Below are 461,373 nucleotides of genomic sequence, written 5' to 3'. Positions count from 1 at the left end.
CCTACATATCAGAATGGACAATTCATATAGAATCAGCATAGGTATTGCAAGCCCTACTTGGCTTAATACATCAGGTGGAGTTAAGATTGCAGCAATAATAAAAATTACCACTATTGCAATTCTACGTTTATTTGACAAACTTTGTGCAGTCAGTAGCCCAACTCTCACCATTAATGTGAGTATTACTGGAATTTGAAATGCAGTGCCAAAAGCAAACATAAATTGGAGAACGAGGTCTAAATATTCGCTAACTGATGGCATAAACTCTATTGGTATACCGAAAGATTTCCCACTATGTTCAAAAGTGATGAAAAACTTCCAGGCTAAAGGAAATATATAGTAATAGACTACAGTAACTCCCGTTACAAATAAAACCGGTGTTGCAATCAAGTATGGCAACAACACTGCCCTTTCACTTTTATATAACCCAGGTGCTAAGAACATATAAAATTGCCATGCAAACACAGGAAAAGAAAACAAAAGTGCGCTCATTATTGCAACTTGGAGATACACAAAAAATGCCTCTGTTAAGTCTGTGTAAATTAAAGAAAAACCTTCGCTACCTTTTGTTGCTTCTATTAAAGGTGCGAGTAAAAAACGGTATATATTTTCCTTAAAGTAATAACAAAAACCAAAAGCAACGCAAAAAAATAGAAAGCAAAAGATAACTCTTTTTCTGAGTTCCGCAAAGTGCTCATAAAATGAGGCGTATTTGCTTGAGTTCCAGTTCATACTTTACTATAGCTCAATAATGCTATGTCTAACATTCTCAGCGAAAAAGCCCACTCATTGTCATACCACGCTGCAACCCTGCATATATCACCTGTAACATATGTACCAGTTAAATCCACAATTGCACTATAAGGGTTATGCACAAAATCTATTGAGACTAAAGGTTCCTCGCATATAGAAAGTACATTTGACATTGGATAACCCTCTGTCATCCTAGTACCCTCTGATGTCATCCGAGTAGCTGACACTGGGATCCAGAAATTAGATTCCAGCGTCACGCGCTGGAATGACGTAGAGGAGAGAGCTGCATCCTTAAACATTTCATTGATTTCTTTAACGGTCGCTTTCTTATCAGTCGTAAATGTAAAATCAACCATAGAAACATTGCTAACCGGAACTCTGACGGCAGTGCCATCTAGCTTGCCCTTTAATTCAGGAATTATAGAACCAATTGTTTTTGCTGCTCCGGTTGTAGTTGGCACCATAGATAATCCGCAAGCCCTTGCTCTACGCAAATCTTTATGATTACCATCAAGAACATTTTGATCATTCGTGTAGGCATGTATAGTAGTCATAAAACCGCTTTTTATACCTAAACTGGAGTGTAGGACTTTCACAATCGGAGCAAGGCAATTTGTAGTGCAAGAACCTGCTGATATCACTTTATGCTCTTTTTCGAGCATATCGTCATTCACACCATAAACTATAGTGACATCAGCATCCGGAACTGGAGCAGAGACAATTACTTTCTCTGCATTGTGCCTTATTGCTTCTTCACGTTTATTGAATGCACCAGTACATTCAAGTATTACATCAACATTCCAAGGAATATTTTCAGGATTCCGTTCTCTATATAAAGAAAACTTTTTGCCATTTATAGAAATCCAATTTTGAGACTCATTAAAATCAATATCACCACTGAATTTGCCATGAACAGAATCATATTTAATCAAATGTGCATGCTGCTTTGCACTGAGCGATCCATTGACAGCTACAACTTCTATTTGTTTGCTATATTCTTCTATTTCGAAAATAGCACGCAATACGCCTCTGCCTATTCTACCCAGACCATTAATTCCTACGCGAACCGTCATCTCTTCATTCAAAAAATTTAATTATAGAGGATATCACTTGATATTTCATTTTATTCTTTTGCTTTTCTATCGATATGAACATTATAGCAAGGAGACAGGGCTAAAAACTTGCTTGACAAACTCCGCCAGCCCCCTTATCATGAAACTGAAGCTATGTATGGTCCCAGAGTGTGATGGTGTGGATTTAGTATAAATAATTCTGGAGACTGTGTCCACTGATAACATATAAATTCATAAGGAGTAAGACCCTTAAGAGTTTTGAGTCTCTTTGCATAATTATAAGCCATAACAAAGTTATAAAGGTGTTCTTTAAGTTGCTGGTGCGATTGATAGTAATACTTCTTAACTGTAGCATCCTTTAAAGTTTTATTCATACGCTCGACTTGCCCATTCGTCCAAGGATGGCTAACTTTTGTCAAACGATGTTCAATAACATTCTCTTCGCAAACTCTATCAAATATATGTTGGAAAGCATACTTATGACGCTTCTGGTTTGTAAATTGTATACCGTTATCTGTCAAAATAGTATGGATTTTATACGGTAAAATTCTAATCAAATTACGTAAGAACTCAGCAGCTATGGGTTTTGTAGCACTGTTACACAACTCAACATAGGTAAATTTGGATGTCCTATCAATAGCAACAAACAAATGTAATTTGCCCTCCTCAGTTCTAACTTCAGCAATATCAATATGAAAGTAACCGATAGGATATTGTTTGAATTTCTTTTTTGACTTAACTTCTCCATCAACAGTTGGTAATCTGCTAATGTTGTGTCTTTGTAAACAACGATGCAAGCTAGAACGAGTCAAATGCGGAATTGTAGACTGCAGAGCGTAAAGGCAATCATCTAGTGGCAGTAGTGTATACTTGCGAAATGTAACTATTATAGCTTCCTCTTCTAGCGTTAAAACAGTTGATCTTGGATGCTTTGGACCCATATCAGCATCTTTCGTAAATGAACGTTTTCTCCACTTAATAATAGTTTTTGGATTAAGGTTATAATGCTTGGAGAGTTTTGCTATGCTCTCTTTTCTATTTTGTATTGCTCTACGAATCGTCTGTGTTGTTTTGGCGCACCCATGTAATATCTGTCCCATAATGACTCCTTAAATGATGATGATAGTATACCATCACTCTCTGGGACCATACAGATTCTTTAAATTTCTTCCTTGGTATCCCATGTCAGCCCACATTTTTTTAACTTTAGTATATTTTGTTCTCATATTGTTTAATGCTATTTTAATACCATCTCTATCATTTTCGTTAGCAGCGCCTACGTAACAACCTAGTATAAAACCCTGAGTGTCTGTAATTATATGCCTTTTTCTACCCTTTACTTTTTTACTTCCATCATAGCCTTTGATCCCCCCTTTTCTGTAGTCTTTACAGATTGACTATCTACTATACAGGCACTCGGCTGCTCATTCCTTCCTATTTTTCTTCTACTATATTTTGTAATTTCATAATTCATTTTCTCAAAAATTCCCTGCTTCTTCCATTGCCTGAACTGCTCATACACAGTCTTCCATAGCGGAAAATCATTTGGTAAATACCGCCATTGACACCCTGTACGCAATACATAGAAAATTGCTTCTAATATTTCTTTTTTGCTATACTTTTGCGGCCTTCCTCCTTTCTTGTATGATACTCTGAAGTGTTTTTCTATTCTTGCCCATTCCCTTTCGCTTAGATCTGTTGGATACTTTTTTCTCATCTTTACCCCGTACTAAAATTTCAGATATTATAGCCTTTTACTTGTTTCCGGACAACCTCTATAGTATTTTCTAAAACGAATGATAAACGTCTAAAATGGTATTACCAACTAAAAGGTGTAAGTTTGTACATTGATGCATTAGAGGTCTGAGGCGACTTTTGATGGTGTGCCAACAATGCTCTATCGGATTTAGATCTTACTATTACCCACAAATATAAATGTTTGTTGCATAGCTCTTAATGGCATAACTTTTGCTTGAAATAACTGTTTATATGGTGCAATTTACAGCTTTTAGTTGCTAAAATTATAACTCTTAGTTTAATAATTTTAATCTAATAAGCTTTCAGGTTAATAAAATTAAATTATTTGAGTAAATACAATACTATGTTTTTATTTGTGGGTAATAGTAAGGCTTAAAGCAAAATGTAGTACGAACGGTAGGTGGATCTAAAAGATCGAATTACAATCCTGTATACAGCATTTTGCATTATTGTTTGATTATATTTATAGGTACAAAAATGGCTAGAATAATTTTCATGGGAGTAGATGTTTCCAAGGAAGCATTGGACATCTCAATTAATGGCAAGCATAAGCGCATAGCAAACGTGAGTGATGCTATATCTAAGTTTATAGAAACAAATATAGTCGATTTACCCATCAAGTTATGTGTAAGCTGGTGGCTATGAAAAGCTCATTATAAAATTGTTGCAAGATAACTGTCCATAAAGCTCACCCGAATCGGGTATATGCATTTGCCAAAGCTTGCAATCATTTTGCAAAAACTGACAAGTTATAGCTCTTTCCACAGAAGTCCGGATATGATAAGATTAAGGATAGATGGCGATAAGGAGGTTGGATGCCGGCAGCATATAGTTATGATTTAAGAAAAAAAGCAATGGAAGCACTAGACGAAGGGGAAAGCAGAGAAGCAGTGGCAGCAAGATTTAAAATTGGACGAACTACTTTGTGGGAGTGGCAGCAAAGAAAAAAAGAAACAGGCGACTTTCAGTCAAAAAAACTCGGTAATGGAGGTTACAATCAGAAAATTATCGACTGGAATAAGTTTATCGAATTTGCTAAAAAACACGGTAGAAAAACTCTGTCGGAAATGGCTAAACTTTGGGGCAACGTTAGTATCCAAACGATCCACCGAGCTCTCAGAAAAATTGGATTTACGCGCAAAAAAAGACATATGGATACAAGGAAAGGAACGAAGAAAAACGTGCTGAATTCTTAAAAATTATAGCAACAAAAGAACCAGAAAACTTAGTGTATATAGATGAGTCTGGGATTGATAACACGGAGGACTATCCATATGGGTATTGCCAGAAAGGACAGCGATTTTATGCCCTAAAATCTGGAAAAAAAACTCAACGAATCAGCATGGTTGCAGCCTTAAGTAGAAGAAAGATAGTTGCTCCATTAACATTTGAAGGCCACTGTAATATGGATATTTTTAATGGATGGTTTGAGCAATTTTTGGCACCGATCTTAGAACCTGGACAAACTGTCATTCTTGATAATGCTACTTTTCATAAGTCTGATAAGCTTATCAAGCTCGCTAAAGGAGTCGGTGCAGAAATTTTGTATCTGCCGCCTTATTCTCCAGATTTTAACAAAATTGAGCATCATTGGTTTGCTATAAAAAACAGAGCCAGGAAAAACATTCCTCTATTCGAATCCTTTCGTCGTGCTGTTGATTCTGCCTTCCTATGACCTATTCGGACTATTATGAGAAATGCTATAGATGCTAAATTACTGGAAAAATACGCTGAATTTGTCAGTAAAGACGGTGAAGTAAAAGGATGTATAATTTCACAAAAGCAAGAGGAATTAAAGGAGCTGGGGGCAGTTGAGCGTAATTTAAATGATGCAATTCATGCAAACAAGTGTCGCCTGCAAAGTGCGACGGGAAAAGCTAGAGAATACATAGAAAGACAGATAGGGTTTGCTGAAAAACAATTGAAAGAAATTAGGCAAGACATAGAAGACGCAATAGCTGAATTGAAAGGAAAAAATGAGCTTTTAATCAGCTATAAAGGTATTGGATCAAAGACGGCGAGCGTTCTACTGACAGAGGTGCCTGAGCTTGGTAGATTAGAGAATAGAGAAATTGCATGCTTAGTTGGAGTTGCACCTAAAACTAGTGAAAGTGGAAGAAAAGTTGGCAAAGCTCAAATCAAAGGAGGCAGGTTTTATGAAAGGAAAGCACTATACATGTCAGCTCTTGTTGCTATGCGCCACAACAGAAAAATGAAAGCGTTTTATCAGCGTTTGGTTGATTCTGGCAAAGCTGCTAAGGTTGCATTAGTTGCTGTCATGAGAAAAATTATCGTTTGTTTAAATGCCATGATAAAAAATAACAACTTTTATCTTGACTCTTAAGACGGTAGATGACAGACCATTGATTGTATGGGTTCCATCTGTTATATATAATCTTTTTGAATACGAAGAAAACTGATGAATGAGTATGATATTACGGTTATAGGTAGCGGTCCTGGTGGTTATATAGCGGCAATTAGGGCGGCACAGCTTGGGTTTAAAACTGCAATTGTGGAAAAAGAAAAAAATTTAGGCGGTATATGCTTAAATTGGGGATGTATACCAACAAAATCACTGCTTAGAGCATCTGAGGTTTATAGGCTAATAAAAAGATCAAAAGAGTTTGGTATAGAAGTAAAGGGAGCGAATTTTGATATACAATCAATAGTGAAATACTCAAGAAACGTTGTTGATAAATTGTCAAGCGGTGTTGCATATTTGATGAAAAAAAATAATATCAAAGTTCATCAAGGTTTTGGTAAACTTGCAGGCAATGGTACTATAAAAGTCGTTAGCGATAAGGAAGAACAAGAAATTGTTTCCAAGCATATCATTTTAGCAACAGGCGTGAGGGCACGGAATCTGCCTGGAATAGAGGCAGATGGAGATTTAATATGGAATGCGCAGCACGCTATGACTCCAGAGAGATTACCAAAATCGCTACTAATTATAGGGTCTGGTGCAATTGGAATAGAATTTGCAAGTTTTTATAGTACTTTGGGTGTTGATGTAACAATCATAGAGATAAAGAGCACTATTTTGCCGCTGGAGGATAAGGACATTTCAGATTTAGCACAAGAAATATTCACAAAACAGGGGATAGAAATATATACAAGCAGTAGCGTAAAAGCTCTTACTAAAAGTAAAGACTCTGCTCAAGTGCTACTAAGTAGTGGTGAGAGCAAAGAATTTGAGAGGGTGATTGTTGCGGTTGGAATTCAAGCAAATATTGAAAATATAGGTTTAGAAAATACAAAAATTAAATTAAGCCCTTCTGGCTTTATTGAAACGAATGAATGGTATGAAACTAGTGAATCAAATGTGTATGCAATAGGTGATGTAGCTGGCCCACCATGTTTAGCACATAAAGCGAGCCATGAAGCCGTGATCTGCATTGAAAAGATTGCTGGTAAAAATGCTCATGCGTTAAAAAAAGAATGCATACCAAATTGCACTTATTCTCATCCACAAATAGCGAGCATCGGCCTTACTGAGGAACAGGCAATAAAAGGTGGGTATGATATAAAAATAGGAAAATTTCACTCTAACTTTAATGGTAAATCTGTTGCACTCAGTGAAACTGAAGGGTTAGTGAAAACGATTATAGATAAAAAAACCGGAGAAATTCTGGGTAGCCACATGATAGGTGCAGAAGTAACGGAGTTAATTAGCAATTTTGCTCTTGCAAAGCAACTAGAAGGAACAGACTTCGACATAAAATCTACGATTTTTCCTCATCCAACCATTTCAGAGATGATACATGAATCAGTGCTTGCTGCAGATGTTAAATAGTTGAACTAACGTTCCATCGTTTTAGAGTTGTCAATGTCTTGAGTAGTAGTTTGATTAGGCACTTTAGTTTCAATAGATTGATTACCACCAGCATCAGAATTCTGTAACTCTTCTTTCAATCCCTTAGCTGCTTCTTTAACTTCAAGCTTTGCCTTTGGATGAAGATCTTCTGGGCCTTTTCCTTTAGTATCCAAACCTTGTTGTAGATTAGTGCTTTTCATTTTATTATGCTGCTCGTGCTCAGGTAGGTCAACGACCGAATTGAAAAGAATTTTTATTATATTTTTTAGCAGTTCTAAAAAACCTCCGCTTCTGCCTTCTCTTTGTTCTTGAGGTTTATTTTTCTCATTAGGTTCTTTTTTACTATTACTTTTAGGCATTTTTAACTCAACTATCATAACGCTTAATAAAATTCTACGTGCAAATTGTTAAATAACAGTTAACAATCTAGGATTTATTATTTACAGATGGATATTATTTTAGCAACAGGTGGCACAGGTGGGCATATCTTTCCGGCCATAGCTTTAGCAAAAGCACTAAAGACACAAGGATACAATTGCATATTATTCACTGATAAAAAAACAAATAAAAATACCGACATAGAAAGCTACACCTTACCATTACGTAGACCAAGCAGCAACAAATTTAAGTTTTTCCTTTTCTTGATATACAGCTCTATGTTAGCACTGTATCAAGTAAGAAAATTAAAACCAAAATCGGTCATTGGTTTTGGTAGCTATGCTTCTTTTCCAACTCTTCTTGCAGCAAGAGTTCTTTCTATACCTATAATTTTACATGAACAAAACACAGTTTTAGGGAGAGTAAATAGATTCTTTTTCAAGAGTGCAAAATTAATTGCAACCAGCTTTCCGGAGACTAAATATGCAGAGGGCAATAAATGTATTTTTACAGGAAATTTTGTTGATATAAAAGCACAGAGCCATTCTAGCACTGAGAAAATCCTAAATATATTGGTCATAGCAGGCAGCCAAGGTGCAAATTTTTTTGATGATGTAGTAAGCAGCGTAATTTGTGATTTACCTATGAAAATGAAAAAGAAAATTAGAGTGACGCAGCAATGTACGAAGAAAAATGTAAACAAGGTCAAAAGTCTATACAAAAGTGAAAAGATCGATTGTGAATTGAGTGAATTTTTTGATGATATGGAGAATAGACTGGCCAATGCTCACTTGGTAATTAGCAGAGCAGGAGCAACTTCAATAGCAGAGATCACTCTTGCTAGGCGTTCTGCTATATATATTCCTTACCCTTACTCAAAAGATAATCACCAATTTTATAACGCAAAATATATTGAAGACTCGAGAGCAGCTATAATAGTTAAGCAGAATAGTGAAGCAAAAAAAAATCTAACAGAGGTACTATTTGATCTATTAAATAATTCTCAAAAATTGCGTGATATGACCAATAGTACAGAAAAAACAGGGATAAAGAATGGGACTACTGAGTTTGTTAAGGTGATTGTTCACAGGTTTAGTTGATGGCTGCTTGCTTTTTCTTCAAACACGTCCCAAAGATCCTTTTCTAGCGATATATTATACAATTTATTGATATAAACTACTCCCGTGGGTGAAGTTGTGTTAATTTCGAGCAGGAAGTCATCTATAATATCAATACCAACAAATATTAGCCCTCTTTTCTTTAATTCAGGACCAATTTTGTTACATATTTCATTGTTTCTATCGTTCATTTGAGCGGGCTCAAAACTTGCTCCAAGTCGCATGTTTGTTCTGATCTCTCCACTGATTTTTGGAATTCGTTTCATTACACCAATTGGTTGGCCATAAAGTAGCAATATTCTTTTATCTTTATCTATGTTTTTACAAAATGATTGTGCAATCACAGGGCATTCGTATTTTGCTATCATGAGATCCACTACTACTTGAATACTATTCTCATCTTGTATTCTTATCACATCGTTTCCTCCATAACTATACAATGGCTTCAGAATAATATCTTGATAGTTGTAGTAGAAATCTCTAATCATTGATATATTTTCAGTAATCAAAGTTGGCGGAATTAGCTCTGGAAATAATGAAGTCATCAATTTTTCAGGACAATTTCTTATTTCTGTTGGATTGTTAATTACCAATGCGCTGGTTTTTTCTAAGATATATGTTGTTGTAATATAACGCATATCAAAGGGTGGATCCTGTCTGATAAATATGATGTCCATTTCATTCAAGTTGATTGCTACATCCTCTTTAGAGATAAAACTAAAATCATCAACGCTGACTTTCTGAGCCAGAGCAATTGGATGGTTTAGCTTTAGTGCTAAATTGTTAGGAGCATAGACAAAAACTTCGTGCTTCCTCCTTTGTGCTTCCTTTATTAGCACGAATGTAGTGTCAGTTTCAAAATTTATATTTTCATCCATCTGAAAGGCAACTTTCATTTATGTTCTCTACCTATTGTCACAATTGTACAAATGTTATAATTTGAAAGCGATTTTTGCCTAATGGCGTAACTTACTGTACCTATATCGTACATAACTTACAACTTGTTTTACTCCCTTTACTTTTCTTGCAATTGCTATTACAGCTTTTAATTCCGCTTTATTTTGGGCTATACCCATCAAATAAACAACTCTATCAACCGTATTAACGCTATAATTAATTGACTTAATATTTCTTTTTCCCAGGAGTCTTGTTCTTATTTCCGCTGTTATCATGCCATCTACAGTGGTGTCTAGCATGGAAGCCATTTGAATTGGTATTACTCTTATTTCATTTATCACTTCTTTAATTTCTTTTTGCTGCCAAGCTATTTTTTCTGCTGTAAGTTGTTTTTCAGGAGTGTCAACACTTCCAATGAGCAATACTCTTCCTTCACTTACTTTAACCTTTATGGATGAAAATAGCCCATGTTTTAAGAGCCCCTTATTAATTCTGATGACCATAGTCGTATCATCAATGATATTTCCCAAGGATTTGTCCTGCATTGTTATTGCTGTTGCTGTCGCTGTAGCCACCACACCACCTATTATAAGGGTTGTGCAACCACTTTGTGTAATCAAAAAAATTGCGAGTAAGAAGCTTGTTATTAATCTCATTATTGATTTTCAGGGTTTAGAGCTTTCATTAAGAAATGTTAATAAGCTTTTTTGATTGTGTAAATACCATAAATTAAGTAAGACTTTAAACCTTGAATATTTTTAATGGAATACCTATAATAGGGTACTGAAAATTTCTTGCGGATATGGCGGAATTGGTAGACGTGCCAGGTTTAGGTCCTGGTGAGCTTGCTCTTGGGGGTTCAAGTCCCTCTATCCGCACTTTAAAGTCATGTAACTTAGGTTTTAAGGGAAAATTTATAATCACTAAATACACTTTTGTTTGTGTAAAAACCTGTTCTTAAGGATTGTGTTTAACTTAAATTCTGGTAAAATGACTCTATTAAGATATGAATTAAAATGTTAATAAATGAATTATGATGTCTAATAATATACCTCAAAATACAGTCGAAGTAAGTAGCGTATATACCTACAAAGAGCTTAGTATAGATAAACTAAAGTATGAGTATGAAATCACAGTTGGTAGTGATTATATAAAACAAAAGGTAAATTCCAGGTTGCAAGAGATAGCAGAAAATGCAAAATCACCTGGATTTAGGGCTGGAAAGATGCCCTATGACCTTGTTGTTGCAAATTATAAAAACGAGGCTTTGGAATATGTGATAAATAATACAATTGATTATTGCTCAAGTGATTTGATGAAAAAAATTGAAGTCAAGTCTCACATTTATCCTAAGGTTGATGTTATATCATTACCAGATCTGGGCAAAGAAAATGAGGAGGGCAATTTTGTATACAAGCTATCTTTTGAGTCGATGCCTGAAGTACCGATGATAGATCTTGACAAAATAAACTTAAAGAAAATTGAAGCAAAGATTGAAGAGGAAGATATAAAAGAATTTATTGATTCTATCAAAACAAAGTTCCCCAATTTTGCCTCTGTTGATGATGCTTCTTATCAAGCGAAAGATGGGGATAAATTGATAATTGATTTTGAAGGGCGGATTAGGAATAAGCTCTTTCAGGGTGGAAGTAGCAAAAATTTTGCCGTTAATTTAGGGTCTGGCACATTTATTAATGGTTTTGAAGATCAATTAACTGGTATGAAAAAGGGAGAAACAAAGAACTTTAAGTTGAAATTTCCTGAAAATTACCAAGCCATTTCCCTTGCAGGACAGGAAGCTGATTTTTCTGTGCGAATTAATGAGATTCAGGTTGCCAAAGATTTTGAAAATGATAATGAAATAGCTAAGAGTATTGGTTTTAAAGATTATTCTTTGCTAATAAGTCATGCAAAACAAATGATTGGTGATCAGTGCACTGAAATGATAAATTTCTTAATTAAAAAGGAGCTATTTGATTATTTGGATGCTAATTATAGTTTTGATTTACCCACAGACATAGTAAAACAGGAGCAACAAAGAATGGAAGGAGAACTGGGCACTCAAAATGATTCTCGTAAAGAAGCTGAAAAACGTGTAAAGCTTGCTATGTTATTTATGAAATTTAGTGCAGAACATAAAATATCATTAACTCAAAATGATGTTTTGAGTGTTATTGTAAATCAATATGTCAGTAAAGATGTGCAATTTGACAGAGTACTTAAGCATTTTGAATCAAATAAACAATTTCAAGAATTAGTTAGAGGGCAAGCGCTTGAGTATAAAGTGACAGATTATATAATAGAAAAAGTTAGTAAAGAAGAGCAGATTGTTTCTGTGAAAGAATTAAAGGAATTATTTGATAATATTTAATAGGAAAAGGTATGACTCTTATACCAATTGTAGTTGAACAAACTAGTCGCGGTGAGCGCGCTTATGACATATATTCAAGACTAGTGAAAGAAAGAATAATTTTCGTAACAGGTCCTATTGAGGACAACATGGCTAGCGTAATAGTAGCACAGCTTTTATTTTTAGAATCGGAAAATCCCGATAAAGACATTTGTATGTATATTAACTCACCAGGTGGTGTTGTAACTGCTGGTTTGTCGATCTACGATACAATGCAGTATATAAACCCAGACGTTTCAACTTTATGTATAGGTCAAGCTGCGTCTATGGGTTCTTTATTGCTTGCAGCTGGTACAAAAGGTAAGCGCTACTCTCTACCTCATTCAAGAATTATGATACATCAGCCATCTGGTGGTTATCATGGTCAAGCAACTGATATAGAAATACATGCTAATGAAATTTTGCGAGTTAAGAAAAAACTAAATCAAATTTATGAAAAACATACTGGAAATTCACTGAAGAAAATTGAAGGAATGATGGAAAGAGATAAATTCATGGATCCTGAAGAAGCAAGGAAAATTGGCTTAATTGACAGGGTGATAGCTGAGCGTACAGATATTGAAATTGAAAATACTAAAGTTAAACAAAAGGTGGGTTAATGGATAACAATAATGATTTACACTACTGTTCTTTTTGCAACAAGGCGCAAGATGAAGTAGATAAATTGATTACTAACTCTTCGGATGGTTTAAAGGTGTTTATTTGTAATGAGTGCATAGAATTATCCCATAAAGCAATAAGTCAAAAGAAAGATAGATCTTTTAATTCAGATCGTATATCTGATATGAAGCTATTACTAAAGAAACCTGAGGATATAAAAAATTTTCTTAGCAAGCATGTTGTAGGTCAAGAACATGCGCAACATGTTTTATCTGTAGCTATGTATAACCATTGTCAATCCATGGTACAATTTCATGCTATAAGTGATATTGAAATCGAGAAGTCAAATATAATGCTTATTGGTCCCACTGGTTCTGGTAAGACTTTGCTGGCCAAAACACTTGCTAAAGTTTCAGATGTGCCATTTGCTATGGCTGATGCGACAACTTTAACTGAGGCAGGTTATGTGGGTGATGATGTAGAAAGCGTGTTGTCGCGTTTATTACAAGCTGCAAATTATGACGTTGCAAAAGCACAGCGTGGTATAGTGTTTATAGATGAAATAGACAAGATCACAAGAAAATCTGAAAGCACTTCAATAACCCGTGACGTTTCAGGTGAAGGGGTCCAGCAAGCTCTGCTTAAGATTATGGAGGGTACAGTTGCTTATGTTCCGCCACAAGGAGGGCGAAAACATCCACAACAAGAGTTTATACAAGTGGATACTAGTAACATACTGTTTATTTGTGGAGGAGCTTTTGAAGGCCTCGATAAAATTATTGAAGCGAGAAAAAAGGGAACATCAGTTGGCTTTGGAGCAGATATAAGTCAGTCTAAAGAGCAAAAGAAAAAAAATGCTTTACATGATGTTCAACCTGAAGATTTAATCAAATTCGGTTTAATACCCGAATTTGTAGGGCGGGTTCCAATAACTGCTGTTTTAGATGAGCTGGATCATGAAGATTTAATACATGTTTTGACAGAACCAAGAAATGCGCTAATAAAACAATACAAAGCATTGCTTGCGTTTAGCAAAGTAAACCTTGAGTTTTCAGATGAAGCAATATCAGCTATTGCTAAAAAGGCTATAAGCTATAAAACAGGCGCAAGAATGTTACGTGCTATCTTGGAGTCACTTTTGCTTGACATTATGTATACATCTGGAAACGGAGGCTTTGAAGGTAGCACTATAGTAATCACTAAGAAAATGGTAGAGTTAGGAAAAGCAACGGTTAATCATAATAATAATGGCAATGTTATAACGGTTAATGATTAATTTGAGGCATATATTATGAACATTGAACGTACTGTGAGCTCTGGTTTTGCTGCATTGTCAGTATTACCTTTAAGAGATGTAGTAATTTTTCCAAATATAATGGTGCCTTTATTCATAGGCAGAGAAAAATCTGTTAATGCACTAGAGTATGCAATAAGTAGTAGTAATCACCAAAATGAGATTTTTCTTGTAGCACAGAAAGATGGCTCTGTTGATAATCCAGAGCCTGAAGATCTTTATGAAGTAGGTGTGTTAGCAAGCATTGTACAACCGTTAATAAAATTACCTGACAATGCAGTAAAAGTTATAATCCGGGGGATAAGAAGGGGAAGAGTTGTAGAATATATTAGCTCTCATACTTTATTACAAGCCAGGGTAGAGTTAGACAATCATTATAAAGAAGATGAAGACAATATTGATTTAGAAGCTTTAAGGCGGTCTGTTGTAGACGCGTTCGATAGCTGGTGTAAGCTAAACAAGAAAAATCAACCCGAGGTTGCCATTAACTCCATTGATCAAATCAAAGAAGTTGATCAACTTGTAGACACGGTAGCTTCACATTTAAATATAAAAGTATCAGATAAACAAAGTATACTTGAGGCTTATGACCCAGAAGAGCGTTTAAAAAAAGCTTTTGCTTTTATTGAGAGAGAAATGAGTATTTTGAACGCACAAAACCGTTTATATAAGACAATTAAATCGCAAGTTGAAAGCACTCAGAAAGTTTACTACCTTAACGAGCAATTGAAAGCTATACAGAAAGAATTAGGCGAATTTGAGAATGGTGATGAAGGGAATATACTCAATGAATTTGAAAAAAAGATAAATGAAACAAAGCTTTCTCAGGAAGCAAGAGAGAAAGCTATAACTGATTTGAAGAGATACAAGAAAATGAATCCCATTTCTCCTGAAGCTACAGTTATATCTAGTTACTTGCATTGGTTGCTTGAGTTGCCATGGGGAAAGTACAAAGATGCAAAAATTAACTTAAATACAGCTAAGAAAATCTTAGATGAAAATCATTATGGCATAGAGAAAGTAAAAGATAGAATAATAGAATTTTTAGCGGTATTAAAAAGAGTAAAAGAGATAAAAGGTCCTATACTTTGCTTAGTTGGACCACCAGGTGTTGGTAAAACTTCTTTAGCTAAGTCTATGGCAAGAGCAGTAGGAAGAGATTTTGTTCGTATAGCTCTTGGTGGTGTGCGTGATGAGTCCGAGATACGAGGGCATAGGAAAACTTATATTGGCTCAATGCCTGGTAAAATCATTCAACACATGAAAAAAGCTAAGTCATGCAACCCGCTTTTTCTGCTTGATGAAATAGATAAGATGGGTTCTGATTCGCGTGGCGATCCTGCATCTGCATTACTTGAGGTTTTAGATACTGAGCACAATAAACACTTTACGGATCATTACTTGGAAATTGAGTTTGATCTTTCAAGTGTAATGTTTGTAGCTACGGCAAACAGCTTAAATTTACCACATCCTTTGCGTGATAGGATGGAAATTATACAATTGTCCGGGTATACTGAAGATGAAAAAATCAGTATTGCTACACACCACCTTATTCCGAAGTTAAAGAAGGAGCATGGTTTGCATCAGAAGGAGTGGAGCATAACTAATGAGGCGTTATATGAATTGATACGTTTATATACACGTGAGAGTGGTGTGCGGAGTATGGAGAGGGAGCTTGCAAAGCTCATGAGAAAGGCAGTTAAAGAAATATTGACTGATAAAAATAAGAAAATATCCGTAGGGGTTGACAATTTACAAGATTATTTAGGGGTACGTAAATATACCTTTGGCATTGCGGAAAATGAGAGTTTAGTAGGAATAGTAACTGGGCTCGCCTATACTGAAACAGGTGGTGATATTTTGATGATAGAATCAGTCCTAATTCCGGGCAAGGGAGAAATAAAATACACAGGAAAGCTTGGAGAGGTTATGCAAGAATCTATAAAAGCTGCGTATAGTTATATTCGATCAAATTGTTTATTTTTTGGTATAAAGCCCGAAAAATTCCAAAATAATGATATACATTTGCATGTACCTGAGGGTGCTGTACCAAAAGATGGCCCTTCTGCTGGCGGCGCGGTATGTACGTCTATTGTTTCTCTTATGACAAATATACCAGTTAACAAAAATGTTGCTATGACAGGCGAAGTGACATTGCGTGGTAGAGTTTTAGCTATCGGGGGCTTGAGAGAAAAATTGCTTGCAGCGCTCAGAGGATCAATCAAAACTGTGATTATACCAAGTGAAAATGAGAAAGATATGCAAGAAATTCCGGCAAGCATCAAAGAGGGGATCAACGTAGTTTTTGCTAAGAATATTGATGAAGTTATGAAAGTTGCTTTAATGCACCCTACTACTCCAATTAATGGTGATGATAATCAAAATAGTGTGCCTTCCTCTATAGAAAGTAAAGATGATACTTTTACTATGTCGGAAACATTGAAGCATTAGATTAAAAAAATATTATCAATCTCCATTTCTCTTTTATCCGGCAAAAATCCACCAACTTGTGCATCCCATAAGGATATGACTTGCTTTGTTGTTATGTCATTCATATTTTTTACTTATTCTATCTCCCAGTTTAATTCAAGTAGATGATATATTATAATAGTCCTTTTCATGGAAACCTTTTCTGGTAGATTGCTTTCTAGAAAAACCTTGGTCAAGGTGCTAACTGTGGTTTATAATAATATAAATCATATCATAGTTGATTTGCGTTTATCAGAGCTGGAGTAGAGGTATGTTTTATCTTACAAATTTTTTGCCTATTTTACTGTTCCTATTTCTTTTTGTAGGAAGTGGTATATATTTTACTATTCTTGGCGTGTCAAATGCTTTTTATCAGTTATAGCTCTTTCCACAGAAGTCCGGATATGATAAGATTAAGGATAGATGGCGATAAGGAGGTTGGATGCCGGCAGCATATAGTTATGATTTAAGAAAAAAAGCAATGGAAGCACTAGACGAAGGGGAAAGCAGAGAAGCAGTGGCAGCAAGATTTAAAATTGGACGAACTACTTTGTGGGAGTGGCAGCAAAGAAAAAAAGAAACAGGCGACTTTCAGTCAAAAAAACTCGGTAATGGAGGTTACAATCAGAAAATTATCGACTGGAATAAGTTTATCGAATTTGCTAAAAAACACGGTAGAAAAACTCTGTCGGAAATGGCTAAACTTTGGGGCAACGTTAGTATCCAAACGATCCACCGAGCCCTCAGAAAAATTGGATTTACGCGCAAAAAAAGACATATGGATACAAGGAAAGGAACGAAGAAAAACGTGCTGAATTCTTAAAAATTATAGCAACAAAAGAACCAGAAAACTTAGTGTATATAGATGAGTCTGGGATTGATAACACGGAGGACTATCCATATGGGTATTGCCAGAAAGGACAGCGATTTTATGCCCTAAAATCTGGAAAAAAAACTCAACGAATCAGCATGGTTGCAGCCTTAAGTAGAAGAAAGATAGTTGCTCCATTAACATTTGAAGGCCACTGTAATATGGATATTTTTAATGGATGGTTTGAGCAATTTTTGGCACCGATCTTAGAACCTGGACAAACTGTCATTCTTGATAATGCTACTTTTCATAAGTCTGATAAGCTTATCAAGCTCGCTAAAGGAGTCGGTGCAGAAATTTTGTATCTGCCGCCTTATTCTCCAGATTTTAACAAAATTGAGCATCATTGGTTTGCTATAAAAAACAGAGCCAGGAAAAACATTCCTCTATTCGAATCCTTTCGTCGTGCTGTTGATTCTGCCTTCCTATGACCTATTCGGACTATTATGAGAAATGCTATATCTCCACTGGTAGCCATTGTTCCTGCCATAGCTCTGGGTTGGGTTTTATACAAGGGCAATACTGAAGAAAAAATGTATGCCTTTCTAGATGGGGTAAGAGATCGTAATATTATCACTATGTGTATCATTTTCTTACTTGCAGGTGCATTCAGTGAAGTAACTAAAGCAATCGGTAGTGCTGATGCCACAGTTAATTTGGCTCTTTCATTTATACCAACACAATTTTTACTCATAGGATTATTTTTTGTAGCAGCTTTCATCTCCACTGCTATTGGTACATCAATGGGCACCATTGCAACAATTGCTCCTATTGCAGTTGAACTGACACAAGCTGGGATTTCTCCTTCCTTAGGAGTTGCAACCGTTGTAGGAGGAGCAATGTTTGGCGACAATTTATCTATTATCTCTGATACTACAATTGCATCTGTGATGTCTCAAACGGCTGATATAAAGAAAAAATTAAAACTGAATGCAAAAGTGGCACTAATTGCTTCTATATTCACAATAATTATATTATTTTATAGCTCAAGCAATAGTGCTGCTATTTCAGTTAAGGAGTATTCTTTATTGCTTGTGACTCCTTACATAATACTTATATTGCTTGCAAACTTTGGAATAAATGTATTTACGGCATTGGTTTTAAGCATAACTTTTGCTGGAATCATTGGATTTATAAATAACAACAATTATGGTTTATTATTTTTAAGCCAAAACATCACTAAGGGGTTTATGAGTATGCATGAAATTATGCTACTGTCATTGATGGTTGGCGGGCTTTCAGGACTGGTAGGTAAAAATTCTAAGGAGTTTGCAGATAAACTTTCATCTTGGGTTATGATACAACGTGGTGGACAAAAAACTGCGCAATTATTTATTGCAAAAATAGTCAGCATATTTGATATTTTACTTGCAAATAACACCATCGCTATAATTTTTAGTGGTGAAATTGCTAGAGATATTGCTAAGAAATATGAAATACCGCCTCACTATAGTACAGCATGGCTAGGCATATTTTCTTGTGTATTTCAAGGATTAATACCGTATGGCGCTCAATTGCTTTTGGCTAGCACTATTGCTGGAGTTTCACCTTTGGCAGTCATGCCACACGTATACTATTGCTATGTTTTAGGTATTATTGCAGTGTTATATATTGTATTGAACAAAATTGAGAAAAAAGATTGTGCTTAACATACAAGACAATGCTTCACTTTGTAAAAGATGGATATTCCTAGCAGTATGTGCCCTTGCTTGCTCTGGGTTACTGTCAATAATTGTTATTTTTCTACGATTGCCTTTTATCTCCTCTCTTGTTCCTTCTGCACAATATATTTTTGATAATGCGCTGGTAATACACGTGAACTTGTCAATTTTGGTGTGGATGTGCTCTATAATATCTCTGCTCTTTATCATAAACCTACAAAATACCAATAGTTGGTTTAACTTTTCATGGGTTCTATCAACCCTTTCGATGCTGCTCATGTTTATATCCGCATTCGTTCCAAACACTGAAGTTATCAAAAGTAACTATATTCCCGTATTACAAAACAAATTATTTTTACTTGGACTCAGTTTATTTATTGCCAGTATATTAGTAAATACAATGCTAGCATACACATCAAAAAAAGAGGTTTCATTTCTCTCTGTTGGGCAAATTGGGCTAGTTATTATACTTGTATCGTCATTTCTTTGCTTTGTTTTAGCATATAATAATATGCCTCCAGGTCTATATCACTCAGATAATAATTTATTTTACGAATATCTCTTTTGGGGAGGCGGACATTTATTGCAGTTTGCTTTTACTCAAGGAATGTTTTTAGTCTATTTAATAATGCTAAGTTCCAATGATATTAGTTTAGCTTCAAACAATAAAATTACTATTTTACCACTATTTATAAACACGATTTTAGCTGTAGGCGCACCGTTTGTATATTTTGTTTATCCAGTTGATAGTGCCAAGTTAATACAGTTTTTTACTTGGCATATGAGGATTGCTGGAGCAGTTTTGCCGTGCTTTTTGATAATATTAGTGTGCTACAACATCAGAACTTTTATTAATGATAAAAGCAACTATTTATTACATTCATTTTTGTTGTTCACTTATGGAGATGTGCTCGGAGTGTTGACTATTGAAGGTAATGTCACGATTCCCGCTCATTACCATGGTTCTGTAGTTGGTATCACTATAGCTTTTATGAATTTTGTCTACTGGATGTTACCTAAATTAAACTTTAAAGAGATAAAAAGTTCCATGGTAAGATTACAGATTTATGCCTACAGTATAGGGCATTTTCTCCATATCACTGGTCTTGTGTGGCTTGGTGGATATGGTGCTTTAAGGAAGGTTGCAGATCTGCCAAGTATTTCGTCAATGTTAGCACGCACGTGCTTCATTATAGGTGGCGCTATATCAGTTGTTGGTGGAATGTTGTTCGTAATAATTGTGCTTTTACATCTGTTAAAAGGCAAAGCGCGTACCAACTGACCCATAGAAACAAAAAAAACTTCCTTGACAAACTCCGCCAGCCCCCTTATCATGAAACTGAAGCTATTTATTTATCTTCTCTGTACAGATTAAATGACAAAAAAACTCACGTATCTGGCGTCCCATGTTTAATTTTTTGCACTATGTGCACCTTATGTCTTTATAAAATTTCTAGGTTTTTACCTAATATAAGCAGAAATGCGCTTATAAAGCATTTAAAACATCAAAAAACGCCGATTTAAAAAATGGATAGTGAATAACTAGCTACCCTAGGGTTTCTTTTGCCTTTTTTTCTGTTTAGTAAATTTCTTAATGTTTATAATTTAGATTAGTTGCGGCTTAAAAGCAACTAAATCGCGGTTATTAAGCGTTTAGAATAAAAAAACGCCATACTTGAAAGTATAATGTAAGTAATTAGCCAACCACGGGGCTTCTTTTGCCTTTTTTTTCATTTGGTAAATTTTTTAATATTTATACGGAAGGTAGCGCGTGACGCTGGAACCCCAAAAAAAGGATGATGTCATCCCAGTGCTCCTTTTTTTGTCATCCGAGTAGCTGACACTGTCCTCCTTTGTCATCCCAGTGCCCAGACACTGGGATCCAGCATTTCACGCAATCCCATCAAGAACGTTGTATTTTACATAACACTTTTATGCTTACCAACTTAATAAAATTCCTGGATCCCAGTGGGCTTTGTTGCATCGCTAGCTATGATGGATTAAAGATAAAAAAGGTGGAGAATATCAGTAGCTTATTATTCTGGTATTTATAACAAGAACGGTCAGTGAATACCTAAATTTGAGTAAAAGAAATTTCACTACCACTCACTAATCTGGCTAAAATTCAAGAATTTCAATGCTTTAGCTATTTTCAATAGAATTAAATTTATTAATATAAATAACAAATTACTATTCTTAAATTTGATCAGATTGATTGCAAAAAAACAAGATTTTCAATAAGTTGCTTATAATCCTAATTATAGTTAGCCTTTCATAAGTAGCGATGCAACAAAGCCATCCCAGTGTCAGCTACTCGGATGACAAAAAAAGGAGCACTGGGATGACAGGAGAGGGAGGCTACTTGGATGACATCATAGGGGCACTGGGATGACACCATTCTTTTTCCTGGATCCAAATAGTCAAGGCACTGGAATGACAAAAAAAGGAGGCACTGGAACGACAAAGTGGAGTGTCTGCTTCTGTCATCCTATGATAGCTAAAAAGACCTGGTCACGCGCTGGAATGACACCGAAGGGGCTACTGCCCTCTTGGATGGAGACCAGTGTCAGCTACTTAGATGATACCTTTTTTCTACTTAGTTTAGGTTATGCAGAAGTCTAATACAATTATAGAACAAGCTTAAAAATTCTGGTAAAGTAGTTTTATTTACAAAGAAAGAATATGCTACTTGAAATTGAAAAGCGCAGCATAACAAATGCATTGTGGAAGTTGCAAGAAGCAGATCAAAGGCAAATCTTAACTCTTACACAGAGATTTGAGTTACCAGAAATATTAGCAAGAATATTGGTTACTCGTGGTGTTAACATAGAAAATGCAAGCGACTTCTTATATCCACTAATCAGATCGCTATTACCAGATCCCTTTCACCTTCTTGATATGGATAAAGCTGTTTCTCATATAATACGGGCAATAAAAAATGATGAAAACCTTGCAATATTTGGTGACTATGATGTTGATGGTGCAACGTCGTCAGCATTGATTAACAGGTACCTGAGAGCAATCGATATACACTCTATAATCTACATTCCAGATCGTGTTGATGAGGGTTATGGATTAAACACAGATGCTTTATTACAACTTAAAAAGAATGGAATTGATTTATGTATTTCCGTTGATTGTGGTACGCTTGCATATCAACCAATAGAAGATGCAAAGGCTTTTGGTCTTGATATTATAGTTGTTGACCATCACCTTGGTACGGAAAAATTACCAAGCGCCGTAGCAGTTGTGAATCCAAACCGCCTTGATGAGAGCTCTCCTTATAATAACCTAGCAGCAGTTGGAGTGTCATTTCTGCTAATTGTTGCTCTTAATAAAAGCCTACGTGAGCAAGGATTTTTTACCAACAAAAAAGAACCAGATTTATTTGATCTGTTGGATTTGGTTGCCCTGGGAACTGTCTGTGATGTTATGCAGATCACAGGCCTCAATAGAGCACTTGTCTCACAAGGATTAAAAGTTATGTCAACAAGAAAAAACGTTGGCTTGCGTGTTTTATTTGATGCTTTGGGAATCCTTGAAAAACCAAGTGTTTCTCGATTAGGGTTTAGTATTGGGCCATGCATAAATGCTGGAGGAAGAATTGGAGAAGCATCGCTTGGTGCAAGGTTGCTTTCCACCGATGATGATGAAGAAGCACATTCAATCGCGCTAAAATTAATAGATTTGAATAATGCAAGAAAAGTGTTAGAAAATGAGGCTCTCTTGGAAGCTACAGCACAAGCGGAAAAGTCTGCCCAATCAGGTGCGAATTTTATAATGATAAGTGGCAATTGGCACCAGGGAATAATTGGTATAATTGCATCAAGGCTAAAGGAGCAGTTTCACTTGCCAACAGTAGTGATATCTTTAAATAATGGAATAGGAAAAGCAAGCTGTAGATCAATTTTGGGAGTTGATATCGGTGCTGCAGTCCTTTCCGCAAAGTTTATAAATTTGATTATTGAAGGTGGTGGCCATAGTATGGCGGCAGGATTTTCAATTAAAGAAGACAAAATAAATGATTTGCATGATTTTTTTACTGAAAGATTTTCAAACTCTATAAATGAGAAAACTTTAAAAGCTGATAGTATAGTAACTGCTAAAGCAATAAACTTATCTCTGTGGAACCAACTGCAACGCTTGGGACCATTTGGAGTTGGAAATCCTGAACCAAGGTTTATTATCCAAGGAGCAAAGATAAGAAAGCCTGAAGTTATAGGAGTTGACCATATAAAATGTTTTATTGCTGATGATAATGTTATGGTAAGAGCTATTGCATTTCGTTCTGCAAATACTCATCTTGGCTCTGCTATCATGCAGGGTAATGTTAAAGCTATTTTGGGTAAAATCTCTATGAATTACTGGAATGGCAATGAATTTGTACAATTTTTAATAGAAGATGTATTGACCATAAGTTGAGTGTATCTGTTCAGCAGAGTGGCAAAATAGGTAGACAAGATAAACCAAAAAATCGAGAAAAAGTGAGTTTACAACAACTGGTGTCATGAAATTATCTGACACTGATTTCCATCCAAGAGGGTGTCATCCCAGTGCTCCTATAATGTCATCCCAGTGCGTGACACTGGGATGACACCCTACTTAACCGTCATACCGCGATTCATTCGCGGTATCTCTTAGCCGCTAACAAGTAGCGGGATGACGAGCTTATCGTCATGCCACTGCGAACCGTCGTACCGCGATTCATTCGCGGTATCTCTAGATCCCGCTAACAAGCAGTGGGATGACGAGCTTATCGTCACGCCGCCACGAACCGTCATACCGCCGCGGCGCTAACAAGAGATCCCGCTAACAAGCAGCGGGATGACGGTTGTCGTTTAGCCATAAACATTAAAAAATTTACCAAATGAAAAAAAAGGCAAAAGAAACCCTAGTCATTGTCTATTTTCAGTATTGGCGTTTTTAAGTCTTAAACACTGCAATTTAGCTGCTTTTGAATGCAACTAACCTACGCTGCAAATGTTTAAGAAATTTACTAAGCAGAAAAAAAGGCAAAAGAAACCCCGTGTTAGCTAGTTGTCACTCTCTAATCCTGCAAATTGGCGTACTATACTGTCTTAAACGACTTATAAGCGCGTTTCAGCTTATATAGGTAAAAACCCAGAAATGTTGTGAAGACATAAGGTGCACATAGTGCAAAAAATTAAAAATAAGACGCCAACTACGTTGTTTTCTTGCTGTTTAATCTGCACAGATGAAGATAACTGAATACCTTCAATACCATGATAAGGGGGCTGGCGGAGTTTGTCAAGCAAGTTTTTCGTTTCTATATGGGCTACCTTAAGACTTCAACGTCTTAACGCACTTGACCCCACCAGCATATAAATTTGCATGGCTCTTTCCAGTATTAAGCAATGCAAATCCAATGTTGTCTACACTAGAGCGCAGTTCCCCTATTTCCTCATTGTTTTCATTTGTCACTTTAGTGCCAATATCTGGAAGTGCGTTATCCCCCTCAACAAGGTAAAGTTTTCTTCTGAATATTTCTTGTCTGCTCATTCGATTTACAACTTCCTGACCTATATAACACCCCTTATTAAAGCTTATACCGTTTACTTTATCGATTAAAAATTGCAGCGGAAACGATGAATTCTGCACCATATCTTTCGCTCCATCTGGAACGAGATTTTGAATTCTGACTTTTTCATACTGAGTAAAATCCCCAACCGGCTCTTTCATTTCATCTTTATGTATGATCCTCATTCCTAGCAGCTTGTGCCTTGGATCTTGAAAAATAACTTGTGACTTACTACTACACTCCGCCAACTTAGTATTAAACAAAACCCCAACCTTATATAGTGCACTAACGTCTTTAATCTTTACCCTCAAATAAGTTTTAAGTAAATCTAGTTTCTCGATTATTTGCTGCAAGTGCATGTTTTCGCACTCCAAGAGGGTGTATTTACCATATTCAATAAGAAAAAAATCATATAGATATTTTCCCTGAGGGCTAAGCAATAAAGAGTAAATGGCTTTTTGGCTATCCAACTTATTAATATCATTGGTTATAATACCCTGCAGAAAATCTCTAGTGTCAGGCCCATATAGCACTATCACACCACGACTTAAAAATGGTATATAACTCATGAAATCTCTATAAATAAATCTAAATTTTATTATATAACATTAGGCTCTTTTAGAAACTGCTTTTGGCGTGCATATTTTATAATGGCGTGCATATTTTACAAGCTCCAGCCCTTGAAATCTAACTTACGAGTATATATATATAAACTTATAAGTTAATTTGTTGATGAGGAAAAACAAATGTCAAGTATAAGTTTAAATGTATTAGATGATAGCGTGCTGATCAAGCCTATTAGCGAAGAAAAGCAAGGTGGAATTGTGCTTCCATCAAGTGCTGAAAAGAAACCTACTAAAGGTGAAGTTATAGCAATTGGTGAAGGTTCACGCAATTCAAGTGGCGAACGCGTAACTTTAACTGTGAAAGCTGGTGATAAAGTGTTCTATCGCCAATGGGCTGGTACAGAAATAGAACATAATAATGAGAAGCTTATCGTGATGAAAGAGTCCGATATACTTGCTGTCATTAAGTAGCAGTCTTTATTTTACTAAACTGAAACAAAGCGCAACATAGCGCATTGTAAATGATTTTATTATAGTTTTCTAAATTTTTTATTAACAAGAGGTGATAAAAATGACTAATGTAGTAGTATCAGGTGAGCAGTTGCAAGAAGCCTTTCGTGAAGTTGCAGCAATAGTGGATTCAACGGTAGCAATAACTGCAGGACCTAGAGGAAAAACAGTAGGGATTAACAAGCCCTATGGAGCACCAGAAATTACAAAAGATGGTTATAAGGTGATGAAGGGTATCAAGCCTGAAAAACCATTAAACGCTGCGATAGCAAGCATCTTTGCACAAAGTTGTTCTCAATGTAACGATAAAGTTGGTGATGGTACAACAACGTGCTCAATACTAACTAGCAACATGATAATGGAAGCTTCAAAATCAATTGCTGCTGGAAACGATCGTGTTGGTATTAAAAACGGAATACAGAAGGCAAAAGATGTAATATTAAAGGAAATTGCGTCAATGTCTCGTACAATTTCTCTAGAGAAAATAGACGAAGTGGCACAAGTTGCAATAATCTCTGCAAATGGTGATAAGGATATAGGTAACAGTATCGCTGATTCCGTGAAAAAAGTTGGAAAAGAGGGTGTAATAACTGTTGAAGAGAGTAAAGGTTCAAAAGAGTTAGAAGTTGAGCTGACTACTGGCATGCAATTTGATCGCGGTTATCTCTCTCCGTATTTTATTACAAATAATGAAAAAATGATCGTGGAGCTTGATAATCCTTATCTATTAATTACAGAGAAAAAATTAAATATTATTCAACCTTTACTTCCTATTCTTGAAGCTATTGTTAAATCTGGTAAACCTTTGGTTATTATTGCAGAGGATATCGAAGGTGAAGCATTAAGCACTTTAGTTATCAATAAATTGCGTGGTGGTTTAAAAGTTGCTGCAGTAAAAGCTCCAGGTTTTGGTGACAGAAGAAAGGAGATGCTCGAAGACATAGCAACTTTAACTGGTGCTAAGTACGTCATAAAAGATGAACTTGGAATCAAGATGGAAGATCTCACGCTTGATGATCTTGGTACGGCTAAAAATGTTAAAATTACTAAAGATAATACCACAGTTGTCAGCGAAAATAGCGATTCTGAAAGTGTGAAAGCTAGAATCGAGCAGATTAAATCTCAAATTGAAACTTCAACTTCTGATTATGATAAAGAAAAGCTAAGAGAACGTTTAGCGAAATTATCAGGTGGCGTTGCTGTGCTCAAAGTTGGTGGAGCAACTGAAGTGGAAGTTAAAGAACGTAGAGATAGAGTCGAAGATGCGCTGCATGCAACAAGAGCTGCAATTGAAGAAGGTATAGTTCCAGGTGGTGGGGTTGCGCTTCTTTATGCTTCATCTGTTCTCGACAAATTAAAAGGTGCAAGTGACGAGGAACAAATAGGCATAAACATTATCAAGAAAGTTCTCAGTGCTCCAATTAGAAGGTTAGTCAAAAATGCTGGTCTTGAATCTGCTGTTATAATTGACTATTTGATTAAGCAGAATGATAAAGAGCTTATATACAACGTTGAGGCTATGAATTATGCTAATGCGTTTACAGCTGGTGTGATTGATCCAGCAAAAGTGGTGCGTATTGCTTTTGAAACAGCGGTATCTGTTGCGAGTGTGCTGATAACTACTGAATCTATGATAGTTGATGTACCAAGCAAAGAAAATGCTTCATCTCCTATGGGTGCAGGAGAAATGAGTGGCATGGGTGGATTCTAAGTAGAATGAAACCGTGGAGCAATTGCTCCACGGTAGTTCCAAAAAATCTCACATTTTACTATTCGTTAAAGGTAATACGTTTGGTGCAGAAATGCACTACTGTTTGCATCCGTTTCACTCCTTTATATTGTGGTTGTCTAATAACAAAAAGGCAGCATAAGAAAACTATAACCCCTAGTATATTTATACTATAGCTGACCCAAGCAACACGTCATACCGCGATTCATTCCACAACTGTACGAACATTACAATATGGCACATAGTAAACGATGTCATGAAAGTAGCTGACACTGGAATGACACCCTTTTGGATGGAAACCAGTTTCACGCACTGGCATGACACCCATTTGTTCCTATATAGCTCTTTTTACAATAATCCGAACAGACCGTAATATGCTACTGGCCTGCTATAGCCATAAACACATATCTTATCGCATTCGGACTATTATAAGAAAGGCTATAGTTGTCTTTTCTCGTCTACCTTATTTTGCCACTCTGCTGAACAGATACAATTTACAACCACCCCCCTACCCTTTTTAGTTGTTCAGCAAATATAGAGAGGTTAAAGGGAGTGGTATTACTTAAACAACTAAATAAAAAACCAGGTAGATCATTCTGAAATTCTTGCATTTTTGTCCATAATTTTGTTAAATAACTTCCCTTTTGGTCATATCGAACCAAATTTCTTTTTCACACCACCTTTTAAGCCACTTTCGTTAGTTTTTGTCATAATGCGATCAAACACTCCCAATAACCTCTTTAATAGGTTTGGAGTTAGCGAAGAGATAAGATCAACAGATACGTTATTGTTTTTGTCATCACCACTTGCTTTATAGTCTATTGAAACGATTCCCCTACTTTTCCCACCAGTAAGAAGTTTTCCAATTATAGGAATTTTTAACAAAGATTTATTAATTGAATATGCTGGTATTACTTGTCCTGCAACCTGGAATTTATAATTTCTAATATCGAGCTTACCACCAGTGCTAATACCTAACTCCGCCCCTTCAAGCCAAGATTCTTCAATTTCAATAGTGCCATCTTTGTATGAAAAAGGTGCATTACATTTGTAAAAGTATACACCTTCATTTTTTATGGCATTTACAATGCCAGGCAATGAAGACATCGACAATAAAGTAGTAAGTAGTGGAGCATCTTTGATGTAGAAATTGCTAATGGATAACGTACCATAATGTTCTCCACTTTCTCTCTGAGGAGAGAGATAAAAAGACAATTTGCCGTTTTTAATTGATTTACTAATGCCTAAGGAACGCAAAAGCATACCTGAATTATCCGCATATATTTCGAGCCCTATTCCACTGTATTCTGCTAGTATGTTGCTGCTATCTTCCAGAAACTGCCCTGTAAATTGACTTCTATTGCAATTACCTTTAGTACAGGTTACATTCAGCTTAGCATTTTTGATAACGATGCCTTCTTTCATAATTACATTGTCAACATTCATACTAATCTCTATATCTTTATTTAATCCATTACTGTTTTTGCCAAGCAAGCCTAAAATATCACTTAAGTTAATTTCCTCACCATAAATAGTTATGGCATTTTTCTCCTTACCTGATTCAATTTCTATACTAAAATCATTATCAGGCAATTTAAAGCTACTAGAATTTAAATATAAATTTCCATTTTCTACTCTTCCGCTGAATTTTATATCTAGGTCATTTCCTACAATGTCTAATTTATCTACTAACAATTCACCTGCTCCTTTTAACCTTGTAGAAAACAAAATTTTATTGTGATCTTCAAAGCGATTTTTCCACCCTAAGTAGCTTGAATGTGATTCAAATTCTGATAAATCTATATCACCATTAACATACCCCGTCTTATCTTGATTTATCACTGACTCTAAATTTGCACTGACATAGCCACTATCAAAATTAAATATTTGAGCGGGTAAATCTCCGGTCAAATTCCAGGCGAAACTTTCATTCCTATTGCTACTTTTCAGGTCAAATAATAGCTGTGTGTTATTCACCATACCACTACCATTTAAATCTATAAAGTCACTGCCAAAACTAAGCTTAATATCATATTTACCAAGACTTGCATTATAGACGGCCAAATTGTCAATTTCAGAATGAAAATTTGCTGAGAAGTCTACTTTTTTGTCATCAGCATTTAGATTAAAAATGCAAAAATTAAATACGGATTTTGCCATTCCACTTACTTTATCCCTTTCAACCTTCACCACATCATCCAGCTTAAATCTTATAGGCTCATATAAACCATACGCATCACTTACAGCTTTGCCATTAATGGTTAGAACTGAATCTTCCTTATTTAGAGATTTCATTTCAATATCACCACCATTAACAGTGAAATTCTGAAACTTAGCGCTATTTACAGTAATTTCAAGATCGTTATTCTTGATGATCAAATCACCCTTTAATTCCTTTACTTGCTCAAAATCTTCATCAAATTTTACGCTACCGTTTTCTATATCAGCAACAATTACAATGTCTGACAGATCGTCATCAACCAAATTGTTAATTTTGCCATTGAAACTTACAATGGTATTTAAAACATCCCCATCAATATTATCACAATACCAGCTTTTAAATTTACTATTTACTACACTATCTGGTATATAAGTACATAAATCCTTTGCAGCAAACTTACTAATATTAATTCTAAGCAAAGCATGACTTGTACTAAAGTTCATTTTGCCTATCAAAGAGAGATACGTGTCATTTAACTTAAAATGGAAGTTTTTTACACTAATAATTCCATCACTATATGTTAAATTTATATTTACATTAGTTAAGGCCAAATTTTTGTTCAAATAATTTTCTGTATTCAATACGTATATATTTCCATCTACAATTTCATCCTTTTTATTAATTTTCACTGAGAAGCTTCCTTTGAATCCTATATTTTTGTCCAAATTGTAGCTTTTAACTAATGTAGAAAACTTGCTCAATAGTCCCAATTTTAGATCATAAAATGTCCCGTACACATTTAGCAAATTGTTGCGATTTTTTATCGTAATTGATAAATCATCCAAAAATCCCTTTCCATCTTTTGTATTCACATGAATATCTAAAACATTAAAATCTTCCCCCTTCCCTATATATAATTTATCAATAAAAAATTCATCTTCTGTGCTTTTATCAATAGCGATGTTAGTAAATTCAATTTTTGAATCCGCATTTAAGTCAAAAAAAAATTCCCTTATTGTTTTTAATAGATTTTTTGCACTACTTTCTGTCATCTTGAAATTCTTCCCTGTCATCCCAGTATCTTTTTTTCCTGTCATCCCAGCACTCGTCCTTGTCATCCAAGTAGCTTGACTACTTGTTTCTTTTTTTCTAGATTCCAGCGTCACGCGCTGGAATGACACCGAAGGAAGGCGGTTACTACTTAAATAATGATTATCCAAAAGGTCTAATGAGTTTTGCGGATTAACATTAGTTTCTTCTCTCTTGATACATACATGCACATTATCAGCTGAAACCTGAGAGAGATTTGTGCTAGCTTTAAATAAGGAACTTAACTTAAAATGTACAAAAAGCTCAGGAACTTTTATAGTAAAATTAGGGTTTGCTATTGCCAAATCCGTAATGACTAAATACGGATCTTTGCCATCTTTCTGCCAAACAACTGAGGTATTCTCCATATTAACGCTTGAGCCAACAAATATTTTTGATATTTTATGTTTAACATAAAAATCAATATAATTAATATTGATTTCTAAAGGCTTAAAAAAAATAAAGAAGCACAATATGAATAATAAAGCTACGGAAAATAATATAGTAATTTTTTTAAGCATCGATTATTGCTTTTCTTGCTAAACTATCAGCCTCCTCATTATACTTATCGCCACTGTGTGCTTTAACCCACTTCCAATCAATTTCGTGTTGTGAAGCAACGTTGTCTAGCTCTTTCCACAATTCCATATTTTTTACTGATTTTTTATTACTTGTTTTCCAGCCATTCATTTTCCACTTATTTATCCATTCTGTTATGCCATGCTTAACATAAAGACTATCCGTATATAAATTAATATTACAAGAAAATTTCAATACTTTCAGCCCATTGATCACCGCTGTTAACTCCATTTTATTGTTTGTGGTATTTTCTTCTCTACCATAAATGTCTTTTCTGTAATCTTGAAATAATATGATAGCTGCCCATCCTCCCGCTCCAGGATTACCAGAACACGCCCCATCCGTATATATTGTCACTTCTTTTTTACTCATCTTTGTTTATATCGGTTAACAAAGTATATAGTTGCTTTTATGAAAGCACAATTTCTAAAGGTAGTTTAAGCTGCACCTTTAAATTTTATTATAGAAACAAAAAAAAGTGTGACAACGAGCATTACCAAAAGGAAAAGTAAAAAATAGTTTTTATGCTTCTGCCGTTCTTTCATAACTAAAATAAATCAATAGAACAAAAAATAATACTGGCGAATAGGGAAAATAGATAAGAAATTGAATAAGAAAACATTTTTTTCTGTGAGCTGTGATTCTTGAACTTCATAACAGATACAGCGTACCAAATAAAAACGCAACCTTCAAAGGTTGCCATGCTTAGATAAAGTAAAGCCTTTTTCAAAAATAGAGCCGGAAGCAAGCTAGTTAGCACCAGCAAAACACTATAAATTAATATATATTTTCTTGTTTTTTCCGGACCATAAACAATATTGAACATTGGAATCGATGCCTTTGCATAGTCTTCAGACTTATTTAAAGATAGGGCCCAAAAGTGTGGTGGAGTCCACATAAAAATTACTAAAAATAAAATGAAACTTTCCCAACTGACAGAATTAGTCACAGCTGCCCAGCCAATCATTGGAGGGAAAGCACCTGCTGCACCACCGATAACGATATTCTGCGGAGTGCGTCTTTTGAGCCAGATCGTATATACAAAAACGTAAAACAATATGCTGATTGCAAGTAAAGCAGCAGAAATATAGTTTACTGCTATTGCCATGATAAATACTGACAATATTCCAAGAGTTATACCAAATTCAAGCGCGCTTTCTGCAGAAACTCTACCTGAAGGTATAGGGCGGTTTTTTGTCCTTTCCATGAGCAGATCTATGTCTTTGTCATACCACATATTTATAGCACCTGCAGATCCTGAGCCAAGAGCAACACATATAAGAGATATTAGTGCTAGAAAAGGGTGCATACTACCTGGTGCAGTAACCATACCAGCAACTGCAGTAAATACCACAAGATACATTATCCTTGGCTTCAGCAAACGCCAAAAATCCAGTATTGTTGATTCAACATTTAGCAAAACACTTGTGTACATTCTATTTTACCACTGGTGGCTTTTCGAAAGTATGAAAAGGCGGTGGTGAAGATACCGTCCATTCCAAGGTGTCACCTTCCCAAGGATTATCTCCAGCTTTCTTGCCCCATTTAAAGAGATGTATAACTATAAACACAAAAAACATAACTGAAACAAAGGACATATACGAACCAATTGAGGATATATAATTCCAAGGGATAAACGCATCAGGATAATCAGGTATACGCCTTGGCATACCAGCTAATCCTAAGAAATGTTGAGGTAAAAAAGTGATATTGGTGCTAATAAAAGTAAGCCAAAAGTGGATTTGACCTAAGCGCTCATTATATTGTTTACCCGACATTTTACCAATCCAATAATAAAAGCCAGCAAAAGCTCCAAATAATGCAGCAAGTGACATGACATAATGGAAGTGAGCAACAACATAATAGGTGTCGTGCAGGAGCTTATCTATTCCACCATGAGAAAGAATTATTCCCGTTATGCCACCGCCAACAAACATAAAAATAAAACCTAGTGCAAATAGCATAGGGGTCTTAAACTCAATTGCTCCACCCCACATAGTTGCAATCCAGCTAAAGACTTTTACACCAGTTATAACACCGATAAAAATTGTGGTAGTGCTAAAAAATGCAGCAGCGTCAGCACTAAGCCCAACAGTGAACATATGATGAGCCCAAACCATAAAGCCAAATACTGCTATACCTATCATTGCATAAACCATCCCTATGTAACCAAATACAGGTCTGTGAGAAAAAGTTGATACAACCTGACTTATGATGCCAAATGCAGGAAAAATAATTACGTAAACTTCTGGATGACCAAAAAACCAAAATAAATGTTGAAATAACACAGGGTCACCACCACCTGCAGGATCAAAAAAGGAAGTACCAACATTGCGATCAGTAAGAAGCATAGTTATAGCACCGGCAAGCACTGGTAAGGCAACAATCAACATAAATGCTGTTAGCAAGACAGACCAAACAAACAGTGGCATCTTAGTTAATGACATTCCTTTTGTGCGCATGTTAAATATAGTAACTATAAAGTTGATCGCCCCAACAATTGACGACATACCAGCAACATGAAGTGCAAGTATAGCAATGTCAACTCCTGCACTTGGATGGGACATTACCTGTGATAAAGGTGGATATAAAGTCCAACCTGTACCTGGACCTTCACCAATAAACACTGAGAGAATGAGCAAAATAAAAGATGACACTAATAACCAAAAACTTAAATTATTCATACGAGGAAATGCCATATCTGGTGCGCCAATCATGAGAGGTACAAACCAGTTACCAAACCCTCCCATGAGGGCTGGCATTATCATAAAAAACACCATTATCAACGCATGCCCTGTAACCATTACGTTATATAATTGATAGTTATTGTTAAGTATATTAATGTGCATTAGCTGAGTGCGAATAATCACCGATAATAATCCACCAATAATTCCAGCTAATATGGAAAAAATAATGTACAGTGTCCCTATGTCTTTATGGTTGGTGGAAAACAACCAACGCTTTATGCCCTTTGGTGCGTCACTCATATCTATACTCCAAATTTAACTCACTAATTTTCTATTTTCAATCCACTTATTAAAATCTTCTTTGCTTACTGCTTCAACAACAATTGGCATAAATCCATGGCCTTGACCACACAATTCGTAGCACTGCCCGTAATAAACACCAGGCTTTTTGATATTAAACCACGCCTCATTCAGCCTACCTGGTATCGCATCAATTTTTACACCGAAAGCCGGTACTCCCCAACTGTGTATCACATCTCCTGCTGTAACTTGTAAACGAACGTTAGTATTAACGGGTAAAATGATGTTGTTATCAACAGAGAATAGCTTTAAATCTCCTTCGATAAAGTCTTCTTTTCCCTTAATATAACTATCAAATGACACACCTTGATATTCTGGATATTGGTAACTCCAATACCATTGATGGCCAATAACTTTCAGTGTTATATCAGCTTTCGGTATTTCTTCCTGTAGCTTCAGTAATTTAGCGTTTTCAAAGGCTAATATTCCAACAATGATAGTTGGTATAACAAACCAAATAATTTCTAAAGGAACACTATGGGTAGTTTTACTTATGTTTGTTACTTTGCTTTTACGAAAGCGAAACGCTATATAAGCAAGCAGCGCCCACACAAAAAGCATTATTGTAACCATCACAAGCATCACAAACGAATGTGACCTAACTACAGCCTCCATTACTTCAGTTGCAGGAGCAGGAAATCCAAATTGCCAGGAAGTAGGAGCAGAGGCAACAGATATATTTGAGTAAAATATTATCAATAGTGCAAATAACTTCACCATATCTTTTGTTTGTTTGCTATAAAACTAAGTGATATACTGTATAATAGTATATATAAACTTACTATGCAAATAGAGATTAGTGATGGTTAATAATTTTTTAGCATTCAACAAGTATAATAGTACAATACTAATTGAGGAAAAAAGCATTTACATAAATCTATTGTAAGTAAAAATATTATAATATTTTAAATTAAGTATTTACTTTAAGTAAATTCTATAATAAGTTTAATAGTGTCTGTTACTGCTAATAACCCTCTAGCCTCACACCTAAAAGCAGTAACAGACACTATTAAACTTTATGACAAGTTTATAATCTGTAAGATCAAAGTCTTACAAGTTTCTTTATTTCATTATACATTGCAGTTTGTTAATTAACTTTTAATGCCTATGGTGGCATTTACAGCTTGGACCAAAGGTTTATGTATTATAGAAAATAATTATAAAAAAAACACACTATTTGTATACCATACAAACTTTTTTTATTCTGCATAGCTGAGTTATAGCTCTTTTTACAATAATCCGAACAGACCGTAATATGCTACTGGCCTGCTATAGCCATAAACACATATCTTATCGCATTCGGACTATTATAAGAAAGGCTATACTAGATTCTGTAAACGAAATCTTTAGAGAAGCCAAATGGGCAAAGTTTCATGAAGGTCTTTGGCATCTCTTAGCATAGATCCCTTACTTAACCATCATACCGCGATTCATTCGCAGTATCTCAAAGCATAGATCCCGCTAACACGTAGCGGGATGACGATTGTCAGGCTAGCTGTCATCCCAGTGTCAAGCACTGGGATGACAAGGTATAAACCTTATCGTCATGCCGCCACAAACCGTCATACCGCGATTCATTCGCGGTATCTCTAGATCCCGCTAACACGTAGCGGGATGACGATTGTCGTTTAGCCATAAACATTAAGAAATTTACCAAATAAAAAAAAGGCAAAAGAAGCCCCGTGGTGGTTGGCTATTTACTATGTACTAAAATATCGGCGTTTTTTTTGACCTTACCCAGAAAAAGTGGAGAGAAAGTTTGGAATGTTTTTCACAAAGAGAATGATGAATCAAAATGCTCAGGAATGCAATAGTTAATAGTGACGTTGTTTGTTATAAAAAATTTCTATGTATTCAAATATTGCAGTTCTAGTTTGTTGAGCAGAGTGTTGTGAAGTATCAATAAGTATTTCTCTTTTCAATGAGCTAAAGAAGCTTTCCACAACAGAATTGTCGTAACAACAACCTTTATGACTCATCTATGTTTTTTATGGATAAGAGATATTGATAACCTTGCAAAGTATATTGTGAACCTTGATCACTATGTAATAGTAGATTTTTGGCAGGTTTACGCCTGTTAACGGCCATTAATAAAGAGTCCATAACCAATTGTTTATTTATTGAACTGCTCATTGACCAGCCAACTACCATGCGTGAATATAGATCGATTATTGTTGCCAAATATAGCCATCAACTATGTTTTTTAAAATTTTTTGAATTTAGTCTCATTTGTTGATAATTTTGTATTTTTATTCAATTGAAAAATGTATTTTGGTAACAAAGATCCTAGTTTATACAGAAAGAAATTTATATCAAACAGCAACCACTGCTTAGATTTTATGGTTAACGAATATGTGCTTTAAATGTGTGTAGACGCACATATCCGTTAACCTATTTTCTATGCAGATTTTTTTTTATTTCATATTAATTGCTTCTTTAAGTCTTGCATTGGCAATTACTATGATTTTTCGCATTAGAGCTGTTATAGCTACCATCTTCTTTTTACCTCTACCAATAAGATCAGAATAAAAAGCACCAAGTGCAGATTTAGATCTTGCAGCAGCCATAGCAGCTGTGAAAAGCTTTGCACGAACATTGCTTCTACCACCTGTTATCCTTCGGTAACCAATAGTTTTACCGCTTTCTTTTGGATGTGGAGCAACTCCAGCAAGACTTGCAACTTCTTTTTTGTTTAGGTGGCCAAGTTCTGGCATTAGACACACAAAAACTTGTGATAACTTGAGACCTATTCCTGGCACTGTTCTCAAGATTTTTTGACGCTTTTGTAACTCTGGATTTTTATCAATAATTCTTTGTATGGCATCGTTGAACTCATTTATCTGACTGGTAAAAAAGTCTATTGTTTTTTGGCAACTTTCCTTTATATAGTCGTTTTCAGGTGCTGCAAGCCTACATTTCTCTTGAGTTCTCATTTGCGTAATGTCATCACGACGTTGACAGAGTGCAACTAAGGCGGTTTGTTCTTTTGACATAGGCACAAATAGAGATAGAGCACTATAGCGTTCAAAACCATATTGAGCAAGGGCTCTTGCATCTGATTGATCTGTCTTTGCTAAAGTTCCATGTGATATGATAAAACTTTTTACTTTACGAGTATTAGCTCGATGTACAGCAACATTCTTATCAACAAGAAAATGTGCTAAGCCAAGCTCATATTTTCCAGTGTTTTCTAAAGTTACTAGAGAATTAGGTAGGATATCTGAAAATTTTTGAAACAACTGTTGCCAACCAGTAGCATCATTGTCAAACTTGATAGCGCTCCTTTGGTTATAAGCTGCAGCAACATTTTTAAATTTTCCGATATCAATGCCAATGAAATTTTGATAAGATGTAATCATAATAAATAACCTCGATAGTTTAATTAATTTAAGATTGTAAACGGGTGCATACATATGTCCCATGCAACTATTCAAACGTATCGAGAGATGGGGCTAGTTTACCTTGATGGCTACGGTTGTAATACCAACTTTCATTCGGTCGCACACGCCCGTGATAGCCCTATTCCTATAGTGAGTAGGGTTATCTTTCCCTCTTATCTCTTTTATATCACATTTTTAACTTACAATTTCTTGAGCAAGCATTCCGTAAGCAGCTCTCATGTCTTGCTTTCCACTTCTTTCAGAAAAGCTTCAGGTTGCATTTTTGCCCATAATAGACATAAACGTGAGGCAACGGTTATACTATCTACAAAGATGCATCGGTATTTAGAAAACTCAGAGGAAAACTCCTTATATTTACTAGATACATGCTCGTAGTGTTTTTGACTATATGCCTGATCAGACCTTAATGCAGGGTTTGGACCACCAATAAGACAAGCAATGTCTCTGGCTTCATTCCAAGTGCGAATCTCAGTTGAATCTCCTTTCCAATCCTGAACAGCTAGAAGTCCTGCTTCAAAATCAAGACAAAGTGTTGTTGATTCATCGAGAGTTTTGAGTAAGCTAGTCTTGCCAATTCCGTAAGGTCCGAAGATTACCATTTTCACACCTGTTACTATTTTTGCTCTTTCTTTGTTGTTTATTATTTTCATGTTTTTCCCCCTTATAGTTAGAAATCTCGTTTTAGGTATGTTTTTAGGTGGGAAAACTCTTTGCGTAGTTTGTTGATTGTGTCGTAGAGAGTTGATTTTGGTATACTAGTCCTTCTGGAAATTTCACAAATGCTGTGATCTTCTGCCAATAGTTTACATATTTTTCTTAACTCTCTAGGTAACTTTGCAATTGCTTCATTTACGTCAATGCGTACTGCGGAGCTATATTCAAGACTTTCATCGCTCTCTTCGTATAAAGCTTCATCAATAAAATTAATGGTACGTTTTTTACATAGTTCTTTCTCTTTTAAATTAAGAGCACGGCATTTAACGTACTGTTTTATAAAATGTCCTTCAAGTTCATTAAGGCCAGGCAAACAGTCAAGTAAAAGATCTTGCTCAACATCTTCAATGTCTTTATAAGCAAAAGCTTTTCCTCTCTTCAGAAGCTTAGCATAGTGTCGTATGTGTTTAACAACTTTTGGGTTAATACCAATATAGGAATTTTTAGAATGCATATTTTGCCCCTCTAATTAAGAAATGATTAAAGTGTTAATTGTGATAAACCCAAGTATTTGGATTTTCTACAGGAATTACGCTGCCATAGTGTGGTGACTTGTAGTGTGTGGGTAGTAATCTGTGATAGACTGTAACCTTTTTATTCTTCTCTGGATCAAATATTTTTTCCCCAAATTCCATACCTTCAACGCAAAGTACTCCGTATTTGTTTCTTGCAGCGTTTTTGCCTTCTTTGTTGAATTTAACGTAGCCTTTGGTAGCAAGGACATCGAGACGATCACGTATAGAATGTGTACTGCCAAGACCTTCTTTATTTTCAAATGCCTGACAAAACTGATTAATTGTATAAGCATGACCCTTACGTCCTTCTGCACATATTAAGTCCAAGATGATGTCATATCTACAAGAACGTTCGGCATCTAGTTTTTCACCATAGTCTTTATTTATTAACCTTTGTGACTCAGCGTCAACTTCGTACCAATGACCATTAATTTTATCAACAAATTTTGGCATAACAGAATTTCCATTACGTAACTCAAACATCAGTTGACGATAGCTGTTCTTCTCATCAGGCCTAAACATGATCATTCCAGTGGTATAGAATCCTCGTAAGCTGCTAGCGCCACTAAAACTTTGAAATGGATCTTCTTCTAATAGTTTCTTTTGCATTTTCTTTGTATGGTGCACAAGAATAACTCCAGCATCTGGATTGATTAGAGAACGCAGTTTTTCAACTCTCTCCTGGAGAAAGAAAATCATGGCATTATTATCATTTTCGTTACCGTATTCATCAGCATCAAAAACGTTACGCAATGGATCTACCGCTATGATATCAATGGTGTTTAGGTCAAAGTTTCTTTCTGCTTCAGTTACGATATCTTTAATGCCATTTTCATTTAAAAGCAGCTTAGTCTGTGGTGTAATAACTAAATTGTTTGCAGCAAGTTTAATAAGTTCTTCACTAAGTTTCATCTGTTGCAACCGTTCACGCATATAGTGGTAACCGATTTCAGTCTGAAGGTAGAAGATTCTTAAGGGCCTTTTTGGCACCATATCAAAAAATGGAGTTCCAGATGCCATATGAAAAAGCCAAGAAATAAGAAAGTCACTTTTTCCCACTTTAGGCGCGCCAGCAAAAACTAAAAGACCACTAGGAGTTAAAACTCTAGGAGCAATTATGTCTTCTGGCATTGGTGATTTGTCATTTAGGTACTGCAATACAGGAAATGAAGTAACGTTTTTTGTATATGGGAGAGAAACAGTTGAGGTTAAAAATCTTTTGACGTCTACTCCTTCTTTAATACAATCAGCAGCATCCCAAGCTTTTGGTTTATCTTGTGGAATTTTAAGAATAGAAAGCGATGCAACGCCTATATTTAAAAGCTTCTTTGCAACATTTTCAGCATATTTCTGACCTGAATTATCGTTGTCTGGCCATATGGTTATGTGTTTACCTTTTAGCGGAGCCCAATCTGTTTTATTTACAGGTGAATTTGCCCCAAACATCATTGTTGTGGCTGTTATGCCCTTACTGATTAAACTTTCAGCACATTTTTCACCTTCAACGAAAACAATTTTATCGGATTTAATTATACCTGGAACATTGTACAAAGGCCTTGGATCTGGAGCAGTACTACTTGAGTTTTTTACATCAAAACAGCTATATCGTTTTTTCCCTGAAGTGCTATCATAACGGTAAATTTTAGCTATTACTTGATTATTTTCATCATGATAGTCCCAACATGCTATTAAACGTTCTGAAAATTCTTCTTTATGGTTTGTTGAGTGACCAAGCCATTTTTCTATATCTTCTATGGTATCAAGAAACTTAGTCTGACTAGTAACATCCCACCAGAGATTAAGTATATCTCCGCCTTCACCAGTAGCAAAATCGTGCCATAATCCGGCTCTTTCTCCTCTTGTTTCTACTACTAAACTTTTCCCTTTATCTCCTCTAATATTACCAACATAGAACTTACCTCCGTGGAAAGTACCATTTGGTAATAAGTAGGATAAAGATGATTCTATTCTTGAGAGTAGTTCTGCTTTTACTTCTGCTGCTCTTTCAAATAAAGCTTGCTTGTCATGCATATTGTTTTCTCCTGTTAAAATAAGCTATGTTTGTTGACAAAATGTCTCTGCTACATAGCTCATGATGATGTTCTTAAAGGCTGGTAATTTAAAATACAGTCATAAATGGGTAGAGAGATGTCTCTATACCTTTTACTATAGTATAGCTCTTTTTACAATAATCCGAACAGACCGTAATATGCTACTGGCCTGCTATAGCCATAAACACATATCTTATCGCATTCGGACTATTATAAGAAAGGCTATAATACCGGATTTCTCATAGGTTTTTCCGGAAGGGTAGAGAAATTTTTTTTCAATCATAAGTTGATACTGCCCATATTTACTCCAAATATTTGCAATTCAGAAGACCAGGTTTGCTAGGTCTTACTATAGTAAGTTCGACAAAATTACAAAAACTGTTCACTTTTTTAAAAAATTTTGCACAACTCCGCTTTCTATTAGCTTTCATACCCCACTAAATGGACTCTTTGTACTAGAAATGCAGTCCGAAATATGAATTGCTCTAAAATTTTTTTCATTACGATTTTTCTATTAAACTTTAATAGAGCTTAACGTGTTTACAATATACCCAGGGGAGAGATTTTCCGTCTATAAGAAGTAGCCACAAAAATGTGGTATTAGTAAAGTTATTTATAATAATTATTTGTGAATTAAGCATTTTAGATTCGAGATTACATAGATTTTTGGCAGTTTAAGCCATTTTAGATTGGAAAATGAAATCTCCTAAAAGGAAAAAATCCGGCTATATTAAAGGGTTAAGAGTAATTTAAGTTTGAAATTCAAAAAAACTTCTTAATTGCTTTAAAAGCTAGGATTATAGAGGGTTTTTGAGTGTAGCCCAGTTTCGGGTAAAACCTTATATATTATATATATAATAAATAATAATATATAATAATAGAACATATAGGATATGTACCTTTCATAATACCTACCTAAATATTATTAACGTGCTTAAATATTTAATTTTTAAATAACAAGTTAAGCAAAAAGACATGAACTGTAATAAGTTTTAACCTGGTGCTCAACTGAAATGGTTTTCAAAAAGGCTAATATACCGTCCATTTTAATTTTTAACCGAAATATAAAAGTCATTTAAAAAATAAACTCAAGTGGCAATTAACCGGTTTTTTAAAGTCGCCTATAACCTACTCTAACTACTTACGCATACAGGTGGACCAGCTGCATTTCATGATATTAGTAGACATAAACCTAGTTATTGTAAGATAATTAAAGGCATCACTCAAAGGAAGATAAATGTGTGGCCTATTCTTCAAAGTAAGGTTTTAAGGAATAAGAAGCTGTTCTGAGTTTTGTGATTTCCAGTAAAATTGAAAAATTAGGAACAAAAACATACTATACTTAACTCACTGAATTTCTATGCTTTTAGCCACTTAGTGTGTGAAAATATTACTTTTCCATTTTCAAAAGACTTAATGAATCAGATCGCCCTAAATAAAAATACAACACAGAGACAAAAATATGAAAAACCTGCTATTGCATTTTGGATAACCTAAAAAAAGATGAAAGACAAATGCTTACAAAAAACAAGATGGCTAATAATATCGTTTTAAAAAGATTCTACGACTCCAGGGTACAATTATACTACTAAGACCTAAGTTACTTATGTAAGGTAGCTCAAAACCCGATTATGAGGCACTTCTAAATTATCTTTTACCTTAAACTTTTACTTACTACAAAAAACCTTGTTTCATTTTATCATGTTTTTTATTTGTTGTAAAATATTTTTTCAAAAAAGTGAACAGCTTTTGTAATTTAGGTAAATATATATAACAAGAGCTGGTTATTTTGGAGGTCTTATTGAAATATAACGACTTTTATTTAAAACTCTTAAGGAAATATTTTAAATAATCTCTATAAACAAATTGTAGGTGAAGATAAAGAAAAAAGTTTTGCCATAAACATAAGCTACAAAACTCTCTCAATAGTTCAAGATGGAGACAAATTTATTTATTTACGTCTCCAATTTTATCGCGTACAATGGAGACAAAGATTTATGTTTTCACTAGGGTGGTTCACCCCTTGAAATTAAAACAAAAGCAAGATGTCAAACACAGATAGCTCAACTACAAGCTGGTTTTTGTTGTAGTTATTTTCTCACTTTCTTTACTTGCTTTAATTAATTCATCAAAGTCAGATTCATGTAATTTATCTTGTATAACTCTGTACTTTTCGTATTCTCCTTCAGCTAGAGCTTTTGCAACTTCAGCACTAACTTTACCAGCATCTTTAAGTACTTCATAATCATTGAACAATAGAAATGCATCCAACTTTTCAACCCAATTCTGCATTTTCATTAGCCGATGCTTTCTTGCTTGAAGTTCTGCATAATCTAGATACATTGAAACAATGTGATTTAGTTCACTTAATTCTTTTTCACTCAACCACTATCGGCTGAGAGCCGAAAGGTTGGATATAGCGCTGGAAGCGCGATGAGAAGCTAAAGCTACTCCAATCTTATACTAGATATAGAATGAGGCTGATGTGCATCTGTATGTTTATTGATGTACTCATTAATGACTTCATCTGTGATATGTCTGCTGGTAGCACTAAAGTATCCTCTTCCCCAAAAACGCTTTCCCCAGTACATTTTATTTAGCTCTGGAAATTCTTGTTGAACTTTGCGTGAAGACCTGCCTTTGGCTCTTTGAACAAAATCACTCACAGCTATATGAGGAGGTATTACTACGAATAAATGTAAATGATCTGATGATATTACTCCGTTTTCTATCTTAATCCCCATTTCTTCAGATACTTCTGCTATGATTGTTCGTATTCTCTCCTTCATAGCCTTAGTTAATACTCTGTACCGATATTTTGTAATCCAGACTATATGGTACCTATGATAAAATACAGTGTGTTTTCCTTTGTCATATTCCGTCATAACTATACTTTATAAAGTACAGTTATGACATTGACAAACTAAAGTTTCTCCACCTAGAAGGTGGAGGCTTGTACCATCTTATGGAAAGTCAAGTAGTTTTTTGCAACACTTACATCACTCTTATGAATTTTATTACCTAGACCATCTTTCCAAGTAGTTAGTCCCATATGTGGTTTTTTATGATCAACTCGAGAATATATTAGCTCTGCTGCAGTCAAGCCGTAAATCGCCCAATATAATTTATTCTGTACTTTTGCATAAAATTGTTTTGTTATTTCTGAATTTGGATCATAGTCTGCAGAGCATTCAGCATAAATGTCAGTAATCTTCTGGTAAAACCTACGTTCGGATGCTCGTATTTCCCTGATTTTTTCAAGTAACTCATTGAAGTAGTCTTTACCGAACTTCCTTCCGTTTTTTAGTCGTTCGCTATCTAATGCAAATCCTTTGATAATAAAATCCTTTAAAATTTTCGTAGCCCATACTCTGAACAATGTTGCTTTTTTAGAATTAACTCGATAACCAATAGCTATAATTGCATCCAAATTATAAAATTGTGTAGGATACTGTTTACCATCTTCAGCAGTATTCCGGAAAATCCGGATAACTGAATCTTTATCTAACTCTTGACTAGCAAATATGTTCTGTAAATGCTCACTAATTGTTCTAATATTAACATCAAACAACTCTGCCATTCTTTTTTGTGTAAGCCAAATGTTTTCATCTCGATACAAAACATCAATTCTCACGTCTCCATCTGGAGTTGTATATAATAAAATTTCGTTCCCATTTATTATCATATCTACTCTACCTTACTTCAAGTAGCATATGGGTTATTTGTAAAAAAGACAAGCAACTGTAAAACTCTAAAAATAGAGAACTATCTGCTTTATTCTTTAGCTGATAAGCAGTTTTAAAATTATTTTAACTTTTTTTTAGAAAATCCCGGAAAAAGTGGTGAGAAATCCGGTATATATATAATAGAAGGGCATTGATGTAGTTTGTGGATGTGCTTCAAATACAAAAGCTTTAAGTGTCAATTCAAAACTCGGCAAACAAACATTGAATATACTTGTATTTTTTTAGATGAGGTAAAAACTTCATTTTAAAGCTAGGTGTAACTTTATAGATCAATCTCAGCACCTCATCAAAGAATGCACTTAGTACCCTTTAAAACTTAATTAAATGGTATTTTTAGTAATCTTACTGTTACAAAACAAACTTGCAAGCAACGGTTTTTATCCTTTGCAAAAAAAATTGAACAGTTTTTGTAATTTTGGTGAATATATATAATAAGAAAACAACTTTCTGCAGTAGCACATAATTCTCGAATTTCCGTTGTTGGTCTACAAAAACCTATGAATTGCTAGTGTATTTTGCAGAAACCAGACGATATTTTGGAGTAAGTGCTACTTGTAATTTTAATAATAGCAAATGTCAATCCTAACACTGGACCTCGGCAAACAAACGGGCTGGGCAATTCTGACAGATGGAGCAATTCAAAGTGGGAGCAAAAGCTTTCATGGTAGTCGTTTCAGTGGAGGTGGCATGTGCTTTTTGAGTTTCCGTAATTGGCTTAACTCTTTAGAACATAAGTTCACTGCAGTGTATTTTGAGGAAGTAAGAAGACATTTAGGAACAGATGCAGCGCATTGCTACGGTGGTTTTCTGGCTGTTCTCTCTGCTTGGTGTGAAGAGCATCATGTGCCATACAAAGGTGTTCCTGTAAAGACTATAAAACGCTTTATAGCAGGCAAAGGCAATGCAAGTAAGAGTGAAGTTATTGAAGCGATACGTGAAAAAAGTTTTTCACCTAGAGATGATAATGAGGCAGATGCTTTGGCATTAATGTTTTACGCTATGAATCTTGGTAAAGATTTTAACACATAAAAAATACCGTAAAAGTGGGTCCTTTCGGCCATACTGGCGGGTTTGGTGGTGCTGACTCCAGGCCTTCTTTAGCGTCAGAGATATTTTAAATATTAACTTTTTAATTATTAAGAATTTAAATTATATGAATTTAGCAATCCACTACTATCCTACTCGAAACCTAGTTGAATATGAGCGTAACCCACGTAAAAATGACGATGTGGTCAACAGAATGTGTGCTTCTATTCGGGAATTTGGCTTTCGTATTCCAATTCTACACTATCTGTTAAGGAGAGAATTGAATTGTTTGAAAAAGGTACGAAGCAAACACCTATTATTAAGGAGAAACATATGAAGCAAACTTGTGGTAGTCACGACCTGAAGCAGTGCAACACTGAATACAAAGCAGCTTTTTCAAATGTGATTAGTAATGGTAGTGATGGCAGTATTACACTAGGAATGGATGAGGCAGGTGCTGATCAATTTGATGCACTTTCAGTGTTGGATAAGGGTGAAGATACAGAGGATGAATTTAATACAGTTTGTGAGGAAAAAGGAATAGAATATAACCGTCCGTATTCTCTTGATCAGTTTGAGGCAGCATCAAACACATCTTCCAACTCCCAAATAGACAACACAAAAGAAATGCAAAAAGAGGAAGAGGATATAGAATTAGGAGATAAACCAAAGCCGTTACCTAGGAATGGAATGTTGGAGAAGGACAATATTAGAAATGTAGCTCCACCTTCACCTAGAACAGCAGAAAATCATCGGTTGAGTATTATTCAGGATATTGCACCACCAAAGCTACCACATTCTTCTTTCCAATTAAATGGAGAAAAATGTGATGAGCAAGAAGCTATAGGAGAACCTATGTATGCAACTATAGACCAAAGTAAAAGATTCTCGAAAAGAGGTTTAGATGGTAAAATAAATGATCAAAGTCCAGAGATAGAAAATTCAAATTCTGAAGAAACATCAATTAAGAAAGGATCAATTGATGAACCTGTAGATCTGAATACAAAATTTTTAAAAAAGAGTTTGGAAGGAAGTGATAGTGGAATAGACAATAGAAGTGCAGAGATGAGTGAGTCTTGTGGCAATCAAGGATGGGAGAATATGTCATTAAATCATGATAGTCCAGTTACACTTTCAACTAGCTCATCAGAAAAAAGTGATAATGAAGAAACCCCGTTAATTAAAAAAGAAAAGAAAACAAATAGAATTTTGCCAAGAGTAAAATATGCAGTGCAGCAGAAGGAATTTATAATTTTCGGTATAGCTGCTGTTGCACTTAGCGTTTCTGCAGCTTTGGTATATTTACAGGATAAAGCACAATTTATTGCATTTTTTGCAAACAGTGTCATCTATGTAACTATACCAATTCTAGCTGTTGCATTATTGGTTGCAATTAGTCCGATATTTTGTGGAATAAAGCAATTTAGAGATACTGAAGAGTGTCAAATAGGGGGAAAGAATGCGAATGAAACTTTGAATCAGGTGCTAAAGTATCAACCAAAAGATAAAGTAATAAAATCAGTCAAACTGGAATACGGCAATGGTACTCATTCGCATTTTACACTTAACGCTTGGGAGGGTAAGAACAACTTCATTAATATTGACGACAAAGTCATTAGTAGAAGAAATAAAGTAGAATCAGTAATCAAAGATAGGCCATTATTTACAGCATTATTAAGCAGTTTGGTTGCTGTAAATATAGTATTGCCTTTATTACTGTATGTAGAAGGTGGTATTAATAGTGTACAGAAGTTTTACCAGAACGCTTTGATTAATAACGTAGGGTTATCACTACTTATAGGCTCGAGTATACTTGCACTATCAGTGATATTCCTTGGAGTACATTACTACAGAAAAACAAATTGCACAAATCTTGTATATTGTGAGGAAAGAATTGAACCAGAAAAAGTTAATGGAAAGTTCATTGAGGAAATAAAGGAAGCAAGGACAAAAGTGCTTGAAGAAAACCATAGTAAAGATGCCAAATGCAGCAGTTTAACGCTAGAGCAAGTAGTGGTTGAATCTCATAACTACAAAGATGCAATTTATAGTATTAGTTGAAAATAGCCAAATTTCACTATGTAAAAAGAAAGCAGCTATAAACCGGAGTACTTCGCTCTATATTAGTAAAATATCTCTAAGACGCCGGCAAGTATAAACAGGTAGGGAATTGCTGATACTGGCAAAACCTTTTCAGAGATTCAAGAAGAAAATTCGTAGAAACAAGAGAGAGGAGAAAAAAAAGTGAAAATCACACAAACAGAATGGGCAAGAGAGATAGGAGTATCAAAGCAATATGTCTGTTATTTAGTAAAAAAAGGAATAGTTGAGTTGGAGGATGGTTTGATCAATAGAGAACAAGCAAATGAAGCAGTAGCGGCAATAAGAGATCCAAGTCAGCCACTGAGGAGGAAAAATCCAGAAAATACAAGTAACCTTTCCACGATGTTGCTAAAAACCAGAATAAAAAATGAAATGGAACGAGGTAAACTTCTTGAGGCAAAAGCTAGGGCTGAGATAGGAGAACTTGTAGCAGTAGAAGAAGTAAAGCGCGATGCATTTAATGTAGCAAGAGTTGTCCGTAATAATTTACTTAATATTCCAAATAGAGTTTCAGCATTGCTTGCATCACTGAGTGACACTGAAAAGATTCATATGGCGCTAACTGAAGAGATTACAAACTCATTACAAGAGTTATCTAATACTAAATTTCAAATATAAAAAAGATTTTGAATATAAAATGGCTGATAACTTAAGTTTGGAGTTAATAAAGTGTCTCATTAATCAACCTGGATTAGATGTTAATGTCAGAGGATTAAATGGAAAGACACCACTACATTGTGCTATAGAATTTGATGAATTAAGCATGGTAGATTTGTTACTCACGAAGAAGAATATTAATCCTTTTGTTGAGGACAATGAAGGCAAAACCTCCTTAGATTATGCCAAAGAAGGGAAAAAAGCAGAAATATTGAAAGCGCTAATCAACAATAAATACGGATCAGAGCAAGATAGCTTGCTTCATTTGGCCGCAATGATAGGTGAAGTTAATGCAGTGAGATATTTGATCAGAAAAGGTATTGACGTTAATGCACGAAATGCTCTGCATCATACTCCATTACATCTAGCAGCAGGCATAGGACATGGAAATGTTGTCAAAATTTTAGTAGAAGAAGGAAAAGCTGAAATAGATGTCTTTGATGCACGAAATCAGACACCAATGCACTATGCAGTTAATAATAAAAAGTTGGAGATAGTAAAGTTACTGCTGAAGCTTGGAGCAGATGTAAATAGCGCGCGCATAGGACAAAACTCAATGAAATTGTCACCTGTTCATATAGCTGTAAGTAATACTAATTACGATGAAAGAGACTTATGTCTTGATATTCTCAAATGCTTAATAAAGGAGCCTAATGCTCAAGTCAATTTGCAAGACTACGAAAATAAAACACCACTACATTACGCTGAAAGACTTAAAACAATAGAAGTTTTACTAACGCGAGAAGATATAGACCCTCTGGTAAAAGACGATAGCGGCAAGACACCATTTGATTACGCTAAATCTGAGATAAAGAAGGCTTTGGTGAGTAATAAATACGGTTCTGAAAAGAATAGTCTACTCCATTTAGCTGCACAAAGAGGAGAAATTGAGATTGTAGATGCAATTTTAAAAGAAGAAATCAATATTGATATTGTAAATAATAAAGGTCTATCACCGATTTATCTTGCTGCAGAAAAAGGGCATTTACATGTAGTAAAGTTATTGCTGAAAAAAGGAGCAAACTATACACCTGTTCTGCACTTAGCAATCAAGTCAAATAATTTAGAATTGCTAAAAACTTTATTTAAAGAAAAGAGTATCAAATTACCAGATGAGATAGGCAGATCTGTACCAATTTATTATAGGTGTATGGAGCATAGAGATGCAAAAGTAAGAAAATACAATAATGTAATCTGTGTTTCTACCTCAGTAAGTGCAGTAGCAATAGCGGTATGTATAGGGTTAACAGCAACAACAATAAGCGGTGCAATCATTTTTGCAACAATAACAGGGGTATTTGTGCTTGTTATAGCAATAATCATAAGTCAGATGAGCAAAAGATATATAGAAAACGAATTTCAGAAAAAGATGTTTATGGAATTGGAGGAATGTAGTTCTACTGTTAATGATGTTGAGATAGAACCAGCAATAAGTAGGGTTAAGGTATGATCTATGCTACATCTTTTTCTGAAGGTTTAAGACCAGATCCACTACTTAAAGTATCAGAGTGGGCGAATGAGTATCGAGTTTTAGCACCAACTGCAGCATCAGAGCCAGGAAAATGGAGAACGGAAAGAACTCCTTATTTAAAAGAGATCATGGATTCACTTTCTCCATCTTCACCTGCAGAAAAAGTAGTATTCATGAAAGGAGCGCAGATTGGAGGAACAGAAGCTGGTAACAATTGGATAGGCTACATCATTGATCAGACACCAGGTCCAATGTTAGTTGTGCAGCCAACAGTTGAAATGGGAAAACGTTGGTCAAAAGGAAGATTTGCGCCACTGATTGAAAGTACACCATGTTTAAAAAGTAAAGTAAAAGACCCAAGGTCAAGAGATTCGGGCAATACTGTACAAAGCAAGGAATTTCCAGGTGGAATAGTAGTAATAACTGGAGCAAATAGCAGTGTAGGCCTCCGATCTATGCCAGTAAAATACCTCTTTCTTGATGAAATAGATGCGTATCCAGGAGATTCAGGAGGAGAAGGAGATCCAGTACTGCTCAGTATTGCTCGAACTAACACTTTTGCACGTAGAAAGATTTTTTTAGTATCAACACCAACGATTCATGGAATAAGCAGAATTGAGAAGGAATTTGAAGCAACAGATAAGAGATACTTTTTTGTACCATGCCCGCATTGTAATTACTATCAAGTTCTAAAGTGGTCACAAATAAAATGGGAAGATAAAAATCCAAATACAGCACACTATATATGTGTAGAATGTGGTGAAAAGATAGAAAATCATCAAAAGACAGAGATGCTTGAGCGTGGAGAATGGAGGCCTACTAGTAGAGTAAAAGGTGAGAAAAAAGGATTTCATCTTTCAAGTCTTTATAGTCCAGTTGGCTGGTATAGTTGGCAACAAGCAGTAGAGGATTTTCTGCATGCAAAGGAAAGTGAACAATTACTGAAGGTTTGGATAAATACTACGCTTGGAGAAACCTGGGTAGACAAAGGAGAAGTACCAGACTGGAAGCAACTATTTAACAGAAGAGAATTTTTCCCCATAGGCACAGTACCAAAAGGCGAAGTAGTTCTCACAGCAGGAGTAGATGTCCAAAAAGATCGGTTAGAAGTAGAAGTTGTAGCCTGGGGAAAAAGCCGTGAAAGTTGGTCAATAGACTATCGAGTATTTGAAGGAGATACAGGAGGTGGAGAAGTATGGGGAAAACTCTCTGAGCTCTTAAATCATCATTTTATCGGTGAAAATGGGCTTGAATATATGATAAGCATGATGGCGGTTGATGCAGGGTATGCAACGCAGGAAGTTTACAACTGGGTGAGAAGTCATCAAGGATCGGGAAGAGTAATGGCAGTGAAAGGTGTAAATAAAGCGCTAGTACCACTTAGCAGCCCAAGTAGAGTAGATATAACAGTTGGTGGTCAAAAGCTGAAAAGAGGAATAAAGCTGTGGCCAGTAGGGGTATCGATATTAAAGTCAGAGCTTTTTCAGCTACTTAATATTTTAAAAAGCGGGGAAAAAGAGAAAGTGCCAGCAGGATATTGTCATTTTCCTGAGTATGCACCTGAATATTTTAAGCAGCTAACGGCAGAGCAATTAGTCAGTAAAGTAGTGAAAGGATATACCAAACAAGAGTGGCAAAAGGTAAGAGAAAGAAATGAAGTACTAGATTGCCGAATTTACGCAAGAGCAGCATCTATTGCGCTTGGAATTGATCGTTGGCCAGAGAGTAAATGGAATAGTTTGAGTGAAAAACCAGAAAGTAAAAAATCAAAGAAAATAGTCAAAAGCAAGTGGATCAGCAAGTAGTAAATGTATAACGAAGAATATTTAATTCAAGTCGAAGAAGCGATAAAAAAACTGCAAAATGGAGAGCGAGTAGTATCAATTGCTTATGGTGACCATGTTGTGCGGTACGGGGAAGTTCAAATAAAGGATTTATTGGAGCTCAGGCAACGTATTAAAGCTGAACTGAAAGTTGCAGGTGTGAAGCCAAAGAGAAAGATAGTGTTTTCAACGAGTAAAGGGATTGACAAAATTATATAAAAGTGTTACAATTCGAAGTTGATATCTTGCAGTGAATAATATGGATCAAAATCAAGGAAGGATTAATGTTAATGTAAATTTTGAGGGGGAGTTTGCTCATTACCTTATAGAAATGGCGAAAGTTCAAAATAGACCTATAGAAGAGATTGTAAAAGATCTAGTAGAAGAAGAACTTGAAGTAAGTAAACTATCTGAAGGTGACGAAATGGATGAAGGAGAAATAGCTCTACTTGAACTTGCTGCTAAACGTAATGTTCCTGGAGCAAAAATAATTAGGCATGAAGATATCAAGTGGGAATAATTTACCAAATTGGTTATTTAGAAGGTGTAGATACCGAAGATCTTCCTTCTCTTCCGAAAACAATACGGTTAAGGGTGCAAAAAGCTATAGAAAAACGTCTCACAATTATTCCTGATAAAGTAGGTGAGGCTTTATCGCATAAATGGGTAGGCTACTTTAGGTTGCGTGTTGGCGATTATCGAGTCATATACTTAATAGATAACTCAGAGCACATGGTCAAGATTGCAGCAATAGGACATCGAAAAGAAATTTATAAACGTAGTCCAGAGTAATGACTCTCTACATACAATCTGTTAAACAAATTCTCTAGCAACTTGCTATAATTTTTCAATGTCAAATTGTGCAACAACTTGCTGCATAATTAAAGAGGCAAAATGTTATTAAAATCATTCAAGCAATTATTTAACAAACCAAAGATAAAAAGCTCTGCATGGGATGCTGCAGGATCAGGAAGAAGAGTAGTGTATTGGCAACCGGAGAAAAGTAATATAAATAGCTTACTCTCTCAAAACCTTGAAACTTTACGTAGTAGATCACGTGATATGGTGAGAAAAAATCCATATGCAGCAAATATCATTGATACAATAGTAAGTATAGCCTTTCTTATAATAGTCCGAATGCGATAAGATATGTGTTTATGGCTATAGCAGGCCAGTAGCATATTACGGTCTGTTCGGATTATTGTAAAAAGAGCTATAACTCTATTGGAACAGGAATAAAACCACAATCAAAAGCAAGAGATGGAGAATTTCGAAAGAAAATACAAGAATTATGGCTAAAATGGACAGATGAAGCGGACAGTAATGGAGTAAGTGATTTTTATGGATTACAAGCTCTAGTATGCAGAAGTATGATAGAGGGAGGAGAATGTTTTGTACGTTTAAGAACGAGAAAGCTGGAAGATAGATTTTCTGTGCCATTACAACTGCAAGTACTTGAGTCTGAACATTTAGATAATAAAACAAATCAAACTTTAGGAAATGGTAATGTAATAAGAAACGGGATTGAGTTTAACAGGCTTGGGCAAAGAGAAGCTTTTTTCCTTTTTCGAGAACATCCAGGAGAAGGCTCATTTGGAGAATCAGTGAGAGTGCCAGCAAATGATGTTTTACATATTTATAGACCATTAAGACCTGGGCAAATTAGAGGGGAGCCATGGCTTTCTAATATACTGCTAAAGCTTTATGAGCTTGATCAATACGATGATGCAGAGCTGGTGAGAAAAAAGACAGCAGCAATGTTTGCAGGGTTTATTACAAGACTTGATCCTGAAGCAAATATTTTAGGTGAGGCGCAAGCAAATGAGCAAGGAGTAGCACTATCTGGCCTGGAACCTGGAACAATGCAGCTTTTAGACCCAGGAGAGGACATAAAATTTTCAGAGCCATCAGATGTTGGAGGAAGTTATGAAGCATTCATGAGACAGCAACTGAGGGCAATAGCAATAGGTACAGGGATAACATATGAGCAGCTAACAGAAGATTTAACCGGTGTTAATTATTCATCAATCAGAGCAGGATTAATAGAGTTTCGTCGTAGATGCGCTATGCTGCAACATAACATTATGGTATTCCAATTTTGCAGACCAGTATGGAGTAGATGGCTAGAACTTGCCACTTTATCTGGAGAGCTTTCTACAACAGATAATCAAGTATTTAAAGAAGTAAAATGGATACCACAGGGATTTGATTGGGTGGATCCACTGAAAGACCAGCAAGCACAGCAAATGGCAGTAAGGAATGGATTTAAGAGTCGATCGGAAGTAGTATCAGAAATGGGTTACGATGTAGAAGAAATTGATCAAGAAATAGTAGAAGATCAAAAGCGAGCTAATTCTTTTGGACTTTGTTTCGATTCTGATGTTAATCATAAAAGGGGAGGAAGTGGTGTGGATAAATAAACCAGTAATGGTAGAGAGAAGAAGCTTTGAACTACTATCATTATATAACAGCAAACAACCTATCTTTAAGAACTTAAAGCATTTTCATATAAACCCAAAAGGAATAGCAATAATACGTATTTATGGAGTTTTGACAAAAAAAACAGAAGCTTTTGATCATATTTTAGATATGACTTCGTATGAAAATATTCATGAAGAGATAGAGAGCGCTTTAGAAGATAAAAGCATAGAGACGATTCTACTTGACATAGACAGTCCAGGAGGGGAAGTAAACGGTGTCTTTGACCTAGCTGATTTTATTTATGAATCAAGAACAAAAAAGAGAATTATTGCAATAGCAAATGATGATGCATATTCTGCTGCGTACGCTATAGCCTCTAGCGCTGAAAAGGTATTTGTGAGTAGAACTTCAGGAGTAGGAAGCATAGGAGTAATAGCAAGTCATATAGATCAAAGTGGGTTTGATGAAAAACAGGGAATAAAATATACGACAGTATTTGCAGGAAGTAGAAAAAATGATTTAAATCCACATGAGCCAATAACTTCTGAGAGTTTAGAAAACCTAAAAAGCGAAGTGAATCGTTTATATGGAATGCTGGTTGAGCTAATAGCACGCAATAGAAACCTTTCTGTAGAAGCAATCAAATCAACAGAAGCAGGGCTATATTTTGGCGAGAAAGCAGTAGAAATAGGTCTTGCAGATGGAATTACAATTCTTTCATCTATTAATCAAAACAGGAGTATTATTATGAATGAACAAACTACAAATGACCTAAAAACTAATAATTTAACTAAGTATCGTACTGAAGTTGTTGAATTAATACGTTTGTGTAACTTATCACGAATGCCAGAGAAAATAGGAGAATTTATTGAGCAGGGTGTAAGTGTTGAGCAAGCAAGGGAGGTTTTAATGGAATTACTTGCAGAAAGAACAAAGAAGACAGAGATAATAAGTACAATACCACAGAATTCAGGAGAAGAGTTGATGATGCAGGTAGCGAAAAGTCGTAGGCATTTAAAATATATAACAAAAGGAGAAAAGCAAAATGAGTAGTATAACAGAACAAAATAATCTAGGTGACTTATTAAAGTATGAGGCATCAAGTCTATATTCAAGAGACCAAATAACGGTAGCAAAGGGTCAAAATCTGAAGCTAGGGACAGTTGTTGGTCGTGATAAAGACAACATGATTAGGATAATAAATCCAACTGCCACAGATGGCACACAAACAGCAATAGGTGCAATAGTAAGTGATGTAAATGCGACAGAAAATGCCAAAGCAGTAATTATTACTCGTAGTGCAATGCTAGCTGATTATGCAGTTGTATGGCCAGCAAATATCACTGAAGAGCAGAAAAATGCAGCAATAAAGCAACTTGAAGGACGAGGGATCATCATCCGCAAAGGGGTCTAGTAAATAATAAAAAACATAAAGGGGAAAAAATGCAAAATCCATTTACAAATACAGCATTTAGCATGACGGCACTAACAAATGCGATGAATATATTGCCGATAAATTATGGACGTGTTGAAAATTTAAATTTGTTTCCAAGTAGGTCAGTAAGATTTAGACATATTACCATAGAAGAACACAACGGAGTATTAAGTTTACTACCAACGCAAGTTCCAGGAGCACCAGCAACAGTAGGAAAACGTGGTAAAAGAAAAGTAAGAACATTTACGATTCCACATATTCCTCACGATGATGTAGTGTTACCAGAAGAAGTACAAGGAATAAGAGCATTTGGATCAGAAAGTGAACTGAAAGCGCTGGCAGATGTAATAACTGATCATTTGCAGCTAATGAGAAACAAACACGCGATAACATTAGAGCATTTGCGAATGGGAGCGCTCAAAGGAATAATTTTAGATGCTGATGGGTCAGAATTATTAAATCTGTACAACGAATTTGAAATAACACCAAAAGTAGTAAATTTTGCCCTTGGAACAGCAACAACTGACGTAAAACGTAAGTGTCTGGAAGTACTCCGGCACATAGAAGATAATCTAAGTGGTGAATATATGACTGGAATTCATGCCTTGGTAAGCCCTGAGTTTTTTGATGCATTAACTTCTCATGCTAAAGTAAAAGAAGCATATGAAAGATTGTAAGTTAAAAATGTGATATAAAAGAGATAAGAGGGAAAGATAACCCTACTCACTATAGGAATAGGGCTACCACGGGCGTGTGCGACCGAATGAAAGTTGGTATTACAACCGTAGCCATCAAGGTAAACTAGCCCCATCTCTCGATACGTTTGAATAGTTGCATGGGACATATGTATGCACCCGTTTACAATCTTAAATTAATTAAACTATCGAGGTTATTTATTATGATTACATCTTATCAAAATTTCATTGGCATTGATATCGGAAAATTTAAAAATGTTGCTGCAGCTTATAACCAAAGGAGCGCTATCAAGTTTGACAATGATGCTACTGGTTGGCAACAGTTGTTTCAAAAATTTTCAGATATCCTACCTAATTCTCTAGTAACTTTAGAAAACACTGGAAAATATGAGCTTGGCTTAGCACATTTTCTTGTTGATAAGAATGTTGCTGTACATCGAGCTAATACTCGTAAAGTAAAAAGTTTTATCATATCACATGGAACTTTAGCAAAGACAGATCAATCAGATGCAAGAGCCCTTGCTCAATATGGTTTTGAACGCTATAGTGCTCTATCTCTATTTGTGCCTATGTCAAAAGAACAAACCGCCTTAGTTGCACTCTGTCAACGTCGTGATGACATTACGCAAATGAGAACTCAAGAGAAATGTAGGCTTGCAGCACCTGAAAACGACTATATAAAGGAAAGTTGCCAAAAAACAATAGACTTTTTTACCAGTCAGATAAATGAGTTCAACGATGCCATACAAAGAATTATTGATAAAAATCCAGAGTTACAAAAGCGTCAAAAAATCTTGAGAACAGTGCCAGGAATAGGTCTCAAGTTATCACAAGTTTTTGTGTGTCTAATGCCAGAACTTGGCCACCTAAACAAAAAAGAAGTTGCAAGTCTTGCTGGAGTTGCTCCACATCCAAAAGAAAGCGGTAAAACTATTGGTTACCGAAGGATAACAGGTGGTAGAAGCAATGTTCGTGCAAAGCTTTTCACAGCTGCTATGGCTGCTGCAAGATCTAAATCTGCACTTGGTGCTTTTTATTCTGATCTTATTGGTAGAGGTAAAAAGAAGATGGTAGCTATAACAGCTCTAATGCGAAAAATCATAGTAATTGCCAATGCAAGACTTAAAGAAGCAATTAGAGGTTGTCCGGAAACTAGTAAATTCAAGCATATTCCCTCTTTAACATAACCCTACTCATAGCTAGGTATATGAAATTCTCAGTGGATGTTGTGAGTAAATCATACTCCTTCGATAGCCTTCTATTCCTATTAACCCAAGCAAAAGTCCTTTCTACAACCCATCTTCTTGGCTGTACTTTAAACCCTTGTTCTCTTGTTGGTAGTAGCTCAGGTGGCGTATCTTTGTGCACCCAAAATCTACATGGAGGCCTTTTAACAATTTCAATATCTATGTCATATTCTTCCTTTATGTGATTCTTTAAATTTCTTCCTTGGTATCCCATGTCAGCCCACATTTTTTTAACTTTAGTATATTTTGTTCTCATATTGTTTAATGCTATTTTAATACCATCTCTATCATTTTCGTTAGCAGCGCCTACGTAACAACCTAGTATAAAACCCTGAGTGTCTGTAATTATATGCCTTTTTCTACCCTTTACTTTTTTACTTCCATCATAGCCTTTGATCCCCCCTTTTCTGTAGTCTTTACAGATTGACTATCTACTATACAGGCACTCGGCTGCTCATTCCTTCCTATTTTTCTTCTACTATATTTTGTAATTTCATAATTCATTTTCTCAAAAATTCCCTGCTTCTTCCATTGCCTGAACTGCTCATACACAGTCTTCCATAGCGGAAAATCATTTGGTAAATACCGCCATTGACACCCTGTACGCAATACATAGAAAATTGCTTCTAATATTTCTTTTTTGCTATACTTTTGCGGCCTTCCTCCTTTCTTGTATGATACTCTGAAGTGTTTTTCTATTCTTGCCCATTCCCTTTCGCTTAGATCTGTTGGATACTTTTTTCTCATCTTTACCCCGTACTAAAATTTCAGATATTATAGCCTTTTACTTGTTTCCGGACAACCTCTTAGAGGTTGTCCGGAAACTAGTAAATTCAAGCATATTCCCTCTTTAACATAACCCTACTCATAGCTAGGTATATGAAATTCTCAGTGGATGTTGTGAGTAAATCATACTCCTTCGATAGCCTTCTATTCCTATTAACCCAAGCAAAAGTCCTTTCTACAACCCATCTTCTTGGCTGTACTTTAAACCCTTGTTCTCTTGTTGGTAGTAGCTCAGGTGGCGTATCTTTGTGCACCCAAAATCTACATGGAGGCCTTTTAACAATTTCAATATCTATGTCATATTCTTCCTTTATGTGATTCTTTAAATTTCTTCCTTGGTATCCCATGTCAGCCCACATTTTTTTAACTTTAGTATATTTTGTTCTCATATTGTTTAATGCTATTTTAATACCATCTCTATCATTTTCGTTAGCAGCGCCTACGTAACAACCTAGTATAAAACCCTGAGTGTCTGTAATTATATGCCTTTTTCTACCCTTTACTTTTTTACTTCCATCATAGCCTTTGATCCCCCCTTTTCTGTAGTCTTTACAGATTGACTATCTACTATACAGGCACTCGGCTGCTCATTCCTTCCTATTTTTCTTCTACTATATTTTGTAATTTCATAATTCATTTTCTCAAAAATTCCCTGCTTCTTCCATTGCCTGAACTGCTCATACACAGTCTTCCATAGCGGAAAATCATTTGGTAAATACCGCCATTGACACCCTGTACGCAATACATAGAAAATTGCTTCTAATATTTCTTTTTTGCTATACTTTTGCGGCCTTCCTCCTTTCTTGTATGATACTCTGAAGTGTTTTTCTATTCTTGCCCATTCCCTTTCGCTTAGATCTGTTGGATACTTTTTTCTCATCTTTACCCCGTACTAAAATTTCAGATATTATAGCCTTTTACTTGTTTCCGGACAACCTCTTATAGCATTTCTCATAATAGTCCGAATAGGTCATAGGAAGGCAGAATCAACAGCACGACGAAAGGATTCGAATAGAGGAATGTTTTTCCTGGCTCTGTTTTTTATAGCAAACCAATGATGCTCAATTTTGTTAAAATCTGGAGAATAAGGCGGCAGATACAAAATTTCTGCACCGACTCCTTTAGCGAGCTTGATAAGCTTATCAGACTTATGAAAAGTAGCATTATCAAGAATGACAGTTTGTCCAGGTTCTAAGATCGGTGCCAAAAATTGCTCAAACCATCCATTAAAAATATCCATATTACAGTGGCCTTCAAATGTTAATGGAGCAACTATCTTTCTTCTACTTAAGGCTGCAACCATGCTGATTCGTTGAGTTTTTTTTCCAGATTTTAGGGCATAAAATCGCTGTCCTTTCTGGCAATACCCATATGGATAGTCCTCCGTGTTATCAATCCCAGACTCATCTATATACACTAAGTTTTCTGGTTCTTTTGTTGCTATAATTTTTAAGAATTCAGCACGTTTTTCTTCGTTCCTTTCCTTGTATCCATATGTCTTTTTTTGCGCGTAAATCCAATTTTTCTGAGAGCTCGGTGGATCGTTTGGATACTAACGTTGCCCCAAAGTTTAGCCATTTCCGACAGAGTTTTTCTACCGTGTTTTTTAGCAAATTCGATAAACTTATTCCAGTCGATAATTTTCTGATTGTAACCTCCATTACCGAGTTTTTTTGACTGAAAGTCGCCTGTTTCTTTTTTTCTTTGCTGCCACTCCCACAAAGTAGTTCGTCCAATTTTAAATCTTGCTGCCACTGCTTCTCTGCTTTCCCCTTCGTCTAGTGCTTCCATTGCTTTTTTTCTTAAATCATAACTATATGCTGCCGGCATCCAACCTCCTTATCGCCATCTATCCTTAATCTTATCATATCCGGACTTCTGTGGAAAGAGCTATACTGACGATCCCGATTGATAATGTCCTGGATTTAGACCAGCAAAAGCTGTAAATTGTTTAGCATTGTCAAAGTTATCAACTGATGGCATTTCTGCGACAACAGCAACAGCAGTAAGATATCCTATACCTTTTATAGTCTTAAGGTTTTCCACCATATTTTTTAGATGTGGATAGTTATTTATATGCTCATTAATTTCTTTTTCGAGAACAATAATTTGCTCCTCTATTGCCAAAATTACTTTAGATATAGCTTCTTTGCAACTGGAATGCATATTTTTGTTTTCCAAGCGATTTGTCTGTTGCACCTTATCATCTTTTAGCGATTGCATGCAACGGTAAAGCTCCCTCAAATGCCTCATTTCAGGTGCAATGGGCTTCCAAAGAGCAGGTTTGTTGGCGATACAAAATCTAGCTATCATAGCTGCATCTGATTTATCTGTCTTATTTCTGAGCAGCTCACTTTTGCCAAAAGCTTTCTGGGTTTACTATACTGACATTATGTCCTAAATCGTGCATAAAAGTAGCCAAATCTTCTCCATACCAACTAGTTGCTTCAAGACATAAATGAGTAAGATTTGCTCCATGGCCATTGCACCAAACTACAAGTTTTGCAAAACCATCTTGATTATTTTGAAAGACTTTGTGTCGTTTTTTACTGTCCACTAACAAACAAACATCAAATTTCTTTTTTGAAATATCCACACCCAAAATAGCATTTACTTGCATAAAATTGCCTCCAAGACTATAAATAAACTGAGAGTTTAGACTAACCTTGTAATACGGGATATAATTCCAAAAGATACTGTTCAGTCTTTAACTCTATGGGAGGGAAGCAAAATCTGGCTTAATGGCATTAGTGTCGCATCAGCTTCACCCTCCCTGTGAGGTATTTTAGCTCTAATGCCTCACATCATAAAGATACAAGTGTCACGCACTAACTGTACGAACATTGAGATATAAGAGTAATTTGTACCAAGAAAAAAGATGTCATCCCAGTGCCCAGACACTGGGATGGCTTTGTTGCATCGCTCTTCGGATAGTAGGTAACGCACAATAAATTTATGAAGCTATCTCAAATTTAGCCATGCCTATTTCAGTAAATTTGTTAAGCAAATAACATTTGAGTAGCAGTTCCCTCTCACGATTCATTTCAGATTTGTTCCTAAAACTAAATCCAAATGTCTTTTTTAATCGCGAGAAAAAACCTTCTATATAAGATCTTTTTCCATAACTCATCTCTTTTTTCCACTTCTTTATACCATCTTCATCATATGACTTTATGAGCTTGACTGCAGAATTTCTCTCAGCCATATAGTCTAACTTTGGATGCTCTGTTGCGTTGTTTTTCGGAGGAATTTTCGTTTTTATACCATATTGATTACACAGCTTATAGAGCTTTTCTCTGTCATATGCCCTATCTGCATATAGTACTTTTATGACATACTGAAAATCGACTTCTTTTAGCAAATCACAAGCTCCATAGTGATCAGAGTAGACACCGTTACTGTATTTTACAGCTATGGCTTTTTTGCTGTTTGTATTCAACATTACATGCAATTTTCTTGTCTGTTCATAGCTGCGATACTTTCTATCTTCGCTATTTTCTTTGCTATGACCAGGAGTGTTGTTGTATATACTAATTCCTGTACTGTCTATAGCAATTTCGATATCTTCCATATTATTTTTATCAATTCTGCAATCATTGATCTTAATATTGAGTTTCTTAAACCTTCTTGATGATTGTGAATAGCTGATAACTTGCAAATTTTTCCCAATTTGCTCAAGGTATCCTGCTATAAACCCAACTGTTTGCCTCAGGCCTATTCTAAATAAACAAGTTATTATGTGCACCAAAATTACAACTTTATCGCTATAAATATTATTGCCACCTGGTATTTTTGGACCATTCTCGTACCACTTTTCTATGGCTTCGTTGATATAATGAAAAATATTTCCTCTTTTTTCTAGAAATTTGTTATATTCGCTATGGTTACTGACCCTCATTTTTTGTGGCATATTTTTTCTTCAACAGTTAAATCGCTATTTATAATGAATTTTGTCAGTAATCACTAATTTTTCTGCTGCTATGCAACAAAGCTCACTGGGATCCAGATTGGACACTAAGTTGGTGAGTATAAAAGTAGCTAACCTTATGTTAAAACACAATATTTTTGGTGAGGGGTTGCATTAAAAGCTGGATTCCAGTGTCAAGCACTGGAATGACATCGTCTTAACATTGTACCATATTACAATGTTCGTACAGTTATGTGTCACGCTACTTGGATGACAAGAAAAGGTTTCTAGAATGACGGAAACGAAGTCATACATAGAAAATAGGTTAGGTATTTTCAATTTTTGTTGTATACTCAAATAAAAATCTCACTTTTACAGATGGATACAGTAAAGTTTGTTTTATTACTGCCAACAATATTACTCATGCTAGTTGCTGGTGTTTACCTATCGATTAAACTAAAATGGCTACAGGTATTTAGATTACCATACGCCCTTTCACTCCTTGGAGCTAAAAAAGGAGAAAATAAATTTTCTTCTATAGCCGCTCTGTTTACAATTTTAGGGGGAAATTTAGGAGTAGGAAATATTTCAGGAACTGCTGTTGCTCTAAAAACCGGAGGACCGGGCTCTATTTTGTGGATGGCGATAATTATTGTTATCACTTCTGTGATAAAATATGTCACTTGTTATCTAAGTATAAAAACCAGAAAGGAAAAGAACGGACGGTTTATAGGTGGCCCTGTAGACTACATGGCTGATGCATTTAACTCTAGAAAAGCTACAATTGTGTTTCTAGTTGTTATGATAATGGTTTCAATAACAGTTGGTAACCTTGTTCAGGTAAATTCTCTATCAATACCACTTAACATGATAGATGTGCCTGTAGTCATTGGTGGCATTGTAATGGCCATAATATTTTTTGTTGTTGCAGCTCTCAGCTTAAAAAAAATTAAAATTTTTATATCGGCTATGATACCGATAATGACGGTAAGTTACCTCACACTTTGCGGTATCATATTATTTAAATTTAGTGAAAATATTCTTCCTTCTCTAAAACTAATAACAAGCAGTTTTTTTACAACTAGTAGCTTTAACTCTGGTTTATCTCTAGGTTTGATTTTAGAAATGTTGACTATTATTCAAGTTGGAACTTTGCGAGGTATTTTTGCAACAGATATAGGGCTTGGCCTTGAAGGAATCGTACATTCTTCAATTGTTCCTAAGAAAAATAATAATAAATTTATTATTGAGCAGAGTCTAATTACGATAATATCGCCTTTTATAGTTGCGTTTATAGTGTTTATTACAACAATGGTACTGCTTGTCACAGATTCTTGGGTCACTGATTTAGAGAGCACTAACATGTGCATATTTGCTTTTAGAAAGGCAATGAATTGGCCTTATATTGACTATTTAATTATGGCCATAATGTTTTGTTTTGCTTTTACTACTATTTTTACTTGGTTTTTTTGCTCAAAACAGACAATACGCTATGTGTCTATGGATAATAAATACACTAAAATCTGGATTGTAATTTTTACCATGATCATTCCGCTTGGTGCGATAGGTAAAGTCCGGTTGCTATGGGATGTTGCTGATATCTCGATTGCTGCTTTGTTGTTTATCAACATACTCGCTATACTCAAGCTAACCTCTCAAGATCCAGAAGTGTTTACTATGAGTAGCAGATATTTGAAGTTGCAAAAACAGAGCTATAGCTAAAGCAATTTAGGCTATGCAGCTGTTGTGATATAAAAGTGATTTCCGCCAAGAAGGATGTCATCCCAGTGCCCAGACACTGGGATCCAGGAATCTTGATTGGCACTAAGTTAGTGAGCATAAAAGTAGCTAATCTTATGTTAAAACACAACATTTTTGATGGGGTTCGTGAAAGGCTGGATTCCAGACTGGAATGACAACTTAAATCGTTTGATGTTACCATAAAATAGCTTGTGTCATCACATTAGTAACACAACCTTCCTTAATAAAAATTCAACCAATGCTTGTGATAATTATATTAGCTAGTATTAGCTAGAACTAAAGGCAGAGGGTTATTAGTGAGGGATATATGGGCACTAACGATACACAACAAGAACACATTTATAATGAGCGCATTCAAGAAATTTTTCCTTTATTTGATAAAATAAAAAAGGAAGACGACCCAATTTATAATGCTAGAGTTGATTTTAACACAGTAAAGTTTTTAACAAAACACGCCAACTGGAATTGGGACGAAGAAGAAAACAAAGATAAAGCATATGGAGTTATTCTTCAGAAATGCGACAAGACAAAGAAAGCTGGACAAGACCTTGAAAGTGAAGTTAAAGAAAGGTTGAAAGAGTATGTTGATGATGTTGCAGGAGTTTCAATATACGGTAATCACGCAAGTATTACGCTGGGAAATAACAAAAAAGAGTTTAAAATCAGCGAATTTTTAAACAGTGATTTTTGTGAGAAGAATGAAATCTCGGGATTTTCAACATTGCATAGTGATGGAAAGAGCGGAATGCATGGTTTTGTTGCCGAGGAAGAAGGGAAAAAAATAAGACATTATGTCGTAACTGATGGTTCATATGAAATGACTTTAAAGTGGTATGCGGAGGGGAAGGAATGTAAGATCAAAATTAAGATTGATGCTAACGGTGTAGACCTTGTTAAAGGTGATGATTTTTCTCTAGAACGGTTAGAAGTAAACAGAGATGTAAAAATAGGTGGTTTATTCTTGCATGAAATACAATTCAGGGAGAAAGGACAAGGAAAAGCGAATGAGATGCAACATAATAAAGACAGTAACGAGCTATCATCTGAAACTACAACAAGAATTGATGTTAATAGAGGTGTTAGCGTTCAAGCTACTGATATAACTCAAAAAAAAGAAGACCACCATTCACATTTTGGACTACAATCTAACAGCAGAAGGCAGTCTTACGATAGCGGAATTGGAAAAGATTTTGACGATAAAATTAATTCTCAGGAGGCTAAAGAAAAGCGTGAGCTTAGACAAGCAGCACGAGAAGCAAATTCGGGAGGTCAAGTTTATAACCTACAATCGCTTTTTGAGGAGAATCCTCAGAACAAAAAAACTCCTCCGCCACTTCCACCTAGAACTAGTTCACTACCACCTAAAAAAGGTGTTTTCGATGAGCAAGGGGGAGCCAAATCTGGAAGCCAAAAACCAGATGACTTGCGCGAAAATGAGCAAACACCTAATAATCAGCAAAAAGGTGCAACTTCTGATTCTTCAGATAGTTCTACTTTCACCAAGTCTGTAAGCCACAATCAAGATAATAGGCAAGAAGATGAACGGTATGACAATCCTACATTTGGACATGCTGTACCTGGAAGCCAAAAACCAGATAGAAGTGAGCAAACACCTAATGATCAGCAACAACCTAAAACCCAGCAACAAGAAGGAAATAGCAAAGGCGATCTGTTACAAGACATCAGAAATTTCAAGAAAAACAACTTACGGCACATTGATGTTGATGATAGAAAAGCATCAATTGCAGGAAGTAGAAAAAATAACCCATCACCGTTAGAGACATTAAAGGACATAATTCCTTATTCATCTTCTCCAGATAACAGTGATAACCAAGATGCTAGTGATGCTAAGTGGAAAGAAAGTGAACAGCCGCTCTCTGCTACAGCACTCAATAATAAAAGTGACTCGGGCTATTCATCTCCAACTCATGACAATAATGAACAATCTCAAGTAAATCCTGAACAGTTAAAGAAGAGCTTAGAGAACATTGAACAAAGTGATCAAACTCCACCTGAAAATCTTCTTAAAGAAATCAGAGATAGATCACAGCAGGATAATAGAGGATTAAGGCAAGTTGATCCTACTGATAAACTGTCACAAGATAAAGAAGATGGATTGCAAAAAGACGATTTAGCAGATGTAAAAATAGTGGAAGGTCCAACTATTAGTGTCTCTGCTTCAACACCAAATAGTATAAGTGATTCAGGCTATATATCTCCAACTAATAGTGATAGTAAATCTCAAACAGATTTAAAACAGGTAGGAAGGAAATTAGAAGAACATATTAGACAAAGTAATCTAACTCTATTTGAAGAACTTAAAAATACATTAGGTCAAGAAAATCTCGGGTTAAAACCAGCTGATCAGAGTCAGATTAGCGAAGAAACTAAAAAACGCTTGAGAGAAGTTGGGTTGCTAAAAGACAGCTCAACAGACATAAAAGCAAACGATTCGGGCTATTCATCTCCAACTCATGACAATAATGAACAATCTCAAGTAAATCCTGAACAGTTAAAGAAGAGCTTAGAAAACATTGAACCAAAAGAAATCGGAGATACGAGTGAGTTAAAAGGAGCATTGGGAAACCCGGATAAAGGGTTAAGAGAACCGGCACAACAGGCTACTAAAGAAAATATTCCTAAAGATTCATTCTCAGAAAACATTTTAGAAAAGATAGGAGAAGGTAAACAATATGACCCTATACGTAAGTGGTTAGAAAAAACAGTGGCAGAACGAGAAAATAATGACACTAATCCAACTGTAGATAAAAATAGCGAACTATATAAATTACTAGAGAAAGATGAAGCACAACTGAAAGCTGGAGTAATAGAAGAAGAAAGAGGAGATACTTTAACAGAACACACTGATGGTTATGATCGCAATAGAATTGCATTAGCTAACAGAAATAAAAGACCACTAGATTGGGCTAAACAGGTTGCTGAGTCACAACAAAAAAAAGATACTAATAAAGGTATTTCAATATAAATTGAAGTTAAAATAATTGCTTAGCAAACAATAGGTTTCATGTAATGGTAACCCTATAACGGAAGAGTAGGAGCCGCGTAAGAACAATACGAACACTCCAGCTAGGCCTTGTATATTGCATCCCCCCGCCCTATTTTTCCACTCTTCTGATGCTAAATAATACTTAATTTCTTGTTCACTGAGACGTTTAAATTTCACTATTGTAACCACAGTCCTGATATGTTGTTTAGATTGATCGGGAGTTAATAGACATACACTGGTGTATACTCTATGCCTTCTTCCTGATAACAAGCGGATACATTTTTCTGCTTGCTCAACGTTTTCAGCTTTGAGCAATATCCTTCTACCACAAGCAACAACTGTATCAACACCAAGCACAAAATAATTTGGATTTAAACTTTGTATTTTCTCAGCTTTACTTTTTGCCATACGGATTGAGTAATCCTTCGGAAGTTCCTTTTTTAAAGGGGCTTCATCTATATCTGCTGGCAAAATTAAACCTGGCTCAATGTTTATTTGTTTTAGTAAAGCTATACGCCTTTTCGATGATGAAGCAAGAATAAGATTATTTAGAGATCGTTCTGTCACTTGTACCTTTAAGCCTTCTAATGATCCTACCCTTTCTCGCATTCCTATCGTAAATGCTCATCTCAACTAACACCCTATCCCCTATAATGATGCGTATTTTACTTCTTCTCACTTTCCCTGATACATGACAGATAATCTCATGTTCATTGTCCAGTTTCACTCTAAATTCTGCTGCAGGTAGTAAAGCAGTTACTGCCCCTTCCACTTCAAAAATTGTTTTCGATTTCTCGTCTTTTATCATATGTTATATTATAATTTAATAATCTTTTTTAGTCTACTATAGATTTTAAATTATTATCAACACAAAAGACCTTTTGCGCCCCACTTAAGTTGCAACTTAACCCCAACCATCTTCACAATGATACCCTACCTACGTTTCTACTCTCTGCCACCTTCTCAATAGAACTTATAGGACTTATGTTGAAAGATAAATCATTATCACAATTTTCTTCATCGCTATCAAGTCCACTATCAACGCTTAAAGATCTGAGTAATGTTGTCTTCTCTCTCAGTGGAACATAAGACTCATTATCAACGCTTGAAGATTTAGATAACCTTTTCTTCTGTCGTGGAGCATTACCAGACTCATTAGAAATTTCTCCCGTTAATTGATTGTTGAAGCTCCTTTGTTCATCAGCACGAATTTTTTCTTCCAGTCCATCAAGCATTCCTACCAATTCATCACCCCATTCATTTTCTTCTTCTAATAATTGTTTACACTTTTCTTTCTCACGCTCTAGCTCGTTTCTTAACTCTTCGACTTTATCTTCATCTTTAGTGAGTTCAAGTGTAAGCACCTTATCTCCTGGAAATTCCTCGTACTCGTTTTCTAGTTCTTCAATGTTGAGTTTTAGTCTCTCTTCTCCAAGTGTATCTTGTAAATCGCTATCCTGCCTATCTGATTCTTTAATCTTTTGCTCAATTTCTACTTGTACCTTATATTCCTGATCTAATTCTCTTAGCTGATCTTTCAAGCGCTCTTTCTGCTGGCGTCGTTCAACCATTATCTGTTCCGCATCTTCTCGTGCTTGATTTAGCTCTTTTTCCAAATTCTTCTTTCCTGCATTAACAATTTTCAGCTCTTCCTTTAGCTTTCTTTTTTCTTCATATACACCTTTAAGTTCTTGTGCTTTCCCTTGTAGCTCTTTTAACACACCTGCTAATTCTTCATTTTTTTGTGCCAGTTCAGTTTGCAATTCCGTGTTTTTTTGCTCCTCTTTTTCAAACCTGTCTTGTAAATTGCTATTCTGCTTCTCTAACTTTACAATTGTTTGATTAGCTTCTGCTTGGGTTGTTTCTAGTTTCTCCTGTAGTCGCTGATTTTCTTGTATTAATTCATGGTGCTTTTTATTTATCACTTGCAACCCTGCTTCTATTTCTTGCTTCAATTCAACAGCTTCTTTTTTCAAATTTGACATCTCTTGCTTCAATTCAACGTTTTTTTCGGACAGCATCTGATTATTTAAAATCAATTCATCCATTTGTTGTGAAGCAAATTCTGTCTGAGTTCCAGTGTGCTGTAAATTGACTTCCGTTTTAGTTTCAATTTGTTGTGAAGCAACTTCTGTTTGAGTTTCAGTGTGTTGTAAATTGACTTCCGTTTGAGTTGATGCATTGCTATTAATAGAAGGAGGAAGGCTATTGTCAGCATCAACTTTAGGGTCTAATTCCCCCTCTGGTTCCTCGCGATAGGCCGCTATAGACTCATTTTGAAAATTATTATTAGCAGTAGGTACAACATCAGCAGCCTTACCTTTTTCTAGTACAGCATCATATAAGGAGAGACCTTGAATATATAATTCATCGTTTTGCTTTATTAATTCTAAGATCTCATCCGATAGCACAAAATCTTCATCATTAAATTTTAGTACTTCAGTTATGCCATCGCTACTCACATTCATAATCATGGTACACATTTCGGATCCATCCTTTACAGGCCAAGTGCTTTTCATTTCATAATATGCGCCCTCTTTAAATTCATAATATCTTTCCTTACCTTTCCGATGAGCGTGTATTTCATGTTTTTTATTGCAATAGATATTCAGCTCTTTAATATCTTTCTCTTGCTGTAAAATGTCACTAATCCTGGTTGGCTCACTTCTATTGTAATTAATAGAGTTGATATTCAAAACTCTATAAGCGTTATCAGTTTCTGTGTAATAAGCTTGAAGCTCTACGCCTTTCTCTCCAAGATATTTACTTGCAGCTTCTTTTCCCTGCTCTGCCAACTTTATGTATTTATCTATATCTTCCTTAAAGCTCTTATTAGCAGACTCTGTTACTGCTTTATCTATGTACGTTTTTTTAAAATCTCCATCATTTATTAGGTCATAAAAACTCCACTTATCCCCAAAAGCCCTCTGCACGTAAGTGAAATTCTTTTTTTCCTTTAGTTTTCCTAAGAACCACACCTTTTCTTTCAGATTTTTCAGTTGAAAGCTTACCCTTGCCTTTACACTAGAGTTTTTGGCAGGAATACTAACTTCTTCTAATTCTTTAAGTAATTTGTTATTTTTTATAATTGAGGAGCAAAACTTTACAATAGCAGAATTTGCAAACGAAGGATCTTTTTTTATATCTTCATCAATAATTTCTTTAAAACGTGCAAATTGAGGTAGAACATAAAAATTGATTATTTCTTTTTCTGATCTTGTTTTATTAGCATAAGAGATATCACCTAATTGTGAATATAACTCTTTTAATGTATAGTAGATAAGCGTAGAGTAATAAACCTCCCTATTCAGTGAAGTTGGTCCAATACACTTTTCAAGTTGATCACCTGTTTTTCCTGCCTCTGCTGTTTTTTCTTCTTTAGCCAAACTTCCAATCATAATACACCTCCTTAACTATATTTATATTATACCAATTAACATATATTAAAAGAAATCAAACTGTATAACCTCGCCCTACACTAACTTTTATGATTACTTAATTGTGTAAAAATAACTGCAAGTGTTAAACTTGAGCTTTTATTTTTCATTATACATTTCTTACTACATGTTTATACTGCTGTCTTGCATAATAGACTATTCGAAGTTACACAAGTATTTTTTTTATTAGATAAGAGTTAGTAAGAGCCTGTTCATAATTTTTTCAGAAGTAAGGCAGTGAAAGCCAGAACGACCATTTGTAGGCTAGTATTGAGTTTTCGCTCACAATTTTTCCACAATCTTCTACATTTTTCTAACTAAGCAAAAGATCGCTCCACAACCCATCTTTTGGGCAATACAACAAAGGAACGTAATTCATTTCTTTTGATCACTTCAACGGTTGCACCAATAATCGTTTTTATTTGAGTTACAAAATTCTCTCCAGTATAGCCTGCATCAACCAGTACATTTTTAACTCCCGAGAGGTTTTCTTTTGCATTTTCGACCATTCTCACAGCACTGCTACGGTCAGTTAGAGGTTGTCCGGAAACTAGTAAATTCAAGCATATTCCCTCTTTAACATAACCCTACTCATAGCTAGGTATATGAAATTCTCAGTGGATGTTGTGAGTAAATCATACTCCTTCGATAGCCTTCTATTCCTATTAACCCAAGCAAAAGTCCTTTCTACAACCCATCTTCTTGGCTGTACTTTAAACCCTTGTTCTCTTGTTGGTAGTAGCTCAGGTGGCGTATCTTTGTGCACCCAAAATCTACATGGAGGCCTTTTAACAATTTCAATATCTATGTCATATTCTTCCTTTATGTGATTCTTTAAATTTCTTCCTTGGTATCCCATGTCAGCCCACATTTTTTTAACTTTAGTATATTTTGTTCTCATATTGTTTAATGCTATTTTAATACCATCTCTATCATTTTCGTTAGCAGCGCCTACGTAACAACCTAGTATAAAACCCTGAGTGTCTGTAATTATATGCCTTTTTCTACCCTTTACTTTTTTACTTCCATCATAGCCTTTGATCCCCCCTTTTCTGTAGTCTTTACAGATTGACTATCTACTATACAGGCACTCGGCTGCTCATTCCTTCCTATTTTTCTTCTACTATATTTTGTAATTTCATAATTCATTTTCTCAAAAATTCCCTGCTTCTTCCATTGCCTGAACTGCTCATACACAGTCTTCCATAGCGGAAAATCATTTGGTAAATACCGCCATTGACACCCTGTACGCAATACATAGAAAATTGCTTCTAATATTTCTTTTTTGCTATACTTTGGCGGCCTTCCTCCTTTCTTGTATGATACTCTGAAGTGTTTTTCTATTCTTGCCCATTCCCTTTCGCTTAGATCTGTTGGATACTTTTTTCTCATCTTTACCACGTACTAAAATTTCAGATATTATAGCCTTTTACTTGTTTCCGGACAACCTCTTATAGCTCTTTTTACAATAATCCGAACAGACCGTAATATGCTACTGGCCTGCTATAGCCATAAACACATATCTTATCGCATTCGGACTATTATAAGAAAGGCTATATCTCTGCTGTTGTTGTATAAATTGCATGCTTGCGTATCTACTGCAATACGGCCCTGAAATCTTCTTGCCTGCATCATAGCTTCAGCAGTATCTGCATTTTTTATACTCTGTGCATCAATTATGCAGAAGCTTTTCCGACCATTGTTTTGTCGCAATTATTTTTTTTTAATACCAGCTCCAGAACACTTTCTTTATTTGCGTCTGGTTTTTCACTCCACTTCTTAAAATAGTCGTAACAATTGCGCCATTTTGGGAACTCTTTTGATACCATTCTCCACTGGCAACCACTTTTTAACACGTATAACACTCCACAAAATACATCATGTAAATCAAGTGTTCTTGGTTTTGTCTTCTTTCTGCAAGATTCCAGATCTGCTACAATAATCTCAAACTTTTCTCGACTTATGTCACTTGGTTATAAACTTCGCATATCCTACTTTATATACTTTATCCTCTCACTTTATCTCTTTTTTGAGATTACGTACAGGCTCTAAGATACAAAGACGTTTTCAGAAATCTTTAAGCTTAATAACATCCTCTCTCTTTGGACTAGTTGAGATTAGATGAATTGGTACACCTATTAATTTTTCTAACCTGTCTATATATTTTATTAAATTGATAGGCAATGCTTTAATCGACCTTTTACCTTGAGTGTTTTCTTTCCAGCCAGGAAACTCTTCATATATTGGCTCTAATTCCTCTTGTATTGAATGTGATGCGGGTAAATAATCATACATTTTTCCGCTATATTTGTAATCAGTGCATATTTTAATTGTATCAAAAGAATCAAGCACATCTAATTTGGTTAATACAATGCTTGAAACTCCAGAGAGTTGTACGGCCTGGCGCACTAAAACTGCATCGAACCATCCGCAACGCCTTCTTCTATTGCTCACTGTTCCAAGTTCCTTACCTATAGTAAACAAGCTATCTCCTACTTCATTTTTCTGCTCAGTAGGAAATGGGCCATTGCCCACTCTTGTTGTATAAGCTTTTACCACACCAATAATGTAAGCATTGGAGGATAACCCTGAGCCTGTTATTGCTTGCGATGCTACAGTATTACTTGAAGTAACAAAAGGGTAAGTTCCGTGGTCGATATCTAAAAATGCGCCTTGGGCACCTTCAAATATTATTTTCTTACCTTCTTTCATCAAGTCATTTAATATCTTCCACACAGGTTTTTTATATGAAAGAATTTTTTCTGAAATCTCTTGAATTTCCTTTAATATTTCTTCTTTTTTAACTACCTGGTAGTTAAGGCCTTTCCTGATAGCATTGTGGTAATTCAAAAGAGTATCCAATCTTTTATTGAACTCATCTGCGTTTTCTAAGTCACAAAGGCGTATAGCTCTCCTCCCAACTTTATCTTCATAACATGGTCCTATCCCTTTATTTGTTGTACCAATTTTGTGATTTCCATTTAAATCTTCAAATAGCTTTTCCTTGTCCTTATGTACGCTAAGTATTAATGGACAGCTCTCAGATACCATCAAGTTGTTATAGTTTACGTCTACTCCTTTAACTTTCAATGACTCTATTTCTGAGATTAGAGCGTGTGAATCAAGAGCAACGCCATTTCCTATGATAGATATTTTGCCTGGCCTCAAAACAGCAGAGGGCAGTAAATTTAATTTATAAACCTCATCATCTACTACTATAGTGTGCCCTGCATTATTTCCTCCCTGAAATCTCACAACTACATCTGCATTCTCAGAAAGATAATCTACTATTTTACCCTTGCCTTCGTCACCCCATTGCAGACCAACAATTACAATATTATTCATCATTATTTTCTAGATTAATACATAAATATTAATGCAGTACGCTACAAATGGAAAGAGAAATCTACGCCTTTCCTACACCCCTTAAATAAAGAAATATACTGTCGATTTTCTTAATATATTACCAAATTATTCATCATTATATGATATAACTTACAGCATATTTACAGTAAGGTGTTATTTATGAAAGAGACAAAAGGAAAAAATAATAAGAGTCCAGTAGTTAGATTAAAGGCCACAGCTAAAGAGTTCAATTTTAGTAAATTAAGAGCAGATCAAGATAATAAATTAGCGAATTCCGGTGAAACAATGTTCTTAGATTTTCAAAGGATGAATTTTATTATTAACGGAAAAGAAATAGATAAAAATCTTATTATTGCATTTAAGGAAGGAGCTAAGCACCGCAAAAGCGAACTTTTTAATAGTGATGATATATATAATGACGAAATATTTAACAAAAAAGGAACAAGAGAAATAGATACGGATCATGGCAAAGCTTTTGTTGCTTCAGTACTCGAAGATATTGAGAAAGAGCTTGTAAGTAATGCATTGGGTGAGCTATGGAAAAATCACTGTGAAAATTCCAAAACTGCCAATCATCAAAAAACCGATTCATATAAGAAAGAATTTGAAGAATTTTACAATGCTGGCCAAAGGTATATCCATCTATTACCAACAGAGAAAGATGAAAACAAGGATTACCGTTCCTTTGCAAAAGAAGTTTTCAAAAAAATGTTCAGATACGCTGGGGCAGAAGTTCCAAGTAATGCTATTTTAGAAGAGCTAGTCACCAATTGTAATCAAGCAGGGTATAAGGCTGCTCCATTTATACAAACCCAACTTGCACTTGGACAGTCGTTCATAGTAGAAAATCCTAAAAAAGTAATAAACATTGATTGTGCTAACCAAAATAATGTGAGAATTAGATCTGATATGAGGCTACCAATACTCTCTGTTATAGCCTTTCTTATAATAGTCCGAATGCGATAAGATATGTGTTTATGGCTATAGCAGGCCAGTAGCATATTACGGTCTGTTCGGATTATTGTAAAAAGAGCTATAAAAATCAAGTTATGCATGGCGATAAGATATGTAATCTGTCTAGTTCATTGGAATTTACAATTGAATCTCACAATGGTGAAGGCTTTGTAACATACAGAGATGGTAAATTGTCACTTACTATTCCTAAAGAGTTAAAAAATTATAAAGATAATGGCAAGAGCTTGTTTGACATTATTAAAGAATATTTTCAGAAATTCTGTGCAAAATTAGGATTTAAACCTGAGACAAAAATACAAATAGAGCATGGCTTCGGTGCTCAAAGTAACTATTTAGATGGTACAATATCAACCACAGGATCAGATGCAAATGAAGAATTTATCAATCTTTTAAGCGAAAATCTCAGAGAGAGGTTATTGGGGTCAGGAGTTGCTCTAGAAGATGAAGATGTTGATGATATTGTTGAAGTCAGAGTATCTACCGTTATAGATCTATTGAGTGATTATGCTAAATTGGAAGATAATAAAGAACACAGAGAGTTATTAATAAGTAAAGTAGCAGATAATTTAGGACTTTCCACTCAAGATAAAACAGCACCAGAAGTATTGATGGAATTAGGCTCTTTACCTTCTTTGACAAAAGGTCAGGTTAATCATAATCAAGTGCAGTCTGTTGTAAATACTTTTATTGAGTTAATTATTGAAGGGAAAAGCGAAGTATACAAAAAAGGAGGTGCGATTAATGCAATTGATGCAATTCATAAGGAGATAGATAAGGCAATTGTTGAGCAAGAAAAAAAAGCAACCAACAAACAAGATATAGAAAATGATAAATGGACAGATAGAATCAAAAAACAGAATTATTCTGCGGAATCACATGAACATTTACCTTAAAGATACTGGTAGGCTCCTTAAATATTTTAGAGTTCATGGTTGCAACGGTTGCTATTTTACAGTGCATCTCACAACACTTTCTTCAAAAATATACATGTTAACATACCCTGGACGTACAAGATCACACTTATACCCAAGCTTTTCATAAAATACTTTCGCTTTTTGAAAATTCATGGTTGCAACGGTTGCTATTTTACAGTGCATCTCACGACCATAATCATGAACTTCTTCCATTAGCTGCTTTCCCATACCTTTTCTTCTATAATCAGAGTGCACCCAAAGCAAGTCAGTGTAAATTGAACCATAGATAACAAAACCGCTACAACCTGCAATAATTTGTTCAGTATCATCGCGAATAAAAAAAGCAAATGGGTTACACGTACCTTTATCAACGGTTTCTTCATTAATCTTTTTGAGTAGGAATTCAATGTCTTTGCTACTTGGTGATGTGGTGTGTTCTATTTTCATCTCTCGGCCTAATACCGCATACTGATTTCTCTCTTTATCTTATATAAATTAATTAAGTAAAGTGAATACAGTATCCACACTACTAAAAAAAATGTGGCACAAAACATAAACATTGCAACCAGTGGCAACAGCAGGGAACTTTCTATTGCTATTCCACCTTTTCTCAAAATGCTTGCTGGCTGATGGAGAGTGGACCATAAATTCACGGAAAATTTTACTATAGGAATATTTATAGCACTAAAGATGGCAAATACTGCTGCTGATTTTTCTGCCCTCGCTTCATTATCAAAAGCGCTCCACAATGAAAGGTAGCCAACATATAGGAAAAATAAAATCAGCATTGAAGTAAGCCTTGCATCCCATACCCACCAAGTGCCCCAGGTTCCTTTTCCCCAGATGCTGCCTGTGATTAAGCATATTGCAGAAAAGACTGTCCCTGCAGGAGCAGCAGCATGTGCCAAGACACTAGCAATGCTATTGTTCCACACCAATGAAATGAAACTGAGTGATGCAATTAATCCATATATTCCAAGAGCAAGCCATGCAGAAGGCACATGAAGATACATAATTCGTACAATTTCTCCTTGTTTATAATCTTCTGGGGAGAAGAATAACGCCAAAGACATTCCAATTAAAAAACATGCGAAACAAATCACCCCAAGCCAAGGTAGAGCTTTCTTAGAAAAATAAGAGAAATTTGTAGGCTTTAATAAAAACATTCATTTTGAGAATAATTGTGTTAAGAATTTACCAATTAGTTTGAGTTTTATCAACAGGATAGTTTTTCTATATTTACGTAGGTCAACAAATTAGCATAATTTCAGTAGCAGATTGCTAGCTATTATTTTTAGTATATGACCCTTAAAAAGCTTAATCTACACTTAGTATCAGATTCAAGTGGTGAAACTGTTATATCAGTTGCAAAATCAGCTCTGAAACACTTTCGTTCTGTAGAAACGATCGAATATGTTTGGTCTTTTGTAAAAGGAGAAGAGCAGATTGACAAAATTCTGGAGGAAATTAATAGGAAAAGTGATGAGCATAATTTTGTTATATGCACTATTACTGATGATGAGCTAAGAAAATATCTAAAAGATAACTGTATAAAGTTGAAAATTCCCTATAGAGCAATATTATCACATATTATTAGAGAAATTTCGTCTTATCTTGAAATTGAAAAAGACGAAAAGCTTGACTTGCATACTGAGATAAATAACGAATATTTTCAGCGCATTGAGGCAATAAACTACACTATTAATCATGATGATGGACAAAATATTCAAGATATTGATAAAGCAGATATAATTTTGGTTGGAGTTTCACGTACATCAAAATCTCCCACCAGTACGTATTTAGCTTACCGAGGCTATAAGGTTGCAAATATTCCTTTTGTTAGTGGGGTACCCTTTTATGTCGACTTGGCAAAATTAAAAAATAAACTGACAATAGGGGTAACAATAGACGTAAGTAGGCTAATAGAAATACGCAAAAATAGACTTACTTCAATTAACAACGAAGATAATAATATATATGCTAACCCTGAGAAAGTAGAAAAGGAAATTAAAGAAGCAGAGGAGCTCTTTAAACAGAATAACTGGCCAATTATCGATGTCACGCAAAAGTCGATCGAAGAAGTATCAGCAACAATTATACAATATTTTAATAAAATGTTATCAATTGACTAACTCTTGATAAGTGATTACAATGTAAAGTAATTTAATTCTTACTATAGATATGAAAGTCAAAGGGTCGCTAAAATCTCATCGTAACAGAGATAAAAATTGTAAAGTTGTGAAAAGGGGTGGTAAGATTTACATTATAAATAAGGTAAAGCCAAGGTGTAAAGCGCGTCAAGGTTCTTAGCTTTTTGTTCACCTTTTCATGTTATATATTTTTTATATGTGAAAGTACGGTGCTTATATCTAAAAAGAAGCAAAAGTTACTGTGTTTAAGCGCAGCCTTACTCATTTCTTCCCTTACATTATATTTCAGCATTAGCACAATTACAGGTAAACGTGGCTTATTGACGTTAATCGATTTAAAAAAAGAAATCGAGTACAATAAACTTTTGCTAAAGGATGTCTCTTCTGAAAAGGAAAAGTTGGACAACAAAGTATTTGGCTTATATGAAAAAAGCTTAGATTTAGATCTGCTTGATGAGCAAGCAAAAAATGCTTTAGGTTATGTGAACCCTAATGAACTTATGGTTGTTCTTGACGTGGAATAGCAGTAGTGACCTTACCCAGAAAAAGTGGAGAGAAAGAAAAGAGTTTTTTTGGGTAAAATAAAATTTTGGAGGATTAGAAATGGTAAGAGAATATACGGCAGAATTCAAATTGGAAGCTGTTAAACTGGCAAATGAACAAAGAAAGGCAGGTCAAACAATTACAAAAATAGCAAGAGATTTAGGAATAAAGGGTGGTTTATTAGGAAAATGGATAAAGAAACACAACGAAAAAAAGTCAGCGGCAAATGCATTTCCAGGTAGAGGTAACATGGCTCCTTACGACAAAGAGAGGTTTGATTTACAAAGCAAGAGTAACAAGGGAAAGAGACATTTAAAAAAAAGCCCTGGCCAGTCAAAAAGAGTAAAATATTTTTTTATATAGTAACTGCTATAAAGTACAGGAATTATGTAGGATTTTCTGCTAGTGGCTACTATAAGTGGACCACAAGAAAAATAAGCAGTAGAGAATCAGCAAATAAAGAGCTACTCGAAGCTATTCAAAAAATATATCAAGTTTCTAAATGTAGATATGGAGCTCCTAAAATTCATGCTGAATTGAAGGCTTTGGGTAAAAGTTGCAATTTGAAAACGGTGCAAAGTATTATGCAGAAAAATGACATCAGGGCTATACTGAGAAGAAAGTTTAAAATTAAAAAACAACAAACAGATAATAGAGCTGTAGCTCCCAATATACTAGATCAAAACTTTATTGTTGATCAACCAAATAAAGTATGGGATTACTTACATCAAAACCAAGGAGGGATGGCTATATTTGGCAGCAATAATTCTCACGTATGGTAGTTAATGAGTAGTGCAATAAATAAACAATTGGTTATGAACTCTTTATTAATGGCCATTAATAGGCGTAAACCTGTTAAAAATCTACTGCTGCACAGTGACCAAGGTTTACAATATATTGCTTTTTTTCTTAAATCATAACTATATGCTGCCGGCATCCAACCTCCTTATCGCCATCTATCCTTAATCTTATCATATCCGGACTTCTGTGGAAAGAGCTATACTGCGCAAGGGTATCAATATCTCTTAGCTGTAAAGAATATAGATGAGTAATAAAGGCTGTTGTTACGACAATTCTGTTGCAGAAAGCTTCTTTAGCTCATTGAAAAGAGAAATACTTATTGATACTTCACAACACTCTGCTCAACAAACTAGAACTGCAATATTTGAATACATAGAAATTTTTTATAACAAACAACGTCACTATTAACTATTGCATTCCAGAACAATTTGATGCATCATTCTTTTTGTAAAAAACATTCCACACTTTCTCTCCACTTTTTCTGGGTAAGGTCAAAGGATCTTATGTCTTAAACCTTATCACCAGGCTTAACAAATAGGTGGCCCAATACTATTAACTTTATGGGTTTATCTTCGTTATTTGCTACTATCCAAACCCCATCGCTCTCATGATCAACAATTTCTATTGGTGCAAATACTACATAATTATTGTCATCAACAATCTTTATTCCAAGAGCACCCTCGTCACTTAAGCTCAGGGCTGAAGAAGGAACTTTATATGCAAATCTTTCGCCTGAAGGTAGCCTTACGTTGGCAGTTAGTCCCTGCAAGGATATCATTTTATTATTAGTTACCTTTACTTCTACCCTATAAGACCCAGTTTTAGGCTCAGCAATTTTACTAATAAAACTTACTTCACCTGCCAATTCTTTTCCGTCCAGCAAATTAATTTGAGCTGTGCTGCCTAGCTCTATTTTATTTACTTCATTTTCCGAAACGTATAACACTACAAGAATTTGATCGAAATTAACCACGTCAGCTATTTTTTGCCCAGCATTAACAAAATCCCCTTCGTTTGCATTGATTTTATCAATATAACCATCTATAGGAGATGTGACTGCAGTATTTTCTAAATCCAATTCTAGCCTTTTTAGGTCAGCTTTTGCACTTTGTAACGCAGTAAAAGCTGCTTCTACTTGTATTTGTGCCCCATAGCCTTTTTTATTCAGTTTGTGAGAGGAATCATACTCAATTTCACGCTGCTTTAATAAAGCTTTGGCTTTCTGAGCTTGCTCAATCCTGTCATAATCTTCTATCTTTAACACTACATCATCTCTTTTTACCTTTTCACCATCAGGTAAATAAATAGCAATAATCTTACCACTTATTTTTGAGACAAGGCTAGCTCTATGTAAGGGATTTACTGTACCAGAAAAATTTAAATATATAGTGCGGTTTTGCGGCGCACATTCTTGAGTTTTTACTGAAAAGCTACTAGTTGCATTATCGCTATGAACCGCCTGATCTTTTTTTAAAAATGCACTACTGATAAAAAACAGTAGAATAAAAGCAATACTGGAAATGATGATTACTTTATTTCTCATCTTTAAACAATAGAATTTGTTGACCAATCTTGTTAGAAACAACTGCATAAATTTTCGAATCAGAAATGTAAGTATAATACATGTACCATTGTCACTCCATAAATAGTTTTATATGAGAACAAACACAAGATTTTCCTATAATAAGTAAGTTTTTTATTGCTAAAATGCAATTTTTAATCGAATAAAATTGCAAACAAAGTTGTGCATAAGACTGGATTTAAAAAAATCTCGAAAAACATACTAAAACTTTTAAATAATAACTTTATATCTAGTGGCTTTGCCTTCTCCAAGACGCTGTAAGTATTTCATCCCTAGCAGTTTCTTTGTAATTGCCTCTACTGTTCTTGGAGGAAATCCTAGAGCTTCTATAGCATCTTTTCTACTAAATTCTTTATCTGCAAGGCTAAGTGCCCATTCCCAGAAGAATAATTGTTTTCTTGATAATAAATATTCAGTATTCTCCCTCTCAAGAATATAATGCGCCTCATTTGCTTGCGTTTTGAGCACATTAAGAAAAAATATTAACCATGGGGAAATATCTTCTTTGCTACTTTTCCAGCTACTTTGTGTTTTATTAAGCGCTAAATAGTAATCAAGTTTGTTAGTTTCAATTATCTTTTCATGTGATACAATAGATACAAAATCATAACCCTGCTGCAACAGCATTAAATTAGTCATCAATCTACTAGTTCTGCCATTCCCATCTTGAAAAGGGTGTATTGCCAGATACTCAAAAACAAAGTTAGCAATAATAATAAGAGGATGCTTAAATTTATTATTTAAGGACCAGTGATACCAATCAATAAGCTCTTGTACTTCCTTTCTAACAAGGTAAGGTGGTGTGGGATCAAAAATTATACCAACAACTTTTCCATTCTGATCTTTTGCCTCAACTCTATTAGAACTTGCTTTGTATTTTCCTCTATGATACAAATCTTTTTCACTATAAAGTAGCATCTGGTTGTTAATGTGCAATATTGATGACTCACTAATTGGAATATCCGTATAATCATGAAATATTAGTTTAAGCATTTCTAAGTAGCCAGCAATTTCTTGCTCATCTCTATTTTTAAATTTTTTGACACGTAGGTTTTTATATAGATCCTCAACTTCTTTATCGGTTAGACGATTTCCTTCAATACGGTTAGAAGCGCCAGAAGATGTAACAATAACTGAATGAGTTAATCTTTCAATTGTTTGTGGTAGTAGTTTTTTCGTTATCTGCCAGCTATTTTTAACACTATCAACTGCAGTAATTAACTCGTACACTTGCTCAATTACAGGCCCTTCTAGGTTGAGACGCGTACTAAGACGAAAATTCTTCCAGTTCATATTCTTCTCACATGCATATTATGTGAGATAATGTGAGATAATGTGATAAAAGTCAATAGTAAACTTTATATGCACAGCAGAGCTAACTACAAAAATTATACATTTTCAAGTGATCCTAACCATATCAAAAACTACAGGGCAAAGCTGTTAGAGGAAGGCTTAATTAGTTAAAAATTTCAATCTTATGTAAAATATTGTCTTATTTTGTAATTTTCTTGTTGACTAACGAGACGATATCTACTTTTCAATAAACTCCATTTGCATTTCTTGTATACTGCTTTCTATTTGCTTTATTTGTTCTATCAACCTTTCCTCTAAGTCAAGATTACCGCTCAGCCTCGCTTCGGTTCTTTCTTTTCGTAATGCATTTAACTCTTTTAGTAACACTATATTATTCCACACAATTTCTGCAGATTTTCTCTCGTTCAGTTGGCTATTTAGTACACTAGTTTTTTCAAATACATACTTTATAACGTTAAACTGTTTCAATTCTTGTAACAAAGCCTCTTTATCGAGTTTGCTTTTGTTACTTATTACATCAATTATACGCTGTTGTAATCTTTTCATCTCATTAGTAAATTCAAAATGAGAAAATTGCTCAAAAAATATAGGACGGTTCAAGATTTCAGGAAATTCTACGGCTATACGCAAAATTACGGCCTGATTTTGCTCTGCTTCAATTAGCTCTGGAGACTTGTTATGAAGATACTCACCTTTTGTTGCTCTAGTTTTACTATTAAAAATCTGTTTTTTGAAGCTACTTCTTAGTTCACTAGCCTTATTGTAAAAATAATCTCTGTAATACCTTCTAATACTGCTGTTGCTAATAGTATTTACATATTCCATGAACTTGTGCTCAAGAATTGAATATTTTTCCGGAGCAAGTTTTTCATAATTTTGCAAATTGCTATCGATTATGTGATGCCATAAATATTCAGAATGCAGTTTTGTTGAATGGTCAAGAGCAGTCAACACGTCTTCTTTCTTGTATGCCAGTTCGTTACATATATCGTATGGATCTTTATTACTTGGCAAAGTCACAAACTTTAACGTGTATCCAGGCTCTAATATTGGCAGAGCAAGTTCTGCAACTCGAGTAGCAGCATGACGTCCAGCACTATCGCCATCCATACAGATGGAGATTTCTTTAGCAAATCTCCATAGATTTTTTATCTGTTCTGCAGAAATTGCGGTACCAAGCGGAGCAACTGCATTACTAATTCCTGCTTGATGTAGCGCTATAGCGTCCATATATCCTTCAACAACGAGTATGTGCTGTTTTTTACGTATTTCGCTTAAAGCAAAGTTTAATCCGTATAAATTCTCCCTCTTCTTGAAGAGCTGACTCTCTGGACTGTTTAAATATTTCGGCTGTTGCTCAGAACTTAGCGCACGTCCGCCAAAACCAATAACTCTCCCTGCAATGCTCTGTATAGGAAATATCAGCCGGTCATAAAAATAATCATGAAAATTTTTGTTTACTAATCCAATATCAATTAAAATTTTGTCTTCAATACCTGAAGAGTTTAAATACTCTTTCAAACCAGAGCTTGGTGCATAACCTATCTTAAATTTATCTATGATTTTAGGTAAAATCTTACGCTGCTTTAAATAATCTACAACACCTTGATTTTTTTGTGCAAACCAATTTGCAGCTAAATCAAGCGCTAAAAATAGTTTATTGTCCTCTTTTGTAATACTAAGATTTTTGGGCAGTTCAACACCTGTAACCGATGCTAATTTTTCCAATGCTTCTTTAAAGCTTAATCCTTCAGTTTGTGAAATAAATTCAAATGCATCACCACTAGCCAAGCAACCAAAACAGTAATATAACCCCTTAGTATTGCTCACCGAAAAAGATGGGGTTTTTTCGTTATGAAATGGACAGAGCCCAACAAAACTATCTCCTCTTTTTATTAATCTGACTTTTTTACCTACTAGGTCGGATAATAATAATTTTGATTTTATAATATCTATATGATCCATCTTGTTAAATTAGTAGTAGGATAAAAATTATATAGAATTTATACACATCTGACTCGAAATTTATTTCTATAACTAAAGCAATTTAGATTTACCGACAATGTAGCTATACAAATTCAAGAGCAATCCTGTCATCCAGGTAGCCCACAGAAACAAAAAACTTCCTTGACAAACCTCGCCAGCGCCCTTATCATGAAACTGAAGCTATTTATTTATCTTCTCTGTACAGATTAAATGACAAAAAAACTCAACGTATCTGGCGTCTCATGTTTAATTTTTTGCACTATGTGCACCTTATGTCTTTATCAAATTTCCGGGTTTTGACCTACACAAGCTGAAATACGCTTATAAAGCATTTAAAACATTAAAAAACGCCAACTTAAAAAATGGATAGTGAATAACTAGCTACCCTAGGGTTTCTTTTGCCTTTTTTTCTGTTTAGTAAATTTCTTAACGTTTATAATTTAGATTAGTTGCGGCTTAAAAGCAGCTAAATCGCGGTTATTAAGTGTTTAGAATAAAAAAACGCCATACTTGAAAGTATAATGTAAGTAATTAGCCAACCACGGGGCTTCTTTTACCTTTTTTTTCGTTTGGTAAATTTCTTAATATTTATACAGAAGGTGTCATTCCAGTGCTTGACACTGGAATCCAGTTCTTATTATACAGCTATCTGGTGTACTTATTTAAAATTAAGTTTTCTGGATCTCAGTGCCAAAGCACTGGGATGACACCCTTCCTGGCGGAGATTATTCTCAAATCACAATGTTCGTACAGTTGTGGAATGAATTGCGGTATGACGTAGGAAAACCTTAGCTATAGCTTTAGAACTCCCAAAAGGTCAGAAGCATTGAATGACTTGACAGAAAGTTCAAACCCATATAAAATGTCCTTATTTCTTATATGTTAGGTATAGTATCAATTGCCTCAGATCATGCTGGTTATGAATTAAAATCAGAAATAAAACCTTACCTGGAAGCCCTAGGTTACAGAGTAGTAGATCAAGGCTGCACTGCTAAGCAAAAGTGTGTAGATTACCCAAACTATGCTGTTAAAGTTGTAGAAGATATAACAAGCAAAAAAGCAAATTATGGGATATTAATTTGTGGTACAGGTTTGGGCATGAGTACTGTGGCAAATCGTTTTGAAGGAATCTACGCTGCTTTATGTAACAGTGTTGAGATCGCAAAATTAGCTCGCGAGCATGGCAACGCAAATGTACTGTGTCTTGGTGCAGGATTTACTGCGAGTGGATTAGCAAAAGACATAGTCAAACAATTCCTCGAAACAGAATTTTCAAAAGAAAGCAGACATAAAAAACGCCTTGATAAACTCAGCAATATAACCTCTAAGAAAAAAAAAACAAAAACTTATAACGAAGATGAAATATCAAAATTCGCTAAAATGGCAGGCCAGTGGTGGGATGAGAACGGCAAATTCAAACCATTGCACATGATGAATCCTGTTAGAGTATCTTACATTATTGAGAAAATAAAAGAGTTAAAAAAATGCAATTTAAAAGAATTATCATTGCTTGATGTCGGGTGTGGTGGTGGCATTTTGTCAGAGTCAATGGCACGCGTTGGCATTAACGTTGTGGGAATAGATGTATGTGAAGAAAACATAAAAGTAGCGCATTCACATGCGAAAAAAGTAGGGTTAAATATAGAATATATACACACCAGCATTGAAGAGCTAAGCAATGACAAGAAGTACGACGTGGTTCTGTTGATGGAAGTAGTTGAACATGTGGATAATTTAGAGCTTTTCATGAAAAAAGCGATAGAACTGCTAAAACCGGAGGGGTTAATCTTTATATCCACAATAAATAGAACTATTAAATCCTTTTGTCTTGCAATAATTGGTGCAGAGTACATATTAAATTGGCTGCCAAAAGGTACACATAACTGGAATAAATTTCTCAAGCCGTCAGAAATTGCAAATCACTTAAGAGAAAATAATGTAACGCTGCAAAACATGGCTGGCATGGAGTACAACGTAATAAAGCGTGAGTGGAATCTAACTAAAGGCGTGGATGTTAATTATATACTCTGCGGTTTGTTAGATTTAACTCTATAAAAGCACCATTTTCACTTCCAATACTTTGAAGGATCTTGGCCAGCTTTTATACAGTAGCCTTTATTAGTTAGCGCCCAACCGGAACGACAAGCATAACCTGTACCTACACGTTCATATCCAGGAGCAGCAACACACTTTCCATTCTCCAAGGTTTGACCTTTAAAAAGACAACAAACTTCTTTTTCTGTTACCTTTGTTACAATTTGAGGAGCACCAAAAAACACAGCAACAAACATACCCAGTGCGAAAAGTGCAGGCCAAGGCATTCTGCCAAATATTGCAAGTAAGCTTGAACCAATTATTACCACTGTAATCATTGGTCCACCTATTCCATGAACGTAACCTATTACATTACACATTACATCTGTTGCTCCATCAGCGTGTGCATCAAATGCATAGAAAACTATAAATAGAATTACAAGAAAATTTCCCATTGTTCTTCTAAGAAACTCCTAAGAACCTTCTTCATCTATCGGCTCCTCTTTCATTAGTATATAACCAAATTCCTTTGCTTTTTTAGTCAAATTTTTGACTACTCTCTCTTTGTAGAGTGTTTCATAATAGTTCATTCCTTTTTCTACATATTCTTGTCCATATTTTAGCATATTATAAAAAATACATGCTAATTTCCTTGCTGTAGCAGTGATCGCTTTTGGTATCCCTAGTCGCTTCTTTAACCTCCTGCAGTATGCACCAAGTGCAGTGTTGCTTCTTGATACACAATGAGCAGCAAGTCGCAAGGCAGTTGCAGCACGATTAACAACTTTACGAGTTCTTGTTCCAATAATTTTCCCTCCTGTAATTTTATTAGCAGGACTTAATCCGAGCCAGGAAGAAAAATGCTTTTCTGTCCTCCATTTATTGTGATTTATACCTGTTTCTGAAATGACAGCCTGTATACTTAATACATCAAGTCCTGGAACTCTAGTAAAATCCATCCCCGTTATTCGATATAAATCTTCATCTACGGCAAAATCTGGACTATTCTTCTGTTTTCTCTTTCGTGTCTTATTCAATGCCCTGTTCTCATTCGACTTTGTTTCAAATGTTTTATAGTAATTTTCTATACTTTTATCACATCCCGTTATTTGCTCTTGAAAAAAAGTATATGCTGCATATTCTTGTTTTAGCACAAACAAGTGTTCCTCTCTATAATCACCAGCTAACGCTTTTGCTATAGTAGACTGATCATTTTTTATTCGTGCATCCCTGAATTTAGCCAATTTCTCAGGATCTCTTTCGCCTTCAATTATAGCTTCAATGATTTTCATACCAGTTATCCCAGTAATATGACTAATAACCTTGTGTAATTGAATATTCATTTGAATTAGCGCTTTTTGCATACGTTGAGTATGTTTAGCTGCATTTTCAATTAGATTAGCACGTTGTCTAACGTAACTACGCAGTACACACATTTGATTATCCGGTCTAAATGATCCTTGAAGCAGTCCATAGCTGTGCAATTGTTGCAGCCATTGACAATCTTGAACATCAGACTTTCTACCAGGCACATTTTTGACATGTCGCGCATTTACTAATTTTACTTCAAATTTATGTGATTCTAATATTTGAAATAAGGGAATCCAATATACTCCAGTTGACTCCATGGCTACAGTTCTAACCTGACACTTTTTTAACCACTTTGCTAAGTTGTGTAGATCTACTGTAAAGCACCCAAATTTTTGGATACGTTGTTCATCTCTTCCTTCAGGTACACATACATAATGTACAGTCGAGCCAATATCAATCCCTGCTGCATCAAGGTTTATTGTTTTTAATTTACTTTTTGCTTCTGCCATATAAAATCCCTCCTATATTATTATGATAAGAAGCACTTCAGCTTGGGACGGTTAGGTTATACAATCTTCTAAACGAGGTAGCCCAAAAAGAACTCCATCAATGGTTTTACCATTTCCCCCAAAACCATGCTTTCAAACGGGCATTTATAGCACCATTGATTGTTTCGGTTATAGCTGCAGAAGCGCTTCTTCATAACACTATACCCAAAGAACATAAAGTAAAGAGGGAGTTTCTTTTTGGTTTTACAGATTTTATCTGTTCTGGGCTTTCAATAATCATGCCTGATTGTTTCTTATTTTAATAAAATTTCAGTAAATAGCTTTTTTCAAAAATTATGCTTAACCCAATCAATATTTATTTATTACTGCCTTTTTAATACTATAATTAACTCAGTTGATTTTTATCAAAATGCTAAACCATGGAACAATTCGAGAACTTTTACATCACCACGCCAGTATATTACGTAAACGATAAGCCGCATATTGGTCATGCATACACTTCTCTCTTGTGTGACGTGGTGGCAAGGTTCATGAAACTAGCTGGGAAAAATGTCAAATTTACCACCGGTACAGATGAACATGGACAAAAAATAGAAAAAGCAGCTAAAGCAAAGGAAATGCAGCCAAAAGAATTTACAGATGAAGTGAGCGTTTCATTTAAAGAATTGGCTAAGTTCATGAATTTTGAGTATGACGATTTTATTCGCACTACGGAGGAACGTCACAAAAAAGCAGTTATAGCTTTATGGAATAGACTTGAAGAGAGAGGGCAAATATATTTGGATTCCTATTCGGGTTGGTATTCAGTTCGTGATGAAGCATTTTATCAGGAGTCAGAGCTGATAGATGGCAAAGCACCAACAGGTGCTGAGGTCCAGTGGATAAAAGAAGAGAGTTACTTTTTTCGCTTATCAAACTGGCAAGAAAAATTACTGGAACTCTATAAAAATCAGCCAAGTTTTATCTTTCCTGAGAGCAGAAGAAATGAAGTGATATCGTTTGTAAGATCAGGGCTCATTGACCTCTCAATCTCTCGCACTAGTTTTAACTGGGGAATAAAAGTACCAGGTAATGACAAACACGTAATCTATGTCTGGATAGATGCATTAACCAATTATCTTACATCAATAGGTTTCCCTAGTACTGAAGGTGAGGAATATAAGAGGTTTTGGGCAGAACCAGAAACACAGATTCCAGTGTCAAGCACTGGAATGACACCAAACCAAGGGAAAACGCAGATTCCAGTGTCAAGCGCTGCAAACCTAGCTGACAACTCTTTCAACGTTCATGTAATCGGTAAAGACATATTGCGCTTTCATGCTGTATATTGGCCAGCGATTCTCCTTGCAGCAGACCTGCCACTGCCAAAACAAATTGCAGTTCATGGTTGGTGGTTGAACGAGGGAGAGAAAATATCCAAGTCCCTTGGTAATGTCATAGATCCAATTGGCCTCGCTCAAGAGTTTGGTGTTGATCAGCTACGCTATTTTCTCCTCAGGGAAGCAAGCTTCGGCCAGGATGGTAACTTTAGTAAGAAAAATATGATCAGCCGGATAAATTCAGAACTGGCAAACAACATAGGCAATTTAGTACAAAGAACAATTTCATTTTTACACAAGCAATGTTCTGGAATTGTACCAACAATCGATCAAAGCCTACTTAAAGGTGAAGAAAGTTTGCCAAATTGCAAAGCTATACTAGGTCAAGTGATAGACCATTTATCAAAGTATGAATTTAACCATATCATACTTCTAATCATCAACATCTCTTCTGAAGCAAATGCCTACATAGACAAAAGTGCACCCTGGACACTAAGCAAAACTGACAGAGAGCGCATGAATTTAGTAATTTACAAGTTACTGGAATATATCAGGATAATAGGCATTTTATTGCAGCCAATTGTCCCGAGGTCAGCGGAAATGATACTTGATCAACTGCAAATCCCGAAAGAGCAACAAGATTTAAAATCTCTGTGCAACGCATGCGTAAGCTTAGGCATTACGCTGCCTAAACCTACGCCGGTTTTTTTGAGGGTTGATGCTAAAGAGGAGAAATAGTGTAAAAACTATTTCTCCTGGATGGGATTATCTTTAGTTAACAACGGTGCACACCGCTGTCTACATATTCAAGTTAGGTGGCAAGTGCCTTAGTTACTTTAGCAAAATATGGTTTAGTAACATCAGCATCTATCACTACTACTTCCGTCATTGCCGACTTAACCTTTCCTAGGCTCCATGCAAACCAGCCTTGACCATTTTCTTCTTTAGTTGGCTGACTTTCTGGGCTAGAAATCTCAGTACCTTTTTCATCACCAGATTCTGCATCATAAAATACATCCTGATCCTCAGAAAGACTCATTAAATAACTTTTAGCAGCATCAACATTTAAATGATCAGGTTGCTTAGGAACGTTATCAATATTTAAATAATCCAAACTATTAGCTCGTTGCTTTTGCTCACTGGAAAGAACCTCAAGATTTAAATAATCCAAACGAGTTAGTTCTTGCATGCTAGGTTTAGATCCATCTTCACGCTTAAACTGCTCTTCCGGACTAGAAACCTTAGTACCATAAATCCTACTGTACAAGCTGCTTCCAACGCTGTTAAGTGCTCCTCTTACAGATGCAATTGACGCATCATAAGTATTTTTCAAGCCACCTCCAATACCACTAAGTGTTCCTTTTGTAGACTCAGTTGATGGCACATAATTATCGTAAGCATATTTGCCAGAATACAAGACACCATTAACTGTTCCTTTTGCAAGCTGAACAGTGCCATCAGCAATTGCCACTTTTAATTTGTCTTCTTCTATCTTTTTATTTTTTTCAGCTAGTTGAGTTTTTTGCTCAGAACTTTTCTGCTTTTGAGTGCGTACTTGATCTTTTAACTTAGAATTTTCTTCCTCTTGAGCTTCTACTTTATTTTTTAACTTAGAATTTTCTTCCTCTTTAGCTTTTACTTCCGCTTCTTTTTTAGCTAGTTGAGTTTTTTGCCCAGAAATTGTTTGCTCTTGAGCTTTCATTTTATTTTTTAACTCAGAATTTGTTTTGTTCTCACTAATTGCTTTATACGAAAGTGCAATAGTTACAACAGAAAACACAGCATAACCAATAATAAATGGCAAGCCAACACTTAATGCTGCAACTGGAGCTAAGAAACCAATATAAGGAGCTGCAGCAAACACTCCCGATGCTAACAAAGTTGCAGTAGCCAGAGCACCAGCTATAAGATAGGGTACATTGTTTTTATTCATCATCTCACGTATTATAAAATATAATACCATTATAAAAGGATTTTTAAGAAGTTGTCAAGCTATCTTTACATAAAAAAAAATAATTGATAAACTTGGGAACAAGAAGATTGCTGCCAAGCTATGAACTATGCCTTTCCGTGTAATCTTTAAATGCACCTCTGTTAGAGTCAAAATATAGCTTCACACTGCCAATTGGTCCATTTCTCTGCTTTGCAATAATGAGCTCTGCAATGTTTCTAATTTTTTCCATTTTCTCTTGCCATTCCCGATGTTTATTGTTTCCTTCATTTGGCTGTTTTCTTAGTTCATAATACTCTTCTCTATAGAGAAACATTACTATATCTGCGTCTTGCTCTATGCTCCCTGAATCACGTAAATCAGAAAGTTGTGGTTTTTTATCATCCCTCTGCTCAACAGAACGAGAGAGCTGAGATAGTGCAACAATGGGAATATTTAGCTCCTTTGCAATTGCTTTCAAACCCTGCGTCACTTCCGAGATTTCTTGCACTCTATTTTCATTACTCCTTTTTGTTGTTCCTCTGATTAGCTGCAAATAATCAATGAATACCACTTCTACATTATATAATTGATACAGCAAGCGTATTCTGGTGCGAAGGGCACTAATTGATAGTGCAGGGGTGTCATCTATGAGGAAAGGCAGTTCAGATAATTCTGTACTAGTATTGATAAACTCATGCAATTCAAAATCACTAATTCTCCCGGTTAATGCCTTATAATAACTAATTCCTGAATCTATAGTAATCAATCTTGCCGTTAATTGTTCTGCTGACATTTCAAGTGAGAAAAACGCTACATGGTGTTGTTTATCTGCTCTTTTTTGCAACATCTTACAAGCATTAAGTGCGATGTTTAGCGCCAATGCTGTTTTACCCATAGAAGGCCTTGCAGCTAAAATTAATAAATCAGATTTTTGTAGACCACCAAGAAGCTGATTTAGATCTTGAAGTCCGGTTGTAACGCCTAGCGCTTCTGGATTATTTTTCAGTGTGCTGATCTTCTCAACTACATCTTTAATTGAACTTGCAAGTTTTATATATGTTTTCTCACCTTGTTTTTTTACTGCCAAATTGAACAATTTTGTCATTGCTTGTTCAATTTGCGCCTGTGCAGGATTTTCAATATCGTAGTTGTAGCTATCACCAACTATTTCTTGCCCGAGCTTGATTAAACATCTCCTTAAGTAAGTATCACGGATTATTCTAGTCAAACTATAAATATCAAGTGCAATACTTGCCTTCGCTGCAAGCTTTGCTAAGTACTCTACCCCGCCACACTCGGTAAACGCTTGGTCGTTCTCAAAAAACATTTTGAGGCTCAGTTCATTGGCAATTATGCCATGTTTCCTGGTTTTAGATATTTGCGTAAAAATACTTTGATGCAGTGGATCATAGAAATTTTCTGCTGTAATTGTGTCTTCAACTGCATCACAGATTCTATTATCACGAATCATTGCACCAATAAGCATCTGTTCAGCTTCTAGATTATGCGGTAATTTACATATTTCCTTGTCTACACTTCTTGAACCCAAGAGACTAGCTAATTCATTCATTTTAAGTTTTGAGAGTAACTGTTGATTATTGTAGAATATTTAGTCCTCATTTGAAAGATGTAAAGGCAAAAAAATTTGACTAATTCCGTGTTGCCTATAGCATTAAAACTTAATGCCCCTGTGGTGGAATGGTAGACACGGCAGACTCAAAATCTGTTGCTTGCAAAAGCATGCTGGTTCAAGTCCGGCCAGGGGCACGTTAAATATTGGAAAGTGTATATATGTTACATAAATTTTTTGATCGTTTATTTTCTATTTTTTCTTCTATAAATGTTATTCAAAAGGTAAAGAAAGATGAAAATGGGATATGTTATGTAAAGGGCCTCAGGCGCTATATATCAGTATTGCTTGATTTAATTATTATCGTTTTGTTCTTGCAGTTTTGCAGCCAAGCCTTAAATCAGCTCTTTATGAACTCAGAGGATAGCAAAATATTAAGTCAAATTGCTGCAAAATCCCCAATGCAAGCACCACTGTCTGCGGAAGAAAAGACAACGCAGAGTAGACTTATAAAATTACTAATCCTAAATCAAATAGTCCAGTTTATTATGCTCTTTTGCTATGTAATATATATGTGGGTAAAGTTTGCTACTACACCTGGAAAACTATTATTTGGGCTTAGAGTTGTGGATGCACAAACTTTCGAAAAGATGACCCTAAAACAAGCAACAAAGAGATTTTTTTCCTTTATATTGTCAGTTGCACCATTGTTCTTGGGCTTTTTATGGTCAAATTTCAACAAACGCTGTCAAACTTGGCACGATAAGATCGCAGGCACAGTGGTTGTCACGAGTAAAAGCCTTAGAAGGCAGAGCTAAAAACTACTTGACACCCTTCGCCAGCCCCTTTATCATGATAGTGAAGGTATTCAGTTATCTTCATCTGTGCAGATTAAACAGCAAGAAAACAACGTAGTTGGCGTCTTATTTTTAATTTTTTGCACTATGTGCACCTTATGTCTTCACAACATTTCTGGGTTTTTACCTATATAAGCTGAAACGCGCTTATAAGTCGTTTAAGACAGTATAGTACGCCAATTTGCAGGATTAGAGAGTGACAACTAGCTAACGCGGGGTTTCTTTTGCCTTTTTTTCTGCTTAGTAAATTTCTTAAACATTTAAACTAAGGTGAGTTGCGTTTAAAAGCAGCTAAATTGCAGTGTTTAAGATTTAAAAAACGCCAAATACTGAAAATAGACAATGACTAGGGCTTCTTTTGCCTTTTTTTTCATTTGGTAAATTTCTTAATGTTTGTAGCTAAACGACAACCGTCATCCCTGTAAAGATCAAGTATCCCGCTACTTGTTAGCGGGACCTAGAGATACCGCGAATGAATCGCGGTATGACGGTTCACGGTGGCATGACGGTTAAGTATAGCATTTCTCATAATAGTCCGAATAGGTCATAGGAAGGCAGAATCAACAGCACGACGAAAGGATTCGAATAGAGGAATGTTTTTCCTGGCTCTGTTTTTTATAGCAAACCAATGATGCTCAATTTTGTTAAAATCTGGAGAATAAGGCGGCAGATACAAAATTTCTGCACCGACTCCTTTAGCGAGCTTGATAAGCTTATCAGACTTATGAAAAGTAGCATTATCAAGAATGACAGTTTGTCCAGGTTCTAAGATCGGTGCCAAAAATTGCTCAAACCATCCATTAAAAATATCCATATTACAGTGGCCTTCAAATGTTAATGGAGCAACTATCTTTCTTCTACTTAAGGCTGCAACCATGCTGATTCGTTGAGTTTTTTTTCCAGATTTTAGGGCATAAAATCGCTGTCCTTTCTGGCAATACCCATATGGATAGTCCTCCGTGTTATCAATCCCAGACTCATCTATATACACTAAGTTTTCTGGTTCTTTTGTTGCTATAATTTTTAAGAATTCAGCACGTTTTTCTTCGTTCCTTTCCTTGTATCCATATGTCTTTTTTTGCGCGTAAATCCAATTTTTCTGAGAGCTCGGTGGATCGTTTGGATACTAACGTTGCCCCAAAGTTTAGCCATTTCCGACAGAGTTTTTCTACCGTGTTTTTTAGCAAATTCGATAAACTTATTCCAGTCGATAATTTTCTGATTGTAACCTCCATTACCGAGTTTTTTTGACTGAAAGTCGCCTGTTTCTTTTTTTCTTTGCTGCCACTCCCACAAAGTAGTTCGTCCAATTTTAAATCTTGCTGCCACTGCTTCTCTGCTTTCCCCTTCGTCTAGTGCTTCCATTGCTTTTTTTCTTAAATCATAACTATATGCTGCCGGCATCCAACCTCCTTATCGCCATCTATCCTTAATCTTATCATATCCGGACTTCTGTGGAAAGAGCTATAATTCGTCATCCCGCTACTTGTTAGCGGGATCTCTTGTTAGCGGATGAGATACCGCGAATGAATCGCGGTATGACGGTCTGCGGCGGTATGATGGTCTGCGGCGGTATGACGTAGAGCTCGCGTCAGCTACTTTCATGACACCATTTGCTGTCTTCAAAAATGAATGTTTTTACAATTGTGCGTCATGCGCTTTATTAAATATTTTACTTAAAAATCTAATTTCTTATTATACAAGAGATAAGCAATTCATTGATGATGAAAAATTACAAAAAGGGGCATAGAAAGCGCCTAAGGGAGAAAATTATTTTAGATAATGGACAATCATTACTTGATTATGAGGTTTTAGAGCACATTTTATATTCAGCATACAGTAGAATTGATGTAAAGCCGATAGCAAAGAGTTTGATAGAAAATTTTGGCAGTTTGAATAAAGTTTTTAATGCTGACCTGGAAGCGCTGCAAAACGTTGATGGTGTCAGCAATGCAGCGATATCTGCCATCTTTTGTGTAAAACAAGCCTTTGTTCGTTCTGCAAGAGAAGAAATAAAAGACCTGCCTATAATCGATAACTGGGAAAAATTGCTTGATTATTTAAGAATAAGTATAGGAAGCCTCAATAAGGAAAATTTTCGCGTCATCTATATGAATAAAAAGTATCGTCTAATAGCGGAAGACCTGCAAAATATTGGTACAGTAGATCAAACTCCTCTTTATGTCAGAGAGATCATCAAGCGCGCACTTTTGATTGGTTCAACATCCATTGTAATATCTCACAATCATCCAAGCAGAGATACACAACCTTCAAATAGCGATATATCTCTCACTAGACAACTAGCAGAAGCTTGCCAAAGTATAGGAATAGAATTAATAGATCACATTATTATTACATTCAGTAGCTATTTTAGTTTCAAGGAAAATAGGTTGTTGTGAAAGCCTTTATAGCTACAGTAACTTAGATTTACCGACAATCGTCATTCCGCTACGTGTTAGCGGCTAAGAGATACCGCGAATGAATCGCGGTATGACGTAGATTGCTGTCATCCCGCTGCTTGTTAGCGGCTGAGATACCGCCGCGGTATAGTAACTCGTCATCCCGCTACGTGTTAGCGGGATCTATCTGCGGCGGCATGACGGTAAGATTTATTGTGGTATGATGGTGTAGTATAATGTTGGTAAACCTCAGTTACTTTAGCTATAAACGATTAAGATGAAGTTATCATATATCTATATACTTACAAATAAAGCTAATAGCACATTATATATTGGTGTAACTGCAAATTTGATCAAGAGGATTTGGGAACACAAAAACAAAATTGTTTCAGGTTTTACATCAAGATATAATGTAAATAAACTTGTATGTTTTGAAGAGTTTGAAGATATAAGTTTAGCTATTGCAAGAGAAAGGCGCCTGAAAGAATGGCCAAGGCAGTGGAAAATTAATTTGATCAATCAAAAGAATCCTAGCTGGATTGACTTATATTACTTAGCTTTAAGATAGCTATGCTGAGATCCCGCTAACACGTAGCGGGATGACGAGAAAGGAGCAGCAGGATAACGGTTGAGTAATTCGTCATCCCGCTACTTGTTAGTGGCTGAGATACCGCGGCGGTATGACGGTTTGCGGTGGTATGACAGTTAAGTAATTCGTCATCCCGCTACTTGTTAGCGGGATCTATCCGCAGCGGTATGACGTAGGACTGCTGTCATTCCGCTACGTGTTAGCGGCTGAGATACCGCGAATGAATCGCGGTATGACGGTCTGCGGCGGGATGACGGTTCGCGGTGGTATGACGTAGTAGCTATTTCTTGCAATCAAGTTTCGTTAAAAGTCAGATTGAATGGTTAAATCTTCCACCCAAATAACCACGCACTCTACTTGCTTGTTTGGATATATTTCTTGTACTAAGGTTTTATAGATTAACATCTGTTTTTTTATTTCATTTAATAAGGAAACAGAAACGTTACGGTGTGATTTGTAGTCAATTATGATTGCTTTATCTTGCGTTATGCATAGCCTATCTAGTCGTACTAATACTGACTTGCCATCAATTGTTCCACTCAGTGTAATCTCTGATTTGCCTTCCAAGTCAAACAAATAGCCATATTTTTCATTAAAGGCTAATATTTTACTGTAAATTTCATCCTTATCTTCGCTGATGTTATCAAGGTATTTTCTGACCCAATTTTTTCTCCTTTCTTTTTCTATCTTGGGCATATACTGCAATATGCTGTGAATAATCAGGCCTCTTGCATAACCATCTGTCATCCAAGTAGCTGACACTGGGATCCATTCTGCTCCTTCTTTTTCACTGGATTCCAGCGTCACGCGCTGGAATGACATTGATAGGTTTGGCGGAAGGGAAATGACCGGAACGTCAAAGTAATCACGTTTTTTATAAATGTAAGGGTAGTTTGCATTCACGCATAATACTTCAACTTTTTCTTTAAATATTGGCCGTAAACCCCTTTGTTTCTTTTCATATGGTTCTCCATACTTAGTGATTAGATCATACCAAGAGCCCTTTTGCACTGGCTCTTTACTTAAGATGTATAACTCATCTTCAGCACGCGTGAGTGCTACGTATAATAAACGCAAATATTCATTATAATCCTCTAGTTTTTTCTCTCTTTTTACTTGATCGCAATAAGCGTTGTTGTTTTTTCCACACCAAAATGGTGCTTCCGTTCCATCAAAGATAATGCTTTCACTGTTTCTTGGCACTGTGTTTGTATCAACCAAAAATACTATGGGAGCTTGCAGACCTTTTGATTTGTGAATTGTCATTATTCGCACAGCATTGCGTTCTGATTGCATATCATTCTTAATCTCCGGATTATTCTCCTTGATCCATTGAACAAACGCTTGAAGAGATGGGTTTTCAAATTGCAACACGAGGTTCATAAATTCGTCTAGGACCTCAAAGCACTCAAGACCTAGCCTTGCAGCAAATTTCTTCTTACCTGTACGTAATATATGCGTAAATAGTGTAAGAGGAGACTCTATGCGAGATAAGTTAATGAGATAGTTTAATTCACTATAGATAACCACAGAATAATCCTGAATTCTTTCCCATAGTGAATGCTCTTTACGATCATATGCAATGTTAAATAAATCATCCTCGGTAAAATTGAATAACGGTGATTTTAAAGCATTTGCAAGAGCTAAATCATTTGCCTGGAGGAGTAAAAATTCGGCCAAAGCTATTAAGTCCTGCACGGCTATATAGTCCATAATTCTAAAATAATCCCGGCCTACAACTGGCACATTTGCTTTTTTAAGTTCGCTTATTATGTAATCAACTAACACGTTTCGTTGTCGCACCAAAATCATAATGTCTCTTGGCTCTATATGGCGATCTTTAGCGACTAAAATTCGCCCTTCATTTAACCAATTGTGAATTCTGTTAGCTATTGTTTGAGCAAGTAATCGATCTGCTATTGTATAACCTTCCTTGCATGTCAGAGGAATTTGTAAAGCTCGCTGTTCTTTCTCTTTGCGCCTTGGTAACGCTGGCCAAATTTCAATATATCCTTGGTCATTTTCTCTATGTGGAACATGTTTTATTTCATTATCATTAAAAGATATTTCTGCGCGGAAGTTATTAAATATTCTATCTACAAGCATCAAAACTTCTGGAGTTGAACGAAATGACTTTTCAAGTTGGCATGATATCCAATCTCTACCACCAGTTTTCGTATGAAAGTATTGTTGCATATAGTTGAATAGATGGGGATTTGCTCCTTGAAATCTGTATATGGATTGTTTTACGTCACCAACAACAAATAAGGTTCGCTTTTCATCATTACCGGCAAAAAATTCATCGCAGAGATTTGTTATAATTTTCCACTGGCTGATGCTATTGTCTTGTGCCTCGTCAACAAGGATGTGATCTATTTTTTGATCCAAGTTAAACAATATCCAATCTTTATAGTTTGGATTGCTAAGAAGATTTGTTGCTAAGTTGATTATATCATTGTAGTCAAGCAGTGCATTTTTTGATTTTTCACTATTATACAAATCAACATATACTTTAAATACACCAAGTAAGCTACTGGTTCTCTTGAATATTTGATAAGAGTTCATGTCTCTTATATGGGTAAATACTACATTCTGAACGCTCTCTATTATTTGCTCTGCATCTTTGAATTTCTCCAAAATACTTTTTGTTGCAATGGATGATATGCTCTTTTTTTCGTGCGATTCTGATTTTAGAAATACCTTGGCTAGGTTTTCTACTTTAGTGTCATTCCAGCGCGTGACGCTGGTTCTTTTCTTCTGGATCCCAGCTGGGATGACAGTAGAATAAAGTATTTCACTATAACTCTGATCTCTTTTACTGCCTTCACTTAATATCTCGGCTAGTCTTTCCACGTGCTCAATTGTTTCACTCTGTAAGTCATGAATTTCATCTGGGGCGCTCAATTTATCTTTGATATATTTCGAATCATTTGCTGACGCTGATCTTTTTACACATAAAGTATAAAGCAAATCGCGTAGTTTATTTTCATCAATTTCAGTTGCAATAAGGTTGATATCATCCTGCACAGTTTCGTTATGAAGCACTTTATTGAATATGATGGAATGTAATTCTTTACATTCACTCAGCGTGCAATTTGGAGCAATGCCAGCTTCTATAGGAAAGCTGGAGATTAATTTGTAACAGAAAGCGTGTATGGTTTGCATAGTTAGACCAAGATTTTCCAGTTCAGAGAAAAGCCTTCTTGCTCTTGTTAAATAATCTTTATTTTTTCTGGATCCCAGTGTCACGCACTGGGATGACAAGTAGGGGTGCTGAGATCCCAGTGTCACGCACTGGGATGACATTGGAAAGAAATCTAGTTGTTCTAGATCTGCTGCCAACACACTATCTGAACATATTGCCCACTTACTGAGTATGCTGTGAATGCGATTCTCCATTTCGTTTGCTGCAGCATTGGTGAATGTTAAGCAAAGAATATTTCTTTTGTTTTCTAATAAAAGTCTCAATACTCTGTCTATTAAGATTTTTGTTTTGCCTGTACCAGCGGACGCATTTACCCACACAGAGAAATTAGGATTTATGGCATTTGATCTCATCAGAAGTGCGAGAACCTTATAAAAGTTGACTAGAATAGCATTATACATATAATGTAAAAATAGTGTTAGTGAAGATATATAATGAAAAGTTTTTGTGTAAAGGCGCCTGCAAAAATCAATCTTTTTTTGCATGTTGTAGACAAAAAAGAAACAGGGTATCACTTGATTGAAGGTTTATTTGTCTTTGCTAATCTCTCTAATTTTTTGGAAATAAAAGTAGGTGAGAAGGATTCTAGATACGATAACTCTACAGTTGAATTTATAAACTCCGATTCTAAAATAAATAACCAATATAACACTGTAATGAAAGCGGTTAATCTGCTGCTTAGGCATGCTCCTGTACGCACTAAAGTCACTGTAAAGGTTGTAAAAAACATACCAATTGCTGCAGGACTTGGTAGCGGATCCTCAGATGCTGGAGCTGTGGTACGTACGCTAGGGAAGCTGTGGGAGATTGATAGGACGATTTTAAATGAAATAGCCTTAAACGTTGGTGCTGATGTTCCCGCAAGCGTAGATAGCAAGCCAGTTTTTGTTAGAGGTATTGGCGAAGAATTATGCCACATTAAAAAATTCTCTTTACCTACAAATGTGGTGCTTGTGAAACCGAAAAAAAGGTTTTTGAGTACACCAGAGGTATTTTCCAAACATGAAGGAAAATTTTCTGAGCCAATTAAATGGAGCGATGACGCTGAAAAGGATTTGTTGAAGTTTCTTAAAGAGACGAGAAACGATCTTCAAGAAATAGCAATAAGCTTTGTACCTGAAATTAAGGATGTGATATCAACACTTGAGTCACAAGAAGGCTCTATACTTTCTCGCATGTCAGGCAGTGGTGTATCATGTTTTGGAATATTCGATAGTGAGGAAAATGCAAAAGCTGCTGCAGTTAATATCGGAAAAAAGCAACCAGAATGGTGGGTATGTGACACTCAATTAATAGTTTGACTTATGGATGTAACTCCCTTAATTTCCGAGAATAAAAATCTTATAAATGGTTACAGGGAAGGAAAATTTTTGGTAAACAATCAAGAATATTATGGCTCAATTATAATTTTTCCTGAAAAGGTGATAAAATTGAAAGAAAGTGATATAAACAGCAAGGAGTATTTTGAATCTTTTTTAACAGAGGAAATAGAAATTTTGTTAATAGGTACTGGTAAAACACGCAATATACTAAGTTCTTCAGTGAAGTCCTATCTTATGGAACAAAAAGGTTTAAATTTTGAATTTATGACAACAGGTTCTGCATGCAGAACCCATAACGTTTTAATATCCGAAGATAGATTTGTTGTCAGTTATCTAATAGCCATATAGCATGCTTACCCAGGACTTTTTCATCAATAGTCTAATTGCAGTAGTTGTAATTAGCCTAGTAACAGGCGCTTTAGGATCGTTTATGATATGGCAAAGGTTATCTTATCTTGGTGATAGTTTGTCCCATTCTTCGTTGCTTGGTGTTGCACTTGCTTTAATCTTTAAGATTAGCCCATCGCTTAGCATAATGCTCATTGCAATTACATTTGCTATACTACTTTCTCTTAATTTTAACAGATTATATTCTGCTGATACGATATTGAACATTGTTACCAATGTAGTTTTATCATCGAGTTTAATACTTATGTCTTTTCTTCCATCTGGCAATAATAGTATTATTAGCTCACTGTTTGGTGATATATTAACGCTCGATCAAAGTGATATAGTATTGATTTTTTTAACCTCTGCAGTAGTTACTTTGATATTAATATTTAGATGGCGTTATTGGTTAATGATTTCAATTAATCAAGATTTAGCAGTAGTTGAAAAAATTAATGTTACCTTTGTTAGACTAGAATTTTTAATCACTCTTGCTATATTTATAGCAATTGCTGCCCAACTAATAGGAATATTACTCATTGCTGCATTTTTGCTAATACCAGCAGCATCTGCAAGGCTCATTTCGAAAACTCCAATGCAGATGATTATTGTTGCAACAGTTTTTTCTGTGATCTCTGGGATATCAGGTCTCATGTTATCTGCAAGTTTTGATTTGTTAACTGGACCTGCAATTATACTTGTTGCAGCGGTATATTTAATTATCGCTTATTTTATAAGGCTAGTATTAAGCAGGTTGGCTTAATTTTGATCTCGAATGTTAATAATTTTGTAATATACTCATTATAAAACATCACTATCTTAGCACAAAATAGTTTTTGCTATACTATTATTTATATGCTAATGATAAGTTGTTAATTTTATGGAGTAAGCAATATGAGCGAAGAAGGATTTTTTTCCAAATATATATCTCAACCTGTGAAAAAATTTTATAATTATATTACAGGAAAAACAGAAGAGTCAGATGATGTAGCAGGTGATGTGCATAATATTGCACAAGGAGACTCAGAGTCTTTGGATACTCATGTACAGTCAAATGAGAATGATATCATATAGATAGCATGAGGGTCACACCATCCAAAGTTAAAAAATTCCTAGAGAAACCTGATGCTTTACGTGGTGTGTTAATTCATGGAAGTGATAACAGTAGGGTTGATTTTTATGTACAAGAAATAATTGCTAATTTGGGTGAGTATTCAGTTCAGGTGATGGATTTTGCAATAGTGCATAAGTCACCCAGTTTACTGTTTTCTGAATTGGCAAACGTTTCGATGTTTACCAGCAAAAAATTAATTAAGCTGATAAATGTGAGTGGAGGTATATCCAAGGAGTTAAAAAATGTATTGGATTATAACGCAAGTGGTCATTATGTAATGATGGTAGCAAATGATCTTCCATATAATTCTGCGACTAAAAGTTATATGGAGAGTTCAAAAATTTTTGGTGTGATTGCTTGCTATAAGGACAGCAACAGCAATCTTTGTGACATTATATCAAGTTACTTAAAACAAAATGATATAAAATGCACAAATGAGATAATCTACCATTTGCAATCTTACTTTAATCATAGCAAGCTGCCTATATGTTCAGAACTTGAGAAGTTAGTTTTATACTTAGGGGAGAGAAAAGACCTAAAACTTACTGATATAGAATTATGCTTTTCAACTTCCGGCAACGACTATGCTACACTTGATGATCTATGCTCTGCCATAGCAAGTAAAGATATGTCGCGTTTCATTAGAATTTCTGATGCATTGATATCGCAAGAAAATTTTTCACCGATAGCACTAATTCGCATTATATCAAATTATTTCCTACGCCTTGAAAACGTTTTGCTGTCAGTGCAAGGTGGAATGAGTGAGCAGGCTGCGATTGATCAGCTAAGCCCTCCATTGTTTTTTAAACAATTGCAGAGTTTTAAATCTCATTTGAAAAGTTTGCAACTTTCAGAACTTAAGAAGATCTTGGAAAAATTGATAAGCTTAGAAGTTACCTGTAAAAAAACTGATTTAGATCATAAAATGATTTTTCAACATGCACTGACGGGTAGCTGACTACTCGGATCCAGCCTTTCTTATAATTTCATCAAAATGTTGTATTTTAACATAAAATAGCTGCTTTTATGCCTACCAAAATTCATTCTTTAGTGTGTGTCTCACAAGTATTCTTTGCTAATAGGATATTTTCGAATATAATTGAATATAACTAGATAAAAATACAGATATGTTTGACATTTCAAAAATTGTAATAACACCTGAAATGTTAAAATTAGTTGCTGAAATTGATGAATTTAAAGGAGCATGGCAATTGTTTGGTAATTTAGCTCCAGAACGTTTACAAATGCTCAAGAAAATTGCAACAATTGAAAGTATTGGTTCTTCTACTCGTATTGAAGGGGCAAGATTATCAGACCGTGAAGTTGAGCAATTACTATCCAAACTTGATACACGCTCATTTCGTTCTCTAGATGAACGAGAAATAGCCGGATATGCGTATGTGTGTGAAGAAGTATTTCAAAACTTTAACAAGATGACATTTACAGAAAACACTATAAAACAGTTTCACATCTGGCTTTTACAATTTTCATATAAAGATCAAAGGCACATGGGAGAATATAAAAAATTCCCCAATCATGTTGAAGCGTTTGATGAATCTGGAAAAAGCTTGGGCATAGTTTTTGAAACAGCCTCTCCATTTGAGACAGCAACACAAATGCAAGAACTTATTTATTGGACTAGCCAGCAATTAGAGGTGAAATCGTTACACCCTCTATTAATTATTGGCATTTTTATAGTTACTTTTTTAGCTATTCATCCCTTCCAGGATGGAAATGGCAGATTATCACGCATTCTCACAACTTTCTTGTTACTAAAGTTAGGGTATATCTATGTACCTTACAGTTCCCTTGAAAGTAATAAGGAGAGTTATAGTTGATTTGCGTTTATCAGAGCTGGAGTAGAGGTATGTTTTATCTTACAAATTTTTTGCCTATTTTACTGTTCCTATTTCTTTTTGTAGGAAGTGGTATATATTTTACTATTCTTGGCGTGTCAAATGCTTTTTATCAGTTATAGCTCTTTCCACAGAAGTCCGGATATGATAAGATTAAGGATAGATGGCGATAAGGAGGTTGGATGCCGGCAGCATATAGTTATGATTTAAGAAAAAAAGCAATGGAAGCACTAGACGAAGGGGAAAGCAGAGAAGCAGTGGCAGCAAGATTTAAAATTGGACGAACTACTTTGTGGGAGTGGCAGCAAAGAAAAAAAGAAACAGGCGACTTTCAGTCAAAAAAACTCGGTAATGGAGGTTACAATCAGAAAATTATCGACTGGAATAAGTTTATCGAATTTGCTAAAAAACACGGTAGAAAAACTCTGTCGGAAATGGCTAAACTTTGGGGCAACGTTAGTATCCAAACGATCCACCGAGCTCTCAGAAAAATTGGATTTACGCGCAAAAAAAGACATATGGATACAAGGAAAGGAACGAAGAAAAACGTGCTGAATTCTTAAAAATTATAGCAACAAAAGAACCAGAAAACTTAGTGTATATAGATGAGTCTGGGATTGATAACACGGAGGACTATCCATATGGGTATTGCCAGAAAGGACAGCGATTTTATGCCCTAAAATCTGGAAAAAAAACTCAACGAATCAGCATGGTTGCAGCCTTAAGTAGAAGAAAGATAGTTGCTCCATTAACATTTGAAGGCCACTGTAATATGGATATTTTTAATGGATGGTTTGAGCAATTTTTGGCACCGATCTTAGAACCTGGACAAACTGTCATTCTTGATAATGCTACTTTTCATAAGTCTGATAAGCTTATCAAGCTCGCTAAAGGAGTCGGTGCAGAAATTTTGTATCTGCCGCCTTATTCTCCAGATTTTAACAAAATTGAGCATCATTGGTTTGCTATAAAAAACAGAGCCAGGAAAAACATTCCTCTATTCGAATCCTTTCGTCGTGCTGTTGATTCTGCCTTCCTATGACCTATTCGGACTATTATGAGAAATGCTATAAGAGGTTGTCGGGAAACTAGTAAATTCAAGCATATTCCCTCTTTAACATAACCCTACTCATAGCTAGGTATATGAAATTCTCAGTGGATGTTGTGAGTAAATCATACTCCTTCGATAGCCTTCTATTCCTATTAACCCAAGCAAAAGTCCTTTCTACAACCCATCTTCTTGGCTGTACTTTAAACCCTTGTTCTCTTGTTGGTAGTAGCTCAGGTGGCGTATCTTTGTGCACCCAAAATCTACATGGAGGCCTTTTAACAATTTCAATATCTATGTCATATTCTTCCTTTATGTGATTCTTTAAATTTCTTCCTTGGTATCCCATGTCAGCCCACATTTTTTTAACTTTAGTATATTTTGTTCTCATATTGTTTAATGCTATTTTAATACCATCTCTATCATTTTCGTTAGCAGCGCCTACGTAACAACCTAGTATAAAACCCTGAGTGTCTGTAATTATATGCCTTTTTCTACCCTTTACTTTTTTACTTCCATCATAGCCTTTGATCCCCCCTTTTCTGTAGTCTTTACAGATTGACTATCTACTATACAGGCACTCGGCTGCTCATTCCTTCCTATTTTTCTTCTACTATATTTTGTAATTTCATAATTCATTTTCTCAAAAATTCCCTGCTTCTTCCATTGCCTGAACTGCTCATACACAGTCTTCCATAGCGGAAAATCATTTGGTAAATACCGCCATTGACACCCTGTACGCAATACATAGAAAATTGCTTCTAATATTTCTTTTTTGCTATACTTTTGCGGCCTTCCTCCTTTCTTGTATGATACTCTGAAGTGTTTTTCTATTCTTGCCCATTCCCTTTCGCTTAGATCTGTTGGATACTTTTTTCTCATCTTTACCCCGTACTAAAATTTCAGATATTATAGCCTTTTACTTGTTTCCGGACAACCTCTACATCTGGCATTAAGCATAAGAGATAAATTTTTATCTCCAGATCAGGGAATGTGTAATCAAACTCAAGGAGGAGTAAACGAATATCAATTAACAGAAAAAGCTAAAAAAGAACATATACCTAATTCCTCTATGAGTTCCCCTAATATTGCAAGCATACATTCATTGAACAGTCAGAAAGCAGTTAGAATAGGCTCTTAGCATAAAGCACCAGCTCCTCTTTTGTTAAAGTGTAGGAGCTATCTTCCCAATGTTGTTTTAGCAATTCCAAGTTTCTACCTAAACTTTTTCCTGGCTGGTGACCTATACTTATTAAATCATCGCCAGATAAAGGAAATTTTGGAATATTGAATGTGTTAGCAAATGAAATGTATTCATCAACATTTTCTCCAGACTCAACACCACAAATTTTCACTAAATCACAATATAATTCTCTACCAAATAAAGATATGTATTTTTTTTGCTCTTTTTCTGAGAGTTCTGTTTTGATATCGTTGGATAGTAAAAATAGCAGCTTTTTCTTTTGCTTGTTCGAAAGACGTAAAAATTTGCTTACATATTCTCCAAGACTTAGCCTGTCATTTTTTTTAGTAGTCCTAAGGAGTAACGCTAATTTTACTAGTGCATCAGTGCCCAAAAGAAGTGGCGAAGACAGAATTTCGCATTTTACTTCTTTTGGGATAATCTTTTGCAAAACATCAGATTCTTGCATGCTCTTAAGTGTTGGAAAAGGATCATTGCACTCCAGCAATTTAAGTATTTCATCTCTTATTCTCTCTCCAGAGAGGTTTTGAATCATATGCGAATGCTTTTTGCATACGTTTAGTATTTCATCACTCAAATCTCCGACACATATTTTTGCATGAAAACGAAATGCTCTTAAAATACGTAGATAGTCTTCTTTAATTCTATCTTCAGCGTTGCCTATAAAGTTTAACCTTCGCGCTTTTAAGTCCTCTATACCACCAAAGTAGTCATATATATGGCCATGCTTATCTGCATACAGAGCATTAAATGTAAAGTCGCGCCTTGAAGCATCCGCTTGCCAATTATTGGTAAATTCTACTTTTGCATGCCTACCATCACATTTCACATCATGCCTTAGTGTTGTGATCTCAAAAGATCTTTGATTTAGAACCGCAGTGATAGTTCCATGTTTTAAGCCAGTTGGAATAGTTTTAATATTACGGAGTTTTAGCGCTTTAATCGTTTGATTGGGAAGCAAATTAGTAGCTAAATCGATGTCGTGGACATCACGCTGCAAAATTGAGTCTCTCACACACCCGCCGACAAGCCTAGCCTCACCACCAAATTCCTCTATGGCATCAATAATTAAACTAGTCTCATGGTCAACTTGCATTTAGGTTAGTACGTACTGCAAGTTCATATTATATGAAATGCTTGCAAAAGCCCTATATAAAAATATACAGGGCTATTAAGATTTTACAAGTTGTGGTGCTCGTTGTTGATGAAATGGTTCTGCCATCGATTCCTTACCACATCTTAGTAAACTTGAAGGGTTTTGCTGCTCTATGCGCTGCTTTATATCACTAACGCACTGCCCTACAACATCACCAATTTTTCCATCAGCATTTTCTGCCAATAACTTATCAAATCCCTTTTCAACCTCTGCTCTCTCAGAGATATCCTTTGAAAGGTTACAATATTCTAAGATCTCGTCTAGCTGCAGTTTTTTTGCTAATAGGAAATCTTCTTGTTCTTGCTCTTGTTTAAGTTTGGTTTCCTCTTGCAGTTGTTTTGCTAAACTTTTATTTCTATCAAGCAATGGTTCGAAATGCAATCCGCCTTTGTTTATTATATGCACAATACTACTATCATCATAATCAACTTTATTGTATTCACCTGCACTTTTTGAACCTGAATTGTCTATTAATTCATGCAAAGACAGATCTTGGTTATCAACAGTCTGGTTCTCTATAACATGTAGCTTTACCTTATACTTTTCACAAAGTATTCTGCCTTCAACGTCAGGATCACCCCATTTATCGTTACGCATAATGTTTGCTGTATAATCATCTACAGTTTCACTACGGTGCTGGCCATTGTTATCATGACTATTGACAATTGCATTTGTAAACCACTTTGGTGGATCCTTTTGTGCAAATTCCCTACAATCATTTCTTAATTTTTCGACAGTAACTTGCTCTCCTTTCTGTTGTTCTAGACTTTGCCTGAACGAGTCAAAAAAACAGCTTCCATTACCAATTGCTTGTCCTACATAGAAATTGTCAGGGTAAGGGTTACTATTTAAAAGAGTTATTTCTTGCCCTGAGATCCTGGGCCTTTTTATTCCAACCTCAACATCATGAAAGTCACTTGGTAGTTTCCGTTTCTTAGCTGTAGTCATAGTTTTTACCTTAATTTAAGCTATATACCAACAAGATTGTAACTAATTAAGTATAGCAGAAATTTTTAAATTATGCAATAGTTATAATTTTACATAGCAAATATGAGCTTTAACTGCGGTATAGTTGGGTTACCAAACATAGGAAAATCAACCTTATTTAATGCGCTTACAGAGTCAAGTGCAGCCGAAGCTGCAAATTATCCTTTTTGCACAATTGAGCCAAATATAGGCAAGATTTCGATAAAAGATCAACGTTTGAAACAAATCGCAGCAATTGCAGGTTCAGATAAGATAATTTATAACCAATTAGAAGTTGTAGATATTGCAGGTCTGGTAAAGGGTGCGAGCAAAGGTGAAGGGCTCGGCAATAAATTTTTAAGCCATATCAGAGAAGTTGATGCCATTGTTCATCTGCTCAGGTGCTTTACGGATAACGATATCAGCCATGTACACAGTAAAATAGATCCAATATCAGATGCTGAAGTGGTAAAAATGGAATTAATCCTAGCTGATATTGATAGCATAGAAAAAAGGCTTCCTCAATTGGAAAAGAAAGCAAAGCAAGGTGATAAAGAGCTAAAGAGACAACTTGAATTAATGCAAGAGGTTTTAGCTACTTTAAAATCAGGTAAACCTGCAAGAAGTTTGGAGAATATCGATGGAGATGAGATGAAGTCGCTTCAATTGCTGACAACAAAGCCCGTTATGTACGTTTGCAATGTTGAAGATACAAATGTTATAACTGGCAATGAATTATCTAAAAAGGTAGAGAGAATGGCAGAGGAAAATAAAAGCAAATTTTATTGCATTTCAGCAAAACTCGAAGCAGATATTGCAAATCTTGATAGTGAAGAGGAAAAACAGAGTTTTTTATCAGAATTTGGCTTACAAGAATCAGGCCTTGATGGAGTAGCGCGTATTATGTATGAAGTGCTGAGTATGATAACTTTCTTTACTGTGGGCCCCAAAGAAGCACGGGCATGGCCAGTAAAAATAGAGTCAACAGCCGATAAAGCAGCAGGTGTAATCCACACTGATTTTGAGAAAGGCTTTATAAAAGCAGAGACAATAAGCTTTGCAGACTACATAAAGTATGGAAGTGAATCAGCTTGCAAAGACGCAGGAAAAATTCGCTTTGAAGGCAGAGATTACATCGTGCAAGATGGTGATATAATGCACTTTAGGTTTAATGTGTAGTAATTTATCCTTTCTATTGGTTTTTTATCTAAGGCATTTTTTACTGTAGATTAATCATTTGATTATAGTATCATTTTAATTAAGCTTATGCTTGGGATATTTATGAAGAATATTTTATATTTTATATTATTAGCTGTCGTATTCGGATCACCCATCCTGTTTGCCGTAGAGCAGCTTGAAGAAAAGAAAATTGAATCAGTTCATAAAAACGAAAATGTAGGTGTAAGGAAGCAAGATAGCACAAATCAAAAAGATGAGTTGAAAAGCAACGTCGATGCTAAACAAACACAAGAAGCTGAGAGCAAAAGATTAGACGGCACTACCGATAAAGAGAAACTGCAACACAACGAGAACAAAGCTTTCGTAGTTGAAAAAACTATAAGTGAAGGTGAAAGGATTGATAAAGATTTGCCAAATGACCAGCTAGAAGGAAGCACAGACAAATTTGCTCAAAATTTACCAAATGTGGCCAATAAAGAAGTGAATAAAGATTTGAAACCAGAGCCTTTGCCTTTAAGTGCTGATTTAAATGAGAATACAGCTAACCCGCAAAAAAATCTACAAGCTGATCAGAAGATTGATATAAAAGATAATGAACTTTCAAAAAGTGATGCGAGTCAATTATTAGAGGGAAAAAAAGAAAAAGTAGAGAGTCAGTTTGAAGAAAAAAAAGTGAAAGAAACAAACAGTAATTCCAAGGACCGCAATAGAGTAAAACCTATAACTAAAAAAGATGAAAGTGAAAAGAAAAATTTACAAAAATGGACAAAGCTAAACAGAGAACCAATAAAAGAATGGGGTCATAAAGACATACAAAGCAAGTCAATATATAAACGACAATATGATAGCCTTAATGAGCATCTTCCTACAACTGTGTTTATTGATGATTACAGTAAGCAATTTTTTTACTGCATTAAGAAGAACAACTTAACTTGCTTAAGAGGAGTAATAAGTAAGCTAGAAAAAATTGGATTAACAATTCAAGAGATACTAAGGTTTAGAAATAAATTGGGTGATACTCCTCTCATTTATTCAGTTAAACAAGGTGAGGTAGACATAGTGCGCTTTCTCTTATTACAAGGTGCTGATCTTAGAGTAGTTAACAATAATTTTCAATCCCCAATTGATATAGCAATCGAAAAAAAGCAGATCAATATAATAAATGCGATTGCCGAAATGATGCCACATCTTTTGGAGGATAGAAAAATAGACAATAAAGAAAGCTCAGCAATGTACGATTGGGCTGTGAAAACGAAAGAAATACAGTGCGATAAGCAAGATGATTAGATTTTTGATATTAATTTTAGTTGGTCATTTATGTTATGGAAACGAAATAAATGATGAAAAAAATCAGATTAGTGATTTTTTAAATGCTCTGCGTGATGCAAAATACGTATCTTACAGTAAAAAAGACTTTGCTGAATTTTTGGTGCAGTGCCACAAAGAGGGCGTGCCAGAAGATTTTAAGAAAGGTTTTGGTTCTAACTTAAATGGAGCTAATTTTAACCAACTGTACCTAAGTAAATCTGTTTTTGATGGAGTAAGTCTGATTGGTGCTGATTTTTCTAACACCGATTTATCCGACGTGTCTTTCATTGATGTTGATTTACGTGGTGCTAATTTCTCCAATGCTAATTTACATGGCATTAAAATAAAAGGTACAAATTTGAGTTTTACAAAATTTGTTTCTGCAAACTTAACAGATATCGTATTTGATCAGTCTAATGTTAGTTATGCTGATTTTATCAGTTCCGATCTCAAAAAAGTAAGTATGCACAACGTAATTGGTTTGCATACTAATTTCTCGAATGTGAAAATGAATTTCTCCAACTTATCAAACTCGAATGTTAGCCACGTAAATTTTAGTGATAGTGAAATAAACGATACTGTTATGCAGAAAAACAACCTTGATAATGCAAGTTTCTTTGGAGTGGATGCATATAAATTAAAGATACAATTTTCTTCATTAAAAAATGCTAACATATATGGTGCAGAGTTAAAAGAATCAGACTTTACAGGTAGCAATCTTTCCGATGCCTGCCTTAATTCTTCTATCATAATTAACAGTAACTTCGACGAAACTGATTTAAGCAACACACAAATTTCCTATGTGAATGACGATAATTCAAGTTTTGTTCAATCTATACTAAATGGTTCCAAGATAAAACATGCATATGTTTCTGAAGCAAATCTTCATGATGCTGATTTATCCAATATTGATTTTAGTTTTAGTGAACTGCATCAAGTTAATGTCTCTAATGCTGACATTCGTCACGGAAAGTTTCATAATACTAAAGTTGCAAATTCTAACATGAATGGCTCATTTTTTGACCATTCACTATTCACCTATGTCAAGATAGAAGATTCAGACCTTTCTACAACTTCAATGTATAAGATAAAAATCCAAGACTCTCAAGTTTATAACAGTACACTTTCTCGCCATAATATTGATTCCAGTGAAATAGAAAATTCAACATTCTTTAATTTATTAGCTGATAATTCGAGTTGGTCCAATTTAAAAGTAACTAATTCAAATTTTATTGAAAGCGATTTCAGATCTTCTTTGCTTCACGCTAATGCCTTTAGGAAAACTAGTTTTTTTCTTAGCAATTTGAGTAATTCAACAATTAGTGATATGTCTTTTCACTCTTCAAGCATATATAAAAGTTCAGTTGTTGATGCTCACTTAACAGGTTGCAAATTTGATAATTCAATTTTGATTGACAATCAAGGACAGAAAAAACTTGCAGGGTTAGAAAATGCTATAACTTCAATTGGAGATTTGCAAGAGAAAATATCACAGGGTGAAAAATTTAATGTAAATTATTCTTACTTTGAATTTAAGAATATGAATTTAGAAAATGCCGATTTTTCTAATTCAACATTGAGTAGAGCAAAGTTTGTAAACGTTAATTTGAATAAGGCAAATTTTGAAAAGACCGATTTGCGCTATACTGTCTTTGATAACTCTTCTCTCATTGGCACCAACTTATCAAATTCTAATTTAGAAGGTTCTAGCTTTTTAAACTCTGATCCAAAAAGCACCATGTTAAAAAATGCAAAGAAAAATGACCGTAAAAAGTGAGGGCGTATTATTGGTTCTATCCTCCCCTTCTGGAGCTGGAAAAACTACTATATCAGCAAAATTACTTGAGCAATCAACTAATTTAGTTAGGTCTGTTTCTATGACTACACGCAAGCCTCGCCCCGGCGAAATAAATGGAAAAGACTATTTTTTCGTTACCGAAGAAAAATTTCACGAGTTATGCAAAGCTGGCCAAATGCTTGAATACGCCAAAGTTTTTGAGAATTTTTATGGTATACCAAGAAATTTTATAGAGCAAAACTTAAGCAATGGAATAAGCGTTTTACTCAGCATAGACTGGCAAGGAGCATTTCACTTATTCAAGCTCATGAGAAAAAAAGTTGTGAGTGTTTTTATACTTCCCCCTTCAATGGAAGAGCTTAGGTTGCGTTTGCAAAAGCGTAATAGTGATGATGCAAGCGAAATAGAGCGCAGATTAGCCGAAGCTCAAAAAGAGATAAGCAAACGTGATAAATATGATTATGTAATAATCAATGATGATATTGATAAAAGTGTAGAAGAGATAAGCTCCATACTAAATAAAGAAAGACTTAAAAAACTAAAAGAAAAACCAAGTCTGGAAGACTGATAAAAACATCAATTTGGATATTTGCAGCTATAGTTTCTTATCCTATTTTAGCCAATAGCACATTTCACAGTTTAGCTATATTTATTATTTTTTAAGATTAAATGGTTAAAATAGTAGCAACTGTTCAAGTGAGGTTTAACTATGACGGCAAATTTTCTCACAGAAATTAATTTTCTGCCTTTCCACCTATATTTTGATCACATATACAACGTTTAGCTCAATTTAAAAGTCAAACTTCTTGGTTGTTAGTTTAGTGCTGACAACTTAAATAGCTTTTAATATTGAGGTTTTAGTATGGGTATAGATATAACTGCACTAACTACTAATGCAGATAAATTAGGTGAATGCATAGATAAAAATAAAAAGCAAGAGCAGGATAGAAAAGACGAGCAATTGTATGGCATTATAGAGAGAAAGGTAAAAAAAGAAGAACACAAGCGTGAAAAACCAAGAGGTCAAGATGGAACCCTCAAGAAGTGTAAAAGGTTATTTGAAAAAGATGCTAGTCCTGAAGTATTAACTAAATTAGAAGAATCACTTAGAGAACAAGAAAAATATTATAGGTATTATGTCCAATGCTTCCTTCCAGTGCTAGATAAAGCAATAGAACGATCGAAAAAAATATCAAATGAAACAAAAGAGCGAGTAAAGCAAGCAATTTCAGAAATTACTTATAATAGCAAATATTGTAACCAAAATGATCGTAGGGACAGTGGAATTGAAAGTGACTACAGTAGCGATGCTGGTGATGATTATGAGAAACATTCAATCAGTAACCCTAATACAGCAAATGAAGATCAAGAAGTAGAGAAAAGCAACGAAATAACAAATAGCAATGCTCTATTACTAAAAGCGATCAAAAATGGAAATAACAGGAAATTTGAAAAATATCTAAAAGATTGCACGGATATTAGCAGCATAAAAGATGAGAAAGGAAATAATATTTTACACCTAATAGTTACACAATTAGAGAAAAAACAAAAGTTTGATTTTTTAAATACAGTACTAAATGTGAGTAAGAAGGAAGAACTTAAAGCACAACTTGAAAAAGCTGTAAACGATAAAAATGGCAACGGTCAAACACCACTGCAAGCATTGTTACTTAGTAAAGTAACAAAAGAAAAACATAGTTTTGAGACTACACCTAGAAAAATTTTAACACCTTTAAAAAAACTTATACCACACTACGATAATACAATAGTATCTGCTATACAATTGCTCAAATTAGGAGCAAATATTGATGATTTGCAGTTGTCTAAAGAAGAATTACAAGACTTAAAAGAAGAGCAAAAGACATACTATCGTAATTTCTTAGAAAAATTAGCAGAGTCAGTAAAGAAGTCTAAGTTAGACCAAAAGACAGAAAACTCGGTAGTAATTAAAATCGCGAAAATTACCGACGGTGGTTACCCATTACATAAAGCAGTTTCAGATAAAAATATAGATAGATTTAATGATTTGCTACAGAGAGGTGATGATATTACTACTAAAAATGCAGATGGTGATACGGTCTTACACTGTGCTGTGACATTAAAGAAAGAAGCAAAGTGTAACTTTACTCAGCTTATACTAGAAAAAAACAAAGAACTGGTAAATACTCGAAACAAACAGCAAACACCTCTTCACCGATTACTTCAGTATATAGAAAAAAAGAGCGGGAAACAATCATGTACAGGTAAAAATTTTGAAAAAACTAAAAGGTATGAAACCCTAGAACTATTGCTAAAAAATGGTGCAGATATTACTGTGCAAGATAAAGATGAAAAAAATGCTCTGCACTATATTGCTTCATTCAAAGGAGAACAAAAAGTTACATGTTTAGAGTTGATTTTAAATTCGGTGGAAAAAGAGAAATTTAGTAAAGCTGCAAACGCCGCTAACGAAAAAGAACGCACACCACTACAAGTAGCGCTAATTACTAAGACGACAAAAGATAAACATAATTTGGTCAATCCTAAGAGCCGTGATAACACGATCAAGTTCTGTGTAAAATTATTGCAAAATGGTGTTGATCCAAAGCAGTTAATACTACCCGAAAGATTATGGAGCAAAGAGTATTATAAAACTATAAAAGGAATAGAGAAATCAATGGGTAGAGCGCTTATTCCAGATGATATGAGAACTGAACTGAAGTGCAACTTTGGCAGGAAGTTAAAAGCACGCGATATTGTGAAGTACATCAATAATGTTGCTTGTAAAGCAGTGACAACGCTTGTATTTGCTGCTTTAGCCTGTGCAGCAATATTCAGTGCTTCTCAAGGAATTATTACAATTGCAACTGCCTCATCTATTATAGCAGTTATTGGAGTTTGTTATCTTATTTACTTGAATTTAGAAAATATTTATGAAGGATTTGGAAAAATTAAAGGAAAGTTTACTGAAGAAAAGCAACTTACACTTCAAGATAACGCACCAAAAAATGATACACAATGCAATAACTCTGTTAAAGATATAGAAAATAAGTCCAACGATTTAGAAGAGCAAGAGGTGCAAAAATCATCAAATCAATCAGAATGTGCAGAAAATCCAGCTACCAAAATGAGCGATATATCAATACTACGTCAATTCATAAATAAGCTTAGATGGGCTGACTAATAAACCCTCTTCTCTGGCGCTATGAAATCAATCTCACCGCTCAGAGTTTTTTCAGCCACTTTTTTATAATCAATTTTTACGTTAATTTGCCCTTTCTTTTCTTCAAGCCACGCTATAGTGTGCTTCATCCAGTTTTTGTCATCACGTTCAGGAAAGTCTTCACGAGCATGTGCACCTCTGCTTTCCTCGCGATTAGCTGCGCATTCCATGGTAATAACCGCTTGTGGGATCATGTTAGCAAGCTCCAGTGCTTCAACTAAATCACTATTCCACATCATACTGCGATCCTCAAGTGAAATATCAGGCATCATTTTTGCTACCTTTTTTATAGCTTTTTTGCCTTCTTCTAAAACTTCAGCAACACGGAACACTGATGCGTACTTTTGCATAGTGTTCTGCATTTCGCTGCGTATTTTTGCTACTTTTAGCCCACCGGAGGCAAATCGCATTTTATTAAATCTATCTACTATCCAGTCTGTGCAGTCTGAATGCAATTTTTTATGTGGTGTACCGGATTTTAGTTTCTCTCTTGCTCTGAGCGCTGCAGCTCTACCAAAAACCACAAGATCAAGAAGCGAGTTAGAACCAAGTCGATTTGCACCGTGCACAGAAACACATGCAGCTTCTCCAATTGCAAATAGTCCATCTACCACTTCTTCCTTACCTTGCTTCAGCGTGATCACTTCTCCATAATAATTGGTTGGAATGCCACCCATGTTATAGTGAACAGTCGGAATGACCGGTATTGGATCTTTAGTGACATCAACTCCAGCAAAAGTTCTTGCGGTTTCGCTGATGCCCGGCAATCTGAGTTTTATTACTTCCGGATCAAGATGCGCTATAGTTAAATACATATGATCTTTTTTTGGTCCAACCCCCCTTCCCTCTCTAATTTCAATTGTTATTGCGCGACTTACCACATCACGGGAAGCTAAATCTCTTGCTTTTGGTGCGTAACGTTCCATAAACTTCTCGCCCTGAGAATTAACGAGGTACCCCCCTTCACCACGGCATCCTTCTGTCATCAGGCACCCTGAGCCATATATTCCTGTTGGATGAAATTGTACAAATTCCATATCTTCAAGTGGTAATCCAGCCCTTACTACCATGCCATTACCATCACCTGTGCAGGTATGCGCACTTGTTGCAGAGAAATAAACACGTCCATATCCACCTGTTGCTAACACCACTCTATGCGCACGAAATCTATGTAATGTGCCGTCGCATAGCGACCAAGCAAGAACTCCGCAGCATGCTCCGGTTTCGCTATCCATAATTAAATCAATCACAAAGTATTCAACAAAAAATTCAGCGTTGAATTTAAGACACTGCTGATATAGAGTGTGAAGGATTGCGTGCCCAGTCTTATCTGCTGCCGCACAAGTGCGCTGCGCTGATTTTCCTTTACCAAAGTGAGTTGTCATTCCACCAAAGGAACGCTGGTATATTTTGCCATCTTCTGTACGAGAAAAAGGTACGCCAAAATTTTCAAGTTCAATAACAGCTTTAGCAGCGTTTTTACACATATATTCTATTGCATCTTGATCACCAAGCCAGTCTGAACCTTTTATTGTGTCATATGCATGCCAGCGCCAATCGTCTTCACCGATATTACCTAAAGCTGCACTAATTCCGCCTTGTGCTGCAACTGTATGACTTCGTGTAGGGAAAATTTTAGAAATGCAGGCAACTGAAAAATTAGTTGCAGCCATCCCAAGCGTTGCTCTGAGCCCTGCTCCACCTGCACCTACTACTACCACGTCATACTCATGTTCTATGATCTCATACGCTGACTTATCCATATTTACTTATTTTATCATTACAGGCTTATGATATCACAGAAGTAGAAAAAATCTATACAAGTTTTCTATAGTTAAGACGTCATGCCGCCGCGGCGCTAACAAGTAGCGGGATGACAGGAATCCTACGTCATACCGCCGCAGTATCTCAGCCACTAACACGTAGCGGGATGACGAGCTTATTGTCATGCCGCCACGAACCGTCATACCGCGATTCATTCGCGGTATCTCTAGATCCCGCTAACAAGCAGCGGGATGACGATTGTCGTTTAGCTATAAACATTAAGAAATTTACCAAACGAAAAAAAAGGCAAAAGAAGCCCCGTGGTTATTATCCGCTTTAAAATATTGGCGTTTTTTATGTTTTAAACGCTTGACAAGCGAAATTCAGCTGCTTTTAATTGCAACTAACTTACGCTGCAAATGTTTAAGAAATTTACCAAGCAGAAAAAAAGACAAAGAATCCCCGAGTTAGCTAGTCTTTTACTATCTTTGTCGAGTATTGGCATTTTTTGATGTCTTGTAACGCTTTGTAAGCGCGTTCAGCTTATTTAGATAAAAATCTAGATGTAGATGAAGTTTTGTAAAGACATACAGTATCTATATACTGCAAAAAATTAAACATAAGACGCCGATACATTAAGTAATCCTTACCTTTTAATCTGCAGATTGGCGAAAGCAAATACAATAGCTTCACTGTCGTGATAAAGGGGCTGGCAAAGCTTGTCAAGAAATTTTCTTATTTCATTTAAATTGCTTGTAACCTTCTTATACACTCATCTTTACCAAGAATCACCATGATATCAATGATTCCAGGTGCATCCATTACTCCAGTTATAGGGGCGCGTAATGAGTGGTATACATCGCTTATTTTCATATCGTGCAATTTTGCACATTCCTTGATCTGAGAAGATAAAAAACCCTTATTCCAATTTTCATCACCGATCTTTGACAGAAATGACGCGAGTAACTTGATTATATCGAGGTTAGATTTGACAATTTGCTCAGCCTCTTCACTTAAATCAAGTGGCGGATCTTGAATATAAAATTTTGCTAAATCCAATAATTCGGTCAGGTAGTTTGCTCTTTTTTTTAGCTCTGTCAGTCCCTGCAGTAAATAGCCCTTTTTTTTGTCAGTTAGAGTATTTTCTCTAAGCATTAGAGTCAGAATATCTTCATTGCTCATATTACTAATATAGTGGTTATTCAAATGCTCCAGTTTTTTGAAATCGAGCCGTGCAGGTGAACGACCAATACTTTCTAAATTAAACCACTCTATTGCTTGCTCATCGCTAATAATCTCATCGTTGCCGTGACTCCAGCCAAGTCTCAGCAAGTAATTACGCATCGCTTTTGGCAATATTCCCATCTTTTCATAATCGCAAACGCTTGTGGCACCATGCCTTTTGGATAGCTTATTCCCATCTTCCCCATGGATAAGCGGCACATGTGCAAAGCGTGGAATGTCAAAATCAAGAGCCTGGTATATTAGCAGATGTTTAAAGGTATTAGTGAGATGGTCAGAACCGCGTATTATATCAGTTATTCCAGCATCATGATCGTCAATTACGACAGCAAAAATATATGTTGGAGTGTTGTCAGAGCGTAAGATCACTATATCATCAAGCTGGTTGCTATTTACTTTGATTTGGCCGTATATTTTATCATCAATGACGATCTCTTGTGAGTCTGGCACTTTGAAACGGATAACTGACCTCACACCGGATGTCATTCCAGCGCGTGACCACATATTTTCTTCTGGATCCCAGTGTCGGCTACTTGGATGACAAGAAGGAGGTTTTGTAGTACATTTATGCTTGTATATCTTGCCCTCTTCTCTTGCTTTTATTTTCTTTTCTGCAACTTCATCCTCAGGGCAATAACAGTGATACGCCCTACCCTTCTCAACTAAAAGGTTTGCTACTTCTTTATGCCGCTCTATTCTTTTTGACTGATATACTATTTCCCCATCATAGCTCATACCGAGCCATCTTAGCCCTTCTATAATTGCATCAATTGCTTCTTTCGTTGAACGTTTTCTGTCGGTGTCCTCAATTCTTAGCAAAAACCTGCCACCATGATGCTTTGCATAGAGCCAATTGAATAAAGCAGTACGAGCTCCTCCAATGTGCAAAAATCCTGTTGGTGATGGAGCAAATCTCGTGACTATACCTGGCATATTTGTCTGTTACAGTAATGTAAATGATGATAGCTAAAATTTATGTTTGTAACAATTTAGAATTTATTTGTTCTGAGAGATAAAATTTTATTTATTTTTCATAAATTGTGTTGTATAATTTAGTATTGGTTGAATATAGCGAGGTGAGTTATGGATGGACTTGTAGATATAGCAAAATTGGCTTCAGATAATAAAGATAATATCAATTGGCGTTACACCGGCCCTTTTGATAAAACAAAACAAAGAATTAGGGGAGATAATCTCCTGCATTTAGCTGCAAAAACAGGAAAGGTTGATAAGTTTTTATCTACTTTCAAGAAAAGTGTTGAAAGTAATGTTCATTTGTTAGAGCACAATAAAGATCATGAAAATCCATTTCATATAGCAGCAGAAGTGGGGATATTATCAAGTGTAGTAAAAGGAATATTCAAGCATTTGGAGTCTGAAAAAACTAACCCACATTGTGATCCGAAAAAATTAGAAAATGTCAAGAATTATGTTAAAGAGGCATTGTGCAATAGATGTGCGCTAGATCAATCTAAAAAGACTCCTCTTGACTGGGTTAGTAAGACAGTCAAAAAAGAAATAAAAGAAATCGCAGGCATAAAAGACAGCTTCATATGTAACCAGAAGTTTCACCTGTGCTTATACATAATAGGAGCTATAGCGTGTATTGCTGCTTTATGTTTGTCTTTATACTTTTTATTTTTAGTTTCTCAATCTATGGCACTGACTACGATGGCTGGGATAATTTCTGGCGGGGCTGCGTATCTGTCAGGCAAAGTGTGTAGTGAGATACATGACTTGCATGACATGAGCACTCCAGTGGAAACTTTTAGTAGTACAGATCTTGCAAGGGTGGCTGTCTGATATATAACAAAAAGTTGCAGGCAATGATATAGAAATTTACTTTCTCAACTTAAGAAAGTATACTCATACGATGACGGAAAAGAAGTACAGTAAGATTTTAATAGCAAACAGAGGAGAGATTGCCTGCAGGATTATCAGAACTGCTCGTAGGATGGGTATATCTTGTGTATGCATATATTCGGATGCAGATGTAAATTCTGTGCATGTAAGACAAGCAGATGAGTCAAGATATATCGGCCCTTCGCCATCTTGCCTCAGTTACTTAAACATTGAAAAAATATGTGAAGTAGCAGTTGAAACAGGTGCTGAGGCGGTTCATCCTGGCTATGGTTTTTTAGCAGAAAATCCAGATTTTCCACGTGCTCTTCAAAAACATAATATAGACTTCATCGGCCCCAGTGCAGAAACAATAGAAGTTACAGCCAACAAAATAACAGCAAAAGAAGCGGCAAAAAAAGCTGGAGTGAATGTAGTGCCAGGATATATGGGTAAGATTAGCGACGCTGCCCACGCAGCTCAAGTTGCTGAAGAAATTGGCTTTCCGGTTATGCTTAAAGCTGCATCAGGCGGTGGTGGCAAAGGAATGCGAATTGTAAATTCCAAAAAAGAAATTGAACTAGCGTTCACATCAGCAACAAATGAAGCAGAGAAAAGTTTTAAGGATGGCAGTATCTTTATAGAGAAATATATAGAACTACCAAGACATATTGAAATACAAATCATAGCAGATAAATATGGCAATATAGTGTGTCTTGGAGAAAGAGAATGCTCGATACAAAGGAATAACCAGAAAATAATAGAAGAAACGCCAAGTCCATTCATTAGTGAAGAAGTAAGACAAAAAATGTATGTCCAATGTGTTTCTCTAGCAAAGCAGGTTGGTTACTTTTCAGCAGGCACTGTTGAGTTTGTTGTAGATAAAGACCAAAACTTCTATTTTCTTGAGGTAAATACGAGATTGCAAGTTGAGCATCCAGTAACAGAATTTATAACTGGAATAGACATAGTAGAAGAAATGATTAGAACTTCCTGTGGAGAGAAATTGAGATTCAATCAGGATGATATTAAACTTACTGGTTCTGCAATAGAAAGTAGAATTTGCGCTGAAGACCCATCGAAGAAATTTTTCCCTTCCAGCGGAAGAATAAAATATTACGATAAACCGGGTGAAAATGATTATGTAAGAATAGATGATGGAGTTGCTGCAGGTTCAGAAATTAGCATGTTCTATGATTCGATGATTGCCAAAGTGATAACATATGGAAAAGATAGAGTAGAAGCGATCAGCAGAATGCAAAAAGCATTGTCTGAATGCTATATAGAAGGAGTAACAAATAATATAGAATTTCTAGAATCCATCTTCCATCACCCAAATTTTATCGCAGCAAAGCTCCATACGAGATTCATTCCAGATCATTACCCTAGTGGGTTTCACGGCGATTTTGTTACAGAGGAGTATATTAAAATATTTATTTTCACTGCGTTATATGTTCATTTGGAAAATGAAGAAAGGTACCATCATAAAGCAGTGAATGAAACATCTCAGGTGTCATTCCAGTGCGTGACACTGGAATCTAGTAAAAAAGAAGGGGCACCAGTATCAGCTACTCGGATGGCAGGTGACCGTGCAAGAGATTTATTCATAGTGAATATAAATGACAATGAGTACTCCGTAAATGCAAAATACCAAGATAATATATTAATAACGGTATATAATCACAATAAATACTCCGTTATAGGCAAGTGGAAATCAAGTTATAGATTGCTATATATCACAATTAATGACGATACCAATATAGCACTTAAAATAGAAAGACAAGGCAGCAAGTACTTCATAAGGCATGCAGGCATGAAAGCTGAGTGTTGTATATTTAAGCCTCATGTAGCTGAATTAAGTAGGTTAATGCTAAATAATGAAACAGAAGGGATTTCAGCAGATGCTGTAAAATCCCCAATATCTGGTTTATTATTTAAATTGCACGTAAATGTAGGAGATCAGGTGGAAATAGGACAACCTTTATTTGTGGTGGAGGCAATGAAAATGGAAAATATCATATGTGCTGAAGCAGCAATGGTGATAAAAAATATTCCCGTTCAAGAAGGAAAAAATGTGCAGATTGGTGATGTAGTCTGCTTTCTTAAATAACATAAGAAGTACAAACTTGACCCAAACAAGATAAATGAAAACACTTGATGAGCTATGGCAATGGCTATTGGTATGTGCAATAATAGAGTAATTACACCTAAAATGATCTGAATGACGACGGAGAGCAGCATAATATATACCGGTTTTATGCTAGCATTTTTTACTGTGAGTATTACTACCAAAGTTAGTATTAGCAATGCCAGTGCTCGATGTATAAATTGCACTGTCGCTCTGTTCTCAAAGATATTCAGCCATATAGGCTGTAAGAAAAATAAATCTTCTGGAACGATTTGTCCGTCCATTAGTGGAAAGGTATTGTAAATCAAACCAGCATTTAATCCCGCAACAAATGCGCCGAAAATTATTTGTATTACAATTAGAATCAGAATAAGTATTGTGTAATATATACTACTGTTAGTAGATTGAAATCCTGTCATCCGAGTAGCTGACACACAACTGTACGAACGCTTACTTTTGAAAATAAATTGCACAGCAAATGGTGTCATGAAAGTAGCTGACACTGGAATCCAGCTTTTACTATGCAGCCACTTATTTAAAGTTAAGTTTTCTGGATCCCAGTGTCTGGGCACTGGGATGACATCTTTCTTGGTGAAAATTACTCTTATACTGCAATGTTCGTATAGTTGTGTACGTAACACTGGGATCCATATTTGGTAATCAAAAAATTGATATGACAATAATGCAAAGATAATTAATGCTAATAATAAGTGAAGTGCAAGCCTATAGTGGCTAACATGAGGTTCAGTTACTAAACCACTTTTAACCATATACCAACCAGCAAAAGCTTGTAAAGCTCCAAATAATAATGCCACACATAGCTTTATTACTACCTTTTTAGATATTTTTCTTCTTAATATGAAATATATAAATGGCAGGACAAAAACTAAACCTGTTAGTCTTGCAACCAATCTGTGTACATATTCTATTAAGTATATAGCGCGAAACTCCTCCATACTAATACCATAGTTAAGTGCTTTATATTCAGGTGTAGCTTCGTATTTTAATTTTTCTTGTAGCCAGTCTTGTTCACTCAGTGGTGGTAATGTTCCAGTAATTGGTTTCCACTCCGTGATTGACAATCCTGCTTTTGAAAGTCTGGTAAATCCACCAATCCCTACCATGAGAATTACCATGACCGAGCAGAGAAAAAGCCAAATAGCTACAGGTTTTGCTCCCATAAACCATGCTGAGTTTTGTTCCATCGCTCAGGGTAAAGAATAAATTCCCATAAGGCAAGAAAAGCTGCAACACTATGTAGCAGACTATAGACCGGAAAAAATATCGATACTATATAAAAATAAAAAGGCATCTTTTGCTGTTTGACAGCTATTACCAAAAGAATCAGGTTAGTAACGTATACCACTACAAAGTAGTACAAAAATAATTCATTTAAAACTTTAGTTAATATCAATGAAAGCAGTAAAAATGGAGTAGTAAAAAATATAAAAGCTGCAGAGCCAACAAAAAGATTCAATAGCAAAATTCCCTTAAATCCAGTGTGTTTATAAAGTGACTTTATATTTTTTAAATGAACAATATAAGTTTGCATATAGCCTTTGATCCAGCGCGCTCTTTGCTTAATCCAAGCAAATACAGCAATTGGTGACTCTTCCAATGTTTCTGAGTCAATCATCCTGGTTTTATATCCCATTTGTGCAAGTCTCAAACCAAGGTCAGCATCTTCGGTAACACTATAAGCATCCCAGAAAAACACTTTTTTTAGAATTTTTACTGAAAAATGATTACTGCTACCACCCAAAGGCATCGGCATGTTCATTTTTTGGAATCCAGGCAATAAGTATTGAAACCAGTTCATATACTCCAGAGAAAAGAATTTTGTGAGAAAATTATAATCACAATTGTAGTAATTTAATTTCGCCTGTACACAGGCAAGCTTATCGTCGTCCTTATTAAATTCAATCAGTGCTTTTTTTAACTGCAATGGGTCTGGTTTATCGTCCGCATCATATATTACTGCATACTTTCCTCTAGCAAAGCTCATAGCATAATTGCATGACTTGGCTTTTGTTCTAGGCAAAGAATGAGGCACTTTTATTACTTCAAAATACTGCGGTAAAGTGTACTTTTCTATAGCTGCTAGCGTTTCTTGGTCATCACTTTCTACCTGAAGCTTCACATCTAATTTTGATTTTGGATAATCCAAACTTTCAATGCTTTCAACCAATTGCTCTATCACTGCACTTTCTTTAAAAGCAGGCAATAAAATAGTATATATAGGAAAATCTTCTTCACTCAGCTTACTATAATCCACTTTTTGGTTGGAGGTTTTACATAAGTTAAAAATTGTAGCTATAAACTTGAATAAATAGCTAGAACATCCGATTATAAATATCAACATCAAAGCAAAATATGTATATTTCTCTGTTAGTGTTAAAATTGAAGTTACAATAAAGAAAGAAGCAAAAAATATTGAGCTTAGTTTAATGCTTTTGGCTGAAAAATTAGGATTCTTGTAATATAAGTAGTTGCTTGCAAATTCTGAAATACCAAAGTGCGAGTTAAGAAGATTTAAAATCTGTTCGCTATCCACTTTTATTAATACATAGTCAATACCGTAATGAGCTTCGACCCAACGGTTGATATCTCGGCTTGTGTCTTCAACCATAAAAAAAGTAGTATTATTTAATTTTTGCCAAGGAATTATATTAAATTTATAGTAAAAAAGTTTCTCTGGCTCTTTGCACAAACTAGAATCAAACTTAATTTTTTCTACATTATCAGCTTGAAGTATAGGCAATTGTTGCATTGAACCTAATGCAATTTTTTATTTAAGTCACGTGAAAATGAAGATATGACCTCGCTACTACGCTTATCATCTTTACGTTCATGCATTATTTTTTTTACAGCATCAGCAGCTATATTCGCTGTGTTAGCCTGTAAATCTCCAAGAGCTTTTTCAACTTGGTCAGTGACTTTCTTCAAGTTAGAATGGGCATTGTCATCTAATGTCTGATCTAGCTGCTGTCTATTGTGCTTAATGATACTATTAGCTTTATCAAGTGCTTCATTCATCATTTTATTAACTTCTGCATCTAATTCTTTGTATTTTTTAGAAGATTTTTTGTAATACTCCAACATATCTTTCCTGAATTTTTCAGTTTCTTCACTTGAAAATTTGCTTTTGTTACGCTTATTGTTAAGCGCATTTTTTATCACTTTCTTTAGCAATTTATACGAAAGGACAAAACTTACCAAGAAGGCAAGACCGATAATCAGTGATGTAGACATAAAAACCCCTAAAATTCTTTGGACACCAAGTCAGCAATAAATTCCTCTTCAATTTCAGAATTAGTCAATTTAGTATAATAAATTAAAGCAATACTAGTAGCCATTTGTTTTAACTGATCAGTATATTCAGATTTAAATTCTGCCACTTTTTTTTCAATAAGCTTGCTCTTTTTTTTATCTTCCTCTTCTAATATATTCTTAACATTAGCTCTCATTTCTTCTACCTGAGCAAGTGCATCATCTATGATTTTTTTTGCCTGTATTCTAGCTTGGGTTAAAGCTGCGTTATACTTGGTAATCTGATCTTCCGTAAGTCTTAAAAGATGAACAGAACTATTAAAAGAACCCAATACTTCTTTACTTCTAGTGCTTATTATTTCATCTAACTTTGGCAAAAATAAACAACTTACTACGAAAAAAAGTGAAGAGAAAAAAATTAAAAACCAAAAAACTTGAGAAAAGAAGGTTGAAACATCAAGCTGTGGCATCTGTTAAGCAGCAAATATTAATAACATTGCAAGTACAAACGCAAGCAATCCCATGATTTCAACCATGGCAGCACCAATATAAACATAACTTTTCATTTTACCTTCTGATTCAGGGTTTCTCGCAATCCCATTTAACATAGCAGAGAAGATATTAGCTATACCTAAACCAGCGCCGAGCATTCCAAACACAGCTAAACCAATTGCTATAAATTTTAAAGCTACTAAATCCATATATTACCTTTAATTATTTCTTTATAATGTAATTGTAAAATATTCTACAAGGAAGTCAATTACTTTACTGCATCTGACAAATATACACATGTTAATATAGTAAATATATAAGCTTGTAAAATTGCAACAAATACTTCAAATCCTATCAATGCAATTATGAACAAAAACGGCGCAGGAGTGAAAAATATGTTCATATTTACAATAAACCCTGCTATCACTTTGATGATTGTATGACCAGCAATCATATTTGCTGCAAGCCTTATTGATAGGCTAACCGGCCTTACTAAATAAGCAAACAACTTAATAATAATTATTATAGGTGCAAGCCACGAAGGAGTTCCTTTTGGTAGCAATATGCGTAAAAATTCTACTCCCCTTTCTTTAAATCCAACAATCGTTATATAAATAAAAACCACCATCGATAAAGCGAAGGTGACTATCACATGACTTGTGACCGTGAAACTATAAGGAAGAACACCAACTAAATTACACGATAAAATGAAAATAAACACTGTAAATATCAATGGAATGTGCTGCAAGCCTTTGCTTCCAGTGTTATTTTCTATTATTGAAATAACAAAATCATATACATACTCAACTGCAGCTTGCAAATATCCTGGTATTACTGCCCCCTTCTTTATTCCAAAAAGCAAAAAGAGTATCACCAATATCACCGAAATCATCGTGAAAAGAGATGAATTGGTAAAGCTTACGTCATACCCAAATAACCTAGGTAACTCTATTACCGTATATACTTTAAACTGTTCCAGCGGATTTAATGCCATTTTAATCTGAATTATAAACAGTAAATAAAGTATGAATTTTATAGGACAAAGTCAAGAATTAAGATAAGGCTCTGTATTATTATAACATTAACATATTAACAAAATATGTAATTAGAATGTTAATTACAGTCAGCTCTGTATTTTAAAATTTACTAATCTTGTTAAATTATTCAATATCTTGACTTAATATCTTATTTTGATTATAATTTAATTTTTAGTGAGGTATATAATGAACGAAATAGATTTTATTAACACTAATCATCCTTTAAATTTGGAGCAGGAATTTGGAGCAGGAATTTGGTAACGGATACATCGAATCAGTAGATTGTTTCCTTGACGAAGATACTCGCGATTATTACATAGGACTCAACAATGCAATAATACACTTCTTTTTTGATGGTAACATTGATGAGGATGCCTGGGATTATGAAAGTCTTAAATTCTTTCTGGAGATAGATTTAAAAGGTGATATAGAAAAAATTCTTTCTCTTCGCAAGAAGATATAAAGTTACAAAAGCTTCTACATCATAAACAATGATGTAGAAGTATTCCACTACAACAAGCTTTAAAAGCACTACATTTTATATTACAATAACTTTTTTGTTTCTTGTTAGATCGATGAAATTCACGTTATCTTGGTTACTGGAGTATTTAGAAACCAATGCTAGTTTAGAAGAAATTACCGATAAATTAACTCACATAGGGTTAGAAGTAGAAGATGTGATCGACAATACCAAATTAGCTGGTTTTATTGTTGCAGAAGTATTAGAGGTGATACAGCATCCAAATGCTGATAAATTAAAATTATGTAAAGTAGATGACGGAAGTAAAATTCTACAAATAGTTTGCGGAGCAAACAATGTTAGAGAAGGTATGAAAACTGTGCTTGCATCTCTTGGTAGCACATTGCCAGAAAGTGATTTCACAATCAAGCCTACAAAAATACGAGGAGTGCTAAGTGAAGGGATGCTCTGCTCTGCTTCTGAACTTGCGTTGGTTCAAGAGGAAAGTGAAGGAATAATCGAGCTTTCCGATGATTATAAAGTAGGGGATAAATTTTTCAATTGTGACCCTGTAATTGATATAAATGTTACTCCAAACCGTGGAGATTGCTTAGGCATTTATGGAATAGCTCGCGACCTTGCTGCAACTGGAATTGGAACATTAAAGACTTTAAGCATTCCACAACTTACCAGCTCCATAAATTCACCAATCGATGTTGAAGTTACTGACGGGGAAAGTTTTATTAGTGGAATATACATCGCCAATGTAAAAAATCAAGAAAGCCCAAAATGGTTAAAAGATAGGCTGGAATCAATAGGAATGCGCTCCATTTCTGCAATAGTTGATATCACGAACTATATTATGATATCTTTCAGCCGCCCAATGCACGCGTATGATGCAAAAAAAATAGAAGGAGAGCTTGTAGTACGCAAAGCAAACGACGGAGAAAAATTTGCTGGTTTAAACGGTAAAGAATACTTATTAAACAAAGACATGAGCGTTATTTCTGATGATAAAAATATTCATGGAGTTGCTGGAATTATAGGTGGTAAGTGCAGTGAATGTACTCTTGAAACTACCAATATTTTTTTGGAATTAGCTTTGTTCGATCCAATCTCTATTGCTAAATCCTCAAGGGAGCTGAGCATCTCCACAGACGCTAGTTACAGATTTGCACGTTCAGTTGATCCTGGATTTACTTTTGATGGACTCAACCTTGCAGCTAAAATGATTCTGGGCTTATGTGGTGGAGAAACCTCAAGCGTAGTGTCTGCTGGCAGTTTAGATAGTGCTGACACCAAGGTGAGCTTTGATTATCAGGATGTGAACAAGTTTGGAAGTGTGTCTGTATCGCCTGATGAGGTGCTTGATATCTTAACGAAACTAGGGTTTAGTATTGATAAAAAAACCGAAGGCAATTGGAATGTACAAGTACCAAGCTGGAGACCGGACGTGACAATACCGGTTGACCTAATTGAAGAAGTAACAAGAATATACGGCTATGACAAAATAAAAGAAGAACCACTACCAAATAATGTTGAAGAAGTAGATAGTACATACGACAATTTGCGCATTTTGATGACAAATAGAGGGTTTCATGAAGTGCTAACCTGGTCGTTTATGAGTGAATCAACAGCTGAAAAATTTGGTTACTCGAATAAGTTATTTATCATCGATAATCCGTTTAACAATAACTTTAATATGATGAGACCAAGTATTATGCCAAATTTATTGCAAGTCACTGCTGATAATATTGCCCATGGAGTACCTAATCTTGCAATCTTCGAAATTGGGCCGATTTACGATGGTGAAGCTCAGTCTAAACATGTTTTAAGTGGAATAAGAACAGGGAATAATTTACCGCGAAACCATTATAATACTGATAGGAAAGTAGATGTTTTTGACGCAAAGGCTGATTGCATAGCAGCTTTGGAGTGTTTTAACGTCAATTGCGATAATTTAACGATAGAGAGAGCAGAAAAAGAACATTACCACCCAGGAAAGTCAGGCACTCTCTCTTTTAAGAATAAAGTAGCAGGTTATTTTGGAGAGTTGCATCCTAATATATTAGATCTTTTTGACATCAAGCAAAAAGTTGTAGGTTTTGAGGTGATATTAGAAAATATTGAAAATTTACCTGTAAGTAGAAAGAAATTTATCGATTATAAATACCAAAGTGTAAAACGTGATTTTGCATTTATTGCAAATAAGGATGTGAAAGTAGGTAACATAATCAATGTGGTAAAAAAAAGCTCAGAGCTCATCACAGAAGTTTTGATATTCGATGTATACCATGGAAGTAACATAGAGCCGAACAAGATGTCTATAGCATTATCAGTTACTTTCTGCTCTCCAACTCACACTTTAACTGAAAAGGAAATCCAAAAGGAATCAAATATGATAGTTAACTTAGTGTGTGAAAGTACAAAAGGAACTTTGAGAGCTCATCCTTAAGCTGTAATCACAGTTTCCTGCCGTTGCTGTGTTACTCTTACTTCATCCAATCTATTTCCAATATTGAATTCAATATCCTTAAAAAATCTATCCCACATTCCACGCAAATGCTCTTCTACTTTAGGCCATATATCATTTTTAAATGTTTCTCCATCATCAGAAAATAAATTACCTAAAAAGGCTCCAACACCTTCATAATTTGACTGAAAACATTGAAGAAATGTCTCTACTTCCTTATGAGTATCATGTGCCACACTCAATGCTTTTCCTTCTGTGCTCTTATCCCCGTATATTGCAACGGCAAGACCTGTTTTAATATATCCCAAGCCTGTCTGAATAGCTCTTATAGGTTGCAACCATGAACTCTTATCGCTTTTTGGCACATTATTTATTATATTTTTCACCAGTCTGTCTATCAAAGGAGACAATAAATTTTGACTAAAATGTTTGATATTATCTTTTGTTTTAATTACAGGATATTTGATGCATCTTTCTGCTAAACAGTACTCCAGTTCCGCTTCCTCTAACAACTTCTTAACTGCTTCTTCGTTAAAAGTTTCACGCTCGAACTCCTTCAGTAAATCATCCTCTATTATTGCAAACTTTATTTTTTCGCGAGATTCTAGTTCTTCTCTGTAATCATTTGTTGTTTCTTCATTTATTAACAATCCTTTTTCTTCTAATTCTAACTGTTTTAATGCTTTCAGAATTTCTTGGTTATTTTTTAAGTGCTTTTGTATTAATTCTGTATCTGCTCCTTTTCTATTTTGCTCATCTTCTAAGTACTTATTCAAATCCTCATTTCTTTCTATTATTTCTCTCAATAGTGTAGGTTGTTCCAAGCATTTTGCAATTTCTGCTCGATGCGCACCAATCCTTTCTATTAGACTTGGCGCATCTTCTTTTAATAGGTCGCATAAACCTTTCATAGACTTTGCTTGACCTCTAAATAAATTTAGCATTTTACACTTTGTTACTTCTAAATACATCTTTTCTACAAAGTCATTTATTTTAGCTGAAGCTTCCTTTTCTAAATCTTTAAGCTGCTTCCCTAAGCTTTGCTTCTCCTTATCTGGTATATCTGATTGACTTAACTTACTTTCAGCTCTCTTTATCACTGATTTTACTAGCCTTTGCTCAACCTCTTGATTATCATACTCGAACTTAAAAAGATCTTCTAATTTCCTCTTTAAATCATTGTTTATTAAGTTGTTTTTTCCTTCATCATATATATTTTTCAATTCTCCATGTATCCTAACATATCTTTCTTCTCCTTCTTTTTTTAAATCTTTAATTCTTTCTTTAGCATTATTTAGAGCTTCTTCTGTTTCTTTAGGATATATATCTTTACATATATCAATTACTTTCCTTTCAGCTATGTCATCTTCTTCTATGAACTGTTTCCACCTTGCTTTAAGCACAAGAAGCACATCATCACTTATATCATCTGCGTTATCAAGCAACTCCATTATATCATCACCTAATAGCAGTTCTTTTAGATCTTTTATTATCATTTCTTTTTCACTTGGCAATTCCTTACCTTGATTCTCCAATTCTTGTCTTACCAAAGTATTTCTTATCTCATCTTCCAGCGAAAAATCTTCTCCCCGTCTATCTCGCTGAAACTTAATTGCTTGTATAAAGGCAACTTGATAAGCACTTTGTATTAAGTGACTTGTCAAATTAGGACCTATACTATCTACCACTTTCGACTTGAATTCGTTCAATAATTCCTTCAATTTATCATATGTAATCTCTTTCTTTTCTAGCTTTATCAGTTCTTCCAGAGTCTTCGCAAATTCTTGAATAGAAGTTGCAAGGACATCCTTGATTTCATTACGTAAGGGCTTAAGACCATTTTTTAAATCGATGCTAGTTGACAATTTCAGTACGATATTACGCTCTGCATCCTGTGTCACACTAAACCACTTATTATTTTCATCTTCACATAAATCTCTAAGTAATTGTTTAAATTGTGGTGGAAATTTTATTTCCATATCACATGCAATGCTTGTACTAGAAACTTCCTTTTCATGAAAAGATACCTCGATATTTTGGTGCTTATTAGAGTACAGTCCCATACTTATTTTAAGCACAGTAACTAAAGAATGAGATAGCTCTCTATTTAAAAGATAGAGAGTAGCCAAAACAACTGTTGCAGGAACAATTAAGGCTACAAGCACAGTTACATTAACAAAGATTGCTATTGCAGCAAGAGCGCCATATGCCAATCTTTTTGGCACGCCAGTTTCACTCTTTTTTGTCTTATCTTCCCCTACACTGTCTTGTGTCTTGCTGTTTGCTTGAAATCTACTGCATACGACTAATCCCAGTGCAGTAAAAGCAATATAAGGAAGCATTAAAACTGACAGAGCTAAATTTAATATTTTCTTTTCTGGGCAAGTTCTATTTATTTCCTTAAATATTTCGCTTGATATATTATACCAGGAAGTAAAAAAATCAGAGTTATAATCTTTATAATGAAATATACTGAGTGGAACGTTAAAATTAGCTAACGGCTCTTGTTCTTCCACAGCATCAAAAAATTCTTCTTCCTCTTCTGAAGTAGCAAGACCTAAATTATTCCCTTCTTCTACATTAGAAACAGCTTCCATAGCATCAAAAAACTCTTCTTCCTCTTCCAAAGCAACATTGGAAATAGATTCTACTTTACCTAAACCATCACTATTGTTAACAACTTTTTCATAATCATCTGCAACAGCCTTATTCATATTATAACCTTACCTCAAGTAACCTAAGTATAGCATAAACAATGACAACTTTCAACTACTGACAATCTAACTTAATACCAACTATCAAATTTTGGTACTCCTTAGAATAAAAGTTAGTTCCAATTTCTGTATTAATGTCCAAAGATAAGGCAAGGGTCTGCTCTTTTATATATTCAATCCACGTATTTATTGCTTCCTTAATTTTCTCATCTTCTGTTTTGATTATTACTCTGATTCTATCGGACATATGAAAATCAGCTTGTTTCCTGGTTTCCTGAATGAGCCTCACAACATCTCTTGCAAGCCCTTCTAGAATCAATTCATCATTTAAAGTGGTGTTCAGAATCACAATCCCTTTGTTGTTATCAAACACGGAGGAAAATTCACTGTTTGCTTTTAATAATAGTTCATATTCGCCTTTTGCTATAACATAGTTCTCTGTTTCATCTCCTAAAAATATTGAACCTTTTGCGGAACCTTCTGTCATTCCAGCGCGTGACGCTGGAATCTGCATCTGGATCCCAGTGTCAAGCACTGGGATGACGTCGGAGTGAGTTTTTTCAACTTGCCACCATTTCCCCTCTTTGACATATTGAACTAGTTTCTTAATTTTGTCTGGAATTCTTTTCCCAAGCATAGGAAAGTTTAGCTTTAATTCTAGTGACGCAATATCTTCAAGTTTGTTTACCAACTCTAGTTTTTTTATATTCACCTCATCTTTTATCATCTCTTGATATTCATTCATGCTTGGTGTCATTCCAGCACTTGACCATTTCTTTTCTTTCTGGATCCCAGTGTCAGCTACTCGGATGACGGGAGAGAGCTCTGGAATGACAGAGGGTTGTGTATCGTCAAGAAAACCGCAGGAAGACTTATGATAAATCGTCATACTACTAAGTGGCTGTCTGATGCGTATATTAAAAGTGTTTCTAATAGAGAGTGCAGAGTTACATATCTCTCTCACTAGATCCATTTTGGCAATGAGCTGACTATCAAACTTCTCTAATTGTGGGAAATCAGCCAAATGAACAGATGTTTCTTCATACTTAAGCCCTTGCCACATATTCTCTGTTATAAGTGGCAACAAAGGGGCTGCAGCTCTTAGTATGTAATAAAAAACCGTATATAGAACATTATAAGCATCAGTTTTATCCTGATCCAAATCACTTTTCCAAAAACGCTCGCGACTGCGACGAATATACCAATTATTTAGCACTTCAAAAAAGTTCATCAAAATTTTGCAAGCCTCTTGGGAATTATAGCTGTTCATAGAAGCTTGTATGCCATCTACAGCTTCAAAACATTTGGAAATCATGTAGCGATCAATAGTACTTTGATAATCCTTACAAACTTCAGCTTTAATTCCATCTGCATTTGCATACATGGTAAAAAAGTGATAACTGTTCCAAATAGGTTTTATTACGTTTTTCAAAACATCTCGTATTGAGTTTCCTTCTTTATCGAGTAGCAAATTACCACCACAAACAATAGATCCAGAAAGCATAAGAAAACGCAGTGCATCAGAACCGTATCTATCAAAAACCTCCATTGGATCTGCATAGTTATTCAAACGTTTGGACAATTTTTGCCCTTTTACATCCAAAACAACACCGTGGCATATGCAGTTCTTAAATGGTTCACTGTCAAACAAAGCAGTAGACAATACAAAAAGTGTATAGAACCAACCTCTGGTTTGTGCTATGTACTCGGTAATAAAATCCGCAGGAAAGTTATTCTCAAACCGTTCCTTATTTTCAAATGGATAGTGGACTTGCGCAAATGGCATCGAGCCAGATTCAAACCAACAGTCAAATACGTCAGGCACACGACGCATAATCGATTTTCCTGTTGGATCATCAGGATTTGGTCTTGTTAAAGTATCGATAAATGGTCTGTGCAAGTCATCTATTTTAACATTAAAATCTCGCTCTAGTTCTTTTATTGAACCGTATACATCTACTCTTGGATATCTTGCATCATCTGATTTCCATACGGGAATTGGAGTACCCCAAAATCGATTGCGTGAAATTGACCAATCGTGTGCCCCTTCAAGCCATTTTCCAAATTGACCATCTCTAATGTGGTTTGGTATCCAATTAACTCTCTTATTTAGCTCTACCATTCTGCTTTTGAATTTTGTAACGGCAACATACCAAGAAGGCATAGTGCGATAGATCAAAGGAGTGTCAGTTCTCCAGCAGTGTGGATAATTGTGAATATATTGCTCAGTCTTAAACCAACTTCCCTGCCCTTTCAATTTTTTTATTACTGTATCATTGGCATCAAAAACATGAACCCCTGCCAAATCTGAAACTTCAGCAGTAAATTTTCCACTGTTATCAATTGGACAAATAACTGGAATATCATGGCTTTGGCAAAGGTAAAAATCTTCCTCACCAAATCCAGGAGCAGTATGCACAACGCCAGTACCGTCTTCTTCCGTCACATAATCAGCAATAAAAACGCGAAATGCATTTTTTGTGTCTTTAAAATAGTCAAACAGTGGTTTGTAAGAAAGACCTGCAAGATCATTCGCTTTAAGTTTTATATTGCAGTTTTCATATGGAATATTGTTTTGTTCAGAGTGGCTGATAAATTTCTCTAAGTAGCTTTCAGCAAAAATGTATATTTCACCATTCATTGAACTTCCTTCACTACTCCCTGTCATCCCAGTGCCCAGACACTGGGATCCAGAAATAGATTCCAGCGTCACGCGCTGGAATGACATCAAAGGGTGGACTGACACTGCACAATACTTAATATCTTTTCCTATTGCTAAAGCCAAGTTGCTCGGCAACGTCCAAGGAGTTGTAGTCCAAGCAAGTAATTTACACTTTCGTTTAACACTTTTAAATTGCTGTGGGTTTTCTAAAAGCTCAAATGCAACAGTTACAGCTTTGCTAACTTTTTCTCTATACGCGTTATCAAGCCTTGTTTCGAAATTAGATAATGGAGTTTCGCATGCCCAGCTATATGGTACAACGCGCACTGATTCATACACCAGACCCTTATCATAAAGCTGCTTGAATGCCCACATGACCGACTCCATGAATGATTTATCCATAGTCTTATAGTCATTGTGAAAGTCTACCCACCTTGCTTGCCTATTTACATACTTCTCCCACTCTGATGAAAATTTCATCACAGAAGTACGGCAATGATCGTTAAATTTATCTATACCAAACTTCTCTATCTCAGTTCTACCAGATATTCCAAGTTCTTTTTCTGCACCCATCTCAGCCGGCAATCCATGGCAATCCCAGCCAAATCTACGTTCAACCCTTTTTTGAAGCATAGTTTGATATCTTGCAAATGCGTCTTTGATGAAACCAGTGAGTAAATGTCCATAATGCGGAAGTCCATTTGCAAACGGAGGCCCATCGTAAAAGACAAAACAATTATCCTTGGAACGTTCTTCAACTGACCGCTCAAAAACTTTGTTTTCCTGCCAAAATTTTATGATTTCCTTTTCTAACGATAAAAAATCAGGACTACTTACTGTATCAGGATAATGCTTTGACTTCATGTTCGCTATGTAAAACTAAAGAATATAGGGCTTTCTGAAAAATTACAAATTCAAAAATATTTCCGTAGCTCACACCCCAACAAACTATTCTGCCGAGCTTCCAATACCTTTTTTTAAGTTTTACTTGCAGTTTTTATTGTTTTACTTAACATTAACCCAAGCTTTAGGGGTATTTTATGGATCAGAAGACAGATAAGTTTCCACAATTTTTAAAAATGTTGTGCTTTGTTGAAATGTGGGAACGTTTCTCTTACTATGGAATGAGGGCACTTTTGGTCCTATTTTTGACTTCTCACTTAGGTTTCACTGATGAGAGGGCCTTTACTATTTACTCATTATTTGCTGCAACAGGTTATGCTATACCAATACTTGGAGGTTTTTTAGCTGATAAGTTGATGGGATTCCGCAACATGGTGTTGCTTGGAGGGATAGTGATGATAGCAGGTCATGCTTGCATGTCATTGGTTAAGTTTGAACCAGGTTTATTATATTTAGGTTTATCTCTAATAGCCATAGGTACTGGTATGTTTAAAGGGAACGTAACTAACTTACTTAGTTCATGCTATGGCAAAGACGATCCTGAACGTAGCAGAGGCTTTACTTTATTTTACGTAGGTGTGAATATTGGAGCAATATTGGCTTCTATTTCATGTGGTTATGTAGCCCACTTGTTTGGCTGGCACTACGGCTTTGGTTTAGCTGGTATTGGGATGTCTATAGGGCTAATCTTTTTTCTCAAATTTCAGAATCTTTTAGGAGATAGCGGCCTTTCTCCTTATCCAGAGCTTATGAATAAGCGCATATTAGGGATTAAAATTTTTGGTATAGTATTGATAGGAAGCTTTCTGTCATCATCAATAATTGCTAAAATGCTTATACATAGTGAATTTTTTACTAATATGCTCATATTTATTGGAATAACAGCTCTGGGCATATTTATTTATATAATATCTAAATTATCAGCAGAACAAAGACGAAAATTAGTGGCATTATCTATTCTTGTGGTATTTTTCTTGTGTTTTTTTGCTTTAGAAATGCAGCTTGGCTCTTTGGTTAACTTATTCACCGAAAGAAACGTTATTAACAATGTATTAGGTATAACAATCCCAGCTTCAGTTTCTCAAGCCATAAATCCTTTGTCAATTATAATATTTGGCTTTCTTTTTGGAACATACATGAAGTTTAAGCAAAAATATGCAACTTCCATGTTTACCCTTGGCCTTCTGACAATGGCTATGTGTTTTTTCACACTGTACATAGGATGTTTAAACTCTAACATTGAAGGTAAAGTAGAATACTTATATTTAATAATTGCTATCTCCTTTATGGGACTGGGAGAATTATGTATTGCTCCATTAGTCCAAGAACAAGCAACTACACTAGCCCCCAAAAACCTTAGAGGAGTAGTGATGGGTATAGTAATGCTGTCATTAGCGTTTTCTAACCTAGCCGGAGTTGCAATATCAAAATTTATGTCAGTTCCTTCAGTAAATGGTAAAATAAATTATTTAGAATCTTTAGAAATATATAAAGAGGGTTTTTTAAAGGTGGGAATATTTAATTTAATGCTCGTTATTGTATTTTTATTCTTCTTCAATTTTATACATAAAGTTGTTACTAACTCATCTTGTACAAAAAATTGATATAGGTAAGCTCAAATTTGTAGGTTTAAGGTACCCGTTCAGCAGAGGTAGCAATTAAACTTTGTAACTTTTGAAAAAGATTATGATTGCATTTTTTCAATACTCTTTGCTTAAGATTTATATTTAACGCTGCTTAAAATCAGTGAAATGCACACCCCAGCAAACTACTCTGCCGAGCTTCCAACACTTTCACATTTACTATTTTGTCCCTGTATTTATCTTCAGAATCATCAATGCACACTGATTGCATATATGGGCTTTTACCAATAATTTGGTTTTGGTGTTTACCTTTTTTATCGCTAAATAGAACAGGTATAGTTTTACCTACCATACTCTGGTTAAACTCAAGTTGTTGCTTACTAATTAATTTCTGTAAACGAAGAAGGCGCTCTGTTTTAACCTCTTCTGGTACTTGATCTTTTCTTTCCGCTCCCGGTGTGCCTGGTCTTGGGCTGTATTTAAAACTATAAGCCTGAGCATATCTAACTTTTTCTACTAATTTCATAGTTTCTTCAAAATCTTTTTCGGTTTCTCCAGGAAAACCAACAATAAAATCAGAAGAAAATTCGATTTCAGGTTTCAATTTGCGAAATCTGTCTATTATTTCCAAATACTCCTCTGCAGTGTGTTTCCTGTTCATCGCGTGCAATATTTTATTCGAACCAGACTGCACAGGCAGGTGAACAAACGGCATGAGCTTTGGCTCTTCCGCATGTGCCAAGTAGAGAGATTCATGCATATCTCTTGGATGAGAAGTTGTATAACGAATCCTCTCTAGCTTTTCAATTTTAGCAATATGACTAATTAATTTTCCTAAATCCCACACTTCCCCTTCGCACTCCCCATGGTAAGCATTGACGTTCTGACCAAGCAAATTGATCTCATTTGCCCCATTTGCAACTAATTTCAATGCTTCACGAAATATTTCATTCACTGGCCGTGAATACTCAGCTCCACGAGTATAGGGCACTACACAAAACGTACAAAATTTATCACAACCCTCTTGTATGGCAAGAAACGCAGAAGACCCCTGGCTATTGCCATAGCATTCATCTGGCAATTTATCAAACTTTGCAACTTCAGGAAAATCAGTGTTTATTACATGACCTTTACTTCTGCTTGCTTTGACTATCAGCTCCGGTAAGGTAGCGATACTCTGCGGACCAACAACAATATCAACAAAAGGAGCCCTTCTGAACACTTCTTCTCCCTCTGCTTGCGCTACACACCCAGCCACCACTATAGTCATTTCTTTTCGTAACGAATGAATCTTCCCAAGCTCTGAGTAAAGTTTTTCTGCTGCCTTCTCTCTAATGTGACAAGTATTCAGTATCACTAAATCGGCTTTCCCTGCATCACTAACAACGTTGAACCCCAAAGGTTTAATTACATTTTCCATTAAAACGGAGTCATAAACGTTCATCTGACAGCCGTAAGTTTTAATATATAGGCCTTTCATATTTGGTATGTCTTTTTCAAAATTTCTTCACCCTACACGTAAATGTCTAACAGACCAGCGCGTGACGCTAGTGAACTTGCTAGCACAATAGATTTTGACAACATTATACGAAAAACTGGATCCCAGTGTCAAGCACTGGGATGACAAGTTCTCGGCAACCCCTACGTCATACCATCACGGTATCTCTAGATCCCGCTAACAAGTAGCGGGATGACGGTTGTCAGGGTGTCATGAAAGTAGCTAACACTGGCTTCCATCCAAGAGGGCAGTGCCCTCTTCTTGTCATCCCAGTGCTTGACACTGGGATGGCTTTGTTGCATCGCTACTTATGAAAGGCTAACTATAGTTAGGATTATAAGCAACCTATTGAAAATCTTGTTTTTTTGCAATCAATCTGATCAAATTTAAGAATAGTAATTTATTATTTATATTAATAAATTTAATTCTATTGAAAATAGCTAAAGCATTGAAATTCTTGAATTTTAGCCGGATTAGTGAGTGGTAGTGAAATTTCTTTTACTCAAATTTAGGTATTCACTGACCGTTCTTGTTATAAATACCAGAATAATAAGCTACTGATATTCTCTACCTTTTTTATCTTTATCCATCATAGCTAGCGATGCAACAAAGCCCACTGGGATCCAGGAAAAAGAATGGTGTCATCCGAGTAGCTTGACACTGGCATCCAGGAAACTTAATTGCAAGTAATGCATTGAGTTTGGTGAGTATGGGTTTTGCGTTATAGAATGAAGCACTTTTGGTGAATTTGTAAAGAAAGCTGGATCCCAGTGTCAAGCACTGGGATGACAAGAAAGGGAGCACTGGAATTTTTATTTCAGTATTGTACATTAGCCATGCATCTGAACAGATACGAGCTTTCTGCTTTTTTTGGGTAAGGTCAGTCAAAAAGGTTTTACAACAACCATAATAACTATAACTATTATCAATACTGTAACTGCTTCATTTAAAACGCGAAAATAAATATGTGACTTCTTATTCGAACCCATTGCAAAATTTTTCCTATATTTTGCAAGTAGCATATGAATAATTAACATCAAAAGTATTGCAAATGCTTTTACATGAAACCATCCTTCACGATATGCTTCCCTAATAACCATTAGTGTAATTCCAAGACCAAGTGAGAAAAGCATTGCAGGGTTTATGATATATCTAAGTAGCCTCTTTTCCATTGTTTGAAGCAAGCTATCATTTTCCGATCCCGGTTTTACAGTTGCATGGTAGACATAAAGCCTGGGTAAATAAAGCATACCTGCCATCCACATGATAACAGAGATAACGTGAAAAGCCTCAAGCCAGTGGTAATAGTTCATTAGCAAAAATTTAAAATTCCTGGTATTGTGTTAGTTTAATGAAAAAGAAATCGATATGAAAGCAGAAAATTTCACTAAAGAACAGATAATTGGATTCTACAGGAAAATGCTACTCATACGCAGATTTGAGGAAAAAGCAGGACAATTATATGGGATGGGATTAATAGGCGGGTTCTGTCACCTATCAATAGGACAAGAAGCAGTTGCAGTTGGAACTCAAGCTGCATCAAAATTAGGTGACGCTTTTATCACAAGTTATAGAGACCATGGCTTAATGCTCGCATGTGATTCTGATCCAAATGTTGTAATGGCAGAGCTTACCGGCAAAGAAACAGGATGCTCGAAAGGTAAAGGTGGTTCGATGCACGTATTTGACGTTGAAAAAAAATTCTTCGGCGGGCATGGAATAGTGGGAGCACAAGTTCCAATTGGCACAGGAATAGCATTTGCTAATAAATATAAGAAAAAAGATAATGTGGTATTTACATATTTTGGCGACGGTGCTGCAAATCAAGGACAAGTATATGAATCGTTTAATATGGCATCTTTGTGGGAGTTGCCTGTGGTTTACATCATAGAAAATAATGAATACGCAATGGGAACCTCCGTGCAAAGGTCAACTTTAGTAACAGAGTTATATAAAAGAGGAGAAAGTTTTGGTATTCCTGGAAAACAAGTTGATGGAATGGATTTTTTCTCTGTTTATGAGGCTACAAGCGAAGCAGCGGAACACACACGCAGCGGAAAAGGGCCTATCCTGCTTGAAATGAAGACATATCGATATCGCGGTCACTCAATGTCAGATCCTGCTACTTATCGCTTAAAAGAAGAAGTTGAAGATATGAAGCAAAATCATGACCCTATAAGCACTTTAAAGAAATACATGACAGATAATAAAATGGCTTCAGAAGAAGAGTGCAAAGTAATTGATAAGAAAATACGTGATTTAGTAAAAAAGTCGGAAGATTTTGCCAAAAATAGTAAAGAACCAAGCGTTGATGAGCTGTATACTGATGTTTATAAATTTGTTAGCTAATTTTTTTATCCAGAACTGTACAAACATTGTATAGTAAACGATGTCATCCAAATAGCTCCTTCTCCCGTCATCCAAGTGCCCTCCTTTTTTTGTCATCCCAGTGCTCTGACTACTTGGATCCAGCTGAGTTGGTGAGTATAAAAGTATAGCTAACGCAAGCTCTACGTCATGCCGCCGCGAACCGTCATACCGCGATTCATTCGCGGTATCTCTAGATCCCGCTAACAAGCAGCGGGATGACGGTTGTCAGGCTAGCTGTCATCTCAGTAGTCTCCTTCTCCTGTCATCCGAGTAGCTGACACTGGTTCCTTTATGACGGCAGTAGCCCCTTCGGTGTCATTCCAGTGCTTGACACTGGAATGACACCAATAATTGACATTTCACTAGATATTCATTATAAATAATGGAATGCTACAAAGTATAAAAACCATATTAATAGAAGACGATAACGTTAGGCTGGATAGGTACATCAGAAGAATCTTTCCTGATCTAAAGCAATCTGTAATTGAAAAATCTTTAAGGAAAGGATTAATCAAAGTTGATGATTGCAAAGCAAAGTCCAGTGATAGAGTAAATTCTGGGCAAACTATAACGCTGAAGCACTTGAATTATATTGAAAACGCTAATTCTGATCGCAAATATAATGAAAAGTTAGTGAATCTACTAAGAGAGAACATATTATATGAAGACGAATATATACTAGCTATAAACAAACCCGCAGGGGTCATCGTTCAAGGTGGCGTAAAAGTAAAGATTAGCATGAGTGATTTGCTTGACCAAATAAGAGAGGGAGAAACATTTAAAATTGTCCATAGGCTAGATAGAGATACGAGTGGAGTGATAATATTCGCACGCAACGCTAATGTTGCCAGATACCTTATGGAAGAATTTAAAGGACGAAGAGTAAAAAAAACTTATTTAGCATTAACTTCTGGCATACCGAGCAAGGATAGTGGAACAATAGACTATCCATTGGTGAAAAAATATGTTTCAGGTCAAGAAAAAGTGGTCGTTGATGAAAATTCACCTCAGAATGCCACTACGCATTTTTCAATTATAGCAAAATCCAAACACAATGTTGCTTATTTAAAATTACAACCAATTACCGGCAGAACCCATCAGTTACGTGCACATTTAGCTCATATAAATTGCCCTATTCTTGGTGACGGTAAATATGGTGGTAAAAAAGCTTTTATTGATGGGATAGCAAATAAAATTCACCTTCATTCGCATTCTTTATCTTTAAAACTGCCAAACAATAAAGAAATCACTATCACCGCTCCTATCACTAAACACATCGAAAAATCCATTGAAGCGCTATTTTTCGACTGAAACGATTTCACCAATCAACTTTTCTGTCTTTGGCTTTAATTTGAAGCACAGATATTAGGCTAATTAATGCGCAGGCAGTAAGATAAATGCCTGCTGCAAGTTTTGTTTCGGTTTTTTCTATAAGCCACATGCATATGTATGGAGAAAGGCCACCAAAAATTCCTGCAGATATATTATTTGCTAAGCTTACGCCAGTGCATCTTACTTTTGTTGGAAACAGTTCACAAATAAAAGAACCATATATTCCAAAAGATGCACCTACTGGTATAGTAATCAATAAGTAAGTTATTATTACGACATAGTGGTTAACGGAAGATAATAATAGTAATACACATGTACCAATCAGAGATAGCATAATCAGTACAGGAATCATTACGCGTTTTCTTCCAACTTTATCAGATAAAATTGCAAAAAGTACCGCAGATGCTGCAAATACAACCTGTATTACTATCCTCATTAAATCTTTAACACTAATAGATAAAATAACTAGCTCTTTTATTGATATATTATAAAACATTATTGCTGCGTAGACAATTGCATTCTGAGCAATTCCCAGATTGATTGAAATAATAAGCGGTCTTTTATAGTTTCTTACTAGTTCTAACAATGGTGAATGTGCTAAATTATTAGCGTACTTATTAGTTTTATATGCTAAGCTTTCTTTTGATATGTACCTAGTTAAAAAACCTATTGTCCCCAAAAAAAAGCAAAAATAAAAAAGCAACTTCCATCCCCATATTTCATAGTTCTCACCTGTAACTCTTTTGCAGATAAATATCATTGTTATGCATAAGAGCGTTCCAAGGGCTCCGCTAAAGGGCTTCATACTTCCTAAGAAACCTAGATTTTTTTTATCTTTTGAATGCTCTATCGTAAATGCTGTATTAATGCTTGTTTCACCTCCTGCAGTTATTCCTTGCACTATTCTACAAAACACAAGCAATACAGGTGAAAGCAACCCTATTTCTTTATACCCAGGTATAATTCCCATAATTGCGGATGATATTGAAATTAATATTACTGAAGTAAGTAAAGTCTTTCTTCTGCCATACTTATCTCCCATATAACCAAAAATTACTGCACCAATTGGTCTAAACGTAAAACCAATTGCAAAAACACCAAGGAATTTGAGTGTACTCAAATAATGATCTTCTAATGGGAAAAAAACGTTGATGATTGTATCTGTTAATACTCCAAAAAGAGTGAGTTCATACCACACAATCATGTTACAGATCATGCCCGATAGTATTGCTTTTTGGATATTATTCATGGTCTTTCAATTTAACATAACCTAATATATCATTAACCGGTGCTCCTTGCTATAAAATTTTTCATTCAATAACCTTCAAGGATAATTCACGTAAATGCTTATCCTCCACCTTGGAGGGAGCACCCATTAGAACATCTTCAACTTGCTGGTTCATAGGAAAACAGATTACTTCACGAATATTTGGCTCATCAGCAAGCAGCATAACTATTCTATCAACTCCTGGTGCTATTCCACCATGAGGAGGAACACCAAATCTGAATGCACGTACAAGTGCACCGAATCTTGTATCAACTTCTCCCCGGCTATAACCTGCAATGGCAAAAGCTTTATACATGATATCCAGTTTGTTATTACGAATCGCCCCACTTGATAGTTCTATTCCATTGCAAACAAGATCATATTGGTAAGCAAGGATATCCAGTGGATTTTTGTCCTCTAAATCTTTCAGACCACCGTGTGGCATGGAGAATGGGTTATGAAAGAAATCGATTTTTTTACTTTTATCGTCATATACAAAATATGGAAAATCAATGATCCAACAAAACTTGAAGATATTATCATCTATAAGACTGAGTTCTGACCCTAAAAGAGTGCGTACTTTTCCTGCAATGTTTGCCGCCTCATTCTCTTTGTCAGAAGCAAAAAATACACTATCTCCTGGCTCTATGTTTGTTGCTTCTCTTATGTGGTTTAGCCTATTTTCATCAAGAAATTTAGCAATTGGGCCTTTCGCAGTTCCATCTTTATCAAACGTTATATATCCGAGACCCTTAGCACCGAATTCTTTTTGCGCATGTTCTATCTTTTTATCAAAGAAGCTGCGTGGTTCCTCTGCTGTTTTAGGTGCAGGGATGGCTCTCACTACCATACCACGCTCAATATTGCTTTTGAAAATATTGAACCCTGAATCACGAAAAATTTCTGTAACATCGCTGATTAATAGTGGATTACGCAAATCTGGCTTGTCAGAACCATACTTAAGCATTGCCTCTTTGTATGTAATGCGTGGAAAATCTTTATCGACAGACTTGCGAGAAAATTTAGCAAACACTCTATATAAGGTAGACTCAATAATCTGAAAGATGTCTTCTTGAGTTACAAAAGACATTTCAAGATCTAGCTGATAAAACTCTCCCGGAGAACGGTCAGCCCTTGCGTCTTCATCACGAAAACACGGTGCGATTTGGAAATATTTATCAAACCCTGAGACCATGAGCAACTGTTTGAAAATCTGCGGAGCTTGTGGCAATGCATAGAACTTGCCAGGATTTAGCCTGCTTGGCACTAGGTAGTCGCGTGCTCCTTCAGGAGAGGAAGCAGTGAGTATTGGAGTTTGAATCTCTAAAAATCCTCGCTCTATCATGAGCTTGCGGAGTTCTGCAATAATTTGTGAGCGCAGAATAATATTGTTGCGGGCTTTTTCACGCCTTAAATCAAGAAAACGATATTTAAATCTCATATTTTCCGGATATTCTTGTTCGCCAGCAATGCTCGCTAATATACTTCTTTCTTCTTTCGCTATTTCTTCATCACGGTGGAACTCAACTTCCGACTCAACGCGCAAATTGTTGACTATCACCTCGATTTCTCCGGTAGAAATAGAGCTGTTTACCGTATCTTCAGTTCTAGCTTCAACTATTCCTGTAACAGTAATTACACTCTCTAATTTTAAATTTGATATCTCATCAAAAAAGTCTTTGTCATTATTAAATACTAGCTGAGTGATTCCGTAGAAGTCTCTTAAATCAACAAAAATTAGGTTACCATGGTCGCGCTTACGATATAACCATCCAGAAAGGGTAACTTCCTTTTCTACGTCGTTCTTCCTCAGTTCATTGCACGTATGAGTTTTATAGCAGTTCATATTTGTTTTACTTCTAAATTCTTTAAGAAGTATAGAAATAAACCTTATTACATACAAGCCCGTTCGTCAGATATTTGCGCAATTTTCGAAATAGAGCAGTACTGCTTTTATATTGTCTTTACCCGCAAAAAAATTGCACAATTTCTATAATTATGGTATAATAGTGAGGGTATTTTTAATGAATTAGATACAGGAAATGCCGCTTACACAGATCATATTATATAGCGTAACATTACTTGCTGTAGCTGCAGTATTTCTCTTTTTGAGAAAAATATACAAAAATCGCATTAGAAAAATCATATTTCCTAGAAAAGTTTTTAAAGAAGAGTGGGAAGAAGACAGAAAATTCAATGAATTATATCAAAAAAATAAGCAAAAAGAGTTGATGAAACAACAAGAAACGCTACGCGAGAAACAAAAAGATGTGCAAGTTTATAAAGAAGATCCAGAAATAGTTGACATAGCAAAACCGGTAGGTAAATGGACAAAGATGGTTATGATGGGTAATGGTTTAATGCAGCGTTTTGCACAATTGATACATAGAGAAGGCGGACAGAAAGGATTTTGGGAGCTGTTTGTAAAAGCTCAGGCTTCAACTCAAGGTAAACATAAGGGAAAGGGCAGATAATCCATGCTTGAATGTGAAAATTTATCCTGCACTCGTAATAATAAGGTACTATTTAAGAATCTCAGTTTTAAAGCTGAGCTAAAATCAAAGATTCTAATCACTGGTCCAAATGGTAGTGGTAAAACCAGCTTAATTAGAAGTTTATCTGGACTTTTACCGCCGGTATCAGGCAATATAAGGCACTGCGGAAAAGATATATATGATGATCCAAAATCCTATATATCTTCTATGGTCTATATAGGCCATAAGAATGCCTGTAAAGATAGCTTAACTGTTGCTCAAAACGTAGAATTCTGGGCAGGAATACGAAATACTAGAGAATTGATTGTGGCAGCTATTTGTTGCTTGCAGTTGCAACCTGTACTTAATATTAGATATGGCGAACTTTCTGCAGGCTGGAAAAGGAGAGTTGCGCTTGCTCGCCTCTTGATTTCTAATGCAAACGTTTGGCTGATAGATGAACCATTTTGTAATCTTGATAGTGCAACGTGTGAATTAGTGCTGAACTTAATCTCAATACGCTCTGAGCAAAATGGTATAGTAATTATTACAGGGCATAGCTCTACAGAGCAATTGTGTGATTTTACAACGATTGATATACGCGATTTCAATAGACTTCTTGCATAGTTTTTGGCAGCACGTTAACAACCATTAGAAACGAAAAGACTTCCTTGACACCCTTCGCCAGTCCCCTTATCATGAAACTGAAGCTATTTATTTATCTTCAGTCTGTGCAGATAAAACGACAAAAAAACTTAGTATATCTGGTGTGTCATGTTTAATTTTTTGCACTATGTGCACCTTATGTCTTTATAAAACTTCTAGCTATACAAGCTGAAACGCGCTGTTCAAGACATCACCCAACGTCAAATTTTAAAATAGAGAGTGAATAACTAGCACGGGTTTTCTTTGCCTTTTTTTTCATTTGGTAAATTCCTTAATGTTTATGGCTAAACGACAACCGTCATCCCGCTGCTTGTTAGCGGGATCTAGAGATACCGCGAATGAATCGCGGTATGACGGTTCGCGGTGGCATGACGATAAGCTCGTCATCCCGCTGCTTGTTAGCGGCTAAGGGATACCGCGAAGGGATACTGCGAATGAATCGCGGTATGACGGTTAATTATTCTGCGGCGGTATGACGTAGAGCTCGCGTTAGCTATACTTTTATACTCACCAACTCAGTATCCAATCTGGATCCAAGTAGTCAGCTACTTGGATGACAACCTGTTGAGGCTGCGCTTACACATTCCACTTTCTATGCTCACCAAACAAATTTGCTTACTCGCAGCAAAATTTTCTGGATCCAAGTAGTCAGCTACTCGGATGACATCTTTGTGTTTGAGGCAAAACCAGCTATAACATTTCTTCGCAAACAAATGTTCGTACAGTTGTGCGCGTGATGCTGGAATCTAGACAACAATTAGATCCTATTGTCAAGCAATAAGCTACATGTGCTATTTATTTAGTAGATTAAATATGAAGTTTAAAACTCTGCTATTGACTTCCTGTAGAACTAGTGAAAACCAAACTTGCTTAAAACCACTTAATTAGTTATAGTTATAAGTTTAGGTACAGTAAAATGACAGCTTTTGTCCCCTTGATTATTTTTTTAATCTTGTATCTTGGAAGTGGTGCTTATTTTTCTTTTATCGGAACTGATAATCCACTTCATCAGGTTTCACCAGTAATCTGCTTATTACCAGCACTATTTTTTGCTGTCTCACGTGGTACAAATAAAATTCAGCATAACATCGATACTGTTATCAAGGGCATGGGTGACAAAAACACCCTTACTATGTGTTTAATTTTTTTATTTTCTGGAGCATTTTCTGCGGTGACTCAATCAATCGGTAGCGCAGACACTGTTGCTAATTTAATTCTTAATTTCCTTCCAGCAAGATTACTGCTGCCTGGAGTATTTTTGGCTTCTGCTTTTATTTCAACTGCAATTGGCACATCTATGGGAGTTGTTGCGCTGATGGTACCTATAGCTGTTAATCTGGCAAAAAGTGGAGCTTTTGGTCTCGAAATAGGAACTGCAACTGTAGTAGGTGGTGCCGTGTTTGGCGATAACCTTTCGATGATATCTGATACCACCATTGCATCTGTTTCTTCACAGGAAGCTTCAGCAAAAGATAAACTTAAAATAAACTCTAAAGTTGCACTTATTGCCAGCATTATAACACTCATCTACCTAGCAGTTGCCTCAAATAGTACAAAAATTATTTCTATATCAAATTTAGATTATTATTCTATAATAAAAATTATTCCTTACATTTCTTTAATAATCATGGGGCTGCTTGAAGTCGCCACTTTAGTAACAATAACTATAAACATAATTATTGCTGGTGTGCTAGGAATAACTTTTTTTGACTATGCTATCATTCAATTTCCTCATGACGTGTATGACGGTTTCAAAAAAGTAAACGAAATAGTGATATTTGCTCTATTTATCGGTGGATTGAGCCATATAATGTACAAGCAAGGTCAAAAAGCGTTGCATAAACTCATCGATGAAAGCAATATCACAAAAACTAAAGCTGAATTTGTGATAGCAGGAATTGCGTCTATGTTTACTACCTTAGTTGCCAATAATACCATTGCTATTTTACTAAGTGGTGGCATTGCAAAAAGGCTTGCACAAAAATACAGTATTGCGCCACATCGCAGCGCATACTTATTAGATGTTTTTGCTTGTGCTACAAAAGGTATCTTACCTTATGGTTCCCAACTATTGCTAGCAGGTAGCATCGCCTCTGTATCACCTATTTCTTTATTAACACAGGTATATTATTGCTTTATTCTAGCGGCAGTTACAATAGGCGAAATAATCATCAACAGCAGAAAAGAGAAACATTGTGCGGCTGCAACTTAGAGTTTCTCTTTTTTTACCCATAAGGAACGGAATTACTTGACACCCTTCGCCAACCCCCTTATCATGAAACTGAAGCTATTTATTTATCTTCGCAATCTGTGCAGGTTAATGACAAAAAACTTAGGGTATTTGGCGTCTCATGTTTAATTTTTCGCACTACGTGCATCGCATGTCTTTAAAAATTTCTGGGTTTTTACCTATATAAGCCGAAACGCGCTTACAAAGCGTTTAAGACAGCAAAAAACGTCAAATTGACAAGGGAGAATTTGAATGCTAGCTACTACGGGGTTTCTTTGCCTTTTTTCCTGCTTAGTAAATTTCTTAAACACTTGCGGTGTAGGTTAGTTGCAAGTTAAAAGCAGCTAAATCGCTCTTAATCAAGCGTTTTAGAATAAAAAAAACGCCGATATTTTAGTACATAGTAAATAGCCAACCACCATGGGGCTTCTTTTGCCTTTTTTTTCATTTGGTAAATTTCTTAAACATTTATAGTTGCAATTTAAGAGCCCGTAAAGGGTGTCATTCCAGTGCCCCTGTGATGTATTCCAGTGCTTGACACTGGAATACAGTTTTCCATATAATCTCATCGAAAATGTTGTAACCACTTTCCATGCTAGTTTGCTTGTTCACAAGCAAACTTTTCTCGATCCCAGTGTCTGGGCACTGGGATGACAAGAGAAGGTACTAGCCTGACACCCTGACAACCGTCATCCCGCTGCTTGTTAGCGGGATCTATGCTAATGCCCTTTTATTCTTTCAATTATGTTATTTCCATTTAAATCTGTCTGTTCCGCAACTTCAGTGAATACAGTTGAATACTCCCTAAAACTGATCGTCATAACTTTACCCTACTTTGAATAATATTTTGATCATTACATATTGTAACAAAAAAAAATCAACTCATTTCTTCTAACGGCTCTATATTAAAGATAGAAAGTCCAGAAGCAATGACGTGTGCTAAGGCTTGGACAAGTTGCAGCGGTGAGATCTTTCTTATATTTTTAATTGTGTAATCTTCTGTGTTTGTAAATGTTTTTTCTATACCCCACTGCAGTAATAAGTACTTTACGTTCTGAATGATTTATGATGTAAATTATACGGTAGTTGCTAACCCTTATCCTATATTGCCCTCTAAAGCTATGACATAAAGGCTTTCCTAGATTAAAAGGATCAACTGTAAGGCGTTTCTTTATGGCCTCCTGAACCATTAATTTAATCTTTGCCGGAAGAGCTGGAATTTCTTTTTCAATAACATTTTTTAAGAATTTTATAGTGTAAGTTTTATTTCCAGATGTTTTCATCATCCTCTACTTCTTCTTCACCTTCAGAGAGGCGATCGTCAGCTATTTTGGATAGCTCTACATCTTCTTCGAACTCTTCTTCCACTAAATCTACTAAAACTTCAGGAATAGTTTTATTTTGAGTCTCTGCCATTTCTGTAAGATACTGAGCCAATTTACTTTCAAAACTTACATTAACATTGAGCTTTTTTTGACTGTGAGCCATATATTAACCAGAAAATACTACTATAAACTATAACATTTTTACTTAATTTTGTCAACTTCTCTATTCGTTGAAAAAACAATCTTGCATAAAAAAATCAACTCATCTCTTCCAAAGGCTCTATATTGAAGATAGAAAGTCCAGAAGCGATGACGTGTGCTAAGGCCTGCACGAGAAACATTCTTGCAGCGGTGAGGTTTAAGTTGTCTTCCAGTATGAAACGCATGTTTAAATCACTCTTGCCATACCCCCATAAAACGTGAAACGCTTCTGCAACTTCAAGTAAGTAGAAAGTAATTCTGTGTGGCTCACAAAGCCTTGCTGCAATTTCTACCACATCTGGCCACTTTGCTAAGGTTTTTATGAGGAAGAGCTCTCCACCTGTCCTTAAAAGTGAAGGATCTGCTGTTGGGAGCTCTTTTGGAGCATTACGCATTAACGAATGAGCACGAGCATGCGCATATTGCACGTAAAAAATAGGGTTGTCTTTTGACTGTTCTTTAACTTTAGCAAAATCAAAGTCCAAGACCATATCATTCTTGCGTGTTAGCATTATAAAACGAGTTATGTCCCTGCCAACTTCTTCCACTACATCTCTTGCTGTTAGGAAGTTTCCTGATCTTTTGGACATCTTAACAGGTTTGCCGTTCTCGAAAAAATTCACAATATTATGCAGTTTTACCTCTATTTTTGCTTGATCATCACTGAGCGCAGAGACGACTGCTTTGAGTCTTTTGACATAACCGCCGTGGTCACTACCAAGCTCTACGATCATATTGTTAAAACCACGCGATATCTTATCAAAATGGTAAGCGATATCCGAGGCAAAATAAGTCCAACTGCCGTCCTCTTTCTTCAATGCACGGTCAACGTCATCACCAAATTTTGTAGAGCGAAATAGCATCTCTTTTCTGGAAGTCCAATTTTCGCTTTCTTTGCCTTTTGGTTTCTCCAGGTACCCTTCATACACTAGACCCTTGTCAGACAATATCTTTATACTCTCTTCAATTTTGCCACTTTTTTGTAGCTCATACTCTGAAGTAAAAACATCATGATTTACTCCAAGTAAGTTCATGTCTTCCTTTATGATTTCTAAGATAGAACTTAAAGTATAGTCTCTAATCACTTGATTATCTTGCTTTTCTAGAAGCTCTGCGCCATATTTTTTGGCCAGCCCAGTCCCTATTGGTTTTAAATATTCACCTGGGTATAAACCTTTTTCGATGCTGATTTTTTCTCCCAGAGCTTCCTTATACCGCAAATATACTGACCGAATTAGCGTATCTATCTGCGCTCCAGCATCATTAATATAGTATTCCTTAGTAACTTTATAACCAACTTTTTTCAATAAATTTGCCAGAACGTCACCAAATACTGCCCCTCTTGCATGACCAATATGCAGTGGACCAGTTGGATTTGCAGATACAAATTCAACATTAATGGCCTGATTGTTCCCTATATCTAGGGTGCCAAACTCTGTTTTTAGCTCATTTATTTGTTTTAAAATTCCATGCCACACTTCTATTTTTAAGTGCATGTTGATGAAACCAGAGCCTGCTATTTCCACTTTTGCAACTTCATCAAAAAGTTCAAATTCTTTGGCTAAAACCTCTGCAATTTCAATGGGATTCTTCTTTTCATGCTTTGCAAGCACCATAGCAACATTTGTGTAAATGTCTCCATGGACTCTATTGCTTGGAGGCTCTATGATAAAGTTTGCTGCACTTGTGCTTATAACACCCCTTTGTTTCAACTCATTCAATTTACTAAAGATTAGAGAAGAAATCTGCTTAAAAATGTTCATTCACTATATTGCTATAAAATCTATAGCAGTATAGTGAATAAGTGGGACTAGTTGAAGGTTTATCTTAACTATTTTATCTTCCTGGATCAGAGTTTATATTAAGTCGTTGCCGTAACCATGGTAAGAGAAAGCCATACCTTCGCTGTAACCATCATTACCAGCATCAGGCTCTTCAACATCATCAGTTAGATGTATGGTCCCAGAGAGTGATGGTATACTATCATCATCATTTAAGGAGTCATTATGGGACAGATATTACATGGGTGCGCCAAAACAACACAGACGATTCGTAGAGCAATACAAAATAGAAAAGAGAGCATAGCAAAACTCTCCAAGCATTATAACCTTAATCCAAAAACTATTATTAAGTGGAGAAAACGTTCATTTACGAAAGATGCTGATATGGGTCCAAAGCATCCAAGATCAACTGTTTTAACGCTAGAAGAGGAAGCTATAATAGTTACATTTCGCAAGTATACACTACTGCCACTAGATGATTGCCTTTACGCTCTGCAGTCTACAATTCCGCATTTGACTCGCTCTAGCTTGCATCGTTGTTTACAAAGACACAACATTAGCAGATTACCAACTGTTGATGGAGAAGTTAAGTCAAAAAAGAAATTCAAACAATATCCTATCGGTTACTTTCATATTGATATTGCTGAAGTTAGAACTGAGGAGGGCAAATTACATTTGTTTGTTGCTATTGATAGGACATCCAAATTTACCTATGTTGAGTTGTGTAACAGTGCTACAAAACCCATAGCTGCTGAGTTCTTACGTAATTTGATTAGAATTTTACCGTATAAAATCCATACTATTTTGACAGATAACGGTATACAATTTACAAACCAGAAGCGTCATAAGTATGCTTTCCAACATATATTTGATAGAGTTTGCGAAGAGAATGTTATTGAACATCGTTTGACAAAAGTTAGCCATCCTTGGACGAATGGGCAAGTCGAGCGTATGAATAAAACTTTAAAGGATGCTACAGTTAAGAAGTATTACTATCAATCGCACCAGCAACTTAAAGAACACCTTTATAACTTTGTTATGGCTTATAATTATGCAAAGAGACTCAAAACTCTTAAGGGTCTTACTCCTTATGAATTTATATGTTATCAGTGGACACAGTCTCCAGAATTATTTATACTAAATCCACACCATCACACTCTGGGACCATACAATTGCGTACAGGGTGTCAATGGCGGTATTTACCAAATGATTTTCCGCTATGGAAGACTGTGTATGAGCAGTTCAGGCAATGGAAGAAGCAGGGAATTTTTGAGAAAATGAATTATGAAATTACAAAATATAGTAGAAGAAAAATAGGAAGGAATGAGCAGCCGAGTGCCTGTATAGTAGATAGTCAATCTGTAAAGACTACAGAAAAGGGGGAATCAAAGGCTATGATGGAAGTAAAAAAGTAAAGGGTAGAAAAAGGCATATAATTACAGACACTCAGGGTTTTATACTAGGTTGTTACGTAGGCGCTGCTAACGAAAATGATAGAGATGGTATTAAAATAGCATTAAACAATATGAGAACAAAATATACTAAAGTTAAAAAAATGTGGGCTGACATGGGATACCAAGGAAGAAATTTAAAGAATCACATAAAGGAAGAATATGACATAGATATTGAAATTGTTAAAAGGCCTCCATGTAGATTTTGGGTGCACAAAGATACACCACCTGAGCTACTACCAACAAGAGAACAAGGGTTTAAAGTACAGCCAAGAAGATGGGTTGTAGAAAGGACTTTTGCTTGGGTTAATAGGAATAGAAGGCTATCGAAGGAGTATGATTTACTCACAACATCCACTGAGAATTTCATATACCTAGCTATGAGTAGGGTTATGTTAAAGAGGGAATATGCTTGAATTTACTAGTTTCCGGACAACCTCTTATAGCTCTTTCCACAGAAGTCCGGATATGATAAGATTAAGGATAGATGGCGATAAGGAGGTTGGATGCCGGCAGCATATAGTTATGATTTAAGAAAAAAAGCAATGGAAGCACTAGACGAAGGGGAAAGCAGAGAAGCAGTGGCAGCAAGATTTAAAATTGGACGAACTACTTTGTGGGAGTGGCAGCAAAGAAAAAAAGAAACAGGCGACTTTCAGTCAAAAAAACTCGGTAATGGAGGTTACAATCAGAAAATTATCGACTGGAATAAGTTTATCGAATTTGCTAAAAAACACGGTAGAAAAACTCTGTCGGAAATGGCTAAACTTTGGGGCAACGTTAGTATCCAAACGATCCACCGAGCTCTCAGAAAAATTGGATTTACGCGCAAAAAAAGACATATGGATACAAGGAAAGGAACGAAGAAAAACGTGCTGAATTCTTAAAAATTATAGCAACAAAAGAACCAGAAAACTTAGTGTATATAGATGAGTCTGGGATTGATAACACGGAGGACTATCCATATGGGTATTGCCAGAAAGGACAGCGATTTTATGCCCTAAAATCTGGAAAAAAAACTCAACGAATCAGCATGGTTGCAGCCTTAAGTAGAAGAAAGATAGTTGCTCCATTAACATTTGAAGGCCACTGTAATATGGATATTTTTAATGGATGGTTTGAGCAATTTTTGGCACCGATCTTAGAACCTGGACAAACTGTCATTCTTGATAATGCTACTTTTCATAAGTCTGATAAGCTTATCAAGCTCGCTAAAGGAGTCGGTGCAGAAATTTTGTATCTGCCGCCTTATTCTCCAGATTTTAACAAAATTGAGCATCATTGGTTTGCTATAAAAAACAGAGCCAGGAAAAACATTCCTCTATTCGAATCCTTTCGTCGTGCTGTTGATTCTGCCTTCCTATGACCTATTCGGACTATTATGAGAAATGCTATACTACCTGATCTTCAGTTGTGATTTTATCCTTGATCGTCTCGTCTACACCCTCATCACTATAAGAAAATTTGTTAGTATATGAATAGCGATTATTGATTTTATCACTATAGTTATGTTTTAACATAGAGACCTCCTATACAGTCAAAATTGGAATTACATTAAGATAGAACAAGCTATGAATATAACGTGAATGAAAGAAACTACAGATCACGAAATTTCCGGATAACTATGGAACCATTATAAAATAATAAAATTAAAAATTTAATAATTTTAATTATAAATCTAGCATATCAACTAACGGTATGATTTAAATTTTCTTTCAATTCCACTGTATCTTCGCCAGTTTTGCATACAGCCCGTCTTTACTCATTAGAAAGTCATGAGTTCCTACTTCTTCTACTTTTCCATGATTAATTACTATAATCTTGTCAGTCTTGAGTGCGGTTGATAGCCTGTGTGTAATTACGATTGTTGTTCTGTTTTGCATTAACTTGCTCAATGCTTTTTGCACGAGGTTCTCACTTTTGTAATCAAGGGCAGAGGTTGCTTCATCCAGTATTAAAACCTGAGGATTGTTGAGTATGGCCCTTGCTATTACAATACGTTGTTTTTGTCCTTCAGAAAGTTTTAATCCTCTTTTTCCTACAAATGTATCAAAATTATCAGGCAGCTTATCAATAAATTCCATCGCATAAGCGCTGATGGCTGCTTGCTTCACTTCCTCATATTCGGCACCTGGTTTGCCATATAGTATATTTTCCATTATTGAGCAAGAAAATATCATGTGATCTTGTGGCACTAAGCCAAACAACGATCTGAGGTCATTTAGCGCAATTGACTTAATATTGTGCCCATCGATAGTAATGCTACCTTTGTTTGGATCATGAAAACGGAGCAGAAGCTTTAAAATGGTGCTTTTACCACTGCCAGATGGTCCAACAATTGATACTGCTTGACCTGCCTCTATAGAAAATGATACGTTATCTAATGCTGGCTTATCAGCATAAAAAAATGTTACACCATTAAACGAAATTCCCTTTTGAACACTACAAATTTTTATAGGATCATCGGGATCTGCTATAGAGCTTTTCATATTTTTAAATTCAAATAAACGCTCTACTATTCCAAGACCTCGTTGTAAATCACTGATATTATCGCTCAAATTATTTATAGCTCCTGCTGCGAGCGCTGAATAAAACACAAATGAGGAGAGTTTTCCAATAGTTATATTATTGCTTAAGACTTCTTTAATACCAAAAAAGAGCAAAACAACTAGTGAACCTATCACACACGTGATAACTAGAGTTACTAGAATAGCACGCAAGAGTACTAATTTTACGTATGATTTTGATACTGAGTTTAAATACTCCTTAAAACGGGTTTTTTCATTTTCTTCGAGTACAAACGATTTGATAGTCACTATAGATCTAAAATTTTCCTCACTAAATGACGCAAGCTCACTTAATTTATCCTGGGCAAAGCGTGCATAGCTACGCACTTTTTTTCCAAGTGAGGTCATGATAATGAGTAGTATAGGTATTATTGCGGCTGCATACGCAGTTAGTTGTATATTTGTATATAATAACATAGCAACACTGCCAATCAGAATCACAAAATTTCGTAATATGGTTAGTAAGCTGCTGTTTATTATTGATTGCAGCACAGAGGTATCAGTAATTAACGCTGAGATAACATCTTGTACGCCTGTGTTCTCAAAGAAACTTGGTTGCAAGTTAGTGATACTGCTATATAAGTCATATCTGATTCTTGCGATAACTTTCTCGCTGCCAATGCCAATGAAATATAACCGAGTAAATGCAGTGAGAGAAATGGCTAAAACTATAAGTATTGCAACTAATAGTTTGGTAGTAAAATCGTGCTCTGTGCCAGAATCAATTATATTGCTTAAGCCTCTGCCAAAGAGGAGGATCGTTAAGGCTGAAAATAAAACTGCAATAAAAGCTATGACAAAATAGGATAGATTAGGCTTTATATAGTAAAATAACTGCCTAATATTAGATCGCATCGTATTTTGAAGTTTCTAAAGTTAAGTATATAGATTTTAGTTTCAGGGGAAAGGGGAAAGGTGTAGTATGAAGCAATTTAGGTTCTGCAGCTGTTGTGATTTTAGTCCACCAAGAAAGGGTAGTAGCCCGCAGAAACGAAAAACTTGCTTGACAAACTCCGCCAGTCCTCTTATCATGGTATTGAAGGTATTCAGTTATCTTCATCTGTGCAGATTAAACAGCAAGAAAACAACGTAGTTGGCGTCTTATTTTTAATTTTTTGCACTATGTGCACCTTATGTCTTCACAACATTTCTAGGTTTTTACCTATATAAGCTGAAACGCGCTTATAAGTCGTTTAAGACAGTATAGTACGCCAATTTGCAGGATTAGAGAGTGACAACTAGCTAACACGGGGTTTCTTTTGCCTTTTTTTCTGCTTAGTAAATTTCTTAAACATTTAAACTAAGGTGAGTTGCATTTAAAAGCAGCTAAATTGCAGTGTTTAAGACTTAAAAAACGCCAATACTGAAAATAGACAATGACTAGGGCTTCTTTTGCCTTTTTTTTCGTTTGGTAAATTTCTTAAGTATTTATGGCTAAACGACAATCGTCATCCCGCTACGTGTTAGCGGGATCTATGTTAAGGTATGACGGTTAAGTAAGGGATCTATGTTAAGAGATACCGCGGCGGTATGACGGTTCGTGGCGGCGTGACGATAAGCTCGTCACGCCGCTACGTGTTAGCGCCGCGGCGGTATAGCTATACTTAAAAATATGGTTGAATAGTTGTTAATAATAGTGTATAATTATTAATCTTTTCTCAGTATTTTTACTATGGCTCTTTCTAAATTTCTCGATCCAAAGTTAGATTTAACATTTAAGAAAATCTTTGGCACTGAAAAAAATAAGAATATTCTTATCCATTTTTTAAACGATATTTTAGGATGTACTGAAGTCAACACTATACAAGAAGTAGAATTCTTAAGCACCATTATGGACCCTGAAATTGCTTCTGATAAACAAATCATTGTTGATGTTCTTTGCAGGGATTCTAGTGGGAACAGGTATATAATTGAGATGGTGCGACCTGAAAGTCTTCGGTCATATTGTTTAAAAGGAGAGGAATTCATTCAGAAAGAAACTGAAAGGATTCTAAAACTTATTAAACCAGATGTTTTGCCGTCTGAGTCTACGCATCAGTGCGAATCGGGCAACCGGTTGGTGCCAAGCGATGCGGACAATGAACCTCCTCTTGAAAAAGAAGATGCTCAATCGTGAGAGGGGCATAAACTGCAAGCATCATGTGGTTGGAGGGCTAGGCTAGTGGTATGGTGAACGTAAGTGAAGCTTTATAAGTACCGATACGATGAAAGAGCTAAAGATGCTGATAAGCTCTGACCAAAAGGTAATGTGGATAAGTTACATTTTTCATTTCTAGATGTACGCAAATAATAACTCCACCGGTATAGAGAAGCCACCTAACCCACTATTGTATGACTGGAGAAACAGGGTAAGCCTGTATTTTCGCCTACATGGCAAGCAAACCGCAAGGAATGCTGATGGAAGTGCAGGTAAAGGAGAATGGAGAAAGCGAATGCCATTTTGTAACGAAATGGATAGAATTTGTAACATTAATTCGCGTGAAAACGAGCAGACTTCCGTTTGGTCCCTCGTGACAAGAAACTTTGTTAACCACTTAAGGTAGGAAAGCAGATGATTACAAGTAAACCTGTAAGTGCATCTACCAAAAGCTTTGAAGCATGGAAGCAGTTGCCATGGAAGAAATGCCAGAAAGTTATTGTGAGGCTACAAAGACGTATTGTTAAGGCTGTCCAAGAAGGAAGATGGGGTAAGGTAAAAACTTTACAACATCTTCTCACACGCTCTTTTAGCGGAAAAGCTTTGGCTGTTAAGAGAGTAACTGAAAACCAAGGAAAAAACACAGCGGGTGTAGATCGTCAACTATGGTCAACTTGCAATGCTAAATTTCAAGGAATAAAGCAGTTAAAGCAAAGAGGATATAAACCTTCTCCGCTAAAACGGATTTATATCAGTAAATCTAATGGCAAAAGAAGACCTCTTGGAATACCCACGATAAAAGATAGAGCCATGCAAGCATTATATCTGTTTGCTCTGGAACCGATAGCTGAAACGATCAGTGATCGTCACTCCTATGGCTTTAGACCTAAAAGATCCTGTGCAGATGCTACAGTAGCTTGTCATTTGTTACTGGCAAGTCGTAATCAACTACAATGGATACTTGAAGGTGATATCAAAGGATGCTTTGACAACATTAATCATGAATGGCTTATGAAGCATATTCCTATGGAGAAAAAAATTCTGCATAGTTGGTTAAAAGCTGGCTTCCTAGAATCAAAAACTCTGTATCCCACAACTGCAGGTACCCCGCAAGGTGGTATAATTTCTCCAATACTAGCCAATTTAGCCTTAAACGGACTTGAAAAGTTATTGGAAAGTCGATTTGGTAAACTCGGCAGTAGAAAAAGAAACAAAATCAGAAGTGGAGTGAATGTAATCAGATACGCAGACGACTTTATTATTTCAGGTTTCACACATGAAGTACTGGAAAAGGAAGTTAAGCCTTTAGTATCATCTTTTCTTCATGAGCGAGGTTTAATTCTGTCAGAAGAGAAGACAAAGATTACATCTATCACAACAGGGTTTGACTTTCTTGGTTGTAATGTACGTAGATATAATAAGAAGTTAATTATTAAACCTTCGAAAGAAAGTATTAAAAGACTTCTTAATAAAGCACGTACATTGATAAAAGCAAATATAGCGAACACTCAGGCTATAGTAATTAAGTCACTCAGCTCTCTACTGAGAGGATGGGGAAATTACTATCACCATGTGTGTGCTAAAAAAGCGTTTAGAAAGATCGACAATGAAATTTGGCATAGTTTATGGAAATGGGCAAAGAAAAGACATCCTCGTAAAGGATTACGTTGGATAAAGAATCGTTACTTCAAAGTAATGGGTCAACGCCAATGGGTTTTTGCTGCACCCCTATGCAAGAACAAACCAAAAGAGATACGGTATTTAAGACTGCTTAAGCTGATTGATATACCTATCAGACGACATGTTAAAATCAGAGCGGATGCAAATCCCCTTGACTTAAAATGGAAAAAGTATTTTGATGAGAGAGTGAAACGAACAAGAATGTTAGCAAGCTCTTTCTCAAGAGAAGGTTCTCTACTGTTGGTGTCACCATTAAGAATGATGTTTCCTGAGGAATCATGAAGGACAAGCCGGTTCTAGAAAAGAAGAACTTAGATAAGGGGCTCAAGCGTAGTGTTGGGAAACCTGCATGCTGCGTTTCTAAGGGAGGGGGTAGTAGTAATACTGCTTCCTTACCTGACCAACTCGCTCGTGATAAAGGCTTTGAAAAACGCGCCCAACTCTATGCTGCTAAAGCTTACTCAAGACAATCTGGCAATTACATTGATTTTAAGAAAGTATTCTTTATTGCTATTTCTAATAGTACGCTATTTCCTACAGAGGTTGAGTATATTTCTACTCATAATATACGAGAGATAAAAACCAACGGACATTATCTAAAAGATTTTCAATTCGTTTTCATTGAGTTGCCTAAATTTACAAAAAACAGAGTAGAACAACTAGAGAACACAGTAGAAAGGTGGTGTTTTTTTTTCCGGTATTCAGAAGATACTACAGATGAAGATTTAAGAAAAATAGCAGAAAAATCACCAATAATAAAGCTAGCATATGATGAGTTAGACAAATTTCATTGGAATGAAAAAGATCTAATGGCGTACGAGGAAAGAATAATGAATCTACAGAAAGAAGAAGCCATCCTTGAATATAGGCTTGATCTTGCTAAAGACGAAGGCATCCAAATCGGTCATGAAAAAGGCAGAGAAGAGGGTGAGAAGGAAGCTAAAATAGCAGTTGCAAAGAATCTACCTAAAGCAGGTGTTTCTATTGATATTATAGCTCAAACTACTGGTCTTACAGTTGATGAAGTTAAAGACTTAAGCTGATTCTATCTTTTGACACCTAGATGAACATCTTTGTACTAGATGAAAACCCAGTAATTGCAGCACAAATGTTGTGTGATAAGCATATAGTAAAAATGCCATTAGAAACTGCTCAGTTATTAAGTAATGTTTTTTCAATAGCATTAAAAGCGCCAAATCCTTTTGTCAGTACCACAGATCAGAATATAGCAGTTCCATATAAACTCACTCACAGCAATCATCCTTGTTCTTTGTGGGCTAGGCAATCGAAAGGGAACTTTTGTTGGTTGATAGAGTACGGAAAAGAATTATGTAAAGAGTACACTTGGCGATACAAAAGAAAGCATAAATCAGAAGAAGTAATAGATTGGTGTGATAGTAATAAGGATTTACTCATTTTTCGATCAACTGATATGCAAGCTTTTATACAAGCACTGCCCGATCGGTATAAATGTACTAATCCTGTAAAAGCTTATAGGGAGTATTACCTACAGGAAAAGATGAGATTCGCTAAGTGGGAAAATGGAAGAGAAGCACCAGGTTGGATAGTAGGAAATCCTGCTACACATTTTTTCCACATCTTTTCTTGATAAGGACACAAGGTTTACGATATCCAAGGGCTAGCAGCAGTAATACGCACACGTGCAAGATTATTGGGTATATAATGATAGGGAATAATTTCTTCATATACAATGCGAATTGAACTAGGATTCACTTTATATAGCAGTGATATTTCACCCTTAGCTTCGTTTCTTATATTTTTCAACACATTTTCTCTATCAGTTAAAGAAACTACAGTATCCTTTGTTACCGAAACCTCTGCAAAAGCAGCTCCATAAGCATTTGCAACTTCAGCATATTCAGGAATGAACGCATATTTTGGTAAAAACGGTGATGCAAGCAACATAGCGCCACCACCTACAATGATAAAAGGAAGGTCAGCATGCGGTCCAGAAATTTTCTGATAAAGTTTTTCAAGCTTCAATACTATTTCGCTCATAATACGCTTTGCACACATAGCTTCCTGTTTAGTAAACTTAACAGAAGAAAAATTAACATGCCCTAAAGCTTGTGCCATATCAGTGAGAGTTATCTTGCTGCCTCCCCATAGTTTTGCATGTTGCTTTATTAGATATCCTGCACTTTCAGGTCCTATATTAACTTTATCATCTTTTGCTTCTATATAACTGCCACCTCCTAATGCAATAGACAAAATATCAGGCATAGCACAATTGAGTGTAATACCACCAATAGAAGAATTATAAAGCGAACGCCGCGGAAAATTGTTTAGCACTATACCTACGTCTGTTGATGTTCCTCCAATATCTGCAACTACACATTCATTTTTACAAGCAAGACGTGCTGCCCCCACAAAAGAATTAGTAGGGCCTGATGAAATAGTCAATATAGGGTACTGCAGTGCTTCTTCTAAAGTAATAATAGTACCGTTATTCTGAGTAATAAACAAAGGACATGTTAACCCGAAAATGCTTAATATATTTTGCAAATCTTTAAACCCTGCATTCATCGCTTTTATAAGAGCAGTATTAAGTATAGCTGAATTCTCTCTTTCGATATAACCAACTCCACCAATCTTATGTGATAACGTAAATGGAAAAGCTTTCCCTAAAATTTCTTTGATCTCATTTCCTACTATGTTCTCTTGTTCACAATATAGAGGAGAAAACACTCCCACTACTGCAAATCCTTCTGCTCCTTTATTGTGCAACTCGTATATGGCAGAGCGTACTTCAGAAATAGAAAGCTTAGTTATACAACTACCATCACAATCATACCCTCCATTAATAACTTTTTCTCCAATATACAATGTACTACGTGTCTGTGCGTTCCACGAGTATGCAGGTGGAAGTGAAGGTTTATGACCTGCAATGCGAATCACACCTACCTTGTATAGTTCAGATCCTTGCAAAACCGCATTAGTTGCGTGCGTGGTTCCTATAGATACAGCTAAAATTCTCTGTTTATCAAAAGGATGAAGCTCATACAATGTGGATAATACACGTAAAACCCCTTCAGAAATATTTTTCGTAGCAATCACTTTACAAGAAGTATAGCCTTTCTTATAATAGTCCGAATGCGATAAGATATGTGTTTATGGCTATAGCAGGCCAGTAGCATATTACGGTCTGTTCGGATTATTGTAAAAAGAGCTATAACTATTGTACCATTATCCTTTACAAGTACAGCGTCAATATTTGTGCCACCAACGTCGATTCCTATTCTATAATCCATATCACCTCCTTTTTTCAGAAAGACCAAACACTTCAGGACCTACTATTGCCAGTCCTTCTGGTGTTGTCCATAACGTGGGAGAAGGAAATTTTAGCACTGATACACGTATTCCATATGTTAAAGCTTCAGAAGCTATTGGATATCCAGTATCTTTATCAAGAACAGCAATGATATCTGGTGTTGCAGCAACACAATCGGAACCATCATACACTGCAAGATATTCATTTTGATAAATGATGGTCAACATATTATTACAACCTTCTATAGATACATTTCCTGAAAGAAACCCTCCCTTAATTGACTGATCTATATCTCTTATAATTCCCTCTCCCAACAGCAATGCATGCTTATCGCATAACGCTTTTATAGGACATATTTTTCGTTCTCGTGCTTCCAGTATAATATTACCTAGAAAACATGCATAGGAGATACTGTTTCTACAAATAACTTGCTTTGCTTGTTGACCTGTTATAGGGTAACAGCTAACACCTATGCTTGAACCACATGCCACTGTCACCGCGCGCGCAACCCTTTCGAGGTGGTCACTGCTTTCAATATGCATAATTATAGTGTTACCTAAGCTATCTGCAAAAAATGCAGGACAACAAGAAATGCCATATAAATTAGGTGATACCATATTCAATGATGGAAATGCTCTGCCCATTAAGTCTCCGTCTATAACAGGAATCCCGACTTTACCTGCTGCAAGGAATGGTGTAAAAGCGTTACTTCCTCCTATTTCCGCTGGTATAAGTGCCGTAGGTTCTTTCTTATAATATAACGTAAATACATCGATTAATGAGTGACACTCTTTACTGGGTAATTTTTCTGCAGCTACAAGAGGTGCACCCATAAAACCAATGGGCATAATTAGAGCATCATCTTCCAACTCATCTATATCTGTAATAGCTACCTCGCCATGGAGTTCGATTTTATATTGTGTACTAAGCTTATTATAATAGGTATTACCTCCACCTCCTGAGCCTAATAATCCAGCCCCTAAAGAAAGAGCTTCTATATTATTGAGAGTTAGTTGGTTTATTTTTTTCACAATAGTTCTTATAAATAAACAGAAAAGTGCGTGTGCATAGAACAGCAAAAGATGATACAATTGCTGCATCGGTGTAAATAAAACCAGTTGTTATATCATGCACCTTAAGTAACGAAAGCAAACCATATATAATACCAAATATTGCACAAATGAGATTGGTTTTTTGTGCTGAAGACGTATATTGTATAGGTTGTAATTTATCCAGCACAAAACAGGTTACAATAACAGATCCTTGGCTTCCTATGACAATGGTAATTACATTAAGTAACTCCTCAAATTTTAGTATTATATTAGTACATGAAAGTACTGTACCAACAATCCCTATAATTGTTATGCAGAACGGTAATGAAACTTTGGGTAACAAAAAATTAACGTTTACACCAGCAGAATACAAGTTTAAGTTATTAGTAGTCCAGCATAAAAGAATTATAGACGGAATACACAATAACTTCCACAAATCATTTCCGCTGCTCAATAATACCTCTATAAAACTTGAATCTGGCACACAAAGAGCAAAATAGACTCCTGTGCCTATAACGAAAAAATAACATATGAAAAAGGTAAGTATAACGCTTACATATGCATCGAGATTTGTTCGTGCAAAACGATAGTATGTTGGGATATCGAAAATAGCACCTAAAGATGCTGCAATTATAAGCGGTACGCCTTTTAATGTCATATTAGATGTAAGTATAATATCAGGTAAGGTGTGCTTGTAAAAAAGTTGCAATATTGCGATTATCGTAACTATGATAAGAAAAGGCGTTGCAATATTTGCAAAGCTCTTTAATGCAGTGATACCTCTGCTTACAAGAAGTGTAATAGCGAAACCAATGATACAATTAGTAGCAACGAATACATATGGTAAGTCTTTCATTTTTAATAGAGGAAATTCTATAATAGTGTTCACCATAATGTTTTGTTGAATAGAAAACCAGAACACTAAACACATTATAATACCTAATCCATATAGCCATGTACCGTGAACACCAAAATAGTGTAATACTTGTTCTATGGTATTGCATGGTCTTCTTACTGACAATACAGCAAAACACAACCCCAAAATTGTCAGTATAAGATTTGCTATAATTATAGAAATTAAGCTAGAAGTAACACCATATTTGGTAGTAAGCATATACCCCAACATGAAAGCAGGTACACAAAAGACTGCACCTGCTTGAATCGCGGTAAGATCTATGTATGTTTGACTAGTATACTTCAACTTATCACCTACAAAACAATCAAAGGAGATTCATTCTTAAGTTAGTTAGTCCTCTTTGAGCTTTTGAAGTCTCAGTCTCGTCAACTTTAGTACTAGGACCTGCTCCAGTATCAGCATGCAACTGGCGAAGGACTTCCTTGGCTTTTTCAGTGGCCTTATCAACCTTTATATCCTCCTCCATGTTAACTTTGGCATCAGGAGCTAAGCTCTTTTGATACTCACGTTCCCTTGAATAGTTTGATAAACATATATGATGTATAGCAAAAAGAGCATTTTCACTTCTCCGCGTTACTTTGGCTAAATTTCCAACCTTAACATGATGTGAATAGCGTGTATCTTTTATACCAAATCTCCTCGCAAAATTAACATGCATATTATTATAACCAAGGAAATCTTTATCTATTGAATGAAAGTCATCTACTAATGGATCTTGTAATTCTACTGAGCCATCTGGGCACTTCTCATATAAGCTTTCTACGTACTTTCTAAGTTTTTCCTCATCTTTAGATGGTTTATCTTCTTCAGGAAGTTTAGTGCATAGTGGTAATTGAATATGACCTGCAGGATGGAGCATAAGAATATTTCTGATATCACAATCTTCTGTTAGAAATTTCTTTGACGGTACTTGTGTACCATCGGCATACTCCTTATATTCTTTAGAACATTCTCCATTAATCAAGCTAAAACAAAAAAAAGCAAGAGTTGGTTGTACTTTTTCATTTTCATCAACATCTTCCTCCTTTTTATAATAAAACGTTTTTTTATTTTCTGCTTGGAACTTGTAAAAAAGCACATCTTTACTATCTATACTAAGCTGATCATTTACTCTATTAATTCTCACTAACGAAATAATGATTGGCAGCCCTTTTTGTTCCATACAGCTGATTACTGCATAGACACTAATGTAACAAGGTAATACCTTGAGGGTAATATTATGTTTTGAATACAGTAGAACACCTTTACATGTGCCCAATATTTTCTGAACTCTTTCATTTGCAATATTTTTTATATATTCTATAGAATGTAAGTTAATTTCGCTTTTCATTTTGGCAATGAGTTCTTCCTCCTTATCTTTACCAAGAGAAACACCACCAAAATTATCTATCGATTCTTCCAAAACTGCAATACCAAGTTTATCTTTTTTTCTATATTTTAACAAACTGAGCAGAATTACAGGTAAAAATAGATCTTTTTCTTTCTTTGTTAAGTTTTTGACTTCATCACGAGAAAGCTTACCTTCTTTGCAGAACTTAGGCAACATAGAAAGAATAAATAAGGGACGAATTTGACATAGGCTATCTGATACAAGAGGATCTAGTAACTCAAAGATATCTTCACCTTTGTCACATTTGTCACATATGAGTTCTTCGCAACGAGCCAAGATTTCATTAAGATCTTTTTTTTCTGCTTTGGGTTTCTCTGATGTATTGGATGAAACGCCGTAAATTTTTTCTCTAGAAACTGGCATATCATCCTCTATGTCCTTTTCGATGTTACTAAGAAGTGGTACAAAATGGTTGCTGTAATTCACTATATAAACAACATTATCACCTGTGCCTACTTCATCTGTAGTAATATGTAATCCATCTACCGATTTCTCATGCAATTCTATAACTTTAATTTTCACATTATATTTCTCACATATTATTTTTCCTTCAATTTCGTTTCTTCCACATACAGCATCTTCTAACTCTAGTTTTCTCATTAATGAATTAAGGCTTAAATCTTTAACATCTTTTACAGTAAATTCAATACGTGAAACATCTCTTATAATGTTATCATCTTCTTTTTTTAAAGCTTTATTCAACCATGAACTGCTCTTTGATTGTTTTGCATATTGTTTACAACTTTTCCGTAAAGACTTTACGTTAAACTCTTCACTACTTGTAATCAGACCATTACTTTTTAGTTCATTCAATCCTTGAGCAACAGAATCAAAAAAGCAATCTCCTGCACCTACAGCAGCCCCTATTTTATAGTTCCCAGGAAACTCCTTTTTTAGCTTACTTAAAAGTTCCTCGAGTTCTTTTCGCTTCTCACCTTTTGCCTTTTTTATCTGACAAAAAACGGAAATAGGCTCTCTACTAACACCTGACCCTTTACCCACTGCTAACATATTATAGCTCTTTTTACAATAATCCGAACAGACCGTAATATGCTACTGGCCTGCTATAGCCATAAACACATATCTTATCGCATTCGGACTATTATAAGAAAGGCTATAACTCACTAAACCAAGCTACCTGCTTGATAGCAGAAAAAATAAGCAAAGTAAATTATTTTTTTATGATAAATAACAATATTTTTCAATAGATATATATTTCCATATTTTTTATTATTAAATTAATAATATGGTTCTACTTTTTGCCTAATTAACAAACAAGCGTGAGAAGAGTTTTTCTTGGAATCCGTTGGTCTAGCAAAAATTACATTACTAATTCCAAGAAAGCGGAGCATTTGGATCATCTGGAATTTCATAAAAAGGCAGCCTATCAATTAACAGACTTTCTTCATCTCTACTAAGATCTCTTGTTACAATATTGCAAAAATCTCTATTGCTCCCAAAATTAGCTGTTACTGCAGTCCTTAAATCTTGATTTCCTGCCACAGCTTCCTGAAAGCTGCTGTTATTGGCAAGATGAGTTTCCAGCACAGGTTTTGCGTCATTACCAAATTTGTTTTTCACATTCAGAATAGCTTGTCCCAATTTATTTGTGTTGCTACTAATTAATTTTTCTGCCACTCCTTCCTGCAAAATACGACTACCTGCTAAGATCTCTCTATTTTCATTATCCTTCACAACCGCTTTCCCTATTTCATCTACCTTGGTATTCAAAAGGTGCTGGGTTACGTTATTGACTAACGTCTTCGACTCATCTATATTATCGCCTAAGCCACTTGCATTAAACAAATATTCAGCTAATTTTTCAGGGCTAACCTTCCCTTCAGTAATTCTTTTTGCTTCACCTTTCTCTATACTGCCAGCATTAAATAACAACTCAGCTAACCTAGAAGTGCCGACATTTTTTATTATATCTTCAATAAAGCTCTTTTGATCCCACTGATAATTCTCTGCTAGTGCATTCTTAGCATCGTTAAATACTAGTTCAGAAATCTTATACGAGCTAACTTTATCTTCGGCAATCTTTTTGGCTGCAAGTTGATCTAAGTTACTTTTATTAAAAAGCAACTCAGCGAGTTTTATTGGATCAGCTTTATTTATAAAATCCTGCGAATTAAGATTTATTTTATTAGCAACATGAGTAGCAAGATTTTGACCAGTGCTATCAGTTATATCAAGTACTGTTTTTCCCAATATATCTTTATTTTCATCAGTAAGTAGCTGTACAGCGACTTCCTCAATTGATGGGCTTTTTCCATCTCTACCTGCCGGACCTTGAGGACCATCTGCACCTTTTGATCCCTGCATCCCCTTGTCTCCTAAAAAAGCTTTTGCTATCTTACCATCATAAGCATTTTCGTTATCAGCAGTTTGATCAAGAAATCTGCCTAATTTCTCCACTAAAATTGATTTCTTTTTCCCATCTCCTATATCCTCTGTTGCATCAAGTATTTTTTTCGTGAATTCTAAAATTTTTATATTAGAGCCATCAGCTTTAGCAAAATTACCCTTTTCTGCCAAAAAATCTTTTGCTGTTTTATTATCACCATATATTTCATATTTTTCATCAAGAAGCTTCCCTAATGTATTAACTAAAATTGAAGTTGCATTGGGATCATGTTTATAAAATAATTCCCTTGCTAATCTATTGATTCCGTCACTGTCACGAGAAATAAATCCTCTATCTGTATCTTCCTTAGTATATACATTTTCAACATCAACCTTTTTATTTAATCCTTCATCTACTTCTTCCTTAGTATATACATTTTCAACATCAACCTTTTTATTTAATCCTTCATCTACTTCTTCCTTAGTATATACATTTTCAACATCAGCCTTTTTATTTAGGTAAGCAGGCAGAACATCTCGCCTAGAAAATGTACTATCTAGTATCAAGTTAGAGATTCTATCACCCTTATCAAAATCTTTTGCATAAAATATCGCCTCCACTATGGACTTTTCTGCTAACTTCTCTTCAAGTACTGTATGTTCATCATTGTTAGTACTTTTCATATCAAGTAGACTTTTAAAAGCTGCCGCTAAACCTCCTACTTTATAGCTTATTTCACCTTGACCATCTTGTTTATATTTTAATTCCAGACTACCATTGCTTGCATCTAAAGTATACTTATTACCTTTCTCATCGCTCAAGGTTATAATTTTAACATTTTCCAAATTTGATATTGATGTGCCGTGATTATCTTTAAACTCTACATTAGGTGTCATATCACTTCATATTAATTAAAACGAAAGGATACGCAAAAAAATATATTTTTTTATTAATACATGATGCAAAAAGAGCTTTATTCTATTTTAAATATAGAATTGCAATGAATTTTCCTTTTATTTCCAAATAAACTAATTTTCACTCTTTAACATTAATTACCACTAACTCAAATAACACAACCATTTCCAGCATTCAAAACCAAGGGTCGTGAGAAGAGTTTGTTTTGGGATGGATTGGACTACCATATGTACCATACGAACTTTTTAATATAACAATTTAACTATACGCTAAAACTAGCTATATTAGCCCATTTCATCCATATCTACATACGAACTTTTTTGCCTAAGCTTATTGAAATAATTTAAATCTTCTATTTTTATAACCTTATTTTTACGCGGCTTGTTCTCACAAATATACGACCTTTTTTGCAATCTTAGGAAGAGTCAATAATTCAATTCCTTATAACACTAGCTAGCATGGTATCTTCACTAAAATATTTTTTTAAAAAGTTAGTTGACTTATAAATAATTCTCTACTAATACTAGCATATGTTTGTTTATTCTGCTGAAGTGGCTCCGCAGGTTACTGTATAAGCTTCAGCAGTTTTTGTACTCCTTTAAAGCATCATATTCCTATATATTAAATATAGCTGGTGTTCTCAATTTTGTTGATCTATAGTAAAATTGGCTAAAACTTCCAGTAATAAACAACTTTTAACCTAGCAGTACTCACCATAAAAACTTAACAAAAATATGAGTAGTAAAAAGATTATGTTGAAATTAACTTGACACATACTACACATTCTATATAATATATTCTATATCTAGAGCTAGGAGGTAATATGGATACAGGGTCAGTAAAATATATTGCAGAACCTATCAGTGAACAAAGCAAACACACTGATGAGCAAAAACTGAAGTGTGACCTAAGTGCTGGACAAGAGTTTTCAGAAATAGGTAGCCCAAAAACAGAAGCAACTGGATTACCAGTAGATAGTTATTATGAATTCATTAAGCGAGATTTATTTTCGGCTGATAGAAGTTTGATAGATGATAAAAAATACTTAGAGGATTTAATAGATGAGTGGCTTATTCATGCACCTAACTTAAGACTGGAAGAGAGTCAAAAAAAGTTAAATCAAAAATTACTCAATAGTATTATAAAAGATTTTAATATGGGAAATTATGACTCATTTTCAAATCTTAAGCAGTTTTTAGAAAGTAACGAGAAAAATAAAGACCTGAAGTACGTTCTTAATCTAAAAAGAGGGCATCTAGGAACAACAATATTGAACGTGTTTCTCGAATACGACGAAATTATTCCTTCTCTTCTCAAAGCTGGTGCTGATCTAAATATGCAGGATAATAAAGGTAAAACACTTTTGCATGATACTGCTATTTATTCTAGTGGATATGAAGATCTTGGGTATCTCTTAGATGCAAAAGCTGATCCAAATATACAAGATGAAAAAGGTAACACACCTTTACACTATTATGCTGCTAAGTGTAGTGATCAAAGCAGAAAAACTATGGATTTGCTCATAAGCAAAGGAGCTGATTTAAGCATAAAAAATAACGATGGAAAAACTCCACTGCAAGTTGCAATTGATAATGACAACATTATAGGATGTTTATTAACTAATAGTCAAAAAAAATTAAGAGAGCAACTAGGTAAAATGCTTCTCGCTACAAGTTCTGATGAAGATTGGGATAATGCTTATGATCCAGAGGTTGAAAATCTAAGAAAGTTTTTAAATCAATATGAAAATGACAACGACTTAAAGATAGTTTTAAATGTTAAGGATGATAGTTCAGTACTTCTTGATTCGCCATCTCGTCAATTTCCTAATGTAAAAGCCTTGCTCTTAAAAGCAGGAGCAGCTGATTTTATAGGTAAAAAACAAGACAATTATGAAAAATGCGATAGTTTTTTATCAGAGATTTATCAAATAAATTACCTTGCTAAACGCAATGAGTTTTTAAGTAAGGTAGTAAAAGCTAAAAGCATGATTGAATTACAAGAAGTTGTAAATGAGATTATAGCTTCTGGAATGAGATTAAATTTTGCTAAAGACAAAGATTATTACTTTGCAGATCACGTACTAGAAAAAATTGCTCAGCTAGAAGGAAGCTATGGAATTGCCAGTGATATAGTATGTACATTAATATCAAGAGGAGCAAAGTTAAAAAGGTCAGAAAGTTTAAAAGTCATTGATACAATAGAATTAAAGTTCAAAGCTCATAAGGCTAATATGATCAGTGCTCATTTAGAGTATGTTAGTAATACTGAGGAATTTTTTAGAATTGCAAAGGCTGCTACCAGCGGTCAACTATATGATGGAAAAATCGATAATAATGTATTTTACTTAGAATACTCAGAGGATAGTATAATAGATGTTGCAAGAATCACAGATAGAACAAGAAATCTGGAACTAATTCAGGAATCATATAGAAGGGATATAATAAAAATTGGCAAAAGTAAGATGGAAATTATAACCGAAAACGGCATAAGGTATTACACAGATCTTACAGAAGGCAGCGATATAGTATTAACTTTCTATACTAGTTTGGGAAATATAGACCTTAGACTGTATCCTGACATACAGGATAAAAGCAAGATTATAGTAGAAGTGAGTAATAGAGAAGAAATATTAGAAAAATTCAAAGGTCGCGAAGAAGAGTTAGGCAATGATTGCGCGCTCGGTGGCTACTCGGTCTACAATGCTATTGAACAGGGATATTTTGAAAGGTCTAGAAAATTAATGCGTCCTGAAGTAATAAGCGAGTCTAACAACAAATGGACAGAACGTGAAGAGTTAAGAAGGGATTCTATGGAGGAAATTGCTAGAAGGCATAAGTTATTACAAGATTTACGCAATATTGAGTCTAATATTGTACAAAAGGAGAAGAATTTTGACATAAAAACTTACCTGATAGACATCTTTAAAACTTTATCTAGGTTCTATGAAGAAAAAGGGGATATTTCTAAAACAGACTTAGCTAAAGCAGCAGAAAAGGAAAGTAAAAAATTGGGGTTAGAAGGTAAATACAACTGGAGTAAGATTTTTGGTTTAGAGGAAGGAATTATTGAAAAGGTAGAAAAACAAGGTGATAAAGAGCAAAAATCAAACATACCTGATGACTTCTATTTAGGGCACGCAATCAATAATGGAAGCTGTTTTTTTGATTCATTCAGGCAAAGTCTAGAACAACAGAAGGGAATCAAAGTTACTGTAGAGCAGTTAAGGAATGAGTGTAAGAGATTTGCGCAAGACAATCCTCCAGAGTGGTTTATAAGTAAAATTGGCAATGACTTTGATGAGGTTGAAAGTGAGCTCGTAAATCGTGGAATTACGTGTAACCAATATATCAATAGCATTGGAAAGAATGAATTTTGGGGACGTTCCGATATCGAGGGCAGAGTACTTTGTGATAAGTATGGTGTGAAATTGCATGTTGCAGAAAGTAACCCATTGCACACTATTGATAAGCAACAAGATCCGTTCTTGCATCAGTTAATAGATAGCTCAGGATCAAAAGCAGGTAAGATAGATTATAGTCACAATAGTGCCTTACATATGGTAAATGGAGGCCATGATCATTTTCAACCCCTACTTTATAGAAATAAGGCCTTGGCAAAACAAACGCAAGAACAAAAAGATTCCTTATGCTATTCAAGCTTGCCAAGCTGTAGTATGGATGAGTTAAAAATAGAAAAAGCCAACATAAGGCACTGCTTGTAAGTAGACCATAGCTTTGTATATGACTTGTTACACAACAATGAAGGGGAAAGTTTATTTATTAAGTTAAAAAAGAAATTATTTTACTTAAAAAACTTACTTAGTGCTTATGAATTTTCAAGTACACTTTCAGATTCAAAGAGGCTATAGATTGCTCGACATGTACTACTTCGTGGAGTTGTGTGCTGAAGTTTAGAGTATTGCTTTTTTTGATGTTTACAGAATTTTCCTCCAAATCTACTATTAAAATATGCAGTTAAAGTTGGATACATTTTTTATCACTATTGCATCTGATATGCTAAAATCTTCATTATTTATATTGATATTTTCGCATAATTGATTCTGTAACATTGACTTACTTTTCTATATCAATTTCAACATCTTTTTGTGTGGCCCTTTTCTGTTGCTTTTATAAATCAAGACCATAGAATTTCTCCCTTTGCTCACTCCACAGCATCGGTATTTCTTTTAAATCAACTAACTTCAAACCCCTTGGCTGCCTCCCATTTACTATATCTTCCTTAATCTTTGGTGCTAAATAATTTAATCTTAAAATTTGCTGTATACGTTTTGTACCTACGTTTATTTTCTTACTCAGCTCTTTCACACTTCTATATTTTCCTTCTTCCAATTGCCGTTTCCACAGATGGGCTCTCACCACTGCCTTCAATAGTGCATTATTTGTTTTACCTTCTGGTTCGATTACTATGCATTTGTTTCCTTTCTTCTTCATTGGTATAAATTTTTCCTCTGATTCAGAACACACTTCTATTCCATCTTCTTTTACCATTACTCCCTTTATTAATTTTTTCATTGCTTCTTTCTGTTCTCTGAAGCTTAAATTTTCTCCATCCCCATATAAGCATTCGGCTCTTTTCATCACTTCTTTTTCTATTTCCCCAGCTACTATAGTTCGATTTACTGATTCACAATTCTTCCCCCTTAAGTGATTGTTGCATACGTAATATCTATACCTTTTGTTCTCTTTTTTTGAGTATGTCAGAGTCATATTTACATCACAGCTCTTGCACTTGATTATTCCCTTTAGCAGTGCTTCCTCATATTTTGCTTTTCTATATGGCTGATTACTTATCAATTCCTGCGCTTTTTGCCATTTTTCTTCTTCTATTATTGCTTCATGTTTTCCTTCATACTGTTTGTCATAATGCCGTATTTTTCCCATATATATTGGATTTGTTATTATTCTTCTCACCGTCGCCTTTTTAAAGATATCTGATTTTGTTCTGTAACCTTGGCTATTTAACTCCCTTGCCAATTCTGCCATTGACTTCAGCTCTATATACCTCTCAAATATATGTTTTACCAACTTTGCTTCTTTCTCATTTATTATTAATTCTTTATCTTTTACATCATATCCAAGCGGCAAAGTTCCTCCCATCCATAGACCTTGTTCCTTTGATGTTGCTATTTTATTTTTTACTCTCTCTACTATCATCTCTCTTTCTAGTTGTGCCGCTCCTGATAACACTGTTTGTACAAACTTTCCCATTGGCGTATTATTATCAAATATTTGTGTTACTGCTATAAAATTTACTCTATGCCTTCTAAAAAATGATGTAACTTCTATGCTGTCTTTTGTTTCCCTTGATAGTCTGTCTAATGTATATACTACTACACAATCTACTTCTCCTGCCTTCACATCTCCAAACAACTCCTTTATCGCTGGTCTTTCTAAATTCTTTCCTGAATAGCCTCCATCATCGTAACTCTTGGCCAATGCTACCCAGCCTTCTCTGCTCTTTATGTACTTTTCACATGCTACTTGCTGGGCATCAAGACTGTTAAACTTTTGTTCCAGACCGTCTTCATTTGACTTTCTCGTATATATTCCACATCTTATCCCTTTACACATTTTCCCTTCCCTTTTGATCACGCAAACCGAATAGGAGCGGCCCATTGTAACTCATTCCCATTATTTTTCCGGCTACTGCTGATAATGACGTAAAAAATTCTTCTCTGTAGATTAAACCCTTATCTGTTACCATTACTGCATGCGTCTCTTCCCCTCTCTCTAGTATTAATTCTGTCCCTTCTACTGGTAATTTATCGCTACTTATTCTTTTTCCCTTCTCTAGCCGATCTGCCAGATACTCTAGTCTTTTTGTTCCCTTTCTTGACATTTCTCCATACGCTTTTTCCTGCATTCTATAAGCTAATCTCGGTATCAGATATTTCTTTGAGTATCTAGGCGCTTCTTTTCCATATACCTTCTTCCACATTTTTCTGAGCTCACCCAAAGGTTTTCTCTCTAAATTCATTACTTTCTTTTCTATTTCTACACTTTTTTCCATATCTTTTAGCCTCTCACAATTTCTCAAATAACTTTTCAATTCTGTCTGTTTCTTTTTTCAATACTTCAGTTACTTCTTTACTGTTTTTCGCATAATCCATCGCTGTCATTCCAAATTTATCTTCTTGCTCTATTTCTCCTCCTGCTTCCACTAACTCTTTTACTATTTCCACTTTCCCCACCATACATGCAAGGTGCAGCGGTGTGCATTTATTTCCATATTCCTCAGCATTTACATTCCCTCCTGATTTTATCAATTCTCTCACGGCTTCTAGACGTTTCTCCGTTACCGCTAGATGCAGTGCTGTATATCCTCTTGCATCTGCTGCATTCACATTCACTCCTTTTTCAATTAATAACCTCACTGTTTTTGCGTCTATTGCACAATGTAGAGCTGTTCTTCCTTTTTCGTCTCTTGCATAAATATTTTTAAATGAACTCTCTAATAGAGATTTCTCTTTCTTACCAAGCTTTATCATAATCTACCCCACCTTTCTTTAAAATTAAGTCCCTCCTTTAAGCCTTCCTTCTCACCACCTCATTAATCATTTCATTCACTTGGCTCATTATTTTGCTTGCTAAATTTTGACATTCTTTCTTTATTAGCGATTTGTCTCTCTTCCTTATTTCTCCTATCTCTATTATTTTTAGCTCCGGCATGTAGCTTCCATTCAACATGTCTGCTATTTCTCCCACTAGCCCCTCTATTCCATAGCACGTCAGTTCTCTACTTTTTGTTATTCCTCCTTTTTCTCTCAAAAATTTACTCGCCTTTTCACTCTCTTTGCTATCACATAGACGATACTTTTCACTTTCCCAGATGTAATACATTGGCGTTGCGCCGTACTTATTCAGTTGATTAACTTCAGCTCCAGCCTTTACCAGCTCTTTTATTATTTCAACTCCTGCTCCTCCCATCTTGCACGCAGAGTGGAGTGGCGTACATCCACTGACATATTGAGTGGCATTTACTTCTGCTCCCGACCTTAGCAGCACTTTTACATTTTCTAAACTCTTTGCGAATACTGCACAGTGTAGAGGTGTATAACCATTTTTATCTCTTGCATTTACCTCTGCCCCTTTTTTTATTAATAACCTTATTGTTTTGTAATTGGAGATTTCTACTGCTTGATGTAATATCGTCTCTCCTTCTTCATTTCTTCTATTAATATCTTTACTTGATACTTCTTTAAAAAACTTACTCTTGCTAAAACTCATTTCATACCTCACAAAATTAGCTTTTCTAGCGCCAGACAAATTTCTTATATTTACCTGCTGCTATTCAAGTCATGTCCTTTTTAGCATGAGAAAGCAAGTCTTTTTCTTTTTATTTCATACACTTTTACCTGTTATTAATATAATATATGAGGATCTAAATATAAGTACTTAACTTATTAGAGATATTATTCGACTATCTTTCCAACTTCTGTGCAAATGTCGATGTTCGTGCCACTTTAGTACTCCCGGGTAAAATACTAAAATGTGCTTTTCTAATTCGTGTATTGAGTCTTTTTGCTCTGAATCCAAATCATTTTTATAGTAAACGTTGTGTTCTGCTAAAACATATTTTCTGACCTTCTGATCTGTATAATTTTCTACTTTATAGTTGTGAGTAACGCTAAATCTTTCTAAAATTGGCTTGTGTTTTAAATTCCAATATTGCCCTGAAAGTTTATCGCTTCCCAATACAAATTTATTTCCTCTTTCTTCTACGCTACTAACTGGAAAGCACGTATTTATGTCTTCTAAATCCCAACTGTCTGATAATACTATCTGCGCTTTTGCAAATTTAATCGATGGTAATAAACTCTGTGGTAATGGATATAGTGCTTTTAAGTTGTACCACAAATGATTTCTTTCATAAATACCGTTATAATTCTTTGTGTGAGGCTCGGTTTCTCCAAGGATTGCTACATCTAGGCGATATATATCATTGCTTAAAGCTCGTTCATAATGATCGCGTAGATAGTTTTCTATAATCCTAATAACTGGACCACTAGACCTGAAAAAATTTACTCTTCCAAATGATAACACTGGTCCATCTTTTTCTATTTTTACCCCTGAATAATCAGAAAGAAGATCTCCAAATAAACTCTCATCCAATATAAATCTCTGCACATTATAATAATCGTTAAAAATCCTCATCAATCTGGATCTTACAGGCAGTGATAGTTTTGCCAGCTCTACTACTGCATCTACGAAAAAGTCATTTGGTACCTCTTTTATCCCTACTTGCAACTCAAAAAAGTGTTTACCGGGTGGCTCTTCAATAATTGTAATATAGCTCTTTTTACAATAATCCGAACAGACCGTAATATGCTACTGGCCTGCTATAGCCATAAACACATATCTTATCGCATTCGGACTATTATAAGAAAGGCTATATCTTCTATATTTGCCCATTTTAGTGCTATTTTTAGTGATGCTGGAGTTCCTCTCAGTCTTTGAAATTTTACTCCTTCTACTACGGCTTTTCTTCTATCTTTTACCCAACGCAGTATCTCTTCTAAACCATATTCTTCTATTATCCACGGCAATGTTTCTTCTTTAAGACTAAACTTAAATCCTCTGATACAGTTTGGATCTACTTTATAATCTATCGCATCTACTAGCGCTCTTTCCTGCCTTGTTGCATTTGGTGGCAGTAACATTAATTCAACTCAATCTTTAAATTTCTCAAATTTGCACATTCATTTCCCAGAACCACAACATCCTCTTTTGGCTCGATTAATTCTACGTTTTCTACACCATCTACAAATAAATTCGCTATTATCCATGATTTTGTAACATTCCATCCCAGCCTTCTACTTGCTTCAAACTTCTCGATGAACTGTTCCTTAATTTCCTCCTTTGATATTACAGAACTCATGCTCATTCTGCTGTCAATATCTATTTCCGTAATATTGCAACCAATTACTGTTACTGTATCTGTTAAAACCCTTATATCATCTCTATTAACTTGCTTTCTTACAATTTTAAGTAGCTCTTCTAACACTATGCCAGTTATGGATAATTCTGTTGATAAGATTGAAATTTGTACTTTCCCTGGTATAGGTGATTCTACTAGTGCATCTTTTACTCTACTATCTGCTGACAGTGCATGATATTTATAATATTCCTTACTTCCTCCTGTTGACCAACCTGCTATCTTTGCTTTAATTCTTTTTCTAAATCGTTCATCATCTTCTTCTTTTTGCCTCTCCACTCCATAAAACTCAGCTAAATTATCAAGATCTTCTCCTGTCGCAAATTTTAGTAAATTGCTCTTTACTGATTCATTTATTCTTTGTCTTAGTAACAATTCCCTCCATGCTGCTACTTCTAATACCTTTATCGCTGGGTCACTTTCTACTAACGCTGAAAAGGTTTCATCTCTACACACTAACTCCTCCTTCATTCTGGAAAAGATTTCCTCATAGCTTAGTTTTTCAATAATATTAGATGTCTGCATTTCTAAACAACTACTCCACTAATACCTATGAATTTGCCTTCTGAAAGATACATACCTTCAAGTACAAGAGTCATTTTTCCTTCTTTAGCTTCAGCAATCTTTACTTTTTCTAACTTAAATCTCTTCTCAAATTTCCCCAGTGCTTCTGCTGTTGCTGCATAGATTTCCAAAGTTAAATCTCTATTTATTGGCTTATCCACCAATTCAAATAATCTTGAGCCATAATCTCTCCTCATTATTCTACTGTTTACTGGAGTGGTCAGTATATCAATTATCGATTGCTTTAAGTGCTCTATTCCTTCTAACGCTTTTCCTGTTTTAGCATCCATTCCTCTCATATATTTTTCATGGCTCTGACTTAATACTTGCATGTTTTTCACGTGCTATAGAAATAGCCTTTCTCAACTTCTTTTCAAGAATTTCTTTAGAAGGAAGCTGTGTTAAATACTGTGCAACATGAATATTAGAGCCTTCGAGTTCAAGATATTCTATATCCTCTTGATCCTTATCAGCACATAAAATAATCCCTAACGGTTTTTCTTCACCTGCTTTTCGTTCATTTTTATCTAACCAATTTAAATACCATTCCATCTGTCCTTTATAAGCTGGTTCAAAGCGACCTATTTTTAGTTCTATTGCTATAAGACGTTTTAATCCTCTGTGAAAAAATAGCAGGTCCAAATACCTGTCAGTTGTTTTAGTACTCATCCTTTTTTGACGTGTTACAAAACAAAAATCACTCCCAAACTCTTGTAAAAATTTTGTCAATTCATCCAAGATTGTATTTTCTAGATCAGTCTCACTATAACTTGATGGCAATTCCATGAAGCTAAGGAAGTATGGGTCATGAAAAATGAATTCTGTTGCTAACATATTTTCTTCACGTAAATTTTTTATACTCCTTCTTATAAACTCTTCAGGTTTTTTTGCTAGCGCTGTACGTTCATACAACATAGTATCGATTTTACTACGTAGTGCTCTAACACTCCACCTTTCAATACGACACATTTCTATATAATAATTACGCTTCAGCTCATCAGAAATTGCAATAATTTCTACAAAATGTGACCAACTCAATTGTTGTGACAGTGTCGCGACAATTTCTTGATCAGAAAAGAATTTAGAAAATTGCACCATACGAAATAATGACGCTCTATCAAAACCACGTCCATATTTAATCTGAAGTTCTTTTGCAAGTTGGGAGATGATTTGCTTCCCATAATCTGCACGTTTGTGCTTTAGAATATCTTGATCAATTCTGGAGCCAATTTCCCAGTTTAACAATACTAGAGTAGAATTGAATTGAACAGAAAGATGATTCTTTGCTCTATCTATTAAATTACTAATGTCTCCTAATAGGCTAGTAGTTATATCCATATTCATAACTTTACTTTTGGTAAGTATAGCAGATGGTTTATTTTTATCCTGAAAAAACATTACTACTACCACTTATTACTTTAGAACCACAAGATATTGAATCTCCAACTCTTCCTATACTATAGCCATTTGCAAACACTTTTTTTGATCCTTCAGTTAATACTCTACCTTCTGTAAAATTATCTCCTTTTCGGCAAACTGGCTTACCATTTACAAAAACATTGTTACTGCCGCTAATGCAGAAATGTGGTATAGCTTCTCCACAGCAGTCTCCTAACCTCACTATTCCTTTGTTCAATTTAAGTCGATCCTTTCTGCTTTCAGTTTGATTCCACTTTTTGTCATTTCTATCTCTGATTTTCCTACTTTGAAATTTAATTTATCCACTACAGAAATTTCAAGATTCTTGCTCTCCTTGTCATACAATAACTTTGTTCCATCTTGAAATACTAAACTGTTAATCATTTCACTATTCTCTGGAGCAGAATAATTTTGCTGATATATTCCAGCTAGTACTACTCCTAATGATAACTCTCCCAATGGTGACAATATTACTACCTGTTCATTTATGCTTGGTGGTAGCCAGCTTCTTTCCTCTCCTGCTCTAGAAGTTATCCATGGAAGAAAATCTGTTAAAAGTTCTCCTATCTTCACTCTTACTTTTGCTTTCTCATAATCTACTTCTTTTACAACTCCTATTCGTACAATGTTTGCTAACTTTCTTTGCAGCTCTGAAATAGCAAAATTACTCTCTAACATTTTCTTCTATTATAATCGTATGTGGCTTAATCTTATTTTCTGTCCATATCGATTTACCTAAATGAAGCTGATGACTCCAATCAACCATCCACACCAAATATGCATCTAATTCGGGTCTAAATCCGTCAATTGCTGCAGAGATAAATTCTCCTGGTGAAACATTTTTTATATTCCATGTATTTTTGTTTACAACTTTTGCCACCTCGGCAGCTAATGTTCTGACAATAAGAGGAGCATTTTCGATTGTGCTATCAACTATAGCTCTTTCCACAGAAGTCCGGATATGATAAGATTAAGGATAGATGGCGATAAGGAGGTTGGATGCCGGCAGCATATAGTTATGATTTAAGAAAAAAAGCAATGGAAGCACTAGACGAAGGGGAAAGCAGAGAAGCAGTGGCAGCAAGATTTAAAATTGGACGAACTACTTTGTGGGAGTGGCAGCAAAGAAAAAAAGAAACAGGCGACTTTCAGTCAAAAAAACTCGGTAATGGAGGTTACAATCAGAAAATTATCGACTGGAATAAGTTTATCGAATTTGCTAAAAAACACGGTAGAAAAACTCTGTCGGAAATGGCTAAACTTTGGGGCAACGTTAGTATCCAAACGATCCACCGAGCTCTCAGAAAAATTGGATTTACGCGCAAAAAAAGACATATGGATACAAGGAAAGGAACGAAGAAAAACGTGCTGAATTCTTAAAAATTATAGCAACAAAAGAACCAGAAAACTTAGTGTATATAGATGAGTCTGGGATTGATAACACGGAGGACTATCCATATGGGTATTGCCAGAAAGGACAGCGATTTTATGCCCTAAAATCTGGAAAAAAAACTCAACGAATCAGCATGGTTGCAGCCTTAAGTAGAAGAAAGATAGTTGCTCCATTAACATTTGAAGGCCACTGTAATATGGATATTTTTAATGGATGGTTTGAGCAATTTTTGGCACCGATCTTAGAACCTGGACAAACTGTCATTCTTGATAATGCTACTTTTCATAAGTCTGATAAGCTTATCAAGCTCGCTAAAGGAGTCGGTGCAGAAATTTTGTATCTGCCGCCTTATTCTCCAGATTTTAACAAAATTGAGCATCATTGGTTTGCTATAAAAAACAGAGCCAGGAAAAACATTCCTCTATTCGAATCCTTTCGTCGTGCTGTTGATTCTGCCTTCCTATGACCTATTCGGACTATTATGAGAAATGCTATAAGAGGTTGTCCGGAAACAAGTAAAAGGCTATAATATCTGAAATTTTAGTACGGGGTAAAGATGAGAAAAAAGTATCCAACAGATCTAAGCGAAAGGGAATGGGCAAGAATAGAAAAACACTTCAGAGTATCATACAAGAAAGGAGGAAGGCCGCAAAAGTATAGCAAAAAAGAAATATTAGAAGCAATTTTCTATGTATTGCGTACAGGGTGTCAATGGCGGTATTTACCAAATGATTTTCCGCTATGGAAGACTGTGTATGAGCAGTTCAGGCAATGGAAGAAGCAGGGAATTTTTGAGAAAATGAATTATGAAATTACAAAATATAGTAGAAGAAAAATAGGAAGGAATGAGCAGCCGAGTGCCTGTATAGTAGATAGTCAATCTGTAAAGACTACAGAAAAGGGGGGATCAAAGGCTATGATGGAAGTAAAAAAGTAAAGGGTAGAAAAAGGCATATAATTACAGACACTCAGGGTTTTATACTAGGTTGTTACGTAGGCGCTGCTAACGAAAATGATAGAGATGGTATTAAAATAGCATTAAACAATATGAGAACAAAATATACTAAAGTTAAAAAAATGTGGGCTGACATGGGATACCAAGGAAGAAATTTAAAGAATCACATAAAGGAAGAATATGACATAGATATTGAAATTGTTAAAAGGCCTCCATGTAGATTTTGGGTGCACAAAGATACGCCACCTGAGCTACTACCAACAAGAGAACAAGGGTTTAAAGTACAGCCAAGAAGATGGGTTGTAGAAAGGACTTTTGCTTGGGTTAATAGGAATAGAAGGCTATCGAAGGAGTATGATTTACTCACAACATCCACTGAGAATTTCATATACCTAGCTATGAGTAGGGTTATGTTAAAGAGGGAATATGCTTGAATTTACTAGTTTCCCGACAACCTCTAAGAGGTTGTCGGGAAACAAGTAAAAGGCTATAATATCTGAAATTTTAGTACGGGGTAAAGATGAGAAAAAAGTATCCAACAGATCTAAGCGAAAGGGAATGGGCAAGAATAGAAAAACACTTCAGAGTATCATACAAGAAAGGAGGAAGGCCGCCAAAGTATAGCAAAAAAGAAATATTAGAAGCAATTTTCTATGTATTGCGTACAGGGTGTCAATGGCGGTATTTACCAAATGATTTTCCGCTATGGAAGACTGTGTATGAGCAGTTCAGGCAATGGAAGAAGCAGGGAATTTTTGAGAAAATGAATTATGAAATTACAAAATATAGTAGAAGAAAAATAGGAAGGAATGAGCAGCCGAGTGCCTGTATAGTAGATAGTCAATCTGTAAAGGCTACAGAAAAGGGGGGATCAAAGGCTATGATGGAAGTAAAAAAGTAAAGGGTAGAAAAAGGCATATAATTACAGACACTCAGGGTTTTATACTAGGTTGTTACGTAGGCGCTGCTAACGAAAATGATAGAGATGGTATTAAAATAGCATTAAACAATATGAGAACAAAATATACTAAAGTTAAAAAAATGTGGGCTGACATGGGATACCAAGGAAGAAATTTAAAGAATCACATAAAGGAAGAATATGACATAGATATTGAAATTGTTAAAAGGCCTCCATGTAGATTTTGGGTGCACAAAGATACGCCACCTGAGCTACTACCAACAAGAGAACAAGGGTTTAAAGTACAGCCAAGAAGATGGGTTGTAGAAAGGACTTTTGCTTGGGTTAATAGGAATAGAAGGCTATCGAAGGAGTATGATTTACTCACAACATCCACTGAGAATTTCATATACCTAGCTATGAGTAGGGTTATGTTAAAGAGGGAATATGCTTGAATTTACTAGTTTCCCGACAACCTCTAAGATGTATGGTCCCAGAGAGTGATGGTATACTATCATCATCATTTAAGGAGTCATTATGGGACAGATATTACATGGGTGCGCCAAAACAACACAGACGATTCGTAGAGCAATACAAAATAGAAAAGAGAGCATAGCAAAACTCTCCAAGCATTATAACCTTAATCCAAAAACTATTATTAAGTGGAGAAAACGTTCATTTACGAAAGATGCTGATATGGGTCCAAAGCATCCAAGATCAACTGTTTTAACGCTAGAAGAGGAAGCTATAATAGTTACATTTCGCAAGTATACACTACTGCCACTAGATGATTGCCTTTACGCTCTGCAGTCTACAATTCCGCATTTGACTCGCTCTAGCTTGCATCGTTGTTTACAAAGACACAACATTAGCAGATTACCAACTGTTGATGGAGAAGTTAAGTCAAAAAAGAAATTCAAACAATATCCTATCGGTTACTTTCATATTGATATTGCTGAAGTTAGAACTGAGGAGGGCAAATTACATTTGTTTGTTGCTATTGATAGGACATCCAAATTTACCTATGTTGAGTTGTGTAACAGTGCTACAAAACCCATAGCTGCTGAGTTCTTACGTAATTTGATTAGAATTTTACCGTATAAAATCCATACTATTTTGACAGATAACGGTATACAATTTACAAACCAGAAGCGTCATAAGTATGCTTTCCAACATATATTTGATAGAGTTTGCGAAGAGAATGTTATTGAACATCGTTTGACAAAAGTTAGCCATCCTTGGACGAATGGGCAAGTCGAGCGTATGAATAAAACTTTAAAGGATGCTACAGTTAAGAAGTATTACTATCAATCGCACCAGCAACTTAAAGAACACCTTTATAACTTTGTTATGGCTTATAATTATGCAAAGAGACTCAAAACTCTTAAGGGTCTTACTCCTTATGAATTTATATGTTATCAGTGGACACAGTCTCCAGAATTATTTATACTAAATCCACACCATCACACTCTGGGACCATACATCTAAGTTAAATATAGCTAAGCTTCTTGTTGATAAAGGTGCTAATATTATTGCTGAAGATAATAATGGTAGAACACCTCTACGTGTAGCTGCTTGCAATGGTAATCTAGATATGGTCAAATTCTTCCTTAATAAGAGTGTTGATATCGAGTCTGAAAGTAATGACCCAGATAAGATGATGGGAAAGATTGAGAGTATAAGGAAGGAAATTATAAATCAAGTAGATGCTTCATCTAATGTAAAAAAGTGGGCAAAGTCTTTTATAGAAGAGTTAAGATATTCAATAAAAAGTAAAGCAAAGAGAAAGCTGGATGGTAATATATCGAGTAATTGTAGTGCTTCGACCACTGAACTTACTAATAGAATTTATAATTTTGATAAAAACTTATTTGATAATATAATTAAAGAAGTTGTAGATGATGCATATGGAAGAGTAGATACGAAAAAAATATTAAGCTGTGTACGCAGTCATGGTTATATTGGTCAGCTGATTTCAGGTTACATAGCTGTATTTGATGCAATGCAAAAGAGTGGTGATCTAAATGATAATGCAATATTTAAGTTAGCTTCTTACATTAAAGAAGCAATGGAGATGAAGTATTATCCTAAAGTTCCTTTAGAAACAAGATCTAGCCTTGAAAAGCTAGAAAATAGATTACCAAAATCAGTAAGGAATGCAATATTTGCTTCAAAAGTATGTATAAAGAACGTTTATCAGGATGAATATTTATATGCTGCTAACAAATGTTTCAATTATGATAATGACAGACGAATGGCATTTACTTGGACTCCAAAGAATGAAGAAAATGATAAGTTTAGGTGGAAGATTAAACCTGATGGTAACAATTTTTATATAGTGAATGTTGCATTTAATGAAAACTTGTATGCTGCTAGTAACTATTTTAATTATGATAATGATAGACGAATGGTATTTACTTGGATTTCAGGGGGAAGAGTTGCACGAGATGTGTGGATGATTAAACCTGATGGTAACAACTGTTCTATAATGAATGTTAAGCTTAAAGAACATTTATATGCTGCTGATTATGCTAAATATGACAATGATAGGCGTAGAGTATTTACTTGGATTCCAGGAGGTCAGGTTCTGCAAGGGATGTGGATAATTGAAGATTGTGGGTCTACTGTAAGAAAAGTTAGAGATATTGTCAGTAATGCTAGAGAAGAATTAGATCAAGAATTGCTAGATGCTGCAAAAGTTGGAGATATGAGCAAAGTAAAAGATTCTGTCAATCGAGGAGCTGATGTTAATACTAAAGACAGAGATGGTAACACTCCTTCGCGCAATGCTGTATTAAAAGGTCACTTTGGTATATTTAAATACCTTGTTGAAAATGGTGTTAGTTTAGAGGGTAAAGATCATCGTTGTGGTCCCTCTATATGTGATGCTTCTTATAGTGGTAATTTGGATATACTAAAGTACCTTATTGGGAAAGGTGTTGATGTTAATGAGTCTGACAAAAATGGTTGGACACCGCTACATTTTGCTGCATGGAGAGGTTACTTAGAAGTTGCTAACTTTTTAATAGAAAAGGGTGCTAATATTAACGTTGAGAACATTTTTGGCAGGAAACCCATACATGTTGCTGCTGAAAATAATAACAAAGACATTATAGAATTTTTCCTCAGCAAAGGAATGAGCATTGATGATACTGATAGAGATGGTCGCACTCCTCTATACTATGCCTCTTGGAATGGTCATTTAGACATGGTAAAGTACCTTATAGATAAGGGAGCTGATATTTACATTCAAGATAAAGGTGGCATAACACCGCTAGATGCCGCTACTGATCAAAAACACGATGATGTAGAAAGGTATTTAAAACAAGTGCAACTAGATAAAGAATTATTGATTGCAGCACAATATGGTAATCTTGATGAAATTAGAAGTCTTGTAGGTCAAGGAGCTAGCTTAGGTGCTAAGTATATTGATGGCCGGACTCTTATGCATTGTGCTGCTTATGGAGGTAAGTTAGATGTAGTAGAATATCTCGTTGCAGGTGAAAAAAGTAGTTTAGAAGTCAAAGATAATAGTGGTAAAACTCCTCTACACTGCGCTGCTTCCAACGGTAAGCTGGATATAGTAAAATATTTTGTAGATGAGGAGAAAATTGATGCTAGCATTAAGGATAATAGTGGTTGGACACCACTACATTGGGCTTCTTGGAATGGTCACTTAGATGTAGCAAAGTATCTTATAGGTAGAGGAGCTAATCTTGTTAATATTAAAGACAAAGATGGAAAAACACCTCTAGATATTGCTGATCAAAAAGGTTACACAGATATAGTAGAAATTTTAAAGCAAGCGCAATCAGGCCTATATAAAAAATATAATGAGTTGTTGATTGCTGTACTGGAAAATAATCTTATTAAAGTCAAAAATCTTGTAAGTCAAGGTACTAGCTTAGAAACTAAAGATAGTTATGGCTGGACGTTATTACATTTTGCTTCTATTTATAATTACTCAGATATGGCAGAATACCTTATAAATAAAGGTGTTGATATTAACGCTAGAGACCAGTATGGTAAAACTCCTCTACACCTTACTTCATGGTTCAATCGCTTAGATGCAATGAAGTGCCTTATAAGCAATAATGCTGATATTAATGCTAAAGATAACAATGGTAAAACACCTCTAGATGGTTCTGGTTTTAATTCAGATGCAAAAAGAGTTTTAATGCAGGCACACTTAGATAAAGAATTATTGACTACTGTAGAAGGTAATTATCTTGAAAAAATTAAAGGTCTTATTGCTCAGGATGTGAGCAAAGATAGGCATGGTGCATATTATTATGCTTGGAGTGGTAACTTGAACATGGTCAAGTTTCTTGTTGAGAGAGATGTTGATGTAAACGCTACTGATAAATATGGGTGTACATTACTACATTGGGCTACATTGAAAGGTCATTTAGATGTTGCTAAGTTTCTTACTAGTAAGGGAGCTAATGTTAATGCTGAGGATATTCTTGGCAGAAAGCCTATACATTTTGCTGTTATAAACGATCACAGGAATATTATAGAGTTTCTTCTCGATAAAGGGATAATAGTTAATAGTGCTGATAAACAAGGTCATACACCACTGCACTGGGCTTCTTGGAGCGGTCATTTGGATATGGTGAAGTACCTGATAGATAAAGGGGCCAATATTAATGCTAAATGTGAAGCTGATAGGACACCACTAGATATTGCTAGAGGCAGAGGACATAGTAACATTGTAAAATATTTAGAAGAAAAACTTAATCAAGAAAGAGAAAAGCCTGTACAACGCAGACGCCGTCATCACCATGGAGATCATAGTCGCAATCATAATCACTCATCACATAAATTCCTTTCTGTAGATTCAAGTAATCAACCTGAGATAGCAGCAAGTAGTGGCACAAGACCATCTTCATGGATAAATGATTTATTTGGTTGGGTAAAGAGCTCTATAGGTGGGTTATTAGGTTCTAGAGCTGCTTTACCTGAGAAAACATTCACTCAAAGTTCAATCTCACAAATTAGTGCACCAATCGATGTAAATGGTACAATAATGTTACTTGACATGCTCATTAGAAAAGCTACAGGTCAGAAGTACATTTCTACAGTAGATCAGTCTATATCTCCACTAGAAGCACAGGGCTATGCACTCAATATTACAAAGGGATTTGAGAAAGTAGTAGAGCAAGCTGGATTAAAAAGTGGTGTATCAATGCATCGATTAAATATTGATTATATGGGAATGCAAAAAGAGATTACTAGAAAAGTCATGAGTGGTAAATTTAATGAGATTTCAGGGGTTTGAAGCTCATATATAGAGAAGGCATGTCCTAGTAGAGAAGCTGGTAAATTAAGTCCGAAGAAATTTGAAAAGTTTATGGCTACATTTAATAACAAGCTAGATGTATCACTAAATCAATCAATACACCAAATGCTACATAATGAAAATAACGTACTAAAAATGGATAATATAAAAGAACCGCAAAGCTTAGGTTTATCTGGACCTAGAACTAGGTTAGATGATGTATTAATTGCGGGCAATGCCAGAGAATTAGTCGCTGGAAGAAGGTAGTAGACTAAAAAGTTTCTTCCTTAAGTTGTGTAATGTCAGCCTGAGGAAGGCCAGTTGTCTGGGAAATAACATCAATAGAAATGCCAGCATTAAGTAGGTTTTTTGCAACTTCGATTTTTTCTTCTTGTCTACCTTTTTCGTGACCTACTTTAAGACCCTCATCAAATTTTTGAGCTAAAGCAGCTACCTCATCCATTATGCGTTTTTTCATTTGTTCATATGCTAGTAACTCTTCTTCTGACCAATTAAACTTATTCATCTCTTCATAAGCTCGTTTTATTATTACGTCACTACCAACTATCTTATCTAGATCCTCTTCCCTTGTTTCTCCTGCATAGCGAAAAAAGTAACACCATTTTTCTACTATATTTTCTAGTTGGTCTTCTTTGGTCTTTGTAAATTTTGGTAGTTCTATGAATACGAAGTAAAAATCCTTTAAGTCATGTTCAAAGCTATTTTGATCTAAAATGACATGATTAGATTTGTACTCAGACTTATCTGGAAAAATAATACAATCAGCAATAGCAATAAAGATAATTTCTTTAAGGTTATGATAATCATCACCTTGATCAGCTTGACTTGAGTAGGCTTTAGCAGCATAATATTGAGCACGCTTTTCGAAGCCTTTGGTCTTAGTAAACTGGTCAGGTAAGGAAGCAGTATTACTACTACCCCCTCCCTTAGAAACGCAGCATGCAGGTTTCCCAACACTACGCTTGAGCCCCTTATCTAAGTTCTTCTTTTCTAGAACCGGCTTGTCCTTCATGATTCCTCAGGAAACATCATTCTTAATGGTGACACCAACAGTAGAGAACCTTCTCTTGAGAAAGAGCTTGCTAACATTCTTGTTCGTTTCACTCTCTCATCAAAATACTTTTTCCATTTTAAGTCAAGGGGATTTGCATCCGCTCTGATTTTAACATGTCGTCTGATAGGTATATCAATCAGCTTAAGCAGTCTTAAATACCGTATCTCTTTTGGTTTGTTCTTGCATAGGGGTGCAGCAAAAACCCATTGGCGTTGACCCATTACTTTGAAGTAACGATTCTTTATCCAACGTAATCCTTTACGAGGATGTCTTTTCTTTGCCCATTTCCATAAACTATGCCAAATTTCATTGTCGATCTTTCTAAACGCTTTTTTAGCACACACATGGTGATAGTAATTTCCCCATCCTCTCAGTAGAGAGTTGAGTGACTTAATTACTATAGCCTGAGTGTTCGCTATATTTGCTTTTATCAATGTACGTGCTTTATTAAGAAGTCTTTTAATACTTTCTTTCGAAGGTTTAATAATTAACTTCTTATTATATCTACGTACATTACAACCAAGAAAGTCAAACCCTGTTGTGATAGATGTATAGCATTTCTCATAATAGTCCGAATAGGTCATAGGAAGGCAGAATCAACAGCACGACGAAAGGATTCGAATAGAGGAATGTTTTTCCTGGCTCTGTTTTTTATAGCAAACCAATGATGCTCAATTTTGTTAAAATCTGGAGAATAAGGCGGCAGATACAAAATTTCTGCACCGACTCCTTTAGCGAGCTTGATAAGCTTATCAGACTTATGAAAAGTAGCATTATCAAGAATGACAGTTTGTCCAGGTTCTAAGATCGGTGCCAAAAATTGCTCAAACCATCCATTAAAAATATCCATATTACAGTGGCCTTCAAATGTTAATGGAGCAACTATCTTTCTTCTACTTAAGGCTGCAACCATGCTGATTCGTTGAGTTTTTTTTCCAGATTTTAGGGCATAAAATCGCTGTCCTTTCTGGCAATACCCATATGGATAGTCCTCCGTGTTATCAATCCCAGACTCATCTATATACACTAAGTTTTCTGGTTCTTTTGTTGCTATAATTTTTAAGAATTCAGCACGTTTTTCTTCGTTCCTTTCCTTGTATCCATATGTCTTTTTTTGCGCGTAAATCCAATTTTTCTGAGAGCTCGGTGGATCGTTTGGATACTAACGTTGCCCCAAAGTTTAGCCATTTCCGACAGAGTTTTTCTACCGTGTTTTTTAGCAAATTCGATAAACTTATTCCAGTCGATAATTTTCTGATTGTAACCTCCATTACCGAGTTTTTTTGACTGAAAGTCGCCTGTTTCTTTTTTTCTTTGCTGCCACTCCCACAAAGTAGTTCGTCCAATTTTAAATCTTGCTGCCACTGCTTCTCTGCTTTCCCCTTCGTCTAGTGCTTCCATTGCTTTTTTTCTTAAATCATAACTATATGCTGCCGGCATCCAACCTCCTTATCGCCATCTATCCTTAATCTTATCATATCCGGACTTCTGTGGAAAGAGCTATAACTCTACAATATCGCTTATTTGATTCACTAATAATGAGAATTGGTATAACTTTGCTATTTTTCTCTCTAGATTCTTGCAAAGTTCTACAAGATTAACCACATTACCTCACGGTTTCTCTATGATTATTTTTTTAGATTACTTGTTTACCTTATTTGCCGTTCTCCTGAACGAATATACATAAGCTATAAAAACTATCTAATAGCTACCCAAAACCCTTATTTCCCACTCAAGTTCAACATTAAATTTATCCTTTACTGCATCTTTTACTTTGTTGCCAAGGTTTTCCAAGTCAGATGCAGTTGCATTATCATAATTGAGCAAGAAGTTACAATGTTTCTTAGAGATTCTAGCTCCACCAATATTTAACCCTAGGCAGCCAGATTTATCAATTAACTCCCATGCTCGGTAGTTTTTTGGATTTTTGAATATGCACCCAGCAGTTTTTCCTCTTATTGGCTGGCTTTTATTTTTCCTCTCAATAACTTCCTTTAACCTTTGCAGTATAAGCTCATACTCTGAGTTTACCCCTTTAAACTCAGCTTCAACAAAAATCCAATTTCCTTTTAGGCTATGTCCACGGTAAAAATACCCCATTTCTTCGCTGGAGAACTCATATAGGTTTCCATCCTCTAGATTCACTGCTTTTATGGATTGTACAACACTTGCGATATCACTACCATATGCACCTGCATTCATTTCTATTCCGCCACCAACTGTTCCTGGAATTCCAACTAGAAACTCCAACCCACTAATCTGCTGATTTCCCGCAAAGTGAGCAAGGTTGCTGAGCAGCACAGCTCCCCCAGCTACAATAGAGTTGTTACCCTTACTTTTAATATATGCAAACTCCTTACCTAATTTTACTGTTATTCCTCGAATGCCACTATCTCGCACTATTATGTTGGATGTTGCACCAATAACGCTAACTGGCAGTTCAGTATTTTTAATCAAGTATGTTAAATCTTCAATATCACATGGTTTAAATAATACATCAGCTCGTCCACCAACATTTAACCACGTCGCTTTAGACATTAAGACATCATAACGATAGATTCCACGTACTTTAGGTAAGCTTATAAGCATTTTGATTTCAACTCTAATCCTGCATCCATACCCATTTTCTCCGCATCTTCTATAAATGAAGTGCGCTCAGTGAAGTATATATTTTTTCCACTTGCTAACATACAACGAAGGTGTAGCATATTTTCGCTCACATATTCAGCCAAAGCTGCAAGTGGTGTAAAACATGAACCATTCACTGTCTTCACAAAACTGCGCTCTGATTTCACTCCTATAAAAGACATATTATTATTAATTTTCTCTAAAAGATCGATAATTTTTACATCATTCCTTCTACATTGAATACAAACCGCCCCCTGCCCCACTGCACTTAACATAACTTTTGGTGGCAATACCTCTGTAATCAAGTGATGTTTTTCTAATCTTATGAGTCCTGCTTCAGCTAGAATTATTCCATCAAAACTTTGATTTTGCAATCTGGTTGTTACATTTCCACGTAGCGGTACTATATTTAAATCTGGTCTAACATTTAACAACTGAACTTTTCTTCTTATTGAAGAAGTGGCAATAGTAGCCTGCTGTGGCAAAGACTCAAGGCTATTGTGTTTATGAGAAATAAACGCATCGCATGAACTTAGCCTTTCTAAAACACAAGGAATTATTAAACCCCCTGAGAAAAACGCAGGCATATCTTTTAGCGAATGAACTGCCATGTCTATATTATTTTCGAGCAATTCAGTCTCAATTCCTTTAATGAATAATCCTTTGCCTCCTATTTCAGCAAGATTTGCGTTTGCATACTTATCTCCAGAAGTTTTTATTTTAACAATTTCAATAGATAAGTTAGGAAAAGAATCCAGCAACTTTTGTTTTGCTTCCAAAGCCTGGGCAACTGCAAGCTTGCTTCCTCTGGTACCTATTTTGACTAGCATGTGTACGATTGTTTGTCTGATGTCATTCAAGTAGCTGACTACTTGGATCCAGTTTAATTCATTATATAAACCTTTGCATTTATTGTACTTTAACTTAAAACCAAAAGCAACTTTGACTTTACAAAATAATAACCTTTTATATGCATAAATAAGCTTACTGGATTCTAGTACTTGCATGACAAGGTATAAACCTTATCGTCATACCACCGCGAACCGTCATACCGTCACGGTATCTCTAGATCCCGCTAACACGTAGCGGGATGACGAATTATTTAACCGTCATACCGCGATTCATTCGCGGTATCTCTAGATCCCGCTAACAAGCAGCGGGATGACGGTTGTCGTTTAGCTATAAATATTAAAAAATTTACCAAGCGAAAAAAAAGGCAAAAGAAGCCCCGTGGTGGTTGGCTATTTACTATGTACTAAAATATCGGCGTTTTTTTTATTCTAAAACGCTTGATTAAGAGCGATTTAGCTGCTTTTAACTTGCAACTAACCTACACCGCAAGTGTTTAAGAAATTTACTAAGCAGGAAAAAAGGCAAAGAAACCCCGTAGTAGCTAGCATTCAAATTCTCCCTTGTCAATTTGACGTTTTTTGCTGTCTTAAACGCTTTGTAAGCGCGTTTCGGCTTATATAGGTAAAAACCTAAAAATTTTTAAAGACATGCGATGCACGTAGTGCGAAAAATTAAACATGAGACGCCAAATACCCTAAGTTTTTTGTCATTAACCTGCACAGATTGCGAAGATAAATAAATAGCTTCAGTTTCATGATAGGGAGGATGGCAAAGCTTGTCAAGGAATTTTTATGGCCTAGCGTCACGTGCTGGAATGACATTTGGGAATATGTTATCCGTTTGTCACTTCTAAATGATAAGAGCCTCAATGAATTTATTAGTTTATTACATGTCTCTTTTCATGTATAAATCTATAGAAAGTTTTATACGGAAGTTGTTTTATGAGCAAAATTATAGAAATCAGAGCACCAAAAACTCTTGGTGGTGAATCAGTTACAGAAGGTATAGTAAAAATAAAGAAGGGTATTGGAGAAGCAGTAAAAGTAGATGACTTGATCTTTGAAATTGAAACTGACAAAACAGCACTCGAATTAACTGCAGAAGCTTCAGGGCAAATAACTGAATTTCTTGTAAAGGAAGATGATGTAATAAGCCCTGATCAATTGTTAGCGAAGCTTTCCATGGGAGAAGTAAAAGAGGAAGCAAAAAAAGAAGATAAAAGCGAAAGTTCTGCTAAAAAAGATGCTCCATCAGCTCGTAAAATTATGGAAGAAAATGCAATCAGTGCAGAAAGCGTCAAAGGAACTGGCATGGGAGATAGAATAACAAAAGCAGATGTGATAGGCCACATGAACAAAGCTGAACAGCCTGCAATAAAACAATATGAATTGCCAAAAAGTGTAGTAAATGGAGAGCAAAGAGAGGAACGAGTAAAAATGAGCAAAATAAGGCAAGTAATTGCCGCTCGTTTGAAGGCGTCGCAAAATACTGCTGCAATACTGACCACGTTCAATGAAATTGACATGAAGAATGTCATGGATCTAAGAGCAAAATATAAGGACGCCTTTGAAAAAAAATATGGAATAAAACTTGGTTTTATGTCGTTTTTTATAAAGGCAGCGGTGCAAGCATTGAAAGAAATTGCTGAAATTAACGCTGAAATCTCAGGCGATGAAATCATATATAAACATTACTATGACGTAGGTGTTGCTGTTGGCACCGATAAAGGTCTTGTTGTACCAGTTATTCGGGGTGCCGATCAGATGTCATTTGCAGAAATTGAGTTGACTTTAGTTGCTCTTGGCAAAAAAGCTCGTGAGGGTAAATTACAAGTATCAGAAATGGAAGGTGCAACATTTACCATCTCAAACGGTGGAGTATACGGTTCACTTCTTTCCACTCCGATAATAAACCCTCCGCAATCTGGAATACTTGGAATGCATTCAATACAAAACAGGCCAGTTGCCATGGGCAACTCAATTGAGATTAGACCTATGATGTACATTGCCCTCTCTTACGACCACAGAATAGTTGATGGCAAAGGAGCAGTAACTTTCCTCATTAAAATAAAAAATTATATAGAAGATCCAAACAGGTTAGTTTTGGAAGTGTAGCTCAAATGAGTTGTTGTTAGTCTAGTATTGCTAAAAACCTAAATATCATCTAGTTCTGCCAATAGTTTCACAACTTCCGGATGATCAGGGCCATAATGTTTCTTAAAGATGGATGAAGCCCGTTCAAACAATTCCTTTTGTTTCTTGTGGTCACCTAGAGCACCATAAACGTCACATAAGTCTGCCAGTAGTTTGGCAACTTCAGGGTGATCAGGGCCGTAATGTTTCTCAAAAATAGGTAAAGCCCGTTCGAACAACTCTTTTGCTTTCTGAGGATCACCTAAAGTCCTATAAGTGGTACCGAAGCTCACTAATGTTCTAGCAACTTCGAAATGATCAGGTCCATAATGTTTTTCTTGAATTGCTAAAGCCCGTTCAAGCAACTCTTTTGCTTTCCGAGAATTATAGCTCTTTTTACAATAATCCGAACAGACCGTAATATGCTACTGGCCTGCTATAGCCATAAACACATATCTTATCGCATTCGGACTATTATAAGAAAGGCTATACCTAAATTCCCATAGGCATCACCTAGATTGGCCAATGCAATGGCAACCTGAAAATGATCAGAACCATAGTATTCTTCAAGAATAGGTAAAGCCTGTTCAAGCAACTCCTTTTGCCTACTAGGATTACCTGAATCCCCATAAGCATTACCTAGATTTGTCAGTGCAATGGCAACTTGAAAATGATCAGAGCCATAGTGTTTCTCAAGAATAGGTAAAGCCTGTTCAAGCAACTCCCTTTGTTTCTGAGGATCACCTGAGGTACCGTAAACAATACCGAGGTTTATCAATGCAATGGCAATTTGAAAATGATCAGAGCCATAATGTTTTTCTTGAATTGCTAAAGCCCGTCCAAGTAACTCTTTTGCTTTCTGAGAATCACCTAAAGCTCTATAAGAGGTACCTAGACCTACTAATGTGCTAGCAACTTTGGAATGATCAGGCTCATAATGTTTCTCTTGAATTGCTAAAGCCCGTTCAAGCAACTCCTTTTTTTCTTCATAGTTACCTAAATTCCCATAAATGATACCGAGGTTTGTCAATATATAGCTCTTTCCACAGAAGTCCGGATATGATAAGATTAAGGATAGATGGCGATAAGGAGGTTGGATGCCGGCAGCATATAGTTATGATTTAAGAAAAAAAGCAATGGAAGCACTAGACGAAGGGGAAAGCAGAGAAGCAGTGGCAGCAAGATTTAAAATTGGACGAACTACTTTGTGGGAGTGGCAGCAAAGAAAAAAAGAAACAGGCGACTTTCAGTCAAAAAAACTCGGTAATGGAGGTTACAATCAGAAAATTATCGACTGGAATAAGTTTATCGAATTTGCTAAAAAACACGGTAGAAAAACTCTGTCGGAAATGGCTAAACTTTGGGGCAACGTTAGTATCCAAACGATCCACCGAGCTCTCAGAAAAATTGGATTTACGCGCAAAAAAAGACATATGGATACAAGGAAAGGAACGAAGAAAAACGTGCTGAATTCTTAAAAATTATAGCAACAAAAGAACCAGAAAACTTAGTGTATATAGATGAGTCTGGGATTGATAACACGGAGGACTATCCATATGGGTATTGCCAGAAAGGACAGCGATTTTATGCCCTAAAATCTGGAAAAAAAACTCAACGAATCAGCATGGTTGCAGCCTTAAGTAGAAGAAAGATAGTTGCTCCATTAACATTTGAAGGCCACTGTAATATGGATATTTTTAATGGATGGTTTGAGCAATTTTTGGCACCGATCTTAGAACCTGGACAAACTGTCATTCTTGATAATGCTACTTTTCATAAGTCTGATAAGCTTATCAAGCTCGCTAAAGGAGTCGGTGCAGAAATTTTGTATCTGCCGCCTTATTCTCCAGATTTTAACAAAATTGAGCATCATTGGTTTGCTATAAAAAACAGAGCCAGGAAAAACATTCCTCTATTCGAATCCTTTCGTCGTGCTGTTGATTCTGCCTTCCTATGACCTATTCGGACTATTATGAGAAATGCTATAAGAGGTTGTCCGGAAACTAGTAAATTCAAGCATATTCCCTCTTTAACATAACCCTACTCATAGCTAGGTATATGAAATTCTCAGTGGATGTTGTGAGTAAATCATACTCCTTCGATAGCCTTCTATTCCTATTAACCCAAGCAAAAGTCCTTTCTACAACCCATCTTCTTGGCTGTACTTTAAACCCTTGTTCTCTTGTTGGTAGTAGCTCAGGTGGCGTATCTTTGTGCACCCAAAATCTACATGGAGGCCTTTTAACAATTTCAATATCTATGTCATATTCTTCCTTTATGTGATTCTTTAAATTTCTTCCTTGGTATCCCATGTCAGCCCACATTTTTTTAACTTTAGTATATTTTGTTCTCATATTGTTTAATGCTATTTTAATACCATCTCTATCATTTTCGTTAGCAGCGCCTACGTAACAACCTAGTATAAAACCCTGAGTGTCTGTAATTATATGCCTTTTTCTACCCTTTACTTTTTTACTTCCATCATAGCCTTTGATCCCCCCTTTTCTGTAGTCTTTACAGATTGACTATCTACTATACAGGCACTCGGCTGCTCATTCCTTCCTATTTTTCTTCTACTATATTTTGTAATTTCATAATTCATTTTCTCAAAAATTCCCTGCTTCTTCCATTGCCTGAACTGCTCATACACAGTCTTCCATAGCGGAAAATCATTTGGTAAATACCGCCATTGACACCCTGTACGCAATACACAGAAAATTGCTTCTAATATTTCTTTTTTGCTATACTTTTGCGGCCTTCCTCCTTTCTTGTATGATACTCTGAAGTGTTTTTCTATTCTTGCCCATTCCCTTTCGCTTAGATCTGTTGGATACTTTTTTCTCATCTTTACCCCGTACTAAAATTTCAGATATTATAGCCTTTTACTTGTTTCCGGACAACCTCTAAGAGGTTGTCCGGAAACTAGTAAATTCAAGCATATTCCCTCTTTAACATAACCCTACTCATAGCTAGGTATATGAAATTCTCAGTGGATGTTGTGAGTAAATCATACTCCTTCGATAGCCTTCTATTCCTATTAACCCAAGCAAAAGTCCTTTCTACAACCCATCTTCTTGGCTGTACTTTAAACCCTTGTTCTCTTGTTGGTAGTAGCTCAGGTGGCGTATCTTTGTGCACCCAAAATCTACATGGAGGCCTTTTAACAATTTCAATATCTATGTCATATTCTTCCTTTATGTGATTCTTTAAATTTCTTCCTTGGTATCCCATGTCAGCCCACATTTTTTTAACTTTAGTATATTTTGTTCTCATATTGTTTAATGCTATTTTAATACCATCTCTATCATTTTCGTTAGCAGCGCCTACGTAACAACCTAGTATAAAACCCTGAGTGTCTGTAATTATATGCCTTTTTCTACCCTTTACTTTTTTACTTCCATCATAGCCTTTGATCCCCCCTTTTCTGTAGTCTTTACAGATTGACTATCTACTATACAGGCACTCGGCTGCTCATTCCTTCCTATTTTTCTTCTACTATATTTTGTAATTTCATAATTCATTTTCTCAAAAATTCCCTGCTTCTTCCATTGCCTGAACTGCTCATACACAGTCTTCCATAGCGGAAAATCATTTGGTAAATACCGCCATTGACACCCTGTACGCAATACATAGAAAATTGCTTCTAATATTTCTTTTTTGCTATACTTTTGCGGCCTTCCTCCTTTCTTGTATGATACTCTGAAGTGTTTTTCTATTCTTGCCCATTCCCTTTCGCTTAGATCTGTTGGATACTTTTTTCTCATCTTTACCCCGTACTAAAATTTCAGATATTATAGCCTTTTACTTGTTTCCGGACAACCTCTAACAGCAACTTGGGAATGATCAGGCCCATAATGTTCCTCTTGAATTGCTAGAGCCCGTTCAAGTAACTCTTTTGCTTTCTGAGGGTTACCCAGACCCCCATAAGCGTTGCTTAGGTTTGTCAGTATAATAGCAACCTGGAAATGGTCAGAGCCATAATGTTTCTCAAGAATAGGTAAAGCCTGTTTAAGTAGCTCCTTTTGTCTCCTATGATTACCCAGATCCCCATAAGCGATACCTAGATTTGCCAGCGCTATAGCAACTTGAAAATTATAAGGCCCATAATATTTCTTAAAGATAGATAAAGCCTGTTCAAGCAGCTCCTTTTGTCTTCTGGGATTACCCAAGTCATGGTATCCATCGTTCATCCATATTAACAAATACACAAGATAATCCTTTTCTATTGTTTGTTTTTCTGAAGGATTTTTTGCTAGCCAATTATCTATATGTGATAAAAACGCTTCTAAGTGCGGCAATAATTGTCGCTTCTTAGCATAATCTTCTAATTTATCACTGTCGTCAGGGAAGCTTTCTTTTAGTAATTCAAAAGTCTTTTTCACAACTTTGTTTTTGCCTTGTTTTTCTAACTCTATCCTTATTACTTGCTGTACTAACCTGTGAATATTGACTAAATTTTGCTCTTCTCCTGAGTTGATCATTGAATATTGCTTAAGTAGTTGGATAGCATCACCTAACTTTTCTTCATTGCGTTCTACCCCTAAAAACATTTTTGCAGGAATGTTGTCAGGAGCAATATAGGCAATGATATCCAAGATTTCTTTGGCTTGCTGACCATACTCTGGGTTATCTTTGATTTTATCAATAGTAATTCTCCAGGTTATAAAAGTTGTCTTGGTGTAGCTATTGTCGCTGTCTTTAGGAAACTTAAAATCAAGTAATTTTTCTGCTTCCTCTTTGTATCTCTTTAAATAATCACTAATTTCAAACTTCAAGCCTACATTCTTTAATGCTATATCCCTTTCTTTTATGTATGCAACTGCCTGCTGCAAAGCTAAAGGAAAATGCTGTAATGTTTCTGCCAAATTCTTTATTTCATTTTCTTGTGACCCATCTTTTATACCTAATGCTTTTCTAATAAAGTCTATTGATTCTGGTTCAGTAAATGCACCCAATGTTAATGATTTTATATCTCCCCATTTCTGATTACGAGAGGTAATCAAAACACTAGGTTTATTATCATCAGATGATAAAAAGTGGGACGGTAAGAATTGACTAATACCAGCATCTTGACCTTCACTTCTATATTCTTCTGCATTATCGAAAACAAAGAGACTTTTTCTCTTGGCGAAAAAAGCGTATATGTCTCTTACAATAGATTCAATATCCCTATCTTCTGTAGGAATGCCTAAAGGATCTCTAGCTAACCTGAGAAAAGACTGCACCATGGTTTCATGGGTTTCAGCTTTTATCCATATAATATTGTTGTCATAATCTTTACTGTGTTCTTCAATATATTTTTTGGCCAGCTCAGTCTTACCTATTCCTCCCAACCCACTAATAGAAACCAGTTGCGATATTAGAGGTTGTCGGGAAACTAGTAAATTCAAGCATATTCCCTCTTTAACATAACCCTACTCATAGCTAGGTATATGAAATTCTCAGTGGATGTTGTGAGTAAATCATACTCCTTCGATAGCCTTCTATTCCTATTAACCCAAGCAAAAGTCCTTTCTACAACCCATCTTCTTGGCTGTACTTTAAACCCTTGTTCTCTTGTTGGTAGTAGCTCAGGTGGCGTATCTTTGTGCACCCAAAATCTACATGGAGGCCTTTTAACAATTTCAATATCTATGTCATATTCTTCCTTTATGTGATTCTTTAAATTTCTTCCTTGGTATCCCATGTCAGCCCACATTTTTTTAACTTTAGTATATTTTGTTCTCATATTGTTTAATGCTATTTTAATACCATCTCTATCATTTTCGTTAGCAGCGCCTACGTAACAACCTAGTATAAAACCCTGAGTGTCTGTAATTATATGCCTTTTTCTACCCTTTACTTTTTTACTTCCATCATAGCCTTTGATCCCCCCTTTTCTGTAGTCTTTACAGATTGACTATCTACTATACAGGCACTCGGCTGCTCATTCCTTCCTATTTTTCTTCTACTATATTTTGTAATTTCATAATTCATTTTCTCAAAAATTCCCTGCTTCTTCCATTGCCTGAACTGCTCATACACAGTCTTCCATAGCGGAAAATCATTTGGTAAATACCGCCATTGACACCCTGTACGCAATACATAGAAAATTGCTTCTAATATTTCTTTTTTGCTATACTTTTGCGGCCTTCCTCCTTTCTTGTATGATACTCTGAAGTGTTTTTCTATTCTTGCCCATTCCCTTTCGCTTAGATCTGTTGGATACTTTTTTCTCATCTTTACCCCGTACTAAAATTTCAGATATTATAGCCTTTTACTTGTTTCCGGACAACCTCTTAGAGGTTGTCCGGAAACTAGTAAATTCAAGCATATTCCCTCTTTAACATAACCCTACTCATAGCTAGGTATATGAAATTCTCAGTGGATGTTGTGAGTAAATCATACTCCTTCGATAGCCTTCTATTCCTATTAACCCAAGCAAAAGTCCTTTCTACAACCCATCTTCTTGGCTGTACTTTAAACCCTTGTTCTCTTGTTGGTAGTAGCTCAGGTGGCGTATCTTTGTGCGCCCAAAATCTACATGGAGGCCTTTTAACAATTTCAATATCTATGTCATATTCTTCCTTTATGTGATTCTTTAAATTTCTTCCTTGGTATCCCATGTCAGCCCACATTTTTTTAACTTTAGTATATTTTGTTCTCATATTGTTTAATGCTATTTTAATACCATCTCTATCATTTTCGTTAGCAGCGCCTACGTAACAACCTAGTATAAAACCCTGAGTGTCTGTAATTATATGCCTTTTTCTACCCTTTACTTTTTTACTTCCATCATAGCCTTTGATCCCCCCTTTTCTGTAGTCTTTACAGATTGACTATCTACTATACAGGCACTCGGCTGCTCATTCCTTCCTATTTTTCTTCTACTATATTTTGTAATTTCATAATTCATTTTCTCAAAAATTCCCTGCTTCTTCCATTGCCTGAACTGCTCATACACAGTCTTCCATAGCGGAAAATCATTTGGTAAATACCGCCATTGACACCCTGTACGCAATACATAGAAAATTGCTTCTAATATTTCTTTTTTGCTATACTTTTGCGGCCTTCCTCCTTTCTTGTATGATACTCTGAAGTGTTTTTCTATTCTTGCCCATTCCCTTTCGCTTAGATCTGTTGGATACTTTTTTCTCATCTTTACCCCGTACTAAAATTTCAGATATTATAGCCTTTTACTTGTTTCCGGACAACCTCTTATAGCATTTCTCATAATAGTCCGAATAGGTCATAGGAAGGCAGAATCAACAGCACGACGAAAGGATTCGAATAGAGGAATGTTTTTCCTGGCTCTGTTTTTTATAGCAAACCAATGATGCTCAATTTTGTTAAAATCTGGAGAATAAGGCGGCAGATACAAAATTTCTGCACCGACTCCTTTAGCGAGCTTGATAAGCTTATCAGACTTATGAAAAGTAGCATTATCAAGAATGACAGTTTGTCCAGGTTCTAAGATCGGTGCCAAAAATTGCTCAAACCATCCATTAAAAATATCCATATTACAGTGGCCTTCAAATGTTAATGGAGCAACTATCTTTCTTCTACTTAAGGCTGCAACCATGCTGATTCGTTGAGTTTTTTTTCCAGATTTTAGGGCATAAAATCGCTGTCCTTTCTGGCAATACCCATATGGATAGTCCTCCGTGTTATCAATCCCAGACTCATCTATATACACTAAGTTTTCTGGTTCTTTTGTTGCTATAATTTTTAAGAATTCAGCACGTTTTTCTTCGTTCCTTTCCTTGTATCCATATGTCTTTTTTTGCGCGTAAATCCAATTTTTCTGAGAGCTCGGTGGATCGTTTGGATACTAACGTTGCCCCAAAGTTTAGCCATTTCCGACAGAGTTTTTCTACCGTGTTTTTTAGCAAATTCGATAAACTTATTCCAGTCGATAATTTTCTGATTGTAACCTCCATTACCGAGTTTTTTTGACTGAAAGTCGCCTGTTTCTTTTTTTCTTTGCTGCCACTCCCACAAAGTAGTTCGTCCAATTTTAAATCTTGCTGCCACTGCTTCTCTGCTTTCCCCTTCGTCTAGTGCTTCCATTGCTTTTTTTCTTAAATCATAACTATATGCTGCCGGCATCCAACCTCCTTATCGCCATCTATCCTTAATCTTATCATATCCGGACTTCTGTGGAAAGAGCTATACTTTGCACTGTTTTTAAGTTGCAACTTTTACCCAAAGCCTTCAATTCAGCATGAATTTTAGGAACTCCATATCTACATTTAGAAACTTGATATATTTTTTGAATAGCTGCGAGTAGCTCTTTATTTGCTGATTCTCTACTGCTTATTTTTCTTGTGGTCCACTTATAGTAGCCACTAGCAGAAAATCCTACATAATTCCTGTACTTTATAGCAGTTACTATGCTCTTTTATAAAAAAATATTTTACTCTTTTTGACTGGCCAGGGCTTTTTTTTAAATGTCTCTTTCCCTTGTTACTCTTGCTAACTCTCTTTGTAAATCAAACCTCTCTTTGTCGTAAGGAGCCATGTTACCTCTACCTGGAAATGCATCTGCTGCCGACTTTTTTTCGTTGTGTTTCTTTATCCATTTTCCTAATAAACCACCCTTTATTCCTAAATCCTTTGCTATTTTTGTAATTGTTTGACCTGCCTTTCTTTGTTCATTTGCCAGTTTAACAGCTTCCAATTTGAATTCTGCCGTATATTCTCTTGCCATTTCTAATCCTCCAAAATTTTATTTTACCCGAAAAAACTCCTTTCTTTCTCTCCACTTTTTCTGGGTAAGGTCACTTGGCAACAGTTGCTCTACTTTCTCCTTCATCCAATGCTTCCATTGCTTTTTTCCTTAAGTCGTAACTATACGCTGCTGGCATACAAACCCCTCTACCATAAATCCATTCTTACCTTATTGGGATTATTATGAGAAGAGCTATAACTCTATGGGAGGGAAGCAAAATCTGGGATTCGGCCTTAATGGCATTAGCGTTGCATCAGCTTCACCCTCCCTGTGAGGTATTTTAGCTCTAATGCCTCACATCATAAAGATACAAGTGTCAAGCTACTTGGATGACAGGGGAGGGAGGCACTGGGATGACAGGAGAAGGTAGTGGGATGACACCCTGACAACCGTCATCCCGCTGCTTGTTAGCGGGATCTAGAGATACCGCGAATGAATCGCGGCATGACGTAGGACTGCTTTCATTCCAGTGCTTGACACTGGAATCCAGCCTTTCTGCAATCTCATCGAAAACGTTGTAACCACTTTCTATGCTAGTTTGCTTGTGAGCAACCTGGATTCCAGTGTCAAGCACTGGAATGACACCGTTATAAAGGAACCAGTGTCAGCTACTTGAATGACACAGTCTTTGCTTAAACCCGTAACGTTCGTACATTTTGCTAAAAGTTCAAATATCAACATCATGCACATTAAGTGCATTGCTATTAATAAAATCACGGCGTGGTTCAACTATATCACCCATTAATATTGAAAATATGGAATCAGCTTCTTCACAATCTTTTATTTCAACCTTTAATAAAGTTCTAGCCTCAGGATTTAACGTAGTATCCCATAGCTGATCAGCATTCATTTCACCAAGACCTTTAAATCTCTGCAGAGTTAAACCTTTTTTACCATAGTCCATTATTATTTTTGCAAGCGTACTTGGAGAAGTGATTCTTATTTCAGTTTCTTGTGACTTTAAAAATGAATCACCATTAAATAAATTACTTATACCATCAAGCAAACTTAATATGTTTTGCATATCTTTGCCTTCAAGCATACTAAGTGCAAATATATATTTGTCTGCCAATCCTTGAAACAATTTAGAGATATGAATTTCTTTTTCTTCATCTTTTATTTCCACTTCCCAAGTGTATTCGCTGTACATTAACTTCAAATACTTTAATATCTCATCAGCCGATGATAGAGCATTCTTTTTACTTAAAATTAGCAATGACTCTAAGAGATTTTGTGGTATTTCTCTATCATAATTTTTGCTAATATTAGAAGTGCTAACGCATTTATTCAAAATAAGGCGCAAGTTGTTAAATTCTGTAGCTGTACCACTTAGTGTTAATCTTTTAACTGCTGAGTTTATTATATACTCTTCAAAAGTTTCGTCATCTTTAATATAAGTGTCTTTGGCATTCTTTGTAACTTTATAGAGGGGTGGCTGTGCTATGTATAAGTAACCTTTTTCAATAACTTCACGCATATGTCTAAAAAAGAAAGTTAGAATCAAAGTTCTTATATGTGAACCATCAACATCTGCATCTGTCATGATGATAATTTTATGATATCTAGCTTTTTCAATATCGAAGTGTTCACTCCCTATTCCAGCACCAATTGCAGTAATTAAAGAGCCTATTTCTGCAGATGAAAAAATACGATCTAAACTTACACGTTCTACGTTTAGAATTTTTCCTCTTAAGGCAAGCACTGCTTGTGTTTTACGATTACGCCCCTGCTTTGCAGTACCACCTGCTGAATTACCCTCTACTATAAATAATTCCGATAACTCAGGAGCTTTTTCCTGACAATCAGCAAGCTTTCCTGGCAGAGTTGCAATATCAATATTGTTTTTGCTTTTAACTAGCTCGCGCGCTTTTCTTGCAGCTTCTCTTCCTTTTGCTGACCTGATTGCTCTTTCTACTATGCTTGCTGCCAATTTGGGATCAGTTTCAAGGATTGTGCTCAATTTATCAGAAACTATACTTTCTACAACTGCACGTGCTTCAGAACTAACTAGTTTATCTTTTGTTTGTGAAGAAAACTTAGGATCAGGCATCTTAAGAGATAAAACACAAGTTAAACCTTCTCTAACGTCCTCTCCAGTTAAATTTACTTTTGCTTTCTTTAAAAACCCTTCATTAGTTGCATAGGTATTGATACATCTAGTTAGTGCAGATCTAAATCCTGCCAAATGCGTACCACCATCTCGTTGCCGTATATTATTAGTGAAACACAACATATTCTCATAGTAGGAATCATTCCATTCCATCGATATTTCCAAGCTGATGCCAAGATCTTCTGCATCTCCTTTCATACTGGCAATTTTAGTTACATGTGTCTTATTCTTATCTAAATACTGCACAAAATTTGCTGTACCAAAATTGTCTTTAGATTGATTGCTCTGATTGAAATGAGATTCTGTATATGGTTCATTGCGCAGATCACGTAAAGTAATGTCGATATTTGAATTTAAAAATGCTAATTCTCTTATACGACTTTCAAGCGTTGAGTAACTGAAATTAATGCCATTAAAAGTCTCTGTTGATGGCATGAACGTGACTTTAGTTCCTCTTTTGTTTGTATTTTCGTTGACTACCTTTAAAGGTTCAATAGACTCACCATCTTCAAAACGCATAAAGTGTTCTTTCTTATTGCGCCAAATAATTAATTCCAACCAGCTTGATAATGCATTCACAACTGAGATTCCAACACCATGTAATCCCCCAGAAACTTTATAGGTATTGCTGTCAAATTTACCACCAGCATGGAGTTGAGTCATTATTACCTCTGCTGCTGATATTCCTTCTTCTTCATGAATGTCAGTTGGAATGCCACGACCATTGTCGGTTACTGATACTGAACCATCTTTATTTATGCTAACTTCAATTTTATCACAATATCCAGCTAAAGATTCATCTATTGCGTTATCAACAACCTCATATACCATGTGGTGCAAGCCAGATCCATCGTCAGTGTCACCAATGTACATACCTGGACGTTTCCTTACAGCATCAAGACCCCTTAAGATTTTTATTGCATCGGCATTATAACTATTTTCCATGGTATTGCTTCGTTTATGAATGTTAATTAATATTACATTCATATATGCTGATTAGCAACATTTTTAAACTGATAACCCATATTAAAAGCACAACTTTACGAATGTTTATTTTTGAAGACAGCAAATAGTGTCATTCCAATGTGTCTTCCATAACTGTACGAACATTCATTTTTGAAGGTAAATTGCACAACAGATGATGTCATTCCAGTGCTTGACACTGGAATGGCTTTGTTGCATCGCTAGCTATGATGGATTAAAGATAAAAAAGATGGAGAATATCAGTAGCTTATTATTCTGGTATTTATAACAAGAACGGTCAGTGAATACCTAAATTTGAGTAAAAGAAATTTCACTACCACTCACTAATCCGGCTAAAATTCAAGAATTTCAATGCTTTAGCTATTTTCAATAGAATTAAATTTATTAATGTAAATAATAAATTACTATTCTTAAATTTGATCAGATTGATTGCAAAAAAACAAGATTTTCAATAGGTTACTTATAATCCTAACTATAGTTAGCCTTTCATAAGTAGCGATGCAACAAAGCCCACTGGAATCCAGAAATTTTGCTTATAACTGAGCTGATGAGCTAAAGGTAGTTGTCTTACGCTAAAACAAACGTTTTTAATTAAGTTGCATAGAAGCTGGATCCCAGTGTCTGGGCACTGGGATGACACCCCACTGGTGGGAATTGCTCCCAAACTACAACGTTCGTACAGTTGTGTGTGTCTTCCCATGGAGATTGCTCTCAAATCATAATGCTCATGCAGTTGCATGCTCGACTAATTAACAGAAAAATCTATAATTCAGTTTACGTATTTTCTTATCTCAGCCAAAATCTTATCAGATTGACTTTCGTCTGAATTTAAATCAGCTGCAAAGTGTGTAACATATTTTCCTCCGGGGCCAATAAGGTACATTATTGAAGAATGGTTGATTTCTTCTTCTCCACCAACTTTGCTAGCATATACTTTATACTTTGCAATTACTTCGTCTATTTTTTCTCTTTCACCAGTTAACATTTGTATTCTGTGGTCAAATTGCTGCTGAAATTCTTTAAGTCTTTCCGTGCTATCGCGCTCAGGATCGACTGTGATGAAGAATGTTTGTAGCTTGTTGTTAGTTTTCTCATCTAACTTTGCAAGTGCTTCTGAAATTATTCCAAGGTTCATAGGGCAAATTCTTTTGCATGAGGAAAACCCAAAGAAAATCATCATGTATTTATCTTTAAAATCACTACTGCGCAAGATCTGTCCGTCCTGATTAATTAAAGAAAAATCTCCGCCTATCTTAACTTCTGCGTTGTGAATCGCTGCTGGGGCAAATATGCCTTTTTTAGTGAAATAACAATAACCTAAAAAAACAACTGCTAATGCTGCTAGCACATTAGATAATAATCTTATAAACCTTACCATTAGAATGCTCTCAGTAAAATTGAATTGTATCTTTATTGGTTAACCTATTCAATATATTTATTCCAAAGTGTATTGTTAATTTTGTCTAACAGTTTCTTATGTTCATCAATTTCTTCACTATTTGGTAAATGTTCTCTGGGAGTTAGATTACGTACTTTATGCTGAACGAATGTGGAGTTACTGTCCTGATTGCATTCATTATCAAACAGAAAGGTTTGTAACCCTCCTGTAAGTTCAACATATACCTTTGCAAGCAATTGAGCATCAACTAGTGCTCCGTGCAATTCTCTATTCTCTAGCGATATATCAAAACGCTTACATAATGCATTCAAAGAAGCAGGTGATCCTGCGAATTTTTTCCTCGCAAGAGGTAATGTATCTAGCACTCTGTCTGAGGAAATTAACCTAGCATTCAGCTTGCTTAACTCCATGTTAAGGAACTTAACATCGAATTCAGCGTTGTGAATTACCAAAATATCATTAGATATAAAGTCAAGAAATTCAAGTGCAACATCTGAAAATAATGGTTTATCTTCTAAAAATTCTTCACTAATACCGTGAATCTTAAACGAGTGATAAGGTATATCTCTTTCTGGGTTAAGGTACCGATGGAATACTTTACCTGTTGGAATGCGGTTAATTAATTCCACACACCCTATTTCAATAATTCGATGACCAGATTCAGTGTCAAGACCTGTCGTTTCAGTGTCAAGTACTATTTCGCGTAGCTTGCTTTCCATTTCAAATAAAACTCATCTTACTTATCATTTGTCTTATCGTTACTTGTCTTTTTATAGTGAATAGAAACAAGCAACCAGCTTGGGTCTGATGAATTAACATTTTTTTTGAATTGCCATACATCCTCAACTTTATTAATAGTGGATGTACTACCTGATATTATATCTCCTTCATTGTTCTTAACGAAGTTAATTTGCTCTGAAAGGAAATATACTGCAATAAACACTGCGTTTTTTACTAGCTTTATTTCTAAAATCTTTTGTGAAACGATAGAAACAATTATAGACTCGTGCACCTCTTTACGATGTTTAATCTTCTCTGCAAAATTATCATATAAGTCTTTATCGAGAAGTGGTTTTAACTGAGACAAATTTCCTTGATTGAAACATTTTATTATTAATTCAAAAGCTATGCTTGAACCTTCTATAAAGTGGGAAATAGAAAAATCTTTGTTTTTTTTTAATATTTGTTTATAAGTAACTTTTATTGAATTTTCATCATTGCTATCAATGTAACCCTCAATGTTTTCTACTACATCTTCTCTACTTCGGCTTACATCCAATACATTAGTTAGCTTTTTTAGGTTGAGGTTGGCTGACCTTCCTAAAGAATTATACAAACGTGAAAAAATGAACGCCGCTAATAAAGCATATATTACAAGCTCTATCATAGTAACTCAACTCCTTGGCATATAAAGTATCCGAACATTATTAATTATTAATGAAAATATGTTTTTCATATCAACTTATAATCAGGTTTGCTATTCGTTTGTAAATGAATATATTATATAAGAAAGTATTAAATATCTCAACTTAATTAAAGGAGACGTAAGAAATGCCACAACAAAAAATGAGAATTCACGGTCAATATGTTAAAGATCTATCATTTGAGAATCCGAATTCGCCATTCCTTTCTTCTAGTAAAGCTCCAGATATTAATGTAATGGTTAATATCAATTCAGCAAAATTAGAAGGGACGAAAAACAAAGAAGAAGTGAATGAAGAAAAATCTTTTCATGAAATTACTTTGCATATAGAAGTCAAAGCAACGGTAAAAGATGAAGGCATAAAAGATGGTGTAGCTTTCATTTGTGAGACGAAATATTGTGGCATTTTTTCAATAGAAAATTTAAAAGAGTTGAGTGAGGAAGAGGTAAGACAAGCTTTGTTTATTGGCGGACCTACTTTTCTTTTCCCTTTTGCAAGAGAAATAATTGCAAGAGTTACAAGTAGTGGTGGATTTCCCCCACTGATGCTAGATCCTATAGATTTTGAAACTATGTATGAGCAGCAAGGTCAACAACAAAAAAGTAACGGTAGTAATTCCAATTTTAACTAATATAGTGTGATAGGATGAACAATTCTTTAAATGCAAAAACGACTTTAAACATTGACGGGAAGTCATACAACTATTTTAGCCTAAGTAGTGCTAGTGAATTTTTAGGAATAGATGTGACTAAATTGCCTTGCTCACTTAAGGTTCTGCTTGAAAGTTTATTGCGCAATGAAGATGGAGTAAACGTAAAGCTAGATGACATAAGAGTACTAGCAGACTGCGTTAATAAACACACTAATCACGAAATTAGCTATAAACCAGCAAGGGTGTTGATGCAAGATTTTACAGGGGTTCCTGCTGTTGTTGATCTAGCTTCAATGCGGGACTATGTTAAGAAAAATGGAGGAAACCCAAGCAATATAAATCCGTCTGTACCGGTTGATCTTGTGATTGACCATTCTGTTCAAGTAGATAGTTATGGAAGTGTTTCCGCATTCAGTAAGAATGTTGAGTTAGAAGTAAAAAGAAATTTGGAGAGATATCAATTTTTAAAGTGGGGAGAATCGTCCTTCACAAATTTTAGAGTAGTGCCGCCTGGCACAGGGATTTGCCACCAAGTGAATCTTGAATATTTAGCGCAAGTTGTGTGTAATAATGATGGAGTCATATATCCTGATACTTTAGTTGGTACTGACAGCCATACTACAATGGTTAACGGATTATCAGTTCTTGGTTGGGGTGTTGGAGGCATAGAAGCTGAGTCTGTGATGCTTGGTCAACCAATTAGTATGGTGATTCCAGAAGTAGTTGGATTTAAATTAATTGGCAGATTGTCGGAAGGAGTAACTGCGACCGATTTAGTGCTGATGGTTACCAATATCCTAAGAACAAAAGGCGTTGTTGGTAAGTTTGTAGAATTTTATGGTGATGGTTTAGATTATTTATCTTTGGCAGATAGAGCCACTATAGCAAACATGGCCCCGGAGTATGGCGCAACTTGTGGATTTTTTCCAATTGATCAAAAAACGCTAGATTATTTAAGCTTAACCGGAAGGCCAGAAAAGCTGATTAAGCTAGTTGAGGCTTATGCGAAAGAGCAAGGACTGTGGCGTAGTAGTGACGAGTTAGCATTTTTTGACACACTAGAGCTTGATTTATCAAGCGTGGAGCCAGTAATGGCTGGTCCCAAAAGACCACAAGATAAGGTTTTTCTTTCACAAGTGGCAGAGTCTTTTTCTAAATCATTTTTAGTTAATGAGTCAAAGGAAAGCGATAAACTCCAAGATGGAAGTGTAGTTATTGCAGCAATAACAAGCTGCACTAATACTTCTAATCCAAGTGTGATGATTGCTGCAGGTCTTGTAGCTCGTAATGCAATTAAACTTGGATTAAAATCAAAGCCTTGGGTTAAAACTTCTCTTGCTCCAGGGTCACAAGTTGTAACAGAATATTTAGAAAAGTCTGGATTGCAGGTAGATCTAAATGCTTTGGGTTTTAATCTAGTTGGATATGGTTGCACAACTTGCATTGGGAATTCTGGTCCACTTAATAAAGATATAGAAGATGGCATTAAAAACAAAAACTTAACCGTTGCTGCAGTTTTATCTGGCAATCGTAACTTTGAAGGAAGAATTCATCCGTTAGTCAAAGCTAATTACTTGGCATCTCCGCCACTTGTTGTTGCATATGCACTTGCTGGTACTGTGCAAATTGATCTGACAAAAGATTCAATATGCAAAGATAAGAATGGAAATGACGTCCACCTCAAGGATATATGGCCAACAAACAATGAAATCGAAGATTGTGTTAAAAATGTGGTAACACGTGAGATGTTTATACAAAAGTATAAGGATGTTTTTTCTGGTGATGAACATTGGCGAAAGATAAAGTGTGAAAAAAGTGAAATCTATAATTGGGATGCAAATAGCACTTACATACAAAATCCGCCCTATTTTGATAATTTATCACCTAAAAATAATAAAATCGATATAAAAGGTGCACAAATATTGGCAATGTTTGGCGATAGCGTAACCACTGACCACATTTCCCCTGCTGGAAATATTGCCTCAAGTAGTCCTGCAGGTATATATTTAAAAAATCTTGGAATTGAGCCACAGGACTTTAATTCGTATGGGTCTCGTCGTGGTAACCACAATGTAATGATGCGTGGGACTTTTGCTAACATTAGAATAAAAAATGAAATGGTAAGCATCGAAGGCGGCTATACAAAATATATTCCTTCTCAAGAAACTATGTCGATTTTTGATGCAGCAATGCGCTACAAGGAAGCTCTCATAATTGTGGCAGGAAAGGAGTATGGCACAGGTTCAAGTAGGGATTGGGCAGCAAAGGGTACTTTATTGTTGGGGGTTAAAGTTGTCATTGCAGAAAGCTTTGAGCGTATACATAGGTCCAACTTGGTCGGCATGGGTGTTCTTCCACTTATATTCCAAAATGGAATAACCAGAAAGATATTTGATGGTAGCGAGGTAATAAGCATAAAAGGTGAAATAGTGCCAGGTGGAAATCTAGAATGCATCATCAAAAGAAAGGATAATTCAAAGCAATCAATTCAACTCAAATGCTGTGTACAAACCGCAACTGAGACTAAATACTTGATGTGTGGTGGAGTGTTGAGCTACATACTTGCACAATCTTTTTGATTTAGTGAAGTTATTGCATGGACTTCTTTTAGCCAGCCCTGATCCCTTTGTAAATAGCAATTTGCTCTGCGCAAAGTTATGATATAATTTCACCATACATATGGTGTCGGAGTATTTTTTGGAGATAATTATATATGATAAGCTCTATACAAGAACCTAATGAACTCAGAAAACGTTTACAAGGATTTTATCGTACTGATGAAAAGAGTTATATACGTTATCTTGTAGAAAAAGCAGAGCTTTCAGCTGATTCAAAAAATAGAATTTATAATATTGCAAAACAAGTTATTGAAAAAATCAAACACAATAAACTAAGTATTGTAGATTCCTTTATGCAGCAATACTCGCTTTCCAATGATGAAGGAATAGCATTGATGTGCCTTGCTGAATCGCTACTTAGAATACCAGATGATTATACAATAGACGAGCTAATCAAAGATAAAATTGCCAATCAAGAATGGAGTAAATATTTAGGATATTCTTCTTCATTGTTCGTCAATGCTTCCACGTGGAGTTTAATGATAGGTAGCAGTATATTGAGAGATAATGAAGGCGATTCGAAGTTCTATTACGCAATTTCTAAGTTACTTAAGAATTTAGGAGAACCGATCATTCGCAAAGCAGTAAAACAAGCAATGTCTATGCTTGGTAATCATTTTGTTGTTGGAGAAACCATAGAAGAAGCTTTAAGGTACGCAAAATTAGATGACAATAGTAAGTTTTTATACTCTTTTGATATGCTCGGTGAAGCTGCTCACACAGCTGAGGATGCAGAAGAGTATTTTAATTCATATATGCACTCAATAAAAGCTATAGGTGAATCCACTGAAATAAATGATTGTTTTAAATCCCATGGAATTTCAATCAAACTTTCTGCTTTACACCCATGTTATGAATTCAGCCAATTCGATAATATAGCTGAAGAGCTGAGAGCTAAGCTATTAGAGCTTTGTCATGAAGCAAAAAAATACAATATTTCATTATGTATAGATGCAGAAGAATCAGAAAGACTTGAGATGTCATTAGTTTTATTCGAGCAATTGCGTCTTGATGAGTCACTTTCTGAGTGGGAAGGGCTTGGCTTGGCTGTGCAAGCATATCAAAAGCGCGCTTTATCTGTTTTTGACTTTGTTGAAGATGTTGCTATCCGATCAAAGCACAAAATTATGGTGAGGCTTGTAAAAGGTGCATATTGGGATTCAGAAATCAAGCGTACGCAAGAATTGGGATTAAATGATTACTCAGTATTTACAAGAAAAAGCTATACTGACGTATCTTACCTCGTGTGCGCACAGAAACTTTTGAGTAAACCAAACAGCTTTTACCCATGCTTTGGAACTCATAACGTCTATACTTTTGCTTCTATCATGGAAATTGCTGATAAAAACCACCCTGGATTTGAATTTCAACGCTTACATGGAATGGCAAAAGACTTATATGATTATGCAATGTCAGAGCTTGCAACAAATGTTAGCTGTCGTGTCTACGCACCCGTTGGGGAACATAGTGACTTGTTGCCTTATCTTATAAGACGCCTTCTTGAAAATGGAGCTAATAGTTCGTTTGTTAATCAAATAAGTGATCCTAACGTTAAAATCGATGAGTTAATTTCAGATCCACTGGAAAAAGCTATAAATTTTAATTATGAACCTCATCCAGGCATTCCATTACCACAAGATATTTTGGGACCAGAAAGAAAAAATTCCTTGGGGATGGATATTAGTGATTCTGTGATAGTCTCACAATTTGCAGATGATATAAAGGGTTTTAGTGAAAAAAAGTGGCAAATTGGACCAATAATTGATGGAAAAGCACTATTTGATAATGCTGAATTTATCGAAGTAGTGAATCCTGCACATTTGGAAAATGTAATTGGAGAAGTGTCAAGTGCAACAAGCGATCAAGCTTTAAAAGCTCTTGAAATAGCACATAGTGCTTTTGCTAAGTGGCAGAATGTTTCAGCAGAAGAGCGCGCTAAATGCCTTGAAAAAGCTGCAGATTTGCTTGAGGAAAGGATGAAAGAGTTAATTTACATTCTGATTGTGGAAGCAGGAAAAATTTTATCCGATGCAATAGCAGAAGTAAGAGAGGCAATCGACTTTCTGCGTTATTATGCAATGATAGCAAAAAATGAACTGAGCGACTGGAAAAAATTGCCGGGCCCAACAGGTGAAGATAACTTCATCTTTTTTGAAGGCAGAGGAGTTTTCTTATGCATATCACCGTGGAATTTTCCGCTCGCTATCTTCATTGGGCAGGTCTCAGCTGCACTTGCAGCAGGTAATGCAGTGCTGGCAAAACCGGCAGAGCAAACGCCGATTATTGCCTACGAAGCTGTTAAGATACTACATGAAGCTGGGATACCAAAGAATATGTTACACCTCATTCCTGGGGATGGTGGATATTTAGGCAAAATATTAGTTCCAGACAATAGAATTGCCGGAGTAGCTTTTACTGGCTCAACACAAACTGCTCAAATAATCAATAAAATGCTTGCAAATAGGGATGGTCCTATCGTACCACTTATTGCTGAAACTGGCGGATTAAATGCTATGATTGTTGATAGCTCTGCTCTCTTAGAGCAAGTGACTACGGATGTTTTGCTTTCTGCGTTTCGCAGCGCTGGCCAACGCTGTTCTGCGCTTAGAGTGCTGTTTATTCAAGAGGACATAGCAGAGAAGCAGATAAAAATGATATGCGGTGCAGCGCAAGAACTCAAGATTGGTGACCCAATACAACTTAGTACTGATATTGGTCCAATAATTGATAAAGCATCTATCGATATGCTCACTCAACATACGCAAAAAATGTCAGAGGATAAAGATTCAAATCTGTTATTTAAAGTACCCATGGATACAAATTCTCATAATGGTTATTTCTTTCCTCCATATATTTATGAGATACAAAAAATTTCGCAATTAAAGCAAGAAGTATTTGGTCCTATTTTACATATCATACGTTTTAACAAGTCACAATTAAATGAAGTTATAAGTGATATAAATAGTACTGGATATGGGCTTACGTTTTCTTTGCAGAGTCGTATACAAAGTCAAATTGACACTATAAGTAAAAAAATATCAGTTGGAAATGTCTACATCAACCGTAACCAGATAGGTGCAGCAGTTGGGATACAACCATTTGGTGGTAGAGGACTATCTGGCACTGGGCCAAAAGCTGGTGGTCCTCATTATTTACAGCGTTTTTCTACAGAAAAAGTTGTAAGTGTTAACACTACAGCATTTGGTGGTAACACTACACTTATGTGTTTGGATTAATTTGCGGGCCCTAATTTTTCTTACCCCTAAACTAGACGTTCGTGCAGTTATGTACACAGCGCTAAAACCCGAAAAGGACCAGCTCATGCACTGAAATAAATCGTATCCGTTCAGCCAATGGCGTCAACTTAAGAACTTTCATTAGCAAACTCTCCTAAAGACATGATGGCGTTTAGGCTTATCTACTTTATTGCGGCTGTCCCGGTCGGATTTTAACTTTAGCGCGTATACTTATAGCCTTTCTTATAATAGTCCGAATGCGATAAGATATGTGTTTATGGCTATAGCAGGCCAGTAGCATATTACGGTCTGTTCGGATTATTGTAAAAAGAGCTATAAAAAGGGCTTGAAAGTTTTTTGGCGCAATAAGTACCTGATAGAGTTTCTGTCTCATTACACTAAATAAAACTGAAAAATTTAAACGATACTCAGTAATTTGATCTGGGTTCCAAGGCCCTTGTGCATCACACATATGAAGCGATAATATATTGCACATGACCAAGTTTGCCCAAAATTCTTGTAATACAGCCTCTCCAGAAAAATTCTCTAACTCTGCTCCTACTTTGAGTCGTTTATAGCACTCCTCTATGTGCCACCTTAACACATAAGCTTTGCTCCAAAGTCTCGGTCAAAAACTCTGTTTCTCAGTTGGCTAATGTCAGCACTATAACTCTTACTTTCTGTCCTTTCATTTTATTTTTTAGCTTTTCATTTTCTAATATAAAATCAAAATCTAATTCGCCAGCGTTCCCATAGCTTACTATAATTTCTTTTTTGCAAGCGAAAAATAAAATCTACTTCCAAATTATAATGCTGCTGAATGAATTTTACTGAAGACGATCATAGATAAATAATAATTTCTCTTGATTTAATAAACGCATTTGAGTGATATAGCATTTCTCATAATAGTCCGAATAGGTCATAGGAAGGCAGAATCAACAGCACGACGAAAGGATTCGAATAGAGGAATGTTTTTCCTGGCTCTGTTTTTTATAGCAAACCAATGATGCTCAATTTTGTTAAAATCTGGAGAATAAGGCGGCAGATACAAAATTTCTGCACCGACTCCTTTAGCGAGCTTGATAAGCTTATCAGACTTATGAAAAGTAGCATTATCAAGAATGACAGTTTGTCCAGGTTCTAAGATCGGTGCCAAAAATTGCTCAAACCATCCATTAAAAATATCCATATTACAGTGGCCTTCAAATGTTAATGGAGCAACTATCTTTCTTCTACTTAAGGCTGCAACCATGCTGATTCGTTGAGTTTTTTTTCCAGATTTTAGGGCATAAAATCGCTGTCCTTTCTGGCAATACCCATATGGATAGTCCTCCGTGTTATCAATCCCAGACTCATCTATATACACTAAGTTTTCTGGTTCTTTTGTTGCTATAATTTTTAAGAATTCAGCACGTTTTTCTTCGTTCCTTTCCTTGTATCCATATGTCTTTTTTTGCGCGTAAATCCAATTTTTCTGAGAGCTCGGTGGATCGTTTGGATACTAACGTTGCCCCAAAGTTTAGCCATTTCCGACAGAGTTTTTCTACCGTGTTTTTTAGCAAATTCGATAAACTTATTCCAGTCGATAATTTTCTGATTGTAACCTCCATTACCGAGTTTTTTTGACTGAAAGTCGCCTGTTTCTTTTTTTCTTTGCTGCCACTCCCACAAAGTAGTTCGTCCAATTTTAAATCTTGCTGCCACTGCTTCTCTGCTTTCCCCTTCGTCTAGTGCTTCCATTGCTTTTTTTCTTAAATCATAACTATATGCTGCCGGCATCCAACCTCCTTATCGCCATCTATCCTTAATCTTATCATATCCGGACTTCTGTGGAAAGAGCTATAAGAGGTTGTCCGGAAACAAGTAAAAGGCTATAATATCTGAAATTTTAGTACGGGGTAAAGATGAGAAAAAAGTATCCAACAGATCTAAGCGAAAGGGAATGGGCAAGAATAGAAAAACACTTCAGAGTATCATACAAGAAAGGAGGAAGGCCGCAAAAGTATAGCAAAAAAGAAATATTAGAAGCAATTTTCTATGTATTGCGTACAGGGTGTCAATGGCGGTATTTACCAAATGATTTTCCGCTATGGAAGACTGTGTATGAGCAGTTCAGGCAATGGAAGAAGCAGGGAATTTTTGAGAAAATGAATTATGAAATTACAAAATATAGTAGAAGAAAAATAGGAAGGAATGAGCAGCCGAGTGCCTGTATAGTAGATAGTCAATCTGTAAAGACTACAGAAAAGGGGGGATCAAAGGCTATGATGGAAGTAAAAAAGTAAAGGGTAGAAAAAGGCATATAATTACAGACACTCAGGGTTTTATACTAGGTTGTTACGTAGGCGCTGCTAACGAAAATGATAGAGATGGTATTAAAATAGCATTAAACAATATGAGAACAAAATATACTAAAGTTAAAAAAATGTGGGCTGACATGGGATACCAAGGAAGAAATTTAAAGAATCACATAAAGGAAGAATATGACATAGATATTGAAATTGTTAAAAGGCCTCCATGTAGATTTTGGGTGCACAAAGATACGCCACCTGAGCTACTACCAACAAGAGAACAAGGGTTTAAAGTACAGCCAAGAAGATGGGTTGTAGAAAGGACTTTTGCTTGGGTTAATAGGAATAGAAGGCTATCGAAGGAGTATGATTTACTCACAACATCCACTGAGAATTTCATATACCTAGCTATGAGTAGGGTTATGTTAAAGAGGGAATATGCTTGAATTTACTAGTTTCCGGACAACCTCTTACAATTACGTTGTACAGTTCTCCTTCTATTTCGTTATACACTTTATAAGCCTCACAATAAAAATTGAATATAAAAATTATTACTAATGTGGTATAATTATTATGAAAAAGCGTGCTATGCTTTAACAATAAGCTAGTATATAAATATGGGGCTGTAAATCAAAAATTTTAGCAATCTAAAGAAATTTTACTATTACCTTCTATATTGAATTCTCTACGAAGATCAGCAGACAAGTTTATGCTTTCCCAAGAAAATCCACCGTCACTTTCTGACTCTTTACCAAAATGTCCATAACAGGCTGTACGTTTATATATAGGATGATTAAGCGATAAATGCTTGATTATGCCTTTTGTTGATAAATCTATATTATTCTCGATAAACTTTTTAATTACTCTTTCCTCTACCTTATTCGCACCAAATGTATCAATATAGAATGAAGTAGGTTTTGATACACCAATTGCATAAGAAAGCTGCACAAGACAACGTTCAGCCAAACCTGCAAAGACAATATTTTTAGCAAGATATCTTGCCATATAAGCCGCAGATCTATCAACTTTGGTTGCATCTTTTCCGGAAAACGCTCCTCCACCGTGTGGAATATAACCTCCATAAGTATCAACCATAATTTTTCGTCCGGTTAATCCACAATCACTAACCGGTCCACCAATAACAAATCTACCAGTTGGATTGACTAAGAGATTTTCCTCAGGACACATCCATCCTTCAGGTAAAGATGAAACTATGTAAGGGTAAATTATTTCTTTTACTTTTGATTGATCCAAATCCTCAGGGTGCTGTATTGAGACAATAATACTTTCAGCACGTACCGGGAGGTTATTCTCATATGCCAAAGTGATTTGTGACTTTGCATCTGGACCAAGTTTTGCTTCTTTAACTGCGCTCATGATATTTTTCAGAATCGAGTGTGCATAAAAAATGGGTGCCGGCATAAAGTTTTCTGTCTCTGTTGTTGCATAGCCATACATTATGCCCTGATCTCCAGCACCTTGATCCAACCCTATTGCAATGTCATTTGATTGCTCATGCAGCAATATATTTACTTTCACTTTTCTCCAGTGGAACCCATCGTGCTTGTAACCAATATCTTTTATTGTATTCCGTACAATACTTTCAATCCTGCTATTTTTGATGTTAGGCCCAAACACTTCCCCAGCTATAATAACGTTATCTTTGGTGACTAAAGTCTCTATTGCAGCTCGCGCAAAAGGATCAGTAAAAAGGTACTCATCAAGTATTGCATCTGAAATTTGATCTGCTACTTTATCTGGATGACCAGCCGCCACTGATTCACTGGTTACTAAATTTTTATATAAACTCATGTTTTTGCTTATACAATATCAAAACCGCTATAGAAAACACAGTTAGTAACTACTAAATGGTGGGTCTGGGAAGAGTTGAACCTCCGACCTCACGCTTATCAGGCGTGCGCTCTAACCACCTGAGCTACAGACCCATGATTTATTCAAGCTGAAGCTTTCATATTATCTGTAGGCACGATATCAATAAAAGTCTTTTTATTTGCTGATCTTCTAAAGCTGACCCAGCCTTCTATTTTAGCAAAAATCGTATGATCTTTACCTATACCAACATTCTTCCCAGGATGGAATTTTGTGCCTCTTTGGCGCACAATTATGTTACCAGGAATAACCTTCCCATTCTTCTTTATTCCTAACCTACGACCCGCTGAATCTCTACCATTACAGGAACTACCACCTGATTTTTTAGTTGCCATATCTTACCTCTTACTTTTGAAGACTAATTTCATTTATACGAAGAACAGTTATATACTGCCTATGACCAGTTTTCCTACGGTAATTTTTTCTTCTTTTCTTCTTAAAGATTATAATTTTTTCCCCCCTGCACTGCTCCAACACTTCAGCTTTAACAGTAGCATTAGATGAATAAGATAAGCCATTATTTGAAATACAAATCACCTTATTGATTTCCACCTCTTTTTTTTCTTCAGCTTCTAACTTCTCTACCTTTATTATACTACCTTCTTTTACTAAATATTGCTTTCCACCAGTCTCAATTACTGCAAACATGATAAATATAAATTATTGTTATTAACTTTAATCGTAAACGATGTCATATACGCTGTCAATATAAATAAAAAGCATGACTTAACGTTCTTTTTGAGCTACTAAAATACTTCTATCTGTTTTCATCTTTTATCTACCTTTTCTCAGACAGTAGACTTCTTGCATAACCTAAGCAGAAAAAAGGCAAATAGTTATTATAGCTCTAAGTTTACCGACACCGTCATGCAAGTAGCCCCTTCTCCTGTCATCCGAGTAGCTTGACACTGGTTCCTTTATGACGATGTCATCCAAGTGCCAGCTACTCGGATGACAAAAAAAGGAGCACTAGGATGACATCATCCTTTTTTGGGATTCCAGTGTCACGTACTGGGATGACAGCAGTCCTACGTCATACCGCCGCGAACCGTCATACCGCGATTCATTCGCGGTATCTCAGCAATAGATCCCGCTAACAAGCAGCGGGATGACGATTGTCGTTTAGCCATAAACATTAAGGAATTTACCAAATGAAAAAAAAGGCAAAAGAAACCCTAGTCATTGTCTATTTTCAGTATTGGCGTTTTTTAAGTCTTAAACACTGCAATTTAGCTGCTTTTAATTGCAACTAACCTACGCTGCAAATGTTTAAGAAATTTACTAAGCAGAAAAAAAGACAAAGGACCCCCGAGTTAGCTAGTCTTTTACTATCTCTGTCGAGTATTGGCATTTTTTGATGTCTTGTAACGCTTTATAAGCGCGTTCAGCTTATTTAGATAAAAATCTAGATGTAGATGAAGTTTTGTAAAGACATACAGTATCTATATACTGCAAAAAATTAAACATAAGACGCCGATACATTAAGTAATCCTTACCTTTTAATCTGCAGATTGGCGAAAGCAAATACAATAGCTTCACTGTTATGATAAGGGGGCTGGCGGAGTTTGTCAAGGAAGTTTTTTTGTTTCTATTCCCAATAAAAGTTTGTTATATGGTTATGCAAGAAGTCTAATATTAAAAATGACACAACAACATAATTAAATTAGACTACTTTATTCTCTTAGTTACTTGCTTTTCTCTTGCTATTGCAAGGCTTTTTTCTGGTACATCCTCAACTATAACACTACCTGCTGCAATTACAGATTCATCATGAATATTAAGCGGCGCAATTAGTGAGCTATTGGCGCCAACAAAGCAATTGCTCCCTATATTCGTTTCATGTTTATTTTTCCCATCATAATTACAAACAATAGTGCCTGCTCCTATATTACTCTCCTGCCCTACTTTAGCATTTCCTATATAACTTAAGTGTTTTATTCTAGTGTTTTGACCAACTTCACTTGTTTTCACTTCCACAAAATTTCCTATTTTTGCCTTATTACCAATTGTTGTGTTTCCGCGTATTCTGGTAAATGGACCGACCTCAGCATTACTTTTAATTAAGCAGTTTTCTAAATGCGAAAATGGCAGTATTTTCGCACCAGACTCTATTTTCACTCCAGTACCGAAAAAAACATATGGGTAAATAACTGAATCTCTGGCAATTTGCGTATCAAGAGAAAAGAAAACAGTCTCTGGTGCAACAAGCGTTACTCCGGAGTCGGTAAAAATTTTTCTTTTATTTTCTTGAAAGTAAAACTCAGCTTTTATAAGGTCATTTCTGTTATTTATTCCCGTTGCTTCTTCTCCACCGGTAATAACGTAACCGACATTTAAATTACTCTTCACTGCAATGGAAACTATATCGGTCAAATAATATTCATGAGTTGAGCTATTGCACTCTATTTTCTCCACCAATTCACGTAAATTCTTTGCATATGCAACCATTATTCCAGCATTGGCAAGAAACTCTTCATGATTATTTTTATCACTCTTTGCTTCTACGATTTCTCTTAAGGAACCATTCTCAATGATTAACCTACCATATTCTTTATTGCTTGCCCTAAAACCTAGGCAAACTAGAGCCTTGCCTTCTAAATAACTAATCATTTTAGTTATTGTGCTGCTTTTTATGAGCGGAGTATCCCCATACTGCACAACAACTATGCTTGAATCTGGCAATTCTCTTAGGTTTCTCATCGCAGTTTTGACCGCATCTCCCGTGCCAAGTGTTAATTCTTGTGTAATTAACTGTATATCCTTAAAACACTTTAGTCTTTCAATTAAAGGCTGATCAACTACAACAGCAATATTTTCATGATTTAACTGTTTTGCATTGTAAATGACATGCTGGAGCATGGAAAAACTGCCTATTTTGTGTAGGACCTTAGGCAAATCTGAATTCATCCGCCTGCCATGCCCTGCAGCAAGTATAACGAACGTATGAGTTTTACTTATCACTTATCTTAAAGATGAAAAATGAAAACCGTAATGATCAAGCCAGCTGATTTTGTTGTCATAAAAGCTCCTCAAGTCGCTAATTTGATATTTTAGCATTGCAAGCCTTTCTATACCAATGCCAAACGCAAAACCGTTGTATTTAGTATGGTCTATTCCAACATTTTGAAATACATTTGGATGCGTCATACCGCATCCCAGTACTTCTATCCATTTACTACCTTTATAACTTATGTCCACTTCCGCAGAAGGCTCGGTAAAAGGGAAAAAACTATTACGAAAACGTATCTTCAGCCCTTTATCGCCAAAGAACTTATTAAGGAAGTGATGAATAGTAAATTTTAACTGGCCCATATTGACATTCTCATCGACATATAACCCCTCTATTTGATGGAACATAGGGGTGTGAGTTGCATCAAAGTCGTTTCTGTATACTCTACCTGCGGCTACTATTTTAATTGGGAATTTTTTTGTTTTTTCCATGGTTCTAATCTGTACAGATGAGGTGTGAGTGCGCAGTACCATTCTTTTATCATCTATTTTATTCTTTAAGTAGAAGGTATCTTGCTCCTCTCGTGCAGGATGATGACTTGGAGTATTCAGTGCATCAAATACATGAAATTCATCTTCAATGTCAGGGCCATCAACTGCCTTAAAACCCATATGTGCAAAAATAAGCTTTACTTCATTTAGAACCTTACTGAGTGGATGGACCTTGCCAATTTTTTCTGGCCTCGCAGGCAACGTGATATCAACTGCCTCGTTCTGCAATTTAAAGTTAACTTCTTCGGCTTTTAGTATATTCTCCTTATTCATTATAAGCTGATCTAGCTTATTACGTAAAACGTTGATAACTTCGCCTAAATTGCGCTTTTTTCCTGCGTCTTCTATCTCTTTTAAGTTGTCAAAATAAGCTTTAATTACACCCTTTTTTCCCAAATATGATAGCCTAACTTTTTCTAAATCTTGTAAAGAAGAAGCATTCTCAATTTCGGAAACTGCTTTATCTTCAAGTGAAAGTATGTCATCTAATAACTCTTTATTCATCTTAAAAACGCTGGCTTAAACTTTCATTATAGTGAAATTTTAAATATCATCAACAATCCGAAAAATTGCCCTATTCTGATTATTAATTTATTGACTGATTAATCTTTTTTATTTACCTTTGCGTTGATGAATTTGCTGTATCAACTATGCACAACAGTAATACTGAAACTAAGAATAAGTATAAAATAGAGGATTTACCTAAGCTCTTTAAGGAAAAATCCAGAAACATAAGTAAAGCATTTTCTAGCGAAACAATTAAGATCAGTACTATTCGCTCGAGAAGTATTGAAAGTAATATACAAGAATTTTCATTTGAGCTAACAGCAACAGATAAAGACACCTTTAATATAAGATTATTTCGAATAAACTCTTTAATTAATTTTTTCAAAATCTGCCTTTCCCGGGAAAAAAATTTTACAGCCAACATAAAAGTGCCCAAAGAAAGCAGTGAACTATATAATAACTACTGTAAAACTAACAGTTATAAAACTGTAGAAGAATTCGTAAATAGTGCTCCGCCTCAAATCCTTCTGCAGGGCACAACGATAACGCTACAAACAGACGTTGAAAACATTAACCTGGACAACTTGTACCAAATCGAGTTATTTCTAAATGAAAAGCTACAACATGCAGAAAAAACTGAAAATGAAGACAAAAAAGAACAGAGTGAAACTAACCAAAAAAATGCACAAAATAAACAAATCGTACCAGTTACAGGCTCATTTGGCTTAGATGTAACAAATAATGGAAAACAAGTTACACGTGTTTCGATAGTAGTTGCTGCAATGCATGAAAACGTTTTCTGGTTTAGATCTTTTTTCTGTCTACCCAATTTTTTTAATACGTCACAATTCTTTTCCCAACAATTGCCAAAATTTTCTATACAGAGCAACAATATACCATTTGGTGTTATTCCAGCGTTTGACCAGGAAAAAAGAAACATGGATCCAAGTAGTCAAGCTACTCGGATGACAGGGGGTAGTATAGAAAATCCAATACCTCAAGAAGCAGAACAGAATGTAGGTCAAACTACTTCGCACACAGAGTATTTTAAGGCTAACAGAAAAAAGAAGTCAAAAAAGCAGACCAAAGAACTATCAGAGAAAGAAAAACCATTAGCCATAAAACAAGCACAAAATGATGCTAGAGTAGCTATGATAGATAACCAAATTGAGCACAGGGGGAAAAAACTCGATAAAATATTTATTGAAGTGATGAGTGGATACAAAAATCAAGATCCAGAAACATTTTGCAATATTTTCAGCTCAGTATTCAATATTGTTTACTTTCAAGATAAACAATTACATGCAATATTAGAGCCAGGCGAGATATCAGAAGTATTACAGATACTCGAAAGGCCACAACCTCTTAGTAACTCACTTTTAGGTAAAGAATATTTACAAAAACAAGTATATAGAAAAAAAGAGCAATTGCTTAAATTAGTTTCAGGTGTTTATATACAACAACCTTCTCCACAACATGAAAATACTCCTCATAAATCTACAAACCCTTACCAATTAAAGATCTTTCACCAGCAACAAATGAAGCTAAAACTCTACCACCTACTAACATTACACTCAAATCATCATTAAAAACTGTATTTTCCTCAAAAAAGGCTTATTTTTGTCTATTTATAATAGTAGCATCTGCATCAACACTTTGCTTATGGCATTTTCCGTTAGGAAAAGTGTCAATGTTAAAAGGATTAGTGCCACCAGAAAAAAGAGAAAGTATTGGGCTAGCATTGAACATAGGGTTACCAATATTAACTGCATTATGTGTTCTGAGTTTGGCTTATTTCATATATTCTGAATATTCTATAGAATCTATTGAACAAGTAAGTGAAAACGATCCCCTTTCTCGCGCCTATAGCTAGTGCAGGCTCAGTTTTCCTACGTCATACCGTCACGGTATCTCTAGATCCCGCTAACACGTAGCGGGATGACGAATTTGTCGTTTTTTAAATTGTCGGTAAACCAGAATTACTTTAACTATAACAAAATAGAAATAAGTTGTTGTAAAAAATTTTTCATGGTAAAATTATTTATTTTCACCATATGTTTAAAGGAATTATCACGGATATCGGGACTATAACTGATACTACCACTCACTCCAACTCTGATCAAATTTTCCATATCAAGACACAAAATTTATCCTCTATAAATAAAGGAGATTCAATAGCTTGCTCTGGTGTGTGTTTAACTGTTGTTGATATAATGAGCGATACATTTACAGTCCAAGCATCTCAAGAAACTATGAAGGTTGCTAACTTAAATACGTGGAGAATAGGAAAAAAAATAAATCTCGAACAAGCAATGAGATTAAGCGATAAGATCGATGGCCACCTGGTTCAGGGTCATGTTGATGGGATAGTAAAATTTTTAACAATTAATCAAAATTTAGATTCTCATGAAATCAAACTATCGTGCCCACAAGAATTAATTAAATTTGTTGCAAAAAAAAGCTCCGTTACACTAGATGGGGTTTCCCTCACAGTGAATTCAGTTATTAATCAGGAATTTACAGTAAATATCACTCCCTATACATGGGAAAATACAACTTTTCAGTACAACAAAGTAAATGATTATTTGAATTTAGAAATTGACATGATCGCTAGGTATTTAGATCAATTGATGCAGCATAAATACAATTAATTTTACAACCTTGTTATTTACAACTATTATATCTTGAAAACCATATAGATATAAAACATGCTTTTCGATAGCCTAATTATCTTCATTGTTGTTCTATGCGTAATAATCTCGGTAACTAGAGGCTTTATAAAAGAGCTATGCGCACTAATGTTTCTATTTTTATCGGTCTTTCTGACAGCTAATCACTATGATTTTTTCGCTCCAAATTATAGTAAATATTTTGATTCTAAAGTTACACTAAACATACTTTCTACAATCTCTGTATTTATTATACTTAATCTTATATTCATGATAATAAATAACTGGCTAATGTACATATTATCACCCATAAGGTTGGGGTTTATCGATAGAGTTACTGGAATCTTTCTCGGAGTGCTTAAAGGAATATTGCTCTCTTATGTATTATTTTTTGCTGTGCACTTATATTGCTACACAGTATATGACAAAAAAGAGGGAGAGTATAAAATAGAAGCAGAAGACATATTGCCTAATTGGATAATAAATTCACACTCTTATCAGGCTTTATTTGTGACAGCAGAAGAAGTAATTGACATGTATGTACCAGAGTCGTTGATACTAAAAATAAAAGAGATCGGTGGAGAAATGGTTGATCAAGAAAAACCTAAAAACAATAAAAAAGAAGAGTAAATATTTATTTATAAATATTTTCATTGGGAGTATTCAAAAAGCCATATGTGTCAGGTTAAGAGCACAGAATTTTTTACTGGAAATATTAATTTTGTTTTAGCAATAAATCAACTTAAGGTCATAATATCTTGACATTTATTTAATGTTGCTATATAATAGCTATGTACATTTTGTGTACTATAGCAATAAAATTACCTTGTAATAGGTGTATTGGACCCGAGGGCAGTACTCGGCGCCTCCACCATGTTTTTTAATTATACGGGGGCGATTAAGGATCGACATGCATAGTAAAGATGGTAGCTTTGCTCGGTTAGACACCACCGCTAAGAGTTCATAATTTAAATGCAAACGATAATTTTGCTGCTGAAGAATATCGTGTTGCTGCTTAATTTAGCACAACCGGTTTATTACTAAAGCACGGTTTAGGGAACGCCGGGTAACAGAAGTTCCCCAAAATTTACGTATGTGAAAGTTATATGGAGCAAACAGATTACAAAAAACTGCTTAATTCTGCTAAGTTTCAAGTTATCAAAAAGACTTTAGATGTTATATCAGGTAATGGTTTTATCCCTCACTTAGAAATATTATTTTTCACATATTTTAATGGTGTGACCATGCCAGATCGTTTGAAAAAGTCATACCCTACTCAAATGCTTATTATATTACAGCATCAATTCTATGATTTAAAAGTTTCTGAGGATAAATTTAGCGTCAGTTTGAGTTTTCAAGGAAAACAAGAGCGAATTACTATACCGTTTTTTGCTATTAGTGAGTTTCGTGATAAAATTTCAGGAGATGTTTTAATATTTGACAAAATCAGTATCGACTCTGATAAAGAATACAAAAGTGAAAAATGTACTGAAAAACTATCAAACGGTAGTATTATATCCATAGATCAACTGCGTGATGAGTAACTGCTCATCTTTATAAACAAAAAATATTAATAGAAAAAAGTGGTCTAACTTAAGTAATAGAATAGAGGGTAGATAAATATGCTAAATTTTTAATTATTTATTAACGCAGGTGGCAAAATTTTTCTTACGTATCATCAACTTTCTTTATTGAAAAATTAAAAAAAATGTTGTATACTTGTTACAGTAGTAGAGTTCGGTAAAACATATGGCAAATTCAGGCATTAACATAGCTCTTAGCGAAGAAACTTTAAAGCATCTTGCTGAATTATCTGAATTTACTAAACAGCCCGTTCAAGAATTAGCAGGAAAACTATTTAGAGAAGCAGTTGAGCTTGAAATGGAGGATTTTTTAGTATCTAAAATTTCTGATGAGCGTGATGTTGAAGGTGCAGAAACAGTTGATTTTGAAGATATTAAGTGGGATTAGAGCGTTACAAGGTTAAGTCTCTAAAGAGTGTTGTTGAAAAAGATTTACCAAACCTTCCAAAGATAATAAGGCTAAGAGTTCAAAAGGCTATAAAAGAACGTCTTACAGTTGACCCAATAAATTTTGGTGAACCACTACATCATAACTTAAAAGGATGTAGAAGGCTAAGAGTTAGTGACTATCGTGTAATTTACAGAGTAAATCAATTAGATCATATAGTAACTATCACAGAGATAGGACATAGAGATGATATTTATAAGAAATAAATATCAACATTAATATATATTATACACCCCTCCTTCCTTGTCCATTCTCTACTTTAGGTGGCTTTGCGCAGCTCAAAAAATGAAGTTTTTTTTGGTTCAGCAAAAACAACATTTTGAGTTTGAAAAGGCTAAATACTTGTCTTTTATATAACTTTCGTGTAATAGATATGTATGCATCCAATCATATATCTACTCAATACGTTACTTGATCTTTATAGCTTCATTCTAATATGTTGGGTTGTCCTAAACTGGCTGGTTAAACTTAATATGGTGAACATATATAATGAAACTGTCAGTAGCATAATGCACATCTTGAACCAATTGACATATCCACCACTAAAGATTATTAGAAGATATATACCACCGTTCAACGGATTAGATTTATCTATAATGATATTGCTAATAACAATTCACTTTGTAAAATATACAGTAGCTTACTACTTTAGGTAGATGTTAAAAAAATATCTAAAATCAGCAATATATCTATCCCTTTTAATATATATATATATATCAGTTTTTAGCTATAACTATAAAGATCCTTCCTTAAACACGGCTACAAATGAGGAAGTGACAAATTTAGGTGGAATAGTAGGTTCATATTTAGCTGATATATTGGTTCAATTTCTTGGATTAACTAGTGTTACAATAGCTACAACCATAGTTTACTTGTTGATCTTCAGGTCAGCAAAAATACTGCTGAAAATTCTCTATTTAATATTAATCAATTTAGGGGTATGTGCTATATTACCACAACTTTCGCTAGGCATCACAGCAAGGTACAGACACAGTGGAATAATAGGGAATGCACTCGTTAATAACTGCCCGTTTTATGTATTTGTGATAGTAACATTAATAGGTCTTGTAGGATCTGTTGGTTGGAAGAGAGCAATTTACTCTCTATTCTTCTTATGTAAAAAAATAGCTTGCTTATTTGTAAATGTTCCATTCTTCAGATCACATAAAACTACTGAGTATTCAATTGCACCATTAGTAGTAGAAGAAAAACATAAAACTAAAATCACTACTAAACAACAACCAAAAGAAAGACAGAAAAAAGCCATCAAAGAAATTTTCAGTGAGTTCGAATTTCCAAGCATTCATTTACTTTCCAAAGCAGAGGAGTCTTTGCAGAGAAAACAGCTGAATGAAATGGAGAGCAATAAAAATTTATCTCTGCTGGAACAAGTCCTGAGTGATTTTGGCGTGCAAGGAAAAATTATCAGTGTATGCTATGGGCCGGTTGTGACTTTATACAAACTTGAACCACAAGCTGGTACGAAATCTGCAAGAGTAATTGGCCTTGCAGATGACATTGCACGTTCGATGAGTGCACTCTCTGCACGTATTTCAATAATTCGTGGGCAAAATGCTATGGGAATAGAGTTGCCGAACAAGGAACGGGAAATTGTAATGCTGCGTGATTTGCTTGAATCACCAGAATACCAAAATGCAAACTTAAATCTTCCAATTGCGCTTGGCAAAGAAATAAGTGGAAAACCAGTTATTGCAGATCTAACTAAAATGCCTCACTTGCTCGTTGCTGGAACCACAGGGTCTGGTAAATCAGTTGCGATTAACACTATGATTCTTTCACTCGTTTATCGATTAAGTCCTGACGAATGCAAGATGATAATGATCGACCCCAAAATGCTTGAGCTTTCAATATATGATGCAATACCACATCTAATAACGCCAGTAGTAACAGAGCCAAAAAAGGCTGTAGTCGCTCTTAAGTGGATCGTGAAAGAAATGGAAAACCGCTATCGCATGATGTCGTATTTGAATGTACGCAATGTTATAAACTATAATCAAAAAATCACAGAAGCGATGAATAGTGGAATAGAATTGGAGCGCGTTGTGCAGATTGGCTTTAACTCAACAACAGGCAAACCTCTGTTTGAAAAAATACCAATCAAGATGGAAACATTTCCATATATTGTAGTGATCGTGGATGAAATGGCAGATTTGATGCTTGTTGCCGGCAAAGAAATAGAGTGCTCTATTCAACGCTTAGCTCAGATGGCTCGTGCTGCAGGAATACACATCATAATGGCAACACAACGCCCATCTGTGGATGTGATCACAGGTGTGATAAAGGCGAACTTTCCAACGAGAATCAGTTTTGCTGTTACTTCTAAGATAGATAGCCGTACAATACTTGGCGAACAAGGGGCTGAACAATTGCTCGGCATGGGTGACATGCTCTATATGGCCTCTGGTGGTAAGATCATTCGAGTTCACGGCCCATTTGTAAGTGATAATGAGGTGCAAGATATAGTTGATCATCTGAAAATGCAAGGTGAGCCAAACTACATGGAGGAAATCACTAAAGAAGATGAAAATTCTTCTACAGAGTCACACGATGAAACGGAGGATGAAGAAAATGACCTCTATAACCAAGCAGTGGCCATCATTCAAAGAGATCAAAAAGTTTCAACCAGTTACATTCAAAGGCAGCTTAGAATAGGCTATAACAGAGCAGCAAACATCGTTGAAAGAATGGAAAAGGAAGGTATTGTCAGCGCTCCAAATTACTCAGGGAAAAGAGAGATATTGGTTGAATAACAATCTTGTAATACCTTAATTTAAGTTTCCGCACTTTCAAAAAGCAAGTCAAACAAAATTATTAAAAGGTCAATACATAATGACAGTTAATTTAATAATAATTTAAACATTTGGAATGTAAAATTATAATATATTAATTAGCTAGGAGGTTAAAAATGTCTTTGTGGGAACGTATTATGTATAATTTTAAGGGTCTTGATAAGTTAGCAATAGAAGAATTGCAAAAAAGAGTGGGAGAACTAGAGAAGGTATCAGGGAACTTCGCAGGTTTGGAACAAGAAGTATAGCCTTTCTTATAATAGTCCGAATGCGATAAGATATGTGTTTATGGCTATAGCAGGCCAGTAGCATATTACGGTCTGTTCGGATTATTGTAAAAAGAGCTATAATCAAACTGTCGGGTGAATTCACGGGAAATTTTAAAGAGCTATTAGGTAAATTCGACGGTTTGAACGATAAATTCGATGGTTTGCAAGAAAAGCTTACAGGCTTGCAAGAAAACTTCACAGGTTTAGAAGAAAAAGTGAAAACACTTACAGAAGCAGTAGCAGATCAAGAAAAAATAATGGCAACTTGTATCATAGTCAGTGCTGTTGCCGCAATAGCGGTCGCTTCTTTTGTTGCATTCTGTATCTATCAGGGAGTTAAGCTTGATAAAGAGAAGAAAAACGACTTATCTAAAGATACGCCAGACGCAAAACTTAGTAATGTAGATACTACCGATGGTACTGAAAAACTACAGAATAACTTAAAAGTTGCAAACATATAGCTGCATAACACTTTTCTTGAAAAGGTGTTACGCAACTTGTAACACCTTACTCTTCTCTTAGTCTGCGTAGGTTTTTTTGATAGCAAACATATCACTTTTTAGAAAAATATTTGTATTGTAAAGTTAGTAAAGATTCTGGTTTACTTAAAGTTTGTTAATTGCTATCTTTTAAAACACGATATTTACTATAGCACCATATGCTTAGGGTTTTTTCTAAAATTTTATTTATATTAATGTTTTTGGTTTCTAGCTTTTTTACTGTGCATAGTGCTGAAGCTAAATCTAAGCTCAGTAAGAGATACATACCTCCTGGTAACCCTGGTGGTGCAAACTTTCATACAGATGAGGATTTTGCTGAGTCATATAAACTGTATGAGAAGCGTAGGGAATTGCTCAAGAAAAAAAAATTACAAGATCGAGCTATAAATAAAGAAGATCTAATCAAAAAATTAAAAGAGAAAAAAATTGCTAGTCTTGATAATGAGCCAAATGACATGGAAGCTTGCATAGTCGACGATGAAGAGAGCACTATGATAAATCAGCATGGTATTAATATCGCACGTTTAAGGGGTGCTGTATTTATAGATCAAGAGTCAGTTTTCCAGTATGAAAATAAGCAGCATGAAAGTGAACAACAAGAAGAGAAGAAAGTTACTTCAACACGAGAAAAGAAAGTTTCTCCTATAAATGTCACTATAAAAGAAACTCCATCAAGAAGAACGTGCTCACATGATTCTATTGCTAATTTGGATAACGTAGATGCTTATAGTTTGAATGGTTCAAGTTCATTTGGCAGTGTAGCTGACACAGTAAAATAGTATCACAATATTGGCCATTAATAATATGCTAGATAAAGACCTGATATTGAATGATAATACATATGAATTATCGCAGATTTCCAGGCACAAAACTCATGTTGTAGAAGTTGGAAAAGTAAAGATAGGCGGAAATAATCCTGTAGTTGTACAATCTATGGCGCTTGGCGTGCATATAGATGCTGATAATATAAAAAGTAGCGCAAAACATTATGCAAAAGAGATAACAGAACTAGCGCATACAGGTTCAGAATTGGTGCGAATTGCCTTGAACTCAGAGGAGGTAGCAAGAGCAATACCTTATATAGTAGAAGAGATAAATAAAGAAGGTTTTGACGGTAAAATATTGGTAGGCTGCGGTCAATATGAGCTAGATAAATTAGTTCAAGATTATCCAGACAACATCAAAATGCTGGGTAAAATTAGAATCAATCCAGGCAATATAGGCTTTGGCGACAAACGTGATGAGAAGTTTGAAAGGGTGATAGAGTATGCAATAATGCACGATCTTCCGGTTAGAATTGGGGTAAATTGGGGTAGTCTTGATAAATACCTTTTGCAAAAATTGATGGATGAAAACTCTTCGCTTAGTAATTCAAGGCCTTCTGATGTTATACTGCGCAAAGCACTTGTAATGTCTGCTCTTGATAGTGCAAAAAAAGCTGAAGAAATTGGTCTAAATTCAAACAAAATAATCATTTCATGTAAAGTTAGCAAAGTACAAGATTTAATTTTAGTTTATATGGCACTTGCAAAATCTTCCAATTATGCGCTGCATTTGGGTTTAACTGAGGCTGGTATGGGCAATAAAGGTGTGGTAAATACCGCAGCAGGGCTTACTTATTTATTGCAAAATGGCATTGGAGATACAATACGGGCTTCTTTGACTCAACGTCCTGGTGAATCGCGTACTAATGAAGTGGTGGTGTGTCAGGAAATATTGCAGTCTATAGGCTTGCGACACTTTAACCCTCAGGTTAATTCATGTCCTGGTTGTGGGCGCACGAGTAGCGATCGTTTTCGTATATTAACTGAAGAGGTGAATGGCTATATAAAAACTCATATGCCGATGTGGAAGAAAAAAAATCCAGGTGTAGAGCATATGAACATTGCTGTTATGGGATGCATAGTAAATGGTCCTGGAGAAAGCAAACACGCAAATTTGGGAATCAGCTTACCTGGATATGGAGAAAAACCTGTTTCAGCAGTCTACAAAAACGGCAAATATTTCAAAACTTTACAAGGTGATAATGTCTCTGAAGAATTTAAGGCAATTATTGATAATTATGTGAAGAAGCATTACACGTAACCTTTCACGGTTAATTAATAGATAAATCGCAAATAAAAAAGAAAATTAAACCTTGTTTTTCTTTTTTCGTTGGGAATGTTCAAAAAAGTGTGTCAAACCGAAAAAAAAGTAATAAATTGATATAAAAAAAATGGAGGTTTGACTGACCTTACCCAGAAAAAGTGGAGAGAAAGTTTGGAATGTTTTTCACAAAGAGAATGATGAATCAAAATGCTCAGGAATGCAATAGTTATAGCCTTTCTTATAATAGTCCGAATGCGATAAGATATGTGTTTATGGCTATAGCAGGCCAGTAGCATATTACGGTCTGTTCGGATTATTGTAAAAAGAGCTATACTTACATTATACTTTCAAGTATGGCGTTTTTTTATTCTAAACACTTAATAACCGCGATTCAGTTGCTTTTAAACCGCAACTAATCTAAATTATAAACGTTAAGAAATTTACTAAACAGAAAAAAAGGCAAAAGAAACCCTAGGGTAGCCAGTTATTCACTATCCATTTTTTAAGTTGGCGTTTTTTTATGTTTTAAACGCTTTATAAGCGCGTTTCAGCTTATGTAGGTAGAAGTTTTATAAAGACATAAGGTGCACATAGTGCAAAAAATTAAACATGAGACGCCATATACGTGAGTTTTTTTGTCATCTAATCTGTACAGAGAAGATAAATAAATAGCTTCAGTTTCATGATAAGGGGGCTGGCGGAGTTTGTCAAGTAAGTTTTTCGTTTAATTTTTCGTCCTGTTTCTACGGGTTGCATACCACTTAGCTAACATGAGTTTTGTTTTGACTTTTTGTGTTAATTTTGCAGAATATTAAGATTATCATTTAAATAAAATACATGACGAAAGAGGATTGGGAAGCAGTAATTGGGCTTGAGGTGCACGCTCAAGTTTCTTCTAATACGAAGCTATTTTCTAGCTCATCAACGGAGTTTGGTGCTGAGCATAACACTCAAGTTTCTCTAGTTGATGCGGCAATGCCAGGTACGCTGCCAATACTAAATTATTACTGCATAGAGCAAGCAATACGCACTGGTCTTGCACTTTCTGCAGAAATTAATAAGTATTCTTGCTTTGATCGGAAAAATTATTTTTATCCTGATTTACCACAAGGTTACCAGATAACTCAGTTTTTTGAGCCAATAGTTAAAAACGGTAGAGTATTTATCAACGACAATGAAAAAGAAATAAGAATTGCGAGAATTCATTTAGAGCAAGATGCAGGAAAGAGCGTTCATGAGGAAAGCAGAACTTATGTAGAGTTAAATCGTGCAGGGGTTGCTTTAATGGAAATTGTTTCAGAACCAGATCTCCGTTCATCTGCGGAAGCTGCAGAATGCATAAAAAGATTAAGGCAGATTTTGCGTTATATTGGTTCGTGTGATGGTGATATGGAAAAGGGATCACTTCGTTGTGATGCAAATGTTTCTGTTCGCCTAAAAGGCAGTAGTACATTTGGCACTCGTTGTGAAATAAAAAATCTGAACTCGATACGTTATATTGTGCAAGCTATAGACTATGAAATACAAAGACAAATTGAAATTTTAGAAAGTGGAGAAGAAATAAGTCAAGATACCTTATTGTTTGATGTTGCTTTGGGAAAAACAAAAGTGATGAGAAGCAAAGAGGATGCAAGCGACTATAGATACTTCCCTGAGCCTGATTTATTACCTGTTGAGGTAAGCCAGGAGAAAATTGATTTAATTCAATCATCTTTGCCCGAGTTGCCAGATCAAAAAAAGCTGCGATACATTGAGGAATTGGGTATCAACGAATACGATGCAAACGTCATTACCTCCGATAAAGCAATTGCTGATTATTTTGAGGAATTGATAAAAAAACATGATTCAAAGCTCGCGGTCACCTGGTTAACTGTAGAGCTTTTCGGTCGTTTAAATAAAGCAAATATTGATATTGTGAGCTCTCCAATCAAAGCCAATGCCCTGTCCGAGCTCTTAGATTTTATCGTTGATGGAACGATCTCTGCTAAACTTGGTAAACAGGTTTTTGATATTATGTTTGAAACTGGAAAGCCTGCATCCCTTATTATAGAAGAGCAGGACCTAAAGCAAATAACCGATAAAGGTCAAATATCAGAAGTTATCGACAAAATCATCAATAACGACCAAGATAAAGTTCAAGAATACAAAAGCGGTAAAACAAAGTTATACGGATTCTTTGTCGGCGAAGTTATGAAACTCACCAAGGGGAAAGCCAGCCCTGATGTCGTGAATTCAATTTTGAGTGAAAGATTAAGTAATTAGTCACATTTTTTTATTTACATAACAGCACATCTCGTAGATATTCCAAGGTCTTTGTTACGATATCTGTATATCATGACATATAACTTTTTTACTATTTGTCGGTACTATTTTTAAAATTATGTGAGGTTGAGGATGCTTGAAACTTATCCTGTTTGGGGGTCAAAATGCTCTCGCCATGGTATTGACTATCAAGAGTTGTGGCTCATATTATTTCTCATGCGTGTGATGGATAAAAAATGTCCTTTCCGCCTAGCTACAGAATTGAAGTCAGCTGCAGGCTTTGATGATGTTGTTCTCCAATGTAAGCAAAATAAAACAACAATACATAGGTTTGTGCAAGTCAAACACAAACAAGATGGAACTGAAAAAATCAGTGTAGGTAGCTTATTGACAAAGAGTAGTGAGTTTAACTTGTTAAAATATTTTATTGCTTATTTAAAAATCAAAAGTAATGGAAAGTTCAAGGGTGAAATGAAGTATTTTGCTATTGTTACAAATATTGATTTTGATTTTACAGATTCAGCACAACACGAAGTGAGAAAGCTAAGAATGATGTCGAGTGGAAAGAATAAAGAAAAGGAAATTTCAGTTATAAGGGTAGATATACAAGATGAATTTCTGGATGTAGGCGATGGTGCAAGATATAGAATTAATGATTCAGACGGTAGTATTGCTCAATACTTAGAGCAAAATATGGATTTTATAAAGGGTAAGGTAGGTAGAGAAGTCAGTGATAAAGAAGTCGAAGACTTTTTAAATGAATTAGTGTTTGCGGTTAATTTGCCCAATGAAAGTCAGCTAAAAGAATTGTTTAAAGGTGAGATGAGTGGTAGATTGGCCAAAAAGTTCGGCTATGTTGGTGACAATGAAATCTTTTGCAATGACCTTCTGGAGAAAATATCAGATTGGGTGAAAGATATAAAAGGACGTTTTCTTTCGCCAGAAGAAGGAAAAGAATTTTTCCAAAAAGTGGAGCTATGGGCCAGCACTCTATGTGGGATAGAACGAGGGGTAAAGAAAGGGAATAAAGGAATTGATAAAATAGCAAAACAACAGCGTAAGGATAGTAAAACACTGAATGAAATACATGCAGCTGTAACAGCGCAAAATAACAAGCAGAGGCCCCATAAGAAACCTTATGGTCCTCGTGACAAAAAATCGAAAGCGAGAGAAGAAGGAGATATAGAAGAATTAGATGAATTTGATGAAATAGAAGCTTTAGAATTTGTTAAAAGGGCTTTGAATATAGAAAACAATTTACAGAATAAGGAAATAAAAAAGCTGGCACAGGAACTACAATATTCCCAATTGGCTTTAAAACTAGCGGTTACATATATTAGTGAAGAAAATATTGTATTTAGTCATAGGGGTAGAAAAAGGATTAGAGTTGGTGGCTATCTGAAAAAGTGTGAAAAGATAGCAGAGAAGCTACTTGACTTTAAGTCCGAATATAAAAGTGATCGTTATGCTAAGGCAACTTTCATAACTTGGAAAATTACAATTGATGCTATAGTGCAAAAAAAATTTGGGCCGGAAGCATTGAGCATTCTCGAGATAATGGCCTATTTTTCTCCTAATGAGATTTATATAGAAGAAATCTTTTCACAGCAAGTAGCTAATGATAAAGAAGCGTTGTGGAATGCTGTTGAGTTATAGCCTTTCTTATAATAGTCCGAATGCGATAAGATATGTGTTTATGGCTATAGCAGGCCAGTAGCATATTACGGTCTGTTCGGATTATTGTAAAAAGAGCTATACTTAATCGATATTCAATGATTAAATTAAGGAAAGGAGTAGTAAATATTTACAGACTAGTGCAAAAGGTGACTAGATTAAAATTACAAGAGAAAGGCCGAGAAGAAGAGGTCTTAAGGAAAGCTCTAGAATTGATAAACAGTTATGATGTATTAATAGATAATTCTATTGTTGCATCTGTTTGGGGATATGTGAGTAAGTATGGTGAGTTAATTGACGAATTTTACTTTAATCCTATTTATGGTAGATGGAAATATACGCCGTTGCATTCACTTGCCGAAAGTGGCAGTTATGAGGCAGTTAGGTGCGTATTAACACATATGGAAGAAAAACACCCAGATAAATTTAATTGTGTTGTTAATGCTAGGGATGGATCTGACAGCACTCCATTGTGTTCAGCTGTTGAGAGTGGAGGATTGGACATAGTGCAATATTTTATCAATAAGGGTGCAGACGTCAATGCTAAGAGCAGATATGGTATCACTCCGTTACATCAGGCTGTTTATGATGGAAGGGTTGATATAGTAGAATACCTTATAGGCAAAGGGGCGGACATTAACGCTAAAGATGAAAGTTGTAAGTTAAAAATGTGATATAAAAGAGATAAGAGGGAAAGATAACCCTACTCACTATAGGAATAGGGCTATCACGGGCGTGTGCGACCGAATGAAAGTTGGTATTACAACCGTAGCCATCAAGGTAAACTAGCCCCATCTCTCGATACGTTTGAATAGTTGCATGGGACATATGTATGCACCCGTTTACAATCTTAAATTAATTAAACTATCGAGGTTATTTATTATGATTACATCTTATCAAAATTTCATTGGCATTGATATCGGAAAATTTAAAAATGTTGCTGCAGCTTATAACCAAAGGAGCGCTATCAAGTTTGACAATGATGCTACTGGTTGGCAACAGTTGTTTCAAAAATTTTCAGATATCCTACCTAATTCTCTAGTATAGCTCTTTCCACAGAAGTCCGGATATGATAAGATTAAGGATAGATGGCGATAAGGAGGTTGGATGCCGGCAGCATATAGTTATGATTTAAGAAAAAAAGCAATGGAAGCACTAGACGAAGGGGAAAGCAGAGAAGCAGTGGCAGCAAGATTTAAAATTGGACGAACTACTTTGTGGGAGTGGCAGCAAAGAAAAAAAGAAACAGGCGACTTTCAGTCAAAAAAACTCGGTAATGGAGGTTACAATCAGAAAATTATCGACTGGAATAAGTTTATCGAATTTGCTAAAAAACACGGTAGAAAAACTCTGTCGGAAATGGCTAAACTTTGGGGCAACGTTAGTATCCAAACGATCCACCGAGCTCTCAGAAAAATTGGATTTACGCGCAAAAAAAGACATATGGATACAAGGAAAGGAACGAAGAAAAACGTGCTGAATTCTTAAAAATTATAGCAACAAAAGAACCAGAAAACTTAGTGTATATAGATGAGTCTGGGATTGATAACACGGAGGACTATCCATATGGGTATTGCCAGAAAGGACAGCGATTTTATGCCCTAAAATCTGGAAAAAAAACTCAACGAATCAGCATGGTTGCAGCCTTAAGTAGAAGAAAGATAGTTGCTCCATTAACATTTGAAGGCCACTGTAATATGGATATTTTTAATGGATGGTTTGAGCAATTTTTGGCACCGATCTTAGAACCTGGACAAACTGTCATTCTTGATAATGCTACTTTTCATAAGTCTGATAAGCTTATCAAGCTCGCTAAAGGAGTCGGTGCAGAAATTTTGTATCTGCCGCCTTATTCTCCAGATTTTAACAAAATTGAGCATCATTGGTTTGCTATAAAAAACAGAGCCAGGAAAAACATTCCTCTATTCGAATCCTTTCGTCGTGCTGTTGATTCTGCCTTCCTATGACCTATTCGGACTATTATGAGAAATGCTATAAGAGGTTGTCCGGAAACAAGTAAAAGGCTATAATATCTGAAATTTTAGTACGGGGTAAAGATGAGAAAAAAGTATCCAACAGATCTAAGCGAAAGGGAATGGGCAAGAATAGAAAAACACTTCAGAGTATCATACAAGAAAGGAGGAAGGCCGCAAAAGTATAGCAAAAAAGAAATATTAGAAGCAATTTTCTATGTATTGCGTACAGGGTGTCAATGGCGGTATTTACCAAATGATTTTCCGCTATGGAAGACTGTGTATGAGCAGTTCAGGCAATGGAAGAAGCAGGGAATTTTTGAGAAAATGAATTATGAAATTACAAAATATAGTAGAAGAAAAATAGGAAGGAATGAGCAGCCGAGTGCCTGTATAGTAGATAGTCAATCTGTAAAGACTACAGAAAAGGGGGGATCAAAGGCTATGATGGAAGTAAAAAAGTAAAGGGTAGAAAAAGGCATATAATTACAGACACTCAGGGTTTTATACTAGGTTGTTACGTAGGCGCTGCTAACGAAAATGATAGAGATGGTATTAAAATAGCATTAAACAATATGAGAACAAAATATACTAAAGTTAAAAAAATGTGGGCTGACATGGGATACCAAGGAAGAAATTTAAAGAATCACATAAAGGAAGAATATGACATAGATATTGAAATTGTTAAAAGGCCTCCATGTAGATTTTGGGTGCACAAAGATACGCCACCTGAGCTACTACCAACAAGAGAACAAGGGTTTAAAGTACAGCCAAGAAGATGGGTTGTAGAAAGGACTTTTGCTTGGGTTAATAGGAATAGAAGGCTATCGAAGGAGTATGATTTACTCACAACATCCACTGAGAATTTCATATACCTAGCTATGAGTAGGGTTATGTTAAAGAGGGAATATGCTTGAATTTACTAGTTTCCCGACAACCTCTAATTTATAGCTCCGCTTCTATCAGGGCATAGGATGACAGAAGTGGGCTTTAATGGCTGTAGTATAGCTCTTTTTACAATAATCCGAACAGACCGTAATATGCTACTGGCCTGCTATAGCCATAAACACATATCTTATCGCATTCGGACTATTATAAGAAAGGCTATACTATAGCTGTTATACTCCAAAAGTAAGTATTAGATATAACAAATAGAAGAAATTAGATAGAATGATTAAAGGGGCAAGGGTATAAAGGTTTAACTTAAAATAACCTGATAAAATTTGAATCACACTTCCAAGTGCTGGCACCCATGAAAGTAATGTAACTGCACAAATCAGTAGATTTTTTACGATTTTTGGTGTTTTATGCTCGTTCTCTAGTTTGCGGTATGATTTTCGTATAGAGATTGTTATTCTACCTAAATACCAGTTAACTATTCCACCAAGGCTTGATCCTAGTACTCCAAAAAATAACATCAGTAGTGGAGTGTGATACGACCTGAAATAAAGCATGGTATTGAACACAAAACCTTGATGTATGGGTAAGACTAATGATGATACTAGACTATCTGTGAATAACAGAAAGTAATTTTCCATATGAGTTTACCAGGTTGTTGTACCATCTTCATTGTCAGAAATTGTAATCCCCATTTGTTTCAACTGATCCCTTATTTTGTCTGCAGTATCGTAATTTTTATTTTTTTTTGCAATTTTTCTTAAGTCTATCAACCTTTCTATTTCTTGATGATTTACATCCACAGCAAACCACTTTTCATAACTTGACTCAAGAAGACCAATAAATCTGGCACTCTTAACAAAACTCTCAGTTAATTTTAGCTTTTCACTTTCATTACTCATTTTGTTAATTTTTGCAGCCATTTCATGTAATATAGCTAGAGCTTCAGGAATGTTTAAGTCGTTTTTTAAAGCGTCTATAAAATCTTTAGAAATCTCTGCGTTACTTTCATCAATATTTATTGTATCTAAACCACGTGATAGCCGATAAAATTTATTTAAGGTTTCCTGTGCGTCAGAAATAACGTTTTCTGTCCAATCAAGTGGTTTTCTGTAGTGAGTTTTGAGCAGTGCATAGCGTATTACTTCACCCTTTATTCCACTATCTAGCAAATCTCTTACTTTGACTATATTAAATAAGGACTTGCTCATTTTCTCTTCATTTACTGTAAGAAAACCGTTATGTATCCAGTATTTTGCAAACATTGATCCAGCAAATGCAGACTTACTCTGTGCAATTTCATTTTCATGGTGAGGAAATTGTAAATCTATGCCGCCACCATGAATATCAAAATCTTTGCCAAGGTAAGCATATGACATTGCTGAGCATTCTATATGCCATCCAGGTCTGCCCTCTCCCCATGGGCTATTCCAATAACTTGAAAGTTTGTAGTCAATATCATTTGCAGGCTTCCACAGCACAAAATCTCCCGGGTGCTTTTTATTTTCATTAACTTCAACTCTGCTACCTGGAACCAATTCATCAGTTTTTTTTCCTGATAAAGCACCATATTCATGGTAAGATTCTATATTAAAATACACATGTTTGTCAGATTCATAAGCGTGGCCTGATTGCAGCAAATGTTCAATTAATTTTATAATATAATCTACGTTTTTCGTTGCTTTTGGCTCGTGTGTTGGCTCTGCACAATTTATGCTTCTCATATCTTCATGAAAAGCCTTGGTGTAATATGTGCTGATACTTTCTATGTTGCTATTTTTTTCACTTGCTGCATTAATTATCTTATCATCAATGTCGGTTATGTTACGCACATAGGTAACTTTGCCATAACAAAACTTAAGTAGCTGAAATAACACATCATACACAACAACAGACCGTGCATTGCCTATATGTGCTGTGTCATATACTGTTGGTCCGCAAACATACATTTTCACATGATCTTTATCGATAGGTGTAAAAAGCTCCTTTTTTTTTGTTAAGGTGTTGTAAAGCCTAACCATATACGAAGCTTTTGAGAAAAGAAAATGCCCCAATGATAAGTTGTGGCCCTTTGACTACTACAACAAGAGTAAGCAATAGCCCACACAATGATATTAAAACTCCCAATATGGATAGAAACCCATCTTTACTCATAATGCCAAGCGAAATAAGAGTCGTACCAATTGCAGGAATGAAGTTAGTAAGAGGCAATGGAAGAGCTATCGATAATGCAGAAAGCAACATTACAAAAGCTAAAATCTTTTCACCGGGCCCATAGAAAATAAAAGACATTCTTGGTTTCATGAACTTTTCTATTTTTTTTAATGCTGGAGAAGTTTTCTCTACCACAAAAGCTAGTGTTGAACGCTGAAAAGACCTTCTTTCCAACCAATGCGGCATCCAAGGAGAATCAAATCCAAATAGAAGCTGCAGTGAGAATAAGATTAAAGGTATAGAAAGAATAGTTGTATAACCAGGTGGAACCGGTATAGGCACCGATAGCGGCAAGGAGAAGATGATTATTAAAATACCAAAACCACGCTCATGCAAAGCTGTTTTAATGTCAAACAAAGTTACTTTATCGCTATCATTGTTATTGGTATCTGCAACTTCTTTTAGAATATCAGAAGCTAATTTATCACTTTTAGTCAACTTATCATTTTTTGACACGAAAAACCTTTGATAAAAATAATTCTTAACACAATTATTGTTTTATTTCAATATGCATTATTCATTTTGCGCTAGTAATTCGTTCTTTTGTTAAAGTGTTGTAAAGCTTTTAAGAAGAGAAAGTGCTCCGGTTATAAGTTGTGGTCCTTTGACTATTACAACAAGAGTAAGCAACAACGCGCACAATGATACTAAAACTCCCAATATGGATAGAAACCCGTCTTTACTCATAATGCTAAGTGAAATAAGAGTTGTGCCAATTGCAGGAAGGAAGTGAGTAAAAGGTAATGGAAGAGCTATTATTATTGCACAAAGCAACATCATAAAAGCCAGAATCTTCTCACCAGGCCCATAGAAAATGAAAGACAGTCTTGGCTTCATGAATTTTTCTATTTTTTCTAATACAGGGGAAGTTTTCCCTACCACAAGAGCTAGTGTTGAACGCTGAAAAGATCTTCTTTCTAGCCAACTGGGCATCCAAGGAGAATCAAATCCAAATAGAAGCTGCAGTGAGAATAAGATTAAAGGTATAGAAAGAATAGTTGTATAACCAGGTGGAACCGGTATAGGCACCGATAGCGGCAAGGAGAAGATGATTATTAAAATACCAAAACCGCGCTCATGCAAAGCTGTTTTAATGTCAAACAAAGTTACTTTATTGCTATCATTGTTATTGGTATCTGCAACCTCTTTTAGAATATCAGAAGCTAGTTTTTTATCTTTAGTTAGTTTCTCACTTTTTTGCACAATTATCCTTTAATAAAATATTCCTCTTAAGCTAACATAGTTGTTGCTGTATTTCAATATTTGTTATTTATTTCATACCAACACTTCATCTCTTTCATTCTTTAACCTGACTAAGTTTTTAAACAGATGACATGCACTAAGGTGCATGTCACGAAGTATGAGGACGCTAACGATCTGGTTCATTAGACGATAATTTTTCTGAGTCCTTAAGCTCCTGTTTAAGGTTTTTGATGCCTTTTCCTAAATCACCCATAACTTGCGGTAATCTGCCTGCACCAAACAGAACTAAAATTATTATTAAGACTAGAAACAATTGCCATGGTCCTAAACTCATTTTCACCTCCATTTAAAATATTGACCTTTAAATATTAAAACTTGACTGAAGTCAAGTAACACATAGATTATATCACCTTTATTTAATTATAAATCAAGGTTTTTTAATTATTTTATAACAATCCCAAACTAGATTATTTTCTTGCAGCGAATAAGTGGAAACTTTTCGCTTAACTGTAGAGTAGAAGAGAGCTCACTAAAAAACTTTGCTAGCGTATCATCTTTAGGCTTATGGTATATATCGCTAGAAACTCCTGATTGAATAATTTTACCATTTTTCATTACGTAGATAAAATCTGCAACTTTCAATGCTTCTTGCGGGTCATGAGTTACCATTAGCACAGGGATATTTTTACTTCTAAAAAGGGACAATATATGTTGTCTTATTCGGCACTTGAGCAGTATATCTAAATTAGAAAATGGTTCATCTAACAACACAACATCAGGGTTTTGTGCCATCACTCTTGCTATTGCAACTAATTGTTGCTGTCCTCCAGATAAGGCGTTAGGGTACATATTTTCATATTTTTCTATATTGAGTAACTTCAAGATTTCCAATGCAATTAGGTGCTTTTCTCTCTTGGAAGAGCTGCGGATAGCAAAGGTTATATTTTCTACTACTGTTTTATGAGGAAATAATGCAGAATGCTGAAAAATCAATCCGATATTTCTATGCTCTATAGCGACTGATGCCTTATTACTTGCAACTAACCTATCATTTATAAAAATAGTTCCAGATTTTGGATTTTCTATCCCCGCAATTAATTTCAAAATTGTTGACTTGCCACAGCCAGAATGCCCCAATAAACATGCAACATTTCCTTTCTTTACTTTAATGTTTATATTGCTTAAAGCAAAGTCGTTTTGATTGTTATAGAAATAACCAATATTGTTAACTAGCATTAATCTTACTTAAACCATGTTATTAAATATAATAGCATTATACTCAAGAAGTACAGAAATTTTTTTTGTCGTCATAAATTGGTTATGCAAGAAATCTAGAAAAGAAAGGATTTTTTGCTATAACTTTACATGAATGGTAGGAAATACGGGACTATAGCTCAGCAGGATAGAGCGTTGGACTCCTAATCTGAAGGTCGTGCGTTCGAATCGCACTAGTCCCACCACATTGCTTCACAAATTTTATGGAGATTTTTTTTCACAAATACGCACACCTTTTTTTGCGGTTTTAAGATATAAATTCCCTAATAATAAAACGGGTTTTGTGTCATTCCAGTACTCCTCTCTTATAATTTACGTGTTTAAGAATAACTTCTGCTAAACCTTTACTAATTCCAGGTATGTTTTGAATTTCAGCCAGAGAAGCTTTGCTTATATTTTTCACTGAACCAAAATAAGACATCAACGCTTTTTTTCTTTTGTTGCCAATGCCGGGTATTTTGCTTAATTGTGAAACTATAAACTGTTTATCGCGTTTTTTTCTATGTGAAGTTATCGCAAAACGGTGGGCTTCATTACGCAGCGATTGTAAGTAAAGCATGACTTTGCTGTCATTTGCCAGACTGAATTCTTCCCTGCCCAGCATATAAAATCTTTCATTTCCTGCGTTACGATCAGGACCTTTTGCCATACAAGCAAAAGGAACGTTTATATTCAATACTTCCAGTACATTCTGTACTATGGAAACATGTCCTGGTCCACCATCAATCAGTAAAAAATCAGGTATTATGCCTTTTATATTGCCGGAGAAACGTCTGGTTAGCACTTCCCTCATCATTTTATAGTCATCGCCTGAAAATTTTTCCTTTATAGTAAATTTTCTGTACTCACTTTTTAAAAAACCCTCCTGCCCTGCAACAACCATTACACCAATTTGTTGGTTTCCAAATATATGGCTATTGTCATAAACCTCAATACGCTTTGGAATATTTGGTAACAAGAAGATTTTGCTAAGCTCCTCAAGCTTTTCTAGGTTATTTCTATAATCGATAAGCTTCTGCTCTAAGCTATGCTGAGAGTTATCATAAACAAATTTCAATAAATCACGCTCTTTTTTATTCTTTGCATGCAGAACTTTTACTGGCTTTTGAGCAACCTTATATAGTGCTTGTTCTATAATTTCCTTATCCACAATAGAATCTGGAACGTAAATTTGTATTGGAGGTATGTTAGCTGAATTATAAAAATTGACCAAAAAGGTGGATAAAATTTCATCATTTGAGTGATCACCACAGTTCTCGGCAAAGTAAGGAGTGCTGCCGTAGTTGTCTTTATTTCTGAACGATAACACACTAATACATGCTAGATCCTCTTCACGTACAATACTGAAGAAATCTGCATCTTTTTCAAAAGAAAAATCCGTGTGCTGTATTTGAATTTGCTCAAGAAACTTTACCCGATCTCTATATATAGCAGCAAGCTCATAGTTTTCTTCACTGCTGCACTTTCTCATTGTGAAAAGTAACTGTTCTTTCACTTCCTTATTTCTTCCAAGCAATGTATTTCGTGCCTGTTTTACTGATTGGCAGTAGTCGTCTTTTGTGATTTTGTTTATGCATGGTGCTGAGCAGCGCTTAATTTGATATTCAATACATGGTCTTTTTGTTGAGGAAAAGTATTGATCTGAACATACTCTTAGGAGAAAAGCTTTTTGCAATGACAATATAGTTTGCTTAACAGCAGCGGCAGATGTAAAGGGACCATAATAATGAAACTCATTTTTCTTAAATTTGCCTCTATATTTTGCTATTCTTGGATAATCGTGCTTGGAAATTGTCATATAAGGATAAAATTTTCCATCCTTGAGCACAATATTATAAAGTGGTTTCAATGATTTTATTAGCTGTGCTTCAAGAAGCAGTGCTTCGATTTCATTCTCAGTGATGAATATTTCAACCTTAATAACCTGTAAGAGCATAACTCTAATTCGTTCAGAAAGGTTTTCGAATTGAAGGTAGTCGGATAACCTTGACTTTAAGTTTTTTGCTTTTCCAACATATAAAACTTTATTCTTATCTCCAACCATCTTATACACGCCACAGGATTGTGGAGATGATTTGATTTGTTCTTTATATTGCCTGAGCATTTATCCATTGTTTAACCTGTATGAGGTTAAAATCTGCTACTAAATGAAAGATGGAAACTACATTTTCAAGCAAAGATAATCTGTTTCTTCTCAGCTTATCAGAATCACAGTTAATCTTTATACTGTCCATAAACTGATTGATAAACGGATCAAAACCAGCAAGTTCATCAAGTGCTACATTAAAGTGGTTATTTTTTATCGCTTGTTTTATGTTTTTACAAGCAGTTATAGCACAATTTGATAGCGCAATTTCTTCACTTTCAATCAAAAACCTCTTACCGTAAGATGCACTATAAGTAGTGCCATCACTTTTCCTTGCTTTGCTCATCATGTTACTGACTCTTTTGTAAGTGCTTAGAATTTGTTCACCTTCTGGAGTACTAAGATAACGATCCAATATAACAGTTTGCTTTTCTGCTGTCAGCAGATCATTAATATCGATTTTATATAGTATTGAATCTACAACATCTTGCCTTATATCTCTATTTTTTAAAATAACCTTGAATCTTTCTAAGCAAAATCTAAATACTAGTTCTGAAATTTGTTTTCTATTCGGCTTATCAACTGACGCTGTATTTTTATTAAATAGAAGCCTTGAATATAAAGATACTGACTTGTCTATCATTAGCCTAATTGGAACATGCAAATTATTTTCAAGTATTGTCCTAATTATACCAATTGTCATTCTCCGCAAACCAAATTGATCATACGAACCAGAGATTTTCTCACCTGCTGCAATTAAACCAACTAAGCTATCCACTTTGTCTGCAATTGACACAGCAATTGCAGAAGGAGATTTAGGACACTCCTGCTCTGGCCCGATTGGCTTATAATGCTCAGTTATAGCTTCCACTATTTCTCTATCTTCTTGAAAATAAGAAGCATAATATCCACCCATTACTCCTTGTAATTCTGGAAACTCTCTTACTATCGATGTTGCCAAATCAGCTTTTGCCAAATATGCAGCACGTTCAACTTTTATCAGCGAAGCATGTGGAATAAATATAGCTATATACTTTGACAAAGCCGTAATACGCTTCACCTTTTCCCCCACGCTGCCAAGTGAAGCATGAAATAATATTGAACCTAATCTTTTGACATAATAATCTAGATTTTCCTTTTTATCTTGAGATATTAAAAATTGGGCATCAGCAAGACGTGCTTCTAATATTCTTTCGTGTCCTTTAACAACTTCACCATTGTTGACGTTGACAACAGTGACAAAGTGTGAAATTCTCTTTCCATTACTTAAAGCAAGGTATTTTTGTTGTGTATTAACTATACTAAGTATTACTTCCTTCGGTAATCCAAATGACTTTTCTTGATTCACTTCACCAAACAGTACGATTGGCCACTCTATAAGCCCTGTCAATTCATTTAGTAAATAATCATTTTTCTCAAGTTGTAAATTCTGCTCTTTTGTGAATTTATTAATCTGATCTAGTATAAATTGCTTTCTTTTGTCCATTTGGAGAATTACACTGTTTTTTTCTAGCAATTCAAAATAGTCTTTAGGTGTTTTAACAGTAAGCGCCGTACCACTTGAGAGAAATCGATGGCCATATGTTGTGTTAGATGCTGTAATCCCTGCAAAAGATACAGGTATTATTTCATCATTTAAAATGCATAAAATGTTTTTAATTGGCCTAACCCACCTTTCTTTTCCTTTGCCCCATCTCATACTTTTTGGCCAAGAGAAATTTTTTAATATTTCTCCTAGTTGATTTTTAAGAAACTCTTGAATGTTAAATGAGCAGCTTTCTCTTTTAATGAAGTAAAAATCCTCATTATTTACTTTTCGAACGAGCAAATCTTCTTCATTTTTCTGATATTTTCTTAAAAAACCTTCGATAGCACTTTTTGGTGCGTTAATGTTTGGTCCCTTAACTTCGTTATTGGAATCCTTTAGCTCCAAAGCATTTATGTTGTCGACAAATAGGGTAATGCGACGTGCCGTTACAAAAACCTCCATTGATGTAAATTTTACATTATTTTTGTTAAAAACATTGGCAATACAGCTCTTAACTTGAGTTGCAGCTACATTCTGCATTCTCGGTGGTATTTCTTCTGAAAGGCACTCAAATAATAACTGCAACGACATACGCTATTTACTCATGTACAATTCACAACATTTTTTTGTTAGCTCTCTAACTTTACCAATATAAGCTGTACGTTCATTCACACCAAGCACACCTCTTGCATCAAGCAGATTAAGTAGGTGACTAGTTTTAATACATTGGTCATAGGCTGCGATTGGTAGCTCCTTTTCAATAAGGAACTTACACAATTTTTCCGTATCTTCGAATTGCTGCTGTACCACTTTAGTATCATAATAGTCTAACGCTAGATAAGAAAATTCATATTCTCTTTGTTTAAAAATATTTCCGTAAGTTACACCGTTATCGTTCCAAATTATATCGTAAACATTATCTACACCTTGTATGCACATTGCTAAACGTTCCAACCCATATGCCACCTCACCAGGAATCATCTTGCAGTCAATCCCTCCAACTTGCTGTATATAAGTAAGCTGTGTTACTTCCATTCCATTGCATATAACTTCCCAACCAAGTCCTGATGCACCAACACTTGGATTTTCCCAATCATCTTCAACAAACTTAATATCATATTTTTCTGTAGATATGCCAAGAACTTTTAAGCTATCTAAATAGACGTCTTGTAAATTATTACCAGATGGCTTTATTATAATTTGATATTGGTGATGTTGATACAAACGATTAGGATTATCACTATAGCGCCCATCTGCTGGCCTAATTACTGGTTGTAGATATGCAATTTTTGCCGGTTTTGTATCAATTGCAGACATAATTGTTGCAGGATGTAATGTGCCAGCACCAACTTCAGATGTGTATGGGTGAAGTATAACACATCCTTCACTAGCCCAAAAATCTTGTAACTCTTTTATTATACTTTGTAAGTTCACACAAATTGTACACTTTTTATACTAAATATATAAATAAATAAGTACTATTCAATACCTATTTTTTTAACAGTATCATGTAAATAATCACCTAAAACTGCTGAACTTTCCCTCACATACTGAATTATGCTTTTATTTAGGACAATTGCATCATGCATAGTTAAATCGCAGAATATAAATGCTGTTAAATACAGTAAAATCACCGCATAAAATGTGTGAAAAATCCCCTCAAATGTAATTGACATTGCATTATTATAGCTGAGCTGTATTGAACTTATTGGCCATGGTTTTATCACTTCTACGACATTAAAAAATACGTAAGGTATCATAAGAAAAAAGAAAAAGTGCATAAAATCATTAAACCAAAATGGGCATTGAAACATCTGCTTACATATATTCCCATAGAGTTTACTTACAGCATAATAAATTGACATTATTGCTGGCATTGAAAGTGCTACAGTCAGTACTTGCCCTGACGCTATTTGTATTACTATTTCTTCACCACTGTTTGCTGAAGGGTCTTGAGCATGAAAAATAAATATTCCAATTAATTGCATTACTAACATAACTATTGCCAATTTTGTAAAAACAGCAGCTACAACTATTCCTGAGTCTGGCATTTTATATAGTAAGTATTCGCCTCCATATGTAAGAATTAATATAACATCGACAATAAATAATATTAAAAAAGAAGACCAATAGTTCTGCCAACTTGGTAAATATCCTATTCCTAAAAGAGAGCTTACTGTTTTAGCAGGAAAAACCTTGCCTAGCATCTTTCCCAAAAATTTAAAAAAAATCCCCATGTTCTAAGTAACACTTGGTTTATATTATTTATAATACTGTATTGTAACGGACTTATCAACAACTTAAAACATGTATTGGAAAACTTTAAGTAATATGCAGCAACAGTAGAAGAACGTGCGCCAAAAATTTAATAATTTTATAGGGCTTATGCACTTAAATTTTTTGCAATATCAAGTGCAGCGTAAGTGAATATTGCACTTGCACCCGCACGTTTGAAACCAATCAAAGATTCATAAATCACCTTGTCATAATCTAGCCAGCCATTATTTGCAGCAGCTTTTATCATTGCGTACTCACCGCTTACTTGGTAAGCAAAAATCGGAAAATTAAACTTATCACTTGCTGTTTTGATAATATCTAAATATGGCATACCTGGTTTAATCATAATAAAGTTTGCACCTTCATTTATATCCATTTCAATTTCGCACGTTGCTTCGCGCGCATTTTTATAATCCATTTGATAACCACTTTTGTCTATAGAATGTGATAGCCCACATGAACCAACGACTTGCCTGAATGGAGCATAGAAGCTAGAGCAATATTTCACTGCATAAGATAATATTAATACGTCTTGAAAGTTGTTATCATCTAATGATTTTCTGATTCTTCCTACTCTACCATCCATCATATCAGAAGGAGCAACTATATCACATCCTGCCTTCGCTAAAGCAAGTGCTTGCTTACACAGTACTGATATAGTTTCATCGTTTTCTACATCCATCTGATTATCTTTTAAAATGCCGTCATGGCCATGAATAGTGTATGGATCCAGTGCAACGTCTGCAATAATACCAATTTCAGGTACCTTTAATTTTACAGCACGGATTGCTTTGCAGATTAAGTTGTCAGAATTATATGCTCCCTCAGCGTTTTCAGATTTTAGTTTACTATCAACTACAGGAAAAATTGCAACAGCATTAATTCCTAAATCTTTAGCTTCCTTAACTATAGACACTAATCCATCTATTGAATAACACTTTACGCCTGGTAAGCCAGAAATTGGTTCAGTTATTTCTTCTCTGTCATGAACAAACAGAGGAAGAACCAGATCATTTACTGATAAACTATTTTCACTTGTTAAATTGCGAACCCATTTGCTCGAGCGCCTGCGTCTTAATCTTGTATTTGGGAAATTAAACATTGGATCCAGGCAAATTCCCAGTAAAGAGCAACACCCCTGAAATGAGTATCACCCAAAGCACCGATATTGGTAGAAATACTTTCCAACCAAGGCGCATTAGCTGATCATATCGATAACGAGGTATTGTTGCTCTAATCCAAATAAATATAAACAAAAGTATAACTATTTTCAAAATGAACCAAATTAAACCTGGAATTTTGTAAAGTAAACTGAACTCCAGCGGCGGATACCATCCTCCTAGAAAGAATATCGTCATCATAGCACTTGCTAGAATCATATTTGCATATTCTCCAAGAAAAAAGAGGGCAAAAGGCATGGATGAATATTCAACGTTATATCCAGAGACAAGCTCTGCTTCAGCTTCTGGTAAATCAAATGGGTGACGATTAGTTTCTGCAAGCAAAGAAATAAAAAATATTATTCCTATAGGCATTAGTAGCAAATCAACCCAAAATGGCATATTGTGTTTCGCTACCACCATCTCTCCAAGATTTAATGTTCCAGTGGTAATAACGACTGCAGCAACTATTAAGCCTATTGAAACTTCATATGAAATCATCTGAGCAGCCGACCGTATAGCGCCAAGGAATGCATAATTGGAGTTGCTTGACCAGCCTGCAATAATCACGCCGTATACTCCCAGCGACGATATAGCTAGCACGTAAAGCACTCCAACATTAATATTTGCTATAACCTTAGGAATAACTACTTGCTGGCCATTTTCTACAATTACTTCAGCACCAAACGGTATAACTGCCCAGGCAATTAATGCCAAGATAAAGGTAAGCATTGGAGCCATAATGAACAGTATGGTGCTCGCTCTAAATGGTATTATCGGCTCTTTAATCAGTAGTTTAATAGCATCTGCAAATGGCTGCAATAGCCCAAAAGGTCCAACTACACTTGGGCCGTGCCTCAGTTGAATTGCAGCAAGGACCTTACGCTCAAAGTATGTCAAATATGCAACTGAAAGTAGTAGCGGTACTAAAATAAATAAAATATTAACTAGCGTGTTCATAAAAAGCTTTAGTACAATCTGCCATTATTTTTGAAGCGCGACTTATTGAATCCGTCATATAAAAATTACACTCCTTTAAAGTAAAAGGTGTATTACTTAAATTTATTTTACCATTGCTAATTGGCACCCATGTGTTTTTTATCACTTGATCAGCATTTCTAAACTGTGGACCGATAGTATCTAATTTTTTTCTCACGTCAAATAAACTATCATATGGTAAGGAGAGATCCAAATATTGCGAGAGATTTTTAATAATTAACCAGTCCTCCTTTGCTTCACCTGGAGGAAATACAGCTAAATTTGTTCTTTGCACTCGACCTTCAGTGTTTACATAAGTTGCATATTTTTCTGTATATGCAGCACCAGGCAAGATAACATCTGCCACATGTGCACCCTTATCACCGTGATGACCTTGATAAATTACAAATGTGTTTTCTAACTTTGATGTGTCAATTTCATCTGCACCAAGAAGATAAACCACTTCTATTTCACCACTTTCTGCATGTTCCAATATTTGATTAATATCCCTTTCGCCTTTTTTAGGAACAAACCCAGTATCTAGCCCACCAACTCTTGCTGCAGCTTTATGCAGCACATTAAAGCCATTCCAGTCATCTCTGACCATGTTAAATTTTTCTGCAATTTTGCCAACTAGAATTAGAATTGATTCAGAATCATCTCTTATTAATGCATCTTGACCAATGATCAGCATAGGGTTTTGAGCAGCCACCAGCAGCTCACAGAATTTATGACTTCCATTTGCTATTTCACTCAAAATATCAGGATTATCGCCCAATTTCTCGACATAATATAAATATTCAATGTTAGGACCAACACTTGCAATAGGAAAGTTGCCCTGTAAATATCTCTTTCTCAATCTTACGTTAATGATCGGTGCTTCTATCCTTGGATTTGTATTTATAAGCAGGCATAAATCTGCATTTTCTATACCTTCAATAGTGGTATTGAACACATACGATCCACGATTACTTGGTATAAGCTTTGCACCATCTTGCCTGCAGTCTATATTCCCCGAGCCAAGCTTCTGCATCACTTCTTTGAGTAGAAGCATAGACTCACAATCTGCTAAATCACCTGCAATTGCAGCTATTTTATTTGATTTTGTATTCTTTAATTTCTTTGCAGCAACAGTTAATGCTTCATTCCAATCAACTGGGGCTAATTTACCATCTTTTTTTACATAAGGTCGATCAAGACGCTGAACTTTTAGTCCATCATAGGCAAAGCGGGTTTTATCTGATATCCATTCTTCATTTACCTCTTCGCTCAGCCTTGGTAATATTCGCATAACTTCCAGGCCACGATAATCAACTCTAATGCTACTTCCCACAGCATCTAGCACATCTATAGTCTCACAATGTGATAGCTCCCATGGACGCGCTGTAAAGGAGTAAGGCTTTGAAGTTAAAGCCCCTACCGGGCAGAGATCTATGATATTTCCAGATAATTCAGAACTAATATGCCTTTTTATGTAAGTGCTAATCTCTACATTTTCTCCCCTTCCGATTCCTCCAAGTTCATTTGTACCTGCAACATCGGACAAAAATCTAACACACCGAGTGCAATGAATGCATCGATTCATCGCGGTCTCAATCAGTGGTCCGAAGTGTTTTTTTGGCACAGCCCTCTTATGCTCATCAAGTCTGCTGGTTCCTTTCCCATAAGCCATCGTGATATCTTGCAAATCGCATTCACCACCCTGATCGCAAATTGGGCAATCAAGCGGGTGGTTAATTAGCAAAAACTCAAGCACACCTTCACGTGCTTTTTTAACCTTAGGGGTATCAGTGTGAATAACCATCCCTTCTGCAACTGGTATTGCACAAGAGGCTACTGGTTTTGGAGGTCCACCCTCCACTTCAACCAAACACATTCTGCAATTACCAGCAATTGCTAAACGCTCATGATAACAAAAACGTGGAATTTCAACGCCCACAACTTCACAAGCTTGAATTATAGTGAGCCCATGCTCTACTTCACATTCCTTAGAATTAATAGTAACTTTAACCACAACTATTATACAGCTTCCCACTTTATAGGATTGCCGCTTACCTCATCTTCAACCAGATTGCCGTTGTCATATTGAGCAGACATATAATTCATGCGCGAATCACGATCTATATATCTAACAGGTTTTACCGGTTTATCTTTATACATTTTTTGCTCAGCTTTCTTACGCTGAGTAGGGTTATTTTTACTAGCTGTCTTTGCTTTCCCACCTGCTGCCATATAAACTCCTAAAAACTTTTCATTCTATTTTAACACTTAAGTATATAGCGTCAATATTTAATAACTTTAAAATTTCAATAGATCTCTTATTATAATCATTTTACAATCATTGTTTAAATAAAAAGTTACCCCTTGATGCCATTCCAGCGCATGACGCACAGCTGTACGAACATTGCAATTTGCAGGCAATTTGCGTGGCAGATTCAAGTAGCTGACACTGGTTTCCATCCAAAACAGCAGTAGCCCTTTTGGTGTCATTTCAGTGCTTGACACTGAAATCCAGGATTTTGATTGGATACTGAGTTGGTAAGCATAAAAGTATAGCTAACGCGAGCTCTACGTCATACCGCGATTTATTCGCGGTATCTCAAAGCATAGATCCCGCTAACAAGCAGCGGGATGACGATTGTCGTTTAGCTATAAATATTTAAGAAATTTACCAAATAAAAAAAAAGGCAAAAGAAGCCCTGGGGTTATTATCTGCTTTAAAATATTGGCGTTTTTTATGTTTTAAACGCTTGACAAGCGAAATTCAGCTGCTTTTAATTGCAACTAACCTACGCTGCAAATGTTTAAGAAATTTACTAAGCAGAAAAAAAGACAAAGAACCCCCGAGTTAGCTAGTCTTTTACTATCTCTGTCGAGTATTGGCATTTTTTGATGTCTTGTAACGCTTTATAAGCGCGTTCAGCTTATTTAGATAAAAATCTAGATGTAGATGAAGTTTTGTAAAGACATACAGTATCTATATACTGCAAAAAATTGAACATAAGACGCCGATACATTAAGTAATCCTTACCTTTTAATCTGCAGATTGGCGAAAGCAAATACAATAGCTTCAATTTTATGATAAGGGGGCTGGCGGAGTTTGTCAAGGAAGTTTTTTCGTTTCTAACGATTGTTAACATGCTGCAAAAAACTATGCAAGAGGTCTACCACTTTATTAGGTATTTGTGCAGTTATTGGTGTTATCAAGATACTCCCTAATCTTTTTCAAATCCTCCCAGGCTAAACGTTTTTGTGCTGGTTGGCGAAGTAGGTAAGCTGGATGAAATATAGCGGCTGTGGTGATTGAATTGGACAAATATTGGTTAGTGTACGTATGAAATCTGCCACGCAAATTCGATATAGTTTTTGTGCTGTCAAGAAGGCTATAACATGCGATTCCCCCGACCAAAATTAAAATTTGTGGTGAAACTAGTGCAACGTGTTTTTCGACAAATGGTCTGCACATATCAAGCTCTAGGTCGGTTGGCTTTCTATTGCCAGGTGGACGCCAAAATACAGTATTGCTTATGTATACCTTAGTGCGATCAAGATTGATTGCATTTAACATTTTATCGAGCAACATTCCACTTGCACCACAAAATGGTATGCCTTGAAGGTCTTCATTTGCTCCTGGAGCTTCACCAACGAGCATAACTTTTGCGTTTGGATTACCATCGGAAAAGACAGTATTAGTTGCAGTTTTTTTTATCTCACAACCTTCAAATGATTCAACTGCACTTCTTAGTTCATCCACACCATTACATTTGCTTGCAAGTTTCCTTGCTTCGATTATCCAGTCACTTGGAAACATGTCTTTTCCATCTTTAGTGTCACCCCAGCGCGTATCTGCATCTTTCTTCTGGGTCCCAGTTTGGATAACAGAGGGTTGCACACCCTCTTTGCTCTCCAACTTTTTTTCCTCTTCACCCTCTGTTAGTGTGCAATCAACGCCCACTTCATGGTAAAATTTTAATAATTCTAGGTCTTCATTGCTCATAATGCTTTTTAACCTTTTGTGCTTTTTTCATGGCCATATCATACTTTAATTTAGATAAATGTCTAATATATAATATGCCGTTTAAGTGATCTAATTCATGCTGAATACACCTTGCAAGCCAACCACTAGCTTTTAGCGTCTGTTCTTCGTTATTTAAGTCTCTGTATTTCACAGTTAAATACTTTGGACGCTTAATTTCATGACTTTGCTCTGGAATTGAAAGGCATCCTTCCTTGAGAATTACTTGTTCATCGGATAATTCTGTAATCTCAGGATTAATCATGTAAAATTTGCCAGTTGAGCCATATCCTGCTGGCTCATTTTCAATCGTTTCTAGCTGAATATCCATAACAAAAATTCTCTTTAACACTCCAACTTGCACTGCAGCAAGGCCAAGACCTTCTGCATCATACATAGTTTCGAACATGTCGTTTACTAATTCTTTAATTTTATCGTTTATATCTGTTACTTCACTGGCACGTGTGATTAGTCTTTCATCAGGAGCAATTACAATTGGTAATATGGACATAAAAATTATAATTCTATGTTTTGCTTTTCCTTTTGTCCAGAATTTAGTGTATATTAAAATGTTGCTATATCTATAATAGAAATATAAATTATTAAAGAAAGCTACAATTTAAATGAAATTGCGTAATAAGGTTAACTAATGTACTCTGCAGTAATAGCAAAACCAAAGAGAAACGTTTTTGCTGTTTTAGACATAGGTACAACAAAGATTATTTGTCTAATCGTTAAAATAAATAGCAACTTCAGCTATAAAGTAACAGGAACGGGTTATAAGATTGCAGAAGGTGTAAACGGTGGGTCGATAACTAATGTAAAACACGCAAATTACTCCATCTCATCAACTATAGGTTTAGCTGAGCAAGTATCAGAAGAAACCATAGATCAGATATATGTGAACATTGCTGGATGTGGCATCTCATCTTTCAATGTACATAATGAAATTATTGCAGCTAACCATGAGATTTCTGAGCGTGATGTAAGACGTGTAGTTTTTCAAACATTTGAGAAATATATTGAAGACAATGTTATCATTCACAATATACCACTAAAATATCACTTAGATGACATGACTGACATAAAAGAAGTTGGTGGATTGTACGGAAAAAGACTATCTGCTGATGTTAATGTTGTCACTGCTTCGCGTCCAGCGCTTACCAATATTGAAAACTGTATTACCAATAATGGTGGATTAAATATGGCAGGTTGTATTGCTTCTGCATATTCTGCAGGTCTTGCCTGTCTGAGTGGAGATGAAAAAGAGCTCGGGACTGCTATTGTTGATATAGGCGGTGGGTGCACTGCAATTGGAATTTTCAAAAGAGGGAAACTTGTGTATGCAAGCAGCGTTCCAATTGGTGGTGTTCATATCACTCGAGATATTGCTTACGGGCTATGCACAAGCATAGAACGTGCAGAGTATATAAAAATACTGTATGGCAGCACTATCGTAACTTCAATAGATGAGAATGAGTACATTACAATGCAAAACAACGAAAATGATGAACCTACTCAAGTATTCAAATCTGAGCTTATTAACATCATAAGACCAAGAGTTGAAGAAATACTTGAAATGGTAAGAGAGCAATTTCAAGAGCAGAAAGATCCAATTAATAAAGTAGTGATCACAGGTGGAACTAGTCAACTCACAAGCATGAAGGAAATTGCAGGCTATATATTCAATAAGCAAGTTCGAATTGGGTGCCCTGAGTCTTGTAGCGGTCTTGATGGCGAATATGATAAAAATCCTGTATTTTCTGCTGCTATAGGCTCTATAAAGCTAATAGTTGACACTTTTTATAAAAATAATTCTGGTATTTTAGGTCAGGATGGTAAAATGAGTAAATTGTATAATTGGGTTAAATCAAAAGTTACAGTCTAGATTTCTGTTTTACCACCTTTCATACAAATGACTTGACACTAGGATCCATAGGGCTTATTTTTATAATATGTAAAATTATTATGTTTATGTACTTGCGAGTAAGCGTACCAATTACAATAAGACATGGAAAATATGAACATAACTATACACTCACAAGAAGATTTTGAATTTATGCGCAAGGCTGGCAGGCTTGCTGCTGAAACTCTTGATTTCATTGCACCGTACGTAAAGGTAGGGGTGACAACTAATGAGTTAAATGATCTATGTCATGATTTTATAATTAATGCAGGTGCAATTCCAGCACCACTAAACTATAGGGGGTATCCAAAATCGATTTGCACTTCAAAAAATGCAGTTGTGTGCCATGGTGTTCCCGATAATAAACCACTTAAAGATGGAGATATTTTAAATATTGATGTCACGGTGATTTTAAATGGCTGGCATGGTGATACAAGTCGCATGTTTTGGGTTGGCAAGCAATCAATAAAAGCAAAACGCTTGTGTGACGCTACTTATCATGCATTGATGGAAGCAATCAAACAAGTTAAGCCCGGCAATAAGTTAAATGAAATAGGGCTTGCTATAGAGAAATATATTAGAGATTTTGGATATTCTATCGTACGCAGCTACTGCGGACATGGTATAGGAAAAGTCTTTCATGCTCCACCAAATGTAGTGCATTTCTATGATCAAGATGAAAATCTCGTCTTGAAGGAAGGTATGTTCTTTACAATAGAGCCAATGATTAATGCTGGAAAACATGAGACTCTGCTCAGTAAACTCGATGATTGGACAGTGACAACACGCGATCTTTCACTTTCTGCTCAATTTGAACATACGCTCGGAGTAACAAAAGATGGTGCTGAAATATTCACATTATCACCTAAAAATTGGCACTTCCCGCCTTATAATTAGATTTTTTTAAATTCTGCTATACTGCAACTATACTTGGTTTACTTTGGGTGATTTTGAAGAAAGCTCACCCTTAATTTGCGATATAGCAACTAGCCCAATTAATGCACAGAAAATCATGTAAAAACTAGCTGAAGTCTCTTGTCCTGTAACCTTGATAATTGTTGTGCATATAAATGGTGCAAGGCCGCCAAAAAATCCAGCAGCTATATTTCTTGACAAACCAAATCCGCTGTACCGAACCTTTGTTGGAAATAATTCACACATAAATGCACTGACAGGGCCAAGCGATGCAGCTATTGGAATTATAAAAAGAATATGTGCCATAAAAGTGAGCAAGTATAGCTCTTTTTACAATAATCCGAACAGACCGTAATATGCTACTGGCCTGCTATAGCCATAAACACATATCTTATCGCATTCGGACTATTATAAGAAAGGCTATAATTGCCACTACATAACATTGAGAAAACTGGATAACTCACTATTACAAAAGCTATAAATGCAAATTTCATAACTTTTTCTCTTCCTATCTTATCAGAAAGTATAGCAAATAATATTGTCAACCCTCCGAGCGCAATTTGACTCAGTATTTTCACTATGTGATTAAAATGAGTATTTACTGTTAATATTTTATTCGTAAGCACATTGAAAAATACCAGATATATGTAAAGAGATGAGTTTTCAACTATATCAACCCCAACTGATATCAGAAAAGGTTTTTTATAGCTATTTAATAACTCTTTTAATGGCAATTTAGATGGATTTTTCTGTCTTTTATACTCTGGGCTTTCATCAAGTATATATCTCATATATATGCTGATTAATCCCATTGCTAAACTGAAAATGAAAGGTAATCTCCACCCCCAAGATTCAAAATCAGATACTTTTTTGCATATGAGTACCGCTATCAAGCTTAATACTGAACCAAAAATTGCGCTTAATACTTCAATGCTGCCAAAAAATCCTTTTTTGTTTTTAGGAGCATGTTCTATTAAAAATGGTGCATTTCCTGCTTCTCCTCCAAGAGATATACCCTGCAATAATCTTAAACACACTACCAGCATTGACGCTAGTATTCCAATGCTTTGATAACCTGGAACAAAAGCAATTAATACGGTTGATAAAGTCATTAATATAATCGAGAGCAATAAGGCAACTCTTCTGCCATGTTTATCACCAATGTGACCAAATATAGCAGCACCGACTGGTCTCATTAAGAAACCCACTGCAAACACTCCAAAAGCCTTCAATACGCTGGTTAGTTGATCATCCGATGGAAAAAACACACCACCTATTATGTTGATTAAGTGGCCAAAAAGCATGTGGTCATACCACAATAAAGTGTTACAAATCAAACTTGAAAATATTACTTTTGTTATTTGCTGCATAATTTCCCTATAGCCTGTTTGATCTTATATATAAAAAAAAATGTGAACGTTATGTGAATATTATATTAACAATATTAAACCTTAATTTTAATATTATTGCTCATATATTCCGATAAGATACCATATTTTGGCAAGAAAATCTATGTACATAAATAAAATTGATGTGAAGAGTAGAGTAGAGTAGGATATCTACACCAACTGTACTTAAATTTTTTGATATGACACACACTCCAGTTTTGTTAAAAGAGATGCTATCACTACTATCACCGCAGGATGGTGGCATATACGTGGACGCCACATTTGGAGCTGGAGGGTATAGCAAAGCAATATTGGAGTCAGCTGATTGCAAAGTATATGCAATTGATAGAGATGAAACGGTAACTAAGTTTTATGATGATTTAAGCGTTAGATATCCAGATAGAATAAAACTATTCATTGAGAAGTTTAGTAATATTAAAAGTATACTAAGCAGCGTTGAGCCATCTCCTGTCATCCCAGTACTTGATACTGGAAAAAATAACTGGTCACGCGCTGGAATGACATCAAACGGGGTGGATGGAGTGGTCTTTGACATCGGAGTTTCATCTATGCAGCTTGATAACGGAGATAGAGGGTTCTCATTTTTACATGATGGTCCACTCGATATGAGCATGGATAACTCTTCTTATATAAACGCTTCAACGTTTGTTAACGCTTTACGCGAAGAAGAAATCGCAAATACTATATATAACTACGGAGGCGAACGTCATTCTCGCAAAATTGCAAGAGCAATAATAAATGCACGGAAGAAGAAAACTATCAAAACTACATTTGAGCTTGCGGATATTGTACGTTCCGTGGTATTTCGTGGAAAAAGCAAAATTGATCCTGCAACCAGAACATTTCAGGCAATCAGAATATGGGTAAACGATGAGCTGGGAGAACTTGAAAAGGGTATTAAAGCTGCATCTGAGATTTTAAGTGAGAATGGCAAATTAATTGTCGTCACCTTTCATTCCTTAGAAGATCGTATAGTCAAAACTTTTTTTAAAGATTTATGTGCTACTGATTGCAAGACATTCTCTCTGCTAAATAAAAAAGTGATCGAAGCAAGTATAGAAGAAGTAAGTGCAAATCCGCGTTCACGCTCAGCAAAACTAAGAGCTATACAGAGGTTGTCGTGAGAACTTTCTGCATCATCTCAATAGTTATGTTTTTTCTTAGCATTGTAGGACTATTTAAGGTAAAATTACATGTTCAGTCGTTAAATAGAGAGCTAATAAAAATAAAAAGTGAAATTAATTTAGTACAAAGTGATATAAAAGTTTTACAAGCAGAGTGGAGCTATTTAAATAATCCAAAAAGACTTGCAAGCCTTGTAAAGAAATACCTGAAAAATAACTCTTTAATACTGGCTAGCCAGGTTAAAAATCTTGACTCTTTAAATGGCCGCAGTGTGTTAGCACAACTTAAAATCCATGATCAATAGTGAGATTAAGTCTTATTTTTTACAGATGAGCACATCACAATAAAACTTACTTTGTATCCGTTCAGGATAGCGGCAAGGTAGTATAACCATAGAGTAAAAGTGAGTTTACAACAAATGGTGTCATCCCAGTGCTTGACACTGGGATCCAGCCTTTCCATAATCATCAAAAACATTGTATTTTAACGTAAAACAGCTATTTTTATGCTTACCAACTTAATAAAATTCCTGGATCCCAGTGTCTGGGCACTGGGATGACAAAGGAGAGCAGTGTCAGCTACTTGCATAACACCATTTGTTGTGCAACTTACTTTAGTATGAAATTGCTTGCGTAAGATTTTGGCAGCCTCTTAACATTTTTTGGCATTTCAATTATGTATTTAACGTTGCGTTTTTTTGCGTAGAATACTGCTTTTTCAAGAGAATCAAACTTTAATACAATCTGTTTTTTTGGATCTTTTGAGCCAACCCACCCCATCAAAGGTTCAATGTAGTAAGAGCCAGATTCAATTTTTAGGTGCCAGAAATTTGTATTACCTAAACCAGATTGTGTTGCAGTTCTTGTTGGTTTATAAATCCTAAAAACTACTTTATCGTCAATGCCCATAGTTCTTGTTAAATAAGCTTAAATATATATCTAAATAAATCCTTTCACAAACAATTAGTATGAAAGAATGAAGTTTGAAATAAATATTTTTATGTTATATTATTATTAAATTATATTAAAAGGATTAGCTGAATAGGAGTAACCGATGACGCAACAGGAAATAGTAACAATTAATGCAGAGTTACGTGATATAACAAAAACAAAAGCGATGCATTCTCTAAGGAAGAAAGGAAACATCCCTGGAATCATATATGGAAAGGGCCATGATAATGTAAATTTGACATTGTCTGCAAAGGAATTCACAAAGCAATATAAGTCAGGCTCTCTTTCTGCACATTTGATAGAGCTGAATATTTCGGGCAAAAAGGAATATGCTCTTGTTCGCGATATCCAATTGCATGTAGTAAAGGATACTGTGCAACATGTTGATTTTCAGTTTGTTGATAAAGGCAGTGAAATTAAAATAGACATACCTCTATCATTTGTGAATGAAAGTAAAGCTCCAGGAATCAAATTAGGTGGGGTGCTTAATGTTTTGTGTCGTTCTATTGCTGTTAAATGCTCTCCTGATAAAATACCTCAGGTCATTGAAGTTGATTTATCCGGTAAAATGATTGGCCAGTCTATACATATTAATGATGTAAAATTACCAGAAGGTGTTAAGTTTGTAGCTCATGAAGAAGAAAATTTTACCATTGTTACAATTTCTGCTGCCGATAGTGACGTTGAAGAACCTCAAGCAGAAACAGAGGAATAGTGCACCTGATAGTTGGGCTTGGTAACCCTGGTGGTCAATATGAGTTAACTTATCATAATATCGGCTTCATCGTAGTTGATACAATTTGCAAATATTGGAATTTCCAGTCGTTCTCTAAAAAAGCCGATTATCTAATAACCTCTGGCATAATTAATGATAATAAAATCATGTTAATAAAGCCTTATTCATTTATGAATAATTCAGGCATCCCTGTTGCAAAAATACGAAATTTTTACAAATTATCGCTAGATAATATTGTTGTCATACACGATGACGCTGATTTGGAACTTGGAAGAATAAAAATAAAGAAAGGTGGTAGCTCTGCTGGACATAATGGACTTAAATCCATAGATAGTTTTATTGGCAACGATTATTGGCGCTTGAGATTTGGAGTGGGTAGACCTGAAGATCAAAGAAGCTTAGCAGATTATGTGTTATCAAAATTTTCAAATTTTGATAATGTTACTCCCTTAGTGGAAAAAATAGCAAAAAATATACACTTAATGCTGCAAGGAGATAATACAGCTTTTATCAATTTGATTGTATAATATTACGAAACACAGGAAGTGTATGGTCCCAGAGTGTGATGGTGTGGATTTAGTATGAACAATTCAGGAGATTTTGTCCACTGTAAAGATATAAACTCAAAAGGTGTAAGACCCTTAAGAGTTTTGAGTCTTTTAGCATAATTGTAGGCCATAACAAAGTCATAAAGATGCTCTTTGAGTTGCTGGTGAGACTGATAGTAATACTTCTTAACAGTGGCATTCTTTAAAGTTTTGTTCATACGCTCAACTTGCCCATTTGTCCAAGGATGGCTAACTTTTGTTAGACGGTGTTCAATGTCATTTTCTTCACAAGCTCTATCAAATATATGTTGAAAAGCGTATTTATGGCGTTTTTGGTTGGTAAATTGTACACTGTTATCTGTCAAAATAGTGTGGATTTTATATGGTAAAATTTTAATCAAATTACGTAGAAACTCAGCAGCTATAGGTTTTGTAGCACTTTTATGCAACTCAACATACGTAAATTTGGATGTTCTATCTATTGCAACAAACAAATATAACTTTCCTTCTTCTGTTCTAACTTCTGCAATATCAATATGGAAATAGCCTATAGGATATTGTTTGAATTTCTTTTTTGGTTTAACTTCGCCATCAACATCTGGTAGTCTGCTAATGCTGTGCCTCTGTAAGCAACGATGTAGACTAGAGCGAGTCAAGTGTGGGATTGAGGTTTGCAAAGCGTAGAGACAATCATCTAATGGCAATAGAGTATGCTTACGAAATGCAACAATTACAGCCTCCTCTTCTAAAGTTAAAACAGTTGATCTTGCATGCTTCGGACCCATATCAGCGTCTTTGGCAAAAGACCGTTTTCTCCATTTAATGATAGTTTTTGGATTAAGGTTATAGTACCTGGAGAGTTTTGCTATGCTCTCTTTACTATTTTGTATTGCTCTACGAATTGTCTCTGTTGTTTTGGCGCACCCATGTATAGCATTTCTCATAATAGTCCGAATAGGTCATAGGAAGGCAGAATCAACAGCACGACGAAAGGATTCGAATAGAGGAATGTTTTTCCTGGCTCTGTTTTTTATAGCAAACCAATGATGCTCAATTTTGTTAAAATCTGGAGAATAAGGCGGCAGATACAAAATTTCTGCACCGACTCCTTTAGCGAGCTTGATAAGCTTATCAGACTTATGAAAAGTAGCATTATCAAGAATGACAGTTTGTCCAGGTTCTAAGATCGGTGCCAAAAATTGCTCAAACCATCCATTAAAAATATCCATATTACAGTGGCCTTCAAATGTTAATGGAGCAACTATCTTTCTTCTACTTAAGGCTGCAACCATGCTGATTCGTTGAGTTTTTTTTCCAGATTTTAGGGCATAAAATCGCTGTCCTTTCTGGCAATACCCATATGGATAGTCCTCCGTGTTATCAATCCCAGACTCATCTATATACACTAAGTTTTCTGGTTCTTTTGTTGCTATAATTTTTAAGAATTCAGCACGTTTTTCTTCGTTCCTTTCCTTGTATCCATATGTCTTTTTTTGCGCGTAAATCCAATTTTTCTGAGAGCTCGGTGGATCGTTTGGATACTAACGTTGCCCCAAAGTTTAGCCATTTCCGACAGAGTTTTTCTACCGTGTTTTTTAGCAAATTCGATAAACTTATTCCAGTCGATAATTTTCTGATTGTAACCTCCATTACCGAGTTTTTTTGACTGAAAGTCGCCTGTTTCTTTTTTTCTTTGCTGCCACTCCCACAAAGTAGTTCGTCCAATTTTAAATCTTGCTGCCACTGCTTCTCTGCTTTCCCCTTCGTCTAGTGCTTCCATTGCTTTTTTTCTTAAATCATAACTATATGCTGCCGGCATCCAACCTCCTTATCGCCATCTATCCTTAATCTTATCATATCCGGACTTCTGTGGAAAGAGCTATAATATTTGTCCCATAATTCCTCCTTTGATGGTATTGTTTTCTCATATTTTATCATACCATCACACTCTGGGACCATACACAATATAAAAAGCCATATAAAATTGCTTCCACTGCTGCCATGAGGAAATTGCTTATTCTTGCTAACTCTTTAGTCAGAGATGACAGGGTTTTTACTGAGGAATATAACTCTCTGTCTGTTTCTATCTAAGAGCCAGTATAGCTGTGGATAAGCACGTTTATACAGATAAAAGTACTTATCCACAGCTACATCAATTTTTCTATTGACTTTTAACACAACTGCTGAACAGATACATTCGTCATCCCGCTACGTGTTAGCGGCCAAGATACCGCGGCGGTATGCCGTGGGAAACCTGACTTGCATTAGCTATAAAATAGTGATTTATATAAATCCCATAGCATGCCGAATGAAGCGTTTTTTGAGGAAATTTGAATTTTCAACTGCAATCAAGCCAAGATTTCTTAGTGCTTTAGCGCAGAATATTCTGTTGGAAAACATCCTATTTAATCCATCAGTTGCAAGCGCCATTGTAAAATTATCAAAGTATCTGTTACGTGAAATTTTCTTTAATAAATAACTACTGCCAACATCAATACCAGATGCTTTTGCGGCAACTACGTGCTTTATAATACTTTCTACATCTCTAATTCCAAGATTAAGCCCTTGACCTGCAACTGGATGAATTGAATGTGCTGCATCGCCGATAAGCAAAACTCTACCCTTATATAACTTTTTTGCGAAAACAAAACTTAAAGGATAAAGTTTTCTTTCACCCTCTAGTTTTATCTTTCCTAAATAAGAACCAAATCTTTTTTTAAGCTCTATAATAAATTCTTCTTCAGACAGATCCATTAGCATTTTTGAAATTCCAGATTTTTCTGTCCAAACTATCGAAGAAGTATAGCCATCCTTTATCGGTAGAATTGCAAATGGACCGCCAGGAAAAAAACGCTCTACAGCTAAGTTTTGGTGATGCAGTTCATGCTTTACATTAAATACTATGCTACTTTGTTTATAATCAAATTTCGCTGTCGGTATAGAAAATAACTCTGGTAGTTTAGAGTTCTTGCCTTCAGCGCAGATAAGTAGCGATGATATTAATTCCTGGTTATTATCAAGAATAACTTCCACATATCCTGAATCACAAGCAATTGTTTTATAGGAATGTGGAGAGTATATATTTAGTTTATTCAAAAAATTATTGTTGATTGCATTCCATATAGTGGCATTGTTAATAACATAACCCATTGGTTCTTCACCAACCATTTTATGATTGTAATGCACAGTAACCGCATCTAATATGCATATATCAAGTATTGGCTCAGCTTCGCTTTCTATAAACTGCCAAATCCCTAATTTTTCCAATATTTTTTTCGAACCTTGAGAAATAGCAAATGCTCGGTTGTCATCTACTACACGTGGTAGACTATTTTTTTCAATCACAGCTACAGACACAGAGTCACAACTGAGGCCAATGGCAGTAATAAGACCAAGTAACCCACCACCTGAAATGATTACATCATAATTCATTTTATTTACGCTAATTGTAAAATTATATTTTATCTGTTTTGAAAATAGTTTAAACAAACTTTATATATAAATTAAATTTTTTAGATCCCAGTGTCAGCTACTTGGATGACATCTAAAGACACTCCACCTTGTCATTCCAGCACGTAACGAACAACTGTACGAACATTTTGCGAAGGCAGTGTGTTAAATGCTATGGCCGGTTTTGCCTCAAACATAAAGGTGTCATCCCAGTGCTTGACACTGGGATGACTTTGTTGCATAGCAACTGAAAAAATCTGGTGGCTACTGACAAAATTCATTATAAAATAGCCATTTAACCTTGAAAGAAAAAATATGCCACAAAAAATGAGGGTCAGTAACCATAGCGAATATAACAAATTTCTAGAAAAAAGAGGAAATATTTTTCATTATATCAACGAAGCCATAGAAAAGTGGTACGAGAATGGTCCAAAAATACCAGGTGGCAACAATATTTATAGCGATAAAATTGTAATTTTGGTGCACATAATAACTTGTTTATTTAGAATAGGCCTGAGGCAAACAGTTGGGTTTATAGCAGGATACCTTGAGCAAATTGGGAAAAATTTGCAAGTTATCAGCTATTCACAATCATCAAGAAGGTTTAAGAAACTCAATATTAAGATCAATGATTGCAGAAAATAATATGGAAGATATCGAAATTGCTATAGACAGTACAGGAATTAGTATATACAACAACACTCCTGGTCATAGCAAAGAAAATAGCGAAGATAGAAAGTATCGCAGCTATGAACAGACAAGAAAATTGCATGTAATGTTGAATACAAACAGCAAAAAAGCCATAGCTGTAAAATACAGTAACGGCTGATCACTATGGAGCTTGTGATTTGCTAAAAGAAGTCGATTTTCAGTATGTCATAAAAGTACTATATGCAGATAGGGCATATGACAGAGAAAAGCTCTATAAGCTGTGTAATCAATATGGTATAAAAACGAAAATTCCTCCGAAAAACAACGCAGCAGAGCATCCAAAGTTAGACTATATGGCTGAGAGAAATTCTGCAGTCAAGCTCATAAAGTCATATGATGAAGATGGTATAAAGAAGTGGAAAAAAGAGATGAGTTATGGAAAAAGATCTTATATAGAAAGTTTTTTCTCGCGACTGAAACAAACATTCGGGTTTAGTTTTAGGAATAAATCTGAGACAAATAGAGAGAAGGAACTACTTGTTAAATGCTATTTGCTCAATAAGTTCACTGATATTGGTATGGCTAAATTTGAGATAGCTTCATAAATTTATTGTGCGTTACCTACTATCCGAAGAGCGATGCAACAAAGCCCACTGGGATCCATTCTTCTTTTTTTCTGGATTCCAGCGTCACGCGCTGGAATGACAAAAGCTGCTAATTTTTCATGTAAATAATGGTTATGCAAGCAGTCTATTTTGTAACTAACAAAAGAGGACTTTGATTCGCATGTTTCTCACGCTTATTCTATTGTTTAACTATACTTTGAGCAATGTCTTCATAAATCTCTGCCAAATCCTCACTTAACATTAAAGGATTTCCGCAATCAGAAGCATGGCATATTTGTGGATCTAGAGGAACTCTGCCTAGAAGTTTGATGCCCAGCTCCTCAGACATTTTTTTTGCACCGTCTTTTCCAAATATGTATATTTTTGAGCCGCTTTGAATGAAATAACTCATATTTTCTACAATGCCAATAACCGGTACGCTGAGCTTTGTAAACATATCATAAATTTTGCGAGCATCGATTAAAGAGAGCTCCTGTGGAGTTGAAACTATTATCGCCCCAGTTAAGTTAAAATTTTCCATAAGACTTAAATGCACATCGCCAGTTCCAGGTGGTGTATCAATTATCAAATACTCTATATCGGACCATTTTGTTCCCATTAGCAGACTATAAAGTGCTTTTGTAATCATAGGTCCGCGCCATATTGCTGCACGATCTTTATCGATAAAATAGCCAATTGAAATAGTATGCAGTCCATACTTTTCTATAGGCATTGCTTTACTATCCTGTATTTCTGGCTTTAATTTTTCAGCGCCAAGCATTTTAGGAATTGAAGGACCATATATATCTGCATCAACCAGCGCAACTTTGTGTTTTAACTTTGCTAATGAGAGAGCAAGATTTAGCGCAACTGTGGACTTGCCCACACCGCCTTTACCAGAGGCCACAACGATTATATTTTTCACTCCTTCGATATGTAATTTAGCTTTTTGTTGCCCAGTTTGTTTTTGACAAGTAGCAACCACGGTCACTTTTGTCACCCCCGGTATAGCTTTAACAGCTTGCTCACAATTTCTTCTTAATTCTTCATTTGCTTGCGTGTTACCGGCAACTTCAAGCACAAAACCAACATCTTGACCTTTAATAATAATTGAGGATATTATGCCAAGAGCGATCACATCTTTACCGCTTTTTTGCTCTATGACTTTTTTTAAGTTCTCTCTTACAATTTTTTCGTTGATCATTAGCCTTTTAGGTGATTTCTTCCTGAAGTCGTTTAATCTCAGCTTGAGGAAGGCCGGTTGTCTGAGAGATAATATCAATAGAGATGTCAGCCTTAAGTAGGTTTTTTGCTACTTCAATCTTTCCCTCATCAAGTTTTTTAGCGAGGATGCCTTCTTCTTTCCGCAGATCCATTATTCTTTCTTCATATGCTACTAAATCTTTTTCATTCCAGCTAAACCTGTCTAATTCATCGTAGGCTAACTTTATTATTGGTGCTTTTTCTGCTATTTTCCTTAAGTCTTCTTCCGTAGTTTCATCTGCATATTGTTGTCTAAGTGAAGAAGGTCGCCCCTCCTCACTCGACTTCAAAACCGTACGTGAGACTTTGCGCCTCATACGGCTTCTCTCCAATTTGGAGCTTTTCATGCACACCTCCTGTGTAATTCATCGTGACAATGTCCATGTAACAAAGATAAGTTTTTGATCATGTTGTTTCGTCTATTCCGGTCTTTGTGATGTATTTCTATTGTATCATCACTTTTAAACCATAGTCTACAATTATCACATTTACTTTGTTGTAACTTCAATAGTTTTATTACTCTTAATGGCTTATCTGGTATTTTTCTCAGACGTTTACCCCAATAAACCCAATCACCATCATATGGAGATCTGGTTTTTTGCACTTTGATATGTCGTTTAATAACATGATCGCTGTGTATAATAAGATGTATCTTGTTACTTGTCATAAAACGCCAGTTATCGTTATTATACTTTTTAAAGTATTTTCTTTTTATCCAGCATTTCCCTTTGTTTGGGTGCCTAAAGACTGACCTTACCCAGAAAAAGTGGAGAGAAAGAAAAGAGTTTTTTTGGGTAAAATAAAATTTTGGAGGATTAGAAATGGTAAGAGAATATACGGCAGAATTCAAATTGGAAGCTGTTAAACTGGCAAATGAACAAAGAAAGGCAGGTCAAACAATTACAAAAATAGCAAGAGATTTAGGAATAAAGGGTGGTTTATTAGGAAAATGGATAAAGAAACACAACGAAAAAAAGTCAGCGGCAAATGCATTTCCAGGTAGAGGTAACATGGCTCCTTACGACAAAGAGAGGTTTGATTTACAAAGCAAGAGTAACAAGGGAAAGAGACATTTAAAAAAAAGCCCTGGCCAGTCAAAAAGAGTAAAATATTTTTTTATATAGTATAGCTCTTTCCACAGAAGTCCGGATATGATAAGATTAAGGATAGATGGCGATAAGGAGGTTGGATGCCGGCAGCATATAGTTATGATTTAAGAAAAAAAGCAATGGAAGCACTAGACGAAGGGGAAAGCAGAGAAGCAGTGGCAGCAAGATTTAAAATTGGACGAACTACTTTGTGGGAGTGGCAGCAAAGAAAAAAAGAAACAGGCGACTTTCAGTCAAAAAAACTCGGTAATGGAGGTTACAATCAGAAAATTATCGACTGGAATAAGTTTATCGAATTTGCTAAAAAACACGGTAGAAAAACTCTGTCGGAAATGGCTAAACTTTGGGGCAACGTTAGTATCCAAACGATCCACCGAGCTCTCAGAAAAATTGGATTTACGCGCAAAAAAAGACATATGGATACAAGGAAAGGAACGAAGAAAAACGTGCTGAATTCTTAAAAATTATAGCAACAAAAGAACCAGAAAACTTAGTGTATATAGATGAGTCTGGGATTGATAACACGGAGGACTATCCATATGGGTATTGCCAGAAAGGACAGCGATTTTATGCCCTAAAATCTGGAAAAAAAACTCAACGAATCAGCATGGTTGCAGCCTTAAGTAGAAGAAAGATAGTTGCTCCATTAACATTTGAAGGCCACTGTAATATGGATATTTTTAATGGATGGTTTGAGCAATTTTTGGCACCGATCTTAGAACCTGGACAAACTGTCATTCTTGATAATGCTACTTTTCATAAGTCTGATAAGCTTATCAAGCTCGCTAAAGGAGTCGGTGCAGAAATTTTGTATCTGCCGCCTTATTCTCCAGATTTTAACAAAATTGAGCATCATTGGTTTGCTATAAAAAACAGAGCCAGGAAAAACATTCCTCTATTCGAATCCTTTCGTCGTGCTGTTGATTCTGCCTTCCTATGACCTATTCGGACTATTATGAGAAATGCTATATTTGCTGATTCTCTACTGCTTATTTTTCTTGTGGTCCACTTATAGTAGCCACTAGCAGAAAATCCTACATAATTCCTGTACTTTATAGCAGTTACTATATAAAAAAATATTTTACTCTTTTTGACTGGCCAGGGCTTTTTTTTAAATGTCTCTTTCCCTTGTTACTCTTGCTTTGTAAATCAAACCTCTCTTTGTCATAAGGTGCTACATCTGGAAATGCATTTGCCGCTGACTTTTTTTCGTTATATTTCTTCATCCATTTTCCTAATACACTATCCCTTATTCCTAGATCTCTTGCTACTTTTGCAACTGGTTGACCTACCTTTCTTTGTTCATTTGCCAGCTTAACAGCTTCCAATTTGAATTCTGCCGTATATTCTCTTGCCATTTCTAATCCTCCAAAATTTTATTTTACCCAAAAAAACTCTTTTCTTTCTCTCCACTTTTTCTGGGTAAGGTCAGTTTACTGGCCTCTCCATGAGTGAGATTGAAAAATTAAGTGGAAATCTGTGAACGGTTACCTTGGATGACAGAAAAGAGTGTTGGAAGGAGGCAATATTAAAAACTTAATTTCAGTCCAGCCAAGAACACATAACCAGAGTTGTTATTTTCTATTTTAGGCTCTTTTGTACTAAACTTTACAATATCGAAATAGTATGAAGTACCTAAAAAAAGAGAATTTTCAAGGCTTAAAGCATATGATGTTAACTCGTTTGTACCTTCGCCTGCAATATCCCTACCACTACTAAAATATGTTAAGCTTGATTTGTAAGAATCAGAATGGTAAGCGATACCTGCATTCATATAATACGTATTATTTATTTCAGGATTACGCCTCTCACCAGATTCACCACCATTACCATACGAAAAAATGCAATCAAGATCGAACAATTTTAGCTTCAAACCAAAATTCCAGTGCAGTAATTGATTGCGACATTCATAATTTTTAGAAGTTCCATCTGAGCAACCAGTTAAATTTTCTCTTGCAAATTCACCAGTCAAAGCAGTAGTAAAACCTATATCATCTGACAAGCTGTTTTTATAGGAAAGGCCAGCAGCAATTAAATTGCTGTACTGTAAGTTATTTTTTCCTGGAACATAACTGAATCCGAGTTGAAAGTTATAGATTTCAGGGGAGATGTAGTTAATTGATGATTGTTTTAACCCTAGTTCGAGTTCATTATAATCGCTATAAATATTGGGCTTGACCCAGAACACCTTGTCTTGATTATATCCAGGGTCACCATCTTTTTTATGATCACCGCGCAAATTTGCATAGTTTGTCCAATGACCATTTACTCCTCCAGCAGCTGCATAAATTTTTGAAGTGTTAATTAACATGCTCTGACTAACTAAACTTCTTTTACCATATTCAATTGATCCAAGTCCCTGATTTTTAATGATGAAATACCCTTCCTCCATGTCTAACTTTTCTATGTCTAACGCTTTTAGGTTTGCAATACCAGAAACCCCTGCCTTAACATTAACCCCCATTTGAGTATTTAGATAAACTTGCTGTAAATAAAGAAAGCGCAAGTTTGAATAACTTGAAACCTTGTCCTTGGACTTAGTATCAAAAGAGTCTCTGTTGAAAGCGTAGCCGAATCTCAAATCTACTTCCCCATCTAGTTCTGCATAAAATATTTCCTTATCCAGAATTGTTTTAGAGCTAGCACTATTCTGCAAAAACAATGATGAAAGCAGTGCTACCAGGTAGTACTTTAACTTCATAAATAAACTTAAATCTTTATAAAAATTTAAGTTTAAACTCAATATAAATAAAAAACAACTTTTCAGAAGGCACCGCTGGTAGATTTTGCTGCCTGTTTTTGAGCTATATTCCCATAAATTATTGATACACTTGGTAATTTTCGCTTTAATAACTGCTTATTAATGGCAGAATGTATACGATTAATTATTTTAGATGTACTTTTTACATCGCAGTTAATCAAAACAAAAAGCACTTTATTCTCATCAATATACCCTAGAAAATCATCACTACGGCAATTTTTATAAAAATGTTCTATGATAACTTTCAGTGCATTATTTGTCTCACTACAGCTACTATTTAAGCCAATCACTCCTATAGCTGCATTAATTTGATGTTGAAAGGCAAAATTTAATATAACGTATAACTCTAGAATAGTGGACTCATTGCCCGGTATATCGAATAAGTCATGGTTTTTATATTTTTTACCCATTAGATATTTATCTCTAAAGATTCCTAGTTTATGGGACAAACTGATATCACGTATTAATAGCTCATAATTTATTTTATTACTGGCAAATTGTGCAGTGCGGAAAACTTTTACTTTTGTCTTGATATCTTCTCCTTTAGCATCAGTTAAGGAAAAATCTATCACTTTAGGTAATATATCAAGTAAATCGTGCCCATTTTCGGTATACTCTAAATAATTCTTCACGTTGTCAGCTGCTCTTGTGCTTAAGATATTAATTAATGGCTTATTAAGCAAATTCTCCTCTTCATATTTTAACAAATCCCTTGCAACTTGATTGAGCCCTAAAATTAACACGTTTTTTTTCTTATTATCCTGACAAACAGATACCACAGCATCATCTTTTCTTCTTGCAGTTATGAAATCATCCATACTTTCATTCTATACAGCGTATTTATAAGTATAATAAGATTATATTAAGATTTACTTACTTATTGATATGCTTAATTAGGTATAGACAAAATGTCATACGGGATGGCTTTGTTGTAGAAGAATCAAGATTACTGTTTATAGACTTCAAGTTACTGCAAAAAATATTTTAAAACATAGTGATATCTTGACTTTACCTAGTTAATATTCCAAATTATAAAAAAACAGATAGTTCTATGACGACAAGTCTATTACAAGGCAAAAAGGGATTAATAACCGGAATAATAAATAAGAGATCAATAGCATACGGTATAGCAAAAACTCTCTCAGAGCACGGAGCAGAACTTGCAATCACCTACCAGAATGAAATAATAAAAGAAAAACTATCACCAATAGCAGATGAACTAAATGTGGAGCTAATATTACACTGCGACGTTTCAAATGAAAAAATCATAGATAACGCTTTCGAAATAATAGAGAAAAAATGGGGTACTCTTGACTTTTTGGTGCATGCAATAGCATTCTCCGATAAAAATGAGTTAGATGGTAAATATGTCAATACTTCACTGGATAACTTCCTCAATGCAATGCATATATCGTGCTATTCTTTCACTGCTTTAGCACAAAGAGCTGAAAAAATGATGTCAGGTGGTGGTAGTTTGCTTACTTTATCTTATTATGGCGCTGAAAAAGTTATGCCAAATTATAACGTTATGGGTTTATGTAAAGCAGCACTTGAAGCAAGTGTAAAATATATAGCATGTGATCTCGGGCCACAAAATATCAGAGTAAATGCAATTTCCGCTGGTCCAATCAGAACTTTAGCATCTTCTGGAATAAGCGATTTTCACTTCATATCAGAATGGAATAGAAATAATTCTCCGCTCAGACGCAATGTTACAATAGAGGATGTTGGCAAGGCAGCGCTATACTTATTAAGCGATTTAAGTAGTGGCACTACTGGAGAAATTTTGCACGTCGATTCAGGATATAACGTTGTGGGAATGAAGGTGGTTGACTGAGATCTAAATCCTTAATTCAAAGCGCTAGTTCCTTCGGGTTCATACACAACTCTATCAGGAGTTTTGTGACTGTGATTGCAGAAAACATCGAACATAAAATTCCTATTGATAAAGTGACAGAAAAGCCTCTAATTGCTCCGCTGCCAATAATGAACATTATTCCTGCAGCAATTAATGTAGTGATATTTGAATCCAGTATTGTCTTTATAGCGTTTTTAAACCCTTCTTCAATAGCACGTTCCACTCTCTTGCCAGATTTTATTTCCTCACGAATTCGCTCAAATATTAAAACATTTGCATCCACCGCCATACCGACAGTGAGTGCAATACCGGCAATTCCAGGTAAAGTTAGAGTTGCTTCAAGCAGAGTGAGAATTGATAATATAAGAACTACATTAGAAAAAAGTGCAACAGAGGCCAATACACCTAATTTGCCGTAAGTGATGATTATAAATAAAGCCACGGCTATAATAGAGATTGTTGCTGCCATTTCCCCTGCCTTTATTGATTCTTCTCCAAGACTTGGGCCAATGTTTTTTTCTTCAATTATTTTAAGTGGTGCTGGCAGTGCTCCAGATTTTAAAAGTATTGCAAGTTCGCTTGCTTGTTTTTCAGTGAAATTACCGCTAATTTCTCCCTCTCCATTTAAAATTGGCTCACGTATTGTAGGTACTGTTAAGACTGTGTTATCCAGAACAATTGCAAAAGGTTTTCCCACATTTTCTTTAGTGATTTTTGCGAATCTTTTACTCGCTATGCTGTCAAATTTAAAATGCACTGTTGGTTTACCTAAGTGACCAAATCTAACTGATGCGTTAACCAGCGAATCACCACCTATTTCAGTTTTGCGGAATATTGGATAAGAATTACCTAAAGAATCCTTGAGCATGACAGTGGTTTCATGGTCTATATCCTGCACCTTGGCTATGTTAGTGTTTGCCAAATGAAAAGCTAGCTTAGCAGTTTTGCCAAGCAGAGATTTTATCTGCTTGGTGTCTTCTACTCCAGGCACCTGCACTAATATTTTATTCTGCCCTTGTTTTTGAACGCTGACTTCCTTTGTGCCAAGTTTGTCCAAACGGCGCTGGACATTGTTTATTGATTCTGCAACTACTTCACTGATCAAAGAATTTTTATAATGGGGTTTATACGAAATGAGAATTGAAGAATCTTTTCTATTTAGCTCTAAATTTGGATTTATCGTATTAACCAACACAGATGCTTTTTTATAATCATCAATATTATTTAAAGTTACAACGCTATTTTGTACGTTAGATTCAATATTTTTTGTTAGCAATGTCTCTTTTATCTCACCTGCTAGCATGCCTAGCTTTTCCTTAAAATAGAAGTCTAAGTCTATGTTTAGAAGCAAAGATGCCCCTCCTCTCAGGTCAAGGCCTAAGTTTATTCTTTTTTTCGAAATAAAAAGCTTATTATCAAAGAAATTTGGCAGTGTTATGTATAAAGCAAATAAACAGATGCATAATACTGAAAAAGATTTGACTATAAGTCTGTTATACATAAGTTGTAGGTTTAAAATTGTAATAATTGATTGTAAGTTAAAAATAGATTTTTGTAAAATTCTCTATTTGACCTTACCCAGAAAAAGTAGAGAGAAAGTTAAGACGTTTTTATCATGAGAATAAATTGTGCAGGAATGCAATAGTTAATAGTAGAATGTCTACGTTATTTGTTATAAAAGATTTCTATGTATTCAAATATGGCAGTTCTGGTTTGTTGAGCGAGAAGTATCAATAAGCAGCTCCCTTTTAAGTGAACTTTTCTGCAACAGAGTTATCGTAACAACAGCCCTTATGGCTCATGCTGGAAATGATGTTTTTTGTATTCAATAGAAATTGGTAATTTTGAGAGGTATACTGTGACCCTTGATCGCTATGTAACAGCAGATTTTTATCGGGTTTGCGTTTATCAACGGCCATCAATAAAGAATCTATAACTAATTATCATGTTACTCATTAACCACCATGCGTGAATATAGGTCAATTATTGCCGCCAACAACCTTCTTTAGTTTTTATGTAGGTAATCCCAAACTTTATTTGGCTGATCAGTAGTAAAATTTTGATCCAATGTGTTCGGAGCCACAACTCGGTTGCTTATTTGCTGTTTTTTATTTTTGAACCTTCGTCTAAACTTGGCTTTAATGCCATTTTCTTGCATAACACTTTGTACTGTTTTAATTTTTGCCTAAAGCTTTTAATTCAGCGTGAATTTTAGGGGCTCCATATCTGCATTTAGAAGCTTGATTATTTTTTGAATATCTGCTAGAAGCCCTTCTTTTGCTAATTCTTTACTGCTTTTTTCCTTAGCAACCAATACCACCAGTACAAAACCCTACATAGTTCCTGTGTTTTATAGCAATTTCTATATAAAAGAATACTTTACTCTTTTTCTTTGCCCAGGGCTTTTTTTAAGATGTCTCTTTCTCTTGTTAGTTCTTTTTTTAGATCAAATCTTTCTTTGTTATAAGGAGCCTTTGCCTGGAAATGCGTATGCTCCAGACATTTTTCCATCATATTTTCTTACTTAACATACTGCCATCTATACCTAGATCTTTTGCTATTTTTGTACTTGCTTGACCTGTTTCTTTAACCAGCTTAACAGCTTCTAATTTGAATTCTGCTGTATATTCTCTTCTATTTGTCATATTTTGAAAAAACGTTTTATTTTACTCCAAAAACGTCTTAACTTTCTCTCTACTTTTTCTGGACTACTCCGAATCGGTTGACAAATTGGACGTTTGATAAGCATAATTTGGAGCTTCTTGTGTAATGACTATATCATGAGCGTGACTCTCTCTTAATCCTGATGCAGTAATAGTAACAAATTTACAATTTTTTTTCATCTCTTCTATATTCCTATTACCAGTATACCCCATTGCAGCTTGCAATCCGCCAATCAATTGATGGATTACTCCTGAAGCTGGACCTTTGAATGGAACTCTTCCTTCCACTCCTTGTGGAACTAATTTGAGTTTTGAATCTTTATCTTGAAAATAACGGCTAGCTGAACCTCGTTTCATTGCACTAATAGATCCCATTCCTCGATAGCCTTTATATGCTCTGCCCTTATACATAATAATCTCACCTGGGCTTTCGTCAGTGCCAGCAAAAATCGAACCAATCATCACAGAGTCAGCACCAGCTGCAATAGCTTTTGCAACATCTCCTGAGTATTTTACCCCACCATCAGCAATTAGTCTGACGTTTCTTGCTCTACACGCCTCTGCAACATTCTTGATTGCAGAGAATTGTGGCACACCAACACCTGTAACTATTCTGGTTGTACAGATTGATCCTGGTCCTATTCCAACCTTCACTGCATCAACACCCGCATCAATCAACGCTTCAGCAGCCTCCTTTGTTGCAATGTTTCCGCCAATTAATTGCGTATTAGGATACATCTTTTTTATTTCCCTAATGGTATTGATAACGTTTTCGGAATGACCGTGAGCAGTATCCACAACAACTACATCAACTTCTTCTCCGATCAAAGCTTCACATCTGTCTATACCATCTTTTTTACCAGTGCCAATTGCAGCGGCAACTCTGAGACGCCCTTTACTGTCTTTACATGAATTTGGGTATCTATTGTATTTTTCAATGTCTTTAACCGTAATTAAACCTATACAACAAGAATTTTCATCTACGACCAAAAGCTTTTCTATTCTATTTTCATGCAACAATTTCATTGCTGAGGCACTATTCACTCCCTGCTCCCGCACTGTCACTAACTTATCTTTTGTCATCACTTCGGAAACTTTTACATTCATGTTCTGGTCTTCAATAAATCTCACATCTCGGTTAGTTAAAATTCCAACTAACTTGCGTTGATCGACTACAGGAATGCCAGAATAATTGTGCTCTCTCATTAATGAAATTGCTTCCGCAACTGTTTTATCCGGTGAAATCGTAATTGGGTTATACACGATCCAACTTTCATATTTTTTCACCCTTCTCACTTCTAAAACTTGTTCATCTATTGATAAATTCTTATGTATGCAACCTATCCCTCCATGTTGGGCAATAGCTATTGCAAAGCCCGATTCAGTAACAGTATCCATTGCAGAGGATATGAGAGGGATATTTAGTTCTATACTATTTGTTAAATAAGTTTTTGTATCTGCATCGCAAGGCAATATATTAGAATAGGGTGGCAAAAGAAGTATATCGTCAAACGAATAACAAGCTTCCATTTTTTTCATAGGCTTTATTTAAAGCTTATACGCCAATTAATTAAATTGCAATAGGCAAAATTAGCTAGGAGCCTTTAATTGTATAGCTCTAACTGTTTTTAGGAGATAGAAAAGCTATATGGTTGCTAATACATTTTATTGCAAAATAAGAATTCTACATTATTTGCCAGCAAACAAAACTGCTCAATAGTTAAGTTTTCTGGACGCTGGTTTCCGCTCAATTTAGCGTTTTCAAGGACAGTCTCAGCGTGGTTCGTTATATTTTGCAAGCTATTTCTCAGCATCTTTCTTCTTTGAGAAAAAACGACACGTGTTAATCTTGTTAAGGTTTCCAAATTTACTGCAAACTTTGGGGTAGGCAAAGGATTTACTGTAATTACTGAAGAATGTATTTTTGGTCTTGGAAAAAACTCTTTAGGTTCAATATCAAATTCCTTTTTTATATCACATAGCAACTGGCTTAGCACTGATAAGGAACCATAATCTTTAGAATTGGGTCTTGCCGTAATGCGATCTGCTACCTCTTTTTGAAACATTAATGTCAAGTTCGTAAAAAATTTTATATTATTTAACCACTTTAAAAATAACACTACCGAGATATTGTAAGGCAAGTTAGCAATAACTTTAACTGGGCGCTCTATCAGCTCTTCTTCTGTAACATGCAGTGCATCCGCTTCTATAATTCTATACTTTCCTTGATGCTCATTTAGCAGTTGGTCATGGTGTTTTACTAAATCTCTATCTTTTTCTATAGAAAGTAGAGACTTTGGATTATGCACCAATATTTCTCTTGTTAATGCACCATATCCAGGACCAATTTCAATGACATTAAAATTTTCCAGACTACCAGCTAAAGCGACGATTTTTTTTGTTATCTCACTCGATAAAATAAAATTTTGCCCTAGACTCTTTTTTGGCTTCAGTAAAAATTTTTTCATATTATTTTCATTATACAGTATTTTAAAAATTAGTTGACGAAAATTCATTGATAATTGTATATTATTAATGTGTTTAACGCCGGCTTAGCTCAATTGGTAGAGCAACTGACTTGTAATCAGTAGGTTGTCAGTTCAAGTCCGACAGCCGGCACTCTCGCCCATATAAGTAAAGTTGATGTCCTTTTTAATAGTAGCAAATTGGAAAATGAATGGAATGCGTTCTTCATTTGTTGACTTTATAGGCAAACTTAACAACAAGAGCAACGAAATTACCTCTAAGCTAGTGATTTGCCCTCCTTTTACATCATTGCCAGATAGTATAGAGCTAAGCAATAATATTAGTATAGGAGCACAGAATTGCCATCAGAAAAAGTCCGGTTCTTACACAGGTGAAATTAGCGCAGAAATGTTAAAAGAACTAGGGTGTACTTACGTAATACTTGGGCACTCTGAAAGGGCTAATGAAAAAGATAGTGAAATAAAACTTAAGTCGGAAATAGCAATAGAATCAGGCTTACACCCAATTATCTGTGTAGGTGAAAATTCAGAAGATTATAAGAATGAAAAAACAAAAGAAGTAATAGAATATCAATGTAAAAACCGCTTGCCAACACACGGTGAATATACCGTAGCATATGAGCCAATATGGGCAATAGGCACAGGTCATGTGCCAAATAATGATGCAATTACTGAGGTGATAGAGGTAATAAAATTGTGTACTGGTAAAAAACACATTATATATGGTGGTTCAGTTAGTTCAGAAAATATAGAAAATTTGTTAAATATTTCAAATTTATCAGGAGTTTTAATTGGCAGTGCAAGCTTAGATTTCGATCACTTTTATAAAATTATACAACAAGTTGAAAAAAAGTTTTCTCTTATCAATTCTAAAATCAGCAACTAAGAATCCTATAACAAATGGCATCATTCCAGTGTCAAGCATATATAGCTAACCCAAGAAAGATTTCCCTACGTCATACCGCGATTCATTCGCGGTATCTCAGCATAGATTCCGCTAACGAGTAGCGGAATGACGAATTTGTTGTTTTTCAAATTGTAGGTAAACCTAAGCCACTTTAGCTATATCTGTACGAACATCTAGTAAAACGACATAGCTAAAGTAATCTAGAAAATTAACGATATTTTATTCCCCGGTGAACGCTCTATTTTGTTTTCCAACTCTAGTTCTAAAAGAGCCATTAGAGCTATGTTGGTAGAAAGTCCGCTTGCTAATATAAGTTCATCTATATCAACAGGTACAGAGTTAATATGATCAACTATAACAGATTTTGCCTGTTGTAATTTTTCTTGTTTTTGGTTAACAAAATGGTGCTCAACATCAAATAGGTTTTTTTGCTGCGGAGGTAAACTAAACCTAATACTCTCTATTATGTCATCAGCGGATTCGATAAGCTTAGCACCGTTTTTAATTAAATAATTACTACCACTACAGCGTGAATCTAAAGGGAAACCAGAAACTGCAAACACCTCTCTCCCTTGATTTAAAGCAAAATCTGCTGTTATTAGAGAGCCAGAACGTTTCGATGCTTCAATCACTGCAACACCTAGCGATAGGCCAGATATAATTCGATTCCTTTGAGGAAAATACTGAGGCTTTGGTTTAGTAGCAAATGGAAGCTCAGTAACTATTAATCCGCCATTCTCGGTGATTTTTTTGTATAGATCAAAATTCTCTTTTGGGTACACCACATCAATCCCGCTTGCTGTAACAGCAATAGTGGGATGATCTTTGTATATTACACTGTTTGCTGCAGTATCAATTCCTCTTGCAAGTCCAGAAACGATAATAAAACCAGCTTCGCTTAAATCAAGTGCCAACTTATTGGCAAAATTTCTTCCATTTATTGAAGAGTTACGCCCACCGATTATTGCAATTATCTCACGGCTTAATAATGATATATCACCAAGCGCAGTTATTACAGGAGGACAACTAGAGATATTTCTTAAAAGATCAGGGTAATCTGGGTCACATGCGGGTATAATTTTAGCTCCAATTCTTTCTGCATTATTGATTTCTTCTCGTGCATCTTGAATGCCATACACCTTATTATTAGCCACCCTATTGAGATATTTCAACACCTCATCTAGCGATCCATGTGTTCTTAGTATACTAAAAAACTTTATTGGTCCTATAGTTCTAGCCAAGCTTAACCATACTTCTAATTCTTTGTTGTTCAATTTATTTATCTTCATAAAAGACTTGAATTTCTTATCAATTTAGTGTACCCAAGATAATACAAATATACAGTGTTTTATGACGCATTTTGTTACAGATAAATGCATAAAATGTAAATATACGGACTGTGTGGAAGTATGTCCCGTTGACTGCTTCTATGAAGGTAAAAACATGCTCGTGATTAACCCAGATGAATGTATTGACTGCGGAGTGTGCATACCTGAGTGTCCGGTGGATGCAATTGTAACTGATGATTCCATAAAAGATATTTTAGAACTAGATGAAGAGTTGCTGAGCAGCGAACAAAAAACTTTCAAGTCATTTTACAACATAAACGTAGAATACTCACAAAAATGGCCAAATATCACAGCTAAAAAACAACCTCTCTATACTGCAGAAGAGTATAAGGAAAAAAAGGATAAAACAACTTATTTTGATGAAAATTTAGAATAATGCTACTGAAGGAAAAGAAACTTTTTGTATTTCAGGGTTGTTGTTTTTGGTTGCTGAAAATAGTTGCGTTATCTAAGTTGTTATGCTGATAAATTAGTATCGATTAACTTAAGGATTAAGGAAAAAGGCTTATTGACTTTTGAAATATTTGATTATAAAATTAGCTATTAGCATCAAATCTTGGGGGTAAGTTGTGAGTATAAATAAAAGAGAAACCATTAAAAAGATTGAAGGGTTACTTTTTCAAGTGAATGGTGATCTTGAAAAAACATGTGATCTATTATCAACAGTAGAGTTAACCGAAGATGATATTAAAATATTGCTGAAAGAGATGATAAAAGAGTATCATAGCTTATCTGAAAAGATTTCTTATAGTTGTGGAATTACTGCAGGCGGTGCACAAGATGCCAACGCAAACAGCTTCAACGAAGTTTTTAAGCTAGGTTCACAAGAGTTAGCATTAGCAATGATGTCAGATTTCAGAAAGTCTTATGATCAAGAATGATTTAAGAAATATAAAAAAGAAGAAATGTCTTATCCTGAAGGAGAAGGAATACAATTTATTAGAGAATTGAGAGTTCTAGGTAGAATACTTACTATATCTTTAATAAGGAAACTTGATGAAGTTTACAAGTTTACTCCAGAAGAAATTGAGCGTTTGAAAGAATATATGTTAGTTAGCAACTATGATACAAGCAAAAGTCTTTCTGATATAGACAAATATATGCATGCACTATCTGCCTTAATTAAAAACTCTTCACTTGATACAAAAAAGATATTTGAGCTAAATAATCGAATGATAATACACAATACAGCCTTAATTGATTTAGTAACTAGTGGAGTAGTGAAAAAAGAAGAAGCAAAAGAACAATCTGCTGAGGATTTAGAAAAGCTTGTCTGTGAACAGTATAAAGGTACAGCAAACATGCCAGTACCGTTGCCGAGCACGCTATTTGAAGTGGATAAAAAAAGTGCTTGAAGAAAGTAAGAAGGTCTTATAGTTAGCCAAAGTAGGTATTTAATAAGCTTAATGTAACCATTATATATGCTATATAGTAAAACATAGAATGCTTATGGTTCCAACTATAGCAATTTTAAGTGGTGGGTTTTCTTGTGAGAGAGAAGTGTCGCTTATGAGCGGAAAAGCAGTAAAGAAGGCACTTGATAGCCTTTCATATAATGCAATAGAAATAGATGTTGACAGCAACATTGCTGAAAAGCTTAAAAAAATTAATCCGGGCCTTGCTTTTATCGCTCTGCATGGACCTTATGGTGAAGATGGCTGCACTCAAGGTTTATTGGAAATCTTAGGCATAAAATATACACACTCAGGAGTTATGGCTTCTGCTGTTGCTATGAACAAGGCAATGTCAAAGCATATATTTTGGTTCCTGAACATTGATACCCCAAAAGGTTACATAATTAATCGAGAAGATGTACTAAAAAATAACATTAAAATTGATTATCCGTATGTCTTAAAACCAATCAATGAAGGCTCAAGTATCGGAGTACACATAATTTTCTCAAACAAGGATTACTTAAAATTAAAAAACATATTTGGTGTTATTCCAGCGCGTGACCAGGAAAAAGAAAAATGGATCCCAGTGTCAAATACTGGGATGACAAAAGACTATTCAAGAGACTTGATGATCATAGAAGAATATGTCCCAGGAATAGAGTTACATACTGCTGTATTGCTGGATGAAGCAATTGGCACTATAGAAGTACGACCAAAAAATAAATTCTATGATTATGAAGCAAAGTATACAGATGGATTTGCAGAACATATATTTCCTGCTGAAATTCCTAACAATATATATAAAATGACCTTGGAACACGCACTGAAAGTTCATCAATTTTTAGGATGCAAAACTATTTCCCGCTCAGATTTCCGTTATAATCCCAAAAATAACACTTTAAAAATGCTTGAGATTAATACACATCCTGGCTTTACTGAGTTATCGTTAGTGCCAGAAATTGCAAAATTGGCAAAAGGAATCAATTTTAATGAATTAGTTAAAATTATTATTGAAGATAGTTTGCAGCACAAAAATATTAGGGATTTAAGTCATGTTGAGCAGTATTACTAGAAGCCAAAGGAGTTTTTTGCGTAAGTGTGCCTTGGTTATTATCACAGCACTTTTTCTTACGCTAATACTTTACAGCTCACTTGATAAAATAATAAATCGATTTAATTACTACTTTACTTGGTATAATGACTGCCTATCTAGTTTATTACTCAGCAGTGGATTTTCAATCGACGAAGTAGTCGTGAGCGGCAATAAATTTACAAACAAAAAGGATATTCTAAGTTTGACAGATAGAACGCAACCTATCCTGTATATGTCACTTTCAAAACTTGCCGGTAACATACAATCCGTAAGCAGATGGATAAAACACGTAAGAGTTCACAGAATTTTGCCCAATACTCTACACATTAATATAGATGAGCATAAACCGTTTGCTCTCTGGAAAGATAATAACAAAACCTCGGTAATTGATTTTGAAGGTAAAGTGATCGTAGATGACTATCTAGTAGATGATCTTGTTGTAATTACAGGACAAAACTCATTATCAAACCTAGAATTTGTTAAAGATGTGTTAGAGAGTAAAACTCAATTAAGTGACCACATTTCTTCTTTTGCTTATATAGGGAATAGAAGATGGAATATCATACTTGATAACGATTCCACAGTAAAACTGCCTGAAGATAACCCTTATAGTGCATGGGACTATTTAAACCACTTACACAATACAACTGATTTTACTTTCAGCGATTGGAGTATTATTGATATGCGTATTACTGATAAAATCTTTGTGAAGAGGTGATCTGCTGTAATCCAAGTAGCCCCTTTTCCTGTCATCCCAGTGCCCAGACACTGGAATCCCGCCGCGAACCGTCATACCGCGATTCATTCGCGGTATCTCTTAACATAGATCCCTTATTTAACCGCCATACCTTAACATAGATCCCGCTAACACGTAGCGGGATGACGAGGTTATCGTCATGTCACCGCGAACCGTCATACCGCGATTCATTCACGGTATCTCTTGGCATAGATCCCGCTAGCACGTAGCGGGATGACGGTTGTCGTTTAGCTATAAATATTTAAGAAATTTACCAAACGAAAAAAAAGGCAAAAGAAGCCCCGTGGTTGGCTAATTACTTACATTATACTTTCAAGTATGGCGTTTTTTTATTCTAAACGCTTAATAACCGCGATTTAGCTGCTTTTTAATGCAACTAACCTTTAGTCATAAATGTTTAAGAAATTTACTAAACAGAAAAAAAGGCAAAAGAAACCCTAGGGTAGCTAGTTATTCACTATCCATTTTTTAAGTTGGCGTTTTTTTATGTTTTAAATGCTTTATAAGCGCATTTTAGCTTATATTAGGTAAAAACCTAGAAATTTTATAAAGACATAAGGTGCACATAGTGCAAAAAATTAAACATGAGACGCCAGACACGTGAGTTTTTTTGTCATTTAATCTGTACAGAGAAGATAAATAAATAGCTTCAGTTTCGTGATAAGGGGGCTGGCGAGGTTTGTCAAGGAATTTTTATGCAAGAGATCTATTGAAATGCCCCTGTAAAATTATACTATTAATTAGTACACTATAAATTTAAAATTATAAATATGTTAAGCAGATTGGTAATTTTGCTATTAGTTTTTATACTTCCTTTTTCTTCATACTCATACCAGTTTAGAACCAAAGCAAAGCAAGCAGTAGTCTTAGATTTAGCTTCAGACTCATTCATTTTTGACCATAATTCTGATGAAAAAATGGCCCCATCTTCAATGAGCAAGCTAATGACTTTATATATAGCCTTCGATTATCTAAAAGCTGGAATAATACACATGGAGGATAAATTTCGAGTAAGTAGAAAAGCGTGGGAAAGGAGAGGCTCTTCTATGTTTTTGAAAGAAGGTCAATCCGTTACGGTGAGGGAATTACTTGAAGGAATTACAATAGTCTCAGGCAATGATGCCTGCATAACACTAGCCGAGGGCATTGCAGGATCAGAAGAGAATTTTGTGGCTGAAATGAATGAAGTTGCACAAAATTTGAATCTGAATGACAGTCATTTTGTCAACTCAAGCGGGTGGCCAGATGAAGATCATTTTATGAACGCAAAAGACTTGGTAATGCTGGCAAAAAGGATTTTCACCGATTTTCCTGAATATTATGATTTATTTTCCGAACAATATTTGACATATAATGAAATTGTACAAAAGAATAAAAATCTTCTACTTTTTCACGATATTGGGGTTGATGGCTTAAAAACCGGTTATACAAATGCTGGTGGTTACGGCATTGTAGCATCTGCAAAACGAAATGATAGGAGAATTTTTGCTGTCGTAAATGGTTTAAACACTGAGAAAGAGCGAATAGAAGAAGCAAAAAGATTGATACAATACTCCTTAAATCATTTTAACACTAAGAAAATATTCGTTAAAGACAGCGTAGTTGAGGAAGTAAATGTTCTCTATGGAAAAGATAGAAAAGTGCCTATTACAGTTGCAAACGATGTTACCATAACTTACAACCGCAAATTGCATGACCAAATTAAGGTGCGTATTGAATATAAAGATATGATACCTGCACCCATTAAAAAAGGTCAAGAAGTGGGCAAAGTTTTTGTAGAAATACCAGGTATTGAGCAACAAACTACACCACTTTATGCAGCAAATGACGTGCAGGAATTGAATTTCGTAGAAAAGTTTTTTAGGATGTTGTTTTAAGTTTGATATTAAAGCAATTCCGAAAGAGAGATCTATTGCACTTTAGTGTAGTTTTAACTAACAATTTCTGTTACAATACAAGATTGAAATGTTACGAAAATGTGCTGGTTGTATTTGTTGCTGTCTAGTATCCTAGAGATACTGTGGGCTGTAACGCTAAAGTTTAGTAACAGTTTTACTAAAGTTGTGCCTTCGATTGCAACATTGGTAATTATGATCATTAGCATTTACTTTTTATCTCTTGCAGCATGCTTTCTACCTATTAGGGTATGCTATGCAGTTTCCTCTGGAATATGCACAATTGGAATAACTATAGTTGGTGCAACCACTTTCACAGAGAATATTAATTTATCTCAAGTTTTATGTATCGTTTTAATTGTAATAGGAAGCATAGGGCTAAAGCTCTCTATTTAAACCTAAAAATTTATGCATGAATTGGATATATTTACTCTTATCGTCACTAATTGAAGTGTTCTGGGTCATAACACTTAAGCATAGTTATGGATTTACTCATCTCGTACCATCAATAATTAGCATACTCTCCATGGCTCTTAGTACATATTTACTTTCGCTCGCTACACGTTCTATACCTATCGGAGTATGCTATGCAATTTGGACTGGAGTGGGCGCTATAGGAGCTTCGATACTTGGAGTTTACCTATTTGATGAACCAGTTAATTTATTCGAAGTAATATGCTTTATTTTAGTTACATTCGGGATTATAGGATTAAAATTGTTTGATACTGCAAAATAAACTGTTGATAAAATGGAATAAAAGATCCCACTGGGATGAAAGAAGCAGATACTCCATATTGTCATGCAAATTGGAATCCAGACTTTTTTCTATATAGCATGGTGAAGACGGGAAACCGTAACCGTTCACACAATGGCGTCAACTTAAGGAAAAATATCAGCGATAGTGTATAAAATTTCTCTCTAAAACTTTTACCATTAAATTATCCAGAAGCCGCAGGAAACAGCACTTTTGTTTCTATTTTATTTCAACAAAGAAGTTTAAAATGTGTCCTTTTTAGGTGAAACATGCAAAAAGGAAAAAACCTTATTCTACAAATTAAAAATATAATATACTCGAAAACTTTTCAGAAAATCCATTGTGTTGAGTTTTACACGAACAAGAAAACTTCCTTTTTCGACAGTATTTTCTATGATTTTAAAGTTAGTTAAAAAAAGTTTGGGAATAGAATGTGAACTTATGGAGCCATTGACATGTACCCTCAAAGCAAGCTTTTTCTAAAGCAAGATATAAGATTTGCCATACAGGCTTTCAAGAATTTAAGCATCCAAACAGCCTATCAGGATGAACCTGAGTTGGAGAGGCTATAGACTTATTGCAGCAGATGGTTCTGGTATGAGATTACCCAGCTCTGGGGAAATTGTATCCGAGTTTGAACCAAATGGAACAACAGGCACCATTGGCAATTTGTTTGTTGATTTGTGTACTTCATTGATTTGCAGTGCTCGTCTTGCAGCTTGGAATATAGGTGAACAAACGTTGGCGGCAGAGCAATTACCCGAAGTTAGAGGTTGTCCGGAAACTAGTAAATTCAAGCATATTCCCTCTTTAACATAACCCTACTCATAGCTAGGTATATGAAATTCTCAGTGGATGTTGTGAGTAAATCATACTCCTTCGATAGCCTTCTATTCCTATTAACCCAAGCAAAAGTCCTTTCTACAACCCATCTTCTTGGCTGTACTTTAAACCCTTGTTCTCTTGTTGGTAGTAGCTCAGGTGGCGTATCTTTGTGCACCCAAAATCTACATGGAGGCCTTTTAACAATTTCAATATCTATGTCATATTCTTCCTTTATGTGATTCTTTAAATTTCTTCCTTGGTATCCCATGTCAGCCCACATTTTTTTAACTTTAGTATATTTTGTTCTCATATTGTTTAATGCTATTTTAATACCATCTCTATCATTTTCGTTAGCAGCGCCTACGTAACAACCTAGTATAAAACCCTGAGTGTCTGTAATTATATGCCTTTTTCTACCCTTTACTTTTTTACTTCCATCATAGCCTTTGATCCCCCCTTTTCTGTAGTCTTTACAGATTGACTATCTACTATACAGGCACTCGGCTGCTCATTCCTTCCTATTTTTCTTCTACTATATTTTGTAATTTCATAATTCATTTTCTCAAAAATTCCCTGCTTCTTCCATTGCCTGAACTGCTCATACACAGTCTTCCATAGCGGAAAATCATTTGGTAAATACCGCCATTGACACCCTGTACGCAATACATAGAAAATTGCTTCTAATATTTCTTTTTTGCTATACTTTTGCGGCCTTCCTCCTTTCTTGTATGATACTCTGAAGTGTTTTTCTATTCTTGCCCATTCCCTTTCGCTTAGATCTGTTGGATACTTTTTTCTCATCTTTACCCCGTACTAAAATTTCAGATATTATAGCCTTTTACTTGTTTCCGGACAACCTCTTATAGCTCTTTCCACAGAAGTCCGGATATGATAAGATTAAGGATAGATGGCGATAAGGAGGTTGGATGCCGGCAGCATATAGTTATGATTTAAGAAAAAAAGCAATGGAAGCACTAGACGAAGGGGAAAGCAGAGAAGCAGTGGCAGCAAGATTTAAAATTGGACGAACTACTTTGTGGGAGTGGCAGCAAAGAAAAAAAGAAACAGGCGACTTTCAGTCAAAAAAACTCGGTAATGGAGGTTACAATCAGAAAATTATCGACTGGAATAAGTTTATCGAATTTGCTAAAAAACACGGTAGAAAAACTCTGTCGGAAATGGCTAAACTTTGGGGCAACGTTAGTATCCAAACGATCCACCGAGCTCTCAGAAAAATTGGATTTACGCGCAAAAAAAGACATATGGATACAAGGAAAGGAACGAAGAAAAACGTGCTGAATTCTTAAAAATTATAGCAACAAAAGAACCAGAAAACTTAGTGTATATAGATGAGTCTGGGATTGATAACACGGAGGACTATCCATATGGGTATTGCCAGAAAGGACAGCGATTTTATGCCCTAAAATCTGGAAAAAAAACTCAACGAATCAGCATGGTTGCAGCCTTAAGTAGAAGAAAGATAGTTGCTCCATTAACATTTGAAGGCCACTGTAATATGGATATTTTTAATGGATGGTTTGAGCAATTTTTGGCACCGATCTTAGAACCTGGACAAACTGTCATTCTTGATAATGCTACTTTTCATAAGTCTGATAAGCTTATCAAGCTCGCTAAAGGAGTCGGTGCAGAAATTTTGTATCTGCCGCCTTATTCTCCAGATTTTAACAAAATTGAGCATCATTGGTTTGCTATAAAAAACAGAGCCAGGAAAAACATTCCTCTATTCGAATCCTTTCGTCGTGCTGTTGATTCTGCCTTCCTATGACCTATTCGGACTATTATGAGAAATGCTATACTGCGCAAGGGTATCAATATCTCTTAGCTGTAAAGAATATAGATGAGTAATAAAGGCTGTTGTTACGACAATTCTGTTGTAGAAAGCTTCTTCAGTTCTCTAAAAAGGGAGTTACCAATAGACACCTCTCGGCACTCTAAACAGCATATCAAAACTGCTATATTTGAATATATAGAAATTTTTTATAACAAACAACGTCACTATTAACTATTGCATTCCAGAACAATTTGATGCATCATTCTTTTTGTAAAAAACATTCCACACTTTCTCTCCACTTTTTCTGGGTAAGGTCATTTTTCATTGCACCCTATATTGTCCATTCCATTAGCTTTACTACGCTCGTTACCTCACGCAGCATAATGGTCTGTTCTAGGCTGTTGGCTAGACTTTGCCTAAGTTGGATTTTCACCAACTGTATTCTAAACGCTTACTTGGCGCACCCATAACAAAAATGCCTGAAAAACGTTAATAATTATATACTATTATTAATAATTATTCAACCATATTTTAAGCTTACAATTTTGAGCTTAACTGACGCTTATGGATAGGGGCAACTCTATCACCCTGTGTTATGTTTATAGCTCTTTTTACAATAATCCGAACAGACCGTAATATGCTACTGGCCTGCTATAGCCATAAACACATATCTTATCGCATTCGGACTATTATAAGAAAGGCTATATTTTCTAACGGACGCTGATTTTTGTATCGTAATTTCTTGCTATAAATTGGTTATATAAGAGCTGGCTTCTAAAATTTTATAACCCTAATTTGAATTAACAGACAGTAGAATCGAAAGATTATTACAAGGAGAAATCTACACAGATCGACCCTTTTGTGAATCTGCGTTTCTGCTTTCTTCAACTTGTTTTGCAAAAGATGTTTCCGGTTTCTGAAGTGGCTTAGCAATTTCACGCACAACGGCAATAACTGCTGTTAAAAACGTTTTTAACAATGCACCTAAAGCTCCACCAACTGCTTCCCTGCCATATATATGAGCTTGCTTTTCGTTACCGTCAGCAGTTTCCCCTGCCCTCCTTCTTGGATCCATCCTATGAGCAATCACCGAAAACAACACTCCCCTGATTGAAGACTTCACTTTTTCCTTTGCTTCGTGGACATCCCCATCTTTTGCTGTTTCATGTCCATGACTTAAGTGTTTAGCGTTCATTAGCTCCTTTTGTTGCTGGGCAAACATGCTACTTAATACTTCTTCTATCACTTGCTTTCTTCTCTTCTCTCTAACTCTTTTCATAGATTCTGATTTATCGCGAGTGTGTTTGGTAGTTTCAAATTCTGCATCAATATCTTCGGACGCAGCCTGACTATATAAAGTCTCTATGAGCCTGTCTATGCTTCGCTTTATTTGCATAGTCCTTTCGTAACTATCCGAATTATCAATTCCTTCGTCGATCTGATTTAGAATATCCTCAAAAACTTTCAAATAGTCTTGAATATACTGTATTATGTATTGCTTATCTTCCTCTTTGTGTTGTTCTTCTTGATTTTGCTGATTTTCATTTTCTAAACTTCTCTCTCTTTTATCATCGTTATTTTCTTCAATATTATCACCGTCTTCCTCGAAAAGGTTTTCGTCATTCATGATTTTTTTTAATTTAGTTAAAATTCTCACCAGTTATTATTGTATATGAAAAAATTAAATTAACATTAATGAAAAGCGTTTACAACTTCAGCACTAGTTAAAACTACAGTAAAGCTGTCAAAAGTAACAGGATCATAATACCTCTCATACAATTCAACTGAACACCTAAGCCTTATCTTTTCCTTAGCATTAAAACTAATTTCATAATCATTATTAGAGTTTAGCATAGCAGAATTACGTAATAATTCATCAGCTAATACAGAGTCTAAAATTCCATTAATTTTTATCGTAATGTGTCTGCTTCCAGCACAATCGAGCACTTTCCTCCAGCCAAAAGAAGAAATATCTTTCACCTCTTCTCTGTTATTACGCAAAGTAAACCTTAGGTTTCTTATATTATTTAACACAATAAAATTATTGTCATGATCTTTAATTTTTAGCTGTAATTTGCTCATTATCACCTCCTTTTATTAAAATATCAAAATTAATTGTTGAATGTAAAATTTCATCGTGCTGATCCATAGCACAATTACTTTCTAAAATGGCCTCATTATTAAAACCTTCAATGCTCTTAAGTATCAAGTTAATATGCCTTATAATGGCAAACATACTGTCTATATGATAAGTATATATGTCGCATGAAAATCTTGCCTTTGTAGCAAAATTGGACAGCATATGCAGGTTATTATAATTCACTACACGCAATCTCAGGTAAGGAATGGTGACCTGTTTAGGTAAGTAGTCATAAATGTTAGTAACATATTTCCTTAAATCAGAGTTTGCTTTTAGTGCTTCGTAAATGCTACTGTACAACTCGTTTATAGCTTGAATTTTTTTCATAATCAACCCTCGAAAGATATATAGAAACTCGTCATCCCGCTGCTTGTTAGCGGGATCTATGTTAAGAGATACCGCGAATGAATCGCGGTATGACGATAAGGTTTATACCTCGTCATCCCGCTGCTTGTTAGCGGGATCTATCCGTGACGGTATGACGTAGGACTGCTGTCATTCCGCTACGTGTTAGCGGCTGAGATACCGCGGCGGTATGACGATAAGGTTTATACCTCGTCATCCCGCTGCTTGTTAGCGGGATCTATCCGTAACGGTATGACGTAGTAGCCCAGTTTGAATGACCAGAAAGAGCTACAAAACAACCTTTGGTTCGCGAAATGGAGAATATACCTTCTTCACTTCAGATAAATGGCTACTTACCTCCGATTCACGATTTTTGTAAAGAGCAGAAACATGCCGCATAATACCTAGTTTTATCTGCTCAGGAACATTGTCATAACCAGCTTCGTATACAACATCAACTCTTATTGCATTCAAACAATTGAAAAACTCAACGTAGCCCCCTACATCACTAAAATAATACTTAAGTGTACTCTTCTCTTGATTTTTAGACATCATTGCAGTAGCCAATACTATCTTACTCACAGGGCCATAGCTTAAATAGATCCTACGAGGTACATAATCTTCATATGAAACTTGCCATGTTTGTTTCACCAGTGACTTTTCCATATGCCATTCAGCGTAATCAGTTGCCATAAAAATTAGATCTGAAATCAACTTATCATCCTGGTCGTTCTCAATGCGTAAAAAAGATTTAACCTCTTCTAAAGTAACTGGAAAAGATTCAGGCTTAGATTTACGTTGCACAGATATTCTTGGTGAAGTAGATCTTATTGACATAATAACCCTCCTTTTTGATATAGCTAGAATAAGTAAGGTTTACCTCGTGACAGCGTGGGGCAAATCTTACTTACTTTAGCTATGCAGCTTGCATGCAACATTAAGTTAAATTGGCGCAGCAACAACTCTGAGTGCTTTATCGTATGAATATATTAAGAAGAGAACGTATTAAAGCTGTTTCTCCTTTTTTGTTGATAAAATTTGAACTTATAGCATATTCAACTAGGCTGGATTTTAGTAGATTGACATTTTGAGAATGAATATTATTGAAGGTGGAGTTTAACTCTTTAGCAAGCAGACTGCGAAATTTTTGCACACTGTCATATGCGATATTTTCAAGTTCATGTGCAAATTTATCTTGAGCTATAGTTGTTATATCTTCAATTTCCTTATTAAACTCCTCTAGCTTTTTTTCGTTATTTTTAAAATTTTTCGTAAAAGTTTTCATATCAATTAAACTCAACTATTATTATGATTATAATGACAATGAAAAACTACCGAAGTAAAAAATTCACACTACTGTGTAACTTACAAATACTTTTTACTACATTCCAGCGTCACGCACTGGAATCTATAGCAAGTGTACAAATTAAATTTTACAAACACCGTTGTGCTGAATCTTGAATATTCACTTCTTTCAATTCAGTGGTAGGTTTTGGTTCAGCGATGGGTTTTGATATTGTGTATGTAATGCCACCAGCTATCAGTGGAGATACCACAGAAGCTGCAACTATTAATAGAGCAGACAATCCGGAAGCAATACTAAGAGCAGCACCTACTGCTAACATAGCTGCAAGGCTCGCATAGGCAACTTTTGGGGAAAATTGTCTTTTTCCTACTTTTTCTAGTGACACTTCATTTGTTTTAGTTTTGCCCAGTTCACCATCAAGTGGTGTGTTTTCATTCTCCAGACTTCTTATTTTTTGTGTTAGTGATTCATTCTCTTTATCGAATTCTTTCAACTTAGTCTCATGCCCAACTATGCAACTTTTTGATTCTGCTAGTTCCTTTTGCGCTTTTTCTAACAACACTTTTGTTTTAGAATGCTTATTTTCGTTTTCTTCTAATTCGCTATTAAGTGTTGTATTTTTACTTTCTAGATCTTGTATTTTTTGTTCTAGTGATTCATTCTCTTCATTGAGTTTCTCCAGTGCTTCCAATTTAGTCTCGTGTCCAGTGATATAACTTCTCAATTCTGTTAGTTCCTTTTGCGCTTTTTCTAATGGTACTTCGTTTTTTTTAGTTTTTTCTAATTCACCCTTAAGTGTTGTGTTTTCATTTTTTAGATTTTTTATTTCTTGTCTTAGTGATTCATTCTCTTCATTGAGTTTCTCCAGTGTGTCCAGCCTAGCTCCATGTCCAGTGATATAACTTTTCAATTCTGTTAGTTCCTTTTGCGCTTTTTCTAATGGTACTTCGTCTGTTTTAGTTTTTGTTTTTTCTAATTCACTATTAAGCGTTGTGTTTTTACTTTCTAGATCTTGTATTTTTTGTTTTAGCAATTCATTCTTTTTCTGCTCATCCTTTAGCTGAGTACGTAATTCTTTTAACTTAGCTTTACGTTTTTCAACCTTTTCTGCTTTTTCTGGAGTTTCCGTTGCGTTGTGTGTTTTGGAATGAGAAAAGGTACTAGGTACAACCTCAGATGGCTGATCACACATACTGTTTAGTCTATCTATTAGGTCTTCATCCTTTATCAATGAGCGATCTGCTCCATGCTTTATCAAAAGCTTTGCTAATTTTTTATTGTCATTTGCAAGAGCATAATATAAGGGAGTATGCTCAACTTTATCTTGTGCATTAACATTTGCTCCACCTTCTACTAGATATTCTGCAATCTCTACACAACCATATGCAGCAGCATAATGTAAAGGGGTCAGTCCATCTTTATCCTGTACATCAACTTTTGCTCCACATTTTACCAAAAGTTCCACTGATTCTTTATTGTTATCTGCAACAGCCAAATGTAAATGGGTCACGCCATCTTTATCTTGTGCATTAATATCTTCTCCATTTTCTAATATAGATTGGCCTAAAGCTTCAGATTCATCTGCATCAAAATATATTCCACTATCGCCACTATTACTTTTATTTAAAAAGGTCTGTTCCCCATTATATGTAGTATACTGCTCTGGATGTTGACTGTGCAAGTCATTATGTTCTATGCGCTTCTGATTATTGGCAAGTCTTTGTTCTGCCTCTTGCAACTTTTGCGCCATAGCATCTCTTTCTCTTATAGCCTGTTCTTTTTCTAATGTATCATCTACTTTGTCTGTATTGTTTTCATTAACGATTGAGTTTGAAGAAGTCTGTTCATCCTCATCTTGTACATAGACTTTTTTGTTGTTTGGTGTAATTCTACTATTCTCTTCCTGATGTTTTGCACCCCATGCTTGTACTGCAGCAGTTACGTTATTTCCGTTCAAAGCTAAATTTCCTGGAGTTTTATTATTAGGCTGCAGTAAAGTGCCTTGTCTATAAGGTTGTCTTCTCGTAGCTCTTGTCTCAGCATAACGTTGTTCTCCTTCCTCTAACATTTTTATTATAGCCTTTTTACCTTCTACATCGCCGACAATATCCCTTGGAGTTCGGCCTTGACTATCTTTTAGTAAAGGATTTGCGTCATTATTCAATAAAAGCTGAACTATCTCTTGATGACCATGCAAAGCAGCAATGTGCAAAGCAGTTAGCTTAGACTTAGCTTCATCAAGTTCATATATTGGTTCATTAACTTTTGCTTCCTTTGCTAGTAGGAGTTTTACTATTGGTACACTGTTACATTCCACAGCAAGATGTACCAACATATAATTTACAATTTTGTCTGAATCTAATATACTGAACATCTTACCTATCTTCAAATTGTTATAAGTGCTATATACTATTGAGTCTGCATCTTTTAGCTTATTCCCTATTCTTTCAAGTAAATTATTCTCATTTAAACCTTCACTCTTGCTTACCTCATTTATTATTTCAAAAAACTTTTTCTTTTCCATTGCCGTAACCTTTCCTCTCAATTTATTTATTATTGCTGAACTATCTCACAAAAAAGTTAAGTTTGTCGAAATTCCATGTTTGATCTAAAAATTAGTCATAAACATTTTCTATGCAAGTAGCTGACACTGGTTCATTCTATAATGGTGTCACAGCAGTCCTACATCATGCCACCGCGAACCGTCATACCACGATTCATTCGCGGTATCTCATCCGCTAACTGTTCTCCCTCATCATACCGTTACGGTATCTCCAGATCCCGCTAACAAGTAGCGGGATGACGATTGTCAGGGTGTCATCCCAGCGCCCCTATGATGTCATCCGAGTAGCCGACACTGGTTCCTTTATGATGGCAGTGCCCCTATGGTGTCATTCCAGTGCTTGACACTGGAATCCAGCCTTTCCATAATCATCAAAACATTGTATTTTAACGTAAAACAGCTATTTTTATGCTCACCAACTTAATAAAATTCCTGGATCCCAGTGTCAAGCACTGGGATGACAAGATATAAACCTTATCGTCATGCCGTCGTGAACCGTCATACCGCCGCGGTATCTCCAGATCCCGCTGGGATGACGATTGTCGTTTAGCTATAAATATTTAAGAAATTTACCAAATAAAAAAAAAGGCAAAAGAAGCCCTGGGGTTATTATCTGCTTTAAAATATTGGCGTTTTTTATGTTTTAAACGCTTGACAAGCAAGATTTAGCTGCTTTTAATTGCAACTAACCTACACTGCAAATGTTTAAGAAATTTACTAAGCAGAAAAAAAGACAAAGAATCCCCGAGTTAGCTAGTCTTTTACTATCTCTGTCGAGTATTGGCATTTTTTGATGTCTTGTAACGCTTTATAAGCGCGTTCAGCTTATTTAGATAAAAATCTAGATGTAGATGAAGTTTTGTAAAGACATACAGTATCTATATACTGCAAAAAATTGAACATAAGACGCCGATACATTAAGTAATCCTTACCTTTTAATCTGCAGATTGGCGAAAGCAAATACAATAGCTTCAGTTTCATGATAAGGGGGCTGGCGAGGTTTGTCAAGCAAGTTTTTTGTTTCTGCGGACTACCTAGATTAATATTATATAGAAGGTTTGCTGCCAATAAAGCCTAAACTTACCAAATACATTTCTGTAGATTCAGATCTACTTGACTTTGGTTTAAAGTATTTTACTGTTTTAAACATTTTTTTTAGCTCGTTACAAAAATCTTTGTCAGATTCTCCTTGGAAAATTTTTACTACAAACGTGCCACCATGACTCAAGAAATGCTTTGCAAAATTGAGCGCTGCTTCGCATAAAAGCATAATTCTGATATGATCCAACGATTTTAAACCACAAGATTCGGGCGCCATGTCAGATAAAATTACATCAAATTTTTGATCCTTGAATTTTTCTCTTAAAATTTCAAACTCATTGATAATATCACATTGTATAAACTCTACTCCATTAATTGCGTTCATTGGTTTTATGTCAAGAGCAACCACATTTGCACCTTTCTGAGATGCAACTTGTGACCATCCACCAGGAGAAGCACCAAGATCAATAATTTTTTGCCCTTCTTGGAATAATTTAAATTTGTTATCTATTTCTACCAGCTTATATGCTGAGCGTGACCTATAACCATCCTTGCTAGTTTTTTGCACATACTGATCATTCAAATGACGATGTAGCCACCTTGTTGAAGATAGTTTTCTGCCTCTAGCTGTCTTTACTCTAGTTTTTATTGCTAATACCCTACTTATTATTGATTATATCTTTAAGCTCTTTTTCAACTACTTCTTTTACCAGTGCATGTAGATATTTATTCAGCCATTCTGAGAGCTGAGGTTTTAAAAGAGATGTAACTAATTCTTCAACAGTAAGGTTCGCTTTTTTTTGTTGTTTATGCTGTAATTCGTTTTGCATTTTTCCAAGCAACGCTTTGATCTCTTCCATATTCTCTTTTAAAATTAGATGATCGTTATTTTGCGCTTGTAAGCCGCTATTAATCGCTTTGTTATTACTCATTTGGATATTATCGTACAAATAAATATCTTTTTTTTCTTCTGAATTGTAGCTATGGCCATTAAATTGGTTATTGTTGCAAGCCATTTCCTCACTTTGGTCATCATTATCAATGTCCTCTTTTTCATTATTTTCTTTTTTGCCATCTTCTTCTATTTCTTCTGGATACTCTTCCTCAAGGTATAGCACATCATCATTTTCATCCTTTATTTCTGCTTTATCGTTACTCGCGTTTTTACCCGATATAGCTTTTTTTATATCTTCTAGGATATCTTTTACAGATTGATTACCTTGTTCATCATGCATAGTGCTAATACCATTAAATTTAGAGGTTTATACTATTTATCATAAAAAGCAAGTTGTAAACACTAATCACATAATTGCTTTTTGCTTCAACTAAGTCTGAACGTGCTTTAAATAATGCATCTTCAGTGTACAAAAGGTCAGATGTACTCTTTAAATTTAAGTTTACTTCTTGCTCAACTCCTTCCAATGCTAGAGCTGCTGCTTTTTCCGCTTCTTGACTTGCTTTGATAATGGCCTTTGCTGTCAACACATTATTCCAAGCATTTACAACTGCTTGTTCTATATTTTTTACCGTTTCATAATAATCGTAGGTAGATTTTTTTGCATCCATTTTAGCTTTACTGACACCAAAAGCATTAACTCCTCTCTTAAAGATTGGAACATCAAGAGTAAAAACTACATGAACATTGTCTAATAGTTTGTCTACCTTCATACCATCCTCCCCAAAATTTTTGCTTGCACTTAGATTTAAAGAAGGAAGCCACTTAGAGCTTTCAGCAATCACTTCCATTCCGGCTGCTCTTTTTTGATAAACTGCTGCTTTTAGAGATAAATTATTGGTTTTTGCTAACTGTAAACATTCATTTAGCTCTGGAACAGAAGGTAGTTTATCATTAGCTTCAGAAAGGTCATCAGCATCTTCGCCAATCAAATGATAATAAGCAATATTTACCAACTTTAATTTACCTTCAGCATCAACTCTTTCGGATATAGAAGACGAAAATTTTGCTTTTGCTAACAAAACTTCAGCATTGGTTACCTCTCCAAGGGAAAAGCGTTTTTTCATAGCTGACAAATGTTCCAAAGAAACGCGTTCTTTATGTTCTCTGAGCTTTAATATTTCTGTCTTTTGTAAAACATTAACATATGCTTTCACAGCATTAAGTGCAAGCTCTTGTTTTAATTGCTGAAATCGCATCTTTTCTGCTTTGAGAAGATGGCTTGATCGACTGAATGTGGCAAAGGTACCACCGCCATCGATTAATTTCTGGCGCAATGTAAGTTTTTTTTCAGATGTATCAAGATTAAAGTTACTATCGAAATTGTATTGCAAATTAATGTCAGGTAAAAATCCAGCTAACCCAGAAGATTTATAGTGTTTTTCTGCGCTTTTATATTGGTAAAATTGAGACTTTATTTTTGAGCTATTTTTGATGGCTTTGCTTATCACTTCTCCCACATCGGTTGCATAGCAACTTATAGTATTAAAAATGATCGCAAGTGTGATAATCAATCGAAACATTCTAATTCCTATGCATATTGGTTGCGCAGCTCAATTACTAACATAAATTACTTTAATAATCAATAACTAATATTGTTGACACTATTGAGAAATTAAGTATATCATAGCTTACTATTGTTGGATCAAATAATGAAGACTTTTTTCTTAAAGGAGAAACAAATCAATAAAAAGTGGTTTGTCATAGATGCAGAAGGATTAGTGGTAGGGAGGCTTGCAGCATTTGTAGCGACACTATTACGTGGAAAGCATAAACCTGAGTATACACCTCATATGGATTGTGGCGATAATGTAATTATTATCAACACAGAAAAGGTGCATTTCACCGGAAAGAAGCTTAAAGATAAAATTTACTATAAGCATACAGGTTATTCTGGTGGTTTGAAGAAAACTACTCCAGATAATATTTTAAATGGCAAATTTCCTGAGCGTGTAATAGAAATGGCAGTGAAAAGGATGCTTGATGATGGGCCTATGGCACGTAGACGCTTTGAAAATTTGTATGTTTATTCTGGTTCAGAGCATAAGCATCAAGGACAGCAACCTGAAAAGATAGATTTTGCCTCTTTGAATCGTAAAAATAAAAAGTAATGGAGTAAAAATGAAGAGTTCTACAATAAATAACAATGATTGGTCAGAAAAGACAATTAAATCAGCAGTTGATTCGCTTGGTCGTTTATATGCTACAGGACGAAGAAAAGAATCTGTAGCAAGAGTATGGATAAAGCCGGGGAGTGGAAAATTTAGTGTTAACAAAAAAGGCGATCTAATTTCTTATTTTAAAAGAGAGTCAGTGTGCCAAATAGTAAAAATGCCATTTGTTGCAACTTCCACATTGGATAAATACGATGTATTTGCAACTGTAAAAGGTGGAGGGCTATCTGGTCAAGCAGGTGCTCTAGCTCATGGAATAAGCAGAGCTTTAAGTAGTGTAAGCCAAGATTTGCATTCTATACTACGTAATGGTGAGTTCTTAACTAGAGATTCACGTGTTGTTGAACGTAAGAAATATGGTCAACATAAAGCTCGGAAAAAGTGTCAATTTTCTAAGAGATAGTTATTTTATAGGGGTGTTTTTTTGTAAGTATTATACAAATATTTGCAAAAATGTATGATATCCTCTATTTTTGTGATGAATTTAGTTGACTATCGGTGTCAACATAATATGCTATTTATGTGATTTTTTCAATATTAAGGTAATTTATGAGTAAAGAAGATATAATAAAACAATTAAAGGAAGATTGTTCTAGTCAGAATATAGATATAACAAAATCTGATTTGAGCAAGATTCATGATGCGTTTATTAAAATAATAAAGAATGAGCTGCATGGGAAAGGTGAAATACGTTTGCATGGAATAGGAACATTTTCTACTACTATCAGTCAGGAAAAACAATGTCGTAACCCCCAAAGTGGTCAGATCATGACTGTTCCTAAAAAGACAAGGGTAAAATTTAAAGCAAGCCAAACTCTTTTAAGTATTTTAAATGAGAAGGAAAAAGCAGCAGTTAGTTAGACATTGTCATTTTCATTGTTTTTACTACGCTGTGTAAGCCGTAAAATACAGCTTCGCTAATTAAATAGTGGCCTATGTTAAGAGCTGAGATGTGAGGTATTCTTGTCATCTTATTAGCGTGTTTATAAGTTATGCCATGTCCTGCGTGGCATTCTATTCCTAATTTATTGACGTACTCTGCAGCATTAGTAATTAACTGTAACTTTTTTTCTGATGGATTATCACAGTAATCCCCTGTGTGAATTTCTATTATGTCAGGTTTTGTCCCTAGCTTTTCAAGATATTTTAGTTGATCAATATTTGGATCGATAAACAGTGAGACTTTTATGCTAGAGCTATGCATTTCCTCTATTATACTAGAAAGTTTACTGTGCATATTCACGATATCCAGGCCACCTTCGGTTGTTAATTCTTCTCTTTTTTCTGGTACTATACTAATCGAATAGGGTTTTACCTTTTTTGCTATTTCAAGCATTTCTTCCGTGGCTGCAATTTCAAGATTTAGCTCAGTGCTAATGCTTTTTTTTAGGTTAAATACGTCTTCATCTCTAATATGCCTTCTATCTTCTCGTAAGTGTACAGTAATAAAGTCTGCTCCAGCGTCAATGGCTATTTCTGCTGCTTTCAATGGATCTGGACAAGAAGTTCCGCGTGCGTTGCGGAGGGTTGCAACGTGATCGATATTAACACCTAGTTTCACAATCTACCTCAGAAATTATTTATAGATTATACATGTTATTAGGTTTTTTGCATAGTCATTGTTTGACCTTACCCAGAAAAAGTGGAGAGAAAGAAAAGAGTTTTTTTGGGTAAAATAAAATTTTGGAGGATTAGAAATGGTAAGAGAATATACGGCAGAATTCAAATTGGAAGCTGTTAAACTGGCAAATGAACAAAGAAAGGCAGGTCAAACAATTACAAAAATAGCAAGAGATTTAGGAATAAAGGGTGGTTTATTAGGAAAATGGATAAAGAAACACAACGAAAAAAAGTCAGCGGCAAATGCATTTCCAGGTAGAGGTAACATGGCTCCTTACGACAAAGAGAGGTTTGATTTACAAAGCAAGAGTAACAAGGGAAAGAGACATTTAAAAAAAAGCCCTGGCCAGTCAAAAAGAGTAAAATATTTTTTTATATAGTAACTGCTATAAAGTACAGGAATTATGTAGGATTTTCTGCTAGTGGCTACTATAAGTGGACCACAAGAAAAATAAGCAGTAGAGAATCAGCAAATAAAGAGCTACTCGAAGCTATTCAAAAAATATATCAAGTTTCTAAATGTAGATATGGAGCTCCTAAAATTCATGCTGAATTGAAGGCTTTGGGTAAAAGTTGCAATTTGAAAACGGTGCAAAGTATTATGCAGAAAAATGACATCAGGGCTATACTGAGAAGAAAGTTTAAAATTAAAAAACAACAAACAGATAATAGAGCTGTAGCTCCCAATATACTAGATCAAAACTTTATTGTTGATCAACCAAATAAAGTATGGGATTACTTACATCAAAACCAAGGAGGGATGGCTATATTTGGCAGCAATAATTCTCACGTATGGTAGTTAATGAGTAGTGCAATAAATAAACAATTGGTTATGAACTCTTTATTAATGGCCATTAATAGGCGTAAACCTGTTAAAAATCTACTGCTGCACAGTGACCAAGGTTTACAATATACTGCGCAAGGGTATCAATATCTCTTAGCTGTAAAGAATATAGATGAGTAATAAAGGCTGTTGTTACGACAATTCTGTTGTAGAAAGCTTCTTCAGTTCTCTAAAAAGGGAGTTACCAATAGACACCTCTCGGCACTCTAAACAGCATATCAAAACTGCTATATTTGAATATATAGAAATTTTTTATAACAAACAACGTCACTATTATAGCTCTTTTTACAATAATCCGAACAGACCGTAATATGCTACTGGCCTGCTATAGCCATAAACACATATCTTATCGCATTCGGACTATTATAAGAAAGGCTATAACTATTGCATTCCAGAACAATTTGATGCATCATTCTTTTTGTAAAAAACATTCCACACTTTCTCTCCACTTTTTCTGGGTAAGGTCATTTTCGCCTTGACCAAGAAAAAATTCAGCTATTGCCTTACTTTCTCTTGCAACAACTTCTTCCTTAACAATTTTTCCTTTCTCATCAACGATACTTATAAAAGTTTCTTTTAGTGAGATCGCTATAATATTCCATGAGACTGCTCCTACTAATAAAAGTTTAAATTATTTTTGAAGAACTTATTCTACTGAATTCGTTACTTCGTGCTAAAATAATGGACTCCATCATTCAACAGCAATTACAGTATGTTTACCCTTTTTCTTGTTATTTTTCTAATCTATAGCTAGCGTTCAAAACCATATTCGAAAATACGTTTTCGGATTTTTTTTAATGCTGTTTATTTCATCCTCAACATCGTCTCTACCTTTATGAACTAAGTAGCAGCATTAAAAATTATAACGTACCCCTATCTCTAGAGTTGCATCTGGTATTTGTTTTGCTTTTATACCACTTAGTTGCCCACCCATGGTCATACCAACTGCACCAATTATCTGCGGAGTAATTTCATAATCAACACCTAACTTTAGTTTATAGGAAATAGAACTCAGTATTTTATCTACTACAGATGAACCAGCAGCTTCACCACCTGATTCTGGAGCACCTTGTGTTTCTTCTTCCTTTTCTTTTTCTTCTTGTGAACTATTGCCATCACCATCAACTGTATCACTAACACCAAAGCCAAAAGGTGTTATTTGGAGATATCCTCCTAAACCTCCGCTGACATATAGTTTAACGGGATCAATATCAAGGTCAGGATAGAAGCGGTAGTTTGCCAATAAGCTAGCTCCTATGCTCTTTAATGACTTAATATTACTGAGAACCTCAAGTTCAAATTTAGAGTTTTGGTCATAATGGTAACCAAGAACAACACCAGGTTTCATTTTAAAGCCACCACCCCAACCAGCACCAAAGTTTAAACCTGCATAGTATAGCTCTTTTTACAATAATCCGAACAGACCGTAATATGCTACTGGCCTGCTATAGCCATAAACACATATCTTATCGCATTCGGACTATTATAAGAAAGGCTATACTTATCTTCTGACTTACTTGCACTATTACTAGCTGCACCTGCTAGAGATGAAGTAAGCAACACAGCCAAAACGCACAATCTCTTTATTTTCATATAACTCCTCATACAAAAAAATATATAATGCATAAGTATATATCCTTTATATTAAAAAAGATATAACTACATGTCAAAAAAAGTATAGCCATAAAATCAGATTATATAAAACGTACTACTCAGGTCTTTTATATAACTATATTTACTATCTTATTTGGTACAGCATATACAGTGCGAACTTTGCTTTGATCGATCTTACTGGACACAGAGTCTATCGCTATTTTCTTCAATTCTTCTTGAGGTAAGTTAATTGCCACCTTGATTGTTGTACGTAATTTTCCATTGATTTGCACTGCTATAGTTACCGTATCGTCAACTAATAATGATTCATCAGCTTTTGGCCAAGGTTGACCTCCTATTTCTTGCCATAGGCTTTCAGCTAGATGTGGTATGAATGGTTCGATTACTCTGATTAATATACATATACCTTCATCAATAAGAGATTTTCCAGTTTTTACGTCTATTTCAGCTATTAAATTCGTCATCTCACGAAATTTTGCCACTACACAGTTTAATCTGCAGTTTTCCAAGTCATCTGTAAGTCCGTGTAAGAGTTTATGAATTTTTTTTCTGTACTCTAGAAGTCCACCCATAACATTTTCATTATCATAGTGTATATTTACAGGTCTTAGCTGCATGACCATACGCCACAATTTATTTACATAACGAGAACAACCTTCCACGCCATCATCGGACCATTCCATATCTTTCTCCGGAGGAGTGTCGGACAACACAAACAAGCGAGCAGTATCAGCACCATACTTTTCTATGATAAAGTTTGGGTCAACTGTATTCTTTTTCGATTTGCTCATTTTTTCAACTTTGCCCACTTGAACTTTTGCACCTCGCGCTATTAATTCTTTTGCTTCTGCGGGAAATAGCCACTTACCATTTTCGTCTTTATAAGTTGCATGGCAGACCATTCCTTGAGTGATTAAAGTAGAGAAAGGCTCTTTAATATCAAAATAGCCACATTTGGTTAAAGCACGGCAGAAAAATCTTGAATAAAGCAAATGCAGAATTGCATGTTCTATCCCACCTATATAATAATCAACAGGCATAAAACGATTACATGCATCTTTGTCTATTGATTTATCTTCACTACAGAATGCAGCAAAATACCAGGAAGATTCAAAAAAGGTGTCGAATGTATCAGTTTCACGCTCTGCTTGCTTTCCGCACTTTGGACAATCAACAAATTTCCAAGTTGGGTGCTTATCCAGCGGATTGCCACCACTTGTAAATTCTACATCTATTGGTAGAACTACAGGAAGGTCTTTTTCTGGCACTGGAACAGTTCCGCAATCTTTGCAATATATGATAGGTATAGGGCATCCCCAATAACGCTGCCTTGAAACTCCCCAATCGTGCAAACGATAGTTTATTGTTTTTTTGCCTATTTTTTTTTCTTCAAATTTTTTAACTATGGCTTCCTTTGCTTCACTAACCATTAATCCGTTTAAGAATTCGGAGTTAAACATTGTCCCGTCTCCAGTATACGCCTCCTTTGTCATCTGAGTAGCTTGACACTGGGATCCATTGTAAGAATTCTGGTCACGCGCTGGAATGACACCTAAGTGGGCTGAAGAAATAACGGGAATTATCGGCAAATTATATTTCTGTGCAAATTCAAAGTCACGCTGATCATGTGCAGGGCAACCAAAAATCGCGCCTTCCCCATATTCCATCAACACAAAATTCGCTATGTAAAGCGGCAATTCCTTATCAAGAAATGGATGTTTGACGTTTAATCCGGTGTAAACTCCTATTTTTTCATCGTTCTCTCTTTTTGATTTTATTTCCTGGATCCCAGTGTCAAGCACTGGGATGACAACAGAAGAACCATTCTTTAAATCCTTCACAATAGGATGCTCTGCTGCCACTGCACAAAAAGAAGCCCCAAACAAAGTATGAGGATAAGTTGTAAAAACTTTTAATTTCTTATTCAGGCCAACTACTTCAAACTCTATAGTTGCTCCTTCAGATTTTCCTATCCAACGCTCCTGCATTGTTTTGACTTTTTCTGGCCAATTTTTCAAACTTTGCAGGCACTTGAGTAAATCTTCAGCGAAATCAGTAATCTTTAAAAACCATTGGGACAACTTACGTTTTTCAACAACTGCACCTGATCGCCATCCTTTTCCATCAACCACCTGTTCATTTGCAAGCACTGTTTGGTCCACTGGATCCCAGTTAACCCATGATTCTTTTCGATAGGCAAGCCCATGCTTTAAAAAATCCAGGAAAAATTTTTGTTCGTGTTTGTAATAATCAGGCTCACATGTGGAGAGTTCACGCTCCCAATTATAAGAAAGACCTATAGATTTCAACTGTGTACGCATATTATCTATATTCTCTTTTGTCCATGTTTCGGGGCTAATATTGTTATCCCTTGCTGCATTCTCAGCTGGTAATCCAAACGCATCCCAGCCAATTGGATGCAAAACCTCAAATCCATTAGCTCTCTTGTAACGCGCTATCACATCCCCTATTGCATAGTTACGTAAGTGTCCCATATGAATTTTACCAGATGGATATGGAAACATTTCCAACACGTAACACTTTTCTTGTTTACCACTCTTGCTTACAGAAAAATCCCATTTATCTTGATAAAATTTTTCAACACTTTTAAAATCATATTTCATATAAATCCAAATTCAATTACAGTTCATATGCATCAAAGGATCAACCGCTTGGCCATTATGTCGTATTGTGAAACACATCTGTGGATCTTTATCTTGTGTGCTTGATTTACCTGCAGATCCAATTACTTGACCTTGCTTTACTTTATCGCCAATTTCAACATGTATGTTTTTTAAATAGGAGTACACAGTCATGTAATTATCTTTGTGTTCCACTATAATTAAATTCCCATACCATCTCAGCCCTTTGCCTACATATATCACTTTGCCTGGTGCAGAGGAAACTACGTTCGTTCCATTTTGAGCAGCAATTTTTATGCCATCCTTACACATTTCATCAGAAGAGGTAGCTGAACCTTTAACTGGCATTACAAATTTACAATTTACCCCCACATTTTGTGTATTATTGTTATCTTTGTATATCCTATTTATGATGGCTTTTCTACTTTCTTTTTGCACTGAAGGCTCCCTAATTAAATGGTACTCTCTTGTATATTCCAGATCTCTTTTTCCGTAAAATTCTTCGCCTTTAAGCAGCACAGGTGCAGGTTTTTGCAGGCCACAGCCTATTAATATTGCTAATAACATAAGAAATGAGGCTATATGCCACATTTTAAACTCTCACAAAACTCCAAAATTTTAGCGAGACGTAGTGTTTCACGCCTGCTTGTTACTTTCCTCGTTATTTATTTTACTAGTTAAATAGTCCCTCAAATCGGTGAGTTCTTGCAACAAATTCTTTGTGACTTTTATATCATTACCAAATTCTTTTTGCACTCCTTTTATTGTATATCCTTTATCATATAGCATGTATTTTACTTTCTTTATGGCCTCTATACACTTGCGATCATATAGCCTTCTTCCTTTACGCTTTGTAGGCTTAATTTGATGAAATTGACCTTCCCAAAATCTCAAAACATGCTGTTCCAAATGTAGCTCTTCAGCTACTTCCCCAATCGTATAAAATAATTTTTCCTTGTTCATTAATTATTGATTGATTTTTTTATAATTTTTGAAGGCCTAAAAGAAACTGAATTTCTTGCCTGAATCATCACTTTCTCCGATGTATTTGGTATATTTCCTGGTCTTTCCTTCTTTTTCTTAACCAAGAATGTTCCAAATGACGATATTTTTACTATTCCATCCTTTACCAAGCTTGTCTTTATTTCGTCCAATATATCATCTATTATCGAAACAGAGTCTTCCTTTGATAATCCTATTTCTTGGTTTATATCTCCAGCTATCGTTGCCTTAGTTACTGTTGTGTCTTTTGTTGTAACGTGATCCATTATTGATAAATATTACAATACGTAAATATAATATAGCAATCGACTCGAGATTCAGCTACTTTATTTTTTAGAGTATGTCTCTTTTGTTGCATAATTTAAAATACCGGCAACTATCAATATTGCAAAAAGTGCCATTTTATGATCTGTAAAAAGTGCTAACATTGACACTATAACTCCACTGCCAATAAACATAAATCCATTGATAATGGATGATGATGTGCTGATGTATTTTCGTTTCACAATCTCGCTGCCGACAGTAAAATTAAGCATATGTCCTCCCGCAAAAAACCCGAACATTAACATACAAAAGTACACAACGTGGACTGTTAAATGGCTGTATAGTAAAATAATAATTGAGACGCCTTGCAATAAAGCAAAAGCAGAAATTACATGTTTCCTATTTTTAAATAAGTTTGAGATTCGATCTGCAATTGGAGCACCAACTGCAAGACCAAGCCATAGTATTGCAGTTGCTATACCTGACTCCATTGCATTGAGTTCTGAGTTGCCCAGTAACCTTGGAGCCCACAAGGTATTAAGTGCTAAAAATGTTCCAAAAGTAATAGCACCCACCACTGAAGTTATCCAGATATCTCTTAATTTTAGCACTGTTAATATAGAGCACATTACTGTCTTCATAGAGCTTTTTATTGTGCGCTTTTCTGAGCTGCTTTCTGGAAGTGTGTTTGGACAAAAAAGCGTAAGTACAAATATCAACACACCAAATAGTATTATGCATACAATCAGATTTTTCCAATATGCATCTTCGGCAAGCAAGTTAGAGAACAGTATTTGAATTACCAAAGCAGAAAGGCTTGAAATTGTCTGCACTAGTGAAAACATTAGTCCAAATTGGGCAGCGGAAAAACATATGCTACTTGTGTGAGCAGCACCAATAAAACCAAATGATGCTCCAGTTGCAATCAACACTTGAGACAAAATCAAATGGGAGAAATTGTCACTATTAATAAGGACAAAAAACCCCAAGATCATAGTTGATAACGAGAAAAAATAAATTTTTTTACTGGAAAAAACATTAAACGTTGCTCCACTAAAAAATTGTAAGATGGCGAAAGTCCAAGTATATGCTGAATTAGCCAGTGCAACTTGCGCGATTGTAAGTCCAAGTTCCTTTTCGAGATTTACACTTATAAAGGTATAAATTATCTGCATGTTGCTGAATATAACAACCAAGTTACTAATCAGCCAAATGAACCAAGCCTTAGCTCTGCTTTCCATAGGATTTATTTTTATAAGTAATCTATTAGAAATTTAACACTAAGTCTCTTTTTAAGCTATTGTTTCCTGACTACTGTTATAGCTAACCCAAAAAACGGTTTCCCTACGTCATGCCGCCGCGGTATCTCTTAGCCGCTAACAAGCAGCGGGATGACGATTGTCAGGGTGTCATCCCAGCGCCCCTATGATGTCATCCGAGTAGCCAACACTGGTTTCCATCCAAGACGGTGTCATTCCAGTGCTTGACACTGGAATCCAGACTTTAATTGTTATACTTGTAAATAATCTGGTGAAAATAAACGTTCATCTCAAAATGCAGTATTTTTGTTGAAATAGCTCAACTGGATCCCAGTGTCTGGGCACTGGGATGACACCATAGGAGGCTACTTGGATGACAAAAAAAGGAGCACTGGGATGACAGCAGTCCTACGTCATACCGCCGCGGTATCTCTAGATCCCGCTAACAAGCAGCGGGATGACGAGCTTATCGTCACGCCGCCACGAACCGTCATACCGCGATTCATTCGCGGTATCTCAGCCGCTAACAAGTAGCGGGATGACGGTTGTCAGGGTGTCATGAAAGTAGCTGACACTGGAATCCAGAAAAAAAGAAATATGTATCAGCTACTTTCATTTGCTGCGCCTCGAAAATAAACGTTCATGTAGCTAAGCCATAAATCCAGTATAAAGACCTTTAATCATTGGCTTCGTAGTACTTCTCAACCAACTTATTAAGTAACCTTACACCAAAACCTACTGCTCCTCTTGGACAAATGTCAGTACCTTTCTCGTGCCAAGCAGTGCCTGCGATATCTAAATGTGCCCAGCAAGTTTCATTCACAAAACGCTGTAAAAACTGTGCAGCCATTATGCTATCTCCACCAGAGCCTGCAGGAGCGATGTTTTGAACATCAGCAATCGGTGAATCAATAATTTTGTCATAAGTTTCATTCATAGGAAAACGCCATAACTTCTCATTTACTTCATTTCCTGCATCAATCAGACGGTTTGCTAATTCATCATTATTTGAAAAAAGACCAGCATATTCGTTATTTCCAAGTGCAACCACTATAGCACCAGTTAAAGTTGCAAGATCAATCATAAATTTTGGTGAGAATCTATCTTGCGTATACCATAAAGCATCTGCAAGTATGAGCCTTCCTTCTGCATCGGTGTTCAACACTTCTATTGTTTGTCCAGACATTGAAGTTACTACATCACTTGGTCTTTGAGCATTACCACCCACTGCATTTTCTGCAAGTGCGACCACACCGATCGCATTTACTTTTGCTTTTCGTCCTGCTAAAGCATGCATCACCCCAACCACAGTAGCAGAGCCTGCCATGTCATATTTCATTGACTCCATACCACGTGAAGGTTTGAGTGATACTCCACCAGTGTCAAACGTTATACCTTTACCAACAAAAGCTATAGGCTTTTGTTCTTTAGAAGCTCCATTCCATTTTATCACTACTAATTTTGGTTCTTTACTACTTCCTTGTGCAACTCCAAGCAAGGCTCCCATTTTTTTCTCTTCCATCTGCTTTTTATCAAGCACCTCGATTTCAAGGCCAAGCTTAGTAAGTTCTTTTTTTATATGATCAGCATAGGATTCTGGATATAGAATGTTAGGAGGCTCTGTTATAAAAGAGCGCGCAAGGAATATACTCTCACCTTCTTGCCTTAAGTGCTCAAATGATCTTTCAGCATTACTTAATTGTTCATCTTTTACTAATACGGTAATCTCCTCTACCTCTGTAATTTTCTCATCCTTTTTAGTTTTATACTTATCAAACTTAAAACTACGCAGAAACGCACCATATGCAACATTTGCTGCACTACCTTCGATTAAAACCGCTGCTTTTTTAATTTTTAATCTGCTTAGCTCACAATATATTTTACCACCAATATTTAATTCTTTATTTTCATTCCATTCATCCTTCTTACCCAGTCCAACAACTATAACATTTTTTTCTTCTGGCAAAGCAGTAGAGAAAAATTCACCAAAACTTCCATTGAAATCGCTAAATTGCTTTATATTATCTATGACCTGTTTTCCTTGCAAAACTCCGCCATCATTTACGGTTTCGTTGTCTTCAAATAAACCCATTACTATTGTTTTAAAATCGGGCGAAATTTTAGAAATTGTTATTTTCATTGCTGGTATCTCCGTTGCAAATAATTGTAAACTGTACATAAAACATAGCAAAAACATCAGTAAGATATTTTTCATATACATCCTAAGTACAATAACACTTAAGTTTACTATGGACTCCCTTACATGCAAGGTTTTTTATCTTTTATTAGAGAACTTATTATATCCGCCCAAGGTAATGTTAAACGTATAGGTTTTTATGACCTGATCACTGTAAGTAAATGGTGTTATGAGAAGGCTTGCAAGCCCATTACTAACAAAATCTTCAAGAACAGGATCAGCGCAATTATCGCAATTATGGTCAGCAAAAAACATTTGCGTTGTGAATTCTGGAAAATCCGGATGTTGAACTAGAAAGTTGATATGTGGAGCTCTATCACCAATTTTACCAGGTGCTATCGTAATAAAATTATAATAGCCAAGATTATTCACTACAAACCTTCCTGATCCAGCAAAATTCAGATCATCCTCTATATTCTTATCGTAATGGTTCACGCCGCGTGAATTCGCGTGCCATATAGAAACTACAGCATTTTGTATTGGTAAGCAGTTTATATCAGTAATTCTACCCACTATGTGTATTAATTCCCCTATTGCACTATTTGGAGAACCAGGTTTCCTTCTTAAATTGTTTGAAGAGCTAAAATTTTTTGGCCTTGCATCAAGGTCATATATTTCCGGAGTTTTAATGCAGTTGAGCAAAACAGGATCAGCTGCAAATAGCGGCAAACTGAATATCATTTGTACTAAAAGTGCTAACAAGATATTTTTCACATTCATTTCATTTATAATAGACTTCTTGCATAACCATATAACAAACTTTTATTGGAAATAGAAACGAAAAAACTTGCTTGACACCCTTCGCCAGCCCCCTTATCATGAAACTGAAGGTATTCAGTTATCTTCATCTGTGCAGATTAAACAGCAAGAAAACAACGTAGTTGGCGTCTTATTTTTAATTTTTTGCACTATGTGCACCTTATGTCTTCACAATATTTCTAGGTTTTTACCTACACAAGCTGAAACGCGCTATTTAAAACATCAAAAAACGCCAACTTAAAAAATGGATAGTGAATAACTAGCTACCCTAGGGTTTCTTTTGCCTTTTTTTCTGTTTAGTAAATTGTATCCGTTCAGCGGAGTGGTAGAATAAGGTAGACAAAGCAAGATAATAAAGATAATCATAGAGCAAAAGTGAGGTAATGTGGTAAACCTTTTAGAACTTTGCAAAAATTTACAGCAAAAAATAGAAAAACTGAAAGCAGAGATAGAAAACTTAAAAGCAGAAAATAAAGCTTTAAAGATAGAGAACGCTGAATTAAAGGAAAGGCTTGGTTTAAACTCGAAAAATTCATCTCTACCGAGCTCTAAAGAATTGTACAAAACAAAAAAGGACAAGCCAAAAAGCGAAAGGAATGTTGGCGATCAGGTTGGGCATAAAGGAAATTTTCATGCCACAATGGAAGCGGATAAAGTAGTAAAAATAGAGTTGCCTAATATTTGCGAATGCGGAGGAGAGCTTGTAATATGCGAAAAACCTTATGTTCACCAAAAAGTTGATCTTCCGGAAATTAGGCCTTATGTAGTAATTGGAACATGGTCGTTGTTGGAGATGCAGAAAAAGAAAAAGTAGCAAGTTACCAGAAGGTGTTACGCCAGATACATTTGGTCCAAGGGTTAAGTCTATAATTGCAGCACTCAGCGGATTTTACAAAAACTCAAAGCGTGAAGTGGCTAGTATCATAAATGACATTTTTAATTTGAACATAAGTGTTGGCAGCATATCAAATCTTACTATTACCCACAAATATAAATGTACTTATAAATAAAGTATTACAATATTAAAGTTTGCAAATATTGAGGGTATAAAAATGGCAAACGAGAGTAATGAATGGGCTAAAAATGAATTTGGAGATGCTGTACTTGGAGATAAAAGATTAACTGACCGATTAGTAAAGATTGCTGATAGTTTGATAAGTTTACCTGAAAGCTCAATTAATGAGGCATGCGGAAGTTGGTCAGAAGCAAAAGCAGCATAACGTTTTTTTCAAAATGAGAACGTAAAAGAAGTCGATATTCTAGCTTCACACATTGATAAAACAGTTGAAAGAACAAAAGCTCATAAAAGAATTCTTGTGATTCAAGATACAACTTATATTTCATACTCAAGCCATAAGCGGATTGGGAACTATTGCTGGAAAAGGAGCAGTAATGCATACAGCCCTTGCTGTTAGTACGGAAGCTGGGAATACTGGATCAAAAGATTTACTCGAGGCAACTCATTTCTGAAGAAGAAAAAAGACTAAAGAGCCATCGTAACAACGTTCATATTGAGGATAAAGAAAGTATGAAATGGCTAGAAAGTTTAAAGAAAACAAATAATATTATAGATCTGGCCCAAACCGAAGCTATAACTGTATGTGACAGAGAAGCAGATATGCATGATTTTTTTGAACTTGCACATAATCTTAACTCAGCAATTTTAGTAAGAGCTCGCCACAACAGAAATGTAAATAAAAAATTCATGCATACCAGGAACAAGCAAAAATTATGGTCATTTATCCAAGGCCTCCCTTGCGCTGGAAAAGTAGAAGTTGAAATCCCTGCTAGAGATAACAAGCAAAAAAGGACAGCGTTTTTAGAAATTAGATTCGGAAAATTTATCACATGAAGGCCATATAAAATGTAAAGAAGGTCACATAAAATATAAACCGACAGAGTCTACAACTTCACGCAATTCATGTTGTTGAAAAAAACTCTCCTCCCGAAGCAAGTCCTCTAGAGTGGATGCTTTTTTCCGGTCAGTACTTTTGAAGAAGCTGTTGAAAAAGTTAGTTGGTATTGTTTGAGATGGAAAATAGAGATATTGCATAAGATTTTAAAATCTGGTCTCAAAGTTGAGGAATGTAGACTTGGAACAGCAGAAAGATTAATGAGGTATTTAACAGTCATGAGCATTATTGCTTGGAGAATTTTCTTTATTACATCAATTGCAAGAACTAACCCAACATTACTATGTACTGCCTTATTAGCTGAGGAAGAATGGAAAGTTTTATATGTTATAGCATTTCTCATAATAGTCCGAATAGGTCATAGGAAGGCAGAATCAACAGCACGACGAAAGGATTCGAATAGAGGAATGTTTTTCCTGGCTCTGTTTTTTATAGCAAACCAATGATGCTCAATTTTGTTAAAATCTGGAGAATAAGGCGGCAGATACAAAATTTCTGCACCGACTCCTTTAGCGAGCTTGATAAGCTTATCAGACTTATGAAAAGTAGCATTATCAAGAATGACAGTTTGTCCAGGTTCTAAGATCGGTGCCAAAAATTGCTCAAACCATCCATTAAAAATATCCATATTACAGTGGCCTTCAAATGTTAATGGAGCAACTATCTTTCTTCTACTTAAGGCTGCAACCATGCTGATTCGTTGAGTTTTTTTTCCAGATTTTAGGGCATAAAATCGCTGTCCTTTCTGGCAATACCCATATGGATAGTCCTCCGTGTTATCAATCCCAGACTCATCTATATACACTAAGTTTTCTGGTTCTTTTGTTGCTATAATTTTTAAGAATTCAGCACGTTTTTCTTCGTTCCTTTCCTTGTATCCATATGTCTTTTTTTGCGCGTAAATCCAATTTTTCTGAGAGCTCGGTGGATCGTTTGGATACTAACGTTGCCCCAAAGTTTAGCCATTTCCGACAGAGTTTTTCTACCGTGTTTTTTAGCAAATTCGATAAACTTATTCCAGTCGATAATTTTCTGATTGTAACCTCCATTACCGAGTTTTTTTGACTGAAAGTCGCCTGTTTCTTTTTTTCTTTGCTGCCACTCCCACAAAGTAGTTCGTCCAATTTTAAATCTTGCTGCCACTGCTTCTCTGCTTTCCCCTTCGTCTAGTGCTTCCATTGCTTTTTTTCTTAAATCATAACTATATGCTGCCGGCATCCAACCTCCTTATCGCCATCTATCCTTAATCTTATCATATCCGGACTTCTGTGGAAAGAGCTATAATTGCTAATACAAGACTTAAAGAAGCAATTAATTTGCATACTTAAAAATCTTCACAACGGTAACTGAAATTGGCTAATGAATATGTGCGTCCACACAGACTTAAAGCACATATTCATTAGCTTAAGCAGAAATTGCTGTGGTAGCTGTTTGATATAAAATTCTATTTCTATGACAAACGGGTTTTTATTGCCCATATAATTTGCAAAATTACACAAATAAAAAAATTTTTAAAAAACATAGTTGATAGCAGAAAAAGCACCAATAATAAAGTTAGCCTACGATGAATTAGACAGGTTTAGCTGGAATGAAAAAGATTTAGTAGCATATGAAGAAAGAATAATGGATCTGCGGAAAGAAGAAGCCATTCTTGAATACAAACTTGAGGAAGGTATAGAGAAAGGAAAAATCGAAGTTGCAAAAAATTTACTTAAAGCTGGTGTATCTGTTAATTTAATAGCTGAATCCACTGGCCTTTCTCAAGCTGAAATTGTACAGCTTAAGCAAGAAGTGGCCTAAGTATCACGTTTTTCAGGGCTTTTTTAGCTCGGCAGTGGTCTGAAAAGTCCATTTTTCACTTTATAAAATGTTTATATTTTACCACCTACTTTATTTGAATAAGTTCTTCTGCCACACTCTGAACGGATACTTGAATCAGGCTCAAGTTGACAAGTAGATGTTATCTTGTTATAATAAATATTTATTAATTTAATCTTAACTTAAGAGGGTATTTATGGTAGCAAGTGATAGTGTTTTAAAAAGGTATGCGTTAGCCTATATAAAGAAATTAGGTAATAATAATAATATTGAAGGGTTTCTACAGTATTGTAATAATACACCGAATTTAACTTGGAGCAAGGAGAATTTTAAAAATGTGTATGAAGAATTTACACATCCAAATTCAAGCAATAGGCACGATACAGGAAGCAGAAATGATCAATATAACGCAGGGAATAACGCATAACCTACAGGCTCTCAGATTACACATATACATGTACACAATAGAGGTTTAGACTTTTGGGATTATTTGCTATTACAATGCTGGATGGATTCTTTATTCGGTGGACGTGGTCACACTACGGTTAATAATATAACGAATATTAACAATGGTAATACCACTCATCAAGGGAGAAAAGAGAATAAAAAAGAATCAGAAGACAGTAGAAAGCTATTAGCTTTGGGTATAGTAGCTGCAGTTGTGTGTGTTGCTTTCCATGCTGGTATGTGTTTTTGGTATAACAGCAGCAGAAAAGTGGCTAGAAAAGAAGAAAAAATAGATTACCTGGATAGTAAATTTAAAACGTTCAGAAATATAGAATTTGCGGTTGGCGTTGTTTCTTTGGCAGCTTTGGTAGCTTGTGCTGTTTACCCAGTCTTACCAGTGTGGGGTTTAGCTATCCTTGGCGTTAATTCTCTCGTATGTTTTGCTGGTGGTTTAGCTTTTCATATGAAGCATGAGGAAGAATCAGAAAATATCGAGAAAGCTGAAAGAGCGGTAGATAGCTATCTTAAACAAGTGCATGGTTATGGAGATTCTTCTCGTGATGCACCACCTCCTTACTCTCCTCAATATCCTAATACTACTCCAAGCGCTTCTCCTTCTTATAGTGAATTTAATAATCCTAATGTGGAACAGCAGTCTGGGAATTGTTAGTGGTTCATGCGTGGTAAAAATTAACAGTTTTATTTTTAGCCAAATTAATTGAATCAAGCTACAAAACCTGCTAAAGTTAACTTTGTGAAAGCACCCTTAGCTCAGTTGGATTAGAGCATTTGACTACGGATCAAAAGGTCGGGCGTTCAAGTCGCTCAGGGTGCACCACATTTTATAGGAAACAGAAGTCACACTTGAAATTAATATATGTAATACCTATCTTTAAAGGTTAAGCACTAAACTATTATATATGAGCAAAAAAGACTACTATGATCTGCTGGAAGTAGGCAGAAATGCCAGTATTGATGAGATAAAAAAAGCGTATAAAAAATTAGCATTAAAATATCATCCTGATAGAAATCATGGCAATCAAGAAGCAGAGGAAAAATTTAAAGAAGTAACAGCTGCATATGAAGTTCTGTCTGACTCTGAGAAAAGGGCAGGCTATGACCGTTATGGCCACGAAGGTGCTTCTGGTGGATTTCAAGGCTTTAGCTCTGCAGGAGATTTTAGCGACATATTCAATGACTTCTTTGGTGGAGGATTCGGTGGTGGTGCAAGTAGATCGAGAGCAAAAAGAAGTACAACAGGAGTATCTGGAGCAGACCTACGTTATGATCTTGAAATTACCTTAGAAGATGCATTTAAAGGAATACAAGCGCCTATACATTATGTGACAAATGTAAAATGTGATACATGCCAAGGCACAGGTGGCGAAGGAGCAATTAAACCAGTTCAGTGCCACACATGCCAGGGAAGCGGTAGGATTAGAACTCAACAAGGCTTTTTTACCATCGAAAGAACATGTACTACATGCTATGGGGAAGGAGAAATAATACAAAACAAATGTAAGAAATGTGGTGGAAGTGGACGTAGAAGAGATGAAGTAAATATATCCGTTTCAATTCCAAAAGGCATAGAAGAAGGAGCTAAGGTAAGGATAAGTGGTAAAGGAGAAGCTGGAACAAAAGGTGGAAAAAGTGGAGATTTATACGTATACGTGAAAATAATTTTCCATAAAATCTTTGCTAGAAATAAAGCAGATTTACACTGTAAAGTGCCTATAAGAATGACACTAGCAGTGCTTGGTGGTGAAATCGATATTCAATCAATTGATGGAGCTAAAATAAAAGTAAAGGTCCCTGAAGGCACTCAAACTGGTACCAAACTACGTTGTAGGGAAAAGGGTATGCCATATATGAACTCACATGCTCGTGGTGATTTATACGTACAGGTAATAGTTGAGACTTTAAATCCAAAAAATTTAACTAAAAAGCAAATTGAACTATTAAAAGCGCTTGAAGAAGAGGAAAATGCAAGTGTACAACAGCAATCTGAAGGGTTTTTTAGTAAAGTAAAAAAAAAATAAGAAATCTGCTAAATGACATAAAGGGGTAACTGTTTACGGGTTTTCATTTAATCCTGCAATTCTTTGACCTTATTAATGGAAAACTTAACAATAGTGTTATTATTAGCCAACAGAAACTTCTTAGTTCCTTAAAACTATGTAAAAGCAATAAATTTCTTTATTTAAGGTCGAAGTTTTGCTATTCTCAGGTTTTAATAATTTAAATTTAATGAATATAAACAAAAATGAGTTTTTATTTCTTCCGCTTGGGGGAGTAGGAAGAATCGGGATGAATGTTAGCCTATATCATTACCAAGGTAAGTGGATTATGATCGACCTTGGTGTTGGTTTTGCAGATGAAACTATGCCAGGTGTTGAGCTGCTCATTGCTGATATAGATTTTATTGCTCAAAGAAAAAAAGATTTACTTGGAATAATAATTACACATGCACATGAGGACCACTGCGGTGCAGTGCCCCACTTGTGGGAAGAGTTGCAGTGCTCCATATATACAACAAAGTTTACGGTTAATTTTCTTAAAGAGAAACTAAAAGAATTTCGATTGGAAGGTATAGTGCCTGTGAAAGAGGTAGACATAAATGGCAGCATAAATTTGGGTCCTTTTACCGTCGAGTTTATAAATGTAACTCATTCAATTCCTGAGGCAAATTCAATATTAATTAGCACTGAAATGGGTAGTGCACTCCATACCGGAGACTGGAAATTTGATCCAAAACCTGTTGTTGGATTAACTTCTAATATGGAGCGTCTAAAAGAAATTGGCGATAAAGGTGACCTGCTTGCAGCAATTTGCGATTCAACCAATATATTAAGCAAGCATCACCCTGAGTCAGAAGGTGAAATTTATAATAATATTTATAACATAATAAAGCGGTCTAAAAAATTAGTTGCTGTTTCGCTATTCGCTTCAAATGTGGCACGAATTGAAACGATAAGCCAAGCTGCAAAAGCACTAAATAGAAAAGTAGTTTTACTTGGTAGATCTTTATGGAGAATAGTGAAAGTTGCGCAAGATAGTGGTTATTTAACTGATTCTCCTCAGTTTCTTGAAGCAAAGGAAGCAGTAAATTTTCCAAGGGAAGAACTGGTGCTACTTTGCACAGGTTGTCAAGGTGAGCCACTGGCAGCTACCGCAAGACTTGCTGCTAAGAGTCATCAAGCATTTAAAATGCAGCAAGGTGATACCATGATCTTTTCGTCAAAAATCATTCCTGGAAATGAAACTCGTGCGCACAACATGCTCAATGCCTTTATTGAGATGGGGGTAGAAGTTATTACTGAAAAAACAGAGCATGTTCATGCTTCTGGGCATCCAACAAGAGAAGAGCTAAAGGAAATGTATTCTTTAATAAAACCGAAGATGTCTATTCCAGTTCACGGCGAATATATTCACACGCATGCACATGTAAAATTTGCTAAAGAGTGCGGTGTGGCAAAAGCAATAATGATTGCACCAGGTGATATTGTTAATTTGGAGAACGGAGAAAAGGTTGATTCAATTGATGTTGACTACTTTGGTATTGATGGTATGTTGCTACGTCATCCGGAGAGCAGTGTTATAAAAATGCGTAAAAGAATGAGAGATGCCGGAGTTATTGTGGTAACAGCAGTTGTAAACAAGAAAAATAAATTGCTTGCTAAACCAAAAGTATTTGTACCTGGTGTTTTTGAAGTGCTAGAAGATGCAGCTACCATACAGAAAATTGTCAAGAAAGTTGAGTCGTTGTTTAGTTTGCAGCCAACAAAAAAAATTAAAAATAAGATTGAAAGTTCAATATTGAGTATCTTAAAGGAATATTTACTAAAAAGGCCTATAATTGAGGTTCAGATAGAACAGGTATGAAATGAATGAAGCTATTCGTTCATCTGGTGTTATTTATTTCGTTATTTATTCCTTATTTTACAAAAGCTGCTTTATATGTTGATATAAAAAAAAGCAGTGTTGGTAACATTGGTCTTGTTGTATCTAAATGTACATGTAAAACAGCGTTGGAAAGCGAATTAAGCGAAAATATTGCAAAGGTAATAGGAACAAATTTATCTAATTGTGGCTTATTTAATGTAAAACGTGGCGCGGAAGCTGAATCTAAATCTTGGAAAAGCGATACTGTAGTCACAGTAAGTTTAAGCGAAATATCTGGTAGTGCATTAGAGCTATCATTTCGTTTATTTGACGCTTTTACAAAAAGAGAATTACTTACTCAGTCAGTTGTTTTTCCAGCAAAAGACTGGAGAAAAATTGGTCACCTCGTTTCGGATGTGATACATGATAGATTAATTGGTGAGAAAGGGCACTTCAACACAAAAATCACGTATATCGCTGAAGAAAAAGATAGCAACTACAAATCTGTGCGTAAAATTGCTGTGATGAATCAAGATGGAAGTAATATAAAATACTTAACAAATGGCGATAGATTTGTGTCAACACCGAGATTCTCACCAAATGGAAAGGGCATTGTTTATATCTCGTACGCAAATGGTAAAAGTTATATAATATTAAAAAATTTAAAAGATAACACTGAATCAATAATCAGCGCATTTGAAGGAGTTGTTTCTGCACCAAGATTTTCTCCCGATGGTAAATCTCTTTTAATTTCCCACTCATTGGGTGGTGAAACGAATATATTATCTTTGGATTTAAGTAGTAAACGAACAAAAAAAATTACTAAAGGTTCAGCTATAAGCACTTCTCCCTCTTTTTCTCCAGATCAAAAGTATATGGCTTTTAGTTCTGATATAAGTGGAAGTCAGCAACTGTACGTTATCGATTTTACTAACAAAAGTAAAAAACCTAAAAGAATTAGTTTTGGAAGTGGAAGATATGCTACGCCTGTTTGGTCGCCAAAAGGAGATCTGATAGCTTTTACAAAGATTCAGTCAGGAAAATTTTACATAGGAGTTATGAAGCCAGATGGCAAAGAAGAACGTCTGCTTTCAGAGGGGCATAAAATTGAATCCCCGGCATGGTTACCAAATGGTAGAGAAATCATTTTTACAAGAACAGAATCACCAAGCAACTCTAAACTATATTTAGTAGACTTAGTAAAGAAAAATCAAAAAATGGTTTCCACTCCCACAAATGCTTCTTTACCGGATTGGTCTTATTTTTGAAAGTAGATCTATTATAGATTTGATATGAGCCTTATTTTACTTTAATTGCTTATAACCTTTGGCACTACGAAATACCCATGCTCAGGTTTTGTATTGGACAATATCTCTTTTTTAATGTTTTGAGAATTTATAACATCATCGCGTACATGAATGTCCTTGTCTATGCTGCCATAACGCATAGGAGAAACACCTTCAGTATTAACTTGCAATAAAGTATCATGTATCCAATCCAGCATTGTCAGTTCTTTGGAGTAGTGATCAATCTCGTCATTTGATAACTTAATCCTTACAAGCTGTGCAATTTTAAGCATTTCTTCTTTGGTAATTGTTATTTTTCTCTTATTTGCAAATTCTATTAGTGAAGTAATAACGTCTTCTGTTGACTTAGCTGGCATCTTTACCTCCTTGGATAAAGTGAGTTAAAATATCTACGACCGAAACAACTTCTATTTTACCAGTTTTTTCAAATTTGTGAAGTATGGTATCCGTAATCACTAATTTATCTAAAGAAGAGGAAGAGATTTTCTCAACTGCACTTCCTGAAAGCACGCCATGTGTGATGCATGAAATTACGGACTTTGCTCCGTGGCCTTTTAAAGCAAGAGCTGCATTACACAATGTTCCACCAGAGTCAACTATATCATCAACAATGACACAATTTTTATTTGCAACTTCTCCTATTATGTTCATTACTTGAGATGTGCCTGCTTTCTCCCTATATTTATCTACTACAATAATCTTATCACTTAACCCTATCTTGTACTTTTCCTCTAAAGTCTTTGCAAAAGCACGTGCTCTACCAATTGCTCCAACATCAGGTGCAACAATTGCCAAATTTTCCGTGTGTATAGAGTCAACAAATGCTTCAAAGCAGTTCAAATTAGTTATCGGTACATCAAAGAATCCTTCAATTTGACTTGAGTGCAAATCAATAACTGCAACGCTACTTGCACCTGCAGTTTGAATAAGATTTGCAACTAATTTGGCACTTAAAGCAGACTGCACATTATTGTTCTTGATAATTCTATCTTGCCTGCTATATCCATAATAAGGAATAATTACTACTATCCTTTTGGCTCCTAATCTATTTACTGCATCAATTATGAGCAGAAGCTCCATAAGGTTATCATTCACAGGGGGAGAAAGAGATTGTATTATATATACTTCTTGATTATATAGATCATTTGCTACTTCTACATTTACCTCGCCATCGGTAAACTTTGATATCCAAGCAGAGGATGGTTGAACATCTAGCCGGTTAACTACTGATTCCCCTAATTCCTTACTAGCATTACCTATTATTATCTTCATAACGCACTAATTGAGTTTTTAAGATTATACAGAAATTGTGAAATAATTGAAATGTAAGTGTCTTTATCTAGCATTCTTGTCGGTGAATTAGGTACCTCTTGTACAATGACCTGTCATTTTCACGCGTTGTTTCAATATACAGACCCAAATTGAAACAACTATACAAAATCCTGCTTATGTTTCAAGATAAATGACTTTAATGAAATATAATTTATCTAGTCATTTGTATCTGCTAACATACTACACTTCCCATTGTAGAGCCTCTGCAACTTACTGAAATTTATAATCGCTTTATAAAAAGCTTTATACTCTTTGCTTAATTGGAGGCGCTACCTCTGCACTTTCTGCTCTGTCTAGGGTGCTACTTGGTTTTTCTGCAGTAATTTTTTGAATGCTACCATCTACCTTATTCTTGATATCTGCTCCATATGATCTTAATACTTCAATAGCTTTCTCGTTTCCACTATTCAGCGCAATATCCAAAGCATCCATTCCATCATTATTTTTGTGGTTGATAAAATTCTCTAACTCAAAGATTTTTATATATTGCTCAATGATGAATTCTACCACTTTTCCAGGGCAATTATTAGCGGCAGGAAAGAGTACTGCATTGTTATTATTGTCTTTCTTTGTTACATCTGCTTTGAGAGGTTGTCCGGAAACAAGTAAAAGGCTATAATATCTGAAATTTTAGTACGGGGTAAAGATGAGAAAAAAGTATCCAACAGATCTAAGCGAAAGGGAATGGGCAAGAATAGAAAAACACTTCAGAGTATCATACAAGAAAGGAGGAAGGCCGCCAAAGTATAGCAAAAAAGAAATATTAGAAGCAATTTTCTATGTATTGCGTACAGGGTGTCAATGGCGGTATTTACCAAATGATTTTCCGCTATGGAAGACTGTGTATGAGCAGTTCAGGCAATGGAAGAAGCAGGGAATTTTTGAGAAAATGAATTATGAAATTACAAAATATAGTAGAAGAAAAATAGGAAGGAATGAGCAGCCGAGTGCCTGTATAGTAGATAGTCAATCTGTAAAGGCTACAGAAAAGGGGGGATCAAAGGCTATGATGGAAGTAAAAAAGTAAAGGGTAGAAAAAGGCATATAATTACAGACACTCAGGGTTTTATACTAGGTTGTTACGTAGGCGCTGCTAACGAAAATGATAGAGATGGTATTAAAATAGCATTAAACAATATGAGAACAAAATATACTAAAGTTAAAAAAATGTGGGCTGACATGGGATACCAAGGAAGAAATTTAAAGAATCACATAAAGGAAGAATATGACATAGATATTGAAATTGTTAAAAGGCCTCCATGTAGATTTTGGGTGCACAAAGATACGCCACCTGAGCTACTACCAACAAGAGAACAAGGGTTTAAAGTACAGCCAAGAAGATGGGTTGTAGAAAGGACTTTTGCTTGGGTTAATAGGAATAGAAGGCTATCGAAGGAGTATGATTTACTCACAACATCCACTGAGAATTTCATATACCTAGCTATGAGTAGGGTTATGTTAAAGAGGGAATATGCTTGAATTTACTAGTTTCCCGACAACCTCTGAGCTTGTCTATCAAATACTTGATAATTTCTATTCTGCTATCATCTTCTGCTTCAGTGCACTGCCTAGCAGCTAAAAACAGAGCTGTTCGCCCATTATTGTCCACATCTTCAATATCTTGTCCCTTATCAATTAAGGCTTGTATTATATTTTTGTTCCCATATAAAGCAGCAAAGTGAAGAGGAGTATACCCTTCGGTACTTTCTCTTTCATTAATCAATGCACCATGGCTAGCTAGTAATTCTATAAATTCTGGCGTATTTGCAAAAACTGCAAAGTGCATTGGTGTTAGATCATCTTTACCATGATTTTGAGTTTTTGCATTAACGTTTGCTCCATTTTTTATCAGCAATTTTGCTATTTCTAATTGTTTGCGTCCGATGGCAATATGCAGTGGCGTACGATTGCGTTCATAATGATCATTGACGTTTGTGCCACATTTTATTAGTAGTTCTGCAGCTTCAATATTATAGCCTTTCTTATAATAGTCCGAATGCGATAAGATATGTGTTTATGGCTATAGCAGGCCAGTAGCATATTACGGTCTGTTCGGATTATTGTAAAAAGAGCTATACCTTCCTGAATTGCAACGTATAAGGAAGCATATCCATCTTTTGTTTCCTCTGTCATACGAAATTGCAAACATGTTAGTTCATATATTATTAAGGATTATTATTAAGTTTTTATTAATACAATATTAATGTAGCGGGATGACGAGCTTATCGTCATCCCGCCGCGAACCGTCATACCACTGCGAACCGTCATACCGCCGCGGTATCTCTAGATCCCGCTAACAAGCAGCGGGATGACGGTTTTTCAAATTATCGTAAGTCAGTTTAGCTATAGCTACAAGTTTCATTCTTCCCTTACAAATAACTTTACTGCGTCCTTTTTTCGGATTCAGAATTAGCAAGAAACGTTCTTGTAAGGTGGTCTACTAAAATTTTGCTTTATAAAACAATGTCTGAACTATGCAATTAATACATTATCAACACAACTGATTCATAAAAGCAAATATTATAACCACGAAGAGAGAAAATGTTATGCTTAGTTTAATAAGAAAGACCTTGAGAAAAAAAATGACTCATCAGGTAAACGATTCGAAATTGAAAGAGAAAGATGAAAAAAGTATTTTAAAATTAGCATCAAAAATAGAAGGCAAAAAAAGTAGCATTGCTGAAGAACTAGAAAAAATATCTGAAAAGGAAAAACAAAGGATTCTTACTACGGAAGTAAGTAAACATCGGGGTAAAGAATCAACTATTATATCACTTGCTTATGCTATACTACGTAAAGATAGTATAGCTGTTGAGAAAATGTTAAGAGTAGCTAAAGAAAACGGTATTCTGAAAGACATTCTTGACGCAACAACAACTATAAAATATCCAGGTGGTCAGGAAGAAACTTGCACACCACTTACTTATGCCATATTATGTAAAAATAGCAAAACTATTGAAGAAACTTTAAAAGTCTCTAAAGAAAACGGTATTCTGAAAGATATTCTTAACGCAACAACAACTATAAAATATCCAGATGGTCGGAGAGCAACTGTTACACCACTTGCTTATGCTATACTATATGAAGATAGTATAGCTATTGAAGAAATTTTAAAAGTCTCTAAGGAGAACGGTATTCTGAAAGATATTCTTAACACAACAGCAACTATAAGATATCCAGATAACAAGGAAGTGACTTACGCGCCACTTGCTTATGCTATGTTCTGGAAGGATAGCAAAGCTATTAAAGAAATTCTAGTAGCAGCTGAAGAGAACAGTATTCTGAAAGATATTCTTAACACAACAACAACCATGAAATATCTAGACCGGGAAGTGACTTACACACCACTTGCTTATGTTATACTACGTAGAGATAGTATAGCTGTTGAGAAAGTGTTAAGAGTAGCTAAAGAAAACGGTATTCTGAGAGATATTCTTGACACAACAATAACTATAAAACATTTAGATAGCCGGGAAGTGACTTACACACCACTTGCTCATGCTATGTTCTGGGAGGATGGCAAAATTATTAAAGAAATTCTAGTAGCAGCTGAAGAGAACAGTATTCTGAAAGATATTCTTGACGCAACAACAACTATAAAATATCTAGATGGTCAAGAAGAAATTTACACACCGCTTACTTACGCCATATCATGTAAAAATAGCAAAACTATTGAAGAAATTTTAAAAGTCTCTAAAGAAAACGATATTCTGAAAGACATTCTTGACGCAACAACAACTATAAAATATCTAGATGGTCAGAAAGAAATTTACACACCGCTTACTTACGCTATATCATGTAAAAATAGCAAAACTATTGAAGAAATTTTAAAAATCTCTAAAGAAAACGGTATTCTGAAAGATATTCTTGATGCAACAACAACTATAAAATGTCCAGATGGTCATGAAGAAACTTGCGCACCGCTTACTTATGCTATACTACGTAAAGATAGTATGGCTGTTGAGAAAATGTTAAGAGTAGCTAAAGAAAACGATATTCTGAAAGACATTCTTGACGCAACAACAACTATAAAACATTCAGATAGCCGGGAAGTAACTTACACACTACTTGCTTATGCTATACTGCGTGAAAATAGTATAGCTATTGAAGAAATTTTAAAAATCTCTAAGGAGAACAGTATTCTGAAAGATATTCTTAACGCAACAATAACTATAAAATGTCCAGATGGTCGGAGAGTAACTGTTACACCACTTGCTTATGCTATACTACGTAAAGATAGTATGGCTGTTGAGAAAATGTTAAGAGTAGCTAAAGAAAACGGTATTCTGAAAGACATTCTTGACGCAACAACAACTATAAAATATCCAGATGGTCAGGAAGAAACTTGCACACCACTTGCTTATGCTATACTACGTAAAGATAGTATAGCTGTTGAGAAAATGTTAAGAGTAGCTAAAGAAAACGGTATTCTGAAAGACATTCTTAACACAACAATAACCATAAAACATAAAAATAATCAAAAAGTAACTGATAAGTTACTTGCCGCATTACATGATCGCAAAGTTATTCAAAAAATTTTAGACATAGCTAGAGAAAATGATATTCTGAAAGACATTCTTAATGCAACAATAACTATAAAATATCCAGATAGTGAAGAAAAAATCTACACACCACTTACTTATACAATATCATGTAAAAGCAACGAAGCTTTTAATACAACAAGAGCTATAAATCAAGATGGTCAGGAAAAAACTCACATCCCATTTCCTACCCTTGATAAAAGAGAAACTGAATTAAAATTAAAAGAAAAAAGACAAAGTAGAAGAGATGAGGGATTAAATTTTAACAATGGTAGTAGTGACAAAAATGTTGAAATAAAAGTTAATGGGGATATCTTGTTGCAGCATAGTAGTGGAATTGAAAATGAAATAAATCATACTGCTGTACGTAATGATGTAAGGGGGGTAAAGCCTCTAATAGAAAGTAGAGTAAATGTTAAAGTACAGAATATAAATGCAGTGATTGCAACTTCTGTGACATTTAAAATGATTGCAACTTCTGTGACACTTGAGTTGGTAGCTAGTAAAATAACATGTGTACTGTCAAAACCCACCACTAAATTGGAAGAAGTAGCTATAACATATTTTCAAGGTTTAGCACTATATTTGTGAAACTTAATTTATATGTGCTAAACAAGATGCTGATTAGTTTTATAGCTAACCCAAGAAAGGTTTCCCTACGTCATACCGCCGCGGTATCTCTAGATCCCGCTGCGGGATGACGATTGTCGTTTAGCCATAAATATTTAAGAAATTTACCAAATGAAAAAAAAGGCAAAAGAAGCCCTGGGGTTATTATCTGCTTTAAAATATTGGCGTTTTTTATGTTTTAAACGCTTGACAAGCAAGATTTAGCTGCTTTTAATTGCAACTAACCTATGCTGCAAATGTTTAAGAAATTTACTAAGCAGAAAAAAAGACAAAGAATCCCCGAGTTAGCTAGTCTTTTACTATCTCTGTCGAGTATTGGCATTTTTTGATGTCTTGTAACGCTTTATAAGCGCGTTCAGCTTATTTAGATAAAAATCTAGATGTAGATGAAGTTTTGTAAAGACATACAGTATCTATATACTGCAAAAAATTGAACATAAGACGCCGATACATTAAGTAATCCTTACCTTTTAATCTGCAGATTGGCGAAAGCAAATACAATAGCTTCAGTTTCATGATAAGGGGGCTGGCGGAGTTTGTCAAGGAAGTTTTTCGTTTCTGTGAACCACCTGCTAACCGACAGCTAACATTAACTACCGATATCGTATCTGAAGAAGCCCCCTGGCCATTCTAAAAAATTTAATGCTGAGTACACCTTACTTTTGGCTTCCTCTATAGTGCTCCCTTCTGCTACTATATTTAGCACTCTTCCGCCATCGGAAACTAAGTTACCACTTTCATCGAATTTAGTACCAGCATGAAACACCAACACACCAGGAATGCTTTCAATCTTATCTAATCCTTTAATTACTTCTCCCTTTTGATAATCACCCGGATAGCCTTTACTTGCAACAACTACACAAACTGTAGATTTGTTGTTAAGTTCCACCATTTTGACATTTAACTTTCCTTCTGCAACTGACAACATCAATTTTAACAAATCGCAATTTGAATCAAATCTAGGTAATATAGATTGCGTTTCTGGATCACCGAATCTAACGTTATACTCGAGAAGTTTTGGGCTATCTTTGCAAATCATTAAACCAGCAAAGAGTACTCCTTTATAAGACGTACCCATGTTAACCAATGCTTGAGCTGTAGGGTATATTATTTTTTGGATAATTTTTTGCTCCATGTCCTTACTTATAATTGAAGGTGATGAGTACGACCCCATACCTCCAGTATTTTGGCTTTCATTACTTTCATCAACTCTCTTATAATCTTTTGCACACCCAAGAGTTACTACTTTCAACCCATCAATAAGAGCAAAAAAACTTACTTCTTCTCCAACTAAAAACTCTTCTATGATTATTTCTTCACCTGATTCACCAAATTTTTTCTCCACTAGCATTGAATTTATTGCTGAAAAAGCTTCGCTTTCTGTATTACATATAACCACCCCTTTTCCTGCTGCAATTCCATTTGCTTTCACTACAAGTGGAAACTTTATTTTATTGCTACGTACAAAATCTTTAGCTAACCCTTCATCAACAAAACACTCGTACTTGGCAGTTGGTATACCATATCGTTTACATAGTCCCTTGGTGAAAGACTTCGATCCCTCAAGTTTTGCAGTTGCTTGACTTGGAGCAAAAACATTTATTCCCTCTGCAACTAAATCATCAGCAAGCCCATCAATTATTGGTTGTTCTGGACCAATAACAACCAACTCTATATTTTCTCTCTTGCAAAATTGTGTAACATCCACTGAATTTTGAATATTTACATCCACAAGAACTCCCAAATTTTCCATGGCCTGGCGACCAGGAGTTACATATAACTCAGTCAAGATAGGAGATTTTTTTAGAGCCCAAAGTAGAGCGTGCTCACGCCCACCAGAACCTATAACCAGAACCTTCATTTTTATTTCCTCGCTTTTCTATATGTCAAAATTATTATTTGCTTATAACAGTATCATTACTCATGTATTTTTGCAACACGTTTGGTATTGCAATCGACCCGTCAGAATTTTGATAATTCTCCATTATGGCAATAATCGTTCTTCCTATAGCTAAAGCTGAGCCGTTTAAAGTGTGAATATATTTTTTCATCTTTTTATCAGTTTCTGAAGAGTATTTAGCGTTCATCCTTCTTGCTTGAAATGCACCACAATTTGAGCAGCTTGATATTTCTCTATATTTATTTTGCCCAGGTAACCATACCTCTATGTCATAAGTCCTTTGTGCAGCAAAACCCATATCGCCACTGCAAAGCAGCATTACTCTGTATGGCAATTCTAATTTTTTTAATATCTCTTCAGCAACACTCGTCATACGCTCAAGCTCATCATTTGATTGGTCTTCAGTTGTGATGCTTACCAACTCCACTTTACCAAATTGGTGTTGCCTTATCATGCCCCTGGTATCGCGACCTGCACTACCTGCTTCTTTACGAAAGCACTCCGAATATGCAGTAAAGCGAATAGGCAGTTCTTTTTCTTCCATTATTTTGTCAGCAACTAAATTTGTTAAAAACACTTCACTTGTGGGAATCAACCTCAATTCGTCGGTAGTTAAATACGAATCGTCAGAAAATTTCGGTAGCTGACCAACATTATACATAGCTTCGTTTTTCACCAAAGCCGGGTGGTACACCTCAGTATAGCCAAATTCATTAACATGCATTTCAAGCATACAATTTATTAGCGCTCGTCCAAGCTTAGCTAACTGTCCTTTTAATATCGTAAATCTTGATCCGGAAATTCTCGCCGCTTGTTCGAAGTCCATTAAACCTAATTTTTCTCCGAGTTCATAATGAGATTCTGGTACAAAATCAAACTGTCTTTTTCCTCCATATCTTCTCACCTCTAAATTAGAGTTCTCATCTGCGCCTATTGGCACATCTTGCGCAGGAATATTCGGCAAGTTAGATAAAACATTCACTAACTTATCCTTTTCTGCTTGTTCTTTTAAGCTGATTGCCTCTATCTCATTTGTGATGCTTTTTGACAACTCTATTTGCTCTTCACAGGGGCTCTTGCTCATTTTAAGCTTTTTTATTTCCTCTGTGATTTCATTGCGCTGCCTATTCAAATCCTGCAGTTTAGTGGTTAATGATCTTTTCTCGTGATCGATTTCTAATATCTCTTCCGCAGTAGATTCTCTAATTCCCCTGCTTTTCATTGCCTTTTCAAATCCTTCAGGGTTTTTGCGTATATATTCTATATCGTGCATATATTGTGCTATTACTAACATTGTTACTGTACTCCAAAAGCTCTTAATATTCAATATATTCTCATACTACTAAAATTATTATGGTTGATTTTTTTGTTCGAATTTGTTTAAATTTAATTAACTTAGCGTTCATAGGGTGTAGTATGTTGGGCATTACAAAAAATAATCAGAAAGAGAGCACTTACTTTGCTGGTGAGGAATTCGTTATCTACGCTACTTGTGTATGCCTAGCAGCCACATTCGCTGCTGGCTGTTTAGGGGCGGTAATAGGATCCCCTCTATTGACCTTTCCACTTGCTATGCTCATCTCTAACCCCGTAGTTTGGGTTTTAATGGGAACAATTCTTACAGTAGCATACAAAATGGTTGTTGAACCTTTATTTTACTTAGCGAAGGGTTATATTAATGGAAAAAGAGCAAGTCAAGGTGAGCAAAAAACTCCAGATGAGGATAGTGGTATTTTTCCTGGACCAGATAATGAAGATGGGTCAACTGTTTCAGAGAACAGTAGTCGCAGAAGTTCTATTGCTTCAAAAGATAGTGGTTTGGGTGGTAAAGAGTTTCATGAAAATTTGGACACTCTTGTGCATCAGACAAACAGAGGAAATTATGCTTACTGGTTATGTGATGATGACATTTCACATATTGCAAGAGTTGTGTATGGGTACTCACAAAGTGAACATAGTAATAATAATGTCTATTTTCTTGCTCCTAGCTATTCTAATGGTTGGGACGAACTCACAAAAGAATTTCTTCAGAATTATAGAGGTGAATTAAAACAAAATTCTAAATTGATATTTACTTCGTTTCTTCATATTAACAACAATCATTGGGCAACTTTGGTTATTAAACCTGATGCAGGTGATAAAAAATTTAGAGCTTATTACTGTGACTCATTTGGTAATCAATTGCCAGATAATGTGCTAAATATTGTTAAAAGAGAACTGCAAAAAGAGGAATGGGTATTAGACATAAGAATTTCCCCAACTAAGCAGCAAAGTGACGGGTATAACTGTGGAATATTTGCGTTAGAAAATGCTCATAAAATTACACAAATGCTTAACGAAGACAAATCATTTGACGAAATTGACAAAAAGTTATCAGAATATAAATTTGATTTGAATGAGAAAAGAGAAGAATTTACAAGAGCGCTTATGGAAGATGAGAAATGTAAGGAAGATCTAAGAAATCGTAAGCGTCCGCCAAGGACGAAAACATCTCAGTCTTCTATTTCAAGGGAGAATGCAAGTTTGTGTTGCATTATGTAATCAATGAAAAATTACCATTGACCTTATGCCCCTCCAAATAGGAAATTTGACAATTGATTCTCCAGTTATTTTAGCTCCAATGTCTGGAGTGACTGATTATCCGTTTAGAAGTATTGTGAAGAAACTTGGTGCAAGTTTGTTAGTTTCAGAGATGATCGCAAGCAGAGCTATGATTATGCAAACTCGCCAGAGTTTGCAAAAAGCAAAAGTCGATGCATTAACTGCTGTGCAGCTTGCTGGGTGTGAGCCAGATGTTATGGCGGAGGCTGCAAAATTAAACGAGGACATGGGAGCAAAAATTATAGACATAAACTTTGGTTGCCCTGTTAAAAAAGTTGTAAACGGTTATGCAGGATCAGCGCTAATGCGTGATGAGAAAAAAGCCGCTGAGATAATTGAAGCTGTGGTCAAAGCAGTGAATATGCCAGTTACGGTGAAAATGCGCACTGGATGGAACGATGAAAATCGCAATGCCCCGAGACTTGCGAAAATTGCCGAAGACTTAGGAGCAAAAATGATCACTGTGCATGGAAGAACAAGAGCGCAGCTTTATAATGGTCAAGCAGATTGGAAATTCGTTAGAAATGTTAAAGAGCAAGTGAAAATTCCAGTTATAGTAAATGGCGATATTAAAAATTTAAATGATATTCAGAATGCTCTCAAAGAATCTGGAGCAGACGGAGTGATGATAGGTCGTGGTGCCTACGGTAAACCTTGGCTGATTAATCAAGCAATGAACTTTCTCAGTGGAAGTGAAACTTCTGAGCCAACAGCTTCAGAGAGATTAAGCATCATACTCGAGCATTACGACAATATTCTTGAGTACTATGGAAATGACACAGGAATAAAGATGGCCCGCAAACACATAGGTTGGTACAGTAGCGGGCTTCAAGGCTCATCTGAATTTCGTGTGAGAGTAAATAACATGACAGATAGCACAGAAGTGAAAGAAAATATTATTGGCTTTTTTGGTCAAGAGACACACTAGCTGTACTCAATTCGACTGATCGTATGCCACTACGCTCTCTTCCTCACCAGAGTGTAAATGACAACCATTATCCATCAACCATTCCTCGTCATAAGTTTCAATATCAAAATATTTTTCATATTTATCCACATTATCACAAAGTGAAAGTGCTCTGATCTTATTCATAATCAAACCTGTACCAGCAGGAATTAATCTTCCTACTATAACATTTTCTTTTAATCCACTTAAAGGATCACTCTTCCCGCAGAATGCTGCTTCTGTAAGTACTTTTGTTGTCTCTTGGAAAGAGGCAGCAGAAATAAAGGAGCTAGTTTCAAGACTTGCCCTAGTAATCCCCTGCAGAATAGGAAGATAATGAGTAGGCCGTTTGCCAGAGTTACTCATAGCATCATTTTCCCTATCAACTTCCAGCTTGTCAATGCTTTCGCCAACCAAGTACATAGTATCACCAGGATCAGTAATTTCCACTTTTTGTAGCATTTGTTTTAAGATCACCTCTAAATGCTTATTGTCTATACGAACACCCTGCAATCTATAAACTTGCTGTATTTCAGAAATCATATAGTGCGCTAAAGCTTCTAACCCAAGCACACGTAAAATATCATGGAGATCAGGGTCACCATCCATCAATAGATCACCTTTACGTACAAAATCACCTTCATTGACTATTACATGCTTACTTCTTGATACCAAATATTCAACTGGAGAAATTTGTTCATCTACAGGTTTAATTAACATACTGCGTTTTCCTCTACGGTCTTTTTCAGAAAACGCTACATAGCCATCTATCTCACTAACAATAGCATGCTCTTTAGGACGACGTGCTTCAAATAACTCTATAACCCTCGGTAAACCACCAGTAATATCACGAGTTTTAACTGACTCTCTTGGTGTTCTTGTAATAACATCACCTGCATGAACCTTCTGGCCATCTTGTACATTGAGCACTGCACCGATCGGTATAAAATAACATGCTTCAACGCCACTTGCGAGTGTCATTACTTTACCATTATCGTCAAGCAGCACAATACGAGGACGTAAATTAGCTCCACCAGAATGCAATTTCCAGTCTTTTACTACTTTTCTTGATATTCCTGTAGATTCATCCATCACTTCAGTGATCGAAATTCCATCTTTTAAGTCCTGATAAGACACTGTACCAGTCTTCTCCGTGATAATAGGCAATGTATAAGGATCCCATTCCGCAACTTTATCGCCAATTTTTACTGACCCACTCTCATCTACATAAAGCTTAGCGCCGTAAGGTACACTGTGCTTCAACTTCTCACTACCAAGGCTATCAATCAACACGACTTCACAGGAACGGCTTATCACAATTTTATTTCCGTTTCTATCTATAATTATATTACTATTGTTTAACTTTATTTTAGCATTAATAGAAGCTATAATATTCGAGGATTCAACGCCTCTAGTCATTACTCCACCTATATGAAAAGTACGCATCGTTAACTGAGTACCTGGCTCTCCAACAGATTGAGCAGCTATAACACCAACTGCTTCACCTATTGAAACAATTTTACCAGTTGCAAGGTCTCTTCCATAACATAAAGAACATACACCAGGACTTATTTCACAAGTTAAAGGCGATCTAATTTTTACAACATCAAGACCTGCAATGCTGATTTGCTTTACTTTATCCTCATCAATTAATTCCCCTGCCTTTACTAATAATTCTTTTGTCACTGGGTTATATATATCATTTGCAGCTGTTCTACCCAGCACAACACTCTCTAGAGATGCAACTATAGTACTTCCTTCAACTGTAGCTCTCACAACAAGACCATTTTTTGTTTTACAGTCATGCTTTGTAACTATGCAATTTTGAGATACATCAACTAAACGACGAGTTAAGTATCCAGAGTTTGCAGTTTTAAGTGCAGTGTCAGCTAAACCTTTACGCGCACCGTGAGTAGAATTAAAGTATTCAAATACGTTCAATCCTTCACGGAAATTAGAAATTATAGGTGTTTCTATAATCTCACCAGAAGGTTTGGTCATGAGCCCTCGCATTCCTGCTAGCTGTTTCATCTGTGAAGTAGAACCCCTTGCACCAGAGTTAACCATCATATACACTGAGTTGTACTTACTATTTCCATCATATATAGATATTGCTTTTAACATATCATTAGCTATCATATCCGTACACTTAGACCATTCATCTATAACCTTGTTATACCTCTCACTTCTAGTTATTAGCCCATCTTGATATTGCATAGAGAATTTCTTAATTTCACCCCTCGCGTGATCAACATGTGTAGCTTTAGTTTCAGGTATAACCATATCACAACGACCAAAAGAGACACCAGAAAATGTGGCATACTCAAAGCCAAGTACCATTAATTTATCAGAAAATGCCACTGTAGCACTTTGACCACAGTTACGATATACCAAATCAACTATACCAGTTATTTCCTTGACTGTTAATATCTGATTTATTAGATCGAAGCCTAGATTCTCATGCTTAGGAAAAATTTGCCATAATATTAAACGGCCAGGAGTTGTACAAACAGTTTTATAGTGAGTTTCACCGCTGCTATTAATATACTCCATCCTATACTTTATACTAGAATGAATATGTAAAGTACCATCACTCAAGGAATGCTCAACTTCACAAAAAGCACCAAAAGATGGTAAATTATCTTCCTTAGGTTCTTGTAAAGTCAGATAATATATACCAAGTACTATATCTTTACTAGGAACTATAATCGGTCTGCCATTAGAAGGACTTAAAACGTTATTAGTGGACATCATCAACACCCTAGCTTCAAGCTGAGCTTCCAATGAAATTGGCACATGCACTGCCATTTGATCACCATCAAAATCAGCATTAAACGCCGTACAGACAAGCGGATGAAGCTGTATTGCTTTGCCTTCAATAAGGATTGGCTCAAAAGCCTGAATACCAAGTCTATGTAGCGTAGGCGCTCTATTCAACAAAACAGGATGCTCTTTTATTACCTCTTCAAGCATATCCCAAACTTCTGGTTTTTCTGCTCTTATCAACTTACTAGCAAACTTAATAGTTGGAGCCATACCATACATCTTAAGCTTTGAGTAAACAAAAGGTTTGAATAGTTCAAGAGCCATTCTTTTTGGTAATCCACACTGATTTAGTTTCAAAGTTGGACCAACAACTATTACAGAACGTCCAGAGTAGTCTACCCTTTTTCCTAAGAGGTTCTGGCGAAAACGACCCTGTTTTCCTTTTAACATATCACTAATGGACTTTTTATATCCAACAGCACCAGCTTTATTTACCAAAGTATTACGACGACTATTATCAAAAAGAGAATCAACTGCTTCTTGTAACATCCTTTTTTCATTACGAATCATAATCTCAGGAGGATTTAAGCTCAACAATTTCCTCAACCTGTTATTTCTATTAATAATAGTCCTATAATGATGATTCAGATCAGAAACTGCAGGACGACCACTCTCAAGCGATACCAAAGGACGCAAATCAGGTGGTAAAATAGGTATAGTTGTAAGTATCATCCACTCAGGCCTATTTCCAGATTTAATGAAGTTTTCAACAATACGCAATCTCTTTATAATTTTCTTTCTTCTTATCTCAGAAGCAACAGATTCTAATTCTAGTCTTAAATCCTTCCTAATTTCATGTAAATCAAGGCGCGTTAGCAACTCTCTTATAGCTTCAACACCTTGCATAGCTACAAAACTATCGATCCCATAGCTATCTTTAGCTTCATTATAAGCTTTTTCACTAATAATCTCACCTTTTTCAAAAGGCGAAACAAGAGGATCTATTACGATATAATTATCGCTATATAAAATATTCTCAATATCTCTGAGAGACATATCCAATAATGCTCCAATTCTTGAAGGAAGCGATTTCAAAAACCATATATGAGCAACAGGAGATGCAAGCTCTATATGACCCATCCTTTCTCTTCTTACTTTAGAAGATGTAACTTCTACTCCGCATTTTTCGCATATGCGACCTCTGTGTCTTCTTTTTTTGTATTTTCCACATAAACATTCATCGTCATTGACAGGGCCAAAAACCTTAGGGCAAAATAATCCACCTTTCTCAACTTTGAACGTACGATAATTTGCAGTTGAAACATCTTCTATCTCACCACAAGATATACGCTTAATACTTTTAGGGCTAGCAATCGATATGCTAACCTCATTAAAAGGTTGTGCAATGTTAGTGTGAGATATATCTTCAATCACTACATCATTTTGCTTTAAATCTACATTTAAACATAAAGAACGTAGTTCTTTTATCATCACATTAAAGGATTCAGGAATTCCACATTCAAAATTACTGTCACCTTTTATTATCGATTCATAAATCTTAACTCTACCATTAATATCATCAGACTTCACAGTTAACATTTCCTGCAAAGTATAAGCAGCACCATAGGCTTGTAATGCCCAACATTCCATTTCACCAAAACGCTGACCACCAAAATGAGATTTTCCTCCAAGAGGTTGTTGAGTAACCAAACTATAAGGCCCTACTGAACGCGCATGAATTTTACCATCAACCAAGTGGTGCAACTTAAGCATGTACATGTAACCAACTGTAACCTTGCGGTCGAATTTTTCACCACTGCAACCGTCATATAATACAGCTTGTCCAGAGTTATCTAAACCAGCAAGTTCAAATAATTTTGCTATTTGTTCATCTTTTGGACCCTCAAATACAGGTGCAGCAACAGGAACGCCATCACGTAATTTGCGTGCAAATTCAATGAGATTATTATCACTAATATTACGAATATCATTACAGATAGATACGTTACTGCCATAGCTATAAACCTCAATCAGGAAGTTACGTAAATTGCTGTATGAACTTTTACAAGAGTTCAAATAGTTCTCTACTAACTCATTCAACTCGTCATTTAGTGCATTCTTATTAGGTGTATTTAAAACAGAAGCCGTTATTTCATCATCATCAATATTTTCAATTTTTTTATTATCAAGGTATGCTACTGCAAATTGTGTAAAATTATCATCGTTAAGGGACCTAATTCCCTTGCAAAAAGCACTTTTGATCTTATTGATCTCATCGAGAATATTACTTACCTTTTCCCCTAATTTTCTACAAGCCCAACCTACATGCGTTTCCAGTATTTGCCCTACATTCATTCGTGAAGGAACACCAAGAGGGTTAAGAATAATATCAACAGGAGTACCATCTTCCAAATAAGGCATATCTTCCACTGGCACAACTCGAGAAATCACACCTTTATTTCCATGTCTACCAGCCATTTTATCCCCTGGTTGCAGACTATGTTTCACAGCAATGAAAACTTTTACTGACATCGACACACCTTGAGGCAGGTCATAACCTTCATGTAATTTTTCTACTTTTCGCTTAAACTGTGCTATTGCATGTGATACTTTTTCATCAAAATCTTTTTTTAAGCTCTTAACTTGCTCAGAAATGGATTGGTTTTTTAATCCTATACCCCACCATTGCTCACGTTCAATAGAGTCAAATTTTTCTCGATCTTGAGAACCAGAATTAATAAGAAGTTTCTTCAGTTCATCATAGAAATATTCACTAGTAACATTGATTATATAATCTCGCTCTTCCTCAAAGTCATTTATCTCTTTTTGTTTGATGAGTAATGCCCTTTCATTTTCTTCAACCCCCCTGCGTGTAAAGACTTGTACATCAATTACTGTCCCTTCAACATCTGGAGATGTATATAAAGAGGAATCCGCACAATCGAATGACTTTTCACCAAAAATTGTCATTAATAACTTCGTTTCAGGAGGCAATGAAAGAGAAGGTTTAGGTGTAACTTTACCTACCAGAATATAGCCTGGACCAACTCTTGTACCAATTTTCACTATACCACTATCATCCAAGTGATATAGATTTTCTTCATTAACACCAGGTATAGCACGAGTTATTTTTTCTGATCCTAAAGGGGTATCATGTACAACACAGTCAAATTCTTCTATATGAATAGAAGTAAAGAGATCTTTTTTAACAACTTCACTAGAAATAATAATAGAGTCTTCAAAATTATAACCTTGCCAAGACATAAAAGCGACTAGCAAATTTTTACCAAGCGCCAACTCACCACTGTTAATTGCAGGACCATCAGCTATTACATCACCCTTTTTAACATAATCACCTACGCACACTAGCGGTCTTTGATTAATACAAGTATTATGGTTAGAACGCTGAAATTTCCTTAGATGATAAATATCTACGTCCAAGTAGTTAACCCTTTCTTTATCAAAAGCACGTATAACTATAGAGTTACTATCAGAACTATCAACTATGCCATCGCGTTTTGCTAAAACTACAGCACCAGAGCCAGAAGCTACAAAAGACTCCATACCAGTAGCAACCAGAGGAGCGGTAGGCTTCAATAAAGGTACGGCCTGACGTTGCATATTTGAGCCCATTAATGCTCTATTAGCATCATCATTTTCTAAAAATGGAATCAAGGAAGCTGCAACTGATATTACCTGCTTAGGAGATACGTCAATGTAACTAACTTGGTCGCTACTTACCATGACGAAGCTACCAGCATATCTACAGTATAGCATGTCATCAACAAAGCAATTATTTTCATCAAGCTTTACGCTAGTGTCAGCTATATGATGTGAGCCTTCGTCTATAGCAGAAAGATACTCAATTTGATCAGTAACAACCCTATTGACTACTTTTCTATAAGGGCTTTCAATGAAACCATATTTATTAATACGCGCGTATATAGCTAAGCTGTTGATTAACCCTATATTTTGCCCTTCAGGAGTCTCAATAGGGCAAATTCTTCCATAATGAGTTGGATGAACATCACGCACCTCAAATCCTGCCCGTTCTCTTGTTAAACCGCCAGGACCTAACGCGGATAACCTTCTTTTATGTGTTATTTCAGATAACGGATTAGTCTGATCCATAAATTGAGATAATTGAGAAGAATTGAAGAAATCTCTTAAGACATTAGTTAACACTTTTGGATTAATAAAATCAGATGGAGAAACTTTATCTAAACTAGAAGTGGACATAGAATCAACTATTGCGCGTTCCAATTTCAACAACCCAGTTCTAAATTGATTTTCTATAAACTCTCCAACTGATCTTACTCTTCTGTTTCCTAAATGATCAATATCATCTACAGATCCTTGACCGTCACGTAACAATACTATTTTTTTCACAATTTCAATAATATCTTCATGCGTTAAAACAGTTAAATCCTCATCATAATTTAATCCAAGGTAAGAGTTAAGCTTCAACCTACCAATGTTAGACAAATCATAATATTCCGGACTGAAGAAAAGATTACGGAAAAACTCTTCTACTATCTCTAAAACAGGAACTTCACCAGGACGCAAAACTCTATATATTTCATATAGTGCATCCTGATAAGACATGTTTTCATCTAAGAAAAGCGTATTTAATATATAAGGTCCAACAAACAAATTATCTATGTTCAACACTGATATTTCATCTACAGATAATAACTCAAGCTTCTTTATGTCTTCCAGCTTTATAGATTCACCAGCAGATAAAATTTTCGTAGAGCTAGCACTATCCATTAAATCTTCTGCGAGGAATAAACCACATATAGAATTAAAAGGAACCAGATACTCTTTCAATTCATTATCATATAGCTTTTTAGCTAGTCTTGAGGTAATACGAACGTTAGCTTTAAGCAGCACATTACCTTCAATATCCATTAAGTCGAAAGGCAGCCTCACTCCTTTAAATTTATCAGGAACAAAAGGCACTTTCCAACCATCTTTATGTTTTACATACTTTATTTTCTCATAAAATCTATCGAGTATATCATTATTTGATAGACCCAACGCCTTTAATAAAACTGAAATTGGCAATTTTCTTTTTCTATCAACACGAAAATACAAATGGTCTTTAACATCAAATTCAATATCAAGCCAAGAACCCCTATAAGGAATAATTCTAGCAGAATAGATCAATTTACCAGAATTGTAAGTTTTTCCCTTATCGCTATCAAAAAATACACCAGGAGACCTATGCATTTGTGAGACGATAACTTTTTCCACACCATTAATGATGAAAGTGCCCTTATCAGTCATCATAGGCAACCCACAAAAGTGGACTTTCTGCTCTTCTATAGATTTTACAACGGTTGCAAGTTTAGAATGATCTCCACTCTCTTTAATCGATTTATATTCATCAAGAGAAATACCATCCTGCATAACAACAAGACGTATAGAAGCAATAACCTGAGCAGAAAAAGTTACGCCACGCTTTATACACTCAGATTCATCATACTTAGGATCATCTACCCTACAACTTATAAACTCAATAGTAGCCCTACGCAAAGGATCATTTATTGGAAAGATTGTACGAAAGATAACTTCAAGTCTTTCATTACCCTTATTCTTAGGAGTAAAAGAATCATATGATTCTTTTTGAACCTTAACCAAATCCAATAAAGAATCTTTTAAATCAATCGACCTAGAATAAGAAACTCTAGGAACAAAAGCACTAGAAGCGTACATATAAGAAGAATCAACCATTAAAATACCCCAAACTAATTAAAAGAGCTATATCAATATAAAATTAATACATTAAATATTATTCAAGCTCCACTTTAGTTGCTCCTGCTTCAATAAGTTTTTGCTTGATTTTTTCTGCTTCGTCTTTAGGAACATTAGCAGTCAAATCTTTAGGTAAAGATTCAACCAACTCTTTTGCTTCTTTTAAACCCAATGTAGAATTAACCTCTCTCACAGCTTTAATAACTCCTATTTTTTTACTCGCATCAATTTCTTTAATCACAACTTTATACTCAGCTTTTTCTTGAGCAGCAGGAGCAGCAGCATTATCACCAATAGGCGCCCCAGCACCAACAGCTCCACCAAGAAAAGAACCAGCAGGCAACCCTATTTTCTCTTCTAAAACTTTTACAAGTTCAGAAGCCTCTAATAGGTTTAAAGATAATATTTTATCAACCAAATCACTTGTTACATTACTCATAATTACCACCTTACTTAACAACAAATTTATTTTTTAGAACTATAATAATCCAAAACTCTCATAAGCCTCATAGAAGATGAATTAATAGACAACGCTAACCGAGCAGGAATATCATAAGATATTAAACGCATAATTTTAACACGCAATTCATCCAGAGAAGGCAACTTAGCCAGTTTATTAACATCTTCCACTGTTAACAATTCATTTAAATGAGCTGCGCAAATCACAGACATTTTTTCTTTGTTAGCATTAGTAAAATCAACTATTAATTTTGCAGCTTCTACTATGCCACTAGAGTATATAATAGCAACAGGACCGGAAAATTTGCCTGATAAATAAGAGAATTTACCAGTCCTTTCCAAAGCCAAGCGCGCTAGAGTGTTTTTAACTACTAATACCCCACCTGCTATAGACTTCAGACTATTCCTCAGAGTTAATGAATCATTAGCATTTATAGATTTAAAATTTACTAATATCAAGAAATCATTATTTACAAATACGTTTATTGTGCTCTGTATAAATTCATCCTTATCTTTACGCTTCACGGTATCACTCCCTTAAATTATATCTTCCACTTTGCCTATCTTATAAGCTTTACCCATAGTTGAATTTAAAAAAACACCCTTAAAGTAAATTCCTTTCGCAGAAATAGGTTTATTATCTTTAATTACTTTAAGAAAGGCTTTTAAATTTTCTAGCAAGTCATCAATATCAAATTTAATATTTCCTAATTTACCATGAATAACACCATTTTTATCTGTTCTAAATTTTACCTGACCAGACTTAATGGTTTTAATAGCTTCTGCAATGTTAGAAGTCACAGTACCAAATTTAGGGTTAGGCATCAGCCCTTTAGCACCCAATACTTTTGCAATAGGAGTGATTTTTGCCATAAAATCAGGAGTAGTAATGCACCAATCAACATCTAACTTTCTACCTTTTTTTATTTCTTCAACTAAATCCTCTCCTCCTGCAATATCAGCACCAGCTTTTTCAGCTTCTAATAAATGTTTATCTTGAGCGAAAACAGCTACTTTAATATTCTTCCCGATACCTTTAGGCAAAACTACTGTACCACGCACCTGCTCTTCAGATTTACGTGAATCTACGCCTAAATTGACCGCAATATCAACTGATTCATTAAATTTTGCTGAAGCAGACTCAACAATCTTCTTCAAACACTGCTTAGGATTATCATTATATGTATTCATTTACCTAACCTTCCACAACTTCTATACCCATAGATTTTGCAGTGCCTACAACCATTTTCACTGCTGAATCTTCATTATCCACTTTCATATCAACCATCTTGCACTTTGCTACTTTAATTATAGCAGACATAGGTAATTTAGCCACTAATTCTTTACCAGGATTACCAGAACTTTTACTTAATTTAGCCTCCTGCTTAAGTAAATAAGCCACAGGCGGACCGCTGACAGTAAAATCATGAGAGCGATCATCCTTTATGGAAATTCGCACTGTTACTAAATCGCCTACTTTATAATTAGCGTTAGCAGCACTAGTAACTTTATTAAAAGCTTCACAAAACTTAGGAACAGGTATACCACGTGGACCAAGTACTGAAGCAATTTTCGGTCCTGGAACTGCTTTCCCAGCTTCCATAAGTAAGTTAATCTTAGCAACTATAACACTCATAATTAATCCTCTATTTTCTCTACTTGAGCCAGATCAAGCTCTATTATTGTCGGCTTACCTAAAATCGATACTTCCACATTAATAATTTTTTTCTCATCGTTTACCATATTTACCTTACCAGTAAAATTTTGAAAAAGACCATCATTAATTTTCACTTTTTCACCTTTTTCATAACCATAACCTAACTTCTTTGTCTCTTGAGCATTATAAAGTGCATTACACATTGAGTGAATCTCATCATCCAAAATCACCTTTGGAATATTACCGTTTTTCAAAAATCCATAAACCTTAAGAGATTTTGGTATATTATTGATAAAATTCAATACTTCATCGCATAAATTCACGTATAAAAAGACATAACCAGGAAAGCATTTCCTTCGTGTAGCAATTTTCTTAGATTTCAACTCTACTTCACTTAGCTCTTCATATGGAATAAAAACTTCCTTAAAGTAATCATTAACACCCAATCTCATAGAATTTTCCAATATATGTTGGCGCACTTTCTCTTCACAATTGGAAGCAACTCTCAAGATATACCATTTATATCTATTAAATTCTTTACACTTTAAACTTATCTCATCATCTGAAATCATCTCAAAATCACCAGATTCGCCACTGCAGAATCCAGGCGTTTGATTCAAAATATTTTTGCTTTCATCACACAGATGCATATATACATACACTTCACATAATTCTTTTATATCAGACTTTGAATTACATACCGTTTGATAAGGAATAAACACTTCCTTAAAATAAACAGCATTACTTACCAATTCGCGTATGTTTTGCTCATATCCATAATCAACTTTAATGATATACCATTTATATTCACATTCCATAAATAATTCCAAATAAAGCCTTAATTACGTAAAGAGACATAAAATCCACAAAACAGAAGAAAATCGAAAAGCATAATATAACAATCATTACAACAAATAGAGATGACAACACCTCCTGTTTCTTTACCCAAGCAATTCTTCGTATTTCTTGCTTTATATCACAGAAAAAACCACACAAACTTTTTAACATTTCCACCACAACATTAATGCAGGAGCGATAGGAATTGAACCTACAACCTCTGGTTTTGGAGACCAGCGCTCTACCAATTGAGCTACACTCCTATAACTCAAACTCTCACTCCAAAATTTCAGAAACAACACCAGAACCAACAGTTCTACCGCCTTCTCTTATCGCAAAACGCAATCCCTTATCCATTGCTATCGGTACTTGCAATTCTACTTCTACACTCACATTATCTCCTGGCATTACCATCTCCTTCCCATCTAGCAATTTTATGCTCCCAGTTACATCCGTTGTCCTTAAATAAAACTGTGGCTGGTAATTCGCAAAAAATGGTGTATGCCTTCCTCCTTCCTCTTTCTTTAATATATAAACCTCCGCCTTAAACTTTCTATGCGGTGTTATCGTCCCCGGTTTCGCTAATACTTGCCCTCTCTCCACTTCTTCTCTTTTTGTTCCTCTTAACAATATTCCTACATTGAGTCCTGCACTTCCCTTATCCAGCAACTTCTTAAACATCTCAACACCTGTGCATATCGTCTTTTGCGTCGCTTTCAGACCTATTATCTCTATCTCTTCTCCCGTCTTTATCTCTCCCTTCTCTATTCTTCCTGTTACCACTGTTCCTCGCCCCGATATCGAAAATACATCTTCGATTGGCAATAAAAATGGTAAATCCACAGGCCTTGGTGGAACCGCTACATATTCATCTAACTTTTCCATCAATTTATCTATTGATTTCTTTCCATATTCGCTGCTGTCATCCTCCAGCGCCTTGAGCGCTGAACCAACCACCACAGGCACTTCATCCCCTGGAAATCCGTATTTACTCAGTAATTCCCTCACTTCCATTTCTACTAAATCTATCATATCAGCATCAGCAACATCAGCTTTATTTATATACACCACGATATATCCAACACCTACCTGCTTCGCCAGCAATATATGCTCTCTCGTTTGTGGCATTGGCCCATCAACCCCCGACACTACCAATATCGCCGCATCCATCTGTGCTGCACCTACTATCATGTTCTTTACATAGTCAGCGTGTCCAGGACAATCAACGTGTGCATAATGCCTTTTTTCCGTCTGATACTCAACATGCGCTGTTGCTATCGTTATCCCCCTCTTCCTTTCTTCTGGCGCTTTATCTATCTGATCGTACGCTACAAAATTTCCATAATGCTTCGTTATCGCCGCTGTTAACGTCGTCTTCCCATGATCCACATGTCCTATTGTTCCCACATTTACATGCGGCTTTCCAAATGCTTCCACTACTGCTGTCATAATTATTACCCTTAATTATACTCTAACTTTAACTCATCAACCACATATTGTGGCACTTGCTCATAACAAGAAAAATGCATACTATACTGCGCCCTTCCCTGAGACATAGAACGCAAAACGTTGATATAACCAAACATATTTGCAAGAGGTACCGAAGCAGTAATTATTTTACTATTATTACCTAAATCGAGCATATCAGCAACATTTCCTCTTCTACTATTTATATCACCCATAACATCACCCATATATTCTTCAGGAGTAATGATTTCAACTTTCATTATAGGCTCCAGCATTTTTGGACCAGCTTTATTTGCCATCTCTTTAAAAGCACCTTTAGCAGCAAGTTCAAAAGCTAAAGGACTAGAATCAACCTCATGAAAAGCACCATCAAGAAGGGTAGCCTTAAAATCAATCAACGGAAATCCCGAAATTATACCACCTTCTTTTATCAACTCCAAGCCATTTTCTACCCCAGGAATATACTCTTTTGGAATAGCACCACCTACAATTTTACTTTCAAATTGAAACCCAGAACCAGGCTCAAGAGGTTCAAATTTTATTTTAACCTTAGCAAACTGACCAGCTCCACCAGATTGTTTTTTATGAGTGTAATCAATTTCAACAGATTTAGTGATAGTTTCACGATATGCAACCTGAGGAGCACCGACGTTAGCCTCAACGTTAAATTCGCGCTTCATTCTATCAACAATAATCTCAAGATGGAGCTCACCCATGCCTTTCAATATAGTCTGGCCACTTTCCGCATTTACTGACATTCTCAAAGAAGGATCTTCTGCAACCAACCTATTTAGAGCAATACCTAATTTTTCCTGATCTGAAGTGGTTTTAGGTTCCACAGCAATTTCAATAACAGGCTCAGGAAATTCCATACGCTCCAATAATATAGGAAAATCAACAGAACATAAAGTATCTCCGGTGGTTGTTTTCTTTAGCCCAACTAAAGCAACTATATCTCCAGCCCTAGCCTCAGTTATATCTTCTCGGTTATTTGCATGCATAAGTAACATTCTGCCAATCCCTTCAGTTTCGTTTTTTAACGCATTTGAAACGGTAGATTTAGACTTTAATTTACCAGAATAAATACGGATAAACGTCAAGCTGCCTACAAATTTATCCGTCATCACTTTAAATGCAAGAGCAACAAATTTCTCTTTTTCTGAAGGTTTGACCTCAATTTTCTTTTCTGAATCTTTAGGATCAATTCCAACAATTACATCAACATCAATAGGAGAAGGTAAAAAGTCAACCACACCATCTAAAAGTGGTTGTACGCCTTTATTTTTAAAAGCTGATCCACATAACACAGGAACAAATTTTCCTTTAATGGTCCCATTTCTCACGCATTTTTTCAGTAAATCCACTGGCAGATCATTAGACTCAAAGTAAGTATTCATCGCTTCATCATCCATCTCAGCTGCAGCATCTAATAAAAGATTTCGATATTCTTGAGCCTTATCAAGCAAATCAGAAGGAATATCTTCATAAGAAAATTTAGCGCCCAACGTTTCTTCTTGCCATATAATGGCTTTCATAGAAATAAGGTCAATTATACCTTTGAAATCTTTCTCACTCCCTATTGGTAAATGAATAACTAAAGGTGCTGCACCAAGCTTCGTCTTTATCATATCAACACATCGATAAAAATTTGCCCCTATTCTATCCATCTTATTAACAAAGCAGATACGAGGAACGCTATATTTATCAGCTTGACGCCACACTGTCTCAGATTGAGGTTCAACTCCAGCAACTCCATCAAATACAGCAACTGCACCATCCAAAACCCTTAAAGATCTCTCAACTTCAATAGTGAAATCAACGTGACCAGGAGTGTCTATTATATTGACCCTATGATCATTCCAAAAACATGTTGTTGCAGCAGATGTGATTGTAATACCACGCTCTTTTTCCTGCTCCATCCAATCCATAGAAGCTGCACCATCGTGCACTTCACCAATTCTATTTTGCTTACCAGTATAAAATAAAATACGCTCTGTTGTGGTAGTCTTACCAGCATCTATGTGAGCCATTATCCCTATATTTCTGTATTTAGATATTCGAATTTCCATATCACAATTAATTAGCTAACATTAAAAACGAAGATGAGAAAATGCCTTATTAGCTTCAGCCATTTTATATTTTTCTTCGCACATCTTAAACGCACCACCGCGTTTATTATAAGCATCCAGTATTTCAGATTGCAAACAATCAACAGTGGTTTTTCCACTCTTTTTTCGAGCAGCAGAAGTTGCTTTAGCAATCCACCTTAACGCTAAAGAAACCGCTCTATCTTGTCGAACTTCAACAGGTACTTGATAAGTTGCACCACCAATGCGTCGAGAACGCACTTCTATAGAAGGAGTAACATTTCCTACTGCTGTCTCAAAAATTGATAACCCACCTTCGCCTATTTTCTTTTCAGCTAAAGACAAAGCGTCATAGATAATCTTTTCTGCAGTAGATTTTTTACCACATTTCATGATTGTATTAATGAAACGCATCAGCAAAACACTGCCGTAACGCGAATCAGGACTTATTTCTCTTTTTTTTGCTTTATTCCGACGAGCCATAAACTTTAACCAGATTTCTTTACACCATATTTTGAACGAGCTTTCTTTCGATTTTGCACACCACGCAGATCAAGAGCACCTCTTATTATGTGATAACGCACACCTGGCAAATCTTTAACCCGCCCACCACGTATCAAAACAACAGAGTGTTCTTGTAAATTATGACCTTCACCAGGTATATAAGCCGTCACTTCACCATACCCACTAATTTTTACTCTGGCTACTTTACGGAGTGCTGAGTTAGGCTTTCTAGGAGTTGTAGTATACACCTTAGTGCAAACACCTCTCCTTTGAGGGTTGCTTTCTCCCAAAGCTGGTACCTTTTTCTTATGGGTCAATCCTAATCTACCCTTACGTATTAATTGATTTATCGTAGGCATATGTTATAAACTCAAGCTCATTAAAATAACTAAGTTTTTAGTTATAAAATAATAAACCTCAATAGTCAATATAAAAATAAACATTACTACTCTAATAATTAAGCTCAACTGCCTTGAAAGCCATCAGTAGACTTCTTGCACTACCTCCCAAGCCACAACTGTCATTCAGTAGAAACGAAAAAACTTACTTGACACCCTTCGCCAGCCCCATTATCATGGTACTGAAGGTATTCATTTATCTTCAATCTGTGCAGATTAAATGACAACAGTATTACGTGATTGGCGTCTTATTTTTAATTTTTTGCACTATGCGCACTTTACTTCTTCACAACATTTCTGGGTTTTTACCTATATAAGCTGAAACGCGCTTATAAAGCGTTTAAGACAGTATAGTACGCCAATTTGCAGGATTAGAGAGTGACAACTAGCTAATACGGGATATCTTTTGCCTTTTTTTTGCTTAGTAAATTTCTTAAACATTTAAACTAAGGTGAGTTGCATTTAAAAGCAGCTAAATTGCAGTGTTTAAGACTTAAAAAACGCCAATACTGAAAATAGACAATGACTAGGGCTTCTTTTGCCTTTTTTTTGCTTGGTAAATTTCTTAATATTTATGGCAACATGAACTGGGCAGGAAGGTGTCATTCCAGTGCTTGACACTGGAATCCAGTTTTCCATATAATCTCATCGAAAATGTTGTAACCACTTTCTGTGCTAGTTTGCTTGCTTACAAGCAAACTTTTCTGGATCCCAGTGTCTGGGCACTGGGATGACAGGGGAGGGAGGCTACTTGGATGACACCATTCTTTTTCCTGGATCCAAGTAGTCAGGGCACTGGGATGACAGGAGAAGGTACTAGGATGACACCCTGACCTCGTCGTCCCGCTACGTGTTAGCGGAATCTAGAGATACCGTGACGGTATGACGTAAAGCTCGCATTAGCTATACTTTTATGCTCACCAACTTAGCTGGATCCAAGTAGTCAAGCTACTTGGATCTGCAAATTGCAATGTTCGTACAGCTGCGTGCTTGACACTGGGATTTAGTGCAGCTACCCTAAACTGGAAGCTCATCTTGCTATTTTTGGCTGAAAGAAACATATTTTTAGAATAATGAAAACAATCAGCACTTTAATTCAAGAAGGATCGGAGTTATTATCGTCACATAAAGTTGAATCACAACATTTAGATTGTGAAATCATCATGCAGCACGTACTTGGAGTGGAAAGATCATTTATAATTGTGAACCATGCTGATCAAGTGCCGATGGAGAAAGAACTTTTATTTTGGAAATTAACAAAAAAAAGAGCGGAAAGATATCCAATATCGCAAATAATAGGTAATCGTGAATTCTGGAGTAAAAATTTTATAGTTAACCAGCATGTTTTAGATCCAAGGCCAGATAGTGAAACAATAATCCTAGCAGTGTTAAAATATTACCCAAACAAAAAACAGAAACTAAAAATTGCAGATTTTGGTACAGGCACAGGTTGTTTATTGATATCCGCACTTAGTGAGTATGAATATGCTGTTGGCGTCGGTTTTGAAAAAAGCTTGGAAGCATATAAAGTTGCCTATCAGAACACAAAAAAACATGATCTTCTCAGCAGAGCCAAAATATTTCCAAGTTCGTGGACAGAGTGCAGAGGTTCATTCGATCTTATAATCAGTAATCCTCCATATATTAAAAGAAGCAAATTGAAAGACTTGCAAGCTGAAGTGCAAAAGGAACCAAGAATTGCCCTTGATGGTGGTATTGATGGTTTGAGCTGTTACTTGAGCATTTTTCCAATATTAAGGAGGTGCCTTAAAAAAAATGGGTTTGCGATATTGGAGATAGGTGAAGATCAAAGCAATATTGACAAAATAATCCCCTCATACGAATTAGCTTTTCAGGAATATGTATACGACTTAGCGGGAATGAAGAGATGCATTGTTATGCAAAAAACATAGCTAATGTTTTCTTGTATTATCTCCTTCATCCCATATTATCCTATGTCATTCCAGTACCCTCTACCTCGTCATCCAAGTAGCGTGACTACTTGGATCTATATTTAGAGGTTGTCGGGAAACTAGTAAATTCAAGCATATTCCCTCTTTAACATAACCCTACTCATAGCTAGGTATATGAAATTCTCAGTGGATGTTGTGAGTAAATCATACTCCTTCGATAGCCTTCTATTCCTATTAACCCAAGCAAAAGTCCTTTCTACAACCCATCTTCTTGGCTGTACTTTAAACCCTTGTTCTCTTGTTGGTAGTAGCTCAGGTGGCGTATCTTTGTGCGCCCAAAATCTACATGGAGGCCTTTTAACAATTTCAATATCTATGTCATATTCTTCCTTTATGTGATTCTTTAAATTTCTTCCTTGGTATCCCATGTCAGCCCACATTTTTTTAACTTTAGTATATTTTGTTCTCATATTGTTTAATGCTATTTTAATACCATCTCTATCATTTTCGTTAGCAGCGCCTACGTAACAACCTAGTATAAAACCCTGAGTGTCTGTAATTATATGCCTTTTTCTACCCTTTACTTTTTTACTTCCATCATAGCCTTTGATCCCCCCTTTTCTGTAGTCTTTACAGATTGACTATCTACTATACAGGCACTCGGCTGCTCATTCCTTCCTATTTTTCTTCTACTATATTTTGTAATTTCATAATTCATTTTCTCAAAAATTCCCTGCTTCTTCCATTGCCTGAACTGCTCATACACAGTCTTCCATAGCGGAAAATCATTTGGTAAATACCGCCATTGACACCCTGTACGCAATACATAGAAAATTGCTTCTAATATTTCTTTTTTGCTATACTTTTGCGGCCTTCCTCCTTTCTTGTATGATACTCTGAAGTGTTTTTCTATTCTTGCCCATTCCCTTTCGCTTAGATCTGTTGGATACTTTTTTCTCATCTTTACCCCGTACTAAAATTTCAGATATTATAGCCTTTTACTTGTTTCCGGACAACCTCTAACTGTATGGTCCCAGAGTGTGATGGTGTGGATTTAGTATAAATAATTCTGGAGACTGTGTCCACTGATAACATATAAATTCATAAGGAGTAAGACCCTTAAGAGTTTTGAGTCTCTTTGCATAATTATAAGCCATAACAAAGTTATAAAGGTGTTCTTTAAGTTGCTGGTGCGATTGATAGTAATACTTCTTAACTGTAGCATCCTTTAAAGTTTTATTCATACGCTCGACTTGCCCATTCGTCCAAGGATGGCTAACTTTTGTCAAACGATGTTCAATAACATTCTCTTCGCAAACTCTATCAAATATATGTTGGAAAGCATACTTATGACGCTTCTGGTTTGTAAATTGTATACCGTTATCTGTCAAAATAGTATGGATTTTATACGGTAAAATTCTAATCAAATTACGTAAGAACTCAGCAGCTATGGGTTTTGTAGCACTGTTACACAACTCAACATAGGTAAATTTGGATGTCCTATCAATAGCAACAAACAAATGTAATTTGCCCTCCTCAGTTCTAACTTCAGCAATATCAATATGAAAGTAACCGATAGGATATTGTTTGAATTTCTTTTTTGACTTAACTTCTCCATCAACAGTTGGTAATCTGCTAATGTTGTGTCTTTGTAAACAACGATGCAAGCTAGAGCGAGTCAAATGCGGAATTGTAGACTGCAGAGCGTAAAGGCAATCATCTAGTGGCAGTAGTGTATACTTGCGAAATGTAACTATTATAGCTTCCTCTTCTAGCGTTAAAACAGTTGATCTTGGATGCTTTGGACCCATATCAGCATCTTTCGTAAATGAACGTTTTCTCCACTTAATAATAGTTTTTGGATTAAGGTTATAATGCTTGGAGAGTTTTGCTATGCTCTCTTTTCTATTTTGTATTGCTCTACGAATCGTCTGTGTTGTTTTGGCGCACCCATGTAATATCTGTCCCATAATGACTCCTTAAATGATGATGATAGTATACCATCACTCTCTGGGACCATACATCTAACTAGATCCTATGGTCAAGCCATAGGATGACAGGAACGGTTTTATGCATTTTTTAAAGGGCAACATGTTTAAGCTTTGCTGGCAAAATGGAAAGTAAGACCAGCCTCTATACCGTGTGTGTGAAATAGTTGATTATCTATATTTATTTCCTCAGTTACTTTGCTACCTGAGCTAGGATCAAGCTTCTTTTTTTTATCATTATTAGGGTCGTCTACCACTTGTCCTAACCTTTTTGCTGTAAGCTTAATATCGCTACCAATAGCACCAAAACCTCTATATCCGATATGCATATTTACATCTTCGTTTATGCGATAGTCAAAGCCAGCTTTTAATTGACCTGCGGGTCTTATTGACGGTTTTTCAAACATCGTCATTCTTGTTGCACCGATCCCAATACCAACGTAAGGAGAAAAAGAGAAACGGTCACTTTTCCAATGATGATAAACATTTGCCATTACAGATATGTTCTCAATTTGGCCATGACTAACTGCAGCACTATAGAGATAAGTTTCTTTATCAGGATCCTCACCAGTCTCCTTTAGGTATGAAACAGTTATTTGGCTACTTGTTAAACCAATATTATCCACTTTTACAGAAGAATACATCCCTTCCAATTCAGCCCTATAGCTGTTGTTACCCAATTCCCCTGTGTAACCAAATGCCACATTTGCAGCAAAAGGTGGATTATAATCTCCTTTATACTCACTTAGTGACTGACCTTCTGTGTTCTGAGCACCCCTGTCATTTATAGACAAATTTTTGATACCTGTAGTGCTTGTTTTTAGTACGCTTGTGTTATTTAAATATTGACCGTAATACCCACTACCAAAGTAAAACCCTTCTGTTTCACTTGCAAAAGATTGTTGTGACAACAATAAAGCAAATGCTGTAACCGCTAATGTTTTTTTACTAATCATTACTACTCCCCTAGTTAAAATAGCTAATCTAATACTAATTAATTAAAAATGGCTTAATATGAAAAACCTAATTATTTGCATAACTTGCACTTTTCTGAGCTAAAAATAGGCAAAGTTAACCTTACTTCTCGTCATTTTTTAATTTATCCTCATCTTCAAATTCATCCTCCTCTTCTTCGTCATCAAACCCATCATCGCTCCTATCCTCATCTTTCTCGTCATCATCTTCAAACTTATCGTCGATATCTTCATCATCAATATCTTCGTCTGCAAATTCATCTGATTCATCATATACTGCATCTTCGGTTTTAGTTTCAGCAGGATAATCAACTGAATTAGGTCCCTCAAGAACATTATTCCCCTCGTTATTAACCTTATCTTTGCTCGCAGCGGCAGAAAGAACTTTGTTTGGGTCATATGGTTCTTGTGTAGGCACACGAGTTTGTTTGAGCAGCCTTCTTGTGAAGGTGGTATCACTGTAATACAAAATTTTCTTTGATTTAATTGGGTAAGTCGACTCTATTAAAATTATCTGATCGTCACGTGGCAACATAATAACTTCTTGAGGCAATAGCAATGCTCTCTGTATTTCAGAGATATGTAATGACCTTGAAGCAGGATTTAAATCTAAAAATTTAGGCTTATTCAACGATTCTTGTTGTACAGTTTTGTTTCCTATAAGTTGCGATATTAAATTAGCTGTTTCAATATTATTGGCTGCAAAAGTTATTCTGTAAGTCGAGTTTGACAAAAAGGAGTTCATCCCTGCTTCTTCGTATATTCCTTTGAGCTGCTCAGTATCTTGAACAATTAAGAATAACCTAACTCGATAACCACGAAAATATGCAATACCTGTTTGAAATTGCTCCATTTTTCCAAGTGTAGGAAACTCATCCATTAAAAACAATACGCCATAAGGCTCGTCATCCGATGGCAATTTTCTACATAAAAACTCAGTTGCCTGTTGGTAAAAAACCTGCATTAAAGGCCTGAGCCTAGTCAAGTTGTCAGGAGTTAAACCAACATAAACTGTAATTTTCTTCTTTTTAAAATCTAGAATATTAAAATCACTTGACGCAGTTGCAGTATCAATCAATGGGTTTGCCCACAATTCAAGTGATGAGTTCATGGTTGATACAACACCTGACCTTTCTTTATCAGCTTTTTGTAAAAAAGCTGCAATATTCATATATGCTACAGGGTGTAGTATTTTACCCATTGTATCAAGAGCAACAGCAAGATTATAAACCACGTCATCACTACGCATCGTACGCACAACTTCACCAAAAGATTTAACTTTCTCTGGTGCAGCAAGTAAGTATAATACCACTCCAACAAATAAGCTTCTTGCTTCATTCTGCCAAAATTCTTGTTCAGGCATGATTAGGTTAGCTATTTTCTGCACATCGTCAACCATCTGCCCAGGTTTTTCACTAATCCATTGTAATGGATTGTAACAGTGACTTATTCCATCTGGCTGCGCTGGATTCCATACGTATACTTTTTGTCCTTGTCGTTCTCGCCAACCACTTGTTATTTCATAGTTTTCTAATTTTATGTCGTGTACAATTACCGAGTCAGTCCAAAATAATAAATTAGGAATTACAAAGCCAACACCCTTACCAGAACCTGTAGGTGCAAATAACAATGCATGCTGAAACCCATCAGAAATGAAGTATCCTCTTTTATCTTTACCAAGCAATAATCCCTTTTTGCTTCTTAATCCTGCTTTTCGTATGTCTTTCTCTGATGCCCACTGCGAATCTCCATGAAGTGATTCCTTCTTTTTAAATGGTCGCCACTCAATTATCCTTTCTCTTAAATTCCATAAGATAATCATTAAAACAATGATAGGCAGTGCAGAAGATATAATTAATGTGATTTTGAGCTCAAGGCTATATAACTCTGGATGATGCCAACAATATTGTATATGATCAAAAATCGTTGGCCAAAGAGCTTGAGGGAAAGGCGTCAAACTAGGATTAATTGCCTTAAAATCCACAGCATCCGGACCATCAGCAAACAGAACAAACAATATACCAGATAGATAGAAGCAAAACTCAAGTACGCTAAAAGCTACTACACCTCCTATGAGAATATTACGTAGGTGATTTCCATTACTCATAAACTACTCTTCCTTAACTTATGTATAAATTTAAGCATTTTCGCTCGCAGATCTAGTAAATAATATCTCAGAGATGCTTCTTTTGCCCCCACCGGTTCTTTTTAGCTGAATAACAATATCAATCACATTTCTAATGTATGGTATAATTTGGTCTGGAGGAATGCCAAGATTTGCCTGCATAACCATCAATTTTATTTGCTCAAGGGCCATTGTTGGACTATCTGCATGAAGGGTTGATATTGATCCAGGGTGACCAGTATTTATCGCCCTGAGAAAACTAAAAGCTTCCGCTCCACGGAGCTCACCAACTATTATTCTGTCTGGCCTTAAACGTAAGCACGCTTCTATCAAATCTTGAGTGGTTACTTTTGCTCTGCCCTGCCCTCCTTTAGAGGCAATTAGATGGACTTTATTGGGATGATCGTTCAAAACGATTTCCCTTGCATCCTCAACAGTAATAATTCTTTCCTCAGCTGGAATAGCACGCAAAGTAGCATTAGTAAAAGTAGTCTTACCAGTGGAAGTTCCACCACTAATTATAATATTTTTCTTACTTATTACAGCGTATTCTAAAAACTCTTTTATTTTTTTTTGCCTTAACAATAAATCCAAATGACGGTCAACTGGATTATCAGTTGCTTCTGTAACAGTTTCAGAAAAAGCCCCCATTTTTTCGTAATCATCGAGTGCTAACTGCATGCTAGAAGGCTTACGAATCGACATGACTACTTTATCAGGTTCACATGCTGGCGGAAATACTATCTGTATACGATAACCATTTGGTAATGTTGCCGAAAGTAACGGCGCTTCTTCGCTAAGTTTTTGTTCTGTAGCTTGAGCAATCAGTCTGCCAAGAGATTTCAAATGGTTAAGATCGAATACTTCTAATTTTTCACACCTTATTTCACCGCGATTTTCAATCCATACTTCCTTTGGCTTATTTATTGATATTTCATTTACGCCTTCTTCTTGAAATATGCCTTGTAATGGCTCCAAATATGTATCAAGTGCAGCATAGTTCATTTCATTGATTTAATATTGCCTGTGGAGGAAATACTATATCTTGGTTAACAAATACTTTCAATGCAGTGCCTTGATCAACATAAATAGTTGGTTTTTTATCTGTATATCTGCCCACTACATCCCGCATATCTTTAGAAAAATCCTCGATTGATTTCCCGATTGCTTCATCATAAACAGACTTGCTTTTTCTTTGAATTTGTTCTAACAGTTGATTTACAATTTCCAGGCTTATATTTACCTTGTCTTCTTCAATTCCTAGTGCTTTTGCTATTTCCTCTTTCATTATTTTTAGTAAATCTTGTCTGCTTTTGGCACTCCGAATTCTTCCGATAGCCCCAAGGCCTAATTTCCATTTGTCACTAGATATCTTCTTTTCTGGGTCAATAATGAGTTGGAGAGAAGAAAAATCTATTTCGGTTGCAGTGATAGACTTTACTGCATCTCTGACAGTCAGCGTATCAACAAGATTAGAAGCCTTTTGCCCTATAACAGCAGAACCAATCGAAACACCAGCAAGTGTCACTGAAGAGAATAACGCACTTACTATTTTGTTATCAACTATTCCTGCTATTCCTGCTCTACCAAGCTCGTCAGTACTAAGTGATGAGATTGCAATATCTATTCCATGTGGCAGAATCACTCTATTCCAGTTTATATTTACACGAGATTTAGCAACATTCGAGTCAAATGAATAACTGCCTATCAATCTTGAGCCTTTAGGTATTAAAACTGTATCACCAGTTTCTGCATAAACATCTCTACTCACCATAGCACGCAGCATTCCTTGCAGATCAGAGTTTATTGCAGTTTCAAGAACAGCATCAATAATTTTACCTTGAGTAATCATTAAACCAAGCTTTCCTACTCTGGTAGCTTTGCTCGATTGTGCTGAAGTGTCGGATAAAATAGCATCAGCAGCCTTGTTCTCTCCACTACCACCTGAAATTGTCAACATCTGTGCACTACGTCTGTCTCTAGGATAACCGCCACCCCCTATTGTAGGAAACGAGGTAGGTAAATTGCCCATAACATTACTAGAAGGAAAATTTTGCTTTGGCAAAATAGGTATATTTGACACAGGAGTTTCTTTTGGTTTCTCTTCTTCTTTTTTCATCACTTCTTCTTTTCTAATTTGTTTTATTTCTGGTATGATTAGTGGTGTAGGAAGAGGAGGTAAGGGTGGTAAGGGATCAGTTATTATTCTTTCAGGAACCATTACATTATCTGGAACTTGTTCCAACTTTCCTTTCAATTCTTGAACGTTTTGCTTTGTTTCCTCTTTTTTAATAACTTCTGAACCCTCTTTAGGAGAAGGACTAAAATAGAGATAATACACTCCACCAGCCAGAAGCACTAAAATAATGACCATCAATGCCCTATGACCTTGATTAGAGCCAACTGTTACTACCTTATTCTCTATTTCTGATTCATCTTCTGAATTGTTACGCCTTTCTTTATTCATATTGCATGTACCACAGCTAAAGTGACCTATTTATAATTTCAACTTCACCATCTTCATAACGCATAAATAGCTTTTTATGTACTCCTTTTATTATAACATAATCATCAAATAACAGCCTTTTACAAGGTTTATCCTCCCCTTCTACAAAAACCTGAGGTATTTTATTATTATTTCTAAATTTTAAATAGGTTAAATAACCATCATCAAATAACTCGATCGGAACTATATCCGCATTACCACCTTCATCAATATATGTATAATTGTACTTCGTATCATTTTCTTGTATTATTTTTTCTAGCTTGTCTGTAGTATATTGCATTTGAGTAGGTAAAGAAACCTCATCTAAATCAACATCAAATTCACCTTCTTCTTGAGGATAATAAAAACGTACTACGTAAGATATATCCTTTTCAGCAGAATAATCGTGATCTACTTTCTTAGCATCAGTATCCGGGTATTTATCGTAGTTTGGCCTTGAGATTAAATCAAAAATGTAATTTCTTTTTTTAGTTGTCGTAATAATCATGTTAGTGCGACTACTAACTTCAAATGGCATGATAAGCAATTTATTGTCATAAGGATTAATTTTCCAACTTGATGCATCACCAACAGCGATATTTTTAACTTTTTCTCCTTCCGCAAATTCAATATAAGAATAGTAACCCTGACTAAAAACCACCGTAAATACTTCATTAGGGCTATACACAAAAGTCTTTATTCTACTATCTATAGAAATAGGCTCATTATAATTAATGGATGCGTTTAAATTGCCACTTACAAGTAAAGCTAAAACTAATAATATCCTATACATATTCATCATCTACTCTATATGAAATAACTTGAAATCCTAATGGGTTAATATATCTTTGCTGATCATCCATTTCAAGCGATGCATATCTATATGACATAATAACTATCTTATTTTTTCTCGTAGAACTTCCATCTTTCCGTGTAAATTCCACAAAAAATCTCACCTGAAGAGCATCGTTACCCAACTTTTGAATTGAGCGAATTTTAAATTCACTTTTGGTATCTGAATATAAATTAAAAAGATCATCCATATTCTGCGATCCTACATAATTTCTAAATTCATTATACACATTAGGTGAGGAAAACAACCTCACCTTTGTATAATAGTTATAATTATAATGATATGGATCAAAAACCTCCCTTGCTTTTATATACTCTGAAATAAAATAATCGTTTAGCGCTTCATCTGCAGAATACTGTTTTACTGTGACAGGATCAACCAATTGCACTATTCCTGATTTCTTGTCAATTTCTATAACAAATGGCTCAATAGTGCTACTTGTGCTAATTTTAAATATGACTAATATGCTGATAGAGATCGTTGCTAATAATATTAATGCAAATAAAAGTAGAATATTCCTTTGAGCAATAACTGTGCTGTAGCGGTTTGAATTCCAATTTATATCCTTATCTAAGGATTCAGTATTTTTTTCTCGCTTAAAAAATCTTAGCATTTTAGTATTCCTAAAAATCTTAACTTATGTTAATAAACATAGCAAATTAACAAAGTAGTTACAGCAAAAAAGCTAAAAAACTCTTAATATATGGCCTAATTTACCAAACTTTGTCTCCATATATGAATCGTTATATTTATTACGTTCCACAATAAGTGGTAGACACTTTGTAACTCCTATACCACTACTTTCCAATTCTGACAATTTCCTATCATTGTTTGTAAGTAATTGGATTTTGTTAATGTTCAATTTCTTAAGCATTTTAGCTGCAACAGCAAAACTCCTTTCATCATCTTCAAAACCCAATATTCTATTTGCATCAACAGTATCAAGATTATGTCCTCTTTGCATACTGTACGCTCTTAACTTATTAGTTAAACCAATGCCTCTTCCATCTTGCATCAAATACAATATAATACCACTTCCAGAGTCAGCTATCATTTGAATTGCTTGATGTAACTGACTTCTGCAATCGCATGACAAGCTATCTAACAAGTCACCCGTATAGCACGAAGAATGAATTCTCACTAATGGTTCGTCATCTTTATCTGGATTGCCAATGATAATTGCATGATGTTCTCTTCCACCACTTTCGGTTCTATAAGATATGATATTTACTTCTTGAGTCTGTTTTAAAAATAATGATGTTTTGCACACTTCATATACATCCTGATTTTCTTGAAAATTATTTATGAATGACGTGTCCAGTGCAATAACGTCATTTTTCTCGCACCAATTTCGCATTTCATGGTTATTCTCAAAAGTCATATCAGCCACTAACGCGTATGGCAATAATTCTGAGAACTTAAGCAAGGCAATAGCACATTCATCTATTGTCTTTGAGCATTGCAACTCTTTTATGCAATCTTCCTTTGAACAGTTTATTAAATAGAGCAGTTCATCAAAATTATTCACCAACAGACGTTTGCTGTTATGTTCTTTATTCTGAGATATGTATTTTACCTTACTTGAAGTTAAAGTAACATATACATTACTTGATGTAAGCTTGTATTGATTAAATAAATCTCTTTCTAAAGCCTCAGCAGCAGCAAACAATAGGTAATTACTTTCATCATATATTACAATTGGCCGACCGCGCCTGATTTCGCTGATAGCTCTTTCTACCTTATTGCTACTCTGATTTCCTATAAACATTTTTACCCATATTAAACAGCGATAAAAACTGGTGCGGCCGAGAAGACTTGAACTTCCAAGGCCTTATGAGCCACAGCGACCTCAACGCTGCGTGTCTACCAATTCCACCACGGCCGCACTATATTCTAGTTTTTATATAATTATTTTAAATTACTTAATCATTTTAGAATTTTTCATCTAGAGTGTCAATCTGATACTAGAATAATTTAGAAATTGTTTGTATAATTTGATTATGAATTTTGTGATTATAAATTTTAATCATTTAAGATAACCTTACTACTAATTTTTAACTTAGGTTTTTATACAAATGAATATAGCTAATATCTTTATTTTTTTAGCTCTCTCTCTTATAACTAGCTTTCATTTCGTCCATGCACAAATATTATACACATGGTCTCAAGTTATCCCAGAAAATAAACTAAGCATACGCGCAATTACGGACAATGACATGTGTCCCATTGTTTATGTTGATGGCGAGGAAACAGAAATGCTGAATCGCAGCTCAATTAACAATGGTGATCATAACGAAACAGTTTGTGAACTGACAGTACAAACAAGTGCCAAAAACATTAGTATTGAGGATCTACGGGTTCCTATATTACCAAAAAAGGTTAATAAAATTGCTTTCATTGGTGACACGGGCTGTAGAATAAATATGTCATTTCAGCAGGAATGTAATTCGGTAGATAGCTGGCCTTTAAAAAAAAATTTAGATTCAATCGCCCTTCATAAACCAGATTTAATTATCCATGTTGGTGATTATCATTATAGACAAAAAAAATGTAGAAATACAAAAAAGTGTGGCGATATTTATGGATATAATAAAGAAGTTTGGTACGCTGATTGGTTTGAGCCTGCAAAGGATATTTTATCACAATCCCCTTTCCTTTTTGTTCGTGGAAACCATGAGAGTTGTGGTAGAGCTTATGAAGGATGGTTCAGGTATCTAGATTCATACCCCTTTTCGTCTGAAAAATGTGGAAACTTCGTTTCTAGTTGGTCCTTAGATGCTGGACCGATGAAATTTTTTATCTTCGACTCTTCATCCGGTGAGGATATTTTTACAACCCAAAGCACAATTGATGCTTTTGAGAGGCAATTTGATAAATTGATACAAAATAGTTCTGACAAGCCCATGTGGTTTTTAACTCATAAACCGCTTTGGAGATCTCCAAAAAAAGAATTTTTGACATTAAAAAGCCATGGTAATCTTACACAAATCGAAGCTTTTGGAGATAAATTTCCAAGCAATGTTACTACCATAATTTCTGGCCACATTCATATAGCCCAGATTTTATTAATGGATAATGTTCCAGACCAAATTATAGTTGGAAACGGTGGTGCATTATTACACGCTCAAGATCAAGAATCTGTTTATCAAAATGTAGAATTTGACTATTCAAATGGTAAAAACTACTTAGCACACGAGGTTAGAAACTTTTTTGGCTTTGGCTTTGCAATACTAAATTTAGATGATCACGAATTTACCTTCTATAATCAACACAATAAGGAAATGTATTCTGCGAAGCTAACAGAAGATTTTAAACTTAAACGGATCAAAACTATAGTCGATTCATTTTAGGATTTGTTATTAGCTATTTTAAAAACGCTACTTAAACATTTTTTTTAATCGATTGATTTCATCAGCAAATTTTGAGTCGGTCTTTATAAAATTTTCTACTTGTTTTACTGCATGTATAACAGTAGCATGGTCTCTGCCACCAAAGTTTCTCCCAATATCTGGTAGGCTTTTTTGCGTAAATTTTTTGGCAAAATACATAGCTACTTGTCTTGGCCTTGCAAGACTGCGAAGCCTTCTATTGGATTGCATATCTGCAACCTTTATATTGAAAAATTCAGCTACTTTCTTTTGTATTTCTTCTATTGTGACTGACCTATGATTTGACCTAAGAAGATCGATTAGGGTTTCACTAGCTGATTCTACCGTCATACTTCTTCCAATTAATGAGGTATGGGTAACCTTATTTAATGCTCCTTCTAATTCTCTTATATTAGATTTTATGTTCCTTGCTAAAAACTCTAGGACATCTTTCGGAACATACATATTCATCTGCTCCACTTTTGCCTGCAATATACCAAGCCTTAATTCAAAAGTTGTTTCATTAATATCTGCCACCAACCCCCAACCGAGTCGTGATTTTATTCTTTCTTCCACTCCATCAAGATCACTAGGAGACCTATCAGCTGATATAACCAATTGTTTATTTTGGTCTATCAATGCATTGAAAGTGTGAAAAAATTCTTCTTGTGTACTATCTTTACCACTGATAAATTGCACATCATCTACCATCAATACATCTACTGATCTAAATTGCTCTTTAAATAACATAATATCTTTGCTTCGCAGCGCTGTAATATATTGGTACATGAATTTCTCTGCTGATAAATACACCACTTTTCTTTTTGCTGATGGGGAATTGACTATGTGCCAAGCTATAGCATGCATTAGATGTGTTTTACCAAGTCCCACTCCACCATATAGAAACAAAGGATTGCTGCCTAATATTGGATCTATAGATTCTGCCACACGCTTTGCCGCCGTAAATGCTAATTCATTTGGCTTTCCCACTACAAAATTATCAAAGGTGAACCTTGGATCCAGCGGCGAACCAAGATTATGATTACTTTCCTCTCTGTTTTTTAGTATAACATTAAAATTTGAATTCCTCTCCTCAATTACTTGAATATCAATAGAACGTATACTTTTATCTTCGCTTTGCCATAATGATAATATTTTTTTCATGTAATGAACTGTAATCCACTCTTTTATAAACCTTGTTGACACGGATAAAAGAACTTCCCCATTTCTGCTACTGACAAATTTTAGTGAACTCAGCCAGCTATTATATGTTGCTTCTCCATAAAGATTATAAAGACAATTTTGGATTTTTTCCCAAGTAACATTGTGATCCGTTACTGTAATAATCTGATCAAAAAACATAGTAGAAACCTTAGGGCTAGTTAAGTTCATATACCACACCAAGAAAAAAGCAATAATTAGAAAATATAAGATAATCAATAGCTTACTGCAAAATGAAAAGCTAATACTACTTAATACATACTAAAAATTATGGTGATTTTTTGATGGGTTGTAAAGGGTATAAAAACATTAAAATTGATCATTTTTATTTCAAAAAAATGAAAAATTTGTAAATGTCGCTTGTATCGAGGATTAGAAGCATGCTATTAAAAACAGTAATACATTATGTATAAATAAGATGTTAAATTTACTGGCAAATAAGTAAAGTATTCATATAAATAAAGTATTCATATAAATATAGCTAACCTAATATAGATTTACTGAAGCAAATTTATGATTATATTAAGTAATTTGAGTTGTTATGCTGTATTCGGTATTGAACTAGAGTTTTACATTGAAGGAATAGAAAAAGAATACTTATTTCTGAATAGCATCAAAAATAAAATAGCATCTCTTGAATTTTCTTGCGAGAAGGAGAATTCTACACATCAGTATGAGATAAAAAGTGGTTGTTATACGAACTCCTACAATTTAATTAAGCATTTTGAGTTAGCAAAACAATCACTTACTGAAACAGCACAAAAACTAGGTGGGAATGTTTCTTTTAAAGCAAAGCCTTATTTGGATAGAGCAGGCAGTGCATTAAATGTGCATGTTAATCTCGTGAATTCAAATAACGGTAACTTATTTTATATCAATGAGCAAAAGTACAGTGACTATCTGATTCATAGTATTGGTGGATTATGTGCAATGATGAAAAAACATATGTTGTTTTTTGCTCCAAATGATGATTCATATTTAAGATTTCAGTACCCGGATATTCACACTCCAACTACGATTAGTTGGGGAATAAATAACAGAACTGCTGCAATAAGAATTCCCTATTTTGGCAACGATTCCAAAAGATGCCGCCTAGAGCACCGTGTTCCTGGAGCAGATTGCAACCTTGAAAAAGTACTCACAGCAATAATTGAAGGTATAGTTTTTGGTATAGAGAACAAAATTGCTCCGCCAAATAGAGTGTATGGCATTGCATCTGATCCTCAATATAAGATGGAGAGTTTGATATAGCAACTACATCTAAAACCCTAACCCGTTAAATGGCTGTTGGATAATTGGCTGTTTTAGCACTTCCCTCACATCATTATTTACATTCCCGCACTGTAATAGCCACTCTGCAGGAGATAGTTTTCTCTCAGGTTTAGATTCTATACTAATATTTGCACTTGGTCTTTCAGGAAGTGGATTACCAAGCGCATCCATGTGTTTAGGTAAAGGTTCCATAACAATATTTGTAGCACTAGAAACGGAATGACTATCTTTAGTATCAGCGCTTTTAGAAAGTGAATTACCTTTGAAATCCATATGTTTAGGTAGTCCATTTTTCATTTCTTCTTCTGCTCTTTTATTTTTTAATTCTTCTTCTAGATGTATGGTCCCAGAGAGTGATGGTATACTATCATCATCATTTAAGGAGTCATTATGGGACAGATATTACATGGGTGCGCCAAAACAACACAGACGATTCGTAGAGCAATACAAAATAGAAAAGAGAGCATAGCAAAACTCTCCAAGCATTATAACCTTAATCCAAAAACTATTATTAAGTGGAGAAAACGTTCATTTACGAAAGATGCTGATATGGGTCCAAAGCATCCAAGATCAACTGTTTTAACGCTAGAAGAGGAAGCTATAATAGTTACATTTCGCAAGTATACACTACTGCCACTAGATGATTGCCTTTACGCTCTGCAGTCTACAATTCCGCATTTGACTCGCTCTAGCTTGCATCGTTGTTTACAAAGACACAACATTAGCAGATTACCAACTGTTGATGGAGAAGTTAAGTCAAAAAAGAAATTCAAACAATATCCTATCGGTTACTTTCATATTGATATTGCTGAAGTTAGAACTGAGGAGGGCAAATTACATTTGTTTGTTGCTATTGATAGGACATCCAAATTTACCTATGTTGAGTTGTGTAACAGTGCTACAAAACCCATAGCTGCTGAGTTCTTACGTAATTTGATTAGAATTTTACCGTATAAAATCCATACTATTTTGACAGATAACGGTATACAATTTACAAACCAGAAGCGTCATAAGTATGCTTTCCAACATATATTTGATAGAGTTTGCGAAGAGAATGTTATTGAACATCGTTTGACAAAAGTTAGCCATCCTTGGACGAATGGGCAAGTCGAGCGTATGAATAAAACTTTAAAGGATGCTACAGTTAAGAAGTATTACTATCAATCGCACCAGCAACTTAAAGAACACCTTTATAACTTTGTTATGGCTTATAATTATGCAAAGAGACTCAAAACTCTTAAGGGTCTTACTCCTTATGAATTTATATGTTATCAGTGGACACAGTCTCCAGAATTATTTATACTAAATCCACACCATCACACTCTGGGACCATACATCTAATACAGAGAAAAACACATTAACAAGAATAAAAAGTGAAAAAGCCTCACAACAACCCACCCCCGGATATACGGCGATAGGCTACATTATAATTTAATCACCTGTCAATAGACTTCTTGCATAGTTTTTGGCAACAACCGTTAGAAACGAAAAAACTTCCTTGACAAACTCCGCCAGCCCCCTTATCATGAAACTGAAGGTATTCAGTTATCTTCATCTGTGCAGATTAAACAGCAAGAAAACAACGTAGTTGGCGTCTTATTTTTAATTTTTTGCACTATGTGTACCTTATGTCTTCACAATATTTCTAGGTTTTTACCTACACAAGCTGAAACGCGCTTATAAGTCGTTTAAGACAGTATAGTACGCCAATTTGCAGGATTAGGGAGTGACAACTAGCTAACACGGGGTTTCTTTTGCCTTTTTTTCTGCTTAGTAAATTTCTTAAACATTTAAACTAAGGTGAGTTGCATTTAAAAGCAGCTAAATTGCAGTGTTTAAGACTTAAAAAACGCCAATGTTCTAAAATAGATATTAGCTGGGGCTTCTTTTGCCTTTTTTTCGTTTGGTAAATTTCTTAATGTTTATAGCTAACATGAAGCTAAGTACGAACTTTGTTAAATACAACAAATGGTGTCATCCCAGTGCTCCTTTTTTTGTCATCCGAGTAGCTGACACTGGGATCTATTTTGCATGTAACTCCAATTGTGTTTTGGCATAAAACGCGACGCGTATTAGACTTATTTGCAAGCAAAGCTTGCTAGATCCAAGTAGTCAGGGCACTGGGATAACATCATAGGGACACTGGGATGACACCCTGACAATCGTCATCCCGCTACTTGTTAGCGGATGAGATACCGCGGCGGTATGACGGTTCGTGGCGGTATAATGAAGCTTGAAAGCGGATCACCTTTCACGACCCGTGTTTACTTCATTCACTTTAGGAGTATTAACAGGCGTTATTGCCGGGTTTTCAAGCTTTGTTGCCTGCTTCAAACCCTCGCTTACACTTTTGTCCTTTAAAATTTCATCAAGCTGCTTACTCTTTTGTTGCTCTTCGTTATTTGACGTATCTCTTTGAGCATCTTCTTTCATGCCACGAGCATTCTCTACATCCTTTTCACCTTCACCTAAAAATTTTTCTAATATTTTCTTAACAAAGCGCTTCAGAAGACTCAAAAACCCTTCTTCTTTTTGATTTTCTTGTGGTTGAGGCGTGTTATCTTTTTTGTCCGGCTCAGTGTTGAGCTTCTCTTTTACAGAACTCTTGCTTACTGAGGGATTAACGGTTTGTGAATCGTGCTCTGATGCTGTTTGCACAGAAGCTTCAGTAGTCTTTTTTTGTGTATTATGTTCAAGGTCTTTAACTGCTGTTGTAGTTTTTCTCGGAGTGTCTTGGAGTTTTTTGTCACTTTTTGGCTCTGCAACTTTTTCACTTGTGAAGATGCCCTTCCCTTTATATTGTTGGTCAAGCTCAGCAATTCTTTCAAAATCTTGACGTATAGCTCTTTTTACAATAATCCGAACAGACCGTAATATGCTACTGGCCTGCTATAGCCATAAACACATATCTTATCGCATTCGGACTATTATAAGAAAGGCTATACTTTTTCATCTGCACGTCCTTTTTGACTTTCAAATTTCTGACTCAATTCTGCAACGTTTTTCATTTTGTTCTCAAGCTCCTTACTTTTCACAGCTTTTAGAGCCTCTGTTCCTTTTGCGATATAATTAACCTTCTTTTCTAATGAGGTACCTTCTGGAAAAGCACCTGGAGAACGTTCAAAAACATCTTTAAACTTTTTTTCAACACTTTCTTTAGATGTCTGGGCCATACCTGTTACCTATTAAAACATATCATATAATCAGTATATTAGCTAATTATATAAAAAACAGTTAACATAACTTGTGGTAAAAAGTGTTTATCAAGGGCGTCCTATTTATATCTTTTTCATTAAAATGCTATTTACTTATTAAGTTAAAATGTATAATTATATAAGAGATGAAAGATAGCTCATTAGCAGTAGTATTCGATTGGGATAATACCTTAGTTGACACTCAAGATAATATTTTTAATGCTATTAAGCATACCATAAACTCAATGGGGTATAGTAATAAAGCTGCTGATAGAAATTCCCATGAGTCGAGAAAGAGCTATATGGTCAATTTATTTGGCGATCAGTGGAAAAAAGCGAATCAGATATATCAACAATATTTAGATGATGCACTATTGCAAAACATTGCTTTGAATCAAGGAGTAGAGAAAATGTTGCAGACACTGAAAAGCCACAATATTTATCTAGCAATAGTAAGTAATAAGAAAAATACTAATTTACGTAAAGAAGTTGCCTATTTTAAACTAGATTCCTACTTTGAAAGAGTGGTTGGGTCATGCGATACTGCAGAAGATAAACCATCTGCAACCCCACTGCTATTTGCACTAGAAGAGAGTACGTTGCCTATAAATAGAGAAAATGTGTTTTTCGTTGGTGATAGCATCACAGATGTTCTGTGTGCACAAAATGCCAATTGTTTACCTATTATATACGGTCAATCAATAAGCGGTTATGAAGATTTGTTATGTTTTCAACATTTTGATAAACTTACAGATTTTATAATAAAGTATTTAGAAGATAGGTAATGACCACTGTTACAGAGATTGCCAGTATAATAAGACGCTTTTGCGCATATTTGATAGATAGAGCAATTTTATTAATTCCAAACTTATTAATCAGACTATTGTTAAAGAATTTTCCGTTAATTTCATCTATGTGTATAGATTGCAGTTACTTCACATATTTTATATCTTCAAAAGCCCAAGCAACTCCTGGTCAGCAATTAATGAACATACATACCATAAGCTTGGACGGTTCTAAAATAGATTTGAGTTTAGCATTTGATAGAAGCATTTCTCAGTTTTTTCTTTCTCTATTATATAACATAATAGTTATCCTCATCGAGCTTTTCCAAGAACAGGACGTGTTAATAAACGCTTTCGATATATTAATAGTGCTACTCACTATATTAACGGTGCTGCTCACTCTTTGCTGGTATCTAGTTGCTTGCTTCTCTAAGAAAAAACAGACATACCACGACATGCTATTTAATACGGTTGTTATCAAAGGAAATATTAAATGAGTTGCTATAACTATCGTTATCATATAAATTATGCTGATGAATTGAACTAAGGGAAGATTATGAATGAAGAGATAGTAAAACATTTGAACAAATTATTGACCAATGAGCTAACTTCTGTACGCCAGTATCTTTTGCATTTTGCGATTCTCAAAAACAATGGAATTAATAGATTTGCAGAAAAGGTAAAAAATGAGCTTAACGAAGAACTTGAACATGCAAACAAGTTGGCAGAAAGAATTTTGTTATTCAAAGGAGTTCCAAATTTTCAGGATACAAACGAAATATCAAAGCATGATGGAAAGTTTACAAAAGACACAATACGGAAAATCTTAGAAGCTAATTTGAAATTAGAGGGAAAAGGTATTAAGGATATCAAAGAAACGATTTCTATCGCTGAGAAAGAAAAAGATTTTGTTAGTGTAATGTTATTAGAAGAGATGTTAAAAAATGAAGAAGAGCACTTCCATTGGATTGAAAAACAGATTGACCTTATTGAACTAATGGGTGTTGAAAACTATTTAAGAACACAAATATAGAGTGTTAAAAAAAATAGTATTTATTTTAATTGTACCTTGCTTGCTCCTTTTTTTATTAGGATTATGGCAAGTATTCAGATTGAACTGGAAGAATAATATTATCAAAAATATGAGTCTTCCTGTTGTTCATCTGTTGCCCAATAACGACCTTGAAAAATTTAACTATAGGCATGTCAAGATTGATGGGATTCTAAGTGACATAGAACTATATGTTTTTGCAGGGCAACACGGCTATCACGTGCTGTCTCCTATGTTGCTCACCACTGGACGTTACATGTTGGTGAATAAAGGAATAGTCGGAGAAAAAAAGGAGAAAAAAGTAAAAATTGAAAAAGTAGTTGCAGATGGAATTTTATATTGCGATAGCAATAAAAGTAAAAATTGGTTTATCAAGAACGATACTGCTTCGAATACATGGTTTACCCTGAGTACAGAAGAAATTTCCAATGAGTTAGGTATTAAGCTAGAGAAGTGTGTATTGTGGCCGAACAATTTTGGCAGCAAAGTAGCTATACAGCCAATGAAGCATTTGGAATATGCAATCACTTGGTTTGCACTTTCCTTAATTTGGTTGATTATGTGCGTAATTTACTATAGGCAAAACCTCAATAAAGCTTGAAGCTTTCTGTACATAAAATTAGAGAAGTAGTTATTCATCTTTATCAATACCAAGGTCTTTTAACATACTGTAATTGCCTTTTCTGAATCTACTTTTTAAAGACGTAACTCCACTTTCGCTAATACCACTAAGGCTCAGTGCAGCTCCACCTAGCTGCAATCCTATCTCAGATGTTTCAGGAATAATTTTACTAGCTCCTAGATCTCTATAAACCTCCACATTACTCAGATCTGGTAAGCGTATTACAATATTTACATGCGGAAAATTTGCTGCAACTAAAGAAACAACTTTTTTTATAGTAACTTCATTCTTTATTGAAATAACGAGAGCTTGAGCTCTTTCTATTCCTACCGATTTTAAAATTTCACATCTTGTAACATCTCCAAGATATATAGGAAAACTATCACTTTTTCCTTCTTTGACTATTTTCGATTGAATATCTACAACAACGTAACTTAAATGCTCTGCCGTAAGCATTTTTGTTACCATATATCCCACTCTACCAAATCCAGCAACTATCACATGGTTATAAAGATCTTGTGTATCTGTTTCAACAGCTTCATCATCTAATATTGTTTTCTCAGTGCTAAATGAGTTTGCTATCCAATCTCCAAGCCCCGATAAAAGAGGAGTGAAAGCCATGGTTACTGTAGTTACCATCATAAGTACTTGAGCGATTTCACTTGGTAGCACATTTAGCTCATCTGCTAAGCGAAACAAAATAAACGCAAATTCACCGCCTTGTGAAAGCAGTAACCCAGCTTGTATAGCAGGTGCACTCTTAAACCCAAAAAATCTACACAATATATATATAATAGATGTTTTTAAAACGATAAGGATAATCGATAATAAAGTAATTAGTGGTAACTTATTGAGTAAAAGTTCGGTATTGATGGACATACCAACAGTCATGAAAAATAAGCCAAGAAACAAATCTTTAAATGGCAATACTGCGTGTTCTACTGAGTGTCTATATTCTGTTTCTGCAACTAACAATCCAGCAACAAATGCACCTAATGCTAACGATAAATGGAATTGCTCAGTAATAAATGCTGCTCCTAATACTATTAAAAGCGTTGTTGATATAAAGATCTCATTACTTTCCATTTTAGCAATAACCGAAAATAAAGGTCTAAGCAATAATCTACCAGTTATAAATATCAGCACTAATGCAATAGCTGCTTGCACCAATGAACCTGCCAATGAGCTTATCAGGCTGTGCTCAGAATTGCCAGTAAGTAAAGGTACCAGTACTATTAATGGTACCACTGCAAAATCTTGCATTAATAGCACTGCTATCGACAACCTACCAACCTGACTTGCTTGAGAACCTTTTTCTTGCAGAACCTGCAACACTATTGCTGTTGAGGATAGCGCAAGCCCACCACCAATAACTGTTGCTATATTCGTATTCACTCCGAAAGCAAGAGCGATGCACCATATTGCTACCATGGTAACTATAACTTGAAGAGAACCGAACCCAAATACATGAATACGCATAGCGATCAGGCGTTCAAATGTCAATTCAAGGCCTATAATGAATAATAGAAAAACTACACCAAATTCTGCAAGATTATCCATTGCTTCAGCTGAGTGTATCAGATTAAATCCGTGAGAACCAATAACTGCACCTGCAACGAAGTAACCAAGCACTGGACTAATATTCATTTTCCAAAATGCTATGACTATAAACACAGCAGCAGAAAGCAAAATTATAATATCAAACAAATGCTGAGAGCCACTGTGCATGATATTTAACCTGTAGAATTAGACCATTTAATTGAGCAGCCAATACTTGATTTTTGGTCAATTGGAGAATTACCAGTTTCTGCAATAAATTTCATAGCTTGAAATAAGTCACTACTTCCTACTTCATAGCTTTGAACCTTTTCTTTTTTTGTGTCGTTAAAACGTCCACGATAGCAAAGGTTTAAATTGGAATTAAAGCCGAAAAAGTCAGGAGTGCAAACAGCCCCGTATTCTTTAGCTATTTTCTGTGTACTATCAATTAAATATGGAAATATAAACTTATTTTCCTTGGCAAAATTAATCATATTTTCAAAGGAATCTTCTGGATATTCATTTACATCATTTGGCATTATTGCAATGGTGTTTACCTGATAATCTTTTTTCAATTGATCAACATCGCTTACCAGATTGCTAATAATTGACTGAACGTAAGGACAGTGATTGCATATAAACATTATAATAAGACCATTTTTTCCACAACAGTCACTTAATGCATAATATTTATTGTCTACTCCCAAAAGATTAAAATCTTTTGCAGTAAAACTAAAATCGACTTTAGGAGTATTCAGAGCAACCATAGACTATTATTATACCACATGTAATTTACGGTCTTATTATTTAAATGTCAAACGGTTTCTATGTATACTGTTTGCATATTCTTTTTTAGTATTATAATTATAAAACTTATGTTCATAACTTTCGAAGGAATAGACGGCTCTGGTAAAACAACACAATCTAAGCTACTTGCAAATCATTTTAAGCAAATTCGCGGCGAAAATAATGTGGTATTGACTCGAGAACCAGGTGGCACTAACTTTGCAGAGAAGGTAAGAGGAGTATTGTTAACGAATAATATTGATTCTATTTCTGAACTCTTGCTACTTATCTCGATGAGGCGCGAACATATGAAAAAATTAATATTACCAGCTCTTGCAGAAGGAAAAATAGTGATTTGTGATCGGTTTATTGATTCAACTATTGCATATCAAGGATATGGGTTTGGAGTTGACTTAGGGCTAATAAGGGACTTACATAAGCTAGTGGAAATTAAATATCCAGATATTACATTCATTCTAGATATTGATGTTAAAGTTGGGTTAAATAGAGCAAAAGACAAGAATAAATATGAAGAAATGGATGTTAATTTTTACAATAAGGTCAGAAAAGGATTTCAGGAAATAGCCATAAAAGAGCCCGTTAGGTGCAGTGTTATCACTGGAATTGAAACAAAAAATGATAATCACGTACACAATGAAATTATTGATAAAATCACCTAGCTTGTGATAGAAAATTATCAATTTCAGGTAACATTATTTCATATGAATAACTTTTTGTTTGAGTAGCTAAAAAATCCTGTATTTTGTCTGGATCTTCTTCACTTATCATCTTATATGCCCTTGCGAGGTTCATTAATTCACTTCTATTTTTTTTATTGCTTACTTCAGTAATAGTAAAAAATTGATCAAAATGGTCTAAGAGGTCTTTATTTTTTATTGAAGACACAATATCGTCAATTTCTTTCACATATAATGCAAGTTTGTGTGCTTTACTACGATCTTCAAAACAAAGATTAACAAGCACGTTACGAAACCTATCTTTCGTAGTATAGCTCTTTCCACAGAAGTCCGGATATGATAAGATTAAGGATAGATGGCGATAAGGAGGTTGGATGCCGGCAGCATATAGTTATGATTTAAGAAAAAAAGCAATGGAAGCACTAGACGAAGGGGAAAGCAGAGAAGCAGTGGCAGCAAGATTTAAAATTGGACGAACTACTTTGTGGGAGTGGCAGCAAAGAAAAAAAGAAACAGGCGACTTTCAGTCAAAAAAACTCGGTAATGGAGGTTAGAGGTTGTCCGGAAACAAGTAAAAGGCTATAATATCTGAAATTTTAGTACGGGGTAAAGATGAGAAAAAAGTATCCAACAGATCTAAGCGAAAGGGAATGGGCAAGAATAGAAAAACACTTCAGAGTATCATACAAGAAAGGAGGAAGGCCGCAAAAGTATAGCAAAAAAGAAATATTAGAAGCAATTTTCTATGTATTGCGTACAGGGTGTCAATGGCGGTATTTACCAAATGATTTTCCGCTATGGAAGACTGTGTATGAGCAGTTCAGGCAATGGAAGAAGCAGGGAATTTTTGAGAAAATGAATTATGAAATTACAAAATATAGTAGAAGAAAAATAGGAAGGAATGAGCAGCCGAGTGCCTGTATAGTAGATAGTCAATCTGTAAAGACTACAGAAAAGGGGGGATCAAAGGCTATGATGGAAGTAAAAAAGTAAAGGGTAGAAAAAGGCATATAATTACAGACACTCAGGGTTTTATACTAGGTTGTTACGTAGGCGCTGCTAACGAAAATGATAGAGATGGTATTAAAATAGCATTAAACAATATGAGAACAAAATATACTAAAGTTAAAAAAATGTGGGCTGACATGGGATACCAAGGAAGAAATTTAAAGAATCACATAAAGGAAGAATATGACATAGATATTGAAATTGTTAAAAGGCCTCCATGTAGATTTTGGGCGCACAAAGATACGCCACCTGAGCTACTACCAACAAGAGAACAAGGGTTTAAAGTACAGCCAAGAAGATGGGTTGTAGAAAGGACTTTTGCTTGGGTTAATAGGAATAGAAGGCTATCGAAGGAGTATGATTTACTCACAACATCCACTGAGAATTTCATATACCTAGCTATGAGTAGGGTTATGTTAAAGAGGGAATATGCTTGAATTTACTAGTTTCCGGACAACCTCTTATAGCTCTTTTTACAATAATCCGAACAGACCGTAATATGCTACTGGCCTGCTATAGCCATAAACACATATCTTATCGCATTCGGACTATTATAAGAAAGGCTATACAATCAGAAAATTATCGACTGGAATAAGTTTATCGAATTTGCTAAAAAACACGGTAGAAAAACTCTGTCGGAAATGGCTAAACTTTGGGGCAACGTTAGTATCCAAACGATCCACCGAGCTCTCAGAAAAATTGGATTTACGCGCAAAAAAAGACATATGGATACAAGGAAAGGAACGAAGAAAAACGTGCTGAATTCTTAAAAATTATAGCAACAAAAGAACCAGAAAACTTAGTGTATATAGATGAGTCTGGGATTGATAACACGGAGGACTATCCATATGGGTATTGCCAGAAAGGACAGCGATTTTATGCCCTAAAATCTGGAAAAAAAACTCAACGAATCAGCATGGTTGCAGCCTTAAGTAGAAGAAAGATAGTTGCTCCATTAACATTTGAAGGCCACTGTAATATGGATATTTTTAATGGATGGTTTGAGCAATTTTTGGCACCGATCTTAGAACCTGGACAAACTGTCATTCTTGATAATGCTACTTTTCATAAGTCTGATAAGCTTATCAAGCTCGCTAAAGGAGTCGGTGCAGAAATTTTGTATCTGCCGCCTTATTCTCCAGATTTTAACAAAATTGAGCATCATTGGTTTGCTATAAAAAACAGAGCCAGGAAAAACATTCCTCTATTCGAATCCTTTCGTCGTGCTGTTGATTCTGCCTTCCTATGACCTATTCGGACTATTATGAGAAATGCTATACTTCTCACTTCTGCTAATAAGGACTTAATATTTTCTTGGCAATGCACTCTCTTTACCGATTCAGCCGGTTCAACCATACCAAGAACATTCTTTACCAAAGATTTTTCTTCACAACTAAATATGAACATGTAATAACCCATCGATAAAGTGAAGAGCAAGAACATAGCCGGAAGTAAAAACGGAGCTAATACATTTTGTGACGCAGGGAAAATAAACCAGGTAACAGTTGCTATTGACACAGTTACAAATAATCCTGATAAACATAATTGTGCTTTTCTTCTATAATTCTGATCAATAACTGTACTTACACCAATAGAAGCTATATCAATCATTACTCACACCTCATTAAACATTAATACTAACTGAATGATAGCATTATTGTGATGAAAATGCAATATTATGAATATTTTAATACAATTTATATTGACAGTTACAATTCTGAATGTTTTATTGCAGCGTTAGCTGATTAGCATTTTTAAGATGAGGTCAACTCTCATAGAGAGAGGATTTTTTTACTTTCTCATTCTTCTCATTTTCTTCTCTAACAATTTTTTTTCCGTTTAGTATATCCTTTATTTCATCTCCTGTTAAAGTTTCAAACTCCAGTAGATTTTCAGCAATAAGCTCTAAGCCTTTCTTATGCTTGGTCAAAATGTCTTTTGCTTTTTCATAGCAAGAAGATATGATTTTTTTCACTTCTTCATCTATGAGCTTTAGCGTATCTTCAGATGTCATATGAGGATGTTGTGGATCTTGCTGCTCACGATTGTGATACACTAGCCCTATCTCATCATTCATTCCACATTTTTTTACCATAGCACGTGCTATGTTAGATGCTTGTCGTATATCAGAAGACGCGCCACTTGTAACTTTATCGTAGCCAAAAATTAACTCTTCTGCTGCCCTGCCACCCATGGCAACAGTTATATCTGCTATCAGCTTTTCTCTTGTGTGGGACACTCTATCTGTTTCCGGTAGTCTCATAACTAAACCTAAGGCCATACCTCTTGGAATGATTGTTGCCTTGTGTATAGGATCAGAAGCAGGCATATTAACCGCAATTATCGCATGACCAGCTTCATGGTATGCAGTCAGTCTCTTTTCCTCTTCTGTCATAATTAGGGATCGTCTTTCTACGCCCATCATTACTTTATCACGTGCATATTCAAAATCATCCATGGTAACAATTTTCTTGTTTCTTCTTGCAGCGATAAGTGCAGATTCATTCACCAAATTTGCTAGATCAGCCCCTGAAAAACCTGGTGTTCCTCTTGCAACTGTTTTCACGTTTACATCTGGTGCTATTGATATTTTCTTTATATGAGTATTTAATATCTTTTCACGCCCATTTATATCGGGTAAAGAAATAGTAATCTGTCGGTCAAAACGACCAGGTCTAAGCAGTGCTGGATCTAAGACATCCGGACGGTTAGTCGCAGCAATTATTATTACACCTTCATTAGACTCAAAGCCATCCATCTCAACTAATAACTGATTTAATGTTTGTTCTCTTTCATCATTGCCGCCACCAAGACCAATGCCACGATGTCTACCCACCGCATCTATCTCATCTATAAAAATTATACAAGGAGCATTTTTCTTGCCTTGATCAAACATATCACGAACACGGCTCGCACCAACACCAACAAACATTTCAACAAAATCAGATCCAGAAATGCTAAAGAATGGCACATTAGCTTCTCCTGCAATTGCACGAGCAAGTAAAGTTTTACCAGTTCCAGGAGAGCCAATTAAAAGGCACCCTTTTGGTATTTTTCCACCTAATATTTGAAATTTTTGCCTTTGTTTAAGGAAATCAACGATCTCTACTAGCTCTTCTTTTGCTTCATCAATTCCAGCAACATCATCAAATGTTACTTTTTTTCCACTAGTCATGAGTCTAGCCCTTGACTTGCCAAAGCTTATAGTTCTGTTGCCTCCCGCTTGTGTTTGTTTAAGCAAGAATAGCAAAAAGCCAATAAAGATAAATGTTGGGACCCATGAGATAAGTAATCCACCAATTACGTTCATGGCAGAATCTCCAGTTGAAAAGGAGAATCTCACTTTTCTATCATGTAAATTTTTTATTAGGTCGCTATATATGACACCGCTTGAATTGAAACTTGAACCGTCCCTGAACTTGCCTTCAATGCTCTGGTTTTTTATGACAATATTTTCTACATCATTGTCTTCTAGTCTAGTTAAAAATTCCGAAAAAGGTATAATTGTTTTACTTTTACCTACATTTCCGCTGAATTGAATATAAGCAACTGAAATAAGAACAATAATTACTAACCAGATCAATAAGCCTTCTAAAAATTTTTTCATTTCTATTTCTAACTAAATACTAATCAAGCTTACCAAATTTTGTTTTATCGTGCTATTAATAATGCATTGAACCTTATCGTCATTGGTATTTTTTCCGTTATAATTTACATCAGGATAAGCAAGCACCTTGCTATCTTTTTGTACTGTAGGCAAAGAGTAGAAAACTTCAGGGCAGCAGTTGTAATCCTTCAGAAATTCAGGAACTTTTTGTGTTTTTTTTAATGGAGCGATGATAACTGAACACCCTTGATTTCCGAGTATTGTGCAGCTAAATCTGTTATCCCATTGGGTAGGTTCATTTAAAGGTAGGTTTACGGTAATTTCTTGTATCCTTGACGATTCTCTAATTATTAAGATATTTTCTCCATACTTTCTTATTTTACACCCAGAAAGTGTACAGTTAACATTACTATCCTTTTGCAATATTCTATTAAATATTGCAATGAGGCTGCTGTACCTTGGTTTATAATGTTTACTGGCAATTGCCATTATAGAGTAAAGAAGAAGCCTCAAGGCTATTTCCTCTGGCAATTGATAAAATTCACTTAGTTTAATTTCAATATAACCAAGATCATGCACATTAACGCAGTCATTAAACGCAAGGCGTGTGTAGTGCATCAACGCTTTTGCAGCTCTTTTCATATGAAGGGCTGTGAGGCATATTCGCTCTGTTAAAATCTCTTGATTATCACTTGCTTTAAGTAAGTTACGGTATAAAGTTCGTCTGTATTTTAAGTCATGATTGCTTCTATCTTCGATCCATTTTAACCGATGAAGCTTAGCGTACTTTTCTATTTCACTACGACTAAAATTTAACAATGGCCTAAATATATAAATACCATTTAGGAAAGACTTGTAGTCCATTGATGATAATCCATCTACGCCACTACCTCGCTCTAATCTTAACAAGAACGTTTCTGCTTGATCATCTTTGTGATGAGCAACAAGTAAATATTTAACATTATTATTTTTACACCACTCTGCTAGTAACTTATACCGTGCTTTTCGTGCCTGTAACTGAATATTGCCTTTAATATTTTGCTTCTCCCAATTTAATATGAACGATTCCTTTGCTCCAAGTTCCTTTGCATAACTTACAACAAAATCAGCTTCTTTTTGAGACTCTGGACGTAATCCATGATTTACTGTTAATGCTATAGGAAGTGAAAGCTTGTTTTTTTTTGCCCAGTTAGTCATTAAGTGCAGTAAGACTATACTATCTACACCACCTGATACTGCAACTGCAACTTGATTGTTATAGAAAGCAAAACTATTAACCACATTTTGAAATAATAACTCTAATTCCATTATGTCTCTTGATGGCCAGACAGGTCAGATCTCTTACGTCATACCGCGACTTATTTGTGGTATATATAGATCCCGCTAACAAGCAACGAAATATGACAAGTTTGTCCTTTTTTGTCTACCCCAGTGCCCTTTCTTTATGTCATCCCAGTGTTTGACACTGGGATCCAGGTTTTAATGCAAGAAACTATTTCTTTATTCCAGAAAATGAAAATTCCACTCTACGATTTTTAGCATGCTCTTTTTCATATTTAGAATTTCTAGAATTATCTTTTACATTAACCAAAGGCTCAGTTTCACCTTTAGAAGCAGTTTTTATTCTGTTTTCTATGTAGGGTGTACAACTAACCATAAATTTTTTAGCTGCATCAGCCCTTCTAGCGCCTAGCGCAAGATTATATTCATGAGAACCACGGTTGTCAGTGTGACCAGTTAAAGTAACCTTCGCGTCAGGGTTATCTTGTAACACCTCCATTACGTCAAGTAATGCATCTGCACTTACTTCAGCAATACTAGATTCATCATAACCAAAGAAAACTCTTTTATCACCTATCTGCTTAACAACAGAATTTATTTTATTTGTTGTATTTGCTCCTTTTTTTGGGCAAGAACTTACACCAGTAAGTAATAAACAAAAACAGCACATTATAACCAGTCTACTCCACATTACTAAACCTCCATAAATTTTAAATAGTGCGTAACTTTAATTTCAGTAGCTAATATCTCTCCATATTGTAATATAGTCAAGAGAAATAAAATACTAAATACTTTTTCTACAACCTTACAATTAATTTTCCTATAATATGCTGGACTCTGAATAGAAAAATCCAATAAAAGAATAAAAAGTACAATTTTTTATTGTACTTTAAGCAAATATACTTTTAACTTTATTATTAATCTATTACGGTATTAAACAGATGTTTTCTAAAATAATGAACAAATATGCAATCTTATAAGTTTTTAGAGGAAGTATTATATAGGGTAAAGAATATCGAAAATACGCTAAAAGTACTAAACCAAAGCCAATTGAATATAGAGGACAAAGTTGAACAAATGAGTCTTCTAGAAGAAATCAGACATGAAATTATCTCTCATGACGCAATAAAGGAATCATTAGCAGATGCTCTTGGTAACAAAAAAAGTGCAAATACTCAGCAGCTAAAGTTAATAGAGAGAATACATAAAAGCAACAGTGCTGTTCCTATTGATTTAGTAAAGTCTTTATCCAAAGCTAAGGTTGAATGCCAAAATTTATGGAAGCTATCTCATTCTGAAACCAGTAACTTAGAAAAACTAAAAGAACGTTTTACTGATTTAATCACACTCATTCGCGAAGTAGCTTCTATAAAATCGCAGCAATTAAAATGCTCAAAATACGACTCACTGCTTGCTGACTATGACTCTGATATCACAGAAAAGAATATAAGGGAAGTATTCCCCAAGGTAGGCAAATTTTTTAGCGAAAATGTAGATAAAATAATTGAAAAGCAGAAAAAGGATAAGGATAAGGTTACTAATATACAAAAAGTTGCTACTCAGAAACAGATTGAACTTGGCTCATTATGTTTACAGCAAATGGGTATTGCACTAAATGAGATTCGTACTTCTTATTACTACCCTATAGATTATGATGAATCTGATTTTTGTTATGGTTTATTTTCACTTTTACGGCATAGTGGTTATGCAATTTATCAAAAATGTTTAGCGCAAAATTCTATAAGTAGTCCAATTACGAGACATGTTATGTATGAAACTCAAGGGTTATTCATGGAAAGGATGATTGGAACATCCAGAGAATTTATTGAGTTTATTCAACCACACATAAAAGAGAAATTTGCTATAAAAGGCAAAACTAACGAGAAAGTTAGCAGTGTTGAAAATTTGTACTTGATTTTCAATGAAATAAACCTTTCTTCTTTTTTAAAAAATGCAGATGAATTTAGTCTGTTAGCTCATATTATGTTGAGAACTAGGTTAGAACAAGATATAATAAATGGTACATTGGAAGTCAAAGACCTGCATGATGCGTGGCTGGAAGGTATGAAGCACTATAAAATTCCAGTAAAAGCTGAAAATGAGCTAAACACTTATTTTCAAGATGAATATTGGGCAAGCGGTGTTATGGGCTACTTTCCTATAAAAATTATTGCTTTAATTTCTGCTGTGCAGATTTTCTCTTGCGTTAAAAAGAATCATTACGAATCATTAAGTGCTATAATAAAAGGAGATTTTAGTTTACTTATCAGTTGGTTATCTCAAAATATATACAGTGCAAAGTGTGGCCTGGAACTGCTAAAAAAAGTAACAGGTAAGGGTTTAGACGTTGAGTGTGTTACTTACTACTTATCTGAAAAGTATAATTTGTCTTAATAAATGGTTTTCTTGAGTTATGTATGAATTTTGTTCGAAAATTAACCGGAAAGTTTTATAGCCTTTTTACTTTCAAAGGTTTGTTTGCTAGCGATATTGCTATAGACCTTGGTACTGCAAACACTTTAGTTTATCAGAAAAATCAGGGAATAGTGCTTGATGAGCCTTCAGTTGTAGCAAGAATAAAAGAAAAAGGAAGTTACGTTCCTTATGCTTTTGGTAAAAAAGCTAAAATGATGCTTGGGAAAACGCCTGGAGAAATAGAGGCGATAAGGCCCTTAAAGGATGGAGTTATTGCTGATTTTAAAAGTGCGGAAGAAATGCTAAAATATTTCATACGCAGTGCAAACACAAAATTCACTGTTAATAAACCTAATATTATCATATGCGTTCCATCTGGATCCACGCCAGTTGAAAGGCGTGCTATACAAGATGCAGCAGAAAGTGCTGGTGCAAATGAAGTATTTTTAATTGAAGAACCAATGGCTGCAGCAATCGGAGCTGGGCTCCCGGTTACTGAACCTGAGGGTTCTATGATTGTTGATATAGGAGGCGGTACAACTGAAGTTGCAATTATTTCTTTAGGCGGAATTGTTTATTCACGTTCTGCCAGAGTAGGTGGCGATATTATGGATGAAGCAATAAAATCATATATTCGTGAAAATCATAAGTTATTAATCGGTGAAACAACCGCTGAGAAAATTAAGAAAAGCATAGGTTCAGCCAGTCTGCCAGGTGAAAATAACAAAGAGGGAATGATAATTAAAGGCAGGGATTTAGTGAGTGGCATGCCAAAAGAAATGCTTTTATCAGAATACCAAGTGGCAGAGAGTTTAATAGAGCCTGTACATCAGATAATTTCTGCTATTAGGACTGCACTGGAGAGCACTCCACCTGAACTTTCTTCTGATATAGTCGATAAAGGAATAATTTTATCCGGTGGCGGCGGATTATTGCGTAACTTGGGCAAAGTTATCAGTGAAACAACAAAACTACCAGTTCGTGTTGCAGATGACCCACTTTGTTGTGTTGCTCTGGGTAGCGGAAAAGTGCTTGAAAACATGGATTATTTTGGCCATGTTTTATTTAAGCAGGATTAAATTATTTTTAAAGGTAGTTCATCGAATTTTATAGCAAATTTTACCTCAAGCATAAAGATGTCATCCAAGTAGCCAACACTGGGATCCAGAAAAATTGACTATAAACAAGTATGCTGTTTCGATGAAATTGTGTAATAGAAACTAGATTCCAGTGTCAGCTACTTGCATGACACCAAGTTTGTGTTTATAAATTAAGGCGATTATGCTAAAAGAATTTGAAATAGAACCTCTGCTAAAAGATAAAGCTCCGCACCAGACCAAGGCTGTTGTTGCAATGTCCGGGGGAGTTGATAGCTCCGTTGCTGCAGCACTGCTACATAACCTTGGGTACAAAGTGGTAGGTGTGACTCTTCAACTCTATGGCACCGACGGTAATGCTAACGCAAGAAAGGGCGCATGCTGCGCTGGACAGGATATTTATGACGCTAAGCGTGTAGCTGAAAGTGTTGGCTTTCCTCACTATATTTTAAACTATGAGGAAATATTCAAAAAGGAAGTAATAGAGGATTTTGCGAGTACCTATATGCGTGGGGAAACTCCCATACCATGCGTGAGATGTAACCAAACGGTAAAATTTCGTGATCTATTGCAAGTTACAAAAAATCTTGGTGCGGATGTGCTCGTAACAGGACATTACGTGAGAAGGTTAGAAAAAAATGGTGAGGTAAAGTTGTGCAGAAGCATTGATAAAAGTAAAGATCAAAGTTATTTTTTGTTTGCTACAACTCAAGAGCAATTGAAGCTTTTGCGATTTCCACTAGGTGGGTTCTATAAAAGTGATATAAGAAAATTAGCAAAGTATTTCAGCTTACAAATTTCTGAAAAGCCGGACAGTCAAGATATATGCTTTGTTTCCGAAAGCTATAGTAAAACAATAGCTAAATTAGCTCCACAATCTGTACAGAAAGGTAAAATAGTGGATGTTAATGGAAAAGTGCTAGGCGAGCACAGTGGCATAGTAAATTTTACAGTGGGGCAAAGAAAGGGCTTGGGTATCGCACACAATGAACCTCTTTATGTGATAAAAATTAATACAGAAAATAATGAGGTTATAGTAGGTCCGATCAACGTATTAATGCAAAAAAAAATATTGATCAAGGAGTTAAATTGGTTAGAACAACCAAAGGAAGGTATGGAAGTAACTGTGAAGCTGAGATCATCACATGCGGGAAGTTTAGCAACAATACATTCAACTGACGAAAAAAATAAAGCCTGTGTCATTTTAAACGACGATTACTTTGGCATCAGTCCAGGTCAAGCCTGTGTAGCGTATAAAGATGAGCAAGTTATCGGCGGTGGATGGATATGCTCTTAACTAAAAGCTTTAATGCAGAGTGTAAACATACAATAGACTTCTTGCATAACCATATAACATTGGGAATAGAAACAAAAAAACTTGCTTGACAAACTCCGCCAGCCCCCTTATCATGAAACTGAAGCTATTTATTTATCTTCTCTGTACAGATTAAATGACAAAAAACTCACGTATCTGGCGTCTCATGTTTAATTTTTTGCACTATGTGCACCTTATGTCTTTATAAAATTTCTAGGTTTTGACCTAACATAAGCTGAAACGCGCTTATAAAGCGTTTAAAACATAAAAAAACGCCAACTTAAAAAATGGATAGTGAATAACTAGCTACCCTAGGGTTTCTTTTGCCTTTTTTTCTGTTTAGTAAATTTCTTAACGTTTATAATTTAGATTAGTTGCGGCTTAAAAGCAGCTAAATCGCGGTTATTAAGTGTTTAGAATAAAAAAACGCCATACTTGAAAGTATAATGTAAGTAATTAGCCAACCACGGGGCTTCTTTTGCCTTTTTTTTCGTTTGGTAAATTTCTTAATGTTTGTAGCTAAACGACAACCGTCATCCCAGCGGGATCTAGAGATACCGCGGCGGTATGACGGTTCGCGGCGGCATAAAGATAAGTCTCGTCATCCCGCTGCGTGTTAGCGGAATCTCTTGTTAGCGCTGCGGCGGTATGACGGTTCGCGGTGGCATGACGATAAGCCTTGTCATCCCGCTACGTGTTAGCGGGATCTATGTTGAGAGATACCGCGAATGAATCGCGGTATGACGGTGTAGATAGTATCCCGCTGCGTGTTAGCGGGATCTCTTGTTAGTGCCGCGGCGGTATAGCTATACCTTTTTCTACTTAGTTTGGGTTATGCAAGAAGTCTAATAACATTTATTGCTATTTTGCCATGTATCCCTTATACTATAAAGTAGAACATTATAGGTTTCAGCAATGATAAAAGAAATTGAAGAACTAATAAAAATTGTTGGTAAGGGTAATTTATTAGAGACGTTATTTATTTTTTTAGGTAGCTTTCAACATGCTGACTTAGGTCGTTTTATGGATCACAGAAATCATTTTGGTTTGTCTGAATTCATACATAAGCAAGATGAACAATTAGATTACTATTTTAACTTAAAATTTAGTCTACAAGGGTTGTTTTTAATTTATGCTCTAGCTTATCGAATTCTAAGTGAAAACAATAACCTGAATACTAAAGATGTCATAGATAAAATATATGAAGTTATTAAAGGATCTGAGTTAAATGAATATATAAATGAAGTAGTAGATGGAAGAAAATTAGATTTACTTAACATTTTAGCAAATCCAAAGAGAGAACCAATATTTAAAACAGAAAAAGATTTTGAAAGTAAAGTACTCATTGGTGTTAGAAAGTTGCTAGATGAAGAAACTACATTAAATAAATACGATAGAGAATTTGCATTAAATAAGTGCGTTATCAGCAGCTATTATTCTATTCATCAAGACATAAAAGTAGACAAGGATGTAGTGTTGTTATTTTCTATACTTGTCGACTATCATAAGCTTTCTGAACATCACAAAGAGTCGATAAAAAAAGAAAATTTACCAATAATAGATAACGTGGTCTTTCTCACATATATAACGAATTTAGCTGGATTACTGCAAAGTATTAATCTGAAAGATCAAAATAGAGCCACTAAATATACGCTGAATCGCGAAAAGATAGGTAGCCTAAACAGAACATTTAATATGTTGGCAGATCAAAATAATCAAAATTTTCCAACCTTTAAAAGCATTGGACCAACCTTGAAGCAATTGCTAAAAAACCAGAATAGTGATGAATTTGAACAATTAGTAACAAACCCTAAAAATATATACTACTCAGTGCCACAAAAAGAGAATAAATGTAGGTCAAATTTCATTGTCAGCAAGAAAAAAGAAAAGAACCATAAAAATACAGCCTGTAAACTTATTTTGGGTATGTTTGTATTATCTGTTGGGTTATCTGTTGCTGATTATTTCCTTATGGAGCAAAAATTGCTCAACTCAATAAAAAATGTTTTGCCACAAGACAACCTTACTAACCTGATAGTTGGTGCGGTGCTTACTATTGTAATAGTATATGCCTTATTTCAATTATTGGAACCACCACAGGAACCACCATCAACTATGTTTTTTAAAATTTTTTGAATTTAGTCTCATTTGTTGATAATTTTGTATTTTTATTCAATTGAAAAATGTATTTTGGTAACAAAGATCCTAGTTTATACAGAAAGAAATTTATATCAAACAGCAACCACTGCTTAGATTTTATGGTTAACGAATATGTGCTTTAAATGTGTGTAGACGCACATATCCGTTAACCTATTTTCTATGCAGATTTTTTTTTATTTCATATTAATTGCTTCTTTAAGTCTTGCATTGGCAATTAGAGGTTGTCCGGAAACAAGTAAAAGGCTATAATATCTGAAATTTTAGTACGTGGTAAAGATGAGAAAAAAGTATCCAACAGATCTAAGCGAAAGGGAATGGGCAAGAATAGAAAAACACTTCAGAGTATCATACAAGAAAGGAGGAAGGCCGCAAAAGTATAGCAAAAAAGAAATATTAGAAGCAATTTTCTATGTATTGCGTACAGGGTGTCAATGGCGGTATTTACCAAATGATTTTCCGCTATGGAAGACTGTGTATGAGCAGTTCAGGCAATGGAAGAAGCAGGGAATTTTTGAGAAAATGAATTATGAAATTACAAAATATAGTAGAAGAAAAATAGGAAGGAATGAGCAGCCGAGTGCCTGTATAGTAGATAGTCAATCTGTAAAGACTACAGAAAAGGGGGGATCAAAGGCTATGATGGAAGTAAAAAAGTAAAGGGTAGAAAAAGGCATATAATTACAGACACTCAGGGTTTTATACTAGGTTGTTACGTAGGCGCTGCTAACGAAAATGATAGAGATGGTATTAAAATAGCATTAAACAATATGAGAACAAAATATACTAAAGTTAAAAAAATGTGGGCTGACATGGGATACCAAGGAAGAAATTTAAAGAATCACATAAAGGAAGAATATGACATAGATATTGAAATTGTTAAAAGGCCTCCATGTAGATTTTGGGTGCACAAAGATACGCCACCTGAGCTACTACCAACAAGAGAACAAGGGTTTAAAGTACAGCCAAGAAGATGGGTTGTAGAAAGGACTTTTGCTTGGGTTAATAGGAATAGAAGGCTATCGAAGGAGTATGATTTACTCACAACATCCACTGAGAATTTCATATACCTAGCTATGAGTAGGGTTATGTTAAAGAGGGAATATGCTTGAATTTACTAGTTTCCGGACAACCTCTTATAGCTCTTTCCACAGAAGTCCGGATATGATAAGATTAAGGATAGATGGCGATAAGGAGGTTGGATGCCGGCAGCATATAGTTATGATTTAAGAAAAAAAGCAATGGAAGCACTAGACGAAGGGGAAAGCAGAGAAGCAGTGGCAGCAAGATTTAAAATTGGACGAACTACTTTGTGGGAGTGGCAGCAAAGAAAAAAAGAAACAGGCGACTTTCAGTCAAAAAAACTCGGTAATGGAGGTTACAATCAGAAAATTATCGACTGGAATAAGTTTATCGAATTTGCTAAAAAACACGGTAGAAAAACTCTGTCGGAAATGGCTAAACTTTGGGGCAACGTTAGTATCCAAACGATCCACCGAGCTCTCAGAAAAATTGGATTTACGCGCAAAAAAAGACATATGGATACAAGGAAAGGAACGAAGAAAAACGTGCTGAATTCTTAAAAATTATAGCAACAAAAGAACCAGAAAACTTAGTGTATATAGATGAGTCTGGGATTGATAACACGGAGGACTATCCATATGGGTATTGCCAGAAAGGACAGCGATTTTATGCCCTAAAATCTGGAAAAAAAACTCAACGAATCAGCATGGTTGCAGCCTTAAGTAGAAGAAAGATAGTTGCTCCATTAACATTTGAAGGCCACTGTAATATGGATATTTTTAATGGATGGTTTGAGCAATTTTTGGCACCGATCTTAGAACCTGGACAAACTGTCATTCTTGATAATGCTACTTTTCATAAGTCTGATAAGCTTATCAAGCTCGCTAAAGGAGTCGGTGCAGAAATTTTGTATCTGCCGCCTTATTCTCCAGATTTTAACAAAATTGAGCATCATTGGTTTGCTATAAAAAACAGAGCCAGGAAAAACATTCCTCTATTCGAATCCTTTCGTCGTGCTGTTGATTCTGCCTTCCTATGACCTATTCGGACTATTATGAGAAATGCTATACTATGCGGGTTTTATATTTTCGCCCTGCCCAAAAGCTACGGTTTGCTTTTCACCTGGAGAAGATTGTGCTGTACCGATAATCAACGTAATAGATCAGTCTAAAAAATCTATCTTAGTTCAAGAATATACATTTACTCTTGGAACAGTTGCAAAATCTTTGATTAATGCTAAAGAACGCGGTGTTGATGTTAAAGTCATCTTAGATAAATCGCAACTCTACTCAAAATATAGTGTTATAAATGAATTATTTTCAGGTGGAGTACCAATTTGGATCGATGATAAGCCAAAGATTGCTCATAATAAGATAATGATTGCTGAAAATCAAAAAGTCATCACAGGGTCATTTAACCTTAGTAAGACAGCTAAAAAAGGAAATGCTGAAAATTTATTAATTATTACAGATTATCCTGAATTGATTCAGCAGTATGTGAAAAACTGGGAGGCACGAATGTCACAATCTTACAAATACGCTCCCAACTAATCGAGAGCGCTTGCTCAAAATCAGTTTTAAAAACAGCAAGGGAGAGCTTTTTTGATTGATTGGCATAATGATTATGATATAATGAACTAAAAATTTAAGGAATAAAGTAATGGATTATATAAATGATGCTGCCGGTAGCTACACTGCTATTCATGATTTTTTTCAAAACAACGGTGTTGGAGATTACAAAGTTCAATGCAATTATGGTGGGGTGCCGTATGCTACTGATGAGTACGTGCATTCTGGCGATAAATTTTGGAGTAATAATTTCATAGACTCACATTTTGGCAGGGAAATAAAAATGTATCCTCAAAGTGAACTTTTAGCTAAAGAATATGCTGGAAATACGTTGCCAGTTTCAATATCACTAGATAAGGATTTAATAAAAATGAAGGAATGTCAGAAAAAAACGAAATTTGTGGAACTAGAAAGGGAGTCAGGTGATTTAGTGCATGATAAGCAAAAGTATGTAAAGTGTTACACAACAAAGCTATCATATGATGATGTACATATTTACAATAACGATAAAGTTTCAACATTTAGCATAAAATACGACGTGCCAAATGATCCGAAATACAGTTTAAATATAACATTTACAAAGGTTAATGATAATAAACCAGGATTTTGGCAGAAATTTAAAAATATGTTTTAACGTGACCATTCACTGGTTTTTACTCAATCAACCAACAACAGTTAATATCAAATTTTTATAATTAAAAAATATGCTATTTTTTAAAACTTTCATTCTCCTTGACTCTGTCAACTTCACAAAACAACTCTTGGACCAAATGTATCTGGCATAACACCTTTTGGTAACTTGCTACTTCTTTTTTTCCGCATCTCCGACAACAGCCATTGATATTCCACTACATAAGGCTTGATTTTTGGTAAATCAACTTTTTTATGAATAATACTATGCTTCTCCTTAAATTGACCATTTACCCTAAACGCTATTAGCTTCCTTAAAATTTACATTAATGCCTATTTTGCCTAAACTGAAGCGTCTTTTCCAATTTTTTCTAGCATCAACTCAGCAGCTTTTTGTTCAGCAATCTTTTTACTAGAAGCGCATGCAGAAACTTTACCATAATCTTCTATGCAAACTGATATAGTAAATTCAGGATTGTGCGCTGGTCCAGTTTGTTTTACAAGCTCATACTCTGGTAAAGGCAATTTGTTTTTCTGAGTCCACTCTTGCAGTGAGGTTTTAGGATCTTGAGGGGGGTCAAGCATGCCTTTAGCTAGCTTTTCCCAATATTGGATAATAAATTTTTCAACATTTTCAAGCCCGCCATCAATATAAATTGCACCTATTAGTGCTTCAAGCGAGTTTTCTAAATTTTTTAAGTTACATCTCCCTCCATTGCAGCGTTCACTATTATTCATGATGATAAAGCTGCCTAATTTTATTTCTTTAGCAACATTAGCAATGGTGTTGCCACAAACTAAATCCGTCTTTCTTTTTGCCAATGCTCCTTCTTTTTCTTCAGGAAATAGTTTAAACAGTGTGGCAGATACAACCATATTCAAAACACTATCGCCCAAAAACTCTAGTCTTTCGTAGCTTACAATCTGGTTTTTGCTATTCCTTTTATTTACGCTTGGGTGAGTTAGTGCCTCTTCTAATATTGCATAATTTGTAAATTTATAATCAATGATCTTAGATATTGCATCATTCAAACTCTTCATACCAATTATTTAAAAGAAAAGCACTTTCTACCACCTTTATACCAGAGAATTAGTTTTATTTTATTAAAATAATACCACCAACTTCCAAAATTAATGTATACAACCCACCACCTCACTAATGTTACTAAATCCATCTCTCCTTATTAGTTCTGCAAGTTCTAGATTAATTTTGTTTACAACTTGAGGTCCGTGGTATATGAGAGCAGTGTACAACTGCACCAAAGAAGCTCCTGCCTTTATTTTTTTATATGCATCAGCACCACTTGAGATTCCTCCGCACCCTATCAATAATATTTTGCCCTTAGTAAATTTGTACATATCGCCCAATAACTCGGTTGAAAGTTTAAACAGCGGTTTGCCACTCAACCCACCACTCTCATTATGGTGAGAATGCAGATTATCTCTACTTACCGTAGTGTTGCTTACTGTTAATCCGTCAATCTTATATTCCAACGCAAGCTCAGCGATATTTTCTTTCGTTTGCTGATCTACATCTGGTGAGATTTTTAATATTATTGGTATGGATTTAGAATTATCAATTGATTTTCGGGTTAGAGTTACGGATTTCAACAATTCCGATAATTCTTGCTTATTGTGCAGATTGCGTAAATTAGGCGTGTTTGGGGATGAGATGTTCAGCACTATATAATTGCTCTTTCCATATACTATCTTTATTAAGTCAACATAATCGCTGATTTGGTCCTTTGATGTACTGTTTTTTCCTATGTTGATGCCAAAAATGCAGTCATCAAGCTTGGTTTCACCTATTTGTTTAAGAAAATAGTCTATTCCTTTATTGTTAAATCCCAATCTGTTAATTACCCCTTGATCTTTAATTAACCGAAAAATTCTTGGCTTTTTGTTTCCATATTGTGGATTACGAGTTACAGTACCAGTTTCAATAAACCCAAAACCAAATGAGAGCATAGGCCTTATAACTTCTGCATTCTTGTCAAAACCTGCAGCCAGACCTATGGGGCTTCTGAGCTTATTACCAAAAAAATTCACACTCAAAGATTCTGGTAGCTCTATAGGATTCTTATAAGGCATTTTCTTTAATGCCATAATTGCCAAAGAGTGAGCAACTTCGGGCGGTAGTAAAAATAGTAAATTACGTTTGTAAAACACTTTGCTTATTTTTAGTTTATTTTTTACCATGAAACGCTATAAGAGTATAACCATAACTTGAAAAGAAATTGATTTTACTATGGACAAGCTTTCTCTATAGGTTACACACTTAAAGCTACTGTTAACTTTTACAAGATATAGAGAATGAAAGAGGCCGGGACCGGAATTGAACCGGTATAAAAGGATTTGCAGTCCTCCGCATAAGCCATTCTGCCACCCAGCCGTTTTTTATGTGTAGATATCCATTATATCTTTTAGCATAGATAAAGCCTCCTCCCTTTTGCGTTGAAAAGTGTTACGTCCAATGATTGAACCATTACCGCCACCCTGCTTAATTTCTTTCGCTTCATTGTATATGTTATCTACTTCCTTCGATTCACCACCAGAAAAAACTACTATTCTTTTCCCTGCAAAACAAGACCTTTTAACATATTCAATTCTTTTAGATAATGATTCAATATTTTCTGTTTCTATTTTCTCCCTTTCCAAATATTTAGTTGGAAGTTTTACTTTTATTATATTAGCGCCAAGCAAAGCTGCTATGTGTGCAGCATAGGCAATAACATCAACTGCTGTTTCACCTTCTTTGGAAATCCCTTCACCGCGTGGATAAGACCATAGCACTACTGCAAGCCCGTAAGATTTGGCTTCAGCTATGATTCCACGGGCTTCCTCCATCATATCGAAACACTTAGCAGAACCAGGATATATAGTAAATCCGACAGCTAAGCAGCCCAAACGCAGCGCATCTTTCACAGAAGAGGTTATTGCCTGATCAGAGGTTAGATCCTTTGAATGTAAAGAGTTGGAACTATTAAGTTTCAAAATAAGTGGGAGCATTCCAGCATAAGTTGCAGCACCAGCTTCAATCATACCAAGTGGAGCAGCATATGCACTTACTCCCGAATCAACCGCAAGCTGAAAATGATAATGTGGGTCATAAGCATCAGGGTTAACTTCAAAACTTTTAATTGGACCATGCTCAAATCCTTGATCTACTGGCAGAATCACTAACTTGCCAGTGCCGCCAAGCTTTCCATGCATGAGAATACGAGTAAGATTTGCTTTTACCCCAGGGTTTTCACTTTCGTAGTAGCTTAGGACTTGTTTTACTTTATCACTTATCACTATAATTCAAATTGAATTTAAGTTATAGATTGTAACAAAGATGAAGTTCAATACAAGGATTTTAAACTATATCAAAAGCAATTTTATTTTCTACTTTATTCATATAGATTCTTAATTTCTTTCCTTTTATTAATTTACGATTCAGTATTTCTTCCGCTAAGTAACTTTTTATCTCTTTTTCAATAAGTCTCTCTATCGGACGTGCTCCCATTTCCTTACTATAACCTGTTTGTGCAAGATAAGATTTCACTTCATCTTCTACCAAGCAGTTTATGCCTTTTTGCGTCAGCTGCTTTTTCAGTTCCTGAATAAATTTATCTACAATATGCAGAATTATATCCGCATTTAAGTCAGAAAAAGAAATAATCGCATCAAGACGATTACAAAATTCAGGGCTAAAAACCTGTTCTATCGCTTTTTCACTATCACCAGTGTTAAATTTTTTATGCCCAAAGCCAACAAAACTTTTGCTGCGTTCAGCTGCTCCTGCATTAGTTGTCATAATTAAGATTATATTGGAAAAGTTAACTTTACGTCCGTAAGTGTCTGTAACGCAACCATAATCCATAATTTGTAGCAATATATTATAGATATCGCTATGAGCCTTTTCAATTTCATCAAGCAGCACAACACTATATTGATTATTAGATACAGACTCTGTGAGTAATCCACCCTGATCATAACCTACATATCCAGGAGGAGAACCAATCATCCTTGATATCGTATGAGACTCAATATATTCGGACATATCAAAGCGTATAAGATTCATGCCCATGCTTTCTGCTAATTGTTTTGCTAGCTCGGTTTTACCAACACCGGTTGGCCCTGCAAAAAGATAATTTGCTAAAGGCTTATTGTAATTTCTCAACCCAGATTTAGCAATTTTAATAGAATTAACAAGAGATTCTATTGCCTGCTCTTGGCCAAAAATCACCTTCTCTAGATTAGCTTTTAAAGACTTTACTTTCTGCAAATCATCAGATTCAGATCCGCAAGGCACATTTGTAATTCTAGTAATGGTATTCTTAATATCTCTACTATTTACAATTTTACCCCTGTTTCTTAGCAATTTACAATATGCCCCTGCCTCATCAATAACATCAACCGCTTTATCAGGTAATATTCGCCCAGTAATATACTTATGCGAAAGTTCAGCCGCAGACCTAATGGCATTCTTTGTATAATATACTCCATGATACCCTTCATAGTAGTGCTTTATACCATCTAGTATCTTTATCGTTTCGTTAACAGAAGATTCCTTAACATTAATTTTTTGAAACCTCCTCGCTAATGCTTTATCTTTTTCAAAACTATTGCTGTATTCTCTATATGTAGTTGCACCTATACAACGCAGTGTACCTCTTGCAAGCGCAGGTTTGAGTAGGTTACCTGCATCAAGAAAGCTACCACTTGTAGAACCTGCTCCAATGATAGTGTGTATTTCGTCAATAAAAAGGATAGCACCTGGTTTTGCCTCAATCGCTTTTATTATAGATTTTATTCTCTCTTCAAAATCACCTCTATAGCGTGTCCCTGCAAGGAGTGACCCTAAATCCAAAGCATAAATTATACTGGACCTGAGCGCACTTGGAACACTGTTTTCAATGATTTTGAGTACCAAACCCTCAACTATTGTGGTTTTGCCAACACCTGGATCTCCAACATATAAAGGGTTGTTTTTTCTACGCCTCAATAATATTTCTATAGTGCGATTTAATTCATAATCACGACCAATAACATAATCTATTTTTTTGCTTCTTGCATAGTCATTTAAATTTTTACAATAACTTTGTAGAATTTCCTCATCTTTTAGTAGCTCACCTTTATTTACTGTAGTAGGAGCATCATTATTTTTATCAAGTTTTACTTTATGATTAGTGGTGTATTCATCTATATCGTTAGAGTATTTCATGTTAGATATGTGGTAAATCAAATTGGAATCTTTCGCACTTTGTTTCTGCAATAGATCTTCAACGTATAAATCTTGCCCAGACAAAATTTCTACTAGAACACTTGCTCCATTTATTTCTTTTTTCCCCAAGCTATGAGCCCGTATTATTGCTCTGTGTATTATGCATTGAAACATTGAGCTAGGTTTAACTCCACTGATAATCAATTCAGAACTGCTTTGTAAAAACTCTTTTATATTATTATTATAATCATTAGCCTTAATATTGCATCTTGATAGAATGTTATCCATACTGATGATTTCATCGGCTCTGATATTACATCTTGATAAAACGTAATTTACATCCACGTCTTTAGTTAACGCCAGCAATAAATGTTCTACTTTCGCATATTTAAGATTAAAATTAGAAGCAATGAATAGTGCTCTATTCAAACTTGCCTCTAAGTTTTTGGAAATCATCTCCTATTCTCTTTAAAAGTGGGAACTCATATATAATGAATAGCACACAATTATTAAAAAAATTGAAATCCAGCAGTTCGCTGTAGCCAATTTGAATCCCACTCTGGATCTACGTCATAGCACCGCAATATCTCAGCATAGATTCCGCTAATGAGCAGCGGAATGACGAGTTTTACGCTTATCAAATTGTAGGTAAATCCTATTTAATACGCTTTTTCTAGTACTCTGCTTTTCTTCTTAAATGCATTGATCTTTTTTCTACCGTATTTAGTCTTTAACGTACTTGGCCTTTTAAAGACCTTTTTGCTGTTACGTTTTTTAAATTGCACACTACAATCAAAATTTAGCTCTCCTTCTTTGTCTGCCAGTGCAGGCAGTCTTCTCTTATCTTGAGGTGTAACAAAAGATAGCGCATACCCTTCAGCTCCAGCGCGTGCAGTTCTACCTATACGATGAATATAGTCAGCTTGCGATTGTGGTGCATCATAATTGATAACATGTTGAATGTGGGGAATATCAAGGCCGCGAGAAGCAACATCTGTTGCAACCATGATTTGATTACGGCCACGACGAAAAGAATTAATGACCCTTTCGCGCTTGTGCTGCCTTAAATCACCATGAATTGCTAAAGCGCTATAGTCATCTTTGTGCAATCTGTTAGCTAGCTGATCCGCTCCTCGCTTTGTTTTGACAAAGATAATGATTGATCCTTCGCGCTGACATAGTTGTGTAACAAGCTTTTCATATTTTTCTGATTCTGATGCATAAACAATTTCTTGCTTAATTTTTACAGAAGTTGTAACCTCACAATCAACAGAAATACGTTCTGGTCGATTAAGGTACTTCTCAGCAAGTTTTACTATATCTCCAGGAAGAGTTGCAGAAAACATAAGAGTTTGCCTTATTTTAGGCAAATGCTTCATAATTTCTTCAATCTGAACTCCAAAGCCCATATCAAACATACGATCCGTTTCATCAAGCACAAGAACGCTAACATTGCGAGTAATCAAAGTTTTACGCTCAATATGGTCTATAATACGACCAGGAGTACCTATTACAATTTGTGGTTTTTTCTGAAGCTGATTTAGCTGCCTAAAAATAGGCTCACCACCAATCAACAAAGCGACCCTTAGTGCAGAATTTTGAGATAAGAGTTTTCTTATCTCATTTGTTACCTGATGCGCAAGCTCTCTGGTTGGCACGATGACTAAAGCTGAACCAGTGTTAGGCTCATTCAGCAACTTAGCAACCAACGGAATAGCAAATGCTAAAGTTTTTCCAGTCCCCGTTTGAGCAGATCCGAGAATATCTTTACCTTGTAGCGCTAAGGGAATCGCTTGTATTTGAATCGGAGTTGGGACGAAAAGATTATTTTTATCTAGAGCTTGTCTAAGCGAAGCTGGGAGACCCATCTCATGAAAATTATTCACAATACGTTAATCCTGTTAAAAGACTTCATAATAGATTAATCTTCCAATCTTAAATTTATTGCAGATTTTTTATCTTCTCCGTTTCTACCGCGCTCCTCTTTAACCTCATAACTCACCCTTTCTCCTTTTATTCCCTTCTCTTTATTCTCTCCTTTAAGTGCCTCAGGTCTTATTCCCGAACGTTCCAATGTGCTAATATGTACAAAAACGTCACCCCCTTTACCTTCTGGCTTGATGAAACCATAGCCTTTTTCGGCATTAAACCATTTTACATTACCAAATTCCATTTAAACAACTCCTAAATTATTAACTAACATTACTAATGTGATGAAAAACTTTGAAATTACGATTGAGAATGCTTTAAGCTTAGCTATTGAAACTAAACCTTTATACTCCATAGTCTATTCTTAACATTACATGACAATAATACACAATTGTTGTACTTGATGCAAATAAATTTTTTAATCGTTAAGCGAACCTGCAACCGTCATTTCGCTAACTTTAATCGTTGGTGAATTAAATTGCCCACAAAAAGTTAGATCATCTGCAACGACTAAATTGCTAAACATATCCTTCAAATTGCTAGCAATGGTAATCTCATGTATTGGATACGTTATTTTTCCATTTTCTATAAAAAATCCGGAAGCGCCTTGGCTGTAATCGCCATTGATTAAATTGACACCAAAACCAAATAAATCAGTTACATATATTCCCTCTTTCACTTCCTGAATTAATTCTTCAAACGATACATCACCATTCTCAATGTAGAGGTTACTAGCTGCAGGAATAACTGCAGCATTACTTGCACGAGTTGCACTTCCGGTTGTTTCTGAGTCTAATTTTCTAGCCGAGTATAAGTCTAAAATCCAATTTTGTAATATTCCGTTTTTTACAAATATATTTTTCTTGCTAGTTATCCCTTCTCCATCAAATGGTCTCGATGCTATGCCTCTTGGCAACAATGGATCATCGATAATATTAATTCTATCGTTGAAAATCTGAGCGTTTAAACTACCCCTCAAGAAAGAACTGTTGCTTATAATACTGCTCCCATTTATAGCAGAAGCAAAACTTTTTACTAGCCCTTTTGCTGCTCTTTTTTCAAAAATAACTGGAAATTTACCAGTTTTCATTGTACGTGAATTCAATTGATCAACTGCTCTTTTTGCTGCTTCTTTTCCCATTAACTCTGGCAACTTTAAATCACTAAAATTACATGCTATATCATAATCGTAACCAACCTTCATTTCACTTTCTCTTCCAGCAACAACAGAGACCTGATTAGCAAAGGTTGATTTACTAAACGAGCCAATAAAACCAGAAACAGTCGATAATACTGTATTCACTAAAGCGTATGAAGAAGAGGCTCCTTCAGAATTAGTGATACTCTTATGTGCAAGGGCTGAATTTTCTGCAGCTTCAGCAATTTCTTTTAGGTTATCAACGGTTACAACATTATTATCTGAGATACTTAAATCTGCAGAAGAGATATAATTACTACCATTTACAGCAAAATTAATGCAAGGATCTTCTGGCGCATTCTTTGCCATTTCTACCACTTGGCTTACTGTATCACTCAGATTATTCAAATCGTTTGTAGAAATATACGCAGCTTTGTTTTTACCTGCTATAGCTCTGATTCCTACAGTGCAATTTTTAGATTGTGATATTTGCTCAATTTTTGATAGACGCTGAGAAACTGAAGTCTTATTAGTTTCATATATTGTAACTTCCGCATCTTGATTTTGCTTTTTTATTAGTTTAGTAATATCTGCTGCAATATTTAATATATTCATTTTCTATTCCTTAGATTTCTATAAAGATTCTGCACCACCTATAACTTCAATTAAATCAGTCGTAATCGCTGCTTGACGAGAACGATTATAAAGCAATGCTAATTTGTTCAGTATCTCTTTAGTGTTTCTGTTTGCTGATTCCATAGCAACCATTCTAGCACTATTCTCACTCGTTGCACTTTCAAGTAAAGCAGAGTAAAGAGCAATTACAACGTAATCTTGAACCAAAGATTTTAAAATAAATTCAATATTTTGTGGTTCATACTCATAGCCGTAATCTGTTGTTGGACCAGCCAGAGAGCTATCAATCAAGGATGAGTCTTTACTCCATGGTTTTATTGTTTCCAACATTGGTTTTTGCGTGAAGGTATTATAGAATTTACTATAAAAAACTTTAACTTTATCGTATTTACTTAAATCTATACCATCAACCAAAGCTTCTACGTGCTTTAACGTGATTCCCTTACTATTTTCAATTTTTAAGATACTTTTAGAGTCAAATCTATTTTTACCTACATCAAAAGCTTTTTTACCAAGAAATACAATATCTACTTTTTTGCCATTTGCGATTGACTTATTTACACGCTCTTGACTAAATTTGACAATAGAAGAGTTAAAGTTGCCGCACAAGCCACGATCAGACGCAATAATGAATACTAGGTAAGAACCGTCGTTACTGACATTTAGAATTTTTGCCAGTAATTCTTGATCAACTGATAGCATTAATGAAAAAATAATGTTATGCAGCTTAGATACATATAATTTTGAATTTAATAACTTCTTTTGGCTTTGTAACAACTTTGCTGCAGAAACCATTTGCATTATTTTCGTGGTTTTCTGTACAGACCTAATATTCTTAATTCTTAAGGATAATTCCTTTAAGCTCTTCATTTTGTATACAACCCTGATTTATTAAAATATATAACTGTTAGTGTCTAAAAGCAAGTTTTTTTGACATTAAAACCAAGTCTAGCTAAGAAACTTGCAGGTTTATTGTTTGGAGATAAGGATTATATTAAGAAAGTGCTCTAACTTCAGCAATATCAATGTGAAAGTAGCCTAATGGTAATTTCTACACTTTGTGGAATTTTATAATATATAATAAACACAATTAAAACTATTACAACTTGAACACTTATGATCCCATTGTTCTAGTTCCCTGTTACAATTTTTACATTTCCAGCCTGGATCAGGCAAAGCTTCTGAGCCCATCTTGTTTAGCCAATAAATTACCTTGTCGTGTTCTTGCAATGTAACCTTGAGTTGTATTACAATAAAGTAGATTGACATGTAATTAGCTTTTTTCATAGCAGTGTCTAAATATTGACTTGCAGGATCATATTTACCTGAACTCATTGAGGACAAAGCAAGTAAACAGTAACTAAAATAATAATCAGGGCGTAAGTTGTATAGTCTTTCAGCACCTTTACTATTTAAATTGATGTACATTTTAGCTGACTGAGGAGTAGGATTTACTGTATACTCTGCCTCTAGCACTGCAGAAGCTTTTCTGATTTTTCCAAGTTTAATATATAATTCTGCCTTTAAATAATTGATGGGCTGAAAAATTGCACTATAACGTTGTGCTCTAAATAAAGACTTTATAGCCTCCTTAAAATTTCCTTTACCTTCATATTGCTTCGCTAAAGCGCAATAAAACACTGCAAACATTTCTTTATGATCAAAGGGGAGAAAAATATTGGACTTAACTGCTTCCTTCAACCTCAAAATTGCATTAATCCAATCTTCTTTCAATATGCAATGCTCTATTTGAAAGGGAATAGATAGCATTTTATCGTTAATTGAACTAGAGCAATATTCTATAAATTTTTGAAAGACTACTTTTTCTTGTTTGAGGTGGACAATCAGCTTATTGGCTAGAAGTAGAGCTAAGTTACGATTTTTATTTGCAATATTTGTTAAACCGTTACTGAAAAAGCTGTAATTTCCCGTCTTACCTGAGTTAAAGAGCTTTATTAAAGACAACCTATCGCTCTCCTCACTCAGACTTTTAACTAGCTTTTGGGCATTCTCTATATTGTCTAAGTCTATGCTAAAGAAAGCTTCAAAGAGAAGCAATTCTTCCCTATCCCTTCTTCTATTTCTTATGTTGGCAAATGTTGATGAAATGGAGGAAAAAAAGCGTACAAGTGTAATTAATAAAAATAATAAAACTACACAAGTAAAAATAATGAAATATAGATCAATACTTATAGTGTAATTGCCTAATTCCAATTTTATTACTTCACCACTTACCTTGACCCATATACCAAATAAAAACGAAAAAGCGAAAATTATAAAATAAATCATGAGATATATTGTAATAAGTGATGATATATTGTTGAAATATTCTTAGAAGCTACAATAAAACCATTCAATTTATTCAGCCATGGCTTGAATTCTGAATGCGTTAAATTGCTTACTGTAACAGTTATATTTTGCCAATCATTATCATTTATTGACTCCTCAATTTCTGCGAATTTTACTCTTAATGGATCATTTCGGTCGTCTACCTTTATCCAGTTTGAAATGATTTTTTTAGACAATGTACTTTTGTTGTAATCGATAGTATCAATAGTTTTTTCAAAAGATAACTTCAATTCGTGTAAGGTATTTATCTCTTTCAAATTTTCTAATTCATCTACTGCATTTTCTATCTCTGGATCGTCAAGCTCTGATATCAAAGGCTTTATTGAATTTATATGGTTATCAAATTTTGCTTCTCGCAATAACGAATTCTTCATTTTAACCACAAGTAATAGCAATTTTGCAAGGTTCTTACATCTTGAGTTATTATCACCTTGCTCACATTGAGTATGCTGACTTCTCTTGAGGTCAAATATCTTTTTTTCTATTCTAGATTGATTAACTTCAAGCAACATTCTAAATTCATCCATGTTTTCCGTTAAAGCTTTCACATTGTTTTCACTCTCTTGCTGATTTATTTTTAAAAAGATTATGTTATTTATTGTGATGTAACCGGTAAATAACAATACAATTAAGAACCAACCTATGTACTTTTGCTGAGTATCATTCATAACGTAGTATCTCCGCAGGATCTTGTCCAGCTGCCTGCAACGCAGGAGCAATTGTCGCTAAAAATGATAAGAGTAACGCAAGTGCAGAAATATTTACTACGTCTTGGGGTACTAATATCACTGGCAAACTTGAAAAAAAGTATATCATAGGATCAAACAGCTTGACGTTAGTAATGTTTTCTAAAAACACTCTAATGCTTTCGATATTGAGAGAAAAAACGACACCTATAATACAGCCAAGACAAGTTCCCGTAAAACCGATTAATAGACCACAAGCGCAAAATATACGCATAATGCTTCCACTTGTTGCACCAAATGTACGCATAATTGCAATCGCGGATTTCTTTTCTTGCACTATCATCATTAAATTTGAGATAATATTAAACGCTGCTACAACTATAATCAAAGTGAGAATTAAAAACATCACATTTCTTTCAGTTTTTAAAGCACTAAAATAATGGCTTTGCTGTGATTGCCAACTTTCAGCTTCCATTCCTATTTCTTTTTCTATAGCATCTGCCAGCTTATCAGCTCTAGTAACGTCGTCTACAAGTACTTCTATATTTTTTATGCTATTTTTATAATTAAAAAAGGCTTGTGCTGATTTTAGAGGCATATATATCAAGGTATTATCATACTCAAACATACCCATATCAAATATTGCTATAACTTTATATTTTTTCATTCGCGGCATTTCACCAAGCAATGCATCAAATTCTTCAGATGATATAAACGTAATTTCGTCGCCATAGTCAATGTTCAAAACTTCTGCTAAGCGTGCTCCTATTATTATCCCTTCATCAAATTTTTTTACATCACCTATAATTACATTATTTGTAACGGCAGTACTATCAAGCAAATCTTTAGTTGACACACCTCGCACTACGCTACCTGCAATTTTACCATTTGCTACAATAATAACTTGATCATTGGTCATAGGAGTAGCTTTTAATATACCAGGAATTCTCTCAATAGATTTTGAAACTGCGTAGTAATCTGAATTTATGTTCCTATCAAAATAAACGTTAATATGGCCATCAATGCCAAGTATTGAGTCAAGCAACTTTGCTCTGAATCCGTTCATCACAGACATCACCACTATTAGTGTTGCAACTCCAAGGGCAATGCCGATAATAGAGAACAAAGTCATTATAGAGCAAAATCTGGCATTTCTTGCTCGCAAATAGCAAGCAGCCATAGTAATTTCAAAGGCAATGGACATTACAAAATATTTTGAGGTTAGACATTATATTTTTGAAACTTCGTATAATTGTAGACTTTTCTTTATTTAAAAACTAGAGATTTTTGCTTCCTTAAATTTAGCAGACTTATAGAGTATCTTTAACATTAGAATTTCAAAATCTTCCATATACATCATCCAACCTCACTATATCATTATCAGATAAATGCTCTCCTATCTGAAATTCAACTATTTCAAGTGGAGAGCTTGTGCTTTTATAACATAGAAAAAATCAAGAATATTATTGGGTTTATTCAATAAGTTATAATTCTTTCCTTCCATAATTTTCAAATTGTACAACTAGTTGCTTTACATTTACATCTGTGAGAAGAGCATTTTTGCTAACATGAGGTCTCGGATCAGATTTTGCTGATAAGGGATTCATCTGAGATATTTCATCCCTCATTGGAAATAAGCGAGATTGGGAAGCAACTTTTGGTGATGGCCTAGTTTTTTTCTCCACATCTATATTCACTTGTGCAACAGGAGGGGTCCTGCTTTCAATAGTTTGCGCATTAGGACTTTCTTTTGCTTGATTTTGTTTGAATTTTTTTCTTATCTCTTGTACTTTAATATCGATATTATAATTAATTTCTTTTTCCATAGAAGATACTACCATTTCTAGCTTTGTGCTTGATTTTTGATCAGTATGACCTAACTTTTTAAGTTTTAGTGGTAATTCAGGTTTATCTTTAGTTGATTTAGGAACAGTTCCTACTACTTTTGGTTTTTGTCTAACTTCTTGACCAGCAGTAAACATTTTTTTTGGCAATGGGGGTGCTATTGATGGTTTTGGCAATATTGGAGGTTTAGATTGTTGTTTTTGTTTAAGTTCTCTTTTTGCTTCCATATGTTCTTTAGGAACTGTTACATAAATTAGCTCTTCTCTAGGCGATTTTGAACTTTGTGAATTTTCTGTTAAAATTTTACTCTTCTTCTCTTGATAATTTGATATCTCTTTGTATCCAGGCTTTTCATCTAATGAATTTCCATGGCCTGAATCATTATAATTAACTTCTACTTGTCTATCTTCTTTTAGAAAACTGCGTTCTGGCTTTTCTGGAGCTATTGCAATATTTCCTCTTTCAACTTGCTCCAAACCTGAAATTTTACGATAAGCCTCTAGATATTCAAAGATTGTCATTGAAGTAGGAGGAGGTAATTTATCAATAAAACTACTTATATTCTTAACTGGAACATTTCTTCCCGAGATTCTATTCAATATTTCCTTTAATATCTTAAGACCTGATGGCTTTCCATTCATCGATTTTACATAATCAATTGAGTCACTACGTATAACAAACTTAGCTACACCTTCTGCCTTATCTGTAAAACGCTTTAATGCCTGAGATAAATCCCTTACCGTTTTATTATAATGTCTAATAGTTACTAACTCATCTCTTGCTTTTATAGCTTCTTTAAGGAAACCGAGATTTTCTCTATAATTGTCACTTTTAAATGGATCCTTCATATTAATTACAACTCATTATTTATTAAAATATGGGTATAGGTTTAAAATATTAAGATTTAGTAAATATTATTTTTTACATAAAGCAGCTATACCCATATTATAAATTGCCAACAAATGCATTTATGGCGTTACCATATTCTTCCATATACATCATCCAATCTCACTATATCATTATCAGATAAATGCTCTCCTATCTGAAATTCAACTATTTCAAGTGGAAAGCTTGTGCTTCTATTTTCAATCCTATGGGAAACTTCCCTTGGGATTTCTATCATATGGTCCTTTGCTATAGCATATTCTTTGTCTTCTAAACTAACATATCCAACTCCTGATAGCACTATATGGTATTCATCTCTATAGTGATGGAATTGCTTAGAAGTGCAGCTTAATGGATTGATAAAAAGATATTTTATAAGAAAATTTTCGCTCATTAAAATTATACTACAAAATCCCCATGGTTTAACTTCTTTCCTTATCACCTTTACTTTCTTAACTTTATGAATAAATGAAATTAGACTTTTGTTTGGTTGCTTACAAGCTCCACTCAATAAATTTTTATTACTTTCTGTCGTTGAAACTGGTTCTTTTTCTCTAATCACATGCTGAAATGATGCCGGTTCTTTACTAAACTTCTCACTCAATTCTAAAACTGAATTCCAAGTTCCAACATCCAACCAATCGAAATTAGCTTCTATCATTGCAACGTTTTTTGCTTTCTCCATCACCAAGTAATCAATGGATATGCCTTCAATTCCTGCAAAATCTCGTTGTTTTAAATACAGAAATCTCTCTTGCGGTGTGAAATATTTAAAACATAAATTGTAAAGATTCGGGGCAGATTTTTTAATCTCATCTATGTAGCGTTTTGCTTTAAACACAAATATTCCAGAGTTCCAATAATGATCGTTACTTAACTTACGCTCGGGCTTTTCTGTAAAATCTTTCACTATATGACATTTTTCTTTCTGATCATATACTGCATTTATATAGCCGTATTCAGAATTGAATTCATGAGGCTTAACCCCAAAAGTGACTATAGAGTTAGTTTCAGAGGCTAACTTAGACGCTTTTTGAGTAGAAGCATAAAAACTATTCAAATCACCTATAAAATGGTCTGAAGGCAGAATTAACATTGTCTCGTTTTCATTGCAGAGAAGTGCAGCAATTAATATTGCCGCTGCTGTTCCAATTTTCACTGGTTCGAAAATCACTTTATATTCTTGCAGTGCATGCAATTCCTCCATCACTAATGACTCGTACTGTATATTTGTAGCAATTATGGGCGGCATATAATCGCTTTTTAGCCTCAACAAAGTGTTGTGAAACATAGTGTTCTGACTAAATATTTTCTGAAATTGCTTTGGCTTAGATAAAGGCCAAAGTCTGCTACCACTACCACCACACAATATTACAGGGCGCATTTAGTTAAGATATTAATTAAATAATTAATATCTTATACTGAGGGCAAAATACATGCAAGTTTTTGTTGTGGAATAGTTAATAAAGAAAGTAAATGTTGATTTAAAGTAATTGCTAATGAGAGTGATCATGTGTAGCGCCTTGCCCTTGCTGTGAATTTCTTCTATTTTGTAATTCCTCAACATGACCTTTTCTTTTATCACTTAATATTTCATTACCCTTATTTTGTTCTTCCTCAGGACTCTTTAGTATTTCATTACTCTTGCTAACTTCTTTATCATCCCCTTGTTTCTTTGGCCTTCTAGCGTTAAGCTCATCCCATGTGCCCACTAGTGAATCACGATTCCCATGATCCGGCTTTAGCCTTTCTTCACCTTTAATAACATTAAAGTCACTTTTTGCTTCTTCCAAACATCCTTTCAGTTGGTGTTTCCACATGGTGTAGTAAGCATCACCATATTTTTTCTCATTTGCTACAAACAATAAAATTGGAGCCTTAAGTATGGTAGCTCCCATATCCACTAAATTTTTTACTGCCATTGCAGGAGTAAATAAAAGATAACCAAAAGACTTTGCAATTGGGTTTTGTTCGCTTATTAAATGCTCCCCTAACTTTATAGGAAGAGAAGTCAACAATTTAGTACAAACTTTAGCTAAACTTGTAGCAAAAACGATAGGAACAGATATAAGACTTTTATCTAGCTCTAGATTACCATTCTGATCTCTAATTTCTGAAAAATGGGTGCTTAGCTTCTTGTAATCACTAGTGTATAATAATTCTCCATTTCTTCCTTTTTCATCAACAACTTCCTGAACTTTACCTTCTTTATTTTTTACCTCTTTAGTTAGCACAGAAGAATTAGTTAATTCAAATGGATATTGAGGATCCTTAGTTTTTTCAGCTTCAAAAATTGGCACGTGTTTTTTCAAATCCATTCTCGAAAAGCCTAATGGCTCAAAATATGACTTATGCAACTCATTTATCGGAATTTGCTTACCCTGATTGTCTGTATAATTGATAGTAAAATAAGATCTATCATTATCTTTATCTTTGGTAACTAAAGATAATCTGAAACTTGGTTGTTCTCCATTCTCATCTTTTTGACCATACAAAAGTTTATAGGTTGGATTTTTATCTTTATCTAGTATAGCATTTCCATGCATATCCCTGTTTTCTATGATTTTAGCAGACTGTACAATTTGATCATAATTTTTTGGATACTGGCATTTCCTTCCATCATACATCATTACCTTTCTAAGGTCTTCGACGTAAACTTGAGATTCAGGTGAAGTAAGCAGACCTTTTGTTTTAAGTGTAAGATCTATTGCTCCCTTTTTTAATGCTTCAAACATATTGTCAAACCAAAATCGCTATAATGCTATAGTTCAATAATAAAACTAGTACACTAATAATATATTAACACAGCACCGGTGATTTTACAAGAAAATATGCCTGTAGAAGATAAAGATTGTAAAAGCGAGGGTTATATAAGTAATGCTTGATAAGTACTTTATGCATGTAATTGTAAAAATCCTCAAAGGTACGCTGTGTATATAATCTTCGCATACTACCTGCATTCCAAGAACTGCGTGCCAAAAAATGCAAAACAACAATACAACAAAAAATAAAAGCTCTAGAGGGTGATTAATAAATTTTTCACTAAAAGACAAAGAGCTATCAGTATAAAATGTGCAAGAAAATGAATAGATAAACCAAGGAAACAGGAACAGTAAAATTACCGCAGAAACACGCTGAACCCACCAATGATGTACTGAATTTCCAGACTGACTCATATAAACATAAATAAAAAAGCCATAGTAGAAAGAAGTAGCGTTACTGTCAGCAGTATAGCACTCCTTGAAACGCCAGTAATTTCTAAATTAAGCCCAACATCCCACAATAAATGACGAATACCATTAAGAAAATGATATACAAAACTTATAAAACATAAGACATAAGCTAATTTAGCAACAGGAGTGAATAATAATGCATTTAAGTACCTTACTATAAGTAACTCAGGAAAGTAAACATGTAATATGAAATACCAAGAAAGTATCATTAATAAAAGGAATAGCAAGATACCAGTCAATCTATGCATAATAGAGAAAAAACTAGTAACTTGTACTTTATATATTTGTAAATGTGGAGAAAGAGGTCTATCACTCATAAAATTCCGTTATCGGGAAATTAAAATAAAGTAGAAGTAAAGACAGCAGTATAGCACATAACAACACCATCATTAAAAATGGTAAATTATGTGCAAAGCCTAAGGAGGTAATCCAGCTGCAGATTCCCCTACTGCTACCTTGTTACGACTTCACCCCAGTCACCGATCCCACTTTAAATAACTCCCTCCTTGCGGTTAGGTCGTTAGCTTCGAGTGAAACCAATTCCCATGGCGTGACGGGCAGTGTGTACAAGACCCGAGAACGTATTCACCGTGGCGTGCTGATCCACGATTACTAGCGATTCCAACTTCATGCACTCGAGTTGCAGAGTACAATCCGAACTGAGATGGCTTTTAAGGGATTAGCTTAGCCTCGCGACTTTGCAGCCCATTGTAGCCACCATTGTAGCACGTGTGTAGCCCACTCCATAAGGGCCATGATGACTTGACATCATCCCCACCTTCCTCCAGTTTATCACTGGCAGTTTCCTTAAAGTCCCCAGCATTACCTGATGGTAACTAAGGATGAGGGTTGCGCTCGTTGCGGGACTTAACCCAACATCTCACGACACGAGCTGACGACAGCCATGCAACACCTGTGTGAAACCCGGCAGAACCGACCCTATCCCTTCGAATAGGTATAATTTCCATGTCAAGGAGTGGTAAGGTTTTTCGCGTTGCATCGAATTAAACCACATGCTCCACCGCTTGTGCGGGTCCCCGTCAATTCCTTTGAGTTTTAATCTTGCGACCGTAGTCCCCAGGCGGAATGTTTAACGCGTTAGCTGTAATACAGAAAGTAAAACTTCCCATATTTAACATTCATCGTTTACAGCGTGGACTACCAGGGTATCTAATCCTGTTTGCTCCCCACGCCTTCGCGCCTCAGCGTCAGATTTGAACCAGATAGACGCCTTCGCCACTGGTGTTCCTCCTAATATTTACGAATTTCACCTCTACACTAGGAATTCCTCTATCCTCTTTCAATCTCTAGATTAGCAGTTTTAAAAGCAATTCCAAGGTTGAGCCTTGGGATTTCACTTTTAACTTACTAATCCGCCTACGCGCCCTTTACGCCCAATAATTCCGAATAACGCTAGCCCTCTCCGTATTACCGCGGCTGCTGGCACGGAGTTAGCCAGGACTTCTTCTGTGAGTACCGTCATTATCTTCCTCACTAAAAGAGCTTTACAACCCAAAGGCCTTCTTCACTCATGCGGCATGGCTGGATCAGGCTTTCGCCCATTGTCCAATATTCCCCACTGCTGCCTCCCGTAGGAGTCTGGACCGTATCTCAGTTCCAGTGTGGCTGATCATCCTCTCAGATCAGCTATAGATCATTGCCTTGGTAGGCTATTACTCCACCAACTAGCTAATCTAATATAGGCTCATCTAATAGCAATAAATTTTTCCCCCGTAGGGCGTATACGGTATTAGTTGCCGTTTCCAACAATTATTCCGTACTACTAGGTAGATTCCTATACATTACTCACCCGTCTGCCACTAAGTTATACCATAGCAAGCTACAATATAACTCCGTTCGACTTGCATGTGTTAGGCCTGCCGCCAGCGTTCATTCTGAGCCAGGATCAAACTCTCAAATTTAGACTTCAACCTATAAAAGGTTGAGGGTACATCGGATAAATCCGACAAAAAATAATTTAGCTTAATACTGCTGTCTTTATTTCTACTTTAGAAATATTTTAATCTCCAACTATTCAAACAACTTTAAGAATATTATTATGTGATATAATCACTATGTCAATATGTTTTTGCAAATCAAAAGCATTAATGTATAAATATATAACTATTTGGAATATTACCATGAAAAAATACATCTTTCTGCTTGCACTCGCGCCAATGTTAGTTGGCATCACATTATACTTATTGCGCAACATTGATAACACAAAACAATCTATAACTGCAGGTGACAAGTTTTACGAAGTATTATTCTTAAAAAAAGATAATAAGCCGCTGCTAGAAGAAATAGATTCAAATTGGGAGTATTTAGCAAATTTTGAACGCGCATTCAATCATATCTCAGATTCAATGCCAACAGACACAGCATCTATTTATAATGATTTGGCAGATGATAAAGATGCTCCTAATGTTTTGCGTGAGTTAGCACAATATTTAGAAGTAATGAGCTTACTTCACTCCAACGGTGAAAAAATAAATAAAGATAAAATTGATAATTTAGAATCAAGTGCAGTGTATCCTTATTCAAGCCAAGAAGCTATCGCTGTAGTAAAGATACACAATAACGACATTAAAGGTGCAACTGAAGTATTGCGTTCCCTATTAAATGACAGAAAATGCCCTACTCTAATAAAGGCTAATGCACAAGAATTACTCAGGATATATGGGAGTTAACTCATTGGACTTTTTGCATAGCTTTTGGCAGCGCATTGGATGAAACGAAAAACTTCCTTGACAAGCCTCGCCAGCTCCCTTATCATAAAACTGAAGCTATTTATTTATCTTCGCAATCTGTGCAGGTTAATGACAAAAAACTTAGGGTATTTGGCGTCTCATGTTTAATTTTTCGCACTACGTGCATCGCATGTCTTTAAAAATTTCTGGGTTTTTACCTATATAAGCCGAAACGCGCTTACAAAGCGTTTAAGACAGCAAAAAACGTCAAATTGACAAGGGAGAATTTGAATGCTAGCTACTACGGGGTTTCTTTGCCTTTTTTCCTGCTTAGTAAATTTCTTAAACACTTGCGGTGTAGGTTAGTTGCAAGTTAAAAGCAGCTAAATCGCTCTTAATCAAGCGTTTTAGAATAAAAAAAACGCCGATATTTTAGTACATGGTAAATAGCCAACCACCACGGGGTTTCTTTTGCCTTTTTTTTCATTTGGTAAATTTTTTAAATATTTATGGCTAAAGATTGCACGAATGTTGCAATTACAAAAACGATTTCTACTAGGGTGTCATCCCAGTGTCACGCACTGGGATGACACCATTCTTTTTCCTGGATCCAAGTAGTCAGGGCACTGGGATGACAGCTACCCTGACAATCGTCATCCCGCTGCTTGTTAGCGGATACCGCGGCGGTATGACGTAGAAGTTATACTTTTATGCTTACCAACTTAATAAAATTCCTGGATTCCAGTGGGCTTTGTTGCATCGCTAGCTATGATGGATTAAAGATAAAAAAGATAGGGAATATCAGTAGCTTATTATTCTGGTATTTATAACAAGAACGGTCAATGAATACCTAAATTTGAGTAAAAGAAATTTCACTACCATTTACCAATCCGGCTAAAATTCAAGAATTTCAATGCTTTAGCTATTTTCAATAGAATTAAATTTATTAATATAAATAACAAATTACTATTCTTAAATTTGATCAGATTGATTGCAAAAAAACAAGATTTTCAATAGGTTGCTTATAATCCTAACTATAGTTAGCCTTTCATAAGTAGCGATGCAACAAAGCCATTCCAGTGTCAGCTACTTTCATGACACCAACAGTTGATATTGGTTTGTTGCTTTGCTAGCCAACTACTAGCTATGCCTCAAGTTTCCTATTCAAAATTTTCAATATCAAATCCAATTCATTTGGATTATCATACCGTATCATAACTTTACCCTTAGAATTGTTGTCATTAATTTTGATCTTTAAACCAAGTTGAGAAGATATAGCGCCCTCTATTACTGCCATATCTTGATTTTTAGTATATTTCCGCTCTTTTTGATTATTATTTTGGTGTAAGTCTTTTATCAATTTTTCAGTTTGTCTAACACTTAAGCCCTGAGAAACTATTTTTTCTGCGATACTTTCCGCATTTTCAACATTAATCAGTGTTCTTGCATGGCCCATAGACAATTTTTTTTCGTTGATCATTGTTTTCACCCTACAGGAAAGTGACAACATCCGAATCATATTGGTTATGTGGCTGCGGCTTTTGCCTATAGCTGAGGCTAGTTCCTCATGTGTATAGGAGAACTCATCTATCAGTTTCTTATACGCTTCACCTTCTTCTATTGGATTAATATCTTGTCTTTGTATGTTTTCAATAATGGATACTTCCAAGCATTCCTTGTCGTTCAAATCTTTTATGATAACCGGTGCACTATTAAGATTTGCAATCTTGCTTGCTCGCCAACGACGTTCTCCAGCTATTATTTCGTAACCATCATCATTTGAATCTTTGCGTACCACAATGGGCTGTATAATGCCACTCTTCTTTATCGAATTTGCAAGTTCTCTTAATGACTCCTCGTCAAAATGTTTCCTCGGTTGAAATTTACTTGGGTGCAGTAATGAAATAGGCAAATACTCTTGTCGATCTTCTTTATTATCATAATTATCGCCTATGAGACCGGCAAGACCTCTGCCGAGGCGTCTATCATCCTTCATACCACGCCCTCGCTCACTAGCTTCTTCTCCTTACAACTGCTCGCGTGCTTTTTTAAAATTTCCCTTGCCAAACTTATATACGCTTGTGCACCAGGACATTTAAGATCATACACAATAGCAGGTTTTCCATGAGAAGGTGCTTCTGATAACCGTACGTTACGTGGAATAACAGTCTCATACAATGGGATGATAGTTTTGTATACTTTATCATTTAAATACTGACAAATATCGTTTTTAATCTGCTCACTAAGTTTGTTGCGCCTGTCATACATTGTTAACACTATCCCTTCTATTGCCAAAAAAGGGTTTAGGTTATTCCTTTTTATTAGCTCCACAGTTTTAACTAAATGGCTTAATCCTTCCAGAGCAAAAAATTCACACTGAAGAGGAACAATAATAGAATTAGCAGCAGTCAAAGCATTTATGGTCAGAAGCCCAAGTGATGGAGGGCAATCGATGATTATATACTCATAATTATCGCGTATCTTCTCCAATGCGCTTTTTAGTACGAATTTTCCTCGCTCAAGTTGCGATAATTCAATTTCTGCAGCTGACAAATCAACTACTGACGAAATTAGCGATAAATTCGGAATTTCCTTTATATTGAAAATTGCCGATTCTATCAATTTATTTTCGCTGCTTAGTAGTATTTTGTATATGTTTTTTTCTTCCCTACTACGGTAAGAAATCCCGAGTCCGGTGCTAGCATTTCCTTGAGGATCAAGATCTACCAATAAAGTGCTTTTTCCCACAGCAGCAAAGGCTGTCGATAAATTTATACTAGTTGTGGTTTTGCCAACTCCACCCTTTTGATTTACTATTGCAATAATCTTGCTCACGCCTTTTATCTTATGTATAAAATAATTCTATTGTATATATGCAAGAAACTTTTGCATTAGAAAATTTTTTTGTTGTTAACCACACTAAAATTAGACTGTCTTTTTTGCTTTGTGTAACACACTTTGAACCTTGTTTCCTAATTCATTCAGAGTGAATGGTTTTGGCAAAAAGTGAAAATCTTCTATATTGATGTCATCACTCTTTAAAAAAGCATCTTCTGCATACCCAGAAATAAAAATAACGTTGATATTTGGCCTATGGATCAATGCTTCTTTAACTATTTCTGGGCCGCTCACCTCTGGCATGATTACATCAGTGATTATAAGATCTATATGTTGACTTTTTTTACTGATTATTTCTAGCGCCTCGCTGCCTATGCTTGCTTCTATTACATCAAATCCTTTTCTTTTGAGTGCTTTAGAGATGAATTCCCTTACTGAATCTTCATCTTCGATTAATAAAATTATACCATTACCTTTAATTTCACTTACTACCGGTTTTTCTGTTTCTTCACTATCTTCCTCTCTATCATTTTCATCTGATATGTAAACCATGGGCAAAAATATGCTAAATTTAGTTCCATGATTTACTTTGCTAGCAACATAGATGTATCCTTCAGTTTGTTTAATAATGCCATATACAGTAGAGAGGCCAAGACCTGTACCAGAGGTAATATCTTTGGTAGAAAAAAATGGATCAAAGATCTTTTCAGTTGTATCACTCGTCATTCCACATCCAGTATCAATTACTTCAATCACAACATAATTTCCATGTTCAATCGCTTCCTTGTCTGGAGAAAACATATCCTGAGGTGTAGAATTTAATGAGTCAATCTTTTGATTAAAGGTTCGTATAGTTAATTCTCCGCCCTTTTCCATAGCAGCACTAGCATTGACTGCTAAGTTAAGTATAACTTGCTCTAATTGCCCTTGATCAGCCCTAACAGCACCCAAGTCTCTACCATAATAAATATTAAATTTTATATTTTCACCTATTAATCTTTTTATCATTTCATAAAGATTAGCTATAGTATTATTTACATCAATAATTTTTGGCTGCAAGGTCTGTCTTCTTGAGAAAGCAAGCAATTGTCTTACTAAATTTGATCCACGCTTTGCATTTTGCTGTATCTGTATTATATCTCCAAAAGATGGGTCACCAGCTGAGTGTTGGAGTAAAAGCAAATCGCAAAATCCTATTATCCCAGTCAATATATTGTTGAAATCATGCGCAATACCACCTGCTAACTGCCCTATAGCTTGCATCTTTTGATAATGCTCAAGCTTTATCTCTAGGTTTTTGTGTTCAGTATTGTCAATAAAATAACAAAGTATGAAGATCATTTTATTATGAAGAAACTTATTGAAATATATTTTTATGTTATTACCGCCGTTGAGCTGTACATCAAAAGACGCATTATTTATTCTATTACTCGAAAAATATTCACGTATTTTCACATGATAACTATCCAATATCAACGTAAAGATTGAATTATTATCTGACCCTGCAAGCTTTATTAGTGCCGTATTTTTCTTTACAAAGTTGCCGTTTATGTCACATTGTGCAATAGCAATTGATGAATTTGCAAAACAAGGGTGTAATTGATAATCAACAATATTTGATTCGGTTGGTGTTATAAAGCCATATATATAGCTATGGTTGTATTTATCACAAAATATAGCAGTGCTCATATAAGCCTTGAATGGAATACCACTTATAGTAAAAAACAAAATTTCATTATCGGTTGTTGTATTGTTATATTTAGATTGAGATATAAAATCACTGATTGAGCTACCTTTTTCCAGTTTTTTTAGTTCAAATATGTCTAAAAATCTTTTATTTACAGATAAAATCACCCCTTTGGCATTTGCAATGTAAGTTCCTATGCTGTGTTTTTCTATTAACTCTTCATATATCTGCTCCTTGTTTATCTGTGTTGCTTTTAATACAAAATACCCATCTGGCCTTGCTATTGGCACTAATGATAAATTTAAAATCTTATTACTATTTATAGCAATTTGGGGATTATCTGGTATCGGCTCAAAGAGCAAAAGAAAGTTAGATACTCTATTCTTCTTGTTTAAGGAAATGCATACCTGTACAGAAGAGTTATTTTTTAGTGCATGATAGAGTACTTTTTTGTCTGCTTCTGAAACATCTCCTATTTCAAGAATCTTGCCTAACGTAATGTCATCATCTATATGATCTTTAAACCTTTCGTAGAACCTTGCGTCAGCATAAATAATACCTTCATCTTTATGTAAAATAAGGCAAAATTCTGTATTATGATTTAGTGCATTTGCAAATATTGCATTTTGAAATTCTATAGTATTAAGTAGGTATCTGTAGCGTTTTACATTATAAATCATAAAGAGAGTTGTTAGAATGCTAACTAATAAATTAATCTCTATATTAATATGCTGACTATATATATCAAAAAAGTAGAGTATCGATATTGCTACTGGAGGTAAGAGCATAATAACTGCCATCACAACAATTGACATTCCATAATTTCTTAGTATGAAGTCAACCCTGTTCTCTTTTTTGTTATCTATGTATCTTTTATTCATTATTGTTACTTGGCATTGTTGTACATACGAAAATGTTCTATTATATTGATTTAATTATTATAGATTTATTAACGTCTTTGATAGATAATTATCATCCAAATCTAATTAAGTTCCTTAAATATCAGATATAACAATGTTAATAAGCTAGCAAGAGGATATTATGGAAAAACAAAAAACACAAGCATTTAAATGGTTCTGTGCACTAAGAGATAAGATTATAGAATCTTTCTTATTAATTGAAAAACAATCATCCGCAGAGCCAAAAATCGAAAAGAGAAAGTGGGATCGCCCAGGTGGTGGAGGTGGTGAATCTACAATTATTTTTGGTAATGTTTTTGAAAAAGTTGGAGTAAACGTTTCAAAAGTACACGGAAAATTTGCAGATTCAGCCATTAATGAAATTCCTGGTGCAAGTGAAAGTAACGGAGAGTTCTGGGCAAGCGGTATATCTTTAGTGTCTCATATGCAATCGCCCCTTATCCCTGCAGCACATATGAACACAAGGCTGATATATACTTCAAAACAATGGTTTGGTGGAGGAATGGATTTTACGCCAATATATAGAAATGAAGAAGATTGCAAGTATATTCATGAATCAATCAAAATGACATGTGATAGATTTGACACCGGATATTATCCAAAATTTAAAGAGCAATGTGACAACTATTTTTTCTTACAACACAGAAAAGAGCCGCGTGGTATTGGTGGCATTTTCTATGATAATCTGAGTTCTAGCAACTGGAAAAACGATTTTGAGTTCACAAAAGCAGTAGGTGAAGCCTTTTTGGAAATTTATTTGCACATCATACGTAAACATATACAAAAATCTTGGACAAAAGAACAACGAGAAAATCAATTAATAAAACGTGGCAGATATGTAGAATTCAATCTGTTATACGATCGTGGCACAAGGTTTGGTTTAATGACTGACGGCAATCCAGATGCAATTATGATGTCAATGCCACCACTTGTTAAGTGGTTATAGAGAGCTGCTATTAGTAGAAAATAAATCATCATAGTTTAAAATTGTACCATGGTAGTGAGCTTTTAGAGGTTGTCCGGAAACAAGTAAAAGGCTATAATATCTGAAATTTTAGTACGTGGTAAAGATGAGAAAAAAGTATCCAACAGATCTAAGCGAAAGGGAATGGGCAAGAATAGAAAAACACTTCAGAGTATCATACAAGAAAGGAGGAAGGCCGCAAAAGTATAGCAAAAAAGAAATATTAGAAGCAATTTTCTATGTATTGCGTACAGGGTGTCAATGGCGGTATTTACCAAATGATTTTCCGCTATGGAAGACTGTGTATGAGCAGTTCAGGCAATGGAAGAAGCAGGGAATTTTTGAGAAAATGAATTATGAAATTACAAAATATAGTAGAAGAAAAATAGGAAGGAATGAGCAGCCGAGTGCCTGTATAGTAGATAGTCAATCTGTAAAGACTACAGAAAAGGAGGGATCAAAGGCTATGATGGAAGTAAAAAAGTAAAGGGTAGAAAAAGGCATATATAGCCTTTCTTATAATAGTCCGAATGCGATAAGATATGTGTTTATGGCTATAGCAGGCCAGTAGCATATTACGGTCTGTTCGGATTATTGTAAAAAGAGCTATAATTACAGACACTCAGGGTTTTATACTAGGTTGTTACGTAGGCGCTGCTAACGAAAATGATAGAGATGGTATTAAAATAGCATTAAACAATATGAGAACAAAATATACTAAAGTTAAAAAAATGTGGGCTGACATGGGATACCAAGGAAGAAATTTAAAGAATCACATAAAGGAAGAATATGACATAGATATTGAAATTGTTAAAAGGCCTCCATGTAGATTTTGGGTGCACAAAGATACGCCACCTGAGCTACTACCAACAAGAGAACAAGGGTTTAAAGTACAGCCAAGAAGATGGGTTGTAGAAAGGACTTTTGCTTGGGTTAATAGGAATAGAAGGCTATCGAAGGAGTATGATTTACTCACAACATCCACTGAGAATTTCATATACCTAGCTATGAGTAGGGTTATGTTAAAGAGGGAATATGCTTGAATTTACTAGTTTCCGGACAACCTCTAAAGTCTGGATTCCAGCGTCACGCGCTGGAATGACAAGGCTTATCGTCATGTCACCGCGAACCGTCATACCGCGATTCATTCGCGGTATCTCAGCCGCTAACAAGAGATCCCGCTAACAAGTAGCGGGATGACGGTTGTCGTTTAGCCATAAATATTTAAGAAATTTACCAAACGAAAAAAAAGGCAAAAGAAGCCCTGGTCATTGTCTATTTTCAGTATTGGCGTTTTTTAAGTCTTAAACACTGCAATTTAGCTGCTTTTGAATGCAACTCACCTTAGTTTGAATGTTTAAGAAATTTACTAAGCAGAAAAAAAGGCAAAAGAAACCCCGTGTTAGCTAGTTGTCACTCTCTAATCCTGCAAAATCGGCGTACTATACTGTCTTAAACGACTTATAAGCGCGTTTCAGCTTATATAGGTAAAAACCCAGAAATGTTGTGAAGACATAAGGTGCACATAGTGTAAAAAATTAAAAATAAGACGCCAACTACGTTGTTTTCTTGCTGTTTAATCTGCACAGATGAAGATAACTGAATACCTTCAGTATCATGATAAGGGGGCTGGCGAGGTTTGTCAAGGAAGTTTTGCATTTAATTCATTTGATAATTCAAAAAACTTGAAAGAATAAAGATAGCTATTGAAATTATCTTGATTTACATCAGTTATCCAAGTTTGACATTGAATACTTAACACTTCCTCCATTAACGCCTTTCTGTAATGTTTATCCAGATGAGACATTATATCATCAAGTAGAAGAAGTGGTGCCTTATTGTAATGAATACACCTTGCTTTTACACTGGATAAAATAATAGAAAGCAGTAATAACTTTTGTTCTCCAGTGGAGCACAGATTTATTGGTACGTTTCTTTTTTGACAAAAAACCCGAAAATTATCGTTATGCACACCAAAGGTTACTCTACCAGTCAATGAATCTTTTTCTCTGTTTTCCTTTAGACGATTCTGAAAATATTCTGCAGTATCGTCCAAAGTTAGCTGGCTGCTGAATTTCAAACTTGCCTTCGGAAAAAACTCACTGGAATGGTTATCAATTGTGTCTTGTAGTGTCTTTAAAACAGACGATCGCATACGTAAAATACTAACTGCATTAACGGCCATTATGTTTTCAAGACTAGAGAGCCAATTTTCGTCCAAGGTGTTCTCTCTCAACAGTTTACTTCGCTCACGTTTAGCTTTTCTGTGTTTCATGTAGCAGCAAGTGTAATTTTCCTCAAACAGTGAGACTATACGGTCTAAAAATTTTAATCTGTCACTTGGAGAATTGAGAAGAACATAGTCCATTTGTGGAATCAGCCATATTACATTGGATATCTTATACAAAGATGAATAACTCGATTGCGTTTTTCCATCAATTTGTATTAGTTTCTTATCAAAACTCTTTGTGATACCAATTGAATTAAAATCCATTCCATTAAAAAAATCATAGTGCACTACCCAATCTTCATTACTGAATCTATTTTGTATCTCACTGGCTTTTGCTTTTTTCATTCCATTGCTTTTAGCAAGCAACGAGATTGCTTCAAGTATATTAGTTTTACCAATAGCGTTTTTGCCAGTTATTACAACTGAGCTATCATCTGAATCCAGTTCAAAGTTTGAGTGGCTACGAAAATTATGTAATTTCAGCTTTTTTATGTAGCAATGGGTAGCCATTAACCTATTCTTTAGTTTATATTCTCTTTACTTCTTCCAGAACCTCATCAACATGTCCACTAACTTTTACATTTTTCCAGATCTTCACTATTTTACCTTTTTTATCTATTAAAAAAGTAGTGCGTTCTATTCCCATATACTTTTTGCCAAACATACTTTTCTCTACCCAAACACCATATTTTCCCAACATTTCAGCATTCTCATCAGAAACTAAAGAAAACGGCAGAGAATATTTTGCTTTGAAGTTAGTGTGACACTTAACACTATCTTTTGATACACCAATTATCACTGTGTCAAGGAAAGAAAAATCATCTATTTTATCTCTAAAGCCTTTTGCCTCCATTGTACAACCCGGAGTATCGTCTTTAGGATAAAAATAAAGAACTACATTTTTTTTATCAAAAAATTCACTCAGTGATAAATTTTCACCAGAATCTGCTGGCAAGCTAAAATCGGGTGCATTATTTCCTACTGCTAATTCCATACCTTGCTCCATTAATAACACTTCCATCTATAGTAGTATATTGTAGTCAGAGTATCAAATTTTATATATAGCTAACAGATAAGATTCTTGATGGGGGCTTATTGATGAATTTCTGCCTACCTTCTCGGCTTGCCGCTTTTGATAAAGTGTGGTTTTCGTCTGATGTAAGGCCATATCAAATAGATCCTATTAAAAATCAATCGAATCTTCACATGTTTGTTCTTCATAAAAGAAGTTCAATGTTATCGTAGTACCAAGTTTTGCTTCACTTTTAATGTCAAAAGTTCCACCCATTAACTCTACTAATTTCTTGCTTAGCGGCAATCCGATGCCCGTACCTTCGTTTCTATACCCCGAATCTGCTTGGCCAAAAACAGACATAACTTTATATATGTCCTGCTGCATTATTCCTATTCCATTGTCATGAAACTCAATAGTTAATAAGTTTTTTTCTATATTTTCTTTTATCACCATTCTTATTAAACCATCTTTGGGAGTAAACTTGATTGAGTTTGATAATAAATTTATTATAACTTGTTTCATTCTCTTGGGATCTGCAATGACTAATAATTGTTTATTAGTCATCTCTTTTTTTAAATTAATCCCGGCTTCTTTTAATTTAGGTAATAGCATATTTACGCATGAATCCATTATTTTGTTCAGGTTAAACTTCACTTTTTCTACTGTTAAACTACTTGATTCAGCTTTAGAAAAATCGAGCACATCATTAATTAAGGTAAGTAAGTGTGTTCCTGCATTATATATATCGTCTGCATACTCCTTGTATTGAGAATTATCCATTGAACCTAAAGTTTTATTTTTGATCAACTCCGCAAATCCAATAATAGCATTAAGAGGTGTGCGTAATTCATGTGTAACGCTTGCAAAAAACTTTAGCTTGTTTGCATTTTCTTGCTCTAATGTCTCTTTTATCTGCTGTAATTCAATGTTAGTTTTATGTTGCTTGGCTAGCATTTGGGTATTAGAAAAGTGCAAATAGAACATTATTAATATTAAGATTATTAATAATAGGCCCAAAAATGTTAAAAACAGGCCATATGCTATAACATAAGAATTATTGTAGTTTCGAAGAATCTTCAAAAAAAACGACGGTTTAACGCTATTTTCATGGAATATAGGGAAAATAGAAGTTAATGTATTTCCTGTAGTATAAAATATTTCTTGGTTACTTAATAGTTTATCAATTTCATCGTTTGTAAGTAACTGTTCATAATCATAATCTTGAGTGTTAAAATTACTGAATATTATTCTGCCGTTTTGATCATACAGTATTAAGCTGAAATCCTTTACTTTGCTCACTGATTGTAATAATTCAGCACGTAGTTTTACTAGTTGGTTTATGTAGTCAAAATTTTTGTATTTAATGTGATGCTTTTCTATTAGTAAATAATGGTATTTTTTTATTATGCCATTTTCCAGTACGCTTTTTAAGTTTACACTTGAATCACGGTAAGAAGAAAGGAAATTACTCCTTAGTAAATGATTACAATATATCACACTGAATAAAATCATAAAGATCGATGAGAGTAATACAATAACTTTTGTGTATTTGTTTTTCTTCAACGCAGAAAACATCAATTTACCTAGCTTATACATATCCTTCTTATTGTGAAACAACGGTTTTTATGTTATTAATAATAAAATTTAGCATATAATATTTTATGACAATTTCTCCTATTTTGCCAGTTTATTCTCCTGTTAATATAAATTTTTCTCATGGCAAAGGTATCTACCTATATGATGTTGATGGTGAGCGCTACGTAGATTTTCACTCCGGAATAGCCGTTAGTAGCTTAGGTCACACTAATTCGCGATTAATTAGTGCTCTTAAATTGCAAGGAGAAAAATTATGGCATATATCAAATACCTATAATATACCTGCTGCCAATAATTTTGCAGAAAAATTAATAAACAATAGTTTCGCTGACACTGTATTTTTCTCAAATTCTGGATCAGAGGCAGTAGAATGTGGACTTAAGATTGCTAGGATCTATCAAAATGGAAAAGGCAATAAAAATCGTCACAGAATTTTAACATTTCATGGTGCATTTCATGGAAGAACCTTTTTAACTTGTGCTACAAACGATAAACAGAAATTTTCTGAATTACTAAATCCCTACATTGATTGGTGTGATAACATCGAGCCCAATATTGAGAGCGTAAAGAAAGCAATTTCAAGTGGTATAGGCGTTATATTAATAGAACCAATACAAGGGCAAGGTGGTATCAAAGTAATGAATGAAGTCTTTATGAAAGAACTAAGAAGGCTGTGTGATGAAAATGACATATTGTTATTTTTTGATTGCGTACAATGCGGGGCTGGTAGGACAGGAAAATTATTCGCATACGAACATATAGGAGTGGAACCTGATATATGTGCTCTTGCAAAGGGAATAGGCGGGGGGTTTCCGCTGGGGGCTTGTCTTGCAACTGAAAAGGCTGCTAAATATATGGCAGTTGGTATGCACGGTTCCACTTTTGGTGGCAATCCGCTTGCAACCTCAGTAGGTAATGCTGTGCTCGAAGAATTGCTCAGCCCCGGCTTTTTGAAAAATGTTGAAATTAGAGGTAAATACTTAAAAAATAAACTAGAAGACTTAGCAAGTAAATTTCCAATAATAGAGGAAGTAAGAGGGAAAGGGTTAATGCTTGGAATAAAAGTGAAAGCAGACAATCAAAAGTTTGCAGAAGAGTTAAGTCATCGCGGCTTGCTTACTGTTGGGGTAACATCAGATAACGTTGTGAGAATTTTACCTCCACTCATTATCACTGAAAAAGAGATTGATGAAGGCATCGAGATTTTGACTCAATATTTATCTGAGAAATCTTCTGATTAGATACTTGCATTAATATGAACGACAATCTGGTATGCTTAGGAATTATTACCTCTCCTCACGGAATTAAAGGAGCTGTTAAAGTAAAAACCTTTACTGAAAAGCCTGAAAATATCTCCTTATATGGTAAGCTAATAAGTGGTGATGAGAATTATAAAATAGACTCAGTATCCGTCATAGGTGATAATTTAGTAATAGCTACAATAAGCGGAGTAAATTCCCGTAATGAAGCAGAGCTTTTAAGGAATAAGAAGCTATATATAGAAAGAAGCAAGTTACCAGAGCTAAATGATGAGGATGAATTTTACCAAAGTGACCTTGTAGATATGGAAGTAAGGCTGAAAAGTAATGAATTATATGGCTATGTAAAATCTGTGTATAATTTCGGCTCAGGGGATATATTAGAAATTTTAGTTATCAGCACAAAAAAACGTATTATGCTGTCTTTCACTAAAGAGATATTTCCACATATAAATATAAAGGGGAGGTATATAGTATTAAATATACCAGAATTTATTGACTAATAAAGACTTTGATATTTATATAAAGCTATTTATAATTATAAGATCAAATTGAAAATGTAATTATGGCAGAAAGAGCTAACGATATCAGACCAGGTCAGGTGTTGGAACATAACGGCGGATTATTTTTGGTTGTAGGTATTATGCATACTCAACCTGGTAAAGGTGGTGCATACATACAAGCCGAAATGAAAAACATCAAAACCGGAGCAAAACACTATGAAAGATTTCGTTCTGATGCAACAATCAGAAGGGCAATTTTAGATGAAGAGGAATATGTTTACCTTTTCACTGAAGGAAACATTGTAAATCTTATGCATCCAAGTAATTACGAGCAAATCACTATAAATTTGGACTTATTGGGAGAAAAAAAAATTTATTTACAGGATAACATGAAAATTAAAGTTGTAGCTTATCAAGACAAAATAATTTCTGCGCATGTGCCTGATTATGTTACACTTGCTGTGAAAGAAACAGAGTCTGTTATTAAAGGACAAACTGCTACTGCTTCTTATAAGCCTGCAATTTTGGAAAACGGAATGCGCGTTAACGTGCCTCAATTTATAAAAGAAGAGGATAAAATTGTAGTATATACTCCAGGTGACAGCTATTATGAAAGAGTGAAAGAGTAAAAGGAAGAATGTCCCTCTCATCACCACGAATTAATGTGATGCTTGATTCTGTGCGTAATGCTTCCAAGCAGCTTATGCGCGATTTTAATGAATTGCAAATTTCTAATGTTAAATCAGCAGACTTTATTAATAAAACTTATTCAAAATCCAAGCAAACCATATACGATTGCTTGCACGACTACAAACGAGACTATGGTTTTATTTTTGAAGATGATACTGATCAAGAAGTAAAAGATAACACTTATACCTGGTTTATTATGCCTATAGAGGGCAGGGAGAACTTTTCTAGTTGCATGGTTTATTTTGCAGTATCAGTCTGTCTCATTCATAAAAATAAAGTTGTGGCAGCTGTAATTGATGCTCCGGCTCTTAGAGAAACTTTTTGGGCAGAAGAAAAGAAAGGTGCTTTTCTTGAGGATTTTAGATCTCGTCATGTAAAAATGCGAGTGAAAAGCCGTGAAGGGGGTCTAATAGATGTAAGTGGTAATTTGTTAAATAAATTGCTGCCTGGCAATAGTAATGTACGCTCCATAGGTTCAACAATTTTAGGCTTTGCATACCTTGCGGCAGGAAGGCACAGTGGAATAATTTACTCTGGAGTTAACAAATATAAAGCCTTGCTCGGTAGACTTTTTCTGCAAGAAAGCGGTGGAAGGCTAACGGAAGACAACGGGCTAATCATTGCTGGAGATATAAAACTATAGCTAAAGTAATTTATGTTTACCTACAATTTGATAAGCGTAAAACTCGTCATTCCGCTACTTGTTAGCGGAATCCATGCTGAGATACCGCGAATAAATCGCGGTATGACGTAGGGCTGTACTAGCTATAGCATAAACAGGCTACAGAGATAGACAACTTTTCGAAAACTTTTACAAGAGATTCTGTTAAATGCTCTATCATTTCATCGGTATGATAAGGTGTAGGGGTAATACGGAAACGCTCAGTTCCTCTTGGAACTGTCGGGTAATTTATATGTTGAACATATATTCCATACTCATCAAATAATAATTTTGATGCTTTTTTGGATAACTCTGAGTTGCCAATTATTATTGGAATTATATGAGTTTCTGTTGGAATGAAGTTAATTCCTGCATTTCTCAGTGAGTTTTTTACTTTTTCAACGACTTGCTTTTGCTTTTCCCTTTCAATGTTGCTCGATTTTAGGTGCTCAACGCTTGCCTTTGCTGCCGCTGCTAAAACAGGCGACATAGCAGTGGTAAAAATAAATCCTGGAGCGGAACTTCTTATTACATCTACCAAGCTCTTTGAAGACGCTATATACCCACCCATCACTCCAAAAGCCTTTGATAGTGTACCTTGAATAACGGTTATTCTATCCATCAGACCTTCTCTTTCTGCAATTCCGCCACCATGTGAACCATACATACCAACTGCGTGCACCTCATCCAAATAGGTAATTGCATTATGTTGATCTGCCAGGTCGCATATTTCTTTAAGCGGAGCTACATCACCATCCATTGAATATACGGATTCAAGTACTATGATTTTTGGTGTCTTTTTGTCTATAGACTTAAGTAGCTGCTCTAGATGATTAACATCATTGTGTTTAAATATATGTTTTGGCCTTTTTCCTGATTTTATGCCTTCTATCATCGAAGAATGGTTCTTCTCGTCTGAAAAAATTACTACGCCCGGAATAACAGACGATAAAGTGCTAAGTGTTGTCTGGTTAGCGAGGTAGCCACAAGCAAAAGTTAAAGCAGCCTCTTTTTTATGCAAACAAGCTAAGGATTTTTCAAGTTCAACAACCTCTTTTGTTGTACCAGATATATTTCTTGTTCCTCCAGCACCAACAGATGAATTTTGGATAGCGGCAATTACACTCTCATTTTGTGACATTCCCAAATAGTTATTACTGCACCAGACTATTACTTCCCTATTTCTTTCATAGTCCATAATGTGGGGGAGCCTACCTGGTAATGACGCAAAGTGCGTAAATTCACGGTAGCGCCCCTCATCTTTTATATCTTTTATTTTATTCAAGAATATTTCTTCGTAGTTTACCAAGTCCTTATTTACCGATAATTAACATAATTATAATAAATTATTAAATGGTAAACTACTATATTTATTATACATGTACGGCAGTAGGTACTTTCCCCGTGTTGAAAGATTTTTCAACCTCGTTGTTTTCAACTTGGCTTTTAGGTGTACAGTAGTATATAATTACAGCGGCAACCAGACAACAAGCTCCAACTGCTATTCCTGCAGCTAGCATTTCCAAATAAACTGCAATAGCTACTCCTGAAACAACTCCAGCTACTGCTAACGTCCATGTAGCTATGGTAGGCCACTTACTCTTTTGCGTATTTTGTGTTGCAGTAATAGAGGTTGATTGATTGTTTATAGCACTAGTTTTTTCTACTGCTGCAGGCTTTTCCTTACTGTTAATAACACCTCCAATTGTAGACACATTGTCAGCATTCGAAGAAACTTCACTTACCCCCAACTTCTTTTCACAACCCGTAATTTCTGGAGTTGTGGTAAGTGTACTATTGCTTCCGGTATTATTAGAACTTGTAAATTGGTCTCCTGAATTTGGCAAATCGTTGTTCAGTGAAATATTAACATTACCTTGTTTTGTATTATGGTTTTTAATTTCTTTTTTAATTTCTTCTACTTTACCCTTAAAGGGACCGTCTTTATTTTTTACATATTGTGGTACAAGAGTAGGAGAGTTACTTTTTAGAATATTTTCGAGTTCTTCTCTTGAGTTAGTACTGGTTTTGCTTATAAGTCCATCAATCTTTTTCTTAACAGGACTGGCAAGTTGCTTAACACCTTTTTTTCCGCTGCCTTTTTTGATTTCACCCTCCTCAAAATTATTAATTAAAGGCTCCTGCGTTGAAACCCCTGTGTTATTTAAGATAGCATTTTCTTCCTCCCCTGCAAGAACATTTTTTTCTGTCTGTTGACTGCCAGCACTTTTGGATTTTGGGTTTCTTTGACTGCTTGGTTGATTGTTATTCTCTTCATTTACTACAGCCGTATCGCCTTTTATAACAGGTGATACTGCATTATCACTGCTGCTTCTTTTATTAACTTGTGTATTCGCTTGTGTCTGTATATTTGCTTTACTGGAAGTATTGATTAATTTACTACTTTCTAACAAATTTCTAATTAGATATAGATGACTCAAAGTATCTCTATTTTTTTGATACTCATTACGAGTCATACTTGGAGAAAGTTCCATACTTATTTTTTCAAGCTGTTCTGCAACTACTGGTAAAGCTTTCTCAAATTCTTCCTTGCATATTGCCTGAAGAGCTGCGAATTTTAGGTCAACATGCTGACATAAGGGTACAACAACTCCATAACTAGCTTCTTTTATTGCATTTCTCAGTATATTTTGTATGGTTTGCCTGACTACTTGCTGTTTATTATTGAGTATGCTTTGATAAATTTGAACATGAGCTAGAACACTGACTATAATGTCTTGACTTTCAGTATTAGACAATGCAATCAGAATTGATTCATATATTTCATCAAACTCGTTGTTTTTAGATTTATGATCAAGATAATTAATAACATCATTGCTGCATTTAGCACATTTTTCACACAAGTGCTCGATAAATGCAATATTACCAGCATCCAATGCAGTTTTCAGAATTAAATCATAAATTTCTTTTCTGCCACGAGCTCCTATGTTTTTCAGGATTTGTTGCCTTAGTATTGTAATAACTTTATCATCTGCAAATGCTTGTTCATATACATCGTAAATGGCACGATCTGCACTATTAGTGTATCGTTTGCACAGGTATTCAATGACAGATGTGTGTTCCTGGCTTATCGCAGTTTCTAACAAGGTAGCAAAGCTCTTTTTTAATAACTCTTCTGTTGAGGCTTTTTTAGTTAGCTCATTAATATATCTTTCAAATGCATCTAGCACTATCGTGATGAATTCTTCATTTTTGATCAGAGACGCTGTTTCAAGCACACCATACAAAGGATCAGGTTTACTTGTTTTTAACACCTGTCCAAAATCTCTTAAAACGTATTCGACAAAAACTGCATTTAATAATTCTTGCTCTTTTCTTAATGCTATAACTGAGAAAAAGCCAATCTTATTGGATTGGCCAAGTTGTATGGATTGATCTTTTAATTTATCATAAATCCCATCAGTATCATGGAATCTTCCTATAAAAGCTTTAACGTATTCTTGACCACCAACAAGTACAGGTAAAAGACTTAAATTTCCTTCAGCAAAAAGAAAATCCTGATATTGCTCTACTAGCTTGTCATTAGCTGCAATTGCCAATAGTACCAATTCTTTTACTGAATAATCATACTTGAAACCCTCTTGATCAAATTTATATTGTGATAGTACATTTGAATATATATGTTGATGGTTGCTTCCGTTTTGTAACTCCAAATTAAGTTGATTTGAACAGAAATCTTTGAGATTTTCATTATCCAGCGTAATAGACCTGCCTTCATAATCTTCAATATTTTGTACAACCTTGTCTAATTCTTCACAATTATCTTCTTGTATAGCTTGATTTAAGATATTTATAATCTCAGCAAAAGTTAAGTTTTTAGGAATGATACCATATGAATCTTCATCTTTTAACTCTACAGTAAACGACCTATCACAACCATCAGGAAAGTTTGCAAGTATTGCATTCTCTAAACTTAGATCTTCAGGGAATGTACTGCATGGAGTAGCTGGTATCTCTTGACTTTCGCTATCTAAGAGGTTGTCCGGAAACAAGTAAAAGGCTATAATATCTGAAATTTTAGTACGGGGTAAAGATGAGAAAAAAGTATCCAACAGATCTAAGCGAAAGGGAATGGGCAAGAATAGAAAAACACTTCAGAGTATCATACAAGAAAGGAGGAAGGCCGCAAAAGTATAGCAAAAAAGAAATATTAGAAGCAATTTTCTATGTATTGCGTACAGGGTGTCAATGGCGGTATTTACCAAATGATTTTCCGCTATGGAAGACTGTGTATGAGCAGTTCAGGCAATGGAAGAAGCAGGGAATTTTTGAGAAAATGAATTATGAAATTACAAAATATAGTAGAAGAAAAATAGGAAGGAATGAGCAGCCGAGTGCCTGTATAGTAGATAGTCAATCTGTAAAGACTACAGAAAAGGGGGGATCAAAGGCTATGATGGAAGTAAAAAAGTAAAGGGTAGAAAAAGGCATATAATTACAGACACTCAGGGTTTTATACTAGGTTGTTACGTAGGCGCTGCTAACGAAAATGATAGAGATGGTATTAAAATAGCATTAAACAATATGAGAACAAAATATACTAAAGTTAAAAAAATGTGGGCTGACATGGGATACCAAGGAAGAAATTTAAAGAATCACATAAAGGAAGAATATGACATAGATATTGAAATTGTTAAAAGGCCTCCATGTAGATTTTGGGTGCACAAAGATACGCCACCTGAGCTACTACCAACAAGAGAACAAGGGTTTAAAGTACAGCCAAGAAGATGGGTTGTAGAAAGGACTTTTGCTTGGGTTAATAGGAATAGAAGGCTATCGAAGGAGTATGATTTACTCACAACATCCACTGAGAATTTCATATACCTAGCTATGAGTAGGGTTATGTTAAAGAGGGAATATGCTTGAATTTACTAGTTTCCGGACAACCTCTAAAACTTCAAACTCTTCTTCAATACCTGAATCTTCAGAATCTGGTTTTTCAAAACCATGCCAACTTTTGATTAATCTTTCAGGATTTGATTGGCCATGTGAAGTTGTATCCTGTGATACAAAGTCTCTAAAACCTGGACCAAACATGTTTTACCCCTAATTAATAACTAAACTAAGTATAGCATTAAACAGAAATCTTGCCAAGCAAATTATTCAGTCTCTTAGCAAAGCTGCTCGCGTCATCCATCTCTTCGCCTTCCACGATGCAAGCTTGGTAAAACAATAAGTGAACCATGTCCTCCAATGTTGGGTTTTCACCACTTTCAGCATAAGATTTCATTATACTCTTTATTGCAGGATGCTTAGTGTTAATTTCAAGCACCTTTGGCGTGCGGTAATTTAGCTGCTTTTGTTCACGCAAAAAACGCTCCATGCGAAGATCCATAGCACCTTCATCAACCGCTAGGCATACGGGACTATCAGTCAATTTTTTGGAAATTTTTACGCTTTTTACTGAATCTCCAAGCACTGTGGTAAAATATTGCAATATAGTTTCCTCAGTTTTTTCTTCATTCGATTTGTTTTCTTCATTTTTCTTATCTTCTTCTGAAGAGAATTTTTCCAAATCAACATCAGCGCGAGTCACAGACTTAAACTTTTGATCTTTATATTCATGAATTACACTAGTCCAGAAATCATCCACTGGATCAACGAACAGAAGAACCTCCAGCCCTTTACTGACGAACCCCTCAAGTTGCGGACTGTTTTTCATTGAATCGAGGCTATTTCCGGTGAGATAATAGATATGTTCCTGCTCAGGCTTCATTCTGCTTATATAGTCATCAATGCTGACTAATTTCTCATCACCAGTACTATGAAATCTGCAAATTGAGAGTAGTGCTTCTCTCTCATCAGTTGGCATAGCTTCACAAAGACCTTCCTTTAAAACTGCACCAAAATTGGTCCAGAATTTTGTATATTCCTCTAAATTCTCTTTTGCTTTTTTACCGAGCTCTGATATCACACGCTTAGTGAGAGATTTTCTGATCTGCTCAACAACACGATTATTCTGCAGCGTTTCTCTGCTGATATTAAGAGGCAAGTCCGGTGAATCAACCACGCCTTTCAGAAAACGCAAGTATTGTGGTATAATCTGTACGTTATCTTCAGTGATAAATACTTTATTTACATATAACTTCACAGAGCAACGTCTATCTGGATGGAATAAATCAAAAGGTTTTATAGAAGGAACATAAAGCAAATTTGTATATTCTATTGCACCTTCATTTTTATTATGCAATATCATCCAGGGCTCCCCGCCAACGTGAGCAACACTGCGGAAAAAATCGTTGTGCTCCTCTTGAGTAACGTCATTTTTTGGCTTAGTCCAAATTGCAGCCTTACTGTTTAACTTTTCACTTTTTCCTTCTTCGTCTATAAATTCAGCAGGAAAATTTATGTGATCAGAGTAAGTAGTGACAATATTTTCAACACGAAATTTATCTAAAAACTCGTTTTCTTCAGGATGCATAATGAGCGTAATTTTGGTTCCGCGAGGGACTTGATTATCTGACTTGCTGATTGAATATTCCCCATCCCCTTTGGATTGCCAGATCCAAGACTCCTCTTCTCCAGCTTTTCTCGATTCTACTATTACTTCTGATGCAACCATAAAGCTTGAGTAAAAACCAACACCAAACTTCCCAATCAGCTCCACAGTTTGGCTTGAATCCTTGCTATTCTTAATCGCATCCAAGAACTTTTGCGTACCAGAGCTTGCAATTGTACCAAGATTGTCTATTAAATCCTGTCTATTCATTCCAATGCCATTATCAGTGATATATAGCTCGTTCTTATCTTTATTGGAGCTGATAGTGATTTTTAATTCGTCACTCAAATCTAGCAAATTAGGGTTTAGTTGAGATTCATAGCGCAACTTATCACATGCATCTGATGCATTTGATATTAATTCACGCAGAAAAATGTCTTTATTGGTGTAAAGTGAATGAATCACTATATTCAGTACTTTCCCTACCTCAGCGTCAAATTTTAAATTTTCAGTTTCTTGTACATTATGCATTTTGAGCTCCATTATTTGCCTACTACCCTAATAATTTAAGTATTGAATCACGATCTTTCAAGGTCACGTACACCAAAATTAATGTGGGTGTAGTTATTATGACACCCAATTTATGGGATCTCTTGCATAACAAACTTTTGGCAGCGCATTGGATGAAACGAAAAACTTCCTTGACACCCTTCGCCAGCCCCCTTATCATGAAACTGAAGCTATTTATTTATCTTCGCAATCTCTGCAGTGGATTAATGACAAAAAAACTTAATGTATTTGGCGTAAATCATGCTTAATTTTTTGCACTATGTGCACCTCATGTCTTTATCAAATTTCTAGCTACACAAGCTGAAATACGCTATTTAAAACATCAAAAAACGCCAACTTAAAAAATGGATAGTGAATAATTAGCTACCCTAGGGTTTCTTTGCCTTTTTTTCTGTTTAGTAAATTTCTTAACGTTTATAATTTAGATTAGTTGCGGCTTAAAAGCGGCTGAGTCACGGTTATTAAGCGTTTAGAATAAAAAAACGCCATACTTGAAAGTATAATGTAAGTATAGCTCTTTTTACAATAATCCGAACAGACCGTAATATGCTACTGGCCTGCTATAGCCATAAACACATATCTTATCGCATTCGGACTATTATAAGAAAGGCTATAACTAGCCAACCATCGGGCTTTTTTTGCCTTTTTTTTCGCTTGGTAAATTTTTTAATACTTAGATTAGTTGCAATTTAAGAGACCAGAAATGGTCAGTGCTTGGCACTGGAATAACGTCCTCCTTTGTTATCCCAGTGCCCAGACACTGGGATCCAGGAAACTTAATTGCAAGTAATGCATTGGATTTGGTGAGTATGGGTTTTATGTTATAGAATGAAACACTTTTGGTGAATTTGTAAAGAAAACTGGATCCCAGTGTTTGGGCACTGGGATGACAAGGTATAAACCTTATCGTCATGCCGCCGCGAACCGTCATACCGCGATTCATTCGCGGTATCTCAGCCGCTAACAAGAGATCCCGCTAACAAGTAGCGGGATGACGGTTGTCGTTCAGCCACAAACATTAAGAAATTTACCAAACGAAAAAAAAGGCAAAAGAAGCCCTGGGGTTATTATCCGCTTTAAAATATTGGCGTTTTTTATGTTTTAAACGCTTGACAAGCGAGATTCAGCCGCTTTTAATTGCAACTAACTTACGCTGCAAATGTTTAAGAAATTTACTAAGCAGAAAAAAAGACAAAGAATCCCCGAGTTAGCTAGTCTTTTACTATCTCTGTCGAGTATTGGCATTTTTTGATGTCTTGTAACGCTTTATAAGCGCGTTCAGCTTATTTAGATAAAAATCTAGATGTAGATGAAGTTTTGTAAAGACATACAGTATCTATATACTGCAAAAAATTGAACATAAGACGCCGATACATTAAGTAATCCTTACCTTTTAATCTGCAGATTGGCGAAAGCAAATACAATAGCTTCACTATCATGATAAGGGCGCTGGCGAAGGGTGTCAAGTAAGTTTTTTCGTTTCTATTCCCAATAAAAGTTTGTTATATGGTTATGCAAGAAGTTTAATGAATCGCGGTATGACGTCTTAGCTATAGATGCTGGTTTGTGTGATTTCAAGAGAAGTTTAGTAGATAAGTTGTGTTTTAAACCAGATTCGGTATTTTAAACTGAACATTTTCAGTAATACCACCTGGCATAACTGAAATTTTTACACTCAGGTTTACTTTTAGGTAGTCTATTAATTCATCAACTAATATGTCAGGAGCGGAAGCACCTGCAGTGATCCCTATCTTTTCTACGCCCTGAAACCAGCTTTTATTCACACAGCTGTAATTATCAATCAAGTAGGCTCTTTTTCCTCTGGCAGTGCACAGATCTAATAAGCGGTTTGAATTTGAGCTATTTTTACTTCCTACAACTAACACCATGTCTACAATTTCAGCCAGCTTTTTAACAGCATTTTGTCTGTTTTGTGTTGCATAGCATATGTCCTTTAAATATGAACCTGTTATGCCTGGAAACCTTAATTTCAGGGCAGCAATAATGTCGCGAGTATCGTCGATGCTTAACGTAGTTTGTGTAACATAAGACAAATTATCTGGATCTTTAACCTTTAAATCATATACATCCTGCAAAGTTTGCACTAAAATGATAGGATTGTTTACTCTTCCTCTAATTCCCTTAACTTCTGGATGGTTTTCATGCCCAATGAGAATTAATTCTTTACCACTGTTTTCATACCTTTTTGCTTCTTTATGCACTTTGCTGACTAAAGGACATGTTGCATCAATCACTTGAATACCCTTTCTTTTTGCCTCATCTTCTATATTTTTTGATACTCCGTGCGCGCTGAAGATCAGTATTCCTTCATTATCTTCAATTTCCTCGATACTGCTTACAAAAACCACTCCTTGTTTCTTAAAGTCCTCTACTATATATTTATTGTGAACAATTTCGTGTAGCACATAAACTTGGCGCTCGTTTTTGTATTTTTCTAAAGTAATAGCTAATATGTCCACAGCTCTTTTTACCCCGGCACAAAAACCTCGTGGTTCAGCTAAGATGATTTCCATTTTTGTCAAATCAAGTAAATATGCAAGCATTACTTAAAAATAAGCTCCGCTCACTGTGTTTTATAGTACCATTATTTATATTTTATATAATAATTATTTTTCGCATATTCTCTTTAACATTTGATCAACTTACTACTTCAGAAAATTTTAGAAAAGATAATATAGTACATAAACAACCTGATATTTTAGATAGAAATGGAGTGGTAATAGCAACAAATGTGCCCACAACATCACTATATATAGATGCAACCAAAGTAAAGAATCCGGAAAGTATAGCAGCACAACTGTGTTCTACTTTGCATGACCTCGAATACAAGAACTTATATAGAGTACTTACTTCAGAAAAGAAATTTGCTTGGATAAAGCGGCACTTGACTCCAAAAGAATTACTAGCGATCAAAAACGCTGGTGTACCAGGAGTAAATTTTTATGACGACATAAAGCGTATATATCCTCACAGTAATTTATTTTCACACGTGCTTGGTTACACTGACATAGATGGCAACGGTATTGCAGGAGTTGAGGCATATATAAGTAAAAATAATGAGCAAGAAAAGCCCATAATACTATCCTTAGATACACGAGTGCAAAGCATAGTGCATGAAGAGCTAACTAAAGCTGTAAGCAGATATCAGGCACTTGGCGGAGTAGGAATTGTTTTAAATGTGAGAAATAGTGAAGTTATCTCGATGGTCAGCCTACCTGATTTTAATCCCAACTTACAGAATAAGGCAGAAGACGTACAAAAGTTTAATCGCGCCAGTCTTGGGGTATATGAGATGGGGTCGGTATTAAAATACTTTACAATAGCCGCAGCGCTTGATGCGAACGCTACAAAAACTAGCGATTTATATGACGTATCAACACCAATCACCATTGGAAAGTATAAAATTCAGGATTTTCATAAATCTAAAATTCCAAAAATTACTGTGCAAGATATATTTGTAAAATCATCCAACATTGGTGCAGCAAAAATTGCAGTCAAACTAGGTATTGAAAAACAGGTAGAATACTTTAAAGCTATGAAGCTATTTTCTCCTTTGAAAATAGAAATACCAGAAAAATCCACACCGATAATCCCGGATAAATGGAGTGAAAACACTTTAATAACAGCATCTTATGGTTATGGCATAGCTGTAACTCCTATACATCTTGCACAAACTGCAGCAGCATTAATCAACAATGGGATATTTCATAACGCAACCTTGATGTTGAATAAAAGAAGTATAGGAGAGCAAATTATCTCAAGAAGAACTTCCAGGGAAATGAGAAAATTATTACGTGCAGCAGTAACAGATGGCACTGGCAGAAAAGCAAAAATAAAGGCATATTCAATAGGAGGAAAAACTGGATCGGCGGAAAAAGTTGTAGATGGTAAATATAGCAAAGATGCAAACATAGCATCATTTATAGGAGTGCTAACTATGCTTGACCCAAGGTACATAGTGCTAATTGCTATTGATGAGCCTCAAGGGATGCACCATACCGGGGGAATAATTGCTGCGCCTATAGTAAAGAACATTATAAATAGAATAGCGCCTATACTAAATGTTACACCTGAGATGTAAAATTATGATTGCTTTACTACAACTTCAAATTTATCATCACCAAAATCCTTATTAATATACCAAGAACCATCATCTTTAGTTACAAATTCAAGACCTTTAAGGTCTTTTTTTATTGTCTTTCCATTTTGACCATCAATAGCGATATTAATATCGAATGTAATAATGTCTAGATTTATCATAGCTTCTTTCCCGCTGCACGAATTTAGACTGAACTTGCCTAACATGACATCATTAAAACTCACTTCCCCTGTATAGACATCACACTGACCGTCCACACAACACGTAGTTTCAATATAGAAAAGATCTGACATACAAAATACCTTAAAAAAAAGAACTAAACATATATGGCCACTACACCACACCGCTAACAAGTAGTAAAGCGTCGATAAACCTAAGTTACTTTAGCTACGTAGCCATAATACAGCTAGAAATGTAAAATTCAACAGTTAATTGTGTGATTAATAGAGAAGTCTTATTTAGTACACCTTATAGGAATGGCTGTTTAGTTTTTTTGTTAATCTTTTTTACCATGCTGTCAATCATATGCTTTATCCCTTGATATACAGAGTATGTACTTTCGTCGCTACGCATATAAGCAGAACAGGAAAATACATTATGTTCTTCATCTTCTATTGATAACTCTGTATCGCATTTTATGTGCTCGCCGCCAAGCCTTTCTATCAACTGTTCTCTGTCATCTCCTATAGTTACCTTAACCTTACTTTCTTCTTTACCTATCTTGCTACTTAAAATTGAAACAATGATGGCTGGAGATATGCATATCGCTCCTATTGGCTTTTTTGTAACAAAAAATTCTGAAACTAATCTTTCAAATTCAGGCATTACTGTCACCATGTCTTTACTTTCAGCTAAGTCAGATAAATTTTTCGCAACCCCGTATCCACCAGGTACAACTAGCATGTCAAAATTTTCAGCTTTGGCTTCTTTTAAGTCATATATTTCGCCTCTTGCGATTCTTGCTGCTTCTACAAGTACATTCCTTTTTTCTTTTGTTGCCTCTTTTGTTCTATGATTCATAACTTGTGTGATATTGATATCAGGTGCAAAGCATTTAACATCCACTTCCTGCTGATCAAGCACAAGCAAACTTAAAACCGCTTCTCTTACCTCTGCACCGTCAAGGTGACCACACCCTGATAAGACCACAGCAGCTTTTAATTTTTTTTCACCCATAAAGTACCTTGATTTCATATAATCTAGATATTTTAATACAAATTCTATATTTGGAAAGGGGTATGTTATATCAATTATAATATAATTAATGATTAGTATGTATAATTAGGCATATTTATAATCAACGAAGCTGAATATGGAATCTAGCAATAGTATGTTTTTTGACACTGACTATCCAGAACTAAGAAAAGCTATTTCAGATATAATAGAAAGTATTGCACAATCCTCACAAGAGGGGAAAAAAGAGTTATTTACAACCCTATCAGAACAAGTTAAAGGGATGAACCTCAAAGATTTAGGTTTAGCGATTAATGACCAAGGCTTGCAAAAGGAGGTCAACAAAGAATTATTTATAAAATTCATTGAAGAAGCGCTTGAAGGTTTAACTTCTGAAAATGTTGACTCAAAAATAATAGAAGAGGCGTTAAGAGGTTGTCCGGAAACTAGTAAATTCAAGCATATTCCCTCTTTAACATAACCCTACTCATAGCTAGGTATATGAAATTCTCAGTGGATGTTGTGAGTAAATCATACTCCTTCGATAGCCTTCTATTCCTATTAACCCAAGCAAAAGTCCTTTCTACAACCCATCTTCTTGGCTGTACTTTAAACCCTTGTTCTCTTGTTGGTAGTAGCTCAGGTGGCGTATCTTTGTGCACCCAAAATCTACATGGAGGCCTTTTAACAATTTCAATATCTATGTCATATTCTTCCTTTATGTGATTCTTTAAATTTCTTCCTTGGTATCCCATGTCAGCCCACATTTTTTTAACTTTAGTATATTTTGTTCTCATATTGTTTAATGCTATTTTAATACCATCTCTATCATTTTCGTTAGCAGCGCCTACGTAACAACCTAGTATAAAACCCTGAGTGTCTGTAATTATATGCCTTTTTCTACCCTTTACTTTTTTACTTCCATCATAGCCTTTGATCCCCCCTTTTCTGTAGTCTTTACAGATTGACTATCTACTATACAGGCACTCGGCTGCTCATTCCTTCCTATTTTTCTTCTACTATATTTTGTAATTTCATAATTCATTTTCTCAAAAATTCCCTGCTTCTTCCATTGCCTGAACTGCTCATACACAGTCTTCCATAGCGGAAAATCATTTGGTAAATACCGCCATTGACACCCTGTACGCAATACATAGAAAATTGCTTCTAATATTTCTTTTTTGCTATACTTTTGCGGCCTTCCTCCTTTCTTGTATGATACTCTGAAGTGTTTTTCTATTCTTGCCCATTCCCTTTCGCTTAGATCTGTTGGATACTTTTTTCTCATCTTTACCACGTACTAAAATTTCAGATATTATAGCCTTTTACTTGTTTCCGGACAACCTCTAAAATCTGTTAATCAGCAAGCAATAAGTAATGTTATAAATAATAATAAAGGTCCACTGGACAATCTAGTCAATTATTTTAAATCAGCATCTGCAAATAAAAAAATTGGAATAGCTTCTGCCGTAATGGTATTAGGAGCAGCATTTTCTCCACTTATTGTGCTTGCTACATTAATAGCACTTGTAGGTATTGGAGCACGTTATGCAGGAATAGGTATAGTAAAGGCAGGGGAAAAAATAAAAGAAGGTGCGATTGATGCAGGAAAAGCAGTGAAAAGTTTATCTAAAAATTTAGGGGATAAATTGCCTGAGGTTGGGCCAAAAAAAGATAACTTTAGTAAATTATACAACAGTTTGGCTCAAGAGATTATAGGCTATAATATGTCCGAAGAAGGTGAAAAAATAAAAAACGCCCAGAGTAAAGCAAAGGTCATAGGCATGCTTCAAAATGAAGGGCAGCGATCTGCTATACAAGAGTTAGTAAAGAATGGAACTATTCAAAATTTTTCAGAAGATGACATGAAAAAGCTTAGAGAAAAAGGTACTAGTACTTATGAAAGTGATAAGGAAGCACTTGAGGAACTTATGGAGAAATTTCAATCTAAAATTATGGCCATTGGTGAGGGTAAAATAGAGGAGGTAGAAAAAATGGTTAATGATAAAGTTAACCAAATGAAGTCACCAGTTCCTCAATTAGATAGTCCAAGTTCTGAACAAGCGAGTACAGGAGAAACCAAAACCCTCTGATGGCTTGGAGAGGGAGGGAATGGAAAAGGTAGAGATCTATTCTTTTTTATCCACTTTTTTGAGCAATCCACTTCCACATCTAACACACATCTCAGTGATTATAATATCCAATTTTTGATCATGTTTTTCTACAGGTAAATCTTTACAATATTGTTTCTCATAGGCTACACCTATAAATATTTTTCCAAGTGGCCGCAGTTTTTCTATCATTGTATCATACCAACCACCGCCAAAACCCAATCTATTAAAATGATCATCAAAAGCAATAACAGGAGTAATGATTGTGTCGGGAATTACATCTTCATTTATTTCGTTCCATTTCTCAAATTTTAGTAACTTATTTTTATTAGGAATTGCTACTTTATAATCTAAATCGAGTAAACTATGCATCAAAGGCACAACATCTATTTCCCCATCCATTGGAATGTAAGCCGCAATTGTTTTGCCTTTAACGTAGCTTAAGTTCTGATTAAAGAGATTAATAAGGGAATTTGCTGCATAACTGGAATAACTTTCATCAATATCTTTTCTTATAGCTCTATATTGCTCTCTTATTTCCTTTTTGTGCTGTTTAATATCTTTGAACATGATCTATCCATTTTGCAGTAAGTTTTTCTTGTAAACTATTTTGCTTCAAGCGCTCACTTAAAAAGTCAAAGTCAACACACCCCATATCCTGGTCTTGATTACTGCAACTATAAACAAAACTCCTTTCTCCTGTTTTCGCATTTATATGTTGCTGCACACACTGAGCGCAGATTTCTTTCATCATACACTGCATAGGAGAATTAACTGATGATATCGCTATGTGGCCTGATTTCAGATATGGCTTTAAAATTGTTTTTCTAGCTTCATTCACAGCTTTCATCATTTTGTCAGAACCAATAGTGATAATTTTATCTATAACGTTCAAATTAATACCTAATCTTCCTTGTTGATAAGAGACTATTGCATCAACTATATTACCATGAAAGGATTTATCTTGATCTCTGCTTGTTTCTATCAATCCTTCTTCACATGCCCAAACTACTGCATTTGATGCACGCTCTATCAGTGCTCGTTTAAATACATCACTTAACTTCTTATAGCCAGCAAAGTACAAAACCTTGTTATTATTTTCAAGACATGCCTTCCCTATCGAAAATAACACTGCATTTCCAACTCCACCACCAATTAGCATTATATTCTTCATGTGCTATTTTAACTGCATTTGTTCAAATTTTTTGAAATTTTATAGAACAAAGTAATTTATATAGTTCTATACACAAAGACAAGAACACTCTCTGACTTCAACTATACCGATAACTGATAGCTGCATTTTTACGCATATCATCTAATAACAAGTTGCTTTGTATCATAATCTTTTGTTGGTACATTTTCTGTTTGATTGCTTCTATACCCGCTACATTACTCTTGATATCACACAACATCATCAACTTTGCAGTGCCATTTTCTCTCAATTCTACTATTTCATTCACACTTGTTTTACTAAATAAAATCTGTAAATCAGGATTTAAATCTCGCATTTTTATTTCAAATTCTTTTGCGTTTGGCAGCTTAAAATTATCTGCCAATTTATCAAAATTTAAACAACTGACCTTTTGCTCCTTGAGATTATCTAATAAACTTTCTGAACCTTCAACCACAATCTGTTTTAATTTTAAAGTGCTTTCCAGCAGTGCATGATTAAGTTGTACTTTATCTATTACTTTTATAACGGAGTAACCTTCACTGAAACTGAATGGACCTGCTATGTCGCTGGTTTCTAATCCTTCTAAAACGCTCTTGAGTTTTCCTTTTAGCTGACTTAAATTAACTGTTGCTTTACGCATCTTTATTGGAGATTCTGGGTTATCACTGTTGCGTAATTTTTTTACTAAATCTTCAGCTATACCATAAACGTCCTTGTCTTTTTGATCAGGAATTATAAACTCTTGGAACGTGATAAGATAATCCGGCTTTTCTGTTTGCCTTTTTACATCATCTACTTCTTTATCGCTTATATTAATAAATGGCACAATTCTTACTTCAATAATTTTGCTCCACAGTAACTGACATTTTATTTGTTTTCTTAAAATACCAAGATCTATATTATGCTTCTCTATGTATTGATCAACTTCATTAGCCTTAAGTTTAAAACTTTGGGTTAAAAATAACATAATAGCATTATCTAACTCCTCGTTGCTCAATTTTATATTCAGCCTCTGTGCTTCATTGATAATGATAATTTCGTCTATTAGCTCCCTAAGCACTTGAGGCTTTGCTTCTTTTTGATTAACACTTTGAGTGCCAAACAATGAATTTATAAAGTTGATGCGTTTTTCGATATCTAAATTTGAAATTGGTTCACCATTTACATCTGCAACAATTTCAATCTCGGTTGCAAGCAACCTAAGTGGCAACACTATCAACAGTAAAATTAGTATTTTATACATACAAGTAAAGTTAATAACCAATTCTATAATAAATACTGAGTCAATGCTAGCCAACTTTTTAATAGTGATCTCAGTGACAATGGAAATAAAAACCATTGCAACAAAATCAGGTACGCTGGTAAATAGGCTAAAAACATGCTAATATAGCGAATTTAAACCGTGCTAAAAACAGTATACGGAAGGAGAGGGATTCGAACCCTCGATACGACTTTTGGGTCGTATAACGGTTTAGCAAACCGCCGCCTTCAGCCGCTCGGCCACCCTTCCAAATTTAGAACCTAAAGATTATATAATACCAAGACCTCTACCGCCTGTCTAATGCTTTTAATTGCAATATTTGTATCTGTTCAGATGCATGGCTAATGCTGAAACAAAAATTCCAGTGCTCCCTTTCTTGTCATCCCAGTGCCCAGACACTGGGATCCAGGATTTTGATTAGCACTAAGTTGGTGAGCATATAAGTGTTATGTTAAAATATAACGTTTTTACGGAAAGTCTGGATCCCAGTGCCACGCACTGGAATGACATCGTTTACTATGTGCCATATTGCAATGTTCGTACAGTTGTGCGCGGTATAGATTCCGCTAACAAGTAGCGGAATGACGAATTTGTTGTTTTTCAAATTGTGGGCAAACCTAAGCCACTTTAGCTATAAATCAATAAAAACTAATTTCTGCTTTTTTCAATGATTTTCTTTGCTTCTTCCACACCAACCCATTCTCCAACTGCTACCGTTTTTCCCTTTTCCAGATCTTTATAATGAGAAAAGAAATGAGTAATTTTATCTAGTAGGCTTTTAGATAAGTCAGAATAGTCCTTTATATTGTCATAATAGCTATCAACACTGGAAACAGGCACTGCTAATATTTTCTCATCTTCTCCTTTTTCATCTTTAGTGAGTAATGCGCCTATTGGACGCACCGATATTAAAACACTAGATGCTAAGGGAAATTGAGTTAGCACCAAAACATCCACAGGGTCACCATCACCTGCGCAGGTATTTGGTATAAATCCATAATTGCAAGGATAAGTCATTGAGGTAGATAAAAATCTGTCAACTTGTAACAACCCAAGCTCTTTATTAAATTCATACTTTACAGGCTCAGCATTTGCACTTATTTCAATTACCACATTCACCGCATTTGGTCCTGCTGTTATTTTACTTAAATCCATAAATTACCTCTTAACTTAAGAATAAGCATTATACAATATGTACTTTTAAGTTGCTACATTTATGTAGTTCTAAGCTTGTTTTGCATGGAGCAGTCTAATTTTTTATTCTGCACATCATCGACTGTTGAAAGTTGTAAGTTAAAAATGTGATATAAAAGAGATAAGAGGGAAAGATAACCCTACTCACTATAGGAATAGGGCTATCACGGGCGTGTGCGACCGAATGAAAGTTGGTATTACAACCGTAGCCATCAAGGTAAACTAGCCCCATCTCTCGATACGTTTGAATAGTTGCATGGGACATATGTATGCACCCGTTTACAATCTTAAATTAATTAAACTATCGAGGTTATTTATTATGATTACATCTTATCAAAATTTCATTGGCATTGATATCGGAAAATTTAAAAATGTTGCTGCAGCTTATAACCAAAGGAGCGCTATCAAGTTTGACAATGATGCTACTGGTTGGCAACAGTTGTTTCAAAAATTTTCAGATATCCTACCTAATTCTCTAGTAACTTTAGAAAACACTGGAAAATATGAGCTTGGCTTAGCACATTTTCTTGTTGATAAGAATGTTGCTGTACATCGAGCTAATACTCGTAAAGTAAAAAGTTTTATCATATCACATGGAACTTTAGCAAAGACAGATCAATCAGATGCAAGAGCCCTTGCTCAATATGGTTTTGAACGCTATAGTGCTCTATCTCTATTTGTGCCTATGTCAAAAGAACAAACCGCCTTAGTTGCACTCTGTCAACGTCGTGATGACATTACGCAAATGAGAACTCAAGAGAAATGTAGGCTTGCAGCACCTGAAAACGACTATATAAAGGAAAGTTGCCAAAAAACAATAGACTTTTTTACCAGTCAGATAAATGAGTTCAACGATGCCATACAAAGAATTATTGATAAAAATCCAGAGTTACAAAAGCGTCAAAAAATCTTGAGAACAGTGCCAGGAATAGGTCTCAAGTTATCACAAGTTTTTGTGTGTCTAATGCCAGAACTTGGCCACCTAAACAAAAAAGAAGTTGCAAGTCTTGCTGGAGTTGCTCCACATCCAAAAGAAAGCGGTAAAACTATTGGTTACCGAAGGATAACAGGTGGTAGAAGCAATGTTCGTGCAAAGCTTTTCACAGCTGCTATGGCTGCTGCAAGATCTAAATCTGCACTTGGTGCTTTTTATTCTGATCTTATTGGTAGAGGTAAAAAGAAGATGGTAGCTATAACAGCTCTAATGCGAAAAATCATAGTAATTGCCAATGCAAGACTTAAAGAAGCAATTAATATGAAATAAAAAAAAATCTGCATAGAAAATAGGTTAACGGATATGTGCGTCTACACACATTTAAAGCACATATTCGTTAACCATAAAATCTAAGCAGTGGTTGCTGTTTGATATAAATTTCTTTCTGTATAAACTAGGATCTTTGTTACCAAAAGACATTTTTCAATTGAATAAAAATACAAAATTATCAACAAATGAGACTAAATTCAAAAAATTTTAAAAAACATAGTTGATGGTCAGCTTGACCACTTTCAAGTGAAAACATAAAGAGAACTTCAGTACAGGTTTATGGAAGGGTACATTCTTTCTTAGTTGGATCCCAAGTTCCTCCATTAGCGGCAGAGGTACATCCTGCTTGGGTGCAAGTCGTCTCTTTTCCTGTTATTGCCTTTACAACTGCAGGAGCGCCAAAAAATACAGCAGTAAATGCACCGAGTGCAAAAAGCGCTGGCCATGGCATCCTGCCAAATATTGCAAGCAAAGCTGCACCTATTATTACTATTGTGATCATCGGTCCGCCTAGACCATGAGTATAGCTTACTATTTTGCATATCACTCCTGATGTTGCATCAGCATGTGCATCAAATGCGAAGGAGAGAATTAAAGCTACAAGTAGAAGAAAATTTTTCATTACGCCTCCGATAATTTTTACTTTACACTACTTCACTTTAGTTAAATTTAAGTAAATGATACAAGAAGCATCATTTACCTAATACTTTTTAACCACACTTATAAATTCCTGATCCCGCAGGATCCTCTTTTAATGTTTTAGTACCCGTACACGGCACGCACTTGCTTGCTGTATCTGGTGCTATTTTTGAAACAACTGCGGGAGCACCAAAAAACACAGCAGTAAACGCACCGAGCGCAAAAAGCGCTGGCCACGGCATTCTCCCAAATATCGCGAGCAATGCTGCACCTATTATCACTATTGTGATCATCGGTCCACCTATGCCGTGAGTATAGCTCATTATTTTGCATATCACTGCTGATGTTGCATCTAGATCAGCACGCGCATCAAACGCAAAGGAGAGAATTAACGCCACAAGTAGAAGAAAATTTTTCATTACGCCTCCGATAATTTCTATTTAACGCTGTATTGTCTATCGCATTGATTAAATTTAAGTAAATGATACAAGAAGTATCATTTACTTAAAATTTCTTTGAGGCTGTGATACCTATTATGTACATTTACCATTAGTCAACGTTTTACCAGTAGGGCAAGCAATCGCACCATTCTGACAAAACGTACCATCTGGTGTTATTTTTGAAACAACTGCAGGAGCACCAAAGAACACGGCAGTAAATGCACCGAGTGCAAAAAGCGCTGGCCACGGCATTCTCCCAAATATCGCAAGCAATGCTGCACCTATTATCACTATCGTGATCATCGGCCCGCCTATACCTTGGGTATATTGTACTATTTTGCATATCACTGTTGACGTTTCATCAGCACGCGCATCAAATGCGAAGGAGAGAATTATAGCCACAAGTAGAAGAAATTTTTTCATTATGCCTCCGATAATTTCTATTTAACGCTGGATTATCTATCATTTTGATTAAATTTGAGTAAATGATGCAGTAAGTACCATTTACTCAATGCTTTTCACTGACAAGTATATTTTCCATCTGCATCAGGTTTCAATGTTTTCCCAGCATCACACGTCTCGCACTTACTTGCTGTAGTTGGTGCTATTTTTGAAACAACGGCAGGAGCACCAAAAAACACAGCAGTAAATGCACCGAGTGCAAAAAGTGCTGGCCACGGCATTCTACCGAATATCGCAAGCAAAGCTGCACCTATTATCACTATCGTAATCATCGGTCCACCTATGCCGTGAGTATAGCTCATTATTTTGCATATCACTGCTGACGTTGCATCTAGCTCATTAGTATTTGCATCAAACGCAAAGGAGAGAATTAAAGCCACAAGTAGAAGAAATTTTTTCATTACGCCTCCTATAATTCCTGTTCTATGTTAAATTATCTATCCCTTTGATTAAATTTAAGTAAATGGTGAGGATTTTTTGCTTAAAAGTATCCTTTATTTCATTTAGAATACTTTTCTTGGTTCGTTTATATTACATGCTACAGAAATTTTACGGTATTGTTTATTGTCTTTATCGTGCTTTGATTGACACGATTTATAATGATGGAGTGGAGCATGCAGGGTATTTATCATTTTTAATTCTGTTATCAATATTTCCTTTTCTCATCGTTTTAATGGCTGTGGCGTCAACATTCGCAAATTTTTTAGACCAGTACAACATTGGCTGGGTATTTATCATTGATAACATGCCACAGGATATTTTATCATCTTTGATGCCGCGTATCAGAGAGATAATATCAGGCCCGCCGCAAAGCTTACTAACTTTAGCAATTGTAGGTGCTGTTTGGACCGCTTCATCGACAATTGAAGGGCTTAGAACAATACTCAATAAGGCCTATAAAGTTCCGGTTTCGCCGCCTTATATATTCAGAAGAGTACTAAGTATATTACAATTTTTAGTAATCACGCTTATTATAACTCTAACTATAGTGTTCTCTACATTAGTGCCAATGCTAATTGATTTTTCCTATCATGGACTAAGTTACACTAAATACCTACTCATTGAATTTGTACTTTTCACAGTAGTCTCTTGGCTATATTTTATGTTGCCAAACATAAAACAAAATTTATCAGACGTATTTCCTGGATCTTGTGTAGCTGTTATTCTTTGGACGATTTCTGCTTCAGCTTTTAAGCAATACTTAAAAGCTTCCTTTGACCAACTGGATTTGATATATGGAAGTTTAGGTGGTGTGGTAGTGTCATTACTATTTTTTTATATGCTAAGTTTGATTTTTATATATGGAGCAAAATTCAATTTTCAGCTAAAATATTTCAATGGATCTCGCTAAGGAGAAAGAAATGGGTAAGTTAGAAGGTAAAGTAGCTTTAATCACCGGAGCTTCAGGTGGAGTAGGCTCTGCTGTTGCAAAAAGGTTTATAAGAGAAGGTGCATGTGTGATTCTGATTTCAAGATCTCTTGATAATCTCAAGCCACTATATAATGAAATTGAAGAGCTTGAAGAATTTAAAGAAGGCTCTGTGAAACTAATTCAGCTTGATCTTTTAGACTTTGAGAATGTAAAGATACTGACAAACATGATAGAAAGCCTGAAATTATCAGAATCTGGAGCACTTGATATATTAGTTGCGTGTGCTGGAATTTTAGGCAAACTGAACCCCATTCATGACTGTGAGATTGAAGAGCTACAGAACGTAATGAATACAAATTTTACTGCCAATTGGTACTTACTAAAAAACTTAGATCCAATGCTAAAAAAGTCTAATGCTGGAAGAGCGATATTCATGACCTCAGAAGTGACACTTTCTCCTTCCTCTTATCCATATTGGATGCCGTATGCTGCAAGTAAAGTTGCACTAGAAATAATGGTGCAGATATATGCATCTGAGACAAAACATACAAAATTATGTGTAAATGCTGTATACACGGAAGGACCTGTGGGTAGTGAGCAGGCATTTCCTGGATCTGAATTGGTGTCACCTGATAAACTAACAGATAAATTTGTGGAATTAGCTTCTGAAGACTGCAGCATATCAGGAAAAATCTTACCGCTCAGCAAATCTCCCGAATAAATTACCATAGTATCTGCAAAGATACCGTTAAGCCCACAACTGTATGAACATTGTGATTTGAGAGTAATCTCCACTAGGAAGGATGTCATCCCAGTGCCTCTATGGTGTCATTCCAGTCTGGAATCTAGTCTTTATTATGCAGCCACTTATTTAAAGTTAAGTTTTCTGGATCCCAGACTGGGATGACACCTCTGGGCACTGCCGTCATAAAGGAACCAGTGTCAGCTACTTGAATGACATCATTTGCTGTGCAATTTACCTTCAAAAATGAATGTTTGTACAGCTGTGTGTCAAGCACTGGAATCTGCCACGCAAATTGCAATGTTCGTACAGTTATGCGTCAAGCCTAAAAGTAATTAGCTAATAGGTTTAATAAAAATTCACATATACAGGAAAGATTGGTAACATTACTTGAATAGAGACCGTTATTGTAATTATGCCGAAACGCACAGATATAGAATCTATATTAGTAATAGGAGCAGGCCCAATAGTTATAGGTCAGGCATGCGAGTTTGATTATTCCGGAACGCAAAGCTGTAAAGTATTAAAAAGTGAAGGTTATAAAGTCATTTTAGTTAACTCCAACCCCGCAACTATAATGACAGATCCTGAGTTTTCTGATGCAACTTATATTGAGCCGGTGCTGCCTGAAATCATAGAGAAAATTATAATTAAGGAGAGGCCAGACGCAATATTGCCAACAATGGGCGGGCAAACAGCGCTCAATTGTGCAATAAAACTTGCAGATGATGGAGTGTTAGACAAATACAACGTAGAATTAATAGGGGTAAATAGAGAAGCAATAAAAAAAGCAGAGGATAGAGAGTTATTCCGTCAGTCCATGGATAAAATAGGGCTAAAATACCCCAAAAGTATCATTATAAAAAATCAAGAACAAATAAGAAAGGCTTTGGATTACATTGGATTACCAGCAATCATCCGCTCGTCATTCACCCTTGGTGGTGCAGGTAGCGGCATAGCATATAATAAAGAGGAGTTTTTCAATATCGCAGAAAGTGCTCTCAAAATTTCGCCAATAAATGAAGTTCAGATAGATGAATCAATTATCGGCTGGAAAGAATATGAAATGGAAGTTATCCGCGATTGTAAAGATAACTGCATAATAGTCTGTTCGATAGAAAATGTTGATCCGATGGGAGTGCACACTGGGGATAGCATAACTGTTGCTCCTGCTTTGACTCTGCGTGACGTAGAATACCAACAGATGAGAAATGCATCTATAGCAGTGCTGAGAGAAATTGATGTTAGTGCCGGTGGTGCAAATGTTCAATTTGCAGTGAATCCTAAAGAAGATGGAAGCCTCGTTGTGATTGAGATGAATCCAAGGGTTTCTCGCTCTTCTGCACTTGCTTCGAAAGCAACAGGCTATCCTATTGCAAAAGTTGTAACTAAACTTGCTATTGGCTATTCGCTCGACGAAATACGTAATGACTGTGCTCCAATAATACCAGCAGCATTCGAACCAGTGATTGATTATATCGTCACTAAAATTCCTCGATTTGAGTTTGAGAAATTTAAAGGAACGAATTGTGAACTATCAACCTCCATGAAATCAGTGGGAGAAGTAATGTCTATAGGCCGCACTTTTAATGAGTCACTGCAGAAAGCTTTTCGTTCACTTGAAACTGATCTTACAGGACTTGATGAAGTATTTCCTGAGAACATTGATATTGATCACGTAAAATCTCAATTAGCAAAATTGCTACCAAACAGATTACTGATTGCTGCTGACGCAATGCGCCACGGAATTAGCATAGAAGAAATAAATTCGATTACAGGATATGACTTATGGTTTCTGCAAAATATACAGCAAATTATATTAACTGAACAAAAAATCAAGGAAAATGGATTTCCTGGAACTGCGTACGAAATGTTAGAGATGAAAAAAATGGGATTTTCAGATGCAAGATTGGCAAAGTTAAGTAATAGACCTACCTCTGTCATCCCAGTACCCTCTAATGTCATCCCAGTGCGTGACACTGGGATCCAGCCAGCGTTATACGCTGGAGATCGAGTAAAACAAATCGAAGAAATAAGAAAAAAATTTGGCATTAAACAAGTTTATAAACGCGTAGACACCTGTGCAGCTGAATTTGAATCGAGCACTGCTTATATGTATGGCTGCTATGAGGGTGATGTTGAAAATAAAACGGAATGTGAGGCGAATATTTCTGACCGAGAAAAGGTTGTCATTTTAGGAAGTGGTCCAAATCGCATTGGTCAAGGTATTGAGTTTGATTATGCATGCGTACATGCAGCTTCTGCCGCCAAAGAAATGGGGTATGAAACAATAATGATCAACTGTAATCCCGAAACTGTCTCAACTGACTACGATACCGCTGATCGTTTATATTTTGCACCACTCATTGCAGAGGATGTGCTTGAAATACTAAGTAAAGAGCAAGAAAATGGCACACTGGTTGGTGTAATAGTTCAAATAGGTGGTCAAACACCTTTAAAGTTAGCCAAAGTGCTTAACGAGAGAGGTTTCAAAATTTTGGGAACTTCGTTTGATTCTATTGACCTTGCAGAAGATCGCATGAGGTTTAAAAACCTTGCTTTGCAACTTAATTTAAAACAACCTGAAAATTCTATCTGCCATTCAGTAGAAGAAGCGTTAACCAACGCAGAAAAGGTGGGGTTTCCACTAGTAGTCAGGCCATCATATGTCCTCGGCGGTCAGTCTATGTCGATTAGACACGATACTCAGAGCTTTAAAGAGTACGTCTTAGATCAAACTAAAATCTTTGAGCATGGTTCGCTGCTTCTTGATAAATTTTTAGTCAATGCAGTTGAGGTTGACGTTGATGCTGTATGTGATGGGGAAAAAGTTTTCATTGCAGCGGTCATGGAGCATATTGAAGAAGCTGGTATCCACTCTGGTGATTCAACATGCTCAATACCGACAAATACATTGAGTGACGAAGTAATAAAAGAGATCGAGCTCCAAACTGAGAGAATAGCATTAGCATTAAAAGTGAAAGGTCTGATAAACATTCAGTTTGCTGTTCAAGAGAATAGACCTCTTGCAGAACCTGTTTGTGATGAGAAATCTTTAGGAAAAGTGCAGATGAGCACCACAGAATACTCGAATGTATTTGAGGAGCGCAGACAAGCTTTGACGACAAAATTGCCTTCAGAAATCGAGTTATGCAAGAGGTCTAGTGATGTATACATACTTGAAGTGAATTTAAGGGCTAGTCGAACCGTTCCTTTTATTTCCAAGGTAATAAATATTCCTATTGCAAAGCTTGCCACTCAGGTTATTTTGGGTAAAAAATTGAATCAGGAAAACAAGCCTTTCAATCATTTTGCAGTTAAAGCTGCTGTTTTTCCATTTACCCGCTTTGCAGGAGTTGATACTTTACTTGGTCCTGAAATGAAATCAACAGGAGAAGTGATGGGAATTGACTCATCATTTGAAGCTGCACTTGCAAAAACGCACATGGCTGCAGAATACAAGTTACCAACAGAAGGAACAGCTCTGGTTTCAGTAAAAGATGATGATAAAAAGTATATATTGCCAGTTGCACGAATGTTGAAAGAACTGAGTTTTGAAATATATGCCACCAAAGGCACAGCTTCGTATCTGAACAATAACGGCATTGCTGCACAAGCTGTAAATAAAGTAAGAGAAGGCAGACCCCACATAGTTGATATGCTCAAAGATGGAAAAATAAATCTAGTGATTAATACTTCAAAAGGTGTAAAGTCAGTCTCAGACAGCAAAGATATCAGGAGAACTGCTATTTTGCAAAATATAGCTTACAGCACCACAGCTTCCGGAAGTAAAGCGTTAGTGCTTGCAATTCAATATGTAAAGAATAGCAAACTGGAAGTGAAATCATTACAGCAGATACAAAACGTTTAAATATCAAAACTAGAATAATTCACTCTCAAAATGCTAAAGAGAACATAATAAAAAGATGGAAATTTTGAAGGAAATAGTATACCTAAAGAATCAACTAGCGTAATTGAACAGCCAAATGCTGCAACGAATGCTCCACAATCTCACCTAGAGGACACTTCCCTTATATGTTAAGAACAAGTCTTTATAAATATCAAAGTAGTGAGATTAAAGACACACAGAGAAGAGGGATCGTCACGCCCCTTGATTATAAGAATCGTTGTTCAGCAAGGTTCTCTTCTCTGGTTTATTATACTGAAAGTTCCGAACAACTGATTGAGCTTTTAGGCTCGTATATAAGGCTGGAAAATGCAGTATATGTTATTATTACGGAGGAATTATGAATTCATCAAACATTATTGCTGGCATTGATGTTAGCAAAAGTAAATTAGATCTCCACATTCACCCACTTGAGCATTATAAAATATTTGAAAACAATGTACAATCCATTGATGAAATGCTGGACTTTTTACGTTTGCATAATGTAACCAAAATTGGTCTTGAGGCAACTGGTGGATACGAAAAATTATGTGCCTATACTTTACTAAGCAATGGTTTTGAGGTGTACGTCATTCAACCAAGGTGGGAGAGACTATGCTAAAAGCCTTGGTATTACTACAAAAACTGATAAAATAGACTGCAGTATCATCTCACGTTATATTAATAATACAGATATGCGTGTTACTCCTTTAACAGTTAGTAATGGTAATATTGATTGCTTGAAACAAAAATTATCTCGTAGAAACCAACTTGTAGAAATAGCAAAAATACAAAAAACCCAAATCCAACAGGTAACTGATACATCTATAATCAAACAAATAGAGGAACTTCTTGCAATTTTACGTAATCAAATTAAAACTTTAGAAGATGAAATGATTACATTTATCGATCAAAACCAAGAGCTTAAAAGAAAATATATATCAATAACTATATATAGCTCTTTCCACAGAAGTCCGGATATGATAAGATTAAGGATAGATGGCGATAAGGAGGTTGGATGCCGGCAGCATATAGTTATGATTTAAGAAAAAAAGCAATGGAAGCACTAGACGAAGGGGAAAGCAGAGAAGCAGTGGCAGCAAGATTTAAAATTGGACGAACTACTTTGTGGGAGTGGCAGCAAAGAAAAAAAGAAACAGGCGACTTTCAGTCAAAAAAACTCGGTAATGGAGGTTACAATCAGAAAATTATCGACTGGAATAAGTTTATCGAATTTGCTAAAAAACACGGTAGAAAAACTCTGTCGGAAATGGCTAAACTTTGGGGCAACGTTAGTATCCAAACGATCCACCGAGCTCTCAGAAAAATTGGATTTACGCGCAAAAAAAGACATATGGATACAAGGAAAGGAACGAAGAAAAACGTGCTGAATTCTTAAAAATTATAGCAACAAAAGAACCAGAAAACTTAGTGTATATAGATGAGTCTGGGATTGATAACACGGAGGACTATCCATATGGGTATTGCCAGAAAGGACAGCGATTTTATGCCCTAAAATCTGGAAAAAAAACTCAACGAATCAGCATGGTTGCAGCCTTAAGTAGAAGAAAGATAGTTGCTCCATTAACATTTGAAGGCCACTGTAATATGGATATTTTTAATGGATGGTTTGAGCAATTTTTGGCACCGATCTTAGAACCTGGACAAACTGTCATTCTTGATAATGCTACTTTTCATAAGTCTGATAAGCTTATCAAGCTCGCTAAAGGAGTCGGTGCAGAAATTTTGTATCTGCCGCCTTATTCTCCAGATTTTAACAAAATTGAGCATCATTGGTTTGCTATAAAAAACAGAGCCAGGAAAAACATTCCTCTATTCGAATCCTTTCGTCGTGCTGTTGATTCTGCCTTCCTATGACCTATTCGGACTATTATGAGAAATGCTATAGTAGCGGGATGACGGTTTTTCAAATTATCGGTAAATCTAAGTCAGTTTAGCTATAGGCAGCAATTTTCTGTATTTATTTTAAATTGAAGAAAGCTCAAATGGAAGATCGTGTTTTGCTAAAAATCACAGAATGCAGTCTGGTTACTATTTAAAAGGATATGTTCAAAAAACTGTGTCAAATCAACTCATACACTTCATTACCAACTTCATGATGAAGTTCCGCA

General features: G+C 35.3%; 410 protein-coding genes, 10 tRNA genes, 1 rRNA gene, 1 other RNA gene and 44 pseudogenes (2 of these 466 only partly in view). 202 read left to right on the top strand and 264 right to left on the bottom strand.

The genetic code is table 11. The annotated features are described in order from the left end of the window. The 4 genes and pseudogenes from tatC to AAGD90_RS03515 form a co-directional block, all read right to left on the bottom strand. A protein-coding gene (gene tatC / locus AAGD90_RS03530) for a twin-arginine translocase subunit TatC (RefSeq protein WP_341821631.1) crosses the window boundary here: on the bottom strand, nucleotides 1-732 show its 5' portion. Its footprint begins 30 nt before the window's first position; 732 of the gene's 762 nt are visible here — the first part of the coding sequence; it begins with the start codon at nucleotides 730-732; its stop codon lies beyond the left edge, outside the window. Continuing rightward, entirely contained in the window at nucleotides 729-1,826 is a 1,098-nt protein-coding gene (locus AAGD90_RS03525) for a type I glyceraldehyde-3-phosphate dehydrogenase (protein ID WP_264329858.1), read from the bottom strand. Before AAGD90_RS03525 ends, tatC begins: the two co-directional genes overlap by 4 nt. Before the next feature lie 137 nt (nucleotides 1,827-1,963). Further along, nucleotides 1,964-2,926 carry an IS481 family transposase gene (locus AAGD90_RS03520; protein ID WP_341821630.1) on the bottom strand — a complete coding sequence of 321 codons (963 nt, stop codon included), beginning with the start codon at nucleotides 2,924-2,926 and terminating at the stop codon, nucleotides 1,964-1,966. Between the two features lie 54 nt (nucleotides 2,927-2,980). Beyond that, nucleotides 2,981-3,543, bottom strand: a pseudogene (locus tag AAGD90_RS03515) (IS5-like element ISWpi1 family transposase); the annotation flags it as partial. 494 nt (nucleotides 3,544-4,037) lie between these two features. Between AAGD90_RS03515 and AAGD90_RS03510 the strand changes: the two are divergent. The 4 genes from AAGD90_RS03510 to lpdA all read left to right on the top strand — a co-directional run bounded on the left by AAGD90_RS03510 (nucleotide 4,038) and on the right by lpdA (nucleotide 7,377). Continuing rightward, nucleotides 4,038-4,229: a hypothetical protein gene (locus tag AAGD90_RS03510; RefSeq protein ID WP_341817337.1), complete on the top strand. Its 192-nt coding sequence runs from the start codon at nucleotides 4,038-4,040 to the stop codon at nucleotides 4,227-4,229. A 170-nt stretch (nucleotides 4,230-4,399) separates the two neighbouring features. Further along, a protein-coding gene (locus tag AAGD90_RS03505; RefSeq protein ID WP_156518142.1) for an IS630 family transposase occupies nucleotides 4,400-5,259 on the top strand; the annotation gives its coding sequence in 2 pieces (ribosomal slippage) (nucleotides 4,400-4,724 and nucleotides 4,724-5,259; 861 coding nt in all). Nucleotides 5,260-5,274: 15 nt separating this feature from the next. Further along, on the top strand, nucleotides 5,275-5,928 hold the full coding sequence (locus AAGD90_RS03500) for a transposase (RefSeq protein WP_341821629.1): 654 nt from the start codon (nucleotides 5,275-5,277) through the stop codon (nucleotides 5,926-5,928). A 75-nt stretch (nucleotides 5,929-6,003) separates the two neighbouring features. After that, complete coding sequence (gene lpdA, locus AAGD90_RS03495) at nucleotides 6,004-7,377, top strand: dihydrolipoyl dehydrogenase (RefSeq protein WP_151807945.1); 1,374 nt, start codon at nucleotides 6,004-6,006, stop codon at nucleotides 7,375-7,377. 5 nt (nucleotides 7,378-7,382) lie between these two features. Here the strand turns inward: lpdA and AAGD90_RS03490 are convergent, their stop codons facing one another. Further along, a complete protein-coding gene (locus tag AAGD90_RS03490; protein WP_006279962.1) occupies nucleotides 7,383-7,775 on the bottom strand; it encodes a hypothetical protein in 393 nt (130 codons plus the stop codon). A 69-nt stretch (nucleotides 7,776-7,844) separates the two neighbouring features. Between AAGD90_RS03490 and murG the strand changes: the two genes are divergently transcribed. After that, the gene (gene murG, locus AAGD90_RS03485) at nucleotides 7,845-8,876 is read left to right on the top strand and encodes an undecaprenyldiphospho-muramoylpentapeptide beta-N-acetylglucosaminyltransferase (protein ID WP_341822164.1); all 1,032 of its coding nucleotides are present in this window, start codon (nucleotides 7,845-7,847) and stop codon (nucleotides 8,874-8,876) included. On the opposite strand, the gene gshB is transcribed toward murG, so the two are convergent. Together gshB and AAGD90_RS03475 are read right to left on the bottom strand one after the other, a co-directional pair. Continuing rightward, complete coding sequence (gshB, locus tag AAGD90_RS03480) at nucleotides 8,861-9,790, bottom strand: glutathione synthase (protein ID WP_341822163.1); 930 nt, start codon at nucleotides 9,788-9,790, stop codon at nucleotides 8,861-8,863. The genes murG and gshB overlap by 16 nt on opposite strands. A 60-nt stretch (nucleotides 9,791-9,850) precedes the next feature. Further along, complete coding sequence (locus AAGD90_RS03475; protein WP_006279461.1) at nucleotides 9,851-10,447, bottom strand: BON domain-containing protein; 597 nt, start codon at nucleotides 10,445-10,447, stop codon at nucleotides 9,851-9,853. Between the two features lie 140 nt (nucleotides 10,448-10,587). On the opposite strand from AAGD90_RS03475, the gene AAGD90_RS03470 reads away from it, so the two are divergent. The 10 genes from AAGD90_RS03470 (at nucleotide 10,588) to recJ (ending at nucleotide 23,518) form a co-directional block, all read left to right on the top strand. Then, nucleotides 10,588-10,669, top strand: a tRNA-Leu gene (locus tag AAGD90_RS03470). 158 nt (nucleotides 10,670-10,827) lie between these two features. Further along, complete coding sequence (tig, locus tag AAGD90_RS03465) at nucleotides 10,828-12,162, top strand: trigger factor (protein ID WP_341822162.1); 1,335 nt, start codon at nucleotides 10,828-10,830, stop codon at nucleotides 12,160-12,162. Between the two features lie 11 nt (nucleotides 12,163-12,173). Beyond that, nucleotides 12,174-12,800: an ATP-dependent Clp endopeptidase proteolytic subunit ClpP gene (clpP, locus tag AAGD90_RS03460; RefSeq protein ID WP_038250016.1), complete on the top strand. Its 627-nt coding sequence runs from the start codon at nucleotides 12,174-12,176 to the stop codon at nucleotides 12,798-12,800. Further along, nucleotides 12,800-14,077, top strand: a complete 1,278-nt coding sequence (gene clpX / locus AAGD90_RS03455; RefSeq protein WP_174515832.1) for an ATP-dependent Clp protease ATP-binding subunit ClpX — start codon at nucleotides 12,800-12,802, stop codon at nucleotides 14,075-14,077. The genes clpP and clpX overlap by 1 nt, the downstream gene beginning before the upstream one ends. A 15-nt stretch (nucleotides 14,078-14,092) precedes the next feature. Continuing rightward, nucleotides 14,093-16,546, top strand: coding sequence for an endopeptidase La (gene lon / locus AAGD90_RS03450; RefSeq protein ID WP_341822161.1), 2,454 nt, complete (start codon nucleotides 14,093-14,095; stop codon nucleotides 16,544-16,546). A gap of 460 nt (nucleotides 16,547-17,006) precedes the next feature. Beyond that, nucleotides 17,007-17,866, top strand: a protein-coding gene (locus tag AAGD90_RS03445) for an IS630 family transposase (protein WP_156518142.1) whose coding sequence is annotated in 2 segments (ribosomal slippage) — nucleotides 17,007-17,331 and nucleotides 17,331-17,866 — 861 coding nt in all. Because the reading frame shifts where the segments join, the coding sequence is not laid out codon by codon here. 15 nt (nucleotides 17,867-17,881) lie between these two features. Beyond that, nucleotides 17,882-19,084: a Na+/H+ antiporter NhaC family protein gene (locus tag AAGD90_RS03440; RefSeq protein WP_341822160.1), complete on the top strand. Its 1,203-nt coding sequence runs from the start codon at nucleotides 17,882-17,884 to the stop codon at nucleotides 19,082-19,084. Then, nucleotides 19,077-20,378, top strand: a complete 1,302-nt coding sequence (locus AAGD90_RS03435) for a cbb3-type cytochrome c oxidase subunit I (protein ID WP_341822175.1) — start codon at nucleotides 19,077-19,079, stop codon at nucleotides 20,376-20,378. The genes AAGD90_RS03440 and AAGD90_RS03435 overlap by 8 nt, the downstream gene beginning before the upstream one ends. A 1,106-nt stretch (nucleotides 20,379-21,484) precedes the next feature. Further along, nucleotides 21,485-21,718, top strand: a complete 234-nt coding sequence (locus AAGD90_RS03430) for a hypothetical protein (RefSeq protein WP_010962507.1) — start codon at nucleotides 21,485-21,487, stop codon at nucleotides 21,716-21,718. A gap of 60 nt (nucleotides 21,719-21,778) precedes the next feature. Next, nucleotides 21,779-23,518 carry a single-stranded-DNA-specific exonuclease RecJ gene (gene recJ / locus AAGD90_RS03425; protein WP_341822159.1) on the top strand — a complete coding sequence of 580 codons (1,740 nt, stop codon included), beginning with the start codon at nucleotides 21,779-21,781 and terminating at the stop codon, nucleotides 23,516-23,518. 879 nt (nucleotides 23,519-24,397) lie between these two features. On the opposite strand, the gene AAGD90_RS03420 is transcribed toward recJ, so the two are convergent. Continuing rightward, nucleotides 24,398-25,204 carry a YgfZ/GcvT domain-containing protein gene (locus AAGD90_RS03420; RefSeq protein ID WP_010962504.1) on the bottom strand — a complete coding sequence of 269 codons (807 nt, stop codon included), beginning with the start codon at nucleotides 25,202-25,204 and terminating at the stop codon, nucleotides 24,398-24,400. Between the two features lie 186 nt (nucleotides 25,205-25,390). Between AAGD90_RS03420 and AAGD90_RS03415 the strand changes: the two genes are divergently transcribed. Then, nucleotides 25,391-25,672, top strand: coding sequence for a co-chaperone GroES (locus AAGD90_RS03415; RefSeq protein ID WP_173862895.1), 282 nt, complete (start codon nucleotides 25,391-25,393; stop codon nucleotides 25,670-25,672). A gap of 100 nt (nucleotides 25,673-25,772) precedes the next feature. After that, nucleotides 25,773-27,422, top strand: coding sequence for a chaperonin GroEL (gene groL / locus AAGD90_RS03410; RefSeq protein ID WP_182309439.1), 1,650 nt, complete (start codon nucleotides 25,773-25,775; stop codon nucleotides 27,420-27,422). Between the two features lie 223 nt (nucleotides 27,423-27,645). Here groL and AAGD90_RS03405 read toward each other — a convergent pair whose 3' ends face one another. Further along, nucleotides 27,646-27,768: a hypothetical protein gene (locus AAGD90_RS03405; protein WP_341822158.1), complete on the bottom strand. Its 123-nt coding sequence runs from the start codon at nucleotides 27,766-27,768 to the stop codon at nucleotides 27,646-27,648. A gap of 46 nt (nucleotides 27,769-27,814) precedes the next feature. Here AAGD90_RS03405 and AAGD90_RS03400 point away from each other — a divergent pair, with 46 nt between their 5' ends. Then, complete coding sequence (locus AAGD90_RS03400; RefSeq protein ID WP_341822157.1) at nucleotides 27,815-27,961, top strand: hypothetical protein; 147 nt, start codon at nucleotides 27,815-27,817, stop codon at nucleotides 27,959-27,961. 127 nt (nucleotides 27,962-28,088) lie between these two features. On the opposite strand, the gene AAGD90_RS03395 is transcribed toward AAGD90_RS03400, so the two are convergent. The 5 genes from AAGD90_RS03395 to coxB form a co-directional block, all read right to left on the bottom strand. Further along, the gene (locus AAGD90_RS03395) at nucleotides 28,089-31,211 is read right to left on the bottom strand and encodes an AsmA-like C-terminal domain-containing protein (RefSeq protein WP_341822156.1); all 3,123 of its coding nucleotides are present in this window, start codon (nucleotides 31,209-31,211) and stop codon (nucleotides 28,089-28,091) included. Further along, nucleotides 31,204-31,641: a ribonuclease HI gene (gene rnhA, locus AAGD90_RS03390; RefSeq protein ID WP_151807582.1), complete on the bottom strand. Its 438-nt coding sequence runs from the start codon at nucleotides 31,639-31,641 to the stop codon at nucleotides 31,204-31,206. Before rnhA ends, AAGD90_RS03395 begins: the two co-directional genes overlap by 8 nt. Before the next feature lie 175 nt (nucleotides 31,642-31,816). After that, nucleotides 31,817-32,704 carry a heme o synthase gene (locus AAGD90_RS03385; protein ID WP_264373930.1) on the bottom strand — a complete coding sequence of 296 codons (888 nt, stop codon included), beginning with the start codon at nucleotides 32,702-32,704 and terminating at the stop codon, nucleotides 31,817-31,819. A 1-nt stretch (nucleotide 32,705) separates the two neighbouring features. Beyond that, nucleotides 32,706-34,256, bottom strand: coding sequence for a cytochrome c oxidase subunit I (gene ctaD, locus AAGD90_RS03380; protein ID WP_264373931.1), 1,551 nt, complete (start codon nucleotides 34,254-34,256; stop codon nucleotides 32,706-32,708). Between the two features lie 15 nt (nucleotides 34,257-34,271). Continuing rightward, nucleotides 34,272-35,036, bottom strand: a complete 765-nt coding sequence (gene coxB, locus AAGD90_RS03375; RefSeq protein WP_010962498.1) for a cytochrome c oxidase subunit II — start codon at nucleotides 35,034-35,036, stop codon at nucleotides 34,272-34,274. A gap of 535 nt (nucleotides 35,037-35,571) precedes the next feature. On the opposite strand from coxB, the gene AAGD90_RS03370 reads away from it, so the two are divergent. Continuing rightward, nucleotides 35,572-35,718: a hypothetical protein gene (locus AAGD90_RS03370; protein WP_341822155.1), complete on the top strand. Its 147-nt coding sequence runs from the start codon at nucleotides 35,572-35,574 to the stop codon at nucleotides 35,716-35,718. Nucleotides 35,719-36,130: 412 nt separating this feature from the next. On the opposite strand, the gene AAGD90_RS07205 is transcribed toward AAGD90_RS03370, so the two are convergent. The 6 genes and pseudogenes from AAGD90_RS07205 to AAGD90_RS03350 form a co-directional block, all read right to left on the bottom strand. Then, nucleotides 36,131-36,295, bottom strand: coding sequence for an IS3 family transposase (locus AAGD90_RS07205; RefSeq protein WP_080717614.1), 165 nt, complete (start codon nucleotides 36,293-36,295; stop codon nucleotides 36,131-36,133). Further along, the gene (locus AAGD90_RS07200; protein WP_410529990.1) at nucleotides 36,285-36,449 is read right to left on the bottom strand and encodes a hypothetical protein; all 165 of its coding nucleotides are present in this window, start codon (nucleotides 36,447-36,449) and stop codon (nucleotides 36,285-36,287) included. Before AAGD90_RS07200 ends, AAGD90_RS07205 begins: the two co-directional genes overlap by 11 nt. Before the next feature lie 281 nt (nucleotides 36,450-36,730). Next, nucleotides 36,731-37,675 (bottom strand): IS110 family transposase, encoded by a 945-nt coding sequence (locus AAGD90_RS03365; RefSeq protein WP_265022222.1) that lies wholly within the window; start codon nucleotides 37,673-37,675, stop codon nucleotides 36,731-36,733. A 219-nt stretch (nucleotides 37,676-37,894) separates the two neighbouring features. Next, nucleotides 37,895-38,367: pseudogene (locus AAGD90_RS03360) on the bottom strand (AAA family ATPase); the annotation flags it as partial. Nucleotides 38,368-38,384: 17 nt separating this feature from the next. Beyond that, on the bottom strand, nucleotides 38,385-38,885 hold the full coding sequence (locus AAGD90_RS03355) for a sigma-70 family RNA polymerase sigma factor (RefSeq protein ID WP_341822154.1): 501 nt from the start codon (nucleotides 38,883-38,885) through the stop codon (nucleotides 38,385-38,387). A gap of 34 nt (nucleotides 38,886-38,919) precedes the next feature. Further along, nucleotides 38,920-40,977 carry an AAA family ATPase gene (locus tag AAGD90_RS03350; RefSeq protein ID WP_341822153.1) on the bottom strand — a complete coding sequence of 686 codons (2,058 nt, stop codon included), beginning with the start codon at nucleotides 40,975-40,977 and terminating at the stop codon, nucleotides 38,920-38,922. A 67-nt stretch (nucleotides 40,978-41,044) separates the two neighbouring features. Here AAGD90_RS03350 and AAGD90_RS03345 point away from each other — a divergent pair, with 67 nt between their 5' ends. Beyond that, entirely contained in the window at nucleotides 41,045-41,242 is a 198-nt protein-coding gene (locus AAGD90_RS03345) for a hypothetical protein (protein WP_341822152.1), read from the top strand. Nucleotides 41,243-43,064: 1,822 nt separating this feature from the next. Here the strand turns inward: AAGD90_RS03345 and rhuM (AAGD90_RS03340) are convergent. From rhuM (AAGD90_RS03340) to rhuM (AAGD90_RS03330), 3 genes and pseudogenes are all read right to left on the bottom strand, one after another. After that, nucleotides 43,065-43,382 carry a RhuM family protein gene (rhuM, locus tag AAGD90_RS03340; RefSeq protein WP_341822151.1) on the bottom strand — a complete coding sequence of 106 codons (318 nt, stop codon included), beginning with the start codon at nucleotides 43,380-43,382 and terminating at the stop codon, nucleotides 43,065-43,067. 62 nt (nucleotides 43,383-43,444) lie between these two features. Further along, nucleotides 43,445-43,882, bottom strand: a complete 438-nt coding sequence (gene tnpA / locus AAGD90_RS03335) for an IS200/IS605 family transposase (protein WP_341822150.1) — start codon at nucleotides 43,880-43,882, stop codon at nucleotides 43,445-43,447. Between the two features lie 86 nt (nucleotides 43,883-43,968). Further along, nucleotides 43,969-44,682 (bottom strand): annotated as a pseudogene (gene rhuM, locus AAGD90_RS03330) (RhuM family protein); the annotation flags it as partial. 634 nt (nucleotides 44,683-45,316) lie between these two features. Between rhuM (AAGD90_RS03330) and AAGD90_RS03325 the strand changes: the two are divergent. The 15 genes and pseudogenes from AAGD90_RS03325 to AAGD90_RS03255 all read left to right on the top strand — a co-directional run bounded on the left by AAGD90_RS03325 (nucleotide 45,317) and on the right by AAGD90_RS03255 (nucleotide 57,561). Further along, nucleotides 45,317-45,772, top strand: coding sequence for a crossover junction endodeoxyribonuclease RuvC (locus AAGD90_RS03325; RefSeq protein ID WP_341822148.1), 456 nt, complete (start codon nucleotides 45,317-45,319; stop codon nucleotides 45,770-45,772). A gap of 124 nt (nucleotides 45,773-45,896) precedes the next feature. Continuing rightward, nucleotides 45,897-46,028: pseudogene (locus AAGD90_RS03320) on the top strand (DNA methylase N-4); the annotation flags it as partial. A gap of 26 nt (nucleotides 46,029-46,054) precedes the next feature. Next, nucleotides 46,055-47,830, top strand: a complete 1,776-nt coding sequence (locus tag AAGD90_RS03315) for a hypothetical protein (RefSeq protein WP_341822147.1) — start codon at nucleotides 46,055-46,057, stop codon at nucleotides 47,828-47,830. Nucleotides 47,831-48,013: 183 nt separating this feature from the next. Then, nucleotides 48,014-48,490: a hypothetical protein gene (locus AAGD90_RS03310; RefSeq protein ID WP_341822146.1), complete on the top strand. Its 477-nt coding sequence runs from the start codon at nucleotides 48,014-48,016 to the stop codon at nucleotides 48,488-48,490. A gap of 19 nt (nucleotides 48,491-48,509) precedes the next feature. After that, complete coding sequence (locus AAGD90_RS03305; RefSeq protein WP_341822145.1) at nucleotides 48,510-49,979, top strand: ankyrin repeat domain-containing protein; 1,470 nt, start codon at nucleotides 48,510-48,512, stop codon at nucleotides 49,977-49,979. Continuing rightward, on the top strand, nucleotides 49,976-51,805 hold the full coding sequence (locus tag AAGD90_RS03300) for a phage terminase large subunit family protein (RefSeq protein WP_341822144.1): 1,830 nt from the start codon (nucleotides 49,976-49,978) through the stop codon (nucleotides 51,803-51,805). Before AAGD90_RS03305 ends, AAGD90_RS03300 begins: the two co-directional genes overlap by 4 nt. A gap of 3 nt (nucleotides 51,806-51,808) precedes the next feature. Then, the gene (locus AAGD90_RS03295; protein ID WP_341822143.1) at nucleotides 51,809-52,042 is read left to right on the top strand and encodes a hypothetical protein; all 234 of its coding nucleotides are present in this window, start codon (nucleotides 51,809-51,811) and stop codon (nucleotides 52,040-52,042) included. 40 nt (nucleotides 52,043-52,082) lie between these two features. Next, on the top strand, nucleotides 52,083-52,343 hold the full coding sequence (locus AAGD90_RS03290) for a hypothetical protein (RefSeq protein WP_077188256.1): 261 nt from the start codon (nucleotides 52,083-52,085) through the stop codon (nucleotides 52,341-52,343). After that, the gene (locus tag AAGD90_RS03285; RefSeq protein WP_010962706.1) at nucleotides 52,334-52,615 is read left to right on the top strand and encodes a type II toxin-antitoxin system RelE family toxin; all 282 of its coding nucleotides are present in this window, start codon (nucleotides 52,334-52,336) and stop codon (nucleotides 52,613-52,615) included. Before AAGD90_RS03290 ends, AAGD90_RS03285 begins: the two co-directional genes overlap by 10 nt. A 102-nt stretch (nucleotides 52,616-52,717) precedes the next feature. Further along, nucleotides 52,718-52,936, top strand: a pseudogene (locus AAGD90_RS03280) (phage portal protein); the annotation flags it as partial. A 104-nt stretch (nucleotides 52,937-53,040) separates the two neighbouring features. Beyond that, nucleotides 53,041-54,243: pseudogene (locus tag AAGD90_RS03275) on the top strand (phage portal protein); the annotation flags it as partial. Then, nucleotides 54,203-55,297: a S49 family peptidase gene (locus AAGD90_RS03270; RefSeq protein WP_341822173.1), complete on the top strand. Its 1,095-nt coding sequence runs from the start codon at nucleotides 54,203-54,205 to the stop codon at nucleotides 55,295-55,297. The pseudogene AAGD90_RS03275 and the gene AAGD90_RS03270, both read left to right, overlap by 41 nt. Then, complete coding sequence (locus AAGD90_RS03265; RefSeq protein WP_341822142.1) at nucleotides 55,290-55,658, top strand: head decoration protein; 369 nt, start codon at nucleotides 55,290-55,292, stop codon at nucleotides 55,656-55,658. The genes AAGD90_RS03270 and AAGD90_RS03265 overlap by 8 nt, the downstream gene beginning before the upstream one ends. A gap of 29 nt (nucleotides 55,659-55,687) precedes the next feature. Beyond that, nucleotides 55,688-56,350: pseudogene (locus AAGD90_RS03260) on the top strand (major capsid protein); the annotation flags it as partial. Between the two features lie 227 nt (nucleotides 56,351-56,577). Further along, nucleotides 56,578-57,561 carry an IS110 family transposase gene (locus AAGD90_RS03255; protein WP_341822141.1) on the top strand — a complete coding sequence of 328 codons (984 nt, stop codon included), beginning with the start codon at nucleotides 56,578-56,580 and terminating at the stop codon, nucleotides 57,559-57,561. Here the strand turns inward: AAGD90_RS03255 and AAGD90_RS03250 are convergent. From AAGD90_RS03250 to AAGD90_RS03225, 6 genes and pseudogenes are all read right to left on the bottom strand, one after another. Next, nucleotides 57,536-58,368: pseudogene (locus tag AAGD90_RS03250) on the bottom strand (IS5 family transposase). The gene AAGD90_RS03255 and the pseudogene AAGD90_RS03250 overlap by 26 nt on opposite strands. Before the next feature lie 86 nt (nucleotides 58,369-58,454). After that, nucleotides 58,455-59,287 (bottom strand): annotated as a pseudogene (locus AAGD90_RS03245) (IS5 family transposase). A gap of 90 nt (nucleotides 59,288-59,377) precedes the next feature. After that, nucleotides 59,378-60,237, bottom strand: a protein-coding gene (locus AAGD90_RS03240) for an IS630 family transposase (RefSeq protein ID WP_156518142.1) whose coding sequence is annotated in 2 segments (ribosomal slippage) — nucleotides 59,378-59,913 and nucleotides 59,913-60,237 — 861 coding nt in all. Because the reading frame shifts where the segments join, the coding sequence is not laid out codon by codon here. A 60-nt stretch (nucleotides 60,238-60,297) separates the two neighbouring features. Then, nucleotides 60,298-60,630 (bottom strand): transposase, encoded by a 333-nt coding sequence (locus AAGD90_RS03235; protein ID WP_341822140.1) that lies wholly within the window; start codon nucleotides 60,628-60,630, stop codon nucleotides 60,298-60,300. A 12-nt stretch (nucleotides 60,631-60,642) separates the two neighbouring features. Continuing rightward, a pseudogene (locus tag AAGD90_RS03230) lies at nucleotides 60,643-61,027 on the bottom strand (IS110 family transposase); the annotation flags it as partial. A gap of 333 nt (nucleotides 61,028-61,360) precedes the next feature. After that, complete coding sequence (locus tag AAGD90_RS03225; protein ID WP_264374375.1) at nucleotides 61,361-62,317, bottom strand: IS5 family transposase; 957 nt, start codon at nucleotides 62,315-62,317, stop codon at nucleotides 61,361-61,363. A 375-nt stretch (nucleotides 62,318-62,692) separates the two neighbouring features. On the opposite strand from AAGD90_RS03225, the gene AAGD90_RS03220 reads away from it, so the two are divergent. From AAGD90_RS03220 to AAGD90_RS03210, 3 genes are all read left to right on the top strand, one after another. After that, nucleotides 62,693-64,036 (top strand): alanine:cation symporter family protein, encoded by a 1,344-nt coding sequence (locus AAGD90_RS03220; RefSeq protein WP_341822138.1) that lies wholly within the window; start codon nucleotides 62,693-62,695, stop codon nucleotides 64,034-64,036. Nucleotides 64,037-64,071: 35 nt separating this feature from the next. Continuing rightward, complete coding sequence (locus AAGD90_RS03215) at nucleotides 64,072-64,230, top strand: hypothetical protein (RefSeq protein ID WP_153296804.1); 159 nt, start codon at nucleotides 64,072-64,074, stop codon at nucleotides 64,228-64,230. 152 nt (nucleotides 64,231-64,382) lie between these two features. Continuing rightward, on the top strand, nucleotides 64,383-67,061 hold the full coding sequence (locus AAGD90_RS03210) for a hypothetical protein (RefSeq protein ID WP_209472823.1): 2,679 nt from the start codon (nucleotides 64,383-64,385) through the stop codon (nucleotides 67,059-67,061). Here AAGD90_RS03210 and AAGD90_RS03205 read toward each other — a convergent pair. From AAGD90_RS03205 to AAGD90_RS03185, 5 genes and pseudogenes are all read right to left on the bottom strand, one after another. Further along, nucleotides 67,053-67,649 (bottom strand): Maf family nucleotide pyrophosphatase, encoded by a 597-nt coding sequence (locus AAGD90_RS03205; protein ID WP_010082554.1) that lies wholly within the window; start codon nucleotides 67,647-67,649, stop codon nucleotides 67,053-67,055. The genes AAGD90_RS03210 and AAGD90_RS03205 overlap by 9 nt on opposite strands. Continuing rightward, nucleotides 67,627-67,890, bottom strand: coding sequence for a translation initiation factor IF-1 (infA, locus tag AAGD90_RS03200; protein WP_007550159.1), 264 nt, complete (start codon nucleotides 67,888-67,890; stop codon nucleotides 67,627-67,629). The genes AAGD90_RS03205 and infA overlap by 23 nt, the downstream gene beginning before the upstream one ends. A 112-nt stretch (nucleotides 67,891-68,002) precedes the next feature. Beyond that, nucleotides 68,003-70,480: a hypothetical protein gene (locus AAGD90_RS03195; RefSeq protein WP_341822137.1), complete on the bottom strand. Its 2,478-nt coding sequence runs from the start codon at nucleotides 70,478-70,480 to the stop codon at nucleotides 68,003-68,005. Nucleotides 70,481-70,836: 356 nt separating this feature from the next. Then, entirely contained in the window at nucleotides 70,837-71,028 is a 192-nt protein-coding gene (locus tag AAGD90_RS07195; protein WP_410529988.1) for a hypothetical protein, read from the bottom strand. 50 nt (nucleotides 71,029-71,078) lie between these two features. Beyond that, a pseudogene (locus AAGD90_RS03185) lies at nucleotides 71,079-71,911 on the bottom strand (IS5 family transposase). 97 nt (nucleotides 71,912-72,008) lie between these two features. Between AAGD90_RS03185 and AAGD90_RS03180 the strand changes: the two are divergent. Then, complete coding sequence (locus AAGD90_RS03180; RefSeq protein WP_341822135.1) at nucleotides 72,009-72,134, top strand: hypothetical protein; 126 nt, start codon at nucleotides 72,009-72,011, stop codon at nucleotides 72,132-72,134. On the opposite strand, the pseudogene AAGD90_RS03175 reads toward AAGD90_RS03180, so the two are convergent. Together AAGD90_RS03175 and AAGD90_RS03170 are read right to left on the bottom strand one after the other, a co-directional pair. Next, nucleotides 72,129-72,483: pseudogene (locus AAGD90_RS03175) on the bottom strand (transposase); the annotation flags it as partial. The gene AAGD90_RS03180 and the pseudogene AAGD90_RS03175 sit on opposite strands and share 6 nt — an antisense overlap. Nucleotides 72,484-72,586: 103 nt before the next feature. Further along, nucleotides 72,587-73,864 carry an adenylosuccinate synthase gene (locus tag AAGD90_RS03170; RefSeq protein WP_341822172.1) on the bottom strand — a complete coding sequence of 426 codons (1,278 nt, stop codon included), beginning with the start codon at nucleotides 73,862-73,864 and terminating at the stop codon, nucleotides 72,587-72,589. A gap of 180 nt (nucleotides 73,865-74,044) precedes the next feature. On the opposite strand from AAGD90_RS03170, the pseudogene AAGD90_RS03165 reads away from it, so the two are divergent. Beyond that, nucleotides 74,045-75,753 (top strand): annotated as a pseudogene (locus AAGD90_RS03165) (hypothetical protein). A gap of 51 nt (nucleotides 75,754-75,804) precedes the next feature. Here AAGD90_RS03165 and AAGD90_RS03160 read toward each other — a convergent pair. Continuing rightward, nucleotides 75,805-76,221 (bottom strand): GNAT family N-acetyltransferase, encoded by a 417-nt coding sequence (locus AAGD90_RS03160; RefSeq protein ID WP_006279634.1) that lies wholly within the window; start codon nucleotides 76,219-76,221, stop codon nucleotides 75,805-75,807. 8 nt (nucleotides 76,222-76,229) lie between these two features. Further along, nucleotides 76,230-76,940 (bottom strand): heme ABC transporter permease CcmC, encoded by a 711-nt coding sequence (ccmC, locus tag AAGD90_RS03155; protein ID WP_151807941.1) that lies wholly within the window; start codon nucleotides 76,938-76,940, stop codon nucleotides 76,230-76,232. Nucleotides 76,941-77,075: 135 nt separating this feature from the next. Between ccmC and AAGD90_RS03150 the strand changes: the two genes are divergently transcribed. The 5 genes from AAGD90_RS03150 (at nucleotide 77,076) to AAGD90_RS07190 (ending at nucleotide 79,249) form a co-directional block, all read left to right on the top strand. Beyond that, entirely contained in the window at nucleotides 77,076-77,906 is an 831-nt protein-coding gene (locus tag AAGD90_RS03150; protein WP_006280267.1) for a pyruvate, water dikinase regulatory protein, read from the top strand. 49 nt (nucleotides 77,907-77,955) lie between these two features. After that, nucleotides 77,956-78,084: a type B 50S ribosomal protein L36 gene (gene ykgO, locus AAGD90_RS03145; RefSeq protein ID WP_006279631.1), complete on the top strand. Its 129-nt coding sequence runs from the start codon at nucleotides 77,956-77,958 to the stop codon at nucleotides 78,082-78,084. A 49-nt stretch (nucleotides 78,085-78,133) separates the two neighbouring features. Beyond that, nucleotides 78,134-78,448, top strand: coding sequence for an FtsB family cell division protein (locus AAGD90_RS03140; RefSeq protein ID WP_010962526.1), 315 nt, complete (start codon nucleotides 78,134-78,136; stop codon nucleotides 78,446-78,448). Between the two features lie 79 nt (nucleotides 78,449-78,527). Further along, nucleotides 78,528-78,830 carry a transposase gene (locus AAGD90_RS03135; RefSeq protein WP_264373917.1) on the top strand — a complete coding sequence of 101 codons (303 nt, stop codon included), beginning with the start codon at nucleotides 78,528-78,530 and terminating at the stop codon, nucleotides 78,828-78,830. Next, on the top strand, nucleotides 78,815-79,249 hold the full coding sequence (locus AAGD90_RS07190) for an IS3 family transposase (protein WP_144078574.1): 435 nt from the start codon (nucleotides 78,815-78,817) through the stop codon (nucleotides 79,247-79,249). The genes AAGD90_RS03135 and AAGD90_RS07190 overlap by 16 nt, the downstream gene beginning before the upstream one ends. On the opposite strand, the gene AAGD90_RS03125 is transcribed toward AAGD90_RS07190, so the two are convergent. Continuing rightward, complete coding sequence (locus AAGD90_RS03125; protein ID WP_341822134.1) at nucleotides 79,237-79,404, bottom strand: hypothetical protein; 168 nt, start codon at nucleotides 79,402-79,404, stop codon at nucleotides 79,237-79,239. The two genes, AAGD90_RS07190 and AAGD90_RS03125, sit on opposite strands and share 13 nt — an antisense overlap. A gap of 107 nt (nucleotides 79,405-79,511) precedes the next feature. Between AAGD90_RS03125 and AAGD90_RS03120 the strand changes: the two genes are divergently transcribed. Then, the gene (locus AAGD90_RS03120) at nucleotides 79,512-79,676 is read left to right on the top strand and encodes an IS3 family transposase (protein WP_010082072.1); all 165 of its coding nucleotides are present in this window, start codon (nucleotides 79,512-79,514) and stop codon (nucleotides 79,674-79,676) included. Nucleotides 79,677-79,776: 100 nt separating this feature from the next. Here the strand turns inward: AAGD90_RS03120 and AAGD90_RS03115 are convergent, their stop codons facing one another. The 4 genes and pseudogenes from AAGD90_RS03115 to AAGD90_RS07185 form a co-directional block, all read right to left on the bottom strand. Continuing rightward, entirely contained in the window at nucleotides 79,777-80,859 is a 1,083-nt protein-coding gene (locus AAGD90_RS03115; RefSeq protein ID WP_174515936.1) for an efflux RND transporter periplasmic adaptor subunit, read from the bottom strand. A 201-nt stretch (nucleotides 80,860-81,060) separates the two neighbouring features. Then, on the bottom strand, nucleotides 81,061-82,143 hold the full coding sequence (locus tag AAGD90_RS03110) for a Fic family protein (RefSeq protein WP_174515935.1): 1,083 nt from the start codon (nucleotides 82,141-82,143) through the stop codon (nucleotides 81,061-81,063). A gap of 237 nt (nucleotides 82,144-82,380) precedes the next feature. Then, entirely contained in the window at nucleotides 82,381-84,129 is a 1,749-nt protein-coding gene (gene dnaG / locus AAGD90_RS03105) for a DNA primase (RefSeq protein WP_341822133.1), read from the bottom strand. A 618-nt stretch (nucleotides 84,130-84,747) separates the two neighbouring features. Continuing rightward, nucleotides 84,748-84,834, bottom strand: a pseudogene (locus AAGD90_RS07185) (WPE palindromic element domain-containing protein); the annotation flags it as partial. Between the two features lie 195 nt (nucleotides 84,835-85,029). Between AAGD90_RS07185 and ubiG the strand changes: the two are divergent. Next, nucleotides 85,030-86,205, top strand: a complete 1,176-nt coding sequence (ubiG, locus tag AAGD90_RS03100; protein WP_015589098.1) for a bifunctional 2-polyprenyl-6-hydroxyphenol methylase/3-demethylubiquinol 3-O-methyltransferase UbiG — start codon at nucleotides 85,030-85,032, stop codon at nucleotides 86,203-86,205. 11 nt (nucleotides 86,206-86,216) lie between these two features. Here the strand turns inward: ubiG and AAGD90_RS03095 are convergent, their stop codons facing one another. Both AAGD90_RS03095 and AAGD90_RS03090 read right to left on the bottom strand, forming a co-directional pair. Further along, nucleotides 86,217-86,639 carry a TrbC/VirB2 family protein gene (locus tag AAGD90_RS03095; protein WP_338482224.1) on the bottom strand — a complete coding sequence of 141 codons (423 nt, stop codon included), beginning with the start codon at nucleotides 86,637-86,639 and terminating at the stop codon, nucleotides 86,217-86,219. Between the two features lie 18 nt (nucleotides 86,640-86,657). Beyond that, a complete protein-coding gene (locus tag AAGD90_RS03090; protein ID WP_341821667.1) occupies nucleotides 86,658-88,004 on the bottom strand; it encodes an IS110 family transposase in 1,347 nt (448 codons plus the stop codon). Between the two features lie 155 nt (nucleotides 88,005-88,159). On the opposite strand from AAGD90_RS03090, the gene AAGD90_RS03085 reads away from it, so the two are divergent. Both AAGD90_RS03085 and metG read left to right on the top strand, forming a co-directional pair. Then, on the top strand, nucleotides 88,160-88,306 hold the full coding sequence (locus AAGD90_RS03085; protein WP_341822132.1) for a hypothetical protein: 147 nt from the start codon (nucleotides 88,160-88,162) through the stop codon (nucleotides 88,304-88,306). Between the two features lie 117 nt (nucleotides 88,307-88,423). Beyond that, nucleotides 88,424-90,061, top strand: a complete 1,638-nt coding sequence (gene metG / locus AAGD90_RS03080; RefSeq protein WP_209472839.1) for a methionine--tRNA ligase — start codon at nucleotides 88,424-88,426, stop codon at nucleotides 90,059-90,061. A 73-nt stretch (nucleotides 90,062-90,134) separates the two neighbouring features. On the opposite strand, the gene AAGD90_RS03075 is transcribed toward metG, so the two are convergent. Beyond that, on the bottom strand, nucleotides 90,135-91,256 hold the full coding sequence (locus AAGD90_RS03075; RefSeq protein WP_341822131.1) for a hypothetical protein: 1,122 nt from the start codon (nucleotides 91,254-91,256) through the stop codon (nucleotides 90,135-90,137). A 118-nt stretch (nucleotides 91,257-91,374) separates the two neighbouring features. Next, nucleotides 91,375-92,826, bottom strand: coding sequence for a replicative DNA helicase (locus tag AAGD90_RS03070; protein ID WP_341822130.1), 1,452 nt, complete (start codon nucleotides 92,824-92,826; stop codon nucleotides 91,375-91,377). A 114-nt stretch (nucleotides 92,827-92,940) separates the two neighbouring features. Between AAGD90_RS03070 and AAGD90_RS03065 the strand changes: the two genes are divergently transcribed. Continuing rightward, a tRNA-Leu gene (locus tag AAGD90_RS03065) sits at nucleotides 92,941-93,023 on the top strand. Between the two features lie 24 nt (nucleotides 93,024-93,047). Next, on the top strand, nucleotides 93,048-93,644 hold the full coding sequence (locus AAGD90_RS03060; protein ID WP_341822129.1) for an RDD family protein: 597 nt from the start codon (nucleotides 93,048-93,050) through the stop codon (nucleotides 93,642-93,644). Between the two features lie 583 nt (nucleotides 93,645-94,227). Here the strand turns inward: AAGD90_RS03060 and AAGD90_RS03055 are convergent. After that, nucleotides 94,228-95,087 (bottom strand): IS630 family transposase gene (locus AAGD90_RS03055; protein WP_156518142.1). Its coding sequence is split into 2 segments (ribosomal slippage): nucleotides 94,228-94,763 and nucleotides 94,763-95,087, totalling 861 coding nucleotides; the frame shifts between segments, so codons are not numbered across the junction. A gap of 320 nt (nucleotides 95,088-95,407) precedes the next feature. On the opposite strand from AAGD90_RS03055, the gene radC reads away from it, so the two are divergent. Both radC and AAGD90_RS03045 read left to right on the top strand, forming a co-directional pair. After that, complete coding sequence (gene radC, locus AAGD90_RS03050; protein ID WP_006280440.1) at nucleotides 95,408-96,082, top strand: RadC family protein; 675 nt, start codon at nucleotides 95,408-95,410, stop codon at nucleotides 96,080-96,082. 277 nt (nucleotides 96,083-96,359) lie between these two features. Continuing rightward, complete coding sequence (locus tag AAGD90_RS03045) at nucleotides 96,360-96,650, top strand: GIY-YIG nuclease family protein (protein ID WP_341822128.1); 291 nt, start codon at nucleotides 96,360-96,362, stop codon at nucleotides 96,648-96,650. 324 nt (nucleotides 96,651-96,974) lie between these two features. Here the strand turns inward: AAGD90_RS03045 and AAGD90_RS03040 are convergent, their stop codons facing one another. Beyond that, nucleotides 96,975-100,229, bottom strand: a complete 3,255-nt coding sequence (locus tag AAGD90_RS03040) for a UvrD-helicase domain-containing protein (protein WP_341822127.1) — start codon at nucleotides 100,227-100,229, stop codon at nucleotides 96,975-96,977. A gap of 81 nt (nucleotides 100,230-100,310) precedes the next feature. Here AAGD90_RS03040 and AAGD90_RS03035 point away from each other — a divergent pair, with 81 nt between their 5' ends. The 7 genes from AAGD90_RS03035 to AAGD90_RS03005 all read left to right on the top strand — a co-directional run bounded on the left by AAGD90_RS03035 (nucleotide 100,311) and on the right by AAGD90_RS03005 (nucleotide 105,597). After that, nucleotides 100,311-101,177 carry a 4-(cytidine 5'-diphospho)-2-C-methyl-D-erythritol kinase gene (locus AAGD90_RS03035; protein ID WP_341822126.1) on the top strand — a complete coding sequence of 289 codons (867 nt, stop codon included), beginning with the start codon at nucleotides 100,311-100,313 and terminating at the stop codon, nucleotides 101,175-101,177. A 3-nt stretch (nucleotides 101,178-101,180) separates the two neighbouring features. Next, on the top strand, nucleotides 101,181-101,546 hold the full coding sequence (locus tag AAGD90_RS03030; protein WP_151808071.1) for an Mth938-like domain-containing protein: 366 nt from the start codon (nucleotides 101,181-101,183) through the stop codon (nucleotides 101,544-101,546). A 1-nt stretch (nucleotide 101,547) separates the two neighbouring features. Further along, entirely contained in the window at nucleotides 101,548-102,348 is an 801-nt protein-coding gene (locus tag AAGD90_RS03025) for a metal ABC transporter permease (RefSeq protein WP_341822125.1), read from the top strand. 131 nt (nucleotides 102,349-102,479) lie between these two features. Next, the gene (locus tag AAGD90_RS03020; protein WP_010082539.1) at nucleotides 102,480-102,659 is read left to right on the top strand and encodes a hypothetical protein; all 180 of its coding nucleotides are present in this window, start codon (nucleotides 102,480-102,482) and stop codon (nucleotides 102,657-102,659) included. A gap of 5 nt (nucleotides 102,660-102,664) precedes the next feature. Next, the gene (gene holA / locus AAGD90_RS03015) at nucleotides 102,665-103,657 is read left to right on the top strand and encodes a DNA polymerase III subunit delta (protein WP_341822124.1); all 993 of its coding nucleotides are present in this window, start codon (nucleotides 102,665-102,667) and stop codon (nucleotides 103,655-103,657) included. 169 nt (nucleotides 103,658-103,826) lie between these two features. After that, complete coding sequence (locus AAGD90_RS03010; RefSeq protein WP_341822123.1) at nucleotides 103,827-104,537, top strand: Fic family protein; 711 nt, start codon at nucleotides 103,827-103,829, stop codon at nucleotides 104,535-104,537. Between the two features lie 200 nt (nucleotides 104,538-104,737). Then, nucleotides 104,738-105,597, top strand: a protein-coding gene (locus tag AAGD90_RS03005) for an IS630 family transposase (protein WP_156518142.1) whose coding sequence is annotated in 2 segments (ribosomal slippage) — nucleotides 104,738-105,062 and nucleotides 105,062-105,597 — 861 coding nt in all. Because the reading frame shifts where the segments join, the coding sequence is not laid out codon by codon here. Between the two features lie 55 nt (nucleotides 105,598-105,652). Here AAGD90_RS03005 and AAGD90_RS03000 read toward each other — a convergent pair. Beyond that, nucleotides 105,653-106,485: pseudogene (locus AAGD90_RS03000) on the bottom strand (IS5 family transposase). Between the two features lie 109 nt (nucleotides 106,486-106,594). On the opposite strand from AAGD90_RS03000, the gene AAGD90_RS02995 reads away from it, so the two are divergent. Then, entirely contained in the window at nucleotides 106,595-106,744 is a 150-nt protein-coding gene (locus AAGD90_RS02995) for a hypothetical protein (protein WP_341822122.1), read from the top strand. Here AAGD90_RS02995 and AAGD90_RS02990 read toward each other — a convergent pair. Continuing rightward, nucleotides 106,728-107,903, bottom strand: a complete 1,176-nt coding sequence (locus AAGD90_RS02990) for a CCA tRNA nucleotidyltransferase (RefSeq protein WP_213862916.1) — start codon at nucleotides 107,901-107,903, stop codon at nucleotides 106,728-106,730. The genes AAGD90_RS02995 and AAGD90_RS02990 overlap by 17 nt on opposite strands. Before the next feature lie 75 nt (nucleotides 107,904-107,978). Then, nucleotides 107,979-108,911, bottom strand: a complete 933-nt coding sequence (locus AAGD90_RS02985) for a hypothetical protein (RefSeq protein WP_341822121.1) — start codon at nucleotides 108,909-108,911, stop codon at nucleotides 107,979-107,981. Between the two features lie 102 nt (nucleotides 108,912-109,013). On the opposite strand from AAGD90_RS02985, the gene ychF reads away from it, so the two are divergent. From ychF to AAGD90_RS02960, 5 genes and pseudogenes are all read left to right on the top strand, one after another. Beyond that, entirely contained in the window at nucleotides 109,014-110,108 is a 1,095-nt protein-coding gene (gene ychF / locus AAGD90_RS02980; RefSeq protein WP_341822120.1) for a redox-regulated ATPase YchF, read from the top strand. A gap of 102 nt (nucleotides 110,109-110,210) precedes the next feature. Beyond that, the gene (locus AAGD90_RS02975) at nucleotides 110,211-111,395 is read left to right on the top strand and encodes an ankyrin repeat domain-containing protein (RefSeq protein WP_341822118.1); all 1,185 of its coding nucleotides are present in this window, start codon (nucleotides 110,211-110,213) and stop codon (nucleotides 111,393-111,395) included. Next, entirely contained in the window at nucleotides 111,388-113,193 is a 1,806-nt protein-coding gene (locus AAGD90_RS02970) for a pentapeptide repeat-containing protein (protein ID WP_341822117.1), read from the top strand. The genes AAGD90_RS02975 and AAGD90_RS02970 overlap by 8 nt, the downstream gene beginning before the upstream one ends. Further along, a complete protein-coding gene (gmk, locus tag AAGD90_RS02965; RefSeq protein WP_015588988.1) occupies nucleotides 113,177-113,782 on the top strand; it encodes a guanylate kinase in 606 nt (201 codons plus the stop codon). Before AAGD90_RS02970 ends, gmk begins: the two co-directional genes overlap by 17 nt. Before the next feature lie 294 nt (nucleotides 113,783-114,076). Then, nucleotides 114,077-116,402, top strand: a pseudogene (locus tag AAGD90_RS02960) (ankyrin repeat domain-containing protein). On the opposite strand, the gene sdhA reads toward AAGD90_RS02960, so the two are convergent. Both sdhA and gltX read right to left on the bottom strand, forming a co-directional pair. Then, nucleotides 116,374-118,179 carry a succinate dehydrogenase flavoprotein subunit gene (gene sdhA, locus AAGD90_RS02955; RefSeq protein ID WP_213862922.1) on the bottom strand — a complete coding sequence of 602 codons (1,806 nt, stop codon included), beginning with the start codon at nucleotides 118,177-118,179 and terminating at the stop codon, nucleotides 116,374-116,376. The pseudogene AAGD90_RS02960 and the gene sdhA sit on opposite strands and share 29 nt — an antisense overlap. 745 nt (nucleotides 118,180-118,924) lie before the next feature. Beyond that, nucleotides 118,925-120,355 (bottom strand): glutamate--tRNA ligase, encoded by a 1,431-nt coding sequence (gene gltX, locus AAGD90_RS02950; RefSeq protein WP_341822115.1) that lies wholly within the window; start codon nucleotides 120,353-120,355, stop codon nucleotides 118,925-118,927. A gap of 150 nt (nucleotides 120,356-120,505) precedes the next feature. Here gltX and AAGD90_RS02945 point away from each other — a divergent pair, with 150 nt between their 5' ends. Both AAGD90_RS02945 and AAGD90_RS02940 read left to right on the top strand, forming a co-directional pair. Then, nucleotides 120,506-121,225 carry a hypothetical protein gene (locus AAGD90_RS02945; protein WP_341822114.1) on the top strand — a complete coding sequence of 240 codons (720 nt, stop codon included), beginning with the start codon at nucleotides 120,506-120,508 and terminating at the stop codon, nucleotides 121,223-121,225. 70 nt (nucleotides 121,226-121,295) lie between these two features. Continuing rightward, a complete protein-coding gene (locus tag AAGD90_RS02940) occupies nucleotides 121,296-123,371 on the top strand; it encodes an acetyl-CoA carboxylase biotin carboxylase subunit (protein WP_341822113.1) in 2,076 nt (691 codons plus the stop codon). On the opposite strand, the gene AAGD90_RS02935 is transcribed toward AAGD90_RS02940, so the two are convergent. From AAGD90_RS02935 to AAGD90_RS02910, 6 genes are read right to left on the bottom strand one after another with little or no spacing between them, the layout of a single operon-like run. Continuing rightward, entirely contained in the window at nucleotides 123,320-124,594 is a 1,275-nt protein-coding gene (locus tag AAGD90_RS02935) for a COX15/CtaA family protein (protein WP_410529987.1), read from the bottom strand. The genes AAGD90_RS02940 and AAGD90_RS02935 overlap by 52 nt on opposite strands. Next, nucleotides 124,552-126,150 (bottom strand): glycosyltransferase family 2 protein, encoded by a 1,599-nt coding sequence (locus AAGD90_RS02930; protein WP_341822171.1) that lies wholly within the window; start codon nucleotides 126,148-126,150, stop codon nucleotides 124,552-124,554. Before AAGD90_RS02930 ends, AAGD90_RS02935 begins: the two co-directional genes overlap by 43 nt. 14 nt (nucleotides 126,151-126,164) lie before the next feature. After that, nucleotides 126,165-126,641, bottom strand: a complete 477-nt coding sequence (locus AAGD90_RS02925) for a hypothetical protein (RefSeq protein WP_065094793.1) — start codon at nucleotides 126,639-126,641, stop codon at nucleotides 126,165-126,167. A gap of 8 nt (nucleotides 126,642-126,649) precedes the next feature. Then, nucleotides 126,650-127,129, bottom strand: coding sequence for an ATP synthase F0 subunit B (locus tag AAGD90_RS02920; RefSeq protein WP_010962584.1), 480 nt, complete (start codon nucleotides 127,127-127,129; stop codon nucleotides 126,650-126,652). A 3-nt stretch (nucleotides 127,130-127,132) separates the two neighbouring features. Then, a complete protein-coding gene (locus AAGD90_RS02915; protein ID WP_006014985.1) occupies nucleotides 127,133-127,360 on the bottom strand; it encodes a F0F1 ATP synthase subunit C in 228 nt (75 codons plus the stop codon). A gap of 59 nt (nucleotides 127,361-127,419) precedes the next feature. Next, on the bottom strand, nucleotides 127,420-128,145 hold the full coding sequence (locus AAGD90_RS02910) for a F0F1 ATP synthase subunit A (protein WP_155968396.1): 726 nt from the start codon (nucleotides 128,143-128,145) through the stop codon (nucleotides 127,420-127,422). Between the two features lie 284 nt (nucleotides 128,146-128,429). Here AAGD90_RS02910 and AAGD90_RS02905 point away from each other — a divergent pair, with 284 nt between their 5' ends. Together AAGD90_RS02905 and pheT are read left to right on the top strand one after the other, a co-directional pair. Further along, nucleotides 128,430-128,651, top strand: a complete 222-nt coding sequence (locus AAGD90_RS02905) for a hypothetical protein (protein WP_223823093.1) — start codon at nucleotides 128,430-128,432, stop codon at nucleotides 128,649-128,651. Between the two features lie 112 nt (nucleotides 128,652-128,763). Continuing rightward, entirely contained in the window at nucleotides 128,764-131,103 is a 2,340-nt protein-coding gene (gene pheT, locus AAGD90_RS02900; protein ID WP_341822110.1) for a phenylalanine--tRNA ligase subunit beta, read from the top strand. Here the strand turns inward: pheT and AAGD90_RS02895 are convergent. Then, entirely contained in the window at nucleotides 131,100-133,835 is a 2,736-nt protein-coding gene (locus AAGD90_RS02895) for a hypothetical protein (RefSeq protein WP_341822109.1), read from the bottom strand. The genes pheT and AAGD90_RS02895 overlap by 4 nt on opposite strands. 55 nt (nucleotides 133,836-133,890) lie before the next feature. After that, entirely contained in the window at nucleotides 133,891-137,361 is a 3,471-nt protein-coding gene (locus AAGD90_RS02890) for a class I tRNA ligase family protein (protein WP_341822108.1), read from the bottom strand. A gap of 176 nt (nucleotides 137,362-137,537) precedes the next feature. On the opposite strand from AAGD90_RS02890, the gene AAGD90_RS02885 reads away from it, so the two are divergent. Then, complete coding sequence (locus tag AAGD90_RS02885) at nucleotides 137,538-139,004, top strand: peptide MFS transporter (protein ID WP_007548626.1); 1,467 nt, start codon at nucleotides 137,538-137,540, stop codon at nucleotides 139,002-139,004. Between the two features lie 139 nt (nucleotides 139,005-139,143). Here AAGD90_RS02885 and miaB read toward each other — a convergent pair whose 3' ends face one another. The 3 genes from miaB to hemJ all read right to left on the bottom strand — a co-directional run bounded on the left by miaB (nucleotide 139,144) and on the right by hemJ (nucleotide 141,794). Continuing rightward, nucleotides 139,144-140,463: a tRNA (N6-isopentenyl adenosine(37)-C2)-methylthiotransferase MiaB gene (miaB, locus tag AAGD90_RS02880; RefSeq protein WP_010962578.1), complete on the bottom strand. Its 1,320-nt coding sequence runs from the start codon at nucleotides 140,461-140,463 to the stop codon at nucleotides 139,144-139,146. A gap of 600 nt (nucleotides 140,464-141,063) precedes the next feature. Beyond that, nucleotides 141,064-141,312 (bottom strand): hypothetical protein, encoded by a 249-nt coding sequence (locus tag AAGD90_RS02875; RefSeq protein ID WP_265017717.1) that lies wholly within the window; start codon nucleotides 141,310-141,312, stop codon nucleotides 141,064-141,066. A 53-nt stretch (nucleotides 141,313-141,365) separates the two neighbouring features. After that, nucleotides 141,366-141,794, bottom strand: a complete 429-nt coding sequence (gene hemJ / locus AAGD90_RS02870; RefSeq protein ID WP_010082641.1) for a protoporphyrinogen oxidase HemJ — start codon at nucleotides 141,792-141,794, stop codon at nucleotides 141,366-141,368. Between the two features lie 55 nt (nucleotides 141,795-141,849). Here hemJ and pdhA point away from each other — a divergent pair, with 55 nt between their 5' ends. Both pdhA and AAGD90_RS02860 read left to right on the top strand, forming a co-directional pair. Further along, nucleotides 141,850-142,830, top strand: a complete 981-nt coding sequence (gene pdhA / locus AAGD90_RS02865) for a pyruvate dehydrogenase (acetyl-transferring) E1 component subunit alpha (RefSeq protein WP_341822107.1) — start codon at nucleotides 141,850-141,852, stop codon at nucleotides 142,828-142,830. Between the two features lie 408 nt (nucleotides 142,831-143,238). Next, a complete protein-coding gene (locus AAGD90_RS02860) occupies nucleotides 143,239-144,162 on the top strand; it encodes an RluA family pseudouridine synthase (RefSeq protein ID WP_006279888.1) in 924 nt (307 codons plus the stop codon). A gap of 7 nt (nucleotides 144,163-144,169) precedes the next feature. Here the strand turns inward: AAGD90_RS02860 and AAGD90_RS02855 are convergent, their stop codons facing one another. Next, entirely contained in the window at nucleotides 144,170-145,432 is a 1,263-nt protein-coding gene (locus AAGD90_RS02855) for an MFS transporter (RefSeq protein WP_341822106.1), read from the bottom strand. Between the two features lie 61 nt (nucleotides 145,433-145,493). Further along, a complete protein-coding gene (gene aspS / locus AAGD90_RS02850; RefSeq protein ID WP_341822105.1) occupies nucleotides 145,494-147,296 on the bottom strand; it encodes an aspartate--tRNA ligase in 1,803 nt (600 codons plus the stop codon). Between the two features lie 196 nt (nucleotides 147,297-147,492). Between aspS and AAGD90_RS02845 the strand changes: the two genes are divergently transcribed. The 3 genes from AAGD90_RS02845 to AAGD90_RS02835 all read left to right on the top strand — a co-directional run bounded on the left by AAGD90_RS02845 (nucleotide 147,493) and on the right by AAGD90_RS02835 (nucleotide 150,802). Next, nucleotides 147,493-147,924 (top strand): hypothetical protein, encoded by a 432-nt coding sequence (locus AAGD90_RS02845; RefSeq protein WP_174515653.1) that lies wholly within the window; start codon nucleotides 147,493-147,495, stop codon nucleotides 147,922-147,924. A 3-nt stretch (nucleotides 147,925-147,927) separates the two neighbouring features. Next, nucleotides 147,928-148,551 (top strand): heme ABC exporter ATP-binding protein CcmA, encoded by a 624-nt coding sequence (gene ccmA, locus AAGD90_RS02840; protein ID WP_015589045.1) that lies wholly within the window; start codon nucleotides 147,928-147,930, stop codon nucleotides 148,549-148,551. A gap of 955 nt (nucleotides 148,552-149,506) precedes the next feature. Then, nucleotides 149,507-150,802, top strand: a complete 1,296-nt coding sequence (locus tag AAGD90_RS02835) for a Na+/H+ antiporter NhaC family protein (protein ID WP_341822104.1) — start codon at nucleotides 149,507-149,509, stop codon at nucleotides 150,800-150,802. A gap of 519 nt (nucleotides 150,803-151,321) precedes the next feature. Here AAGD90_RS02835 and AAGD90_RS02830 read toward each other — a convergent pair. The 4 genes from AAGD90_RS02830 to argS all read right to left on the bottom strand — a co-directional run bounded on the left by AAGD90_RS02830 (nucleotide 151,322) and on the right by argS (nucleotide 154,109). Further along, complete coding sequence (locus AAGD90_RS02830; protein ID WP_341822103.1) at nucleotides 151,322-151,477, bottom strand: hypothetical protein; 156 nt, start codon at nucleotides 151,475-151,477, stop codon at nucleotides 151,322-151,324. 326 nt (nucleotides 151,478-151,803) lie between these two features. After that, entirely contained in the window at nucleotides 151,804-152,103 is a 300-nt protein-coding gene (locus AAGD90_RS02825) for a type II toxin-antitoxin system RelE family toxin (RefSeq protein ID WP_010962566.1), read from the bottom strand. After that, nucleotides 152,084-152,308 carry a hypothetical protein gene (locus AAGD90_RS02820; RefSeq protein WP_341822102.1) on the bottom strand — a complete coding sequence of 75 codons (225 nt, stop codon included), beginning with the start codon at nucleotides 152,306-152,308 and terminating at the stop codon, nucleotides 152,084-152,086. The genes AAGD90_RS02825 and AAGD90_RS02820 overlap by 20 nt, the downstream gene beginning before the upstream one ends. A 94-nt stretch (nucleotides 152,309-152,402) precedes the next feature. Further along, on the bottom strand, nucleotides 152,403-154,109 hold the full coding sequence (argS, locus tag AAGD90_RS02815; protein ID WP_010962564.1) for an arginine--tRNA ligase: 1,707 nt from the start codon (nucleotides 154,107-154,109) through the stop codon (nucleotides 152,403-152,405). Between the two features lie 243 nt (nucleotides 154,110-154,352). Between argS and AAGD90_RS02810 the strand changes: the two are divergent. The 3 genes and pseudogenes from AAGD90_RS02810 to AAGD90_RS02800 form a co-directional block, all read left to right on the top strand. Then, nucleotides 154,353-155,297, top strand: a pseudogene (locus AAGD90_RS02810) (IS481 family transposase); the annotation flags it as partial. Nucleotides 155,298-155,299: 2 nt separating this feature from the next. Beyond that, nucleotides 155,300-155,994: pseudogene (locus tag AAGD90_RS02805) on the top strand (IS5-like element ISWpi1 family transposase); the annotation flags it as partial. 90 nt (nucleotides 155,995-156,084) lie between these two features. After that, nucleotides 156,085-156,944 (top strand): IS630 family transposase gene (locus tag AAGD90_RS02800; protein WP_156518142.1). Its coding sequence is split into 2 segments (ribosomal slippage): nucleotides 156,085-156,409 and nucleotides 156,409-156,944, totalling 861 coding nucleotides; the frame shifts between segments, so codons are not numbered across the junction. A gap of 25 nt (nucleotides 156,945-156,969) precedes the next feature. On the opposite strand, the gene AAGD90_RS02795 is transcribed toward AAGD90_RS02800, so the two are convergent. Together AAGD90_RS02795 and AAGD90_RS02790 are read right to left on the bottom strand one after the other, a co-directional pair. Next, nucleotides 156,970-157,098 (bottom strand): hypothetical protein, encoded by a 129-nt coding sequence (locus tag AAGD90_RS02795; RefSeq protein WP_264723330.1) that lies wholly within the window; start codon nucleotides 157,096-157,098, stop codon nucleotides 156,970-156,972. A 195-nt stretch (nucleotides 157,099-157,293) separates the two neighbouring features. Further along, on the bottom strand, nucleotides 157,294-159,000 hold the full coding sequence (locus tag AAGD90_RS02790; protein ID WP_341822101.1) for an ABC transporter ATP-binding protein: 1,707 nt from the start codon (nucleotides 158,998-159,000) through the stop codon (nucleotides 157,294-157,296). 817 nt (nucleotides 159,001-159,817) lie between these two features. Between AAGD90_RS02790 and AAGD90_RS02785 the strand changes: the two are divergent. The 4 genes and pseudogenes from AAGD90_RS02785 to AAGD90_RS02770 all read left to right on the top strand — a co-directional run. After that, a pseudogene (locus tag AAGD90_RS02785) lies at nucleotides 159,818-160,063 on the top strand (PD-(D/E)XK nuclease family transposase); the annotation flags it as partial. 633 nt (nucleotides 160,064-160,696) lie between these two features. Beyond that, a complete protein-coding gene (gene ltrA, locus AAGD90_RS02780; protein WP_341821897.1) occupies nucleotides 160,697-162,244 on the top strand; it encodes a group II intron reverse transcriptase/maturase in 1,548 nt (515 codons plus the stop codon). Further along, on the top strand, nucleotides 162,241-163,005 hold the full coding sequence (locus tag AAGD90_RS02775) for an Rpn family recombination-promoting nuclease/putative transposase (RefSeq protein WP_341822100.1): 765 nt from the start codon (nucleotides 162,241-162,243) through the stop codon (nucleotides 163,003-163,005). The genes ltrA and AAGD90_RS02775 overlap by 4 nt, the downstream gene beginning before the upstream one ends. A 20-nt stretch (nucleotides 163,006-163,025) precedes the next feature. Continuing rightward, on the top strand, nucleotides 163,026-163,571 hold the full coding sequence (locus AAGD90_RS02770; RefSeq protein WP_007549769.1) for a pyrimidine dimer DNA glycosylase/endonuclease V: 546 nt from the start codon (nucleotides 163,026-163,028) through the stop codon (nucleotides 163,569-163,571). 14 nt (nucleotides 163,572-163,585) lie between these two features. Here AAGD90_RS02770 and AAGD90_RS02765 read toward each other — a convergent pair whose 3' ends face one another. The 6 genes from AAGD90_RS02765 to AAGD90_RS02740 form a co-directional block, all read right to left on the bottom strand. Continuing rightward, a complete protein-coding gene (locus AAGD90_RS02765) occupies nucleotides 163,586-165,040 on the bottom strand; it encodes a hydantoinase/oxoprolinase family protein (RefSeq protein WP_341822099.1) in 1,455 nt (484 codons plus the stop codon). Continuing rightward, on the bottom strand, nucleotides 165,037-165,234 hold the full coding sequence (locus tag AAGD90_RS02760; RefSeq protein WP_341822098.1) for a hydantoinase/oxoprolinase N-terminal domain-containing protein: 198 nt from the start codon (nucleotides 165,232-165,234) through the stop codon (nucleotides 165,037-165,039). The genes AAGD90_RS02765 and AAGD90_RS02760 overlap by 4 nt, the downstream gene beginning before the upstream one ends. Nucleotide 165,235: 1 nt before the next feature. Next, nucleotides 165,236-166,285 (bottom strand): DUF917 domain-containing protein, encoded by a 1,050-nt coding sequence (locus AAGD90_RS02755; protein ID WP_209473059.1) that lies wholly within the window; start codon nucleotides 166,283-166,285, stop codon nucleotides 165,236-165,238. Then, nucleotides 166,254-167,432: a cytosine permease gene (locus tag AAGD90_RS02750; RefSeq protein ID WP_341822170.1), complete on the bottom strand. Its 1,179-nt coding sequence runs from the start codon at nucleotides 167,430-167,432 to the stop codon at nucleotides 166,254-166,256. Before AAGD90_RS02750 ends, AAGD90_RS02755 begins: the two co-directional genes overlap by 32 nt. 94 nt (nucleotides 167,433-167,526) lie before the next feature. Further along, a complete protein-coding gene (locus AAGD90_RS02745; RefSeq protein ID WP_341822097.1) occupies nucleotides 167,527-169,623 on the bottom strand; it encodes a hypothetical protein in 2,097 nt (698 codons plus the stop codon). A 318-nt stretch (nucleotides 169,624-169,941) separates the two neighbouring features. Beyond that, complete coding sequence (locus AAGD90_RS02740) at nucleotides 169,942-171,855, bottom strand: hypothetical protein (RefSeq protein ID WP_341822096.1); 1,914 nt, start codon at nucleotides 171,853-171,855, stop codon at nucleotides 169,942-169,944. Between the two features lie 842 nt (nucleotides 171,856-172,697). Between AAGD90_RS02740 and AAGD90_RS02735 the strand changes: the two genes are divergently transcribed. Beyond that, on the top strand, nucleotides 172,698-175,598 hold the full coding sequence (locus AAGD90_RS02735) for an ankyrin repeat domain-containing protein (RefSeq protein WP_341822095.1): 2,901 nt from the start codon (nucleotides 172,698-172,700) through the stop codon (nucleotides 175,596-175,598). A gap of 406 nt (nucleotides 175,599-176,004) precedes the next feature. Here AAGD90_RS02735 and AAGD90_RS02730 read toward each other — a convergent pair whose 3' ends face one another. The 12 genes and pseudogenes from AAGD90_RS02730 to AAGD90_RS02675 form a co-directional block, all read right to left on the bottom strand. Beyond that, nucleotides 176,005-177,468 (bottom strand): recombinase family protein, encoded by a 1,464-nt coding sequence (locus AAGD90_RS02730; RefSeq protein ID WP_341822094.1) that lies wholly within the window; start codon nucleotides 177,466-177,468, stop codon nucleotides 176,005-176,007. After that, nucleotides 177,461-177,907, bottom strand: coding sequence for a DUF2924 domain-containing protein (locus tag AAGD90_RS02725; RefSeq protein WP_341822169.1), 447 nt, complete (start codon nucleotides 177,905-177,907; stop codon nucleotides 177,461-177,463). The genes AAGD90_RS02730 and AAGD90_RS02725 overlap by 8 nt, the downstream gene beginning before the upstream one ends. A gap of 13 nt (nucleotides 177,908-177,920) precedes the next feature. Next, entirely contained in the window at nucleotides 177,921-178,385 is a 465-nt protein-coding gene (locus tag AAGD90_RS02720) for an ankyrin repeat domain-containing protein (RefSeq protein ID WP_341822093.1), read from the bottom strand. A gap of 37 nt (nucleotides 178,386-178,422) precedes the next feature. Then, complete coding sequence (locus AAGD90_RS02715; protein WP_341822092.1) at nucleotides 178,423-179,124, bottom strand: ankyrin repeat domain-containing protein; 702 nt, start codon at nucleotides 179,122-179,124, stop codon at nucleotides 178,423-178,425. Between the two features lie 168 nt (nucleotides 179,125-179,292). Further along, nucleotides 179,293-180,186, bottom strand: a pseudogene (locus AAGD90_RS02710) (phage tail protein); the annotation flags it as partial. A 104-nt stretch (nucleotides 180,187-180,290) separates the two neighbouring features. Next, nucleotides 180,291-180,557: pseudogene (locus AAGD90_RS02705) on the bottom strand (phage tail protein); the annotation flags it as partial. Continuing rightward, a complete protein-coding gene (locus AAGD90_RS02700) occupies nucleotides 180,557-181,357 on the bottom strand; it encodes a baseplate J/gp47 family protein (RefSeq protein ID WP_341822091.1) in 801 nt (266 codons plus the stop codon). The gene AAGD90_RS02700 and the pseudogene AAGD90_RS02705, both read right to left, overlap by 1 nt. 2 nt (nucleotides 181,358-181,359) lie before the next feature. Continuing rightward, on the bottom strand, nucleotides 181,360-181,695 hold the full coding sequence (locus AAGD90_RS02695) for a GPW/gp25 family protein (RefSeq protein ID WP_264735441.1): 336 nt from the start codon (nucleotides 181,693-181,695) through the stop codon (nucleotides 181,360-181,362). 7 nt (nucleotides 181,696-181,702) lie between these two features. Further along, entirely contained in the window at nucleotides 181,703-182,794 is a 1,092-nt protein-coding gene (locus AAGD90_RS02690; protein WP_264735442.1) for a YhcG family protein, read from the bottom strand. Beyond that, entirely contained in the window at nucleotides 182,778-183,032 is a 255-nt protein-coding gene (locus AAGD90_RS02685) for a PAAR domain-containing protein (RefSeq protein ID WP_341822090.1), read from the bottom strand. Before AAGD90_RS02685 ends, AAGD90_RS02690 begins: the two co-directional genes overlap by 17 nt. After that, nucleotides 183,029-183,493 carry a phage baseplate assembly protein V gene (locus AAGD90_RS02680; RefSeq protein WP_047759504.1) on the bottom strand — a complete coding sequence of 155 codons (465 nt, stop codon included), beginning with the start codon at nucleotides 183,491-183,493 and terminating at the stop codon, nucleotides 183,029-183,031. The genes AAGD90_RS02685 and AAGD90_RS02680 overlap by 4 nt, the downstream gene beginning before the upstream one ends. Beyond that, a pseudogene (locus tag AAGD90_RS02675) lies at nucleotides 183,480-183,758 on the bottom strand (hypothetical protein); the annotation flags it as partial. The gene AAGD90_RS02680 and the pseudogene AAGD90_RS02675, both read right to left, overlap by 14 nt. Nucleotides 183,759-183,814: 56 nt before the next feature. On the opposite strand from AAGD90_RS02675, the gene AAGD90_RS02670 reads away from it, so the two are divergent. The 7 genes and pseudogenes from AAGD90_RS02670 (at nucleotide 183,815) to AAGD90_RS02645 (ending at nucleotide 191,609) form a co-directional block, all read left to right on the top strand. After that, nucleotides 183,815-184,674, top strand: a protein-coding gene (locus AAGD90_RS02670; protein ID WP_156518142.1) for an IS630 family transposase whose coding sequence is annotated in 2 segments (ribosomal slippage) — nucleotides 183,815-184,139 and nucleotides 184,139-184,674 — 861 coding nt in all. Because the reading frame shifts where the segments join, the coding sequence is not laid out codon by codon here. A gap of 90 nt (nucleotides 184,675-184,764) precedes the next feature. Continuing rightward, a protein-coding gene (locus AAGD90_RS02665) for an IS5-like element ISWpi1 family transposase (protein WP_341821644.1) occupies nucleotides 184,765-185,597 on the top strand; the annotation gives its coding sequence in 2 pieces (ribosomal slippage) (nucleotides 184,765-185,134 and nucleotides 185,134-185,597; 834 coding nt in all). Nucleotides 185,598-185,683: 86 nt separating this feature from the next. Beyond that, nucleotides 185,684-186,516 (top strand): IS5-like element ISWpi1 family transposase gene (locus AAGD90_RS02660; protein ID WP_341822030.1). Its coding sequence is split into 2 segments (ribosomal slippage): nucleotides 185,684-186,053 and nucleotides 186,053-186,516, totalling 834 coding nucleotides; the frame shifts between segments, so codons are not numbered across the junction. An 82-nt stretch (nucleotides 186,517-186,598) separates the two neighbouring features. Further along, nucleotides 186,599-187,549, top strand: a complete 951-nt coding sequence (locus AAGD90_RS02655; RefSeq protein WP_338482200.1) for an IS481 family transposase — start codon at nucleotides 186,599-186,601, stop codon at nucleotides 187,547-187,549. Continuing rightward, nucleotides 187,515-187,655: pseudogene (locus AAGD90_RS07180) on the top strand (ankyrin repeat domain-containing protein); the annotation flags it as partial. The gene AAGD90_RS02655 and the pseudogene AAGD90_RS07180, both read left to right, overlap by 35 nt. A gap of 66 nt (nucleotides 187,656-187,721) precedes the next feature. Then, nucleotides 187,722-191,342, top strand: coding sequence for an ankyrin repeat domain-containing protein (locus AAGD90_RS02650; protein WP_341822089.1), 3,621 nt, complete (start codon nucleotides 187,722-187,724; stop codon nucleotides 191,340-191,342). A 72-nt stretch (nucleotides 191,343-191,414) separates the two neighbouring features. Beyond that, nucleotides 191,415-191,609 (top strand): hypothetical protein, encoded by a 195-nt coding sequence (locus AAGD90_RS02645; protein WP_341822088.1) that lies wholly within the window; start codon nucleotides 191,415-191,417, stop codon nucleotides 191,607-191,609. Between the two features lie 4 nt (nucleotides 191,610-191,613). Here AAGD90_RS02645 and AAGD90_RS02640 read toward each other — a convergent pair whose 3' ends face one another. The 5 genes from AAGD90_RS02640 to hemC form a co-directional block, all read right to left on the bottom strand. Then, nucleotides 191,614-192,375 carry an Rpn family recombination-promoting nuclease/putative transposase gene (locus AAGD90_RS02640; protein ID WP_341822087.1) on the bottom strand — a complete coding sequence of 254 codons (762 nt, stop codon included), beginning with the start codon at nucleotides 192,373-192,375 and terminating at the stop codon, nucleotides 191,614-191,616. Next, a complete protein-coding gene (locus AAGD90_RS02635) occupies nucleotides 192,372-193,001 on the bottom strand; it encodes a group II intron maturase-specific domain-containing protein (protein WP_341822086.1) in 630 nt (209 codons plus the stop codon). Before AAGD90_RS02635 ends, AAGD90_RS02640 begins: the two co-directional genes overlap by 4 nt. Next, nucleotides 192,998-193,857 (bottom strand): IS630 family transposase gene (locus AAGD90_RS02630; RefSeq protein WP_156518142.1). Its coding sequence is split into 2 segments (ribosomal slippage): nucleotides 192,998-193,533 and nucleotides 193,533-193,857, totalling 861 coding nucleotides; the frame shifts between segments, so codons are not numbered across the junction. The genes AAGD90_RS02635 and AAGD90_RS02630 overlap by 4 nt, the downstream gene beginning before the upstream one ends. Nucleotides 193,858-194,118: 261 nt before the next feature. Further along, nucleotides 194,119-195,006, bottom strand: a complete 888-nt coding sequence (murB, locus tag AAGD90_RS02625) for a UDP-N-acetylmuramate dehydrogenase (protein ID WP_253303484.1) — start codon at nucleotides 195,004-195,006, stop codon at nucleotides 194,119-194,121. Beyond that, complete coding sequence (hemC, locus tag AAGD90_RS02620; protein ID WP_341822168.1) at nucleotides 194,997-195,875, bottom strand: hydroxymethylbilane synthase; 879 nt, start codon at nucleotides 195,873-195,875, stop codon at nucleotides 194,997-194,999. Before hemC ends, murB begins: the two co-directional genes overlap by 10 nt. Nucleotides 195,876-196,838: 963 nt before the next feature. On the opposite strand from hemC, the gene odhB reads away from it, so the two are divergent. Further along, nucleotides 196,839-198,011, top strand: coding sequence for a 2-oxoglutarate dehydrogenase complex dihydrolipoyllysine-residue succinyltransferase (gene odhB / locus AAGD90_RS02615; RefSeq protein WP_341822085.1), 1,173 nt, complete (start codon nucleotides 196,839-196,841; stop codon nucleotides 198,009-198,011). A gap of 38 nt (nucleotides 198,012-198,049) precedes the next feature. Here the strand turns inward: odhB and AAGD90_RS02610 are convergent, their stop codons facing one another. After that, nucleotides 198,050-198,394 carry a tetratricopeptide repeat protein gene (locus tag AAGD90_RS02610; RefSeq protein WP_341822084.1) on the bottom strand — a complete coding sequence of 115 codons (345 nt, stop codon included), beginning with the start codon at nucleotides 198,392-198,394 and terminating at the stop codon, nucleotides 198,050-198,052. A 92-nt stretch (nucleotides 198,395-198,486) separates the two neighbouring features. After that, entirely contained in the window at nucleotides 198,487-199,059 is a 573-nt protein-coding gene (locus AAGD90_RS02605; protein ID WP_341822083.1) for a tetratricopeptide repeat protein, read from the bottom strand. A 67-nt stretch (nucleotides 199,060-199,126) separates the two neighbouring features. Here AAGD90_RS02605 and AAGD90_RS02600 point away from each other — a divergent pair. After that, a protein-coding gene (locus AAGD90_RS02600) for an IS630 family transposase (protein WP_156518142.1) occupies nucleotides 199,127-199,986 on the top strand; the annotation gives its coding sequence in 2 pieces (ribosomal slippage) (nucleotides 199,127-199,451 and nucleotides 199,451-199,986; 861 coding nt in all). Nucleotides 199,987-200,041: 55 nt separating this feature from the next. Here AAGD90_RS02600 and AAGD90_RS02595 read toward each other — a convergent pair. The 14 genes and pseudogenes from AAGD90_RS02595 to AAGD90_RS02535 all read right to left on the bottom strand — a co-directional run bounded on the left by AAGD90_RS02595 (nucleotide 200,042) and on the right by AAGD90_RS02535 (nucleotide 212,619). Beyond that, a protein-coding gene (locus tag AAGD90_RS02595) for an IS5-like element ISWpi1 family transposase (RefSeq protein ID WP_341821642.1) occupies nucleotides 200,042-200,874 on the bottom strand; the annotation gives its coding sequence in 2 pieces (ribosomal slippage) (nucleotides 200,042-200,505 and nucleotides 200,505-200,874; 834 coding nt in all). A gap of 86 nt (nucleotides 200,875-200,960) precedes the next feature. Next, nucleotides 200,961-201,793 (bottom strand): annotated as a pseudogene (locus AAGD90_RS02590) (IS5 family transposase). A 27-nt stretch (nucleotides 201,794-201,820) separates the two neighbouring features. Beyond that, the gene (locus tag AAGD90_RS02585) at nucleotides 201,821-203,419 is read right to left on the bottom strand and encodes a tetratricopeptide repeat protein (protein WP_341822082.1); all 1,599 of its coding nucleotides are present in this window, start codon (nucleotides 203,417-203,419) and stop codon (nucleotides 201,821-201,823) included. After that, nucleotides 203,416-204,248: pseudogene (locus tag AAGD90_RS02580) on the bottom strand (IS5 family transposase). The gene AAGD90_RS02585 and the pseudogene AAGD90_RS02580 overlap by 4 nt, the downstream one beginning before the upstream one ends. A gap of 86 nt (nucleotides 204,249-204,334) precedes the next feature. Next, a pseudogene (locus AAGD90_RS02575) lies at nucleotides 204,335-205,167 on the bottom strand (IS5 family transposase). A gap of 90 nt (nucleotides 205,168-205,257) precedes the next feature. Next, a protein-coding gene (locus tag AAGD90_RS02570; protein ID WP_156518142.1) for an IS630 family transposase occupies nucleotides 205,258-206,117 on the bottom strand; the annotation gives its coding sequence in 2 pieces (ribosomal slippage) (nucleotides 205,258-205,793 and nucleotides 205,793-206,117; 861 coding nt in all). Between the two features lie 34 nt (nucleotides 206,118-206,151). Further along, nucleotides 206,152-206,277, bottom strand: a complete 126-nt coding sequence (locus AAGD90_RS07175) for an IS3 family transposase (protein WP_410529989.1) — start codon at nucleotides 206,275-206,277, stop codon at nucleotides 206,152-206,154. 177 nt (nucleotides 206,278-206,454) lie between these two features. Further along, nucleotides 206,455-206,718 (bottom strand): transposase, encoded by a 264-nt coding sequence (locus AAGD90_RS02565; protein ID WP_010082386.1) that lies wholly within the window; start codon nucleotides 206,716-206,718, stop codon nucleotides 206,455-206,457. Nucleotides 206,719-207,055: 337 nt separating this feature from the next. Beyond that, a complete protein-coding gene (locus AAGD90_RS02560) occupies nucleotides 207,056-207,313 on the bottom strand; it encodes a hypothetical protein (protein WP_010962372.1) in 258 nt (85 codons plus the stop codon). Nucleotides 207,314-207,406: 93 nt separating this feature from the next. Then, nucleotides 207,407-209,794, bottom strand: coding sequence for a DNA topoisomerase (ATP-hydrolyzing) subunit B (gene gyrB, locus AAGD90_RS02555; RefSeq protein ID WP_010962371.1), 2,388 nt, complete (start codon nucleotides 209,792-209,794; stop codon nucleotides 207,407-207,409). Between the two features lie 517 nt (nucleotides 209,795-210,311). Further along, entirely contained in the window at nucleotides 210,312-210,572 is a 261-nt protein-coding gene (locus tag AAGD90_RS02550; RefSeq protein ID WP_010962369.1) for a hypothetical protein, read from the bottom strand. Nucleotides 210,573-210,602: 30 nt separating this feature from the next. Continuing rightward, entirely contained in the window at nucleotides 210,603-211,211 is a 609-nt protein-coding gene (locus AAGD90_RS02545; RefSeq protein WP_341822081.1) for an SCO family protein, read from the bottom strand. 44 nt (nucleotides 211,212-211,255) lie between these two features. Next, nucleotides 211,256-211,951 carry a DNA polymerase III subunit epsilon gene (dnaQ, locus tag AAGD90_RS02540; protein ID WP_010082574.1) on the bottom strand — a complete coding sequence of 232 codons (696 nt, stop codon included), beginning with the start codon at nucleotides 211,949-211,951 and terminating at the stop codon, nucleotides 211,256-211,258. A 17-nt stretch (nucleotides 211,952-211,968) separates the two neighbouring features. After that, the gene (locus tag AAGD90_RS02535) at nucleotides 211,969-212,619 is read right to left on the bottom strand and encodes a Tim44/TimA family putative adaptor protein (protein WP_010962367.1); all 651 of its coding nucleotides are present in this window, start codon (nucleotides 212,617-212,619) and stop codon (nucleotides 211,969-211,971) included. 164 nt (nucleotides 212,620-212,783) lie between these two features. Here AAGD90_RS02535 and secB point away from each other — a divergent pair, with 164 nt between their 5' ends. The 3 genes from secB (at nucleotide 212,784) to putA (ending at nucleotide 219,162) form a co-directional block, all read left to right on the top strand. After that, nucleotides 212,784-213,287 (top strand): protein-export chaperone SecB, encoded by a 504-nt coding sequence (gene secB, locus AAGD90_RS02530; RefSeq protein ID WP_006279761.1) that lies wholly within the window; start codon nucleotides 212,784-212,786, stop codon nucleotides 213,285-213,287. Between the two features lie 14 nt (nucleotides 213,288-213,301). Then, nucleotides 213,302-215,887, top strand: a complete 2,586-nt coding sequence (gene acnA, locus AAGD90_RS02525) for an aconitate hydratase AcnA (protein ID WP_341822080.1) — start codon at nucleotides 213,302-213,304, stop codon at nucleotides 215,885-215,887. A 134-nt stretch (nucleotides 215,888-216,021) separates the two neighbouring features. Further along, entirely contained in the window at nucleotides 216,022-219,162 is a 3,141-nt protein-coding gene (gene putA, locus AAGD90_RS02520; protein ID WP_341822079.1) for a bifunctional proline dehydrogenase/L-glutamate gamma-semialdehyde dehydrogenase PutA, read from the top strand. 141 nt (nucleotides 219,163-219,303) lie between these two features. Here the strand turns inward: putA and AAGD90_RS02515 are convergent. Beyond that, a pseudogene (locus AAGD90_RS02515) lies at nucleotides 219,304-220,052 on the bottom strand (hypothetical protein); the annotation flags it as partial. Between the two features lie 29 nt (nucleotides 220,053-220,081). Beyond that, nucleotides 220,082-220,941 (bottom strand): IS630 family transposase gene (locus tag AAGD90_RS02510; RefSeq protein WP_156518142.1). Its coding sequence is split into 2 segments (ribosomal slippage): nucleotides 220,082-220,617 and nucleotides 220,617-220,941, totalling 861 coding nucleotides; the frame shifts between segments, so codons are not numbered across the junction. 125 nt (nucleotides 220,942-221,066) lie between these two features. Here AAGD90_RS02510 and AAGD90_RS02505 point away from each other — a divergent pair. Further along, nucleotides 221,067-221,899, top strand: a protein-coding gene (locus AAGD90_RS02505; protein ID WP_341821644.1) for an IS5-like element ISWpi1 family transposase whose coding sequence is annotated in 2 segments (ribosomal slippage) — nucleotides 221,067-221,436 and nucleotides 221,436-221,899 — 834 coding nt in all. Because the reading frame shifts where the segments join, the coding sequence is not laid out codon by codon here. Nucleotides 221,900-222,092: 193 nt separating this feature from the next. On the opposite strand, the gene metK is transcribed toward AAGD90_RS02505, so the two are convergent. From metK to pheS, 6 genes are all read right to left on the bottom strand, one after another. Beyond that, nucleotides 222,093-223,265 carry a methionine adenosyltransferase gene (gene metK / locus AAGD90_RS02500; protein WP_341822078.1) on the bottom strand — a complete coding sequence of 391 codons (1,173 nt, stop codon included), beginning with the start codon at nucleotides 223,263-223,265 and terminating at the stop codon, nucleotides 222,093-222,095. Between the two features lie 57 nt (nucleotides 223,266-223,322). Next, nucleotides 223,323-223,399: transfer RNA gene (locus tag AAGD90_RS02495), tRNA-Ile, on the bottom strand. A gap of 9 nt (nucleotides 223,400-223,408) precedes the next feature. Beyond that, complete coding sequence (gene rpmA / locus AAGD90_RS02490) at nucleotides 223,409-223,678, bottom strand: 50S ribosomal protein L27 (protein WP_006279564.1); 270 nt, start codon at nucleotides 223,676-223,678, stop codon at nucleotides 223,409-223,411. 10 nt (nucleotides 223,679-223,688) lie between these two features. Next, entirely contained in the window at nucleotides 223,689-223,991 is a 303-nt protein-coding gene (rplU, locus tag AAGD90_RS02485; protein WP_006279565.1) for a 50S ribosomal protein L21, read from the bottom strand. Nucleotides 223,992-225,011: 1,020 nt separating this feature from the next. Further along, the gene (gene glmU, locus AAGD90_RS02480) at nucleotides 225,012-226,304 is read right to left on the bottom strand and encodes a bifunctional UDP-N-acetylglucosamine diphosphorylase/glucosamine-1-phosphate N-acetyltransferase GlmU (protein ID WP_341822077.1); all 1,293 of its coding nucleotides are present in this window, start codon (nucleotides 226,302-226,304) and stop codon (nucleotides 225,012-225,014) included. Next, nucleotides 226,305-227,348: a phenylalanine--tRNA ligase subunit alpha gene (pheS, locus tag AAGD90_RS02475; RefSeq protein ID WP_209472684.1), complete on the bottom strand. Its 1,044-nt coding sequence runs from the start codon at nucleotides 227,346-227,348 to the stop codon at nucleotides 226,305-226,307. It abuts the gene before it with no gap. Nucleotides 227,349-227,494: 146 nt separating this feature from the next. On the opposite strand from pheS, the pseudogene AAGD90_RS02470 reads away from it, so the two are divergent. The 9 genes and pseudogenes from AAGD90_RS02470 (at nucleotide 227,495) to AAGD90_RS02430 (ending at nucleotide 234,822) form a co-directional block, all read left to right on the top strand. Then, nucleotides 227,495-229,224: pseudogene (locus tag AAGD90_RS02470) on the top strand (hypothetical protein). A 181-nt stretch (nucleotides 229,225-229,405) separates the two neighbouring features. After that, complete coding sequence (locus tag AAGD90_RS02465) at nucleotides 229,406-230,002, top strand: riboflavin synthase (protein ID WP_010082169.1); 597 nt, start codon at nucleotides 229,406-229,408, stop codon at nucleotides 230,000-230,002. A gap of 57 nt (nucleotides 230,003-230,059) precedes the next feature. Further along, the gene (locus AAGD90_RS02460; RefSeq protein WP_010962383.1) at nucleotides 230,060-230,650 is read left to right on the top strand and encodes a CvpA family protein; all 591 of its coding nucleotides are present in this window, start codon (nucleotides 230,060-230,062) and stop codon (nucleotides 230,648-230,650) included. Between the two features lie 124 nt (nucleotides 230,651-230,774). Further along, nucleotides 230,775-231,105: a transfer-messenger RNA gene (ssrA, locus tag AAGD90_RS02455) on the top strand. Nucleotides 231,106-231,126: 21 nt separating this feature from the next. Further along, entirely contained in the window at nucleotides 231,127-231,564 is a 438-nt protein-coding gene (locus AAGD90_RS02450; RefSeq protein ID WP_006279412.1) for a ClpXP protease specificity-enhancing factor SspB, read from the top strand. A gap of 205 nt (nucleotides 231,565-231,769) precedes the next feature. Then, a complete protein-coding gene (locus AAGD90_RS02445) occupies nucleotides 231,770-231,991 on the top strand; it encodes a hypothetical protein (RefSeq protein WP_006279415.1) in 222 nt (73 codons plus the stop codon). Beyond that, the gene (locus AAGD90_RS02440; RefSeq protein WP_209472686.1) at nucleotides 231,982-232,257 is read left to right on the top strand and encodes a type II toxin-antitoxin system RelE family toxin; all 276 of its coding nucleotides are present in this window, start codon (nucleotides 231,982-231,984) and stop codon (nucleotides 232,255-232,257) included. The genes AAGD90_RS02445 and AAGD90_RS02440 overlap by 10 nt, the downstream gene beginning before the upstream one ends. Before the next feature lie 171 nt (nucleotides 232,258-232,428). Then, a complete protein-coding gene (locus AAGD90_RS02435; protein ID WP_006279515.1) occupies nucleotides 232,429-232,707 on the top strand; it encodes a YggT family protein in 279 nt (92 codons plus the stop codon). After that, the gene (locus AAGD90_RS02430) at nucleotides 232,708-234,822 is read left to right on the top strand and encodes an FtsK/SpoIIIE family DNA translocase (protein ID WP_341822076.1); all 2,115 of its coding nucleotides are present in this window, start codon (nucleotides 232,708-232,710) and stop codon (nucleotides 234,820-234,822) included. A gap of 186 nt (nucleotides 234,823-235,008) precedes the next feature. Here AAGD90_RS02430 and AAGD90_RS02425 read toward each other — a convergent pair whose 3' ends face one another. Beyond that, nucleotides 235,009-235,173: a hypothetical protein gene (locus AAGD90_RS02425; RefSeq protein ID WP_341822075.1), complete on the bottom strand. Its 165-nt coding sequence runs from the start codon at nucleotides 235,171-235,173 to the stop codon at nucleotides 235,009-235,011. Nucleotides 235,174-235,270: 97 nt separating this feature from the next. On the opposite strand from AAGD90_RS02425, the gene AAGD90_RS02420 reads away from it, so the two are divergent. The 3 genes from AAGD90_RS02420 (at nucleotide 235,271) to ispG (ending at nucleotide 237,715) form a co-directional block, all read left to right on the top strand. Further along, nucleotides 235,271-235,591 (top strand): hypothetical protein, encoded by a 321-nt coding sequence (locus AAGD90_RS02420; protein WP_341822074.1) that lies wholly within the window; start codon nucleotides 235,271-235,273, stop codon nucleotides 235,589-235,591. A 197-nt stretch (nucleotides 235,592-235,788) separates the two neighbouring features. Beyond that, entirely contained in the window at nucleotides 235,789-236,409 is a 621-nt protein-coding gene (locus AAGD90_RS02415) for a TRP75-related protein (protein ID WP_070356736.1), read from the top strand. Between the two features lie 25 nt (nucleotides 236,410-236,434). Then, nucleotides 236,435-237,715, top strand: coding sequence for a flavodoxin-dependent (E)-4-hydroxy-3-methylbut-2-enyl-diphosphate synthase (gene ispG, locus AAGD90_RS02410; RefSeq protein WP_341822073.1), 1,281 nt, complete (start codon nucleotides 236,435-236,437; stop codon nucleotides 237,713-237,715). 92 nt (nucleotides 237,716-237,807) lie between these two features. Here ispG and AAGD90_RS02405 read toward each other — a convergent pair whose 3' ends face one another. After that, nucleotides 237,808-238,014, bottom strand: a complete 207-nt coding sequence (locus AAGD90_RS02405) for a hypothetical protein (protein ID WP_341822072.1) — start codon at nucleotides 238,012-238,014, stop codon at nucleotides 237,808-237,810. A 541-nt stretch (nucleotides 238,015-238,555) separates the two neighbouring features. On the opposite strand from AAGD90_RS02405, the gene gatB reads away from it, so the two are divergent. The 7 genes and pseudogenes from gatB (at nucleotide 238,556) to AAGD90_RS02370 (ending at nucleotide 244,742) form a co-directional block, all read left to right on the top strand. Continuing rightward, nucleotides 238,556-239,980, top strand: coding sequence for an Asp-tRNA(Asn)/Glu-tRNA(Gln) amidotransferase subunit GatB (gene gatB / locus AAGD90_RS02400; protein ID WP_341822071.1), 1,425 nt, complete (start codon nucleotides 238,556-238,558; stop codon nucleotides 239,978-239,980). A gap of 132 nt (nucleotides 239,981-240,112) precedes the next feature. Continuing rightward, complete coding sequence (locus AAGD90_RS02395; RefSeq protein ID WP_341822070.1) at nucleotides 240,113-241,636, top strand: hypothetical protein; 1,524 nt, start codon at nucleotides 240,113-240,115, stop codon at nucleotides 241,634-241,636. A 167-nt stretch (nucleotides 241,637-241,803) separates the two neighbouring features. Continuing rightward, nucleotides 241,804-242,328: an ankyrin repeat domain-containing protein gene (locus AAGD90_RS02390; protein WP_341822069.1), complete on the top strand. Its 525-nt coding sequence runs from the start codon at nucleotides 241,804-241,806 to the stop codon at nucleotides 242,326-242,328. A 208-nt stretch (nucleotides 242,329-242,536) separates the two neighbouring features. Beyond that, nucleotides 242,537-242,698 (top strand): annotated as a pseudogene (locus AAGD90_RS02385) (IS110 family transposase); the annotation flags it as partial. Between the two features lie 63 nt (nucleotides 242,699-242,761). Further along, nucleotides 242,762-243,621 (top strand): IS630 family transposase gene (locus AAGD90_RS02380; protein WP_156518142.1). Its coding sequence is split into 2 segments (ribosomal slippage): nucleotides 242,762-243,086 and nucleotides 243,086-243,621, totalling 861 coding nucleotides; the frame shifts between segments, so codons are not numbered across the junction. 90 nt (nucleotides 243,622-243,711) lie between these two features. Further along, nucleotides 243,712-244,544, top strand: a protein-coding gene (locus tag AAGD90_RS02375; protein ID WP_341821644.1) for an IS5-like element ISWpi1 family transposase whose coding sequence is annotated in 2 segments (ribosomal slippage) — nucleotides 243,712-244,081 and nucleotides 244,081-244,544 — 834 coding nt in all. Because the reading frame shifts where the segments join, the coding sequence is not laid out codon by codon here. A gap of 57 nt (nucleotides 244,545-244,601) precedes the next feature. Further along, complete coding sequence (locus tag AAGD90_RS02370; protein ID WP_341822068.1) at nucleotides 244,602-244,742, top strand: hypothetical protein; 141 nt, start codon at nucleotides 244,602-244,604, stop codon at nucleotides 244,740-244,742. Nucleotides 244,743-244,745: 3 nt separating this feature from the next. On the opposite strand, the gene AAGD90_RS02365 is transcribed toward AAGD90_RS02370, so the two are convergent. From AAGD90_RS02365 to AAGD90_RS02340, 6 genes are all read right to left on the bottom strand, one after another. Beyond that, the gene (locus AAGD90_RS02365; protein ID WP_010962395.1) at nucleotides 244,746-245,165 is read right to left on the bottom strand and encodes a YqaA family protein; all 420 of its coding nucleotides are present in this window, start codon (nucleotides 245,163-245,165) and stop codon (nucleotides 244,746-244,748) included. A 6-nt stretch (nucleotides 245,166-245,171) separates the two neighbouring features. Then, nucleotides 245,172-246,545: a cysteine--tRNA ligase gene (gene cysS, locus AAGD90_RS02360; protein WP_010082300.1), complete on the bottom strand. Its 1,374-nt coding sequence runs from the start codon at nucleotides 246,543-246,545 to the stop codon at nucleotides 245,172-245,174. Next, on the bottom strand, nucleotides 246,538-247,194 hold the full coding sequence (locus AAGD90_RS02355) for an exopolysaccharide biosynthesis protein (RefSeq protein WP_010962396.1): 657 nt from the start codon (nucleotides 247,192-247,194) through the stop codon (nucleotides 246,538-246,540). The genes cysS and AAGD90_RS02355 overlap by 8 nt, the downstream gene beginning before the upstream one ends. Nucleotides 247,195-247,284: 90 nt before the next feature. Beyond that, nucleotides 247,285-247,941 (bottom strand): exopolysaccharide biosynthesis protein, encoded by a 657-nt coding sequence (locus tag AAGD90_RS02350; protein ID WP_341822067.1) that lies wholly within the window; start codon nucleotides 247,939-247,941, stop codon nucleotides 247,285-247,287. 166 nt (nucleotides 247,942-248,107) lie between these two features. Continuing rightward, entirely contained in the window at nucleotides 248,108-248,275 is a 168-nt protein-coding gene (locus AAGD90_RS02345; RefSeq protein ID WP_006013840.1) for a twin-arginine translocase TatA/TatE family subunit, read from the bottom strand. A 128-nt stretch (nucleotides 248,276-248,403) separates the two neighbouring features. Beyond that, the gene (locus tag AAGD90_RS02340; protein WP_006280146.1) at nucleotides 248,404-249,177 is read right to left on the bottom strand and encodes an ABC transporter ATP-binding protein; all 774 of its coding nucleotides are present in this window, start codon (nucleotides 249,175-249,177) and stop codon (nucleotides 248,404-248,406) included. Nucleotides 249,178-249,324: 147 nt separating this feature from the next. Here AAGD90_RS02340 and AAGD90_RS02335 point away from each other — a divergent pair. Next, nucleotides 249,325-249,401 (top strand) — tRNA-Arg (locus AAGD90_RS02335). Between the two features lie 101 nt (nucleotides 249,402-249,502). Here the strand turns inward: AAGD90_RS02335 and uvrC are convergent. The 11 genes from uvrC to def form a co-directional block, all read right to left on the bottom strand. After that, the gene (gene uvrC, locus AAGD90_RS02330; RefSeq protein ID WP_341822066.1) at nucleotides 249,503-251,320 is read right to left on the bottom strand and encodes an excinuclease ABC subunit UvrC; all 1,818 of its coding nucleotides are present in this window, start codon (nucleotides 251,318-251,320) and stop codon (nucleotides 249,503-249,505) included. Next, complete coding sequence (glyS, locus tag AAGD90_RS02325) at nucleotides 251,304-253,421, bottom strand: glycine--tRNA ligase subunit beta (protein WP_341822065.1); 2,118 nt, start codon at nucleotides 253,419-253,421, stop codon at nucleotides 251,304-251,306. Before glyS ends, uvrC begins: the two co-directional genes overlap by 17 nt. A 3-nt stretch (nucleotides 253,422-253,424) precedes the next feature. Further along, nucleotides 253,425-254,264, bottom strand: a complete 840-nt coding sequence (locus AAGD90_RS02320; protein WP_341822064.1) for a glycine--tRNA ligase subunit alpha — start codon at nucleotides 254,262-254,264, stop codon at nucleotides 253,425-253,427. Nucleotides 254,265-254,308: 44 nt separating this feature from the next. Beyond that, nucleotides 254,309-255,067 (bottom strand): phosphatidylglycerophosphatase, encoded by a 759-nt coding sequence (locus AAGD90_RS02315; RefSeq protein ID WP_182364786.1) that lies wholly within the window; start codon nucleotides 255,065-255,067, stop codon nucleotides 254,309-254,311. Nucleotides 255,068-255,213: 146 nt separating this feature from the next. Continuing rightward, the gene (gene hemB, locus AAGD90_RS02310) at nucleotides 255,214-256,209 is read right to left on the bottom strand and encodes a porphobilinogen synthase (RefSeq protein ID WP_341822063.1); all 996 of its coding nucleotides are present in this window, start codon (nucleotides 256,207-256,209) and stop codon (nucleotides 255,214-255,216) included. Next, nucleotides 256,202-257,227, bottom strand: coding sequence for an NADH-quinone oxidoreductase subunit NuoH (gene nuoH, locus AAGD90_RS02305; protein ID WP_038199678.1), 1,026 nt, complete (start codon nucleotides 257,225-257,227; stop codon nucleotides 256,202-256,204). The genes hemB and nuoH overlap by 8 nt, the downstream gene beginning before the upstream one ends. Beyond that, nucleotides 257,211-259,280, bottom strand: coding sequence for an NADH-quinone oxidoreductase subunit NuoG (gene nuoG, locus AAGD90_RS02300; protein WP_341822062.1), 2,070 nt, complete (start codon nucleotides 259,278-259,280; stop codon nucleotides 257,211-257,213). Before nuoG ends, nuoH begins: the two co-directional genes overlap by 17 nt. Beyond that, nucleotides 259,265-259,477, bottom strand: a complete 213-nt coding sequence (locus AAGD90_RS02295) for a hypothetical protein (RefSeq protein WP_006279675.1) — start codon at nucleotides 259,475-259,477, stop codon at nucleotides 259,265-259,267. Before AAGD90_RS02295 ends, nuoG begins: the two co-directional genes overlap by 16 nt. Nucleotides 259,478-259,543: 66 nt before the next feature. Then, on the bottom strand, nucleotides 259,544-259,750 hold the full coding sequence (locus tag AAGD90_RS02290; RefSeq protein WP_038250894.1) for a hypothetical protein: 207 nt from the start codon (nucleotides 259,748-259,750) through the stop codon (nucleotides 259,544-259,546). 670 nt (nucleotides 259,751-260,420) lie between these two features. Next, complete coding sequence (locus AAGD90_RS02285; protein ID WP_341822061.1) at nucleotides 260,421-261,242, bottom strand: uracil-DNA glycosylase; 822 nt, start codon at nucleotides 261,240-261,242, stop codon at nucleotides 260,421-260,423. Then, nucleotides 261,232-261,771 carry a peptide deformylase gene (gene def / locus AAGD90_RS02280; protein WP_264329787.1) on the bottom strand — a complete coding sequence of 180 codons (540 nt, stop codon included), beginning with the start codon at nucleotides 261,769-261,771 and terminating at the stop codon, nucleotides 261,232-261,234. Before def ends, AAGD90_RS02285 begins: the two co-directional genes overlap by 11 nt. 138 nt (nucleotides 261,772-261,909) lie before the next feature. Here def and ftsA point away from each other — a divergent pair, with 138 nt between their 5' ends. Beyond that, nucleotides 261,910-263,148: a cell division protein FtsA gene (gene ftsA / locus AAGD90_RS02275; protein ID WP_341822060.1), complete on the top strand. Its 1,239-nt coding sequence runs from the start codon at nucleotides 261,910-261,912 to the stop codon at nucleotides 263,146-263,148. Nucleotides 263,149-263,280: 132 nt separating this feature from the next. Then, nucleotides 263,281-264,063, top strand: coding sequence for a type I methionyl aminopeptidase (gene map / locus AAGD90_RS02270; RefSeq protein WP_341822059.1), 783 nt, complete (start codon nucleotides 263,281-263,283; stop codon nucleotides 264,061-264,063). A 27-nt stretch (nucleotides 264,064-264,090) separates the two neighbouring features. Here map and AAGD90_RS02265 read toward each other — a convergent pair. Both AAGD90_RS02265 and AAGD90_RS02260 read right to left on the bottom strand, forming a co-directional pair. Further along, nucleotides 264,091-264,396: pseudogene (locus AAGD90_RS02265) on the bottom strand (MFS transporter); the annotation flags it as partial. 107 nt (nucleotides 264,397-264,503) lie between these two features. Continuing rightward, a pseudogene (locus AAGD90_RS02260) lies at nucleotides 264,504-265,451 on the bottom strand (MFS transporter); the annotation flags it as partial. 218 nt (nucleotides 265,452-265,669) lie between these two features. On the opposite strand from AAGD90_RS02260, the gene rsmH reads away from it, so the two are divergent. Beyond that, a complete protein-coding gene (gene rsmH / locus AAGD90_RS02255; RefSeq protein WP_006279684.1) occupies nucleotides 265,670-266,614 on the top strand; it encodes a 16S rRNA (cytosine(1402)-N(4))-methyltransferase RsmH in 945 nt (314 codons plus the stop codon). After that, nucleotides 266,611-266,919, top strand: a complete 309-nt coding sequence (locus AAGD90_RS02250; protein ID WP_341822057.1) for a hypothetical protein — start codon at nucleotides 266,611-266,613, stop codon at nucleotides 266,917-266,919. The genes rsmH and AAGD90_RS02250 overlap by 4 nt, the downstream gene beginning before the upstream one ends. Before the next feature lie 304 nt (nucleotides 266,920-267,223). Here AAGD90_RS02250 and AAGD90_RS02245 read toward each other — a convergent pair whose 3' ends face one another. Beyond that, a complete protein-coding gene (locus AAGD90_RS02245) occupies nucleotides 267,224-267,523 on the bottom strand; it encodes an NADH dehydrogenase ubiquinone Fe-S protein 4 (RefSeq protein ID WP_010962411.1) in 300 nt (99 codons plus the stop codon). A 145-nt stretch (nucleotides 267,524-267,668) separates the two neighbouring features. Here AAGD90_RS02245 and AAGD90_RS02240 point away from each other — a divergent pair, with 145 nt between their 5' ends. Together AAGD90_RS02240 and pth are read left to right on the top strand one after the other, a co-directional pair. Continuing rightward, complete coding sequence (locus AAGD90_RS02240) at nucleotides 267,669-268,280, top strand: 50S ribosomal protein L25/general stress protein Ctc (protein ID WP_010962412.1); 612 nt, start codon at nucleotides 267,669-267,671, stop codon at nucleotides 268,278-268,280. Continuing rightward, complete coding sequence (gene pth / locus AAGD90_RS02235) at nucleotides 268,280-268,828, top strand: aminoacyl-tRNA hydrolase (RefSeq protein WP_065094970.1); 549 nt, start codon at nucleotides 268,280-268,282, stop codon at nucleotides 268,826-268,828. The genes AAGD90_RS02240 and pth overlap by 1 nt, the downstream gene beginning before the upstream one ends. Before the next feature lie 2 nt (nucleotides 268,829-268,830). Here the strand turns inward: pth and AAGD90_RS02230 are convergent, their stop codons facing one another. From AAGD90_RS02230 to ubiH, 4 genes are all read right to left on the bottom strand, one after another. After that, nucleotides 268,831-269,793, bottom strand: a complete 963-nt coding sequence (locus AAGD90_RS02230) for an IS481-like element ISWpi4 family transposase (protein ID WP_341822056.1) — start codon at nucleotides 269,791-269,793, stop codon at nucleotides 268,831-268,833. Between the two features lie 15 nt (nucleotides 269,794-269,808). Then, nucleotides 269,809-270,668, bottom strand: a protein-coding gene (locus AAGD90_RS02225) for an IS630 family transposase (protein ID WP_156518142.1) whose coding sequence is annotated in 2 segments (ribosomal slippage) — nucleotides 269,809-270,344 and nucleotides 270,344-270,668 — 861 coding nt in all. Because the reading frame shifts where the segments join, the coding sequence is not laid out codon by codon here. Next, on the bottom strand, nucleotides 270,641-270,787 hold the full coding sequence (locus AAGD90_RS02220; RefSeq protein ID WP_341822055.1) for a hypothetical protein: 147 nt from the start codon (nucleotides 270,785-270,787) through the stop codon (nucleotides 270,641-270,643). The genes AAGD90_RS02225 and AAGD90_RS02220 overlap by 28 nt, the downstream gene beginning before the upstream one ends. A 345-nt stretch (nucleotides 270,788-271,132) precedes the next feature. Then, nucleotides 271,133-272,281 carry a 2-octaprenyl-6-methoxyphenyl hydroxylase gene (gene ubiH / locus AAGD90_RS02215; protein WP_209473195.1) on the bottom strand — a complete coding sequence of 383 codons (1,149 nt, stop codon included), beginning with the start codon at nucleotides 272,279-272,281 and terminating at the stop codon, nucleotides 271,133-271,135. 333 nt (nucleotides 272,282-272,614) lie between these two features. Here ubiH and AAGD90_RS02210 point away from each other — a divergent pair, with 333 nt between their 5' ends. From AAGD90_RS02210 to AAGD90_RS02200, 3 genes are read left to right on the top strand one after another with little or no spacing between them, the layout of a single operon-like run. Continuing rightward, nucleotides 272,615-272,944, top strand: a complete 330-nt coding sequence (locus AAGD90_RS02210) for a transposase (protein ID WP_264329437.1) — start codon at nucleotides 272,615-272,617, stop codon at nucleotides 272,942-272,944. Continuing rightward, nucleotides 272,928-273,128 carry a hypothetical protein gene (locus tag AAGD90_RS02205; protein WP_010082383.1) on the top strand — a complete coding sequence of 67 codons (201 nt, stop codon included), beginning with the start codon at nucleotides 272,928-272,930 and terminating at the stop codon, nucleotides 273,126-273,128. The genes AAGD90_RS02210 and AAGD90_RS02205 overlap by 17 nt, the downstream gene beginning before the upstream one ends. Before the next feature lie 19 nt (nucleotides 273,129-273,147). Continuing rightward, the gene (locus AAGD90_RS02200) at nucleotides 273,148-273,555 is read left to right on the top strand and encodes a transposase (RefSeq protein WP_007548764.1); all 408 of its coding nucleotides are present in this window, start codon (nucleotides 273,148-273,150) and stop codon (nucleotides 273,553-273,555) included. 199 nt (nucleotides 273,556-273,754) lie between these two features. Here the strand turns inward: AAGD90_RS02200 and AAGD90_RS02195 are convergent, their stop codons facing one another. Both AAGD90_RS02195 and AAGD90_RS02190 read right to left on the bottom strand, forming a co-directional pair. After that, nucleotides 273,755-274,759, bottom strand: a complete 1,005-nt coding sequence (locus AAGD90_RS02195) for an Mrp/NBP35 family ATP-binding protein (protein WP_007548295.1) — start codon at nucleotides 274,757-274,759, stop codon at nucleotides 273,755-273,757. 7 nt (nucleotides 274,760-274,766) lie between these two features. Continuing rightward, nucleotides 274,767-275,165, bottom strand: a complete 399-nt coding sequence (locus tag AAGD90_RS02190) for a hypothetical protein (RefSeq protein ID WP_341822054.1) — start codon at nucleotides 275,163-275,165, stop codon at nucleotides 274,767-274,769. 474 nt (nucleotides 275,166-275,639) lie between these two features. Between AAGD90_RS02190 and AAGD90_RS02185 the strand changes: the two genes are divergently transcribed. Together AAGD90_RS02185 and AAGD90_RS02180 are read left to right on the top strand one after the other, a co-directional pair. Then, nucleotides 275,640-275,942 carry a transposase gene (locus tag AAGD90_RS02185; protein ID WP_264373917.1) on the top strand — a complete coding sequence of 101 codons (303 nt, stop codon included), beginning with the start codon at nucleotides 275,640-275,642 and terminating at the stop codon, nucleotides 275,940-275,942. Between the two features lie 65 nt (nucleotides 275,943-276,007). After that, nucleotides 276,008-276,867, top strand: a protein-coding gene (locus AAGD90_RS02180) for an IS630 family transposase (protein ID WP_156518142.1) whose coding sequence is annotated in 2 segments (ribosomal slippage) — nucleotides 276,008-276,332 and nucleotides 276,332-276,867 — 861 coding nt in all. Because the reading frame shifts where the segments join, the coding sequence is not laid out codon by codon here. 124 nt (nucleotides 276,868-276,991) lie between these two features. Here AAGD90_RS02180 and AAGD90_RS02175 read toward each other — a convergent pair. The 3 genes from AAGD90_RS02175 to AAGD90_RS02165 form a co-directional block, all read right to left on the bottom strand. Continuing rightward, nucleotides 276,992-277,285: a transposase gene (locus AAGD90_RS02175; protein WP_084741701.1), complete on the bottom strand. Its 294-nt coding sequence runs from the start codon at nucleotides 277,283-277,285 to the stop codon at nucleotides 276,992-276,994. Nucleotides 277,286-277,455: 170 nt separating this feature from the next. Further along, on the bottom strand, nucleotides 277,456-278,628 hold the full coding sequence (locus AAGD90_RS02170; protein ID WP_341822053.1) for a porin: 1,173 nt from the start codon (nucleotides 278,626-278,628) through the stop codon (nucleotides 277,456-277,458). Between the two features lie 62 nt (nucleotides 278,629-278,690). Then, nucleotides 278,691-279,506, bottom strand: coding sequence for a hypothetical protein (locus AAGD90_RS02165; RefSeq protein ID WP_341822052.1), 816 nt, complete (start codon nucleotides 279,504-279,506; stop codon nucleotides 278,691-278,693). A 233-nt stretch (nucleotides 279,507-279,739) separates the two neighbouring features. Here AAGD90_RS02165 and AAGD90_RS02160 point away from each other — a divergent pair, with 233 nt between their 5' ends. Beyond that, a complete protein-coding gene (locus AAGD90_RS02160) occupies nucleotides 279,740-280,525 on the top strand; it encodes an enoyl-ACP reductase (protein WP_182309896.1) in 786 nt (261 codons plus the stop codon). Nucleotides 280,526-280,541: 16 nt separating this feature from the next. Here the strand turns inward: AAGD90_RS02160 and secD are convergent, their stop codons facing one another. The 7 genes from secD to rsmA form a co-directional block, all read right to left on the bottom strand. Next, complete coding sequence (secD, locus tag AAGD90_RS02155; protein ID WP_341822051.1) at nucleotides 280,542-282,047, bottom strand: protein translocase subunit SecD; 1,506 nt, start codon at nucleotides 282,045-282,047, stop codon at nucleotides 280,542-280,544. 247 nt (nucleotides 282,048-282,294) lie between these two features. Further along, nucleotides 282,295-282,465: a DDE-type integrase/transposase/recombinase gene (locus AAGD90_RS07170; RefSeq protein WP_080717647.1), complete on the bottom strand. Its 171-nt coding sequence runs from the start codon at nucleotides 282,463-282,465 to the stop codon at nucleotides 282,295-282,297. An 86-nt stretch (nucleotides 282,466-282,551) separates the two neighbouring features. Next, a complete protein-coding gene (locus AAGD90_RS02150) occupies nucleotides 282,552-282,704 on the bottom strand; it encodes a transposase (RefSeq protein ID WP_022626429.1) in 153 nt (50 codons plus the stop codon). Nucleotides 282,705-282,925: 221 nt separating this feature from the next. Next, nucleotides 282,926-283,057 (bottom strand): hypothetical protein, encoded by a 132-nt coding sequence (locus AAGD90_RS02145; RefSeq protein ID WP_341822050.1) that lies wholly within the window; start codon nucleotides 283,055-283,057, stop codon nucleotides 282,926-282,928. Beyond that, entirely contained in the window at nucleotides 283,057-283,191 is a 135-nt protein-coding gene (locus AAGD90_RS02140; RefSeq protein WP_007548354.1) for an IS3 family transposase, read from the bottom strand. The genes AAGD90_RS02145 and AAGD90_RS02140 overlap by 1 nt, the downstream gene beginning before the upstream one ends. A gap of 63 nt (nucleotides 283,192-283,254) precedes the next feature. After that, nucleotides 283,255-284,748, bottom strand: coding sequence for an IMP dehydrogenase (gene guaB / locus AAGD90_RS02135; RefSeq protein WP_341822049.1), 1,494 nt, complete (start codon nucleotides 284,746-284,748; stop codon nucleotides 283,255-283,257). Between the two features lie 116 nt (nucleotides 284,749-284,864). Beyond that, nucleotides 284,865-285,677: a 16S rRNA (adenine(1518)-N(6)/adenine(1519)-N(6))-dimethyltransferase RsmA gene (gene rsmA, locus AAGD90_RS02130; protein ID WP_341822048.1), complete on the bottom strand. Its 813-nt coding sequence runs from the start codon at nucleotides 285,675-285,677 to the stop codon at nucleotides 284,865-284,867. Nucleotides 285,678-285,755: 78 nt separating this feature from the next. Here rsmA and AAGD90_RS02125 point away from each other — a divergent pair. Next, nucleotides 285,756-285,828: transfer RNA gene (locus tag AAGD90_RS02125), tRNA-Thr, on the top strand. Nucleotides 285,829-285,852: 24 nt separating this feature from the next. Next, complete coding sequence (locus AAGD90_RS02120) at nucleotides 285,853-286,581, top strand: triosephosphate isomerase (protein WP_341811154.1); 729 nt, start codon at nucleotides 285,853-285,855, stop codon at nucleotides 286,579-286,581. 221 nt (nucleotides 286,582-286,802) lie between these two features. Here AAGD90_RS02120 and dprA read toward each other — a convergent pair whose 3' ends face one another. Continuing rightward, complete coding sequence (dprA, locus tag AAGD90_RS02115; RefSeq protein WP_341822047.1) at nucleotides 286,803-287,891, bottom strand: DNA-processing protein DprA; 1,089 nt, start codon at nucleotides 287,889-287,891, stop codon at nucleotides 286,803-286,805. Nucleotides 287,892-287,952: 61 nt separating this feature from the next. On the opposite strand from dprA, the gene AAGD90_RS02110 reads away from it, so the two are divergent. From AAGD90_RS02110 to AAGD90_RS02070, 9 genes and pseudogenes are all read left to right on the top strand, one after another. Then, a complete protein-coding gene (locus AAGD90_RS02110; RefSeq protein ID WP_063630600.1) occupies nucleotides 287,953-288,327 on the top strand; it encodes a ferredoxin family protein in 375 nt (124 codons plus the stop codon). A 193-nt stretch (nucleotides 288,328-288,520) separates the two neighbouring features. Further along, entirely contained in the window at nucleotides 288,521-288,832 is a 312-nt protein-coding gene (locus tag AAGD90_RS02105) for a hypothetical protein (protein WP_341822046.1), read from the top strand. A 24-nt stretch (nucleotides 288,833-288,856) separates the two neighbouring features. After that, entirely contained in the window at nucleotides 288,857-289,306 is a 450-nt protein-coding gene (locus AAGD90_RS02100; RefSeq protein ID WP_341822045.1) for a hypothetical protein, read from the top strand. An 88-nt stretch (nucleotides 289,307-289,394) separates the two neighbouring features. Beyond that, nucleotides 289,395-290,417: a D-alanine--D-alanine ligase gene (locus AAGD90_RS02095; RefSeq protein WP_341814580.1), complete on the top strand. Its 1,023-nt coding sequence runs from the start codon at nucleotides 289,395-289,397 to the stop codon at nucleotides 290,415-290,417. Then, on the top strand, nucleotides 290,398-291,156 hold the full coding sequence (locus tag AAGD90_RS02090; RefSeq protein WP_341822044.1) for a cell division protein FtsQ/DivIB: 759 nt from the start codon (nucleotides 290,398-290,400) through the stop codon (nucleotides 291,154-291,156). The genes AAGD90_RS02095 and AAGD90_RS02090 overlap by 20 nt, the downstream gene beginning before the upstream one ends. Nucleotides 291,157-291,965: 809 nt before the next feature. Beyond that, entirely contained in the window at nucleotides 291,966-293,072 is a 1,107-nt protein-coding gene (locus AAGD90_RS02085) for a D-alanyl-D-alanine carboxypeptidase family protein (RefSeq protein WP_010082605.1), read from the top strand. 99 nt (nucleotides 293,073-293,171) lie between these two features. Beyond that, entirely contained in the window at nucleotides 293,172-293,486 is a 315-nt protein-coding gene (locus AAGD90_RS02080; protein ID WP_341822043.1) for a DMT family transporter, read from the top strand. Between the two features lie 16 nt (nucleotides 293,487-293,502). Next, nucleotides 293,503-293,826, top strand: coding sequence for a DMT family transporter (locus AAGD90_RS02075; RefSeq protein WP_197907124.1), 324 nt, complete (start codon nucleotides 293,503-293,505; stop codon nucleotides 293,824-293,826). Between the two features lie 287 nt (nucleotides 293,827-294,113). Further along, a pseudogene (locus AAGD90_RS02070) lies at nucleotides 294,114-294,612 on the top strand (IS4 family transposase); the annotation flags it as partial. A 25-nt stretch (nucleotides 294,613-294,637) separates the two neighbouring features. Here AAGD90_RS02070 and AAGD90_RS02065 read toward each other — a convergent pair. Continuing rightward, nucleotides 294,638-295,470 (bottom strand): annotated as a pseudogene (locus AAGD90_RS02065) (IS5 family transposase). A gap of 125 nt (nucleotides 295,471-295,595) precedes the next feature. On the opposite strand from AAGD90_RS02065, the gene AAGD90_RS02060 reads away from it, so the two are divergent. The 3 genes from AAGD90_RS02060 to AAGD90_RS02055 all read left to right on the top strand — a co-directional run bounded on the left by AAGD90_RS02060 (nucleotide 295,596) and on the right by AAGD90_RS02055 (nucleotide 297,185). Then, nucleotides 295,596-296,455 (top strand): IS630 family transposase gene (locus AAGD90_RS02060; protein WP_156518142.1). Its coding sequence is split into 2 segments (ribosomal slippage): nucleotides 295,596-295,920 and nucleotides 295,920-296,455, totalling 861 coding nucleotides; the frame shifts between segments, so codons are not numbered across the junction. A 72-nt stretch (nucleotides 296,456-296,527) separates the two neighbouring features. Next, a complete protein-coding gene (locus AAGD90_RS07165; RefSeq protein WP_141456809.1) occupies nucleotides 296,528-296,692 on the top strand; it encodes an IS3 family transposase in 165 nt (54 codons plus the stop codon). A gap of 364 nt (nucleotides 296,693-297,056) precedes the next feature. Then, on the top strand, nucleotides 297,057-297,185 hold the full coding sequence (locus tag AAGD90_RS02055) for a hypothetical protein (protein WP_341822042.1): 129 nt from the start codon (nucleotides 297,057-297,059) through the stop codon (nucleotides 297,183-297,185). Between the two features lie 117 nt (nucleotides 297,186-297,302). Here AAGD90_RS02055 and AAGD90_RS02050 read toward each other — a convergent pair whose 3' ends face one another. From AAGD90_RS02050 to AAGD90_RS02010, 9 genes are all read right to left on the bottom strand, one after another. After that, nucleotides 297,303-298,088, bottom strand: coding sequence for a hypothetical protein (locus AAGD90_RS02050; RefSeq protein WP_070356729.1), 786 nt, complete (start codon nucleotides 298,086-298,088; stop codon nucleotides 297,303-297,305). Between the two features lie 65 nt (nucleotides 298,089-298,153). Further along, nucleotides 298,154-298,543 carry a phage tail tube protein gene (locus AAGD90_RS02045; RefSeq protein ID WP_209473189.1) on the bottom strand — a complete coding sequence of 130 codons (390 nt, stop codon included), beginning with the start codon at nucleotides 298,541-298,543 and terminating at the stop codon, nucleotides 298,154-298,156. Continuing rightward, nucleotides 298,518-298,928, bottom strand: coding sequence for a DUF3168 domain-containing protein (locus AAGD90_RS02040; RefSeq protein WP_155968841.1), 411 nt, complete (start codon nucleotides 298,926-298,928; stop codon nucleotides 298,518-298,520). Before AAGD90_RS02040 ends, AAGD90_RS02045 begins: the two co-directional genes overlap by 26 nt. Before the next feature lie 306 nt (nucleotides 298,929-299,234). Further along, complete coding sequence (locus tag AAGD90_RS02035) at nucleotides 299,235-299,783, bottom strand: head-tail connector protein (protein WP_095742630.1); 549 nt, start codon at nucleotides 299,781-299,783, stop codon at nucleotides 299,235-299,237. A 136-nt stretch (nucleotides 299,784-299,919) separates the two neighbouring features. Next, complete coding sequence (locus tag AAGD90_RS02030; RefSeq protein WP_015588824.1) at nucleotides 299,920-300,231, bottom strand: hypothetical protein; 312 nt, start codon at nucleotides 300,229-300,231, stop codon at nucleotides 299,920-299,922. 148 nt (nucleotides 300,232-300,379) lie between these two features. Continuing rightward, on the bottom strand, nucleotides 300,380-302,776 hold the full coding sequence (locus AAGD90_RS02025; protein WP_341822041.1) for an ankyrin repeat domain-containing protein: 2,397 nt from the start codon (nucleotides 302,774-302,776) through the stop codon (nucleotides 300,380-300,382). 1,084 nt (nucleotides 302,777-303,860) lie between these two features. Next, on the bottom strand, nucleotides 303,861-304,439 hold the full coding sequence (locus AAGD90_RS02020; protein WP_264373700.1) for an RlmE family RNA methyltransferase: 579 nt from the start codon (nucleotides 304,437-304,439) through the stop codon (nucleotides 303,861-303,863). A gap of 76 nt (nucleotides 304,440-304,515) precedes the next feature. Continuing rightward, nucleotides 304,516-305,091, bottom strand: a complete 576-nt coding sequence (locus tag AAGD90_RS02015) for a DUF2497 domain-containing protein (RefSeq protein ID WP_341822040.1) — start codon at nucleotides 305,089-305,091, stop codon at nucleotides 304,516-304,518. Between the two features lie 19 nt (nucleotides 305,092-305,110). Continuing rightward, nucleotides 305,111-306,334 carry a TolC family protein gene (locus AAGD90_RS02010; protein WP_341822039.1) on the bottom strand — a complete coding sequence of 408 codons (1,224 nt, stop codon included), beginning with the start codon at nucleotides 306,332-306,334 and terminating at the stop codon, nucleotides 305,111-305,113. A gap of 129 nt (nucleotides 306,335-306,463) precedes the next feature. On the opposite strand from AAGD90_RS02010, the gene rplM reads away from it, so the two are divergent. From rplM to AAGD90_RS01995, 3 genes are all read left to right on the top strand, one after another. Further along, on the top strand, nucleotides 306,464-306,922 hold the full coding sequence (gene rplM, locus AAGD90_RS02005) for a 50S ribosomal protein L13 (RefSeq protein WP_341822038.1): 459 nt from the start codon (nucleotides 306,464-306,466) through the stop codon (nucleotides 306,920-306,922). Nucleotides 306,923-306,932: 10 nt separating this feature from the next. Continuing rightward, nucleotides 306,933-307,388, top strand: a complete 456-nt coding sequence (gene rpsI, locus AAGD90_RS02000; protein ID WP_006279875.1) for a 30S ribosomal protein S9 — start codon at nucleotides 306,933-306,935, stop codon at nucleotides 307,386-307,388. Between the two features lie 146 nt (nucleotides 307,389-307,534). Then, nucleotides 307,535-307,846, top strand: a complete 312-nt coding sequence (locus tag AAGD90_RS01995) for an HU family DNA-binding protein (protein ID WP_341822037.1) — start codon at nucleotides 307,535-307,537, stop codon at nucleotides 307,844-307,846. Here the strand turns inward: AAGD90_RS01995 and AAGD90_RS01990 are convergent. Continuing rightward, the gene (locus tag AAGD90_RS01990; RefSeq protein ID WP_341822036.1) at nucleotides 307,839-308,546 is read right to left on the bottom strand and encodes a pyridoxine 5'-phosphate synthase; all 708 of its coding nucleotides are present in this window, start codon (nucleotides 308,544-308,546) and stop codon (nucleotides 307,839-307,841) included. The genes AAGD90_RS01995 and AAGD90_RS01990 overlap by 8 nt on opposite strands. Nucleotides 308,547-308,682: 136 nt before the next feature. Between AAGD90_RS01990 and AAGD90_RS01985 the strand changes: the two genes are divergently transcribed. From AAGD90_RS01985 to AAGD90_RS01975, 4 genes are all read left to right on the top strand, one after another. Further along, the gene (locus AAGD90_RS01985; protein WP_264373917.1) at nucleotides 308,683-308,985 is read left to right on the top strand and encodes a transposase; all 303 of its coding nucleotides are present in this window, start codon (nucleotides 308,683-308,685) and stop codon (nucleotides 308,983-308,985) included. Continuing rightward, a complete protein-coding gene (locus tag AAGD90_RS07160; protein WP_144078574.1) occupies nucleotides 308,970-309,404 on the top strand; it encodes an IS3 family transposase in 435 nt (144 codons plus the stop codon). The genes AAGD90_RS01985 and AAGD90_RS07160 overlap by 16 nt, the downstream gene beginning before the upstream one ends. A 157-nt stretch (nucleotides 309,405-309,561) precedes the next feature. Next, nucleotides 309,562-309,759, top strand: a complete 198-nt coding sequence (locus AAGD90_RS07155) for an IS3 family transposase (protein ID WP_410529983.1) — start codon at nucleotides 309,562-309,564, stop codon at nucleotides 309,757-309,759. Between the two features lies 1 nt (nucleotide 309,760). Next, on the top strand, nucleotides 309,761-309,928 hold the full coding sequence (locus AAGD90_RS01975) for a hypothetical protein (RefSeq protein WP_341822035.1): 168 nt from the start codon (nucleotides 309,761-309,763) through the stop codon (nucleotides 309,926-309,928). A 374-nt stretch (nucleotides 309,929-310,302) separates the two neighbouring features. On the opposite strand, the pseudogene AAGD90_RS01970 reads toward AAGD90_RS01975, so the two are convergent. From AAGD90_RS01970 to AAGD90_RS01930, 9 genes and pseudogenes are all read right to left on the bottom strand, one after another. After that, a pseudogene (locus AAGD90_RS01970) lies at nucleotides 310,303-311,042 on the bottom strand (hypothetical protein). A 128-nt stretch (nucleotides 311,043-311,170) separates the two neighbouring features. After that, nucleotides 311,171-313,687, bottom strand: coding sequence for a leucine--tRNA ligase (leuS, locus tag AAGD90_RS01965; RefSeq protein ID WP_341822034.1), 2,517 nt, complete (start codon nucleotides 313,685-313,687; stop codon nucleotides 311,171-311,173). Nucleotides 313,688-313,699: 12 nt separating this feature from the next. Continuing rightward, nucleotides 313,700-314,296, bottom strand: coding sequence for a murein hydrolase activator EnvC family protein (locus tag AAGD90_RS01960; RefSeq protein ID WP_006279879.1), 597 nt, complete (start codon nucleotides 314,294-314,296; stop codon nucleotides 313,700-313,702). A 45-nt stretch (nucleotides 314,297-314,341) separates the two neighbouring features. Then, on the bottom strand, nucleotides 314,342-314,668 hold the full coding sequence (locus tag AAGD90_RS01955) for a MerR family transcriptional regulator (protein ID WP_006279880.1): 327 nt from the start codon (nucleotides 314,666-314,668) through the stop codon (nucleotides 314,342-314,344). Further along, a complete protein-coding gene (locus AAGD90_RS01950) occupies nucleotides 314,668-314,973 on the bottom strand; it encodes an integration host factor subunit alpha (protein ID WP_006279881.1) in 306 nt (101 codons plus the stop codon). The genes AAGD90_RS01955 and AAGD90_RS01950 overlap by 1 nt, the downstream gene beginning before the upstream one ends. Before the next feature lie 60 nt (nucleotides 314,974-315,033). Continuing rightward, the gene (locus AAGD90_RS01945) at nucleotides 315,034-316,146 is read right to left on the bottom strand and encodes an MFS transporter (protein WP_341822167.1); all 1,113 of its coding nucleotides are present in this window, start codon (nucleotides 316,144-316,146) and stop codon (nucleotides 315,034-315,036) included. Nucleotides 316,147-316,906: 760 nt separating this feature from the next. Further along, nucleotides 316,907-318,370, bottom strand: coding sequence for a leucyl aminopeptidase (locus tag AAGD90_RS01940; protein ID WP_233395611.1), 1,464 nt, complete (start codon nucleotides 318,368-318,370; stop codon nucleotides 316,907-316,909). 135 nt (nucleotides 318,371-318,505) lie between these two features. Beyond that, entirely contained in the window at nucleotides 318,506-319,147 is a 642-nt protein-coding gene (locus AAGD90_RS01935) for a protocatechuate 3,4-dioxygenase (protein ID WP_010962336.1), read from the bottom strand. A gap of 5 nt (nucleotides 319,148-319,152) precedes the next feature. Then, complete coding sequence (locus tag AAGD90_RS01930; RefSeq protein ID WP_255322264.1) at nucleotides 319,153-319,275, bottom strand: hypothetical protein; 123 nt, start codon at nucleotides 319,273-319,275, stop codon at nucleotides 319,153-319,155. Nucleotides 319,276-319,571: 296 nt separating this feature from the next. Between AAGD90_RS01930 and AAGD90_RS01925 the strand changes: the two are divergent. Next, nucleotides 319,572-320,184, top strand: a pseudogene (locus AAGD90_RS01925) (DUF6444 domain-containing protein); the annotation flags it as partial. Between the two features lie 54 nt (nucleotides 320,185-320,238). Then, nucleotides 320,239-321,428, top strand: a pseudogene (locus AAGD90_RS01920) (IS4 family transposase); the annotation flags it as partial. A 29-nt stretch (nucleotides 321,429-321,457) separates the two neighbouring features. Here the strand turns inward: AAGD90_RS01920 and AAGD90_RS01915 are convergent. Further along, a protein-coding gene (locus tag AAGD90_RS01915) for an IS630 family transposase (protein ID WP_156518142.1) occupies nucleotides 321,458-322,317 on the bottom strand; the annotation gives its coding sequence in 2 pieces (ribosomal slippage) (nucleotides 321,458-321,993 and nucleotides 321,993-322,317; 861 coding nt in all). Between the two features lie 309 nt (nucleotides 322,318-322,626). Here AAGD90_RS01915 and AAGD90_RS01910 point away from each other — a divergent pair. From AAGD90_RS01910 to AAGD90_RS01880, 7 genes and pseudogenes are all read left to right on the top strand, one after another. Beyond that, nucleotides 322,627-322,899 (top strand): annotated as a pseudogene (locus AAGD90_RS01910) (hypothetical protein); the annotation flags it as partial. A gap of 214 nt (nucleotides 322,900-323,113) precedes the next feature. Then, nucleotides 323,114-323,344 (top strand): hypothetical protein, encoded by a 231-nt coding sequence (locus AAGD90_RS01905; protein ID WP_341822033.1) that lies wholly within the window; start codon nucleotides 323,114-323,116, stop codon nucleotides 323,342-323,344. A gap of 81 nt (nucleotides 323,345-323,425) precedes the next feature. Further along, on the top strand, nucleotides 323,426-324,034 hold the full coding sequence (locus tag AAGD90_RS01900) for a hypothetical protein (RefSeq protein ID WP_341822032.1): 609 nt from the start codon (nucleotides 323,426-323,428) through the stop codon (nucleotides 324,032-324,034). 90 nt (nucleotides 324,035-324,124) lie between these two features. After that, nucleotides 324,125-324,202: transfer RNA gene (locus AAGD90_RS01895), tRNA-Arg, on the top strand. Nucleotides 324,203-324,284: 82 nt separating this feature from the next. Then, nucleotides 324,285-325,403, top strand: coding sequence for a molecular chaperone DnaJ (gene dnaJ / locus AAGD90_RS01890; RefSeq protein ID WP_341822031.1), 1,119 nt, complete (start codon nucleotides 324,285-324,287; stop codon nucleotides 325,401-325,403). Nucleotides 325,404-325,611: 208 nt separating this feature from the next. Continuing rightward, nucleotides 325,612-327,246 (top strand): ribonuclease J, encoded by a 1,635-nt coding sequence (locus AAGD90_RS01885; RefSeq protein WP_012673044.1) that lies wholly within the window; start codon nucleotides 325,612-325,614, stop codon nucleotides 327,244-327,246. 5 nt (nucleotides 327,247-327,251) lie between these two features. Continuing rightward, nucleotides 327,252-328,514: a Tol-Pal system protein TolB gene (locus AAGD90_RS01880; RefSeq protein ID WP_006279726.1), complete on the top strand. Its 1,263-nt coding sequence runs from the start codon at nucleotides 327,252-327,254 to the stop codon at nucleotides 328,512-328,514. A 41-nt stretch (nucleotides 328,515-328,555) separates the two neighbouring features. Here the strand turns inward: AAGD90_RS01880 and gatC are convergent, their stop codons facing one another. The 3 genes and pseudogenes from gatC to AAGD90_RS01865 all read right to left on the bottom strand — a co-directional run. Further along, the gene (gene gatC, locus AAGD90_RS01875; protein ID WP_010962323.1) at nucleotides 328,556-328,909 is read right to left on the bottom strand and encodes an Asp-tRNA(Asn)/Glu-tRNA(Gln) amidotransferase subunit GatC; all 354 of its coding nucleotides are present in this window, start codon (nucleotides 328,907-328,909) and stop codon (nucleotides 328,556-328,558) included. Further along, nucleotides 328,899-329,825, bottom strand: coding sequence for a ribose-phosphate diphosphokinase (locus AAGD90_RS01870; protein ID WP_209473167.1), 927 nt, complete (start codon nucleotides 329,823-329,825; stop codon nucleotides 328,899-328,901). The genes gatC and AAGD90_RS01870 overlap by 11 nt, the downstream gene beginning before the upstream one ends. Nucleotides 329,826-330,128: 303 nt before the next feature. Then, nucleotides 330,129-330,473 (bottom strand): annotated as a pseudogene (locus AAGD90_RS01865) (ankyrin repeat domain-containing protein); the annotation flags it as partial. Nucleotides 330,474-330,531: 58 nt separating this feature from the next. Between AAGD90_RS01865 and AAGD90_RS01860 the strand changes: the two are divergent. Continuing rightward, nucleotides 330,532-331,364 (top strand): IS5-like element ISWpi1 family transposase gene (locus AAGD90_RS01860; protein WP_341822030.1). Its coding sequence is split into 2 segments (ribosomal slippage): nucleotides 330,532-330,901 and nucleotides 330,901-331,364, totalling 834 coding nucleotides; the frame shifts between segments, so codons are not numbered across the junction. Between the two features lie 22 nt (nucleotides 331,365-331,386). Here the strand turns inward: AAGD90_RS01860 and AAGD90_RS01855 are convergent. Together AAGD90_RS01855 and AAGD90_RS01850 are read right to left on the bottom strand one after the other, a co-directional pair. Next, a pseudogene (locus AAGD90_RS01855) lies at nucleotides 331,387-331,893 on the bottom strand (ankyrin repeat domain-containing protein); the annotation flags it as partial. Further along, nucleotides 331,833-332,018 carry a hypothetical protein gene (locus AAGD90_RS01850; RefSeq protein ID WP_341822029.1) on the bottom strand — a complete coding sequence of 62 codons (186 nt, stop codon included), beginning with the start codon at nucleotides 332,016-332,018 and terminating at the stop codon, nucleotides 331,833-331,835. The gene AAGD90_RS01850 and the pseudogene AAGD90_RS01855, both read right to left, overlap by 61 nt. 413 nt (nucleotides 332,019-332,431) lie before the next feature. Between AAGD90_RS01850 and AAGD90_RS01845 the strand changes: the two genes are divergently transcribed. Then, nucleotides 332,432-335,017, top strand: coding sequence for a hypothetical protein (locus AAGD90_RS01845; RefSeq protein WP_341822028.1), 2,586 nt, complete (start codon nucleotides 332,432-332,434; stop codon nucleotides 335,015-335,017). A 628-nt stretch (nucleotides 335,018-335,645) separates the two neighbouring features. On the opposite strand, the gene purD is transcribed toward AAGD90_RS01845, so the two are convergent. Continuing rightward, complete coding sequence (purD, locus tag AAGD90_RS01840; RefSeq protein ID WP_264705519.1) at nucleotides 335,646-336,917, bottom strand: phosphoribosylamine--glycine ligase; 1,272 nt, start codon at nucleotides 336,915-336,917, stop codon at nucleotides 335,646-335,648. A 34-nt stretch (nucleotides 336,918-336,951) separates the two neighbouring features. Beyond that, complete coding sequence (gene serS, locus AAGD90_RS01835; RefSeq protein ID WP_038198549.1) at nucleotides 336,952-338,229, bottom strand: serine--tRNA ligase; 1,278 nt, start codon at nucleotides 338,227-338,229, stop codon at nucleotides 336,952-336,954. A gap of 332 nt (nucleotides 338,230-338,561) precedes the next feature. Here serS and AAGD90_RS01830 point away from each other — a divergent pair, with 332 nt between their 5' ends. Together AAGD90_RS01830 and dusB are read left to right on the top strand one after the other, a co-directional pair. Then, entirely contained in the window at nucleotides 338,562-339,497 is a 936-nt protein-coding gene (locus AAGD90_RS01830) for a Ulp1 family isopeptidase (RefSeq protein ID WP_341822027.1), read from the top strand. Between the two features lie 25 nt (nucleotides 339,498-339,522). After that, nucleotides 339,523-340,485, top strand: a complete 963-nt coding sequence (gene dusB, locus AAGD90_RS01825; protein ID WP_010962313.1) for a tRNA dihydrouridine synthase DusB — start codon at nucleotides 339,523-339,525, stop codon at nucleotides 340,483-340,485. A 6-nt stretch (nucleotides 340,486-340,491) separates the two neighbouring features. On the opposite strand, the gene AAGD90_RS01820 is transcribed toward dusB, so the two are convergent. The 13 genes from AAGD90_RS01820 to AAGD90_RS01760 all read right to left on the bottom strand — a co-directional run bounded on the left by AAGD90_RS01820 (nucleotide 340,492) and on the right by AAGD90_RS01760 (nucleotide 357,074). Next, nucleotides 340,492-349,005 carry a DNA-directed RNA polymerase subunit beta/beta' gene (locus AAGD90_RS01820; RefSeq protein WP_341822026.1) on the bottom strand — a complete coding sequence of 2,838 codons (8,514 nt, stop codon included), beginning with the start codon at nucleotides 349,003-349,005 and terminating at the stop codon, nucleotides 340,492-340,494. Nucleotides 349,006-349,063: 58 nt separating this feature from the next. After that, the gene (rplL, locus tag AAGD90_RS01815; RefSeq protein WP_007551887.1) at nucleotides 349,064-349,465 is read right to left on the bottom strand and encodes a 50S ribosomal protein L7/L12; all 402 of its coding nucleotides are present in this window, start codon (nucleotides 349,463-349,465) and stop codon (nucleotides 349,064-349,066) included. A gap of 26 nt (nucleotides 349,466-349,491) precedes the next feature. Then, nucleotides 349,492-350,010, bottom strand: a complete 519-nt coding sequence (gene rplJ, locus AAGD90_RS01810) for a 50S ribosomal protein L10 (RefSeq protein WP_006279539.1) — start codon at nucleotides 350,008-350,010, stop codon at nucleotides 349,492-349,494. Nucleotides 350,011-350,022: 12 nt separating this feature from the next. Beyond that, nucleotides 350,023-350,676 carry a 50S ribosomal protein L1 gene (rplA, locus tag AAGD90_RS01805; protein ID WP_065094732.1) on the bottom strand — a complete coding sequence of 218 codons (654 nt, stop codon included), beginning with the start codon at nucleotides 350,674-350,676 and terminating at the stop codon, nucleotides 350,023-350,025. Nucleotides 350,677-350,680: 4 nt separating this feature from the next. Next, complete coding sequence (locus AAGD90_RS01800) at nucleotides 350,681-351,121, bottom strand: 50S ribosomal protein L11 (protein ID WP_006279541.1); 441 nt, start codon at nucleotides 351,119-351,121, stop codon at nucleotides 350,681-350,683. Nucleotides 351,122-351,123: 2 nt separating this feature from the next. Continuing rightward, on the bottom strand, nucleotides 351,124-351,960 hold the full coding sequence (gene nusG / locus AAGD90_RS01795; RefSeq protein WP_070356705.1) for a transcription termination/antitermination protein NusG: 837 nt from the start codon (nucleotides 351,958-351,960) through the stop codon (nucleotides 351,124-351,126). After that, nucleotides 351,950-352,150 carry a preprotein translocase subunit SecE gene (gene secE / locus AAGD90_RS01790; protein WP_022626186.1) on the bottom strand — a complete coding sequence of 67 codons (201 nt, stop codon included), beginning with the start codon at nucleotides 352,148-352,150 and terminating at the stop codon, nucleotides 351,950-351,952. Before secE ends, nusG begins: the two co-directional genes overlap by 11 nt. A 19-nt stretch (nucleotides 352,151-352,169) precedes the next feature. Continuing rightward, nucleotides 352,170-352,242, bottom strand: a tRNA-Trp gene (locus AAGD90_RS01785). Between the two features lie 13 nt (nucleotides 352,243-352,255). Further along, a complete protein-coding gene (gene tuf, locus AAGD90_RS01780; protein WP_010962309.1) occupies nucleotides 352,256-353,428 on the bottom strand; it encodes an elongation factor Tu in 1,173 nt (390 codons plus the stop codon). A gap of 11 nt (nucleotides 353,429-353,439) precedes the next feature. After that, nucleotides 353,440-355,515 (bottom strand): elongation factor G, encoded by a 2,076-nt coding sequence (gene fusA, locus AAGD90_RS01775; RefSeq protein WP_341810791.1) that lies wholly within the window; start codon nucleotides 355,513-355,515, stop codon nucleotides 353,440-353,442. A 21-nt stretch (nucleotides 355,516-355,536) separates the two neighbouring features. Then, nucleotides 355,537-356,016: a 30S ribosomal protein S7 gene (gene rpsG / locus AAGD90_RS01770; protein WP_007549313.1), complete on the bottom strand. Its 480-nt coding sequence runs from the start codon at nucleotides 356,014-356,016 to the stop codon at nucleotides 355,537-355,539. 5 nt (nucleotides 356,017-356,021) lie between these two features. Beyond that, on the bottom strand, nucleotides 356,022-356,396 hold the full coding sequence (gene rpsL / locus AAGD90_RS01765) for a 30S ribosomal protein S12 (protein WP_006279787.1): 375 nt from the start codon (nucleotides 356,394-356,396) through the stop codon (nucleotides 356,022-356,024). Between the two features lie 525 nt (nucleotides 356,397-356,921). Continuing rightward, the gene (locus AAGD90_RS01760) at nucleotides 356,922-357,074 is read right to left on the bottom strand and encodes a hypothetical protein (RefSeq protein WP_007549315.1); all 153 of its coding nucleotides are present in this window, start codon (nucleotides 357,072-357,074) and stop codon (nucleotides 356,922-356,924) included. 434 nt (nucleotides 357,075-357,508) lie between these two features. On the opposite strand from AAGD90_RS01760, the gene prmC reads away from it, so the two are divergent. Beyond that, the gene (gene prmC / locus AAGD90_RS01755; RefSeq protein WP_341822025.1) at nucleotides 357,509-358,348 is read left to right on the top strand and encodes a peptide chain release factor N(5)-glutamine methyltransferase; all 840 of its coding nucleotides are present in this window, start codon (nucleotides 357,509-357,511) and stop codon (nucleotides 358,346-358,348) included. 128 nt (nucleotides 358,349-358,476) lie between these two features. Here the strand turns inward: prmC and AAGD90_RS01750 are convergent. From AAGD90_RS01750 to AAGD90_RS01705, 10 genes and pseudogenes are all read right to left on the bottom strand, one after another. After that, nucleotides 358,477-359,309, bottom strand: a pseudogene (locus tag AAGD90_RS01750) (IS5 family transposase). Nucleotides 359,310-359,367: 58 nt separating this feature from the next. After that, nucleotides 359,368-360,318, bottom strand: coding sequence for an IS481 family transposase (locus AAGD90_RS01745; protein WP_341821639.1), 951 nt, complete (start codon nucleotides 360,316-360,318; stop codon nucleotides 359,368-359,370). A gap of 125 nt (nucleotides 360,319-360,443) precedes the next feature. Further along, nucleotides 360,444-361,292: a P44/Msp2 family outer membrane protein gene (locus tag AAGD90_RS01740; protein WP_341822024.1), complete on the bottom strand. Its 849-nt coding sequence runs from the start codon at nucleotides 361,290-361,292 to the stop codon at nucleotides 360,444-360,446. Between the two features lie 121 nt (nucleotides 361,293-361,413). Then, nucleotides 361,414-363,417 carry a type IV secretory system conjugative DNA transfer family protein gene (locus AAGD90_RS01735; protein WP_341822023.1) on the bottom strand — a complete coding sequence of 668 codons (2,004 nt, stop codon included), beginning with the start codon at nucleotides 363,415-363,417 and terminating at the stop codon, nucleotides 361,414-361,416. A 30-nt stretch (nucleotides 363,418-363,447) separates the two neighbouring features. Beyond that, complete coding sequence (virB11, locus tag AAGD90_RS01730; protein WP_065094644.1) at nucleotides 363,448-364,440, bottom strand: P-type DNA transfer ATPase VirB11; 993 nt, start codon at nucleotides 364,438-364,440, stop codon at nucleotides 363,448-363,450. A gap of 1 nt (nucleotide 364,441) precedes the next feature. Beyond that, nucleotides 364,442-365,902, bottom strand: a complete 1,461-nt coding sequence (locus AAGD90_RS01725; RefSeq protein ID WP_341822022.1) for a TrbI/VirB10 family protein — start codon at nucleotides 365,900-365,902, stop codon at nucleotides 364,442-364,444. A 16-nt stretch (nucleotides 365,903-365,918) separates the two neighbouring features. After that, complete coding sequence (gene virB9 / locus AAGD90_RS01720) at nucleotides 365,919-366,719, bottom strand: P-type conjugative transfer protein VirB9 (protein ID WP_174515708.1); 801 nt, start codon at nucleotides 366,717-366,719, stop codon at nucleotides 365,919-365,921. Beyond that, entirely contained in the window at nucleotides 366,706-367,386 is a 681-nt protein-coding gene (locus AAGD90_RS01715) for a virB8 family protein (RefSeq protein WP_151807683.1), read from the bottom strand. Before AAGD90_RS01715 ends, virB9 begins: the two co-directional genes overlap by 14 nt. A gap of 72 nt (nucleotides 367,387-367,458) precedes the next feature. Beyond that, nucleotides 367,459-368,541, bottom strand: a complete 1,083-nt coding sequence (locus AAGD90_RS01710; RefSeq protein ID WP_341822021.1) for a GTP cyclohydrolase II — start codon at nucleotides 368,539-368,541, stop codon at nucleotides 367,459-367,461. 29 nt (nucleotides 368,542-368,570) lie between these two features. Beyond that, nucleotides 368,571-368,658: transfer RNA gene (locus tag AAGD90_RS01705), tRNA-Leu, on the bottom strand. Between the two features lie 190 nt (nucleotides 368,659-368,848). On the opposite strand from AAGD90_RS01705, the gene AAGD90_RS01700 reads away from it, so the two are divergent. Beyond that, complete coding sequence (locus tag AAGD90_RS01700) at nucleotides 368,849-370,123, top strand: metallophosphoesterase (RefSeq protein WP_341822020.1); 1,275 nt, start codon at nucleotides 368,849-368,851, stop codon at nucleotides 370,121-370,123. Nucleotides 370,124-370,150: 27 nt separating this feature from the next. Here AAGD90_RS01700 and dnaA read toward each other — a convergent pair whose 3' ends face one another. Further along, entirely contained in the window at nucleotides 370,151-371,533 is a 1,383-nt protein-coding gene (gene dnaA / locus AAGD90_RS01695; RefSeq protein WP_341822019.1) for a chromosomal replication initiator protein DnaA, read from the bottom strand. 342 nt (nucleotides 371,534-371,875) lie between these two features. On the opposite strand from dnaA, the gene AAGD90_RS01690 reads away from it, so the two are divergent. Further along, a complete protein-coding gene (locus AAGD90_RS01690) occupies nucleotides 371,876-372,613 on the top strand; it encodes a glutamine synthetase (protein WP_264373658.1) in 738 nt (245 codons plus the stop codon). A 9-nt stretch (nucleotides 372,614-372,622) separates the two neighbouring features. On the opposite strand, the gene AAGD90_RS01685 is transcribed toward AAGD90_RS01690, so the two are convergent. Then, nucleotides 372,623-372,931, bottom strand: coding sequence for a hypothetical protein (locus AAGD90_RS01685; RefSeq protein ID WP_341822018.1), 309 nt, complete (start codon nucleotides 372,929-372,931; stop codon nucleotides 372,623-372,625). A gap of 93 nt (nucleotides 372,932-373,024) precedes the next feature. On the opposite strand from AAGD90_RS01685, the gene AAGD90_RS01680 reads away from it, so the two are divergent. Further along, nucleotides 373,025-373,975 carry an IS481 family transposase gene (locus tag AAGD90_RS01680; protein ID WP_338482200.1) on the top strand — a complete coding sequence of 317 codons (951 nt, stop codon included), beginning with the start codon at nucleotides 373,025-373,027 and terminating at the stop codon, nucleotides 373,973-373,975. A gap of 903 nt (nucleotides 373,976-374,878) precedes the next feature. On the opposite strand, the gene AAGD90_RS01675 is transcribed toward AAGD90_RS01680, so the two are convergent. Both AAGD90_RS01675 and AAGD90_RS01670 read right to left on the bottom strand, forming a co-directional pair. Further along, nucleotides 374,879-375,292: a hypothetical protein gene (locus tag AAGD90_RS01675; protein ID WP_264339682.1), complete on the bottom strand. Its 414-nt coding sequence runs from the start codon at nucleotides 375,290-375,292 to the stop codon at nucleotides 374,879-374,881. Between the two features lie 281 nt (nucleotides 375,293-375,573). Then, entirely contained in the window at nucleotides 375,574-375,807 is a 234-nt protein-coding gene (locus tag AAGD90_RS01670) for a hypothetical protein (RefSeq protein WP_341822017.1), read from the bottom strand. A gap of 167 nt (nucleotides 375,808-375,974) precedes the next feature. Here AAGD90_RS01670 and AAGD90_RS01665 point away from each other — a divergent pair, with 167 nt between their 5' ends. Genes AAGD90_RS01665 through AAGD90_RS01650 form a run of 4 tightly spaced genes read left to right on the top strand, consistent with a single transcriptional unit; the run spans nucleotide 375,975 to nucleotide 378,265 of the window. Then, nucleotides 375,975-376,613 carry an HAD family hydrolase gene (locus AAGD90_RS01665; RefSeq protein WP_010081930.1) on the top strand — a complete coding sequence of 213 codons (639 nt, stop codon included), beginning with the start codon at nucleotides 375,975-375,977 and terminating at the stop codon, nucleotides 376,611-376,613. Continuing rightward, nucleotides 376,613-377,110 carry an RDD family protein gene (locus tag AAGD90_RS01660; RefSeq protein WP_010081931.1) on the top strand — a complete coding sequence of 166 codons (498 nt, stop codon included), beginning with the start codon at nucleotides 376,613-376,615 and terminating at the stop codon, nucleotides 377,108-377,110. The genes AAGD90_RS01665 and AAGD90_RS01660 overlap by 1 nt, the downstream gene beginning before the upstream one ends. A 59-nt stretch (nucleotides 377,111-377,169) precedes the next feature. After that, the gene (gene bfr, locus AAGD90_RS01655; protein ID WP_010081932.1) at nucleotides 377,170-377,646 is read left to right on the top strand and encodes a bacterioferritin; all 477 of its coding nucleotides are present in this window, start codon (nucleotides 377,170-377,172) and stop codon (nucleotides 377,644-377,646) included. A gap of 1 nt (nucleotide 377,647) precedes the next feature. Next, the gene (locus AAGD90_RS01650; RefSeq protein WP_070357010.1) at nucleotides 377,648-378,265 is read left to right on the top strand and encodes an SURF1 family protein; all 618 of its coding nucleotides are present in this window, start codon (nucleotides 377,648-377,650) and stop codon (nucleotides 378,263-378,265) included. A gap of 30 nt (nucleotides 378,266-378,295) precedes the next feature. Here AAGD90_RS01650 and AAGD90_RS01645 read toward each other — a convergent pair whose 3' ends face one another. Beyond that, on the bottom strand, nucleotides 378,296-380,014 hold the full coding sequence (locus AAGD90_RS01645) for a monovalent cation:proton antiporter-2 (CPA2) family protein (RefSeq protein ID WP_341822016.1): 1,719 nt from the start codon (nucleotides 380,012-380,014) through the stop codon (nucleotides 378,296-378,298). Between the two features lie 5 nt (nucleotides 380,015-380,019). Continuing rightward, nucleotides 380,020-380,592: a thioredoxin family protein gene (locus AAGD90_RS01640; RefSeq protein WP_010081997.1), complete on the bottom strand. Its 573-nt coding sequence runs from the start codon at nucleotides 380,590-380,592 to the stop codon at nucleotides 380,020-380,022. A 108-nt stretch (nucleotides 380,593-380,700) separates the two neighbouring features. Between AAGD90_RS01640 and tmk the strand changes: the two genes are divergently transcribed. Beyond that, nucleotides 380,701-381,291, top strand: a complete 591-nt coding sequence (gene tmk / locus AAGD90_RS01635; RefSeq protein ID WP_010081998.1) for a dTMP kinase — start codon at nucleotides 380,701-380,703, stop codon at nucleotides 381,289-381,291. On the opposite strand, the gene AAGD90_RS01630 is transcribed toward tmk, so the two are convergent. Further along, nucleotides 381,284-381,538 (bottom strand): hypothetical protein, encoded by a 255-nt coding sequence (locus tag AAGD90_RS01630; protein ID WP_338481950.1) that lies wholly within the window; start codon nucleotides 381,536-381,538, stop codon nucleotides 381,284-381,286. The two genes, tmk and AAGD90_RS01630, sit on opposite strands and share 8 nt — an antisense overlap. Before the next feature lie 145 nt (nucleotides 381,539-381,683). Here AAGD90_RS01630 and AAGD90_RS01625 point away from each other — a divergent pair. The 3 genes and pseudogenes from AAGD90_RS01625 to AAGD90_RS01615 all read left to right on the top strand — a co-directional run. After that, nucleotides 381,684-381,860 (top strand): annotated as a pseudogene (locus AAGD90_RS01625) (IS630 transposase-related protein); the annotation flags it as partial. 61 nt (nucleotides 381,861-381,921) lie between these two features. Further along, nucleotides 381,922-382,754 (top strand): IS5-like element ISWpi1 family transposase gene (locus AAGD90_RS01620; RefSeq protein WP_341821727.1). Its coding sequence is split into 2 segments (ribosomal slippage): nucleotides 381,922-382,291 and nucleotides 382,291-382,754, totalling 834 coding nucleotides; the frame shifts between segments, so codons are not numbered across the junction. A 129-nt stretch (nucleotides 382,755-382,883) separates the two neighbouring features. Next, nucleotides 382,884-383,566: pseudogene (locus AAGD90_RS01615) on the top strand (IS630 family transposase); the annotation flags it as partial. 516 nt (nucleotides 383,567-384,082) lie between these two features. On the opposite strand, the gene ftsH reads toward AAGD90_RS01615, so the two are convergent. The 3 genes from ftsH to AAGD90_RS01600 all read right to left on the bottom strand — a co-directional run bounded on the left by ftsH (nucleotide 384,083) and on the right by AAGD90_RS01600 (nucleotide 387,896). After that, a complete protein-coding gene (ftsH, locus tag AAGD90_RS01610; protein ID WP_341822015.1) occupies nucleotides 384,083-385,924 on the bottom strand; it encodes an ATP-dependent zinc metalloprotease FtsH in 1,842 nt (613 codons plus the stop codon). A gap of 12 nt (nucleotides 385,925-385,936) precedes the next feature. Further along, nucleotides 385,937-387,232 (bottom strand): tRNA lysidine(34) synthetase TilS, encoded by a 1,296-nt coding sequence (tilS, locus tag AAGD90_RS01605; RefSeq protein WP_208571594.1) that lies wholly within the window; start codon nucleotides 387,230-387,232, stop codon nucleotides 385,937-385,939. Between the two features lie 184 nt (nucleotides 387,233-387,416). Beyond that, nucleotides 387,417-387,896: an OmpA family protein gene (locus AAGD90_RS01600; protein ID WP_264705830.1), complete on the bottom strand. Its 480-nt coding sequence runs from the start codon at nucleotides 387,894-387,896 to the stop codon at nucleotides 387,417-387,419. A gap of 275 nt (nucleotides 387,897-388,171) precedes the next feature. Between AAGD90_RS01600 and AAGD90_RS01595 the strand changes: the two genes are divergently transcribed. From AAGD90_RS01595 to AAGD90_RS01560, 8 genes are all read left to right on the top strand, one after another. Further along, nucleotides 388,172-389,599 (top strand): carboxypeptidase, encoded by a 1,428-nt coding sequence (locus tag AAGD90_RS01595; protein WP_341822014.1) that lies wholly within the window; start codon nucleotides 388,172-388,174, stop codon nucleotides 389,597-389,599. A 23-nt stretch (nucleotides 389,600-389,622) separates the two neighbouring features. Beyond that, complete coding sequence (locus AAGD90_RS01590; RefSeq protein WP_209473299.1) at nucleotides 389,623-390,699, top strand: rod shape-determining protein; 1,077 nt, start codon at nucleotides 389,623-389,625, stop codon at nucleotides 390,697-390,699. A 202-nt stretch (nucleotides 390,700-390,901) separates the two neighbouring features. Then, entirely contained in the window at nucleotides 390,902-392,014 is a 1,113-nt protein-coding gene (mnmA, locus tag AAGD90_RS01585; RefSeq protein WP_209473297.1) for a tRNA 2-thiouridine(34) synthase MnmA, read from the top strand. A 933-nt stretch (nucleotides 392,015-392,947) separates the two neighbouring features. Then, nucleotides 392,948-394,168 (top strand): hypothetical protein, encoded by a 1,221-nt coding sequence (locus AAGD90_RS01580; RefSeq protein WP_341822013.1) that lies wholly within the window; start codon nucleotides 392,948-392,950, stop codon nucleotides 394,166-394,168. A 300-nt stretch (nucleotides 394,169-394,468) separates the two neighbouring features. Next, a protein-coding gene (locus tag AAGD90_RS01575) for an IS5-like element ISWpi1 family transposase (protein ID WP_341821644.1) occupies nucleotides 394,469-395,301 on the top strand; the annotation gives its coding sequence in 2 pieces (ribosomal slippage) (nucleotides 394,469-394,838 and nucleotides 394,838-395,301; 834 coding nt in all). 90 nt (nucleotides 395,302-395,391) lie between these two features. Continuing rightward, nucleotides 395,392-396,251, top strand: a protein-coding gene (locus AAGD90_RS01570; protein ID WP_156518142.1) for an IS630 family transposase whose coding sequence is annotated in 2 segments (ribosomal slippage) — nucleotides 395,392-395,716 and nucleotides 395,716-396,251 — 861 coding nt in all. Because the reading frame shifts where the segments join, the coding sequence is not laid out codon by codon here. A 22-nt stretch (nucleotides 396,252-396,273) separates the two neighbouring features. Further along, nucleotides 396,274-396,762: a phospholipase D family protein gene (locus AAGD90_RS01565; protein ID WP_341822012.1), complete on the top strand. Its 489-nt coding sequence runs from the start codon at nucleotides 396,274-396,276 to the stop codon at nucleotides 396,760-396,762. Nucleotides 396,763-396,871: 109 nt separating this feature from the next. After that, nucleotides 396,872-397,414 carry a hypothetical protein gene (locus AAGD90_RS01560; RefSeq protein WP_006279913.1) on the top strand — a complete coding sequence of 181 codons (543 nt, stop codon included), beginning with the start codon at nucleotides 396,872-396,874 and terminating at the stop codon, nucleotides 397,412-397,414. A gap of 338 nt (nucleotides 397,415-397,752) precedes the next feature. Here the strand turns inward: AAGD90_RS01560 and rnc are convergent, their stop codons facing one another. From rnc to AAGD90_RS01465, 18 genes are all read right to left on the bottom strand, one after another. Next, nucleotides 397,753-398,451: a ribonuclease III gene (gene rnc / locus AAGD90_RS01550; protein ID WP_006279914.1), complete on the bottom strand. Its 699-nt coding sequence runs from the start codon at nucleotides 398,449-398,451 to the stop codon at nucleotides 397,753-397,755. 90 nt (nucleotides 398,452-398,541) lie between these two features. Further along, nucleotides 398,542-399,609: a quinone-dependent dihydroorotate dehydrogenase gene (locus AAGD90_RS01545; RefSeq protein WP_007548704.1), complete on the bottom strand. Its 1,068-nt coding sequence runs from the start codon at nucleotides 399,607-399,609 to the stop codon at nucleotides 398,542-398,544. 121 nt (nucleotides 399,610-399,730) lie between these two features. Then, nucleotides 399,731-399,802: transfer RNA gene (locus AAGD90_RS01540), tRNA-Cys, on the bottom strand. Nucleotides 399,803-399,807: 5 nt separating this feature from the next. Beyond that, nucleotides 399,808-400,704, bottom strand: coding sequence for a class I fructose-bisphosphate aldolase (locus AAGD90_RS01535; protein WP_209473361.1), 897 nt, complete (start codon nucleotides 400,702-400,704; stop codon nucleotides 399,808-399,810). Between the two features lie 64 nt (nucleotides 400,705-400,768). Beyond that, entirely contained in the window at nucleotides 400,769-403,075 is a 2,307-nt protein-coding gene (locus AAGD90_RS01530) for an AAA family ATPase (RefSeq protein WP_341822011.1), read from the bottom strand. A 203-nt stretch (nucleotides 403,076-403,278) separates the two neighbouring features. After that, nucleotides 403,279-404,505, bottom strand: coding sequence for a DEAD/DEAH box helicase (locus AAGD90_RS01525; protein WP_038199603.1), 1,227 nt, complete (start codon nucleotides 404,503-404,505; stop codon nucleotides 403,279-403,281). Between the two features lie 35 nt (nucleotides 404,506-404,540). Beyond that, on the bottom strand, nucleotides 404,541-404,792 hold the full coding sequence (locus AAGD90_RS01520; RefSeq protein WP_006279919.1) for a cold-shock protein: 252 nt from the start codon (nucleotides 404,790-404,792) through the stop codon (nucleotides 404,541-404,543). A 174-nt stretch (nucleotides 404,793-404,966) separates the two neighbouring features. Then, on the bottom strand, nucleotides 404,967-406,301 hold the full coding sequence (locus tag AAGD90_RS01515; protein ID WP_010081974.1) for a TldD/PmbA family protein: 1,335 nt from the start codon (nucleotides 406,299-406,301) through the stop codon (nucleotides 404,967-404,969). An 18-nt stretch (nucleotides 406,302-406,319) separates the two neighbouring features. Continuing rightward, on the bottom strand, nucleotides 406,320-407,192 hold the full coding sequence (gene atpG, locus AAGD90_RS01510; protein ID WP_010081973.1) for an ATP synthase F1 subunit gamma: 873 nt from the start codon (nucleotides 407,190-407,192) through the stop codon (nucleotides 406,320-406,322). Between the two features lie 198 nt (nucleotides 407,193-407,390). Beyond that, nucleotides 407,391-408,611: a heme biosynthesis protein HemY gene (locus tag AAGD90_RS01505; protein ID WP_341822010.1), complete on the bottom strand. Its 1,221-nt coding sequence runs from the start codon at nucleotides 408,609-408,611 to the stop codon at nucleotides 407,391-407,393. Continuing rightward, on the bottom strand, nucleotides 408,608-409,339 hold the full coding sequence (locus AAGD90_RS01500) for a hypothetical protein (protein WP_038250643.1): 732 nt from the start codon (nucleotides 409,337-409,339) through the stop codon (nucleotides 408,608-408,610). Before AAGD90_RS01500 ends, AAGD90_RS01505 begins: the two co-directional genes overlap by 4 nt. Next, the gene (locus AAGD90_RS01495) at nucleotides 409,332-410,561 is read right to left on the bottom strand and encodes a lipoprotein-releasing ABC transporter permease subunit (protein ID WP_341822009.1); all 1,230 of its coding nucleotides are present in this window, start codon (nucleotides 410,559-410,561) and stop codon (nucleotides 409,332-409,334) included. The genes AAGD90_RS01500 and AAGD90_RS01495 overlap by 8 nt, the downstream gene beginning before the upstream one ends. Before the next feature lie 280 nt (nucleotides 410,562-410,841). Further along, nucleotides 410,842-412,050, bottom strand: coding sequence for a hypothetical protein (locus AAGD90_RS01490; protein ID WP_341822008.1), 1,209 nt, complete (start codon nucleotides 412,048-412,050; stop codon nucleotides 410,842-410,844). 128 nt (nucleotides 412,051-412,178) lie between these two features. Further along, nucleotides 412,179-413,471: a sugar phosphate nucleotidyltransferase gene (locus AAGD90_RS01485; RefSeq protein ID WP_264329418.1), complete on the bottom strand. Its 1,293-nt coding sequence runs from the start codon at nucleotides 413,469-413,471 to the stop codon at nucleotides 412,179-412,181. Nucleotides 413,472-413,583: 112 nt separating this feature from the next. Beyond that, on the bottom strand, nucleotides 413,584-414,822 hold the full coding sequence (locus AAGD90_RS01480) for a hypothetical protein (protein ID WP_341822007.1): 1,239 nt from the start codon (nucleotides 414,820-414,822) through the stop codon (nucleotides 413,584-413,586). An 84-nt stretch (nucleotides 414,823-414,906) separates the two neighbouring features. After that, on the bottom strand, nucleotides 414,907-415,263 hold the full coding sequence (gene sdhD, locus AAGD90_RS01475; RefSeq protein ID WP_010963113.1) for a succinate dehydrogenase, hydrophobic membrane anchor protein: 357 nt from the start codon (nucleotides 415,261-415,263) through the stop codon (nucleotides 414,907-414,909). Then, nucleotides 415,260-415,637 carry a succinate dehydrogenase, cytochrome b556 subunit gene (gene sdhC, locus AAGD90_RS01470; RefSeq protein WP_010963112.1) on the bottom strand — a complete coding sequence of 126 codons (378 nt, stop codon included), beginning with the start codon at nucleotides 415,635-415,637 and terminating at the stop codon, nucleotides 415,260-415,262. Before sdhC ends, sdhD begins: the two co-directional genes overlap by 4 nt. A 100-nt stretch (nucleotides 415,638-415,737) precedes the next feature. Next, nucleotides 415,738-417,242, bottom strand: a 16S ribosomal RNA gene (locus AAGD90_RS01465). 153 nt (nucleotides 417,243-417,395) lie between these two features. On the opposite strand from AAGD90_RS01465, the gene AAGD90_RS01460 reads away from it, so the two are divergent. Continuing rightward, on the top strand, nucleotides 417,396-418,010 hold the full coding sequence (locus AAGD90_RS01460) for a hypothetical protein (RefSeq protein ID WP_264705839.1): 615 nt from the start codon (nucleotides 417,396-417,398) through the stop codon (nucleotides 418,008-418,010). A 1,144-nt stretch (nucleotides 418,011-419,154) separates the two neighbouring features. Here the strand turns inward: AAGD90_RS01460 and AAGD90_RS01455 are convergent. The 3 genes from AAGD90_RS01455 to AAGD90_RS01445 form a co-directional block, all read right to left on the bottom strand. Continuing rightward, on the bottom strand, nucleotides 419,155-420,006 hold the full coding sequence (locus tag AAGD90_RS01455) for a ParB/RepB/Spo0J family partition protein (protein ID WP_264329416.1): 852 nt from the start codon (nucleotides 420,004-420,006) through the stop codon (nucleotides 419,155-419,157). Continuing rightward, nucleotides 420,003-420,845 (bottom strand): ParA family protein, encoded by an 843-nt coding sequence (locus AAGD90_RS01450; RefSeq protein ID WP_006280226.1) that lies wholly within the window; start codon nucleotides 420,843-420,845, stop codon nucleotides 420,003-420,005. Before AAGD90_RS01450 ends, AAGD90_RS01455 begins: the two co-directional genes overlap by 4 nt. 90 nt (nucleotides 420,846-420,935) lie before the next feature. Further along, nucleotides 420,936-423,416, bottom strand: coding sequence for a response regulator (locus tag AAGD90_RS01445; protein ID WP_341811263.1), 2,481 nt, complete (start codon nucleotides 423,414-423,416; stop codon nucleotides 420,936-420,938). A 160-nt stretch (nucleotides 423,417-423,576) separates the two neighbouring features. Between AAGD90_RS01445 and hemF the strand changes: the two genes are divergently transcribed. Together hemF and AAGD90_RS07150 are read left to right on the top strand one after the other, a co-directional pair. Beyond that, nucleotides 423,577-424,401: an oxygen-dependent coproporphyrinogen oxidase gene (gene hemF, locus AAGD90_RS01440; RefSeq protein ID WP_341822006.1), complete on the top strand. Its 825-nt coding sequence runs from the start codon at nucleotides 423,577-423,579 to the stop codon at nucleotides 424,399-424,401. A 124-nt stretch (nucleotides 424,402-424,525) separates the two neighbouring features. Beyond that, nucleotides 424,526-425,462: pseudogene (locus tag AAGD90_RS07150) on the top strand (IS5 family transposase). Between the two features lie 599 nt (nucleotides 425,463-426,061). On the opposite strand, the gene recF reads toward AAGD90_RS07150, so the two are convergent. The 3 genes from recF to AAGD90_RS01415 form a co-directional block, all read right to left on the bottom strand. Beyond that, entirely contained in the window at nucleotides 426,062-427,159 is a 1,098-nt protein-coding gene (recF, locus tag AAGD90_RS01425) for a DNA replication/repair protein RecF (protein ID WP_341822005.1), read from the bottom strand. Nucleotides 427,160-427,175: 16 nt separating this feature from the next. Further along, on the bottom strand, nucleotides 427,176-427,643 hold the full coding sequence (gene bcp, locus AAGD90_RS01420) for a thioredoxin-dependent thiol peroxidase (protein ID WP_010963157.1): 468 nt from the start codon (nucleotides 427,641-427,643) through the stop codon (nucleotides 427,176-427,178). 189 nt (nucleotides 427,644-427,832) lie between these two features. Then, nucleotides 427,833-429,260, bottom strand: coding sequence for a sensor histidine kinase (locus tag AAGD90_RS01415; RefSeq protein ID WP_209473279.1), 1,428 nt, complete (start codon nucleotides 429,258-429,260; stop codon nucleotides 427,833-427,835). Between the two features lie 65 nt (nucleotides 429,261-429,325). Here AAGD90_RS01415 and AAGD90_RS01410 point away from each other — a divergent pair, with 65 nt between their 5' ends. The 4 genes from AAGD90_RS01410 to AAGD90_RS01395 all read left to right on the top strand — a co-directional run bounded on the left by AAGD90_RS01410 (nucleotide 429,326) and on the right by AAGD90_RS01395 (nucleotide 432,355). Beyond that, nucleotides 429,326-430,501 carry an aspartate aminotransferase family protein gene (locus AAGD90_RS01410; protein ID WP_065094478.1) on the top strand — a complete coding sequence of 392 codons (1,176 nt, stop codon included), beginning with the start codon at nucleotides 429,326-429,328 and terminating at the stop codon, nucleotides 430,499-430,501. Between the two features lie 14 nt (nucleotides 430,502-430,515). Beyond that, nucleotides 430,516-431,022 carry a ribosome maturation factor RimM gene (gene rimM, locus AAGD90_RS01405; protein WP_006279718.1) on the top strand — a complete coding sequence of 169 codons (507 nt, stop codon included), beginning with the start codon at nucleotides 430,516-430,518 and terminating at the stop codon, nucleotides 431,020-431,022. A gap of 62 nt (nucleotides 431,023-431,084) precedes the next feature. Continuing rightward, nucleotides 431,085-431,651 carry an elongation factor P gene (gene efp, locus AAGD90_RS01400; protein ID WP_006279719.1) on the top strand — a complete coding sequence of 189 codons (567 nt, stop codon included), beginning with the start codon at nucleotides 431,085-431,087 and terminating at the stop codon, nucleotides 431,649-431,651. 8 nt (nucleotides 431,652-431,659) lie between these two features. Further along, entirely contained in the window at nucleotides 431,660-432,355 is a 696-nt protein-coding gene (locus tag AAGD90_RS01395) for an inositol monophosphatase family protein (RefSeq protein ID WP_006279720.1), read from the top strand. Nucleotides 432,356-432,473: 118 nt separating this feature from the next. Here the strand turns inward: AAGD90_RS01395 and hemA are convergent, their stop codons facing one another. Together hemA and AAGD90_RS01385 are read right to left on the bottom strand one after the other, a co-directional pair. Then, nucleotides 432,474-433,682 carry a 5-aminolevulinate synthase gene (hemA, locus tag AAGD90_RS01390; RefSeq protein WP_264373642.1) on the bottom strand — a complete coding sequence of 403 codons (1,209 nt, stop codon included), beginning with the start codon at nucleotides 433,680-433,682 and terminating at the stop codon, nucleotides 432,474-432,476. A gap of 64 nt (nucleotides 433,683-433,746) precedes the next feature. Next, nucleotides 433,747-436,446: a hypothetical protein gene (locus tag AAGD90_RS01385; RefSeq protein ID WP_341822004.1), complete on the bottom strand. Its 2,700-nt coding sequence runs from the start codon at nucleotides 436,444-436,446 to the stop codon at nucleotides 433,747-433,749. Here AAGD90_RS01385 and AAGD90_RS01380 point away from each other — a divergent pair. After that, nucleotides 436,428-437,260, top strand: a protein-coding gene (locus AAGD90_RS01380; RefSeq protein WP_341821644.1) for an IS5-like element ISWpi1 family transposase whose coding sequence is annotated in 2 segments (ribosomal slippage) — nucleotides 436,428-436,797 and nucleotides 436,797-437,260 — 834 coding nt in all. Because the reading frame shifts where the segments join, the coding sequence is not laid out codon by codon here. The genes AAGD90_RS01385 and AAGD90_RS01380 overlap by 19 nt on opposite strands. Here the strand turns inward: AAGD90_RS01380 and AAGD90_RS01375 are convergent. Together AAGD90_RS01375 and htpG are read right to left on the bottom strand one after the other, a co-directional pair. Beyond that, complete coding sequence (locus AAGD90_RS01375; RefSeq protein WP_341822003.1) at nucleotides 437,240-437,431, bottom strand: hypothetical protein; 192 nt, start codon at nucleotides 437,429-437,431, stop codon at nucleotides 437,240-437,242. The genes AAGD90_RS01380 and AAGD90_RS01375 overlap by 21 nt on opposite strands. A 37-nt stretch (nucleotides 437,432-437,468) precedes the next feature. Further along, nucleotides 437,469-439,364: a molecular chaperone HtpG gene (htpG, locus tag AAGD90_RS01370; protein ID WP_341822002.1), complete on the bottom strand. Its 1,896-nt coding sequence runs from the start codon at nucleotides 439,362-439,364 to the stop codon at nucleotides 437,469-437,471. A gap of 585 nt (nucleotides 439,365-439,949) precedes the next feature. On the opposite strand from htpG, the gene AAGD90_RS01365 reads away from it, so the two are divergent. Then, nucleotides 439,950-440,096 (top strand): hypothetical protein, encoded by a 147-nt coding sequence (locus AAGD90_RS01365; RefSeq protein ID WP_182309694.1) that lies wholly within the window; start codon nucleotides 439,950-439,952, stop codon nucleotides 440,094-440,096. Here the strand turns inward: AAGD90_RS01365 and AAGD90_RS01360 are convergent. Both AAGD90_RS01360 and ispH read right to left on the bottom strand, forming a co-directional pair. Then, complete coding sequence (locus AAGD90_RS01360; RefSeq protein WP_244226830.1) at nucleotides 440,077-440,370, bottom strand: hypothetical protein; 294 nt, start codon at nucleotides 440,368-440,370, stop codon at nucleotides 440,077-440,079. The two genes, AAGD90_RS01365 and AAGD90_RS01360, sit on opposite strands and share 20 nt — an antisense overlap. A 637-nt stretch (nucleotides 440,371-441,007) precedes the next feature. Then, nucleotides 441,008-441,937, bottom strand: a complete 930-nt coding sequence (gene ispH / locus AAGD90_RS01355; RefSeq protein ID WP_341822166.1) for a 4-hydroxy-3-methylbut-2-enyl diphosphate reductase — start codon at nucleotides 441,935-441,937, stop codon at nucleotides 441,008-441,010. A 20-nt stretch (nucleotides 441,938-441,957) separates the two neighbouring features. Here ispH and AAGD90_RS01350 point away from each other — a divergent pair, with 20 nt between their 5' ends. Then, nucleotides 441,958-443,505 carry a peptidoglycan D,D-transpeptidase FtsI family protein gene (locus AAGD90_RS01350; protein WP_151807547.1) on the top strand — a complete coding sequence of 516 codons (1,548 nt, stop codon included), beginning with the start codon at nucleotides 441,958-441,960 and terminating at the stop codon, nucleotides 443,503-443,505. Between the two features lie 2 nt (nucleotides 443,506-443,507). Here the strand turns inward: AAGD90_RS01350 and AAGD90_RS01345 are convergent, their stop codons facing one another. After that, a complete protein-coding gene (locus tag AAGD90_RS01345; protein WP_010081942.1) occupies nucleotides 443,508-443,816 on the bottom strand; it encodes a hypothetical protein in 309 nt (102 codons plus the stop codon). Nucleotides 443,817-443,991: 175 nt separating this feature from the next. Then, nucleotides 443,992-444,699 carry an isoprenoid biosynthesis glyoxalase ElbB gene (gene elbB, locus AAGD90_RS01340; RefSeq protein WP_022626165.1) on the bottom strand — a complete coding sequence of 236 codons (708 nt, stop codon included), beginning with the start codon at nucleotides 444,697-444,699 and terminating at the stop codon, nucleotides 443,992-443,994. A 136-nt stretch (nucleotides 444,700-444,835) separates the two neighbouring features. Here elbB and AAGD90_RS01335 point away from each other — a divergent pair, with 136 nt between their 5' ends. Then, nucleotides 444,836-445,177, top strand: a complete 342-nt coding sequence (locus AAGD90_RS01335; RefSeq protein ID WP_274999212.1) for a hypothetical protein — start codon at nucleotides 444,836-444,838, stop codon at nucleotides 445,175-445,177. Here AAGD90_RS01335 and AAGD90_RS01330 read toward each other — a convergent pair. Continuing rightward, nucleotides 445,152-445,984 (bottom strand): annotated as a pseudogene (locus AAGD90_RS01330) (IS5 family transposase). The gene AAGD90_RS01335 and the pseudogene AAGD90_RS01330 overlap by 26 nt on opposite strands. A gap of 184 nt (nucleotides 445,985-446,168) precedes the next feature. Here AAGD90_RS01330 and AAGD90_RS01325 point away from each other — a divergent pair. Continuing rightward, on the top strand, nucleotides 446,169-446,789 hold the full coding sequence (locus AAGD90_RS01325; protein ID WP_274999516.1) for a hypothetical protein: 621 nt from the start codon (nucleotides 446,169-446,171) through the stop codon (nucleotides 446,787-446,789). 36 nt (nucleotides 446,790-446,825) lie between these two features. Here AAGD90_RS01325 and AAGD90_RS01320 read toward each other — a convergent pair whose 3' ends face one another. From AAGD90_RS01320 to ppa, 5 genes are all read right to left on the bottom strand, one after another. Beyond that, a complete protein-coding gene (locus AAGD90_RS01320; protein WP_341822001.1) occupies nucleotides 446,826-447,377 on the bottom strand; it encodes a 5-formyltetrahydrofolate cyclo-ligase in 552 nt (183 codons plus the stop codon). Then, complete coding sequence (locus AAGD90_RS01315; protein ID WP_006279429.1) at nucleotides 447,361-447,981, bottom strand: hypothetical protein; 621 nt, start codon at nucleotides 447,979-447,981, stop codon at nucleotides 447,361-447,363. Before AAGD90_RS01315 ends, AAGD90_RS01320 begins: the two co-directional genes overlap by 17 nt. A gap of 97 nt (nucleotides 447,982-448,078) precedes the next feature. Further along, on the bottom strand, nucleotides 448,079-449,224 hold the full coding sequence (locus tag AAGD90_RS01310) for a SurA N-terminal domain-containing protein (RefSeq protein ID WP_095742874.1): 1,146 nt from the start codon (nucleotides 449,222-449,224) through the stop codon (nucleotides 448,079-448,081). A gap of 176 nt (nucleotides 449,225-449,400) precedes the next feature. Continuing rightward, nucleotides 449,401-449,491 (bottom strand) — tRNA-Ser (locus tag AAGD90_RS01305). Between the two features lie 399 nt (nucleotides 449,492-449,890). Then, a complete protein-coding gene (gene ppa, locus AAGD90_RS01300) occupies nucleotides 449,891-450,397 on the bottom strand; it encodes an inorganic diphosphatase (protein WP_151807542.1) in 507 nt (168 codons plus the stop codon). 358 nt (nucleotides 450,398-450,755) lie between these two features. On the opposite strand from ppa, the gene AAGD90_RS01295 reads away from it, so the two are divergent. Continuing rightward, nucleotides 450,756-451,700 carry an IS110 family transposase gene (locus tag AAGD90_RS01295; protein WP_265022222.1) on the top strand — a complete coding sequence of 315 codons (945 nt, stop codon included), beginning with the start codon at nucleotides 450,756-450,758 and terminating at the stop codon, nucleotides 451,698-451,700. A gap of 277 nt (nucleotides 451,701-451,977) precedes the next feature. On the opposite strand, the gene AAGD90_RS01290 is transcribed toward AAGD90_RS01295, so the two are convergent. From AAGD90_RS01290 to AAGD90_RS01275, 4 genes are all read right to left on the bottom strand, one after another. Then, complete coding sequence (locus AAGD90_RS01290) at nucleotides 451,978-452,322, bottom strand: TrbC/VirB2 family protein (protein ID WP_264329606.1); 345 nt, start codon at nucleotides 452,320-452,322, stop codon at nucleotides 451,978-451,980. A gap of 88 nt (nucleotides 452,323-452,410) precedes the next feature. Beyond that, nucleotides 452,411-452,758 (bottom strand): TrbC/VirB2 family protein, encoded by a 348-nt coding sequence (locus AAGD90_RS01285; protein ID WP_341822000.1) that lies wholly within the window; start codon nucleotides 452,756-452,758, stop codon nucleotides 452,411-452,413. Nucleotides 452,759-452,872: 114 nt separating this feature from the next. Then, complete coding sequence (locus AAGD90_RS01280) at nucleotides 452,873-453,202, bottom strand: TrbC/VirB2 family protein (RefSeq protein WP_209473270.1); 330 nt, start codon at nucleotides 453,200-453,202, stop codon at nucleotides 452,873-452,875. Nucleotides 453,203-453,297: 95 nt separating this feature from the next. Continuing rightward, nucleotides 453,298-453,642 (bottom strand): TrbC/VirB2 family protein, encoded by a 345-nt coding sequence (locus AAGD90_RS01275; protein ID WP_209473268.1) that lies wholly within the window; start codon nucleotides 453,640-453,642, stop codon nucleotides 453,298-453,300. A gap of 134 nt (nucleotides 453,643-453,776) precedes the next feature. Between AAGD90_RS01275 and AAGD90_RS01270 the strand changes: the two genes are divergently transcribed. Both AAGD90_RS01270 and AAGD90_RS01265 read left to right on the top strand, forming a co-directional pair. Further along, entirely contained in the window at nucleotides 453,777-454,592 is an 816-nt protein-coding gene (locus tag AAGD90_RS01270; protein ID WP_341821999.1) for a YihY/virulence factor BrkB family protein, read from the top strand. Then, nucleotides 454,579-455,334 (top strand): SDR family oxidoreductase, encoded by a 756-nt coding sequence (locus AAGD90_RS01265; protein WP_012673418.1) that lies wholly within the window; start codon nucleotides 454,579-454,581, stop codon nucleotides 455,332-455,334. The genes AAGD90_RS01270 and AAGD90_RS01265 overlap by 14 nt, the downstream gene beginning before the upstream one ends. A 124-nt stretch (nucleotides 455,335-455,458) precedes the next feature. Here AAGD90_RS01265 and AAGD90_RS01260 read toward each other — a convergent pair whose 3' ends face one another. Next, a complete protein-coding gene (locus AAGD90_RS01260) occupies nucleotides 455,459-455,632 on the bottom strand; it encodes a hypothetical protein (RefSeq protein WP_167471214.1) in 174 nt (57 codons plus the stop codon). Between the two features lie 138 nt (nucleotides 455,633-455,770). Here AAGD90_RS01260 and carB point away from each other — a divergent pair, with 138 nt between their 5' ends. From carB to AAGD90_RS01240, 4 genes are all read left to right on the top strand, one after another. Beyond that, the gene (gene carB / locus AAGD90_RS01255) at nucleotides 455,771-459,226 is read left to right on the top strand and encodes a carbamoyl-phosphate synthase large subunit (RefSeq protein WP_341821998.1); all 3,456 of its coding nucleotides are present in this window, start codon (nucleotides 455,771-455,773) and stop codon (nucleotides 459,224-459,226) included. 376 nt (nucleotides 459,227-459,602) lie between these two features. Then, nucleotides 459,603-459,863: an IS110 family transposase gene (locus AAGD90_RS01250; RefSeq protein ID WP_010082049.1), complete on the top strand. Its 261-nt coding sequence runs from the start codon at nucleotides 459,603-459,605 to the stop codon at nucleotides 459,861-459,863. A 73-nt stretch (nucleotides 459,864-459,936) separates the two neighbouring features. Further along, nucleotides 459,937-460,287 (top strand): hypothetical protein, encoded by a 351-nt coding sequence (locus AAGD90_RS01245; protein WP_341821997.1) that lies wholly within the window; start codon nucleotides 459,937-459,939, stop codon nucleotides 460,285-460,287. Beyond that, nucleotides 460,260-461,119, top strand: a protein-coding gene (locus AAGD90_RS01240) for an IS630 family transposase (protein WP_156518142.1) whose coding sequence is annotated in 2 segments (ribosomal slippage) — nucleotides 460,260-460,584 and nucleotides 460,584-461,119 — 861 coding nt in all. Because the reading frame shifts where the segments join, the coding sequence is not laid out codon by codon here. The genes AAGD90_RS01245 and AAGD90_RS01240 overlap by 28 nt, the downstream gene beginning before the upstream one ends. A 205-nt stretch (nucleotides 461,120-461,324) precedes the next feature. Here the strand turns inward: AAGD90_RS01240 and AAGD90_RS01235 are convergent. Then, nucleotides 461,325-461,373, bottom strand: partial view of an SGNH/GDSL hydrolase family protein gene (locus AAGD90_RS01235; protein ID WP_010082050.1) — the 3' portion only. 932 nt of this gene lie beyond the right edge of the window; the window shows 49 of its 981 coding nt (coding positions 933-981); the start codon falls outside the window, past its right edge; it ends in the stop codon at nucleotides 461,325-461,327.

The organism is Wolbachia endosymbiont (group A) of Ischnus inquisitorius (genome assembly GCF_964026985.1).
GTDB classification, from domain to species: domain Bacteria; phylum Pseudomonadota; class Alphaproteobacteria; order Rickettsiales; family Anaplasmataceae; genus Wolbachia; species Wolbachia pipientis.
The sequence above is the reverse complement of the archived record's forward strand: the minus strand, read 5'-3'. Positions and strand labels throughout refer to the sequence as shown.

What these genes read in the sequence shown, in the direction of transcription:
- AAGD90_RS07155 (WP_410529983.1), top strand. Translation starts at nt 309,562, where the DNA reads ATGAGTAATAAAGGCTGTTGTTACGACAATTCTGTTGTAGAAAGCTTC.
- AAGD90_RS07205 (WP_080717614.1), bottom strand. Translation starts at nt 36,295, where the DNA reads ATGAGTCATAAAGGTTGTTGTTACGACAATTCTGTTGTGGAAAGCTTC.
- AAGD90_RS02945 (WP_341822114.1), top strand. Translation starts at nt 120,506, where the DNA reads ATGGATGGACTTGTAGATATAGCAAAATTGGCTTCAGATAATAAAGAT.
- AAGD90_RS01375 (WP_341822003.1), bottom strand. Translation starts at nt 437,431, where the DNA reads ATGTTTGGTCCAGGTTTTAGAGACTTTGTATCACAGGATACAACTTCA.
- AAGD90_RS03070 (WP_341822130.1), bottom strand. Translation starts at nt 92,826, where the DNA reads ATGAATGAATTAGCTAGTCTCTTGGGTTCAAGAAGTGTAGACAAGGAA.
- AAGD90_RS02045 (WP_209473189.1), bottom strand. Translation starts at nt 298,543, where the DNA reads ATGAGCAAATTACAGCTAAAAATTAAAGATCATGACAATAATTTTATT.
- AAGD90_RS02085 (WP_010082605.1), top strand. Translation starts at nt 291,966, where the DNA reads ATGTTAAGCAGATTGGTAATTTTGCTATTAGTTTTTATACTTCCTTTT.
- AAGD90_RS02080 (WP_341822043.1), top strand. Translation starts at nt 293,172, where the DNA reads ATGTGCTGGTTGTATTTGTTGCTGTCTAGTATCCTAGAGATACTGTGG.
- AAGD90_RS02370 (WP_341822068.1), top strand. Translation starts at nt 244,602, where the DNA reads ATGACAGAAGTGGGCTTTAATGGCTGTAGTATAGCTCTTTTTACAATA.
- rpmA (WP_006279564.1), bottom strand. Translation starts at nt 223,678, where the DNA reads ATGGCAACTAAAAAATCAGGTGGTAGTTCCTGTAATGGTAGAGATTCA.
- AAGD90_RS01715 (WP_151807683.1), bottom strand. Translation starts at nt 367,386, where the DNA reads ATGCTAAGATTTTTTAAGCGAGAAAAAAATACTGAATCCTTAGATAAG.
- AAGD90_RS01700 (WP_341822020.1), top strand. Translation starts at nt 368,849, where the DNA reads ATGAATATAGCTAATATCTTTATTTTTTTAGCTCTCTCTCTTATAACT.
- AAGD90_RS02240 (WP_010962412.1), top strand. Translation starts at nt 267,669, where the DNA reads ATGACGCAACAGGAAATAGTAACAATTAATGCAGAGTTACGTGATATA.
- AAGD90_RS03180 (WP_341822135.1), top strand. Translation starts at nt 72,009, where the DNA reads ATGCTACTGGCCTGCTATAGCCATAAACACATATCTTATCGCATTCGG.
- nuoH (WP_038199678.1), bottom strand. Translation starts at nt 257,227, where the DNA reads ATGAACACGCTAGTTAATATTTTATTTATTTTAGTACCGCTACTACTT.
- AAGD90_RS03270 (WP_341822173.1), top strand. Translation starts at nt 54,203, where the DNA reads ATGTTAATCATAAAAGGGGAGGAAGTGGTGTGGATAAATAAACCAGTA.
- AAGD90_RS01985 (WP_264373917.1), top strand. Translation starts at nt 308,683, where the DNA reads ATGGTAAGAGAATATACGGCAGAATTCAAATTGGAAGCTGTTAAACTG.
- def (WP_264329787.1), bottom strand. Translation starts at nt 261,771, where the DNA reads ATGTCCATATTACCAATTGTAATTGCTCCTGATGAAAGACTAATCACA.
- AAGD90_RS01270 (WP_341821999.1), top strand. Translation starts at nt 453,777, where the DNA reads ATGCTACAGAAATTTTACGGTATTGTTTATTGTCTTTATCGTGCTTTG.
- atpG (WP_010081973.1), bottom strand. Translation starts at nt 407,192, where the DNA reads ATGAAGAGCTTAAAGGAATTATCCTTAAGAATTAAGAATATTAGGTCT.
- AAGD90_RS07195 (WP_410529988.1), bottom strand. Translation starts at nt 71,028, where the DNA reads ATGGTCGAAAATGCAAAAGAAAACCTCTCGGGAGTTAAAAATGTACTG.
- AAGD90_RS01335 (WP_274999212.1), top strand. Translation starts at nt 444,836, where the DNA reads ATGGAATCTAGCAATAGTATGTTTTTTGACACTGACTATCCAGAACTA.
- AAGD90_RS01280 (WP_209473270.1), bottom strand. Translation starts at nt 453,202, where the DNA reads ATGAAAAAATTTCTTCTACTTGTGGCTATAATTCTCTCCTTCGCATTT.
- AAGD90_RS03150 (WP_006280267.1), top strand. Translation starts at nt 77,076, where the DNA reads ATGACCCTTAAAAAGCTTAATCTACACTTAGTATCAGATTCAAGTGGT.
- AAGD90_RS01950 (WP_006279881.1), bottom strand. Translation starts at nt 314,973, where the DNA reads ATGGATCACGTTACAACAAAAGACACAACAGTAACTAAGGCAACGATA.
- ykgO (WP_006279631.1), top strand. Translation starts at nt 77,956, where the DNA reads ATGAAAGTCAAAGGGTCGCTAAAATCTCATCGTAACAGAGATAAAAAT.
- AAGD90_RS02970 (WP_341822117.1), top strand. Translation starts at nt 111,388, where the DNA reads ATGATTAGATTTTTGATATTAATTTTAGTTGGTCATTTATGTTATGGA.
- AAGD90_RS02395 (WP_341822070.1), top strand. Translation starts at nt 240,113, where the DNA reads ATGCTTGAAACTTATCCTGTTTGGGGGTCAAAATGCTCTCGCCATGGT.
- AAGD90_RS02695 (WP_264735441.1), bottom strand. Translation starts at nt 181,695, where the DNA reads ATGAGAGGAATGGATGCTAAAACAGGAAAAGCGTTAGAAGGAATAGAG.
- sdhC (WP_010963112.1), bottom strand. Translation starts at nt 415,637, where the DNA reads ATGAGTGATAGACCTCTTTCTCCACATTTACAAATATATAAAGTACAA.
- rsmH (WP_006279684.1), top strand. Translation starts at nt 265,670, where the DNA reads ATGACACACACTCCAGTTTTGTTAAAAGAGATGCTATCACTACTATCA.
- AAGD90_RS02715 (WP_341822092.1), bottom strand. Translation starts at nt 179,124, where the DNA reads ATGAGTTTTAGCAAGAGTAAGTTTTTTAAAGAAGTATCAAGTAAAGAT.
- AAGD90_RS02150 (WP_022626429.1), bottom strand. Translation starts at nt 282,704, where the DNA reads ATGCAAGAAAATGGCATTAAAGCCAAGTTTAGACGAAGGTTCAAAAAT.
- AAGD90_RS03350 (WP_341822153.1), bottom strand. Translation starts at nt 40,977, where the DNA reads ATGCATGACAAGCAAGCTTTATTTGAAAGAGCAGCAGAAGTAAAAGCA.
- AAGD90_RS03095 (WP_338482224.1), bottom strand. Translation starts at nt 86,639, where the DNA reads ATGGGAAATTTTCTTGTAATTCTATTTATAGTTTTCTATGCATTTGAT.
- ctaD (WP_264373931.1), bottom strand. Translation starts at nt 34,256, where the DNA reads ATGAGTGACGCACCAAAGGGCATAAAGCGTTGGTTGTTTTCCACCAAC.
- rpsG (WP_007549313.1), bottom strand. Translation starts at nt 356,016, where the DNA reads ATGGCTCGTCGGAATAAAGCAAAAAAAAGAGAAATAAGTCCTGATTCG.
- guaB (WP_341822049.1), bottom strand. Translation starts at nt 284,748, where the DNA reads ATGAAAAAAATGGAAGCTTGTTATTCGTTTGACGATATACTTCTTTTG.
- AAGD90_RS01870 (WP_209473167.1), bottom strand. Translation starts at nt 329,825, where the DNA reads ATGAAGATAATAATAGGTAATGCTAGTAAGGAATTAGGGGAATCAGTA.
- hemC (WP_341822168.1), bottom strand. Translation starts at nt 195,875, where the DNA reads ATGCTAGTCAAAATAGGTACCAGAGGAAGCAAGCTTGCAGTTGCCCAG.
- AAGD90_RS01365 (WP_182309694.1), top strand. Translation starts at nt 439,950, where the DNA reads ATGCTACTGGCCTGCTATAGCCATAAACACATATCTTATCGCATTCGG.
- AAGD90_RS01315 (WP_006279429.1), bottom strand. Translation starts at nt 447,981, where the DNA reads ATGAAGAATATAATGCTAATTGGTGGTGGAGTTGGAAATGCAGTGTTA.
- AAGD90_RS03020 (WP_010082539.1), top strand. Translation starts at nt 102,480, where the DNA reads ATGAGCGAAGAAGGATTTTTTTCCAAATATATATCTCAACCTGTGAAA.
- AAGD90_RS02035 (WP_095742630.1), bottom strand. Translation starts at nt 299,783, where the DNA reads ATGTCAATAAGATCTACTTCACCAAGAATATCTGTGCAACGTAAATCT.
- groL (WP_182309439.1), top strand. Translation starts at nt 25,773, where the DNA reads ATGACTAATGTAGTAGTATCAGGTGAGCAGTTGCAAGAAGCCTTTCGT.
- AAGD90_RS02565 (WP_010082386.1), bottom strand. Translation starts at nt 206,718, where the DNA reads ATGGCAAGAGAATATACGGCAGAATTCAAATTGGAAGCTGTTAAACTG.
- bcp (WP_010963157.1), bottom strand. Translation starts at nt 427,643, where the DNA reads ATGGAATTAGCAGTAGGAAATAATGCACCCGATTTTAGCTTGCCAGCA.
- murB (WP_253303484.1), bottom strand. Translation starts at nt 195,006, where the DNA reads ATGCTTATAAGCTTACCTAAAGTACGTGGAATCTATCGTTATGATGTC.
- AAGD90_RS01995 (WP_341822037.1), top strand. Translation starts at nt 307,535, where the DNA reads ATGAGTAAAGAAGATATAATAAAACAATTAAAGGAAGATTGTTCTAGT.
- AAGD90_RS03125 (WP_341822134.1), bottom strand. Translation starts at nt 79,404, where the DNA reads ATGCCGGCAGCATATAGTTATGATTTAAGAAAAAAAGCAATATATTGT.
- AAGD90_RS01800 (WP_006279541.1), bottom strand. Translation starts at nt 351,121, where the DNA reads ATGAGTGTTATAGTTGCTAAGATTAACTTACTTATGGAAGCTGGGAAA.
- AAGD90_RS02915 (WP_006014985.1), bottom strand. Translation starts at nt 127,360, where the DNA reads ATGGATTTAGTAGCTTTAAAATTTATAGCAATTGGTTTAGCTGTGTTT.
- AAGD90_RS02725 (WP_341822169.1), bottom strand. Translation starts at nt 177,907, where the DNA reads ATGGAAAAAAGTGTAGAAATAGAAAAGAAAGTAATGAATTTAGAGAGA.
- radC (WP_006280440.1), top strand. Translation starts at nt 95,408, where the DNA reads ATGAAAAATTACAAAAAGGGGCATAGAAAGCGCCTAAGGGAGAAAATT.
- ltrA (WP_341821897.1), top strand. Translation starts at nt 160,697, where the DNA reads ATGATTACAAGTAAACCTGTAAGTGCATCTACCAAAAGCTTTGAAGCA.
- miaB (WP_010962578.1), bottom strand. Translation starts at nt 140,463, where the DNA reads ATGAAAGGCCTATATATTAAAACTTACGGCTGTCAGATGAACGTTTAT.
- AAGD90_RS02925 (WP_065094793.1), bottom strand. Translation starts at nt 126,641, where the DNA reads ATGTCTACATCACTGATTATCGGTCTTGCCTTCTTGGTAAGTTTTGTC.
- AAGD90_RS03235 (WP_341822140.1), bottom strand. Translation starts at nt 60,630, where the DNA reads ATGCAATCGCTAAAAGATGATAAGGTGCAACAGACAAATCGCTTGGAA.
- AAGD90_RS02345 (WP_006013840.1), bottom strand. Translation starts at nt 248,275, where the DNA reads ATGAGTTTAGGACCATGGCAATTGTTTCTAGTCTTAATAATAATTTTA.
- AAGD90_RS02465 (WP_010082169.1), top strand. Translation starts at nt 229,406, where the DNA reads ATGTTTAAAGGAATTATCACGGATATCGGGACTATAACTGATACTACC.
- AAGD90_RS01545 (WP_007548704.1), bottom strand. Translation starts at nt 399,609, where the DNA reads ATGGTAAAAAATAAACTAAAAATAAGCAAAGTGTTTTACAAACGTAAT.
- AAGD90_RS03300 (WP_341822144.1), top strand. Translation starts at nt 49,976, where the DNA reads ATGATCTATGCTACATCTTTTTCTGAAGGTTTAAGACCAGATCCACTA.
- AAGD90_RS01515 (WP_010081974.1), bottom strand. Translation starts at nt 406,301, where the DNA reads ATGAATATATTAAATATTGCAGCAGATATTACTAAACTAATAAAAAAG.
- AAGD90_RS03430 (WP_010962507.1), top strand. Translation starts at nt 21,485, where the DNA reads ATGACACCATTCTTTTTCCTGGATCCAAATAGTCAAGGCACTGGAATG.
- ftsA (WP_341822060.1), top strand. Translation starts at nt 261,910, where the DNA reads ATGTACTCTGCAGTAATAGCAAAACCAAAGAGAAACGTTTTTGCTGTT.
- htpG (WP_341822002.1), bottom strand. Translation starts at nt 439,364, where the DNA reads ATGCATAATGTACAAGAAACTGAAAATTTAAAATTTGACGCTGAGGTA.
- AAGD90_RS01410 (WP_065094478.1), top strand. Translation starts at nt 429,326, where the DNA reads ATGACAATTTCTCCTATTTTGCCAGTTTATTCTCCTGTTAATATAAAT.
- AAGD90_RS01660 (WP_010081931.1), top strand. Translation starts at nt 376,613, where the DNA reads ATGACCACTGTTACAGAGATTGCCAGTATAATAAGACGCTTTTGCGCA.
- AAGD90_RS03345 (WP_341822152.1), top strand. Translation starts at nt 41,045, where the DNA reads ATGTTCTTAAAGGCTGGTAATTTAAAATACAGTCATAAATGGGTAGAG.
- AAGD90_RS01520 (WP_006279919.1), bottom strand. Translation starts at nt 404,792, where the DNA reads ATGGAATTTGGTAATGTAAAATGGTTTAATGCCGAAAAAGGCTATGGT.
- AAGD90_RS02165 (WP_341822052.1), bottom strand. Translation starts at nt 279,506, where the DNA reads ATGGATGATTTCATAACTGCAAGAAGAAAAGATGATGCTGTGGTATCT.
- mnmA (WP_209473297.1), top strand. Translation starts at nt 390,902, where the DNA reads ATGCTAAAAGAATTTGAAATAGAACCTCTGCTAAAAGATAAAGCTCCG.
- AAGD90_RS02775 (WP_341822100.1), top strand. Translation starts at nt 162,241, where the DNA reads ATGAAGGACAAGCCGGTTCTAGAAAAGAAGAACTTAGATAAGGGGCTC.
- bfr (WP_010081932.1), top strand. Translation starts at nt 377,170, where the DNA reads ATGAATGAAGAGATAGTAAAACATTTGAACAAATTATTGACCAATGAG.
- AAGD90_RS02040 (WP_155968841.1), bottom strand. Translation starts at nt 298,928, where the DNA reads ATGAAAAAAATTCAAGCTATAAACGAGTTGTACAGTAGCATTTACGAA.
- AAGD90_RS02720 (WP_341822093.1), bottom strand. Translation starts at nt 178,385, where the DNA reads ATGATAAAGCTTGGTAAGAAAGAGAAATCTCTATTAGAGAGTTCATTT.
- AAGD90_RS02640 (WP_341822087.1), bottom strand. Translation starts at nt 192,375, where the DNA reads ATGAAGGACAAGCCGGTTCTAGAAAAGAAGAACTTAGATAAGGGGCTC.
- AAGD90_RS01685 (WP_341822018.1), bottom strand. Translation starts at nt 372,931, where the DNA reads ATGAAAAATGGACTACCTAAACATATGGATTTCAAAGGTAATTCACTT.
- hemJ (WP_010082641.1), bottom strand. Translation starts at nt 141,794, where the DNA reads ATGAACTATTACCACTGGCTTGAGGCTTTTCACGTTATCTCTGTTATC.
- pdhA (WP_341822107.1), top strand. Translation starts at nt 141,850, where the DNA reads ATGAAAGCAGAAAATTTCACTAAAGAACAGATAATTGGATTCTACAGG.
- AAGD90_RS02940 (WP_341822113.1), top strand. Translation starts at nt 121,296, where the DNA reads ATGACGGAAAAGAAGTACAGTAAGATTTTAATAGCAAACAGAGGAGAG.
- ppa (WP_151807542.1), bottom strand. Translation starts at nt 450,397, where the DNA reads ATGGATTTAAGTAAAATAACAGCAGGACCAAATGCGGTGAATGTGGTA.
- hemB (WP_341822063.1), bottom strand. Translation starts at nt 256,209, where the DNA reads ATGTTTAATTTCCCAAATACAAGATTAAGACGCAGGCGCTCGAGCAAA.
- AAGD90_RS02170 (WP_341822053.1), bottom strand. Translation starts at nt 278,628, where the DNA reads ATGAAGTTAAAGTACTACCTGGTAGCACTGCTTTCATCATTGTTTTTG.
- AAGD90_RS01600 (WP_264705830.1), bottom strand. Translation starts at nt 387,896, where the DNA reads ATGTGGAGTAGACTGGTTATAATGTGCTGTTTTTGTTTATTACTTACT.
- murG (WP_341822164.1), top strand. Translation starts at nt 7,845, where the DNA reads ATGGATATTATTTTAGCAACAGGTGGCACAGGTGGGCATATCTTTCCG.
- AAGD90_RS02450 (WP_006279412.1), top strand. Translation starts at nt 231,127, where the DNA reads ATGGAGCAAACAGATTACAAAAAACTGCTTAATTCTGCTAAGTTTCAA.
- gltX (WP_341822115.1), bottom strand. Translation starts at nt 120,355, where the DNA reads ATGCCAGGTATAGTCACGAGATTTGCTCCATCACCAACAGGATTTTTG.
- gshB (WP_341822163.1), bottom strand. Translation starts at nt 9,790, where the DNA reads ATGAAAGTTGCCTTTCAGATGGATGAAAATATAAATTTTGAAACTGAC.
- AAGD90_RS03210 (WP_209472823.1), top strand. Translation starts at nt 64,383, where the DNA reads ATGGGCACTAACGATACACAACAAGAACACATTTATAATGAGCGCATT.
- fusA (WP_341810791.1), bottom strand. Translation starts at nt 355,515, where the DNA reads ATGGAAATTCGAATATCTAAATACAGAAATATAGGGATAATGGCTCAC.
- nusG (WP_070356705.1), bottom strand. Translation starts at nt 351,960, where the DNA reads ATGGAATGTGAATATAAATGGTATATCATTAAAGTTGATTATGGATAT.
- AAGD90_RS02650 (WP_341822089.1), top strand. Translation starts at nt 187,722, where the DNA reads ATGGGAAAGATTGAGAGTATAAGGAAGGAAATTATAAATCAAGTAGAT.
- AAGD90_RS02025 (WP_341822041.1), bottom strand. Translation starts at nt 302,776, where the DNA reads ATGGAAAAGAAAAAGTTTTTTGAAATAATAAATGAGGTAAGCAAGAGT.
- AAGD90_RS01945 (WP_341822167.1), bottom strand. Translation starts at nt 316,146, where the DNA reads ATGCAGATAATTTATACCTTTATAAGTGTAAATCTCGAAAAGGAACTT.
- AAGD90_RS02975 (WP_341822118.1), top strand. Translation starts at nt 110,211, where the DNA reads ATGAAGAATATTTTATATTTTATATTATTAGCTGTCGTATTCGGATCA.
- putA (WP_341822079.1), top strand. Translation starts at nt 216,022, where the DNA reads ATGATAAGCTCTATACAAGAACCTAATGAACTCAGAAAACGTTTACAA.
- coxB (WP_010962498.1), bottom strand. Translation starts at nt 35,036, where the DNA reads ATGGTGAAGTTATTTGCACTATTGATAATATTTTACTCAAATATATCT.
- AAGD90_RS02995 (WP_341822122.1), top strand. Translation starts at nt 106,595, where the DNA reads ATGTGTAATCAAACTCAAGGAGGAGTAAACGAATATCAATTAACAGAA.
- AAGD90_RS03295 (WP_341822143.1), top strand. Translation starts at nt 51,809, where the DNA reads ATGTATAACGAAGAATATTTAATTCAAGTCGAAGAAGCGATAAAAAAA.
- AAGD90_RS02760 (WP_341822098.1), bottom strand. Translation starts at nt 165,234, where the DNA reads ATGGATTATAGAATAGGAATCGACGTTGGTGGCACAAATATTGACGCT.
- AAGD90_RS02050 (WP_070356729.1), bottom strand. Translation starts at nt 298,088, where the DNA reads ATGAATGACGAAAACCTTTTCGAGGAAGACGGTGATAATATTGAAGAA.
- AAGD90_RS01560 (WP_006279913.1), top strand. Translation starts at nt 396,872, where the DNA reads ATGGATTATATAAATGATGCTGCCGGTAGCTACACTGCTATTCATGAT.
- AAGD90_RS03305 (WP_341822145.1), top strand. Translation starts at nt 48,510, where the DNA reads ATGGCTGATAACTTAAGTTTGGAGTTAATAAAGTGTCTCATTAATCAA.
- AAGD90_RS02190 (WP_341822054.1), bottom strand. Translation starts at nt 275,165, where the DNA reads ATGAAAAGCTCCAAATTGGAGAGAAGCCGTATGAGGCGCAAAGTCTCA.
- AAGD90_RS02690 (WP_264735442.1), bottom strand. Translation starts at nt 182,794, where the DNA reads ATGTTTTTTCAGGATAAAAATAAACCATCTGCTATACTTACCAAAAGT.
- AAGD90_RS02635 (WP_341822086.1), bottom strand. Translation starts at nt 193,001, where the DNA reads ATGACCTATTCGGACTATTATGAGAAATGCTATACATCTATCACAACA.
- AAGD90_RS03475 (WP_006279461.1), bottom strand. Translation starts at nt 10,447, where the DNA reads ATGAGATTAATAACAAGCTTCTTACTCGCAATTTTTTTGATTACACAA.
- AAGD90_RS01900 (WP_341822032.1), top strand. Translation starts at nt 323,426, where the DNA reads ATGGATTCTTTATTCGGTGGACGTGGTCACACTACGGTTAATAATATA.
- AAGD90_RS01460 (WP_264705839.1), top strand. Translation starts at nt 417,396, where the DNA reads ATGTCAATATGTTTTTGCAAATCAAAAGCATTAATGTATAAATATATA.
- AAGD90_RS02015 (WP_341822040.1), bottom strand. Translation starts at nt 305,091, where the DNA reads ATGCATGATGAACAAGGTAATCAATCTGTAAAAGATATCCTAGAAGAT.
- AAGD90_RS07200 (WP_410529990.1), bottom strand. Translation starts at nt 36,449, where the DNA reads ATGAGCAGTTCAATAAATAAACAATTGGTTATGGACTCTTTATTAATG.
- rplA (WP_065094732.1), bottom strand. Translation starts at nt 350,676, where the DNA reads ATGAATACATATAATGATAATCCTAAGCAGTGTTTGAAGAAGATTGTT.
- AAGD90_RS02195 (WP_007548295.1), bottom strand. Translation starts at nt 274,759, where the DNA reads ATGATCAACGAAAAAATTGTAAGAGAGAACTTAAAAAAAGTCATAGAG.
- AAGD90_RS03035 (WP_341822126.1), top strand. Translation starts at nt 100,311, where the DNA reads ATGAAAAGTTTTTGTGTAAAGGCGCCTGCAAAAATCAATCTTTTTTTG.
- tig (WP_341822162.1), top strand. Translation starts at nt 10,828, where the DNA reads ATGTCTAATAATATACCTCAAAATACAGTCGAAGTAAGTAGCGTATAT.
- AAGD90_RS02820 (WP_341822102.1), bottom strand. Translation starts at nt 152,308, where the DNA reads ATGGCTCACAGTCAAAAAAAGCTCAATGTTAATGTAAGTTTTGAAAGT.
- clpP (WP_038250016.1), top strand. Translation starts at nt 12,174, where the DNA reads ATGACTCTTATACCAATTGTAGTTGAACAAACTAGTCGCGGTGAGCGC.
- AAGD90_RS03225 (WP_264374375.1), bottom strand. Translation starts at nt 62,317, where the DNA reads ATGCCACAAAAAATGAGGGTCAGTAACCATAGCGAATATAACAAATTT.
- AAGD90_RS02700 (WP_341822091.1), bottom strand. Translation starts at nt 181,357, where the DNA reads ATGCAGACATCTAATATTATTGAAAAACTAAGCTATGAGGAAATCTTT.
- AAGD90_RS03490 (WP_006279962.1), bottom strand. Translation starts at nt 7,775, where the DNA reads ATGATAGTTGAGTTAAAAATGCCTAAAAGTAATAGTAAAAAAGAACCT.
- AAGD90_RS02405 (WP_341822072.1), bottom strand. Translation starts at nt 238,014, where the DNA reads ATGCTACTGGCCTGCTATAGCCATAAACACATATCTTATCGCATTCGG.
- AAGD90_RS02890 (WP_341822108.1), bottom strand. Translation starts at nt 137,361, where the DNA reads ATGAAGTCAAAGCATTATCCTGATACAGTAAGTAGTCCTGATTTTTTA.
- AAGD90_RS03115 (WP_174515936.1), bottom strand. Translation starts at nt 80,859, where the DNA reads ATGCAGTTGTTTCTAACAAGATTGGTCAACAAATTCTATTGTTTAAAG.
- rnhA (WP_151807582.1), bottom strand. Translation starts at nt 31,641, where the DNA reads ATGAGTAAAAAAGAAGTGACAATATATACGGATGGGGCGTGTTCTGGT.
- holA (WP_341822124.1), top strand. Translation starts at nt 102,665, where the DNA reads ATGAGGGTCACACCATCCAAAGTTAAAAAATTCCTAGAGAAACCTGAT.
- AAGD90_RS01350 (WP_151807547.1), top strand. Translation starts at nt 441,958, where the DNA reads ATGCAAGCATTACTTAAAAATAAGCTCCGCTCACTGTGTTTTATAGTA.
- AAGD90_RS02010 (WP_341822039.1), bottom strand. Translation starts at nt 306,334, where the DNA reads ATGTTTCGATTGATTATCACACTTGCGATCATTTTTAATACTATAAGT.
- ispG (WP_341822073.1), top strand. Translation starts at nt 236,435, where the DNA reads ATGCTAGATAAAGACCTGATATTGAATGATAATACATATGAATTATCG.
- AAGD90_RS02735 (WP_341822095.1), top strand. Translation starts at nt 172,698, where the DNA reads ATGGATACAGGGTCAGTAAAATATATTGCAGAACCTATCAGTGAACAA.
- metG (WP_209472839.1), top strand. Translation starts at nt 88,424, where the DNA reads ATGGAACAATTCGAGAACTTTTACATCACCACGCCAGTATATTACGTA.
- ubiG (WP_015589098.1), top strand. Translation starts at nt 85,030, where the DNA reads ATGTTAGGTATAGTATCAATTGCCTCAGATCATGCTGGTTATGAATTA.
- metK (WP_341822078.1), bottom strand. Translation starts at nt 223,265, where the DNA reads ATGAGTTTATATAAAAATTTAGTAACCAGTGAATCAGTGGCGGCTGGT.
- AAGD90_RS03500 (WP_341821629.1), top strand. Translation starts at nt 5,275, where the DNA reads ATGAGAAATGCTATAGATGCTAAATTACTGGAAAAATACGCTGAATTT.
- AAGD90_RS03440 (WP_341822160.1), top strand. Translation starts at nt 17,882, where the DNA reads ATGAGAAATGCTATATCTCCACTGGTAGCCATTGTTCCTGCCATAGCT.
- AAGD90_RS02415 (WP_070356736.1), top strand. Translation starts at nt 235,789, where the DNA reads ATGCTTAGGGTTTTTTCTAAAATTTTATTTATATTAATGTTTTTGGTT.
- AAGD90_RS02095 (WP_341814580.1), top strand. Translation starts at nt 289,395, where the DNA reads ATGCTTATGGTTCCAACTATAGCAATTTTAAGTGGTGGGTTTTCTTGT.
- AAGD90_RS02845 (WP_174515653.1), top strand. Translation starts at nt 147,493, where the DNA reads ATGCCGCTTACACAGATCATATTATATAGCGTAACATTACTTGCTGTA.
- lon (WP_341822161.1), top strand. Translation starts at nt 14,093, where the DNA reads ATGAACATTGAACGTACTGTGAGCTCTGGTTTTGCTGCATTGTCAGTA.
- AAGD90_RS07165 (WP_141456809.1), top strand. Translation starts at nt 296,528, where the DNA reads ATGAGTAATAAAGGCTGTTGTTACGACAATTCTGTTGTAGAAAGCTTC.
- clpX (WP_174515832.1), top strand. Translation starts at nt 12,800, where the DNA reads ATGGATAACAATAATGATTTACACTACTGTTCTTTTTGCAACAAGGCG.
- serS (WP_038198549.1), bottom strand. Translation starts at nt 338,229, where the DNA reads ATGCACGATATAGAATATATACGCAAAAACCCTGAAGGATTTGAAAAG.
- AAGD90_RS01745 (WP_341821639.1), bottom strand. Translation starts at nt 360,318, where the DNA reads ATGGGACAGATATTACATGGGTGCGCCAAAACAACACAGACGATTCGT.
- AAGD90_RS07170 (WP_080717647.1), bottom strand. Translation starts at nt 282,465, where the DNA reads ATGGCCGTTGATAAACGCAAACCCGATAAAAATCTGCTGTTACATAGC.
- virB11 (WP_065094644.1), bottom strand. Translation starts at nt 364,440, where the DNA reads ATGAACTATGCTGCACTTGATACATATTTGGAGCCATTACAAGGCATA.
- rplM (WP_341822038.1), top strand. Translation starts at nt 306,464, where the DNA reads ATGAAGACTTTTTTCTTAAAGGAGAAACAAATCAATAAAAAGTGGTTT.
- AAGD90_RS01415 (WP_209473279.1), bottom strand. Translation starts at nt 429,260, where the DNA reads ATGTATAAGCTAGGTAAATTGATGTTTTCTGCGTTGAAGAAAAACAAA.
- AAGD90_RS02100 (WP_341822045.1), top strand. Translation starts at nt 288,857, where the DNA reads ATGTCTTATCCTGAAGGAGAAGGAATACAATTTATTAGAGAATTGAGA.
- AAGD90_RS03030 (WP_151808071.1), top strand. Translation starts at nt 101,181, where the DNA reads ATGGATGTAACTCCCTTAATTTCCGAGAATAAAAATCTTATAAATGGT.
- AAGD90_RS03400 (WP_341822157.1), top strand. Translation starts at nt 27,815, where the DNA reads ATGCTACTGGCCTGCTATAGCCATAAACACATATCTTATCGCATTCGG.
- AAGD90_RS01680 (WP_338482200.1), top strand. Translation starts at nt 373,025, where the DNA reads ATGGGACAGATATTACATGGGTGCGCCAAAACAACACAGACGATTCGT.
- infA (WP_007550159.1), bottom strand. Translation starts at nt 67,890, where the DNA reads ATGATAAAAGACGAGAAATCGAAAACAATTTTTGAAGTGGAAGGGGCA.
- AAGD90_RS02445 (WP_006279415.1), top strand. Translation starts at nt 231,770, where the DNA reads ATGGCAAATTCAGGCATTAACATAGCTCTTAGCGAAGAAACTTTAAAG.
- AAGD90_RS01590 (WP_209473299.1), top strand. Translation starts at nt 389,623, where the DNA reads ATGAATTTTGTTCGAAAATTAACCGGAAAGTTTTATAGCCTTTTTACT.
- AAGD90_RS02315 (WP_182364786.1), bottom strand. Translation starts at nt 255,067, where the DNA reads ATGGGGATTTTTTTTAAATTTTTGGGAAAGATGCTAGGCAAGGTTTTT.
- AAGD90_RS02655 (WP_338482200.1), top strand. Translation starts at nt 186,599, where the DNA reads ATGGGACAGATATTACATGGGTGCGCCAAAACAACACAGACGATTCGT.
- AAGD90_RS02140 (WP_007548354.1), bottom strand. Translation starts at nt 283,191, where the DNA reads ATGACAAATAGAAGAGAATATACAGCAGAATTCAAATTAGAAGCTGTT.
- AAGD90_RS01975 (WP_341822035.1), top strand. Translation starts at nt 309,761, where the DNA reads ATGCTACTGGCCTGCTATAGCCATAAACACATATCTTATCGCATTCGG.
- AAGD90_RS01935 (WP_010962336.1), bottom strand. Translation starts at nt 319,147, where the DNA reads ATGAATGTGAAAAATATCTTGTTAGCACTTTTAGTACAAATGATATTC.
- AAGD90_RS01345 (WP_010081942.1), bottom strand. Translation starts at nt 443,816, where the DNA reads ATGTCAGATCTTTTCTATATTGAAACTACGTGTTGTGTGGACGGTCAG.
- aspS (WP_341822105.1), bottom strand. Translation starts at nt 147,296, where the DNA reads ATGAACTGCTATAAAACTCATACGTGCAATGAACTGAGGAAGAACGAC.
- AAGD90_RS01265 (WP_012673418.1), top strand. Translation starts at nt 454,579, where the DNA reads ATGGATCTCGCTAAGGAGAAAGAAATGGGTAAGTTAGAAGGTAAAGTA.
- virB9 (WP_174515708.1), bottom strand. Translation starts at nt 366,719, where the DNA reads ATGAATATGTATAGGATATTATTAGTTTTAGCTTTACTTGTAAGTGGC.
- AAGD90_RS02795 (WP_264723330.1), bottom strand. Translation starts at nt 157,098, where the DNA reads ATGTTAAAACATAACTATAGTGATAAAATCAATAATCGCTATTCATAT.
- rimM (WP_006279718.1), top strand. Translation starts at nt 430,516, where the DNA reads ATGAACGACAATCTGGTATGCTTAGGAATTATTACCTCTCCTCACGGA.
- AAGD90_RS03520 (WP_341821630.1), bottom strand. Translation starts at nt 2,926, where the DNA reads ATGGGACAGATATTACATGGGTGCGCCAAAACAACACAGACGATTCGT.
- pheS (WP_209472684.1), bottom strand. Translation starts at nt 227,348, where the DNA reads ATGAATAAAGAGTTATTAGATGACATACTTTCACTTGAAGATAAAGCA.
- gatB (WP_341822071.1), top strand. Translation starts at nt 238,556, where the DNA reads ATGACGAAAGAGGATTGGGAAGCAGTAATTGGGCTTGAGGTGCACGCT.
- AAGD90_RS03385 (WP_264373930.1), bottom strand. Translation starts at nt 32,704, where the DNA reads ATGTACACAAGTGTTTTGCTAAATGTTGAATCAACAATACTGGATTTT.
- AAGD90_RS01485 (WP_264329418.1), bottom strand. Translation starts at nt 413,471, where the DNA reads ATGCGCCCTGTAATATTGTGTGGTGGTAGTGGTAGCAGACTTTGGCCT.
- prmC (WP_341822025.1), top strand. Translation starts at nt 357,509, where the DNA reads ATGAAAACAATCAGCACTTTAATTCAAGAAGGATCGGAGTTATTATCG.
- ccmC (WP_151807941.1), bottom strand. Translation starts at nt 76,940, where the DNA reads ATGTTTTTATTAAAGCCTACAAATTTCTCTTATTTTTCTAAGAAAGCT.
- acnA (WP_341822080.1), top strand. Translation starts at nt 213,302, where the DNA reads ATGAACAATTCTTTAAATGCAAAAACGACTTTAAACATTGACGGGAAG.
- AAGD90_RS01740 (WP_341822024.1), bottom strand. Translation starts at nt 361,292, where the DNA reads ATGATTAGTAAAAAAACATTAGCGGTTACAGCATTTGCTTTATTGTTG.
- AAGD90_RS02075 (WP_197907124.1), top strand. Translation starts at nt 293,503, where the DNA reads ATGAATTGGATATATTTACTCTTATCGTCACTAATTGAAGTGTTCTGG.
- argS (WP_010962564.1), bottom strand. Translation starts at nt 154,109, where the DNA reads ATGAACATTTTTAAGCAGATTTCTTCTCTAATCTTTAGTAAATTGAAT.
- rplL (WP_007551887.1), bottom strand. Translation starts at nt 349,465, where the DNA reads ATGAGTAATGTAACAAGTGATTTGGTTGATAAAATATTATCTTTAAAC.
- AAGD90_RS02920 (WP_010962584.1), bottom strand. Translation starts at nt 127,129, where the DNA reads ATGCCACAGCTTGATGTTTCAACCTTCTTTTCTCAAGTTTTTTGGTTT.
- AAGD90_RS01845 (WP_341822028.1), top strand. Translation starts at nt 332,432, where the DNA reads ATGCTTAGTTTAATAAGAAAGACCTTGAGAAAAAAAATGACTCATCAG.
- AAGD90_RS02220 (WP_341822055.1), bottom strand. Translation starts at nt 270,787, where the DNA reads ATGATAAAATATGAGAAAACAATACCATCAAAGGAGGAATTATGGGAC.
- AAGD90_RS02425 (WP_341822075.1), bottom strand. Translation starts at nt 235,173, where the DNA reads ATGCTACTGGCCTGCTATAGCCATAAACACATATCTTATCGCATTCGG.
- tilS (WP_208571594.1), bottom strand. Translation starts at nt 387,232, where the DNA reads ATGGAATTAGAGTTATTATTTCAAAATGTGGTTAATAGTTTTGCTTTC.
- AAGD90_RS03090 (WP_341821667.1), bottom strand. Translation starts at nt 88,004, where the DNA reads ATGGCAGAAGCAAAAAGTAAATTAAAAACAATAAACCTTGATGCAGCA.
- elbB (WP_022626165.1), bottom strand. Translation starts at nt 444,699, where the DNA reads ATGGGTGAAAAAAAATTAAAAGCTGCTGTGGTCTTATCAGGGTGTGGT.
- AAGD90_RS01480 (WP_341822007.1), bottom strand. Translation starts at nt 414,822, where the DNA reads ATGTTTGAAGCATTAAAAAAGGGAGCAATAGATCTTACACTTAAAACA.
- AAGD90_RS01580 (WP_341822013.1), top strand. Translation starts at nt 392,948, where the DNA reads ATGATAAAAGAAATTGAAGAACTAATAAAAATTGTTGGTAAGGGTAAT.
- AAGD90_RS02740 (WP_341822096.1), bottom strand. Translation starts at nt 171,855, where the DNA reads ATGACACCTAATGTAGAGTTTAAAGATAATCACGGCACATCAATATCA.
- AAGD90_RS02185 (WP_264373917.1), top strand. Translation starts at nt 275,640, where the DNA reads ATGGTAAGAGAATATACGGCAGAATTCAAATTGGAAGCTGTTAAACTG.
- secE (WP_022626186.1), bottom strand. Translation starts at nt 352,150, where the DNA reads ATGTTAAAAAGTTTGTGTGGTTTTTTCTGTGATATAAAGCAAGAAATA.
- AAGD90_RS01735 (WP_341822023.1), bottom strand. Translation starts at nt 363,417, where the DNA reads ATGAGTAATGGAAATCACCTACGTAATATTCTCATAGGAGGTGTAGTA.
- AAGD90_RS01850 (WP_341822029.1), bottom strand. Translation starts at nt 332,018, where the DNA reads ATGACAGAGGAAACAAAAGATGGATATGCTTCCTTATACGTTGCAATT.
- AAGD90_RS01245 (WP_341821997.1), top strand. Translation starts at nt 459,937, where the DNA reads ATGCGTGTTACTCCTTTAACAGTTAGTAATGGTAATATTGATTGCTTG.
- AAGD90_RS01955 (WP_006279880.1), bottom strand. Translation starts at nt 314,668, where the DNA reads ATGAACAAGGAAAAATTATTTTATACGATTGGGGAAGTAGCTGAAGAG.
- odhB (WP_341822085.1), top strand. Translation starts at nt 196,839, where the DNA reads ATGAGCAAAATTATAGAAATCAGAGCACCAAAAACTCTTGGTGGTGAA.
- AAGD90_RS02535 (WP_010962367.1), bottom strand. Translation starts at nt 212,619, where the DNA reads ATGATAGAGCTTGTAATATATGCTTTATTAGCGGCGTTCATTTTTTCA.
- lpdA (WP_151807945.1), top strand. Translation starts at nt 6,004, where the DNA reads ATGAATGAGTATGATATTACGGTTATAGGTAGCGGTCCTGGTGGTTAT.
- AAGD90_RS02790 (WP_341822101.1), bottom strand. Translation starts at nt 159,000, where the DNA reads ATGCGATCTAATATTAGGCAGTTATTTTACTATATAAAGCCTAATCTA.
- AAGD90_RS02205 (WP_010082383.1), top strand. Translation starts at nt 272,928, where the DNA reads ATGATTGCAGAAAATAATATGGAAGATATCGAAATTGCTATAGACAGT.
- AAGD90_RS02985 (WP_341822121.1), bottom strand. Translation starts at nt 108,911, where the DNA reads ATGACTACAGCTAAGAAACGGAAACTACCAAGTGACTTTCATGATGTT.
- AAGD90_RS02460 (WP_010962383.1), top strand. Translation starts at nt 230,060, where the DNA reads ATGCTTTTCGATAGCCTAATTATCTTCATTGTTGTTCTATGCGTAATA.
- AAGD90_RS03325 (WP_341822148.1), top strand. Translation starts at nt 45,317, where the DNA reads ATGTCAATCCTAACACTGGACCTCGGCAAACAAACGGGCTGGGCAATT.
- carB (WP_341821998.1), top strand. Translation starts at nt 455,771, where the DNA reads ATGCCGAAACGCACAGATATAGAATCTATATTAGTAATAGGAGCAGGC.
- AAGD90_RS02230 (WP_341822056.1), bottom strand. Translation starts at nt 269,793, where the DNA reads ATGAGAAATGCTATACATGGGTGCGCCAAAACAACAGAGACAATTCGT.
- AAGD90_RS01930 (WP_255322264.1), bottom strand. Translation starts at nt 319,275, where the DNA reads ATGAAGATAACTGAATACCTTCAGTTTCATGATAAGGGGGCTGGCGAA.
- ccmA (WP_015589045.1), top strand. Translation starts at nt 147,928, where the DNA reads ATGCTTGAATGTGAAAATTTATCCTGCACTCGTAATAATAAGGTACTA.
- pheT (WP_341822110.1), top strand. Translation starts at nt 128,764, where the DNA reads ATGAAATTCACGTTATCTTGGTTACTGGAGTATTTAGAAACCAATGCT.
- AAGD90_RS02825 (WP_010962566.1), bottom strand. Translation starts at nt 152,103, where the DNA reads ATGAAAACATCTGGAAATAAAACTTACACTATAAAATTCTTAAAAAAT.
- sdhD (WP_010963113.1), bottom strand. Translation starts at nt 415,263, where the DNA reads ATGAGTCAGTCTGGAAATTCAGTACATCATTGGTGGGTTCAGCGTGTT.
- gatC (WP_010962323.1), bottom strand. Translation starts at nt 328,909, where the DNA reads ATGCCAGCTAAGTCAACAGAAGACGTTATTACTTCACTAATAGAATTT.
- AAGD90_RS02645 (WP_341822088.1), top strand. Translation starts at nt 191,415, where the DNA reads ATGGCTACATTTAATAACAAGCTAGATGTATCACTAAATCAATCAATA.
- dnaQ (WP_010082574.1), bottom strand. Translation starts at nt 211,951, where the DNA reads ATGGAAAGCAAGCTACGCGAAATAGTACTTGACACTGAAACGACAGGT.
- AAGD90_RS02545 (WP_341822081.1), bottom strand. Translation starts at nt 211,211, where the DNA reads ATGGTAAGGTTTATAAGATTATTATCTAATGTGCTAGCAGCATTAGCA.
- AAGD90_RS03170 (WP_341822172.1), bottom strand. Translation starts at nt 73,864, where the DNA reads ATGAATAATATTGTAATTGTTGGTCTGCAATGGGGTGACGAAGGCAAG.
- AAGD90_RS02160 (WP_182309896.1), top strand. Translation starts at nt 279,740, where the DNA reads ATGACGACAAGTCTATTACAAGGCAAAAAGGGATTAATAACCGGAATA.
- AAGD90_RS01295 (WP_265022222.1), top strand. Translation starts at nt 450,756, where the DNA reads ATGATTACATCTTATCAAAATTTCATTGGCATTGATATCGGAAAATTT.
- AAGD90_RS03365 (WP_265022222.1), bottom strand. Translation starts at nt 37,675, where the DNA reads ATGATTACATCTTATCAAAATTTCATTGGCATTGATATCGGAAAATTT.
- tuf (WP_010962309.1), bottom strand. Translation starts at nt 353,428, where the DNA reads ATGACAGCAGTAGTGGAAGCATTTGGAAAGCCGCATGTAAATGTGGGA.
- recF (WP_341822005.1), bottom strand. Translation starts at nt 427,159, where the DNA reads ATGGCTACCCATTGCTACATAAAAAAGCTGAAATTACATAATTTTCGT.
- efp (WP_006279719.1), top strand. Translation starts at nt 431,085, where the DNA reads ATGGCAGAAAGAGCTAACGATATCAGACCAGGTCAGGTGTTGGAACAT.
- AAGD90_RS02145 (WP_341822050.1), bottom strand. Translation starts at nt 283,057, where the DNA reads ATGGAAAAATGTCTGGAGCATACGCATTTCCAGGCAAAGGCTCCTTAT.
- AAGD90_RS03075 (WP_341822131.1), bottom strand. Translation starts at nt 91,256, where the DNA reads ATGAATAAAAACAATGTACCCTATCTTATAGCTGGTGCTCTGGCTACT.
- dprA (WP_341822047.1), bottom strand. Translation starts at nt 287,891, where the DNA reads ATGAAGATAAATAAATTGAACAACAAAGAATTAGAAGTATGGTTAAGC.
- AAGD90_RS01905 (WP_341822033.1), top strand. Translation starts at nt 323,114, where the DNA reads ATGGTAGCAAGTGATAGTGTTTTAAAAAGGTATGCGTTAGCCTATATA.
- AAGD90_RS03060 (WP_341822129.1), top strand. Translation starts at nt 93,048, where the DNA reads ATGTTACATAAATTTTTTGATCGTTTATTTTCTATTTTTTCTTCTATA.
- AAGD90_RS02730 (WP_341822094.1), bottom strand. Translation starts at nt 177,468, where the DNA reads ATGTGTAAAGGGATAAGATGTGGAATATATACGAGAAAGTCAAATGAA.
- ispH (WP_341822166.1), bottom strand. Translation starts at nt 441,937, where the DNA reads ATGGAAATCATCTTAGCTGAACCACGAGGTTTTTGTGCCGGGGTAAAA.
- AAGD90_RS02175 (WP_084741701.1), bottom strand. Translation starts at nt 277,285, where the DNA reads ATGGCAAGAGAATATACGGCAGAATTCAAATTGGAAGCTGTTAAGCTG.
- AAGD90_RS01640 (WP_010081997.1), bottom strand. Translation starts at nt 380,592, where the DNA reads ATGGTTGCTCTGAATACTCCTAAAGTCGATTTTAGTTTTACTGCAAAA.
- AAGD90_RS01495 (WP_341822009.1), bottom strand. Translation starts at nt 410,561, where the DNA reads ATGTCCATTGCCTTTGAAATTACTATGGCTGCTTGCTATTTGCGAGCA.
- dusB (WP_010962313.1), top strand. Translation starts at nt 339,523, where the DNA reads ATGCCCCTCCAAATAGGAAATTTGACAATTGATTCTCCAGTTATTTTA.
- AAGD90_RS03525 (WP_264329858.1), bottom strand. Translation starts at nt 1,826, where the DNA reads ATGACGGTTCGCGTAGGAATTAATGGTCTGGGTAGAATAGGCAGAGGC.
- AAGD90_RS01505 (WP_341822010.1), bottom strand. Translation starts at nt 408,611, where the DNA reads ATGATTTATTTTATAATTTTCGCTTTTTCGTTTTTATTTGGTATATGG.
- AAGD90_RS02935 (WP_410529987.1), bottom strand. Translation starts at nt 124,594, where the DNA reads ATGGAACAAAACTCAGCATGGTTTATGGGAGCAAAACCTGTAGCTATT.
- AAGD90_RS03395 (WP_341822156.1), bottom strand. Translation starts at nt 31,211, where the DNA reads ATGCTTAAAAAAATTACTATATTATTTTCCGTAGCTTTATTATTCATA.
- AAGD90_RS02090 (WP_341822044.1), top strand. Translation starts at nt 290,398, where the DNA reads ATGTTGAGCAGTATTACTAGAAGCCAAAGGAGTTTTTTGCGTAAGTGT.
- AAGD90_RS03160 (WP_006279634.1), bottom strand. Translation starts at nt 76,221, where the DNA reads ATGAAAATAGAACACACCACATCACCAAGTAGCAAAGACATTGAATTC.
- AAGD90_RS02750 (WP_341822170.1), bottom strand. Translation starts at nt 167,432, where the DNA reads ATGTTGGGGTATATGCTTACTACCAAATATGGTGTTACTTCTAGCTTA.
- AAGD90_RS02990 (WP_213862916.1), bottom strand. Translation starts at nt 107,903, where the DNA reads ATGCAAGTTGACCATGAGACTAGTTTAATTATTGATGCCATAGAGGAA.
- AAGD90_RS02110 (WP_063630600.1), top strand. Translation starts at nt 287,953, where the DNA reads ATGACGCATTTTGTTACAGATAAATGCATAAAATGTAAATATACGGAC.
- AAGD90_RS03045 (WP_341822128.1), top strand. Translation starts at nt 96,360, where the DNA reads ATGAAGTTATCATATATCTATATACTTACAAATAAAGCTAATAGCACA.
- AAGD90_RS02745 (WP_341822097.1), bottom strand. Translation starts at nt 169,623, where the DNA reads ATGTTAGCAGTGGGTAAAGGGTCAGGTGTTAGTAGAGAGCCTATTTCC.
- AAGD90_RS01760 (WP_007549315.1), bottom strand. Translation starts at nt 357,074, where the DNA reads ATGGAAAACTGGATTCCAGTGTCAAGCACTGGAATGACACCTTCCTGC.
- rsmA (WP_341822048.1), bottom strand. Translation starts at nt 285,677, where the DNA reads ATGAAAAAATTTTTACTGAAGCCAAAAAAGAGTCTAGGGCAAAATTTT.
- AAGD90_RS03420 (WP_010962504.1), bottom strand. Translation starts at nt 25,204, where the DNA reads ATGAGTTATATACCATTTTTAAGTCGTGGTGTGATAGTGCTATATGGG.
- AAGD90_RS03290 (WP_077188256.1), top strand. Translation starts at nt 52,083, where the DNA reads ATGGATCAAAATCAAGGAAGGATTAATGTTAATGTAAATTTTGAGGGG.
- AAGD90_RS01310 (WP_095742874.1), bottom strand. Translation starts at nt 449,224, where the DNA reads ATGTATAAAATACTAATTTTACTGTTGATAGTGTTGCCACTTAGGTTG.
- AAGD90_RS03120 (WP_010082072.1), top strand. Translation starts at nt 79,512, where the DNA reads ATGAGTAATAAAGGCTGTTGTTACGACAATTCTGTTGCAGAAAGCTTC.
- AAGD90_RS01320 (WP_341822001.1), bottom strand. Translation starts at nt 447,377, where the DNA reads ATGTTCAAAGATATTAAACAGCACAAAAAGGAAATAAGAGAGCAATAT.
- AAGD90_RS03135 (WP_264373917.1), top strand. Translation starts at nt 78,528, where the DNA reads ATGGTAAGAGAATATACGGCAGAATTCAAATTGGAAGCTGTTAAACTG.
- AAGD90_RS02430 (WP_341822076.1), top strand. Translation starts at nt 232,708, where the DNA reads ATGTTAAAAAAATATCTAAAATCAGCAATATATCTATCCCTTTTAATA.
- AAGD90_RS01940 (WP_233395611.1), bottom strand. Translation starts at nt 318,370, where the DNA reads ATGAAAATAACAATTTCTAAAATTTCGCCCGATTTTAAAACAATAGTA.
- AAGD90_RS01645 (WP_341822016.1), bottom strand. Translation starts at nt 380,014, where the DNA reads ATGCACAGTGGCTCTCAGCATTTGTTTGATATTATAATTTTGCTTTCT.
- AAGD90_RS02895 (WP_341822109.1), bottom strand. Translation starts at nt 133,835, where the DNA reads ATGAATAAGGCTGTTGCAGATGATTATGAAAAAGTTGTTAACAATAGT.
- cysS (WP_010082300.1), bottom strand. Translation starts at nt 246,545, where the DNA reads ATGGTTAGGCTTTACAACACCTTAACAAAAAAAAAGGAGCTTTTTACA.
- AAGD90_RS02770 (WP_007549769.1), top strand. Translation starts at nt 163,026, where the DNA reads ATGAACATCTTTGTACTAGATGAAAACCCAGTAATTGCAGCACAAATG.
- AAGD90_RS03110 (WP_174515935.1), bottom strand. Translation starts at nt 82,143, where the DNA reads ATGAACTGGAAGAATTTTCGTCTTAGTACGCGTCTCAACCTAGAAGGG.
- AAGD90_RS03025 (WP_341822125.1), top strand. Translation starts at nt 101,548, where the DNA reads ATGCTTACCCAGGACTTTTTCATCAATAGTCTAATTGCAGTAGTTGTA.
- AAGD90_RS01960 (WP_006279879.1), bottom strand. Translation starts at nt 314,296, where the DNA reads ATGTGGCATATAGCCTCATTTCTTATGTTATTAGCAATATTAATAGGC.
- glyS (WP_341822065.1), bottom strand. Translation starts at nt 253,421, where the DNA reads ATGTCGTTGCAGTTATTATTTGAGTGCCTTTCAGAAGAAATACCACCG.
- hemF (WP_341822006.1), top strand. Translation starts at nt 423,577, where the DNA reads ATGGAAAAACAAAAAACACAAGCATTTAAATGGTTCTGTGCACTAAGA.
- leuS (WP_341822034.1), bottom strand. Translation starts at nt 313,687, where the DNA reads ATGAAATATGATTTTAAAAGTGTTGAAAAATTTTATCAAGATAAATGG.
- map (WP_341822059.1), top strand. Translation starts at nt 263,281, where the DNA reads ATGAACATAACTATACACTCACAAGAAGATTTTGAATTTATGCGCAAG.
- dnaJ (WP_341822031.1), top strand. Translation starts at nt 324,285, where the DNA reads ATGAGCAAAAAAGACTACTATGATCTGCTGGAAGTAGGCAGAAATGCC.
- AAGD90_RS01275 (WP_209473268.1), bottom strand. Translation starts at nt 453,642, where the DNA reads ATGAAAAAATTTCTTCTACTTGTGGCTTTAATTCTCTCCTTTGCGTTT.
- secB (WP_006279761.1), top strand. Translation starts at nt 212,784, where the DNA reads ATGCCACAACAAAAAATGAGAATTCACGGTCAATATGTTAAAGATCTA.
- AAGD90_RS02055 (WP_341822042.1), top strand. Translation starts at nt 297,057, where the DNA reads ATGTTTATAGCTCTTTTTACAATAATCCGAACAGACCGTAATATGCTA.
- AAGD90_RS03220 (WP_341822138.1), top strand. Translation starts at nt 62,693, where the DNA reads ATGGATACAGTAAAGTTTGTTTTATTACTGCCAACAATATTACTCATG.
- AAGD90_RS01595 (WP_341822014.1), top strand. Translation starts at nt 388,172, where the DNA reads ATGCAATCTTATAAGTTTTTAGAGGAAGTATTATATAGGGTAAAGAAT.
- AAGD90_RS01880 (WP_006279726.1), top strand. Translation starts at nt 327,252, where the DNA reads ATGAAGCTATTCGTTCATCTGGTGTTATTTATTTCGTTATTTATTCCT.
- ftsH (WP_341822015.1), bottom strand. Translation starts at nt 385,924, where the DNA reads ATGAAAAAATTTTTAGAAGGCTTATTGATCTGGTTAGTAATTATTGTT.
- AAGD90_RS01490 (WP_341822008.1), bottom strand. Translation starts at nt 412,050, where the DNA reads ATGAAGGATCCATTTAAAAGTGACAATTATAGAGAAAATCTCGGTTTC.
- AAGD90_RS02120 (WP_341811154.1), top strand. Translation starts at nt 285,853, where the DNA reads ATGTCCTTTTTAATAGTAGCAAATTGGAAAATGAATGGAATGCGTTCT.
- AAGD90_RS02210 (WP_264329437.1), top strand. Translation starts at nt 272,615, where the DNA reads ATGCCACAAAAAATGAGGGTCAGTAACCATAGCGAATATAACAAATTT.
- AAGD90_RS01690 (WP_264373658.1), top strand. Translation starts at nt 371,876, where the DNA reads ATGATTATATTAAGTAATTTGAGTTGTTATGCTGTATTCGGTATTGAA.
- AAGD90_RS02285 (WP_341822061.1), bottom strand. Translation starts at nt 261,242, where the DNA reads ATGAGCAATGAAGACCTAGAATTATTAAAATTTTACCATGAAGTGGGC.
- AAGD90_RS03040 (WP_341822127.1), bottom strand. Translation starts at nt 100,229, where the DNA reads ATGAGATCAAATGCCATAAATCCTAATTTCTCTGTGTGGGTAAATGCG.
- AAGD90_RS02680 (WP_047759504.1), bottom strand. Translation starts at nt 183,493, where the DNA reads ATGTTAGAGAGTAATTTTGCTATTTCAGAGCTGCAAAGAAAGTTAGCA.
- ychF (WP_341822120.1), top strand. Translation starts at nt 109,014, where the DNA reads ATGAGCTTTAACTGCGGTATAGTTGGGTTACCAAACATAGGAAAATCA.
- AAGD90_RS01670 (WP_341822017.1), bottom strand. Translation starts at nt 375,807, where the DNA reads ATGGCCCAGACATCTAAAGAAAGTGTTGAAAAAAAGTTTAAAGATGTT.
- rplU (WP_006279565.1), bottom strand. Translation starts at nt 223,991, where the DNA reads ATGTTTGCAGTAATTGAGACTGGTGGAAAGCAATATTTAGTAAAAGAA.
- AAGD90_RS01250 (WP_010082049.1), top strand. Translation starts at nt 459,603, where the DNA reads ATGAATTCATCAAACATTATTGCTGGCATTGATGTTAGCAAAAGTAAA.
- sdhA (WP_213862922.1), bottom strand. Translation starts at nt 118,179, where the DNA reads ATGGATAAGTCAGCGTATGAGATCATAGAACATGAGTATGACGTGGTA.
- AAGD90_RS02855 (WP_341822106.1), bottom strand. Translation starts at nt 145,432, where the DNA reads ATGAATAATATCCAAAAAGCAATACTATCGGGCATGATCTGTAACATG.
- AAGD90_RS02885 (WP_007548626.1), top strand. Translation starts at nt 137,538, where the DNA reads ATGGATCAGAAGACAGATAAGTTTCCACAATTTTTAAAAATGTTGTGC.
- tmk (WP_010081998.1), top strand. Translation starts at nt 380,701, where the DNA reads ATGTTCATAACTTTCGAAGGAATAGACGGCTCTGGTAAAACAACACAA.
- AAGD90_RS01325 (WP_274999516.1), top strand. Translation starts at nt 446,169, where the DNA reads ATGGTATTAGGAGCAGCATTTTCTCCACTTATTGTGCTTGCTACATTA.
- AAGD90_RS01395 (WP_006279720.1), top strand. Translation starts at nt 431,660, where the DNA reads ATGTCCCTCTCATCACCACGAATTAATGTGATGCTTGATTCTGTGCGT.
- rpsI (WP_006279875.1), top strand. Translation starts at nt 306,933, where the DNA reads ATGAAGAGTTCTACAATAAATAACAATGATTGGTCAGAAAAGACAATT.
- AAGD90_RS01530 (WP_341822011.1), bottom strand. Translation starts at nt 403,075, where the DNA reads ATGATTTCCAAAAACTTAGAGGCAAGTTTGAATAGAGCACTATTCATT.
- AAGD90_RS02435 (WP_006279515.1), top strand. Translation starts at nt 232,429, where the DNA reads ATGCATCCAATCATATATCTACTCAATACGTTACTTGATCTTTATAGC.
- AAGD90_RS02550 (WP_010962369.1), bottom strand. Translation starts at nt 210,572, where the DNA reads ATGCAACTGCATGAGCATTATGATTTGAGAGCAATCTCCATGGGAAGA.
- AAGD90_RS01885 (WP_012673044.1), top strand. Translation starts at nt 325,612, where the DNA reads ATGAATATAAACAAAAATGAGTTTTTATTTCTTCCGCTTGGGGGAGTA.
- AAGD90_RS01820 (WP_341822026.1), bottom strand. Translation starts at nt 349,005, where the DNA reads ATGGTTGATTCTTCTTATATGTACGCTTCTAGTGCTTTTGTTCCTAGA.
- AAGD90_RS02295 (WP_006279675.1), bottom strand. Translation starts at nt 259,477, where the DNA reads ATGGCAGCAGGTGGGAAAGCAAAGACAGCTAGTAAAAATAACCCTACT.
- uvrC (WP_341822066.1), bottom strand. Translation starts at nt 251,320, where the DNA reads ATGCTCAGGCAATATAAAGAACAAATCAAATCATCTCCACAATCCTGT.
- AAGD90_RS01830 (WP_341822027.1), top strand. Translation starts at nt 338,562, where the DNA reads ATGGGAACAATTCTTACAGTAGCATACAAAATGGTTGTTGAACCTTTA.
- rpsL (WP_006279787.1), bottom strand. Translation starts at nt 356,396, where the DNA reads ATGCCTACGATAAATCAATTAATACGTAAGGGTAGATTAGGATTGACC.
- AAGD90_RS03195 (WP_341822137.1), bottom strand. Translation starts at nt 70,480, where the DNA reads ATGATTGGAAGTTTGGCTAAAGAAGAAAAAACAGCAGAGGCAGGAAAA.
- gmk (WP_015588988.1), top strand. Translation starts at nt 113,177, where the DNA reads ATGACCGTAAAAAGTGAGGGCGTATTATTGGTTCTATCCTCCCCTTCT.
- AAGD90_RS02860 (WP_006279888.1), top strand. Translation starts at nt 143,239, where the DNA reads ATGCTACAAAGTATAAAAACCATATTAATAGAAGACGATAACGTTAGG.
- gyrB (WP_010962371.1), bottom strand. Translation starts at nt 209,794, where the DNA reads ATGGAAAATAGTTATAATGCCGATGCAATAAAAATCTTAAGGGGTCTT.
- AAGD90_RS01665 (WP_010081930.1), top strand. Translation starts at nt 375,975, where the DNA reads ATGAAAGATAGCTCATTAGCAGTAGTATTCGATTGGGATAATACCTTA.
- recJ (WP_341822159.1), top strand. Translation starts at nt 21,779, where the DNA reads ATGCTACTTGAAATTGAAAAGCGCAGCATAACAAATGCATTGTGGAAG.
- AAGD90_RS01710 (WP_341822021.1), bottom strand. Translation starts at nt 368,541, where the DNA reads ATGTTTATAGGAAATCAGAGTAGCAATAAGGTAGAAAGAGCTATCAGC.
- AAGD90_RS01290 (WP_264329606.1), bottom strand. Translation starts at nt 452,322, where the DNA reads ATGAAAAATTTTCTTCTACTTGTAGCTTTAATTCTCTCCTTCGCATTT.
- AAGD90_RS03010 (WP_341822123.1), top strand. Translation starts at nt 103,827, where the DNA reads ATGTTTGACATTTCAAAAATTGTAATAACACCTGAAATGTTAAAATTA.
- AAGD90_RS02365 (WP_010962395.1), bottom strand. Translation starts at nt 245,165, where the DNA reads ATGGAAAATTACTTTCTGTTATTCACAGATAGTCTAGTATCATCATTA.
- ubiH (WP_209473195.1), bottom strand. Translation starts at nt 272,281, where the DNA reads ATGAATTATGATGTAATCATTTCAGGTGGTGGGTTACTTGGTCTTATT.
- AAGD90_RS02245 (WP_010962411.1), bottom strand. Translation starts at nt 267,523, where the DNA reads ATGGGCATTGACGATAAAGTAGTTTTTAGGATTTATAAACCAACAAGA.
- purD (WP_264705519.1), bottom strand. Translation starts at nt 336,917, where the DNA reads ATGAAGGTTCTGGTTATAGGTTCTGGTGGGCGTGAGCACGCTCTACTT.
- AAGD90_RS02910 (WP_155968396.1), bottom strand. Translation starts at nt 128,145, where the DNA reads ATGGCATTAAATCCGCTGGAACAGTTTAAAGTATATACGGTAATAGAG.
- AAGD90_RS01725 (WP_341822022.1), bottom strand. Translation starts at nt 365,902, where the DNA reads ATGAATAAAGAAAGGCGTAACAATTCAGAAGATGAATCAGAAATAGAG.
- dnaG (WP_341822133.1), bottom strand. Translation starts at nt 84,129, where the DNA reads ATGGATCATATAGATATTATAAAATCAAAATTATTATTATCCGACCTA.
- AAGD90_RS01500 (WP_038250643.1), bottom strand. Translation starts at nt 409,339, where the DNA reads ATGAATGATACTCAGCAAAAGTACATAGGTTGGTTCTTAATTGTATTG.
- AAGD90_RS02030 (WP_015588824.1), bottom strand. Translation starts at nt 300,231, where the DNA reads ATGAAAACTTTTACGAAAAATTTTAAAAATAACGAAAAAAAGCTAGAG.
- secD (WP_341822051.1), bottom strand. Translation starts at nt 282,047, where the DNA reads ATGTATAACAGACTTATAGTCAAATCTTTTTCAGTATTATGCATCTGT.
- AAGD90_RS03355 (WP_341822154.1), bottom strand. Translation starts at nt 38,885, where the DNA reads ATGCATTCTAAAAATTCCTATATTGGTATTAACCCAAAAGTTGTTAAA.
- AAGD90_RS03370 (WP_341822155.1), top strand. Translation starts at nt 35,572, where the DNA reads ATGCTACTGGCCTGCTATAGCCATAAACACATATCTTATCGCATTCGG.
- AAGD90_RS01455 (WP_264329416.1), bottom strand. Translation starts at nt 420,006, where the DNA reads ATGAAGGATGATAGACGCCTCGGCAGAGGTCTTGCCGGTCTCATAGGC.
- AAGD90_RS01285 (WP_341822000.1), bottom strand. Translation starts at nt 452,758, where the DNA reads ATGAAAAATTTTCTTCTACTTGTGGCGTTAATTCTCTCCTTTGCGTTT.
- rnc (WP_006279914.1), bottom strand. Translation starts at nt 398,451, where the DNA reads ATGAAGAGTTTGAATGATGCAATATCTAAGATCATTGATTATAAATTT.
- AAGD90_RS03265 (WP_341822142.1), top strand. Translation starts at nt 55,290, where the DNA reads ATGAGTAGTATAACAGAACAAAATAATCTAGGTGACTTATTAAAGTAT.
- dnaA (WP_341822019.1), bottom strand. Translation starts at nt 371,533, where the DNA reads ATGAACTTAACTAGCCCTAAGGTTTCTACTATGTTTTTTGATCAGATT.
- AAGD90_RS02340 (WP_006280146.1), bottom strand. Translation starts at nt 249,177, where the DNA reads ATGCTAGTTAACAATATTGGTTATTTCTATAACAATCAAAACGACTTT.
- AAGD90_RS02835 (WP_341822104.1), top strand. Translation starts at nt 149,507, where the DNA reads ATGACAGCTTTTGTCCCCTTGATTATTTTTTTAATCTTGTATCTTGGA.
- AAGD90_RS03255 (WP_341822141.1), top strand. Translation starts at nt 56,578, where the DNA reads ATGATTACATCTTATCAAAATTTCATTGGCATTGATATCGGAAAATTT.
- AAGD90_RS03405 (WP_341822158.1), bottom strand. Translation starts at nt 27,768, where the DNA reads ATGGGTGTCATGCCAGTGCGTGAAACTGGTTTCCATCCAAAAGGGTGT.
- AAGD90_RS02875 (WP_265017717.1), bottom strand. Translation starts at nt 141,312, where the DNA reads ATGTACAATACTGAAATAAAAATTCCAGTGCTCCCTTTCTTGTCATCC.
- AAGD90_RS01445 (WP_341811263.1), bottom strand. Translation starts at nt 423,416, where the DNA reads ATGAATAAAAGATACATAGATAACAAAAAAGAGAACAGGGTTGACTTC.
- tnpA (WP_341822150.1), bottom strand. Translation starts at nt 43,882, where the DNA reads ATGACGGAATATGACAAAGGAAAACACACTGTATTTTATCATAGGTAC.
- AAGD90_RS01565 (WP_341822012.1), top strand. Translation starts at nt 396,274, where the DNA reads ATGCTATACTATGCGGGTTTTATATTTTCGCCCTGCCCAAAAGCTACG.